Here is a 383,213-nt window from a genome sequence, read left to right on the forward strand (position 1 = left end):
TTAGCTCAGCTGGGAGAGCATCTGCCTTACAAGCAGAGGGTCGGGGGTTCGATCCCCTCAGCCTCCACCATAATTCATCCCCATAAAGTGAAGCTCACGCTTCGCAGGTAATTCCGATTACTTTTCGGGGACCCCATATTATCAACCCTTTTAATGACGCGGGGTGGAGCAGTTCGGTAGCTCGTCGGGCTCATAACCCGAAGGTCGTAGGTTCAAATCCGGCCCCCGCACCCCATTTATATCGCAATTGCGATAATTCCTCTTGGAACTGGTGTGTATAGGCCTAACATGCCTGCCTGTCACGCAGGAGATCGCGGGTTCGAATCCCGTCAGTTCCGCCATTCTTATTAGCTTCAGGGATGAGAATCCATATTGGGTTCGTCGGAGCTTAGCTTCGTTAGCATAGACTTCGCAGTCTCGAACGAAGAGAGAGTATCCCGTCAGTTCCGCCATTCTTTAACTCTTAGTAATAAGAGCCATTAGCTCAGTTGGTAGAGCACCTGACTTTTAATCAGGGTGTCGAAGGTTCGAGTCCTTCATGGCTCACCATCTTTACCAAGAGAGCTGGAATCGGAATACATATCATATTTGCGGACGTGGCTCAGCGGTAGAGCATCGCCTTGCCAAGGCGAGGGTCGCGGGTTCGATTCCCGTCGTCCGCTCCATTTTTATTTTCTGGCGCCATAGCCAAGTGGTAAGGCACAGCTCTGCAAAAGCTTTATCCCCAGTTCGAATCTGGGTGGCGCCTCCATAACAACCATATGTGCCCTTAGCTCAGCTGGATAGAGCGTTTGACTACGAATCAAAAGGTCAGGAGTTCGAATCTCTTAGGGCACGCCATTGTGTAAGCCGGTGTGGCGGAATTGGCAGACGCGCGCGACTCAAAATCGTGAGGGAAACCGTGGGGGTTCGAGTCCCTTCACCGGCATCAATCAAAAGGAATGTAGACGATCAACGTCTGCATTCCTTTTTTTTGTTGCCTCTCGATCGAAGCATCCACACGATAAGTCCACTCCCAATCGCAGCTGCTGAAGATCGTTCTCCTGTAGATCGATGTTCCTTCAATAAGTGATACGGTAACAGGAGGGTGTTCGTTCACGGATATAACGCAAAACCTGCAGACCAGTCCAGGGGTTGGACGTAGGTCTATAGGAAGCCCCGCCTTAGGTCTAGGTCCAAAAACCGTCCACAGGCCGTTTTAGTCAAACCCGAAATTACCTAGAATAGAGTCATAAGGTTGAACAAATGAAACAACGATCAAACAACAGAAAGGCGGTGTATAAATGAGGAATTCAAAAGGCAATGGAATGAGTATCCTGTTGATTGGTTTAGGGATCTTGGTTCTTCTGGGAGTATTCGGTCCTCTGCTTGGATGGTTGTTCAGTCTTCTAATTCCGATACTGATGGTTGCTTTGGGATATTACGGAATTCGAAGAGGCAATACCTTGATGGGATGGATCATTCTCGGTATCGGCATCATCTGGTTGATGGGTAAACTGTCTTGGCTGATCGGTCCGATCCTTGGTGTCATCTTAATCATCTACGGAGTGTCCCGATTGAAGAATGGAAGACCCCGTTATTGATAAGGAACCACTACATTATATAACCTGCATAAACAACAGATCAGATCATGATAGATGAGGAGGGCTAAGCCGATATGAGTGTTTTCCGGCGGATAAGAGACATAACCGTAGCAACATTGAATGAAAAGCTCGAGCAGAGCCAGGATCCGGTTCGATTGATCGACCAGTTCCTACATTCAACCAGACAGGACATTGCTGAGGCCGAAAAGCTGCAGCAGCAATGCCAAGTACATTCCAGACAGCTGAAACAGCAGGTGGATCAAGCGGAAACCATGCGATTTAAACGCGAAGAGCAGGCACTGCTTGCCTTGAAGGCCGGCGAAGAGCATCTTGCCAAGCTGGCATTGCAGGAGAAGTTGATTTATGAGGAAAAGATTGAACAGTATCAAGGCCTGTTATCCTCAAGCCTGGAGTCGTTGAAAGAAATCGAGGAGCAGCTCGGTGAGCTGCGGATGGAATATCAGACGGTCTACAGCAAACGCCAGTATTATGTTGCCCGAGTGGAAACCCTTCGTCTTCAGCAAAAAATGAATGAACGTACGGGGTCCTATGGCGGGGGTCATGATGTACCGAAGATGTTCAATCGCCTCGAGGACCGTATCAGCGACTGGGAACTGGAAGCCAGAAGCCTTCGCGATTTACGCCGCATGGGGCAGGAATACATGGATCAGGCTGGAGAATCCGTCTCCACGGTATTGGAAAAGGAACTTGCCCGCTTGAAGCAAAAGCTGAATAACAGCGGAAAGGAGTAACCATGACAAGATTGTACCGTTCCACCCGAGACAAGATGTTCACAGGGTTGATCGGCGGTATATCCGATCATTTCGGAGTCGAATCTACCCTCCTTAGAATCATATTTGTAGTCAGTATCTTTTTCACAGGCGGTACAACGCTGTTGATCTATCTGATTGCAAGCCTCGTCGTTCCTAAAGAACCGTATTATCACGATCCGTACGGACCGCAAGGAAGACATGGCGGCGGATACCGTTACAACGACCATCCGGGCCCGGGGCCAGGCTACAACAGCTACAATGATGCTTATGGACGTCATCAAGGCTATCCTAACCCTAATGAGCATGGAAGCTTTGGTCCCAAATATGACCGTCCCAACGGCACAAGAACGAACGCGTCCACCGATTCCGATCTGGATGCGATGATGAAGGATATTGAAAGAAAAGCCATGCAAAAAGAAATCGAAGAATTGAAGAAAAAACTTTCGAACTATGAGAAGGGAGATAAATAACATGGGAGTATTTAAAAGAATTAAGGATATGACGAAAGCATCGGTGAACGAGCTGCTGGATAAAGTGGAGGATCCGATCGTAATGCTGAACCAGTACCTGCGCGACATGGAGGCAGAAATTCATGAAGCAGAGGTAACGGTTGCGAAGCAAATGGCAAATGAGCGTCGCATGAAGCAGCGCGTCGATGAGGCTGTGAAGATGGCGGCACAACGTGAAGCTCAAGCGGAATTGGCTCTGAAAAACGGTCAAGAAGAAGTGGCTCGCAAGCTGCTTGAAGAAAAAATCTATTTCGATCAAAAAGAAACCGAGTACGTGGAACTGCACCTGCAATCCGAGGCTCAAGCGAAAGAGCTTGTTGCTCAGCTGCATGAAATGAAAGACGAGTTCTACAAAATGCGCAACAAGCGCAATGAGCTTGTAGCTCGCGCTCAAATGGCGAAAGCGAAGAAGCAAATGTCTCAAGTGAGCAGCCTGCATACCATTGAAAGCGGCAGTGCTTCGATGGGCTTCCACCGCATGGAAGAAAAAATCATGCAAATGGAAGCTGAAGCTGATGTGCTTCGCGCACCATACCGCCCTAACAACGCAGCATACACAAGCCCAGTGGATGCTGAGAAGCAACTGAAGGTGGATGAGCAGCTGCAAGCATTGAAAAACAAAATGGGGAAATCCTCGAAATCCGAGTAATTCCTTAGCAAGTCAGCAAAATAAGAACAAAGCGTATTCGAATACCGTGTTCATATGATATGCTATACGAATGAGATTGTCGTATAGTACAGGCAAAGCCATACAGTGGGGAGCATCTCACTGATATGGCTTTTCCGAGCTTATATCTTGGTCATCAAGGAGGTGCGACATGGACAGAAACCGCTGGATAGCAGTAGGTTTAATCAGCTTGGGTTTTATTATGCTTTTCGGCCGATGGTTTGGTTTCTTCACCATTGTCGCCCTGTTGCTCATCTTCGCGGGCGTCCTTCAGATCAGGCAAGGCCATGTGAAGAAGGGGTACATTCTGCTCGGCGTCGGAGCCGTGCTGCTGCTGCTCGAGCATCTTATGTTGATTATTGGCGTCAGTTTGATATCGCTGGGTATTTTCTACGGCAAGTCCAAACGGGCCCATACCACGACCAGATATATTCAGAAGCAGAACTTTATGTCCAACTTTGACTGGGACCGTGCACCCTGGGTGATGCGCAGCTTGAGCGTGTGGCATGTGCTCGGGGAAGCGGATGTGGATCTGTCCCTGGCGCTTCCCGAAGAACGCCAAACGGTGCTCATGTTCCACGGAATGCTCGGTGATATCGATCTGATGATCCCGGACTATTACGGGGTGGAGATCGAGGCATTCATCTTATTCGGATCGATTCATATGGACGACCGGAAGGAAACCGGCATATTGAACCGAGTGAAATATCAATCGCCCAGTTATGAGACCAGCGAATATAAAGTGAAATTTATCGTTTCTTATTTAGGCGGAGATTTGAATATAAGAATGACATAATAAACGTATTGTTTTGTGTAAACCATTCAGGAGGGTTGCCCCGTGGAAACGGAAAAGAAAGCAAATATCATTACCCGAAGTATGCGTGAGGGGACCCTTCTGGGATTGGTTGTCATGCTCGTTGTCCTTTATTTATTATATACATATGGTTATCTTCAACCGTTTGAGACGTGGAAGAACCGGATCGAGGCAGGCATAACCCTGGTATTGCTGCCGATCGGGCTGGGAGCGATTTATGGCTTCTTCCAGGGATACCGGGTAAAACGGCGGGTCGATCTCGTTAGGGAAACACTCGTGAACTGGGAAAAAGGGAGTCTGACGGACGTCATGCCGGACATCGGCGAAGACGAAGTGGGCCGGCTTGGAGAACAGCTGGTGAAGATCAGCAAGCGCTGGGAGGATCAGGTGTCTTCCCTGCAGCGGTTATCCACGAACAATGCCCAGCTAGCCGAGCAGGCCAGGGTTACGGCGATCGTGGAAGAGAGACAGCGTCTGGCGCGCGAGCTCCATGATGCGGTTTCTCAGCAGCTGTTTGCCATCTCGATGACGGCAACAGCTGTGGGCAGGACGCTGGATAAGGATTTTGACAAAGCGCAGCGCCAGGTGGCTCTGATTGAGGAAATGTCGGCTGTGGCACAGTCCGAGATGAGGGCGCTACTCCTTCATCTGCGGCCGGTATATCTCGAAGGAAAAGCACTGGAACAAGGGCTGCGGGATTTGATCACGGAATTGCGGATCAAAGTACCTATGGAAATTACGTTTGAAATGGACGATGACATACATTTGCTTAAAGGGATCGAAAATCATCTGTTCCGCATTATTCAGGAGGCCATGTCGAATACGCTTCGGCACTCGAAGGCGGAAAAAATGGACATCCGGATTCATCGCAGGCAAAACACCGTTCGGGTAATGCTGCGAGATGACGGGGTCGGGTTCGAACTGGACGACAAGAAACAGACTTCCTACGGTCTTTCGACCATGCAGGAACGGGTGACGGAAATCGGCGGCTCGTTACAATTCATCACGGCCCCGGGAAAAGGGACGCGGATTGAGATTATCGTGCCGCTCATAAACGAAGAACGCAAACGGGGGGATGGAGATGGAAGCACCGATTAAGGTACTGCTGGTGGATGATCATGAGATGGTGCGGATCGGCTTGGCTGCCGTGCTTGGCACAGAAGACGGCATTGAGGTGGTAGGCGAAGCGGGCAGCGGCGAGGAAGGCATACGTCTGGCGCAGGAATATCATCCTGACGTGGTGCTGATGGATCTGGTCATGGATGGGATGGACGGCATTGAGACCACGCGGGAGTTGATGAAGCAATTTCCGAATCTTAAGGTGATCGTACTGACCAGCTATCTGGACGATGAGAAGATGTATCCGGTCATTGAAGCAGGCGCGTTCAGTTATCTGCTGAAGACCTCCCGGGCTTCCGAGGTCGCCGATGCTATACGTGCGGCCGCACGGGGCCAGTCGGTTCTGGAGTCCCAGGTCGCTTCGAAGATGATGAATCGTTTCCGCCATCCGCAAAATGAAGCGCCCGCGCATAATGACCTGACGGACCGGGAGATGGAAGTGCTGCGATTGCTGGCACAGGGCAAATCCAATCAGGACATTGCCGATGATTTGATTATAGGCATCAAAACCGTGAAGTTTCACGTGACTAATATTTTGGGCAAGCTGGGGGTAGAGGATCGGACCCAAGCTGCCATCTACGCTTATAAAAATGGGCTGGCGGAGTAAGGAGTGCCGGCTCTTTTTTTTATGTTTATGAACGTGAAATAAACAGTTTTGAGATGCCGAGCGCGGTTCTAAACAGATCCGTGATGCGATGCGTTCGGGTATCAACATATCCATGTAAACAATGATAGGCAGGCTTAAAGACTCCCCAATCGGGAGGCTTTTTGTTATGGAGGTATTTTTAAAACGGTAATAGCAGGATCATTTTAAATGGCGAGGTATAAATCTGAAGTGAGGCGGCCATCCTTTTACTAGATTGATAGATTCGTACGAGGAGCGTGGCTGACGATGCGGAAGATACGTTTACAGCTGATTGTGATGATGTTGTTGCTGTGCGGGGCAGCAGGGATGATGGCGGGTTTTGCGGGAACAACGGAACGCAATGGGGAGGAATCGGTTCCGCAAACGGCAGAGGCGTCAGCTTGGAAGGGAACGGCGAATGGAGCATCGGAAGCAGGGACCACAGCCGAAAGCAATTTGGAGCTTCTTGCAGCCCTTGGACAGGAACATATGGATCCTTCCGCGCTCCTCACGGTAAAAATTCAAGGCGAAATGATAAATTCGATTTCTAAGGATCAAGCTAAGACAGCAGCCGAAGAATTGGCTCGTGCAATGGGGCTTTCCGGCATTACCTCGAACGAGCTTCAAGGAAATGACGTATTCCAATCGGAAGGCGATCGATCGGGCATCTCCGTGCATTTGGATTGGGCCCTCACGAAAGGCCATAGTTATGTCAGAGTCATGCTTGTCGGAGAGGCGGCAGCCCAGGCCCGGGAAATGATGAGCCTTCAGCAGCATGTTCAAGAACGGATGGAGCAAGCAGGCATACCGAATACGTGGAATGCGTCCATTCAAGGATATGCAACGAAGTCAGGCAGCGTGGATGGAACGATGGCCCAAGTAGAAGAGGCCGTAGCCCGAAAGCTTCCGCTTCGTTCCGTTGAGGATTATGCGGATGTTACAACGATCAGCCGATCCTATGAGGCGCCTTCGCTGGGGACTTTTGTGAAGAGCGGCGACACGCCGATTCATATGCAGATCGCGGTGCATGAAGATTCGGTGAAGAAAAGCAGTAGAATAACGATCGGATTTCCCGTCATTACAATAGAATATTGAAAATAATATCTGAAACTCCGATGAAAAAATACGGAATGAGATAGCATACTTGAAATGAATATGCTAAAATGTCATCACATCGAGTTAAGTGACGATGCATAAAAATACACTATAATTCATAGAAAGAATGAGGAGCCATGGCTGAAAATCAAAATCTAGATACAATGAAGACACCGGGAGCTGTATTTTTCATCTTTGGAGCGACTGGTGATTTGGCAAGACGTAAGTTGTTTCCGGCGATCTACAGTCTTTATCGTGAAGGAAAACTGGATGAGGATTTTGCTGTAATCGGCGTGGCGCGGCGTCCGCGCACCCAAGAGGAGTTTCGGGAGGACGTGTATCGTTCGATTCAGGAATTCTGCCGATATAGTTCGGAACAGGATAGTGAATGGAATGCATTTGCACAGCATTTTGAATATAAATCTTTAGATATCAACAATATTGACGGTTTCCGTGAGCTCCGCGAACAAACGGAGCAATTGGAAACGAAATTTAATATACCGGGCAACCGCTTGTTCTATCTCGCGCTTGCACCGGAATTGTTCGGCAGCGTATCGTTCAACCTGATGAAGGGCGGCATGCTGGACGGAGAGGGCTGGAACCGTCTTGTGATCGAGAAGCCGTTCGGCTACGATCTGGAGTCCGCTGCCAAGCTGAACGAAGAGATCCGTAAAGTGTTCAAGGAAGAGGAGATCTATCGGATCGACCATTACCTCGGGAAGGAAATGGTGCAGAACATCGAGGTTATCCGTTTTGCGAATGCTTTCTTCGAGCCGCTGTGGAACAACAAGCATATTGCCAACATCCAAATTACGCTTGGTGAAACGGTTGGCGTCGAGGAGCGCGGGGGTTATTACGACCATGCGGGCGCACTCAGGGATATGGGTCAAAACCATATGCTGCAGCTGCTGACCATGATTGCCATGGAGCCGCCTAGCCGCCTGCTCGCAGAAGATATTCGCGACGAGAAGGTGAAGGTGCTTCGCTCCCTGCGTCCATATGCCTCAAACGAAGAAGTCAAGAACAACGTGGTTCGCGGTCAGTATACGAGCGGTTCCGCAGGCGGCAAAGATCTGCCGGCTTACCGTGAAGAGGACAAGGTAAATCCGGAATCCAATACGGAAACCTATTTTGCGGCCAGAGTCTTCGTGGATAATTTCCGCTGGGCGGGCGTACCGTTCTATATCCGCACGGGCAAACGCCTTCCGGTTAAGACGACCGAGGTGGTCGTAGAGTTCAAACGGATGCCAACCAACGTATACTTGGGCCAGAAGCATTCCCTGGAGCCTAACCTGCTCGTTATCCGGGTTAACCCGATGGAAGGCATCTACGTAAAGATCAACGCGAAGAAGCCGGGCTCCGAGTCCGAGATCGCTCCGGTTGCGATGGACTTCTGCCAAAGCTGCATCGTGGGCATTAACTCTCCTGAAGCGTATGAGCGTCTGCTGCATGATGCCGCCCGCGGGGATTCCACCTACTTTACGCGTTGGGACGAAGTGGCTTCCGCTTGGTCCTTCGTGGATCGCATCGCTAGCGCTTGGAGAGAGAACCAGGGCGAGCTGGAATCGTATCCTGCCGGCTCCTGGGGACCTGACAAAGCGGATGAGCTGCTGAAGGAAGACGGCTTCCACTGGTGGCCGGTTAACGGTCAGCTTGAGGATAACGTCGTGTGGTTGAAAAAATAGAAGATTAGCTAAAATTTATGCGATAAAAATCATCCTCATGCGCACGGCGCATGGGGATGATTTGCGTATGAATTGTGGTACAATGATATACATGACTTTAGTTACGAAGGGATAAGTGAAATGGCAAAGCTAATAGATGAACTGCAGCAGGAAGTGGATAAGCGTCGCACGTTCGCGATTATTTCCCACCCTGACGCCGGTAAGACGACGCTGACCGAGAAGCTGCTCTTGTTCGGGGGCGCCATTCGTCTGGCCGGATCGGTTAAAGCTCGTAAAGCGAGCAAGCATGCAACGAGTGACTGGATGGAGATCGAGAAGCAGCGGGGAATCTCCGTCACGTCGTCCGTGATGCAATTTGATTATTTAGGGCATCGGATTAATATATTGGATACGCCGGGTCACCAAGACTTCAGTGAGGATACCTATCGTACGTTGACGGCTGCCGACAGCGCCGTCATGTTGATTGACGTAGCCAAAGGGGTCGAGGCCCAGACCATCAAGCTGTTTCAGGTCTGCGCGAAGCGGGGCATTCCGATCTTCACCTTCATCAACAAACTCGACCGCGAAGGACGCAGTCCGTTTGACCTGATGGAAGAGCTTGAGCAGGTGTTGGGCATCCGCTCCGTACCGATGAATTGGCCGATCGGTTCCGGCCGCGACCTGTGCGGCGTGTACGACCGGGTGAAGAATCAGGTGGAATTGTTCCAAGGGGACGACCATTCCACGATTAAAGTGCAGAAGGTCGAAGGGTATGAAGATCCGCTCATCCGCGAAATGGCTGGCGATTATCTGCATGACCAGTTATGTCAGGATCTGGAGCTGCTGGATGTTGCCGGCGACCCGTTTGATCTGGAGAAAGTGATGCAGGGGCAGTTAACGCCAGTATTTTTCGGCAGTGCGATCAACAATTTCGGCGTCCAGACCTTTCTTGAAAACTTCCTCCAGCTTGCGCCGAAGCCGGAGCCGCGCCGCAGCACGGAAGGCGTGGTGGAACCGACCGATGAGAAATTCTCCGGTTACGTATTTAAGATCCAAGCCAACATGAATCCGGCTCACCGGGACCGCATCGCTTTCCTTCGAATCGTATCGGGCAAGTTCGAACGCGGTATGAGCGTGAAGCATGTGCGGGTAGGCAAGGAAATCAAGCTGGCGCAGCCGCAGCAATTTTTGGCGCAGGATCGAGATATTGTGCAGGAGGCATACCCTGGCGATATTATCGGTCTGTTTGACCCGGGTATTTTCCGGATCGGGGATTCCCTCAGCCAAGGACGCGAGGTTGTATTCGACGAGCTTCCGACGTTTTCCCCGGAGATCTTTGCCAAAGTAACCGTGAAGAATGCGCTGAAGCATAAGCAATATCAGAAGGGGATTGACCAATTGACGGAAGAGGGGACCATTCAGGTATTCCGCACCGTTAGCTTCGACGAGACCATTCTCGGGGTGGTCGGCCAGCTCCAGTTCGAAGTGTTCGAGTATCGGATGAAGGGGGAGTACGGCGTCGATGTCCAGCTGCAACGGATGCCGTATCAGTTCGCCCGCTGGCTCGTGGACGACAACATTGATCCGTCCAAGTTCCGGATTAACTCGACCCTGGTGAAAGACAAGAAGGATAATTATGTCGTTCTCTTCGAAAATGAGTATGCGATGAGAACCGCCATAGACAAGAACCCAACCGCCAAGTTTCTTGAGACCGCTCCGTAAGCGATGGCATAAATATGCAGTATAAAGAACAATCCCCTCAGCTTGAAGGCTGAGGGGATTGTTCTTTTTGTTGAGCGCGGATTATCCCTGAAGATTGCCAGGCGTAACGGTTTTCAAATGGTCGTGAAGGGAAGAGACAAGGGTATTTTGCTGGGCAGCATCCATGTCTTTCCACATCATTTCAAACATCACGCCGAGTCCCGGCAGGGCGGCTTCAGGCCCGTCAACGGAACCCTCGATCATGGAGCGCAGCTCTTCTTCGTCCTGATTGTGGACTTTATGAATGACGGCTTGCCTTAGATCTAACAATATGGACATCGAAATGTTCCTCCTTGTTATATAAGGGTCATTGTGTAATGTGCCCGTTCCAGGGGAGTTACATTCAAGTATTCTGGACAGTATGATATACTGTTATCATTGATGATTAAGGATCGACCTAGGCTCGTGGGGGGATATATAAATGGCTAAGAAGCAGTACGCAGTAATCGGTATGGGGCGTTTTGGCACAAGCGTTGCCAAGGAATTGAGCAGCATGGGATTTGACGTATTGGCCGTTGATGCGAGCGAACAGCGTATTCAGGAAACTGCCAGCATGGTCACGCATGCCGTTTCGGCGGATTCGACCGATGAAGAGGCGCTCCGGGCGCTCGGCATTCGGAATTTCGATGTGGTTGTCGTGGCTATCGGGGAGGATATTCAATCCAGCATTTTGACGACGCTGATTCTGAAGGATCTTGGCGTACCGGCTATTATCGTAAAAGCGAAGAATGAGCTGCACGGAAAAGTGCTTAACAAGATCGGCGCGGACAAGGTGATTTTCCCAGAACGGGACATGGGGCTTCGGGTTGCCCACCATCTGGTGTCGCCGAATATTCTCGACTATATCGATTTGTCGGACGACTACAGCATTATGGAGATGCTGGCTACGGGCGAGCTGATTGGCCACAATCTGAGAGAGCTGGATATTCGCGCACGATTCGGCTGCAATGTCATGGCGATTCGAAGCGATGCGGACATGAACATTTCGCCGAGTCCGGATGACCGGATTGAGGAAGGCGATGTGCTTGTCATCGTCGGACATAAGAATGACTTAACGAAGCTGGAGCTTGCTTATCCCAAATAAAGCCGTCAGCTTCGGATACCGGGCCGAACCCGGGCTCTGATGAGTATATATGTAAAGAACGGATGGGTTAACAATGGAGATATTATCGCCGCAGAACGCCAGAGTGAAGGGCTGGGCACAGCTGCAGGAGAAAAAACACCGGGACAAGCAGAACAAGTACGTGGTGGAAGGCATCCATCTCGTACAGGAAGCCCTGTCATCCGGCGCGGACATCGAGTGCGTGGCTTATGACGTGGACAAGGGCATCCCCCAAGAGCTTCGTCATATTACGGATACAGGACAAGGTGCCGAATGGATCGGCGTATCCCATGCCGTCATATCGAAGGTCAGCGATACGCCGTCGCCGCAGCAGGTGTTTGCCGTCATTCGCAAGGAAGCGCGGCAATGGCAGGACCTGATCCTGCGCGAGAACGGTTTGGTCGTTGTTCTCGACGGTCTCCAGGATCCGGGCAATGTGGGAACCATCATACGAAGCGCCGATGCCGTAGGGGCTGCCGGCGTGGTCCTGGGGCGAGGCTGTGCGGATTTGTACAATCCCAAGACACTGCGCTCCACCATGGGATCTCTGTTCCATCTGCCGGTGCTGGAGGGTGATCTGCTGAGCATCCTGCCGGAAGCCAGGGAACGGGGAGCCAGATTGGTGACCACCATGCTGGAAGGACAGCGCTCATGCTTTGAGTACGACTTCAAAGGGACAAGCTGGATCGTCATCGGCAGCGAAGGACGCGGCGTCTCGCCTGAGGTCGCGGCACTCGTGGACGATGCCATCCGTATCCCCATGCCGGGGCCTGCCGAATCGCTGAATGCGGCTATGGCCGCTTCCGTATTGATGTACGAGGCTTTAAGGCAGAGGGAGTATGCTGATTTATAGAGACAGGAAATAGCTCGATTAGGGGCGGGAATGATTAGATAACATTGCTGATCATAACCGGCCTTTTTTATTCTTGACAGAGATGGTCATAATAACAGGCATGTTCGAAAGGAGTTAAACCCGTGTACGAGCAAAAAACAAAAGAAACGGATCACAGCGTGGTGGAGTTTATCGAGCAAGTGGATTCGCCGAAAAAACGGGAGGATGCCTATCGTTTGCTGGAGATTTTTGAAGAAACGAGCGGGTATTCGGCCAAAATGTGGGGACCCAGCATCATTGGTTTCGGCTCCTACCATTACCGTTACGCTTCCGGCCATGAGGGAGATGCGCCGTTTGTAGGATTCTCGCCGCGAAAAGCGAAGATCAGCCTGTATTTTGCGCCAGGCGATGATCAGCGGGAGGAGTTGCTGACGAATTTCGGCAAGCATACGGCAGGGAAAGGCTGCGTGTACATTAATAAAGTGGCGGACATTGAAGTTGAGGTGCTGAAGCAGCTGATTCGCGAATCGATCGCGTTCCTGAAAAAGACTTACCCGGATCAACCCTAACGTGAGGTGGAGTTAAGTGCGGTGTGCCGGCAAGGTCTCTGTTTTGAGCCGATTAGTCGGCTGATTGACCTAAGGGTGATGACGAACAGGTGAATATTGGGGTTTGACGTAAAACCATTTGGTGTCCTATAATGCATAAAGGGAAACCAAATGGTTTCATAATTTAAGTTTAAGCGAGGGATCAATCTGATATGGACAACGCAACTAACGGCAAGCTGCCGGATATTCGTCATACTCTTGTGCTGAAAGCGCCCATTGAGAAGGTGTGGAAAGCCGTAGCCACAGCTGAAGGGATTTCGGCGTGGTTTATGCCTAACAATTTTGAACCGGTGGAAGGGTTCGAGTTTCAATTGAATGCCGGCCCCTTCGGAAACTCACCATGCAAGGTGACGCTTATTGATGAGCCTAACCGGTTGTCTTTTAACTGGGGCAAGGATTGGAGCGTTACGTTCGAACTGGTGGAGCAGGGAGACCATACGGAATTCACGCTCATCCACGGCGGATGGACAGCGGATCAAGTAACCGAGTTCGGGGAAGCGCATGACATCGTTCGAGGCCGCATGGACAACGGCTGGGCTGGCATTGTCCAGAAGCTTGCGGGATACGTCGAGGCGTAACCGATGTCGCAGGCCGCTCCGAAGCATGATGTCTACCAAGCCATCGCAGATCCGACTCGCCGTAAGCTGCTCGGCTTGTTAAGCGATAAGGAAATGCCGGTTAAGGAAATTACGGGACATTTCTCCATGACGCGAACCGCCGTGTCCAAGCATCTCCGTATTTTGGAGGAAGCCGGTCTGGTGCAGGACCGCAAGGTGGGACGCGAGACCCGCTATCGCCTGCAAGCAGAGCCGCTTAAGGAATTGAAGGATTGGCTGTCTTATTTCGACCGCTTCTGGGAGAACAAACTGTCGATGCTGAAATATTACGTGGAAAATCAAGAAGACGATCCAAAGAACGCTAAGGAAGAAGAGTGAGGATAAGCCATCCTTGCTCTTCTTTTTTGCCGTTTGTCCGCATACCTTCTATACAGGAGAGCTTGCCATGGTAAACATGCTCCTCGGGGCGTAAATAGGGGGGACCAAGCATGAGACGAAAGAGATGGGGAAGCAGGCGTTTGGCCTTTCCGTCGCTGTCGTGGCCTAAACCAAGGAGAGCTTACAAACCACCGCGCAAAGGCTTTCGGCCCGTACCGCAGAGCCGGGGGCGTCCTCAGGCTGCCAAACGGCGAAGCACAAAAAAATGGTGGCTGATCGGCGCTCTGCTCCTTGTGTTTGGGATCGTTGAGTTTTTTATGTATATCGAGCAGAATCTGCGGCCGCCGATCATGCATTTAGCCCAAATCCGGGTTAAGCAGATCGCTACCGAAGCCATCAATAAAGCGATCACCTCCCAGGTGACGCAGGGCAAGGATTTTGATAATCTGGTCAACTGGAAAACGGACAGCTCGGGCAAAGTGACCGGATTCATGCTGAATTATGCCGAGCATTTAAAAATCACGTCCCATACGACACAGGTCGTGCAGAGCACGCTGGACGAAATCCATAAGCGCAAAGAGCAGATTCCGCTGGGACAGGTGTTAAAAAGCCCGATCATCGCTTCATTCGGTCCGCAAATACCTTTAAAGATCGAACCCCAAGGAGCGGTAAAGGTTCAGCTGGATACGAGGCAGCAGGGGGCCGGCATCAATATGATCCTGGTGGAGGTGTTCGTCCACATCGTGACGGAGGTAGCGGTAGTCGTTCCTTTTGACATGGAGCCGCAAATCGTGGAAACCGATATTCCGATCTCGTATCTGCTCGTGGTAGGCGATGTGCCGATGTATTATTACGACGGCCAAGGAAAGGCGGTCGGCGAGAATAAGGCAAGCGCACCGAGCATCGCGATACCGCCACCGGTAACGGACGAGAACACCCATGACGGGCAGCAGGAGATTCCGCCTTCAACGACGCCGGACCCTCCTGCCCAGGGATCGACGACGCCTCTTGTGCCTACGCCGGGCGGCGCCGACATATCAGGGCATACGGAGGGAAGCGGAACAGGCGAGTAGGACGCTCATTCGCTCATTCTCAAAACCGTATTGTGTACCTGCAGTATGGATTGGCCGTCTACGTGACATGAGGGTATGCCCTTAAAGGAAAAACGCGCCCCTGGTTTGAATTCAGGAGCGCGTTTTTTTCTTCGAGCGTTTTTCTTCCAGTTCCCAGTGCTTCAGCAGCGGGTAAGGATCGAAAGCCCATTCGGTCAATCCGGTGTCCCGGTAGATGCCGTAATGCAGGTGCGGCGGGAATTTGCCCTGGGTTCCCGGCTTGCCGTAGCCGGAACTGCCGACCCAGCCGAGGGTTTGACCCGGCGTAACGACATCCCCGAGCGAAATCCCTTTATCAAACCCCTGCAGATGGGCGTAATAATGGTAATGATTGTTCAAATCCCGGATGCCGATGCGCCAGCCGCCGTATTTATTCCAGCCTTTAATTTCGACGACGCCGTAACAGGTGCTTCGAACGGGGACTCCGTATGAAGCAAACAAATCCGTTCCTTCGTGAACCCTTTTGCCTCCCCAGTTGCGTCCCATGCCAAAGGTGCTTCGGTAGGAATAGTTGCTTTTGACGGGAAGGGGAAACGCATGGTCGAACAGGTCCAGCTTCCCGAAGGTCTCGTACAGTTTGGCATACTGCATGATGCGCTGTACGGCCCGCGTGTTCTGGTAGTATGACCATAGGCCGATGCTGAAATCATCAGCGGCATGCCCATAAGGGGAAAGTCTTGTCGCAACGGTGTAGAGCAAGTCGATATCATTATTAGGGTCTGCCTTGCCATCCCCGTCCCCATCGAGCCCGATCCCGGAGAACACGCTGATCGACGTGGGATTCACGTCTTCCTGATTGGGATTCAACGGGCCAGCCCATCGGGTGGAAGGGATAAAGATACCTAGGGTGCGGTCCGGATGCTTTCGATCCTTGGGATGAACCCGGGTCAGCGTTCGTTCATACTGGTCAATGGCCGCTAGGCGGTGCCAAGGAATTTGGGTAACCGTGGAAACCTGATCGTATAAAGATTTCCGGTCCGCAAAATTCGCTGCAGCATCCGTTGCTTTAGCCGAATCGTCAGCCGCGCTGACCGCCATGGAGGCGGATGCGGACGCAGGCCCGCACATGCAGCAGGCAGCCATCAAAGCAGCCATGACTGCAGCCGTGGACCGATACATGATGCCCTTTGCGCGCAATGGTTGTAAAATCCTCATATTGTCCTTCTCCTCCCTTTTTCGATAGTCGTAATTAAGGACGGACAGTCATGCCTACCTGTAGGGTGAATCGAAACAAGGATTTTTATCCATGCCGCAACTAGATTAATCTCATATCGATGCGAAACAAGTAATATGATGGTTTTCATGATATAATATGGGACAGCAAACGATGGGGTATGTCTTGAGTTACATCATTACATTCGAAAGAAGGTTTTTTCTTTGTCTAAAACCAAACAGCCAAAACCTGACTGGATTCGAATCAAGCTGACTACTGGCGATAATTATAAAGAAATCAAAAGCATGATGCGATCCAAAACACTTCATACGGTGTGTGAAGAGGCTCGCTGTCCAAATATTTACGAATGCTGGGCTAACCGTACGGCAACCTTCATGATTCTGGGTGACATTTGTACCCGCGCTTGCCGATTCTGCGCCGTGAATACGGGGCTTCCAACGGAGCTGGACCTGCAGGAACCGGAACGGGTAGCGGAGGCGGCCGAGCAAATGAACCTGCGCCACTGCGTGGTAACAAGCGTGGCAAGGGATGATCTGAAGGATGGCGGTGCCTACATATTCGCCGAAACCGTCAAAGCCATTCGCCGACGCCTGCCGCTGTGCTCGGTGGAAGTGCTGATCCCGGATTTCATGGGAGACGAAGAATCGCTGAAAATCGTGATGGACGTAAAGCCGGATATTCTGAACCACAACATTGAGACGGTGGAGCGTATGTCCGATCGCGTACGTGCCAAAGCCAAGTATTCCCGCTCATTGCAGCTGCTGAAGAATGCCAAGGCGATGCAGCCTGACATTCCGACCAAATCCAGCATCATGCTGGGCGTCGGGGAGCAATGGCATGAAATTCTGGAGGCGATGGACGACTTGCGTTCGGTGGGATGCGACATCATGACGATCGGCCAATACCTGCAGCCTTCGCCTAAACATCTGAATGTTGAAAAATACTACACGCCGGAAGAGTTTGCGATCTTGAAGGAAGAAGGAATGAAGCGCGGATTCAGCCACGTGGAGTCCGGTCCTCTTGTGCGCAGCTCCTATCATGCACACGAGCAAGTGAAGTCTGCGGAACGCAACAAGGAAGAGACGGTGCAGTCTTAACCTATTGGAAAGGCAGGGGAAGCTTTCAATGATCGTTATCGGAAACAAAAGCTATGAAGTGTTAAAGGACCATCGAAACGGCTGGAATCTGGAAGCTTTCCGGGAGCGGTACAGCGAGGTGCTGGACCGCTATGATTACATCGTGGGAGACTGGGGTTACAATCAGCTTCGGCTTAAAGGCTTCTATCGGGACAATCATCCCAAGGCTGCCAAGGATTCAACCTTTTCCAGCATGTCCGATTACATTAACGAATATTGCAATTTTGGCTGTGCTCACTTTGTGCTTCAGAAAACGAAGGAGCAGAAGGAAACGAAAGAGCATGCCTCCAATACGAAAGAGCCTGTAGAGGTTCGAGAAACATCCCCTAAGGATAACCGGGCTGAGGGGGAAGCACAGGGAAGCAAGGAAGCCCAAGAGGGTTCAAAACCGGGCAAGGAGCACAAGGACCAGCGCGAGCGGCGCGAAGGCAAGGATTCAAGACGCGAGCCGCGCGAAGCCAAGGCCCCCAAGGAGAAGGAAGCAAAGCCTTCCAAGGAGTCTCATGTCCCTTCAGAGCAGCCGCAATAACCAAAGAACGGTCACCTGTATTTTGGCAGGTAGACCGTTCTTTTTTTCGGGTATTGGTAAAGGAAAGACTTCGTGAAGCGTTGGCCCTCCTGGTAAACGTAAGAAAGAGGTCCTCTTCATATTAACCAAGGAATGCATCGCGGACGCGGTTCCAGAACGGAAACGGCCGATAACGTGCGAAACTGACCTGCTGCTCCGCCACCTGACAGCGCACGGATACGAGGTCGTCAATCGAGATATTAACGTGATCGATGGTAAGCAGCAAACGCTGTTCTTTTCGCGAGAATATATCACAATGATGATGCTTGGGCAGAAGCAGCGGCGAGCCCAGCGTACGGAAAATCCGGTTGTTAATCGAGGCGATTTCCGCAATCTGAAGCGCATCGATCGAGGGATGAACCATCGCGCCGCCGACACTCTTGTTATACGCCGTGCTGCCGGATGGCGTGGATACGCAAATGCCGTCTCCCCTGAACATCTCAAAGGTCACGTCGTTGATGTCAATTTGCGCGACAACGGTACCGTCAACGCCTTTAAGCGTAAATTCGTTTAAGGCAATGTAAGAGGACGTTCCTGATTTCTTATGGATTTCCAGTTGAACCAGGGGATACTTGACGAGGCGCGGCTTCACGTTGCCGTGTTCGCCTTCTCCGCTCATATGATCAATTAGCTCCGTCAGTTCATCCGCCTTCCAGTCAGCATAGAATCCCAAGTGGCCCGTATGGACGCCGACGAAGGCGAGGTCGGGAATACGGTCTATAAACGTATGGAAGGCGTGCAGCATCGTACCGTCTCCACCGATCGAGACCACAATCTCCGGAGATTCTGCATCCAGCACAAACCCCCGCTGTTCCGCCAGCTTGTGAAACTGCTGGGTCAGCTCGACAGACAATGGGTCACCGCGGTCCAGAACATAATATCTCAAGTTGATAAGCTCCTTTGTAAGGTTATATAAAGATGATAATCAATCTTGGAGAAGAACACAATGTTCACCTTGGGAATTAGCGGAATTTCTGCTGCAGCCCTCGAAGGATCTGAATAAACAACGCAACTGCAATCAGGAAACCGAGCAGGATGCAGAAAGCCGCCATAATATGGGTATACCCGTTTAGGGCGGAATCCGAAACAGACGGCACCGCCAGCGTCGGTATCGAAGACCCCATAACGCTTCTCCACAACAGCAACACGGCGGTGGCCGCAATAATGCCGTGGATCAGCCTGGCTACGACAAACGGAAAATACCTAAGGTTGGTAGAGTTCAGGATGCTGATGATCTGGGCATGAACGGACAGGCCGCCCCAAGACAAGATAAAGGCTGCCGCGGCCGCTTTGTATGGCAGAGGAATAGCGGCACCCGCTTCCCCGGCATAGCGTGCGCCCAGCGTCACTTCAAACAGTCCCCCCACGATGGCAGTGGATAAGGATTCGGGCATGCCAACGAGGGATAACAGCAAGCTGATGACCTCCGTTAGCGCGGGCATGACGCCGGCCCGGGTCCAGAGTTCAAGAAACACGGAGAAGAAAACCACAAGACCGCCGACAACGATAATCAGCTGAAGCGATGAGTTAATCGCTTGTCTCAGCAGCGTGCCGAGATCACGGCCGTCCTGCTCCCGCGCAGCATGCATGGCCTGAAAGGCGGACTTGAGCCGGCTTGTCTTCGTTTGGGACAGGAGGAGCGAATCGGTTGATGCATTGGACTCGCGCTTGCCATGAAATCTCATTAACAGTCCTACCAGGAACCCTCCGCCATAGTGGGCCAGGGCCAGTATGAAACCTATTTTGGGATCGTGAAAGAAGCCGATGGATACCGCTCCGATCAGAAATATGGGATCCGAGGAGGTAGTAAAGGCAACAAGCCGTTCACCTTCCTCCCGATTTACCATTTTTTGCTCCCACAATTTGGCGGTTAATTTGGCACCGACGGGGTAACCTGAAACATATCCCATCGCGGCCACGAATCCCCCTGCGCCCGGAATTCGGAACAACGGTCGCATCATGGGGTCCAGGAGCGTGCCGATCAGATGCACCACGCCAAACCCCAGCAGCACCTCTGAAATGACAAAGAACGGGAACAGGGATGGAAACAGCACGTCCCACCATATCGCCAGGCCGCGGAGTGCGGATTGGAGCGCCGCTTCGGGAAACAAAGCCATCAGGACAATTACGCTGATCAGAGCCGATACGAGCATGAGCCAGCCCATTTTTTTCATGGTCATATAAGGAATACGCCCCCTGGCATCGTTGTGAATGATAGAATATGGTCCGATATTTAAAATCTATGCAGCATATAGGACAAACAGTATAAAAAACATGAGAAAGCGGTTACATTTATGCTTTATTTTCGGGGATATTGTGCTATAATAAAAACCATCAAAGCACATCTTTCGTATTATGTTTGGATGGAGTGATGATCATGAGCATAGTCGCAGGTATCCTGGTATGCGCCTTCGTTTATGTTATACGTGCTTCTCTCGTCCAGAGTGAAGAGGACTGGCGCAGTTATTAATAAGTTCTAAAAGGTGCTAACCATCGCTTAGCGCCTTTTTTTGTTGTTTTTTGCTATAATGGACAGGTACATCCAATCGAAAGCGAATCATAAACAGATGGGAGAATTAGCGGATATGAATCCGAACTTAAGCATCTATGATAACCTCGGGGGTGCCGAGGGTGTACGATCGCTCGTCGAAGCTTTTTATCCGAGAGTGCAGCAAAATGAGCTGCTTTCGCCATTGTTTCCGGAAGATATCATGCCGGTGATGGAGAAGCAATATATGTTTTTGAGCCAGTTTTTCGGAGGGCCGGCCTTGTTCTCGGAAGCGTTCGGACACCCGATGATGCGGGCCAGGCACATGAAATTCCCGATAACCGACCGTCATGCCGAAGAATGGCTTGGCTGCATGGCCGGAGCCTTAATCGAAATCGGCGTGGAGGATGATTTACGTGGTTTTGTGCTGCAGCGTCTTTCGGGTCCCGCCCACCATTTCGTGAATACTCCGTAGTGCCTTAGATCTAGAAACGGACAGGAATTAGACGCGAATGAAGGGATGGCGAATGGCGTGAAATTGGAACCCTTGTATTCCATCAAGGTGGTTTGTGCGCACTGTGAGCATGAATACTTAACGTCCAGGGTGAGACCGAGCTTTAAGAAGGCATACCGTACGGATACGGATTTCTGCGCTTACTACAAATCGGAGAACCCCGATTTTTACGTGGTGCGGATTTGCCCCGAATGCGGTTTTGCTTCGACGGAAAACTCGACCCTGAAATTGAATGAACGGCAGAAGACACTCTTCTATGAACAGGTTGGATGCCGCTGGGAGAAGAGGGATATGGGCGGTCCGCGCGACCTGGAGGATGCTCTGGAGTCGTACAAGCTGGCTCTCCTCTGCGCCCAGGTGATCGGGGAGCGGGATCGCATCGTGGCCAGCCTGCTGCACCATATCGCTTGGCTGTACCGGTATCAGGGCAACGAGGATCAAGAGAAGCGTTTTTTGAGCTACAGCCTGGAATCTTATATCCGGGTGTTTGAGCTGGAAGGGGTAGGGGCCAATGATGCCCGTCTGCTGTACCTGATCGGAGAGATTCATCGCCGGCTGGGACAGTTCCAGGAGGCGGTTCAGTGGTTCTCCAGAGTGGTCCAGGACGAGAAGATCATGGATGCTGCCATGATCCGAGCCTCCAGAGAGCAGTGGAAGCTGATAGCCGAACAGATCCGGGAGCAGAAGAACGCGGCGATTCCGGCGGAGTCTTAAATGCAAACAGCCCGCTGAACGGTGGGCCAGCAGGCTGTTGATTTGCAATTTGCAGCAATGGCTCGCTTTAAGATAGAGTCAGCGCAATCGCTGATCCGTGAGCAAATAGTCGATGTCGCTGTCCAGCACGGTAACTTTGTTGTGGCAGCAGGGGAAGATGAGCAGCTTCTTTTTCCCTTCCCTAACGCTTACAAGCTCCTTAGGCTTCATGGGAAGCAAAACATTGTCGGTCCCGCAGAAGGGGCAGCTGTGTACATATACGTCGTTGCCAACGACATCATAAGGCCACGTATTCGAAAAAGGAATCATGAGTTCTTCGATGAATGGGACTCATCGTCTTTCGGGGTTGCTTTCGCTTCCTCATTCTTGGCAAGCTCGGCAATCTTCTGCATTAATATATGCTGAGGCATATGCATCAGCTGTTCCAGCGGAACGCCCAGCTGCTTGGACAGTGTAACCGCCGTCTCCGGTGAAATTTGCAAAGGTCTCATGGCTTCTAGCTCCTCCAGCAGTAATTTGTTTGATCAAGAGGTAAACAGTATTTTAGTTATATATAGTTATACACTTTTCCCTAAGTCCACACAAATGGTATTCCGTTTGAATTCATATTTTATCTCGAAAGGTGATGAATGTTCGATGGCACTTCAACAAACTTGGGATTTGGAATCGATATTTCCAGGAGGCTCCTCCTCGCCGCAGCTCGGGAGCTTTATTGAGGCTTTGGAGCAGGATGTACATCAACTTCAGCAAGACGTCAAGGCATTGGCTGTTCCAGAGACCATCGAGAGCGCGTCCAGTCTGGAGCGCTTCCTTGAGCAGTTCCAGAGCGCCTATGCAAGGATCCGCGAGGTTTCTGCCTTCGTGGGCTGCCTGACCGCACAGAACGTGAATGACAAGAAGGCGGTTCAATTGTCCGGGCGGGTCACTACGCTGTCCGCGGCCCTGCAGTCGGTGAAGAACCAGTTCGATAACGTGCTTCGCGGAATGAACGATGAGCTCTGGACCGCATGGACCGGTACGGATAAGGTGTCCGAGCTGGAATTCGTATTGAACGAAAGCCGCAATCTCGCGAAGGATAAGATGAGTCCCGAGCTGGAAAGCCTGGCTCTGTCGCTGGGGGTAGACGGTTATCACGGATGGGGGGAGTTCTACGACACCATCGTGAAGAAAATCCAAATTCCGTATGAGGAAGACGGAGAGACGGTCATGCTGTCGGCAGGGCAAGCGTTCAATAAAATGCATGATCCGCGCCGGGAAGTGCGCCAATCCATGTTTGAGAAGTGGGAGAAGGCTTGGGGAGATTCCGCTGATTACTGCGCGGATACCTTGAACCATCTATCCGGCTACCGCTTGAAACTGTACGAGAACCGCGGCTGGAACGATGTCCTGAAAGAACCGCTGGCGATCGGCCGGATGAGCCGCGAAACGTTGGACACGATGTGGGCCGTCATCCAGGATACGAAGTCGGTGCTTGTGGAGTACCTGAACCGCAAAGCGAAGCTGCTCGGTCTGGACGGGTTGTCCTGGACCGATGTGGATGCTCCGCTCCGTACTTCGGCAACCAAGATCTCGTATGACGATGCCGCTGTTAACATCGTGGAGCAATTCCGTAAGTTTAGCCCGAGATTGGCTGATTTTTCGCAGATGGCGTTCGACAAGAGTTGGATTGAGGTCGAGGACCGCCCCGGGAAGCGACCTGGCGGTTTCTGCACCTCCTTCCCGGCAAGCGGCCAGACGCGGATTTTCATGACGTTTGGCGGAACGGCCTCGAACGTCTCGACCCTGGCTCATGAGCTGGGTCATGCCTATCATCAGCATCTGATGGGCGGAATTCCGGTGCTTAACCAAAAGTATGCGATGAATGTCGCCGAGACGGCATCCACCTTCGCCGAGATGATTGTTTTTGATGCGATGGTGAAGGGGGCAGGCAGCGAAGAGGAGAAGCTGGCTCTGTTGGAAGAGAAAATTCAGAACAGCGTGGCCTTCTTTATGAACATTCATGCACGTTTCTTGTTCGAAACCCGCTTCTATGACAAGCGGAAGAACGGTCTGCTGAGCAGCGAGGAGATCTCCGATTTGATGGTGGAGGCACAGAAGGAAGCATACTGTGATGCCCTGACATCGTACCACCCGCATTTCTGGGCATCCAAGCTTCATTTCTATATCACGGGCACCCCGTTCTATAACTTCCCGTATACCTTCGGTTATATGTTCAGTACGGGCCTCTATGTTCGGGCATTGGAAGAAGGTCCGACCTTTGCGGACAAATATGATGCTTTGCTTCGAGACACAGGCGTAATGTCCGTGGAGAACCTGGCAAAGAAACATCTGAACGTAGATCTGACCCAGCGCGACTTCTGGCAAAGCGCGGCGGACTCCTGCGTAAGCGATATTAAGCAGTTCTTGCAAATGACCGAGCATTTAGCATAAATTGTTGGTTATCCTCGAAAAAACAGTTAAAAATGCAGTTCCTGTTATGGCGTTTGATCTCCGACTGCAGATTTACTCCCATATTCGAAAGAAGCTCCTTCGGGGCTTCTTTTTTTGTCGTAAAAGAAAGAAAGTTGACGCAATAAAGGAGCGGAAAACTAAAATATTTGTGCAATTTTAGTAATAAATACCTAAATGTGTTGAATATTGTTGATCCAATGATTTCTATCCCCTATAATGAGTCATAAGCCCTAATAATAGGGAAGATTTACTAATAAAGGAGGGGAGAAGGGATGGTAAAACTAGATCAATTATCACTGGCTAGGCAGCTGGACATCGTGTTTAAAGAGCTGGAAGAAGAGTTGGGAGGTCTAAGCTCGGGGACGGTTTTTGTACAAATACGAAACAATGTAATTGGTAAATTTGGCATACGGCATAATCCATTGTCTGGGCGTAACGGGATCATAGCTCCGCAAGAGGAGGGGCTAAGTGAGGCTCAACAATTCTCTTTTCGTTCGATGGCGCTTGAAAGTCTGAAACATAAACGCCATTGGACACATGGCGAAATCAGTTATGAATTTATGGTACGACAAGGCATCGTCGTTGTGGATGCTGTGCTTGAATCCAACTATAACATGGCCAACTTGATGATACGGTACCCTCGTAATACATATGCCGAAGCTGCTTCGGAATCCTGAAATCATTTATTATATAGAACATATAACGAAAGAGGCGATCTTTGGGGAGAAGATCGCCTCTTTCTATTTACGGCTGGAGGGAAGAGATGCTAATTACAGGTTCGAACGACCCGATAATTGCTGCTCAGCCAATTGTACCAGACGTTTGGTGATGTAACCTCCCAAAGAACCGGTTTCACGGGAAGTATAGTTTCCATAGTAACCGTCTTGTGGAATCGTTACGCCCAGTTCTTGAGCAGCTTCCATCTTCAATTGTTGAAGAGCTGCAGTTGCTTGAGGTACGACAAGATTGTTAGAAGAACGACCTTGAGCCATGTCATGTCACCTCCTTTGGTGTTGTATGAGGATATTATGACCTGATTGATAGGGATCTCATTCGTGCAGGAGGCAGATCGTCTGCTGGTAAAATTACCCGTAGGCATTGTTCATAGATCAAATAAAAGCAGCCCTTTGTTATTCAAAGGGCTGCTCTTGCTGAAAAGTTAAGTATATGAGGATGTTATGTGTCAATGGAGACACTGTCTTATGCTTGCTCTGCCTCCGGTGACGTATTCTGAATGCTGATCTTGGTCGTCAGATTCACGGTCTGTCCCGGTTCCAAATGAATCAGCCCGGTTTCTTCGTTCGGGAGATTCAAATTGGGTGCGTTAGGAAGCCAGGTGTACGGTTCGATGCAGAGGAACTGCTCGGCAACACCTTTGGTATAGAGCACCCAATGCTTGAAGAAGGCACGGTCTGCCGAATAATGAATTTGGTAACCATCGTCCCGCTTCAGCAAGGCCTCGGCAGGTTTGCCCTCAGGGATCTTTAATATCGTATCCAGGTCGGCATCCTTCAGGTTTAGTCCCGAATTCAGTTGTTCCAAATGGCCGAGAGGTGAAAGATCGCCGGTCGGGATCAGTTCGTTATTCAAAGTATAAATGCCTTCAACTGGCAGATCCAGCGTCCAGCGATGCGGTTCGCCGTCCAGCAGGAACCACGTATGGTAACCCATGCCGAACGGAACGGGGCTAGCGCCAAGATTCGTTACGCGAAGGCTCTGCGTTAAGCGTGTCCCCTGAAGACGGAAGGTCATCTCCAGCTTCAGCGGCACAGGAAATTGGGCAATCCATTTCGGATCATCCGTTGAGATGAACTCGGTCGAAACGGCGCAGCCGTCATCCTCCTCCTCTATGTCGCTGACACACCAAGCCTGTGATCGGTGGAGGCCGTGGATATGATTGTCGTTCGCGGTATTTTGGTCAAATTGATACGACGTTCCGCCATATTCGAAATGGCCCTTGGAAATCCGGCCTGGCGGTATGAGCATCGGAATGCCGAAGTGGTAAGGCTTCTGTAGATAGAATGCAAGCTCGCTTTCATCTGGTTTTCGGAGGATTTCGCGTGAGTTTTCATTGTCTTTAATCCCAATGACGTTATTACCTAGACGAGGAAGGAGAGTCACTTCAAGACGGCCGCTGTTTAAAATATAGGTGTCGTAACCATTCCACTGGCCTTTGGTCACTTGATTCATATCGATGCTCCTTTACTAACAGAAATCATGGTCTGGACGATTAACCACATCATAACAGATTTTTGCGGAAAGGGTAAAAGAAATGCTTCAAATAGGCCCGTACATCTTGATTCCAAATTGGAATTGACAAGGCAGAGCAAGAGTTTTATCATTGCATGTAATAGTGATCCATTATGATTGAAACACGATGACAAGGACAAGTAAGCAGGTGCGGCCCATCCTTCAGAAAGCCGGTGGTTGATGCGAACCGGCGGATCCGCTTTGCTGAATGGCCCTTCGAGTGCCGGGCTGAACGGGATAATGCTGTTATTCCTTAATATGCCGGCCGGGTATTCTCCGTTACAAGAATGGAAGGCTGCAGCCTGCGTAGGATGATGCTTGCAGCGAATAAGGGTGGCACCACGGTCTCACGTCCCTTGCGGATGTGAGGCTTTTTTGCGTTCCTATATGCTCCCGCAGGACGGGGCAGACTTGGATTAAATGACAATATAAATAAATGGAGGGCTAGTCATGAAAACCGTATTATCGGGAATTCAGCCAAGCGGTAATCTAACGCTCGGCAACTACATCGGAGCCATTAAAAATTTTGTGAAGCTGCAAAACGAGCATGACTGTTATTTTATGGTGGTCGATCTGCACGCAATAACGGTACCGCAGGAGCCTAGCTCGCTGCGGGATCGCTCGGAATCGGTCGCGGCCCTGTACGTTGCCGCCGGAATCGACCCGAACCGCGCCAATATCTTTTTGCAGTCCCATGTTCCTCAACACGCCGAGCTGGGATGGATCATGACCACCCTGGTGAATATGGGCGAGTTGGAACGGATGACCCAGTTCAAGGACAAATCGGAAGGCAAGGAATCGGTTGGGGCCGGCTTGTTCGTTTATCCTGCGCTCATGGCCGCAGACATTTTGCTGTATAATGCAAATCTTGTGCCGGTGGGAGACGACCAGAAGCAGCATCTGGAAATCACGCGCGATTTGGCTGCACGCTTCAATCATCGGTTCGGTCCGTATTTCAATATTCCGGAGCCGTTCATCCCTGAAGTCGGTGCGCGCATCATGTCGCTGGACGACGCTTCCAAAAAGATGAGCAAGAGCAATCCGGTTGAGGGCAGTTATATCGCGATGCTGGATACGCCGGATCAAATTCGCAAGAAAATCAGCCGGGCTACAACCGACTCCGGAGCCGAAGTGGTGTATGATCCTTCCGCTAAGCCTGAGGTGAGCAATCTGATGAGCATCTATTCGGAGTGTGCTGGGGTGTCTTTGCAGGAAGTGCAGTCTCGTTTCGAAGGAAAGATGTACGGGGCATTCAAGAAGGAGCTTGGCGAAGTTGTCGTAGCCGCTCTGGAGCCGCTTCAGAACAGATACCACGAAATTCGCCAAACCGGTGAAATTCATGACATTCTCGCCAAAGGAGCCGAGCAGGCGCAGAAGACCGCTGCCCAAATACTCGATGGCGTGAAGGACAAGATGGGATTTCTGGCCCCAAAATAAATTAGGGTCTTCTAGGAAGGCTTGCGCTTGGATTTAATAATGAATCCCCAGCCTATGTTGAGGATGGAGAGCAGCGCGAGACCGACGGCCAGAAATCCGTTGTAGCTGATGGATATGGCGGAGGCGGTCAACAGGACGATGGAAGAGACCGCAAACCATAGGGATAAGCCTTTACTCATTATGAAAAAAACCTCCAAAGATTAAAATTTTTAAAATACGTATAACGTTGCAAGAAGGAGCCATAATAAGTTTGCAAGCTTGCACTGGAATAACAGACATTCAGTGAAGGGAGATTTTTAATATGGCACGTCGCAGCAACAATTTGGTTGTACCTCAAGCTACTGCAGCATTACAACGTTTGAAACTCGAGGCTGCTCAAGAACTAGGCGTAACGATTCCTCAGGACGGTTACTATGGTAACTATACTTCCCGTGAAACAGGATCCCTGGGCGGATACATTACTAAACGTTTGGTACAGCAAGCTGAACAGGCTCTTTCGGGGTCTGGCCGCACGCTGTAATCTCTCTCTCATAACGTGAGTATGGAAGCCCGGAGCGCTATGTCAGCGCTCCGGGCTTTGTATTCATATCAGGGGCCCGACAGGCATCCTGCTACATAGACAAATTGTGCCTTAAACAACGGCGAAACGTCAAGGTGATATCCCTTCCAAATGTCACTGAATTGTCATATAGATGGAATGAATTCCGAAGGATTGCTAAACACTTTTTACTAATGATATGATAAACTTTATAGCGGAGGCAGTACTTCCTCCATAACGACAGATACAAGGAGGAACGTTAACACGTGGATAATCACTTGAGATACCAGGCTCCTTCAGAATCCGCAGCACTGGCCTCGGCAGCGCCTGCACCTCCCGATAAGGCGGGGACTTGGAAAGATTTTATCACGGTGACGAAACCCGGAATCATCCGGTCAAATTTGATAGCGGCTTTTGCCGGATTTTGGCTGGCATCGCGTTGGGATATCCAATTTGGATTGATGATTATGACACTTCTCGGAACTGTGCTTGTCATGGCTTCGTCCTGTGTTTTCAATAACTATTTCGACCGGGAGCTCGACATGAAGATGGAGCGTACCCGGAATCGCTCCCTTCCAACCGGGCGTTTGACACCCAAGGTTGTTCTTTGGTATGCCGTCATTCTGGGGGTCGTGGGACTAGCCGTGCTGTTCCTGTTCTCAGGCGTGCTGGCAGGCCTATTCGGAGCCGTCGGAATGTTCGTTTACGTTGTGGTGTACACTCTCTGGCTTAAACGTTCTTCTACATGGAGCACGTCGGTCGGAGCGATCTCCGGTGCCATGCCTCCGGTAATCGGCTATGTGGCCGTGACCGGAAGCGTAGATATGGCAGCCGTCCTGCTCTTCGCCCTGCTGTTTCTCTGGCAGCCGCCGCATTTCTGGGCGCTGGGCATTCGCCGGGTGGAAGAATACCGTGCAGCGGGATTCCCTTTGCTGCCGGTTGTCAAAGGAATTAAACGCACGAAGTATCAGATGATTCCTTACCTGGTGCTTCTCATACCGATTCCCATCCTGATGTACGCCTACGGATATGCCGGTATATTCTTTCTGGTCATCGGACTCCTTCTGGCTATTTGGTGGCTCTACGCCGCACTCCAAGGTTTCCGTGCCAAGGACGATGAAGCTTGGTCCAAAAAAGTATTCATTATCTCCATCAACTACTTGACCTTGAGCCTGATCGTTCTCATACTCAATACCACCTTTTAACAGGTGGCTGGGCTTTTAGCGATACACCAAAACCTGATAGAACAGGGATTGCCTGAGACGAAGGGAGAACGGGGAAGGTCATGAATGCATTCAAACGTTACAAATGGACTTGGGTACTGCTCGCTATATGCGTAATAGCAGCCATCTACCTGGTATACAACTCGCTTGGATTCGGAAAGGAGAAGTTTCCGATCGTTCGTGAGGTTGCTGCCTATTCCATGGAGAATGTAGATGGGAAAACGATCACGTCGGAGGATACCAAAGGCAAGGTGAAGCTTATGTATTTCTATTTCACCAGCTGCCCGGATGTGTGCCCGATTACGACGCTGGTTCTGTCTCAGATCCAGGAGGACTTGAAACAAGAAGGTTTATTCGGTAAAGAAGTTAACTTTGTGTCCATCTCCTTTGATCCGGAGACCGATACGAAAGAGAAGATTAAGGAGTTCGGAGACCGGTTCTATGCCGATTACAGCGGCTGGTACTTCCTTCGTGGAGACCAGGAGGAAACGCGGAAGCTGATGCAGGAGTCTTTCAAAATTCCGCTGCTGGGCAACAACTCGACGAATTTCACGCATGGCAATTCCATTGCCTTGGTGGACCGGGACAATAATATCCGGAAGACCTATAATGCTGCGGATCCATCCGAAGTGAAGACCGAGGATATCGTGAAGGACATCAAGGCTTTGATTAAGGAATAAATTGCAGGTAAAACCAAAAGGCGCGCTCTATCGTTAAAGATGGAGGACGCCTTTTTTATTTAAATATCGAAAATTGAAGCCATTCAAGATGCTCTTGTGATCCTTGACAATAGACGCAGTTCATCAGAATACGTCAGGGGGCGGGTAGATGATGAATTCCTCCAGCCCTGCCTTCTCCAGCTGGGCAATCAAGTATTCGTCGGGAGTTCCTTCAACGCCGGCATATCCCCGGCGGGTATAGATTTGTTCGGCATCAGGAAAGACGTCGCGCAGAGCCCCGCGAATTTTTTTGCCGGAGCTGTCGTTATCCATAAAAAGGTACACCTCTTGATCCTTCACCTGTTTATGCAGACTCTCAAGCTTGGCGGTGTTTAACGTTCCGAAAGTGCACAGGATGGTTATATCCGTAGTCAGCAGCCGACGCAGCCGGCTCCGGTCGTTCTTGCCCTCTACAATGAGAAATATCGGCATCTTTTTTTCACCTCTGTCATGATACGGAGATCCTTGGCAGCATTCCCCGGGAAATGTTGATCTGCCGTCGAATGATGTAGGTATAGTGTAACTTGTTTTCTGCCGATCATGCAAAAGGAGGCATAATAAACGACCATCCAGTGGATGGCCGCAATAAGGTAAATCCATGTATTCTAGTTAGAAACAGCTCAGAATGATGACGAGCAGAATGTACAATACAAGAATCATTCCTACGGAATTTCCATGGCCCCCATGGCAATGTTTATGATGAACATGACTCATGATTACTTCACCCCTTGGTTAAATGTTCGTGGTCATTTGCCACACTGTATCTTATGTGGGTTTACCCATATGGACTGTGCATTGGCCCATCCGCGTTGATTTGGGCGCTGTTCTTAACTTGGGACAAATTCATCAGACGGTTGAGATTGGGGTTTCGGGCGAGATGGCTGTCAAAGGTGCCTCACGATTGCGTTTGGGTAGGAGCAGCAGAACCGTCATCAGCATGAGAAACGCAACAAAATAAGGGGATACCACCGTGCGCAGCTGTCCAGCCGCGATCGGGCCGACAAAGGATCCCAGCGACATGGCGATGGACTGAAATGAGAACACTTTGCCAAGCCTGCCTCCGCCGCTGAGCTGAATGAACAAAGAGGATAAAGCCGGGAATAGCAAGCCTTTGGCAAGTCCGAGCGTAAACAGGATAATCATAATCGGTACATGGTCTGCTGCCGCGAGGGCGTAGAAGCATATGGCCAGCCCGAATACGCCGATGGTTACCCTGATATGAGGCGCATAACGGTTGAGGAACAGCATGCTTAGCGTGACCAGGGCTCCAAGGCTAATGACGGAGAAGAGAAGCCCGGTGGACATAATGCTTGCCAGCCCGCTTTCCCGAAGCGGTATTTCAAAGAACAGGATTCCCTGAGAGCAAGCGATCGCAAAAGGAATCAAATATAAGCGCAAGCTAAACGGAAGCCGTGCCGGCTTCTCGTTATTGATCGGTTCAGCCTGCTGATCCATATGTTTAGCAGCGGCCGACATCGGCTTCGGGAGACTGAGAAACGCCATCAAGCCCGTGAAAATCAAAAGCCAGCCGAGACTCTGGAATGTGCCGGAAAATCCCGCATTGGCGACGATGAAAGCTCCTGCAGCCGGCGACAAGACAGAGGCAAGGGTGTGGATCACGCCATGACCGGACATATATTTGCCCTGCGTAACGGGATCCCGGGAGAGCGACGCCAGCAGCGCCAGGCAGGCCGGTGACAGAAAGGCCAGCACGAAGCCGCTGATCGAGCGGAGCACGAGCAGCTGCCAGGGCAATTGGACATGGGCCTGAAGAAGCAGAATGATACCGGCGGCGGTTAGGCTGAAAATAATGTAGCGTCTGCTGCCGTGACGATCGATCAGACTGCCCGCAAGCAGGTTGCCGGGCAGATGGGTTAGAGCATAAATGCCCATCATCCAGCCGATAAATGTAGGGGCTGCTCCAAGTGAAATGGCAAAAGGCGTCAGTACAGGATACTGAGCATGCAAATCAAAAAACGCCAGAAACAAAAACATATAGAGCCATAAAGCGGTTTTCAATATGGCACCCTCCTATCCGGCTAAAGTTGATATGGTACTACTACTTGTACGTACGAAAGGTCAAGCTTAGACCTTTTTGTGAAAAGACCCGGTTGGCTGACAGCTTTGCGGGGTATCATGTATAATTAACAAGACGGCCATAAACCGCCGCTTTTGAAACGATTGACGGGAGTGAAAACGAATTGGATACTCAGGTCTGGATTGAATTTCTTAAACAAAATTGGCTGGTCATCGCCATTGCCTTAATCATCTTGTTTATCGTGCTGAACGTGGTGAGAACCGTCATTAAGTGGGCACTTGCCGTGCTCATCATCGGGGGATTGCTGGTGTACAGCGGAATTTCCCTGGACAAAATCGGCGAGGTTGTAACCACGGTCAAGGAAGAGACGGTGGATACGATAAAAAAAGAAGCGCTGAACATGATGATGAAGGAAGCGAAGGAAGCACAATATACTTCGAATGGAGACGGTACGTACTCCATTAAAGCGCCTAATCTCGAGTTGAAAGGAAGCGCCGGTTCGAAAGAGGTGGAAGTCACCTTCCGCGGTGTTTCGGTAGGGAAGTGGGACATCAACGATACGATTCAGAGCTTTATCGATGATGCCAAGAGCAATTCGGCATCGAAATAACAACAAATGACGAACGCAATCGGATGCGGATGTAAGCTGGCAGCATGTTCTTGATGCGATCAAGCTTACGTCCGTTGACAAGACATCATGGGATAGGAGGGGATACCGTTTGATGTCGGCATGGAAGGAAAGTGTGCTGGATGGGAACGGAATCACCATCTTGCTGCTGCTGATTGTGGCTTTTTCACTCATTCAGGGATGGAGTCGCGGAGCCTCCCGCTCAGCCGGGAAGCTTGTTTTTTTTCTGGGGGACGCGGTGCTTCGCCTGGTCGGGCTTGCGATCTCCGTTCCTTTTACATTATGGCTGTCGCCTAAGGCAGGCGATTGGCTGGGCACGGTCTCCGGTTTACCGAATCGGGAGCTGCGCTTCTGGGAGCAGATTTATTATACGGCCGTAAAATCGCTGGCGGATTTCCCGCTGCTTCGGTTTGCGGTCCTGTTTATGCTGAGTTATGCCGTTATCGTGTTTATGCTGCGGCTGCTGGTTTCCCTGATCATGGGAGGCGGGCTGGGACTCTTCGGAACCAAAAAAGAAACCTCGGCATCGCTGCTGAGCCGGCTGACCGGTGCCGGAATCGGCGTCGTCATGGGCGCAGCGCGGAGCATTATTGTGATTGCTATCTTATTCATCTTCGTCAGTCTGAATCCTGATCACGGCTTCAGCCGGTACGTTGAAGCTTCTCCGGTTTATCAGCAGGGGGCGCGGGCTGTGATCGAGCCTTTGTCGGGTTCTCTCGTTAAGGAAAAGCTGCCGGTGTTTACCCAGTCGGTTCAGGAAGAATTGAATGGGATCATTCAGCGAAAGTACGAGGTCATCGACCATCAAATCCCCGAGGGCATCGAGCAGACGGCTGCCCATGTCGTGAAGGGGGCGTCAACCGATGAAGAGAAAGCGCGAAAGCTTTATGATTGGGTAGGCAGCCGGATCGCATATGACCACGACAAAGTGACGCTGTATGAAGAGCAGCGGATATGGAAAGAGCAGACGCCGCAGGATACCTACGATACGAGGTTAGGAGTATGCATTGATTACGCCCGGTTGTATGCCATGATGGCGAGGTCCCAGGATCTTAAGGTCAGAGTGGTTACCGGCAGGGGATATAACGGACAAGGCGGTTATGGTCCGCACGCATGGAATGAAGTCTACTTGAGCGAAGAGAAGCGCTGGATCCCTCTTGACCCGACCTGGGCACAGAGCGGCAACTGGTTTAATCCGCCGCGCTTCAACGAGACGCATATTAAAGAGCAGGTATTTTAATAGAGTGATATAGGCAGGGGCGGCTTTCTAGCAGGGAAGTCCGCCCTTGCTATCCGATGGGCCTTCAGATGAAGTGGGGGGGCGTTTATGTTAATATGGGTTTATGTGATTGTGGATAAAGGGGAGAAGCTTACGTGAAAGGGTTTAGGCCGGACAAGCGCAAACAAGAAGAACGAGATGCCGGCAGTCAGTTTAACTTGCGGGTTAATCTATTTTTTTTCAGCACGTTTATTATATTCTGCGTCATTATTATACGTCTTGCCATATTGCAGTTCGTGGAAGGACCGGAGCTGAAAGAGCTCGAAACGGGCGGGCAGGTTAAAAATTTCCCGCTTCAGCCGATTCGGGGCAGCATCATCGATGCTTCCGGAACGCCGATTGCCTACTCGACACCCTCCCAAGCCCTGTATTTAACGCTGTTAAAGGATTATAGTTCATCCGAACGAGGGAAGAAGAACCGTCCGGAAATCGAAAAGCTGGCCGAGGAAATGGTCAGGGTCTTCGATCAATACGGTGATCCGAAAGCGGAGAAGTTAACGGTAGATGATGTAATCAAAGCGATGGACCTGGAATTTAACAAGCAGCCGGGTTATGAGCCGAGACGCATCAAAGCGGATCTCTCGACTAAAGAAGTGGCTTACTTTATGGAGCATAAGAACGAGTATCCCGGAGTCGAGGTCGTGGAAGAGAGCCAGCGTCAATACAACCCGGACAAAATCGCCGTTCAGACGATTGGTTATTTGAAAGAGTTCCGCGGCATTAAGACATTGGATAAATATAAAGAGATCGATGAGCAGAACAAGAAGCAAAAGGATCCGGGACTCATCTACACGGAGCAGGAGAAGGTCGGCGTAGACGGACTCGAAATGATGTTCCAAGATGAGCTGCGCGGCAAGAACGGATATATCGGCATTCCGATTAATCCGCAGAACATGGCGGACGGGGTACCGACCATGATTGCCCCGGAGAAGGGTTACAACATCCATACGACGATTCATAAGGATATCCAAAAAGCTACCCAGCAGGCGATCATCGATCAGCTGAAATGGCTGCACGCCAATCCGGTTTCCGGCAAAACGCATCCGAATGCGCTCACGGGTTATGCGGTAGCGATGGAAGTGGATACCGGCAACATTGTCGCCATGGCCAGCATGCCGGACTATGACCCCAATGTATGGGAGAATGGAACCGACGATTGGGAAACCGTCATGAAGTATTACGGCAACGGTACGATCTCTCCATACAGTTCCGGGCGCTCCGGCAACAATCTGGAATCGGTCGTTCTGCTTGGCTCGACGATGAAACCTTTGTCGGTGCTGATCGGGCTTAACGAAAACTTGTTCGGGCCGAACGATTACTATTATGACGGCGGCGCGGCATTCTTCGGTAAGGATAATACGAGGGTTCGGAACTCCGGGGGTAAAGCCTACGGGTCCCTGAACGCAAGAAAAGCGATCGAGCATTCCTCCAATGCCTTTATGGTCGATTGGATCGGGGAAAAGCTGTACAACAAGTACGGCTCCGAATCCGTTAAGGTATGGGATGAATACATGAAGAAATTCGGGCTTGGGGTATCCACCGAATCCGGTCTGCCAAAGGAGCATAAAGGCATCATCGAATATACCAACATCGAGCAGGCGGGAAGTTATTTGGCTGCCATGGCGTACGCCTCCTTCGGACAGTCGGGCAAATATACGACGCTCCAATTGGCGCAGTATGCCAGCACGCTTGCCAATCGGGGAGAACGCATCCGTCCGCAGCTTGCCAGCAAGATTGTGGATCAGGACGGCAATGTGATCAAGGAGTTCAAGCGCGAAGTATTGAATAAAGAGGAATTCCCGCAGCAGTACTGGAATGAAGTCATTGCAGGGATGAACACGCAGGGACTTCGGGCTTTCGAGGATTTCAAATATGATTTTGCGCGGAAAACAGGAACATCCGAGCAGGATATTTATAAAAACGGCACTCGGATCCGGGTGGAAAACGGGGTGTTCATCGCCTTTGCACCACGGCAAAATCCGAAACTGGCCGTTGCCGTAGTCATTCCGGAAGCAGGCTTCGGTTCCCAGAGTGCCGCGCCGGTTGCCCGTAAAATTTTCGACGCTTATGACGAGATTTACGGACTGGACGGTACGCCGCACCCTAAAAAAACCGAGGGTGAGAATGAGGACGGCAGTACGAACGAATAATCGACAAACGGCAGCCAATAGCCCTGCAGGGCTGGCTGCCGTTTTACTGTCATACATGGGCGTCCGGGGCCTTGTCCGCCACGAGATTCAGAACAACGCCAAACTCCAGCAGCGCTTTGAGGCCGCAGAGCACCATGGTGTATCCTCCCATGGAATCAATAGCCCCATGCAATATCTCATCATCATTTCCTGTAAATCCGGAATGGGTAATGGTAACGAAGGTCTCATGTTCGCCCCGCGGGGTGAATATCCACTCGGTCCTCGTTTGATCGGAAGATTCGATGGCGATGCGGCGGTTCTCCTCGATATCGTGCACATACAAGTCATCAAACACGCCATACATTTCCCAATCCCAGCGGATATGCCGGCCTTTCTCAAGTCTGCCGCTGCTTTTGGTAAACCAGAACTTGGTTGTGATATCAGGGTCGATGAAAGCCTCGAAAACTTCTGAAACGGGTCTTCGAATCAACATCTCTGCCGTGACGACGGGATTCTGATTGAGCTTGGTCATTGGGGTGCATAACTCCTTTCGGGTTTGTCTTCGTATTCATCCTAGCATACCGTAACGAGTATTCTTTCTTTTACATTGCTTATTTATTTCAAGGGGCTTGTCGTTTGTTCGAGCCCCCTAGAGGAAATCTTGCGTCAGGCCGGGTTTTACCTGGTTTGGCATGCATCGAGGGGCTGCTCATTCAGGGGAATGTTTTGACGCCCGGCCTTTTGTGGTAAAATGTCGTTATGTTTGCTTTGATTCGTAAGGGGGTTAATACCATGAAACATAAATATCGATTGTTGGCACTGGATATGGACGGTACGCTGCTTCAGGACGACCATGAAGTATCCGAGGAAACCGTGAAGTGGATCAAGGAGGCGGTGCGGCACGGCATTCACGTCTGCCTCTCGACGGGCCGGCCGTTTCAGGATGCTTATCCGTATGCCAAGCAGCTTGAACTGACGACGCCGATGGTAACGGTGAACGGCGGCGAAGTATGGCGTGCGCCGTATGAATTGCATCGCCGCGCGCTGCTCGACAGCAAGCTCGTGGAACAAATGCATGCACTCGCGGTTGAAACCGGATCGTGGTTCTGGGCGTATTCAGTAGATAGATTGTATAACTCTGAGAACTGGACCGATGATGTCGCAAATCAGGAGTGGCTGAAATTCGGATATAACACGAATGATCATGAGGTACGCCACAATATCATGATGCGATTGCAGGATATGGGCGGACTGGAGATCACGAACTCTTCGCCGGATAACCTGGAAATCAATCCGCAGGGCGTCAACAAAGCGACCGGGATCGGACAGGTGTGCGAGCTGCTCGGTATCAGCATGTCCGAGGTTGTAGCCGTAGGAGACAGCCTGAACGACCTGGCCGTCATCCAGCAGGCCGGCCTCGGCGTGGCCATGGGCAATGCCCAGCAGACCGTGAAGGATGAGGCGGATCTTGTGGTTTCCAGCAACAATGAGGACGGCATCGTCGAAGTCATCAGGGATCATATTTTGATCGAAGGGTGAGATGTTGATGGACGTATTGGGCTGGATTATCGTCATCGCTCTGTTTATCATTGGGATGGCCGGGGCGGTATACCCTATTCTGCCGGGGGTTGTCGCCATTTACCTGGCGTTGTTCGTTTACGGCTGGTTCTTTACATTCGAGCATTACAATGCATGGTTCTGGATTATCCAGACCATTATTCTGGTGGTGCTCTTCATTGCCGATTATGCGGTTAATGCCTGGGGAGTCAAGAAACTCGGCGGTTCCAAAGCCTCGATCTGGGGCAGCACGATCGGACTTATTATCGGACCGTTCGTGATACCGGCCTTCGGGTTGATTATCGGACCGTTCCTCGGCGCATTTCTGGGTGAAATGCTGGCAGGCTCGGGAGCAAGCAAATCCATGAAGGTTGGCTTCGGATCGGTTGTTGGATTGTTTAGCAGCATTGTGGTGAAGATTATATTGCAGCTTGCGATGATCATCATTTTCTTCATCTGGATTTTCTAATAGAGCATAGCGATCGCTGTAAGAGGCGCTTTGGAGGAGAAAGAAGGGTACGGTTTTGTCTAAGAAAGAGTCATTTATTAAAGGCACCATCATCTTGGCCGCTGCTGCGCTGGTAGCCCGGGTCCTGGGCCTTGCTCAGCGGGTGCCGCTGGAGCATATGCTGAATGATATCGGGGATGCCTCGTTTACGATCGCCAATAACGTATATTTAATGCTGTTAACGGTAGCCACGGCCGGCATTCCCAGCACGCTCAGTAAAATGGTATCGGAGCGCCATGCTTTGAACAAGCCTGCGGAGGCTCGGCGCGTCTATCATGCTGCGCTTATTTTTGCCGGGGCAGCAGGCGTTGTCATGACGCTGCTCCTTTACTTCGGAGCTCCTTTTTATGCCACTCATATAGCCAAGCAGCCGGAGGCCGCCGCTGCCATTCAAGCGCTCGCTCCGGCGCTGCTGCTGTTTCCGGCCATCGCCATGATGCGGGGTTACTTCCAAGGGCGCAATAATATGACGGCTGGCGGCATATCGCAAATTATCGAGCAGATTGCACGGGTTCTGACAGCGATCGGCTTGGCCTATGTGCTGCTGCGTTTGGGATATGACGATACCTGGATCGCGGCAGGTGCTTCCTTCGGGGGCGTCCTCGGCAGTATCGGGGCATTTGCGGTCATGCTGTATTTTACGGTGAAACTTCGCCGAAGCGATCGTGAGCTCAAAATGCCGGCGGCGGACCGCTCGATTCCGCTTGGCGGGATATACCGGGATATATTCACGCTGTCTATACCGATAGTGCTGTCTTCCCTGGCTGTTCCGGCGGTCAACTTCATTGACAGCTCCATTGTGAAGCCGCTGTTGATCGGGCAGGTTGGTCTGGGAGAGGCTACCGCAGCCCTAGCGGTATTAGGAAACCGGGCGCAAAGCGTAGCGGGCATTCCGCCGATTCTAGCCATTGCCCTCAGCACCTCGCTCATTCCGATCATCTCTGCCGCTTTTGCGAGGAAAGATCAGGAGCATTTGGAACAGCAAGTATCGCTGGCCATGCGCGTTGCCATATTGACGGGTATGCCGATGGTGATTGCGCTCTGCGTTGCATCCTATTCCATCAACGGATTGCTGTTTAGTTCCCTCGGCGGAAGCGGGATCATCGGGTTCCTGACATTCGGTACGATTTTTCAGATCACGATGATGACAACGAACTCCATTCTTCTTGGAATCGGCAAAGCTAAGCTCTCGATGGTTCACGTGATGATCGGGATAGCGGTCAAGCTTGTTGCCAGCTTCCTGCTTGCTCCGTTGTTTGGCATTTACGGCATCATCGGGAGCACGGCTCTCTGTTTCCTTGTCATTACGATACTGAACGTCAGATCGATCAAGGCGATTGTATCCTTCTCGATCCTGGGCAAACGCTGGATGGGCTTCATACTGACGGTTGCTGCCGCAGGGGGGATCGGTTACGGTCTGAACCTGGCCGGTATTCAGATGGTCGATGTCATGCCGGCAAGGTTGGCATTTCTGCTGACCTGCCTGGTTGTAGGCGTAGCCGTAGTCATTATATATCTTGTGCTGCTGGTGGTGTTTGGCGTACTGCGGCAATCGGAGCTTAGCAGTTACCCGCGTCCTTTGCAGAAGGTATTCCGTCCGCTGATGAGGCTGCAGCCTGCGCGTATGCGGGAGCGGGGATAAACCTAAACCTATGATGCAAGAACAGCACGTCTATTCATTCATCCGTTAGAGAAGAGACCATTCCGGCCGTATCGGAATGGTCTTCTTTTATTGCCGGTGGAACGGATCGGATACGTCATGGGCGATGGAGGTTTTCTCCAGGACGGCCCGATGGGCGTGGGTGATATCCGGCAGCATCGGCGGTTTCGGTTTGCGAATATGCTTAAACATCGCGTGGCCCTGATACCAGTCGTACCGGGGAATCGGTTCCGGGGTTTCATCCTGCCAGATCTCCTCGAGACGGGGGCTATACAGACGACGGCCGTCCGGCAGCCATTCCGATTGGATAAGCTCAAGCCCCTCGTGGCCGTGATTCATGGCTTGATCCCGCGTCGGCGTAAATAACGCCGGCCAATATTCAGCGCGCGAGCCCTGATGCTTGGTGGAACGAGCGAATGCCAGCACGGCATGGTAGATATCCTCGTAACCGAACAGTAAAGCGTACAGCGAGCGGCCTGCCTTGATCCGGATGGACAGGTCGTCAAACTTGGGGATGGTGAGTCCGGCCAGCGGCCGGGTAGGGGATACGGGATTTTCGGCAGAGTCTGTGCTTGTCTGTTGGTTATGACCCAGCGGAAATACGATCTGATTCAACCGGGTTAGCTCATGCATCCGGAAGAGGGGATCCTGCAAAATATGCTGACGGTAAAAAGGATGTCTTGCCACCCGCCCCTCAATATAGTTCTGTTCATTAATGATGAGGGCGACCGTAAGCAGCGAACTGCCTTGGTCGTTCCAGAACCGTTCCCAGAACGGCGTCATGAACGATGAAACATGGAAGCGGGGGAGCAAATGGAATAAGGGTTTTCCTATTTTTCGACTGTGCATATAGAGAAGCAGCTGCGGATAGGCATCCTGAAAAATCAGCGCATTGCAGCGCTCCAGGAAACTGTACAGATGGTTTTGGAATGGGGGGGCCATGAGATCCGACTTCAGCCCGCCCTTCAGATCGCTCATATTCCATCCGGCATTGCGTGATACCATATGGGCAAGGAAGGCCCAATGCAGCTCCGGATGCGACTCGTAACAGTCCAAATAGGCCTTGGTTCGGGTCACGTTGCTTCGGTTGGCGGCGGCAGCGGCCTCCTGAATGCGATGAACCAGCTCTTGCTCCTCATCCGTTGGCTGCAGGTCCGGCTCATGACCGCGAATATCGCTGTGACCTTCTTGCAGAGGGAGAAACGAAGAAATGCCCTGCGGCAGATAGGGATGGGAGGAGAGAATGTTCTTGAGCTGCCTGCGAATGGCCCTGACGGCTGTAGGATCCCACTGCAATTCATGCCTGTTCATCCGAAGCTTTAAGGAATATCGCCAAGCTGCCACCATACCCGACCATGATTCTGCCAGGGCTTGCGGAATGGCGGCTGTCCATGCCCCGTAATCCCTGCCCCGATTTGGTTTGTCCTTGGCTCCGTGCGAGTGCATGCCGGTTGTCACCTGCACTTTCTGATGATAATTCCAGACCGTGAACCTCATACAGTCAGTATGCTCTAAAATTTGACTTCCACTCAACAATTTGATTCACTAGGGGTGAAGGAATTCGACGTAAAGGGGAGATAACTAATGGAAAAAATCACTTCAGAAGCAGAATTTCAGGTTGCAATCCAGTCTCCACGACTGACAGTTGCCGTATTTAAAGCGGACTGGTGCGGCGATTGCAAGTTTATCGATCCATTCATGCCGGAGGTTGAGACGAAGTTCTCCAACCAATTGACTCTGGTGGAAGTTGACGTCGATGCTGTCGGTGACGTGAGTCAGCAGCAAAATATTCTGGGCATCCCTAGCTTTGTTGCATACTCTGACGGTCGCGAGCTGGTTCGCTACGTTAACAAACTCCGCAAATCGCGCGAGGAGATTGAAGATTTCCTGCAGCGTGCCGTAGACGTATACGGTACGATTCACAAGTAAGCAGTGACGATAGCACCGCCGCCTTTGAGCTATAACGGGCGGCGGTGTTGTTTTTACATTGGATATTATGAGGGGAATTGCGAAGTCAAGTACCTTGAGCATGAAGGTTTTGTTCATTTTTGAACATTTTGTCACAATCGCTCAAGTGACCGGGGCTGAAGAATCAGGTATAATGAAATGTGGACTGTATATGATGCGATCCTGTATAGGTTTTGAATAGTGAATGATTATGAGCAGCAGGTGAGATAAGTGAACGATAAACAATTAAAGTGGCTGAGTTACATAACATGCTTAATTATGTTCTGCGCGACTTTCGGGGGCATGGTTGTGACAAAGACGGGGTCGGGGCTTGGCTGCGGCCAAGAGTGGCCGCTGTGCAACGGCAAATTTGTTCCCGCTTACACGGTGTCCTCGATGATCGAATATTCCCACCGGGCCGTAAGCGGAATGGCCGGCTTGGCCGCCTTGGCTTCGCTGATTGCGTTCTGGAAGTACAAGCGGGACCGCCGGGATTTGATGGCTTACGTCATCGGAACCTCGATATTCGTCGTGGTACAAGCCATCATGGGGGCCCTCGCGGTGGTTAAACCTCAATCGGCGGCGATCATGGCGCTGCATTTTGGCTTCTCGCTGATTGCTTTTGCCAGTTCGGTCATGCTGGCTTTGGGCATGCGCCGAATCGAACAAGCGAAGGGACCCGCTGACCTGGAGCGATTGCCGCGGGTGGGCAAGGGCTTCCGTAATTTAGTCTGGGGCACAACGTTATACAGCTACATCGTGGTGTATATCGGTGCATTCGTCAGCCATACCGATTCCCGGGAAGGCTGCTCCGGCTGGCCGTTGTGTAACGGAGAAGTGATACCGGAGCTGAGCGGAGGGGTCGGCATCGCCTTTATGCACCGCGTGGCCGCGCTTCTGCTGCTGATCGTGGTGGCGGTGATGGGGCATTTTGCATATTGGCGCAATCGCGATAACCGGGAGATCCAGATGCTGGGCATTTCGGCAACCGTGCTGTGCCTGCTGCAGGTGTTCAGCGGCGCCCTCATCATGGCTACGATGCATAACGAGGAAGTTTACGTATTCTCCGCACTGGGTCATACGCTGCTGATCTCGGCGCTGTTCGGCGTACTGTGTTATTTAAGCGTCCGGGTATGGCAGCTCAGCAAGCCGCTCGAAGCCGAAATACGGAAGGGCCACGACGTGCCCCGCGAAAAGATCGTATAAGGAAGAACGCCGATCATTCCGTTAAGAAAATCCAATATTCTATAGCATACATGCATGCAAAGTCCCCGGACCGGAGTTCGAGGGCTTTGTTGTATAGAAAGGAGCTGCCGGCAGCCGTATCGAAAAGGTTTGATAAGGCAACGAATTTGTTTATATTTAATAACACCGGAGAAATCACAAGTCGCTCCATGCTTATGGAGTTGTCTTCCCGTTTCGGGGGCATCCTAACAGGACGAACCCGGATTGGCGCAGCAGATGATGGGTCATCTGCCAGTCAAGGGGATGCCGAAGGGCCTGATGGCGATCCGGATGAGTTGCCCCCGCGCGAGGATATCGCCGTGAAGACGGCCGCTGAGCGCTGGAATGACTATATTGGCATTGGCACAATCGAGATCAAGAACCAAGGTTAATCTGATGACGCGAGGGGGTACCGCCATGCTTCGAATGTTACTTGGGGAACAGCCCCGGCAGAACAACGGCCTGCTGGAGGAAGCCATCGAGTCGATGGTGAAGACAACCCGGCTGCTGCAGAAGGAAATGGATAAAAATCAAGATCCGACGCATGATTTTCGCAAGCTGGAGATTTGGACCCGGGGACTGATCGTCTCCCTGGATGAGCTGGAGCAGAGCTGGAATGCGGCCAAGCATTTCAGTCAATCGGTTAAATCGGGTTACATCGATGATATGTCGATTCAGGAGCAAGGGGAATATCAACGATATGTGTATTTTTACAAAAACGGCTTCATCCGCGTATTCTCGATCCTTGACAAGCTGGGCACGGTGCTGAACGATTTGTTTGATCTGCATACCTCCAAGGTTAAGGCGCATTTTTCTTATTTTACGGTCCTGCGGCAGTTCAGATTTTTGAAGGCCCACGGTGAGCTGGCTGAAGAGCTGGAAGCGATCAAAGATCGCTACAAAGCACCGCTGAACGCGCTCCGCAAAAGGCGCAACGCTGAAATTCACTACATGAACTCCGAGATGCAGGATGATTTGTGGCAGCGCCATCAAGGACTGTCCGACAAAATCGAGCTGGAGGATATCGACAAGCACCTGGACGATCTCCAACAGGGCATCGATATGGTATGCCGCAGCCTGGCCGCCTCGTATAAATATACGAACAAGCTGTGGACTGAAAATGGAGTGCGGGCTTAGGCACAAAATCGCCATGAAATTCCTTTTGACAAAAGCCTGAAAAGAATCTATACTAACTATTGCATTCATTAAATGTTATCAAATCAGATCAATTTAATCGGAAAAATTTCATATCGATGTTTTCTTATCGAGAGAGGCGGAGGGACAGGCCCGATGAAGCCCGGCAACCGACTTCTTGCGTACCATTGCATAATGCGATGACGCTTGGAGTGACATGGTGCTAATTCCTTCAAAGCTATGGGATACCTTCAGCTTTGACAGATGAGAAAAGGCGTTGACTTTTACGTAAAGAGGGCCCTTTTTGATTCTACAAAAAGAGGCTCTTTTCTTTTGGGTAAATAGATATGAAGCTAAGGAAAAAGGAGGATTATCGGATTGATTGAGCTCAAGCAATTGACGAAGCAGTACGGAAAAGCCGGGTCATTAACAACTGCGTTGTCCGAATTGGATTTGTCGATTGAAAAAGGAGAAATTTTCGGAGTGATCGGACACTCCGGTGCAGGTAAAAGTACATTGATCCGCTGCATCAATTTACTGGAGCGTCCCACCTCGGGCGAGGTGTGGGTCAACGGCAAAAATTTGACGTCGCTCGGCAAGAAGCAGCTTCAGGCGGAGCGCCGTAAAATCGGAATGATCTTTCAGCACTTTAACCTGCTGTCTTCCGCGACGGTGTACGATAACATTGCGTTTCCGCTGCGTCTGATCAAGACGCCGAAGGCCGAACTGGAGCGCAAAGTATCCGAGCTGCTGGCTTTGGTCGGCTTGGAGGCGCATCGCGACAAATACCCGTCCCAGCTGTCAGGGGGCCAGAAGCAGCGGGTGGGCATCGCCAGGGCGCTCGCGAGCGATCCCGAAGTGCTGCTGTGCGACGAGGCCACTTCGGCCCTTGACCCGCAGACGACGGATTCGATTCTGCGCCTGCTGCTGGACATTAACAAAAAGTTTCATCTGACGATCGTGCTGATTACCCATGAGATGCACGTCATTCAGAGCATATGCGACCGGGTCGCCGTTATTCATCAGGGCGGCATCGTAGAGCAAGGACCGGTAACGGAAGTGTTCCTGAAGCCGAAGCATGAAGTGACGCAGGAATTCATCCGCCAGGAGATGGACAGCGGCGAAGCGCTGCGACTGGCTATGCAGGGTCAGGTAAACGGCCCTTCAAGAGCGGTTCAAATCACGTTCCTGGGGTCGAAAACGTACGAATCGATCCTGTCCCATACCGTTCATGAGACGGGCGTGAATTTTGCGATTCTGCAGGGCACGATCTCTACGATCAAAGAAACGCCGTACGGCCAGCTCATCGTTCGTTTCGAAGGGGAAGAACGCGCAATTGAAGATACGATCCGGAGGCTGCTTGAACAAGGACTAGACGTGGAGGTGATTCATTGATGTTCGGACTTGATTTTACCCAGATCGACTGGAAAGAGATATGGACGGCAACATTGGATACCCTGCGGATGCTGGGAGCTTCGGCCTTGTTCAGCTTCATCATCGGACTGCCGGTCGGCGTGCTGCTCTACATGGCCGCAAGGTCCACGTCCGGGTTGGTACGCTTCGGCTACACGATTCTGTCGTTCATTGTAAACATTCTGCGCTCGGTTCCGTTCATCATCCTGATCGTGGCGATGATCCCGATTACGAAGTCGATCGTAGGTGTTTCGTACGGCGTGCTGGGCACCATTCCGCCGCTGGTGATCGGCGCTGCTCCATTCTTCGCAAGGCTCGTGGAAACGGCTTTGAATGAAGTGGATAAAGGCGTGATCGAGGCGGCTCACGCCATGGGCTCCTCGACAAGCCAAATCGTATGGAGAGTGCTCCTTCCGGAGGCTCGTCCGGGCCTGCTGGCCGGGATGACCATCACGATTGTAACCCTGGTATCTTACACCGCGATGTCCGGTCAAGTCGGGGGCGGCGGTTTAGGGGATTTGGCCATTAAGTATGGCTATTACCGTTATGAGACCGAGATCATGATTCTGGCTGTCGTGCTGATGATTGTCCTGGTCCAGCTGCTGCAGATGGCAGGAGATCGTCTGGTGCGGCATTTTACAAGAAAATAACGGATTGATGAGGCTTCAAGAAAGACAATATATAAATCATATATTTTTCGGAGGGAGAGTTTTAGAATGAAAAAATGGACATTGGCATTGATCAGCTTGACCTTGGTTACGGTGCTGGCTGCATGCGGCAGCAAGCCTGCGGATAACGCATCCGAGCCAGGGGGAACAACGGGAGGCGGCGGTCAAGAGACCGTGACCTTGAAAGTAGGGGCTTCGCCATCACCGCATGCCAAGATTCTCGAGCATATCAAGCCTGCGCTTGAAAAAGAGGGCGTAAACCTGGAAATCGTAGAATTCACGGATTATGTGCTGCCGAATACGCAAGTGGATTCCAAAGAAATGGACGCGAATTTCTTCCAGCACAAGCCTTACCTGGATAACGAAATCAAAGAGCGCAAACTGGACCTGGAGTCCGTGATCGCCGTGCACGTGGAGCCGCTGGGTGCGTACTCCAAAACCATTACATCTGTGGATGAGCTGAAGGATGGAGCGGTTGTAGCCATTCCGAATGATCCTTCTAATGCTGGCCGTGCATTGACGCTGCTGTCCAAGAACGGCGTGATTAAGCTGAACGACGAAAGCAAGCTGGAAGCAACCGCCAAGGATATCGTAGAAAATCCGAAGAACCTGGAGTTCAAGGAAGTTGAAGCCGCTATGCTGCCTCGTATGCTGGATGAGCTGGATCTGGCTGTCATCAATACGAACTACGCGCTGGAAGCGGGACTGGACCCAACGAAGGATGCGCTCTTCATCGAAGACAAGGACAATCCTTATGCCAACCTGCTGGTAGCCCGTCCGGACAACAAGGACTCCGACGCCATCCAAAAACTGGCGAAGGCGCTGACTTCCGAGGACGTGAAAACCTTTATTGAAGAAGAGTACAAAGGTGCCGTCATCCCGGCATTCTAATTCGAGCAGTAAAGCTCGATATAATGTATATGAATTCATCGTATATGTGAAGAAAGGGCATTATCCAAGAGACCCATCGGTCTTTGCGGATAGGCCCTTTTTTCTTTCTTTTTCTGTCGAATGGCCATTCCTGGTCGGAAGCAAGTTGTTCGGCCTTATCAAATCTTTTATACTGAAGGAAGGATATCCATCTGAGGAGGGAAAGCCTTGAAGGGAAAAGTGGCGCTGATTACAGGCAGTGCGACAGGTTTGGGAAAAATGACGGCACTGTCGTTAGCACGGCAGGGATGTCATATAGCCATAAATTATGTGAACAGCAAGGATGAAGCGGAGACGCTTTCCCGTGAAATCGAGGGGTTTGGCGTGAAATCCATCGCGATTAAAGCCGATATCGCCAGCGAGCCTGAGCTGTATTCATTGGTGGATCAGACGGAGGAGCGGCTGGGCAGCGTCGATATCCTGGTTAACAATGCTGGACCGTTCATTCGGGAACGCCGTCTGTTCTCGGAGTACAGCCGCGACGAAATCGTACATATGGTGAATGGCAATTTAACCGGCGTCATGCTGCTGGACCATCGCGTTCTGCCTGCCATGCGGGAGAAAAAATGGGGACGCATCATCCACTTTGGTTTCGGGCATGCGGGAGAAGCCCGCGCATGGCCTCAACGCTCCGCCTACGCGGCTGCGAAGGTGGGCCTGGTCTCCTTTACGAAGACGCTGGCCGTGGAAGAAGGGCCGTATGGAATCACCGTGAATATGATTTGTCCGGGGGATATCCGCGGGGCCAACAAAGAGAAAACCATCGATGAAGTATCCGGCATTCAGGACGGGTTGACTCCTCGCGGACGATCGGGCAGCGGCGAGGACGTCGCCAGGGTGATCGAATATTTATGCCTGGATAAATCGGATTTCATTACCGGCAATATTATGGATATATCCGGCGGGCTGGACCCGATTCGCCCGTTAATCAAGCCGGAATAAAACATCCCCACTAAGTGGAATCTACGCTTCGATGTTTATTCCATTTACTTTGCGGGGATCCCAAAACCATTAAATGCGATTCAAGAATTGCTAACGCTTCGCTGAAAACTTATATCTTCATTTCATCTCAAAAAAAGAGTCTTGGTCCCGCGAGGGAAACCAAGACTCTTTATAGTTAAAGAAGATTTAGAATACTTGAACTACTTCTTGGATGCCTTCTACTTCTTCAACCAGGGCGCGCTCGATCCCTGCTTTCAGAGTAATGGTGGAGCTTGGGCAGCTACCGCATGCACCCATCAATTTCAGCTTAACGATGCCGTCTTCAACGTCAACCAGTTCCACGTCACCGCCGTCGCGCTGCAGGAACGGACGAAGTTTATCAAGCACTTCAGCCACTTCATCATATACAGTGGTTTGCGTGTTTTCACTCATCTTGTTCAACTCCTTTCCTCCCTATATTATAGTACATAAACCGGCAAAATAAAATGCCAATCTTAAGGCAGGTCTAATAACAATGTCCATTATCATTGAGTTTTGCACAAGCAATTCCTATTTCGGCACGGATAAGGTGCTGCAGACGCTTGAAGGCAAGTACGATTGCCAAGTCATCGAATATGGCTGCCTGACCAGCTGCGGCCAGTGCTATTTGATGCCCTTCGCTTACGTGGATGGCGATTGGGTTGAAGCCCCTACGGCTGAAGAGCTGCTTGAGGTTGTCATCCGCAAGCTCGAAAGCTTTCGGGACGGCGAAGAGGAAAGCTGACTTTCCGATCTCCTCCACTGTCGTCCCCCTCCACAGGAGCATCATCAGCGCCCCGTAACCGTCTGACTAGTAATGACGCTTGGATTTCCAGAGCACGCCGCTCTTTAATATCCTTGGTACCCGGCCCATCACCGACGTGCTGCCCATGAGCCCAAAGCCCGCATGTTTGCCGAGGGAACCCAGCGTTCCCTTCAGCTTCAGCGGAGATACCTTAGGCGTATCGTCGCGCCATAAAGCTTTCATGACATGTCCCACTTGCTCGGCCTGAGCCCCTGCCGCTTGCGCGCTCGGGACGAAGGGGAGGCTGGCGCAGTCGCCGATCACATATACCTCGGGATGGGACGGAACCTGGTACCATTCGTTCAGCAGAATGCGTCCGCTGCGGTCTTTTGGCAGATCCAGATCCTGTACGACCTTTACGGGCTGAATGCCGGCCGTCCATACCGCCAGATCGGTTGCGATCGGCACATCCAGATTGTACACGGCGTCCTTCTCCACTCGGGATACGGATACGCCGCTGTGGATGTCCACGTGGTGTTCCTCAAACCAGCGATGAATATAAGCAGACAAACGGTTAGGAAAAGAAGAAAGCACCCGTTGTCCCCGGTCCAAAATGGCGATATTCAGGTCAGGCCGGCTTTCCCGAAGATCGGCAGCGAGCTCGATGCCGCTTAAGCCTCCGCCAATGATATGAACTTGACCATATGGTCTGAGGTTGTTCAGGTTCAAATAGGTTTCCCGGGATGCCGCAAAAGATTGCAGGCTGAACGTGAATTCTTCAGCGCCCGGTACCCCATGATAACGGTCCGTACATCCCAGGGCAATGGCCAGCTGATCGTATTCCACCGGATCGTTGTTCGTCAGGTTCACAAGCTTCTTCTCAAGATCAATGGATAGGACTTCACCGTATACAACATGGAGGCGGTCATACACCGGGAATTTAACACGAACGGCGGTATCGGCCACGGTACCTGCTGCCAGCGCGTAATATTCGGTTTTGAGTCCTTGGTACGGCATGCGGTCGATGAGCACGACCTCCACGTCCGGAGGAAGATAGCCGCTGAACAATTCTTGAATTAGGGCAAGACCACCATAGCCTCCGCCGAGAATGACGAGCTTTTTCATAAATTTCTTCCTTTCTCAAGAGATAAGAAGGTGAGCGCCGATTCGCAAGAAAAACGCCGCTGAAAGCGGCTTAGGTTACCCACGCTATATTATCTCTTTAACCTGTTTTCCGTTTTTTGGAACGTCTGCTTTGCTTGCGTTTTTGCTGGTATGGCTTATTCGTAAACCTTGATCTCGTTATAGAAGGTATCGCGTTCGACCGGAATGCGGCCGGCGCCTTGGATGAGCCACACAAGCTCTTTGCGGGTCAGCCCTTCTGGCGTCAGCGCTCCTGCGGCATGGCTGATGCGTTCCTTCAGGATCGTGCCATGGACGTCCGATGCGCCGAAGCTGAGAGCGACCTGCGTTAATTGCGGCCCGATATTAATGAAGTAAGCCTTGATGTGGTCGATATTATCCAGCATCAATCGGCTGATGGCAATGGTTTTCAAATCTTCGTAAGCCGAATTGCGGCGCATGATGCCCGCATTCTTATTCTTCGGCTGCATGGACAGCGGAATGAATACCATGAATCCGTTCGTTTCATCTTGAAGATCCCGAATTTGCAGCATATGGCGGATCCGGTCCTCATGGCTCTCGATTGAGCCGTACAGCATGGTCGTGTGCGTCTTCATGCCGAGCTTATGCGCGGTACGATGAACGTCGAGGTATTGATCCACGTTGGCTTTATCCACCTTCATCTTCTGACGGTACTGGTCAGACAAGATTTCGGCTCCGCCGCCCGTCAAGGATTGAAGACCAGCCTTCTGCAGCTCCTGCAGCACTTCCTTCGTGCTGAGTCCGCTGATGCGGGTGAAGAATTCGATCTCCGCCGCGGTATAAGCCTTTAGGGTAACTTCAGGGAAACGTTCCTTCAATGCCTTCAGCGAATCTACATAGTACTGGAACGGGACATGGTTATTATGTCCGCCAACGATATGAAATTCACGGATGCCGGGGTGAATATGCTGTTCCACATACTCGATCATTTCCGCGCCGGAGAGGGTATAGGAGCCTTCCTCGCCTTGGTCTTTCCGGAAATTGCAAAAAGCGCAGCGGGATTCGCATACATTGGTAAAATAGAGACTCATGTTCTCAATGAAGTAAACTTTTTTCCCGTTCTTGCGCAAATTGGCTTCATTTGCCAGCTGCCCGAGGGTCAGCAGGTCATCGGTTTGATACAAATACACACCGTCTTCAAGATTCAGGCGTTCGCCGCGTTGGACTTTCGCAACGATCTCGGCCATTCTCTGATCGGTAAATGGTGTCACAATCGTGGACATGTTCAATCCTCCTGTTCACACTTTGACTTGCCGAATATTCGGCAGATCAAGTGATCATAAAGTGGATCACTCCCCGCGGGGAACGGTCCGTTTATAGTCGTGTAACAACGAAATCAATGAATGGGCTGAATAAATAAATAACTTTGTGAAAAAATATACAACTGTGGACCAGCCATAACCTTTGCCGCATTTTAGCCGGGGGATGTGACAATTATCCAACAGTTGCCGCCCATGTTCCTTCCCTATTATAAACCTGACCCCTCGGGGTAGCAATACATATAGAGGAATTGAAATAGGTTATTGACCATATGGTAAAATGGCCATCATCTCAACCTTGAGCGAATTCGCGAAGAGGAGTATACTTAAAGAATGAACGAAAAGGAGGGTGACCTATGATATCAATCAGCGAAACAGCTGCAGAACGTTTGAAAGAAATGCTTGCTGAACAGGAAACGCCCAATATGTTCCTTCGACTGGGTGTCACTGCCGGCGGATGCAGTGGTTTTTCATATGCAATGGGCTTCGACGATCAAGAAACGGAAGCGGACGTATATATGGACCTGCAGGATATGAAAGTCGTTGTCGAGAAGGACGATCTGAAATACCTGAACGGTCTCGAAATCGACTTCGAGGAATCCGGCATGACGGGCGGGTTCACCATCCACAACCCGAACGCGACCGTAACTTGCGGCTGCGGATCTTCCTTCCGCACGGCAACGGATGCGGGCAAACCGAACGAAGAGCCTTGCTAAGCAGCGGGTTTTCGGGGACTGTGCTCTGAATCTAACCAATAAAAAGACCTCTGCGACCCTGTTGTCGCGGGGGTCCTTTTTTTTGCTGCCGCCCATAAGAAAATGAAAAAATGCAGCGGACTCCCAAACGGGGGCAACTGCATTTTGTTGTTCTTCCTATCCGATCAGACCGGGAAGAAGAAGGTATCGTTCAGCATCAGCACGATCATGCCGGCAGCCACGAGCGAGAACACGATGCAGCCGGCCCCGAGTCCGCGGCGCTTGTCTTTGATGAACTTGAAGCCCATGACAAAGATCAGAACGGTGATGGCTGCAAGGGCAACCGACATGCCGACAATGGCAATCCAGTACAAAACTTCAAACAATGCTGCCAAGGTGACAAAGCCTCCTTTATGGTTATCCATGGATGGATTTATTACGGACAAAGCTCTGCTCTTACTATACGATAGATCACCTCATTTGCAAAGGGAAGCTCGCTTCGCGGCCATGAATACGTCAAATTATTAGGCATAACGATCCCGGACAATCATCCAAGACAAAGTGCGGATAAGAGAATAGGATAACGTATGTCATGAATAAAAGGAGGCGAAAGCAGCATGGCGGGAAGACAATTGGCCAGCAAGTGGCTGAAGACGGAAGCGCTGCTGACCGATCCGCAGGTTGCTCCCTACATTCCGGCGACCCAGTCGTATGGAGGGGATACCCTGGTCTCAATGCTGGATGAACACGAAATGGTCGTGATCAAGCCGATTGTAGGCACCGGTGGTAACGGAGTCATCCGAATACAGAAAGACGGAACGGGATACTTGGTAACCCATAAGAGGCGTACTGTTCATGTAGATACATTGAATTCCCTGTTGCACGTATTGAACAGAATGAAACTGAAACGGCGCTACATGATACAACAGGGGATTCATCTGGCTAAAATTCAGGGACGTCCGCTGGATTACCGCGTCAAGGTAGTCAAGGAAAGAGGAAGATGGGAATTCCGGGCCATGCTAGGACGGCTCGCGAACCCGGGGCTGTTTGTGACGAACATTTGCAAAGGGGGGACGCTGCTTCGTTGCCGCCATGCTCTGAGGCTGTCGCTGCCCCATATCAATGCCAGGGAGAAGCGTAATGAAATGCGCCACTTAACCAGACAGTGCATCACGATCCTGGAATCGCGCTTTCCCGGGATCGGGGAACTGGGATTCGATTACGGACTCGACGTCGAAGGAAAGATATGGATTTTGGAAGTAAATACAAGACCGAGCTGAATTTTTTGTTTAATATTCCCAACAGAAGTCGTTTATATGATTTTTTAATAGGGTAATAAAAAAATAACCGTAATCTACCGATATAATAATTGATCAATTTTTTTTATGGTAGATTTACCCCATATCCTGTGTATAACATTTATCCCCATAATCCACTTTGATATGACCTTGTTTCTTACACTTACCAACAAATTATACACAGGATTTCCACAAGAGGTTGTGGATAAGCGAACAGTTGTTCCGTTTTCGCATGTCTGATATGATAGATTCAGGAAATATGAGGAAGGGGTGTGAGGGGATGGCTATGTTGACGGATGAGATGCTTCTCGATTCCTATCATATGGCTGTTGAATTGAAGTTGGAACGAGAGTTCATCACTCTACTGCTGGCCGAAATTCATAAACGGAACTTGGACACCGATTCCGGCAGCATCCTGCATTAATCAGATTTTCGTATATAGAATAGATAACTTACGACATGATACGCATATAATGTGGGAGCTTTCAACCAAGTTCTACATATGGTTTGAAGAAGAATTAGAAAAGGTATCTTCCGTTCTGAGCGGCGCATCGCCCTCTGGAACGTTAGATACCTTTTTTTCTGTATGTCGAAGTGTTAGGAAATTCCGAGTACCTCTACAATTTCATGTTGCTGCTGTGTCCCGGAGCCAATCTGGCTTCAGGATCAAAGTATACTTTGGCATTGTTGACGGCGGTTGGCGCTTCGCCGAATCCGACGGCAATGAGCTTGACCTTGCCAGGATAGGTCGTGATATCGCCCGCCGCAAAAATACCCGGGATGCTGGTTTCCATGCGGGAGTCCACGACGATGGAGTTGCTTTCGATGGCGATGCCCCACTCGGAGATCGGACCAAGGGAGGAAACGAAACCGAAATTGACAATGACATCGTCAACTTCAATCTCTTGCGTCTCTTTGGTCTTAATATGCGACAGCGTCACCTTCGTAATGGCATCTTCACCATGCAGTTCCGTGATTTCGGTTGGTGTTACGATGTTCACTTTCGAGGCCATCAGCTGCTCCACGCTATGCTCGTGGGCACGGAACTTGTCGCGGCGGTGAACCAGCGTAACCTGCTCGGCGATCGGTTCGATCATGAGCGCCCAGTCTACCGCGGAATCGCCGCCGCCGCTGATGAGCACCTTCTTGCCTTTAAAGCGGCTGAGATCGTTGACGAAATAATGAAGGTTCGCCTTCTCGTACTTCTCGGCACCTTCAATCTCCAGTCGGCGGGGTTGGAACGCCCCGACGCCGGCCGTAATGATGACGGCTTTGGCATGGTGTTCGCCCAGATTCGTTCTCACGACAAAATGACGTTCTTCAAGCTTTTCCACAGCTTGGACTTTCTCTTCAAGACGGATGTCCGTTTTAAAGAGCTCCATTTGCGCGGACAGATTGTTCACAAGCTCCTGAGCGGTAACCTTCGGGAAGCCTGCTACGTCATAGATATATTTTTCGGGATACAGCGCAGCCAATTGGCCTCCGAGCTGGGGCATGCTCTCGATAAGTTTAACCGAGGCTTGGCGCATTCCGCCGTAAAAAGCGGCAAACATGCCTGCAGGTCCGCCACCGATAATCAAAAGATCCGTCATATTGTTGTCTTGTGGCATCGTTGTCATGCGGTAAGCACCTCCATAAAGTGAGTTTATATTCGAATCAGACAGACGTTCTTGTCCGGATAAAGCTGATTCATGAATTCCTTACCTATTATAATCGTCCCGAACCGGCATGAAAAGACGAGAATTGAGTTAAAATACCTAACATTGGAATGGTTGCGCTTACTTAGCAAGTAAGGGGGGAAATGGCGGAATGATTTGCATATTTAATGGCAAAAAAATTCTTGATATTTGCATGGTTTATGCATATGATTAACGTGATAACTTGTGTTCATTGCAGGGTTCTCATATCGATTGGTTACGGCAGCAATCATAAGGAAACCGCAGGATTACAGCTGTTTTTGAACCGTAATGAACCATCAGGTCAAATGATGAAACGGGCTCTGATAAGGGCTCTTCTCTTTTTTTGGATGCAATTTCACAGAATGTTAACATGTGTACCATACTGTATATATAAAGAGTAAGCTGGAAGGAGCAGTAGAATGAGCAGCATACCGAAGATCGTAATCCTTGGCGCGGGTTACGGGGGCATATTGACAGCGCAGCGGCTGCAAAAAGAGCTGAATTATAATGAGGCCGATGTTACATTGGTGAATCGCCATGATTATCATTATATTACAACGCATTTGCATATGCCGGCAGCAGGAACCGACAGCATTGAGAATACCCGGGTATCCATATCCAAGTTGATAGACGAGTTCAAAATCGATTTGGTCAAATCCTCGGTTCAGGAAATCCGCCTTCACGATAAGAAGGTTATCCTTGAAGATGGAACGTTATCCTATGACTATCTTGTCATTGGACTCGGCGGCGAGCCGGAGACCTTCGGGATCCCGGGACTCGCAGAGCATGCGATGACGATCCGAAGCATCAACTCGGTACGATTGATTCGAGAGCATATTGAATATCAATTTGCTTTATATAAGAATGAACGCAGACCGCAAGAGCGCATCAACTTCGTGGTTGGCGGAGCCGGGTTCAGCGGCATCGAGTTTGTAGCCGAGCTGGCGGACCGCATTCCGAGACTGTGCAAGGAGTATGACGTCGATCCGACATTGGTGAACATTTATAACGTGGAAGCCGCGCCGTCGGCGCTGCCGGGGTTTGCTCCCGAGCTGGTGGAGTACGCCATGAACGTTCTCGAGAAGAAGGGCGTTACCTTCAAGATGGGCATTGCGATCAAGGAATGCCTGCCGGGCGGGGTCGTGCTGAACAACGGCGAAGAGATCCGGGCGGCAACGGTCGTATGGACCGGCGGCATCCGCGGGAACCGCCTGGTTGAGTCGGCCGGCTTCGAAACGATGAGGGGCCGCGTGAAGGTTGATGAATATTTACGCGCTCCGGGATACGAGAACATTTATATTATCGGCGATAACTCCCTCATTTTTAACGAAGAAGGCAGACCTTACCCGCCGACCGCCCAAATGGCGATGCAGCAGGGCGTATGCTGTGCCCAGAATATCGTTGCGGCGATCCGGGACAAGTCCATGCGCAAATTCGAGTTCCATAATAAAGGCACGGTCGCTTCCCTCGGCCGGGGCGAAGGCATTGCGGTTGTCGGGGATAAGAAATATCAGGGATGGAAAGCGGCCCAGCTGAAAAAATTGGTTGATCTGCGCTACCTCTTCATTATCGGAGGCATTCCGCTCGTCCTGAAAAAAGGCAGGTTCCTATAAATGAGACATTGCAGCGTTCAAGTGCGGGGGCTGCTCACAAGAGATGAACTGGATCGCTACAACGCCCTGATGGAGGTCGGCTCCTACCTGGAGTCGCAAGAGCGGTACGATCTGGCTTATACCGTTCAGCAGGAAGTCGACATTCTCATTCTTCCTGCCATTGAGCGCCTCAAGGATAAAGGGCGGGCCCGGGACCGGGCCACCGCTGAATATCTTGAAACCTTGCGCAAGCAAGAGCAAGATGAGGAAGACGGCGAATAACAGAAGAAGGGATGCTCTCATTCGGAAGAGCATCCCTTTTTTTGATATGCCATTTATGTGCAGAAGGAATTATACCTTCATCAAGTCGGTGAAAGAAGCTTGGTCGAGCAGGTTGCCGACATAGAAAGGACCGAATTCGCCGAAGCGCGCGCTCACTTCGTCAAATCTCATTTCGTACACGAGCTTTTTGAATTGAAGCGCATCGTCGCTGAACAAGGTAACGCCCCATTCCCAATCGTCGAAGCCGACGGAACCGGTGATGATCTGCTTGACCTTGCCGGCATAACCGCGGCCGATCATCCCGTGGCTCTTCATCATGGATTTGCGGTCATCCATGCTCAGCATGTACCAGTTGTCCGCCAAATCCCGCTTTTTGTTCATCGGGTAGAAGCAGATATGCTTCGATTTTGGCAGGACCGGCTTCAGACGGGCAATGACATGCGGGTTCTGCATCGGATCCTCATCGGAGGAGCCGGCCAAGTAATTGCTCAGCTCGACGATGCTGACATAGGAATAAGCCTTGGTGGTGAACTGGGCGAACGTCGTTTTGTTAAAAGCGTTCTCGATCGCGTTCAGCTCTTCCAGCGTCTCGCGCAAATGCATGAAAACAAAATCGGCTTTCTGGCCGACGATGGTATATACGGCGGTGCTGCCTTGCTTGGCGGTCTCGACGGCATCCCATTCCGCAAGGAACGCATTCAGCTCGTCCAGCGCAAAAGCGCGTACTTCTTCGTCTGCAGCTTTCCAGGCCGGCCAATTGATGGTGCGGAAATCATGCAGCGCATACCAGCCCTCGAGCGTCATTGCAGCTTCGTTCATGTGATCACTCCTAAACATTATGTTCGTTATAATTGAAGCGGATGGCCGCTTGCATTAACTTCCTATATTGTACTGTAAGCGCAGTCGGAAGGGCAAACCCCGACACAATGTATTCACGATTGTTCGTTGATCTGTGACATGATTTTTAGTAAACTAGCTATTAGCTAAAGCTTGGTGTGCTGTTTCTTGCTGCAATAAAGTAGGATAGCTGCTATGCGTAGGTGATAAAGAAGAGGTGAAAACAGCGATCATGCTTCAATTTATTCCTGTGCTCGTGCTGATGATTTTGTTTTTTGTCATGATGTTCGGTATCGGTTTTATCCTAAATATGTTGATGAAGACGACCTGGTTTCCGTGCTTTCTGTTCGTGATTGTCATTCTGCCGGTCGTTGTATACAGCTTGTGGGATCGGGGCCAAATGTCGTTCTGGACTCACGTCGGATCGTTCCAGTTGGTGGATTACTTAACGGGAGTTGCGGGTCTGATCGGGGCTTACATGAGCGGATGGACCATTAAGACATTGCGTGTTAAAGGGTTTAGAATGTTTTAATCGCGCTTGGCGCAAATTGAATGGAATGTTAATGGCGGCTCTGCGATACGTGGGGGCCGTCATTTATATTTATGGAAGCTCTGCCAAAAGGCAGACGCGAGAATTCCATAATTTTTGATGCGAAAGAACCGACTTCTGAGCATCGGATTTATGATAGAATAGAGGAAGTCTATTTTTGGGCGACAGGGGGAGCATAAACGATGCGCATGACTAATTTTTTACATTTTACAGAGAATCACCGTTACTGCGTATACCGTGACTTCTGCTTAAGCGGCCTGGACGACAAAATGCTTGGTTCGATATATCAACCGATGGTCGGCGCGTTTGCGGTCAGCCTGTACCGTCTTCTCGTATCGCATGTGCCGCTGGAGAAGGTGGGTTATTCGGCCATTGAACAGCAGCGAAGATTATTCTTGACATTAGGGCTTGAGCCCAGCGAAAAAGGACGCCGCTATCTCATTGAGCAAACCTCCAAGCTGGAAGCGGTAGGATTGCTGCAGACCAGCCGGATGTTCGTCCCGGAAACGGACGACCATGTCTATGAATATGAGCTGCAGGCGCCGCTCAGTCCGGCGGAGTTCTTCAATACCCAGCATCTGACGCTGCTGCTTCGCGACAAGGTGGGGAAATTCGCCGTCCTGTCGCTGAGGGAAGAGCTTTGGAGCAAGGAACCCCTGGAATGGTCCGGCATTTCCCTGAACAAGGAGAACATCTCGGTTCCCTTTTACGATATTTTCGAGTTGAACACGCATGTCATTGATTATGAACTGGAGCAGGCGCTGGAAGAGGTCGCGGTATCAAGGAAGCCGGTGCTGCCGCCGAATCCGCAGGGAGAAGGCCTGAACTACGCGGACATTATTCTGCGATTCCCGCGCGAATCCCGCAATCGCGTCTTTGTGGAGCGTCTTCGCTACGACCATGAGCAGATGGGCATCGTGAATTACGTCGTACGCAAGTACGATCTCAGCACGCAGGATTTGTGCCGCCTGCTTGACGAGGACGGCATCTTTACCGAGCACGGCGAGGTTGTCCTGGACGATTTGCAGCACAAAGCCAGCCTTCACTTTAGGCAGGGAATGAAGATGCAGGAGAAGCGGCAGATTACGGCGGGCAAGGTGGTTGCCCTGCATCAGGAGATGACGGCCGATCCGGACGAGCCTGCGCAGGAGCATGCCGTACAGATGGAATATTACGTCGAGGTTCCGGCCCAGTTCCAATCCAAATGCGATATTCACCAATATAATATGATGCTTCGCAACGAGCCTTATACACGGCTCCTGCAGACGTTCTTCCCGGGCTCGGTTCCCGCGCAGTTTCTGGACATCTTCGAAAAGATCGACCTGAGCTACAAGCTGCCGGGCGAAGTCATCAACGTGCTCATTCATTATTTGATGTCGCTCATTGCCGCAGGCGGCGAGCAGCGGATCAACCGCAACTTTGTGGAGGCCATCGCTTCCAACATGCTGCTGAAGCAAGTAAACAGCTATGAGAAAGCCGTTCAGTATATACGGGATCAAGCCAAGATGAAAGGCAAGCAGAAGGCAGCCTCGCAGCGCACGCGTACATACGCTAAAGGCGGAAAGGCGAAGCCGGAAATTCCAGTGGCTTTGGAGACCGATCAGGCGGAGGCCGTATCGGATGAGGAGTTCGAAGAAATGATGCGGTTTGCGGCAGAAATGCAGGCTGGCAACAAGAAGGGCGGATAAGGAATATCCCGCTTAAGAGAGGAGGGAACAGGTGATGGAGTCCCTTGGTGAACTGCTGGAAAGCATGAAAAGTACTGCGCTCCTGCGCAGAACCGAGCAGATTACGGAGGATTTGCTCAGGAATCCTCTGATTCAAGCACTGCGAAGCGAATATCCCGAGATCGATGACCGGGTCATACGATTGAATTTAAGCAAGCTGTATCAATATGCGGGAGACCAGGCCCACTGCCAGGCATGCCCGGGTCTGGACCGGTGTCCGAATGATTTCCAGGGACATTTCAGCAAGCTGGATATCCAGCGGATGAACGGCACGGTGGAGATCTATGAACGGAAGGCGCCGTGCTCCCTGCAGATTGCAAAAACCAATGAGGATCAGATCAAAAAGCGGATTCGCAGCTTTTATGTTGACGAGCATGCCTTGAGCGAAGGGTACGACAATATGGAGATTATGGCGAAGGACCGCTTGCGGGCACCTGCGGTGCACCAGGTCTTCAAATATATCCGGGATACGAAGGAGAACGGCCTGTCCCCGCGCGGCTTGTATCTGACCGGTTCGTTCGGTACCGGGAAAACGTACCTGATGGGTTACTTAATGCATGAGCTTGCGAAAGCGGGCCACTCCGGCGTGATCGTCTATATGCCCGATTTCGTGGAAGATCTGAAAACCATGATGCAGGACGGCCAGAAGCTGAAGGACATGGTCGAGACGATGAAGCATTGCGACCTGCTGATCTTTGACGACATTGGAGCGGAGAATTTGAATCCGTGGGTACGAGATCATGTCCTCGGTTCCATCCTGAATTTCCGGATGAACCGGCTGCCGACCTTCTATACGTCGAACTATCCGCTCGACGGGCTGGAGCAGCATCTCAGCTTCACGAGCAAGGACGGCGAGGAGCTTCACAAAGGGCAGCGGTTGATGAACAGGATCGCGCCTTTCGTGGATGTCGTTCATTTGTTCGGAGAGAACCAGAGAGGGAAGTTCTAGACGTTTGCAACGAGCACATGAACAGAGTGGACAAACGTCTCTTGAAGCGTAAAAAGTCTGATCCCGCTTGCGCATGGAGCGCGGCAGGATCAGACTTTTTATCTGTGCACAAGGAATCATCAAATATTAACCGACCAAGAACTTGATAATGACGAATCCGAAAAAGATGATGGTCATGAAACCGAACATCCCCACGAAGCCCATCATCAAATCGCCAAAGTCATTGCGTGGTTCTTCATTGATGTGCTCCCGTGGATCGTTAACGCGTACGTTTACATCCATGGTGCTTGCCTCCTCAAAAGGTGAACATGCCGTGCGAACACGAAAAACTTGACCGTCACCCGACTTGTTACTAGTAGTATACCCAATGCGCAAATCATTTGTAAAGATTGCATAAAAATCCCGTGAAAACCTCTTTCTTTAGGTGAGTATATTTCACTTTTTCCGGCCGATTGTGGTATACTAAATTCGTCGACCCATTCGACAATTATGATTCGCACTTTACCCGATCTTATCCTGTGAGGAGGAGAATACAATGGCTATCGTCAATGTTACCGACCAAACCTTCGTCAATGAAGTAGAAGGACAAGGCACGGTTGTAGTTGATTTCTGGGCGCCATGGTGCGGCCCTTGTAAAATGCTTGCTCCGATTCTGGACGAATTGTCTTCAGAACTCGGCGATGATGTAAAAATTGCAAAGGTGAACGTGGATGAGAATCCGGAATCCGCTGCACGCTTCGGCGTCATGAGCATTCCGACCATGATCTTCTTTAAAGACGGCCAGCCTGTCGATAAAGTCGTAGGTCTGAACTCCAAAGAAGCCTTGAAGGGCATTATTGCAAAACATCAATAAGCAGGATTTGCCATAGACTGCAATCCGCTTTCATACAGCGCCTTCGGTGTAACCCGGAGGCGCTTTGTGTGGTTCATTATCATGGTTTATATTAATATTGTTAATATCATACAATCTCCTTGGAGAGGAGGAATAGCATGGACGATTCTGCCAAACGGCTTCAGGAGCAGGAGAAGGCGCAGGAGAATATTCGCCACAAGCTGGCATTGCTGCCGGATCAGCCGGGCTGCTACCTGATGAAGAACCATGAAGGCACGATTATATACGTGGGCAAGGCCAAAGTGCTGAAGAACCGGGTGCGCTCGTATTTTACCGGGAGCCATAACGGGAAGACCCAGATGCTCGTTTCGGAAATCCGCGATTTCGAATACATCGTGACGGGCAGCAACATGGAAGCGTTAATTCTGGAGTGCAATCTGATCAAAGCCCATCAGCCGAGATTTAATGTGCTGCTGAAGGACGATAAAACCTATCCCTACCTTAAAATAACGAATGAAGAGCATCCTCGCCTGGAAGTGACCAGGAGGGTGCTTAAAGATAAAGCCAAATACTTCGGTCCTTATCCGAACGCGTATGCGGCGCAGCAGACCAAAAAGCTGCTGGACCGGATGTATCCACTGCGCAAATGCGGCGTGATGCCGAAAGAGGTCTGCTTGTATTACCATATGGGACAATGCTTGGCTCCATGCGTGAAAGAAGTGCCGAAATCCGCCTATGAACAGATTACGGGAGAGATTACTTCCTTCCTGAGCGGCGGGCACGAAGAGATCAAGAAGGAACTGCAGCGAAAGATGCAGGAGGCCGCGGAGGATTTGTATTTCGAGCGTGCCAAGGAGCTGCGGGACCAAATCATCCATATCGATACCTTGATGGAGAAGCAGAAGATCACGACAACGGATACCCGGGATCGCGACGTGTTCGGTTATGCCGTGGACAAAGGCTGGATGTGCGTGCAGATTCTGTACATGCGCCAAGGCAAAATGGTGCAGCGCAACAAGTCCGTTTTTCCGTTCTACGGGGATGCGCACAGTGATTTCATGTCGTTCATAGCCCAGTATTACAGCGATAATCCTGCATTGCCGCAGGAAATTCTGCTGCCTGGGCCGCTGTTGGCAGAGGAGACCGGCTCCGAGACGGCCACTGATAGCGCCGGGGATCAGGGTGCCCGGAACGCAGACGAAGCCGCGGAAACAGAGAAGAAGCTGACCGCGGATACATCCGAAGAACAGCAGGAAGTCCTTGTCCAAGCCCAAGCGGAGCAGGCGGAGGCCGCTGGCCTCGTGGATGCTGCCGGGGGCGCTGCCGCCTTGCAGGAATGGCTGGGCGTGAAGGTTCACGTGCCGCAGCGGGGCTTGAAGAAACAGATGGTCGGCATGGCGTCGGATAACGCGAAGGTGTCGCTGGACGAGAAATTCCGCTTGATTGAGCGCGATGAAGAACGGACCTCGGTTGCAGCGGCCAATCTGGGCGAGGTGATCGGCCTCCAGTCGCTGAACCGGATCGAGGCGTTTGATAACTCGAACATCCAGGGCGCAAATCCGGTATCGGCCATGGTCGTATTCACCAACGGGAAACCGGATAAGAAGGAATATCGCAAATATAAGATCCGTACCGTGCAGGGGCCGGACGATTACGATACGATGCGTGAAGTGATCCGGCGGCGGTACGAGCGTGTATTGAAGGAGAATCTGCCGCTTCCGGACCTCATTGTCGTCGATGGGGGGAAGGGACAGATCTCAGCAGCCATCGACGTGCTGGAGAATGAACTGGGGCTGTTCGTCCCGGTCTGCGGGCTTGTGAAGGATGCCAAGCATAAAACGGCGCAGCTGATGGTCGGAGACCCGCCGGAGCCGGTGTCGCTGCCTCGGGACAGCCAGGAGTTCTATTTGCTCCAGCGCATTCAGGATGAGGTTCACCGTTTCGCGATTTCCTTCCACCGCGAGCAGCGCGGGAAATCGATGGTGATGTCCAAGCTGGATTCGATCCCGGGCATCGGGGAGAAGCGCCGCAAAATGCTGCTGAAGCATTTTGGCTCGGTCAAAAAAATAAAAGAGGCTTCAGTCGAAGACTTCAAGCCCCTTTCCATCGGTGAAAAATTAGCAACGGATATTCTTAATGCACTTCGTGAGGAGGAGTCGTGACATACGGCTTCTCTTTTTTTGTCGGGTTGAAACGGTAAATCGCATAGGCGACAATCGCCGGAAGCACCATGTAAAAAGCGCCGGTCAGCAGGTTGGCTGCATCCTTGAGCATGATCAGGCTGATGCCCATCAGGATGCTGTTGAAGATGACATGGGAGAACATCGCCGCCAAATACCCGTATTTCAAGAAGATGTAGCTGAACAGCAAACCGATGATGACCAGCTCAATCGGCCGGGAGATCACGGGGTATATCGGATAGAGCGTATGTCCCAGTGCCCAGATAAGCGAGGTGATCAAGCTTGCGACAAAGGTGTTGCGGACGATCTTTTTCACCATCTTGATGCCGAACAGCCGGTACACGGCCTCCTCGGATATGCCGGCCAGCCAGGCCATCAACGGAAACAGCCAAGGATACAGCATGTTGTAAGGCGATTGCGTCGCATCCGTGGTGGACCATGTATTCAGGGTCAGACCAAGACCGATAAAGATGACGGATTGGACGCCAAGCAGGATGAAGGCCCACATATACCCCAGCTTCATGCTGTCCAGCACGTAATGCCCGTATCCGGGTTCTTGGGCACGCGGCCATGGATTGAGCCCGTCTTCTTTATGCCACAGCCCGCTGCCGCCGACAAGGGAAAAATAGAGCAGGGCGGAGAAGACGAGCGAATAGACGGCATAGAAAATCATCATCCCGAGCACGCCGGTTTGCGACATGCCTTCGGATTTGAAAACGGGAATCAGATTATACGTATTCAGCATTTGAATGACGAACAGCAGCGCGGATAAGAACAGGCCGCGCTTAAACGAGGTGTAGGCCCTGGTCTTCACGCTGTACACAATCGCAAGAATGCCCAGGATTAGGGTGAACAGGCCGTACCCGGCGAGCGTCAGCAGGGTGGCATCCTGCGTCTGCTTGTTGACATAAGCAGAGTGGGCGGCTGGCACCGAGAAGGAGGGCTCATAAGAGCGCAATTTCCCCTGCTCGAAGGTGAAGCGGTGCTCCAGCCTGGAGTCCCCGATCCTGGATTCAGGGTCCACATATTTGAGACGGGGCTCCCCTTCCTTCGTAACCAGCTCCAGATTCGACAGGTCATAACCCGCCCGCTGAAGCCATGGCTCCGCCAGCGCCTGCTTCTCGGCCAATGCCATGCCGTCCTCAACGACGAGCAGCATCTGCCTCTGAATCTCGCCCTTGTTCAGCTCGATCCGGTCAAAGCTGGAACGGGCATAATCATACGAGAATCCGACGATGCCGGAATTCTGCATGTGCACGTCCACATTGAGGGCATCGCCTCCAGGCTCGCTGAAGCGAACGCGGTATACGTCATAGGGATATTTGGCTTCATAGGTTTTGTTATATTCCGAAAGCCTCTTCTCCTTCGCCAGATATCCGTAAAGTTCCGATTTGGATTGATATGTAACCAAGGCTTCGTCCGTGTCCGCAGCCGCAAACTGCAGATGCTCCTGAGCAAACCTTGAAGCTGCCTGCCGAGCCTGCTCCTTGGAAATGATATCCGGTGAGGCCATCTCGGCATCGTCCGGATTCGCCCACGGAAATACCTGAAATAATAGGAACAGAATCAGGCCGACTGCGGCAGGCGCGATGAGCTGCTTCAGATTGGGCTTCAGCTTCAAGGGCTCTCTTGCACGATTCATGAAATTCCTCCTCTAAGAAAGTTGATACTCCCACTGGTATTCGATATGCCTGATTAAGAACGCATAGAGTCAATATAACATAGTATGAAAGCCATAAGCAGCTTATCCCAATTATCGGAATATTGAAATAAATCGATGAAAATGAATGAAAGGTTTCGAAAACGTTAGAGAACCCTACGCTTGTATTCTTGAATATGCCCAATTCGCGCTCTTTTAAAGATATTTCGGGCGAAAAACGGCATTGGGTTACGTAACGGATTGAGTTATAATCACATCATGCTTGAAGGAACCGAATATTCCAGCCGAATTTCGTAATGAAAATGGGGGAACCATGTAATTGGGGTGAATTTCATTATTCCCGGAATAATGAATAGGGCGACCTGTGGAAATGCCCGAATCCGTCAGCTAACCTCGTAGGCTGTTGCACAGGAACCAGACCGAAAGGCACTGCGTTTTCCAGTGTCTTTTTTCGTTGATTTTTTTAAAGAAGGTGTCCGATTGAACGCTAAATTAAACTGGCTTACATTGTCTCCGCCCCAAATTCTCGTGCTTGGTTTTGCGGCAATCATCTTCATCGGGACCGGGCTGTTAATGCTGCCAATCTCGACGACGACGGGCGAACCGCTTGGATTTACTGACGCCTTGTTCACTTCGACCTCGGCAACGTGCGTAACGGGCCTGGTCGTGGTGGATACGGGAACGACATTCAGTTCCTTCGGAGAAGTCGTGATCATGCTGCTGATTCAAATCGGCGGGCTCGGATTCATGACGATGGCTACTTTATTCGCCTTGGTTCTGAAGAGACGCATATCGCTCAAAGACCGTCTAATCTTACAGGAAGCGATGAATCAGTCCTCGATGGAAGGCATCGTAAGGCTGATACGCAGAGTATTGCTGTACTCCCTTGTCATCGAGGCCTGCGGCGCAGTCCTTTTATCGATTCGTTGGGCGTTTGATATGCCGCTGGGCCGGGCGATCTATTACGGTGTTTTTCATGCGGTGACGATGTTTAACAACGCCGGCTTCGATTTGTTTGGCGATTTTCGGAGTTTGACCGGGTATGTATACGATCCGGTAGTCAACTTCGTCGTGATGTTCTTGATTGTTTCCGGGGGCATTGGATTTATTGTGCTGTCCGATCTGATCGATTATCGAAAACAGCGGAGGCTCTCCCTGCACTCCAAGGTGGTGCTCACGATGACGGCTGCCTTGCTTGCGGTCGGATTTATCGTCATTCTCATATTTGAATTTACCAATCCGAGAACGCTGGGTTCCCTGAACTGGGGCGGAAAATTCTTCGGCGCGTTATTCCAATCCGTAACGCCGCGTACGGCGGGCGCGAATACTATAGATATTACGGGGCTTAGACAGGCAACGCAATTTTTTATCGTCATCCTGATGTTTATCGGAGCATCTCCAGGGTCAACCGGCGGTGGCATCAAAACCACGACCTTTACCATTATGGTAGGGGCGGTCATCGCGATGATGCGCGGGCGGGAAGACATCGTCATGTTCCGTTATCGCCTGGCCCAGGAGCGGGTGCTGAAGGCACTGACCATTGCCTTGCTGGCCCTGCTGCTCGTTCTAACCGTCTCGATGATTCTGTCGACGACAGAGGAAGGGGACTTCCTGGAGATTCTATTCGAAACGACATCCGCCTTCGGTACGGTAGGTCTCTCCATGGGCTTAACGCCCGATTTGACCGTGTTCGGCAAGATCCTGATCAGCCTTACGATGTTTGCGGGTCGATTGGGGCCGTTGACGCTTGCTTATGCACTGGGGCCGAAAAAGGGTAAAGAATTATATCGTCATCCGGAAGGCAAAATGATAATTGGATAAGGGGTATAGGAGAGACATGAAACCAAAGCAATTTGCAATCATCGGTTTGGGGCGATTTGGCGCCAGTCTGGCGCTGGAGCTGATGGAACAGGGATATGAGGTGCTCGGCATCGACCGGAACGAAGAGGTCGTCGAGGACATGAGCGAGCTGCTGACGCATACGGTGGTGGCGGACGCGACGGATGAGGAAGTGCTTAAATCGCTTGGCATCCGCAACTTCGACTGCGGGATCGTTGCGATCGGGAACGACATTCAGATGAGCATCCTCTCCGCCATCCTGTTGAAAGAGCTGGGTGTCGCGATGGTCGTTGCCAAGGCGATATCGGTGCTGCACGGCCGGGCGCTGGAGAAGCTTGGCGTGGACCGGGTCATCTTTCCCGAGCGGGATATGGGGATCCGGGTAGCGCACCAGCTCGTGACGCCAAACCTGCTTGATTATATCGAATTATCCAAGGATTATCTGATTGTGGAGATGACGGTCACGGACTGCATGGACGGAAAAACGCTGAGCGAGCTTAATACGAGGGTCCGGTACGGCGTCAGCGTGGTGGCGCTGAATAAACAGTCCGGCATTATCGTTGCTCCGACGGCCATGGACGTCGTGAACTCCGGCGACATTATGGTCGTCATCGGCTCCAATGACAACGTGGACCGCTTTGAGTCCGAAGTCGTGAATATGCTCGAGAAATAAATATAGTAGAAAAAACTGACGATTGCGAAATATCGTCAGTTTTTTTTCGATTTATCTTCCTCCAGCTTGCGGAACAGGATCTCCGTTTCTTCGATCCAGCGGCTGGCCGCCTTGCTCAGCTCCGAGGCTTGACCGTAGATCAGCGAAGTCGTTCGCCGGGTTTCGATGAGTGCCGGAATATGAATGTCGACGAGCCCGTTATCGGACAGCAGCTGCGGCCTCAGATAGGATTTGGGCAGCAGCGCGGCCGCCTTGCAGGTCGGGATCAGCCTGACGATCGCTTCGAAGGAGTCGATCTCCATCCGGATATCGGGCATGATGCCCCAGCGGTGAAACAGATCGTCCGTCAGCTTGCGGTACCAGGTTCCGGTCGAAAATATGATCATCGGCAAGCCTTGAAGCTGTTCGATGCCCACATCCTCGATTTCCGCCAGCGGATGTGAAGACGGGATGACAAGCTCCAGGTGGTCATCGAACAGCGGAATGCAGTTCAAGCCCGGCTGGTTGATGGATGAAGCAACAATGCCGACATCGACCCGTTTATCCCTTACATAAGACACGATTTCATGGGTCTTGCCGGTGATGAGCTTGATTTCGGCTGACGGATGGCGCTCCATGAAGGCATTGACCAGCGGGGGCAGGGTGGTCTGCAGCGTGGTCAGACTGGCGCCCAGGTTAATCGAGATTTGGTCCCCTTCCCGGTAATGGGCCAAGGTCTGCAAGAATTTGATCTGCTGCTGGCGCTGCTCCAGGGCGAAGGTATACACAATCTGCCCGATGGAGGTAAGTTCCAGCCTTTTGCCGCGGCGGTTGAACAGCTGCAGTCCGAGCTGGTCCTCCAGTTTGGCTATTTTTCGGGACAGGGCCGGCTGTGACAGGTTGAGCAGCTTGGAGGCTTGATTGATGCTGGATTGCTCCACGACGACGGCGAACACGTCCAGTTCTTCGAACATGGAAATCCTCCTATTAAAATAGACATGCGTGCAAAACGTTGCTTATGCGTATAGATTATAACGATTAATAATTATATTGCAATTCCATTATAAGAAAAAAAGGAGTAACATGAAACATGACACAAGTTGTTCACACGATTGCTGAAATAGGCAACTTTTTGTCGTTGCAAGGCTTTTTGAACAACCTCTTTTAGGGCAGGGGAAGTGTAATTGTTCTGAAAATAGGAAAGATTGAAAATGAAAACGCTGTACATTGGAAAGGGGAACGTCAACTGATGAAAGGGTATTATTCCAGAAAGCTGCATTCTTTGCTCGGTGTCATACCGCTTGGGGCATTTTTGCTCAGCCATATGATTTCCAACTTTAAGGCTTTCGAGGGTGGAAAGGAAGGCTTCGCGAGCGCGGTGCATTTTTTGAACAGCATGCCGCTAATTTTTTTCCTCGAGCTGTTCCTGATCTGGCTGCCATTGCTATATCACGGCGTCTACGGGTTATACATCGCTTACCAGGCGAATAACAACGTGGGCAACTACAACTATGAACGGAACATCCGCTTCACCATCCAACGGATCACCGGCGTTATTACGTTCGTTTTTGTCATCTGGCATATGTACGATACGCGCTTCCAAATCATGATCGGCAAAATCACGCATGACGATTTGGGCGCGACGATGCACGGCATCATGAACAATCCGGTTCTGTTTATTCTGTACGTCATCGGCGTTGTTTCCGCTACCTTCCACTTCGCTAACGGCCTGTGGGCGTTCCTCGTCAGCTGGGGCATCACCGTCGGTCCGCGCGCGCAGAAGGTATCCACTTACATCTGCATGGGCTTGTTCGTATTGATGAGCGTGCTGTTCGTTCTTGCCATGACAGCATTCCGCGGTTCCGAATTCCAGGCGGCGACGGCAGCGATCGACGTAGTTAAGACAGTCTTAAGTTAAAGGGGAGTGAACGAAAAATGGCATCTAATATTATCGTAGTGGGCGGCGGCCTCGCCGGGCTGATGGCAACCATCAAAGCGGCGGAAGCAGGCGCTCACGTTCATCTATTCTCGCTTGTACCCGTTAAACGCTCTCACTCCGTGTGCGCGCAAGGCGGCATCAATGGAGCCGTAAATACGAAAGGTGAAGGTGACTCTCCTTGGGAGCACTTTGACGATACCGTTTACGGCGGCGACTTCCTTGCGAATCAGCCTCCGGTCAAAGCGATGTGCGAGGCGGCGCCGGGCATCATCCACTTGATGGACCGCATGGGCGTTATGTTTAACCGCACGCCGGAAGGCCTGCTCGATTTCCGCCGCTTCGGCGGAACGAAGCGCCATCGTACCGCGTTTGCCGGCGCGACCACCGGCCAGCAGCTGCTGTACGCGCTTGACGAGCAGGTTCGCCGCTGGGAAACCGCGGGGCTTGTGACCAAATACGAGAACTGGGAGTTCCTGAATGCGGTCATCGACGACGAAGGCGTATGCCGCGGTATTGCCGCCCAGGATCTGCGCTCGATGGAGATCAAGTCGTTCAAGGCTGAAGCCGTCATTCTCGCCAGCGGCGGTCCCGGCATTATTTTCGGAAAAACAACCAACTCGGTTATCAATACGGGAACAGCGGCCAGTGCGGTGTATCAGCAAGGCGTTCATTATGCGAACGGCGAGTTCATCCAGATTCACCCGACGGCCATTCCGGGCGACGACAAGCTCCGTTTGATGTCCGAGTCGGCACGCGGCGAAGGCGGACGGATTTGGACCTATAAAGACGGCAAGCCTTGGTATTTCCTCGAAGAGAAATACCCTGCTTACGGAAACCTGGTGCCGCGCGATATCGCTACGCGCGAAATCTTCTCCGTCTGCGTTGATATGGGACTCGGCATCAACGGCGAGAACATGGTTTACCTGGACCTCTCCCATAAGGATCCGAAAGAGCTGGACGTCAAGCTCGGCGGCATCATTGAAATCTATGAGAAATTCATGGGCGACGATCCGCGCAAAATCCCGATGAAAATCTTCCCGGCAGTCCATTACTCCATGGGCGGCATGTGGGTCGATTACAACCAAATGACCAACATTCCAGGGCTGTTCGCAGCCGGCGAATGCGAGTATCAATATCACGGCGCGAACCGTTTGGGAGCCAACTCCCTGGTATCCGCCATTTACGGCGGCATGGTGGCCGGACCGAAAGCGATCGAATACGTCAAAGGCCTGAAGAAATCCGCAGAGGATGTTTCCTCCACGGTATTTGACCGCGCAGCGAAAGAGCAAACCACCAAGTACGAAGGCCTGCTCAAGATGGAAGGAACCGAGAATGCTTACGTGATCCATAAAGAGCTCGGTGAATGGATGACCAACAACATGACGGTTGTTCGTTACAATGACAAGCTCGAAGCAACCATCGGCAAAATCAAGGAATTGAAGCAGCGTTACCGCAATATCAATATGACGGATACCTCCCGCTGGAACAACCAGGGCGTGGCGTTCACGCGTCAGCTGTGGAACATGCTGGAGCTGTCCGAGGCCATGACGCTGGGTGCGCTTCTCCGGAACGAAAGCCGGGGCGCTCACTACAAGCCGGAATTCCCGGATCGTAACGATGAAGACTTCCTCAAGACAACCAAAGCAACCTGGACGCCGGATGGACCACAGATTTCATATGAAGAAGTGGATGTTTCCTTAATCCCGCCGCGGATTCGCGACTATTCGAAAGACAAGTAAGAAGGAAGGGGGATTTACGATGTCTCAAACGGCAGCTGCCTCAAAGAGCGTTAAATTTATCATTACACGTCAGGACAATCCGGAGACGAAGTCCTATACCGAGGAATTCGAAATTCCGTACCGTCCCGGCATGAACGTCATTAGTGCGCTGATGGAAATTCAGCGCAATCCCAAAAATGCGCAGGGCCAAACCACCGCACCCGTATGCTGGGACTCCAACTGCCTGGAAGAAGTGTGCGGAGCTTGCTCCATGGTCATCAACGGGAAGCCGCGCCAAGCATGCGCGGCCTTGATCGATAAGCTGGAGCAGCCGATTCGGATTCAGCCGATGAAGACGTTCCCGGTCGTGAGAGACTTGGTGATCGACCGCAGCCGCATGTTCACGGCCCTCAAGCGCGTGAAAGCGTGGATTCCGATCGACGGCACCTATGACCTTGGTCCCGGCCCCAAAATGGCGGAGAAGAAGCGTCAGTGGGCTTACGAGCTGTCCAAGTGCATGACCTGCGGCGTTTGCCTGGAGGCTTGTCCGAACGTCAACGAAAAAACGGACTTTATCGGACCGGCCGCGATCTCCCAGGTTCGCTTGTTCAATGCTCACCCGACAGGCGAGATGAACAAGGAGGAGCGTTTGGAAGCGCTGATGCAGGACGGAGGCATCGAGGGCTGCGGCAACTCGCAGAACTGCGTGCGTTCTTGTCCGAAGGGCATTCCGCTGACAACGTCCATTGCGGAAATGAACAAGGATACGACCAAACACCTGTTTAAGCGCTGGCTTGGCGTTTAATCGGTTAACTTCAATACCAAGGCGTCTGACCGGGGCATGGGCTTCGGTACAGGCGCTTTTTGTTGTGTGCTATAATTTATGTGTTTTTTCATAGGATAGGAAATCTTCGAATTGAATCTGAGGTGAGTCACTTGATCATAGAAAGACCGATTACGATAAAGGATATTAGCGATGATTTGGCCGCTTTGGGCGTCCGTAAGGGCATGACCTTGCTCGTCCATTCTTCGCTCAAGAGTGTGGGCGGGTGGATCGTCGGCGGTCCGGAGGCCGTCATACTGGCACTCGAAGACGTGCTGGGGGAAGAAGGGACGCTGGTGATGCCGACCCAATCCGCGAACTTAACCGATCCAAAGACATGGGGAAATCCGCCGGCCGATCCAAAATGGTGGAATCTGATTCGCGAGGGCATGCCGCCCTATGATCCGGATCTGACGGTCACTTCGGGGATGGGGATCATTCCGGAAGTGTTCCGTAAACAAGAAGGGGTTATCCGAAGCGCTCATCCGCATGTGTCGTTTGCGGCACGCGGCAGGGAGGCCAGGGACCTAATGCAATCCCATCCGCTGGACCATAGCTTAGGCGAAGCTTCTCCGCTGGCACGCTTGTATGAGGCGGGCGCGTACGTGCTTATGCTGGGTAGTGGTTATGGCAACAATACGTCGTTCCACCTCAGCGAATACCGCGCGAATTGGAAGGGCAAAGAGGCGGTCACCGCCCACGCGCCAGTCCGCAGGGTGCAGGGAGTGACAGTGTGGGAGGCGTTTCAGGATATCAACTATCATTCGGACGACTTCGAGGCATTAGGCGCTTCGTTCGAAGCGCAGTGCCCCGATGCGTATATCCATGGACGCGTAGGAAAGGCCGACTGCATATTGGCTGAACAGCGGGCCATGGTGGATTATGCCGTGTCGTGGATGGAGAAGAACCGTTAAATGTTAGCGGATCGCACAAGCTTTCGGAATTACCGCAGGCGAGTGTTGAGCGACGCAGCACAAGATATCCAGACTTCGACCAGGACTAAAGTCAGTTCTTGCCAGCTGCCAAGCTGCCAATGACCTCCAGGTGCAGAGGTGCCGTTTCGAGGGTAATAGGACGTAATGGCACGGCCTGCGGGTTGCGGGCCTCAAGGAGGGACTAGAGATGTCTTGGTGGATGTGGCTGCTCAATTTGGCGGGCTTGCTGTCGTTGATCTATCTGTTTTACAGCATGGACAAGAAGTGGTCCAGCAGGCCTTTGCTGCTGGCGCCGCTGCTTATTTATGTCCTGATATCGGTCGAGGATTTGCTCGGCTGGATTGATCTCATGCATGTCGTACCCGGCGAAGGTGGCATGCGGGCCTTGATCCTGCTGTTTTCATTATGTTCCGTTATTTTCTATGTGCTGTATATCTTCGATAAGATTGCAGACTCTGTCCATCAGCATGTCGATATGAAAACGACCCTGGTTCGGATCAGCATGGCGGCGGGGATGTGCATTCTATTTTTCACGGTGGTGTATATGTCGATCTATAAGCTGTTCGGAGGCGTTTCCTTCGAAGGCGAGAACCTCGGTCAGGATTTGCTGAGCCAGTTCATTACCTTCCTGTATTTCAGCATGGCGACGTTTGTCACGGTCGGGTATGGCGATGTAGCCCCTGTCGATAATACGTCCCGGCTTGTCGTGGTGCTGGAGATTGCTTTCAGCTTTGTTACCGTTGCTTATGCGCTGTCCATGCTGGGGACGCTGCGCCGGATCTTTAAGCCCGGCGACGACGGACTGGAGACGGAAGGCGGCGAAGTGAAGACAAAGGGCAATATGCCGCATCGCAGAAAACATTCATCCAAGTAAAACAGGCGCGCCGACAACGGTGCGCCTTTATTAGTTATAGTTAACGGGGCAGGAAAGCGAAAGCTGGATGAAAGCTAAGGCTTCATCAGCTTTTTTAAAATGCCCAGCCCGTTCTTGGAAGGATAACGGAATTTAAAATCAAACCGGTTGGTTTGCTTAAGTACGCTTTTTCTATGGGAGAATGTGTGGAAGCTGTATTCCCCGTGATACGAGCCGATCCCGCTCTCGCCGACGCCTCCGAACGGAAGAAAGGGGGTTGCCAGGTGCATCAGCGTGTCGTTGACGCATCCCCCGCCAAAAGAAACCGAGGAGAGCACGTAATCCTGTACATCTTCATTCTCGGTAAACAGGTAAAGCGCGAGCGGCTTGGGACGGGCTTGAATCGCTTGGACCGCCTCGTGCAGATCCTCATAGGTCAGGATCGGACACAGCGGGCCGAAGATTTCTTCCTCCATGATCGGCATATCCCAGGTGATATCGTCCAGCACGGCGGGCTCGATGAGCAATTTATCCCGCGACGTGCCCCCGCCGTGGCGGAGGGTTCCGTTGTCCAGAAAGTTGGAAAGCCGGTCAAAATGCTTCTCCGAAACGATGCGCCCATAATCGGGATTGGTTAGCGGGGTCTCGCCGTAGAATGAAGTGATGGCGTCTTTCAGATGCGCGATGAACTTCTCTTTCACCTTGCTGTGCACGAGCACATAATCGGGAGCGACGCACGTCTGGCCTGCATTCGTAAACTTGCCGAATGCGATACGCGAAGCCGCCAGGGCAAGGGGCGCATCCTCGTGGACGATGCAAGGGCTCTTGCCCCCGAGCTCCAGCGTTACCGGTGTCAGCTGCTTGGCGGCGGCTTCCATGACGATTTTGCCGACGTGGGTGCTGCCGGTAAAAAAGACATAATCCAAAGGCTGCTCCAGCAGGCTCGTGCTAACCTCGGGGCCTCCCTCTACAGAAACCACGTATTCCGGCTCAAACGTCTCTTTCATGATGGCCGTAATGAGTGCGGATACGTTAGGCGTCAGTTCCGATGGCTTCACAATGGCCGTGTTTCCGGCGGCCAAGGCTCCGATCAGCGGAGAGATGGCCAGCTGCCAAGGATAATTCCAGGGAGCGATAATCAGAACCGTCCCATAGGGCTCAGGATAGACCATTCCCTTGCTGCCCACATGCGTCAGCGCGGTTTTGACGCGCTGCGGCTTGGCCCAGCGCTTCAAATTCTTTATGATAAAGGAGAGTTCTTTGTAGACGATTCCGATCTCGGTCGTGAAGGCTTCCTGTTCACTCTTGTTCAGGTCCCTGCGCAGCGCCTCCATGATATCGTTCTCTCTGGCAATCAGGATTTGGCGCAGCTTGGTCAGCTGCTGGAGACGGAAATCCACTTCCTTGGTGATGTCTTTATGAAAAAAATGCCGCTGTGCCGAAACTATGGCTGCGATCGAATCGTTAACAGTCATACATAAACCCCTTTCTCTTGTTATTTCATGTATATGAACAAACATAAGAGCGTTAATACTTGAATTCTTTCATTATTATATAGGAGGATGTCCCCCTATGAGAAATCTATCCTCGGAGATGCCCCAGGGTACAGCCGGCGGCGAGGCGAAGCGAGAACTTAAACAGAAGAGGATGTCGCGCCGCCGATTTCTGAAGATCGGCGTTTCCGTCTTGGCCGGAGCTGGCCTTGCTGGCGGTGCTTATGCGTCGTTATGGGAGCCTCGTCAACTGGATATTGCGAGACACACGCTAACGTTTCCTTCGCTGCCCAAGGCTTTTGATGGCATGAAGATCGTCCAGTTTAGCGATTTGCACCTGGGCTTTCATGCAGGGGCGGACAACGCGGCCCGCGTGGTGCAAGCCATTCATCATGAAAAACCGGATATGATCTGTTTTACGGGAGATATGGTGGACGGTAATGCGGAAGATATGAGGGCTGCCATTCAACCGCTCGCTCAGCTGAAAGCCCCGTTAGGCTTATTCTCTATATTAGGCAACCATGATTACGGGGACGTGAAGAAGCTGATTGCTCTGGAGGAGGAGGCCGGGTTTCAGGTGCTGCGCAACGACGCCGTGAAGATTAGGCGGGAGGGTGCCGTCTTCGCCGTTGCGGGCTTGGACGATGGCATCTGGGGAACGCCGGATCCGGAAGCTGCCATTCGGGATCTGCCTGAAGGCATGTTCAAGCTGCTGCTGATGCACGAGCCGGATTATGCAGATACTGCGGCAGTCTATCCATTTCATCTTCAGCTATCCGGACACAGCCACGGAGGACAGATCCGCCTGCCTTGGATGGGCGAGGTGATCACGCCGCCTGGAGCCAAACGTTACGTGCAGGGCCTGTACACCGTGGGTTCCCAAGGCATGCAGCTCTATGTAAACAGGGGAATCGGCACGACGCATCTGCCTTTTCGTTTCCTATGCAAGCCGGAGCTTACCGTGCTTACGCTGCGGTCCATGGTTTAAGCGAAAGCGGGATATGTAATCTGATATGTAATCTGAAAATTTCAAGTTGAAAGGATCACTTGGAATTTGTTACACAATTGAAATATACCTGTTATCAAACTCTAACAGCCGCGGGTTAAACTTATCACATGACCCCCTTTTGAGAATATATATTATGTTTCGGACCCGGTAACGGGTCCACTTTTTTTGCCCATTTTGCCGCCAATAACCATGAAATGCAAAAAAACAGAAGGAGTACCCCGTTAAAGAGGTACGGGCACCTTCTGTTTTTGTTCGAAATAGACCCATTCCGTGTATCCGATTTCCTTAAGCACCTTGGCCACTTCGTCAAATTCATCTCCGACCCGGGACGGTTTGTGGGCATCGGAGCCGAAGGTGACCTCGACGCCGTGATGGTGCGCTACTTCCAATATGGCGTTCGACGGATACCAGCCGCCGCACAGCTTGGTTTTGCCGGAGGTATTGATTTCGATGGCAAGGCCCGATTCCGCAATGACTTTCAGCGTTTCCTCAATCGCTTCATCGGCTTTGATCTCGGAGAACAGCGGATAATTGCCCTTCATCGCATCCATATGGGCAATGATCTGGAACATTCCGCTTCGGGCGGATTGGCGGATCAGATTGAAGTATTCCTCTTTATCCGCAACCTGCTGCTGAGGCGTCAGCTTCTTCCAGCGGTTCTTGTTGAAGATGCTGACATCCCTGACGTGGTGGATGGAGCCGATGATGTAGTCAAAAGGATAGGCCGATAACGCCTGCTGGTAAACCTGGGCATGGTTCGGGAAATAATCGGATTCGATGCCCAGCAGGACCTTGATTTTCCCCTCATATTCCCGCTTTAAGTCCAGAACCTCTTGCACGTAGGCCGCAAAGTCCGCTTTCGCCATGGAGATGGCCGGGAAGGGCTGTTCTTCCGGGCTTCCGAAGTATGGCGTATGGTCGGAGATCCCGATGACCTTTAAATCTGCTGCGATCGCAGCCTCGATGTAATCCCGGATATTGCCGTCGGCGTGGCCGCAGCGAAAGTGATGGGTATGCAGATCGAATTTCATATTGACCTCCTTCATGTCGCTTGATTGGTTATGGTTCTATGGGACGGTCGGCATTATTCACTGCTGATGAATTGGGTCTCGGGCATGCCCTTTAGATCACTAAGGAATTGGCGCATGGCCGAGCTGACATAACGCCCGCTCTTATAGATTACGCCGACAGGGTGGCTGACTTCAAGCTCGCTTAGGGGAACGATCTGCAGGGTGCCGTTGCGCAACTCCGTCGCCACGGACTGCTTCGAAATAATCGCTGCGCCCAGATTGATCTCGACCATCCGCTTGATTTCTTCGCTGCTGGACAGTTCCATGACCACCTGAGGATCGACGCCGTGCTTCTTCATGACTTCATCGGCGAAGCGGCGGCCGACGGTGTCGCGCGTTAGCAGAATAAGGGGGGTTCCGGCCAGCACATCCATGTTGGCCGTGGAAAGCTTGGCCAGCGGATGCTGGGGTGATACGACCAGCTCAAAGGTATCGTAATACAGAACGGATGTGCTTAAGTTGGGATTGCGCTCGATCAGATAGCCGATCCCGATGTCGATGAGCCCGTTCTCCACGCTGTGGTAGATTTGGGAAGAGGCCATGGATTGAATGGTTGTTTTTATGTGAGGGAATTGATCCTGGAAGTAGGAAAGTACCCGCGGCAGGATCTGAATCGCTATGGAAGTGGTTGTGCCCAGTTGGATATGACCCTGGGGGGTTTGATCAAGGTCGGACAGCCGCTGCTTCAACTCATCCACGATGCCGAGGATCTGCTCGGCATGATCCACGAAGACCTGGCCCCGGTCCGTTAACGTCACGGGTTGGCTCCGGTCCACCAGCACCGTCTTAAATTCTTCTTCCAGGCTCTTGATCTGGGCGGATACCGCCGGTTGTGTCAGATTAAGAAGCTCTCCCGCTTTGCGAAAGCTCATCGTTTTGGAGATGGTAATAAGCGTTTCCAATTGGCTGATGTTCATAGCCTTCCTCCTTCTTGATATATTCTTCCGCTCATCTATCGCGTGCAACCTGTATGTTATAAATTATAGGTTATTCTCCCCGGTGGAGCAACGAAGGGAGCAAACCGGATGGTTTTCGGCCGAAAAAGATGAAAAACATTTTTATTTTCATTTTAATTATTATTAAAAGATGGGGAAACCATCCGATAATAGTAAAGTAGACATAGAAAAAAGGTGAGACCTAAGGCCCGTTTAAGCGAAAGGAATATCTTCGTACTAAAGCGTTTCAAGCGATAGCTGACATCGTAAGACAGTGGTCGGAATGAGGGCTGTCGCTATTTTGTGATGATTTATTACAAGGTATCCATTATAATGTTTAAATATATAGGTGGGACTTTGGGACCCTGACCAACAACCCAGTGAAAGGGGCGTAATGAGGAATGAAAGCGGAAGTCATCAATCCTTTTTTAGAGTCCGCACGACACGTTATCGAACAAGTCATACAGGTTTCACCCTCCACGGGGAATCTTGGGGTCAAAGAGATCGGATATATGGAGAATCATATCTGGATCCAAATCGGCATGACAGGCCAAATGAACGGTGACATCGTATTTGGAATTCAGGAGCAGGTAGCGCTGCAGATGGTATCGGTGATGATGGGCGGCTATGTCATTACCGAAATGGATGAGATGGGGCAAAGCGCGATTTCAGAGCTCGGCAACATGATCAGCGGCAATGCCAGCACCATTTTATCGAACCAGGGCGTCAGCGTGGATATCACGCCTCCCAAGGTAATGAAGTCGGATAGCACCTCCAGTCTTATTCAGAAGAAGGCGCTATGTATTCCGCTTCGAATGGAAGGAATCGGAGAGCTGGATATTCAAGTCATGATTTCATAAAATAGGAGTAATGAACCCAAGTCCGTGCGTGAAGCTGCTCTGTGGATATTTAGAATGGAGCGCTGCGCCGGTGAGGAAAGGGATAATGAAATCATGCTGAATCATAAAGTTGTAGTTGTTACGGGAGCATCCAGCGGAATCGGTGCCTTGATCGCGGAGAAGCTCTCCGCTCAGGGGGCTTACGTTGTTCTGTGCGCCCGTTCGGCCGATCGTCTGCAGGAGGTGGGTACGCGTTTATCCGGTCCCCACGAGCTGGCAACCATGGATGTTCAGAACTCTGAGCAGGTGTCGTCTGTCATGGAGGCCGTATTTCAGCGGCACGGCAGAATCGATGTACTGATTAACAACGCCGGATACGGCAAGTTTGAAAGTATTATGGACATGCCGCAGGAAGAGTTTCAGGATATGATGGACGTCAACTATATGGGCATTGTACGCTGTACGCAAGCGGTGCTGCCGGGCATGCTGAAGCAAGGGGACGGTCAAATCGTCAACATCGCATCCATGGCGGGGAAGATCGGAACGGCCAAATCCACGGCTTATTCGGCTACCAAGCATGCTGTGCTAGGGTTCAGCAATTCACTCCGCCAGGAGCTGCGGAACACGGGCATAACCGTATCGACCGTAAACCCCGGGCCGATCGATACTCCGTTCTTTTCCTTGGCCGATCCGACCGGCGGGTATGTCAAGAATGTAAGCTGGTTCATGATGAAGGCGGATTATGTTGCGGATCAGGTTGTAAAGCTGGTTCATAAACGCAAGGAAGAACTGAATCTTCCGAGACTGGCCTCCTTTGGCATAAGGCTGTATCAGCTGTTTCCGCGGTTTGCAGACCGTGTGTCTTACAAATGGATGAATAAGAAATGAGGGCTATGCGCTACAAAGCTTCCGTTTCGGCTATAAGGTCCTGAAGCAGCGCAGTGGCTTGTTTTGTTTTTTCTGTATCCGATGAGAGCAGCGTGATCACTTGGTCCAGGCGTTCCTTGTAATTCGCCGGCTTGCGGGAGAAGGTCTCGATCATGGCCACCGCACGCTTCTCATTGATACAGTACATTTCATTTTTGGCAAAGAGCACTTGGTTCAAGCACGAAATGGAGCGGAAGCAGTGACCTGTAACATAAGTGACGTCATCGCTGAAAGCCGTTTTATTCGCCAACATCAAAGAGAAGGATGCCTCGAAAGTGAAATAGCCGATCATTGCATCCTGCAGAGGCTTCGGATAGGGAGACGTTTTGGCTTTCAGAGTCTGTATGCGGTTATCCGAGTCCCATAATATGCGGCAGATCGCAATTTCCCCCATATACATGACATTCAGATAGGCATGCGGATGTCCGGTTTGGTAATGCGCGGACACCTTTCCTGCCGAACAGTCGTCGATGATGCCGGACACGCGGTGCACATCCCGGAATAAGAAATCCACATGATACCCCTCGATCACTAACCATCCGCCCCCGTTAACCCAGGCTCCCCATTCGCCCAATGAAGTGATAATCCCGTCCCGATGCTCGTCATCTAATTTCTTCGCGATTTTGGCGATGTCCTCCACCTTGAAACCTTGGGCTTCATCATAGTAAACGCCGATATCGATATCGGAGTCCGGTCTGGCGGTTCCTTTGGCCCTGGATCCCCCGAGAACGACTCCTGTAACGCCGGGTACCCCGCGAAGCTCTTCCGTTATCCGCTCAATTAAGCGATCCACTTGTGAAGTCATGCATATTCTCTCCTTCATTTCTCCCAACTGGGATTGAGTTGTCCTTATGTATACCTTAATCTCATGGATTCAATTTTCTCCCGGGTCCATTGAACCGCTTCGGCTGGCGAGGTGATGACTGCCTCCTCTCCGAGACGCCACACATAGTCCGCATAAAAGTTGACGTCGGTTGCCGGTATTTCAAGCCGAACGACGCCGCTGCCGTCCGTGTTCCGATGGATATGGGGACCGAGCCGTGTATCCGTCTCAAGCAGCCAGACCCCTTTGGAAGTTAATTCTACCTCAAAAAACTTCATCTCGACATCCCCGATCTCGGGCATGTCCTGCAGCGTTTGGCTCGCGATATCTTCACGGATCGGTAAGGATTCATTGGGGCTGGCCGCCGTCATCCGGTCTACCCTGAATTGCCTGATGTCCTCTTGCGTAAAACAGTAGGCGGGACAATACCAGTACCCCGAGCTTGCATACAGCCCGATCGGCTGGATATGCCGCTGGCTGCTTCCGGCGGAAGAACGATAGGAGATCGTGACCGCTTGCCGGACCATGACGGCTTGCATTAACGTTTGTAAAATATCGGCCGACATCGGACGGAACGGGCTGTGAATCATGACGCGATCCTTAAGACGGTCGATCTGCTCCTTAATATCTGTCGGCAAGTAATGATAGAACTTATGGAGCGCCGTGGCGGCTCCCTCACCGAAGGGCAGCGTACTGAAGTAGCTCAGGGATTGGCAGGCAAAAAAGATGGCAATCGCTTCGCTTTCCGTGAAACTGATCGGTGGCAGCATCCGTTCCTGCAGCAATCTGTAGCCGCCGCCTCGTCCTTGCACAGAGTAAATGGGGACGCCGAGCCCGCTCAGCTCATCCAGATCTCTTGATATCGTTCGAACGGAGAGTCCGAATTCGTCGGCCAGCTCTCTTACGGTAAACGACTTTTTTGCATTGATCATCATCATTAATTGAATCAGGCGCTGCGATTTCTGCATTATGAACCCCCAGTCTCTTGATTATTTATTTTATCTTATTCTCTAAATAAGACAACATTTGTCTTATTTAACGGATATGATGTTCTCAAGCAGCAAGGGTTCCATTGAATCCTTGGAACAAAGGTACATTATGGAAGGGGAATATGCATGACTAAACAACAAAAAATGATGCAGGAAGAACTGGGGTTTGTTTTTTTACATGGAGCCGGAATGAACGGAGGCGTGTGGGATATCGTTGCGGAAGGACTGGGCTATCCGTGTTTGAAGGTTGATTACCCGTCGCGGGAAGAGGCTGCAGGGATGCCCGGGCATCATTTGACGCTGGAGGATTATGTAACCCATATGGCGGAGCAGGTGAGAAGATGGGATACGGACAAGTTCGTCCTTGTGGCGCATTCCCTGGGCGGGGTGTTGGCCATGGAGCTGGCTGCCAGGTTAGCCGAACGGGTAGCCGGATTCGTTGCCATCGGTGCCGCCATACCTAAGAGCGGCGGTTCGTTTATTTCGGCGCTTCCGTTTCCCCAGAGGATCATCATGCCGGTTTTATTAAAAATGGCCGGAACGAAGCCGCCTGAATCCGTGATCCGCAAGGGGCTGTGCAGCGATTTGCCGGAGGAGCAGGCCTCCCGCATCGCAGCAGAGTTCATCCCGGAATCCCGTAGGGTCTATACGGACCGCGTTCAAGCATCCGCACCCCAAGTGCCTAAGCTTTACGTGAAGCTCACCCAAGACAAGGAGTTCGGAGAATCCTTGCAAGAGCGTATGGCAGCCAATTTGTCGGCGGACAGGGTGGAGAGCCTCAGCACCGGTCATCTGCCGATGCTGAGCGATCCCCTTGGTGTCCGGCGCATTCTGGAAGGCTTCGTTGGCCAAGTGAAAACAAGCCATGTATCTGCTATCTCATCATAATCTGATCCCGTCTCGGGCCGACGGAGATCGTCTTGACGGGTACGCCAATGGACGATTCAATAAACTGCACGTATTGCTGCGCCGCTTCCGGGAGCTCGTCGAAGGAACGGATATGCGACAGGTCGCATTTCCAGCCCTTCAGCGTTCGCAGGACAGGCTTTGCGGACCGCAGATCGGCCGTTACCGGAAAATGGTCAATGATGCTTCCATTCTCTAATTCATAGCCGACGCATACCGGAATGTCATCCAGATACCCCAGTACGTCAAGGTTGGTGAGAACGGCTTCGGTAGCTCCCTGAATCATGCAGCCGTAACGGGTGGCTACCGTATCAAACCATCCCATTCGTCTTGGCCGGCCGGTCGTAACTCCGTATTCGCCTGCATCGCCGCCAAGTCGTCTGAGTTCATCCGCTTCATCCCCATGCAGTTCGGTCACGAAGGGGCCTGCGCCGACGCAGCTTGAGTATGCTTTAACAACGGCAATGACTTGGCTGATAGCGTACGGCGGAAGTCCTGCTCCGACCGGTGCATAGCCTGCCAGCGTGGAGGAGGAGGTGGAAAACGGGTATATCCCGTGATCCGGGTCGCGCAGGGCTCCTAACTGGCCCTCCACAAGAATCGGATCGCCTTTCATATAAGCTTGCTGCAGCAGCGTGGTCGTATCCTGAATATACGGGGACAGGAACTGGAAGGGCTCCAATAGCTGCTTGACCATCTCATCAACGCTCAGCGGGTCCCTTCCGTAAAGATGCTGCAGCTGCACATTCTTGATGTCAAGCATCTGCTCGAGCCGTTCACGAAGTCCTTCGGGGTGTAACAGATCAGCGACCTGAATGCCCAGCTTGGCATATTTATCCGCGTAGAAGGGCGCGATTCCGCGTTTCGTGGAACCGAATCCCCGGGCGCCGAGCCGTTCTTCCTCGAGTTCATCCAGCAGCCGATGAATGGGAAGCACGACCTGGGCGCGCTCGGATATAAACAGCTTCGGAGCGGGAACGTTTCTGGCTTCCAGTTCCTGAAGCTCCCCGATCAAAACCTCCATATCCAAAGCCGTTCCCGGACCGATGATATTCGTTACGTTTGGATAGAATACACCCGATGGCAGCATATGCAGCGAAAATTTCCCGTAATCGTTGATAATGGTATGCCCCGCGTTACTCCCTCCCTGAAATCGAACGACATACGACGATTGCGCCGCAAGAACATCCGTCATTTTACCTTTGCCTTCATCTCCCCAATTGGCTCCTACAATGGCTGTGACTGTCAAAACATGTTCGCCTCCTACGATCATTTTCTTGTACATGGCTCATTATATGAGCCGCTTGATTATAAATAAAATTGATATTAGTAATAGTGGACATTAGTTTGGCTTATGTTATACGATTCTTTAGAGAAGAATACGGGGAACGGTGGAATTCGAAGATGAACTCTCGAATTTCGATCCAAGGTTCCTGTTATCATTTGATAAAATCGAGGTCATCATGATGGAAATCAATATGGAGTGGTATCGCGTCTTTTATTGGACTGCGCGGCTCGGCAGTTTATCGAGGGCAGCGGATCATCTGCATATCACCCAGCCAGCCGTCAGCCATACCGTTAAGCATTTGGAGGAAACGATCGGAGGTCCGCTGTTCTTTCGGACCACCAAGGGAGTGAAACTCACGTCCGAGGGCGATGTGCTGTTTCGCTATATCGAGCAAGCCTTCGGTTTGATCGAAATCGGCGAGAAGGCGATCGCGGACATGCATAATTTGCACAGCGGCGAAATCAATATCGGGGCAAGCGATACGCTATGCAAGTATTACCTGCTGCCGCATTTGGAGTATTTCCACGCCGCTTATCCGGATATTCGCATCCGCATCACCAACCGAACCACCCCGGAAACGCTGTCGCTTCTTAAGGAAGGGAAGATTGATTTCGGCATCGTTCATTTACCGGCTTCCGATAAACAAATCGACTTTCGCCCAAGCTCGCCGATCCATGATTGTTTAGTGGCCGGCAAATCGTATGCGGAGCGGGCCGGATTACCGCACCCGTTGTCCCTTCACGATATCGGGAACTACCCGCTGCTTATGCTGGAGACCGGGGGAAGCACGAGGAGGTACGTGGATCAATTCGCCGAACGCCAAGGCGTGAAGTTAAAACCGGAGTTCGAGCTTGGCAGCATCGAGCTGCTGGTACAGTTTGCCCGAAGCGGCTTCGGACTGGCTTTTGTCATTCGCGACTATGCCAACGACGAATTGCAAACAGGCCAGCTGATCGAGGTGCCGCTCGATCCGCCGATTCCCGAGCGCAGCATTGGAATTGCAACGCTTCGAGGCATTCCGCTATCTGCGGCGGCCAAGTCGTTTCTCGCTCTTCTGCCCTAGGCATGACCATCAAGCATAGATGAAATAACCTGCATGAAATGCAGAGCATGGCCGTTTCTGATGTTTGATTTGGTGGCAACTCCTGTTTTGGCATATAATGAGAAAGAGTGAACAAGACTCGTTCGAAAAAACGCCTGCTGTACTTTCAATAAGGCAAACAAACTGCACGTAACGGAAGTTTCTCCAGCGATATCAGGCAGCACGCGCTTTGGAACCATAGACTTCTGATATCTAAAAAAAGGATGGACTAACATATGACTGGAACTACATTTCATACATTAGGAATAGCGGAGGATTTGTCCTCCCGATTGGCGGAGTTCGGCATTGTCACGCCTTCTCCCGTTCAGGCTGAGGCGATTCCTCCCATACTCGAAGGCAAGGACGTGCTGGCGACTTCCCAGACGGGCACGGGAAAGACGCTTGCTTATTTGCTGCCCGTTCTTCAGGGCATCGATCCGGAGATCAAGGGAGCCCAGAAACTGATTCTCGCTCCAACGCAGGAGCTCGCCGTTCAGATTGTGAGAGAGAGCGAGCGCTACGGGGAAGCCCGCGGAATCGGCGTGCTCGGCCTGATCGGCGGTGCCGCGGCCAAGCGTCAGATTGAGAAGCTGCGGCTGCATCCGCAGCTGATCGTGGGAACGCCTGGACGCGTGCGGGAACTGATCGAAATCCGGAAGCTGAAAATGCACCAAGTGACCACGATCGTGGTGGACGAGGTGGACCAGGTGTTTAATCTGGGCGGCGCCGGCGATGTGGATCGCATCCTGCGCAGTGCCTTGCGCGACCGTCAATTGGTATTCTTATCCGCAACGGTGAGTCCGGAGACGGCCGAGCTCGTGAAGAAGGAGATGGATCAGCCCGTTGAAATCGGGATCGATCCGGAGCGTCGGACGCCGTCCGCGCTGGAGCATTATTATTTCGTCTCGGAAGAGCGCGACAAGCTGGACATGCTGCGCCGCGTGGTTCGGCATTACAATCCCGACCGTGCGATCGTGTTCGTCAATGCCACCGAGGATTTGGCAGAGGTGGAGGCGAAGCTGAATTACCTTGGATTAAACGCAGCTGCCCTGTACGGGGACGCCGACAAGATGACCCGGAGCCGGGTTTTGAACGCGTTTAGAGAAGGGCGCACCAAGCTTCTGGTGGCTAGCGATGTCGCCGCCCGGGGGCTCGATATCGAAGGGCTCGGCATGGTGATCAATTACGATCCGCCGATTGATGCCGAGCATTACACGCACCGCGCAGGCCGCACGGGACGCATGGGGCGGAGCGGCATGGCGATTACGCTTGTCACGGACCGTCAAACGTTCATCATGCGCAAGTTCAATCGCGAGCTGGGCATATCGATCGAAGAACGCGCCCTGTATGGCGGCAAGGTAAGAACCCCGCGTTCCGCTCCGACCGATCGGGGTCAAGGTCCCCGCGGGTCGGCTGCGGGAGCTGCCCGAAAAGACAAGCCTGCCCGAAAGCCCGCTTCCATCAGCGTCAATGGCAAGTCCGGAAACGGCAAGGCATCGGGCGAGCGTCAAAGTGAACGGGAGCGTGACCGCAAGAACAAGGGCGCTCCGAAATGGTTGAAGAACAAGCCTCCACGGGGCTAAAGCTGCGGCCTCCGCGAGCGTAGGGGCTTGCAGCAATGATGTTGTTTTTTGGGTCCGATTTATGCGGATTCGGTAAGGTCATCATCCGTGTGGATTGGACTCTTTTCAGAATAAGAGGTGATCGATAATGAGCGAACAGCCGGTATTGTCTGTTCAAGGATTAAGCGGCGGATATAGCATAAACCGACCGGTTCTGCATGACGTAACCTTTCAGGTGGAACCGGGGGAAATGGTAGGTTTGATCGGCCTGAACGGCGCGGGCAAGAGTACGACGATGAAGCATATCCTCGGTCTGATGAATCCGCAAAAGGGGATCATCCAGGTCCAGGGGAAGAGCCGCTCGGAGCATTCGGAAGCGTATCACAGCGCCTTGGCTTTCGTTCCCGAATCCCCGCTGCTGTATGAGGAGATGACGGTGCGCGAGCATTTGGAATTTACGGCTCGTTCCTACGGCGTGTCCCGCGAGGATTATGAGACGCGCTCGGCGCAGCTGTCGAAGATGTTCCGAATGGAAGAAAAGATGGACAGCCTGTCCACGCATTTGTCCAAGGGCATGCGCCAAAAAGTGATGATCATGTGCGCGTTCGTCGCGAGACCGTCGCTGTACATCATCGACGAGCCCTTCCTTGGGCTTGATCCGCTCGGGATCCGCTCGCTGCTTGACTTTATGCTGGAATTGAAAGCATCCGGCGCATCCGTATTGCTAAGCTCCCATATTCTCTCGACGATCGAGAATTATTGCGACCGGTTCATCGTGCTGCACCGCGGCAGCATCATTGCTCAGGGGACGCTGAAGGAAATACAGGATCAAGCGGGAAGACCGGGCATGTCCCTGGAAGAGCTGTTCAATGTGCTGATTCAGGACGGTAAGGGCGAATGAATCTGCGTGAGCTGTATGTCAAACGACGCGGGCAGTTCTGGGGTGAAATCCTTCCCTATCTGGGTTATGTCATACAGAGCGGCGTCGCCGTCGTATTCCTGTTCCTGCTGATTGCATTCGCGGCATGGTATACCGCACTTCTGCAGCAAGTTCCGCCAGATCTGCCGATACGCTGGATCATGCTGATTTTCCTTGCGCCCCTCATGATCAACAGCAGCATTCGCACATATCTGCGCACGGCGGATACGGTGTTCCTCATTCCGCAGGAATCCCGAATGAAGGAATATTTCCGCAAAGCATGGTTTAGCGGAGTCATATATAAAATCATCGGCTTGGGATTGGTCCTGCTCATTCTATGGCCTCTATACATACGCAGCGATGTTTCGCCAAAGACGCTGCTGGCTACGTTTGCTGTCCTGACCGTGTTCAAGCTGCTGTCCAGCTATGGCAGCTGGAAGGAGCAGCTTATGGTGTCACGGAACGCGGCAGCGGCCTATCGGGCACTCCGCTGGATCGTTCCGGCACTGAGCCTGGCTGCCTGGCTATGGCATCCAACGGGCCGTGCCCTCCTGTTCATGGCGCTGCTCGGCCTCACGTATGTTGCCGCGTTATCTGTTCCCGTCAAACACTTGGTCGCCTGGGAGCGATTAATCGCCGTTGAGCAGCGGCAGGCAAGCCGGGTTATGATGGTGCTGAGCTGGTTCGTGAATGTGCCTCAGCGAGAGCAGCGCGTCCATGCGCGGAAATGGCTGTCCGGATGGGGGAAAGGATTGGCGTGGAAGAAGGAGAGCGCCTATCGCTTTCTTCTTATCAAGAGCCTGACACGCAGCGATATTCTGGGCATTCTGATCCGTGTCGGACTGCTTGGAGCCTTTATCGTATGGGCCACCCGGGACAGCCTGGTATCGGCGCTTGTATATCTGATCAGCCTGATGATTGTCGGGCTCCAATTGTCTGCGCTGCGCAAGCTGCATCCGGAATCGTTCTGGCTGCACGTCTATCCGCTTCCGGAAGGAACTCGCCGCGACAATGAAGGCAAGCTGATCTTCCAGGTACAGCTGTTCTGGGCCGTACTGCTGTGGCTTCCGCTCGTTCCGGGCATCCTTAGCGCGCCAGGGCGGATACTCGGTACGATGGCTGCAGGCATCGCGATTGTGTTCCTGTTCCGAAGCGCCGCTGCCCGAAAGAGCCGGCGCGAAGACGATGACGACGAATAGAATAAAAAGGGAAGAGGCCGGGACGTTAGCGTCCCGGCCTTCTATCGGTGATTATCGTATGGGTTAGGGTTGGCTGCAGAAATCGCAGTGCGTCGTGTGGCGACCTGCGATTTCTAGTATAGCTGTTATCTGATTGTCATTACACCCAGAAAGAACGAGTGATGATAACGAGCAGGATAAAGAGAACCAGGATTGCTCCGACTCCATATCCACCGCCGTATCCGCCGTATCCACCGTGTCTTACTTCTTCAACTGCACCCATGTTCATTCCCCTTTCGGTTCGTTGATTTATAGTACACGGTATTGTATGTAGCTATTGGTCTATGTGTATGGGCGAGCGTTTAGATATGGCAGAAGAAAAAATAAAGACCGGGGAAAAGAATTCCCGGTCTTTATTTTACCTAAACGTTTATATATTCGGATGCATGGATCATCAAGCCTTCTGCAGATCCTGAATCCCTTTGTAGACCAGGTCGAACAGATCCTCCAAATACTCCTCGTCAATACAGGAGAAGGCGATCCGGAGGTCATGCTCGCCAAGGGCGATGGTTCCTACGCCATACTCATGAATGAGATGGGAGCGGAGCTCCTCGGCGTTTACCGTGTTCAGCTTAAGGCACATGAAGTAGCCGGAGTTGAACGGATAGTACTCCCAAACATCGCCATATTTGCCGCTGTCGAGGATGGACTTCACTTTGTTGGCTCGGCCCTTCATGATGACGAATTTCTCTTCCTTCTGCTCGTGGAATTCCGGCGATTTCAGCGCCTCCAGAACAAAGGTCTGCGAAGGGTGGGAGGCACTGGATATCGTTGCGCGGATAATGCCGAGCGTTTTCTGCTCCAGAGCGTCCAGCACGTCTTTGTCTTCAGCCGCATACGTAATGAAGCCGACCCGGAATCCCCATACGAATTCTTCCTTCGTAGCACCGTCGACTTTCACGGGAAGCACGCGAGGATGAAGGCCCGCCAGGCGTCCGAAGAGCGATTCCTTCAGAGAATCTTCAAAGAACAAGCCGAAATACGCATCATCCGTTACGACGACAACGTTCATGCCGGCCTCGGCAGCTTCCTGAATCGTGGACACGATGGCCGCACCTTCTTCCGCGCCGGGCGTGTAACCCGTCGGGTTGTTCGGGAAGTTCAGCAGAACGACGGCTTTGCCTTTATCCTTCTGGCTCAGCAGAGCCTGACGAAGTCCGTCGGCGTTAAATTTCATATCGTCCGTGAAGAGAGGATAGGTTACATGAATGCCATGGCGGCGAATGCCGAAGGTCAGTTCGTAATTTTCCCAGTTTTTGTCGGGATAAATGACGGCATCCCCTTCATCCACGAACAAATCGGCTACGATGCTAAGTCCATGCGTCAGCGCATTCGTGACGATCGGATTGCTGAAGCTCTTGCCTTCAAGCGAAGGATTCTCCTGAATCATCTTGTTCCGCCATACGGAGCGAAGCTCCGGCTTGCCGGCCGGAGGGGCATACGGGTACAGATCTTTCGGCTGGTATGCCGAAAGTTTGTCTTGGATGACGCCCAGATGCATCGGGATTCCGCCCTCGGTTGCAATGCCGATCGTAGCGTTATATTTTTTCGCATGGCTCGTCGCTTCCGCGGATTGGCTCAGGATGCCTTCCTTCGGGAAGTAGATTTCCCTGCCGAGTGTGGAGAGCATGTCGTACACATGCGGATTGCCAGCTTGCATTTTTCCATTCAATTGACCAACCAATGGGTTCATGAACTGATTCCTTCCTTCCGAATACTTTTGGTTAAGGTAAGAGCAGGTGACAAGTTGCCTTTACGTTTTCATTGCCTAACATTATACCACCTACCCCAGGAACCGTCACGGATAAATGTAATGCTTTAACGCGGTCCAGGGTGATACTTGCAAATCAGTCCTGCCGTCTCCTCGTCCCGATTCTTGCCGCGGCATTCCAGGCCTTCGACGACGGCTTGGAGCCGATCGGGCTTCAGGTTCTGGCCGAACTTGAACTTGGCGCTCATTCGCTGCGGAGTCAGCCGGATGACGGCTACCCCTTTCAGCCTGGAGGTGTAAGACCGGTCGTTCGCGTCGATGGCGCGGTATCCGCCTTCAGGCTGCAGCTTTTGCATCAGCGCCTCCATCGCAAGCGCCTTTTCCTCCAGATTGTCCACGATCACGGCCTCGCCGATAGCCGTTACGCTTTTGAAATAGGCCGTGGCCGGGCATGCCATCTCGGGGTCGGAGAAATAGGAAGGGATGAGGGCATACTCATCCGCAATGGTGAAGCATACGGCGGGCGTCCGGCGGAGATGGTCCATTTTCTCACCCATCCGGCTGCCGTGAAAATAGAACGCTCCGTTGACATAGGCAAAATTCAAAGGCGTTACACGCGGGATTCCCTCTTCATCGGCTGTTCCAAGGAAACCAAAGCTCATCCCGCGAAGGAAGTCCTCGATCTCTTGGGGATCCTCCATCGCAAATTCGTCTCTTCTCATGGTTACATGCTCCCCCTATCATTTTGAATAACAGCATACGATGTTCATTGACAAGGAAAAAGCGCCAATTTAGAGTAATTAGTATAGTCCAATTTGATCGTAATCCCAAAATAGAGGAGATATCGCCATGGAGCTTGGATTGCCGTTCGAGACCTATGTGGAACAATATCGATATAAATATTTGGCTCTGTACCACGCGATTCGCGCCGCGATTCATAGCGGCAAGCTGCCGGAAGGGACGAGGCTTCCCGCAACCCGCGAGCTGGCCAGGCTCTACGGGGTGTCCAGGGGATCGGCCGCGCAGTGTTATGACATGCTGATGGCCGAGGGCTATGTCGTATCCCGGCAGGGCAGCGGAACATACGTGGCCGAGGGAATAGCTGCCACGGCAGGCCAGCCGCCATTGGCCGAGCGGGCGCCGGCGCTCTCCGCTTGGGGGCAGCGACTGATGAGCCAAAGCGGGGAATATGTCTCGGCACAGCTGCTGCTAAAGGAGCCTCCCCCGGGTACGATCTCTTTCGCGAATGCGAGGATGCCCATGGAGGATTTCCCTTATTCGGAGTGGCGGAGCGCGTTATCCTATGCAGGCGGAAGCGGGGGAGCCGAGCTGCAGAACGGAGCGCCCCCGGAAGGGGATATCGAACTGCGCCGGGCGATAGCCGGACACCTTCGGTTCACGCGGGGCATACAGGCGGATCCCGAGCATATCGTGGTTTTCAGCGGTTCCATGCAGGGGCTTGTCCTGATGTTCCAGCTGTTGGTTGATCCCGGCGATCACGTGGTGATGGAGGATCCGGGTTATCAGGGAATCCACCGGGGCATAAGCTTGAGCGGAGGGATTCCGCTGCCGTCCCCTGTCGACGATGCCGGATTGATTCCGTGCGAATGGGATGCCGGCCTGCTTGTCGTAAGCCCCAGCCGTCAATACCCGACCGGCGCGGTGCTGCCGCTGGAGCGAAGAAGGGCGCTGCTGAATTGGGCGCGAAGCCGCCAGGCCTTTATTATCGAGGATGATTACGACAGCGAATTCCGCTGGGGCGGCAAGCCGATCGAACCTCTGAAAATGCTGGACGACGAGGGACGCGTCATCTTTGTCGGCTCATTCTCCAAAACGATGTTCACCGGCCTCCGCATCGGTTATGCCGTGCTTCCCCCGAGCCTGGTTCAGGCGGTCGTTCAGGCCAAGGCCCTGTACGAGCCGATCTCGCCAGCCGTATTGGAGCAGCGCGCCTTGGCCCGCTTTATTGTAAGGGGAGGTTACGGGAGGCATCTCAGAAGAATGACCCGGCTGTACGGCGCGCGGTATGAGGCGCTTCGCCATGGGATGGAAACCCATGCCTCGGGCTTGTTTCGCCTTCACCCCGGCGATGCCGGCCTGCACGTTTACGCGAACTGGCTGCGCTCCGCGGAAGAGTATGCCCTGTTCCAGGAGGCTGCCCGCAAGCGCGGCGTCATGTTTCGGGATGCGGCGGCCTATCATCGTACGCCCGGGCCGCCTGCCGCCTGCTTCGGCTTCTCGCATCTCGGCATCTCCAGCATCGAAGAAGGGGTTGCCCGGATGGCGCAGGCATGGCGGGACATGCAAAAAACATAAAAAACGGGTATGATGGGAAAGAGGTCAATTTTTGAATGAGATGAGGGGGTTATGACGAGATGCTGAATGCATCGCCGTCTTCGTTTATAATCATGCCTGCGCTTGCCAAAATCGTTTGCGAGCCGGGCTGGAAATGGCAAAAACGCGAAAGGCCCATGCAGAACTACGATTTGTTCTATGTATGGAGCGGCGAAGGCACGGTCGAGCTAAATGACGAGCCCTTTACCGTGGGAAAGGGAAGCTGCTTCCTGTTCCGACCCGGAGATCATACGAGCGCGACGCACAATCCGCAGAAGCCGCTCGTATTGACATATATCCATTTTGACGTGACCGACCCGGTCGAAGAGATTCCGGCATCTTATCGCAAGCTGACGGAAACGATGGATTTCGAATATTTGCTTGCACGCTATGTGCGTTTGTATCTGGACAAGCCCTATGGTTCACTGGAAGAGGGCCAGCTCATTCTGAAGCAGCTGATGATTCATTTGCTGCGCTCGGATCTGGATGCGCCGGTGGTCAAAAAAGCAAGCAATCAGCTGTCCGAGGCGATCCATGAAATCGCGAATTACGTCCGCCAGCACCCAGGGGTTCCCCATCGGGTCGAGGATTTGGCGGCCAGAGCGGGGTTGTCTCCCCGCTACTTCTCGATCAAGTTCAAGGAGCTGATCGGCACGCCGGTGCAATCCTATATCATTCAGATGCGGATCGAGCGGGCGCAGCATCTGCTGCTGCATCAAGGGATGAACGTAACGGAAGTGGCCGACGCGCTGGGTTATCGGGATATTTTCTTCTTCAGCCGACAATTTAAGCAGTATACGGGCAAGAGCCCATCCGAAATTCGGTGATTCCCCGCCCTTCCATAACTTACCTGCTTGGTGGAAGGGGCCTATGGGTTTCATAGCAAGCGATTTAGGGTAAAAACGACGTACAGTTTCATTTTAAGATATCAGAAAGTATAAATTCGAAGCAAGAGCCTTCCTGATATCGCAAGAAAAACTTCCGTTAAATGCGGTCTGTCTTCTATGCAAGTACGTCGATAGACGTTTTTCTTATGAAGGGGGGAGAGGGGAATGAGCCCAAGAAGACGGGTGCGTGGACGTTTCTTCAGTCGTGGCGGCTGCGGTATTTTCAGAAATCGCTTGCGCCGCATGAAGACAACGAATCCGAATCATCAGGACGTTTGGTTTTAAAGGACCTTGGCCTACATACGGGTGAATCCCGTTATCATATACGCATTTCGCTGGAAACACGCAAAAGGGAGCTGACAAGCTCCCTTTTTTATTGGGATTAATTTTATAGGTCAGGACTCGGACTGCATTGCAAACATTTGATATATTGGGAATATACATAAAACGCTTAAGAGCAAAGCTCGAAACAGATTAGGCATTTTGGATATAGGAAGGGTGACGCGTGTGAAGGAGAGAGTGGCATCGACGGAGCCGGCGGTGATCCGGTGGTAACGGCGGGAGCAGGGAAGGTTGCGCTGGTCACGGGCGCGTCAAGCGGGTTCGGACTGCTGATCAGTCTGGAGCTGGCAAAAGCAGGTTATGACGTGGCCGCGGGTCTTCGCAGACCTGAGGCGGCAGCAGAGCTGCTGGCTCAGGCTGAACAAGCAGAAGTTACCGGGCGTATTCACATCTTCCGACTGGATATATGTGCCGAGGAGCAGGTCAAGGCTGCTGCTTCGGCGCTGGAGCAGAAGTTCGGCCGCTTGGACGTGCTGGTGAACAACGCCGGCGAGGCGGTGGGCGGCATGGTGGAGGAAGTGCCGCTGGGGGGCTGGCGAAAGCAGATGGAGACGAATTTCTTCGGGACCGTATCGGTGACGCAGCATATGCTCCCGCTGCTGCGCAAGACCGGACGGTCCAAAATCGTTCTCATGAGCAGCATTAGCGGCAGGGTCGGCTTTCCGGGTTATGGTCCCTATGCGGCGTCCAAATTTGCGTTGGAGGGGTTCGGCGAGAGCCTGTCCATGGAGGTGATGCCCTTTGGCATCGATGTCGTGCTGGTCCAGCCCGGTGCCTACGGCACGCCGATCTGGAATAAGAGTTTTGGGGAGCTGGCGGTCAAGGAAGGATCACCCTACAGCGGTCTGCTGAAGGGCGTGCTGGACTATTCCGAGCGGACGGCCAGGGAAAGCGGAGATCCGCAGGAGGTAGCCCGTCTTGTGGCAAGCATATCGTCCATGACCAAACCGAAGTTCCGCTATACGCTGCCCCGAGGCACGCGGCTGACCGCGCGGATCAAGGGACTGCTGCCGGATCGGCTGTTTCAGCGGATCATTTACCGGCTGCTGAGCAGGCGGTAATCCTTCATCCGTCGAATGTTTCATGGACTTAACTTATAGCGCATGCTTGGAAGGTGAAAGGAATTACCCTTTTCGGGCTGTGGAAGGGTGCAGCAAACCGAGCAGTTCTCCCATCTTCACCTTGGAGCCCGGTTCCAAGTCACCGCGGGGTGTAAATGTGCCGTTCTCCGTCAAGAGCACGACGGTAGAGCCGAATTCAAAGTACGCAAGTTCGTCGCCAATGTCGTATTTCTTCACGCTCTCGTCGGCATAACGGATGCTGCTTACGTTCATGGCTCCGACCTTCACGACCGCAACTTCGCCGAATTCATGGGCAATATAGGTAATGAGGCGCTCGTTGCGGCTGAGCACGTTTCGGATATGGGTCATCGCAAAATCGTTCACGGGGTATACCCGGCCCTTCAAATGCTCGCTTTCCGCTTGAATGCCGGTTACCGGGGAATGTATGCGATGATAGTCGGTTGGGCTTAAATACAATACGAATGCATAACCGTTGATATAATTCTCCATTCTCGGTGACTTGGCGAGCAGCTCGCTCAGGGTATAATCCTGTCCCTTGACGCTGAGGATGGTGCCGGCGTTGACGGCGCACATCGCCGAAATCGTGGCATCGACGGGGCTTACCATGGCATCGGCGGTGTCGTCTATGGCGCGCAGGCCTATTTTTAACCGGCGGGAAAAGAATTCGTTCAACGAACGGTATTCGTGGATCTCCTTCTCCGCTTCATGCGCCGGGATTTGGTAGATTCGTATAAATGCAGGTATTAGATGACGGCTCAGCCGGCTGTGGGAACAATGCCCCATGATGCGGGACAGCCACTTGCGGGAGGACAGCTCGGTCATCAGACGCAGCAATTGTTTAGCCATGTCATTCTCCTTTGTGCATAGGTGTCGGCAATAAAACGTTGGTGGAAAAGCCAATCACTCTGATATTGACATAGAATGAGCCGGAAATCAATAAATAGCCATTTTTGAAAAAAGGTTCTTGCTAATTGGGGAACGAATGTGTATTTTAAGATTAACATGAAACCGAATAGGGAATACGGGGGCTTGAGTGAATCAGGCTGAGATTGCAGCTGCTATCCGCTGTTGACCGTTAATCTGAACTGGGTAATGCCAGCGTAGAGAATATCCGACCCTGCCTACATAGGGCCTATTTTTCCGTCTGCGCGTTTTTCCAGACGGTTTTTTGTTGTGTTTATACAAAAATATCGGTGGAGAGGGGAATGTGTTGTTATGGGAACGTCAGTGCAGGAAAAATTGGGGGTACAGCCTAGAAAAGGGCTGCGTTTAAGCGATATTTTGGTGACGGTGCTGGTATCGCTGGTGCTTGGCGTCATTTATCATTTCTGGGGATCGGTTTACAATCTGCTGAAACCGCTGTTCTTCGAAGCGGATGAACTGTTATACGGCATGTGGTTCGCAGCGGCCACGCTCGCTTACCTGCTGATCCGCAAGCCGGGAGTGGCCATCATCGCGGAGGTGGCGGCGGCCCACGTGGAAGTGCTGTTCGGGAGCGGCTGGGGACTGACGCTGCTGCTGTACGGTCTCATTCAAGGGCTGGGCGCGGAATTGGTATTCGCGGCGTTCCGTTACCGGAGCACCTCGGCGTGGACGGTGGCGATTGCCGGGGCCGGCGCGGCGGTCGGCTCGATGGTGATGGACTTCTATTACAGTTATACCGATGATCTTCAGACCTGGATGTTCCTCGCCAAGTATGGCATGCGGATTCTCAGCGGCGCCGTCATTGCCGGCTTGCTCATGCTGCTGCTGGCCAAAGCGTTGGACCGTACGGGCGTCACATCCCTGCTGCGCCCTGCGTCCAAGAAGGATTATGAAGCACTGGATGATCCGCGCCATGTCTAAAACCGCCGCCCGCTTGGTTTCGTCTTCAACCGCCGAGGCGGTTACGGAGCAGGCCGTGCATGTGGAGGGATTGCGCCTGAAGTATCCGGGCGAGGAGCGTTTGATGTTTAAGGACTTGTCCTTCTCGGCTGCCCGCGGGGAAAAGGTGCTGCTGCTCGGTCCGAGCGGCTGCGGCAAATCCACGCTGCTTCAGGTGCTTAGCGGGATGATTCCCCGCGCCACGGAGGTGCCGATGAAATGCGAAGCCCAGCTGGTGCCTCGCTCTTGGGGATATGTATTCCAAGATCCGGATACCCAGTTCTGCATGCCGTACGTGGATGAAGAGCTGGCCTTCGTGCTGGAGAACCTCAGCGTTCCCCGCGACGAGATGAAGGAGCGAATGCAAGCCGTCCTGCATGAGGTTGGGCTTGACCTTCAGGAGCTGCATATGCCGATCGGTCATCTGTCGCAGGGGATGAAGCAGAGGCTTGCGCTGGCTTCGGCCCTTCTGCTGGAGCCGGAGGTGCTGTTCCTCGATGAGCCGTCCGCCCTGCTCGACCCGGAAGGCAGGGAGCAAATCTGGTCAGCGGTGAAGGCCGTATCGGAAGGGCGTACGCTGATTATCGTGGAGCACCGGATTGAAGAAATGGCCCAATACGTGGACCGCGTGGTGCTGTTCACCCCGGATGGCGCCATTCTGGGCGATGGTCCGCCGGCAGCGATATTCGCCGAATATGCGAGCGAGCTTCAGGCGTATGGCATCTGGTATCCCGGCGTTTGGGAGGATTATGCGGAGTCTCGGGCAGGACGGGAGCTGTTTGCTCCGGTAGACGCGCCAGGCGATGAGCTGGGAAGTCTCATGCCTGAGGCAGACTCATCGTATGCCCACCTTGGGGAGCCTGTCATTCGGTTAGATGATTTCCGGGGATTGCGATGGGAGAAACCGGTCGTCTCTCTTCCTTCGGCTGAGGTATATCCCGGAGATTTCATTGCGGTGATCGGGCCCAACGGCGCAGGCAAAAGCTCGTTGCTGCTCAGTTTGATGGGGCTCCTGCGCGCCGAAGGGACCTATGTGCTCTGCGGGGAGGAGGTCATCCAGGGCAAGCGCAGGAAAGTGCGGAAGAAGAGAGAGCGGCAGCTGCGCCAAATCGGATTCGTGTTTCAGAATCCGGAGCTTCAGTTTCTGACGGAACGTATCGGCGATGAGGTGATGTACTCGCTGCTGGTGGACCATATGCCGCCGGAAGAAGCGAAGGCACGGGCCGACCGCTGCATGGAACGCTTTGGGCTGGACGGCATGGATAACAGGCACCCGTACCAGCTGTCGACAGGCCAGAAGCGCCGGCTGAGCGTTGCCACGGCCATGGCAAGGCAGCCGGCCGTCCTGCTCCTGGATGAACCGACCTTCGGACAGGATGCGCGGAACACGTTCGCGATTCTGGAGATGTGCGAACGGCTGCGCCGCTCCGGAACCGCCATTCTCATGGTGACCCATGAAATGGAGATCGCGCAGCGGGCGGCCACGCACATCTGGGAGATTCGGGAAGGGCGGTTGACGTCAAGTTTGCCTTCCCCGCGCTGGTGTAGCGGGACGGAATCCGGACGGGAGACGGGCAATGCGAATCACGCCGATGCGTCGCGGGATACGCTGGCTGCATCCGGTCATCTCCATACGGGGGTGAATGCATGAATATATGGAATCCTGTGCGGATCACTTGGCTGCACCGGGCGGATCCGGTGGTGAAGCTGGGACTGATCTGTGCGCTGTTTTTTATGACGGTGCTGACCCATGATCTTGATTTCGTCATGTATCAGGCCTTTATCTTTATGATTTGCCTCGTGGTGCTCAGCGGGGTGAAGCCGTGGAAGATGCTGCTGTTTTTCATTCCGTTCCTGCTTGCCTTCATATCGTCCGCCTCTTCCATGATGCTGTTCGGTAAGGGGGAGACGATCTGGTGGGAATGGGGATTGTTCCGGGTATCGGAAGAAAGCTTCTATCGGGGACTGCATCTGGGCTTTAAGGGGATTGCCTTTGCGTCAGAAGGGCTGCTGCTCGTGACGACAACGTCCTCGGTGGATTTGTTCTACAGCCTGATGCAGAAGCTGAGGCTGGCGCCGAAGTATGCGTACAGCTTCATGGCCTCGATCCGGCTGCTGCCGATGGTCTGGGAGGAATATGTGATCCGCCGCCAGGCTTTGAAGGTACGGGGAGTCCGCCCGATTCGGGGAGTTCGCGGCATGGTGAACCGTGCAGGCATGTATGTGGTGCCGCTGCTGGCGCAAAGCATCCGCCGGGCACACCGGGTGGCTGCTGCGATGGAGGCGAAGCAATTTGACGGGGACCGGGCGAAGGCCCGAACGTATTATTACCCGTCACGATATTCCCGCTACGATCTTCTGGTCGTCGGTTTACTGGCAGCCGCCGCCTGCTGCGCCTATATTGCGGCCGGATATTTTCCTTGGTTCGGCATTGGCGACGTGCGGTTTGATTAAACCGTTGTTCTCCGGACAAGGGCCTGCTTACGGCTTGTAAGCAGGCTCTTTTTTTGTTGATAACTCCAGAGGGTCTGGATTTTATGCTGATTGAGGCGTTATAATACTAATGGTACCAATAAAGTATTTTCAGTACCAGAAAGAGGGTTTGGTCACTTGCGCGAGCGAATATTAAATGAAACGATCCGTTTGATTCAGCGGCAGGGGTTTACGTTTACGGTCAGTGATCTGGCCCGCGGCCTTGCGATTAGCAAACGGACGATTTATGAGCATTTTTCATCCAAGGAAGAAATCGTTGAGCATATCATTGACGGGATGATTCGTCACATCCAGCAGCGCGAACGCGAAATTGCGGCGGACGAGACGCTTACCGTTCTGGAGAAAATCCATCAGATCCTGATCTGCCTGCCTCAGGAGATGGAGAAGATGGATTTGGGGATGCTGCCGGATCTGAAGCGGTCGCATTATCCGCAGTGGGAGAAGCTGGACACCTTTTTCCGGGAAGAATGGGGCATTGTCACCGAGCTCATGGAGCAGGGCATGGCCGATGGCAGCATCAAACGGATTCATATGCCGCTGTTCATCGACCTGTACCTTGGGTCGCTCCATCAGATTTACGATTCGAGGGCGACGGTGAAGCATCAACTGCCGCTGGGGGAGCTGCTGCAGTCCGTCATGGATATTTTATTGTTCGGCATTGCCGCTGAGAAACGGAAGGGGTCATGAGATTATGCATTGGGTCTATCTAAGTTTGGCTATTCTGTTCGAGGTGGCGGGCACGCTGAACATGAAGCTGTCGGAAGGATTCAGCAAACCGCTGCCAAGCGTGCTGCTGGTCGTGTTCTATATTTGCAGCTTGAGCTTCCTGACATTGAGCCTGAAGCAGATTGAAATATCCGTGGCTTACGCGATCTGGTCGGGACTCGGCATCATGATCATTACGCTGATCGGTTACATGTTCTTTGCGGAGCAGATCAACGGGCTCAAGGTATTCTCGATTCTGCTGATCATCGCGGGCGTTGTGCTGCTCAATTTATCCGGCAGCGCGCATGCGCAGGATCTACCGAAGACGCACCAGTCCGGTCATTAAGGGCGAACAAGCTGGAAACTCCCCTTCAGAATGTTCCACACGGGAATCCACAGTACCCCGGTGCTTTCCATGGCAACATGGGAAACCTGGTGAGACTGAAGCCAATCCCGCAGCTGATACAGTTCGTTTGTAGTCGTTCCAAACGTTTTAACTGCTTGATTCGACTTTTGATTCAAAGGGGCCGGTTAAAACACAAGCAACAACCGTAGCTTGATGAACGTCCAGACCGCAACAACGTTCTAAAATAGCGTCCATTGTGCATCCCTCACATTTAAAAGATGCGGGTCATGCAGCCTTCGATTTGTATTTTTGTACACGTGCTTCATGCGACACTCGGCGGTACGCAAGGCTGCAACAGATCAGTTTGTGGGGTTATTTTAGTTTGAGCGGTTATTTGAAGATGAATCTGAATATACCTTGGGGCCGTTGTTTCCAGTATATTAGAGTTATGGACGTAAAAAGAAAGGCGTGAATGACGTGGCTTCGAACATACTTCTTGTAGAGGATGACAGCTCGATTGGCGAGATGGTAGAGAGCTATTTGACGATGGAAGGTTTTCAGGTGGTGCTTGCCAAAGACGGAGAGGAGGCGCTCGAGCGGTTTGCGAAGCGAGATTATGACCTCGTACTGCTGGATATGATGCTGCCCAAGATCAGCGGTATGGATTTTCTTAAAAAAATCAGGGAGAAAAGCCATGTGCCGGTACTGATCGTATCCGCAAAGGATGGGGAAGTGGACAAGGCGCTCGGCCTTGGTTTTGGCGCGGATGACTATATTACGAAACCTTTTTCGATGATTGAGCTGACGGCGAGAGTGAAGGCCGCTATCCGCCGCGTGACGGCTTATGTAATAGGACCCCCAACTGAGCAAAATAAAATCATCCGGGTCCATGAACTAGAGATGGATCTGGATCATTTGACCGTGACCAAAAACGGCCAGGAGATCAAGCTGACGGCCAAAGAACTGCAAATCTTAAAGCTGTTTATGACGAATCCGAAAAAGGTATTCACCAAGCAGCACATTTTCACATCCGTCTGGAATGACGACTATTTCGGCGATGAAAATGTCATTAATGTGCATATGAGCCGTTTGCGCGACAAAATTGAAGATCAGCCCTCCGATCCGCAGTACATCAAAACGCTGTGGGGCATCGGCTACCGTTTGGGGGAATTTTAGTGGTTGCCGTTCTGCTGATTGTTGTGATCATGTTGGCGTTGCTGAATGTGATGCAGTGGATGGTTCGGAAAAAAAGAGCTAAGCAGCTCGGCTACATCATCGATAAACTGAATACGATTGAGGATTCGTCCTCGCAGGAGCAACTACTGCTTTTTACGGAGGATCCAGGATATCGTAGACTGTTGATTGCCATCAATCACTTGCTTTTGCAAACCAGGCAGTCCGAGACAGGATTTATGCGTACAGAAATCGCGATGCGCCGGATGTTGGCAAACATATCGCATGATTTGAAGACGCCGCTTACCGTGGTGCTCGGTTATATCGAAACGTTGAACCAGAAGGCCGACTTGCCAATGGAGGAAAGGGAGCGGCTACTGGATAAGGTGCATACGAAGACTGTAGAGATCGTAGAGTTGATCAACCGTTTTTTTGACCTGGCCAAGCTGGAATCGGGGGATAAGGAGATGCCCCTGACCCGCATACATATCAATGAAATTTCCAGAAACAGCATGCTGATGTTTTATGATCTAATCGAATCCGAAGGGTTGCAGGCTGACATCGATATTCCGGAAACGCCGCTTTATGCATGGGGCAATGAAGAAGGACTAAACCGCGCATTTAACAATGTGCTGAGCAATGCGATCCGTTATGGTTCACAGGGCAAGGTGATCGGCATGAAGCTGCGGGATGAGCAGGGCCGGGTGCTTATCGACATTTGGGACAAAGGCAAAGGTATTCATGAACGGGATCAAGAGCTTATTTTCGAGCGGATGTATACGCTGGAGGATTCAAGGAATAAAAGATTCCAGGGCAGCGGTTTGGGTCTGACGATTACGAAAAGACTGATCGAGCTGATGGGCGGGGAAATTCGCGTCGCAAGCAAGCCGTATGAACGGACCGTTTTCACGATCTCGTTAAAGAAGCTATCGTAGCGCGGCTTCTTAACATCATATTAGTGCTAGACAAAAAGCGAAAGTAGCGTAGGAGACGGGATCGATTCTTACGAAGCTGAAATAACCCTCTGATGTCACGCTACAATGGCTGGCGTCAGAGGGTTTTCTGTTTGATTCTCGTTCTTGGGAACGATCCCACCGTATTGGGAGACCATGAGAAATCTCTTAAACGAACGTGTCGGCACATTAATCTGACGGGTTGTGAGTGAATCGGTCTTTTTTTATTCCATGTGATATGATTGTTTCGAGTCGCTTTCTACACTTAAGAGATTCGTAAGAATTGCGCAAGAAATATGAAAATGTTGGCGGTTATACTATGATCAAGAGATAAGTGAGAGGGGCAAATATAAATGAGTTATGTCATCAGTACCCGCCATGTCAGCAAAACCTATAAAGGCAAAGATGTTGTCTCTGACGTCAGTATGAATATCAAGCAGGGGCAGATTTACGGACTGCTCGGTCCAAACGGAGCCGGTAAAACAACGCTAATGAAAATGATGCTGAATCTGGTCAAACCAACCAGCGGTGAAATTGAAATATTCGGAGAGAAGCTTACGCCTTCATCGGTTGAAATGTTTAAACGCATTGGCAGCATCATCGAGTATCCGATTTTTTACGATAAAATGACGGCGATTGAAAATCTGGAAATGCATGCGGAATATATGGGTTATTATAACAAACATGCAATTAAAGAAGCGCTTGAGATGGTTAATCTAACTTCCATCCAGGGCAAATCGGTATCCGAATTTTCGCTTGGCATGAAGCAGCGCCTGGGCATGGCCCGCGCCATTATAACCAAACCCGAGCTGCTCATTCTGGATGAACCAATCAATGGACTTGATCCGGTCGGAATTAAGGATTTTAGAAGTTTGCTGAGCATGTTGAGCAAGGAGTACCGGATGACGCTGCTAGTCTCCAGCCATTTGCTGGGTGAGATCGAACAAGTTGCAGATACGATCGGCATTCTTCAGGGCGGCAAATTTATCCGCGAAGTGTCTATGGATGAGATGCGCAGCGAAAACACAGATTATATCGAAATTGTGACCCCACAATGCAAACAAGCTGTATTTGTACTGGAAAATCAGCTGAAAGTCAGCAATTTCAAAATCGTCGGTGATTCAGCCATACGCATTTACGAGTCCAAATTTACGCAGCAGGAATTGACCAAGGCGCTGGTACTGAATGATGTGGCGATTGAATCGATAAACCATAAGCATACTTCGCTCGAGGAGTATTTTATGCATCAGATTAGCGGAGGTGAGCAGTATGCTTAAGCTGATCCGCATGGAGATGAAAAAGCAGAAGTTAGCCTGGTTTTATAGAGGGGCGGTTATTGCAACGATCCTATGCGCCGGTTTCATGCTTCTTATAGCCTACACGGAGGGGGGCGGAGATCCTGCATTCGGGAGTGTCGCCGATATAGCCTACACGGAGAGTGGCGGAGGTCCTGCTTTCGCGAGTTTCGCCGATGCGTTATCGATAGCGGGGCTACTTTGCCGTGCGGTATTTATCGTGTTTGCTTCAGTCTTGCTAAGCAGATTTATTATTGAGGAATACAAAAATAAAACGATCAGCTTATTGTTTACGTACCCGGTCGAGCGTAAAAAACTGATCATGGCGAAAATGCTGCTGGCTCTGGCTCTTACGTTTGGAGCGATGCTCATCTCGACTCTTATTATCTGTATATCCATTCTGGCTCTGAACAGTCATTTTCAGTTTATTCCGGGAAAACTGGAGGCCGGCGTACTACTGCATACGGGGATCCAATTGTTGATCCAAACATTGTCAGCAGCGTGCCTCAGCCTCATTCCTTTATTCTTCGGGATGCGAAAAAAATCCGTACCGACAACGATCGTATCCTCGATCATTATCGTGGTCTTAGTCAGCAACAACACCCAGGGTCTTTCGCTTAGCACAAATATAACGATACCGTTGATCTTGGGAGTTATCGGTCTCCTGATTGCTTATCTCTCGTTCCGTAACGTAGATAAGACGGACGTAGCTTAACTAAAAAAGCACTCTTCTTATCGGCAGCTTCGCCTGCAAGAAGGGTGCTTTTTTACGGAGATACCTACATGAATTTGGTGTTCAACTCCGGGGAATTCGGCCTGGCTTAGCTTCGGCCTTTTGCAGTGCATATCCATCTCGGATAAAAAAGCGATCAGGCTGGGCATGATGCCTTTGTTGGTGCGCGTATTTTCCGCCAGACTTCAGTACATATTCCCAGTATTAAAACTTAAGAAAACATTAAGAAACAAGAAAGGGAAAAGATAGAATCATTTTTTAATATAATGGCATGGGTTTTTGGTTTTCCGCCATCTAACTAGGGAATAAAGGCGAGGTCTAACTGCAGAAGACCGATTCAAAAATGAAAAGGAAAGATGTGACCGATAATGAACATGTTAGCTACTATTACGAAGGCAAGCGCTCAGTCGGTATGGATGGCTTGGGAAGCGGTTTTTGATCAAATCACGAAACTGCGCAGCGCCGGACTAAAAAGATACGGGATTTGCAAGCTGGTCATCCGCCGGCATCATGGAAAAAACCTGAAGTGCCAGGACGGAGAGTGGATTTATTCGGGGGATTGGGTCGGTGAACTCCATTTGGACAACCGGCAGGTATTGGAGCTTTCCAAAGAGCTGGGGGCTGACCGGGCCGCACTTTTGACCGCAAGAATGCTGCGGAGATCGATCACGCAAATTAGCGAGGCGATGGAGACGGAACCGGAGCTTGCGCAGGTCAAAGCTTTGACTGGAATAACGCTGCTGCACCGCGGTATTATTCACGGGCTCGGTTTTGAGCTGCATCCGCTGGAATCCAAGGGGTTTCGCGTGTTCTCTACTTATTATTTGCGGCTTTTACTCAAGGTGCTGCATCCGGTGGGCCGGGAACGCACGAAGAAAAATGCTCCCAAGCTTGTGCCCAAAATGCTGATGCTGACCAGAAAATCATTGCTTTTGCGTTATTCTAAGGAAACGGCATGAGTATGGTGATGCTGAATCTGCTGCTGATGTTTGTCTTTATCTATATGATCATTCCATATGTTATCACACGGATCTGGGGATTTGGGGTAACCCTGCGCGGCCGGCGTGGCCGGCAGATCGCTTTTACCTTTGATGATGGCCCAGACCCGCTGCATACTCCTAAACTGCTGGATCTTCTCAAGAAAAAAAGGATCAAAGTGACCTTTTTTGTACTGGGCAGCAAAGCGGAGCGATACCCGGAGCTTATGAAACGCATCCACATGGAAGGGCATCAAATCGGGATTCACAACTATTCCCATCTTCCCAATTGGCTAATGAGTCCGCGCCATATACGGAATAAGCATGTCCACCGGTCTGCCGATATCATCGAACGAATCACGGGCGAGCGCCCGGCATTTTATCGTCCTCCATGGGGGATTTTGAATTTAGGCGATTTATTTGCTTTGCGAAAATACCGGATCGTGCTGTGGTCGATCATGGGGTGGGATTGGGGCAAGGGGAGCAAGAACATACCGCTCAAAGAACGGATCTTGGATCAGCTTGAGCCTGGCTCGATTATTTTGCTGCATGACAGCGGAGATACTTGGGGGGCGGAGCCTGATGCCCCAAGCAGAATGATCGCAAGCCTTGAGGAAGTGATTGACACGGTCCATATCCAAGGGTATGAATGCGTCCGCGCCGATGAACTGCTGCATAAGCCGCATGATTCGCGCAGCGACCTTTCAAAAGGCTTCCGGGTTGGATGATGCGTGTAATATTAACAAAGAATGATCATTCAATTGTTTTCCGGTCCCATGATCGACCGTGTTCCGCTGCGGGGGCTGCTGGTATATACCCAGCTCTCTTTAGGCCCTGCTGCTGCTCATTGTGCCTGTGGCGCATTATTTCGGCTTTTTGACGGTCGGTTTAGTGCTTGCCATTACGCCGATACTAACGACGCTGAACATGTGTTTTTATCCGACTCAAATGTCGGCGCTTCCCAAAATCCTTGATAAGAAGCTGCTTACGCAAGGAAACTCCTTGTTCTCCATTGCTATCAAGCATCGAAGTGGCCTGCAATGCGTTTTCCGGCGCTTTGATTATTGTACTCGGCGCTGTTTCGCTCTATTTATGGAACTCGTTGGGATTTTTCATCGGAGATCTTTTGTTTACCCAACTGAGAATCAAAATACCAATCAGTAATCCTTATAACAACGTTATTTCAATATTGGATGACGAGACGAATCGATCGAAAACACGCCGGGATCATTTGATATATCGGATATGAAAGAAAGACAGTTTTCTCGATCCTGCTGATCATCGCAGGGGTCGTGCTGCTCAATTTATCCGGCAGCGCGCATGCGCAGGAGCAACCGAAGACGTACCAGTCCGGTCATTAAGGACGGTATCATGAAATGATTTTCGCTTAAGGGCCGTACTCGTTACGGCTCTTGTTCTGCTGCAATAATGTACTATGCCCCGCTTCGCGTCCGGCTCTATAATGACAAAGGAAATTCCTTTGTTAGGAGCTATCATCATGAACCTGTCTTCGTTTTTTATTTACTGTTTTATCGTGGCTTTCTCGCCGGGACCGTCCAATATCGTCATTCTGTCTTCGGTCCAGAACTCCGGCATGAAGAAGACCTTACGCTACATCGCCGGTGCCTCCATCGCTTTTTTCTTATTAATCGCCGCTTCGGTCTTATTAGGCCAGCTGCTGTCCTCCGGCATGCCGATCATTCTGCCGATCATGCGGGTAGCCGGCTGCCTGTTCATGCTGTATCTTGCGTATCAAGTGTATAATATGGACGTATCCAAGTCCGGCGTTAACCAAACGGCTTCTTTTACGTCCGGATTTCTGATGCAGTTTATCAATCCGAAGGTGGTAATGTTCACGCTGACGGTCATTCCCAGCTACGTGATGCCTTATTATACGGCAGGCCCTGTCGTTTCGGCGTTTGTGGTCGCTGTATCGTTAATCGGGCTGTCCGCGTATATGACCTGGGCCGTGTGCGGTAGCCTTTTTCAAGGAATTATGCAAAAATATCGGAGGACGACCAACACGATCCTGGCTTTGTTTTTGCTGTATTCGGCGATTGTCGTATCCGGCATACCGGAGCTCATAAAGGGGTGAAGGAAGATGGAGCAGTTTATTTATAAAAAAGCGGTGGGCATTACGGCGCTGTCCGCAAGCCTGACGGATTTCAAATACAAGAAGCATTACCACGAGGAGTATGCCCTCGGCGTTACGCTGCGCGGCATACAGAAGTACGTCCTTGACGGCAGCCAGCAGGCTTCTTACCAAAGCGGGGTCATGCTGTTCCATCCGGAGCAGAATCATGATGGCTGGTCCCAGGAACGAACGGGCATCGACTACGTGATGATCTATATTCATCCGGAGCTCTTTCTGGAATTGACTCAGAAAAAGGATATCGTGCGGTTCCAATCTCCGATCGTATATCATGCGGGACTGCGGCAGAGCATTCTGGATGTGACGAGGTCGATCTTCACGGGTCAGCCGGAGGCTAAGAGCAGCGAGCTGCTGCTGGGCTTGGCGGGGCATTTTAACGAGGATATTCTGAACCCGGACGGCAGGAAGGACAGCGTATTTACGCGGAAGGCGAAAGACATGATGCACGATCATCTGGAGCATGTCCTCCGTCTGGACGAATTGAGCGGGGAGTTCGGGATGTCGAAGTATCAGTTCATCCGAACCTTCAAAGCGAATACGGGGCTGTCGCCCTATCAGTATTATTTGAACTGCAAAGTGGAGCGCGCCAAGCATCTGATCGAGGACAGCCGGGATGTTTATCAAGCTGTGACCCAATGCGGCTTCACGGATCTTGCCCATTTGAACCGGCATTTCAAGAACGTGTACGGCACGACGGCGTTTGATTATATGTCCCATCTGGATAAGTAGAGGCGGCAGGCTGAAGCTTCTGTTAGCTGTGATCATGCTTCCACCGCGACATTATTGCGGTTTTACGCATGCCGAACCGTCATTTCTGCCTTATCGAAGGGAAAGGTAAGCCGTTCGTTGAAACTGTGAGCAGGGAGCCGCAACCGGATTTTGAGATATGGCCAAGGGATGTTAATCTGTATGAGGAATCATTGGAAACTACTCAGGCTTTAGCCGGATGGAAGGAATCGTTCGAATGGAATATATCTATGAATCAGCCCAGCGCAGCTACGAGGATTTCGCGAGCGGCCGGGTACTGTATAATGCGCAGGGAACGACGTCGTTTCCCGTCAGGCTGGCCAGCGAGATTGCCCAGCGGTGCTTTCATATATTAGAGGAAAAAGGCGTACAGGGGCCTTATACCTTATACGATCCCTGCTGCGGAGGGGCGTATCTGTTGACGGTGGTGGGCCTGCTGCATGGGCGGCGCATTCGCCGCGTCATCGGCTCTGATATTAACGCGGAGGTGCTCGGCATCGCCGGGAAGAACCTGTCGCTGCTCCGTGAAGAAGGGCTGGAACAACGCACCGAACAGCTGAAAGAGCTGTTGGCGCTCTATCATAAGCCATCCCATCAGGATGCGCTGGAAAGCGCTGACCGACTGCGGGAGCTGATAAGAATGTCCCGTTTGGAAGAAACGGTTTGTTTTCAAGCCGATATTACCCAGCCCCAACCGGAGGAAAGCCTGGCCTCCTGCAAGGGGACCCAGATCGTCATGACCGATCTCCCTTACGGGGACATGGTTAGCTGGAGCGGCGGAAGCCAGGCGCCGGTGGAGGATTTTTTTAACGGCATACATGCGATCCTGGATCCCGCCCGTTCGGTGGTTGCCGTCATATCCGACAAAGGCCAGAAATTAAAGCATGACCGGTTTAAAAGAATTCAACATCTGAAGATTGGCAAGCGGCAGGTTGCTATCTTTGAACCGTTATGAGCGCAGTTAAACGGACCCAATAATAGATGAAGTCTCTCTGCCTTCCTCACGGATAATTTCTTATCCAATGGAAGCATTGGCTTCCCCAGCAGCCCGCTTTTGGCGACAAGCCAAAGGCGGGTTCTTTTTTGCCCATCGGTGGTTGAATGAAAGTAAAGAATGGATGCTAATCAGGAACGTATGTTCGTTTAAAATCTAAAAAAATATAGCATTTCTTGCGGAATGCCGGCTCTCAGATAGAATTCGTGCAGGGACTCTCCGGGTCCGGGCGCGAGACCTGCGGTCAACAGGGCAATGGCAAAGCGGTTCGCTTGCCGCTCCAGTTTGCCCGGGCTGAAATAGGAATGCTCCTCCAGAAAAAAACGGCTGATTCCCTTATGAAGACGGTCATGCCCCAGCTCATGCGCGCATACGAAGCGCTGCCACGGCGGCGGCAGCTGATTGTGGATGACGATGAATCTCCGTCTTAGTTTACGGAAATACAGTCCTTTGGTCGTCTGGCCTAAATCCGCGAACCGAATATGTATGCCCAAGGAAGCCGCTATTTCAAAGGGGCAGTTGGTGTGATGTTTTTTGATCAGCTGACGGATTAAAGGTTGTAAATGATCATCCATGGCAGTTCACCTGCAATATTGGTTTTGGTTGAATCGTAAGAATCGTTATGTATCTCCTTATGCATGTGGATTTATTTCTTGCGTTTGTTCATCTGCTTGGCTTCCCAGAACAGTCCGGTCAAGACGTCCTTGATGCGCTGCTTGTCCTCCCCGCTCAGAGGGACCCCGTCAAACATGAGCTCGCCGTCATCCTCGAGCATTTTCTTGAAATCCCGTTTATCCCTGGAAGTTGCCCAAGCGGGAGCCGGTATCTCTTCGTGCTTGGCGGCATCCTGCTGCAGATAACCTGCTTTGTTCATCAGCTCTTCATAGGGAACCTCGAGCGCTTCCGCCATTTTGCGCAGTGTTTGCGGCTTGGGTATGCCCCGCAGCCCATTCTCGATCCGCGAGATCTGCGATCCGCTGATGTCGGCGGCCTGGGCCAACTGATTGATGCTCCAGCCTTTGTTCTCCCTCATCTCTTTCAAGTACGATCCAAATATGCGTTCCACGTTCCGGCCACTCCTCACCATAGTCCATCTGAAACATCTACATATAGTATAAACGCATTCCCATCCTTTGCCAACAGGTAAAATAAAAGAGAGGATTATTGCCAAAAGGCAAGAAAATGAGAGGGATGTCCCATATTCCTCTATATAGTTCGTCCATTTGACGGTTTACGCCGGTCTCCAAATAGTGGTATATTAATGAAAAATACGAACAATATGCGAACATAAGATGAAGAACCGACTTCTGCCAAATGGCAAATTGTAAGCTTGACCATGACAATAAAAGGGGAGTGTTTCCGAATGAATCCATTGTTACCGGAATTGGATCGCAGAAAGACCCAAAGCGCCGTTGAAGCGATATTCGAAAAATATCGCATCTATAAAACCATTACATTCGAAGTCAGGGAGATGAGCGTGACCGCATCCTACACGGAGAGGTTCCACGGACCGACCAACGTCACCTCGGACCAAACGGCAGCGGTTGCCATATATAATGTAGATATGCCGGCGGCCAGGAAGCAGTATTGCGAAACGATCGAATCGATCGTGGAACGGCTTGGCGAGCGGGAGCAGACCCTGATTCGGGAACGGTACATGAAACAGGACGACGTATTCGATTACAAAGTGTACAACCATATCCTCGAGCCGCCGGTCAGCAAGGACACGTATACGAAGATCCGCACCCGTGCTTTTTATAAATTGGCCTTGGCTTTGGCGGACAGAGGACTGCTGAAGCTGCAGGAATTAGAGAAAGCCGCCAAGAGCAAAATGAGCTGACAAGTGCGAGCATGGATCATCACATCGAGCAAAACCGGAGGACTTCCATTATGGACGTCCTCCGGTTTTTTTTATTTCTAATATAGAAGGCAGCATTTCACGGGAAAAACAAGTTAAGACTGGGAAATCAACTATAAACACGAATATAGGTTCGCACTATTTTCCGCCGACATTCCGCTTAAAGTTCAGCATGAAACGTCCCATAAGGCGTCAGCGCATCCGATTTAGGGGTGTAAGATTGTATTATCGGAAATGAAGCAAAACAGAGCGTACCGAACACGCACACAGTCGATGTGAGCCGGCCTTGAGAAGGACCGGTTTTTTGCTGCGGTTGATGCCTGGAGCGTCTCATTTCCGATTCTTTATATGACAAGAAAGGAGGGGGTCATATTGCACAAGCATGTGATCGTCATGAGCAGATGGCTGTCCTATGGCCGACCGGAGAGCGTCCGGAAAACCGCGGAATGAGAGGGGCGGTCAAACAGGCCGTTGCATTCCTCATTCCGGAGCTTGACGGCCATGTATATGACGTGCATCCGCCGGACGGGGTAAACGAACCGCTGTATGCCGTGATCACGCTCGGCGAGGACGTCTGGAAATCCTCATGGGCCGGGTACCGGCAGGTGGTGCGATTGAAGCTGCATGGGGATCGTTCCGATCTGCCGCAATTGGATCGATGGGCGGATCTACTCATTCAGGGACTTCACCGCAAGCGGGTTGCCGGAGCCGACGGAAATGCATTCAAGCTTCATTATTTGGGTGTTCCGGAGGCCGACAAGCTTGATCCTGTTTCAGGCAGCATGATCCGGGTCTTGCGATTCGGGATCTATATGCCGCAGCCATCCGGGGCAGGCTCCGTCGGACAGCCGGATGAATGGCTGGATACGCTGACAGCCTGGACAGGAGATATGCTGGGTGGTCCTTGGCGCATCTACCATACGGCATGGCCTGCGGGGCGGGAGGATCACGCCGTATTATGGCGGATGACCGGCTGCGAGACCCGAATGGCGGGAGCTTCGATGTTCGAGGTCCGCAAAACCTTTATCGGGCATATCGCCTCCCTGGATTCCGCGGACGAGCAGCTCACGGCTGCAAGGCTGGTGGAGGAGCTTGGCACCCAGGTCCAGCTGGTTCTGGACTTACAGGAACGCCGTTATTTATCCGTTGCGGAAATTTCCTCCGATATGCAGGCCGATCCCATTCTGGACGGTCAGATTAAGCTGACCCTGGCCCAGCGGAAGAACCGTTCGCCGGAGGAAGCCGCCTTGATCAGGCGCGTTAACATTCATCCTATCTTAAAGTGAGGTGGCCAATATGGCTGTGAAAAAAACACTCAAATCCGAAGCTCCCGGGAGCAGCGCTCCCCGATATGCCTTGGCGGAACTTGAAGCACACGCCCATGAACTGTTCCAGGTTCGGGCGGAAGTGCTTGCGGGTGCCATGTATGGGGCAGATGGAGAGCAGTTCACGGTAACCGAGGTCAAAGAAAGAATCCAACAATTCATGAAAGCGAAGGTGGTCTAATCATGGCAGGTGGAACATGGGAAAGCACGAATAAACCGGTACTGCCGGGTTTGTATATGAATTTCAAGGCAGCAGCCGCGTCGGCTGTTCAGGGTGGCAGTCGCGGTACGGTCGTCGTGCCGGTCAAAGCCAATTGGGGACCGGTGCGGGAGTTCGTGGAGATCGGAAGCGAGTTCGCGATTTCCGAACTGTATTCCGCGGATAGCCAGAATGGCGCTACCGCTTACGAGACGCTTTATCTGGCCTTGCTCGGCGGTCCGAAAAAGCTGCTGGCTTATCGTTTGGCGGACAATACGGCGGCAGCGGCTAGCGTGACGCTTCAAAATACTGAAGCTACGCCTTCGGACGTGCTGAAGCTTGAGGCCAAATACCCGGGCAGCCGTGGCAACGGCTTCTCCGTAACGTTGCAGCCGTCGCTGATCGACCCGACTGCACGCGAGCTTCGCCTTTATGAAGGCGCCAAGCTGCTTGGCACCTATTCCAGCCCGGACGGATCCGCCGCGTCGATGGCGGCGCAGATCAACGAAGATGCCGAGAACCTCTGGGTGACGGCAATCGCACTGGACACGTCCGGCGTTCCCGCTGACGTGAACGGAGCCGCGCTGTCCGGAGGCAAGAGCGGCAACGGCGGCCTGACGAATGCGGATTATGTCGAGATGTTGGATGCAGTCGAAGGCCAGGAATTTAACGTACTCGCCCTGGATTACGCCGCGGATATGGCTCTGCTGCAGAGCTTTGCGGCCTGGGTAAAGCGTCTCCGTCAAGAAGGACGCGGCGTGATGGCCGTATTCGGCGGAAGCGCGGCGGACGACATCTCCAAGGATGCAGCCAAGCTGGCCGCAGACCGGTCGCTTGCATTGAACCATGAAGGGATCATCAATGTGGGTACGGGCGTGCGTCTGTCCGGCGTGAACTACAGTTCCGCGCAGACGGCTGCTTACGTAGCCGGACTTATTGCCGGTCAGCGCTTGAACCAATCCGCTACATACGCGGTAACGCCTTTCGAAGACGTGACACGCCGCTGGACGCGCTCCGAGCAGGAGCAGGCCGTACGCAATGGCGTATTCGTCCTGTTCTACGACGGTCGTCAGGTGAAGGCGCTGCGCGGCATCAACACGCTGGTGAATCCGGCGGAAGGCCAAAACAATGCCTGGAAAAAAATCCGTTCCATCCGCGTGATGGATGCGATCCATGCGGATTTGCAGCTGGCCGCGGAACAGACCTACATCGGCAAGGTGAACAATACCGAGGAAGGCCGACTCGCGCTGATCGGCGCCGTGAAGGAATATCTCGCTACGTTGTCGCTGAGCAATGTCATCGAGCCGGACGGTTATGACGTCATTCTCGATCCGGCCTACTACGGCGATTCCGCCGTGAACGCGCCGGAGCCGGACCAGGTCTTCCTGCAGTGGAACGTGAAGCTGACCGACGTGATGGAGCAGCTGTTCGGTACGTTTTACGTGCAATAACGAGAAGAGCGATCAGTGCATTTAAGATGAGAACCGAATTGCCTTCTGTGGATGCACGTCCATAAACGTTTTTCTTAAAAACTTAACGAAATCGAGGAGGAACTTAATATGTTGGATGCTTCAAGAGTCATTATGGGGACATACGGCCAGGCATATATTGACGGGGTATGGCAGACGCACATTAATAAGCTGGAAGCCAGCGTGGAATTGGAGAAGCGCGAGCTGAAGCTGGTCGGCAACGACTGGACGGTGCACAAAAACGGCAGCAAAAAAGGAACCGGCACAATGAGCGGGTACAAGGTTACTTCCGATATGATCTCCCGCGGCTTCACCAAATTCGATATCATCTCCAAGCTGGACGATCCCGAATCCTACGGCCATGAGCGCGTTCGCCTGATCCGCTGCATGCCGGACAAAATCCAGCTGGCCAACTGGACGGCGGGCGAGGAAGTGCAGGAGGAAACCTCGTTTACCTTTGAGGGGTACGAGCTGTTGGATCCGATTCAGGGGGATTAAGGGCTATTTACCTTAAACACGGCTTGAGCGCACCAAACTAGCAGGCAGCGTTCCCCGGCAGGGCGTGCCTGATTCGGGTGAACGTCGTCTGCTGAGTTGGGGCTACTATTTTATGAGTAAAGGAGATATTACGCATGAGCTTACATGAGAACATGAGCGAAGAGCAAATTTTGGACAGTCTGTTCGAGGCGGCGGAAAGATTGCCGGAGGAGACGGTACGCATTAAGCGGCTGGATATGCAGATGGTGCTGCAGGGTTTGACTTCAAGCAAGGTGGACAGCATCCGCGAGCGCTGCACGGTTCGCCGGACGGTAAAGGGCGCGGTGGATGAAAAGGTGGATACCGAAACCTTTAATGCGCTGCTCATTTCCGAAGCGACGAGCAGTCTGTCGGTGAAGGGCTTGACGCTTAGCGGCTGGGGCGATCCGCGGATTACAAGCCGCTTGAAGCTGTCGGGCGGAGAGCAGGCGGTCCGCCGCATGCTGCTGGCCGGAGAGCTGGATGCCGTAGGCGATAAAGTACTGGAGCTGTCCGGTTTCGGGGTTGAGATTGCTGACCTAAAAAACTGATCGGCTCCGGGGGAATGACGACGATGCTGTATCATCTGTGGGTCCGGCATCACCTTCGTCCCGGAGATTTTTGGCGGCTCCCGCGAGGCGAGCGCCTGCTGCTGCTCGCTTTCTCCCAGGAGGAGATCGAGGGCATGGCCGGTCAGAGTTTGAAGTGAACAGGAGGTGAAACGAAATGGCTGAAGCCATGAACTACCGCATGAATCTGGTCATCGATCCGAAAAACGTGATCAAGGCCAACCGCGAGCTGCGGGCGATGGAGCGTTATTTTGAGCGGATCCAAGGACGCGTCATGCGTATCGGACGTACCCGCATGGCACCTGAAATCGTGCTGAAGGACAGCGCCTCGAAGGGGCTGGACAACCTGCTGGCCAAAATGCAGCGGGTGAAGTCGCAAGTCATCCAAGCTTCAGCGAATGTGAAGCTGAATGTGCAGAAGCAGATCGAAACGAATCTAAACCTGAGCGTGCAGAAGCAGATCGAGGCAAGCGTTCAGGTGGATTTGCGGGCGGCAGGGCTTGATTTCTCTCCGATGATCGCTGCGCTGAATGCGAATACGACTGCGGTGGATAAGCTTACGGATGCGCTTGGATCGCTTCAGCTTGGAGGCGGCGGGAGCGGTAAAAAATCTGGTTGGGATACGGCGATAAATGCGTTTGCCGGCATTACCACTTTTGGAGCAACTATGCGAGCCGGGGGGCAACTGAAAGATAAAACCAAAGGCCTGAAGGGGGCCTGGGGAAATAAAGCTGCCGAGACTAAGCCAACCGAGGTCAATAAAGGTCGAATAGTTCGACCTGGACAAAGAGGCAAAAAAGCCAGTCAAACTCCCACCGCTGCTCCCAAAACTGAACAAGTGGAAAAACCTCTAACGAAGTGGGGAAAGCGTCTTAACAAAGCTGATAAAACGGGGGATTTTATAGAAACCGTTGGTACTTTGGGAGGCGGAGTGGTGAAGGGACTAAAATTTGTCTGGGATGGGGCCAAGGATTTGTTTGGAGGCGGCGGTGCCAGCGGCATCGTATCCGGCGGCGCGGCGAGCGCTGTTAAGGCCGGTGCAGGATCAGATGCAGTAAAACAGGCAGCTGACGGTAGCACTGGAGCAAATGCAGTGAAAAATGCCGGCAAAAGCGGCCTAGGCTCCGGCTTGATGAAGGGGCTTGGTAAACGCGCACTTGGCCCATTAAGTTTTATAGCCGATGCGACCGCAATCGCTACCGCTAAACCGGGAAAAGAACGAAACCAAGCGATAGGCTCTACCGTCGGCGGCGGCATCGGAAGCACGATCGGCGGCCTCGTCGGCTCCGTGATCCCGGTTGCAGGCACGATGATCGGCTCAACGCTCGGCGGCACCGTAGGTAGCTTTATTGGCGAGAAGGTGGGCGGCGCCATTACCGGTATCGGTGATAAATTCAACGAGGGTAAGGAGACGGTGTCGAAATGGTTCTCCAAAACGTTTTCCTTCGGGAAAAAAGACAAGGAAGCTGCTCAACCGAAGGAACCACCTTCGAGTGCAGCTGCCCTTCCGGCTCCCATCATCCCGAAACCAGCGCCGACTGATTTCAGCAAGCCGCTGCTGCCGAATCCAACATTGAGCCCGACATACGGCCCGTATATGCCGCCTACCCATGCTACAAGCATGAGTACTTTAGGTCCACCCGTGAGTGCAGCGCAAAACCAAGCTTTTGCAGGGAAGTCGACGTCTCCGCAATCCGTTCAGATCAGCCCAGAGCAGATGAGCACGATATCCGGCCTGCTGATGGATTTCAAAACGGAGACAACCGTGAATTACAATCTACCTTCAGGCGCGGTGCAGGTAACGGTGCATGAGGAGCACCCGATCGATGTAGAAGGATTGATTCTTCTGATCGGGCAGCGGCTGAGAGCCGAATTCAGCAAAGCAGCCCAGAACCGGAAGCCGACTCCGATGGCCTATTGAAGATAATGGTTAACGGCAATTATGAAGTCGGTCCGAAGGCATCCATACAGAAAGGAGGGGCCCAAGGTGGAGTTTATTTTGAAGAACGGCAAAGGCATGACATTCCGATTCCCGGTTAATCCGGAAGAGGTAACCATTTCAAGGCAAAAGGGACTGGAAACGGCCACGATTCTCAACTATGGAGAGTTTGATTTTCCGCAAGGGAATCGGATTAAAGAGATATCGTTCTCTTCCTTTTTCCCGCAAGAGTATGATGCAGCTTTTTGTAAAGGCCATGAGAGAGATCATATTAAACCGCAAACCGCGATGAATAAACTTAACGAGTTTCTGGCATATAAAACGCCGCTGCAATTTGTCATTACCAAGACGGCGGTGAACGTGCCGGTGTATGTCGCCTCCCATCAGTCCACGTTCCGGGGCGGGGAAGTTGGAGACGTATATTTTGACATCACGCTCCGGACATGGAGCGACATGAAGGTGGCCAAAACCGCAGGCAGCAGCGGGGCATCTGGAACAAATAAAAAGCCCCGGGCCGACATGAAGGAAAAGAACAAGACGTACACCGTTAAGTCAGGGGACTCACTCTCCAAAATCGCCAAACTGGAGCTCGGGGACAGCTCGAAATGGAACCAGATCTACAAGCTGAATCAGAAGACGATCGGCAAAGATCCGAACGCCATCAAACCCGGCCAGAAGCTGGTGCTGTCATGAGTTACAAAGTGATTTTGCAGGATCAATACGATCTGTCTCCGTTGGTGGAAGCTATCAACCTGCGGGATTCGCTTGAACAAGTCGCTTACCAGGGAACCGTCAATCTGGTTGTCACGCCGGATATGCCGCCGATTTCGCCGGGAATGGCGATCCGGATCAGCGGAATTCCATACGGTAAAAAAGATTATGTCCCCCTGCTGCACCCGGCTGTCGTGTGGGAAGTGGAAACCTCCAACAATGGGGTGAAGCGAATGACCCTCACGCTGTACGATCGGACGGTATACCTCGACAAGTCGGAGGATGAATATCTGTTTCCGGCGAAGCAGACCGCCACCCAGCGGTTCAAAAAGTATGCGGCGGACTGGAACCTGAAAATTGCGGTTTTGCCCGATACCGAGAAGCAGCTGGGGCGTTCCGTTTACCGGACGCAGTCGATTTATGCCAGCATGTTCGCTGATTTGCGGGAGACGGCCAAAGCCGGCGGCAAGCTGTATCATCCGCGGATGATCTCTTCAGGTCTTGAGCTGTATGAGTTGGGAACGAACAAAGAAGTCTACATCTTGGAGGCTATCACGGATACCACGCAATCGCGGACTTTGGAGGGCGCGGCGACCAAGGTCAAGGTGCTGGCGACAGCCGCCAGCGAGACCGGGCAAGAGGTTCCTTCCAAGGTCATGGCCATCGAGGAGAAGGATATCGCCAAATACGGCCAACTCCAAGCGATCATTCAGGATGATGAAGTGAAGTCGCCTGCGGCTGCCCGCCAGCTGGCCCGAAGCAAACTGAGGGGGATTCGGGAGACGATCTCTCTGAACGCACCCGATATCAATACGATCCGTGCAGGTGATGCGGTCATGCTGGGCGCGATGAAACTGCTCGTGATTTCCGTCAGCCGTGAGCTGGGAAACCCCGGGAGCATGATGCTGGAGCTGGGGAGTTATGACGATGTAAAAAGGAGGTTTTACCTTGAATAAAGACCCCTATGGACAATTGGCGTCCTCCTTATATGCCTCATTGAACAAGCAAACCCGTCAAGCCATGGGCGGCGTAGGGGCCGTGCTCGGCACGATAACCTCGACGGGACTTAAGCTGGATGATTTTAAGCATGAGCTGCAGGACTATATGGTGGCGGAGCTGCCAGGAATGCTGTCCTTGCCCCGTTATACGGCTGCTGGTACCGCCACTTTGGGAGGACAGCAGCAGGAAATGACATTTGATGTGGAAGAAAATGAAGTCGAAGATACCCTTTTTGAGCTGGGAAAAGGCTTGAAACCGGGGGACCGCGTGCTGGCCGTTCGGGTCAACAGCGGCAATGACGTGGTGGTTGTATGCAAGGTGGTGAGCAGCGGTGGCTAATTTGTTTCCCGAAAACGAGGATATGGTTTGGACGGATGCCACGGATCCGGTGGTACTGGAGGGTGAAGGAGCCGTTTTTGGACGAAGCTGGCGGTATGATTTTGAAGCCGGCGAGTTCGTGATGACTCCCACCCGGAAAATTCCGGTTGCGGACGACAAGGAAGCTTGGGTCATCTGGTGCGAAAAAGCGATCCGTACGCCGCGATACCGCCATTTGATCTATACGCGCGATTACGGCAGCGAGCTGGAGGAGCTGGTGGGCAAAGGCTACGACCGATCTCTGCAAGAGAGCGAAATTCAGCGCATGGTAACCGAGGCGCTGCTGGCGGACGCACGGACGGAGAGCGTGGATCAATTTCTTTTTGAATGGGAAGGAGAGGCCTGCCGCTTCAGCTGCCGCATTACGAGCGTACGGGATGAGACGGAAATCATAGAAAGCGTGGTGATCTGATGGCAGACTTGCCGTTATATTTGTTGGATCAGACGGAAGAGAACATTATGAACCGCATGCTGAACAAAGTGCCTTCAGACATCGACAAGTCGGAGGGCTCTTTTATTTGGGATGCGCAGGCGCCGGTTGCGTTTATGCTGTCTGAGGCCGCCTTGTGGGCACAGGAGCTGCTGCGTCGAGGCTTTGCGAGCACCGTGGCAAGCGATCATCCGGATATCCGGTCTGCCGAACTCGATCTGAGGACGGCAGAGCATGGGATTACCCGGCGTGAAGCGGTCGCTTCGTCCGGCAGCGTTGTGTTTACGGGTAAGCCGGGGACGACCGTGCCAGCCGGAACCTACGTAGCTACACCAGCAGATGAGGGCTCCGGGGAATCCTCCGTGGAGTATGTGACCACATCAGGTGTGACGCTGAATGACATGGGTGTCGGCACGGCGCCAATCCGCGCCGTTACGCCGGGCAGCAGCGGGAATGTTCCCGCAGATGTCATTCAGCTTATGATGACGTCGGTCAGCGGCGTAACATCGGTTACGAATCCGGAACCGACGCGTAGCGGGACGGATACCGAAAGCGATCAGTCGCTTCTGGAGCGCTTTTACGCGAAAGTCCGAAGTCAGGGAACGAGCGGCAACAAAGCGCAGTACATGCAGTGGGCCAATGAGATAGCCGGCGTTGGCGGCGTGGAAGTGGCGCCGTTGTGGAAAGGGCCCGGCACCGTTGGGCTGTACCTACTGGATACGGACAAGCGTGCGGCAAGCGCGGATATCGTGGATGCCGTTCAGCAGCACATTGACCCGTCGCAGGATGGACAGGGAGATGGCGTAGCCCCGGCGGGTCCCGTTATTACCGTGATGCCAGCGGCGGAAGTTCCGATTGATATCTCCGTCAAAGTGCAGCGTACGCAGGAGCAGCCTTCGACGATGGACGAAATTCGGAAGCTGATCGAGGACGGCGTTCGGACGTATTTACAGCAGATTGCTTTTAATAGGAAAGATCCGTTGGTAAGATACACTCGTATTGCCGCCGTACTGCTGGATATTCCGATTATCGTCGACTACTCGGATTTGACGATTAACGGCCATACCGAGCAGCAAAACATCGAAGTTGGCTCCGGTCAGGTCGCGGTGCTCGGGACGGTGAGCGTAAGTGAATAATACCCGAATGAACAGCTTGCGCGGTCGCGAGCTGTTTTCTTATCTTCCGGCTTATTACGAGACCTCCCGCGTCATGCAAGCCGATATGGATGCCAAGGGCAGCGAGTTGGACGCACTTTACCAAGCACTGAACTCAGCCGCAGACCAGTTCTTCGTCCGTACAGCGACCTGGGGACTTGAGCGCTGGGAGATGGAGCTCGGCATTCCCACCGACCGAAACAAGCCGATCGAGCAGCGGCGGGCGGTGCTGGAGTCCAAGCTGCGCGGAGCGGGAACCTTCTCCGGAGCGCTCGTGAAAAATGTGGCGGAAGCTTACGATGGCGGCACGGTCGAGGTATCTTTTCAGCCCGAGGAATGGGGCTTTACGGTTAAGTTCGTGGATACGCTCGGCATCCCGCCGAATCTGGAGGATCTGAAGGCTGCGATCGAGGAGATCAAGCCGGCGCATCTGGCGGTGGCGTATGCGTTCAACTACTTGCTCATACGCGATATTCATGAAGTGATGACTTTGGGCGAGCTGGGCCAGACGCCGTTAAACAAATTTGCAGGAGGTGTTTGAGTTGTCCAGTAACACACCGAATTTAGGACTGTTAAAGAAAGACCCTATGGTGGATGGCAATGAGACCTTTAACATCGAGACGATGCTGAATGAGAACTGGGATAAGATTGATGAGGCTGTGGGGCAAGTCCGGGATGAGCTCGGAAATATCGATGTGGATATTCCGGAAGCTTCGTTGACAGAGAAGGGTATTGTGCAGCTATCCAGTGCCACGAATGGTACGAGGGAGAATGTGGCGGCTACGGAGAAAGCGGTGAAGGCGGCTTATGACGAGGCGCTCGCGGGAAAGCAGCTTGGAGTTGAGCAAAAAGCCAATGTGGTTGCCGCGCTCAATTCCATTGGGGTAGCGGCATCCACGAGTGAGACCTGGGCGCAGCTGGTTGCTAAGATGGCAGGGGTTATTAAGGCGACGGGGAATGCGACAGCTGGGGATGTGCTGGCGGGGAAGACGTTTAGTAATGGTAGTGGGAATGGGGTGACGGGGACAATGCCGAACCTTACCGGAGTACGAGATGCAACCGGAGTAGCGAAATGGGGAGATGGGGCACTAGCAGTTTATCCTGAGAAGGGCTATCAAAAAGGCGGGGCTGGAGATGGGGAGATAAAAGTAACTACGTCTCAGCTTATTAGAGCGGAAACAAAACTCTCTCCTGACAATTTGCCAAAGGATGTTTCAGTATTTGGCGTTATAGGGGTCCTAGAACGAATGACAACTGCTGAAAAAAAATCAATTGCTGATGCAATAACAGGTAAGGGTGTTGTTGCTTCAATTTCAGATTCTAATATGGCATTAGCAACAAAGATTAGCCAGATAAATACAGAGTTAAAAGTATTTTCTGGTATGTTAAATAGCAGCACAAGGACTATATCTAGCATACCTTTTATTCCTAAAATACTACTGTTATACGGTTCTAGACATTCCAATGATTCCCCATGGACTGGATATAATTTTGCCACTGCAACTGGTTATATACTTGCATATAATAATGGGAATAATGTTGTTGTTGGAAGTAATCTGTTATCAAGACTTACTTATGCTTCAGGGACATGGGAACAATATACGATTAACTTCAGGGAAGCTATAACATTCGGGCCCGATTTCATAACATTTGATTTTACTAGCTCTTTCAATTCTACTTCATATATAGTGTTCGGATAGAGAAGGGACTTATTATAATTTTGCAAGATTATTATCTTGCTTATTCTCATCTACACTGTAAAGTAGTGAAATTAGGTGAAGATTTAAAATAGGAAATTTATAAATGCATATGTTGAAACTATTCAAGATCAGATAACCAGAACAATAAAAGAAATTTTATTATAAATGAAGGAGCAGCTATGACAACACAACACATACGCGATGCCCTAGCATCCCAACTATCCAGCTCTTACCCCGACATCCCGATCATCACCAAAGAGGATGCCGATCCACTGCCTCCAGCCCCATACTTCCATACCGAGCTAACCCTAGCCGAGTTCGAGCCGATATCGACCAATCGATATGCGGCTCGTTTTCATTTCAAGATCTATTACGTTCCGGTTTCTGAGAAGCCGGTAGCAATGATCATGGATGAGATGCTGGAAAGCTTAACATCCCTTGATGTCGAAGGCCGTTCATGCCGCGCCTCATCAGTGGCGTGGGAGCGGCCAACGGGGAATGATGGGACATCGGGAGAAGGGTATTTTCGTGCAGAGTATGTCATTCAGATGACGAGCGATCAGGTCGAAACGGAAAGCAAGATGCAAATATTGAAACAGGAAGGCGGATTGAAATGAGTAAAAAAGAAACAGCACCGACATTCAACAAGCAACAGCTGGCACAATCCAATCAATTCACTAATCGCGAGAAGGATGTGCTGAACGCCATTCTCGAAGAGAGCAAAACGTACACCGTTCGGCAAGCGAAAGAGCAACTCACCACATTTTTGAAAAAGGAGGTCATCTAAATGGCCGGAGGAACATGGACAACACCCAACAAAGTAAGACCAGGCGTTTACACCCAAATCTCATCGCAGGAGCAGCCGATCGGGCGCGTAGGTGAAAGGGGGATTGCCGCACTGGGCTTGTCCCTTCCATGGGGAGAGCCACAAAAGATTCTGACGATCAAACCAGGTACCAATCTGGTTGAGGTGCTGGGTCATGACATCACGGCACAACAGTTGCTCTCGGTAAAAGAAGTGCTTAAGCGTGCGGGCACACTCCTGTTGTACCGCTTGAACAGCGGCGTACAGGCAGCCGGTTCGGTTGCCGGACTGAAAGCAACAGCTCTTTACGGCGGAGAACGCGGAAATGATATCCAGATCGTTGTAGAGGACGCGGTGGATGATCCCGGCAAGTTTGTGGTCAGCACGCTGCTGAGCGGCAAAGCTGTGGACAAGCAGCTTGTAGCTAGTGCAGCAGAACTGCAGCCGAACCTGTATGTAACCTTTGCACCGGATACCGGCGATATGGCGGCAACGGCAGGGTTTGCTCTGACTGGCGGCGCCAACGGCACCGTGACGAACCAAGAGCATGTGGACTTCCTTGCCGCGCTTGAGGTCCAAGACTTTCAGACTGTTGGCCTGTTGTCTGGAGACCCAACGCTCAAGTCCCTGTATACCGCATTCGTCAAGCGACTTCGTGAGCAGGAAGGCAAGAAGGTCCAAGCTGTATTGTCCGACTATCCAACTGCAGATTATGAAGGAATCATCTCCGTGAAAAATGGCGTTGTTCTCACCGACGGTACCATAGTAGACAAGGTGAAGGCGGTGGCTTGGGTCACAGGAGCCACGGCAGCGGCAGCGGTCAACGAATCCTTGACGTATGCGGCTTACGATGAAGCGGTGGATACCGATGTTCGTCTTAGCCACACGGAGATTGAAGAAGCGCTGACGAAGGGCGAGTTCCTGTTCAGCTACAGCGGCGGCAAGGCCGTAGTCGAGCAGGATATTAACAGTTTTACATCGATTGAGCCGGCCAAAGCGCGCCATTTTTCCAAAAACCGTGTGGTCCGTGTGCTGGATGGCATTGCGAATGATTTGAAGCTGATTTTTGAGAAGTCCTATATCGGGAAGGTAGACAACAATGTGGATGGCCGGACGCTGTTTTGGGCGGAATGCGCGGCGTATTTTGCGTCTTTGCAGAATATCGGGGCTATCCAGAATTTCGATGCGAACGAAGATATTGTGGTGACGCCGGGCACGGAAGGCGATGTGCTGTTTGTGGATATCAAGGTACAGCCGGTGGATGCGATTGAAAAAGTATACATGAAAGTGAAGGTGGTCTAAGATGGCATTTTTGCGGGCAAGCGACACGATTTCGGGGCAAGAGGGCAAGGCATTTGTCAAAATTGGCGACCGTATGGAGGAAATGTTCTACATTAAAACATTGGAAGCTACGGTGGAGAAGGAAAAAGCTGAGCTGAAAACGATGGGCCAACGTGCCGTACAGCATAAAGCCATTGGCTGGAAGGGCAGCGGCACGATGACCATTTATTATGTGACCTCGCTGTTCCGTGAACTGATGATGGAATACATCCAAACCGGCAAAGACGCCTACTTCATGATCGAAGTGCGCAATGAGGATCCGGGATCGACCACGGGACGTCAGACGGTGATTTTGGAAGGGGTCAACCTGGACAGCGTGATTATGGCATCGCTCGACACTGAAGCGGAGGCGCTGGAGGAAGAAGTGGCCTTCACGTTTGAGAATGTGCGGATTGAGACGCCGTTTAACCCATTGGCCTAATATTTAACATAATTGAGGAGGAAGGAATATGAGCGATTTTAGCATGTTTTTTGCTGGGCAGTCGTCTGCGGAGATCACGGAGGATTTCGTGGTCTCTGTTCGTTTTAAGAACGCGGAAGGGAGCCCCGTGCCTTGGAAGCTGCGCAGCATCACGGAGGAAGAGAATCAGGAGTGCCGCAAAGCGGCTACGCGTAAGGTCAAGGGCAAGAACGGCGTCTTCACGCCGGAAATCGACCCGAATGACTATATGGCGAAGCTGATGGTATCGAGCGTCATTTACCCGGATTTGAAAAACAGCGAGCTGCAAAAATCCTACGGCGTGCTCGGTGCAGAATCCCTGCTCCGCAAAATGCTGCTGCCTGGCGAATTCGCCGCGCTTGGCGAGCGGGTCCAAGCCCTGAACGGTTTTGACCGGGATATGAACGAACTGGTGGATGACGTAAAAAACTGATCAAAGAGGGCGACGGTGACGCGAACTATGCGTACTACGCCCTCCATGAATTGCACATCCTTCCTCACCAGCTCATGGCGATGTCGGTTCGGGAACGGGCCGCCATCTATGCCATGATCTCGATGCGGGTGGAGAAGGAGAAGCTGGAGCGAGTCCGGAAGCGGAGATAGGTTGTAGAAGAAGGGGGTGAAGGAATGGCGAGTGTAAAGGATGCGTTGTCGTACTTTAACAACATGGCCAATGATGTGTTGGTTGGTCAATGGCTGCAGTTTGAAAAGGGATACGAACAGGTTGTCAAACAGATCACTAAGGCGAAGGAAGAGCAAGAAAAATTAACGCGTACAACGGCAAAATCTGTCTCGTATAAAGAAAAAATGCTTCAAATGACCGAAAAAGTCGTGGATGGCATCGAACAAATGAATCAAAAAATGGGGGAAGGCGAAAAGAAAGCGAGTGCCCTCAGCAAAGCCTTCAAATTTGCCAAATCGGCATATAAAGCGGGAGAAATTGTCGTCAAGACGACTATCGCTCCTGCTGCTCAGGAACAGAAACTTGAAGATCTATTTAAAGTAAAAGCAGGTAATGCGGAAGTGGGCACTGCGATGTTTCAGACATTCAAGAATAATGCGCTGAAAACGGGAACGGATGTAAATCAATCTCTAGAAAACGCACTCTCGTTTATGTCTATAACCAAAAATTCGGATCAACTCACGCAGCTTACTGGCTTTGCCGATCGAATGAGCATGATGTCGTCAGGAAACAAGAGTTCTAAAGATGCAACAGAGGCAATTATGAGTGCAATGCGCGGAGATACTAGTTCTTTAGCGAAAAATTTTAATATTCCTGATGCCCAAATCAAAAGCTTCAATGCGGAAATTATCTCATCTAAGGGCAATTTTACTGCGTTTCTCTCATCCATGGATAAGCTGCTTCAAAAATCCGGCATGACGCAAGAATCATTAGCCTCAATGATGGATTCTCCCGTTAACAAGTGGCAGAAGCTGCTAGGACTAGTGGATAACTCGTTTGTTCAGATTGGAACTGGAGCTTTGGCAGCCATTATTCCGTTAATGGAAATGATAAGTGTAGCATTGGAGTCGGGAGCTTTTCAGCCATTCATTGATGCTTTAACCATTGGGTTATCTGTATTGGTCCAAGTGTTTATGTGGATTGCTGAGCTGGTACCACCGGCATGGGAATTTATTAAAGGTGCGATCTCTGGCGTTGGAGTGGCAATCTGGAATGTTATCAGCATATTTATGGGGTTATTGCCTATCATTACGTTTGCAGCTGTATTACTAGGAATTCTCAATATTGGACTAATTACTAGCAGAATCGTTGCTTTAGGCTATGGAGCCGCTCAACTAGTTGCAGCTATGAAGACAAATCTATTAACGGCAGCAACCAGCATCCAAGCCGGAGCGATGAGAATTCTTAATATGATTATTAACGCGAATCCACTTATGTTCTTAATTGCCTTAATTATCGCCGTGATTTCAGCATTCGGTGTTTGGAGTGTAGTTACACAAGGACTAAAAAAGGTCTTTAGCAACGTATTCGGCTTCATCGTCGATCTGGCGCAAAACACGGTCAACACCGTCATTTCCGTCATTAACGGGATCATTAAAGGTGTGAACGCGGTAGCGGGATTTTTTGGCAAAGTCCTTGGCATGGACACTAAGCAGATTGCAGAGATCGAGTATAAAGCAGACTTTACGAATTTTAAGGATACGGGACAGAAAGCGATAGAAGATTTTTCAATGGATACCTTCAAGGATAAATTCATGCCGGATAAGAGCTTGGGCAAGAACAACGAGGATCTTTTAAAACAATACAACACCGGCAAAACCGGATACGATGTTACCGTTCCGAAAACCACCCCAACCCCGTCCATGCCCGCCATGCCAACGGCCCCAATTCCGGTAGCCCCTGCGGGCGGCAGCATCGATTCCATTGGTAAAGTGGATAACTCGGTGGACGTGGCAAGCGAGGATCTGAAAGTGATGCGCGATTTGGCGGAAGTGAATGCGATCAGCAATATGATCACCCTGACGCCGACCGTGCAGATGACGACGGGAGATATAAATTCCGGGGCCGATCTGGATACGATCATGTCGAGAATTAACCGGACGCTGGAGGAGCAGTTTGTGTCCAGTGCCGAGGGGGTGTACTTGTAGCATGAGCGATTACGGATTTTTTCTGAGCTTCAATAACCAGGAGGAGGTTTTCCGATTTCCGGTGAACCCTGAGCGGATTGACGTCAAGGATAGCGGTGAAGGCAAAACCTATACGGTAGCGGGGCTAGGCGAAGTGAATGCGATTCTGCATCCAAAGCTGACGGAGATCTCATTTGAGAGCTTTTTTCCGGGTAGAGTGTATCCCTTTGTCCATCTAGGCTCTGACAAGAAGCTGAAGCTTCCGATTGAATACGTAAATACCATTAAAGGCTGGATGGAGTCTCGAAGGCCTGTTCGCTTTGTCATGACGGGGCTTGTTCCCGATCCGCTGAGCGGTACGGATGGCAAGAATGTGGTGCGGGCGATGAAGTCTTTTGGCATCAACATGGCGGCCTCCATCGAAAGTTTCAATTGGAATACGATGTCCGGATCGCCGGAAGATATCGAATTCTCGATCACGCTTAAGCGCTATGTGTTCTATGGGGCACGGAAGGTTATGCCGGTTAAGGACAAAAAGGCCGCTGCGGTGAAAACCAAAGACAGGCCGGATGACCGCAAAAAACCAACCTCCTATACGGTTGCCAAAGGCGACACCTTGTGGAGTATTGCCCAAAAGCTGCTCGACAGCGGTTCCCGTCATGCGGACATCCAAAAACTGAATGGAATCAAGGACCATGAGGTCCGGAAGCTGGCCGTCGGCCGGGTTCTGAAAATTCCCTAAAGAGGTGGCATCGTGATCGAACTGATGATTGACCGCAAGAACGGAAGCGTGTGGGATTTGGGACAGATCGTAACCGACATCACATGGAAAACAAGCCGTCAGGCGAAGCCGGCAAGTCTGGATATCAACTATGTGAACGATGGCCTGGCGCAAAGCAAGGCATTCGAAGTGGAGAACGGCGACATTGTGCGCTTCCGCAAGGATAACAAGGATCTGTTTTATGGGTATGTTTTTTCCAAAGAGTGGGGCATGGACGCCCAGGTCAAGGTGATGGCTTACGATCAGCTGCGCTACCTGTCCAGCAACGACACCTACCGGTTCACGAATGCCAAGGTGGAGGATATCATCCGGAAGATCGCCAAGGATTTCAATCTGAAGACAGGAACGCTGGCCGATACGGGCCATACGATCCCTGCCATGCTGGAAGCGGACAAGAAATTGATCGATATCATCTGTAAGGCCCTGGATTCCACGTTGATCGCGACCAAGCAGTACTATATGTTTTACGACCGGTATGGCGAACTGACGTTGACCAACATCAACGACATGCTGCTCATGCTTGCAGTGGGAGAAGACAGCCTCATGACGGATTTTTCATATAAAAAAAGCATCGACAACGAGACGTACAACCGCATCAAAGTCGTGCGGGACAACAAGCAGACGGGCAAGCGGGACGTTTACCTATATCAGCATGGACAAAACATTGCCCAGTGGGGCCTGCTCCAGTTATACGAGGTTGCTGACGAGAACATGAATCCCGCTCAGTTGAAGCAGTTAGCGCAAAATTTGCTGGAGCTGAAGAACAGGGAGCAGCAGACGCTGTCCATCGAGGCTATCGGGGATTTACGGGTCCGTGCCGGAAACACGATCTATGTGAATCTGCCGGAAGAAGGCTTGAAGCCGTATCTCATCGATGAGTGTACGCATAAATTCTCGGACGGTACGCACACGATGTCGCTGAATATGAAGGTGGTGTAAGCAGGGATGCTGGATATTATCAAAAAAGCCAGTCTTAGCGCCGTGGGAAGCACAAACCCGATGGCGGTGCTGTATGGCACAGTCACATCAATCCATCCTCTGGAGGTGAACGTGGATCAGCGTTTCAGCCTGACGGAGGATTTTTTAGTTATCGGAGAGTCGATGACCGAGTACAAGCTGAACATTGGCGGCGCGGAATATGTGATTCGAAAAGGGCTGGAAACGGGAGACACGGTGCTGCTCATTCGTTACCAGGGCGGGCAAACGTATCTCGTGCTGGATCGGTTGGTGAAGCCGTCATGATTCCGCAGGGAGGAACGCTGCAACCGGGTAGCGAGATCATGGAAACACTGGAGCAGCCCAGCCTAACGTATAACTTGAACCTGGAGGAAGGTACGATATCTGGTCACATTGACGGTCTTGAGGCCGTGAAACAGGCAGTCGTCAAAATCCTTCAGACGCGCCGTTTTGAACATTTGATCTACAGCAGCAATTATGGGCAGGAGTTGGACTCCGTCATTGGCCTTGACCCGCTGTGGGCCAATGCTGAAATCGAACGGCACATCAAGGAAGCGCTGCTGCAGGATGATCGCGTGTTGTCGGTGGATGACATGAATATTACGTTTACTGGCGAGTTGGCCATGGCAGAGTTTACGGTCCGAAGTGTGTATGGCACTTACAGTATGACCAAGGAGGTGAGGGAGGATGGTTGAGAAACAGACGTATGAAGCCATTCTGGAGCGGATGCTGGATCGCATCCCGGATGGCATGGACAAAAGAGAGGGCAGCATCATCTACGATGCGTTGGCGCCTTCTGCGGCTGAGCTTGCCCAGATGTACGTGGAATTGGAGTATTCCATGAACCTGAAATTTGCCGCTACGGCATCGGGCGAATTTTTGGATCGGAGCATTGCCTGGTCGGGACTGACCCGAAAGCAGGCTACAAAAGCACAGCTGCTGGGGCAATTTTCGGGCAGTAACGGCGCCCCGGTGGATGTGGCTACAGGGAGCCGTTTTTCATTGGATCCACTGAATTACAAAGTTATGACCCGGCTGGGTGCAGGGCAGTACGTGCTGGAATGCGAGACAAGCGGGAAGGAAGGCAACCGTCGATTCGGTTCGCTGCTTCCGCTGGAATACGTAGAAGGCTTGGTAAAGGCCGAGCTGGTGGAGCTCTGGGTACCTGGCGAAGACACCGAATCGGATGAAGCGTTATATGACCGATACCGCGAAAAAATCTCCCGGCCCGTGACCAGCGCGAACCGGAATCAGTATGAGTTATGGGCGAGGGAGAAAGCCGGGGTCGGCAAGGCCAAGGCTTTTCCGTTATGGGATGGACCCGGCACCGTCAAAGTGGTGCTGCTGGATAACGAGATGCGTTCGCCTACGCCTTCCGTAGTGGAATCGGTGCAGCAGCATATCGATCCGACCATGGATGGCATGGGAGAAGGGGCGGCTCCCGTCGGTTCGGTGGTCACCGTTGTGGGAGCTGCTGAAGTGCCAGTCCATATCGAAGTGCAGGTTACGCTGCTCGATGGGGCTGGCTTGGATGGTGTGCAGGAAGCGATTGAACAAGGCGTACGCCAGTATCTGAAAGACCTCGCCATGTCCGACCCGTTGGTCCGGTATAACCGAATCGCCAACGTGATTTTGGATATTCCGTCTGTCATCGACTACGAGGTATTGACCGTGAACGGAAGAACGGACAGCATTCCGATCGAACCGGAGGCGGTAGCTGTCCTGGGGACGGTGACGGTCCGATGAGTAAAGCCGAAGCCTGGCTGGGTTACTTGCCGTCCTTTTACCATGATGTCCGGGAAATGAAAGCCATTGCCGGAGCCGAAGGGGCTGAGTTGGACAAGCTGGCGCAAGAACTGGAGGATCAGTTGGACCAGTATTATCCCGAAACCGCCACCTGGGCGCTATCCAGGTATGAGCAGGACCTGAACATCCCGGTCAACTTATCCAAGCCGATTGAACAGCGGCGGTCGGTGATTATCTCGAAGATGCGTGGGAGCGGGAAGGTGTCTGCCAGCATGCTCAAAAATGTGGCGCAAGCCTATGAGCGGGGCAGCATCGAGGTATCCGTCCAGCCGGCGGAGTATAAAGTGACGATTCATTTTCGAGATACGCTGGGCATTCCGCCCAATTTAAGTGACTTGAAATCGGCCATTGAGGAGATCAAACCCGCCCATATGGCGGTCGATTACGCCCTGCGTTATCTCACTATCGCCGAGGTGGAGGGCATGACGTTTGAGGAAATATCAGCAACGACACAAGACAGATTGTTGGGAGGAGGAGCCTAAATGACGAATCCGGTTACACCGAATATCGGGTTGAACAAAATCGATCGAACCTCGCCGTCCACGACGTATTTCGATCTGGAGAAGTATATTGATCAAAACGCGGATGCCGTGGATCGGTTCGCAGGTGAAACCAGCGAGTCCATCGACGCTTTGGAAAAGCGCCTGGACACAGAAGAACGCAGGGAAGTCGTGCTGCAGCCGGGGCTTCAGATCGTGAAGGCGGAGCGGAGCGCGCCTTTTAAGTTAAGTGGGATTAAGGGGCGGACGTTGGTTAACCTGCTCGGACGTGATGGTGTTTTTGAATATGTTAATCCGTGGACGGCTTATTCAGTCAAGGGAGCGCCTACAGTCTTCAATAACGAGATTACTGTTATCGGATCGGGTGAAACCACAAACCCGCAAATCAGCAGAAACTTAAAAGCGGCTTCAGTTCCCAAAGTAGGCGACAAGCTGTTTATTCGGGCTATTGCAAAGACGAAAAGCGCCTGTGAAAGCCTGAGAGCTTACTTATACATCAGTACGCCAATAGGCACAAGACACGGGGAAATCATCTTAAGTTCCCCAACGGTGGATAAACCGTACGCACTTTATAAGAGCTTTACGGTTACGCAGCAACTCGTCGATAACTGGGGGACAACTGGTTTTATACTTGTGGCACAGCATACCAGCGCTGCAGCTGCTAAGGATACGGTAGCTGTATACTCACAAGCTGCCCTATATGTTGTGGCGACACAGGATCTCGGATTGACAGATGACGAGCTGGCGGCAAAGTATACGTATGTCAATAGCGTACAGCCTGTACGTAATCCGTATGCGATCCGGTACGGGGAGAATTTGTTGCCATCATTTTATGAATGGAATATTCACGCACAAGCAAAGGCCAGCGGCCCGTATACTCTTTCCCTAGCAAGCACAGCAACTACACAGAACACTTATATAAACATCCCAGTTATGCCGAATACTGATTATGTGCTTTCCGGAGTTGTTACCGGAGGTACGTCGACAACGGGTGGTTATATAACTGTTGGTTGGGTCGACGCTACGGGTACTACTTTCATTTCGTGGGAAGGCGAAATATATACCGGGGGAAGTCCTAGGAAGATTCATTCCCCTGCCAATGCAGTTTACGCTCAGGTTGTATGTACCACAACGGGGGCTGGTAACTACGAGTTTGCGAATGTAATGTTATCCGCTGGCCCCACCACCAAACCGTTTAAACCACGCGAAGACTCCATGCTCGCGCTGCAAACGGACTTATTCGCCGATCCGCAGACAGGTGCGAATGCTGACGAAGTTTTTGAAAAGGACGGGCAGTATTTCAAGTTGGCGAAATGGAAGAAGGTTTCATTGGATGGATCAATAACGTTGGGCATCGCAGCACATTTTGCAGGATTTAAAGTCCTTCAGACTGACCAATACCCGCATCCGCTTCCGAGATGGATTAATTATTCTGGAGTAGCGGTAAAGCATGATGGAAAAGTATTAAAAACAGCAACTTATGGTGGAGCTTGGGCAGCAAATGGCCCGGATACGATGGAAACAGCAATAGATGGAAGATTTTATATTTCTGTTTCCAACGCTGACAGTGGTTGGGGCGACAACTACACGCCAACAATCGACGAGATTAAGGCGTATTTTATGGGCTGGAAGATGAATGATAGTGTTTCCCGTGATAACGTCTATAATGGTACAGGCACCAAAGGGTGGGTATCACTGTATCAAGTATTTGGGGATAGAACCTCATACGACACGAATACAAACGTATTGCCCACAGCACCGCCCCCTGATGGAAAGAGGTTCTCTCCTTACCAACTCATATACCAACTCACAACGCCAACGGTCGAGTCTATCGTCTCCGAGGGGATGCTGACGTTTAATGAAGGCGATAACCAGATCGAGGTTGGAAAGGGGATTGTTGTTCGGGAGAGCGTGAAACCTAACGGGTCGACGTATACGCCGGGTCTAGTGACTATAAACTACAAGTTTACAAGCTTGGTTACTTGGTTGAAATCACCATTAAAGCAATTCGTAGGTATATATAAAAACGTTATGTTAGATTACAGTTGGTCTATTCAAGCAGATACTAGCGTAGTCGCGAACGGTGATTACTTTGCACAGTGTAAGATTGAGAACTTTGACCCGTCCGCAGCCTACTCCGTCACGTACCTGATGCTGGACAAGTCGCCAATAGTCCCATTCAGTGGATCGTACGCTATCAACGAAAAGGCCATGCTTCAAGAGTTGACCGACGCCGTGCAGCAGAATTCGAACGCTGTAACGGTGCTGATGAATAAGAAGGTGGAAAAGAATGTGCCTGTCGTTCAAATTAAACCGACACTTTTGAATGGGTGGGTAGAATATCTAAGCGGCTATCATCATGTTCGGTATTATAAGGATTCATCTGGAATTGTGCATTTGACAGGGCTTGTCAAAACCGGAGCTATAAATACAGAGATGTTTAAACTGGCTGAGGGCTATAGACCTGCAGCTACTATAGTTTTCGCACAACAAGCAAGTACGGGTAGCTCTGCTCGTTTAGACATCTTTCCAGGAGGCGGTGTCTATTTCAACTACGCTGCTTCTTGGAATACTGATTCGTGGGTTAGCTTGGACGGGATTTCATTCCTAGCCGAACAATAAAGGAGGCACCACATGAAAGCCGTACCTAAAGTAAATACAAACGGTCTCTATTTAGAGGACACCTTAGTGGACGATACCTTTTCTGGTGTCGTCCCTTTTTATTCCGACATGGAACCAATACCAAACATTCTAAACGAAACAACAGAACCAAAAAATGAGTCACCCAACGAACCAGAATCCAATATCTCCGGCTACATCATCGGCATCCCGGTAACCCCCGGCTTGTTCCGCCCGCGCTTTGACCTCGAAGCATGGAATGCATACGAGTCTGCCGTAAGCGCAGCACAAGATTCATTTCAACAAGCCTTGTCTAAGTGGCAGGCACTCCCGGATGAGCAGCGCGGCGACATGCCGGTGCTGGAGTCTCCGGCTCAGCCGATATTTTGGGTAGAAGGCCTAACCCCGGAAGAAATCGAGGAGCTAACCAGACCTCAACCAGTAGAGCCTAATGAAATGGATCGCTTAGGTAGCGAGATGGTAACCCGGGAACTGGAGGCCTTGGAGCTGCGTCAGCAGAACGAGGCGCAGGGGGCCCAAATCGTGGGACTTGAATTGCGGCTGCTGTCGTTTGAAAATAGCTGATCGAAAGGAGCGGGAGACGATGTTCGAGAACGATTTTGAACGATTGAAGTATTACTATGAAAAAAAGTGGGCGCAGAAGTCTCAATTGAGACAGTATGTTTCGTTTGGCGTAATCACCTCGGATGAATATGAAGTCATCACTGGCGAGGCATATTAAACGCTGCTTTGAAAGGCCTAACATGAAGGGCTTCAACGGAGAAGGCGGAATCATGCTGGAGAAGCGGAGCGGTCGCCTTTGTCCACGGATTTTAACCCTATCCATAAAGTTATAGAAAATCTGGGGGCAACAGCGATCGGAAGCATGATCCGCATGCGAAGTGATGTACTACTTAAAAGGTGTATCCGTGTATTTCTGATAAAACAACTATGAATAACTTCAACCCAAGCCCTTGGCTCCCCCGAGGGCTTTTTCACACCTTCAAAACCATATCAAAGGAGGAAGAATTATGTATGAGCACATCGGTCAGTTTTTTAAGATGCTGGTGGCGGGGACGGGGGCCGTGACCGGGTACGTCTGGGGCGGATGGTCGCTGCCGCTGCATCTGTTGTTGTGGTTCGTGGTGATCGATTGGTTGACCGGGTGGGGCGCGGCCTGGATGAACGGCGAGCTGCGCAGCCGTATGGGTTATACTGGAATTGCACGCAAAATGACCATTTTTCTCATCATCGCCCTGATGCATCTGGTGGACCGGGTGCTGGGGGAGATGAATTATTTTCAGAATACGGTGATCTTCTTCTATCTCGCGAATGAGCTGCTGTCTATTATTGAGAACGTAGGAAGAATGGGGGTACCGATCCCCCAGTCCCTGCGTAATGTGGTACAGGTATTCCAGATCAAATCCGAAGAAGGGGATAAGCCAACCGCACGAAAGGAGGAGAAAAAGGATGAAGCCCTCTGAATTTATAGCCAAGCTGGCACCCATAGCTGCTCAGGACATGCGTCAGTACGGGGTACCCGCTTCGCTTACGCTTGCCCAGGCAATCCTGGAATCCAACTGGGGAACGAGCGGCCTGACGCAAAAGGCGAACAATCTGTTCGGCATTAAAGGAACCGGCCCAGCGGGCAGCGTGACCATGCAGACAACGGAATATCGGGGACAGACGCCCTATACGACCCAAGCTTCATTTCGAAAATACAACCATTGGCATGAATCGGTTGCCGATCATACCCGGCTGATCCTGAACGGTACGCGTGACAAGCCGCAGCGCTACCATGGCGTGTTATGGGCGAATTATAAAACGGCGGCAACGGAGATTTGGAGAGGTGGCTATGCCACAGACCCCAATTATCCCAAAAAGCTCATTTCCATCATAGAGCAGCATTCGCTCCATCAATATGATGTGCCTAGTCCGGAGGAGGAGGAACGCATGAAAATCGAACAATTAACGGCAGAACTGCAAAAAACGCAGGACCAAGTTCGGCAGCTTAACGAGCAGTATGCTTCGGCAATGAAACTGCTAACCGAGCAGGACCATGCCATCAAGCAGATGAATGCCAGGCTTAAGGCGGCGGAGACGGAGAAGCCTGCGAAGGTTCCGTCTTGGGCGGAACCGGCGGTACAAGCTGCAAAACAGGCAGGAGTACTTCATGACCCTGAGGGCAGCTTCGATTTTTACCGGATCATGACCGTGCTTTATCGTCTGGGGATTATCCATAAAGAGAGTAAGTGAAAGCTGAGTTTTCTTTAAGAGACGGTTCATCTAATTAACATGGCAGGGGTTTATTCTTTTGAATGACTTTGGATACAACTTGAACTTGAAGTATAAGGAAAACAAAATAAGAAACCGCTTGGTCGCCAATAGGCGGCCTTTTTATTTGGCACGGGTTTTACAGGGAAAATCCCTGATTATATAAACCAGAAGGAGAACAATCATGATGGCAAAGTATCTGTTAACGCATGTAGAAGGGGAAAAGGCTTATCCGGGTGTAGAGGAATTCGATGGGGATATTCATGCTTACATGGAATCAAAGGCATTGTATATCCGTACCATTCCCTTGACTAGCGGTGTGAACGGAAATTATGTCTACGCCGACGGTCAGAAGGACCGCTTCGGTGATTCCGTCACGCTGGGACTTCTGACTTTTGTGCAGAATACGATCCCCGCCCGGCATATTCGCTGGATTATTGCCCCGTTGTAGAAGGAGCTGGCGCATTGGCGGTAGGCGCGGTATAAATTACCGCTTATATGTAATATTTATCGGTCTATATGTTTAACCAAGCAGGAATAGCCTGAAAAAAGAAAAGTCGCCTAGCGGCGACTAAAATAAAGCAGCGATGCAGCTTTCGATGATTTTTCTACTCCGGGTTGCCATAATGTAATATTTATCAGTCAATATGTTTAACCAACTGGGAAACCAACTAATTTCTCAACGTAAAAGGCAGATTAACGTGCCTCCCCATTACGTTTTTCACGCATTATACCTTACCTCACTTCACCCTCACCGTCCCCACCGCATTTGCTTGATTCCCCGCATGATCCGTAACGGTATAGGTCACCGTGTAGATTCGGCTTTGACCGCGTGCCGATTTCTCCGCGCGCAGCCGGAAATGAGTGTCATGGGTACCGAATTCGGCATCCTGAACATCCGGTCCTTGATCACCTCCCTTGCCTTTGCTTTCGCTGTTACTCGCGTCCTTACCTTTCTCAATCGAAATCTCCTGGATATCTCCGTTCTGCCCCTTGCCGCCTGCACTCTCGATGGTGATGGAGGTTAGCACGATGGACGCAACGCCAGAGCCTTCATCGCTGGATTCGAGGCTGGCGCGAATATCGACCATTTTGCGATTCGGCGCCTTCAATACGGAAGGCGAGAGCGTAACCGTAAGAACCGGGGCGATTTTATCGATGTTCGACACGCTTGCCGTTAGGGTGCCTTCGTTGCCGTCCTCATCCGCATATTCGAAGGTAAACGAACCGTTCTCCGTAAACCTGTAAGTTGGAGATCCGCCGTTATTCGTAACGGTAATCGGACTCTCCGACACCAAGGCTGCTACAACGTCCCCATTCGTTGGGGCCGTCGTGCTGTACTCCAGGCCCACGGTGAGATCGGTATACGTGACGTCAGGTGCCGCCGTGAAGTTCTCGCCGATATTGTCCAGCGTATTGCCGCCTAACTTAATATGCTTGCCTGCCTGGAGCTGAATTCCGTTGCTGTTGCCGGTGATGACGTTGTCCAGAATCTGCACGTTCTCCGGGTCTCCGGCTCCGATGCCGCCCGCGTTGGTGTCCCCGTTGTCGTGCTCGAGCAGGATGCCCCAATAATGCTCGGCGGTGTTCTGACGGATCGTGTTGCCTTTGATGATCGTGCCCGGCCCGTTCAAAATATTGATGCCTGCCGCGTTAGGAATATCGACGGTATTCTCGATGCGGTTGTTCTCGATGATGGTATCCGGCGAGCCCATCGATACGACGATGCCTTCCCGGGCATTGCGGATCGTGTTGTCGTGGATATAGTTTTGCGGGCCGGATTTGCTGTGATTGGTCGGGGCGGTCCCCCCGGTATTCCCGATGCCGATGCCGCCGCCATACGGCATGTCGGTGATCAGGTTATCGTGGATCTCGTTAAAATACTCCAGCTCCCCGTGCAGATCAATCGCATCCAGCCGGACCTGTTGGAATTCGCTGTGCCGGATCACATTGTTATGGGCCACATATTGAATGAGTGCGCCGTGTCTCAGGTAAGGCCCCTCGAAGGAGGAATTCTCGACCAGATTCCACCTGGTATCGTTGGCAAACCCGTTGCGGTCGACCTTCGGCACGCCCTGAATGGATACGCCGTACCCGGCACCGCCCGGACCGAGGTCCGTGGCATTTCGGAACGTCGTGTTGCGGACGACGATGTCATGGCTGTTCTCGATGCGGACGCCCATGCGGCTGAATTTCTCGATCGTCACGCCGTCGATCGTGATGTTGTACGATGGCGCCTCGCCATAATTGGCGGCAATGATCATCATGTCGGGGCCTCCGGCATCCGGGTTGTTGATTCTGTGATCCGTCGTGTACTGGCCATCCCAGGCAGATGTCAGCGTCAGGTTGGAGATGGTCAGGTCATGCTGTTTGGCGGATCTCAGCATCGTGCTGTTGCGGACCTTGTTCAGCGAGGTCTTTAGAATCGCGCCGTTCTGGCTTTCCCCGCGTAAATTGACCTCGGATTTCAGCATCAGATTGGTCAGTCCATCGGGCGTGCTGTTTAAGTTGTAAACCCCATTCGGGAAAAACACCTCGTCGCCCGGGAGCGCTTCATCCATCGCTCGTTGGATCGCCGGTCGATCGTCCGTTGCATTGTCTGCAGGATCAGCCCCGTAATCGACCACGTTCAGCGTCCTTCCGGTAGCAGCAAAAGCCTGATGCACCGGATGGTCGCTGCCGTCCGCATTCTTCATGCCTGGGGCGGTAAAAGGAACGGTACCCTCCGGCGGCTGCGGCACAAAATCCGGAATGATCGCCACGGGCATATCCCCGTTAGCGAAGGGCGGATAGATATGAACTTCCGTTAGGCTCGTATAGGCACTGCCGTCCGAATTTCCGCGCCCGGTCAGCCTCACGTAGCGGGCGTTCGTATCTGGAACGTCAAAAGCCTGCATTGCGGTGGTGGTTCCGCTGCTCGAACCGTTGAAGAGGGAAGACCAGGTCACGCCGTCATCGGAGGCTTCGATATCGATCTCCGTAGCGCGAGCGTCCCCTTTATAGAAGGCGATACCCAGATAACCGATGTCCCGGGCCTCGCCGAGATCGTACATGATCCACGGACCGTCGCCGGCGGCAGACCAGCGGGTGTATAGATTCTGGTCCAGGGTATTATCCTCGATGTTGCCGTCGCTGCCGCTTGCCGTGACCGAGGCCACAGGCCAAGGGGCTAAGGGAGCGCTAAGCGTCGTAACCTGGAGCGTCAGCGGAACCGGACTGACGTTTCCGGCCGCATCCACGGCCTCGACCTTATAGCTGTACTCCGTGTGCGGTGATAGTCCCTCCGCTTCATGGCGGGTGATGTCGGAGCCCAGCTCCATGACTTTGACGCCGTTTTGATAAACGTTGTACTTCGCGACGATCTTGTTGTCTTCCGCCGTCGGCCATGACAAAAGCACATAATCTTCGCCAATGCTGCCGATGGACAGGCGGCTTCCGTCCGGCCAGGACGGCGGCGTTGTATCCTGACTGGAATCCACCCATTCGCTCACGACCATGGCAGGTCTCGGATTGCTGGAGCCGTTGGCTTCCTTGGTATAGATATTGACGCTGACACCGGAATGGGCCGCATCCGCCAGGAGAAACGATACGCTGCCATCTGTTAGGTGACTGCGGACATAGTCCGTCACATCGACGCTGTATACCTCCGGCCGGCCGCCATTCTCGGCCTGTACGGTAAACGATCCGATATAAGCATTTGGATCGAGAACGTTCACGGGTGCATTGTTCCAAGTCAGTTGGCTTTCGCTCCAGGCTGTATCCTCGATCCCGTAGAGGGAGAGCTCAAGATCCGTGTTGCTGGTGCCTTTTTTCGCGGCGACCTGGAATTCGTACCGGTAATCGGGATCGCTCAGAGTGGAAGCATCGAATTTGAAATAGACATACCTTTTGTTGGTTGTACCGGATGAAACGCTAAACAAACCGACGCTTGTGCCTGTAGCGGAATTGATATTGGCGTCCGGTTTGGAGCTGTCGATCAAGGCATCGTCCGAGGGCTCCAAACGGCCGACCTCAACGGGAATGCCCGTTGAAGGATCGGTCGGATCGGTGGGATCGGTCGGATCCGTCGGATCAGGAGGCGTGTAGCCGTCTTTGTAGAGAATCGGCGTCGTGACCTCCAGATTCTTCACGTGCTGCTCCATGAAGGCCCAAGCTTCCGCATCCGCGGTTGTTTTGGCTTCTCCGGTAAAGCCGTGGCCTTGGCCGGGAACGATTTCGAAATCGACCACAGGAACGCCGGCTGCCGTCAATTGATTGGCGAAGGTGACGCTGTCGGTATAAGGGATGGTGGCGTCCGCGTCTCCATGCCGAATCCAGAACGGCGGATCATCGGGAGTGGCGTACGTTCCGGGCATGGCAAGCCGTGCTTCAATCGGGACGGACAGGGCGTTATGCCCGCCGAGCAGCTTCGTGACCGAACTGTACCGGTCGGCAAAATCGGTCGTGAAATCGGCAGGTCCGTACCAGTCCACCACGGCCTGCACCTTGGTGGAGTATTCCGGCCAGCCGCCGGCGCCTTCGATATCGGGAAGCTGCACCGAATCCCCGGTATCCAGCGTAACCGTATCCTCCAAGGTCAGGTCTCCCGTCGTTCCGAGCAGGGAAGCGAGATGCCCTCCCGCCGAAGTGCCCCAGACGCCGATTCGGCTCGGATCGATGTGGTATTGCTCGGCGTGGGCCCGCAAATAACGGATGGCCAGCTTCACGTCTTGAATTTGGGCCGGGTAAGGCGCTTCGGGAGTTAGACGGTAGCTTAAGGAAACGCCGATATACCCACGTTTAAGGACATAGTTGCAGATGCTGCCCAATGCGTTTTTGCGGTCGCCCTTGTTCCAGCCTCCGCCGTGAATGTAGATCATGACCGGCATGGGCTCGGCCGGGGGAGTGCTCGGAACGGCGATGGACGTATAGAGGTCCCGGTCGCCGGCTTTGCCGATCAAAACGTCCTCATAGAGGGTTACGCCTTCCGGAGCAGGGTATGGGCCGGTTTCGGCCGGCGGGGGTTCAGGCACGGGATCGATCGCAGGCGGAATGCCCGGGATGGCCTGACCGGACAGCGAGACGCTGTCGATATACATATTGGCGTTCATCGGATCACCTACCCGGAACTGGATTCGCACGTTCGGATTGCTGTTCGCTTCCGGCGGCAGCGTCCAGGTTTTTAACGTGTTGGATTCGCTGCGCGGCGCTTCAGGAGTTCCCGGGGCCAGCTTGAAATCCTCCAGCAGGCTCCAGGTCGCGCCTTCGTCGCCGGACCACTCTGCCACGATGCTTCCGCTGACATAAGAAGAGGCTCTCGTATAATAACTCAGCTTGATGTTGCCGTAACCCGTCGTATTGACGGGCAGATAGACGGAATCGGTCACGTCGATTTTCATGAGGTTCGGCGTGGACGGCGCGCTGCCGGATACGGAGGTCTTGGCTTTGCTTCCGCCTTCCCCGGTTTGAACCCAGGGCAGGGGAACGACGACTCCTCCGGCGGTGCCGTATCGCTCTGAATCGAAGTTATCGGAGAAGAATAGAACATCCGGACCTTCTGGCTCCGGTAGGGGATCGGAAGCTGAGGCAACAGATTCTGCCGCAAGATCGAATTCTGCAACAGATTGTGCAGATATAACAGGAAGCTGCCCTGGGGATGCCATGACGCTCATGGTTATGAGCAGGCAGAGGACTAGGCATGAGAACCGGTAAAGTTTCTTCTTCAACGTTTCATCCCTCGCTTTTCGATTGGTAGTTGAAGCGTGTTTAAGAACGCCCGGAAGCAGGCGCTGGACTGTCCCGGGCATCGGATGGACAAGTGGAAGCTACGGATGCATGTGCGTTAGTGAGAAGAAGGTGGCTTTGACATGGTCGGATTGATCGGAGTTGGTATCGGATTTGTTCTGGTTATAGACGCCTGCTTTGAAGTAAAGATATTTATCGTTGTAACCGCTTGGGAGGGTATGGTTCACGGTGGTGGCCGATCCGCCCTCCGGGATTACTTTTACCGTCATGAGCAGTCCGGTCACCTTGATTTCATAGCTCCATGTCTGGCCGAGGGCAATGCCGTTTACAGGGTTAAGCTGGTTCGGTCCGCCGAGTATGTTCACCCAGGTGTTGTTGTTGTCCAGATCATCGGTCCCAAAATAAACCGCACCTCTGCTGTCCGAAGGACGCTTGTGGTAATAAAGCCGTATCGGCTCGGTGCTGGGGCCATGGATTTGCCCGACCACGACGCGGCCGATTTTATCGGCTTCGTTACCGCTGACGGATACACGATCCACGCGTAAGGTAGCCTTCATCGTTCCATCCACGCCGCCGGCCTGCGACTTTATGGATGGGGAGGAGGTAGAGGTTACCCAATTATTGGCCCATGAGGAGGCGCTGTTCGTCGACGGATTCAGCATTTCCCGAAGCTCGGAGCGGGTGTAGGTGCTGTTCGTGGTGGTCTCGCCGATATTAGGGGATGTGAATACCATGCCGCCGGTGACGGGATCGGTATAGAACCAATCCGGATGCTCGTAGCCGCCGGCGAGTGCGCCGGCTGGAATCTCGGACGCGTCAGGCAGGGTGATTTTCCACTTGGTTAGGTCAAAATTGCCCGAAGGGGGTTTAGCCGGGTCAAGGTTTCCGCTTCCTCCATCCGTAGTACCTCCCCAAATTTCGACCTCCGTATAGCTGTTCCAGTCATTTGAGGTGTTGCCGTAGCCCACAATGCGTACATACCGGGCTTCAGCGACGGGGATGGAGAAGGATTGCAGCTGGTTGTTTTGAGCGCTAGTGACAGCGTTCCGTGCTTGAAGCCAGTTGGAGCCATCCGATGAGGTTTGAATATCGAAGGTGAATGTGCGCGTGTCTCCGTTGTAAAACGCGATCTTGACCAGTGAAACCGGTTGGGCGGACCCCAGATCCAGCCTCAGCCAAGTGCCGTCGCCTTCGCCGGACCAGCGTGTGCTAAGACTGCCGTCCACCGCTTTCGATGCATCGCAAGCACAGCGGGTGTCGTAGCTGCTGGCCGATGCGGAAGCCGGGTACTTGCTCTCATTAGCTGCGACACTCTGTCCTTCAAATAGACCAGCAAGCAGCATGGCTGCACTGATCAGGCAGAAAGTCATTTTTTTGGATAAAGCAAACCTTCGTTTCACGGCGATCCCTCCCGTAGGTTGATGTAATCGTTAATAAATATCATTTCCCTCCTTTCTGCGGTGCGCTTCAGACTGGCATGACAGCGCTTACCTAAAACGTAGCAAGAATGTGCGCACAGGTCTTGTGTTAATCCTATAAGTACTTGGTATTTTTGCATAATGGGAGGATTTATTGCGCCTTCTGCCCTCCCGCAGCTTTCCTGGATGATGAAGCATCGTGTATTTGGATATCGTCACACCTGACTCGGACAGGAAATATCTTGTTTCGCGATAACGGATAGGATGAGCCGGGTATACAATGAGGGAACAGGCGGAAAGGGAATAACATTTTTCTTCGGATGCCGTATGGCATATAATCTAAAGAACGAACGATTCCGAATCGACCTTAAATAGATAAAAAAAACAGGAGTGGGACAAATGACACTGAAGGAGCTTAGAGAGCATCGCCAATATCCGGAGCAAACGAAGTCGGATGCTTCGCGCGCGGTATACGAGCGGGATTATTCGCGCCTGATCCATTCGCCGACGTTCCGCAGGCTGCAAGGAAAATCGCAGGTATTCGGCGCCGGCACCGGCGATTACTACCGGACGCGCTTAACGCATTCGCTTGAGGTGGCGCAGATTGCGAGAGAAGCGGCACGGAGCCTGACGCGTCTTTATCCCGAAGTGCTGCCGGAGCAGGCCGAGAACGCAGGGCTGATGATTGATCCCGAGGTGGTGGAATGCGCGGCGATCGCCCATGATTTCGGGCATCCTCCGTTCGGCCATAAGGGCGAAGAGGTGCTGCAGGGCATTCTGGAGAAACTCATTGACCGCAGGACCGAGAAGGAGCTGACGCGCCAGCCCGGTACGCCGACACCGGAGCAGGCGGCCGAGGTGCAGCAGGCCATGCGGCGCAAATATGAGCATTTTGAAGGGAACGCGCACAATTTCCGGCTGATCATGTTTTTGGAGAAAAGAGAGAACGTAAACGGCCTCAACCTGTCGGATGCGGTGCTGCTTGGCATCAACAAATATCCGTTCTCCGGCCTGGATAATCCCAAGGGGATGTACCGGCATGAATGGGAATACATCTCCCATATCCGGAATGAGTGGCAAATATCCGGAACGCACAGAACGCTGGAAGCGCAGCTTATGGATCTGTGCGATGACATCGCGTATTCCGCGCACGATCTGGAGGATGGCATCAAAGCAGGGAAGATTGAGGTGCACGAGCACTTTCTGCGGGACAGCCATCTCAACAAGTTGATCGTGCAGAAGATCATGACGCTGGAAGACGAGGTGTGGAAGGGATGGACCAAGGAGCAGATCCAGCCGAAAGTGGATTTGGTGCTGGACGAGTTTCTGAAAATATGGAACGAAAAAATGCCGACCTGCGAGAATGATTATTCACGCACCCGGCGCGAGGTCAAGGCCTACTGGGTCAGCCTGTTTGTGGGCAGCCTTGGCGTGATCGCGAACGGGGATTGGAAAAAGGTCACGTTTGTCAAAGACGGCGTCGAAGACGAGGATATGCTGCGTACCGTCAGCGTCCTGAAAAGTTTCGCCTGGGTGACCATGATTCGCGACCTGCGGGTTCAGCGCCTGCAGAAGCGCAGCGAATGGATCATCAAGCGCTTGTGGGATGCCTTTCTGGATCCTGTCGCTTCAACGGCGATCATTCCATCCGACTGGCTCCAGCGATACGAAGCGGACCAGAAGCGGGCGAATCCGATCTGGACGTGGGAGCATATGGTGATTGATTATATCGCAGGGATGACGGACGCTTTTGCCGAGAAAATCTATAACGAGTTGTACGGGCTCAAGGTAGGTTCGATCTATGATTTGGATTAGTAACGGCGATACAAGGGGGATTGCATGAATAGCCAATTGAAACTGAGCGTGCTTGATCTGGTTCCGCGATGGGGAGAGAGCTCGTTCGAAGAAGCCTTGCAGCAAGCGGTGATACTGGCGCAGTCTGCGGAACAATGGGGCTACGGGCGATACTGGGCAGCGGAGCATCATGATCTGGAGCACCTGTCCTGTGCGTCGCCCGAGATCCTGCTGTCCCATATCGGCGCCCGAACAACGCGCATCCGGCTTGGTTCCGGGGCCGTGCTGCTGCCCCATTACAGCCCGCTGAAGGTGGCGGAGAATTTTCGCATGCTGGCGGCGCTGTATCCCGGTCGCATCGATCTCGGGATCGGGCGGGCGCCGGGAGGTTCGGCCCATACGAGCATGGCGCTTAGCGGGAATTTCCTGGGGCATGTGGCGGATTTGCCGCAGCGGATTCGGGCTTTGACCGAACTGCTGGAGGACCGGTATCGCTACGACGATGTGCCGGTGGCAGCCAAACCGGTACCCTCAGCGCAGCCGGTGATGTGGATGCTGGGCACGAATACGAAGGGTGCCGGGTATGCAGCCGAATTCGGGACGGGCTATGTATTCGGACAGTTTATGAGCGATACGGACGGGGCGGAGATTCTCCGTTCTTACAGGGAAGGCTTTCAGCCAAGCGCTGATCTGAGAGAACCGCGTGCGATGGTGGCGGTGAGCGTGATTTGCGCGGAGACGGAGGAGCAAGCAAGAAAGCTGGCCGCGTTAATTCCACGGCCTGGGGAGAGCGACCTTCCTTCGGAACCGACGGATTCCGATTCTTCCGGTCCATCCCGGAGGCTAATCATCGGCACGCCTGCAAGCGTGCGAGATAAGCTGCAGATGATGGCGGAAAAATACCGGTGCGACGAGTTCCTGGTCGTTACCCCCGTGAGCGATTACGATGCGCGGCTGGAATCGTATCGGCTGTTAATGGGGCAGTAGCGACTGCTGCACACTGCTGCACATATATAATAGAAGAGAGACGAAATACATGAAGAATACGAACGACTATGACATGACCTTCGGTCCGTCCTCCATGAGCGATAAATCATCTTATCTGTATACGTATGCCTGTCATGAAACCGAGCGGGCGCTATGCTTGATGGAGCTGACGGAGCTGTTCGGTCAGGGGCCTGACGGTGCGGACTGGCTGGAAAGCGAGCGGCGGGTCGATCCGGATCGCAGCCCGTTCCTATCGGCCAGCCTTGACGTCAAGATGACTGGAGATTCCATCGAAAGCATCGCCGAGCAAGCAGGCCGCATTCGACTTAACCAAACGACCTTCAAAGTCGTCTGCCTTAAGGCGGGCGATCGTTTCAGCTATGATCAATTGCGCGGTTTCGAACGGATGGTAGGTGGCCGAATCGAAGGAACGGCGCAGATGAAATCTCCGGATGTCACGCTCGGCCTGATATCCCTAAACGGAATCTGGCGATTGGGGGTATTGCACGAGCCTGAACGTGCCTGGCTGGAGCATAAGCGGAAGCCGCAAAATTATTCGACAGGGCTCAGCTCGAGGGTGGCCAGGGCGCTGGTCAATCTGGCCGTGCCTCGGATAAACGGTGCCACGCTCATGGATCCCTGCTGCGGAATGGGAAATGTATTGATCGAGGCATTCTCGATGGGAATCCCGGCCGAGGGCCGTGACATCAATCCGCTCGCGGTTCGGGGAGCGAGGGTGAATCTCCGGCACTACGGTTATGATGACAATAAAGTTGCCGTCCAGGACATGAACACGCTGCATGGACATTATGATGCCGCTGTACTGGATTTGCCGTATAATCTGTGCTCCGTCTTTCCAGAGGATGAGCAGTTGCGGATGCTGAAAAGCTTACGCCGCTTGTCAGATCGTGCTGTCATCGTAAGTACGGAGCCGCTAAGAGAGCAGCTGACGGACACGGGGTGGAAGGTGCTTTCTCATTGCACGACCCGCAAGGGGAGCTTTGTAAGGGATATTTGGCTGTGCGAATAAACGGCTCCCCGATTTATTCGGCAGGATCATATCGATACTTCTCCAAATCAATGATGCCTTTGTGATTGACGGCAACACCTTCGTCCTGCAGATACAGCTCCTGCATGAGCCTGGACTCATCGTCTTGGATCGCGATTTCTCCTTTGGCGTTGATGACCCGATGCCACGGCAGCTTGTGAATATGACTGAGGGTGTGAAGTATTCTGACGACCTGCCGGGCGCCCCTGGGGCTGCCGGCCAGTCTGGCCACCTGTCCATAAGTCATCACGTATCCTTCCGGAATGCTCTGAATCACTTCAATGACGCGTTTTGTAAACGGCTGCATTTATGTGTGCTCACTCCATTTTCCATATAAATAAAAAGGGCGTCCCGGCAGGCAAGGTAAACCCCGGGACGTTCCTTTTTTTGACAAGCTCCTTAACCCAACGCGTGGATCTAGATACGAAACGGTGCTTCACGACTTGTTGCCTGGTCTTAGTACGACTTGCTGTAATCGATCACATTGCGGGATAACGGCTCTCCGTTTACGTAGTGCTTTAAATTCTCCAGGAAAATATCCACGGCACGCTCGCCGTATCGATCCGTATCGCCTGCCATGTGAGGCGTCATGATGACGTTGTCCAGGTTCCACAGCGGATGGTCCGCAGGAAGAGGCTCTTCCTCGAAGACATCCAGACCCGCGCCTGCCAAAGCTCCGGATTGCAGCGCTTGGACCATGTCGTCCGTGACCACGGTCTGGCCGCGGCCTACGTTCACGAAGAAGGCGGAGTCCTTCATCGCCGAGAACCTTGCCGTATTGAACAATCCGCGGGTTTCATCGGTCAGCGGCAGGATATTGACGATGTAATCGCCTTGCGCCAGTGCTTCATCGAGCTGATCGACCTTATACATCGATTCCACGTTAGGATCGGACTTGCCGGAGTTGCGGACCCCGACGGTCCGCATGCCGAACGCCTGGGCCACCCGTGCCGTATGGCTGCCGATTTGGCCGACGCCGACGATGACGATGGTTTTGCCGGCCAATTCCGTGAACGTGCCGGATGTATCCCACTTGTTGTTCGACTGCTGACGGATCGCGAGATGAAGGTTGCGGTTGAAGGCCAGGATCATCGCAAAAATATGCTCCGTGATCGGAACGCTATGTACGCCGCTGGCATTGGTCAACTGAATGCCTTTTTCCTCTAGTTCCCGGAGCGGCATTTTATCCACCCCGGCCGACCAGGCTTGAATCCATTTGAGCTTACTGTCGGCGGACAATACCTCGTCCTGCATGGAGCGTGACCAGCCGATCATGATCTCGGCATTCCGAACGATGCTTCCCGTCAGCTCTTTCGCTTTTGTCACCAACAGGTCATAGTCGGGGGCAATCTCCTTGATTTTTTGCTGCTGCTCGGCGGTTAAGTCGTGTATGGCCACGATGTTCGGCATGGTACTACCTCCTAAGGAATATGATGTTCAACCAGAATCATAGCGAAAATCTCTTAGGGAACATATTATCAGAAATCATCGCTTTGCGCATGAACGAACGGACGCGATTGGTAAATTTGTACATGAATTATTGTCCGATTTATGGTAAATTGAAGCTTCATCATATTTTTAGGCGAATTTGATGTACCCCTCATACTATTTTCAGATATTCTTGCTCAAACTATAAACGAACCAGGAAAACATGGTGGCAGTGCTTAGACTGCTAGCGATAAAAGATGATTGGAAGGAAGTGTCGTAGTTGAGCCATTCGGCTGAGGGAGCTATGGATCGTTTGTTTGTTGCCGTGCGTCTGCCTTCGGAGGTCTCCTCCCGGATACAGGATTGGACGGAAACATTGAGGAAGCAAGCCAATTTCAAAAAATGGGTTCATCCGCAGGATTACCACATTACCTTACAGTTTCTGGGCGATACGCCCTCTCATCGCATAGCGGAGCTTACTGGTGCGCTCCAGGAGGTAGCCAAGGAACGCAAGCCCTTCAAGCTCAGTCTTTATGATGCCGGCGTGTTCGGGGCAAGCGGCTCCCCAAGGATTCTATGGGCTGGGGTCGGCGGGGATCTGAATGCGCTCGCTGAGCTGCAGCAATCGGTCGTGTCGCGGATGGAATCTTTCGGATTCGTACCGGAGGAGCGTCCCTTTCGACCGCATATTACGGTTGGCCGGAAATTTCAAGGAAATCAAACATTTTCTTTGGATGTTATCGGAAAAGGACCCGAACCTATCCAGTGGGACGTGCTAGAAATGGTTCTTTTTCGAACAAATTTACAGGCGAGCCCGATGTACGAAACCGTAGGTGTGGCGCGGCTTTCGACCATTTTTTGAAATTGAAAATAGAATGTTCATAAAATTACCATGTTTTCAACGCCTAAAAATGTGGTTACATAGTGTAGAAATGTGCCGACATCATAGGAGGAAAAATATGGTTATGAAAGTGCTACGGCAAAATCGCTGGGTTGCGCTGCTCATCGGAGCGCTCTTTGTGAGTTTGTCTCTTATAAGTTTGCTTGGAATGCAATCGAAAACGACGGAAGGGAAAGAGCCAAAGCAGGACATGCCCAAATTTGTAACGGCTGCTCCGGTTCCGGAAGGCGACCCTGATCACTACGTTAAAGCTGAGAGTAGGCAGCAGGATAGGGAACCTGTCAACATTTTGTCTTCAATTGTTTTCCAAGAGTGGAATAAGCCGGGGAGCAAGGTTCATGCTTTTTCAAACGCAAAAGGCATTGGTTTAGCCTCCGGGAAGATCGACTCGAAAGCATCATTGAAGACTGCAGATGAGAAGAAGAAAGCAACCAAATCTCAGGCTGCGGACGGGAAACCGGCAAAACAAAAGGGGACTCATGTCGTCAAATCCAAGGCGGAAAGCCTATCACCCCCCACAACTTTATTCTTCACAAGAACAAATACGTTAACCCAGGACCAAAAAGACAAAGCGACCTGGACCTATGATTTGTCAGCTGAAGAACTGCTTCTGCTCCAGAAGATTGTCATGGCAGAGGCGGAAGGCGAACCGTACGAAGGCAAGGTGGCAGTTGCCAACGTTGTCTTAAACCGGCTGCGGTCAGCCAATTTTCCCGATACGATTACCGATGTCATCTATCAAAAGCATCAATTTAGTCCTGTAGCGAACGGGCGTCTTAAACGTGTCCAGCCGAACGAAGAGACGATTAAGTCCGTGAATGCGGCGCTTCATGGCCAAAAAGAGGTGAAGGACGATACGTACTTCTTCCTGTCTTTGAAGCTGGCTCAGGATCTCACGGTGCATCATTCCAGGACTTTTGTTAAAAAAATAGGAAATCACTCTTTTTACAAGTAGTGCCCATAAGGGTAAACTAGGATGTAGGAGGTGTGTTTAACCATGAATATTACGTATTATGGCCATTCCAGCATATTGGTGGAGGAAGGCGGCGTTCGTGTCATCATCGACCCGTTGCTGTCCGGTAATCCCGGTTCCGGCATCGAACCCAATGACGTGAAAGTGGATGCAGTGGTTCTGACGCATGGGCACTCCGACCACTTTGGCGACTGCATCGAAATCGCGAAACAGAATGATTGTCCGATTATCGCCGTGTACGAACTCGCCGTGTATTGCGGCCAGCAGGGAGTCAAATCCCATGGAATGAATATCGGCGGAAGCGCGCAGTTCGACGGTTTTAAGGTGAAGTTTACCCCGGCCTTCCATTCTTCCTCCATCTCGGTGGGGGATACCTGGATCTATGCGGGGCAGCCTGGAGGCGTCATTCTGACCATGGGTGGAAAAACGTTCTATCATGCTGGCGACACAAGTTTGTTTGGCGATATGCGCCTGATCGGAGAGATGAACAACATCGATACAGCCGCGCTGCCGATCGGGGATATGTTGACGATGGGCCCGCAGGACGCCCTGCTGGCCGCACAGTGGATTCGTGCGAAGCATGTCATCCCGGTGCACTATGACACGTTCCCGGGCATTAAACAGGATGCAAGGGCCTTCTGCGACGAACTGGCCCAAACGGGCATTCAGGGTCATCCGTTGAAAGCAGGAGAAACGCTGGAAATATAGATCGATTTATACTTAAAAAAGCTTCCCTGTCACATAGGACAGGGAAGCTTTTTGGTAGAGGATAAGTGCATAAGCGCGTTCTGGGAACAGGATGCATATTAGGGCTGGTCCGCCAATATTTTGACGGCATCTTCGGGATAAACGGGTATGCGTCCTTCGGCCAGCAATCCCATCACCTGGCCGGCGCAGTGATCGGGCTCCAGATGAGGCGTGCGCTGCCGGACCGCTCCGTTACGCTTCTTCTCCACCTGGTCATAATGATCGGACAGCAGGTTCAGCCACTTGTCGATCACGGCAGGGGAGTCGAGAATTTCCCCGTAGCCTTCGCTGACAAAGAAGTGGGAATTCACTTCTTCCTGTCCCGGGATAGGCTCATAGAACAGCATCGGAATTCCCTTGGCGGCTCCTTCCGTGCATGTCATCCCGCCGGGCTTCGTAATGAGAAGATCGGACACGTCCATCAATTTATGTATATCGTCCCGATAACCGAGAACATGAATGTTGGGATGCTGGAAGATCGGATCTTCGCGCATGCTGGCAACCAGCTTATCGTTCTGTCCCATACAGAAGACCAGCTGGATATCATCGGCCCTGCCGGCCAGCTTGCTGAGCAACTCCTTGTTGAATACGAGGCCCCATCCGCCCCCCATGATCAGCACGGTGGGCATGTTCTTTAATTCAAGCTCGGCCTGCAGCGCAACCCGGCTGCCTCTTTCCCAGAACTTCGGATGCACCGGAATGCCGGTCACATGGATGAATTCAGGCTCAATCTCCCGCAGCATGAGCATCTTTTTCACATGAGGCGTCGATACGAGATATTCATCAACCTCCGGATTGACCCAGGTGCCGTGCGCATCATAGTCGGTAATCAGCGTATAGAGCGGAACATCAAGCCCCTGGCGCTTTAGGCGGGAGACCACGGCGTTGGGAAACGGGTGGGTGCATATGATCAGATCCGGTTTCAGCTCCTCGATGACGCGCTGGGCCTGCGCATAGAAAATCCGATGCAGCGCGAGCCGCGTCAGACGGTTTAACGATTTCTTATATTGCGAACGGTACAGCATGCCGACAAGGCGCGGCCGGGTGCTGACGGTTTTTCGATAAGCGGACAAAATCAACGGCCCCACGGTGGGATTCAAAAAATTGCCAAGTTCAATGACGCGGCAGTGGATGCGGGGATTCATCCGCTGTATACCTTCAGCCAGGGCATACGCCGCTTGCGTATGTCCTGTGCCGAAACCCTCTGAGAAGAGGAGCACTCTTGTATATCGCATGGTTTCACCTACTTCTTTCTCCCTCTATCTTACAAAACAGGAATCATTTTTTGAAGAGCGGCGCGAAAAAAAAGAGTATGCATCCTAAGTATACGCGCAAAAGGGAAAAGCATTTCAATTTATTTTACCGGCGGACTTTTTCTTTCATTAGACGTTATGATAAGATTTGAACCCTGCATCCGCATTTTCAAAAAAATTTAACGAAAGATATTGCAACGCATCCGATAATCTGGTAAAGTGATTCTTGACCGAATGACCAGAATTGTATTTTGGTCAGTTTCGAAAGAAAAGGCCAATCAAAAGAAGATCGTAGAAGGAGGGGTAAGCATGCCAGCTGTGGACCGACGGAAGCAGGTGCTAGATGCTGCCTCCAAGTCGTTTGCTTTGTTCGGATACAAAGCGACGACGATGGAACAGGTGGCGAAGATTGCAAATGTTGGGAAAGGCACGATCTACACGTTTTTCACGAATAAGGATGAGCTGTTCGACGAGATCCTGCTATCGGCCATCATGGAGATGAAACGTCTGGCCGAACGGGAGATACGGAAGGACAGGGATTTCTTTGACAATCTCTACCGGGTGCTGGATGCGCTGCTTGAATTCCGAAGCGAGCATGAGCTGTTCATCAAGCTGTCGCAGGAAGTTCGGGACATCGGCACGCCTAAGGCGCATGAGGGATTGACGAAAGTGGAGAACGGAATCGTCGGGTATCTCAAGGGAATCGTGGAGAATGCCATTTCGATCGGTGAGATCAAGCCGCTGGATGCTCAGGTGGTATCCTTTGTGATGCTGAAGCTGTACGTTGCGCTCACGACCGACTTCAATCAGCTTCACAAGCCGCTCAGCAAGGAACAGATCAAGGAATATATGATGGTGTTCTTGGCTGACGGGCTCAAAGCCTCCTCGTAAGAGGAAGATGCAATCTCCTTCGTGATGAGGAAGGCGGACTCTCTTGGCTTGAGGGATCGCCTTCCTTGCCAGGGATCGTTTTTTTTGGTCTAAACTGACCGAATGAGCATATTGGTCATTGTGTGCTGGAATGAAGATGTGATTTGCCGTAAGAGCAGATTCATGTCGGCTGGTTAACTGCTGTATCTATAGAAAAAAAGGAGAGAGACTGGATGAAGTCATTATCTGTGTTTGCCAAAGATCTTGGTGCCGCCGTTCGGAATAAAAAAATATTGATTCCGATCATCGCGGTGCTGTTCATACCGGTCATGTACAGCGGTATGTTCCTCGGGGCCTTCTGGGACCCGTACGGAAAGATGGAGGATTTGCCCGTAGCGGTCGTCAATAACGACCAGGGCGCCGTTTTTGAAGGAAAGACGCTTCACGCCGGCGAGGATTTGGTGGCCGAGCTGAAGAAGGGAAAAGATTTTAATTGGCAGTTCGTTAACCGGAGCGAAGCTGACCAGGGCATGCAGGATAACAAATACTACATGACCATCAGCATTCCGGAAAATTTCTCGCAGCAGGCGACAACGTTAATGGATGAACATCCGCAGCCTGCGCAAATCGTCTTCGAGCCGAACGAAGGCTACAACTTTCTTGCGGCACAGATCGGCGGATCTGCCGTGAAGCAGATTCAGTCCAAGGTGTCGGCGAAAGTGACTGAAGCCTACACGGAAACCCTGTTCGACCAAGTGGCCAAAGTATCTGACGGCCTAAGCGAAGCGGGGGACGGCGCCACGAAGCTGTCCGAAGGTGCCGTGAAGCTGGACGACGGCGCAGTGAAGCTCAAAGAGAACTTGGCTAAACTCGTCAGCGGCACGCAGGAGCTGCAAGACGGCATCGCGCCATTGACGCAGGGCGTGCAGGAGCTGAATAACGGTGCCGGCAAGCTGAACACGGGAGCGGGCTCCCTCGCCTCCGGCCTGGATCAGCTTAAGGCGGCTCACAGCCAGCTGCAAGCAGGGGCAGAAGAGGCCGGCAAGGGCGGTGCCAAGCTGCAGGCGGGCATTGAATCGGCCGCAGCCGGCAGCACGGCCTTGAATGAAGGCCTGCAAGCCAACCAGGCAGGGGCAGCCCAGCTTACCGCGGGAGCGAAGAGCGCTCATGATGGCAGCGGCAGCCTGAAGGCCGGCCTGAATCAATCGCTGGAAGCCACGGCTGCGCTGGAGCAAGGCGCAAAGGCTGTCGCGGACGGCCTGAAGCAGCTGGCCGAAGGCAATCCGGAGCTGGCGCAAAGTCCGGAGGTGCAGCAGCTGCTGGCCGCGAGCCAGTCCGTCGCCTCCGGCACGAGTGAGCTGAATGCCGGTCAGAAGCAGCTGGCGCAAGGCGCAGCGGAGCTGAACCAAGGCACGCAGCAGCTGCAGGAAGGCGCAGGCAAGCTGAGCGCCGGCGCGAACCAGCTCGCTGACGGCGGCAAACAGCTCGCCGCGGGCGGCCAAGAGCTGCTGGCCGGCGCCAAACAACTGAACGCCGGCCAAAACCAATTGGCCGACGGCATGAAGCTGTTCGGCACGAAGCTGAGCGAAGCGGCAGCCGGCGGCAAGGAGCTTGCCAGCGGCGCGGCCGCCCTGTCGCAAGGCACGCAGCAGCTGGCAGGCGGAGCCGGCAAGCTGGGAAGCGGCGTAACGACCCTCGCCGACGGCTCGAAACAGCTGGATTCCGGGGCTGGCGAGCTGGTCAACGGAATGAACGAATTGAAGGAAGGCAGCGGGGAGCTTGCAGGCAAGCTGAACGAGGCTGCCGACAAGACTGGCGGTATCCAAACCACCGACGAAACGGTCACGATGTTTGCCGGACCGGTTCAGGTAGATGAGCATAAAGTGAACGAAGTACCGAACTACGGTACCGGATTCGCGCCATACTTCCTGTCGCTCGGCTTGTTTGTCGGAGCCCTGCTCTGCACGATTATTCTGCCGATCCGCGAGGCATCGGTACCGAACGCATCGGGCTGGAACCGGTTTGTCAGCCGTACGCTGTCCTTTGCCGGCATGGGATTGATTCAAGCGCTGCTGGCTTCGGTTGTCATGCTGTACGGATTGAAGCTAGAGGTTCAGAGCGTTCCGCTCTTCTATCTCTTCTCCATCATTACCAGCTTGTCGTTCATGTTCCTGGTGCAAATGTTCGTCACATGGCTGGATCAGCCTGGACGCTTCGTCGTCATCGTAATCCTGATCCTTCAATTGACAACGAGCGCGGGCACGTTCCCGGTAGAGCTGATTCCGAACTGGATGAAGGCTTTGAATCCGCTGCTGCCGATGACCTACAGCGTAAAAGGCTACAAAGACGTCATTTCCACGGGAAGCTTCGACGGCATGTGGGCCAACGTGGGCGTACTGGCCGGATTCGGTCTGGTGTTCCTAGTGTTGACCGCGGTGTACTTCCTGGCAATCCGAAACAACAAGCAAGCAGCAGACGCCGATACAGCGGTGACTGCGTAAGAAGAACTTCTATATAATATGTAAGGAAAAGGACTTCCCCGGGGGATCGAACAGATCCAGGGGAGGTCCTTTTTTTGATGAGCCGATATAACGTGGCGATCATCGACGCGATACCGGGTATGGTTGCGTCAAGGTTCATCGGACCCCTCAACCTGCTGCTGGAAATACTCCCGAGAACCGATCATGAAGGAGCTTCATTTTATATAGGATGGATGGTCAGGATGATCACGGCTTCACTGCCGGAGAGAGGAGTGAGCGGCCAAAGCGGAGCGATATGATAACGAATTACGAAAAAAGTGATGAAAACCGCTTGTTCGGAATGTTCTATTTGCATGTTTTTTTGCACTATTCTACATAATGTTTAACTAACTTTTGTGATTACTCTCACAAAAACAATTCTTATCAAATTCATAAAAACTTTGAATTGCCTGCATTGTATGACGGTGATAAAATATATAGAACTAATTAATCTTACGTGTTAGGTAAATGTTAACCCTTGTCGCTTTTGCACAATACTGCATCGCCTCAAGACAGTGTGTCCACTGCAGGAGAGGATTGATGTCCAACCTTTACGTTTTTCTGTTATTGATCAGCAGCATTTTATTCTATAAAAAGAAAGGTTGCATCTTATGAAACATACTGATTTTCCCCAGAAACAGGGCCTCTATGATCCGCAGTTCGAAAAAGATGCTTGCGGTATGGGTTTCGTTGCTCATATCAAGGGTAAGCCATCCCATGAAATCGTCAGCAGCGCGCTGACCATGCTTGCCAATATGGAGCATCGCGGCGGTCAGGGCAGCGAGCCGAACTCCGGCGACGGTGCGGGGATCATGTTGCAGATTCCTCATTCCTTCTTTGCTGCCGAAGCGGCGAAACTGGGCTTTGAGCTTCCCGAAGCCGGGCATTACGGTGCAGGCATGCTGTTCCTTTCCCATGATCCTGCCGTCCGTTCGGCGCATGAGGAGCAGTTGGCTTCGATTATTGCCGAAGAAGGCCAGACCCTGCTTGGCTTCCGCGATGTGCCTACCCATGATGAAATGCTGGGCAAGTCCGCAAAAGCGGCAAAGCCGTATGTCCGCCAAGTGTTCATCGGCCGCAGCGCCGACATTCAGGATGATCTCTCGTTCGAGCGCAAGCTGTATGTCATCCGCCGCCGCGCCGAGCTGGCGATCCGTTACAGCGGCAAGCCCGAAGGCGACAGCTTCTACGTATCCAGCCTCTCCTGCCGAAAAATCGTATATAAAGGCATGTTGACGACGGAGCAGGTGGGGGAATTTTACCTGGACCTGCAGGATGAGGGCTTGGAATCGGCGATAGCGCTCATTCACTCCCGTTTCAGCACGAATACGTTCCCGAGCTGGGAACGTGCGCATCCGTACCGTTTCATGATTCACAACGGCGAAATCAATACGCTGCGCGGAAATGTGAACTGGATGCACGCGCGCCAGTCCATGTTCGAGCATGAGCTGTTCGGAAGCGATTTGGAGAAGGTGAAACCTGTCATCAACCCGGACGGATCCGATACCGGGATGTTCGATAATACATTTGAATTCCTGTACCTCAGCGGTCGTTCCCTGCCGCACGTGGCCATGATGATGGTTCCCGAGCCGTGGAGCAACCATGAGAGCATGGATAAGACCAAAAAAGCATTCTACGAATACCACAGCACGCTGATGGAGCCATGGGACGGACCAGCGGCGATGGCATTCACGGACGGCGTTCAGATCGGCGCCACCCTGGACCGGAACGGGCTGCGCCCATCCCGTTATTACGTGACGAAGGATGATCTGATCATCCTGTCCTCCGAAGCGGGCGTTCTGGACGTTGCGCCGGAAAATGTGCTTTACAAGGATCGCTTGCGTCCTGGACGCATGCTGCTTGTCGACACGAAGGAAGGCCGCATCATTTCCGACGAGGAAGTCAAAGCCAGCATCGCGGCTGAGCTTCCATATTCCGAATGGCTGGATGAGCATCTGGTAGAGCTGCATGATCTTCCCGATGCGCCGGAGCTTCCGGATCCGAAGCATGAGAATGTGCGTCAGCTCCAACAAGCGTTCGGCTACACGTACGAGGAACTGCGCAAAGTGATCGAGCCGATGGCGATCACGGGCGCGGAAGCGATCGCTTCCATGGGATATGACGCACCGCTTGCAGTGCTGTCCGACCGCCCGCAGCGGCTGTTCAACTACTTCAAGCAGATGTTCGCCCAAGTGACGAATCCGCCGATCGATGCGATCCGCGAGGAGCTGGTCACTTCGACGGCGACGACGATCGGCCCGGAGCGCAATCTGCTGAAGCCGGAACCGGAAAGCTGCCGCCACATCCGCCTGGATTCGCCGGTGCTGTCCAACGAAGAGTTTGCGAAGCTGCGCCATGTCCGCCGTCCGGGCTTCAAGTCCATGACGATTCCGATTTTCTTCCCGGCGGCCGAAGGAGCCGAAGGGCTTCGCAAGGCGATCGACACCCTTTGCGAAGCTGCGGACCGAGTCATCGCCAAGGGGCATAACATCCTGATCCTGTCTGACCGCGGCGTGGATAAGGACAATGCGGCGATTCCTTCGCTGCTAGCCGTTTCGTCGCTCCATCATCACCTGATTCGTCAGGGAACCCGGACCAAGGTGGCGATCCTGCTGGAATCGGGCGAGCCTCGCGAAGTGCATCATTACGCCCTGCTGCTCGGTTACGGCGTGAGCGCGGTCAACCCGTATCTTGCGTTCGAAACGCTGGACGACATGATTCAGGAAGGCATGCTTCGCGGCATCTCGCATGAGAAGGCTGTGAAAAATTACATTAAAGCGGCAAGCAAAAGCGTCGTGAAAGTGTTGTCGAAGATGGGGATTTCCACGATTCAGTCCTATCGCGGCGCACAAATCTTTGAAGCCGTCGGCCTGGAGGAAGATTTCGTGGAGAGCTACTTCACGCGGACGCCGTCCCGCATCGGCGGCATCGGCCTGGAGGAAGTGGCCAGGGAAACGCTGGCCCATCACGAGCGTGCTTTTACCGACAAGGACGGCAACGATAAAGCGCTGGATTCAGCCGGCGAATACCAATGGAGAGCGGACGGGGAAGAGCATTTGTTCAATCCGAGAACCATCCATTTGCTGCAGCAGGCCGTCCGGACCAATGACTACGCAACTTACAAGAAATACGCCGAGCTCGTGCAGGGTGAGAATGAGCAGCATCTGACGCTTCGCGCACTGCTCAAAATCAAACCGGCAGGCAAACCGGTGCCGCTCGATGAGGTTGAATCCGCGGAGTCCATCATGCGCCGATTCAAAACGGGCGCGATGTCCTTCGGCTCCATCAGCAAGGAAGCGCATGAAAGCCTGGCGATCGGGATGAACCGCATCGGCGGCAAGAGCAATACGGGTGAAGGCGGAGAGGATCCGGCCCGCTTCATTCCGGATGCCAACGGCGATTCCCGCCGAAGTGCCATCAAGCAGGTGGCGTCGGGACGTTTCGGCGTCACTTCCAATTACCTGGTGAACGCGGACGAAATCCAGATCAAGATGGCGCAGGGAGCGAAGCCGGGTGAAGGCGGACAGCTGCCGGGCCGCAAGGTATACCCTTGGGTGGCCGAGGTCCGCGGTTCGACGCCGGGCGTAGGGCTGATCTCGCCGCCGCCGCATCATGATATTTACTCCATCGAGGATTTGGCGGAGCTGATCTATGACCTGAAAAATTCCAATCCACGCGCGGATATCAACGTGAAGCTCGTATCCGAAGTGGGCGTAGGCACGATTGCCGCAGGCGTTGCGAAGGGCCGCGCGGACATCATCCTGATCAGCGGTTACGATGGCGGCACGGGTGCTTCGCCGCAAGGCTCCATCCGTCATGCCGGCATGCCTTGGGAGCTTGGGCTTGCCGAGACCCATCAAACCCTCATCATGAACAATCTGCGTGACCGCGTGGTGCTGGAGACCGACGGTAAAATGCTGAACGGGCGCGATTTGGTAGTGGCGGCTCTGCTCGGAGCCGAAGAGTATGGATTCTCAACGGCACCATTGATTGCCGTCGGATGCATTATGATGCGCGTCTGCCAAATGGACACCTGTCCGGTCGGCGTGGCCACGCAGAATCCGGAGCTGCGCAAGAACTTTACGGGAGATCCGGAGCATGTCGCCAACTTTATGCGCTTTGTCGCTCAAGACATGCGCGAGCTGATGGCTGAGCTTGGCTTCCGTACCATTAACGAAATGATTGGTCGTACGGATTGCCTGGATGCCGTCAAAGCGGAACATCATTGGAAGAAGAAAGGCGTGGATATTTCGGCATTGCTGTATACGCCGGAGCTGCCGGAGGGCAGCACGCGCTACCGTACCCAACGCCAGAATCATGGTCTGGAACAGACGCTGGATATGCGTTCGCTGCTGGGCACCGCGGCGCCGGCATTGGAATCGGGAGCTGCGGTGAAGGGCACCTTCCCGATCACGAACGTGGACCGTGCCGTGGGAACCATCCTGGGAAGCGAAGTCACGCGCAAGTATGGTGCTGCCGGATTGCCGGAAGACACCATTCAATTCGACTTCGTGGGTTCCGCAGGGCAGAGCTTCGGCGCATTTGTGCCGAAAGGGATGACGCTGACGGTTGAAGGGGATGCCAACGACTATATCGGTAAAGGCCTTTCCGGCGGCAAGCTGATCGTGAAACCTTCACCTAAAGCAACCTTCAAAGCCGAGGAGAACATTATTGCGGGGAATACCGCATTCTATGGGGCTACAGGCGGAGAAGCCTATGTAAGAGGCATTGCCGGCGAGCGTTTTGCCGTACGTAATTCGGGCGCGAACATCGTCGTCGAAGGCGTCGGCGATCATGGTTGCGAATACATGACCGGCGGCCGGGTGGTCGTTCTCGGGGAAACCGGACGCAACTTCGCGGCCGGGATGTCCGGCGGCATAGCCTACGTCTATGATCCTGAGGGAACCTTCGTGGATCGCTGCAATCTGGAGATGGTGCTTCTGGAACGCGTCGAGGATGGAACGGAAGCGGAAGCCCTCCACCGTCTTGTCCGGCAGCATGAGCAGTATACCGGCAGCGTGCCGGCACAGCAAATTCTGGGAGACTGGGATCAAGCGCTCAGCCGCTTTGTCCGTATCATTCCGAAGGATTACAAACGCATGCTGCTGCATATCGAGAAGGTACAGGATCAAGGCCTGACGGGGGAAGCAGCGCTCCTCGCCGCCTTCGAGGCGAATATGAAAGAGCTGGCACGTACAGGGAACTAGAATCCAAAACGTATGACGGGAAACCACATTGTATTCTTTAATGAATGCAATGTGGTTTTTCTTCATATATAAATAAATTACAAGGGTTTAAGAATCTTCTATGATGATGACAGGATTCACCAAAAGAAAATTCGACAAAATTAGAACCGGAAGCATAGGACAAAGGCTCCACAAGACGACAGCATCATGTGATTTCATTCGTTATAATATTGGTAAGTAAGTTGTTGGGAAGATATGCGTTATCATCGTGTTCATGCAGCAGGGATGGAGATGAAACTATAGATAAGCGAGGTAGTTGAAGAAATGAGTGTGGACAAGGAGAGAGGCTCCGGAAGCACCGAGCAGCGGCTTGACCAGCAGAAGACGAACATCGACATCAATAAGCTCATGACTCAATTGGGAATCCATCCTGATAAATGGCTGCAAATGGAGGAAGCTCATAACGATTAATACATTTGTCATTGCTAAACATGACTCTAGTGAAAATCCCCGATACCGCTATGTTGGACATAGTGAGTAACGGGGATTTCCATCTTCATGATCCGCATTATTTCATGGAGCGTTCCATGCGAACAAAAGCAATAAATCTTTTGGCTTCCTCTTCGGTTAACTTGCGGCCATCCACCGTGAGATTGAACCGCTCCAGCAAATCCTGGTCCGAAAGCTCAAGTCCGTCCACAAATGAGCGAACCTCCGGATCAAGCACCGATTTCTCCAATGTTGTTCTCCCGATCAGATAGTCTATGGATACGTCAAAGAGGTCTGCCAGGCGGGTCAATGTTTCAAAATCCGGCTTGCGCCGGTTTTTTTCGTAATGGGATAGTGCAGCACGAGTAATGCCGACAGAGGTTGCGAGTTCTTCTTGAGTCCACCCGCGCTGTTCACGTAGTTCTGCAATTCGTTCTCCGTAGTTCATGCTTTGATCCCCCTTTCAATTGCTTGGCATACCTGATGGTGTGATTAGAAAAATGCGTCGATTTTATATAAAGCAGCTTAATGTACGTAAAGTCACGGTTTGGTGATGAGAGGGTCGTAAAAATACGTAACATCCTAAATTTACACACGGAAGGTAGAAAATGACGATTTTTCTATTGACTCGATACGATATGTATCGTAAAATTGGAAAATAAAACGATACAATTTGTATCTGTTATCATTTTTTGAGTGACACTTAGTATCATTTTATCCATCGATAAAATGTCCCATACCAGAATTTATAGAAATAAAGGAGAATTAAAATCCTGATGTCAAGCGAAACGAAGCATCTTATTAAGGTAGGGATTAGAGTCATGGAGATTGGTCCCCTGAGCCTGCACGGCAGAAGCCACGATGTGACGCCGATCGAGCTGGGTCCGGAGAAGCTTGTTTTCCTGTGTCCCTGGGATATCCCCATGAGTCCCAAGATAAAGCTGCGTTATGAAATCGATGACATGTTTGATCATATTCAGGTTTATGGGAGGATACAGACTCAAGAGCCATTGCATGATTATCGGTTGTATCAGGTTCAAATATGTACGGATCGTGATCAAAAAGCACGGATAACGGGCATGCTTAACCGGATGATAAGCAGTCATGTGGCGTTTAGCCATGCCGTTTATCAAAATTACATATATCGTTCGCCAGGCCAATATAATAAAAAGCTAATCATACAGTAACAAACTAGATACAGACATTTTACTATATTTCAGATGCTTGGTCATTAGTTCTTTTACCTTAAATCCGCTCACTCTTTTCACAGGGATCGGACTATTTTAATAGGCAGGTGAGTTAAATGGCGAGAAAATACAAAAATCCTCTGGTTACCGTCATTAACCCGAAATCTCCGGCAGCGGAATCGTATCGGGGGCTAAGGACGAATATTCAATTTTCCGTTCATGACAAACAGGTTAGGGTGATCATGGTTGGCTCGGCTCAAATGAACGAAGGCAAAACAACAACAGTTAGCAACTTGGCCGTCGCCTATGCGCATGAAGGCAAAAATGTGCTGTTGATTGAAGCGGATTTGCGTAAACCCTCACTGCATCACGTATTCGGCGTTTCGAACGATACCGGATTGACCAATGTCTTGGCCCAGCAGGTAGACATTGAAGACGTCATTCGGCCGACGGCGGTTACGAATCTCTCCGTCATAACTTCCGGCTCCATTCCATACAACCCTTCCGAAATGCTAGGTTCCCACAACATGCAAATGTTAGTTCACGATCTTAAGCAACGCTACGACATGATTTTGTTTGATACCCCTCCCATATTGGCAGTGAGCGATGCGCTTATTGTCAGTGCTTTATGCGATGGCGTCGTTTTGGTTGTACTGGGTGGGAAGGTGAAGAAATCCCAGGTGAGAAAAGCCAAAACTCAACTTGAGCATGTTAAGGCCCATCTTCTTGGGGTAGTGCTTAACAATATAACGATCAGAGAAAATGAAGCAGAGCAGCTTTATTACGGTAGTAAGTGGTTGAAATGAAGAACCGCGACATTCTGGTTATGTTTCTGGATGAGTTGTACCAGGGGAGGCTTCCTTCCCTGAGTGAATCTCAATATGACAAACTGATGGAAGATGTCGAATTGTTTGATATCGGGCCCCAGGTTTTCTCAGAGCTTCAGCGAAAACACCTTCTTCTTCAAATCCCGGAAAAATTCCGGCTCAAATTAAGCTCTGATGCAAATACCGTACTCTTACAGAACCTTTTTATAAAAATCGAGCTCAAAAAGATCCTGCAGACCTTCGAAGCGTCCTGTATAGAAGCGATCCCTCTCAAGGGAACGCTGCTTGCAGAACGCTATTTTGGCGGTCTCGCAGCGCGCGTCACGACAGATATCGACCTGCTTGTGGGCAAGGAGGACTTGCATCGAGCCGCCACGCTGTTGACGAATGCTGGATTTGTTAAAGCTGCGGGCGATGCTACACATTTTCATGAAGAATACGTCAAATCATTGGATAACGATAATTTTCCCTCGCTAACCATTGAATTGCATTGGAATATCAGCAGAGAGGATTTTACGGCTACGGATGTGTCCCGTTTGTGGGACGAAGCTTGCGTGATGAGCGATTTTAATTACATTTACGAGCTAAGCCCGCTGCACACCTTTTACCATATTTGTCTGCACGGCATGAACCATCACATGATGTCGATGAAATACTTTGTTGACATTGCTACGCTTATACATTCCCTTGATACAAGGCTGGATTACGCGAAACTGTTGGATATGGCCGCTGCGGATCGAAATCTCTCGAAGGTATGGATCGCTTTGAATCTGGTTTACAGCATGTTCCCGCATCTTCAGGCACGATGGCCGCTGCCGCTGCTTTCATACAAGTTTAAATATCCAGGATGGAACCTTGAAAAGGCGCGTAAAGTTATGCAGGGTCGCAAGGGCTTTAGTTACTCATGGTTCAGAATGATGACCGCCTTCACGGTCCATGATACTTGGAGGCAGCGCTGGTCCCAGGTAGGATTCCTTATTTGGAATTTGCCGCTGCTGTGGATAAGAAAAAGTGAAATTTTCAGATAGGATATTTTTACTATTTATTGGTTGTGATATGTAGCATTATCTAGTTGACATGATACAAATTGTATCATAAACTAATGCTCAAGAAGGAGGTGTTAAGTATGAAAAAGACCTACGAGGCTCCAAAAATTTTGGCACAGGGCAAGGTGGAGTTTGGCACGACTCGTCCCAGCAACCCGGGCGGCGGCGGAAACCCTATTTGGTAGTATTTATACATTCCTTTGTTCATCGTTCCATAAAGCGCTTCGCTGGAATTGAATTATTATAGGTGGAAGTCGAGGTTGATCATATGTATGTAGCAACGGCAATAGTCGGAAAGTCCCGGGTGTCCTTTAAAACCGAATCGAAACGGATAGCCGAATTTGTCGCCAAGCGATTTAGGGTATCCGCCATTTCTGGTCAGGATCCTCAGGCTGATTTGTATGTTCGTATTCGAGGTGGGTACGGAGAGCCATTTGATGATGGACCTGTCCAGATTTCTGTATCCGAACATCTAATTAACTTCAAACGCTGTGATTATCATATGATTTCATCCCGGGATTACAGTTCGGCGGAAATCCATGTCTATGACGAGTTTGCCCTGAAGCATGCATTAATTAATTTGTACAGCTCATGGCTAATCCATGGAGAGCGCGGACTGCTGATCCATTCCTCTTGTGTGGTTCAAGACGGCAAAGCGTGGATGTTCGCAGGCCAATCCGGTGCAGGTAAGTCGACTGTCGCTGAGCTGTCGCGTCCCCGTCCGATTTTATCTGATGAAGCTACGTTTCTGTACATAGAAGAAAACGGACGTGTAACCGTGTTTGATTCTCCATTTCGCAGCGAGATGGAGAATCCCTGTGAACTTGAGGAAGCCGAATTATCCGGCATCCATTACATTATTCAATCCCCTGAAGTGGAGCGTGTGTCCATAACGCCGTTAGACGGATTCGCGCTAATGCTGGATAAGGTGTTTTATTGGCGTCATGATCCTGAGGAAACAAGAAATATGATTGCTTTATGCAAGAAGGTAGTGCAGCAAGTACCTTCCTATCAGCTCTATTTTCAGAAAAATGATACGTTTTGGGAGAGGATTTCATGAGCCAAACACAAACGAGGCTGCTGATAAGAAATGAGCATGTTGAAAGCGAAATGATCGGAAACGAATGGATATTGCTGAATATGAAGGAGCATGTGGCAACCAAGCTGAATGAACTCGGGGGGTATATCTGGAGCATCATTCCGGAATATGGGCACATGGAAGGAATCATTGAAAAAATTGCGGAGGAGTATGACATTGACCGTCATACTGCTGAGCAGGACGTAAAACCATTTATTGAAGAACTGTTGGGCAGCGGCCTTCTGACGTATGCTGGATGAGGCCAGAATCGCCAACGAATGGATGGAAAGACGCGGGGGGATCCAACTTCCCTCCTTGGGGCGCAGCATGTACCCCTTCATGGTGGAGGGTGAGCTAAGTTCTTTTGAAAAGCTCAATCATGAGGAAGCCAGAATCGGTGAAGTCTATCTCTTTGTTACAGGAGCGGGAAGCCTCGTCTGTCATCGGCTTCATGACATTCATGGCGAAGGCAGCTTGAAACGATACATATTTAAAGGGGACACCAACATTGTCCCGGATGAGCCGGTACGGAAAGAACAAATCTTGGGACGGTTTACCGGAACTTATAAAAGGAAGGGTTGGATTCCTGCCGATCATTGGAAATTGTCGATTCTAACCTGGATAACGCTCAACATACCGCTGTGGCCAAAGATGGTAAGGCGGTATTTGTCGTTAAGAAGGCTTTAAATAGAAAGATGTGATGATATGAGGATATTACGAAAACGAGGATCGAGGATTTCGGAACGATCGGAAAAGCATGGCAAAGAGACGCCCTGGCTAATATTGCACGGAGACTTGAATCGTGATGTGCGTTTTGAACCGATGCAGCTTGTGTTTACAGCTTCCAGGCTGCAGGCGCTGGATCGGGAAGGAAGGGAATTGTTGGATATTCCCAAGCGTAAAATGATGAACATCGACCTGGTTGAGGTCATCGGCGGTGGTTGTCTTGTCGCTGGCACTTCGGACGGCCCGGTTGAAATTTTACGATTCACGGAACCGTACCTTGAGTCCTGTCGCAAGGCTCTGCCGCAAGTCGAACAGTGGATAACGGATTCATCGCCGCATCGTATGGACCAACGCGGCGATTTGGATGAAAAGAAGGGGAAATGTGACCGCTGCGGCCGCGCAAAACGGCCCGCTTCCGCTTTCTGCATGCGCTGCAATCCGAAATGGAGTACGGTGTCCCATCTTCTTCAGCGGAGCAGAGCCTATAGATCTTCTATCATGATGATGGGGATCATCGTAACCGTTACCGTTCTTGTATCCCTGGCACCACCCTACGTAATCAAATGGATCATTGATGAAATATCATCGCCTACTCGCTCAGACGGGGATTCCGCGTCATTGATATGGTTGGCCGTAATGCTCGCCGGTTTGTATATTCTGCAGGCATTGCTTCAGATGATCGAAGGTTATACGGCCATTAGGATCGGTGGACACTTCCTAGGAGAGATTCGCAGAGATATGTTTCATGCCCTGATGAAACAATCGATGCGTTTTTTTGATAATCGGCAGGTATCCCAATATATCGGACGCATTAATCAGGATACGGATGCGCTCAAAAATTTTATGTCGCAAGGGATTGTTCATCTGACCTCTCAATTTTTATCCGCTATTTTTATTATGGGAATGCTGTTCTATTTGGATTGGCGCTTGACCCTGATGATCCTTCTGCCGCTGCCGCCGCTTGGAATCCTTGTGATGCGTCTGTGGCCGAAAGTCCGGGACATGTGGTATGCCCAGTGGCAGTCGTCCATTCACGTTCAAAATATGGTTGGGGAGGCTCTTCAGGGAATACGAATCATAAAAGCCTTCTCCAAGGAACATGCCGAGAAAGCACGTTTTGATCAGGTCAATCAAAAATATGTTCATCGCATGATTTCAATTCAGAACTTATGGATGTTCATGACGCCGGTACTCACGTTATTCATTTCACTGTTTGCAGCCCTCGTATGGTTTGCCGGAGGACGGAGCGTGCTGGAAGGCAGCATGACTGTCGGAACATTAAGCGCATATGCATCGTATTTGATCATGTTCTTCGGTCCTGTCAAATGGCTGGCGCAATCCGCCAGCTGGATCAATGAGGTGCTGGGATCGGCCGAACGAATCTTTGAGGTGATTCAAACGCCTGCTGAAGTGAAGGATGACGAGAAAGCTCCGCGCTTTAACAACGTTCAAGGCGAAATCGTCTATGATCAGGTGGCTTTCGGCTATACGCAAGATCGGCGAATTCTCCAAGGGATCAACCTACGAATAGCACCTGGCGAGATGATAGGCATCATCGGTCCGTCAGGAGCGGGGAAGTCGACCTTGATCCATCTGTTGTGCCGATTTTATGATCCGGACGAGGGGGACATCTATGTGGACGGACGAAGGCTTACCAGCATTAAGCAAGAGGAGTTAAGGAGAAACATTGGGGTAGTGTTTCAGGAAACCTTCCTCTTCGATGGGACCATAGCGCAGAATATCGCTTATGGATGCCCCGAAGCCAGTACAGAGGACATTATTCAAGCGGCAAGGACCGCAAATGCGCATGACTTTATATGCCGCCTTCCTGACGGCTATGAAACAAAGGTAGGAGAAAGAGGGCATCGGTTGTCCGGAGGAGAGAGGCAGCGTATAGCGATTGCCAGAGCCGTGCTGCTCGATCCCCCGATTCTGATCTTGGATGAGGCGACCTCCTCGGTCGATGTGGAGACCGAAGCTGTCATTCAGGAGGCGCTGGATACGGTGGTTCAAGGCAGAACGACCCTTGTCATTGCTCATCGGCTGTCGACTCTTCGGCGAGCGGATCGGCTTCTGGTTCTTGAAGGAGGGAGGCTGGTCGAGAGTGGAAGCCATGAAGAGCTTCTGAGACGCCAAGGGGTATATCATCGTTTGCTTCATGCAGCGCAGGCGAAAGCCCCGAAAGACGAATGGATACCGATGCAGGAGGTTGCTACATGATGGTAGCGAGAAGGGAAGTATGGGCTCAGGACCAGAGTCTTCGACTCTATCGAAACGGGATAGGTGAACTAGAGGCGGAAAAAAACCGAGAGACAATCGGTAAAGTGCGCCTTGTTCTGACATTTCCGATCACGAAGCCGGAGGGGTACATTTCTGTACGCTCTGCATTGGATCAAGAGGTTCATTTTATTCTTTCGCTGGATGAACTGGATAAGAAAAGCCAGTCGGCTGCCAGGGAAGAACTGCAGCGAAGCTATTTGATACCCGAGATATTGAAAATTATGGGAATCAAGCGCCGGGGCAGGAATTGGCTATGGGAAGTGGAGACGACATATGGAAGGATCTCATTTCGCATAGACCAGCAGCAAGAGAGCATCGATTTCCTCTCGGAGAATGATTATACAATCAAGGATACGGAGGGCAGACGATACGTCCTCCGCGATGTTACACGTCTCGACAAACAGAGCAAGCTCTATTGGAATAAGATCAATTAGTTATAACGACTCACAAATGAGAGAATAGAGTACCAAAAAATGTAAACGTCTGCCGAATGGGGGCGTTTTTCTTTTTTGTTTCAGCCATGCATTTATATTTGTGTACGCTTACATGCCTAGAAATCATGTTGAAAGATCTGAATTAGCTTTCTGATTGTGTAACAAAATGTATCGTTTGTAGGTAAATAAGACCAAATCAGTATTGACACGATACGAATTGTATCGTAAATTGAAGATGCTAAATGATACAAAATGTATCTACGGAAGCACATTTGCTTATGGACGGAGGAAATTCAGTGGAACTTGAAATTAAAGAGTATGCAACCGTGTTGAAGAAAAGGCTGTGGTTAATTCTCCTCGTGGTTGCCGTGGTCTGCGTACTCGTTGGATTTTACAGTTATCGAATGGTTGAACCCCAGTACGAAGCAAGCAACAAGATGATCGTGACCAATAAGACCGAAGAAAAAAAGTCTGTCCTTAGTTCAGATGATATGGATATGGGGATGCGTCTGGTTTATACATACAAAGAAATTATCGGAACTAGCGTGATTCTGGAAAAAGTGGTGGAACAGCACCCGGAATTGAAGCTGACCGTGAAAGACCTGATGGATATGATGGTGGTCGATACCGTACAGGATACACCTGTCATGACGATATCCGTCAGGGATTATAGTTACGATGGCGCGCTCAAAGTAGCGACGGCCGTTGCCGACGTATTCAAATCCGAAATATCCTCTATCATTCCCGGCGGGAACATCACCATCCTCTACGAGAATAACGCCGATCCCAGACCGGTCACTCCAAGTCCTTTGCTGTATGTCGTGATTGCTTTCGTTGTGTCGCTGATGCTGTCGATAGGTTTCTGTTTCTTGCTCGAATATTTGGATGATTCCATCCGCACCGACAAAGAGGTTGAACTGGTTCTCGGACTTCCGACACTGGCCGTCATACAGCACTTCAAGTCAAGTGACTTCAAAGCGAGAGGCAGCTCCGTGTCAAGACGCAGTCCGGTTGAACCGCCCGGTTCCGGAAAGGCCATCGTTAACGCGTCCGAATAAATGTTGTTACTTAAAGCATACATCAGGTAATGCCTACTGAACCTCTACCACCGTAGGCACTCGATTATGCTGTGGGCATCCGTCAAACAGGATGGCTTAGACGTTCATCGTCGATGGCGTAAAGTGAGGAAGGGTTAGATGCCCTCTCTTGTTTACATAGAGCTTCACATGGAATACCCAATTTTCCGGTAAAACGAACGAATTAGGATAGAGGAGGAACGGACAATGGCAACCATTAAAAAGGCTATCATTCCTGCTGCCGGACTGGGTACTCGATTCTTGCCAGCTACAAAAGCAATGCCCAAAGAGATGCTTCCGATCGTGGATAAGCCTACGATCCAGTACATTGTGGAAGAAGCGATTGAGTCCGGTATCGAGGACATCATTATCGTTACAGGCAAAGGCAAGCGGGCGATTGAGGACCATTTCGACCACGCATTTGAACTGGAGCATAAGCTTAGGCAGACCAAGAAGCTTGAATTGCTTCATGAGGTGCAGCGGCCCTCTCGCATGGCGGACATTCATTATATTCGCCAGAAAGAACCCAAAGGGCTGGGGCATGCCGTATGGTGCGCACGAAAATTCATAGGCAACGAACCGTTTGCCGTCCTGCTCGGGGATGATATTGTTCGTGCGGAGAAACCGTGCATCAAGCAGTTAATCGAACAGTATGAACAGACCCGGAGTTCCGTGATTGGCGTTAAGTACGTATCTCCTGAGGAAGTACACCGATATGGAATCATTGATCCGTATCCGGTGCCTACCATCGGAGGGCTGTCCAGAGTGCAAGGAATGGTAGAAAAACCGAAAGCCGAGGACGCACCTTCCAATCTGGCGATCATGGGACGTTATATTCTGACCCCAGCGATTTTCTCTTACCTGGAGCAGATGGAGGAAGGAATCGGCGGAGAGATCCAACTAACGGATGCCATTCAGCGAATGACTGAAATCGAGGAAGTGTATGCCTATCAATATGAAGGTACGCGCTATGATGTCGGCGAAAAGCTCGGGTTCATTCTTACATCGGTTGAATTCGCGTTGATGAAAGAGGAACTGCGGCTCCCTCTTTTGCACGGACTTGAGCAAATGATACATAAGAACCGAACGTTGGCTAGATAGGAGATTGAATCAAGCCATGAATATCGAAACGATTGAAACAAGAACGTTGGAAACCGCTGCAGCCGAAGAATTTCCCGTGATGACAGGTGCGAGCTCTTATCCGGTGAAGCCCCGTTCAGGGTACTTCCGGTTGAAACGGGCGACGGATGCCGTGCTATCCGCTGTTGGCCTTATTCTTCTTCTGCCTTTGTTTATGATCATCTTCGTGTGCATGAAGGTGGAAAGCCCCCGAGGACCGATGCTGTTCTCGCAGATTCGGGTAGGCAAGAACGGAAAAACGTTCAAAATGTATAAAATTCGCTCCATGGTCGTTAATGCGGAACAGCTTCAACAGAAGCTGGTTCACCTAAATGAGGTTGAAGGTGCCATGTTTAAAATGAAGAACGACCCACGGATCACGAAGGTGGGACGCATTCTTCGAAAAACGAGCCTGGATGAACTCCCGCAGCTGTGGAACGTACTGAGAGGCGAGATGAGCCTGGTCGGACCGCGGCCCCCACTGCCTGCGGAAGTAGAAGCCTACACCCCTTACGACATGCAGCGGCTGAGCGTGGTTCCGGGCTGTACCGGCTTGTGGCAGGTAAGCGGCAGAAACGCCCTGGGGTTCCGCGAAATGGTGGAGCTGGATTTAAGGTATATCCGTGAACAATCCACGACCCAGGACATTCGGATCCTGTTCAAGACGGTCCGGGTGTTCATGGGGTCCAAAGATGCTTTTTGAACAACCTCTTAAAAGGAGATGGCGGTAATGAATTTGGATTCCCGAATATATGTGGCTGGTCATCGCGGTCTCGTGGGATCTGCCATTGTCAGGGCATTGGAGTTGCAAGGATTTCGCAACCTGGTTACCCGTACCAGCCAGGAGCTGGACTTGCGTGAACGTGATCGCGTGGAACGCTTCTTCAGCAGTGAAGGGATAGAGTATGTGTTTCTAGCTGCCGCCAAAGTCGGCGGTATCATTGCGAACCGGGATCACCCAGCGGATTTCATACGGGACAATCTTCTAATCCAGAATAATATCATTGATCTTTCCTATCGGTACGGGGTAAAAAAACTGCTCTTTCTCGGATCTACCTGCATCTACCCCAAACTGGCTCCGCAGCCAATGAAGGAAGAATATTTGATGACCGGCGCCCTGGAGCCTACCAATGAGCCCTATGCCGTTGCCAAAATCGCGGGAATCACGATGTGCCAATCGTACAATCGGCAGTATGGTACCCGGTTCATTTCGGCCATGCCTACGAACTTATACGGCCCGAACGATAACTACGATCTGGAAACCTCCCATGTTCTTCCCGCGCTGCTGCGAAAGATACATGAGGCTAAGGAGACAGGTCAACGCGAGGTGGAAATTTGGGGTACCGGTCAGCCGAAGCGGGAATTCCTTTACGCTGACGATCTTGCCGATGCCTGTTTGTTCCTGATGAAGCATTACGAGGACAATACAATCGTCAATATCGGTTGCGGAGAGGATGTGTCCATCCGGGAACTTGCAGAGAGCATAGCCTCCACTGTCGGTTATGACGGAAGTTTTGTCTATAACGCCTCTAAGCCCGACGGTACGCCCAGAAAGCTGGTGGATGTCAGCAAGCTGACAGCCCTCGGCTGGAAGCCGTCGATCAGCCTTGAGCAAGGATTGGCCCGAACCTATGAGCACTATTTAGAATCGCAACAGATCTACAGTAAATCCGTTGGAGGATCAATATGAAAAGAGCATTAATCACTGGCGTTACCGGTCAAGACGGTTCGTATTTGGCTGAGTTTCTTCTAAGCAAAGGGTACGAGGTTTTTGGATTGCGCCGCCGGACCAGCACACCTAATTACGAGAACGTGACCCATATTAAAGATAAGATTCACTGGATATCCGGGGATCTGACCGATCTCGCCTCGTTAATCGAAGCGGTCCGCATCGCCGATCCGCACGAAGTATATAACCTGGCAGCCCAGTCCTATGTAGCCGCTTCTTGGCCGCAGCCGCTGGCAACGGGCCAAATGACGGCGATCAGCGTAACCAATATGCTGGAGGCGGTCCGGCTGGTGAAGCCGGAGGCGCGTTTCTATCAGGCGTCCAGCAGCGAAATGTTTGGCAAGGTCGTGGAAACGCCTCAGAAAGAGACAACGCCTTTCTATCCCCGGAGCCCTTATGGGGTAGCCAAGGTATACGGCCATTGGATCACGGTGAATTATCGCGAAAGCTTCGGGATGTTCGCATGCTCCGGCATTTTATTTAATCATGAGTCGCCCAGAAGGGGATTGGAGTTCGTTACCAGGAAGGTCACGGATGCCGTTGCCCGGATCAAGCATGGTTTGCAGCAGGAGCTGCGAATGGGGAATCTGGATGCATTGAGGGATTGGGGGTTTGCAGGGGATTATATCAAAGCCATGTGGCTCATGCTCCAGCAAGAGCAGCCCGACGATTTCGTGATATCAACGGGCGAAATGCACACCGTAAGGGAACTCCTCGAGGTAGCCTTCTCTTACGTGGGCTTGCATTACGAGGATTACGTCGTCATTGATCCCGAATTCGTGCGTCCTGCGGAGGTTGACCTGCTCCTTGGCGATTGCACAAAAGCTAAAGAGCAGCTCGGGTGGGAGCTTGAGGTCAGCTTTGAACAGCTGATTAAGATGATGGTAGACGAGGACATGAAGCGGGTGCGCGCAGAGATCAAATACCAAGAAGCGCTGTCGGCGGCATACGTGTGAGAAGCAAACGATCGTCCAGCACGCGGCATAAGTTAGAAAGGTTTCACGATCTTCGCAAACTCACCCGTAATCGAACGGTCAACGGCGGTTTGTGGATATTTGCAGGGCGGGCATTCTTCGCGGGGTCCGCGCTGCTCATTAATATCTTACTGTCCAGGGTACTGAATACGGCAGCCTTCGGCGCCTATTTGATGGCTTTCAATATCGCCTTTTTTGGCGGCGTGGTTGGCACGCTGGGTTTGAACCAGAGCATCATACGTTTTTTGGCCGAGCAGAGGGAGAAAGGAAAGCAGGCATGGGCCCGTAAAACCGCGCTGCTGTCTCTGAAGATTGCGATGCTCGGAGCAGCCGGTACAGGCATACTGTATACATTCCTGCAGCTGACGCTGCTTCGAGGGGTTTTGGGCTCGGAAATTATGGCATCGGCTGCGTTATGGACCGGGCTGTGGATCATGTTAACGGTTTTGCAAAATGTAATGGCCGAAACCTTTCGGGGACACGGTGATGTGAGGCAGGCTACATTGTTTAGCGGCGTTTTGTCCAACTTTCTCATGCTGGCAGGTTTAGGGTTGTTGATGTGGCTGGGGCGTTCATCATTATCATTGGAGCATGCGTTCATCTTGGTTACGGTCTGCATGGGGATTAGCTGCTTCGTCGCCGGTTGGAGATTGCTGAAGCTTCTCCAGGGAGGGTTCCGGAACCCAACGAATGAGCCGGCCTTAGATCATGGGCCAAACGCCCGGCGGCTGCTTGCCGTCTCTCTCCCGATGATGGCTTCGAACGTCGCGCTGTTTATGCTCACCTCTAGCGATATCTGGATTCTGGGCGTTTTTTACGATGAGAGCGAAGTGGCGATTTATGGTGCAGCCGTACGCTTAATGGCCGTGCTTAATTTCTTCGTCGTGTTGATGAATACGCTGATGACAAGCATCATTTCCAAGTATTTCGGCAGCGGCCAGTTCCCGAGCATTCAAAATGCCGGCCGGATCATTGTTGGCATATCTACGCTGCCCGCAATCGTCATTGGAATGGTTTTTATGTTGATGGGCGAGCAAGTGCTTCAATTGGCATTTGGATCTGCCTATGGCTCAGGCCATGCCATTCTGGCCATCTTGTCGCTGGGTCAGCTCATCAATTTATTCGCAGGCCCTTCAGGACTCCTTCTGACCTTAACCGGCCATGAGCGGGCCATGTTGAGAATCACGCTGATTACCAGTGTCGTGACGGTAATTGCGGCCGTGACGGTCGTTCATGCATGGGGACCGTTTGCGCTTGCCGTCGTGATGGTATGCGGTTTGCTTGCGCAGAACGGTTGGATGTGGGTAGAGGTGCGGCGAAGACTCGGCATTTCGGTGCATTTCCACCCCGTTGATCTGATACGTCAGTTGATGCGTCTGGCAGGCAGGAACAAAAACATGGAACAGCAAGTTCGATTAAAGGGAGCCAGTTACAAATGATACGGACTCAATGGGTAGAAGACAGATCTGAAGTTTTTCTCTCCGTAGTCACGGTCTGCAGAAATAATCTACAGGGTCTGATCAAAACGTGGCAAAGCGTGAAGTCGCAATCCTGCTCGCTCGAATGGATCGTCGTTGACGGCAACTCGGATGACGGCACGCTGGCTTTTCTTCAGAATATTGAAGATGAACGAGTGTCCTTTGTCAGTGAACCGGATCAAGGGATATATGATGCGATGAATAAAGGGCTGGAATGTTGCAATGGCCAGTATGTGGTCTTCATGAATTCCGGCGATCGATTTTATGATGATACGATAGGCGAACGGCTTCGTATGCAAGCTATCCAGCATCATCTCCCGGATTTGCTGTATGGCGATGCGCTTGAAGAAGCGCGGTCGGGTGAACTGTTGTATAAGACGGCACGCAGTCATAAGCGCATGTGGTACGGCATGTTTACGCATCACCAATCCATGGCTTTCAGGCGGGGGAGTTTGAGCAGCATCAGATATCGTCTGGAATACCCGATCGGAGCGGATTATGCCCTGACAGCGGAACTCTTGTTGCAGGGCGGGACCGCAGCGTACCTCCGTAAACCCATATGCATTTTTGAGCAGGGCGGTATCTCCCATACCCAGCATAAACAAGGCCAACGGGACCAGTGGTTTATCCGTAAAACCATTCTCGGGATGCCAATCGTCCTCCGCGCTTCGATCGCGCTGCTGCAATGGGGCGTTCGTTTGGTTAAACATAGCTTTCCTAAAATCTATAAGAGGGTGCGCTTTTCCTATGAAAAATAAAATCCCGGTGTCCGTCATTATCATGACGAAGAACGAGGAAAAAAACATAGCCAAGTGCTTGGCTTCGGTATCCGCTTTTGACGAGGTGTTCGTCGTGGATTCCAACAGCACGGATCGAACATGTGCCATTGCACGGGAAATGGGTGCACATGTCATCAATTTTACATGGAATGGCCAATATCCGAAGAAAAAGCAATGGTGCCTTGAGGAGCTGCCGTTCCGCAATGACTACGTGTTTTACGTGGATGCGGATGAAGAAGCCACACCCCGGCTGGTCGCCGAGATGGAGGGGTTGTTTCAAGAAAAGCGGGATTTGGCGGCAGGCTATTTCGTGGCGTATGACTATGTATTCATGAACAAGGTGCTGAAGCACGGGCACAGGATGTATAAGCTGGTACTGTTCCACCGCCGGTTAGGCAGATTTCTGGATCATGACGATCTGTCGGCGTCGAACATGTGGGAAGTGGAAGGGCATTATCAGCCTCAGATTGATGGAAGTACCGGGGTGCTCAGCAGCTGTATGGTGCACTATGATCATGATTCCCTGTTTGATTATTTCGCGAAGCATAACCGTTATTCGGATTGGGAGGCGGTTGTGCGCACCAATGGCGGTTTTCGAAACCTGAACGAATCCCAAATTTTCATCCGAAGCCTCCAGAAGAAGCTGTTCGACCGGATGCCTTTGAAGTGGGCGGTTGCATTTATACACTCTTATATCATTAAGCTTGGGTTTCTCGATGGTTCCGCCGGCTTCCACTATGCTTTCGCACGTTCGGTTTATTACTGGCAGATCGGAATCAAGATGTCGGAGCTCCGGAAAGTAAGCCAGGGGACATGAACAGCCGTACTGCTATCGGTAATCAGTTGTCCCCGGTCCCGACTGGAGGAGGAATTATGGGGGGGCTTGCCTTTATTCTGGCCCTCTTGATTTACGCTATCTTCAGCGCGCCCTTTCCAGCCAATCCCGGCATGACGGAAGTGCTGATCGCGGCGTTGCTGGTATTGTTTGTTTCGCTTCCGACAGGAATTCTGGTCATGAGCGGCGGTTTTACGCTGTATCGCAGATATGACACCGTCCCCATGCCGCTGCATTTGGGCTTTTTTGTGCTGCTGTGGCTGGGGCTGCTGAATGGAGGCGTCATATATCGTTGGGATTCAACGGATATACTGCGTGATCTTATTCCTTGCGTATATTTGTTTGTCCCTTTATTGCTGCTTCCCGCAATGAATCGTTCCAAATTCAAATGGCTGTCTATTCTTCCGTGGCTCATCGCGGTAATGGGCGTTATTTTATCCATCAGATTCTATATGGAAGTTCGCATTTCGCCGCTGGATATCGGAAAAATGTATTATTTTGATAATTTTCTGTATTTGCCTTATGACCCGAGCGTTTCGTTTGCCGGCGTCTTCCTGACGATTATGGCCGTGCATACGTGGAAAAGCACGAATCCGCTCCGCTGGCTAAGCAGCCTGGCCATGCTGATCGGCGGTTTTTTGGCGTTAGGTTCGCTCATGGCCGTAGCGCAGCGGGCCCCTCTGGGGTTGGCAGCCCTATGCTTTGCGGTGTATTTCGGCGTAAGTTCCGGAAGGTCTGTACGGAAGTTGATCGTCATTATCGTGATCTTGATAGGAGCCGGGATTCTGGCCCAGGAGCAGATCACGAGCTCGTTTGATTTGCTGTTATCCAAGCAGGTGAACTATGGAGCGAACGGGAAGACGGATGAATTGGCGGCCGTGCTTCAGGAAACGTCCAAGTCGGTGTATACGCTGCTGCTTGGTATAGGCTGGGGGGGACTGTTTTTTGATCCGACCTACATGTCCGAGGTCTCGTTTACTCATTCGGCGTTTACCTTCTTCCTGTTAAAGGGAGGGGTTATCGGCATTACTGTCTTTTTGGCTTATCTGAGCTGGATTATATGGAAGTGCTTAAAGCGCGTAAACATGCAGAATCTCCCGTACATGCTTGGGGCCGGGGTTCCGATCATGATCGGATTGTTGTTCCAGCCCAGTTTCAAGACGCTCTCCTACGGAATGCTCCTCACCGTTCTGATCTTAAAAGATAAGGAGTCAATCCCATGAATCACAATCTGAGTTTCCCTGCGGATACATTGCATAATCGGGGCAGAAGCTCAGTGGCCAACTTGGGGGGATTCGGATTTATAGCAGCGTTGCTGTTATATGCCTTGTTCAGTTCCCCTTTTCCAGCAGAGCCCGGCATCGCGGAAGCTTTGATTGCTGTTCTTCTGATCTTGTTTGTGTCGATCCCGACCGGAATCATTGTTATGGGCGGCGGTTTCTCGTTATATCGCCATTACGGTACCGTGCCTGTCGTTATTCATGCCGGCTTCTTCTTTTTGCTGTGGATTGGGCTTCTGAACGGCGGTGTCGTTTATGGGTGGGATATGACGGATATTATTCGCGATTTGATTCCGTGCGTGTATCTGTTCGTTCCGCTCCTGCTCTTGCCGGCAATGAAACGCTCAACGCTCAATTGGCTTGCGATATTGCCTTGGATCATCTCCGTAATGGGCGTTATTTTATCCATCAGATTCTACGTGGTTGTACAGATTTCCCCTCTGGAAGTGGGCAGAATGTATTACTTTGATAATTTTCTGTATCTTCCGTATGATCCCAGCGTTTCGTTTGCAGGCGTATTTCTTCCCATCATGGCGGTTCATACGTGGAAAAGCTCCAGCCCGTTTCGCTGGCTGGGGAGCCTCGTGATGCTGACTGGCGGTTTCCTGGCCCTCGGGTCTCTCATGGCCGTTGCGCAGCGCGCGCCGCTTGCGCTTGCTATGCTGTGCTTTGCCGTTTACTTCATCGTGAGCTCGCGCAAATCGATGAATAAGCTGATCATCGGTCTGATCATTCTTGTCGCCGCAGGGATGCTTGCCCAGGAGCAAATATCCAACTCATTTGAATTGTTGGTATCCAAACAGGAGGATTTCGGCGCAAACGGAAAAACGGATGAGCTCGCCGCCGTACTGGCTGAAACGTCCGCCTCTCCGTATTCCATGCTGCTGGGAGTAGGGTGGGGAGGCCTGTTTCACGATCCGGCGGTAAACAACATTCTTGTATCCTACACTCATTCGGCGGTTAGCTTTTTCCTGCTCAAGGGAGGGCTGATCGGGATTGCAGTGTTGATGACTTATCTGATCTGGATCCTGTATAGGGCTCTTCAGCGGTTTACGATCACCATGCTCCCCTACATGCTGGCAGCCTTTGTACCTGTCATTATCGGCTTGTTGTTTCAGGTCAGCTATAAAACCTTGTCGTACGGAATGATCCTTACCATGATCTGTTTGATACATAAGGATCCCGGTAGCGTTCATTCAGGCGGCGAAAAGAACATTCCAAGACAGTAAGGGGACATGAAATGAAAAAAGAAATCGTGTTTGTGGCCAATTATTTTCATCCGGATTATGCTTCGTCCGGGCAGCTGCTAACTGAACTTTGTTTGGAGCTCCAGCATGATTTTGATGTGACGGTTATCGCCGTTCAGCCGGAAAACGCAAACCACATCCAGAAGAAAAGAATGTTTGAATACGATCAACTGGAACGTATACGGATTATCCGTCTTCGTACTCCTCAAGTGAATAAGCGAAGCAAATTCAGCCGCATCCTGTTTATTCTCTCCTATTTTCTATTGGCTGTTATCGCATTGCTTCGCATTAAGAAAGTGGATGTCATCTATACGATATCTTCTCCTCCGATTATCGGCGGATTGATTGGCGCCATCGGCAAGGTGCTGAAACGCGGGAAACTCGTCTATAACATCATGGATTTTAATCCGGAGCAAGCCGAAGCTATCAGTTACACGAATCGAAAATGGCTGTTTCGTCTGGCCAAGAGAATGGATAATTTGAGCTGCCGCATAGCCGACCATATCATCACGGTTGGACAGGACATGCAAGAGACGCTGAACAGCCGCTTTCGTGGACGCAGGGTACCGAGCAACAGCGTAATTAATAACTGGACCGACGAGCAGGATATCACGCCGCTGCCCCGCAGCGATGCTAACGTGTCGAAGTTTTTGAAAGATCATGATCTGCAGGGAAAATTTATCGTGATGTACTCGGGGAATCTCGGTCTTTATTACGATCTGGAGAACATTATACGGGTCGCTTCGGATTTTAAGGATCATCCGGATATCCTGTTCGTTTTTATCGGCGATGGCGCCATGAAGCCCGAGATGCAGCGATATGTGGAGGAGAAGGGATTGGGGAATGTTCGGTTCCTTCCGTTTCAGCCTAAAGAAAACATCAAATACTCTCTATGCGCTGCGGATGTCCATTTGGTCGTCAATCAGAAAGGGATCAAGGGCGTCTCGGTTCCAAGCAAAATCTACGGCGTCATGGCCGCAGGAAAGCCGATACTCGGCGTTCTTGAGCAAGGAAGCGAAGCCGCCGTCCTTATTAAGGAAAGCGGATGCGGAGTCGTTGTGGAACCGCAACAATACCGCGAAATCTCCCAGCACATAGCGAATATGTATGCATGCGGTACGGAAACGTTGGAATTGACCGGACGTGGCGGAAGATTGTATTTGGAACGGTATCTTGCCAAGGCTCAGTCAATCGACAAATACCGGACGCTCCTGCAGTCCATATAGATGCTGTGATAAAAGGATGGAGGGAAAGTAGTAAGATGAAGATTATTTTATTGTCCGGCGGTTCGGGTAAGCGTCTGTGGCCTCTCTCCAACGAGCTTCGCTCCAAACAGTTCCTTAAGGTGCTCCCTGGAGAAGAAGGAGAATCCGAGTCCATGGTGCAGCGCGTTTGGAAGCAATTGCAGAGGAGCAACTTGGCGGATTCATCCTTTATAGCCGCAGGCATTTCGCAGATTGAAATTATTCGAAATCAGCTTCCCGGCAGGGTGCCGATCATCGTAGAGCCGCAGCGCAGAGATACGTTCCCTGCGATCGCGCTAGCCGCCGTGTATCTGTATTCCATAGCCAACGTCAATTTACAGGAAACAGTTACCGTACTGCCGGTAGATCCTTTTGTGGAGGAGCCGTTCTTTCATACAATGTCTTCTTTGGATCGCGTTTTGGAAGAGTCCGGAGCGGATATAGCGCTTATGGGGGTCAAGCCAACCTATCCTTCGGAGAAGTACGGTTATATTCTCCCTGAACAGACGGAGGATGCCTCGTGTGGTTACCGCAACGTAAAAAGCTTTAAAGAAAAACCAAGCGAAGAGCAGGCTTCGCAATACATCGCACAATCCGCTTATTGGAACTGCGGCGTGTTCTCTTTTAAGCTGGACTATCTGATCCAGCTTCTGATCGATAAGGGACTGCCGATTCAATATGAGGAAATGTCCAAACAGTATGCAAGGCTCTCGAAGATTAGCTTCGATTATGAGGTGATCGAGAAGGCTCGGCGCGTCGTGGTGGTTCCTTATGAAGGGAGCTGGAAGGATCTGGGCACTTGGAACACGCTTACAGAGGAGATTCCATCGCCGATCAACGGGAAAGGGACCATCAGCGACGATTGCTACAACACCCATTTGATTAATGAACTGGATATTCCGGTAGCGGTGCTGGGACTCTCCAATGTCGTGGTAGCCACTGGCGCAGACGGCATCCTGGTTACGGAGAAATCATCCAGCCCGCGGTTGAAGGAATTTATTTCTCATATCGAACAACGGCCCATGTATGAGGAACGCCGCTGGGGATGGTACCGTGTACTCGATCTGCAAAAGCATAAGAACGGACATGAGGTTCTTACCAAGCGGATTCGGATTGATGCAGGAAAGAACTCCAGCTATCATTATCATCTGCATCGCGAAGAATACTGGACGATCACCAGCGGTACAGGTGAAGTCTGCATTCAAGACCAGGTAAAGTCCGTTCAGGCTGGGGATGTGCTCAAAATACCCGCCGGCACTTTGCATGGAATTCGCGCGCTTGAGGATCTTGAATTCATTGAGGTTCAATCCGGTACCGAAGTATCAGAGGAGGATACGATCCGGTTAACCTTTCAATGGGAAGAGATGACCCAGTTCGTCTAAGGACAAAGGTAATTTCATGACGGGGGAGAATGCCGTGGGCAGAAACAGAAGCAGCTACAGGAGCAGGAGGCTCCTGTTTATCATCGTCATCGTTTTCGTTTGGATGAGCATCATTTTTTTCTTCTCCTCCCAGTCGTACCAGCAGCAGGATCTAAGGCCGTGGCTGCAGGAGCACTTGCCAGAGGCGGCGATTGAACACTGGTTTTCATGGGTTTCGTTTACTTATGCCGGAGAGATCGTTAGCATCGATGCCAAGGGTGTGCCCGGTTTCGTTGAATTTTTTATCCGAAAGGCAGCCCACATCGGGGAATACTTCGTCCTTGGTGGCTTGTTGCTGCTGCTGTTGACGAATTTGCTGCGGATCAGGGCTAGCATAGTCATACCTGTGTCATGGTGCTTGTGCGCGTTGTATGCCGTTAGCGACGAGCTGCATCAAAGCACATCGGGGTACCGCATCTTTAAGGCACAGGATGTTGTCCTGGATTCGATTGCCGCATTGGTCGGAATAACGCTGGTCAGTGCATATACATATTGGAGGTCTATGAAATCGAGGCCGAGGGAAGTGTTAGATCGGAAAGGATGACGAGGCATGAAAAAATGGCTGAAGATTACTGCGGGAGCGCTCGTGAGTCTGACCGTGTTGGCAGGCGGTTATGGTGTGTATGTGTACCAGTCCGTCAAAGCGACGGCTGAACAAATTTATGAGCAGCGGGAACCCTCATCGCCTCCCGCTTTTATAACAGCCGATCCCATCCTGCAGGAAATCCAGACGGCGGATATTGATCGGCGCGAGCCCTTTACGGTGCTTGTGCTGGGAGTAGACGAACGCCCGAATGACCGGGGAAGGTCGGACGCGATGATTATGCTGTCCGTCAATCCGTCGAAACAGTCGATCCTGATGTTTAACATTCCTCGAGACACTCGTACAGTCATCGCGGACCGCGGCACGGAGGATAAAATCAATCATGCCTACGCGTTCGGAGGCATCCAAATGTCCGTACGGACCGTTGAGGAATGGCTCCGATTTCCGGTGAATTATTACGTTAAAGTCAACATGGAGGGTTTTGCGAACATCATAGACGCGCTTGGCGGAGTCGATATTGATAACGCGTTGGCATTTGATTATGAGGGCCATCATTTTGCCAAGGGACGGCTGCATTTGAACGGCCGGGAAGCATTGGCTTTTTCCCGGATGCGTTATGAGGATCCCCGCGGCGATTTAGGCAGGAACTCCAGGCAGCGTCAAATCGTGAAAGAAGTATTGAACAGCGCGCTTGACGTTTCAACGGTCTTCAAGCTTGAAGCTTTGCTTAAGGAGGTCGGGTCAAGCGTAAAGACAGACGTCCGATTTGATGAAATGAAGACGTTTGTAACCGACTATCGCCAGGATATGAAAACCATCAAACAGATCGAAATTCAGGGAGGCGGGCAGAAGATCGGCGGTGTCTGGTATTATCAAGTGAGCGAGAAGGAACGTCAGCGTATCCATCAACTGCTTAAAGAGCATATGGATCGAAACGAATGAGACGATGAGTGCATGGATGCTTAATGGCTCTGACAATGAAACAGCGGGCATGAAAAGAGGGGGAAGACGTTAAGTCTTCACCCTCTCCGTGTTGTATTGCATCATGATCATCGCATCGATTATCCTAACTTGATCCAGGAATGGACGCCTTTTGAACGCTGTTTGCAAATATACAGCGAATCTACCCCGTTACTGTCCTCAACCATGATGATTCGGCCGCGGTGGGCAGCAGAAGCAGCCGGTATCGCAGGCAACGGACTGAGAATCATGCTGCTGGAGCGAACCAATTCGGTAAAGACAGCCGAACTCGCGATCGTTTCCTCCCCGTAAGGAATGTTATTTACCAGATTCGGCAGCACGAATATCGAATGGACTTGGAGATTAAGCGGCTCGTATACCACGAGGTCGACGATGTCCGTGTAGTATTTCTTGAACGTTTTCGTAATGGTAAAGCGTTCGGAGCCGGAAGGAAGAATAAGAGTCAGATCGTTGGTGTCCCCGCCGATATCAATAAATAGCGGTGTTGATTTCCCCGACAGGTTCGTGCCAGACAGCACGAAGGTGTAATATTCATGCTTATGCAGACGTTCTACGGTTCTCATACGGAGCTTGGTCTTTGAGCCGGTTGAACTTTGGGTGACGATACAGCCGGATGGAGCCGCTTGTTTAAAGGCAAAACCCGGGTCAGGTTCGACGGAATACGGGACATCATTCGTAAACATGGCGCTGAGAGACGGGTTTCGAAGCAGGTTATGGCCAGAGGAGCCGATATAAGGTACGGTACGTCGTTCCGTTAAATAGAATGCATCCCGAAATGATGTCCGGTCCGCGATATTCTCGACAACTACGCAGCCGACAGGGTCCTTGATAAGCGTACCGTGTGTCGTATTGGGATGATTGGCTTGAATCCGGTAGTTACGCGGTCCGAGGATGATATCCTGCGATGCCGTAGAACCCGGATCTACGGTGACGATGTATCCTTTATTGGGATTGTAATCCGTGATCGCGTAGTGATCCAGACGGCATCCGTCAATCCACACGCCTGACGTATGTCCGTAAATTCCCACAAAGCTCTCATAGGTCGCTTCCGCATGGCATTCTTCGATCGAAACGGCACGGGCATTATCCAGCTTGATGAGTGGGGCGGTCATCACTTGATTCGCCGCAATCGCGTCCCTCATGACATCTTCCTCGGTGCGTCCCTCTGCAGGAGAAGCAGGGGGGACGGTTTGTTCGCTCCTCTCAAAGGCCGTTGAGGTAATATGAATGCTGTCCGAATTCACAATTTCCAGATGGGGGTAATTTCGCACAGACCTGGAGAAGAAACAGCTATCAATCGTTGTGCACAACACGATATCCTCTAACTTTAAGCCCGTACCCAAGTAACCCGTCTCCTGCCAGAAACGGCAATCGCGAAACGAGATCATATAGCCTCCATAGCCCGATGTGGGATTCGTCCCGCTTCGCATCCCCTGAATATAAACTCCGAATTTTCCTTCACCGCATGCGCTTGAGAAGAAACGCTCAAACATTTGGTGTGCGCCCTGCGGCAGATAGATGCCACCACCCGCAGCGTGGTTAATATAAAAATCCCTAAATAAGATAGTCTCGGCCATGTCTTTATCGCTGTATAGGGCAAAATCTGTTCCCGTATAAATAATACCGCTGTCATACATTCCGTCCCCGTAGATGGTAAGTCCAATTCCTTGCGTGGCGTTGGTGTTGGGCCTTTCCTGTTTCGGTAATACCAAGGTTTGCGTTATGCGATATCGGCCTTTAGGCATATAGATGACGGAATATGCACCGGAGGCACACGCTTGGATCGCTTGTTGGAAGGCTAACGTATCATCTGAAACGCCATCACCTTTTGCACCGAAATTTTTCACATTGGCTTGACTGTTCAGTACAGGCATTTTCGCACCCTCCCATCTGTCGGAATGTTATCCTCATACAAAATATGATCAAGCATCGGCCGGAGTGATGCCAATTCACCTAATTGTCCTTAAATAGCCAAGAAATATTTATGTTTTCGTTTGACAAAAGAGTGCAAATTTATTAGGATACATTTTGTATCAACAACCATTATATCAAGCCATTTCTCATTGGGAGTGGAACATTCATGGAAAATGAACTGAAAATGTACTGTATATGTTGTCGTCGGATCGTGTCGATGATCGAGGGAGTCAGCGTGTTTAAAACCGGTTTCTATCGATACGATATGCCTATGGGCATATGTGGAAAGTGCAAAACGGCTGCATCCAATGAGCTATTTTACATGGCGCAGGACCTTTGAATGATTGGCTGATTCAGACGGCTTGGAGCGGAGTCTATTAGACTCATGCCTGGTATTGTGTATAATGGGGAATATTGAACTTGTTTCGTTAGGGGCAAAGGAGAATTCACATGAAGCAGGAACCGCTGGTAAGACTGCTCGGGGTTACGAAAAAAATATCGTCGAAGGTTCTGGTAGATGATGTGACCTTTGATATCGCACCTGGACAAATCTTCGGATTCCTTGGGCCGAACGGGGCAGGCAAGACGACAACCATCCGCATGATGGTCGGGCTGATGTCCATTACCCAAGGGGATATAACCATCGGGGGATACAGCATTCGGAAAAATTATGAGCAGGCTGCTTCCCAGATCGGGGCGATCGTCGAGAATCCGGAAATGTACAAGTTTCTATCCGGTTACAATAATTTGAAGCATTTTGCACGCATGATGCAGGGGATTACGAAGGAGCGTATCGACGAAGTGGTGGAACTCGTCGGGCTCGGGAACCGGATCCATGAGAAGGTGCAGACCTATTCGCTGGGGATGCGCCAACGGCTCGGAGTGGCACAGGCGCTGCTGCACCGGCCCAAACTTCTGATCCTGGACGAGCCTACGAACGGCTTGGACCCGCAGGGCATTCGGGAGCTGCGTGATTATTTGCGGCGATTGACGCAGGAGGAAGGGACCACCGTATTCGTATCCAGCCATCTGCTGTCGGAAATGGAGCTGATGTGCGATACCGTCGGCATCATCCGTCACGGCAAGCTGGTCGATATTCGGCAGCTTCGCACGGACGGGGGAGAGCGGATGTTTGAAGAGACGGCATTTACCGTCAGCGACGCGGATGCCGCCGCAGCGCTCCTCCAGGACTACCAGGCGACAGCCCGGGAGCATCGCGTCCTTGTTCGCGGTGACCGGGATATGATTGCGGACATCAATGCGGCATTGGTCGAAGCGGGCATACGCGTATATGCCATACAGCCGGTTACCCGGTCGCTGGAGGATCAATTTTTGGAAATGACGGGAGGGGGATCTCTTGTTGAATAACTTTACCCGTCTTGTTGCCAATGAGAATATGAAAATTTACTACCGCGTGCGGACATGGGTCATGCTGGGCATACTTGTCTTATTTAATGCAGCCATGCCTGTCATGCTGTACTTGACGGATGTGCCGATGGATGTCTGGACCGTGTTCACTTGGACGGAGAGTTTCACCATATACCTCAGCGCGATCTTCACGGTTGTCATCGCCGCGGATATCGTGGCCGGGGAATTTAGCGGGGGCACCATCAAATTGCTGCTGATCCGGCCGTGGAGCCGGGGGAAGATTCTGTTATCCAAATTCGCCGCCTTGTGTCTGTTCGGGCTGCTCTGTGCGGGAGTCACCATGGTGGTGGGCATCGCTGTCTCGATGCTGCTGTTCTCCGGCAATGCCGGATTCTCGGACGGATTTGATGGATCGCCCATGAGCAATTCCCTCTTGCTCCTGCTGACGGATACGATCCAGGTGTTTGTCATTTCGCTGATTGCATTTATGCTCTCCACGGTATTCCGTTCAGGCGGCCTTGCGATTGGATTATCGCTGCTGGTCCTGTTTACGAAGGATATCTTCGGTTTTATCTTTAACCCGGAGCGGTTTGTATGGGCGAAGTATTTGCTCTTTCTTCACACCGATCTGAGCGGGTACATCAGCTCGCCCGTCGGGCCGGGAGGCGTAGGGCTGGGCTTTTCCATAGCGATTTTGGCCGTCTATTGCTTACTGTTCATGCTGTTCTCGTGGCTGGCCTTCACCAAGAGAGACGTAGCAGCATAATTCATAACGATGAGAAAAGAGCTCCTTCCGCCGTGTGGGTCACATGGATGAGAAGGGGCTCTTTGATTGTGTCGGCTGCTGGATCCGGCCGAAGCGGATATCGTGTTCGAATTCGGGTGGTCGTCCATACGCCGGGTTAACCTGCTTCCGGACGCTTAAGGGGCAGTGCGGCGTCAATGGATTCCGAGGCTTCCTGAGAAGAGGTCTGCTGGTCCATCCGGCTTGCCCCGTGAAGAAGCCCGCCCTCCATAACGATAAGGGAAGCTGCGTGAACATCCCCGTACATTTGCCCCGTTGTCGTAATCGTTAGTTTATTTTCCGCCGTCACGTCCCCATAGACCTTGCCGGCCACGATGACTTCCCGAGCGGAAATATTGGAGCGGGCAATCGCGGCTTCGCCTATGGTGACGCAGCCTTGGCTTTCGATGGAGCCGTTAAAGCGGCCGTCGATCCTCAGGTCATCCTCGCATTGCAGGACGCCCTCCACTTCGCTTCCTGGCCCGATCAGCGTATCGGTCCGCTCTGTCGCCCGTTTCTTCTTGTTTTTCTTCTTCATCTGTCATTCCTCCTATTCGAAAATGGATGGTGTGCTTATTGCAGATAAGGCAAAGGGTCAATCGTCTGATTGTTTTTGACGACCTGGAAATGAAGGTGGGGGCCCGTGCTTCGCCCGGAGGAGCCCAGCTTGCCAATCGTTTCGCCCTGCTCGACATGATCGCCTGCCGACACGTCCAGGCTGTCCAGATGCATGTACCACGTCTCCAGACCATTCGGATGCCTGATGACGATATACAGCCCCCGCGCCCCGCTGCGTTCCGCTGCCGTCACCTCGCCGGCACCTGCGGCATAGATAGGATCGCCGGTTTTCCCGGCAATATCGATGCCGGCATGATAGGCCGAGCGGCCGGTAAAAGGATCGCTACGATAACCAAAATTCGAGGTGAGCCGCTTGGAGGTGGTCGGCCATAATGAAGGCGTGCCCTCACGCCTTTCCTGGGTTTCCTGGGCCTGATCCAGCGTACGCGGAATATGCTGCTCCATGCGTGAAATCAACTGCTGCATGTTCTCGAAATCATCCTGGGTCTCCTTGGCGAGGTTTAACATTTCATTCTCATGAACGGCAATGAATTCACCGCCGACATGCTGCTTATCTTCGTTAGCGATGGAGGAGGTCTGGCCGGACAGGCTGCCGTGCTTCTCAATAAACTGCTGAAGCTCCTGCTCCAGCTGCTGAACGCGCTCCATCTGGACCTTCGTTTGCTCTGCTTCACCCGATAGCTGAATGATCGCTTTATTTAGGCGTTCGATGGCTTCATCCTTATCGGTGACCGTCACTTCCATCTTTAAGGCTTCCAGGCTTTTCAGCGTCAGCTGCTGCTCCAGCCCCGAGATGGTCTGAGCCGACTGGATCTGGAGGGAAACGATCAGTCCGGCGATGGACAAAATAGCGGCCGCGGGCACCGCTATCATCAAAGGTTTGGACAGATGGACCTGTTTGACTGAATGCTGGGCATCCCGAAGCACCAGCAAGGTTAAGCGTTGTTTACGGTGTGCGGTTTTCATGGCATCTCCCTTCCATGCATTATTTATGGTTTACAAGGGCACCCGCTAGACTTGGCCAACTCCTTATCTAGTATGTATTCTATTCTTTCGAAGAACATGTCAAAAATTATTAGATAAGAGAACTTATTCAGTATGGCGCCGCATTGGGTAATTGAATAAATACATATGGAATTGGTCAATGATGTAGTGTAGTTAATTGCTTGTCTTTCATTTCAAACGTTTTGACAAAGGGCTGCTCAATATATTATTCATCGTGAGGAGGCTGCCGATATGGTGTGGCTTCTGGTTGCACTTATTACTTTTATTTTGCAGATGGTTGCGGTGCTGCTGCTTGAGTTTCGAAATCCGTCCAAGGCCGTGGCATGGCTGTTTATTTTATTTTGCCTCCCCTTTATCGGGTTTGTACTCTATTTCTTTGTGGCGCAGGATTACCAGAAGCGATTGAAGATTCGCAAGCGGGGTTCCCGTTTGTTTCAGGAAATCAGGGCGCATTTGTGGGATCGGGCGGCGGTCGTCAGAAGAAAAGGAGATATGAACAATCCCGGCTTTCATCATAATGACCGTTTGTTCAATCTGCTCAATCACTTGTCGGAGAGTCCCATCACGGGCTGTAATCAAAGCCGGGTGTTGACCGATGGGGAAGAGACGTATGAGGCCATGCTGAACGCCATGGAGGAGGCCAAGGATCACATTCACGTGGAGTTTTACATCTTTCGCCATGACCGGATCGGCACGAAGTTTCAGGACGTCATGATTCGAAAAGCGCAGGAAGGCGTCAAGGTGCGCCTGGTTTGTGACGGGCTGGGCAGTTATAAACTCAAGAAAACATTCATTCAACGCTTCAAAGAATCGGGAGTGGAGTTCTATTTCTTCCTGCCCGCAATGGTCTCGATGTTCAGCCGCAGAATCAATTACCGGAACCACCGCAAAATCGTCGTCGTGGACGGCACGATCGGTTTTCTGGGCGGCATTAACGTCGGGGACGACTATCTCGGCGAATATCCGAATATGGGCTACTGGCGCGACACGCATCTGGAAGTAAAGGGGGATGCGGTCTATTTTCTGCAAAATGTGTTTCTGCACGATTGGAAGCTTGCGTCCGGAGAGCGCATTGCGGATTTCGGGCTGTTTCCGGAGCATCAATGCACCGGGGAGGAGCAAGTGCAGATATTGAGCAGCGGACCGGATCTGAACTGGAATGCCATTCAGGAAATGTGCTTCGGGGCGATTTCCGTGGCCAAAGAACGGATATGGATCACCACGCCGTATTTCATTCCCGATGAAGGAATTTATGAAGCCCTGAAGACGGCTGCGGTGAGCGGCGTGGACGTACGGATCATTATTCCGGATCACGCCGATTCCCGCCTCGTCAAGATGGCAAGCTTGTCCTACGTGGAAGAGCTGCTGGCAGCGGGAGTCAAGTTCTACGAGTATGAAAAAGGGTTCATCCATGCCAAGGTGCTCATTGTGGACGAGCTTCTCGGTTCGGTCGGTACGGCGAATATGGATATGCGGAGTTTCTTCTGTAACTTCGAGCTGACGGCCGTGCTGTTCGATCGGCTGCCTATTGAGCGGTTGGTTTCGGATTTTAAGGAAGATCTGCAACATAGCAGGCTTATTGATGCGGAGGTGTTCCGTCAGCGCGGAAGATGGCAGAAAGCGGCCGAAATTATGTGCAGGATGCTGTCGCCATTGCTGTAAAAGTAATATTTTACATGAGATGTGAGAATGACGGAAATCCGAGTAAAAAGCAGGATAAACTGCGAAAAATCTATGTCCCGCTTTTATTTATATGATAGAATATTTATATAGGATCCACTTATAAATATATATTAGCTTGGTTTCATAAAGTTGAACGGGGGAGATTTATGTCAAGTGATGTGAAGATTCTGGCGCAAGTGAAAGCGGAGCAGCAGAAGCCGGAGAATCCCAAGGCAGGCTCAGCGACCTTGAAGCTTCTCCGCCGTCTGGTGTTCTTAACTTTCGGCGCGATTTTGATGGCAGTAGGGCTGGAAATCTTTCTGGTGCCGAACAAGATTATTGACGGAGGGATTACCGGAATCTCGATTATGGTTTCCCATATCACCGATATTCCGCTGGGTGTATTCCTGACTTTGTTCAACCTTCCGTTTTTGTTTATGGGATATAAACAGATCGGAAAAACCTTTGCATTATCCACGCTGTTTGCCGTATTGGTCATGTCCGTCGGCACTTATTTCCTGCATCCCGTCGATCCGATCACGATCGATCCGCTGCTTGCGGCCGTGTTCGGCGGCGTGCTTCTCGGAATCGGGGTCGGCCTTGTTATCCGGTCCGGCGGTTCCTTGGACGGCACGGAAATCGTGGCCATTCTGATCAACAAGAGAACGCCGTTCTCCGTCGGCGAAATCGTGATGTTCATCAACGTATTCATTCTAGGCAGCGCAGGTTTCATTTTCGGCTGGGACCATGCCATGTACTCGCTGATTGCGTATTACCTTGCGTTTAAGTTGATCGATATTACCATTGAAGGCATTGATCAATCCAAATCGGTTTGGATTATCAGTGATAAGCATAAGGAGATCGGTGATGCGCTGACCCAGCGTTTGGGACGCGGCGTAACCTACCTCGAAGGCGAGGGCGCTTATTCCGGAGACAGCAAGAAGGTTATCTTTGTGGTTATCACTCGCCTGGAAGAAGCAAAGCTCAAATCCATTGTGGAAGACTGGGACTCCCAGGCCTTCGTAGCCGTCGGCAACATCCATGATGTGAAGGGCGGCCGCTTTAAGAAAAAGGCAATCCATTAATACAATCATTTCAGGCTCCACCCGGTGCGAGAGTTAGCGCGGGCGGAGCCATTTTTTGTTTAAAGAGTATCGGCTTGCAGGCGCAGCGCCTTCTTCTCGCGCACATAATGACGAATGATTCGCGACATGGCCTGGACGGCGGCGGATTGACCGACGGCCTGGTTCACGGTTCCGGTGAAATAGAGGCCCGACTCCGGGTGATGGAAGGCAAATGCCCCGGATTGGCCCCAGTGGCCGATGAGTCCGCGTCCCAGACTGAAAGGAGATAGCGGCTGTCTTGAAATGCCGATGCCATAGAAGAAGGGGCCGGGAGCAAACAGGAAGTTCCACTGCCTCTGGAGCTCCCTCAAATCACCCAGCGGAAACAAATCCCCGTTAAAAAAGGATCGCAAAAACGTCATCGTTTCCCTTGCCGTGGAGACGATCCCGCCCTCCGCACCGACTGATGCCATATACAAGGGAAGGTCCAGTCGCTTCTGCTTGTAATGGAACGGAACGGGGGACGCATCCTCCGGGTCATGATAAAAATAGGTTTGCGTCAGCTTGAGCTTGTCGAAGATGTATTCCTGGAATACGGCCTGAATGGATTCGCCCTTGATATTCTCGATGATTTGGCCAAGCAGCCGATAGTTGGTGTCGGAATATTGGGCTTTTTTCTGCTGTCCCGGTTTGAATTTAGGCGTTTTCCTTTTGGCAGCAGCCAGGACTTGGTCCAGGCTCCAAGCTCGATCCTTCCCGGCGATCAGATTCGAGAAGACGGTTTCCGAGAAATAGTCCGGGATGCCGGACGTATTGGACATCAAATGCTGAACGGTGATTTCTTCGCCGTAATCCCGGTTCTTAAACCTGTGGAGCCCGGTCATAATCTCTTCGGGCAGGTGCTTGCCAATGGGATCATGGAGCTCCAGCCGCCGCTCGGCGCGTAATTTCAAGAGTACGGCAGTCACGTACAACTTGGTCACGCTGGCAATGAAATAGCGGTCGTCAGGCTGCATATCACCTCCGCTGCCGACTATGGACAATGACCGCTCCTGGTCCTCGACGCACATCACTGTGCTAAACACATTTCTTTTATTGGCGATTTGAGTCACACATGCATCCAGAACCGATTGCTTCAGGATTGTTCCCATTGCCGTTCTACCTCCCATGAATCGTAATTTTTCTTTCCTTCAGTTTAGATTCCGTTTCCCTCATGTTTCCGGGCACGCGCAGCACGTATGAACGCTTCAGCGGCTTCGTCCATCATATTCATCATCTGCTCGTCATCCACGTTCTTCGTGAACAGATCGTTTGCCACCATGACGCAGAGACCTGTCTGAAACACCTGCATGTTCAATAAAATAGATTGCAGCTCCTGATCCGAAAATCCGCCGAGCTCCGGATCCTGCCTCATCAATCCGATAACTTCGTCCAGTTGTTCCGGCGTATTCTTCATATGGGGATTGTCCTTCATCATGAGGTCCCGATAAAGCACGGGATATTCCTTGGCAAAGCGGAGACTTGCCATGCCGATATCCCGGAACGGCTGTCCGGATTGCTGCTCCATGATCATTCCTCTGGCCACATGGAAGGCTCTTTCGACGACCTGCTGAAGCAGTTCCTGGACGTCGTTGAAATTGACATAGATCGGCGCGATGGAGCTGCCGAGACGTTCGGCTACTTTTCGGATCGTAATGGACTCGATGCCATCCGTTTTGGCAATGTCGAATGCGGCTAGCACGATATCTTGTTTGGTAAATTTCGTTTTTGGTGCCATGATGTCTACAGCTCCTTAAGTTATTCATATGTAGAACGATCAATATATATCACTTGATATATATTGATTATAAAGAGTAATTGGAGCGATTTCAATCCGGTCATCATGAAGCATTCATGGAATCAGGATTTGTAAATCCAGTAAAACCCACTTATAATAAGAACATATGTTTGTTAAAATAAAGAATAATGACATAGAGCATGGCAGGTCCAGGGAGGAGGAAGCGGAATGGCTCGTACGCAATATGAACGCATAACCACCAAGCAAACATTAAACCGAGTGAAGGAAGAGCGGATGCCCTTCGATTGGTCCATCAATCCGTATCGAGGTTGCGGACATGGCTGCAGCTTTTGCTATGCCCGCGCATTTCAATCGTTTATCGGGATGGGAGCGGAAGACGAGTTCCAGCACCATATTTTTATGAAGTCGAATGCGGCGGAAGCGTTGGAGAAGCAGTTGTCGAGCGCGGCGAGGAAGTTTAACTATGACATTGAAGCGATGCGGAGATCGATCGGACAGGTGACGATCGGAACGGCAACCGACCCGTACCAGCCGATCGAGGGCAAGGAGACCCTTACGCGGGAATGTCTGAAGCTGCTCGCTAAATACCGCATTTCTACCAGCATTACGACGCGTTCTCCGCTCGTATTGAGGGACTTGGATATCTTGACCCGGATGGAGAACGTGTCCGTCAACATGAGTCTCAACACGCTGAGCGGGGACGTCATCCGGAAGCTGGAGCCGGCATCGCCTCATCCGGAGGCCAGGCTTGATGCGATTCACAGATTATCGGCTGCAGGCATAAGAACAGGCTTGTTTGTGGCGCCTGTGCTGCCATTTTTGACGGACGAGGAGCCGGAACTGAAGGAGCTCTTGTCCCAGGCCAAGGAAAGAGGCGTTTCCTTTGCGATGATCTCCTTGCTGAGACTGTCGCGCGACGTGAAGAAATGGTACCTCGAAACGCTGAAACACCACTTTCCCGAGGTGGTTCAATCCTACCGCGAGTTATATGGGCAAGGCGCTTATGCGGAAGAGCATTACGTTCGTTCCTTCAAGTCGATGGCGTCCAGGCTGTTGAACGAATATGGGCTGAGCGGATTGACCATGGGGGCACCTGCTGCCGTTAACCGGTCCGGACTGATTGCAGCCTCGGAGAACGATACATCGGATGAAGGGGCCAACGATCACCCTGCGAGGGAATGGGCTGCTCCTGTAAGTCCAAGGCAGCTTCCTCAACCGGCGGCCCCGGTTTCCGGAGAGGAGCTTACACCCGATGTTGAGCAGCTATCCTTTCCTTTTTGACGCTGCCTTACCCTTTGGCAACAGATGCCGGATGACATTCTCGATCGGTTGGGGCGGCAGGGTCTGCAGCAGGTCGCCCTTTTCCCTCAGCCGTTCTTCGATGTTCAGCAGGTGAAACTCCGTGGGAGAAACGTCCTGGCGGACTTCGTCCCACGTGAGCGGCGTGGAGACGGTCCCGAGCCGCCGGGCCCGCGGGGTATAAGGAGCGGCGAGCGTCCTTCCGCTGTAGTGCTGAAGATAATCGAAGTAGATTTTATCGCCGCGGTTCTTCTTCAGCCGCTCGATGGTGAACAGCTTCGGGAACTTCTCCGTCACGTATTGGCCCACGAATTGGCCAACCGTTCGAAGTTCATCGAACGTTACGCCTTCCGGAATCGGAACGATGATCTGCACTCCGGTCGCTCCCGAGGTTTTCGGGACGGAGGACAGGCCCAGGGAGCTCAGCACGTCCCCTACAATAGCCGTCGCCTCCATAATCCGGGGCTCCTCCGGGAGCGTGGGATCCAAATCGATCATCCATTCGCAGGGCAGATGGCTGCCTGCCAGATGCAGAGAAGGGTGAAACTCAAGCGCAGCCAGATTCCCCAGCCAGAGCAGCTCCGGCAGCCCGTTGAGCAGCACGTAGTTAATATTTTCGTGCACATAAGTCTGAACAAAGGGCGGCAGCGGCTCGGGTGCATTTTTCTGGTAGAAGGATTCGCCTTGGGCTCCGTGCGGATACCGGATGGTCGTGAGCAGCCTGCCCCGGCAGTACCGGAGCAAGAAAGGCGAGATGGCCGCAAGCTTTTGCAAATACATTGCCTTGGTAATGCCGACCTCCGGCCACAGCGGTTTGTCGGGATTCGTAATTTGAATCTCTTGCCCCTCGATCGTCAGGGTGCCTTTAACGGTACGAGCCATATGGTTTACACCCCCTCAATCGATACGAGTTTGGGATGGCGCATCATGCCATCCTGGCTCCACTCGAGAAATGTGACCTGGACTGATAAAGGCTGGCTAAGCCAGGCCAGCTGTTCTTTCTTCAGGTCGGTATGGAGCGTTCTCCATACCGCGTCAGCACGATGGCTTTCGGCATATTGCAGCAGTTTCTTCTTCGTTTGCTCATTGAGCCCCAGGGAAGCCCGGCCGATGTAGTTCCCATCGTCGTCTGCGATGACGAGGCTGGCTACGCGACCTTCCCTGATGATCATGGCGACGGCGGAGGCTGCCATGTTCACGGCAATTTTCTTTTTGTACCAATCCCGATGCTTTTTGCCCTCACGGTATGGCGAGGAGAGGCGCTTCATGACAATGCCCTCCCAACCGCGCTGTTCCGCCCAGTCCCATAACGGTTCGCCTTCAAGAAACAGATCGGCGGTCAGCAGGCCCGGAATGTCGGAAACCGTCTCCTTGAGACGATGATGACGTTCCAGATAAGGCAGCTTGCGCAAGTCCTCGTCGCCATCCACCAAGATATCGAACAGCACATAAGTAAACAGAGGAGCGCTCGTACTGACCGTACGCGAACGCTCCCGCTGAAGAACCTTCTGAAAGACGGGGCGGCCAAGCTCCGGATGAAAATACACGACCTCGCCATCCAGGAGAAGACGCCGATCCTGCAGGACGGATAAAGCCTGAACGATTTCGGGGTACAGGGATGTTTTGTCGAGCAGCTTGCGGGAATACAGGGATACGCGGTTCTGGTCAAGCCCGGCCAGAATGCGTACGCCATCCCATTTCAGCTGATAACCCCAATCTTCGCCGGTCGTAATCTGATCCGTCGAGATCGGAGCCATCGGCTCTTTCGGCAGCAAATTTTGCAACTGTCCCATGCGGCTTTAGGATGGGGAATCGGATTTCTTGGATTTGGCCGTCCGGCGTTTCGGCTTTGGTGCATCCGCGTCAGCTTCCCCGCCGCTGACCTTGGCTGCAGGCTCTTTGGCAGCGGTCTTCCGGGTCGTTTTACGCGGCTTCGGCTTGGTGCCCGGGTCCGTTCCGATCGGCTTGACGGCCTCGATGCTGGCCTGAAGGGCCGCCATCAGATCCACAACGTTGGTCTCCTGACGAGCAGGGGCAATCTTGATCTCTTCGCCGGACACTTTGCTGTTGATCAGGTCCAGCAGGCGTTCGCGATAATCATCCGTATATTTTTCAGGGTCAAAGGGAGTCGACAACTGGTCAATCAGCAGTTTGGCCATATCCAGTTCCTTGGCGTTGACCTCGGTTCGCTCAGGCAAATTCGGGACCTGCGAAATCGGCCGGATTTCATCCGGGTAGAAAATCGTCTCGATCGACAGGCATTCATCCAGCACGCGAATCGCAGCCAAACTGCTCTTGGAGCGAATGGCAATTTTGGCGATGCCGATTTTGCCGGACTGCTTCATCGCTTCCAGCAGCAGCCGGTATGCATTGGCACCTGCTTGATCAGGCGAGAGATAGTAGGTCTTCTGGAAGTAGATCGGATCGATCTCGGTCAGATCGACAAAGTCCAGAATGGTGATGTTTTTGCTGTTCGCTTCGGCGAGCTGCTCCAGCTCTTCTTTTTCGAACAACACGAATTTCCCCTTCTCGTACTCATAGCCCTTCGTAATCTCCTCCCAGGCAACCTCCTCTTCACATACCGGACATTTGCGGATGTAGGAGAGCGGGCTGCCGCACTCCTTGTGAATGTACCGCATCGAAATATCCTTGTCTTCCGTAGCCGAGAACATCTTCACCGGCACGTGCACCAGACCAAAGCTGATCGCGCCCTTCCAAACCGTATGCATTCTATGAAACCTCCTATCAAGTTCTAATATGTTTTGGGTATGACCGTGTAGTAAACGCAATAAACGACGACTATAATTTTTTGAACTACCTCTATTAGTGTGCCCAAAAAAAGACTCTAGTATGAGTTATAGCTCAGGATTGCATAATTAGAACCTGTTTGTGGCATATTGACGATGAACGCTGCCTGTAAAAGGAGGTAATCTTCTCATGATGGAGTCTAGAGAAACCGAAACGTCGGAAGAGATACAGAAGGACAGAGCCTCGGACCATTCCGCATCCGAACCGGTGAACGGCGACATGGTGGATTGGAACAGCCTGACCTCGGAGGAGAGCGAGATCTCTCGGGAATCTACCATGTTCGATATTGACCGAATGATTAACGAAGGCCTTGGCGGAGGCAATGTCACGATGGATAACGGACTGATCGGCCCATCCACCACCGACACGATGGAGGTCGTGGACGAATCGCCAAGAGAACCGGAAGAAGGAGGATCATAACGTATGGAGATGCAGCGCGCCGTGGAGATTTTTAACTCCAAGGATACTTACAAGGTGAACCTGGAAGGGGAGCCAGTCTGGATCGAGCAGATCGATCCGCAGAACGGGATGGCTACCGTTCAGGTTGGTTCCCGTCCGACCAACACGCTGACGGTGAATGTGGACCGGCTGAAGGAAGGCGAATAGCCTGATTAAAGGGGCTTAGCTTCCTTGCAGAAGCTTGAAATGGCATGAAAACACACCTTGTTCGGGTTTCCGTACTGTCGGAAACCGGATAAGGTGTGTTTGGTTTGCGTATAATTTGCCGTTAACGCAGCCCTCTGAAAAATAATTGGATATCATCCATCAGCAGATCAGGAGCTTCCAATGCGGCGAAATGGCCGCCCCGGTCGAACTCCGACCAGTGCACGATGTTGTATTGGCGCTTGACCATACTGCGGATCGAGAGGTCCTTAGGGAAAACCGCGACGCCGGTAGGTACCGAGGAATACGGTGCCGGCGCTCCCCAATTGCCGGCGCTTTCTTTATAGATTCTTGCAGATGAGCCTGCTGTTGCTGTCAGCCAGTAGATCGAGACATTCGTAAGAAGGAGATCAAGGTCTACCGCCTCTTCAGGAAGACCTGCGGTTGGATCGGTCCACTCCTTAAACTTCTCTACAATCCATGCTAGCTGCCCAACCGGGGAATCCGTTAAGCTGTAGGATAGTGTCTGGGGTCTGGTCGCTTGCAAAATGGCGTAGCCGGACCCGTCAAAGCCGCCTCCGGCTAATTCATCATAGCGCAGCTGCTCTGCAGCGGTGAGGTTCTCGGTTTCAGCCGGATCGCCGCTCGGAAACACCGACAAACCATTGCAATGAACGCCAACGATACGCTTTGCGGCAATCCGGCCAAGCTCAGCCGAAACCATACACCCCGTATCCCCTCCTTGAGCTCCATAACGTTCATACCCTAGTCGAAGCATAAGTTCATCCCATGCTTTTGCCACGCGCTCGATATTCCATCCCCGTTCCTTTGTGTGCCCGGAGAAGCCGAAACCCGGGAGGGAGGGAATAACGAGATGGAAAGCGTCGGACGGATTTCCGCCGTACTTGCTTGGGTTGGTGAGCGGTTCAATCATATGCATAAACTCCACGACCGATCCCGGCCAGCCATGGGTAACGATTAGAGGCAGCGCATCGGGTTCAGGTGAGCGAACATGCAGGAAGTGAATGTTTTGTCCATCGATCGTGGTCGTAAATTGTGGGAATTGATTCAACATGGTTTCATATTTACGCCAATCGTACGAATCCTTCCAATAGGCGGACAGCTTCTTCAAGTAAGGAAGCGGCATGCCATAATCCCAGTGGTTATCCTCCAGATCATCAGGCCAGCGGGTACGGCTCATACGTTCCTTAAGATCCATCAGGTCCGCCTCCGGAATTTGAATGCGAAAGGGAGTTATGGTCGTTTCTGAAAAAGAGATAACGTTCGGTTGGTTTGTTCCGTTCATTGTCATCCTCCTATGTTTTTTTATCATGGTTCCTCCGGGTGCTTGTTTCACTATAGTGCTTGAACTTTGACTACATCGTGTCAGTGTTTGAAATTCGAGTAACCCTTTCTTTTTTCATCTCTGCCAATCCAGAAAAACGCATGTTCTTGCAGCGGATTGGGAGGACCGATATAATGAAGATCAAGTATTTTGAGATATGGGCAAACTAAACAAAGGGTGGGTTATCAGTGAATAATGGCCGTACGGAGGGCCGGTTTCGAATGACTTCAAGCAGTCTGGAGGAGACGGAGCAGCTTGCTGCTTGGCTGGCCGCGAGGGCGGAGCCGGGGACCGTCATCGGTCTGGACGGGGATCTTGGAGCAGGAAAAACGGCATTCTCCCAACAATTTGCACGGCACCTTGGGGTGAACGGGGTTGTGAATAGTCCGACGTTTACCATTATTAAAGAATATGAGGGGCGTCTGCCGCTCTACCATATGGATGTATACCGTTTGTCGGTCGATGAGGCGGATGAGCTTGGGCTGGACGAATATTTTTATGGTGACGGGGTTTGTCTCGTGGAATGGAGCAGCCTGATCACCGAGCTTATGCCTGAGCAGTATCTCCATATCCAGCTAGAAACGACGGGCGAAACGAACCGGATCATCACACTTTCAAGCCAGGGCGGGCCTTATGGCGAGTGGTGCCGGGATTTGAATGAAAAATGGGGTAGCATGAATGAACAACAATGACAAAAAGCCGCAGCAGCGGTTTTTGGCGCTGGATACGTCAACGGCTTCGCTGGCGGTATCCGTGATGGAGCAGGACAAGCTGCTGTCGGAGGTTAACACGAATGCGGACCGCAACCACTCGGTGCACCTGCATCCCGTGATGGATCAGGCGCTTGCGGAAGCCGGCCTTGGCATGGACCAGGTAGACGGCATTGCCGTAGGAGTGGGGCCAGGTTCCTATACGGGCATCCGCATAGCGGTGACCGCAGCCAAAACATTGGCATGGGCCAATCAGCTTCCGGTCGTCGGGGTATCCAGCCTGCATGCTTTGGCATGGGGGGGCTTGAAATCCGGATGGAGCGAGACGGCGGGAGAAAAGGGAGTCCACTGGGTCGTTCCGCTGCTGGATGCCAGACGGGGACAAGTGTATACGGCATTATTCGCTGCCGATTCAAAACGCCAAGCGGAAGCGCCGGTACGTATGGAGACGGACGGCATCCGCCTGATGCAGTCCTGGGTGGTAGCCATAGAGGAACGAATCAGCAAGCTGCCTGAAGGGGAGCGCCCGGTCTGCATATGGTTTATCGGGGAAGTGGAGCTTCATGCGGAGGCCGCTCGAGGTCTGGAGCCGTGGTTTGGAGACAGGCTCCGGATTCATCCGTACTCGCTGGAGGGCCGCTGGATGGGGTATCTGGGAGCAGCCAGATTACTCGCCGGGGAAGCGGATGATGTGCATACCTTGGTGCCCAATTATACACAGCTTTCCGAAGCGGAAGCGAACCTGCTGCGCAAGCGGTGAAGGGAGCGTAGGATTCGTAATGGACGAGCAGAAGAAGCCGGCGGACGGTGAAGAAGGTTTGTCCTTCCGGCTGATGACCCTGGAGGATATACCGGAGGTTCTCAAGGTGGAGCGCGAAGCGTTTACCGTGCCCTGGACCGAGGAAGCCTTTCATAATGAACTGAAACTGAATCATTTTGCGCGTTATATGATTATGGAATACGAAGGCCGAACCGTAGGGTATGCCGGCATGTGGACAATCGTGGATGAAGCGCACGTCACGAATATTGCCCTGCTGGAGCAGTATCGCGGACGCAAGTGGGGCGATCGGCTGCTGACCGAACTGATGAAGACAGCTGCCTATATGGGGATGGAGAAAATGACGCTCGAGGTTCGGGTGTCCAATCACGTTGCCCAGCGTTTATATATCAAAAAAGGGTTTAAACCAGCCGGTGTCCGGAAGGGGTATTATTCCGATAACCAGGAAGACGCACTCATCATGTGGGCAGATCTGCCCCCTTATCGGGAGGACGATGGCGAGGAAGGAAGTCAAAGGCTATCATGAAGGATGAAAAAATAGACCGGCAGCACAGCTGCATTTTGGCGATAGAAACGAGCTGCGATGAAACCTCGGTTGCCGTCGTAAAGGATGGCTGCGAGGTATTGTCCAGCGTCATTGCCAGCCAGATTGAAACGCATAAAGCATTCGGCGGGGTGGTGCCCGAAGTGGCCTCCCGCAAGCATGTGGAGAGCATTACATTAATTATTGAGCAGGCCGTAGCCGAGGCCGGGATCGAAATGAAGGATTTGTCGGCGATCGCCGTCACGCAGGGTCCCGGTTTGGTCGGAGCGCTTCTCGTGGGCGTCATGGCGGCCAAAAGCCTGGCCTTTGCGCTGGGCAAGCCGCTGATCGGCACGCATCATATTGCGGGTCATATTTACGCAAACCGCTTTGTGGGCGACATCGCCTATCCTTGCATGGCGCTGGTTGTTTCCGGCGGCCATACCGAGCTGGTCTACATGAAAGACGAGGGCAGCTTTGAGTTAATCGGCAGGACGCGGGATGATGCGGTTGGCGAAGCGTACGACAAGGTGGCAAGGGCGCTTGGATTCCCGTATCCCGGAGGCCCACATGTCGACCGAATGGCCTTGGAAGCCGAGGAAGTCGTGGATCTTCCCCGCGTATGGCTGGAGCCGGATTCTTATGACTTTAGCTTCAGCGGTTTGAAATCGGCTGTATTAAATGTCGTCAATCAGAGCAAAATGCGTGGAGAGGACGTTCGGACGGAAGCGATAGCCCGGGGCTTTCAGGAATCCGTCGTGGAGGTGCTTGTGGAGAAGGCGGTTCGCGCGGTCAAAGCATACGATGCCAAACAGCTGCTGCTGTGCGGGGGCGTAGCCGCCAATCGCGGACTTCGTCAAGCATTGTCCGAGCGGTGCGGGCAGGAAGGAATCCCGCTGACGATCCCGCCATTTCAATATTGCACCGATAACGGAGCGATGATTGCGGCCGCGGCGCATTTGAAATGGAAGCGGGAGAGCTTTACGCCGCTGGATATGAAGGCTGATCCGCAAATGTCGCTGGAATTTTGGGCTGAACATTAAGCTAAAGCTTCTTGACACGTCTCTGTCCAGAACGTATAATCATGATCAAATTCCAGAATGTTGAAACGCAAAGAACAGGACCAGTAAGGTGAACCTTGGATGAAGAGAGCTGCGGGACGGTGCAACGCAGACGACAGGAGCCTGAACTCACCTGGGAGCGGAGCAGGGGAACCTCGCGCAATGAAATGCCTCTAAGGCAGAGATGACATTGCGGAGCTTGACCTTGCTACGGGATGGCCTCCGTGAGAACGGCTGCGCACAAATCCTTTGTGATTTGGCGATGGAGGGGGCTTTAAGGTCCGGGTTTGCAATGACCTAGGATTTAGAGTCAACAAGAGTGGTACCGCGATAGGATAGCCTGTCGTCTCTTGCATAAGAGATGGCAGGCTTTTTTGCATGGTGAGGCAGCGGGAACTCGGATCAGGCAGAAGGCGTATAACAACGAAGAAGTGCTTAAAGAGTTAAAGATACCCGGTAAAGGGAGCCGGATATCAGGAAGCTTTTGCATAACAGCATATCGTATAAACGCGATGAACGGGAGCAGTAGAAGGGAGCTGTCTACAGAGAGCTGCGGTTTTGGTGCAACGCAGCGGCAGCAAGCTTCGAATCTCGCCCGGGAGCGGAAGAGGGAACGTCTGCAGGTCGGATGATTTGATCGATCCGGATCGAATGCCAAGAATGCAGATAGGACTCTCTTACGGCGTTCCTCCGTCATCGGGAAGTCCATTCTCTTCATGACCCGGCCGGCATGAGGAGATCATGGACGGTGAGTGGACACGTGCGTGCGTCAGCATCGCTGAACAGCATGGCGTGTCAATTAGAGTGGTACCACGGAGGGTCTTTAACCCGTCGTCTCTTATGATATAAGAGATGGCGGGCTTTTTTGCTGCCGGCAGCAGCAGGGTGGGAGGCGGACGCAAGTCGACGTGCGGACGTGCATTGAACATAACCAGTTGGATAGAACAACGGAATCCAATCGAATGAAAATCAGGGTTGTACCCTAACGAAGGAGGAATATCGGAAGATGAATGAATCCAAGAGAACGATCCGAATTTTCGATACGACATTGCGGGACGGAGAACAGGCACCAGGGGCAAGTCTCCAGCCCGAGCAGAAGATGGTGCTGGCCGGAAAGCTGGCGGAATTGGGCGTTGACGTGATGGAGCCCGGGTTTCCGGTGTCCAGTCCCGGAGAGTTCGCCGCTGTGCAGGCCATTTCAAGGCAGCTGCAGCAGGTGGAGATTTGCGGGTTCGCGCGAGCGGTAAAAGGGGATATTGATGCGGCCGTCAAGGCAACCCAGGATGCGGCGAGAAGGCGGATTCACCTGTTTATTTCCTCTTCCGACATCCATCTTCGCCACCAGCTGCGCATGAGCCGTCCGGAAGTCGTGGCAAGGGCGCGTGAAATGACGGCTTATGCGAGGCAATTCAGCGATGTGGTGGAATTCACGGCGATGGATGCTTCCCGAACGGGCATCGACGACCTGATCGAGATGGTGGAGGCCGTTATCGAAGAGGGAGCCACGATCATCAATCTGCCGGATACGGTCGGATATGCGCTTCCGAACGAATACGGCGAGATGTTCCGGCGCGTGCGGGAAGGCGCCCGAGGCGGGAAGAGGGTCGCCTACAGTGCCCACTGCCATAACGATCTCGGTCTAGCCGTGGCCAACAGCCTGGCCGCGATCGAGAACGGCGCGAGTCAAATTGAGGTCACCGTGAACGGGGTGGGCGAACGTACAGGCAACTGCGCGCTGGAAGAGCTTGTCATGGCTCTATCTACCCGGGGTGACATGCTGCGGGCAGAGACGGGCATTACGGCCGAGAAGCTGTACGAGGTATCCCGCCTCGTCAGCGGTGCGATGCATTTTCCGATCGCCTTCAATAAGCCCGTGGTCGGCCGGAACGCCTTCCAGCATGAATCCGGCATTCACCAGGACGGTCTTCTGAAGGATCGTAGCACCTACGAGATTATGGATCCGGAGAAGCTGGGCATTCCGCGAAGCATGATCGTACTGGGCAAGCACTCCGGCCGCCATGCCCTGAAGGACCGCTTGGCCCGTTACGGTGTCCGGCTCGAGGGAGCCGAGATGGAATCCCTGTACGATACCTTCAAGGAAACGGCTGACCGTCAAAAGGTGGTCAGCGATGATCAGCTGCTGCAGATGGTCAGCCGCACATTGGGCAAGCCGGCACAGGTGTACGAACTGTCCGAGGCGCAGGTCATTTCCGGCACGGGAAGCAGCAGGGTTGCCGCGGTTACGCTGCGCCAATTGAGCGAGCAGACGGAAGCCACCTACTCCAGCGTGGCGGACGGTCCCGTGCAAGCCGTCATATCGGCGATCAGCCAAGGAATCAGCAGCGACATCCGGTTTGGCGATCTGGAGCTGCATTCTTTAAGCAGCGGCGAGGACGCGCATGCCGAAGCGGCGGTAACGGTGGAGAAGGCCGGCAAGATCTTCCGCGGCACGGCCGTGCACCAGGATATCGTCATGGCCGCAGGCTTGGCATACGTTGCGGCATGCAACTCGGCGTTAATGTCGGTTTAGGCATCGAAGCGATTAAGGGACCTCAGTTGCTTACATTTACTTAGATTGGCACAAGCGACCTTCAACCCGGAACGGGGAAGGTCGCTTTTTTCCAAAATAATAAAAGGTAGGCCCTATATAGGAGTTAAATATATAGAACATCAAACACTGTCAAGTTGTGAACAACGTTATCCACATATCCGCCAAAAAATGTGCATAACCGAGAAAAATGTCGATAAATCGGTCTTTTGCAAGACGCTGAAAAGAGGGGACAGGATTTTCAAATTTCCCGGTGGAAACTGTGGATAATGTGAATAACTTAGTGGATAAAGCTGGATATAGGACCGGGGATCCGCGTATAACAACAAAAAAATGGCCATTTCGGCCATTTTCATGATAAACTTATGCACCATTCTTGGGGATAAGTTTGTGTATAAACGTAAATCTTCATTTGAAACACTTTTGTGAATTTTTTTAGGCTTCCAGCAATAACTCCCATTCGGCAAATATTTGCTCAAGCTGACTCTTTTTCTCCTCTAACGACTGCTGCCGTTCTTGGAGCGCCATATAATCCTGATAGATCTCCGGCAAGGTCATTTCGGTTTCCAATTGGGTAATGTCCGATTCCAGGACATGAATTTGCTCCTCCAAGCTGGCAAGCCTGCGCTGACGGTTTCGTTCCTCCCGTTTCGCCTGCTTCTCGGCTTCGAAGGAAACGGCCCCTTGCTTCTCAGGCAGAGCCTCGGCTTTCCCTTCCTGTTTCAGGGTGTGGCGGGCAAACGGCTCGGATGGCTCGTTGTCCATATCAAGAATTTCCTGCTTTTTCTCCGTATAGTCGTCATAATTACCCAGGAAATGTTGAATGCCGTCCGGATGAAGCTCGATGATGCGTTCCGCCATTTTATTAAGGAAGTAACGGTCATGGGATATGAACAATAAAGTGCCCTCGTAATCCATGAGTGCCGATTCCAGCACCTCTTTCGCAAACAAGTCAAGATGGTTCGTCGGTTCGTCCAAGATGAGCATGTTGGCTTCCAGAAGCATGAGCTTGGCAAGCGAGACGCGTGCTTTTTCCCCGCCGCTTAAGGAGCTGATCTTCTTGAGGACATCTTCGCCGCTGAAGAGGAAATTGCCCAGAACGGTACGAATGCGGGCTTCCTCCATATGCGGATAGGTGCCCCACAGCTCTTCCAGGACGGTGTTGCTTGGGTTCAGCTCGGATTGCTCCTGATCGTAATAGCCGATCTTCACTTTTGTACCCCATTGCAGCGACCCCGCCGTCGGCTTCATGGTACCGATCAAGCATTTCAGGAGCGTCGATTTGCCCACCCCGTTGGGTCCGATCAAAGCTACGGTTTCCCCGCGGCTGAGATCAAAGGAAACTTGCCGAAACAGCGGTTTGTCCTGCTCGAACGCAAGCGACAGATCACGTACGTGAAGGACGTCTTTCCCTGACATATACTCGGCTTCAAAAGAAAAATGAGCTTTCTTGAGATCGCCCAGCGGTTTGTCGAGCCGCTCCATTTTATCCAGCGCTTTGCGGCGGCTCTGCGCACGCTTGGTCGTAGAGGCCCGTACCAGGTTTCGCTGAATGAAGTTCTCCATGCGGGAGATCTCATCCTGCTGCTTCTCGTATTGCTTCAGCTGGGATTCGTATTCGGCTGCTTTCAGCTCAATGTACCGGCTGTAGTTGCCGGTATATTTTTTGGAATGGCGGCGTTCGATCTCCACGATGGTGGTCACGAGCCGATCCAGGAAATACCGGTCATGGGAAACGACGAGCAGCGAGCCGGAATAACCGCGCAAATAATCCTCCAGCCAGGTGAGGGTTGCGATATCCAGATGGTTGGTCGGTTCGTCCAGCATCAGCAGGTCGGGTGCCTGCAGCAGTATTTTTGCAAGGGCCAGCCTTGTCTTCTGCCCGCCGCTTAACGTGGCAATGGACGTATCCGGTGAAAAGCTGCCGAATCCCATGCCGTGCAGCACGCTGCGTATGCGTGTTTCGATCTCATATCCGCCTTGATCCTTGAACCAGTCCGAGCGGACCGCATAACGATCCAGAAGCTCCTGGTATTTCTTCGGATCTTCGCTCGACTTGGGGTCGGCGATCTGCTCCTCCATCTGACGAAGCTCACGCTCCATCTCCAGCAGGGGAGTAAAGACATCCAGCATCTCGTTCCATATGGAGGAATCGGACTGAAGCCCGCTGTTCTGGGCAAGATAACCGACGGTGGTTTCCTTGGCTTTGAAGATTTGTCCGCCATCATAGGACATCTCGCCGGCCAAAATTTTAAGCAGCGTCGATTTCCCGGCTCCATTGACTCCGACGAGGCCGATTCTTTCGCGTTCAAGGACTTGCAGATTGATCCCGTCCAGGACGGGCGTAACGCCATATAATTTCGTAATGCCATTGGCTTGCAGCAGCATGTTATGTGAAACCTCCATCTTTCTATATGATTCTTCCAATAATTCTTCATTATAAGAAAAAACGACTTCCGACGTACATGCTCCGACAGAACGCGCGTAGACGCTGTTTTATGGCAATCTGAATGATCGCGTGCTTTGGAGTTTATGCGTTTCTTCTATCTTAAATTAAGTGTACATGAAAATGACCGAACAATCGACCATGATTGGCGACTTCCGTCATTCTTGGCTAAAGGAAGGAACAGTGGTAAACTAAACTTAATTATAAGCGTGAGAGGAAAGATCACGTGTGAACCCTGAGGAAGATTTGAAGCGGGCATCCGCAAAAGCCGCCCTGCGCAAAACGATGGCATTGCGAAGGGACGAGTTATCAGAGGAAGAGCGGGCCAAGCGGTCGAAGCAAGCCTGCGCGTTTGCTGCGGAGGTCATGGACCGTCTCCATCTTCAGAGCATGATGATTTATGTTCCCTTTCGCTCCGAGCTGGATTCCCGGCCTCTTATCGAATGGGCATGGAAGCAGGGGATCCAGGTTATCGTTCCACGGAGCTTGACCCAAGACCGTTCGATGGAATTGTATAAGCTTCAGGCATGGGACGAGCTGGTTTCCGGCGCTTACGGCATTTCGGAGCCTGATCCGTTGCGGTCGCAAAAATGGAATCATCCGGGACCGGATATCGTCTGGGTCCCCGGGCTTGCGTTTGACAGAATGGGCGGAAGGCTTGGATACGGAGGCGGTTATTATGACCGGCTGTCGGACAGGCTTAACCAGGGAGCACAAGCCAACGCTCGTCGGATCAAGAAGCCCTTGTGGGTGGGGATCGGTTACGAGGTTCAGGTCTTGGAACAAGTTCCTATGGAAGAACATGATAGGGTATTGGACGGTTTGGTTACGGAACAGGGGCATAACGTGAAGACCAGACCTGCAGCGGAGGGATAAGAGATGGAACTGAGTCATTTTAATGACCAAGGCAGAGCACGAATGGTGGATGTCAGTGATAAGGATGTAACCGCCCGGACAGCGGTAGCGAAGACAACGGTCCGTATGCATCCGGATACGCTGGCCCGCATCCAGGAGGGGAAGATCGGCAAGGGAGATGTGCTTGCCGTGGCACAGGTTGCGGCCATTATGGCGGCCAAGAACACGTCGAACTGGATTCCGATGTGTCATCCGCTGCCGTTGACCGGCGTGAACGTGGCGTTCAGCGATAACGCCAAAGACGAGTTATATATAGAAACGACCGTGAAAACCACAGGCAAAACCGGTGTTGAAATGGAAGCTTTGACAGCTGCTTCAGCCGCTGCGCTTACGGTCTATGACATGTGCAAGGCCCTGCAGAAAGACATGATCATCGGCCCGACCCTGCTGGTAAGCAAAACCGGCGGCAAGAGCGGGGATTACATACAAAAAACGACATAGCATAGATACAGGAGATTCGGACGAGTGGGAAGGAGAGAGGGCAGATGGTGTGGAAAACGGCGATCCTGACGGCGAGCGATAAAGGCTCGCGGGGGGAACGCGAGGATACGAGCGCTCAAGTGATCCGGGAATTGGTGGAGGAAGAGCTGAGCGGTGAAATCATCGAATACCGGATCGTACCGGACGAGCAAGACGAAATTATCGCGGCATTGATCGAGCTTACGGATTATTATCAAGTGGACCTTGTCCTCACGACAGGCGGTACGGAGCTGGCGGTGCGGGATGTTACGCCCGAGGCGACCAAGCGGGTCATCGAACGCGAAGTGCCCGGCATTGCGGAAGCGATGCGTACTACCGTTATGCAGAAGAATCGGAGCGCGATGCTGTTTCGTGGCGTATGCGGCGTCCGCGGCCGTACCTTGATTGTCAATCTCCCGGGCTCTCCCAAAGGCGTGCACGAGAATCTGGCCGCGGTCATGGATCAGCTTCCGGAGGCACTGTTGATGGTAACGGGCCAGTATCGCGAGCAGCTCTAACGAGTACCTTATTAGATAATTATGTAAATAAACTGTCACGTTTCTGGACTGTATATGTGATTTACATTATGGTATGATGGCGGTATATGAGCTTGTTTCACTGCTGGAGTCGGATGATTTTCTTTAGTTAAAAACCTGTTGCAGCTGCAAGGCATGATGGATTAATGTCATCCTGAAGTCCTTTTGAAGGCATTAAGCAGGACGAGGAGGAGAACAGATATGAGTACAATTGGAGTGCCGGGCATTATTTTGCTCGTTATTTTGGCGCTGCTCTTGTTCGGACCGAACAAACTTCCTGAACTGGGACGTGCGGTCGGAAGAACATTCCGTGAGTTTAAGGACGGTGCGCGGGAGATTATCGCTGACGAAGCACCGGCGAAGAAGAAAGAAGAGGCTCCCCAGCAAGCCGTTGCCGCTGAGCCAGCCAAGATTGAAGACAAGCGTCTTCCGGAATAGAATTAAAGCAAGGTTTGAAGTCCCTTCCTTCGGGAGGGATTTTGTTTTGTCAGGGTCACATACAGGGTGGTGGTTAACTTGTCGGAGCAAGTGAAAGATATGGCGCTTGTGGAGCATTTGGGCGAGCTTCGCAAACGAATTATAATCGTGCTCGTGGTATTCGTAGCAGGACTGGTCGGGGGGCTTTTCGTTGCGGACCCGATCTATCATTATTTGACGGCGGCCGAAGAAGCCAAGAACTTTGAGCTGCATGCCTTCTCTTTTTGGGATGGCATCGGAATCTACATGAAAATCGCCGCCATTTTCTCGCTCGTCATTTCCGTTCCGCTGATCTTCTATCAGCTCTGGGCGTTCGTTAAGCCGGGGCTGCGAAAAGAAGAACAGAAAGCGGCCATACGTTACGTGCCGTATGCGTTTGTTCTGTTCATCGTCGGGATCACGTTTGGTTATTACATCGTATTTCCGATGACGCTGTCGTTTACCACGGCGATCACGCAGGGCATGGGGCTTCAGGAAACCTACGGCATTACCAATTACTTGAATTTTATGTTCAATCTCGTATTGCCGCTTGCCTTGCTGTTTGAGCTTCCGCTTGTGGTGATGTTCTTGACGAGAATTCGCATTCTGAATCCGCTGCGGCTTCGCAAGATGCGCAAGGTCGCGTATTTCGCGCTGGTCTTTATCGCGGTCGTCATCACGCCGCCGGACTTTATATCGGATTTCCTGGTCACGATTCCGCTGCTGCTTCTATACGAATTCAGCGTGTTTCTGTCTTCCGTGATCTATCGCAAGCAATTAGAGGCGGACATGGAACGGGACAGCCGCTACGTAAGGGCAGACGAAGAGGACTGACCGTATTGTTTTTTGCAAAACAAGAGATCCTTTAAGAATAAAAATAACCCGCAAACTTCACTCCTCGGGAGTATGGTTTGCGGGTTGTTTTTTTGTCCAATGAATGATGGATTAGAAATTAGTGTTCATCATTGCCTCAGTCTTCTTTATGGGAATCATGTCATGGCGGCGTCCTAACCTTCATCTTGCGCATATCTCGCCAGAGCCAGCGCAGCGGTTTCTTGCATTCGGGCCTGCAGCGTGCTTCCTTCCACGACTTTCACCCTCAGGCCGAGAAAGCGAATGCGCGAGAGCAGAAATTCGCACTCATCCTCCAAATAGCAGACCTGAATGCGGTAGGTATCGGAAGCTTCATCATAATGCACCGTTTTGTCAAAGCAGGAAAAGGCGTAAAGGATCCGCGACAATTCCCCGTTGTACCGCCGGTGGATCTCAATGATCGCTTGCTTTTTCTGTTTTTCCATCAGCTTCTGCAGCCGTTCCTTTATGCGATCGATCCGGAAGGAGGGGAGCGAAGTCCCTTGTATATATAAAATATGATCGAGTTTCGTGTACATGAGTCCTCTTCGGCTTTTGCTGTACCAGATGAGCATCCATTCCCGTTTGATCATGGAGTACTCCAGTTTGTACGGGAAACCGGACTGATTGCTGCGCGCTTCTCCATGCTTCGTGCGGTAGCTTAGGCGAAAGCCCTGATCCTGCATGATCATTCTGCGCAAGGTTCGAAGATGCGGATGGTAAACGCTTCGTTCCTGTCCCTTGGCTTTCTCCAGAATGATCCCTTTCATCTCGGCACCGCTATGCTCCATGTGGAGGAGCTCCTTGAGCCGGTCCAAGGTGCCGGGCGTAAAGGCGTTTGCCGCCTCGGGGTGCACCAGCATCATTTTCAGCCATCCCCGTTCCTGAGCGGTAATGGCAATCGAGTCGGTTTCCTCAAGCCTTGTTATGATCTGGTAGTTAAATATCTTCTCGAATGGATTCTGGCTCATAATAAGCGGCAATCTCCTTCCATTCCTTAATGAACTCCTGCCGAAGGGAGCGTGGCTGGAGCACCTCGCAGCTGGAGCCGAAGCTGCGGAGCCAAGGCTTAATTTCGCTGGTGCCGTTCACTTCAATTTCGTATAAGAACGAGCTCTCGGATTCCATGGTAACGGTCCCCCATTGCCCTTGCGCCTTGACCCGGTTCAGCACGAAATTCACTTTGCTGCCCTCCGGGTTAAAGAATCTGGCCACGACCTTGGTGGGATTACGGGTATCGGTAACCCAGCTGTGCTCGAATTCGGCCAGCGTTTCCATGAGTCGCTGTTGGAATACTTCTTCTTCAACCACTTCGCCTTCTTCGATTTGAGTCAATCCTTCCATGCGAAACTTCATGAGGCCCTGTCTGCCGTTATGACCGATCAGGTACCAACGGCCGTATTGATGGTCATAGATCACGCGCAGCGGCAGCACCGTTTCCCGAAGCCCTTTGGATTCCCTATGGAACAGCGGATTCGTGTTTCGGGAAGCATAGCGTGAAGAGCTTTTTGGCGATAAATACAGGAAACGGAGCCTCGCCCTTTTGGTGATCGCCTGAAAAATGGTGTGCAGATGCGCCTCATCCAATATGCGTGAATGGTAATGATACTTATAAATATAGGCCGGGTCCGAGTGTGCGGCGATGTCACGATTACGCAGGGCCCTCTTTAAATTGTCTCGAAGCATATACCCCTGAACAGAGGGGAGCTGCGTGTTCGACATGACGTCCACATAATCGTAGAGATCAAGAAGCTCGTCATCCGACAACGAATCGATGAGGTCACGGGCGCCCCTGTAACGGTACGGCCGTTCTGCGCCTGTCCTCACGATGACTCCGACTTCTTCCAGGTATTTGAGATCCCCGCGTATCGTCTTCTCATCGGGCAGTGTTTCTCCGTCCGGGAATTGATCGCCGCAGCGTTCGATGAGTTCCTTCGCGGTTAACTGCTGATGCTGCAGCTGGGTGAGGATCATGGATAGCCTCAAGCTTTCCGATGCTTTGAGCGATTTGCCGCGGAACAGCAGCAGCAGGAGCGGATCAGCGGTTTCATAGTATGAATAGCGCAGACCTTCGGAGAGGGTAAGACTTTGTTCTTCGGAGAGCTGCGGCTGAAGCGATTCGATTTTATTTTTTAAATTTCGGAGCGTTTTGTCATAGGTATGTACTGAAATGCCAAGGCGATCAGCCAGTTGTTGCCGGTTGTATGCGCCGCCGGCCAGCGCCAGAATACGAAGAAATTGGATTTCTTTATCGAAGCTTTCCCGAGCCATGGCGCCCTCCTTCAAATCATATATTAGATTGTACGCGATCCAGTCTGTAACTATTGTAGCAAGGATAGGGGACCGCATAAAGGAAGGATATTGTAATATCAATTTGTTATCGCCATACTTTTGCCCTGTTGAAATAGGAACGCATGGAAGACAATAAGGATATCGGAAATTTACACGGCAACTACAGAAGGAGAGATTCCGGATATGAATATAACGCAGGAAATGAAATCGACGATTCAACAAGAACTTGAGCGGATAGAGCGGGAGGAAGGGGTCCTAATCCTGTATGCCTGCGAATCAGGCAGCAGGGCCTGGGGTTTCCCGTCGACGGACAGCGATTACGACGTAAGGTTTATCTATATCAGACCCGTGGAGTGGTATTTATCGATCTTCGACAAGCGGGATGTGATTGAACGGCCAATCAACGACAGGCTGGATATGAGCGGTTGGGATTTGAAAAAAGCATTGGGGCTTTTTCGCAAGTCGAATCCGCCCCTGCTTGAATGGCTGGAGTCCCCCATCAAGTATAAGGAGACGCTTGGCATCGCCCAGCAAATCCGAAGCATATCTCCGCTTGCCTTCTCGCCTAAATCTTGCATGCACCACTACCTGAACATGGCCAAAGGCAATTACCGGATGTATTTGCAAGGGGGAGACGTTAAGATCAAAAAATATTTCTATGTACTGCGTCCGATCCTGGCATGCGACTGGATTCAAACCTACAACGAGATGCCTCCCATGGAATTCGAGCTGCTTACGGATCGCTTATTAGATCAAGGAAGTGCGCTGAAACAGGAGATTGATCAATTGCTTCTTCGCAAACGTTCGGGTGAAGAGATGAATATTGAACCGAAGCTTCCTATCATTAACGCATTCATTGAAGAGAAATTGAACGAATATGAGCAGCTGGCCAAGAATCAGAAACATCAAGACATGGATCTGGATCAAATACTGGATGATTTGTTTCGGAACGCGCTGGTTGAAGCATGGGGAACCGGCGGACGGCAGTTATAGGCCAATTTGGCAATTATTCAGCTCACATCAACGAATCCGCAGTTTTATGAAAGATGAAACCTTTCTGCGGAAGGGCATGCTTCGGGCTGTTTTGTTCTGCTGAATGATGACTAGATCTATGGTTCCATTCGTGTAGTGTTCCTAAAGCCTCAGGCATATTTTGGCTGGTCATGGATACAATGGTGAAGGGGGTTTAGGGACAACCTCTCCCTAAGTCCGGATTGCAAAAAAATGATCAAAAATTCATGCAAAGGACTTGAAATTTTAAGACAACTTGAGTATCATAAAATTGGTTGTTAGCACTGAGGGTTGTCGAGTGCTAATACATAAAGCTTTGAAAAAAGCATCACAACATATTTAAAGGAGGCTATTTTTTCATGATCAGACCTTTAGGTGAACGCGTATTGGTAGAACCGATCGAACAAGAAGAAACTACGGCATTCGGGATTGTACTTCCTGACTCTGCTAAAGAAAAGCCGCAAGAAGGTAAAGTTATTGCTGTAGGCAGCGGCTCCCTGAAAGACGGCGCACGTGTACCTTTGGAAGTTAAAGAAGGCGACCGCGTTATTTTCTCCAAATACGCTGGAACAGAAATCAAATACGAAGGTAAAGAATATTTGATTATGAAAGAAAGCGACATCCACGCGATCTTAGGCTAATGAAAGCCTGAATATATCCTGTTTTACCATTCCATAATCCACTAGGGAGGTATGTAATACCATGGCAAAAGACATTAAGTTCAGTGAAGACGCCCGTCGCTCCATGCTTCGCGGTGTAGATGCTTTGGCAAATGCAGTTAAAGTAACGCTCGGACCGAAAGGCCGTAACGTGGTTCTTGAGAAAAAATTCGGAAGCCCGCTCATCACGAATGACGGCGTAACCATCGCTAAAGAAATCGAGCTGGAAGATGCATTCGAGAACATGGGTGCTCAGCTCGTTAAAGAAGTAGCTACCAAAACCAACGATGTTGCCGGTGACGGTACAACAACGGCAACGGTTCTGGCACAAGCCATGATCCGTGAAGGTCTGAAGAACGTTACAGCTGGCGCAAACCCAATGATCATCCGCAAGGGTATCGACAAAGCGGTTAAAGCAGCCGTAACCGAGCTTGCGAATATCGCGAAAGAAGTGAAAAACCATCAGGAGATCGCTCAAGTCGCTTCCGTATCCGCAGCTGACGAAGAAGTAGGTCAACTGATTGCAGAAGCAATGGACAAAGTGGGTAAAGACGGCGTTATCACCGTTGAAGAATCCCGCGGCTTCTTGACGGAGCTTGAAGTAGTAGAAGGTATGCAATTCGACCGCGGCTACATCTCTCCATACATGATCACCGATACGGATAAAATGGAAGCCGTTCTTGAGAATCCATACATCCTGATCACCGATAAAAAAGTAACCAACACGCAAGAGATCCTGCCGATCCTTGAAAAAATCGTACAGCAAGGCAAACCGCTCGTACTGATCGCGGAAGACATCGAAGGCGAAGCGCAAGCGATGCTGATCGTGAACAAACTGCGCGGAACGTTCAACGCTGTTGCTGTTAAAGCTCCTGGCTTCGGCGACCGTCGCAAAGCCATGCTGCAAGATATCGCTGCATTGACTGGCGGTCAAGTGATTACGGAAGAGCTCGGCCTCGACCTGAAAACGGCTTCCATCGATCAATTGGGTACCGCTCGTCAAGTGCGCGTAACCAAAGAGAACACGATCATCGTGGATGGCGCTGGCAACAAGGAAGATATCGATGCTCGCGTGAAGCAAATCCGCAACCAATTGGAAGAAACGACTTCCGATTTCGACAAAGAGAAACTGCAAGAGCGTCTGGCTAAATTGGCTGGCGGCGTAGCGGTTATCAAAGTCGGTGCGGCTACTGAGACGGAATTGAAAGAACGCAAACTGCGCATCGAAGATGCCCTGAACGCAACTCGCGCTGCGGTTGAAGAAGGTATGGTATCCGGTGGTGGTACAGCGCTCGTTAACGTATACAACGCTGTTGCTGCAGTTCAAGTTGAAGGCGACGAGAAAACAGGCGTGAACATCGTTCTGCGCGCTCTGGAAGAGCCGATCCGCACGATTGCAGCTAACGCTGGCCAAGAAGGTTCCGTCATCGTAGAGCGTCTGAAAAAAGAAGAGATCGGCATCGGCTACAACGCGGCTACCGATACTTGGGTGAACATGTTCGAAGCAGGTATCGTTGACCCTGCCAAAGTAACGCGTTCCGCTCTTCAAAACGCTGCATCCGTTGCGGCCATGTTCCTGACAACCGAAGCGGTTATCGCTGACAAGCCAGAACCAGAAAAACCAGCTATGCCTGACATGGGCGGCATGGGTGGAATGGGCGGCATGATGTAAAACGGGCTTAAAAGCCTTATAATACCGCTATTTAAAAGGCTCCCGAGAGGGAGCCTTTTATTATAAAATCACGGAGCATACTAATATGTGTGGGGCTACCCCCATAGATAAAGGCGAGAATGACACGCTCGGCAGCATGAGGGCGTAACTCTTCTCGCCTTATTGTTATCTTATTCTATGATTAATCTTCGTCTCTCCTCATTTGGTAGTGGTGGTGAAAGTGGTGATGATGATGGAGCATATGATGTCCTGACGGGTGACTATATGGATGAAAATGTGGGTGATGGTCATGCTCGCCGTAATGATAAGGCTGTGGTTCCCTTTGTTGATTACCTTGAATGCTATGGCTTTGTTGATTCATTTTGGCCTTCTCCCTTTCATCATGAGATAGTGCATATTATCTGTACAGGTGAATAGTGACACTTGACCTAAATAAATTGGGCGATCCATATAAGTATTAAAATATCTCTCAACGGTTAGGTTAGGAGGATCTGCCTCAATCCAAGAACATCTTTACTTCATATGTATATCTCACTCCACTCTTGACAGGCTCTGAGGCTCTCCTCTTCGTGATTTACAAATATATGCCAACTTGCTTATACTAAAAAAGTAAACTGAAGGCATCGGTAAGAAAATTCCTGCTGGCCTATGCTGGCAGGGATTTTTTTGTTTGAATGGGGGAGCAATTTGTATGAAAAAGTTATTCTTGAAATTTGGAACAGTGGTCTTATCTTTGTTATTGGTTTGGTTGGTCCTTAATTATTTTCCGGAGTTAGATGACGGTGATGTATACCCACCAATACGGGGTACCGTTGTCGAATTAGAGTTTCCAGCGGATAAATATCCTGAGACGGCGGATCACATAAAAAAGGCCATTGAATCCGGCCATTCCGATGTTTGTACCATTGCTCGAACTGGTGCAGAGGATAACAGGAGTTCTTCACTAAAGGGAATCCCTACGAAAAAAGGGTATGATCGGGATGAGTGGCCGATGGCCATGTGTGCCGAAGGAGGAGACGGCGCAAGTGTCGAATACATAGATCCATCCGACAATCGAGGAGCTGGCAGCTGGGTAGGTAACTATTTGGAGGGATACCCGGACGGTACCCAGGTACATTTCATTTTTAGATAGCAAAAAAGCCTACTAGCTAATGCCAGTAGGTTCTTTTTTTATGTTTAGCCGTATTAATCGACTCACATGCCTTACTTCATCTAATGGCACCCAGACTGGCCCATAAACACTCCGCATCTTTAAGCGATCTGTACAAGAATCCGGTATGCCTTGCAATACTTCGCCATTGGTAAGGTATACGGTTACGCTTTGCTTCTCTCGAATGGCTATTTTTAGTTCTTTATTCCACATCTGATTGATCACGCACCCATGACAATAGTAATAATGTCAGTATATCAGAGGTAGGTAAAATTTACTACAATGCATTGAACACGCGGCAGTTGCAATTTCCATTACGCCTAGAAATGTAGCTGCAAGGCTAACAGCCCATACTATTAAGCCAACTAGGAATATCCTATACGTTTTAACGCCTAATTGTTTTTTCTACATAATTTTCTAACATAGCATATTGAAACATGCTATCCCCATATACATTGTACCGAGCCACAATAAATGGTTGTCTTATTTCGTGTGCCGAAAGGTGGGGTAGGGTTGTCGGATCCTTTTGTAGTCAGGTCATTAGACGAAATACGTTTTTGGTCACGCATTATGAAAGAACATTCCTTTTTTCTTCGATTAGGATTTAGATGTGAAGATACGCAGTTAATCAATGAGGCTAATCAATTTCATGCCATCTTTGAGGATATTGAAAGAAGATCACATGCATATCAAGCAGATACTGATCCACAAACGATTCGACAGTTTAATTCAGAAGTTCACAATGCCGCTGCACACATTTGGGCATTTAAGAGGAAGGTACTTGGACTTATAATTAGGTGCCAACTCCCTGGGGGGACAAATTTCCCGTTGCTTGTAGATCATGTTAGCCGAGAAGCAAATTACTTTAGAAATCGGTTAGAGGAACTCAATAACGGGAGACTTGAACCATTACCTGATGCGATTATCGATGAAAATGTCTTTTTCCTAAAAATCATGGCTGACCATGCAAAATTTATAGGTCATCTGCTTGATCCATCGGAGCGAAAATTAGTGGAACAAGCAAGGGAGTTTAGCCAAGACTTTGATACGTTGATGTTTCAAGCCATTGATCTAAGTTCCATGCGTCCAGAATCGCAAACCCATCCATTACTAAGTCAATTTGTTGATGAAAACTGCGTTTCAGTCAAATCATTGCGCGATTTTAAGAAAACTGCGCGCGACTTAATTGAAGAGTGCCGAATCAAAAGCATCATTCATCCTTTATTAGCAGATCATGTTTTTCGTGAAGCTGAACGATTCTTATTTATCCTAGACATGTTCGATCGGTCATTATCTGGCATGAAGGTAAACAAGAAAGAAATCATGCATTAATATAAGGGAGGCACTATTGGATGGAAATACAAATAACGGGCTTTGTTGTTCATTCCGATAACTCTGATCCCAGTCATTCCCACCAACTATTTCTAACATCTTGGGATGGAAGACCGGTTAATGTACATGTCCATCCCTTTCAAGGAGATACCTCTTTTGACGTTGGACATTTCCATCATTACGTGGGTATAACTGAACCAGCTCCAAGCGGCGTGCCGCACGTCCATAATTACCATGCCCAAACATCATTTAATGACCAGCACAAGCACATGATTAGAGGAACAACCGGGCCCGCCATTCCATTGGCAGGCGGCGGGCACTATCATTATTTTGAAGGTTATACCACCGTAGATGGCAGGATCCCACATGCTCATCGTTATAGCGGGAACACAGGTGATGAACAAGGGTAAATAATAGTTTCGCCCACTGTACCTTTTTGTTTTTATAAATTATGAATACAGCTTTATAAGAGGGCTGCCGAGTGGGAGCCTTCTTGTTAGTGACCACATGATTTCTCCTCAGTCCACATGTCAAACCAATAAGATGATTAGGCCAAGTACAAAAAAAGCGGATCCGAGGCATATGGAAACCAATCCGCCGAATTTTACTAAATCCATGTAAGTATCGCTTCGTTCCGAATCTCCTTTGACTTGCCAGCCTTCATCCCTGCTCCAGCCGAATGTCGGATACCTTCTGGCAAGGAGCCCTATACCTATGAGGATCACAGCAAACCCGAAAAGTGCCCCCCATGACATAGGGGTACCGCCAGGTCGAACAAGCGTCGCTAACCCGATTAAGACCAATACGCCGCCAATAAATCCGCCTATTGCCGCACCGACCTGGGTTTTTAACAAATCATGATCGTCCTGCTCGTAGTCTTCCGGCAACCTTTTGTTCCATCGTATCCAATCCGAATCCGGATTCATGAAGGTATAACGGCAATTTAGAATGATAACGACGCCAAATAACATCCATAACATTGAAATCAACACCTTGAGGATTCATACGGAGTAACAAAATGGAAGTTCCGGTAAAGTGAAGTAAGACATGAAGAATGGAGATTTAAAGTTACAAATTAAAGGGTACCTGAAAAGAAAAAATCCTGCTCTTATGTGAGCAGGATTTTACTTCTGTTCCCTAAGCTTATCGCAAAAATTAATGGCGCTCCGGGGTACGGCGTCTTAACCCGGCAAGACCGGCAAGACCAATTAATCCAAGCCAACCCCAGTCTGTATCGTTATCATTGGTGGCTGCGTTGGTGTTATAACTTCTAGCGTTAACGTTGTTTGTATTCATGTCGTTTGCATTCCTGTTGTTGTTTTCGGCGGAAACAGGGACAACCAACATGCAAGCAATGCTCATAGCCGCGAGAAAAGACATGCAGATTTTCTTCATGTTAAGGACCTCCTTTCTCTGTTCGTCTGAAATGCATGGGCAGGTACCAAAATTATATTGCCCCAAATAATCTTTAACGATTCTTTACCAAACGAGTGTACTTCTGCCTTCCGAGTAGTGAGACTGTGCTAATTTATCCTTTTATCCGCTATTTCACCGGATTAATGTCGATCCATTTCGAAATGGACCGAGCCGCTGTCGCGCGGATCGGTTATTGTTTTGCGGGCGATGAGATTCCCCTCACCATCCCAACCTTCGATATCAAAAGGTGTGGAAGCGGGCGACGGCAGAAATACGAACCAGATCATTTTTCCGGCTTCCACAGCAGTCAGCTTAGCGTTATAACTACCTTTGCCTTTGATTTTGACGCTTACTTTTTTGATCGAGGGATCCAGAATATCCCCGAACACCATGGGAAATGGGGTAGAGAGATGGTCTAATTCAGGCATGCCCATGTAATTTAACGCTGATATGGATTGTGAAGATTCGCCGATTCCATATCCGCCGCCCCAAGCCCATTTCCAACCGATCCGAGTTTTTCGTACATATTCTACTTGCAGATTATGGCTTCCCGCTTGGTAAGGTCGTTTCATAAATAAAAGAGTGCCTCCGCTCACGGGTTCACGGTGAATGACATGCATGGAGGATGGGCCTCTAAACTGTTCAACCGCGGTATCCGGAGTCTTCCCGAGCGGGATATGAAGGATACTGTCCTGCCCCAGCGCTCGCGACATGCGACGATCCGTTAATCCGCCAGGGCGTTCCATCATATAGATGAAGGCGTAGAAGAGAACGGCCGAAAGTAATATCAGTTTGGCAGCAAGCCTGATGATTCGTTTATGTTTAACTGGCATAATGCGTCCACCACCATAACATTTCTAATAATCATTTCTGAAAATCGAACAACAACTCCACCAATATACCATAATTTGGGGTGTTATTTAGCAGTGCGTGTGGAAAACAGATAAAAGGCCAGTGTAAGGTATAGATGAAACGTGTCGTTTACTCGATTCCAGCAGGGAACTCCCGTTTTATGTCGAAGTTTGAAATTAGGGGGTGCTTATATGCTAAAAACATTGAAGGTCGAGCTCTTTAGCGATTCCAATCTGGACGATTTGCAGGATCAGGTGAATGAATTCCTGTATAACATTCATCCTGACGATGTGAAGGATATTAAGCTTTCATCGGCAGACGGAACGTATGATATTTTGGTCATATATAAAGAATAGAGAAAAAGCACCTTAAAGGTGCTTTTCTCTATTCTGGCATGACTGAGCTGAAAAAGGCGCTATCCTAAAAGGGGCATTTTCAACTATGGGGTCTTTTCGATGGTCGAAACTCCTATAAGAATGGAATTGGTAGTTCCGCCGCTAATATTTTCGAATGAATAATAGGTTGCCGGAACTCCCCTCATCGTTACATAATCATCTTGCAAAATATCGCCGGTAGAGTGGGCATAAAAACCGATAATGGAGTTATCGTTATCATCGACGATGTGAATTTCGGTAACGGTAACGCCCTCGTCGAGTTCCTCTTCGATGATATCAACTACGTATCCACTGACCTCGAACATCTGGTCCAAATAGGGGCTCAGATTTTTGTTGAGGTGACGTGACGTGATGTTGGGATCGACTTCAGCCTTTGCTCTCTTTTGAGCTTCAGGCGTAAGCGCTGGAAATAACTCATAGTGCTCGACGAAGTAGTTGTAGGTTAGCTCGTCAAGTGCTCCGTCTTCAATTTCTATTGGGATAATATAAGCCATGATTTCAGCGAATAGGTTTTGTTCTGTCAATTCCTCGGCACTACTGCCATCATTAGTATCCGAGAGTGCAGCCTCTTCGCTAATTTTAACGATTTCGAATGAATCCATTATATTTTGGACAACCGCTTTACCCCCGTTATCGTAAGCTGTTTTGGAATAGGAAATCGAAAGAGTGTAAAGCTCATTGCCGTTCGAAACAAAATATTGAGTCAATACCACTTGTGCGTTTAACTCTCCTTGGGTGTATTCGCTCTCCAGGATCCCGGCTGCTTTCTCGGGAACGTCGATGTAATTCAATTTTTTAAAGTTTTGTATCACCTCTCCGCCAGCTCCATTGGATAAAGCATGGATTGAGGAGTTAGCTGCTTCCTCGGGAGTTGCCGATGATTCCTCGACTATCAAATTTAGATTATCGGCAAAATTGCCCTTGGGATTCGAATCGACAAATGCAGCAACGATTTGAGGCATGTTAAGCTGTGCATCCTTCCATGTAGAAGGATATGAAAAGGAGAAGTTCTCGCCCGTATAGGGTTGGGTTTCCATGTTTCCTGTATCCTCTGCACTTACAGCAGCCGTGTTTTTCGCCACTTCCTCGTCTGCCGGTGCAGGGACGGATGAAGGTTGTTCGGTTGTGTCTTTCTGAGGACTGCACGCAGTCAGGATGACAAGTAAAAGAAATAGTACGGATAATTTTGTTGGGTGCTTCATGACTAGGCTCTTTTCTGTTGTCCCTATCGGCTAGGGTATTTGCTCGACGGAAGAATTCCGCTAGTTGCTAGTAATCTGGTACGCAAGCTTTTATCAAGAATAGGAAGATTATAGAATAGTCTATCAGAACTAGGTATATATTTCTATGATTCATGATAAATTCCGAGAAATTTGTAGAAATACCGATGATTATGGGATAAAAGAACCATGATTTAAGTTGATATAACCGTTTGATATCGGACGTCAGAGGTGAACCCATCATCCCCAACTTTTTATGTCCCCCTAATGAAGCTTTAAGGTTCCATTAAGCTACGCATCTTATGATGGAATCACCTCTTAACAATAGATTAGGAGCCCCTCTAATTCCGTGGTTAGAGGGGCTTCTCTTGTTTACATATCTTTTTTGCGCAATGGAACAACGGGAGGTTATCGTCTTTCCGGCAGCTCCATGCAGCCAACGATGACTCTGCTCGTGGTTTGATTCTTCCTGTTTTTATGAGATATGATAGACTAGTATTTTTATAAGCTATAGCCATGTTGCAAAGAAAGTAGGAGAGTAATGGAAGATTTCATCTTGTGGTTGAAGTATCTGCTGCTGGGAATTGTGCAGGGGGTTACGGAGCCGATTCCGGTATCCTCCAGCGGTCATTTGATTGTCGCCCAAAGGCTGATGGGCATGGAGCAGAACGGGCTGTCGTTCGAAATACTGACCAATACGGCCTCATTGATTGCGATCGTGTTCATCTTTCGCAAGGATTTGCAGAGATTGATTGTGAACGGCCTAAGTTATGTTCGGACACGACGACCGGAGTTTAAATCCGACTTCATGTTCATTCTGTATATTATTGTGGGTACGATTCCGGCTGTCATCATCGGACTGTTGTTCAAAGACCAGATTGAGGAAATATTCGCTTCGGTTCGCACGGTAGGCGTCGCGCTGCTATTTACGGGAGTGGCCCTTTGGCTGATTCGGAACCTTCGCGGCCGCAAGCTGGATAATGACTTGTCGTTCAAGGACGCGCTTATCGTAGGCTTGGCACAGGCGGTGGCGCTGATTCCGGGGATCAGCCGATCCGGCTCGACCGTCATTACGTCGATCGCCGTGGGGATGAAGCAGGAGACGGCCCTGCGGTTTTCCTTTATGCTGTACATTCCGATAAGCCTCGGCGGCATGGTGCTAGGCGTGTCGGATATGGCATCGGATCCCGATTTTGCTCCGCTGTTCATTCCCTATTTGATCGCATTTATCGCGACGCTCATCTGCACCTATTTTGCGATGAAATGGTTCATGAATATCATGGCGCGCGGGAATCTGAAATATTTCGCTTATTATTGCTTTGTTGTCGGCATTTTGCTGCTTGTCTTCTTATAAGAATGAGGGAAGGCTTCTCATAAGGTTCCTTGAACTTGTGAGGAGCTTTTTTTCATACTGTGGAAAGGAAGCAAGGCGATCATTGCGTAGTATCGGATATAAGAAAGGTATAAGATGTAGTAATAGGAGGGTGGTTGTGATGTCAAAAATTCCGTTTCAATCGGTCGTTTCATCGGAGGAGGAGCTTCGAAACTTGTTCGGCGATTGCAATCACGTGGTCAAACATAAAACCATTCATCGATTGGACCATCATTGCAAAGACTTTATTTCGAAGAGCCCCTTGTTGTTTATGGCTACTTCCGACGCATCCGGAGCCTGCGACGTTTCGCCCCGGGGAGATGCGGCGGGATTCGTGCATGTGATCGAGGAGTCCTGCTTGGTCATTCCGGAGCGTCCGGGCAATCGACGGTTTGATTCGCTGCGGAATATCCTGTCCAACCCGAGAGTCGGGATCGTGTTTGTCATACCGGGTTTGAAGGAGACCTTGCGAATCAACGGCAGCGCCGTCTTGGTAAGGGACGAAGAAATCCTGGATCGGCTTAGCGTACAAGGCAAACGCCCATGGCTTGGCATTGCGGTATCGGTCGAGGAATGCTATATGCACTGTGCAAAAGCTTTCATGCGTTCGCAAGCATGGGATCCCGATTCCTGGATACCCAGCGAACAGATGCCGAATCCGTCCAAGATCATCGCGGATCATGTGAATCAAGCTCACGTGACGGAGGAATCCGTTGCCCGGGGAATGCAGGACAGCTACACGAATCGCCTCTATTGATTTTCATTTATAATAGGTATAGCGATATAAGGAAACGATGAGATATGACGGTCAGATTGAAGATAAGGGGACCAATAACTTTGATAACGACCAGAGAACAGGTATTGGATCGATTACATAGGGGGATACAGACCCAGGAGCGATTGATCGGGGTAGCGGCAGGAGCAGGAATATCGGCAAAATATGCGGTCAAAGGCGGCGCCGATCTGATACTAGCCTTGAATTCGGGCCGTTTTCGGCAGATGGGGCTGGGCTCCTTGGCTGGCTTCATGCCCTATGCGAACTGCAATGAAATGGTGATGGATTTCGGCTCGCGCGAAATTCTTTCCGTGGTCCGCGACGCACCGGTGATATTCGGTTTATGCGGAACGGATCCAACCGTTCAGCTGCCGGGATACTTGGATGCCATTCGCGGAAGCGGTTTTGCCGGCATCATCAACTACCCGACGGTGGGAATGATTGACGGACTGTTCCGTGAAGCCTTGGAGGAAGAAGGCATCACGTATCTGCAGGAGGTGGAAGCCATCCGGATTGCCCATGAGCGCGATATGTTTACGATGGCCTTCGTATTCAATCCGGAGCAGACGACATGGATGCTGGATGCGGGAGCGGATATCATCTGCGCCCATCTGGGCGTTACGGCAGGCGGGATGATGGGGACCTCGAAAGCATGGTCGCTGGAGAAGGGCGCCGAAATCGCCAGAGAAATTTTTGCCGTCTGTGACGACTCGGGCAAGCAGCCGATCAAGCTCGTATATGGCGGTCCGGTCCATACGCCCATCGATGTCCAGTACATGTACGACAACACGTCCGCCATGGGGTACGTGGGCGGCTCGAGCTTTGAGCGAACGCCGACGGAAGAAGCCATCGTGGAGGCGACGCATCGTTTTAAGGCAACGGGCCATCTGGAGCAGGACCGGCAGCTGATGGACAAGCTGACGCAGCTGGATGAACCGATGGATTATGTTGCCTTTGTGAAAGAATACGTAGCCGAGCATTATGCAAACCCGATTTCAATGACGGAGCTGGCCGAACGGATCCACGTTTCAAGAACGCATCTTAGCGCGCTTTTTAACAGGGAAGTGGGGTGTAGCTTTCCCGAATATATAGCCAAATACCGTATTCACAAGGCGCAGGATATCATGAAGCACAGCAAGCTGTCCCTGGGTAGAATAGCGGAGCTGGTCGGTTACCCGGACTATGTTCATTTCAGCAAGACCTTCAAAAAATACGCAGGCATGTCTCCCCAAGCCTATCGTCAGCATATGAAAGACAAATATACATAAAGATCGTACATGGATACGATCCTTTTTATTTGAAAGCGCTGTATTATGGTCTTACAGGGATCACATGCCGGACCTGTCAGTCAGAACGGGGCAAGCGATCCTGAGAAGAGACATGGGGAGGTCTTCACGGTGAAAACCATAGCCATTGCGGGGACGTTTGATACGAAGGGTGCTGAGTTTTTATACGTTAAATCGGTGATCGAGAGCTTGGGGTTACAAACGTTTACGATTCATAGCGGCGTGTTTGAGCCGATGTTCACGCCGGATGTAACCAATATCGAGGTTGCAGGGGCGGCAGATGCGGATCTGCGCGAAATCGCGGCCCGGAAGGACCGGTCGGCAGGGACTGCAGTATTGGCTCAAGGGATGGAGCAAATCGTGCCGAAGCTGTATGCAGAGGGCAAATTCGACGCCATGCTGTCATTCGGCGGTACGGGGGGAACTTCCATCGTCACCGCCGGCATGCGAGCATTGCCGATCGGCGTACCAAAATTGATGGTCTCCACCGTCGCTTCCGGCAATACGGCGCCTTATGTAGGGACAAGCGACATTATCATGTTTCCGTCCATCGTGGATGTATCCGGCCTGAACTCGTTTTCCACCAAAATATTCACGAACGCGGCACACGCGATAGCCGGCATGGTTAAGTTCGAATCGGCTGCGCCGATGGATAAAAAGCCGCTGATTGCAGCGACGATGTTCGGGGTAACGACCCCCTGCATCGATTATGCCAGAGAGCATCTGGAATCGCATGGGTACGAAGTGCTGGTGTTCCATGCAACCGGCACGGGCGGGCGAACGATGGAAAGCCTCATTGAGGCCGGATTCATTGACGGTGTATTGGATTTGACGACAACGGAATGGTGCGATGAGCTGGTTGGCGGCGTTTTGGCGGCAGGGCCGAATCGGCTGGAAGCAGCCGGACGCTGTAAGGTGCCGCAGGTCGTATCGACCGGGGCGCTCGATATGGTCAACTTCGGTCCGTATGATACCGTGCCGGAGGCATTCCGGGGACGAAACCTGTACAAGCATAACCCTTCGGTTACGCTGATGCGGACCACGGTGGAGGAGAACCGGCAGCTTGGCGGGATCCTTGCGGATAAACTGAATTCGTCGCAAGGTCCTACGGTGTTGATGCTGCCGCTGAAAGGCGTATCGATGCTCGATGTGGAAGGCGAAGCATTCCATGGAACGGAAGAGGATAAGATGCTGTTCGACACGTTAAGACAACGGATAGACCGTGAGACCGTTGAGCTGATCGAGATGAATACCGATATTAACGATCAAGCTTTTGCGGTGGCCGCGGCCGATAAGCTGATGGAATTGATGAAGCGGCAATGAGAAGGGGAAGCCACAGGGCCAAGCATTCAAACTGAAGGAGGAACATATCATGGCCATGCAAACAAGAGCAGAAGTATTAGCGAAACTAAAATCAGAGGTTGCAGCGGGTAAGGTTTTATTGGGAGCTGGAGCAGGGACAGGGATTTCTGCCAAGAGCGCCGAAGCGGGCGGCGTAGACTTAATCATTATTTATAACTCGGGCCGTTACCGGATGGCCGGGCGGGGATCTCTCGCTGGACTGATGGCGTACGGGGATGCCAATCAGATCGTGGTGGACATGGGGAATGAGGTGCTGCCGGTCGTGAAGCATACGCCGGTGTTGGCGGGAGTTTGCGGCACGGACCCGTTCCGGATCATGGATATTTTTCTGAAGCAGCTGAAGGAGCAAGGGTTTGCGGGCGTGCAGAACTTTCCGACGGTGGGCTTGATTGACGGCGTATTCCGGGCGAATCTGGAAGAGACGGGCATGGGCTATGATCTTGAGGTCGAGATGATCCGGAAGGCGCATGAGCTGGATTTGGTAACCACGCCGTATGTGTTTGACGTCGATCAGGCGAAGAAGATGGCCGAAGCCGGAGCCGATGTCCTGGTTGCTCATATGGGTCTTACCACGAAAGGCACCATAGGCGCAAAAACGGCGCTGACGCTCGACGACTGCGTGGACAAGATTCAAGCGATCTGCGATGCCGGAAAGGCCGTCAACCCGGACATTATGATTCTGTGCCATGGCGGTCCGATTGCGGAGCCTGAGGACGCGGCGTATGTATTGTCCAGAACCCATGGGGTGGAAGGATTCTTCGGAGCATCCAGCATCGAGCGTTTTGCCACCGAGGTTGGCATCAAGCAGCAGACAGAGGCATTCAAGAATATTTCGAAATGAAGCCGTAAGCTGGAAAAAGCATGGTTATGATCCTAAGGAACGCAGAAGACTCCCGTCAGGGAGTCTTCTTGGTGTTCTATTGTCCGTTGGACTGAAGCGACAAGGCCTGCAAGCGAATCGAAAACGGCGTATGAAATGGACATCCTCTTTCGCGCCCGGCGGCGGCTTGCCTGTTGCCCGGATCAATCATCATCCTTGCGTTTGCTCTTGGATGCAGCCACGGCAAAGGCAATAACGACAAGCGGAATGAAGATAAACCATGGGATCGTAATCGTGGTCCCCAATAGCAGGGCAAGCAGCAGCAATACCACCATGCCAATGATCAAGTACAGGCAGCCTCTGCCGAACGTCTCCATCATCCATCATCTCCTTTTGAGAAGGATAACGTAATGGACAAGTCGCAGGTTTCGCAAAACATGGCAAAAAGGCAGAAGCCTTGCCCTTGCCATCACGCCCTTTCCGGTCACGCTGACAATGAATGAAGGTTTCCACCCAATCACAGTGTAAAGTATGAAAAGCATACCAGATCAAGATCAAATTTTTTATCGCTGTTCATCTTTTGCGTTCATTTTATAATCCTTCAAAGCGCTAAGATTGGCCCGGGAATTTCCAAGCGGCGGCTTTTTGTCGCCTGGTTCCGGAGGCAGACGGTGAAGCACTTCCCGAAGCAGGGCATGATTCTCCCACACGATTTCATGAATTTCGCCCACCGTATAGAATAAGGCGCCCAAGATTGCGCCGCCAATAAGCCAAGCGATGCCTGTCAGCCAATTGCCCTCCATGATGATATGAATGATGACTCCTCCGATAAAACCGCCGATGAACCATACAGCGCCAAGCGTCTTGAACAGTTTCGACATGCCGAGACCTCCATAGGGATGATATCATCAATCGTACCAAAAAAAGTAAGTCATGGATATGGCGCAATACGAACGCAGAAACCTCAACTGCTGGAGGCTTAATTTTGAATAGAGGAAGCAATCATGATAGTATCAGGGGATGAACCAGTGGATGAAGGGGGCATATCGATTGTGGCCAATATTAAAGAGATAGCCAAGCTTGCAGGCGTGTCGGTATCAACTGTATCCCGGGTGCTGAATAACCACCCTTATGTCAGAGAAGAGAAGCGGGCACGCGTGCTGGAAACGATGAAGCAGCTGAAATACGCCCGGAATATGAATGCGGTCCATCTGATTACAGGGAAAACGATGAATATTGCCATCATGCTTCCGTATATTAATCATGCCTACTTCTCCTTGCTGATGGAAGGAGCCGGCCAAGAAGCGCTTGCCGCTAGCTATCGCCTCATCCTGTGCCAAACCGGGTATGCGCCGGATAAGGAAGTGGAAGTGCTGGAGATGCTGCGCAACCGCGAGATTGACGGCATCATTATTCTATCGTCGGCCGTGACGCCGAAACAGATCGAAGCCTATTGCGCTTACGGACCGATTGTATGCTGTCAGGATGCAGGGGAACGCTTATTTTCTTCTATATATATAAACCATGCTGAGGCATTTCGCAGTGCCATGCGTTATTTGATAAGGCGGGGACATCGCCGCATCGGCTTCACCGTAGGAAGACTGGACAGTCCGAGTACGAGAGCGCGCCAAGCGGCCTATGAAGAAGTGCTTCAAGAAATCGGAGAGCCTTACCGCGAGGAATGGATCCTGGACGGTTGTATTGATCTCGAGGACGGTGCAGCGATTATGGATCGGCTGTCGGGCATGGAGGAACGTCCCAGCGCCATATTGGTGACGGGTGACCATGTGGCCGCCGGGTTAATCTATGAAGCGGAGAAAAGAGGGTTGTCCATCCCGCAAGAGCTGGCCGTCATCGGATTCGACAACCAGCCGATCGGCAAAATGCTGGGCCTTACTACGATCGATAACCGCCTGTTTGATATGGGTACGGAGGCGTTCAGGATACTCTATGCACATATTCAAGGGGAGCAGAAGGAGCCGATTCGGAAGGAGCTTGCTTTCGAGCTGATTGAACGTTCGTCGGTCTAATGGCTGCAAAACCAAGTTATAACAAACGGATTACAAAGTTCGACAATTGTGATATTCTTATCTATGCAAGTGCTTTGTTTCACAACGCTAAACGTCTGCAAGCGATTTGCAGGCGTTCTATTCTGTATCATAGAAGGGAAAGGAGCATATCAAACGTGGATGCCCTTACACAGTTTAAAAAAGCTTCCCGAATCAAAGTGATTCCCGTCATGCTGATTCCGGTCGCTTTGGGAGCGCTCGGGGCTTACGTATGGACGGGTACATTTCATATAGGCCTTTTTTTATTGACCTTGATCGGGAGCGGCGCTGCCCATTTGTTCTCCAATATGGTGAACGATTTATGGGACTATAAGAACGGAACGGACACAGAAGCGCAGGAGCATGTAGATGCAATCTCCACCAACTCCGGGTTTTTGACCAAAGGGGTCTGGTCGCTCCGTAAGTTCGAGATCGTCACCTGGACGCTGTTCGGGATCGCGGCGCTGAGCGGCATCATCCTCAGCTTGATCAGCGGCTTGTGGGCTTTCGTCTTTGGCGGACTCGGCGGGTTGATCGCTTACTTTTACGTCGCACCGCCGATTCGATTCGGTTATCGCGGCAAGGGCTACAGTGAAATTGCGATTTTGCTGTCCTTTGGTATTTTGCCGGTGATGGGCGCATACTACGTTCAAACCTCACATATGGATGTTCGGGCCTTGCTGCTGTCACTGCCCATCGGGCTGCTGACAACGTTGATTTTGTTCAACCATCACTTTTTGCATTGGCAGGCAGACCGTCAGGCCGGGAAGAAGACCCTGGTCGTGGTATGGGGCGAAAAGAGAGCGCTGAACTTCTCACGAGTTCTGCTGCTGCTGGCCTGCCTCTCCTTGATAGCCTGCGTATTGGCCGGAGCGCTCCCGCCTTACGCACTGATTGCGCTGCTTACGATCATTCCGTTGTATCTTGTCTATGGAAGGCTGAAGGACAGCAACCGTTCGGAGGCATATTTACCGCTGATGGGTGCGTCAACGATGACCACCATGCGCTGCGGCGGCGTGCTGATCCTGTCATTGATCATTCAGGGAATCATTCAGACTTTGTAAGGAAGAAGGGGAAATAGATGGAACAACAACGCGTTTTTGGTGATTTTCACTCCATCCTGTCCGAGAGCGGGACTTGGAAGATCGGCGGGTTCCCGCTGCCGGACGGTTCATTCTGGGAATATCGCGAGCCGAATGCGGTCGTTATCGTCCGCAATGGAATTCTGTACGTACGCGCACCGCTGAGCCGCCAGAATAACCAGATCCAAATTCTCGATAACGCCAAGCATATGTATTATTCCAACGAAGAAGTGGACGTGCCGGAATCCGGCGAGGTGACCTTCGAGCTGCAAATTCGGGCCCGCACCCAAGGAACGGTTCCCGGCGACTTGTATGACGGCTACGTATCTTTGAATCTGCTTGATTTCAGCACCGGCGCGGCACTGGACTTTTTTGCTTCGAACGACAAATACGCCAGCGTGTATGCGGTCCTGCCGTTCCCGGGCGTGCAGGTGCCGGAATCGGACAAGACCCGTTACTTCTGCATTTTCAAAGAGGAAGATACGCACTTTACGCCGCGGGAATTCAACACGTACAAAATCACGTATAACCGTGCTGAGGACGAGGCTATCTTCTACGTGAACGGCGAAGAGATCCGCCGGGAGAAAAACATCCCGGTCAAGTTCAACAAATTCACCATCGCGCTTGGCATCATGACCGAAAAAGACCTGACGCCGGAGGGCAGCGTATCCGTGCACGGACAAACCGTCATTGCGGAATACTCTCCCGTGACAGTCACGATAAAAGAGTAGACTTATATAGTAGAAAAAAGATCATGCCCATCTGTTGGGCATGATCTTTTTTAATTCGTGAGAGAAGGACGGCCTGCTGCAGCATTGTTCGAGGCCGAATCGGGGAGGCTGTAAGCCCCCGAAAGGCCGAAGAAGCCGAGCCGGCAAGCCTGTGAGTCCCAAGGGGATTCACAGCATGTCCGGCTATAAATCAGGCAAAGCTGACCGTGTCGAACTGGTCAGCACTGCCCCTTCCCCGCCCAACCCCCAAAAAGCCATCCCTGAGAAAAGGGATGGCTCTCTTTGTGGGAAAGATTGGAGGCCGGGCCCAAGAAAAGAGGATGTATCCGTGGAGGAGACCTGGCGTTCGCCTTTGAAACCGGGAAAATACCGCAAAAATATCATCCTGTTTCCTGGTTTCAACAGCGACCGGAACGGATGCATCCTCCCCAGACCAGGCCGACTAATCTTGATCACCTGAAATAAGAAAGCCATCCCACAACCCATGGGATGGCGTTTACCCTTATTTCAGATCTTCAATCGAATTGGCTTCCACGTAAGACGGAACCACCAGTCCGGTTTTTACGCCTTCCATGTTGGCGCCAAGGTCTTCCACTTGGTCCTTGAATTTATCCCAGTAGTCCGCATGCGTCAGCGGCAGCCAAGCAGCCACGGTGGCGTCCACGTCGCCGTTGGCAACGCCGGTCCACATAGGGCCTGCTTCTACTTGAAGGGCCTCAACTTTGTAACCCAGCTTTTCTTCCATGATCACTTTCAGCAGGTTGGTGCTGGCAATTTCGGAATCCCAAGCCACATAACTGAATTTGAAGCTTTTGCCGTCAACCGGTTGAACGCCTTCGAGCCAAGCATCGACTTTCTCAGCGTTGCTGTCCGCCCATTCTTTAGCAGCAGCCTCAGGGTCTTGGCCTTCTTGGATCGCGGTCATAATCTGACCCATATCGTCGGACGTCCACTTGAAATTGCTCAGGAACTTATAGGCTTCCGGATGATCTTCCTGAAGTCCAAGGCGGGCAACGGTGTGGATCTCTTCCGCTTCACCGTAGACTTTCTTCGGATCTTCCAGATACTTCAGATCGTATTTGGCGAACATCCAGTGCGGAGTCCAACCGGTAATAATGATCGGATCTTCGTTCTTGATGGCTTTATCGAGAGTTGCCGTCATGGCCGCGCCGGAACCTTCGATCAGTTTCCAGTCGGTCAATCCATATTCCTCAATCGCAGCAGCCGTTGCTTTCATAATACCCGCGCCAGGATCAATACCGATGATTTCATGTTTGACTTGATCGCCGAGGGAAGCGGTGGAACCGCCATCAGCCCCGTTGTCCGTCGTTCCATTCGCGCCGCCGTTTCCGCCCTGACCGCAAGCGGACAGGACCAGAATAGCGGCCAAGCTCAGCAGCAACCAAAACTTCTGTTTCTTCAAATTAAGCACCCCTTTTTTTCGATTTAAATATATTTTGTGTAAAGCGGTCGAGGACAATCGCCAAAATGACGACAGCCAAGCCGGCTTCAAACCCTTTACCGATTTGCAGCTGCGTTACTGCACGATATACCTCGGCACCGATACCTTGGGCGCCGATCATCGAAGCGATAACCACCATCGACAACGACAGCATGATGGTCTGGTTAATGCCGGCCATCAAGGTTGGCATGGCCAGCGGCAGCTGAACCTTGAACAATTTCTGCCCGGAAGTCGAACCGAATGCATCCGCAGCTTCAGTCAATTCGCCGGATACTTGCATAATGCCGAGGCGGGTCAGGCGTATCGTCGGCGGAATCGCGAAGATAACCGAAGCGATAACTCCCGGAACCACGCCCAGACTGAAGAATGTGACGGCAGGCAGCAAGTATACAAATGCCGGCATGGTCTGCATAAAGTCCAGAACCGGTATGATCACGCGGGATGCGGACTTGCTATAGGCCGCCCATATCCCTAGCGGAACACCTAGAATGACGGAGATCAATGCTGCCGTGATGACCAGACTGAGCGTACTCATCGTCTGTGACCAGTAGCCCAAGTTGTCGATCAGCAGGAAACCGATGGCCGTGAACAAGGTTAACGGCAGACGGCCCAGCAGGTAGGCAATGACGGCCAGGATGACGATGAACAAATACGGATGAGGCAGCATGAACAAATCCGTAAACAACTGCACAACGTTCTCGATAATGAAAGAGATGGCGTCAAAGAATCCGGAGAACACGTCTCCCATCCAATCGACCAAGGAATCAACCCAGCTGGCAAGAGGGATCTTAGGCATCTTGCGTCACCTCCTCGCTCTTGGTTTCTCCGGCCAAGGCACCAAGGACGGCACCGCGGACGATAACGCCCATCAGTCGGCCGGTATCATCCACAACGGCCAATGGCACTTTGGACATGCTCGTAATTTCAAACAATTCATTTAGCAGCGTGTCGGGTCCGACGCTCGGTCCGTCCGTGATGAGAATATCCGCAAGCTTGCGGTTATTCTTCATGGCATCCGATGCATCTTCCGCCGTAATGACGCCGAGCAGCTTCTTCGAACGGTCGATCACGAACAGGTTCGAGATGCCGCGTTCACGCATAAGCTCCAGCGCAACCCGAGGCCCGCGATCCATCGTGATGGTTTCCGGACGGCGCATAACCCGTGAAGCGGTAAGCACCTTGGACAGATCCACGTCTTCCACGAACCGTTCGACGTAGTCGTTGGCAGGCTGGGTCAAGATTTCCTCCGGCGTGCCGATCTGCACGATCGAGCCATCCTTCATCAAGGCAATGCGGTCGCCGATCCGAAGAGCTTCGTCCAGGTCGTGGGTAATGAACACGATGGTTTTTTTCATTTTGTCCTGAAGCTCGATCAATTCGTCCTGCATGTCTCTGCGAATGAGCGGATCCAGTGCGCTGAAGGCTTCGTCCATCAGCAGAATCTCCGGATCGTTGGCAAGCGCACGGGCCAGCCCGACGCGCTGCTGCATGCCGCCGCTGAGCTGATCGGGCATTTTTTCCTCCCAGCCCTTCAAGCCTACAAGCTCAAGCGACTTCATGGCCGCTTCGCGGCGTTTGCTCTTGTCTACCTTCTGAATCTCCAAACCGTATTCCACATTGTCCACAACCGTGCGATGGGGGAACAAGGCGAACTTCTGGAACACCATGCTGATTTTTTTGCGGCGTACGTCCCGCAGCTGTTCCTTGTTCATCTTTCGCAGGTCCTTGCCGTGTATCAGGATTTCGCCCGATGTCGGTTCAATCAACCGATTTAGCAAACGGACGAGCGTAGACTTCCCGCTGCCCGATAGCCCCATAATCACGAAGATCTCGCCTTCCTGAATATCGAAGCTGACACGGTTAACGCCAACCGTTATATTTTTCTCTTTTGCAATTCGCGCTTTACTCCAGCCTTGCTCAAGCAATTGAAGCCCTTGTTCCGGGTTCGCGCCGAACAATTTGCTGACTTTGTTAACTTGCAGAATAGCCAAAAGTACTCCTCCTTTTATTGTATAGAGACGCGTCCATTTGTCCGAGTCTTTGCCGATGTCGTCTCGTAAACCCATGTCACCCATTGTAACAACCGATACGTAAAGTATCAAACGTTATATCCGTACATAAAGTACGTACAGTAAAAACTGTACAAAGTTATCCTTTGAAATGCTCTCATATGCTCCGATATCCTCCAAAGCGATCTTCTTTACTTTTAAAATAGCTTTCCCTACAATAGATCAGAGAATGTGTGTGGATTCGGCTTGTTTAGATTTCATGGAGATCGTTCACACTACACTTCGAGTCCACCTAGTTTTGTTGTGTTGACATGACTTCTTGGATGGCTACAGTATAGAGGAGGCTGCAAGCATGGGCTTGTACCATTTAGATGATGAACGGCAGGCAGCCGTGCAGAAGATTCGTAAGCGTGTCATTGAAAATATTGGACGGAATATGGACTTGTACGGCATTCCACACTCAACGGGACATTTATACGGATTACTTTATTTTGCAGATAAACCGATGAACCTGGATGAAATGGGACAGGAAATGAAGATGAGCAAAACGAGCATGAGTACAGGCGTGCGGACGCTGCTCGATTATAAAATGGTCAACAAGGTGTGGGAGAAGGGTTCCCGCAAGGATTTGTATGAAGTGGAATACGATTGGTACCAGACCTTCTTTGATTTTTTCGATATTAAATGGCGTAAATCGGTGGAGAGCAACATTCTGGTCCTGCGCAAAGCGCTTGACGAAACGGAGAAGCTCCGCAAAGCGCATGAGGATGACGAAGAGCTGGTAGCGGTGCTGCAAGAGGATCAGGCGAAGATGCGTGAGGCTGTTGCTTACTATAAATGGCTGGAACGATTGATTGATACTTTCGTGGATGGCGAAATCTTCAACTATGTGCCGAAAGAGCCGCCTGAGGGCAAATCCTGATCTTGAATATGGGGAAATTCCCCAGTATAATGTGAAGTAAGGCAATGCTTACCTAAGAGGTACAACCTGATTTTATCGGGTTGTGCCTTTTTTTGTTATATGGCGCTGCCTTAAGCGGATAAACCGCATGTTAACCGCACATGTGGTGCAAAAATAATCAGGAGGGGTTAGAATGGTCAGTATGTCCTCAAGAATGGTAGAGATCGCAGATTTTCCATCGGTTAGCTTAAGCAATACCCGGAGTTTGTATGTATATCTTCCACCCAGTTATCACGAGAATACGGAGAAGCATTATGCCGTACTCTATATGCATGACGGGCAGCACGTATTTTCAGCGGATGAGCGAGGCGGCTCATGGGATATGCACGTCACCGCGGATCGGCTGGTTTCCGAGGGGCGGATGGAGGAAATTATCATCGTCGGCATCGCCACGGTTCCCCATCAAAGGCTGAACGAGTATTTCCATGACAACCCACGGATGCATCAGGTGTTCGATCCGCCGTTTGCCGGCGAACGGTACGAAACCTTTATCATTGAAGAAGTGATGCCTTATATCAACCAGAATTTTCGAACGTTGAGGGGCCCGGAGCATACGGCTATGATGGGTTCGTCCGCGGGCGGGATCGTCACCTACAACATCGGTTTCCGGAGGCCGGATGTGTTCGGCAGCATTGCGGTCATGTCGCCTTATTTCGTCAGAGCCCAATTCGATGAACGGGGCGAACTGAAGGAACATCCCTTTTATGAAAGATACGGTACGCACCCGAATCTTCGGGTTTGGCTGGATATGGGCGGTGCGGAAGGTGTTTTCATGGAAAAATACGCCCGGGAGGAAGCGGAACGCTTGGTTCAGGACGGTTTTGTGCCGGGGGATGATCTCATGCTGTTCCTGGATCCGGGAGCGGCTCACAGCCAAAGCGACTGGGCAGGCAGAGCGCACGCACCGCTGCTGTATTTTTTCGGAAACATTGGTGAACCGGTCTCGATCAAGCTGGATGGCGACGGCGTCGCAGGGGTAAACGGGCCCGTCAAGCAACTGAATCCGGTCATTACATACGACAGCGGATTTGTTCAAACGTTGATGAATGGAACATATCATGTTGAGTCTCCGGAATTGCTCACGATACTGCCGGACGGAACGCTGAAGCCTCGAACTCCCGGCAGCACCCGGATTACGCTGCAAATGGGAAGCTTAAGCGCGGATAAAGAGATTACGATCGTTGAAGAACTTCCGGAATTCGTGAAAGTCGCGATTGAGGTGAAGGTACCTCCTGCAACGCCCGTTTCTCCCATGATCTATGCCGGATTTGAGATTCCGTACAGCGGAGAGGGCGTTTACAGGGGAAGCGCGATGGTACCGCACGGTTTGTCTTTTACGTTCAAGGTATCGAGAGGGTTCGGATTGCATGAGAAGATCGGGGATCCCAAAGTGAAACGGCGTTCGTTTACGGCAACGTCCGATTTGGAGCTGTTTTACGAGGTTGAGGACTGGGATGTTTAAAAGATGGATTGGCAATTGGAGGTTGAATCAGCATGACCATCAGATCAGCAAGGCCACAGGATGCGGGCGCGGCAGCCAGGCTGTTGTATGACGCACTGCACGATGTAGCTCATCGGTTAACGGGGGAAGACAGCGAAGAGAAAGCGCTTGAAGTGCTGGAGCAATATTTTCGGGCGGACGAGGGCAGGCTCAGTTACCGTCAGTCTGCCGTGAAGGAGATCGACGGCGAGGTGGCCGGCATCATCGTTGCTTACGGCGGCGATCAAGCGGCCGAATTGGACCGTCCCATCTTGGATCGGCTGCGGAAGCTGAAGAACGACCCTACCGTAACGCTGGATCAAGAAGCGGATGAAGATGAATACTATATCGATACGTTATCCGTTTCCCCGCAGTTTGGAGGCAAGGGGATCGGCTCGGCGCTCATACTTCATGCGGAGAACCGGGCGAAGGAGCTTAAGTACCATAAAATTGCCCTCGCCGTGGTGACGGACAATCATCGTGCCCATTCCTTGTACGACCGAAAAGGATATAAAACGGATAAGGACATCATGATTAACGGGCATGTTTATCATCATATGGTCAAGCCCGTGTAGAAAAAAATAAACAATTTATAAACCGCCTATTTACAAATGGTAATAGGTGGTTTATTATTGTGACATACCGATCTAGAAAATTAGATTGATAAACTAAATTAGATCAAACGAAAATAATCGTATGAATAACAAGTTTAGAATGAATAATTCAATTAGAATGGAGAGCTGCATGATGGATCAAGATCAAAATCAAAGCATTGAAATATCGGTGGAACAAGCGAAGCTGCTAGGCAGCGCCCAGCGGGTGAAAATTCTAGGAACCATGCTGGATACGGCCAAAACCTCCAAGCAAGTCGCGGATGAATTGGGAGATTCGCCGGGAAGCATCCACTATCATATCCAGAAGTTATATGACGGCGGGCTGATAGATTTGGTGGAGACCCGGACGGTCGGCGGCATCGTTGAGAAATATTATAAATCCAAAGCGAAGTGGTTTAACACCAAGGGAACGCAAACGATGGACCCGGTTCTTGCCGAAGATTACGACGCGGCGACCCGAACCCGAATTAGCTTGAGGCTGCAGCTGAACGCCGACCAATATGAAGAGATGACAAAGGAGTTCAAGGAACTGCTGGAAAAATGGGTGAATAAGACCATCGCGACCAAAGGGGAAGACAGCAAGGAGTATGCCGTTGGGATCAATGTGGTTTCGACGGAAACGTCCAAATAGGAAGGGGCCTCACAGCCTCTTCTCCTAAACGATAAAATTGAAAAATAAGGGAGTGTTTCTCTGTGGAGATTTTAAAGAATCGCAATTTTCTGCTATTGTTCATTGGCCGAATCCTTACGAATATCGGTGACAGCCTGTATGCTGTAGCGGCCATGTGGCTGGTATACGATCTGGGAGGTTCGACGCTGTATACAGGGCTTGCCGGCCTTCTCTCGATTCTCCCCCGGATCATTCAATTGTTATCCGGCCCGATGATCGACCGCGTTCCCATACGGGGGCTTCTGGTGTACACCCAGTTCATTCAAGCGCTTCTTCTGTTGATCGTTCCGCTTGCATTTTATTTCGACTTTCTGACGGTCGGCCTTGTACTGGCGATTACACCGATTCTATCGACGTTGAATATGTGGGTATATCCGGCCCAAATGTCGGCCCTTCCTAAAATTCTCGAAAAGAAGCAGCTGACGCAAGGCAACTCGCTGTTCTCCCTGGCCTACCAAGGCATCGATGTCGCTTGCAATGCCATATCCGGCGTATTGATTGTCGTGCTGGGCGCAGTATCCCTTTACTTATGGAATTCCATTGGATTTTTCGTCGGAGCTTTGTTGTTTGCGCAATTGAAAATCAAGAAGTCCATCAATACTTCCGATAACAACGACAATAAAACAATGGCGAAAGCGTCCGTTACTTCAAAAACGATGCAAAAGGCTCTCAGCGATTATTGGACCGACATGAAAGAAGGTCTCCGCTACATCCTGGCAACCCCGCTTGCACGGGTACAGATGGGGATTATCGTCATCAATGCCGCAGGCGGCGCTACCTTCACGGTTATGCCTGCGTTCGCCGACAGCCTCGGCGGAGCCGGCGTGTACGGGATCTTGCTCATGGCCCAGGCTTGCGGAAGTTTGCTGGGAGCGATCCTGGCTCCGTATTTGAAGCTGGAGCGCCTGCCGCTTGGATATCTTTTTGCCGGAGCGTTTTGTTTATCGGGTGCTGCCTGGTGTCTCAGCGTGTTCACCCCTTGGACCTGGCTTGTCGTTCTGGTGTACGGCCTGGCATGGTTTCCGGGAGGTATTACGAACGTGATCATCAATTCGGTCATTCAGAAGGCGATACCCGAGAAAAGATTGGGCACGGTATTCGCGGCAGCAAGCGGACTCAGCGGAATTGCCATGCCGCTTGGCAGCCTGATTGGAGGTGCCCTTGGCGTGGTTGCGGCAAGCTCCTCCGTTATCGCGGGATGCGGAATCGCCGTGTTCTGCGTAGGGATCTTCTGGGTCTTCGACTCGACCACCCGCAGCCTTCCGTCACCTGACCAAGTGGATGAGGAATGGTTCGCGCCTTACACGAATGCAACGCCTGAGAAGTCCGTCTCGCTGCATGCTGCCCATTAAGATGGCTGACTTGGATGAGGTTGATGCTTGTTGAAGAATAAGTCTCGGATAGGGAAACCCATGCCGCCATTTTAATAACGAGCCCCGGATGAATCGGCGATCGAATGGATTCATCCTGGCTCGTTTTTTACGCCGTGAGCGATCTTAAGCCCATGCCGCATTCCGCTGTAATCATGCTTGTCAGGCTAGTCTGCATAATGTGACCAAGTCCCTCATAGACATGTATCAATCAAGTCAAAACAAGTGTTGAAGGGGATGATGACATGCGCCGGATTTCATGGGTGCTGCTCGCGGTAGTATTATGCTTAACAACAATACTGGCGGGATGCGGGAAGAAAAATGCAGACAGCGTTGTGAAGGATCTGGGCAAGGTGGCTGATAAGCTGGAAAGTGCCAAGGGCGCTTACCAGGGAGCGGGCGTTATGACCATACATACCGGTTCGGCGCCGCAGGAGTATCAGGTTGAGGTATGGTACCAATCTCCATCTTACTATCGGATCAGCTTAACCAACGGGCAAAAGGATATTACGCAAATCGTGCTTCGCAACGATGACGGCGTGTTCGTACTGACGCCAAGCTTAAATAAGAGCTTCCGCTTCAAGAGCGACTGGCCGGATAATCAGGGGCAGGTATATCTGTATCAAACGCTGCTTAGCAGCATTCTGAGCGACAATACGCGCCAGTTTGCCGAGGACAAGGACAGCTACGTGTTTGATGTAGCCGCCAACTACCACAGTCATTCCTTGATTCGTCAAAAGATCTGGCTCGCCAAGGACAACTACACGCCGAAACAGGTACAAGTATCGGATTCGGAAGCCAATGTCGTCGTTGAAGTGAAGTTCAATACCTTTACATTCGATACGAACCTAACCAAGGATTCGTTTGATACCAACAAGAATCTGAGTGCCATGAACGATGCGAAGGGGACGATTGCGGAAGTGGACGAGAACGGGGTACCGGTGGCTTCCACTACGGAGGGGAACGGCGCTCAGGGAACCGAGGGCTTGACGGAAACGGCTGCCGGCGGCGACATGGGATCCTTCGGCATCATCTATCCGGAATATGTGCCTGCAGGGGTTACGAACAAGGACACCATGGAAGTTCCGGAGAGCAAGGACCATGCGGTTATTCTGAAGTACGACGGCGTATACCAATACACGATCATGGAATCCAGACCTTCGGATCGTGCGGTTTCACTCGTTCCGGGCGAAGCGGTGTATATTGATTTCACGACGGTCGGCCTGCTCACCGGCGATCAGCAAAGAACGCTGACTTGGAGTTCGGAAGGCGTGGAATACCGGATCACGAGCGCTAATCTGCCAGTCGAAGAAATGAAGAAAGTCGCTGCTTCCATGCAGGGAGAATCGGGTAAATAATACGAAGTAGGCGGATACCAAGCATTGAAGGAGGGCAATCTTCCGACAATGAGGCCATTCGCCTATTTTCTCCAAATAAAGGAATTTGGGCAGGGGACTTCATCGATATTTTGCAGATATTCCGACGTTTCACCAAGTTTCGCCGTCCGGATGGAACCACGAGCTCCATAAATAAGCAGTTTGTCTCAATTGACAGTTGCTCCCGGGAACATTACCATTAATCTATTGTAAAGCATAATGCTTTTTTCAAAATGGTAAGAAGGTGACTGGAATTGCAAGCGATATATCGACCTACCCTGGCGGAAATCAACCTGGACCATCTGCGCGCCAACTATAACGCTTTTCGTGAGGCGCTGCCGGATCACATGAAATTGCTTGCTTGTGTGAAGGCGAACGCTTATGGTCACGGAGCCGTAGAAGTGGCACGCGAACTTCAGCAACTGGGTGCGGCATACTTAAGCGTGGCTTTCCTTGATGAAGCGCTTGAGCTTCGGCAAGGCGGCATCTCTGGCCCGATCCTGGTGCTCGGTTATACCCCACCGGAAGCTGTAGAGATCGCTTACGAGTATGATGTAACCATAACCCTGTTCAGTTCGGAAGTGCTCCAAGCGATAAAGGCACTGCCGGTCAAGCCGGAGAAGCCGCTTAAGGTACACATCAAGATTGACAGCGGAATGGGTCGTTTGGGCCTGCTTCCCGGCGAAGATGCGATTTCTTTTATAGAAGAAGCGTTATCGCTGCCGCAGGTTGTGGTCGAAGGAATGTTTACCCATTTTGCAAGAGCGGATGAAGAGAACAAAGACTATACGTTGGGACAGTATCGCCGTTTTCAGGGCGTTGCGGACGCTCTTCGGGATAAGGGTTGCCATATCCCGATCATACATACGGGCAACAGCGCTGCTGCGATCGATACACCTGAGCTATCCTATAATATGGTTCGTGTCGGCATCGGCTTGTACGGACTATATCCTTCGGACGAGGTGAATCGAAAGACAGTGAGCCTCCGCCCTGTCATGACGCTAAAGACAAAGCTTGTCTACGTCAAAAATTTACCTCCGCATTCCGGCATCAGCTATGGGACGAAGTATGTAACGGAGCAGGAAGAACGAATTGGAACCCTTCCCATCGGTTATGCCGATGGCTTCTCTCGTATGCTGAGCGGTAAAGCGGAAGTGCTGATACGCGGCCGCCGCGTCCCTGTAGTCGGAAATATCTGTATGGACCAATGTATGGTATCGCTCAAATCTTTCGCCGAGGAGGCGGAACAAATCAAAGCTGGTGAAGAGGTTGTACTCATCGGCCAGCAATCTGGCGAATGCATTACGGCAGATGAGCTGGCAGCCAAGCTGGGGACGATCCACTATGAGGTCGTCTGCATGATTGCCCACCGGGTACCGCGTCTTTATATACGCGATGATATACCGGTAAAGACCGTAAACGCGCTCTGGAACAACCTTTAAAAAAAGCATGTCGCCATAAGTTATTTATTCAGGAAAGAAGGAATACGTACAGATCTTCCCGAATTAGGAATATGTCGTTTAAGTCTGTACGAAAGTGTCGATTGTAGTTTATAATGATATGCAGCATACTTGATATACCTTCGGCATATATATTCTTTTGTATAATTTTCCTTGAATAATGTAATACTGGTGCACAGGGCGAGAAGGTTGTGGGGGTGTAATAGAAGGTGGCCAATATGCAGAACACCAAACGAATCATGATCAGTTTACCGGATCATCTTTTGCAGGAAGTGGACGGGATCGCTCAGCTGGAAAATTCCAACCGCAGTGAGCTTATTAGGCAGGCCATGAAGTTGTACCTGAATGAACGGAAGAAACGTTACATTCGTGAATCCATGCAGCGGGGTTATATGGAAATGGCCAAAATTAACCTGACCATGGCTTCTGAGGCGTTTCACGCGGAGGAAGATGCAGACAACACTCTAGACCGCTTAGTAAGCGGGGTGTAGACAGTGATCGTTAAACGGGGCGACGTATTTTTTGCGGATTTATCACCTGTTGTCGGTTCTGAGCAAGGCGGCGTGAGACCGGTCCTTATCATTCAGAACGATATCGGCAACCGGTTTAGTCCGACTGTGATTGTTGCAGCCATTACGGCACAGATTCAAAAAGCCAAGCTGCCGACTCACGTCGAAATCGACGCGGCGTCGCATGGATTTGACCGGGATTCCGTCATTTTGCTAGAGCAGATCCGGACGATTGATAAGCAGCGGCTAACCGACAAAATCACCCATCTTGATGATGAAATGATGAGCAAGGTGGATGATTCCCTGCAAATAAGTCTGGGCTTGATTGATTTTTGATTCAATCCAAGCGTTGCATGTTCCACATAGAACGGTTACGGCCAAAAAACCCTCAAGGAGTATTCCTTGAGGGTTTTTATGTGGCGGCGAGGCGCGTTTATCCCTTAGGGACGATCGATTACGCGTTTGTAGGTATGAGCACGTATGCCGTCGTGACCGCTGCTGCAATGAACAGTAGGCAGACAACAGACCAGGCAATCGCATGTTTGTCATTCATCGAAGGTGACCTCCCGATCGTTATGGAGTGTGGATATCCGGCAGCAGCATGTTCGTAGTAACAGAATATAAGCCGAAACTTAAAATCAGATGAAATTGACATTAAATGCAGCTTAAAGCCTTGCGAAGTGAGCGATGTAGTGGAAATGAGCGCTTAAGTTTGGGATAATAGCAAATATAGTTTCATTGAAGAAAGAGGGATATCATTGTCTGAATTAGAAGCTGTTGTGGAAGTAAATGAAGAACAGATTCGCAAGGAAGAATCGAAACGGATCGTGAAGCAGATCGCGAAGGAGCTTCAATTGTCCGAGAAACAGGTGCGCACGACCGTTGAACTTCTGGATGAGGGCAATACCATACCGTTTATTGCGCGTTACCGTAAAGAAATGACAGGCGAACTGGATGAGAACCAATTGCGTGATATCGAAGAGCGGACAGGCTATTTGCGCAATTTGGAGGTCCGTAAGCGGGAAGTCATCCGCATCATAGAAGAGCAAGGCAAGCTGACGGAAGAGCTGAAGGCATCGATTACGGCGGCTGTGAAGCTGCAGGAAGTAGAAGATCTCTACCGTCCGTATAAGCAAAAACGCAAGACGCGGGCGAGCGTCGCCAAGGAAAAGGGACTCGAGCCGCTGTCGGAGTGGATATGGTCGCAGCCGAAGCAGGCCGATGCGATGGTGGAGGCTGCGAAATATATCGATGAGGAGAAAGGCGTGGCTTCGGCGGAAGAGGCCCTCCAAGGCGCGATGGATATATTGGCGGAGAACATCGCCGATGATGCAGCCGTTCGTTCCTGGGTACGCCGGTTCAGCCTGGATCATGGCATTTTGACGTCGGAGGCAAAGGATACCGAAGCGGAATCCGTGTACGAGAACTATTACAATTACCGGGAATTGGCGAAGAAAATGCCGCCGCATCGGATACTGGCCATTAACCGGGGCGAGCGAGAGAACATATTGAAGGTGGGACTGGAGGTTCCTTCCGAATCCATACACGCGTATATCGGAAAGCAGGTGCTTAAAGGGCCGTCGGCCGTTTCGGACATTCTGACGGCGGTGATCGAGGACTCCTACAAGCGTCTCATAGCCCCATCGATAGAGCGCGAGGTGCGCGGGGAGTTGACGGAGAAAGGGGAGAACCAGGCGATCTCCATCTTTGCGGGGAATCTGCGCAGCTTGCTGCTACAGCCGCCGGTGAAGGGGCGCCGCGTGCTGGGCGTCGATCCGGCTTACCGTACCGGATGTAAGCTTGCTGTAGTCGATGACACGGGCAAGCTGCTGGAGGTAGCCGTCACGTATCCGACGCCGCCGGCCAACAAGAAGCGGGAGGCTGCCGCGAAGTTCAAGGAGCTGATTGCGAAATACGGAATCAAGCTCATTGTCATCGGGAACGGTACGGCATCCCGCGAAACGGAGCAGTTCGTAGCGGAAGAAGTCATTGCGGAGCTCGCCGACCCAGAGCTTGCTTACCTCATCGTAAACGAAGCCGGGGCAAGCGTGTATTCGGCTTCGAAGCTGGCGCAGGAAGAGTTCCCGGATCTGGATGTGGCCGAGCGCAGCGCAGCCTCGATTGCGCGCCGCGTGCAGGATCCGCTGGCCGAACTGGTGAAGATCGATCCGAAGTCGATCGGTGTGGGCCAATATCAGCATGACGTTACCCAGAAGCATCTGGAGGAAAGCTTGAAGGCCGTCGTGGAGTCCGCGGTTAACCATGTCGGGGTGGACGTGAATACGGCATCGCCATCGCTGCTCTCTTATGTGGCCGGCATCAATGCCACCATTGCGAAAAATATCGTGAAGTACCGGGAAGAGAACGGGAAGTTTGTCAGCCGGAAGCAGCTCCAGAAGGTTCCGCGTCTCGGTGCCAAAACCTATGAGCAGTGCGTGGGCTTCATGCGGATTTCGGAAGGCGAGAACATCCTGGATCGTACTCCGATTCATCCGGAATCCTATGCGGTGGTTGACCGTTTGTTCCAGGAGCTCCAGGTTGGCCTGGACAAGCTGGGAAGCAAGGAGCTGGCTGAGCTGCTGGATGCCCAGCAGCCGGAGAGCCTGGCCGTGAAGCTTGAGGTGGGCGTGCCGACGCTTCGCGATATTCTGGACAGCCTGCAGCGTCCGGGACGCGATCCGCGGGAGGAACTGCCGCTGCCGATTTTCCGCCAGGACGTGCTGAAGATCGAGGATCTTGTGCCGGGAATGGAGCTTCAGGGAACGGTACGCAATGTCATCGATTTCGGCGCCTTTGTCGATATCGGCATCAAGAGCGACGGCCTGGTGCATATCTCCCAGCTGAGCGATGGATTTGTTAAACATCCGATGGATGTCGTCTCCGTGGGGGATAACGTGACCGTCTGGGTGCTGAACGTGGATTTGAAGAAGGGGCGCGTCGGATTGACGATGCGCAAACCGAAAGACCAAGGATAGAACTAAAATAAGCTAAAAAAGAGCCGTATTCTCCTTCTGGGAGAAACGGCTCTTTTTTGGGTTCTTTTTTTCATCATGGGCTGGATCGACTGCGAATAGAGTTTATTCTGGAGGAAGGTTTAGTCATGACTCAGCTTTAGAAGCAGGACGTTTTTATCGTAAGCATGTATGTTGCGATATACTGCGCCAGCTTAAACGATCGGCCTATTTCTCAGGCTCTGACTGCTGCTTTTTCTTCGCCCGAAAACGTCTGACCTTCATCAGATTGCCGCACATTTTATCATCGCAATAACGTTTGGAGCGGTTCCGCGTGTCATCGTAATACACCCAGAGACAATCCGGATTGGTGCAGATGCGAAATCGAGTCAACTCGCCTTGCTCGATGGCTTGCGCAAAGGAGCCGGCGATCTCGGCAGCGGCTGCTTGTAGGCCTGGATTTTGCGGTATATAAGAAAGTACCCCTTTTTGGTCCTCTTCGATCTTGAGCTGCCGAATGACCGGCCCTGTCGCCATCCAGCGGTTCAATTCCTCTACTTGCTGGCGGGAAGGGAGGGTACCTGCAACGATGCGCTGAACGCATAATCGCAGGAAGGATCGGAGCTGCCGGAGAAGTTCCAGTTCATCCGAAGTCAGCGGAACGGCGACGTGGAGCTCATGCTCGCTAATAAATTCAGTGAGCCAATCCTCCCGGGCGAGCCGGTCCTCGGATCGGCCGCTGCCTCTCCAGTCATGCCATTCGCTGTTTATAAAATCATCCCATAACATGAAGCTCATCCTTTCTTGTCTCATCATTGTAACAAGTAAATATATATGTTGCTAGTTACTTGTATTGGGATCTGAAGTGTGTTAGTTTTTATGTAACGCTCTATTTTATTTATGGTAGTTACATTCAAAGCGGAGGCGATGGATATGAACATGAAGGAATTGCTGCTGCAAAACTGGGATTATGCGATGGATCAGGAGGATTGGTATCCTCCGATTCTACCGGCGCTGAAGGAGGTTACGCTCGAGCAGGCATTGTGGAAGCCGGAAGGGGAGGCGGCGAATTCCATTTGGGAGAACGTGCAGCATTTGCTGTATTATAAGCAGCGTTTGCTCGGCAGATTGGAAGGGAGACCGCTTCATAATGAAGGGATAGGAAACGACGAGACGTTTCTGATCCATGACACCAGTGAGGAGGCCTGGAATACGGCCCGGAATCAGCTTCAGGAGGTTCATGCAACGTTAAGACAGAAGTTCGAGGCGATGACGGAAGCCGAGATCGAAGAATCGCCGCAGCGGATACTCAGCTTAATCATGCATGACGCCTATCATACGGGGCAAATCGTTTTTATGCGGAAGCTTCAGGGCTCCTGGCCAGCTAGACGAAGCGAATTATAGGAGCGGATTCGACGGATGCAGTCCACCTATTACAATGCAAAAATAAGCCGGACAGAGCGTCCGGCTTATTGTCAACCTTATGGATCGATTGCAGGCCCTAACGGGCATTCGAATTTTCTTCACCTGGGGAATTCCGGTAAAAGTACCAGCATTCGTTCAGCAGCTTGATCTGACGTCTGTCCTTCTTGCGGAAAGCGCGTGTCAACTGATTGCAGAGCCATTGCGGCAAGGGTATCTCCTCCTCTTGCTATTTCCATCTGTATGGATAGCATATGGGGAAAATGCCCAAAGCGTGCAGGTCTACCTCGATTATTGCGCTTCTTCCTCGTACCATTGCTCCAGCTGAGCTTGAAGGGCCCGAATTTCGGTAAGCAGCGAGATGAGCGGATATTCCTTTTCGTTCAGGGAAGCAAAGGCCTGCTCAAGCTCATTTATGTATTCAAGACCACCCTGAATGCTCAGCGATTCCTGCAGCAAATCCAAATGGTCGCATTCGGCTACGGCAAGAGGCAGCTGAGGTTTGCCTGCTGCGGTGAGTTTATCGATTTCCTTGTTCAGGCGTAAATTCAGGGCACTGAGCTGGTAAGCATAGTCACTGGGCATTTCGACAAAGAACAGCTCGTCCTGACCCTTTAAAATAACGTAGCGCATGTTCGGCATGATTGCAGGTTCTCCCTCCATACTTTCTACTTGACAGTGTAGCCCAGAGAGAAGTTAAAATTCAAGTAGCATTTATCAGGGCAAAGGAAGGATCAGACATAGTGACAACGAACGAGATGAGTAATGAGGAGCTGCAGGCCTGGGTCGAGAAAATCTCGCTGGAGAGCTTTCGGGTTCCGTTCAGGCATCAGGCTACGTTTAACCGGCGATTGTCCTCGACCGGCGGCCGCTATTTCATGAAAAGCCATCATATCGAGATCAATCCGCATCAGCTGGCCACGCACGGCAGGGAAGAGGTGGAGAAGATCATCAAGCATGAGCTGTGCCATTATCATCTCCACATTGCGGGCAGGGGATATCGCCATCGCGATGCCGATTTCAAGAAACTGCTGCAGGCCGTTGGTGGAAGCCGTTTCTGCAAATCGTTGCCGAAGGGCAAGGCGGCGGGCCGACGTCAACCGGAACCGTACCGATACATGCTTCGCTGCGGCGACTGCGGGACGGAATACCTGCGTAAACGGAAGATGGATCCGGCCCGGTATCGGTGCGGAAAGTGCGGCGGGCGTCTAACGCTTCTGAAGCTTGACTCCCCTAAGAAGTCATGATAAATTATTAGTATTCAACTTCACGTTCCCTGATAGCTCAGTTGGTAGAGCACTCGACTGTTAATCGAGTTGTCACAGGTTCGAGTCCTGTTCGGGGAGCCATATGGAGAGATACCCAAGTGGCTATAAGGGGACCCTCTGCTAAGGGGTTAGACTGCGTAAGCGGTGCGAGGGTTCGAATCCCTCTCTCTCCGTTGAGCATTACATCGAAGAAAGCTCCCATCACCAAGTGATCGGGAGCTTTTTTTTTGCATAGTGATGAGAACCCTGATAGGGTTCGTCGGAGCATAATCAGCGTTAAGGATACTTCGCAGTCTCGACCGAAGGGAGAGTATCCCTCTTTCTTTCGCTTTAGCATGACATCGAAGAAAGCTCCCATCACCAAGTGATCGGGAGCTTTTTTTTGCATAGGGATGAGAACCCTGATAGGGTTCGTCGGAGCATAATCAGCGTTAGGGATACTTCGCAGTCTCGACCGAAGGGAGAGTATCCCATGAATGGGGGAATAAAGCCCGATGAAACAGATTATTGCAATGGGTGTCGGCGGTTTCTCGATGGAACCTGATAATTTGCTGCTTGATCGCTATGTTTTGGCACAAATGTTGGCGGGGGCAATACCCGGAATATGCTGGTCTTGTGGAAGGAATGGGGCCTGGATCAGATACTCAAAGAGGCGTATGAACAGGGTGTCATTTTAACCGGGTTAAGCGCTGGCTCCATTTGCTGGTTTGAGCAAGGGGTGACGGACCCGTTGAACGGGCCTTTGTACGAACTTGAGGGTCTGGGTATATTACAAGGCAGTCATTGCCCGCACTATGATGGTGAGAGCAAAAGAAGGCCCGCCTATCACAAACTCGTGCTTCAAGGTGAAGCAAAAGCAGGATATGCTGCTGATGATGGGGTTGCATTGCATTTCATGGACGGACGGTTGCATCGAATCGTAAGCTCAAGGGAAAATGCACATGCATACCATGTGAAGCGTGAAGGAAATAGCGTTCAAGAAGGGAAGTTGACACCGGATTTTTTAGGCTGATTTATTGGCCGAATAAGCTCCGTAAATAAATTTAAAAATTTGCGAAAAAAAAAGCTTGCCAGCATTTTTGAAATTGTGCTATACTCAATCTTGTCGTCACGGCGACGTGGTTAAAGTGGCCCGTTGGTCAAGGGGTTAAGACACCTCCCTTTCACGGAGGTAACAGGGGTTCGAATCCCCTACGGGTCACCACTTTCTATATAACTTCGGGATGAGAACCCCGTCGGTTCGTCGAAGCATAACCATCGTTAGGATAAGCTTCGCAGTCTCGAACGAAGTGAGAGTATCCCCTACGGGTCACCACTTTCTATATGGCAGCCGCACGATTGTCATCGAGAGCCATTAGCTCAGTTGGTAGAGCACCTGACTTTTAATCAGGGTGTCGAAGGTTCGAGTCCTTCATGGCTCACCATTTTTACTTAGCACGAAAAGATGTATCCCTTATATTATGCGGTAGTGGTGGAATGGCAGACACGCTATCTTGAGGGGGTAGTGGGTGTATACCCGTGGAGGTTCGAGTCCTCTCTACCGCATACCATGTTGAATAAGAAGCTTCACGCTTAGCGTGGAGCTTTTTTTTATTTATATATCAGGATTTTCATAGAGATTATCCAGATTTTAGATATTTTTCATAGCGCGTTTATGCAAAACCGGTGTTTCATCTCTGGTCAAGAGGTTAATATCATATCGTGGACGAGCAACAACTTCCAAAAACCTATAAGGAGTGATTCAGAATGGCTAATAACAATAATGGAAAGATGAGCCGTGAAGAAGCAGGACGTTTAGGTGGAGAAGCAACAGCGAACAACCATGATAAAGAGTTTTACCAAGAGATCGGACGGAAGGGCGGCGAAGCGACGTCCCGCTCCCATGACAAAGAATTTTATCAGGAAATCGGCAAAAAAGGCGGAGACTCCACGTCAAACTCCCATGATAAGGAGTTTTATCAAGAGATTGGCCAGAAGGGCGGCGAAGCGACTTCCGACTCCCATGGCAGGGAGTTCTATGAGGAAATCGGCCGCAAAGGCGGCGAGGCTACCTCGGATTCCCATGGTCGCGAGTTCTACCAAGAAATTGGACAGCAGGGCGGCGAAGCCAGAAACGGCAGCGGCAGCAACGGGGATGGCAAGATGAGCCGTGAAGAAGCGGGCCGCAAAGGCGGCGAGGCTAGAGCCCGGCAGCGCCAACGGGGAAATTAATGAAAATTCAGCGGATGTAAGAAGAGACTCCCGTTGGAGGGGGTTGAAACTCTTTCATTCAAAAGATCCGCCTTCAGACACACTTGTAAATAGCAGCAGCCATGACTCCTTTTAGGGAGACATGGCTGCTTTCTTTTTTAGCCTGACTATCATGGCGCATTATGGAAAAGACGAAGAACGTACTGGACATTTGATACGGTGTATGATAATTATATGATAATGATAACCATTCTCATTTAAGGTTGGGGTCTGCAATGATGTTAAACCTATCGATGAATACCAGCAAGGGAGAGCCAAGAGAATACAGCGGGTTCATGGCCCGTTTATGGAATATGGATATTGTTCATGGGCAAGGGATGTCCTTGGAACAACAGTTGGCCGTGCAGCCGGCCTTGATCGTCCCGCTTAGCGGAGAGACCTGTTTGCAGCAGGCAGAGCAAGTGACACGCATGAATAAGGGGTGCGTTTATTTTTGCGCGGCTGGATCTACTTTTGGTATTACGAGCGGCGAGTACTGGAGTTCCGAGGAACAGGAACAGACAGCGGTGGCGATTCTTCATTTTGGCTTCTATGAAGGGATGTCGGGCTGCGGTCGGTTGCATGAAGTGGACGGCGCCGCATTCATGCCCTATGACGGCATCTTTGTCATCAGCTCCCCGGACCGCTTGAATCTCGTCTGCCGGGCGATGTATAAGGATTTTCACAGCATGGAGCCCGTGAAGCAGTGGAGGGCTCAGCTGGATTTTCAGGAGCTGCTGTACACGATGATGGCCGAATGCAGCCCATATGCCAAGAATGATAAACGGCAAGCGCTGGAGCGGGTGAAGGAGTATATCGAAGAGCATTACGATGAAGATTTAACGATCGAGCAGCTGGCGAATCTCTCCGAGCTGAGCCCCAAGTATTTTGTAGAGGTATATAAGAAGACCTATGGGCACAGCGCGATGGATTATTTGGCGAGCGTCCGTTTGAACAAGGCCAAACAATTGATGCTGGGTTCGGATTCCTTGCTGCGTGAGGTTGCCCATATGGTGGGGTATAAGGATGAATTTTATTTCAGCCGCAAATTTAAGAAAGCTTTCGGGATCTCGCCCTCCGCCTATATGAAGACAAGGAAAAACAAACTGGCGATGTACGGCTCAACGAGCCTATTGGGTTACGCCATGCCGCTGGATTTCACGCCGTATGCGGCTCCGCTTCATCCGAAGTGGTCACAGCATTACTATAACCATCTCGGCCCCGATATTCCGGTCCATCTGGATGCATACCGCCAGAACCATAACAAATATGCGAATCTGGAAAAGCTGGCCACGGCACGTCCGGAGCTCATCGTGTGCGCGCAGGGGGTCGAGGAGTGGGAGAAGGAGCAGCTTCGGCAGATCGCCCCTCTCTATGAAATGCCGGGAGAGCAGGAAGGATGGCGGTTCAACTTGCTTAGTCTCGCCAAAATGCTGGACAAGCTGCCTGAAGCAGAGCAGTGGATTGAAGCGTTTCATCACAAAATATCGGCTTACCGGGAGAAGCTCCCCTCTAGCAATAGGGAAGCCCGCACGCTTTTGACCGCGCGCCTGCATCAGGATGAACTTCGGGCATACAGCCATCCGGGCATGAAGGAAATACTATTCGATGATTTCGGTTTTCAGCCGGCCCTGCCTATGGATCAGCAGAATGAGGGGTGTTTAACGATGGAGCAGATCAGGGAGAGCCGTGCAAACCATCTGCTTCTTCTGATCCGTCAAGATTCCGAAACGCTTGCCTATTGGAGGAGACTGCAGGCGACGCCGGAGTGGATGGCCATCTCCGCGGTGAGAGAGGGAACGTTCCATCAAATATCCTCTTATCCTTGGCGTGAGTATTCGCCCATTGCAATGGAGCAGATGGCGGAGGAGGCCATCCGGTTGTTTTCCGGAAAATGTCCATGAGGAATCCGGTTATTTGTCCATGGTGCAAAAAGAACAAATCCGATAGTATGATCAATAATGATAATCATTATCAATTATTAAATGATCATGGATCATGGAAGGGGTAACTGGAGAGAGATGAAACGGATGAAAATGGTCTTGGGGTTATTGCTGGTATTTGCTTTGGTACTATCTGCTTGTGGCGGAGGTAACGAGGCTAAAGATACAGACGGAGCAAGCACGAGTAATGCAGGAAGCACGAACACCGCTGAGGAGAATAAAGCTTCGAACGAAGAAACACCCGCTGCGGGCGAAACCAAAGTTGTGAAATATCTTGATCAGGAATACACGCTTCCTGCCAAAACGGAGCGGATCGTTATCACGGGTGCCGTCGAAGCCATGGAGGACTCTATTGTGCTGGAAGTGAATCCGGTCGGAGCGATCAGTTTCTCGGGCTCTTTCCCTCCATTGTTTGAGTCGATTACGAAGGATGCCCAGTCGGTAGGCGAGAAAACGGAGCCGAATTTCGAAACGATCCTCTCGCTTAAACCGGACGTGATTTTGGGATCTTCCAAGTTCAAGCCGGAGGTCGTGGAACAATTGAATAAAATTGCCCCGACGATACCTTATTCCCATGTATCCACCAACTGGGAGAGCAATTTGAGATTGCTGGGCGAGTTGAGCGGCAAGCAGGAACAGGCTGAGCAAGAGATCGCTAAATATAAAGAGGATCTGGAAGCCGCAAAGGCAACCATCGGAGACAGCCTGAAGGACAAGAAGGTTTTGGCGCTAAGGGTTCGTGCGGGGGAGATGTACATTTACCCGGCTGGGGTATTCTTTAATCCGGTATTGTACGAGGATCTGGGAATCGCCGTACCGGCTGAGGTAGAAGCCGCGCAAGCGCAGGAGCTGGTCTCCAAAGAGAAAATGGCTGAGATGAATCCGGATTACGTGTTTGTCCAGTTCTCTCCGGACGAGAACAAGGATACGCCGAACGCACTGGAAGAGCTGCAGAATGATCCTATCATGAAAAACCTGAACGCGTTCAAGAACGGAACGGCTTTTGTCAACGTGGTTGACCCGCTTGCTCAAGGCGGTACCGCGTACAGTAAAATCGAGTTTCTGAAAGCTGCCGTCGAAAATCTTACGAAATAATATCATTGATTCCAGTATAAACGTATAAGGCGTGTTGTTCATGGGGTTCAAAAAATCGCTGCCGGCTGTCATCCTTGTGATGGCCCCGGCAGTCTGCTTATTGCTCATAGCGGCCTCCATCCTGTATGGAGCCAAGAATATTTCGATGGATACCGTCTGGGACTCCATCTTCGCTTTTGACCCGGAGAGCATCGACCATCAGATCATTATGAGTTCCCGGCTGCCCCGAGTCGTCGGGGCTATGCTGATCGGTGCTTTTCTGGCGGTTTCGGGCGCTCTTATGCAGGGGATGACAAGAAACTATCTAGCCTCCCCCTCCATTATGGGGGTATCGGACGGTTCGGTGTTCGCGGTGACCTTGTTCATGGTATTCATTCCGAATGCCAGCTCCAATATGTACATTGTCAGTTCATTGGTTGGTTCCGCGATCGGTGCAGCCGTCGTGTTCGGATTAGCATGGCTAATTCCAGGGGGGCTCAGTCCGGTTCGGCTGGCTATACTCGGAACCGTGATCGGGACGTTTCTTAGCGGAACGGCCGAAGCTTTAGCAGCTTATTTTCAGATTTCCCAAAGCATCAGTTTTTGGTACAATGCCCGGCTGCATGCCATGGATCCCGAGCTGATCAAGCTGAGCATTCCGTTTGCGATCGTCGGTTTGTGCCTCGCCGTGGTTTTGTCCAAATCGATCACGCTGCTCTCCCTCGGGGACGAGACGGCCAAGGGGCTTGGCGTCAAAACATGGCTGGTGAAAGGCCTTGCGATGCTGGCGGTCGTGATCTTGACGGGCGTATCGGTGGCGCTGGCAGGGAAGGTTGCCTTTGTAGGCTTGATTGTCCCTCATATTGCCCGGTACTTATCGGGCTCCGATTACCGATGGATCGTACCGGTGTCGGGCGTGCTTGGCGGCATGTTCCTGGCGCTGTGCGACATTCTCGCCCGGTTCGTGAACAGCCCTTTCGAGACGCCGGTCGGTGTCATCACTTCGCTGATCGGCGTGCCGTTCTTCCTCTATCTGATCAAGACGAGGGGAGGGGCTCAGCGTGCGTAACACATCTTATCGGTTCCCGATGGTGCTGGCAGGCGGGATAGCGGTCGTATTGGCAGCCGTTTATTTCAGTCTGACCAACGGAACGTTTGACATGTCCATCAAGGAAGTATTCCAGACGCTCTTTCGGATGAAGCCCAATGCGGACTTTGATCTTGTCGTGTTTGAATTCAGGCTCCCCCGAATCGTGCTTGGCGCCCTTGTCGGGTTTGCGCTCGGTATGGCCGGTGCCGTCATCCAAGGGGTTACCCGCAACGGGCTTGCGGATCCGGGCATCCTCGGCATCAATGCAGGCGCCGGCATGGCGGTCGTACTGTTTATGTTCCTGCTGCAGGGGCAGATCACGATGACCGGCTGGCTCGGGGTGATGATGATGCCCATGTTCGGCATCGCGGGCGGTTTGGCAGCGACCACGGCCATATACATGTTTGCGAGAGAAAACGGAAAGCTGGATCCCCAGCGGCTCATACTTGTGGGCATTGCGATCGCATCCGGCTTTGGAGCCGTTACCATGTATGTTTCGCTAAAAATGAACCCGAAAGATTATGAGATGGCGGTTGCCTGGCTCGCCGGCAGCCTTCATAGCGCCAACTGGAAGTTTGTGGTGACCATGCTGCCGTGGCTCGTTATTTTGCCGCCTGTCATCTGGCTTCGCTCTCAAGTGCTCGACTTGTTCCAGCTGAGCGAGGAAAGCGTGAAGAGCGTCGGGGTATCCGTCGAGCGCGAGAAAAATAGATTGCTTCTCTGCAGCATCGGTCTGGTAAGCGCCAGCGTAGCCGTATCCGGCAGCATCGGGTTTGTCGGCCTGATTGCTCCGCATATGGCCAGGCAGCTTGTCGGACTGCGGCACAGGCATATCATCCCGATCAGCGGCATAGCGGGCATGGCGATTGTTGTCATAGGCGACTTCATCGGCAGAACGATATTCGCTCCGGCCGAGCTGGCTGCAGGCATTGTGGTATCCGTGATCGGGGTTCCGTATTTTATCTATTTATTAATTCGCATGAGAAAATAAAAGCAGCTTTCGGGAGGATCACATGAATCGTTACAAGCAGCTGGCAGTTGAAGGCAGAGAGCTTACACTGTATCTGCCTCCTTCCTATCTGGAGTCTGACCGTTCCTATCCTGTTGCCTATGTTCAAGATGAAGGAGATATGTTCACGGACTGCCTGAACTATTTGAATCATTTGTTTGCGGCAGGCCGGCTGGAAGAGGTCATCCTGGTCGGAATCTCGACAACGAACCGGAATCGTGAGTATACGCCTTGGCCGGCTGAGCCTTTGCTGGAGAGCAACCCTCCTTTCGGCGGGGAGGGGAGAGCTTATGTCGATGAGGTAGCGGATGTCATCAAAGCATACATGGACCATCGGTACCGAACGCTTCCAGCGCCTGAGCATACGGCCATCATGGGAGGCTCCTTTGGCGGTTTGATCTCGATGTTCGCGGGATATTGGCGTCCCGATACCTTCGGACGAATCGGCATGCTGTCGGCTTCGTTATGGTACGAGGGGGTGATGGACTACATCCGCCAGCAGGGAAAATGGCCGGCTGAGCAGCGGGTGTATATGTCCGTAGGGCAGCTTGAAGGGGCGTATAAGCAAAATGCGCAGAAAAACATGTTTGTGAACAACGTGGAGGCCCATCGGTTCTGGCTTGAGCAAGGGGTGAGCCCTGAGCGGCTGCAGCTGGCGGTAGATCCTGACGGAACCCATGATCCTATCTTTATGTCCAGAAGATTTCCGGATGCGCTGCGGTGGCTGTTCGTCGGGGAAGCAGAGGAGCAAGCATCGGCGAAGGGGCGGGCTCAACATGAGGATCCGGATTATCAGGAAAAGCAAGAAATGCATAATAACCAAGATAACCAAGATAACCAAGTAAAGGCCACTTTGTTTTCCGTACCGGGAACGCTGACCTGGTCCATGCAGTCCGACGTGACGGGCCGCGAATACCGCATTTTCATCGCCGAGCCGATGGGACCGCCTCCTGAGGGAGGTTATCCCGTGTTATATTCGCTGGATGCCAATGCCACCTTCGGCACGCTGGCCGAAGCCATCCGCCTGCAATCCCGTACGCCTCGGGGCATTCCCTCTGCGCTCATTGTCGGCATCGGCTTTGACAGCGACAGCCCTATCGTAAGCAGCGAACGCTTCTATAACTTTACGGAATATGCCGATCCCGCTGAACTGCCAGTCCGGCCAAACGGCATGGATTGGCCGGAGACGGGCGGCGTGGAGGCGTTCCTTACCTTCATCGAGCAGCAGCTGAAGCCGGCCGTGGAGCGGCGGTATGCCGTGAACCGATCGAAGCAGGCGCTGTTCGGACACTCGCTCGGTGGATTTTTCACCTTGTATACCTTATTCACCAGACCGGATGCCTTTTCGCGGTATATTGCGGCATGTCCCTCGGTGTGGTGGAAGAACTACGCGCTGTACCAGCGATGGGAAGAGGGGAAGAACCGCTTACGACAGAGCGGGGAGCGCAAGTCGCTCCGCCTGTACGTGGGGGCCGAGGAGAAGCCGTCCATGGTGAAGGATGCCAGGGAACTCTATGCCTTTCTCAGAGGGCATGAAGAGGTGCTGGAGACGACGTTCGACGAAATTGAGGGTGAAGGGCATGTTTCGGTACTGCCGACCCTCATAAGCCCCCTGCTTCGTTTTGTGAACGCGTAATCCACCAAAGAATGCCTCAAGCATAAATAAGCAGCTTCGAATCCAGTGATCATCGGGATATCGAAGCTGCTTATTCTGTGTTGTATGCAGAGGGGTTGTTAATCGGGCAATTCCGGATCATCGAGAATGGAGGAATATTTCGGGTATAATCTGCGAATGCAATCCGGACAAATATCATGGGTAAACTCAATGGGGAGGCGGCTCTCCAAATAGCTCTCCACAGGCTCCCATTCATCCGCTTGTCGAACATATTTGCATACGGCACAGATAGGAATATGTCCTGGAAGAGGGAAGCTGTGAGCCAGCGCTTGTTCCAGCAGCAGTTCCTTGTGCTTGAACTTCGTAATATCCGTGAACGATATCATGGCTCCGTGAACACGGCCGTCCTTGTTCATCATCAGCGGCAGCACCTCGCACAGAACCCAGTTCTGCCGGTCATTCCATTCCACGGCATATTCAAAAGAATAATCAGGCAGCTTGCCCAGCATCACTTCCTTTACGGAGGGCAAATCCATCTCATGGGAAAATGGATCGAATACAGAACCAAAGTGCCTGAAAGTCATATCGAAAAAAGATGCTCCATGCCACCTAAAGTCAGGAGGGACACCGTATTTTTCGGCCATGGCAATGAGCGGATCGTTGATTTTGTCTATGATGCCATCCGGGGTAATGACCATCAGCCCCTTATTCAAGGAGTGCACCGCATTATTCCAGGATGTGGTCATGGTATCGTAGGGCAATTTACTCGCTCCTCGTACGGAATAGACTCATGAGTAAAAGATACGACGATCCATGAGTACTATGGTATAATTTAGGCAATATATCTAGATTATACACGTAATTAAGTCATTATGCAAGACAAAAATACGTACATAAGATATTTTTCTTTTAAAGAGAAATAGGAAGGCGGTTGTTTGATGCAGTCTATTTACCAACGAATCGAACATCTCATAGAAAGCCGGGGTATGACCAAGAAGGCGTTTTGTGAAACCCTCGGGATCAGCACAGGAAATTTTGGTGACTGGAAGAGGGGAAAAACAACGCCGAGCACGAATAAATTGATTGAGATTGCAGCATTTTTTTCCGTCAGCCTGGATTGGCTGATTATAGGAAGAGGCAGTCCGACCAACCGTGTCAAGGAAGCCCGCGGGGAATATGAAGTAGATCCGGAATCTTTGGATCCTGCCTTAATGTCCGGTCTGGCAGAGCATGAGAAGGAATTTATCCGCGAATACATCGAGTTTTCGGCCTATCGGAAGGACAAGCGCAGCGACAAGAGCTAACTGATGCAAAAGCCTGATCCTAAGGCCCAGATTTTGGCGCTTTACTTTTGAGCAAGAGGGCAGTATAATAGGGAATGTTCGCTGCAGAACATCCCTTATACATGCGGTAGTGGTGGAATGGCAGACACGCTATCTTGAGGGGGTAGTGGGTGTATACCCGTGGAGGTTCGAGTCCTCTCTACCGCATACTTCATAAAGAAGCTGTTTATCAAGTGGAATTCCCTTTGATAAGCGGCTTTTTTTGTTATGTTCTTCGCGTGCCGGGATAATGCTCATCTATGGTGAAATGCCTTATTTATCGTTTCAAATTGCCCTGAAAGTTTAAAGAGTACATGTAGAGACCATAATAGGGCATGAAGGAGATGAACGAGCATGAAACCATTATACACAGCAGATGTTAAAGTCGTCGGAGGGCGGGAAGGCTCCGTTGAATCTACCGATGGCGTTCTCAATCACAAATTAAGCATGCCGAAAGAGCTCGGAGGTCCGGGCGGAGCCGGAACCAATCCGGAGCAGCTGTTCGCGGCCGGTTATGGCGCTTGCTATGAAAGCGCCCTGGCCAACATCGCCCGCAAGGAGGGCGTCGAGCTGAAGGATGTCGTGATCCACTCCCAGGTGTCGATCGGAAAAGACGAAGGCGCTGACGGCTTTAAGCTGGCGGTGAAGCTGAAGATCGAAATGCCGGGCATCGAACGAAGCCAGGCGGAGGATCTCGCGAAGAAAGCGCACGCGTTTTGCCCGTATTCCAAAGCAACCCGGGGCAACATCGACGTGGAGTTAAGCGTAAGCTGACGATGGAGGATTCGGATGGCTCTCTAAAATGGGGGTCATCCTTTTTTGTCGGCTAAAGTCGCTCAATATGAAACTTTTTACATGATACGCCGTACTTCAGTTAAAGCTATGCATTGAAAGGGGCGCTTGGAATGCGAATAGAACAAATGATAGAGGAACGGTTTGTATGCAGCAAATGCGGAGGGAACCACTGCCAGACGAAAGAGGTCTCGATGTCGGGGGCAGGCTTGAGCAAAATGTTTGATATTCAGCACAATCATTTCCTATTTGTTTCCTGCACGAACTGCGGATATGTGGAAGTCTTCAACCCGGATATATTGGAAGGTAAAAAGAGGGGGCAGCTGGGCTCGATTCTGGATGTGTTCTTCGGTTGACATCACCCCTAAAATTCTTTAATATGACTAAGTACCAGAAAGTACAAACCAGTCATAAGGAATTTAAATAAAATAAACGGGTGATGAACATGCCATACAGACCGCAGATTGCAAATGTGACCACAGCTGGAAGCAATGAAAAGGAAGGGCTTTACGAATTCATTATCCACACGGCTGACGGAACGGATATTCGCGTATTCTATAACCGCTTCCCGGAATGGAAACTGACTGCGCTTAGCCGACTTGGGAAAGTACCTTGCCCGGTTTGTCGTAAGGATTTCATATGCAAATGCATGGAGAAATTCTCGAACGAATTCGACCAGCAGATGAGAGACGGCGAGTGGCTGAACAAAGCTGCTGAGTAATAAACCAATAAGCGTACTTGATCAAGCGTAGGAGAGGGCTCCTGCGTTTTTTCTTTTTTTATGGCGTGAAGGGAGCGAAGAAAATATGAAGGATCGTGCAACCGAAAATCATGAGGAATATGCAATTGTGCTGATTGATGGCGTGTGCCATATGTGCCAGGGGCTGACCCAATTCATTATCAAGCGAGATCCCGCGGGTGCTTTCCGGTTCGCTTCGCTGCAATCCGAGATCGGTCAGGAGCTGTTGAGGCAGGGAGGGCTCGATGGAGATTCGCCGGAGACGATGGTGCTGATTGAACAGGGGAGATATTACACCAGATCGACGGGAGCTCTTCGGATTGCGCGGCGTCTTCGTTTTCCTTGGCCGCTGTCGTATGCCCTGATCCTGATACCCCCTTTCTTACGGAACCTAGTGTACCGCTGGGTGGCGAAGAACCGTTACCGGTGGTTCGGGCAATCCAGTGAGTGCATGGTGCCGACGCCGGACATTCGGCGCCGGTTTTTATCCTGATTCCGCTTGTTTTAATGATGATGCTCTGCCGTGCCTTCTTGGAATGTCGGAGTTCCCGCCTCCAGGTAGGCAAGCTCGGCCTCGGACAGTTTGCCGACGGCGAACGGTTTCTGGGGAATGATGATGGAGCCGTTGTTGCCGCTGTGCAGCTTGATGAAATACAGCCCCTCTTTTACGAAGGTTTTGGTCACCGTATACACGCCATCGCCCACCTCGACCGCATCCGTCATGGGATCCCGCAGGGAACCGTCATGGCTCCACAGCTCGTAGTGGACAAAATCCGCACCGGGCACTCTTTTGCCGTCTTGGGTAAGGATAATCTCGATGGTCTCCGGCTGTTGGACGGATAATACATCCGGAATGTTCACCTCGGCCATCAGCGGAATTTCTTTTACATACCGGTCGGCTGCCTCGGGACTGGCCGAACAAGCGCTCAGCAGCAGAACCGATAGCAGTACGGTTATAATAATACGGCCTTTTACGATCATGAAACCGCCACCCCTTATTTTTGATTAAGTCCTAAGCGAATCAGGCGTTCAGGAAAGCCTTGATCGCCGGTATCTTCCGCACGATGACAGAATCGATGATCAACACGATGATGAGAGACAAGCCCACAAGCGGGAACAGAATCCCCAAAGAGATAAGCACCAGCAGGAACAGCCCCATGCTCTTGGCGCCCGTCTCGGGCGCTTTCGGAGCCCCCAGTCCGTGATCCGGTTTTCGTTTCCACCACAAGTACAAACCGCTTACCGCAATGAGAATGATGCCTAGGCATATCAGCAAACTGAAAATCTGGTTGACGATGCCGAATTGGGTTCCTTTATGCAGCGTAATGCCCAGGGCAACGGCTTTGCCGACGAATCCGTAATGATCATAGCGATAATCCGCCAACACCGCGCCGCTGTACTGGTCGATATGCAGGGTGGCTTCGTCCTGCGCTTTCGGCGGATAGGCCGACAACGTATACACGCCGTCCGATTGCTGCGGGATGCTGATGGTGTAACTCGGATGCATCCCCTCGCTTCGGGCCACATACATGACATCTTCAATCGGAAGCGGCATAAAGTCGGAGATGGTGGAGTTGGGAACCTCCAGATTTTCGGCCGCCCAAGGGACCTCTGCGACTTCCTTCGTCCGTACCACATGGGAGGACGGCGCACTGCCCGACCAGATGGAAGGAGGATAGCCGGCACCGGTATTGGTTGCCATGGTTTGGAAATTGCTGCCCCACAGGCCTGACCAGGGTAATCCGGTCATGACGAGAAACAGCATGCCAGCCGCGATCCAGAATGCGGGAACGGCGTGCAGGTCCCGGCGAAGAATCTGCTTGCCCTTGCCGAGCCTCGGATACAGGATCCCTGCGAGGCTTCTTTTCTTTTTGCTTTTGTTTTTAATTTTCGGGAACCATAAAAACAAACCGGTGATGATGAGCACGATCGCCCAGCAGGCGGCAAGCTCCACGATCCGGTCCCCGATCGTCCCGACCATCAGCTCGCCGTGGAACTCCTCGATTTTGTCCATGATCCGGTCTTTGTCTTTCAACTCGCCCATCTTTTCTCCCGTATAGGGGTTCATGAAGACGGTCATGGATTCGCTGCCCGAGGTCAGACTGATTTCCGTGGAGCGGGAATCCGACTCGCCGGGGCGGTATTTCGTGATGGTAGCGTCAGGGTAGAGCCCCTTCACTTGTCCGACCAGCTTGCTGGGCGTTACCCGTTCGGATTGTGGGGTTACCGTGTAGAAGTCCCGATATAACGCTTGTTCAATCTGGGGCTTAAATAAGTAAACGGAGCCGGTTACAGCCAGGATGATCAGAAAAGGAGCGAACATGATGCCGGCATAGAAATGCCATCTCCAGACGGTTTTGTACAATGCGGCAGAGCTTGGATTTGCTGATTGATTTTCATTGGGTTTGGCTTCCGGCGTTTTCTTTTTCCCCATGGCTCGTGGCTCCTTTTCAAATACGGCTAAAATTTATATAAGATGAACAATGCGTTCATTTCATATATGCAAACAGGTTTATAGCTACTTCAGCGGGGCCCGGAAACCGGCTTGCTCGGCTTCTTCCTCGCTGCAGAACCACTGCTCCTGCTTCGTGCGCACATAGTACGGGGATTCGGGAGTATGATAGATTTTCTCGCCCTTGGAGTTGATGTTGCCTTTAATGTCGCAGGCTTGCTTGGACGATTGGGGTTTCTCGGTAGGCGCTTGGGTTGCTGTGGTGTCATGGTTGTTGCTCTTATTCGTATCGTCCTGTTCCTCGGGATGGAATCCGTCTTCCTGGGCGTAGTTCTCTACGCTCCATATGCCGAGCCCCTTGTCCCGGCTGATCCGCTGCAAATCATCGAATTTGTCCACATAGCGCGTGTTGGGCGGATAGATGTAGGCGACGCGGGCCAGTCCTTCTTCAAGCAGCGATTCCTGGACCATTTTCCCGTCGGCATACACGTAAGCGAGCAGCCTGGAATATTTATCCCGGTTCGGACCGATATCGAACTCCAATTCAAGCCGATCGGCTTGTTCCACGAGCTCCTTCGTAAAAGCCTTGGCCTCGGGCCCGAACGGCTGGACGCCCAGTTTCGGATGGCTTGTCTCGGGCGTGTCGACCAGCAGCATGCGAACATTCTCTTTTTTGCCCTCGAACATGACGCTGATGGTGTCGCCGTCAACGGCTTTGACCAATTCCACGGCAACCCGCGGCAGGTTCAGATCATCGGTGGGATAGGTCGTCTGCTTGGCATTCGTTGTGCCGGCGTCTGTCTCGGCTTCGGATGTACGGGACGTTGCGGTTTCTTCGTTCGACGTCGCAGGGGACATCAGCGGCTGGCTGCAGCCGGATAATAACAGCAGGGCGGTTAGAAAAGCGGCTAGTATACGTTTGTTCATGGGTGTCACTCTCCAAGCTTGGAAGTATTGGTTTAGATGGTTTAGGAGTTTATATATGTTAATTCTATATAAGAAGTTTCTATATAGAGAACACTCGTTCTAAGCCTATATAGTAGGACATTTATCCTTGTTTTGACAATAGTGATTAAGGGCTATCTCTACATAAAAAATAAAATCTTGCCGTTATCCTGCAACTGTGATATTCTAATGTCAAATTATAACAGACAACGGAAGCACCGTTCATTGTCCGCGATTTTCGCGGCTTTGACGGTGCTTTTTTTGCGTTGTTACAGAAGAGAGGGATTGGCATGATGATACCGGCCCGACTAGTGCTGGCAGTGCAGGATTCCCGGTATGTCGAACCGCTGCTGAATTATGTGCATGGAAGCTCCTACGGATCGGCTCTGCAGGTGACCGCATTCACCCGCTTAGAATCATTCCTTCATTATATGGACTCGGGGGAGAAGCCGAATTTGGTCGTGGGGGATGCGGATATGCTGGAGAACTGGCTCAGCCAGAGGGAGGCATCGGTTCCATGGCTGCTCCTAAGCGAAGGCCATTCGGCGCTTTCTCTTATGGAGGGCTGCGACAGCACCCCCAAATACCAGCCGCTGCCTCAGCTGCTGGACATCATGGTAACCCGTTGCAGGCGAAGCGGGGGAACGCTGGATAAATGGAATTCGGGATCAACACCGGTGCTCGGCATCGTCTCTTCCCTGGGCGGGAGCGGGAAATCAACGATCGCCATGAACATGGCGAAGCAGCTTGGCGTGCTCGGTTTGAGAGTTTTCTATCTCAATTTGGAGAGCGTGAACAGCAGTGCGTTGTTTCCGTCCGGATCCGTCGGCATGGAGGGGAGCTTTTCGCGATTACTGTATGACGTTAAGGCCTCCCAAGAATCGGCTTCCGAGACGGAGCTGTCGATAGCTCCCTATATCATCAGGCATCATGGCTTGAAGTGCGATTCCTTTGAGCCCAGCTTCAACGTTAAGGAAATATCGGAAATGACCGTGGACGATACATCCCTGCTGTTGACCTCCCTGATATCATGCCATCATTACGATGCCATTGTGGTGGATACCGAGGGGGACTCGGGGGAACGATTGCAGGCGGTTCTCGAACAGGCCGGACTGCTGATCTGGGTGCTGTTGGATGATTTGATCAGCATGCATAAGAGCGGCGTATGGCTGGATCAATTGGAGCTTAAGAGCCCCGCCCAGTTCGGAAGCGTGAGGAAACGGAGCCGCTTCATCGTCAACCGGTACACGGGTCAGCTTGTTAACGGGCTTCCCCGCAAGGATATGAGCGTAGACGGCGTGCTGCCTTATATACCTTCATGGAAGCAGCTCCATCGGGAAGATCTGCTGTTGTCCTCGCCGATCTATCAAAGGGAGGTATTGAAGCTCTGCCAGCAGCTGCTGGAGGGCTCGGGTATCATGCCGGTTCATGCGGGCGGTGGGAAGTGATGCTGGAGGATCCGTTTAAATCGGTTCGGGATCAGGTTCGGTCCGAGCTTGATATGAGTGCGAGCGTTAACAATTCGGAATTGATGGCCCGCATCGAGGAAATGGTGTGGAGAAGACGAGAGCTCATGGAGCTGACCGCAGCCGAGAAGCGGAGGCTGGTGCGGAGGGTATTCGATTCTTTTCGCGGGCTGGATGTGCTTCAGCCTCTGGTGGACGACCCCCGGATTACGGAAATTATGATAAACAGCCACCAGGATATATTCATCGAGCAGGACGGCGAGGTCAAGAAGCTGCCGCTCCAATTCGAGTCCCAGAGCCGGCTGGAGGATATCATTCAGAGCATTGTGGGTACGGTAAACCGGGTGGTGAATGAATCGACGCCCATCGTTGACGCGAGATTGAAGGACGGCTCCCGGGTGAATATCGTGCTCCCGCCCATCGCGCTGAAAGGGCCGACCATGACGATCCGCAAGTTTCCGGAATCGCCGATGACGATGGATGATTTGGTTGGAAGGGGAGCGCTGACGGAGGAGGCGGCAGAGCAGCTTCGGATATTGGTCAAGGGCAAGTATAACATTTTTATAGGCGGCGGGACGGGGTCGGGGAAGACGACTTTCCTGAATGCGCTGTCGCAATATATTCCGCCTGAGGAACGTGTCATTACGATCGAGGACTCGGCGGAGCTGAAAATCGTGACGGTCCCGAACCTCGTGTCGCTGGAGACCCGGAATGCCAACACGGAAGGCCGGGGGGAGATCGCGATGCGCGATCTGATCCGTTCCTCGCTGCGGATGCGTCCCAATCGGATCGTGGTGGGCGAGGTGCGGGGCAGCGAGGCGCTGGATATGCTGCAGGCCATGAATACAGGGCATGACGGAAGTTTGTCGACGGGGCACGCCAACAGCACGCAGGACATGATCAGCCGTTTGGAGACGATGGTACTGAGCGGTGCGGATCTTCCGATCAGCGTGGTCCGCCAGCAGATTAGCTCGGCGATTGATATATTTGTGCATTTATCCCGGTTAAGGGATCGATCGCGACGCGTAACGGAGATTAGCGAAGTGATTGGAATGAGCGACGGCGAGGTGGTGCTGAACCCGCTGTACCGGTTCCGTGAAACGGGCGGCCGGGTGATTGGGCGCCTGGAGCCTTGCGGCAATCCGCTTCAATCGGCGGACAAGCTTCATATGGCCGGGATTACGGCTTGGCCGCTGCAGAAGATGATGGAGGTGACATAAATGAAACGCTCCGGCAGTTCTGCCTGGATGTCCAAAGAGGGCCAAGGCGGCCGAGTGATCAAGAGGAGCAAAATCGCCGGTAAACCCGAGCATGCAGCCGCGGCCCGAACCCACGCCCTTCCGGATTACAGTGTCTATCATCTCTCGATGAGTCACAGAACGGCATGTGTGATCCTTGGCGGCCTTTTGTTTTGCTTCATCGGTTATCTGTTTTATCACAATCTGATATTGTCGCTGCTGCTGGGAGCGGGAGGGCTGATGATCCCTAAATTATGGCGGCGGTTTATGCTGGATCGCAGACGGAGGACGCTGAATCTTCACTTCAAGCAAGCTCTCTATTCCTTGTCCTCGTCCCTGTCGGCCGGCCGCTCCGTGGAGAACGGGTTCAGGGATGCCGTTCAGGACTTGCTGCTGCTGGATCCCGGAGGCAGCAGCGATCTGATCTTTGAACTCAAGGTCATTGTGTCCCGTTTGGAGTACGGCGAGCCTATCGAAGTGGCACTGCAGGATTTTGCAAGAAGGGCGGGGATGGAGGATCTAACGAATTTTGCGGATGTCTTCTCGACTTGCAAACGCACAGGCGGCGATTTGGTCGAAGTCGTGCGCAGAACCTCCTCCGTCATCGGGGAGAAGCTGGATATCCAGCAGGAGATATCCGTGATGATTGCACAGAAGCGGTTCGAATCCAAGGCGCTTCTTGCCGCCCCGTTCCTCCTGCTGCTGTTCATGAATATGACATCCCCCGATTATATGGAGCCCATGTACAGCGGATCGGGGATCATGATCTCTACTCTTGCACTTGCGGCTTTAGGAGGCTGTTTCTTATGGATCACCAAAATGATGGATATCAAGGTGTAAGGAGGTGAAGCGGGGATGCTGACATGGATGTCCGGCGCGCTGACGGTTCTGCTTGTGGGTGGTTGGGTGGTGCTGAATCGAGCGTGCGGCGAACGATACCATCGTCTTGGCAGATTGTCCATGGATGGTCTCAGGCTGCAGCGGTTAGCGCCGCCTGTGTTGTTCCTGCTGGAGCGGGGGAAGGTTCCGATGCGCTTCCCGATTGTATTCTACCGGATGCAGGGCTCTGTTCAGAAGATCCATGGTCTGCGGCACAGCGCGGAAATGACGTTGTTATTTATGGCCGAGGCCCTTGCGTATACATGGCTTATTTTGATCGGCGGCTGCTTGTGGTCGTTGCTGTCCGGGGAAGTAATCGGACTTCTGGCTGGATTCGGATTGGGGGCATTGCTGCCCGTCGCTTTGGTGAAGGATCTCCATAAAAAGGTCACGCTGCGTGAGCAGGATATCGTGATGGAGCTGCCGGAGCTTCTGAACAAGATTGTGCTGCTTGTCGGCGCCGGCGAGACGGTGCAGCGGGCGATCATTCATTGCGTGGAACGGAACAAGGACGAGAGCCATCCCCTGTATGCTGAGCTGAAGAGAATGGTGCTTGAATGGGAGGGAGGCCATCCGTTCCAGCAAGCCTTCGAGCAGTTCAATAAACGGTGCGGCGTTCAGGAAGTATCGATATTTACAACAACCGTCCTGCTTAATTTTCGGCGCGGCGGGAACGACTTTGTCCTGGCACTGCGGGATTTGTCCCGCGTGCTGTGGGAGAAGCGCAAGGCCATTGCAAGAACAAGGGGCGAGCAGGCCTCCTCGAAGCTGGTGCTGCCAATGGTGGTCATCTTCATGATCGTGATTGTTTTGCTCGGAGCGCCTGCATTTATGATGATGAACATGTAGAAGGGACCGGTGTACGAAATATGATGTTAAACATGGCGAAGAATGGTATGAAAGCTTTTTGGAAGGATGAGGAAGGGATCGGAACGCTTGAGATGATCCTGATCCTCGTCGTTATTTTGATTATCGCGCTTATATTTAAAGATCAGATTACGGCCTTGGTGAACAACTTGTTTAAAAACGTGAACAACAAGAGCAAAGAGTTCCTTGAATAATAGGCTCCAGAAAAGATGGAAGGACGATACGGGGAGCTTCACGGTTGAAGCCTCCCTGGTTCTTCCCATCGTGCTGATGGTGACGGTTTTGCTTCTGTTCCTATGCTTGTATATCTATCAGCAGTCCATGCTGGTTCAGGCATCGGCCGCGGCTTCCGAAAGGACCGCGTATATCTGGGACAACAGCCATAAGATCGCTGCCTCGGGATCCGTGGAACAGGGACGCCATGATGCGTTATATTGGCGGTTAACCGACGATAACGTTGTCGGGACCTTATTCGGTTTGGCGGGGGGAGACAGTACGAGGTCGATTACACTGCCGCAAGGGGAGGCTGAGAGCGCAGGGAAATTGCCCGAGCTTAAGATGTCCAAGGGCGGCACGGCCGTGCCTTCCAGCATGGTTGGAGAGATTCGTTATACGAATCAGCTGCTCATACGAAAAGTAACGACGTCGTTAAACGAGCAGGTCTCTCTGACGCCAATCAGCCGAATGCTGGACGATGGCGGCCAGATCGAGGTCAACTCACAATCGATTGTGGTTGATCCCGTTGAATTTATCCGCACGGTGGATTTGATGCGATATTACGGATCGAAGTTTCAAGGCGGGAGAAACGGAACGGATAAGGCAGCCGCAGGGGAAGTTCTACAAAAGTTCGGAGGTTCGCGATAGTCATGACGAAGCATGGGAAAGCGCGGTCTAGTCGGAGAAGGAGAGAGGTGGGCCGATCGTCCGATGGATCTGTATCTGTTTTTTTGATTATCGCCCTGGCAGCCGTATTTATGTTTGTAGCCATATTCATTGATTTCTCGCGTATCGCGGCCATGAAGGTGCACAGCGAGAGGCTGACAAGAGCAGCCGTACGCTCCGTGATGTCATCCTACGATCCGCAGCTGCAGAAGGAATACGGACTGTATGCCCATGGGGGCACCAGCGGGGATCTCATTATGGGCAACGTGCTGAATGACAGCTTGAACCCGGGAGACCGCAGCGATGCGTTCCGGTTAATGGCGATGGAACTCGATAGCTCGGGGCTTGAATTGCAGCGTCCATTGGGCACTTATGACATCTTCAACCGGCAGATCATCGAGGACATGAAGTATAAAGCGCCGATCGATTTCACTTTGGAATTAGTGGGCAAGTTCAAACCTTTATCGCAGTCCATGAAGGAAGCTTCCAATACGGTCGATGTGCTTAAGAAGCTGCGCAGGCTGTATGACAAGCGGGAAGCGGCGCTGGATGAGATGCTGGCAAAGCAGCGCAAGGCAGGAGAGCATGCGATCCGGCTATCGAAGCTGGTCATGGATCCGCCTGGACAACCGATCAACGATACTTCGCTCGGGGACAGCATCCAAACCGCTGCCGACGGGGCATCGCAGTATGAGGATTATAAAGATAAACAACAGGAGGACGCGGACAGGCCCCCAAAAGAGAAACAGTATACGCTTCTGCTCATGGCTTACCGGAGCGGAATGTCTTCCATCGGCTCGCAGATATCGAGAGAGGCCGAACGGCTTCAGCGCGAGAATGGCAAGCTCCTAACGGACGCGCAGCAATTATGGGAGGAAGCCAGGAGTTTGAACGAGGAGATGAAGCAGGTCATCAAGGAATCCGAGAACCGTTCATCTAATGCGGGGTATGACCAAGTGACGAATGACATAACGCCGGGGTCAGCCGATTCCTCCGGGTCGGAAGCGGAGATGATCCAATCCATTCGGAAGCAAGCGGACAAGTTAATTCATGGCGATGTCTTCTTAAACGGCTTTCGGCAAGAAATTGAAAACCAGGAGCGTCGTTATCAACAGGTTGTCCGAGCTGTGGCCGCGCTGCAGTCTTCATTGGGCGGGGAGGGGATGAAGGGAGCCGTGATCGGAGCTAGCCGCGAATTGCAGAATTACATTTCTAATTATGGGGTATCAGGCAGCGGAAATATCATGGATCGGCAGCAGGCGGCATTGGAGCAGTTTCGCACATCGGATAAGGAACGGAAGGCGATGGAGAAGCTGGCCAATCAGAAGCTGAAGCAGGCATCCAAAGCCATCGAGGCGATCAACGGGCTGAATGGGCAGAATCAAGCCATTATGGATGAGTTTCGTGAACTCCAGCAGTACTATGACGAAAGCCTTCAATTTAATGCGGAAGCAGACAGCATGAGTAAGGGAAAGCCGCTGGACGACGATCCGTATGATGCCGGCAAACAAGCAATGGATAATATGGACGGTATGTTTGGATTTATGGGGAACGTGCTTGGCGGTGTTAGGGATGAACTGTTTCAGAATGAGTACGCCGTTCATTATTATCAGCATTTCGATGTCGGGAACTTATCCGGAATCGTTGACGGGTCCAGCACGGGAGAGGAGATAGTGCAGGAGTTCGCTATCGGGAATCAGGAAGTGGAATATATTCTGTACGGATTCCACAACCCCGCCGGGAATATTTCGGCGGCTTATGCAGAAATATTCGCTTCCAGGCTCGCGATTCGGACGATGGAAGGATTCGTCGTCAACAGCAAATTAGGAAATCCGTTGGCGGTTTTGGCGGCAGCCATCCTGTATGGGATCGAGAAGGCTATCGAGGATATGATCCAGCTGTGTCAGAAGGGAAGCGTTCAGCTTTCCAAGTATGTACCCGTTGAGCTTACCTACAGGGATCATTTACGAATATTTTTGTTTATTCACAGCAATAACGAGAAGAAGTTATCACGCATGCTGGCGCTGATACGATTAAACACCGGCATCAATCCTGCGGAGCGATTTACTTACGCTTCAGGGGAAGTTAGGACGGCCATGCGTTTATGGTTTCTTCCGGGAGTGACGAAGTCGATCGGCGTTGCATTCGGAAGCGACGGGGATGAAGTTCAAGGAAGTCGGTACTTGGTCAAGCGCAAGGCGGATTTTTCCTATTAGGATTAGGGGTTACTTGAATGAAATGTTTATCGGTATTACGAAAGCCTTTGCGTAAGAGCAAAGCGTCGGCGGAGCAAGGAAGCATGGTCGTGGAAGCTGCGCTTGTGCTGCCGATGTTTATGTTTTTTGTCATTTTTCTCATATATATCGTGCAGATGACGTTGATATCGACGGCGCTCCAAAGCACCGTTTCCGATACCGTCAAAACCGTAGCGGCCCATATGTATCCTGTTTCTCTAGCCGTGCAGGCGAATGCAGGGGGTATGGGAACAATCGAAGGCACGCCCAGCACGTCCCATTGGGAAATACCCAAATTGTCGCTGTCTGATTGGGTATCGAATTATAGCGACTCGCTTCCTTCTCCTGCTAAGGAGTGGATCACGGAAGCCGTCGCTTCAGGTGAGGAGCCTCTGCAGCAGCTTAAGAACCAAACCGTGGAAGCCGTACTCGACCCCGTGGTTAAGCCGATGATGAAGCCGTTCATGCCTGACCGCCTTCTGGATTATGACCGAATCCATGTGTCGAATGTTCACATACCCAATTTGAAGAGCGGCACGAGTCCTTATTTTGGCATTGAGGTGAATTATGCCCTTCCAATCCGGGTTCCTTTCTTGAACAAACGCATCGTGCTGCAAGCGAAGGCCAAGGAGAGGCTGTGGATTGGAGATACCGGAGAAGGCGGGGGCGATTCGGGGAACGGGGACGGCTCAGAGAACGGAGCCATTGAGCTGTTGGAGAAGCCGAATCCGGCCGTCGCAAGCAAGCAGGCTAAGGTAAAGGTGAAAGTAGAGCCAGGGGCCAGCGCTCAATTATCAGTCTATTATAAGAGCGGCCAGAGCACGGCTAAATATTTGGGTTGGAAGACCGCGGATGATAACGGCTATATCGATTGGGAATGGAACGTGGGATTTAATACAACGCCGGGGACTTGGCTGTTCGTGGTTGAGACGGCCGACGGGCAGCGGATCGAGGTGCCGTTTACGGTGGTAGCGCGGTCGGGCTCATGAGAGGTTCAAGAGCAAGGTTATGAAATATAGGGTTCTAAAGTAATATCCAAGAAAAGTCTTTCCAATAAAAGCAATTCGTTGTGCGTCAATAGTTAAAGTTCTATTCAGGCTATTCCTTTGAATAGTCGCGCAGGGGAGGTTGATGGGTGTGGCCGTTGCCTTTGGTATTTGTGCCGTTTATCTGATTGCGGCCTTTATTACAGACCTTCGTTCCATGAAGATACCGAATGCTCTAACCGTATCGGCTATGCTGTCCGGTCCGATCTTTCATGGCGCTCTGGACGGATGGGAAGGCCTGCTCTTTTCTTTGAAGGGTCTTGGAGCAGGGTTTCTCATCTTGTTGATCATGTATTTTATAGGGGCTGTAGGAGCGGGGGACGTTAAGCTGTTCGGTGGGATCGGCGCCTGGACCGGCTTGTGGTTTACCTTGCAGGGCATTATGTATTCTGTCCTTTTTGCCGGTGCCATCGGTTTGCTCATTCTGCTCTGGCGGCGGGAGACGATGAAGAGAGTTCGCCATGTCGTTGGCAGTATCGCCGGAGTTTTTGTCATGAAGAGCTGGTTGCCGTGGCGCAACAGCCAGGAGGAGCACTTGCGATTTCCCTTTATGATGGCTGTCCTTCCTGGCATGATCAGCACGTATCTAGTACTGCACATGTAGGAGGCGGCGCTTATGTTCGGATTAAAGGCGGATTTTATGCAGAACGGCGGAACGATCATGGTGCTGGACCGGGATGAAGGGATCCAGTCAGCAGAACTGAATCATGTGCAGCTGGGCATGATCCGTTCTTCGAGAATCCCGCACTTTTTGAAGCTGCATATGAAAGAAGTCGATTACAAAGTAACCTTGGAATATGATATCACCGGCAAAAAGATGCTGTCTCAGGCATTGAAGAGCGAGCGCATGACGTTGACCGAGTACTATGGGCTGCTGCTGCAGATCGCTACCGCATTGGAGGACAGCAGGCTGTATATGCTTCAACCCGAGAATTACATACTTCATGAGGATTTTCTGTTTGTTGAAGGCTCCCTGCATCTTGGCACATTATATTTAACCTATGTTCCCCTTGCCGTTAACGAGACAAGCAGTAACCGTCTCCCTGTAACGCTTAAGGAACTTATGACAAGGCTTCTCTTATCGGTCTCGGAGCTGAAAGGAGGAGGGATACAAGCATTGATGACCTTCTGCAGTGAACAGAGCTTCAGTTTGCCGGGACTTAAGCGGCTTGTCATTGAACTGCTTGCAGGAGAAGATGGTGAAAGCGATCAATCAGGAACGCAAGCGAAGATGGCAGTGCCTGCACATGTGAATGAAAGATTGCCCTATACCGATAATCCCTCAAACAGCAGCGTCTCCAGGCCTGCCTTCTCATTTGCAGAGCCGGCTCACAGCCGGAGTGCGGCATTGCAGACGGAGAATGACGGCAACACGGATAAACAGAGTTTAATTCGAAGCCTGACGGAACGTACCAACGAGATGTTTGGGAAAAGCGGCCGAAACGAAGAAGGTAATTCTCACGCCGGTCGCACCCCATCAGGTCTTCCTGCGTGGTCATCTGGCACAGATGATCCAAGTCTTGATGAAGCGGAGCATGGCAGGTCTTCGCCGGTTCGGACTTATATTTTGCTAGGATGTTTGCTCGCCGCAGCGGGAGCTTGGAGAATGTTGTACATGAATCAACCGGGTCCGCTGATGTTGGGGCTATCGGTAGGGATTACGATTCTGCTTGCCGTGATCGCTTGGCTCGGCTACACGGGCAAACTCCGGCTGCTCTCACGGAGAGCGGAGGATTGGTCCGGTTCATTGCCCGTGTTTGAATCCACAGAGCTGAGTCCGCAAGAGCATGCCAAGTGGAAGTCCGTCCCGCGTTTTGAGGCAGATCCCTTATCAGGTCTTCTTACGGGAAGACAGGCAGCGGACTCAGGGAAAGCGGCAGAAGCAGAGCTTGGTGAGGGGAATGAGCATTGGAGATGGCAGGTTCCTAAATCTCCATTTAACCTTGAGCGGGATCAGCCTTCAGCGGGATCTTCCGTACAGTCTTTTCGGGACCAGGCTTTTTCGCGTTCTCCTAACGCCGGGGCAGGAGATTCTTATAGGGAAGAAGGGGATTATTATGCCCAGCTGTCCCAACGGACGGAGGTGCTTTCGTCCTCTGGTGGTGGGGGAGCTACCGTGCTGTTAAGTCCAGAGACCGCCGTTCGTCCGCCCGGGCAACATTCGGCCAGGGACTATCTTGAGCTTAACGAACCGAATGCAGCCGTCCCGAAGCGAATTGAACTGCATCAGCCCCATTTCATCATCGGCCGCTCTCCCGACGTCGCCCAATTCGTAGCTGAAGGTGTGGGGACTTCGCGGGCACATGTCGAGCTTTCGCGCGAAAGCGGTGGATACGTCCTGAAGGATCTGGGTTCCAGAAACGGTACAATGTTGAAGGGAGAATCCATGGTGCCTTATAAAGAATACCCTTTGATGGAAGGGGATGCCTTTATTATTGCCGGATGGACGTTTACCCTGCGCAGGGGGGTATATTAATACGGGATTATTATAGTAGAAGTAAGATTTGCGAAGCCATTATTCTATGAAGTTTAGAGGGAATTCGGATTATTGCAGAAAACCAAAGGTGTACCCTAATTTTTAGAGGGGCCTTTGGTTTTTTATTTTTAATAGATCTAATGATGATTATGGTAAAATGTACCGAGTAACTATACATGACTAACTTTATATATGTTAACGATTAGTTGAAAAAAACATCTTGTGTTTTTTGATTCATGTGTATAAGGAGGACTTTGATGTGTCTGAAGATCTAAATAGAGAAATATTGAGAGAGCTAAAAGAAATCAATAATAAACTAGACACCTTGAACTCGTCAAAAGGAATATCAGGAACTCTAAAAGTTATATGCCCTGATAAGTAGATTAAACGGTAAGTAAACTGAATATATTGTAACATTGAAGAGGATCAGCACTTATAGGTGCTGATTCTTTTTTGTTGTTGGATGTGTAGAACTGTCTGCAATTCGCGTACGGTTAAACAGATACCTATAAGAGAACAATTATGGGCTGGAATAATACATTCTGATAATTTAAGCCTTAGACAGCCTTCTAGAGTTTATGGTAATATATGGAAGTGCGTCTTAGTATAGATGACAGGGGAGAATATGAAAGTGTCTGAGGAAGTCAAAGAGAAACAGGAGAATAAACGTAAGATCTCGTTCATGAGTGAAGGTATCTTAATAGGGGGATTAACTGCAGTCGGGTACGCAATAGCATATTATTATGAAAAGGGATATAAAGGGTACTTCTTAATGCCAGTGGATTACATCGAATTGAATCCAACGATGATTATAAGGGTAATCGGATTAACTCTTGTCATTGGTATTTTTCTTTTTGCATTTATTGACTTAATTTCTATTTATCTCAATCAACTTAAATCGCTTAATAGTGCAGTTTCATCAATAATCGACAATATAACTGGGCTAGGAATATCGTATTTCTTTTTTATGATGTTAATTGGTTTGAACGAACAATCATTCTTTATGTTTTTGCTTTTTCTAGCAGTGATATCACTTATAAATTTTGGCATGCCTCTATTAACACACAGAAAAACAAAGGGATATAGAAACAAGCTCGAAGCTGCTGTTAAAATGGAGGAGGAAAGAAACAGTAATTCTTTGAAGGGCTTGTTGTATTCGATAAGACAGCGGTTGGGCTACAAAAACTTTAGATTAGCTTTGTATTTATTACTCATCGCAGCAACAATTCCTAATTTCTCATTGCTTGGGAAAACCAATGCAAACGCACAGACAAAATTTATGATAGTAGAAGGAAATCCAAAGTACATTGTGGTGGGAACTTACAAGGATTATGCAGTAGTAGCAGAGTTGGATACCATAAAGAAAGAGGTTATTCCGAATTATAAACTAAACAGAAATGAGAAGTTCATTGCTAAGTTATATGATGTTGGAAAGCTCAAAGTTGCCGAGCCTGAGACATTGAAATGAAGACAAGAAAATGGCTTAAAGTATAGACGTTATCTTAGTTTAGTTACTTTATATCGGATTAATCCAATAACACATGTGATAATCGTAAGTGCACTAAGCACCATGATTCAGTGACCCAGTGAAGTCCAGGAACAATAAGATGAATAGTAGAGTTAGTAATAGTATGTACACCTATTGTTACTTATGTTAAGAGCCTCTTTTGTTATGTGCTTGTGTTAGAAACTACTGATAAGGTTGTAGGGAGCCATTTTTGATTTCCTACAATACGGCCTTAGTGCATGGAGTGTTTATTCTTTTATGGAGGATAGGTGCTCTTTTCATTTTGTGACAGTTCTAGGTGTAAGCGTTCGGTACGTTACGTTTAGGGAAAAATTAATAGCATTTTTTATAATGAGGCGAAATCTAAATATTTAGTCTTCCACTCACAGATTTATGTTATTTATACGATACGAGTTTTGAATTCTAAAAACCCTTATATATCAACGTTTTCTTATTTGATCTGTAGTCAATTAGTCAACTTGAAAAAGACTGTAAACCCTTGATGTTACTGGGTTTATTAAGCATTTTTGCATTGGCTCTTACGATTCGATTTACGATTTGAAAAAGGGATATAGAATAGTGCATATAAACTAAGGGCTTATCGCTTACCAGCAAGATACTTGTCTAACGAGGAACAATGCTTCAAATTCTTGACACTGTTGGGTTTAACGCTAAATTAATCAGTAATGCGTACGATTAGTGTTCTCGATTCGATAATATCATAATAATCCATCGTTATGTTCTTAACTCTATAGCGTTCAATGTGTGTCAAAAAGGTACACTTTATGGAATGGTACATCAGAACCTTAGCTGAAAAGGTAATCGATCAGTTTTGTTAAGGGCCAGTCTTACTTTATACCTGCCCGAAATTTAACGGTAAACGGCTTGATTATTCCAAATATTTTTATCGATAGCTTATAATTATAAAAATGTATTCATTAGAAAAAGAGTGGGGGTTATATGAATCGCGATGCTCTTGATAGGATTAATGTAGTGGTTAATTGTGCTGTAAATACAAGGAATAAACATAAGTCATGGGAAATGAAATTGCTGATATTGCTAGTGAAATTGAGATACCTTCTGGGATGGTCGGTGAGGGTCTCTTAAAAGAAGAACTATACCGCAACTTTGTTCTGCGCCAAAGGAAAGAGATAAAAGATCTTATTGCTCAAATGTATACCTATTTACGATTAGTGAGATAAAGGGAAAACACCATTATACATTTATGAATCTAAATAAAACAACGATTTTACGATAAATCGACAATAAATTATAAAAACCAGTAATATAAAACAAAATATTCCAAATTATAATTGAAAATTACATAATTTTGTATTATATTATAATTACATATAAATACATTACATACAAAAAAACTATATGGAGGGATTTATTTGAAATTATTTTTTAAGAGGAAAACATCATTCTTATTGACCGTAGCGTTGTTATTTAATCTTTGGGGCATTGCCACCGTTCAAGCCGATGAGTTGACACATCAATCATATGAAGAGAATGTTGGTATTGATCTTGATGAATTACCAGCTGTTACTATAACAACTAAAGAAGAATTCGAGGCGAATGCAAGTGTGTCTAGCATTCCTAGCTGTAATAGCAATGGTTGGAGACCAGGTTCGTCAGGATATTCAAGAGCTATGACACAATATAGCGCAGTGTCAAACACTATGCAGTGGGGTTTTGAATTTACTCCTATGGGTAGAAGCTTTTTTGGCCCAATTGTCACAGTCTCGGGTACTGGTGGCTCTGTAACTAATACAGATTTGGGTTATTTTAGAACATTATTTGGTAGTAGTGTCTATGCGCCTCACGTACAATCTGTCGATTACCTGTTCCATGGAAGTATTTCAAAGTATAATTACATGGGAGGACAAGCAGCCAGCTTGAATTCTGGAGACGTTGTTACAATCAATTTAGGTGCAGTTGGTACAGCAGCTCATAAACCAATGGGAAGTTTCAGCATTTCTTGTAAGGTAGATTAATAAATATCAAAGAAGAGGGCGGATTTTACGTCCTTTTCTTTCTTTATCGAATATAAATAGAGGAGAATTATTATGGACAATGATGAAAAAAATATAAGAGACGTATACAGCGAATATGTATCGAAAAGCGCAGAAGGGAATAAAATCTACATAAGAAATAAATCTGTACCTGTAATCTGGTATGAAGAAAAAAAGGCTTTCCAGTCAATGTTCGAAGCTCAGGAATATATATCTAGTGAGATTTATCCTGCTATCCTCCAAAGTTGTAACGGCTATAAAACCACAGATCCCAAATTGGCTTATTCTCTTCTTTTCGAGTTAATAAAGACAAAAACGCATGGTAGCATAGAATTAAAGGCGTTTGCGGATATTGAAGTAATAAATAATCAACTATATTATTTGGTTTGGATATCTTCCAGTTAACAATACATATTGAAAGAGCTAAAAGAAATCAATAATAAACTAGACACCTTGAACTCGTCAAAAGGAATATCAGGAACTCTGAAAGTTATTGCTCTGATATTCGGGTTTATAGTGCTAGGTCCTTTGCTTGTTAGGATAATGGTGTATCTATTTAATTTAACTGGATAAGGTAATTACCCCCTGCCAGAAGCCAGACGGACAATCCCAGAAGAGGCTTAGCTCCAACAAGAGTAACTCGTCCAGCGATGCTGGTATGGCGTGTAGTCGATGCTTTTTTGTGTAGAATCATCTATAGGTAAAAATGAATTATTGTTGCAGTGTACCTTGAGAAGAGCACTCTACTCATTGAGGTCACTGTCATAGCTGGAGCTGGAAATTTAGCCGCAACACCCGTTTTTTCGCAAACCGAAAGCTCAAATTTGTTTATTCTCCAGCCCTTTCATTGCCTCTTATCGCCTCCTGCTCACGGAAGACGGAAGGAGTCAGGCCGTATTTTTTCTTGAATAGAGTGGAGAAGTAAGTGATATTGTACATTCCGACCGATTCACTGATTTTGGCTGCAGTCTCATGGGTGGAAGCAAGCAAATCCTTTGCTTTCTCCAGCCTGGTGTGATTCAGGTATTCGCTGAACGATTGACGGGTTGCTTTTTTGAAGAGCTTACCCAAATAGCTTGGCGACAGGCCGGCAATGTTGGACACCAGCTCCAGAGATAAGTTTGGCTCGGCATAATGTTCTTGGATGTAATTCTGCACTTTTTCAATGATATCATTGTGCTTCTGGGCATTCATCCAGAGATTCTTCTCTTCGATTAATGTACAGATATTAAAACAATAGCGATTGAAAGTTTCCTTGATTTCCGTCAGATGTTCGGCGGATTCAATTTCGGTCACTGCATCCAGATACTCGTTGAAATTGGAATCCGGCACATGCTGCAAATAGTCAAAGTGTTTAAGTAAGGATAGCATGAGCTGGGTGCTGTATGTAATGACCTGATTGATTGAACCGTTAGAGATCTGTTCCACGAATTGTCCGATTGCATCCCGGATTGCTTCCGGCTTCCCGGACTGCACAGCATCGATTAGCTTCTTCTCGAAGGCGCTGGGATAACTTAAGGCCGTCATCATATGGGGCCGTGTTGTTACGGCATCCAGGATCGATTCCTTCCCGTAGATTAGCCGGTATTTAACATACTGCTGCGCCGAAGTATAGGAGTAAGAAATATTTTTCCTGCCGTAACTTATATCCCCTATGCCAATGGATACCGTCACCTTGAAGTAACGGTTCAGAAAACTCTGAATATTGCCCAAGGCAGCCTCGAGCTCCTCAGGATGTTGGTTGTTCGTACACTGAAGGATTGCGACGGCTTCATTTCCCCCCATAAACAGGTAATCACATGCTCCGATAGGCTCCAGCATCTCTTTTGCAATATTGCCTAGAGCGAAGAGCAGCAGCGGCTGCTGTTCCGTCTCCATCCTCCCTCTTGTCGGTTCCAGCGCATTGATTTTGAATACAAGCACGCAAAAATAAGGCCCCGATACTTTCTTGTCGATATCCCGAATTAATTCGCTCGGAACAGAATGTTCCAGCGGATGACCCCAGAGTAACGAAAGTAAGTAATGCTCACGAATCGTTCGGGAAGAGCGGTTGATCACGAATTGCATCGATTTTTCACGTTCCTCCAACGAATGGAAAACCTCGGTCATCATCTTATATTCATCTATGAACGGCGAATCGGAGACTGGAGAATCCGTGTCCGGCATGATCCTTTCAAACAGCGTCGATAACGGTCTATAAATGCTCTTGGTCAGAAAAATAGAGATCAGCAGACCTGTCAGTACAATTCCGGCTGTCACAAGCAGCGTAACGTTGCGGAGACGGTCAATGTTGGAGATGAGTCCGGAGTAAGGGGAAACGCTTACAAAATACCAGTCCATTTTCTCCGACTTCACATAAGTGACCAGATGCTTTTTATTTAGAATATTTGTTGTGAAGCTGTTCTCTTCCTTGTCCTGATTTAGAATTTGCTGCACATACTGTTCCTCGGACCAATCTTTCAGAAATAAACTTGAATCGGTATGGGAGAGCACTTTGCCCTCTTTGTTGATGACAAAAACGTTGTTGGCGGAATCCGCTTTGCTGATTTTGCGGATCGTCGTCAGAATCGACTTTTCTTCCACATTGATATAGATAAGCGGGTTGTCGGAGGTCTTAAATGAAAAATCCGGGTAAAGCAGAAAGGTCAGGAGCTGAAGCGGCGCATCGTTGTTGCGGTCGGCAACGGTCAAGCTACGTGGATAGAATTCCATGTACCGCTCCGCGCTAAGGGTGATGAGCGAGGAGTCGAATGGAAGCCCGGCAGTATCGACGGCTGTTCCCGTAGAAGGCCGGTAGATCCCGGCGCTGTAAATATAAGGGTACACACTTATAATCTGGTTCATTTGTTGGAATATCCGATAATTGTTCGTCTTGTCCTCCAACGTGTCATTCAGGAATGAGGTGATTTCCGGCTGGATGAGCAGCGCATTACCGATTGTCATGACTTGGTTATAGACGACCTCCGAGGCGTAAGTGATTTGGGATAACATGGCTTTGGAATTGCGGTCGATCTCCTTGACGGCGCTTTTGGAGAAGAGAAGGAAGAGGACGCCGGACAGCAGGCTGACGGTTAGTAGAACGAGCAGGAAATATGAAATTGTAAGTTTTTGAAACGCCTTGTATCGAACAAGCCGATTCATGGTGTTCCGCATGAAGAATTCCTCCCAATGCCGTTAATATAACCTCTTCACTATAGGACATATCTGGCTAAAAAGGTACTCCTTCTCGCAAAAATGAAAGCCGTTTCGATAATTTGAAAGGCCTATGTTTTATATCGAAAATTTCCATTCTTGTGCAATGAAAAGTCAATTCGAAATTTGAAAGCCCTTTAATCGAATCGTGAAAGCGATATCCGGTATTTGAAATTGGAAACGCTGACCCGCTGCTATAGAGTTAGAGCAAGCGTCAACGCAGCCCAAAAATGTACACTGCAAAGAAGGAGGATAAGAAATTGGAAAAGAGACAGCGACCGGCATTCGGCATGTTTTCTGATATCCGTAGGAATGGAACATCTTACTTGCTGGTCCTTCCGGCGATGGTTTACACGTTTATTTTCGGGTATTTGACGTATCCGTATATACTGATTGCTTTCCAACGATTCAATTATACAAAGGGCATATTTCATAGCGAGTGGGTAGGATTAAAGAACTTCGAGTTCTTTTTCGGGTCGAGCAAGGCGTTTACGGTCACCTTTAACACCATCTTTCTAAATTTGCTCTTTATTCTCTTTGGAACGCTGACGGCACTGGCCATCTCACTGATCCTGAACGAGCTGCGCAAGAAGCTGTTCGTCAAAATCAGCCAATCCATGATGTTGTTTCCGAACTTCATTTCCTGGATCGTCATCAGCTATGTGCTGTATGCTTTTTTTTCTATGGATATGGGGATCGTGAACAAATTGCTGAATCAGCTTGGCCTCGCCTCGGTCAACTGGTACACCGAGCCGAAGGTATGGCCGGCTGTTCTTACCGTCATGCATGTGTGGAAAGGAGCAGGGATGAGCGCCATCATTTATCTGGCTACCATCACCGGGATCGATGAGACGTTGTATGAAGCTGCCGAGATTGATGGGGCTAACCGGTGGCAGATGTGCATGCGCATTACGATTCCGTTGATGATGCCTACGGTGGTTATACTGATGCTGCTCTCGGTCGGCAAAATCATGTACGGCGACTTCGGGATGATCTACGCCTTGATTGGCGACAATGGCACCTTGTATTCGACCACGGATATCATTGATACGTATGTATTCCGCTCTTTGCGTCAGATTGGCGACCCTTCCGAAGCTATGGCTGTCGGATTGTTCCAGTCCGTCATCGGGTTTATTCTAGTCTTCGGCACGAATGCCATTACCCGCAAATTTTTTAAAGATGGCGCGTTGTATTAGAATCCGGTTTCGGCGATAGATTCCTGAAGAAAGGTTTTAGGAGGTATAGAAGTGAAGACGTTTTCATTCAGCAGGACGATTATGTATGCTCTCATTACGATTTATTCGGCGCTTTGTTTGCTTCCAATGCTTCTGGTTCTGATGATCTCGGTCACGGATGAGGATGCCATATTGAAGAACGGATACAGCCTTTTCCCGGAGGAGTTCTCTTTGTATGCCTATAAGCTAATCTTTACAGGGGGTTCCCAAGTCATGCAGAGCTACGGTATTTCCATTTTCGTCACAATTGTTGGTACAGTGCTGGCGATTCTGATTACCTCCATGGCTGGCTATACGTTGGCGAACAAAAATGTGAAATACCGCAATTCATTGGCGCTTTATTTCTTTATTACCATGATTTTTTCGGCGGGAATTGTTCCCTGGTATCTGATGAATCGGTCGCTTGGATTGACCAATAACATCTTTGCTTTGATCATTCCGTCGCTGCTGTTCAGCCCGTTCAACCTCTTCCTTGTGCGGAATTTCATGAGCGGGATTCCCGACTCGCTGCGAGAGTCGGCAAACATAGACGGGGCCAGCGATATTACGATTGCCTTCCGGATCTATCTTCCTTTATGCAAACCGGTATTGGCGACGATTGCGCTATTCTACGGACTTGATTACTGGAACAATTGGTGGAATGCAATCATGTTGATTGACAGCAAGGATTTGTACCCGCTGCAATTTATGCTGCTGCAAATGCAATCGGAGATCAGCATGCTGAACGAGATGACGATGCTGGCTGGAACAAGCGACATCACGCTTCCTTCAGAATCGGTCAAGATGGCAACAGCGATCGTGACGATCGGGCCGATCGTCTTACTCTATCCGTATTTGCAAAAATACTTCGTGAAAGGCCTAGTTATAGGTTCTGTCAAAGGCTGATTTACTCCCCTTCGGGGTTAACATAAATTAAGCACTTTATAGAAGGAGGTCAATATTTAATATGAAAAAGTATGGTGTGTTTCTATTGGCTGTGGTTCTTGTGCTTTCGACGTTAATTGGATGCGGTAAGGGAGACAATTCTTCAGTCTCCAATTCAGAGAATAATGAGAAGCCTGCCAATACGGTCAAAATCAAATATTTAGTTCCAGGCACAGAGCCGAAAGACTACAAGGAAGTGTTCCAAAAGGTCAATGAGAAGCTGGCTGCGGACGGTGTCGGCGTTGAGGTGGAAAAAATATATATACCGTGGGATGCGTGGGATCAGAAGCTGAACTTAATGCTCTCCACTGGGGAAGATTTCGACCTGTTCCACGTCATGCAGGACCGCACGCCGTTCTCGAGCTACTATAACCGCGGTGCACTGGCGGATATCACGGATGCGATCGAAAAGCATGGAGAAAATCTGAAGAAATATATTCCGGATGATATCTTCGACGGAGCTAAAATCGACGGCAAGTATTATGCCGTTCCCTCTTATTGGGTCGAAATGGCGAGTGAAGGTCAATTCAATATTCGTCGTGACATTCTCGCCGAGAATAATCTCGAAGAGCCGACGACACCAGATGAATTGATCAGCGCTTGGGAGATTGTCATGAAGAACTGGAAGGGAAGCAATAAGCCCTATCTTGGCACTCGCGCTGACTTTGACCCGATCTACCTGCATACGTCCATCCTGCACCGGACTTATGACACGTTCCCGTTTACCGTGAAGGATAAGTTCTTCTATGTGAATCAAAGCGGTGAGGTTAAGTCTTGGATTGAGACCGAAGAGTTCAAGAAAGATGCGTCTTTCATGCGCGAGCTGTACACCAAGGGCATTACCAATCCCGATATCCTGGTCATGAAGCAGGAGCAGGTAGATGCACAACTCGACAGCGGTGAATGGTTCGTCCGTTTGGGAACTGGCGGAAGCTTGAACGGGCTCAAGAAGTACAATCCAGAAGCCACTGTAAACGATATCGGCGTTGTATGGTTTAACCCGGAGAAAGAATATATGCGTCCGCTCACCTTCAAGAACGGAAATGCCGTACCGGTAAATAGCAAAAATCCGGAAGCGGCCGTCAAATTCATCGATTGGATGCTGGCAAGCCAAGAAAACTATGATCTTGTACAATATGGCATTGAAGGCAAGCACTACACCAAGGACGGTGAGACGGGCTTTAAGCCGATCAAGGATCCGAATAACAATAATAATCCGGGGTATAGAGGTTCTGATTCGCAAAACGGCAATGTAAACTTCATGCGATTTGACTTGGAGAACAGCATTCCAGATAACAACAAAGTCTTGTTTGAGCCAAATCCGAATGCAATCAACAGTATCGCGGCGAATTTTATTTTTGACCCGACGAATGTAAGGGCCGAATACACCAATATTTTGTCGGAAGCTTCGGCAAGCATCACTCCGATTTATATGGGGGTTCAAGAATACGATAAGGCCTTCCCGGCTGCACTGGAAAAAATGAGGAAAGCCGGTCTGGATAAAGTGGTTGCTGAATACCAGAAGCAATTTCAGGATTATCAAGCTTCAATTAAATAAACGAGTTGAAAAACAAAAGGAAGGTGTGGAGGAATTTTGACCTTGCAGAAGCAACGAATTGAATTTGAAGCGACAAAAACGATCTATGAAAGTGCAACCTTAAAATTTCATGGCGTGGATGGTTTTGATGTCTACAATATTTCGATTCCATTTAAACGGGATGGGAAGCGCTATTTGTTCGGGCGGGTAGAACGCCGCGAGGAATGGGCCCGCTCTTGGGTCCGCCTGTTCGAGGAAACGGGACAGGATGAATGGAGCGTGGTGGAAGACAGCATGATCTATACGCTGGAGGACCCTTACATCAGCGAGATCGGTGATGAGCTCGTAATGGGCGGGACTCATGTGCAATACCAAAGTGGAAGATACAGCACATTTTTCGGTTATTTCTTTCGGGGCACCGACCTCCATAATTTGTACTATTTCACGACTGGACCTAACAAAATGAAGGATATTCGCCTTGTTCCGTTGTCGGACGGCAGGATCGGCGTTTTCTCGCGTCCGCGCAGCGCCGAGATGAGGGGCAAATACGGGAGCGAATCCATGATCGGCTTTACGGTCGTTGACAGACTGGAAGATTTGACTGCGGACGTCATCGAGAACGCACCTTACATTCATGGCATTTTCGGGGAAGGCGAGTGGGGGGGCGTGAACCAGGCCTATCTGCTGGACAGCGGCAAAATCGGCATCATCGGCCACATTTGCTACCTGGATCAGGATGAGCACGGAGGGGAAGTGAAGGTGTATTTGAACATGGCCTTCGTCTTCGATCCGACAACCCGAGAATCCTCTAACCATCATCTGATCGGAAGCCGTTCCTGCTATCCGCCGGGACCCGCCAAGGCGCCGCAATTGGTCGACTGCGTCTTCTCTTCGGGCATTGTGATGCGCCCGGACGGCAATGTCGATCTCTACAGCGGCATAGGCGACTGTCAGGCAGGGCGCATCACGATTGACGATCCGTTCGCAGGATACGGACGCCTTGTTTAGAGGAAAATCGTAATGACTGCGCCCTCGCATGATGACTATGACGCACCAAGACTACTAAGCCCCTGCTTCCGAGGCGAGTTTTGCACGAAGCTGATGCCTGGAGCAATGCTCACAAAACTTTTAGGAGGATGCTAATTGATGAAAACCACAAATATACCTATCATCGGAGCGCTGGCGTCCAGCCCGATCATTCGCCGTCATCCGGCAAATCCCGTACTGGACGCGGCTCGCGTGCCGTATCCGACCGCGCTCGTCTTCAACGCTGGCGTCGCCAAGTTCGGCGGCCGTTATTGTATGGTATTCCGCAACGACTACGGTTCGCTGGAGAAGCAGACGATCGAGCCGAGCCATACGACGGATCTCGGCATCGCCTTCAGCGACGACGGCATTCACTGGACGGCGGGGCCGAAGCCGATCTTCAAGCTGCACGACGAAGAGATCGTGCGCGCCTATGATCCGCGTCTGACGGTCATTGACGGCCGCTGCTACATGTGCTTCGCCGTAGATACCCGGCACGGCATCCGGGGAGGTATTGCAGTAACGGACGATTTTGAATCCTTTGAAGTATTGAGCATGTCAACGCCAGACTTGCGAAACATGGTGCTATTCCCGGAACTGATCAACGGCAATTACGTCCGGCTGGAACGGCCGTTCACGGTGTATAGCCGCGGCGGAGTGGACCGGTTCGACACCTGGATCTCGGAGTCGCCGGATCTGATCTATTGGGGCCGTTCCGAGCTCCTGCTGGCGGTGGAGCAGGTGCCGTTCGCCAATGACAAGATCGGTCCGGCCGCACCGCCCGTGAAGACGGATAAGGGCTGGCTCACTACGTTCCATGCGGTGGATATTGATTCCGATAGAGGGAAGAACGGCTGGGAGCCGACCTGGAAGAAGCGGTATACTGCCGGCATTATGCTGCTCGATCTTGACAATCCGAAGAAGATCCTTGGCATGAGCGCATCGCCCCTGCTTGCGCCTGAGGCACTGTACGAGACGGATGGGGGCTTCCGCAATGATGTCATTTTCCCAGGCGGCATGGTGCTGGAGGAGGATGGAGAAGTGAAAATCTATTACGGGGCCGCCGACACGGTGGAATGCTTGGCTACCGCTCATGTGGACGATCTAATCCGGCTCTGTCTGGAGGGATAAGGATGGGGCAGGCGGAACGCAGTATCCTTCCGTCTTCAAATTAGTACAGGAATGGCATGATACCTGCGGTTCGGATTATATCCTGATGTGGAACAAACCAGCCCGTGGGGCATGTGCGGAATTCAACCGCCATGCACCACGGGCTGGGCTTTGTTTCTCTTTTTTTGTAAGTCTGGCCGATCCATTAAACTCAACAGACTTCTACTTATTGATCAAATGCTGGTAAGGCTTATAGTCGATTTCCTTCTTCTGGAGGAAATTCATCAGGAATTTGTAATCCCGCTTCGGCGTAGCCACGATGTAACCTTTAATGCAGTGATCCCGGGTGACTTCGGTTGCACCGGATTCGACGGCGATTTTGCCGATTTCGGCTGCAATGGAGTGTTTGGCGATATCCCGGAACGGTCCCGGAACAGGCTGCACCAGCTCGTCCAGAAATGCTTTGGATTCATCCGTCCACAGCGGACGGCTTCGCTCTACCCAGTAATTTTGCCAATCGAGCTTCGATTTGCCGTCGGCCTTGGGAAGCACTTTCAGAAACTTGCGGAACATAAAAAATCCGCCGATGCCCATCAGCCCGAGCATGACCCATCCCCAGAAGGCAATGGAGTTCATGAACCATGACGGCGGCGCACTGGACGACAAATAGCCCATGACGGCCCCTGTGCTCTTCATCTGTATATCACCTCAATGATTATTGTCACATGACACTTTCATGAGAATTATAACGCATTTCTAGATTTATTTCGATATACAAGCTAAAATAGGTGTAATTGTGTGTTAAAAAAGGGGGATGCAGCATGTTGAAAATTGGTTCCCACGTGTCGTTTTCGGACAAGGGATTGCTGACTGCGACGGCTGAAGCCACGTCTTACGGCTCAAGCTCGTTCATGATATATACCGGTGCGCCGCAAAATACGCGCCGCAAGCCGATCGACTCCATGTTTATCGAAGAAGGCAAAGCCGCCATGAAGGAAAGCCGGATTGAAGAAATCGTGGTCCACGCGCCGTACATTATCAACCTCGGATCGTACAAGCCGAATACGTTTGAACTGGCGGTGAGCTTTCTGCAGGAGGAGATTCGCCGCACGCATGCGGTCGGCGTGAAGAACATCGTTCTCCATCCCGGCGCATATACCGACAAGGATGCGGAATACGGCATCGACCGAATTGCGGAAGGTCTTAATGAAGTGCTCGGCGGTACGGATGAGACCGAAGTGAAGATTGCGCTTGAGACGATGGCCGGCAAAGGTACCGAAATGGGGCGCAGCTTTGAAGAAATTGCTTCCATTATTGATAAGGTGAAGTACAACGACCGATTAGCCATTTGCCTGGACACCTGCCATATTCATGACGCGGGATATGATATCGTGAATGATCTGGACGGCGTGCTGGAGCAGTTCGACAAGCTGATCGGGCTCGACCGTTTAACGGTCGTCCACGTGAACGATAGCAAGAACCCGCGCGGAGCGGGCAAAGACCGTCATACGCCGATTGGAACCGGATGGATCGGGTATGAAGCCATTCAGAGAGTGGTTCATCACGAGAAGCTCCAGGGCAGACCGTTCATTCTCGAAACGCCGTGGATCGGTAAAGATCCAAAAACCCAGCGTCCGATGTACGAGATCGAGATTGCGCTTCTGCGCGGGGATGTGGAAGGCCGTTTCGGCCAAGCTTTCACGCAGCAAGTGGAAGAGCTGGGTGCTTTCTTTGCCAAGGAAGGCATCGAGTCCCGTTCATTTGTACTGGATACCTGGACGCTGCTGAAGAATGATGCCAAAGCCAAAAAGGCCGATCCGCGCGAACCGATGGAGCGCCTGTACGATATGGTCATGGCGGCCGGCCTGCTGTCCGACCTGTCGGAGGAGCAGATCAATCAGCGCCTGATCGCTTGGTTGTCTGGTGTTTCCCTGACATCCTAAGCTTCATTAGAAATGGCATATTAGTAAGAAACTGAGGCATTCTCAAGAAAACGTCCGCATGCTGCGGATTGTTTTTCTTGAGAGATGCCGTTCATGTTCATTGCAGATTTAAAAGGAGGATCACCGAGTCTCATGGAAATTCACATCAAGAAGGATCTGCCGTCTGCGGCAGGTCAGTACCCTAATCGTGCCCGCATGCTGATCTCCTGTCCGGATGGACCGGGAATCGTGGCAGCAGTATCCCAGTTCCTGTACCAGCATGGCGCGAATATCGTTCAGTCTGACCAATATACGATGGACCCGGCCGGCGGCATGTTTTTTATGCGGGTTGAGTTCGATCTGGAGGACTTGAACACGAAGCTTCCCCAGCTGGAGGAATCCTTCCGGGAAGTAGCCGATCAATTCCGCATGGAATGGAATATCTATCATGCCGCCCGCAAGAAACGCCTGGCGATTTTTGTTTCGAAAGAGGATCACTGCCTTGTAGAGTTGTTGTGGCAATGGCAGGCTGGCGACCTGGATGCGGATATCGCATTGGTGGTCAGCAACCATCTGGATATGAAGGAATACGTGGAATCCTTCGGTATCCCGTATCACCACATTCCGGTTACTGCGGATACGAAGCCTCAAGCGGAGCAGCGTCAGTTGGACGTGATCGGCGATGATATCGACGTGATCATCCTTGCGCGTTACATGCAGATTATTTCGCCAACCTTTATCGATCATTACCGGAACCGGATTATCAATATCCACCATTCCTTCCTCCCGGCCTTCGTCGGCGGCAAGCCTTATGCGCAAGCATATAACCGCGGCGTCAAGATTATCGGGGCAACCGCCCACTACGTAACGGAAGAGCTCGATGGCGGACCGATTATCGAGCAGGACGTGCAGCGCGTAAGCCACCGTGACGACGTCAATGAGCTGAAGCGCATCGGACGTACCATCGAACGCGTGGTACTGGCAAGAGCCGTCAAATGGCATGTCGAGGATCGGATTCTGGTCCATAACAATAAAACGGTTGTATTCAGCTAGTCCCGGACATTCCGACGATTCATCATAGAGAGTATAATGGAGCAGCCTGACACTTTAACGCTGCAATGGATTACCCCTTGATCCCGCTCCTCTTCTTGGAGCGGGATTTTATTTTATATTTGACTTAAGCAATAACACGAATTTCTTGCCAAAAGCTGAAAAAATGGTTCCTTGGAGCTTTTTATGGAAGTAAACGTCAAACTTTTTATAAATTCGACTCGTCAATATAGTTGAGCTTGTGAAGAGAGTCTTTACATACATCTTCTAAAACCTATGCATCGTTTGTCTTTGAACAGCAATTTATATTTGGAGAGGGGAATCATCAGTTGTCGTTTTATACAAAGAAAACGTGGATGCTGCTGCCGATGGTGGCGCTGCTGATTGTGGCAACGTTATCTCTGTCGATTCCGGCAGGAAACGTCTACGCCGACGGAGCGAAGATTGGCATTCAATCCGAAATGGGCTACCAAGGCAAAATCAAACATGAGAAATGGAACCCGCTCAAACTCACCCTAACGAGCGACCGGGATATATCCGGCGATGTGGTCGTGCAGATTCAGAACTACAACGGCTTCGGGTATCAGACTTCTTATGTTCAGCAGGTGGACCTGCCGAAGGATACGCCGAAGGAAGTCGTGATCGGCATTCCGGGAGCCGTACTGAATAAAGACAATAACCAAATCCTTTTCTATGAAGGTTCTTATACGAAGGGGAAGCAGGTACCGTTTGCCACAGGCAAAAATTACGTGCAGGCTTCTCCGTATCAAGGCGCGCTCATGGCCGTCTTGTCCGATGATCCGGACACGATGAATTTCATGAACGTCCTGAACGGCAAAGGCAGCAGCGTGAACGTGTTCCCGCTTAAGGACGCAAGCGTTCCTACGGATGCGATGCTGCTGAACGGGCTGGACGTCATCGTAATGAACAATTATGCATCCGATACGCTGTCTGAGCCTCAACAAAAGGCGATTACGGATTGGGTCAATGGCGGCGGCACCCTGGTTCTGGCCGGGGGCGCGGGGTATGCCAAAACGGCGGCGCCGTTTGCCGACATATCGCCGGTCGCTGCGAATGGCACCGCGACCGTGAACTCGCTGGATGAACTGGAGAAGCTTGGCGGGAAACCGCTGAAACTGGATGGGCCATTTACCATTTCTACGGCGAAAGCCGTGGAAGGCGCCCAAATCGGGATTGCCGCGGACGGACAACCTTTGTTTGCCTCGAAGGCTTACGGCCAGGGGAGCGTTCAATATGCCGCGTACGATCTGGCGATGGAGCCGGTAAGCTCTTGGGCAGGCCATCCGGACGCGTGGGCATCGGTACTGCGCAATAACCTGCCGATGATGAATTCGCAGAATGGCATGTATTACAATTCGCTCATGGACAATTTGAATTATGTTCTGGAGTATTTCCCGTCGCTGAAGATGCCTTCCTTCACGCTGCTGCTGTGGATGCTCATTATTTATGCGGTCGTCGTCGCGCCGCTGCTCTACTATATATTGAAGAAGGCGGACAAGCGGGAATGGGCGTGGTTCTTGATTCCGATCATTGCCGTCATCGCGAGCGCCTCCGTCTATGCGGTCGGCTCGTCGGACAAGACGCGCGAGCTCGCGCATACCATCAATCTGATTGAACTAAATGGCCAGGGAGATGCGGTGAAATCGACCGCTTCTGCATTCTTCACGCCTCGAAGCGGGAACTATGCCTTGGAGTTTGGGGAGAATACGTATTTGAAAACGGGGCAGTCCCGGAACTCGTTTGGAGGAACCGCCGAGAACAAAAGTTTTGTCCGGGTAGGGCAGGAGTCCACGACGCTGGAGCTTCGGGACATGTCCCAATGGTCGTTGGCCAAGGTATGGGTGGACCATCAGGGTACGGAGGAGATGGGACGTCTTGCCATGGATTTAAAGCTGGATGCCAAAGGGGGATTAAACGGTAAGATCACCAATGACACCATTAACGATTTAACTGAGGTGGTGCTGGTTGTCGGAGGCAGTGCCTATAAGCTGGGAGATATCAAGAAGGGCGAGGCGGCTGCCATTCCTCAGGATCCGAAACAAATCATCAAATTTACGGGCGGTGACTTGTCCGGGATGCTGTACCCATACTCGCAGAATGATCCGAAACAGCGGGAGCGCGACATTTTGTCCAACTACGGATACTCGAAGGGAATGGTCAACAAGGATGCTTACATTCTGGGATGGAGCAAAGACCATTTGACGAATTATACGCTGAAAGGCGCCGAGGTGGACAGTGATCAGCTCAATTTCTGGATACAGCCGGTGGAAATGGATTGGGGACTGAACGGGGAAATCAACATTCCTTACGGCTTCCTGTCTCCGGAGATATCGCAGGTGAATTCGCCGATGTTCGGGGTTTATCCGCACGGGGTTGAAATGGGACAAGGCAATCTGATCGCCGAATTCCCGCTCATATCCGAAGGCCAAGTGAAGTATTCCGAATTGTCCATCAAAGGCACCAAATTCAACAACAACGTCACGATGGAGATCTGGAACTCGAAGAAGAGCGAATGGGAGCCTGTTACAGACGCGAACAATGTGCATACCATTAACCAGAATCCGGAGCAGTATATCGTGGGGAATCGCATCCGATTCATGATCACCGCCAAGGATCAGACCAACTTTATGATGCCGGAGCTGTCTGTGAAAGGGGAGGCCACTCAATGATCGAGATTAGAAATCTGAGCAAAAGATACGGAGCGTTCCATGCGCTGAAAGATATCAGTCTTCATATCGAAAAAGGGACGGTATTCGGATTTGTCGGTCCGAACGGAGCAGGCAAATCCACGACGATGTCCATATTGGCTACCCTGATGCTTCCTACCTCGGGCGTTGCCAAAGTCGGCGGCTATGACGTGACCCAGCATCCCAAGGAGGTCCGCAAGCGGATCGGTTATATGCCCGATTTCTTCGGCGTGTACGATCAGCTGAAGTCTACAGAATATCTGCATTTCTACGGGGCAAGTTACGGCATCCCGCGCGCCGAGCGGGAGCAGCTTATTCCGCAGCTGCTGGAGCTTGTCAACCTGAGCGACAAGGCGGATACGTACGTTGACAGTCTCTCGCGGGGGATGAAGCAGCGTTTATGCCTGGCCCGGTGCCTGGTGCATGATCCGGAGGTATTGATCCTGGATGAGCCGGCCTCGGGGCTGGATCCGCGGGCGCGGATCGAGATGCGCGAAATATTGAAGGAACTGAAGCTCATGGGCAAGACCATCATCATTTCATCGCATATTTTGCCTGAGCTGGCCGAGATGGTGGATGAGATTGGGGTAATTGAGCACGGCGAGATGGTTGCCCAAGGCAAGGTGGCCGATATTCAGAGCCGTCTTCGCGTGAAAAAAGTCATTCATATCCGCACGCTGGAGCGTGAAGAGGAGCTGGCCGAGAAACTGCGTGACGAACCGTTCGTCACGTCGGTATTAACGGATAACACCGGCGTCCATGTTCATTACGGCGGGGATGACGCGCAGCAAAGCGCCCTGCTTCGGCAGGTGGTTTCCTGGGAAATTCCGATTGTCTCGTTTCAGGAAGCGCAGAGCAATCTGGAGGATGTATTCCTCGAAATTACCAAAGGAGGGCCCCGCGAATGAATTGGAGCAGAAAGCTGATCAATCCGGTCATCGACAAGGAATTCCGGCTGCGGATGCGTTCTACGCGTTCCATGCTGTCGGTGTTGTTTTATGTATTGGCGCTAGGCGCCATAGCCATGGGCTTCATTTATCTCTTCTTATATTTGGGACAGCAGGGGCCTCAGCGATTCGATCCGCAGATGAGCCAGATGATGTTCTATGTCCTGAGTTTTGCGCAGCTTGTCCTTATCGCGTTCATGGCCCCCGCGCTTACGGCGGGCGTCATCAGCAGCGAGCGGGAGAAGCAAACGCTGAGCATGCTGCTGACGACGCAGCAGAGCTCGGCTACGATCGTGCTGAGCAAGCTGGTATCCGCACTCAGCTTCATGACGCTGATCGTGCTGGCTACGCTGCCGATCTACAGCATTGTGTTCCTGTACGGCGGGATTTCGCCGAAGCAGCTCGTTTCCGTGTTTGCCTTTTATTTATTCGTGATGCTGCTGCTCGGTTCGCTCGGTGTGATGTTCTCCACGTTATTCAAAAGAACCATCGTCGCGATTATCGTTACCTACGGGGCCGGGCTGATCATATTCCTTGTTACCGGCCTGCTGTACCTGTTCTTCATGGGAATCGAACAGCGGAATATGTATCAAAGCGGGCAGCCGATCGTACCGGGCAGCTATTCTTGGGTCGGTTATGTGCTGGGCCTGAACCCGGCCGGGGCGATGATGAGTTTGTTCAACCCGTCTTTTTCGGAGGACGCGTTCTTGCTGCGAGGAGGAAGCCTGAACAGCAAAGCCCCGATCGAATTGTGGCTGGAATTTTTCATCGTCTATTCGGTGGTGATCGTTCTTGCCCTGTGGGTTGCCGTACGGAATATCCGTCCTGTCGCAAGGCGCAAACGCAAGGATAAGAACGAAACCCAGCTGCCGAAGGAGCCGGAAACGGCGGGGAACGAAGCGTAACATCATGCAAGGAGTACGGTAAGGAGGGAGAGCAATGGACAACATCATGCGTTTTATCGAAGCCGCAAGACGGCGGCTGCAGCGGTTCCGCGTCATCACGTATGCATTATACGGGCTTATGGCAGGATTGGCCGTGCTGCTGCTGCTCCTGGTCCTTGGGAGATTCGTGCCTATAGCCTGGCTTCCCGTCGCATCCGTGGCCGTTCCCGTGGGGGCGGGGTTCATAGGCTTGTTATGGGGATGGCTGCACCGGGTGCCGATCGAAGAAGCGGCTTCAGCGATGGACCATGTTCCGGACGGAGCGGAGCGAAGCGATATGATGGTGACGGCGCTGTCGTTCAAGGAGGAAGAATCGTTGGCCGCCAAATGGCAGCGCGAGCAGGCGGAGCGTTACGGTGCGCGTTTTGCGGAACGGTTGCCGGAGCGCCTGCCTTCCCCTAACCGAAAAAAACAGCTTCTGATCTGCGGTGCCTCGCTTGCTGCCGTACTCATCCTGGTGTTCGTTCCGAACCCGATGGATAAGAAGGTGGAGGCTGCCAAAGAGGCGCAGAGCTGGATGAAGGAGCAGGCAGCCAAAACCGAACAGCTGGCGGAGGAGCTCCAGAAGGAAACGCTGGATCCTGCCGATCGAAAAAAGCTCCAGGAAAAGCTGGATGCCCTGAAAAAAGCGCTGGAGCAGGAGAAGCATCCTGAGCAAGCGCTGGAGAAGCTGGAAGAAGCCATGAAAGAGCTGGAGAAACTGGCGAAACAGCAGGAGGAAAAAGCGAAGGCGCTGTCGGAGCTGGCTAAGCAAATGCAGCAGGAGAAGGCGCTGTCCCAGGTGGGGAAAAAGCTTGCCGAGGGCATGGCCGATGAGCTGAAGCAGGAAATGAAGAAACTCACCGAGCAGGTGAAGAAGATGTCCCAGGAAGAGAAGAACGAGCTGTCCGATGCTTTGAAAAAGCTGGCTGAGGAAGCTGCCAAGCAGATGGAAGACGGGAAGCTGGAGCAGGAACTCAAAAAAGCGGCCGATGCGCTGAAGGAGGGCAAGCTGCCGAAGGAGCTGGAAGAAGCGCTCCAGCAGCTGGCCGAGGAGCTGGCGAAAGCAGCGCAAGCCAAAGCCGCGTCGGACAGCCAGTCGCAGTCCGCGTCCTCGCTGGCGTCCTCCCTTGCTTCGCAAGGATTGAGCTTGGCCGATCAGATGGCGGCTGCAGGGATGTCGGTATCCGATGCCTGGAGTAACGGCGGCAGTGCCGAGGCCTTGGCTCAGGCCGGCTCCGGTGCAGGCTCGGGCGAACAAGGAGAGGGCTCGGAGGGAGCCCCAGGTGAAGGCGGCTCCGGTGCAGGCCAAGGTCAAGGCTCCGGCACAGGCAGCGGTTCCGGATCGGGAAGCGGCTCGGGCTCAGGAGCAGGCTCCGGCTCGGGCGGCAGCGGCGGATCGGGAAGCGGCACAGGCAGCGGAGCCGGTCTTGGATCAGGCGGCCGTGAGCTCGTGACCATCCCTAGGGACTATAAGGGCAGCGGCAATGTGCAGAACGATTCCGGCGAGATCAAGGGCAGCGGCGGAGATATACAGAAGGGCGGCGTATCGCCGACGGTTCCGGGCATGTCCAGGCCTTATGAGGAAGTGTACCGCGATTATGAGACCGAAGCGCGCAAAACGTTAGACCGCAATCAGCTGCCGGACCAGATGCAAGGGTTGGTTGAGGAATATTTCATACAGATCAATCCGAACCCGTAAGGGATCGAAGAGCCGAGCGCCGAAGCTAGAATGAGAACTTGAACTTTACCAAGAAGATGGAGGTTTCGTCCATGTCGGATATTGCAGTGAGACCACAGGAATGGATGGAGAAAATATCAGGCCTGCGCGAACATATCGGCAAGGTGATTGTCGGACAGCAGGATGTTGTGGAGCAGATGCTTTGGTGTATCTTTGCGGGGGGCCATGCCCTCCTGGAAGGGATTCCGGGTCTCGGCAAAACGATGCTCGTCCGCACCGTGTCGGAGGCGTTGGACCTGTCCTTTTCCCGCATACAGTTTACGCCGGATTTGATGCCGAGCGATATAACGGGCACCAATATCCTGTCGTTCGGGCAGCATGGGGACACCGGGATGACCTTTCAAAAGGGTCCGCTGTTCAGCAGCATCGTGCTGGCCGATGAGATTAACCGCGCCACGCCCAAAACCCAGAGCGCCTTGCTCGAGGCGATGCAGGAGAAGACCGTCACCGTGGGGGGCGTAACCCATCAGCTGCCAAAACCTTTTTTCGTTCTGGCCACGCAAAATCCCTTGGAGAACGAGGGGACGTATCCATTGCCGGAGGCCCAGCTTGACCGCTTTCTGCTGAAGATCGAAGTATCGTATCCCAGCGCGGACGAATTGAAGGAAATCGTAAAGCGGACGACGTCCTCACACGAATTCCAGGTGGAACGGCAAATGACCGGGGACGAGCTGCTGGAAATCCAGCGCGGGGCGAAGGAAGTGTTGGTTGCCGAAGAGATTCTGGATTATGCGGTTCGTCTGCTGATGATGACGCATCCGGAGGAGGCGGCCGCACCGGAGGCTGTACGTAAATACGTCCAGTTCGGTTCCGGACCGCGCGGCATTCAGTCCATCATTTCGGTAAGCAAAGTCCGGGCCTTGTGCAGCGGGCGGATGCATGTATCCACGGGCGATATTCGCGCCGTGGCTTTATCAGCGCTGCGACACCGCTTGTTCCTGAATTTCGAGGGGCAGGCGCTCGGCATTACCACGGACCATGTCATTCGGGAGGTTCTGCAAGCGCTGGAGGCATCCGCGTGAGCGGGGGCGCGCACCTGCTTCCTCCGGAATGGCTTCCCCGTCTGGAGCGCTTGAGCCTGGATGCCAAACGCCGGGTCGCCGGAACGCTGCAGGGAAAGAGGCGATCCCGCCGGCTCGGCTCGTCCCTCGAATTCGCCGATTACCGCGTGTATTCGCCCGGGGATGATGTCCGCAGATTTGACTGGGGCGTCTATTCCCGTACGGGAAAAGCTTTCGTTCGTCAATTCATGGACGAGCAGGAGCTGACCGTGAGCCTATTCGTGGATTGCTCCGCATCGATGGGGGCCGTCATGTCATCGCCTACGGAACCAAGCACCGCCGACCCGGAGGGAACGAAGGGCAGCCCTAAATGGCTGCTAGCGCGTCAACTCGCCGCAAGCATCGGCTACATGGCGTTGTCGTCTTACGACAGGCTGCAGGTTGCCTGTTACAGCCGTTCGATTAACGCCCGTCTTCCGATCATGAGAGGAAAGGGCTCGGCTCATCGCCTGTTTTCGTTCCTGCAAGGGGCAGAAACGGGAGGCGAGGGCAGCTTGGGCGCAGCGCTTGCGGTTCCTGGCGCGCTACCCCGGCAGCCGGGAATGACCTGGGTGTTCTCCGATTTTTGGCTGGAGGGCGGCGAGGAGGAATTGTTCAGGTCGCTTTCCCTTTTGTCCGGTACCGGACAGGAAGTGGTGCTGGTGCATGTATTGTCGCGGGAGGAGCTGGAGCCTAAATTATCCGGCGATCTGCGGCTGGTGGACAGCGAAACGATGAGCGGCAAGGAAGTGGCGCTGACGGGCAAAGTGCTGGATGCTTACAAAGAGGAGCTGGAGCGATACCGGACGATGCTGTCCCGCGTTTGCGCGGAACGGGGCATGTCTTACGTGCTCATTCCGGCGGATATGCCGCTTACGGACGCGATGTTCGGGGTGCTTGCGGGAGCTGGTCTGGTTACTGGATAGAGCGGGACCTCCTATAGAGGTGCTGTCCATGCATCTGCAGCATTCCTCATGCTTTCGGAGGTTTGGCGACAGGAAACAGAGATGATACACAAGCGATTGCTTAACCGGCTTCACCAGGACCTGTCTGCGATCTCAAGAAACGAACAAGTTGAAATCTTGTTCGAAAAATAGGAAGAGATGGATAGGCCTTCATCCGATGCTCGGGGAAAGTACAGGCATGTCTCGTTAGTCAGGGTCCATGGGAGTAAGGAGGGGACACGTTGGGGATTCAATCTTGGCTGAGTCTATGGTTCGGTTTAACGCTGCCGGCCATCGTGCTCATGTATATGTTCAAGCGGAAATATGTGGATACAACCGTTCCCAGCCACTTGCTGTGGGAGCGGGTGCTCCGGAACCTGGAGGCCAACAGGCCGTGGCAGAAGCTGCAGAATCGGCTTCTGCTGTGGCTCCAGCTGCTTGCTGCGGCATTGATGGTCTTCGCACTGATGCAGCCCTTTATGCAGGTGTCCGGCGGAGGCAGCGCCCATGTGGTCATCGTTGCCGATACCTCGGGCAGCATGAGCGCGCAGATGCAGCCGTCCGCTGAAGGCGGAGCCGCAACCAGGCTGGAATGGATGCAGCAACGAATTAAGGAATATGTGAAGGACCGAGGGCGACGGAGCGAGATCACCCTGCTGTCCGTAGGAGCAAGTCCCATGACGCTTGTATCCCATGAAAGCGACCGCGCCGCCATCGATAAGGCCGTGGATGGTTTACGTCCCTATTACGGACAGGCGTCCTACAGGGAAACCTTATCGCTCGCTTCGGCGCTGACGCGGGAAGAGCATGATGCAGAGGTCGTTATTTTTACGGACAGCTACTGGAAGCCGGACACGGCCCCCATAGCGTTTCAGGTTCCGGTTTCCGTTGAGAAGGTGCAGGGCGAGCTCCCGCATAACGTGTCCATTGATCAATTCGGCATTTCACCTAGAGATAATGCGGATTCATCTTATGCGGCGGTCGCCGTCCTCAGCACGAATGCCGAGGCATCTGTATCGGCCGAAGTAAATCTTTACGGAGATGAAGAGCTGCTGACCAGCAGAATGCTTGTATTGGAGCCGGGGAAGAGATTAACCGAATCCTTTACAAATCTGCCTTTTGCTGAAGTGTACCGACTTGAGTTATCTCAGGATGACGGGTATACGGCAGACAATCATTCCTTTGCGTTCGGTTTGGGGCACGGATCTTCGCGCGTCCTGCTGCTGACTTCAGGCAATCTGTTCTTGGAGAAGGCGCTTCAGCTGAGCGGTGCCGAAGTCACCCGGGTAGCTTTGGACGAGTCCAAAGCTAAGACCGCGGAGGACAACGGCAGTGCGGATAAGGAGGCGGGTAAGGGCAGCGCAGCTGCGGATGTGCCGCCCGCGCCCGAAGGCGAATTTGATCTGCTTGTCATCGACGGGAACGTGCCGGAAGGGTTCCGGCAAGGGAAGTGGGCGGATCTGATGGCCAAGACTCCGTTATGGACGATTGGCGGAGAAGGTGACAAAGTCGGCAACCAAGGAGGACGCGCCGTGCTTGCCAAGCATCCGGTGACTGCCTATGTCACCTTGTCCGGGGTCTATTTCGGTACGCTGGTGGATCAGGCCCCTGCTTGGGGGGAACCCGTCATCAAGCTGGGGGATCAACCGATCGTCTATGCGGGAAGCGAAAACGGACGGCCTCGATTATCCTTCAATTTCCTGCTTCAGGATAGCGACCTTCCGTTATCGCCGGAATTTCCGGTCATGGTCAGCAATGCGCTGGAGTGGATGACCTCGGGCAAGGGAAGCGGGCTTGGCCGATATATGGCCGGCGCGCAAGCGGATATCCCGATTGCAGCGGATACGGTAGCGGCCAAATGGATCCCCAAGAGCGGTCTTGCTCTGGCTGACGGCCTCCCTGCTGCGGATGTCCTCCGGAATGAGCAAGGGATATCGCCGGTACAGCTCGTGCCGGATTATCCGGGGCTGTACGCTTTTGAACAGCAGAATGAAGCGGGCGAGAAGCTTAATTATTGGCTTGCTGTAACTGCAGACCCGTACGAGGCGGATTGGAGCAGCGATCAAGGCCCGGCGGTAAGTCAAGCGGCAACGAACGCGGGTGAGCCTGAAGCGGGAGCTGATTCCGGCACATCCGGGAGTAACGAAACGACGAACCGTGCCGGCTCGTTAATGCCATGGCTGGCCGCTTTGGCACTGGCTGTGATCGCGGCAGAATGGGGGGTGTACCAGCGTGGGCGTTCAATTTAGCCAACCATGGCTGTTGCTGCTGCTGATTCCGGCAGGTTTATTTCTCTACTATGCCTACAAATCGGATTTCCGATTAAGCGGTTTTCGCAAAAAACTGGCGTTATTCTTTAGAACCTGCGTCATTCTGTTATTAATCCTTATGATTTCGGGTTTGCATGGCTTTACCGTCCTCAGGGATAAACAGGTCGTGTATCTGGCTGACCGTTCCGACAGCATGGGGGATTCGGCCCGGATCACGAGCTGGATCAACGATTCCCTTGCGGCAAAAGGCGAGAAGGATGGCACCGCCGTTGTTTCTACGGGTCTTGAAGGCGCCGTGGAACGGCGTCTATCCCCTGCGGAGAATGCGGGCGCTTCCTTGAACGCGCTCCTGGAGCAGCGGTTTACCGGGCTGGAATCCGGACTTCAGCTGGCCGGCAGCCTGTTCGAGGGCAAGAGCGATTCCCGAATCGTGTTGATTTCCGACGGGGAGGAGAATGTGGGCAGCATGGCGGCGGCGGGAAGGCTTCTGAAGGATCGGGGGATAGCCGTTGACGTGCTTCCGACTCCGAAGCAGGCCGTCCAGGATGCTGCCGTGGAGGAACTGAAGGTTCCGGACAAGCTGTATCAGGCGGAGTCGTTCTATGTGGAGGTCATGGTTCGCAGCACGTTCAAGACCTCCGGCGAACTGCGCATTTACGAGGATAACCGCGAGATCGGCCGGGAACGCGTGGATGTAACACCAGGCGAGAACCGGTACGCCGTGAAGGGCCTGGCCAAGAACCCGGGACTCCACCGTTACCGTGCCGAAATCTTCATGGACGGGGATGAAGCCTCGGCCAATAATGCGGCATTCGATTTTACCCGGGTGGAAGGTCCGCCGAACGTGCTGATCGTGGAGGGAACTCCGGGCACGTCGGGCAATATCACGGCAGCGCTCGAGTCCGGCATGATCGGCACCGAAGTGATTCCGCCGGAGCTGCTCCCGCTGGAAGCGGCCAAGTATGCCGTGTACGACAGCATCATCTTTAATAACGTTTCCGGCAGCGACGTCGGCGGCAAACAGATGGAGCTGATCGAGCAGGCTGTCCGTAGCTTCGGCATCGGGTTCATGATGGCGGGCGGCGAGGACAGCTTCGGGATGGGCGGATATTTTAAAACCCCGATCGAAAAGGCGCTGCCGGTCTCGATGGAGCTGGAAGGCAAGCGGGAGATTCCATCGCTTGGCCTCATACTGGTCATCGACCGTTCGGGCAGCATGGACGGCAACAAGATCGAATTGGCCAAAGAATCGGCCATGCGCACGGTGGAGCTGATGAGAGCCAAGGACACGGTCGGCGTCGTCGCCTTTGACGATCAGCCGTGGTGGGTCGTACCGCCGCAGAAGCTCGGCGATAAGGAAGAGGTGCTCAGCAGCATCCAGTCGATTCCGAGTGCCGGAGGGACCAACATCTATCCTGCCGTTTCCTCGGCGCTGGAGGAAATGCTGAAGATTGACGCCCAGCGCAGGCATATCATTCTCATGACCGACGGTCAGTCCGCGATGAATTCCGGATATCAGGATCTGACCGATACGATGGTGGAGAACAAAATCACGATGTCTTCCGTGGCGGTCGGGATGGATGCGGACACCAACCTGCTTCAATCCTTGGCGGATGCGGCCAAGGGCCGTTATTATTTCGTTGAGGATGAAACCACGCTGCCGGCGGTATTCAGCCGGGAGGCCGTGATGCTGGCCAAATCCTATATCGTGGATAAACCCTTTGTCCCGGCCGTTCAGAACCCGGGCGATTGGGCGAGTTTGTTCCAGCAGGGCGTTCCGGGGCTGTATGGTTATGTCGCGGCAACGCCGAAGTCTTCCGCCCAGACGGTTCTGTCCAGTCCGGAGCCGGACCCGATCCTGTCGCGATGGCAGTACGGATCCGGCCGGACGGTGGCATGGACGAGCGATTTAAGCGGGAAGTGGTCCAAGGAGTGGGTGTCGTGGTCCGGGTTCGCCGATACGTTGACCGAAATCGTGAAGTGGACGTTCCCGCAGTTTACGTCGTCGCCCTATGAAGTCACTACCGAGACGGCCGGCAACCAGGTAAAGCTGCAGGTCATCGCCAATGGGGAGAATCCGCCGGAGAAACTGAATGCGGTGATCGGGGATGACGAGGCCGGCGAGCAGACGGTGGAGCTCATTCAGGAGGCGCCCGGCCGTTATACCGGGCTCGTCAACGTCTCCAAGCCGGGAGCCTTCCTCATGTCCCTCGAGGACGCGAGCGGGGAAGAGCCGCTGCAAGCTGCGCCGGGCACCGGCTTCGTTGTGCCGTATTCGCCGGAATACCGGCTATCTTCCGGCAGCGGCCAGGAAGCGATGAAACGGCTGGCCGAAGCGACCGGGGGCCGCGTGTTATCCTGGGATGACCCGGCCGAAGTGTTCGACCGGGAGGCGACCTCGCGGATGCAGCTCCATGATTGGAGCTACCCGCTGCTGGCGGCGGCCCTGCTGCTGTGGGTCGCCGACATCGCCGTGCGGCGCCTGGCTCTGCCATGGGGCGCCATCGGCGCACGGATGGCCGCCCTGCTCCGCAGGCGGCCGGCCCCTGCCGGCGAGGCCGCGCCTGACGCCGGCCTCGAGCGGCTGGCGGCGCGCAAAGCCCGCGCCGCCCAGTTCTACGGCGGCAGCTCCGCGCCGCCGCCGCAGGCCCCGCCCGCGCGCGAGCGCAGCGGCGCGGGCCACGGTGCCGGGGGCGGTAGGCCTGCCCCGGCACCCGGCGCAGCTCCGGCAGGGGGCCGCAAGGCCCCGCCGGAGGCGCGGGATACGCAGCGGGCGAATGCCCCGCTGCGGGAGGAGCGGCCGGCGCAGGCGAAGCCGGCCGCAAGCCAGGGCGCGCGCAAGGGAAGCGCGCCCACGCCGCCACCCCCGCCGCCGAAGGCGCAGGGGGACGGCAGCGGCCGGCCCGGGGAGACCGGCCCGGCTCCGGAAGGAGGCTCCTCTATGGATCGCCTCCTCAAAGCCAAAAAACGCGGCACGCGCTGATGTGCCCCGCAAGCTTCGGTCCGGCTGTCGATGTGCAGCTTAGGCCGAAGCTTTTTCTTTGCCCGAATGCAGTAACTTTCTCCATGCCGCCGATGTCCTCAAAATCGTTTAACGGATGTCGAATCCGGTTATAACCGGACTAATAAGGGAAATAATGCAAGAGGGATGTCGGCAGTCCTGACGACTTTTACACAACATTGACAATTACGTTATGGAAATGAAAGACGTGTGGTGATACAATAAGAGTCAAAATGATATTCTCAACATTCCTAACTGCTCTGATACCAAGCGAATCGGGGCTGGAGGGACGTAAGAAGCCTTCATTTTCGAAGCTTACTATGGAAAAGATTTGAGGAGGACGAATCATGACAACTGAACATAACCAAACGATCGACAACCTGTCCATCGCAACGATCCGGACATTGGCGATCGACGCGATCGAAAAAGCCAACTCCGGTCATCCGGGCATGCCGATGGGATCCGCGCCTATGGGCTACCAGCTGTTCGCGAAGACGATGAATCATAACCCGGACCGGCCGGCGTGGATTAACCGCGACCGTTTCGTCTTGTCTGCAGGACATGGCTCCATGCTGCTCTACAGTCTGCTCCACCTGAGCGGCTATGACTTGTCCATTGAGGACCTGAAACAATTCCGTCAATGGGGGAGCAAAACGCCGGGGCACCCGGAATTCGGCCACACGGCCGGCGTTGATGCAACGACAGGCCCGCTCGGGCAAGGCGTGGCCATGGCTGTAGGTATGGCAATGGCCGAGGCTCACTTGGGCGCGACTTACAATAAAGACGGCTTCAACGTGGTGGATCACTATACGTACGCGATTTGCGGCGACGGCGACATGATGGAGGGCGTGGCTTCCGAGGCGGCTTCCCTGGCAGGTCACCTGAAGCTTGGCAAATTGATCATGCTGTACGATTCCAACGATATCTCCCTTGACGGCGAGCTGAACCTGGCCTTCTCCGAGAACGTGGCGAAGCGTTTTGAAGCATATGGCTGGCAAGTGCTGCGCGTAGAAGACGGCAACGATCTGCCTGCGATCGAGAAAGCGATCGAGGAAGCGAAAGGCGATTCGAACCGCCCGACGCTGATCGAAGTGAAGACGGTCATCGGTTACGGCAGCCCGAACAAACAAGGTAAAGGCGGCCATGGCGGTACGCACGGTTCTCCGCTCGGAGCCGACGAAGCGAAGCTGACCAAGGAATTCTATGAATGGGTATATGAAGAGGACTTCTACGTGCCGGAGGAAGTGCGCGAGCATTTCGGCAAAGTGAAAGAACGCGGCATTGCTGCATATCAAGCGTGGGTGGATCAGTTCGCGAAATACAAAGAGGCTTACCCAGAGCTGGCTGCGCAATTCGAGCGCGGCGAATCCGGCGAATTGGCTGAAGGATGGGACAAAGACCTTCCGAAATACAGCGCGGACGACAAAGCGGTTTCCACTCGCGTGGCTTCCGGTAAAGCGCTGAACGGTTTGACGGCAGGCGTACCGCAGCTGCTTGGCGGATCGGCTGACCTGGAAAGCTCCACCATGACTCACTTGAACGACCTGGCATCTTTCACCGCGGAGAGCTATGAAGGCCGCAACGTGTATTATGGCGTTCGCGAATTTGCGATGGCTGGCGCGATGAACGGTATCGCTCTCCATGGCGGATTGAAAATTTTCGGCGGTACGTTCTTCGTATTTACCGATTATCTGCGTCCGGCCATTCGTCTGGCTGCGATCATGAAGCTGCCGGTTACGTATGTGCTGACACACGACAGCATCGCTGTCGGCGAAGACGGCCCTACGCATGAGCCGATCGAGCAATTGGCTTCCCTGCGCATCATTCCAGGCGTGACCGTTATCCGTCCGGCAGATGCGAATGAGACTTCCGCTGCATGGGCTTATGCGGTTGAGAACACGGATCGTCCGGTAGCCTTGGTGCTGACTCGTCAAAATCTGCCGATCCTCGCTGGCACGGCGGACCATGCGCGTGAAGGCATCAAACGCGGAGCTTATGTTGTTTCCGACGCGACAGATGGAAACGTGCAGGCTCAAATCATTGCAACGGGTTCCGAGGTTCAGCTTGCCGTTAAAGCACAAGCGGCATTGGCCGAAGAAGGCATTGCCGTACGCGTCATCAGCATGCCAAGCTGGGATCTGTTCGACAGCCAGGATCAGGCTTACAAAGATTCCGTGCTGCTTCCTGACGTTAAAGCCCGTCTTGCCATTGAAATGGCTCATCCGTTCGGATGGGAGCGTTACGTGGGCGACAAAGGCGACATTCTCGGCATCAACACGTTTGGCGCTTCCGCTCCTGGCGACCGCGTCATTGCCGAGTACGGATTTACCGTTGAGAACGTGGTTAGCCGCGTAAAAGGCTTGCTGTAACCACACCCTGATTTAACTCCATATTGATTTTCCGGCACCCGCATCATGCGGGTGCCGTCCATATATCAAGCGCCATACATATTTTGGAGGAGGAGAGTTGTCGATGTCTCAATTCAAGAATGCGACCGTCACGAAAGCAGCCAATGTGTACTATGAGGGGAAGGTAACCAGCCGCACGGTGCTGCTGGAGAATGGGGAAAAGGTCACGCTCGGCATCATGCTGCCGGGAAGCTATGAATTCGGCACGGATGGCCCTGAAATTATGGAAATCCTGTCCGGCGATTTGCGTGTTCTGCTGCCCGGGGAGCAAGAGTGGTTAGAGATTCAAGAGCCCGCGACCTTTAACGTGCCGGGCAATTCAAGCTTCAAGCTGGAAATCCGCACCGTGACGGATTATTGCTGCTCTTATCCGACGATGTAGCAGGACAAGCGGCGCCTAAAGCAGTGAATATGCCAAAAAGGCTCAAAGCCGATGGCTCTGAGCCTTTACTGTCAATGCCGGATGTCAACGCAGGCCGTTAACGGCGGTTGATATAATGGACTTATTCCTCGGGGATCGTCACGATCTCGCCTTTATATCCGGGAGCCCGGTTGTCAAGCTCTACGTATCCTTCGCCCCATTCTTGGCCGCGATCGAGCAGGCGGTAGCTGGTGACGCCGGAAGGGTAGCGGAATACGAAGTTGGCAAGGGTCCAATTGCCGGTATCCGGCTGTTCGCCGATCTCCGCTTTCAACGCAGGCAGGAAGAATAGCTTTTGGTTTGCCGGTGCCTTGGCGGAATAATCCAGCTTGCCCTGCCATTTCAAATATTTGACGCCGCCGCGGATTTCGAAATAGCTGGCGATATCGTTATCTACCAGGAAAAAGCGTTGGGATTGGCCTTTGGGAAAATAATAGTCCACGCCCTGCATTTCCACGGGCAGCATGTCCAGCTCAGGTTTCTTCAATTCGGATGTATAAGGAAGCTTGGCTGCAGCGTTCCTGGCGGTGGCCAGATCGGAGCTCTTTAAGTCTGCGATGATATCGGGATCTGCCTTATTGATATAGGCTGTTTTTAAAGAGCCGTTCCAATAGACGCTGGCATCGAAGGCTTGGGCTACGGCCCTTAGGGGAATCAAGGTCTTGCCGTTATGCAGCAGCGGGGCTGCAGGGAGCGCCTTCTTAACGCCGTTCACTTCCATGCTGGTGCTTCCGGCCGCGAGAATCACCGTTCGGTTATCGCCTTGGATAGTCACCTGTTTCTTCTGGTTGTCGTACTTCATGACGTAGTTGCCCAGAGGCTTGAGATCGGTAAGAGTAACAAAGGTGGTCCCCTGCCTGATCAGCACGTCGCCGCTTGCGGTTACGTTATTAATGGTAGCGGATGGTTTAACCGCTGCAGAGGCCGGCGAACCGGCTATTGCTGGGGACAGAACAGCGGTTAGTACGACAGCGGCTGCCATTGTTTTTAATCGTTTGGTCCATTTCATGTTGTAAATTCCTCCTTTTGCATAGTAGACGGAAGTGAAGCGTGAAAAGTTTCTTGCCGAGAGGAAAATGATGGAGCGGCCCCAAAAATAGCTCCTTCCTCCTAGTCCGGATGAACCAAAACTAAGAAGAAGGAGCCGTTATAGATGCATGGCTTGTCTGGCATTATGGCTGCTGGCCGCCGATTTTATGACCGATCCAAGCTTCGTAGCACTTCACGACGGCGGAGAGATCCTCATCGCCATAGCCTTCGCTGGCACCGGCTTGAAACAGGCTCTTGGCCAGGTTCAGCATGGGCGACGGCATCCCGATGCCATCGGTGAGCGAGGAGGCCAGCTTCAGGTCTTTGAGCATGAGCGCCAGCGAGAACTGATTGCTGAAATCGCCTTCGATGATTTTGCGTCCCTTCAGCTCCGCCGCTTTGCTGCCGGCCGATCCCAGCTGCACGAGCTCCAGGAAGTTGTCTGCCGGTATGCCTGATTTCGCGGCGATGGCGAAGCCTTCGGCCAGCGCCAGGTTGTTAATGCCCACAATCGTATTGTGCGCGAGCTTGGCCACGGCGCCGCTTCCGTTAGGCCCCATGTGAATGACCTTTTTGCCCAAGGTGTCAAAAACGTCGGCTTGCGCTTCGATGACGGCGGCATCACCGCCAACCATGAAGACCAAGGTGCCATCAATCGCTGCAGGCTTGCTGCCGGTTACCGGGGCATCCAGGAAGGAAGCGCCGAGGCCGGAAACGGCGGAGGCAATTTCCTTAACCAGGCTTTCGGAGATCGTGCTGCAGTCAATGACGGTCATCCCGCTCGTCAGGGAGCCAAGCAGGCCGTTCTCTCCGTAGAATACATCCCGGATGGATTGGTCGTTGCTTACCATCGTAATGACAAGATCTTGCCCTTCGGCCGCTTCCCGAGGCGTCTCCGCGATGGAGGCTCCCTGTTCGGCGAGCGGACGGCATTTCTCGTGGGTGCGGTTATATACCGTCACATCGTAATCCTGCTTCAGCAGATTGGAGGCCATGGGAGCTCCCATGGTGCCCAGTCCGATAAACCCGATTTTTTTCATAGTCTATATCACCTTCGATTATGGATTCCTGATCCACTCTATCTTAGCACGGGTTCCCGAAACGAAGCCAGTCTTTGCAGGGAATGGAAGCGGGAAGGAGTCCCGCGCATGAAGAATAGATGACAGTTGGCCCGTGAAACTTGCGGTCTTTATTAAATTAAAGTATCCTATTTCTAAATTCACAGGAGGTTTAAGGCATGTCTAAAAAAATCAAGTTTGATTACAGTAAAGCACTGACCTTTGTCAATCAGCACGAAGTTGATTATTTCGCTGAGCCGATCCGCACAGCTCATGAACAGTTACATAACGGTACGGGAGCCGGCTCCGATTATTTGGGCTGGATCGACCTGCCGACTCAGTACGATAAAGAGGAATTCTCCCGCATCCAGAAAGCGGCCGCCAAAATCCAAAGCGACTCGGACGTTCTGATCGTAATCGGAATCGGAGGCTCCTACCTGGGAGCGCGCGCGGCCATCGAAATGCTGTCGCATTCGTTCTATAACGAGCTGTCGAAGGACCAGCGCAAGACGCCGGAAATTTACTTTGCGGGCAACAACATCAGCTCCACGTATGTTTCGCATCTGCTTCAATTGATCGAAGGCAAAGACTTCTCCGTCAACGTCATCTCCAAATCCGGCACAACGACGGAGCCGGCTATCGCTTTCCGTATTTTCCGTGCGGAGCTGGAGAAGAAATACGGCAAGGAAGAAGCGCGCAAACGCATTTACGCTACGACGGATCAAGCGAAGGGCGCCCTCAAGAAGCTGGCAACCGAGGAAGGCTACGAGTCCTTTATCATTCCTGACGACGTGGGCGGACGTTATTCCGTGCTGACCGCAGTAGGTCTGCTTCCGATCGCGACGGCAGGCATCAACATCGAAGAGATGATGCAGGGCGCGGCTGACGCCTCCAAGGAGTACAGCAGCCCGAACGTTGCCGAGAACGAAGCTTACCAATACGCAGCGGTTCGCAACGCGCTTTACCGTAAAGGCAAAGGCATCGAGATCCTGGTGAACTACGAGCCTTCCCTGCATTTTGTATCGGAGTGGTGGAAGCAGCTGTACGGCGAGAGCGAAGGGAAGGATTACAAGGGGATCTACCCGGCATCCGTCGATTTCTCTACCGATCTGCACTCCATGGGTCAGTTCATCCAGGAAGGCAGCCGCAACATCTTCGAAACCGTCATTCAGGTGGAGAACGTATCCGAGCATATTACGATCGAATCGGATCCGGACGATCTGGACGGATTGAACTTCCTGACCGGGAAAACATTGGATTTTGTCAACAAAAAGGCGTTCCAAGGCACGATGCTGGCCCATACAGACGGACAAGTTCCGAATTTGATTGTGACAATTCCAGATTTCACTCCCTATTCGTTCGGATATCTGGTATACTTTTTCGAAAAGGCCTGCGGTATCAGCGGCTATCTGTTGGGTGTCAACCCGTTTGACCAACCGGGCGTAGAGGCGTACAAGAAAAATATGTTCGCGCTGCTCGGCAAACCTGGGTACGAGAAAGAGAAGGCCGAATTGGAAGCTAGACTTTCCGAATAACCCGACACTTTCATTGGATTAGACGTAAGACGCTGAAGGAAGCAGTCCGCTGGCATATCATTGCCGTGGACTGCTTTCTTGGCAATATAGAGGTGGTTGTTGTTTCATGCTGGATCGTTACAAAACGGTACGTCAGGCGGGCTCCAAGGAGATCGTCATCAAGAAATCGCGTTTCATCGGGCATGTGATGCCGGTAGAGACCGAAGAGGAAGCCGTCGCTTTTATTGAAGAGATCAAGAAAAAACATTGGAATGCTACGCACAATTGTTCCGCTTACATGATTGGCGAGCGGGATGAGATTCAGAAGCAATCGGATGACGGGGAACCGAGCGGAACGGCCGGCAAGCCGATTCTCGAGGTGATCCGCAATCAGGGGCGGAAGAATGTAGCTATCGTGGTCACGCGTTATTTTGGCGGCATTATGCTGGGTGCGGGCGGATTAATCCGGGCGTACACCGACGGAGCCGTGGCTGCGATCGAGTCAGGCGAACCGATTACAAGGGTTCTTCACCGGGAGATTTTCGTGGAGCTGGATTATACCTGGCTGGGTAAGGTGGAGAACGAGCTTCGTAACCGGAACGTACGCATGGGAGAGACAAACTTTGCCGACACGGTGACTTTGACCTGCTTGCCGCTCGATGGTGATGCGGAGAGCTTTATGACTTGGATGGTGGATTTGACACAGGGGCAGTCCTTGATCACGGAGGGAGAGCGGCTTTATTTTATTGAAGGGGAATAAAATAATATGGCAAGAAGAGCAGTCGAACGCGAGTTGTCGAGAGAGCGGATACTGGAAGCAGCCAGGCATTTGTTCATAACCAAAGGATACAGGGCCATTTCGATGCGAAGCATCGGGCAGCATTTGGGTTATAGCCACGGCTCCTTGTATTATCACTTTAAGGAAAAGGCGGAGCTATTCTACGCCATTGTCATGAAGGACTTTAATGATCTAAATGATTTGCTGTTGGAGGTCTCTGTAAAGCCTCCCTGTGACGGGGTATCGAAGCTGGAGCAGCTGATGCTGGAATTCGTTCGTTTCGGTCTGGATAATCCTTACCAGTACGAAATCATGTTCATGATTCGGGACGAAGAGCTGCTGTCCTACTGTCGCTCTGAGCAGGGACGCTGTTTTGAAATGTTTGCTATGCTGGTCCGTCAGTATTTGCTGGAGGAGAATTACAGCGAGGAAGAACGGCGAACCGTTCCGCTGACTTTGTTTTTGTCGCTGCATGGATTTATATCGTATTATATTCAGGACAGAATCGGTTTTGATGAGATTAAACCAGCCGCTCTTACCCATATCAAAGTGTTATGCCGGAGTCTGTACAGCAGGGTCTGATGTTTACATGCTGCCAAGACGCGCAGCTTGGCACTTCAATCCGTTACAACGGCCTAGCGTTGAAACGTCAATCACCTAATGAACCATAAAACAGACAGGTCCGCGCTCCCTTGCATGCACCTGTCTGCTTTTTGTGCTTTCATTTCATTCGCTTGACTGTCGGCATCCGTTCCCGGTTTTATCCTTCCATGATCTTCACATGGTATTGTCGCTGCCTCGGTCCGTCGAATTCGCAGAAGTAAATCCCCTGCCAGCGTCCAAGAAGCAGGTGCCCGTTCTGAATGATCACGGTCTGCGAAGGGCCGCAGGTGATCGATTTAAGGTGGGAGGCCGTGTTGCCCTCCGCATGGCGATACTTGGGATGATTCCATGGATAGACCTCATCCAAAGATATCAGCACGTCCCGTTTCACATCGGGATCGGCGTTTTCGTTGATGGCGATTCCCGCCGTCGTATGCGGACAATAAATCAGGACCGTTCCTTGCTGGACTCCGCTTTGTTTCACGAAAGAGTGGATCTCCCTTGTAATATCCCTCATCTCATCGCGTCCTTGCGTAGCCAATTCACCGGTATACAGCATCTCAATAACCTCCTCAACTTTTTCCATTTCTTTTATTTTACCCGATAAAGTGCAAAAGATGGATTGACGATCGGATTCAGCTTTTGGTAAAGTATGTGTAAAGTAAAACCAAGTATACAAATAGGAAATATAAAGATGGTTTGTGGAGGAGTCGACCGGAATGCCATCCGGAGGCGGGAGGGATACGAGATGACAACATGGATTCGTCATAAAGGTTGGACTTGGGGTTTTCGAAGCACCGTACTGCTTTATTTTCTTGCCTTGATCGTACTGCCGATCTTTGGGGTGTATGTGCAATCATTCTCTGCGGGATGGGGCCATTTTGCGGAAAGCGTAATGGATCCGATCGCCTGGAAGGCCGTGCTGCTTACCATTAAACTGGGCCTAATCTCTACTTTCATCAACGTGCTTATCGGAACGATGATTGCTTGGGTGCTCATACGGTATCGATTTCCGGGAAGGACGCTGCTGAACAGTCTGGTGGATCTGCCTTTTGCGCTGCCGACGGCCGTTGGCGGCTTGATGATTTTGCTGCTGCTTGGGCCGGGGAGCTTGCTTGGAGGCCTGGCGGAGAAGCTCGGCTTCGAAATCGTGTTCCATCAGCCCGCGATCGTGGTCGCCATGCTGTTTGTCACGTTCCCGTTTGTAATCCGGGCGGTTCAGCCGCTGCTGGAAGAGCTGGATCCGCTGGAGGAAGAGGCCGCATATACGATGGGCGCTTCCAGAACGAGAACCTTTTTTAAAGTCATCCTGCCGTCGATGCTGCCGGGAATCATCAGCGGAGGGATGCTGGCCTTCTCTAGGGCATTGGCTGAATTCGGCGCCGTCGTCCTGGTTGCCGGCAACATTCCGGGCAGGACGCTGATCGCATCGGTATTTATTTTTGGCGAGGTGGAGAGCGATAATCCGGCCGGAGCGGCTGCCGTATCGATTCTGCTTCTTACGCTCTCCTTCATGATCCTCTGGGTGATCAATGCCGTGCAGCAGAGGGGGAGACGAGCTTGAAACGATTATGGATCGGACTTACGTATGCCGTATTTATCATCCTGCTGATCATTCCCCTGTCCCGAATTGCGATCGGTGCGTTCGATAAGGGGCTGGACGGGTTTGCGGAGGGGCTGCTCAGGCCGGAAGCCCTGCATGCCCTGATGATGACGGGTCTGATTGTGGTATTCGTTACTTTTTTGAATGCGTTGTTTGGCATCATGATGGCGCTGTATCTGGTGCGGGCAAATTGGCTCAGCCGAAAGCTCAAGGGCATTCTGAACAGCATTGTCGACCTGCCTTACGCTGTTTCGCCGGTCATCGGCGGTTTGATGATTGTGCTGCTGCTGGGACCCGACAGCATCATCGGCGGTTTTTTTGAAGGGATCGGGTTTAAGGTGGTGTATGCGTTCCCCGGCATGGTGATTGCGACGCTCTTCGTCACGTTCCCGCTGATGGTTCGCGAGGTCATGCCCGTCCTGCAGGAGATCGGAAACGATCAGGAGCAGGCGGCCGCGACGCTTGGGGCTTACGGGTGGACCACGTTCGTGAAAGTAACGTGGCCTTCCATCCGGTGGGCCGTCGTATACGGCCTGGTGCTCACGGTAGCCCGTTCATTGGGCGAGTTCGGCGCCGTACTGGTGGTCTCCGGCAACATCATGAACAAAACCCAGACGGCGACGACGCTTGTGTATCAGGACGTGGAAAATTTCAACGTGGCTGCGGCGAATGGAGTGGCGCTGGTACTGGCCGCCTTCTCCGTAGGTCTCTTGCTGCTGATGGAATGGGCCAAAAAAAGAAAGGATGTGCATTGATATGCATGTGGAAGTTCGCGATCTGAACAAGCATTTCGGTACGTTTCACGCCGTCAAGAATGTCAGCTTCGAGATTGAAAAGGGACATCTGATCGGGCTTCTGGGGCCCAGCGGAGGCGGTAAAACCTCCATCCTGCGCATGCTGGCCGGGCTTGAGAATCCGGATTCCGGACAAATCTCCTTTCATGGCCAAGTGGTCAATGACCTGCCGCCGCAGGAGCGCGGCATCGGCTTTGTGTTCCAGAACTATGCCTTGTTTAAGCATATGACCGTGTTTGACAACATCGCTTTCGGCTTGAAGGTGAAGAAGGCCGCCAAGGCCAAAATCAAAGACCGGGTGATGGAGCTGGTGGAACTGACGGGCTTGAAAGGCTTCGAGAGCCGTTATCCGCACCAGTTATCGGGCGGACAGCGCCAGCGCGTAGCCTTTGCCAGAGCGCTTGCGCCCGAGCCGCAGCTGCTCTTATTGGATGAACCGTTCGCCGCCATCGATGCGAAGATCCGCCAAGAGCTGCGCTCCTGGCTTCGCGAGCTGATCGAGCGGGTCGGCATCACGTCGATTTTTGTTACGCATGACCAGGATGAGGCGATTGAAGTCGCGGACGAAATCATGATCATTAATCAGGGGCGCCTCGAGCAGAAGGGAACGCCGTGGGATATTTACAAGGAGCCGAAGACGCCGTTTGTCGCTTCCTTCATAGGCGAGTCCACCGTGATTTCAAGCGCTGCCGAACTGAAGGGATTTGAGGCAGCGGCTAACAAGAATGCGACGCGCGCATTAATTCGCCCGGAATATATCGAGATTGGAAGCGAGCATGATTTCAGCGTGCTGTCTGCCACGGAGACGGGGATCGTCCGCCATCTGCATTTCCGCGGCAGCGAGTGGCTCGTGGAGGTGGAGGTCAAGGGACATAAACTGATCACCTACCGGTCGCTGGAGAAGGAAACGCTGCAGCCGGGCCAAGAGGTCCGCGTCCTCGTTCACCGGGCATACCTCTTTAACGACGAGCACAGCTGGATCGAGGAAAATCGCCTGAAGGTCGATCCGATGCCGATTATGATCTGATGATTCTAAATAACGAAGGGAAGTGGATTCATGCGGATCTTGAATATGAAACGAACCTCATTCCTGCAAGTGGGCATGGCGCTTCTCTTCAGTTTGCTTATCGCAGGATGTGCCGATGATCAGCCCGTCAATGAAGATGCGATGTCGCAGCCGGGCGAGCGAACGATCGTGCTGGGCGCGTACAGCGTAGCCAGGGATGCCTTGTCCGAGATTATCCCCGCTTTTCAAGCCGAGTGGAAGGCACAGACGGGAGAAACCATTCGTTTTCAGGAATCCTACGAGGCTTCCGGAACACAGGCGCGCGCCATTACGGGCGGGTTTGAGGCTGACGTCACGCTGCTTGCCATGGAAGGGGATGTCGATAAACTCGTCAGGGCAGGGCTCGTCGACAAGGAGTGGAAATCCCAGCCTTATAACGGCATGGTGACACGCTCGATTGTCGTTCTCGGTACCCGCGCAGGTAACCCGAAAGGGATACGGGATTTTGACGATCTGACCCGATCGGACGTCAAGGTGCTGTATCCGAATCCGAAGACCTCGGGCGGGGCGCAGTGGGACATCAACGCGATTTACGGCGCCGGCCTGAAACAATCGGAAGAGAATGGAAAGCGTGATCCTGCCGAAGCGAAAGCCTTCCTTGAAGCGGTTCACCGCAATGTGGAGTCGCTCGATAAAAGCGGGCGGGCTTCGATGGCGGCTTTTGAATACGGGGTCGGGGATGTGATCGTTACGTATGAGAACGAGCTGCTAGCCCGGATTGCCCAAGGCGTCCAGTATGACATTGTTGTACCGCAGCATACGATGCTGATCGAGAATCCGGCCGCAGTCGTGGAGCGGTTTGCGAAGAAACACGGCACTGAGGATGTATCGGCGGCTTTTGTGGAGTACTTGCGTACGCCGGAGGCGCAGAACATCTTCGTGAAGCATGGCTTCCGTCCCGTCGAGGAATCGGTGCATGAACAGACGAAGGAGCGGTTTGCCAACCCGCCGGGGCTGTTCGACATCGAGTATCTGGGCGGATGGGACCAGGTGCGCGAGACGCTGTATTCGAAGCGAGGGGTTTGGTATCAGGTGCTGGCAGGGCTGTGATGCTCGGTGGTATATGGAGCGATTGATAGGTTCATGAGGGGGCGTCGCGTGCTGAGTTGCGTATCATCCATGGCCCGTCGGCGACAAAAAAGAGATAAAGCGAGCCGTTCAGGATATCCTGAACGGCTCGCTTATTTGTACGTACAGAACATTAGCATTCGTCTGAATGACGCCTCCTATTTTGCAAATATGCCACGTATACGGATTATTCCGTACCATCTTGCTCTATACGGTTGCTTTGCGCGCTTCCCATTCTTCTCGCAGAATGCCCATGCGAATGGAGTCGTAATAGACGCCGTCGTAATACCGGCACTTTCGCATACGGCCTTCGAGCTGCATGCCCACCTTTTCCGCACAGCGCATCATTCGCGGATTGCCGGACCAGGTCGTAATGCCGACACGGGCGATGGTGAGGTTTTGGAACAGGCAATCCACCCACAACGACAGTGCTTCCGTACCGTACCCGCCGCTCCAACGGCCCGGGTCATAAATCAGGATGCCGGCTTCCAGCCAGCGCGAGGCCTCATGCTCCCAATAGAACGTGACGATGCCAATCGTTGTGCCCTCGACTTCGATGAGCAGATCGCTCGGAAATTGATCGGTTTCGAAGTCGGCGTTCCACTGCGTTTCAAAAATTTCGTAGGAAATCTGCTTGAGCGGGAAATAAGGGGCGTCGTATTTTTTCCATTCCGGGTTCTTCGTGCCATAGATCAGATTATATAGAACAGGGGTATCCTCGGGTTTCCTGGATCGCAGCGTCACTCTGCTGCCTTCAAGACGAATTTTTTGCATATGTAGAAATTCCTTTCGCTTTGCATGTCTTTTAGGTATGTTGCTGGAACTCATCTATTCATTGTAGCGGTGATGAAGTGGATTGCCAACTGAATTTGGATAAATGATCCTTTATATGAAACATTAGGAGTGTCGATTCCGTCAATAGCAGATAGATCAAAAATCTGGCATTGAAGGGGGACAAGGTGATGCGGAAAAAAAAGATACTCACAGGCCTATGCTTGCTTGTTGGGCTTACCGCCTGCGCTCAGGACAGCGGGATCCAGCCGGGGGAATCGCAGGGCATTGCGCATAAGCAGACCAATGTGAAGGAATTGTCGGCGCAGGAACGCAAAGAGGTATTAGGCAAGGTGGATGCCGGCATGGTGAAAGCGCAGAATGATTTTGGTTTACGGTTGCACCAGGCGTTATCGGATAACCCTGAGTACACGAGCGATAACCTGATTATTTCTCCATACAGCATCACGCAGGCCTTGGCACTGGCTTATAACGGGACCGCGGGCGATACGGCTGCCGAGATGGCCGATATGCTGGGCTGGAGGGGCATGAATGATGCAGGCATCAATGAAGGCAACCGCCAGCTGCGCTCCTTGCTGGAGAACGGAGGCGGCGTCGTGCTGAACGTGGCCAATTCCGTTTGGCACCGGCCAGGTCTTAAGCTGAAGGTGGCTTATGCGGAAGCCGTAAAGGACAGTTACGGTGCGGAGGTCAGGGAGACGGACCTTCAGCGGGAGGACGCGATGCATGCAATTAACCAATGGGTGAAAGACAAAACCAGCGGCATGATCCCTAAGATATATCATGAGCCGCCAGGCGGCGTTGCGGTCCTGATCAATGCCATATATTTCAACGGCGGGTGGACGGATGAATTTGATCCGGCAAATACCGTGGATGAAGAATTTACGCTATCTGACGGCACCACTCAACAAGTCCCGATGATGAAGAGGGAAGATAGATACAGCTATAAAGAAGGAGAGTCCTGGCAGGCCATCCGCATTCCATATGGAGATGGCCGCATGCACATGCTGGTCATCCTGCCGAAGGAATCCTCCACGATCGATAAGCTGCATCGGCAGCTGTGGAAGGATGCGTCCGTCTGGAAAGGCGATTACTCGTTCGAAACGGTTCAGCTCAGTCTGCCCAAGTTTAAGGCGGAGCAGAGCTTCGAGCTTCCGGATGCCCTTAAGAGCCTCGGCATGGTCAAGGCATTCGACGCCGCCGAGGCTGATTTTAGCAAATTGGCCGAACAAGGAGACGGATTTTGGATCGATCATGTCACACACCATACGATTGTCGATGTCAGCGAAAAAGGGACAAAGGCCGCAGCTGTGACAGCGGTGGGAATAACGGAAAGCGCCGAGCCTACCGAGCCGATCGCCATGAAGATCAACCGCCCTTTTTTCTTTGCCATTGAAGATCGGGACACGGGTGCATGGTTATTTATGGGGTCTGTTTTGAAACCGTAGCATATACTATACCAACATGCGCCTGCCATAATTTTCACCCAAAAATAGGCAACTTTGTTATAATGGTCGAATAAGACTAAAATGTATAACAAAGGGAGAATAGGATGTGCCTATGACCATACCGAAGCCGAATTTATTCATAGGTTCTTCCAGAGAGGCCATCAAGTATGCAAGGGCGATCCACGAACAGCTCAAACGCTCCGCCCAAGTGACGCCTTGGTACGGGGGTACGTTCGGGGCGAATATGTATACGATGGAAGCTTTGGAGAAGCAGCTGGCGTCCAGTGATTTTGGTGTGTTCGTCTTTTCTCCGGATGATGTGGCGCTCATTCGAGGCAAACATGTATTTGTTACCCGCGACAACACGTTGTTTGAGATGGGGCTGTACTGGGGAAGGCTCGGACGGCGAAGGGTATACTGCATCATTCCGGATCAGGTAGAGGCAGACAGCAGTTCCGTTCAAGACGTGATCGTTAAGGATTATCACCTACTCTCCGACCTGCAGGGCATTACGCTGCTCGAATACGAGCTTCGAAGCGACGATGATTACAAATCTGCCGTCGATGTCGCCTGCGGACATATTCTGAGCGCGATCGAAACCGAAGGATTCTATAACAACCCGAGCACATTGATTGAACAGAAGGATGCGGAGCTGAGACGCAAGCAAAGCGTGCTGCATTTTTTCTGGGAATATAACCGAAACGTGCATGTGAGCGATGAAGCGGAAAAATATCATGCACTGAGTGAAGCCGTCCGAAACTCCTTGCTCCCGCCGGCTGCAGGGGATTTCCGGGTGACCGGCGCAGCCTTTTGGGGACGAAGGGATGAAGGCATTGCCCAAATTGGGGGTAATGTAGGTAAAGGACGGTATTTCCCGTTCGATGGGAAAAAGGATCATTCGCCAAGCAACCAGTCGATTTACGTGATTGATGTCTATAATAGTGGAAAATGGGCATTTTATCACGAAGAGGAAGTTGCGCAGGTGTATGTGTTCTGCTATCCTTTAGGTGTAAATCATGTATTGTCCGTGCATTTTACGGGACATGAGATTCTTACGGATGAAGATCTCGCGGAGGTTGTGGAACAGAATCGTGAGCTGCTTCGTACCATCAGGCATTTAGTTGGAGGGGATTCGTCGTGAGCAGGAATGAGAAGAAGAGAACGTCAGGTCATCCGCAGGGGTCCGCCAATGGCAGCAGCTGGGTGGTTCGGGGGCCCGTACCGATGATGAGTACGCTGAAATCCCGGAAGCGCTCGGTCAGACGCTCAAGCAAGAGCAGTGTATATGTCGGTCCTTCCGTGGAAGGCGTGGATAAGAAGTACGTCAAGGTCATCAGCGGAGCTGTTGACGATAATAAGCCCTCGTTTGCTTAATGAATTGCTATCATAAACGTATCGTATGGCAGGAATGACGAAAGACCGTCCGGGATGAGCCCGGCGGTCTTTGTTTTTTTCTTCGTGCGCTAATACAATAAAGGGACAAGGTTTGCTTAACCGTGAAGGAATCAATACATAATAATGGGGGATGCGTGTGAGCGGAGATACATTAACTTTTCTGGGAACCGGGGATGCGATGGGCGTCCCGCGGGTATATTGCGATTGCGGGGTATGCACGGAAGCGAGGAGTACGGGCGTGAACCGGCGATTGCGCTCCTCGGCGATGGTGGAGTGCGGCGAAACGTCCTTTATGATCGACTGCGGTCCGGATTGGCGCGTCATGATGGAGGGGCTCGGGATTCGAAAAATGAGCGACATGCTGATTACGCACGCCCACTTTGATCATATCGGAGGCCTTCCGGAATGGAGCGATGCCTGCAGATGGCAGAGGGAAAAAGGCCGGCTATACGCCCCAGCCGAGGTGCTGGACCAGATTGTCCGCCAGTATCCGTGGCTTCCGCGGCAGATGGAGATGACGCCAGTCGATGATGGATTTACATTGGCTGGCTGGGAGATTTCGTGCTGGAAAGTAAACCATGGCAAAAACGGGTACTCCTACGCCTACCGGTTTCAGAAGGACGGGTACACATGGGTGTACAATTCGGATTCGATTGATCTCAGCCCGAAGGAAAAGGAGCCGCTGAAAGGCGTGGATCTCCTGGTGCTGGGAACCAGCTTTGTTCATGAAACCGCCCAATTCGAGACCCGCTCCGTCTATGACATGAAGGAAGCGGCAGAGCTGCTCGCCGAGGTGAAACCTCGCCAAACGGTGTATACCCATATGTCGCATGACGTCGACGTTCGGAAAGAGCTGCCTCTGCCGGAGGGAGTCCGTGTGGCGGTGGCAGGGATGACGGTGAGATTGAATAAATGAAAATATGGAGTAGTTAATCCGGCCATCTGTGCGGACCGACGGCCCCCGTGCGGAGACCTTTAACGTGAAGATGCGGCAGGATTGCCGTTTTAAGCCGCTTGCTGGGATATCTCTCACACAGCTCCGGCCATACCGTATCGTTCAGGGTACAGCAGCTTGAAGCCGGCGTGTTGATACAGCTTGATTCCGGGAACGTCCGTGATGACGGTGACCTCGGCTCCGCTTGGCGCTATTTTTTTCAGGCGGGCGAGCAGTTCGGACACGATCGTTTCTTCAAGCCCTTGATCCCGATAGGATGCCGCGGCCATAACATCTACCAGTTGAAAATACAAAGCGCCGTCGCCGATCACCCTTCCCATACCGATCAGCCGGTCATTGCCGTCCCGGACAAGGACGGAGAGCAGGCTGCGGTTGAGAGCCGTCTCTGCGATCGATTCCTCGACCTCAGGCAGCCCTGCATCGAATCGGAGATCGATATATTCCTTAATCTGTGGAACTTCCTCGGTTATGTGCATATTCATCATTGATCAGCCTCCCGCTGTTAAGAATACGTTCAACTTGCCTCTACACCAACCAATATACTACATTGATGCAAGTGGGAAGCTGCCGGGCGGCGAATTCGCCAGCACTCTTGTTGATGCTGCACAAACCTTATCAGAGCGCTTTAATGTTTTAATTTAAGGTTTGCCAATGGCCCGCGATTCTGGTAAAGTAGGTTCTCAATCGTGGTCGGGGAGGGGACGGCATGCATTACTACAAGCCGAAAGACATCGCCAAAGAGCTGCATATCAGTACGAGTGCTTTAAGGCATTACGAATCTTGGGGAGTGGTGCCCTCACCTGAGCGGAACGAGAAGGGGTACCGTCTATACACGAAGATGCATCTCGCCTACTTCCGGTGTCTGCGGGCCATGTTCCCCGGGTTCGGTTATGCCGTAACCTATGATGTGATTCGCCATATCCAGAAGAGGGAGATGGATGAAGCCCTCTGGCTCGTGAACGGGGAGCAGGTCAAACTGCAGCAGGAAAAGACCATTGCGGACGAAACGCTTGCCCTGCTTGAGAATCCCGGGCTTGACAGCATCAGGGATAAAAAGCTGAAGGCGCATATGACAATCGGCGAAGCTGCCGAATTGACCAACGTGGAGTCGTCCGCCATTCGTCACTGGGAGAAGGAAGGCTTGATCACTCCCGATCGCAACCCCGAGAATGGATATCGGCTGTACAGCCCCTCGCATGTCCGGCAGATTTTGCTGATTCGCTCGCTGAGACGGACCGTATATTACCTGGAGAGCATCAAGGAGATTATTCAGGCCGTGGAGCATCAGAGCATTGAGCAGGCCAAAAAATTGGTCCGCGAAGCGTTGTCGGTCATTCATCAACGAAATCTGCAGCAATTCAACGGCATTCATAAGCTGATGGAGCTGTGCATGGAGGTAGGCTTGCTGGAGTTCGACGATGCGGCTCTTCTGAAGCCGATTCTAACATTTAACCCGGATCGGGAATGATCGACAGGTCGCGGCGGCCTTGCGCTTCCCAAGGAAACGGTTTGGGCGCCGCATTGGCCCGGTTTATGGACAGGAACAAGCCCCCATGGATATCATGGAGGCTTGTTTGCGCAGCTAGTTATTTTTCGTATTAACCTTGGTTGAGCACGAATTTATCAATGACATGCTTCACGCCGTCTTCGTTATTCCCCAACGTAACGTAATCGGCAATCGCCTTAAGCGGCTCAATCGAATTGCCCATAGCGACGCCAAGTCCGGCTGCCTCCAGCATTTCGTGGTCGTTCCAGGAGTCGCCGACAGCGATGGTTTCCTTGAGGTCGCAGCCAAAATGATCGGCCAGGAAGGTCAGCGCATGTCCCTTCGTGCCTTCCTTATGCATGAACTCCAGAAAATGCGGCTTGGATTTGGTAATATGCACTTCATCGCCGAGCAGCTCGCGGAATATAGGGATCAGTTCATCGAGATAGTCGGGATCGTCAATAATGAGCATTTTCGGTGTCGGTTTCCGAACCATCGTCATAAAATCAGGCTCGATATAATAAGGCGTCCGGTTCAGGGCGCAGTAATCGATCAGCTTCTGATTCTCTTCGCGGGCATACAGCTTGTCATCGATGTAGGTTTGCAGATGCAGATTGTGCTCCACGCAGTATTCAAACAGCTTTACGGCAGCGTCGACGGGAACGAAGCGTTCGTAGAGAACCTTTTCGTCGAGCAGATTTTTGATCAAGGCACCTTGGTAGGTGATGATGGGAACGTTGAGTCCGGTTTGACGGGCAATCGCCTGGGCTGACGCATAGGCACGTCCGGTTGCCAGCGTCACGACGACGCCGTGGGCGACCGCTTGCTCAAGCGCCTGCTGGACGCCTGGGGTTACTTCCTTATCGTCATTGATCAGGGTGTCGTCAATGTCGATGGCCATCAATTTGTAAGTTGTCATGGGTATCTCTCCTTTTTGATTCTGTCTCTGTCTTTAACTCTATTGTACCTTCTGTGGCGCAGACTTCAATTCCGCAATCACCATTCCCGCCAAAATGCACAGGCAACCGATGCCGCCGAAAAGCGTAAGCCGTTCTCCGGCAAACAGAATTCCCGTCAGTGCCGCGAATACGGGCTCCGTTGCATAGATGATGGCTACCCTGGACGGCGTCGTGTATTTTTGGCAGACGGTTTGGATCCAGAAGGCGAATGCGCTGGTAGGGCCGATGGATACAGCGAGCGCCCACAGCACGTTCGGCTCGGTCAGCTTCTCCATCAGATCCGCTGCATGGCCCACATGTTCGGTTAAAGCGGAGGCTATCAGGCTGAATACCCCAACGACGGCCATCTGGAGCGCTGCCAGCAGCAGGGAGGGATATCGGCCGGCATAAACGCCCGTATAACCGATATGGAGCGCAAAACCGATGGCGCAAACGAATACGAGCACATCGCCCTTGTTCAGGCTCATGCCGGATCCGGCGAAGGTGAGCAGGTACAGGCCCGCTGCAGCAAGCAAGGCGCTGATCCAGGTGAATCTGGAGATGGAGTGCTTTAACAGCGCGTAAGATATGAAAGGCACCAGCACGACGGACAAGCCGGTAATGAAACCTGCATTGGACGTGGTCGTGTACAGAAGGCCCGCCGTTTGAAAGGCATAGCCGATAAACAAAAAAAGACCGAGCAGGCAAGCATGCAGCAGCATCCTGCCGGATATTAGCTTCCACTGATTCCGGTAAAAGAGGGTGATGATCAATGCGAGGAGCAGGGCCGCTCCCAGAAAGCGGGCCGAATTAAAGGCCATAGGCGGGAGGACGCGCACCGCATACTGAACGATGAGGAACGTGGAGCCCCACATCATGGCCACCAGAAGCAGGCTGATGTCGGCGATACGTGAGCGATTCACTAGGTAGTCATCCTTTCCGATGATGCGAAACTCAAATTGCAGCTTCCCGTACTTTCGTCCCCGGGCGTAAGGCATGGGCAAGTGATCAAATTGTATCCCATATGAGCGGATCGGACAACCATTTTTAAGCCTGCAAAAGTGGAAGGGGTAGACAAAAAGAGGATGATTTTGCTATACTAATGAACCGAACGTATATTCTCATGACCCTGGGCTATCGGACGTGGAGATCGGCAAGAGATCCATCGATTCCATAGTCAGCATTGAGCTTAGAAAGGAAGAATGTCATCATGATGGGCAGAGCTCATTTGATTATCAGCACAGGGGTCACGTTATCCGTCATGGGCATGAGCGGAGTGCCTGTCACGCTGCCTGCCGCGGCAGTGGCTTTGGTCAGCTCGCTGCTTCCCGACATCGACGAGCCCAACTCCCTGCTGGTGCGCAAGGCGATTCCTTCCGGGCTGCTGCGAATTCTACAGCTGGCGATGATTGGCGCCGCCATATTCGTCGTATTCTACGGCAAGGAGTATGCGCCTTGGAATATCGCCCTGGCCGGGCTGATCGGGGTTGTTTCGTACCTGCCGAGCCGGACGCTGCGCCATGTCGTCATGTTCCTGATCGGCTTGGGACTGATTTCCTTCGGGCAGGGCTTCAGCCCATGGAATACGATCGCAGGCAGCGTGCTGATTGCAGGCTCCTTGGTGACCCATCGGGGGTTAACCCATACCGTCTATGCCGCAGCCGGATGGACGGGCTTGCTGTATTTTGCGTCACAGGGCAAGATCGGCGGGGAAAGCCTATGGTTTGCCGGCGGTTTATCCTACTCGATTCATTTGCTCGCAGATGCGCTGACCAACCGCGGAATCCGTCCGCTTCCTCCGTTCAAATGGAGAATCAAGCTGAAGATCATGAGCACCGGAAGCAAATGGGGACGCACGGTAGAGAATGCCTGCATTGTGCTGACGCTGGCCCTTTTTTGGTACGTGTTTATGGCTTCTTAAATCCGGGATATGCAGTTTTACAATGAAAAAGCCTCCCGCCCTTATGCAATGCATACGGGGCGAGAGGCTTATTTAGATTTCAGTCGGATCTATTCCTCAAGAAAGATGAGGCCGATCAGATCGTCGAGCTCGAGGTTGCCGAAGTAATGCTTGACGTCGATGCCGGATAGCGCGGTGCGCACCGCCGTTTCTTCGTACCGTTTGCCGCGAAGCAGATTCTCGATATCCGCAACATCGCCGACGCCGAAGAAATCGCCGTAAATTTTAATCTCTCCGATATGCCCTTCACGGATATCCATGCGGATATCGATGATGCCCACCGGGAACTTCCTCGCATGCTTCACGTTGCTCTCAGGGGACAGCCCGTAGTTCCAATCCCAATTCTGGTAGCGTTCCTTCGAAATCTGGTTGATGATCTCCCAATCCTTCTCCTGAAGCACGTATTGCGGTACTTGATCCGGTTCCATCCCGAAGATCGAGCGAAGCAGCTCCGCGCGGAACTGTTCAATGGTCATGTCGGTGCCAAGCAGCTCCTTGATGTTCGCTACGCGGCTGCGCACGGACTTGGTGCTCTTGGATTTGAACTTTTCCGGATTGGCATTCAGCGAGGCCTGCACGTCATCCAGATTCAGATCGAACATGAGCGTGCCGTGGCTGAACATGCGTCCCCGCGTCGAGAACTGAGCGTTCCCCGAAATTTTCTTCTCGCCGACCTGCAGGTCATTCCGGCCGCTGAGCTCGGCTGGCACGCCCATCTTTTGCAGGAAGTCGATGACCGGCTGCGTGAACTTCAGGAAGTTGTGGAACGACTGGCCGTCGTCCTTCGTAATGAAGCTGAAATTCAGGTTGCCGAGATCGTGGTACACGGCTCCGCCGCCGGACAGCCGGCGCACAACCTGGATGTTGTTGTCGCGAACGTATTCCTGGTTGATCTCTTCGATCGTATTCTGATGCTTTCCGATGATGATGGAAGGCTTGTTGATATAAAAGAGAAGGTAGCTCTCGTCCATGGACAAGTGCTTAAGCGCATATTCTTCAATCGCTAGGTTGATGGATGGGTCGTGAATCCCCTGATTATCGATAAATAGCATAGCATCCTCCGTCGTCACAATTCAAAATGTGGTGCTTCCAGACTATTGTAAACCAATTTGAAGGCAGAGACAAAGCATTCCATGTTGACGAGTCAGGGACGGTAGCGACATAATGATGGCATTACATAAAGGCAGGGCTTGCAAGAACCATGGGCATGGAACGGGAGGAACCCTTATGAGCGATAATAACCAACCTTTGATCGAGGTGTACGGACACGGCGGGGACGTGGAGACGGCGGCGGCTGCATATGGAAGGGCAGCCTCGGCTTTTCTGGATTACAGCGCGAATATTAACCCGCTAGGACCGCCCCAAGGGGTCATGGCAGCCTTAGAAGAGGGGATGAGCGCGGTGATTCGTTATCCGGATCCGGGGCACCGCGAATTCAAGAGGCTGCTTGCGGAGGAATTGGGCACCGATGCCCGGTGCATTCTTGTCGGAAATGGAGCTGCAGAATGCATGGCATTGCTGCTGCTGGGCCTGCAGCCCCGAACGGTCGGCGTGGTCGATCCTTGTTTTTCCGAATACCGGGAATTGTCCTTGAAATTTGGTTCGGACATCCGCTCCGTGTGCGGGGAGCCGGAGCGGGACTGGCGTGCGGACAAGGCGGATATGATGGAGCTGATCGCCTGCACGGATCTCGTATTTGTGGGACAGCCGAACAATCCGAACGGGGTTCAGTACAGCCTGGAGGATATTCGCGAGCTGGCGGCATGCGCTGAGCAAGAAGGGACCTGGCTGGTGCTGGATGAGGCCTTCATCGATTTCGTTCCGCCGGAGGACAGACAGACATTGATGCCGGAACTGCAGGACTATCCGCGGACGATCATTGTCCGGTCGATGACCAAGTTTTATGCGATACCGGGCCTGCGGCTCGGGTTTACGGCTGCCCACCCCGACGTGATACGCGCCATGGCAGGCAAACAGGTGACGTGGAGCGTCAATGGACTGGCGCTGCTTGCGGGAGAGGCTTGTCTTGGCAGCGGCAGGGAATATGAACTGGACACGCTGCAATTGATTCGCGTGGAACGCGAGAAGCTGATACATGGTTTACGAGCGCTGGGGCTTGACGTTACGCCGGGGGAGGCCAATTTTCTGCTGATGGAGCTTCCGCGGCCTTGGAATGCAGGGACGTTCCAGCAGGAAATGGGCAGGCGGGGCGTGCTCGTCCGCAGCTGCGCCATGTACCCGGGCCTCGGTGAGCGCCACATCCGGTTAGCCGTTAAGGATGCCGGATCTAACGACAGACTGCTGGCGATAACCGCGGAGGTCCTTGGAAATCCTTCTGCTGACGCGACTTAGGGATTTCTAGCAGCAGATCCATATGAAGAACGCTACAGGTACAGTTGGTTCAGATATTTAAGGAGCAGGGAGAGAAAAAGACATGGCAGTACCTTTTCTGAAAGGCAGCAATCGTCCATATAACTCGGATGCATGGCCAGGAGCCATCGTGTCCTTGGATTCGGAGCAGCAGCATCCGCATATTCGGATCTCGCTTCCGAGTCCGGCTGCGTCCATAAGCAGCGCCATATACGGCGGCGGTTTTCTGCACTTGGACCATATCGTGAACCGTTATGTCGACAAGCATTACGATTGCAGCGATCCGATAAACGATATGGTTAGCTTTATGGCTGGGCACGGCTATCCGGCCGATTCCACGGCAGGATTGATGACGGCGGTAAAACTGAAATATGCCTCCATTCGGGAGGCTCGGGGCGAGCAAGCTTCCGTTCTATGCTGTACTACCGCGGGCGTGGGCAATGCAGCCCGCGCCGGGTCGAGCCGTACGACCTTCGCGGCTTACCAGCCTGGCACGATTAATGTCGTGCTGGTGGTGGACGGAAGGCTGACGCCGGCTTGCATGGTGAACGCCATGCTGACGGCAGCCGAAGCGAAAGCCGCGGCGCTGCATGACCTGGGGGTGAAGGATCATGAAACCGGGGCCGCCGCCACGGGGACGACGACGGATGCGATGGTCCTTGCGGTCAGCGGCAATACAGCCTTTGGCGTGAACCATCATTATGCCGGAACCGCGACCGATCTGGGCGGCATGATCGGACGTCTTGTCTACGACAGCGTCACGGAGAGCATCGCCGCCGAAAGAGAAGATCGGATATGACCGCCGTATGGGTCATATGGGCGGCGGTGGCGCTGGACCTGCTGATCGGAGATCCGAGATGGCTGCCGCATCCCGTCATCGGCATGGGGAAGGCGATCCGCCGGGTCGAAGGATGGATTCGCCAGCGGACGACTTCCGCTCAGGGACTGAAGCGGGCGGGGATATTGCTGCCGGTGATCGTGGTCGGCGGCTCCTTCGTGCTGGCATGGCTGCTGCTGGAGCTGTGCCAAGCGATTCATCCTTGGCTTGCCTGGGGTGCGGAGATCGTTCTCATTGCGACTACGATTGCGATCAAGGGGCTGCGCGAGGCAGGATTGGAGGTCTACGGCCATCTTCGTTCCGGGAATATCGCCGAGGCCAGGCAAGCGCTCAGCATGGTGGTCGGGAGGGACACCGCTCATCTGGATGAGCCGGAAATTGTGCGGGGGACGGTGGAGACGGTTGCGGAAAATATCGTGGACGCGGTCATCGCTCCGCTGTTTTTTGCCCTGATCGGAGGGGCGCCGCTTGCGTTGGCCTACCGCGCCGTGAATACGCTGGATTCCATGGTCGGTTATAAAAACGAGAAGTACCTGCATTTAGGCTGGGCCTCCGCCCGGCTCGACGATCTCGCCAATTGGATACCGGCACGCCTGACCGCCGGGCTGTTGACCATCGCGGCGGCGATGTTCTCGCTGCAGTGGAAACAAGCGATCAAGATGGTTAAACGAGATGCGCGTAAGCATCCCAGTCCGAACAGCGGCTTCCCGGAATCGGCCGTTGCCGGTGCCCTGGGGATTCGCCTGGGAGGCGAAAATTCGTACCAAGGCGTGATCTCGTTCCGGGCTTACATGGGGGACCCCGACCGACCGCTCGAAGCGGAGGATATCCGGGTGACAAACCGTCTGCTTGTGGGCGTATCGGTTTTGTTTACGATGCTGGGTACCGCGGTGCTCGGACTTGCTGCCGCGGCAGGAGGAAGCCTATGGATATGAGGATCAGCCTGCATCTGGTGCGTCACGGCCGCACGTTGTGGAACGAGGAGCGCCGTTATCTCGGCCATGAGGATCAGGGAATTCTGGCTGAGGGAAAGGAACAGCTCCTCCCGCTGCGGGAGGAACTTCGCTGCAGGCATTTTGTCCGGATCTATTGCAGCGATCTCCTCCGCTGCCGGCAGACGCTCAATGTGATCTTATCGGATTCAAAAAGGGGTGCTGTTCCTGATGATGGCATATTGGGCCAGTTTATGACGGGCGTACGATATGACCCACGGCTGCGCGAACTGGATTTCGGGGATTGGGAAGGAAAGACCTACGAGGATTTGAAGACGGATTCCCTCTACCGGCGCTGGATCGATAACCCTGCGGAAGTTACGCCGCCCAGCGGGGAGAGCTGGGAAGCTTTCGGTTCCCGCGTCCAGGCCTTTTTGTCGGGATTGCATTTGGATGTGAAGGAATTATTGCATATGGAGGAAGCTCCGGATCCCCTTTCGCAGGCAGAGGCAGAGGCAGAGGCCAGGCGTGGTGATGATGGCCGAGGAACGCTCGCTGAAGGAGTTGACGTGCTTGTGGTCACCCACGGCGGCGTTATTCGGGAGATGGCAGCGGCTACCGTGCCGGATACGGAATTCTGGGCGACGTCGGTTATGCCGGGCGAGGTTCTCAAGCTGCAGCTGACATGGGACGGAGCGAGCTGGCGGGGCGTACGGTTAAGCGAATAAAACGAAAACGTATGATTTCGGTCGGAATAGGCGATAACGGGCTAAATCGGTGTCATGACGCAATCGAAACGCCCGAAACTTTCAGTTGTAAGGGGATGGTTTATCGCCTATAATCTTGTGCAGAGAAACCATGCTTGGCCTATCATCCATAAATTCATATGATTTGCGAGGGTCCCGGACAGAGGGCGTTATTGTTTTCTGCCGGGTTAATAGGGAAGCCGGTGCAAGTCCGGCACGGTCCCGCCACTGTGAAGCAGGGACTTTTCCATATGCCACTGAGCCTTAGCGCTTGGGAAGGCGGAGAAGTCGTTACAACCTGCAAGTCAGGAGACCTGCCCTCAGCGAATGAAAGACGGTCCTTCGAGGAGAGGATTACGTTTACCGGACGCATGGAGCCATGCGGACGGAAGTTTAAGGCGCCATCGTTGAACGGTTATCCCGGCGTCCTTATGATACAAACGTAATCCCTGAGTCCTTGTCATCGAGGAATCGGGGATTTTTGCTTCTTAGGGTATGAAGATTGAACGTTTCTTACCAGTTAAGGATCGGTCGAAGGAATTTAGACACGCCTGCGCCAGGTTCTCAATTATGTTTAGGGGGATTCCAAGAGATGAAAGCATTAAACAAAACATGGTCCGTACTTCTGGTAGCCATACTGATGGCCCTGGCCTTGATCGGCTGCGGCGGCGAAGAAGCCGCGCCGAAGGATGCGACGCCGCCGGCACAGCAGCAAGAGCAGAATAACGAAGCGCCGGCGGATTCGGCGGAAGAGCTTAAGACCACGTATCCGCTGACCGTCAAGGATTCAACGGGCGTTGAAATGACGTTTGAGAAAGCGCCGACCAAGATTGCGTCCCTGACTCCGTCCGAGACGGAAAAACTGTTTGCATTGGGACTGGATGAGGAGATCGTTGGCGTATCCGATAACGACGATTACCCCGAAGCGGCCAAATCCAAGCCTAAAATGGGCGGGTTCCAGGTGAATGAAGAGGCGATCATCGCAGCCGACGCCGATGTGGTATTCGCGGCTTCGATGAATGCCCAGAATGCCGAGAAATTGCGCGAGCTTGGCGTTACGCTGTTCGTCAACGATCCGAAAACCATCGATGCGGTGATGGAGAACATCGAGCTGATCGGTCAAATTACGGACCGTCAAGCCGAGGCGAAAGCGGTCGTCGATCAGATGAAGCAGGAATTGGCTGCCGTTACGGAAGCCGTGAAATCCGTGAAGGATGAAGACAAGAAGAAAGTGTACGTGGAGTTCTCTCCGGGATGGACCGTCGGCAAAGGCGAGTTCATGGATGAGATCATTACCGCAGCTGGCGGCGTCAATGCAGCCGGCGATGCGGAAGGCTGGTTCGAAATCAGCGAGGAGAACATCATCGCCGCGAACCCGGACGTTATTCTGTACACGGACGATGTGGTGGACGAAGCCACCAAGAAAACATTGGATCAGCTGATCAAGGAGCGCGGCGGCTGGGATCAGATCGAAGCCATCAAGAACGATCAGGTCATTTCCGTGGATGCCAATCTGCTCAGCCGTCCGGGCCCGCGCGTGACGCAAGGACTGATGGAAGTGGCGAAGGCCGTTTATCCGGAATTGATGAATCCATGAGTAAAAAACTTGCAGGATTCGGTGCGGCCGGCCTGATCCTTTTACTGCTGACCTTGGTTGTCAGTCTCGGAATCGGCTCCGTTCACCTGCCTGTGAGAGAGATTGGAGCGATGCTGCTGCACCGGCTGCCGGGAATCGGCGATTCCATCGTTCCAGGCTGGGAAGCTTCCTCCGAGCAAATCCTGATGAAGGTGAGATTGCCGCGGATCCTGCTCGGGATGCTTGTTGGAGCCTCCCTGGCGGTGGCCGGGGCCGCCTTTCAAGGCGTGCTTCGCAATCCGCTGGCGGATCCGTTTACGCTCGGTGTGTCCTCGGGTGCTGCGCTTGGCGCGGCATCCCTGATTTTTTTCGGAATGGAATATTCCTTTGCCGGAGGTTATACACTGCCGGTTGTAGCGTTTCTGACCGGAGCAGGCACCCTATGGGCCGTTTTGCTGCTGGCAAGGGATCAAGGAAAACTGCCGATCCATGGGCTCATCCTGTCCGGGGTGGTGATGCAGTCGTTTCTGGGCGCCGTCGTTTCGTTTCTGACGGTGATGTCCAAAGATACGGTGAACCAAATCCTGTACTGGACGATGGGAAGCCTGAGCATGCGCGGATGGTCGTATACGGCCATCCTTTTCCCGTATTTTGCTGCGGGTTTCGTATATCTATGGAGCAGGTCGCGGGCGCTTAACATTTTGTCGCTCGGGGAACGGCAGGCCGCTCATATGGGATTGAATGTCGATCGTCTGAAGACCAGCGTACTGATCGTCGCTACCCTGCTTGCCGCGGCAGCCGTATCGGTTTCCGGCGTGATCGGGTTCGTCGGGCTTGTAGTACCGCATATGATTCGGCTGATCACCGGCTCCGATTACCGCGTGATTGTTCCCCTGTCGGCGCTGGGCGGCGCGATTTTCATGGTTTGGTGCGATACGGCAGCACGCTCCGTCTTGGCGCCGACGGAAATCCCGCTCGGGGTGGTCACGGCATTCATAGGCGCTCCGTTCTTTGCTTATCTGCTGTACCGGAACAAAAAACGGCGCAGGGAGGGGTTATCATGATTACGGCCCAAGGGCTTGGCAAAGCCTATGGCAAGGCGTCGATTCTATCCGGGGTGGACCTTCACATTGCCGAAGGGGAATGGTGGGGGATCATCGGACCGAACGGCAGCGGCAAGTCCACCCTCATGCAGCTGTTATCCGGCGTGGAGAGTCCTACGGAAGGAAGCGTGACGCTTCTGGGCAAGGAGCTTGGACGCTATAACCGGAAGGCACTGGCCCGAATCGTGGCGGTGCTGCAGCAGGAGGGACTCGACCCTACCGATTTTACCGTCCGGGACGTGCTGGAGATGGGGCGATTCCCGTTCTTGAACTGGCTTGGCCGTGAGGATAAGGATGCGGCCCCGCTTATCGAGGCCGTTATTCGAAAGCTGGATCTGAACGGCCTGGAGGAGCGCCGGCTTACCGAGTTAAGCGGAGGACAGCGCCAGCGTGTCGCTTTGGGCAAGGTGATGGTCCAGGAGCCTTCGCTGCTGATGCTGGACGAACCGACGACCTATCTGGATATCCGCTATCAGCTTCAGTTCATGGATATGGTGGCGGAGTGGCGGAACTCGTCCGGCATAACGGTGATCAGCGTACTGCATGACCTCAATCTGGCGGCTCAATTCTGCGATAAACTGCTGGTTCTGGATCAGGGACGGATCGCAGGGGCGGGCAAGCCGGAGGACGTGCTGACGGCAGCTTATATCCGACGGATTTTCCGGGTGGAGCCCTCCATCGTGACCCATCCCGAGAATGGGGCTCCGCAGGTGCTGTTAACGGCGAACAGCACCTGGTCCTAAAGCGGTGTTGCCGCAGGTTCAGCCGCGTTGTAAGATTTAGGAGCAAGAGGAAGGAGGCCGTTTCATTGACGGATACACTCACAAGTCGTTTGAAGGGAATTACCGCTAACATTAAACCGCTGGATGCCGAAGCGCAGGCGGAAACCGCCGCCTATTTGGATACGTTGACGAAACCTCCGGGCAGTTTGGGCAAGCTGGAGTCGCTGGCGATCCAATTAGCGGGAATCACGGGGAAAATGAAGCCCTCGTTTACCAAAACATCCGTGGTTGTCATGGCTGGCGATCATGGGGTGTGTGATGAAGGAATCAGCGCATTTCCGGCCGAGGTGACGCCCCAAATGGTGATGAACTTCCTGAATGGAGGGGCGGCCGTTAACGTGCTGGCCCGTCAAGCGGGGGCAGACGTTCATTGCGTGGATATCGGCGTAGCGACCGAGCTGACCCATGAGAGGCTCCTGTCCCGGAACATTGGCAGAGGAACCGCCAATATGGCCAAAGGACCCGCAATGACAAGGGAAGAAGCGCTGCAATCCGTAGTGACCGGAGCTGAGGTGGCGGCAGAGCTGGTTAAACAAGGCACGCAGATGTTCGTAACCGGAGAGATGGGCATCGGGAACACGACGCCAAGCGCGGCTATTTTCTCGGTTCTGTCCGGCAAGCAGCCATCCGAGGTTGTGGGACGAGGAACCGGCGTGACGGATGAACGGCTGAACCATAAGATTCGGGTTGTGGAACGGGCGATACAAGTCAATGCGCCTCATGCCGCCGACCCGCTCGACGTGCTGGCCAAAGTCGGGGGCTTCGAAATCGGCGGATTGGCCGGATTGATTCTGGGGGCGGCTGCTCATGGATGTCCTGTCATCATTGACGGATTCATATCCAGTGCCGCGGCGTTGGTTGCCAAATCGATCTGCCCGGATGCCCTTCCTTATATGATTGCTTCCCATGTTTCGCATGAACAGGCGCATGTTCTTCTGCTGAAAGAGCTGGGACTCCAGCCGATGCTTCAAATGGACATGCGTCTTGGCGAGGGGACGGGCGGTGTGCTGTGCCTTCATCTGGTCGAGGCGGCGTGCAGGATCGTGAACGAGATGGCGACGTTTGAGAGCGCCGGCATCAGCGGAGGAGCCGTATGAGTCATCGTGGAAGCGTGTTGGTTACGGGCGGAGCGAGGAGCGGGAAGAGCTCGTTCGCGGAGAAGCTGTGCATGAAGCGCGCCGATTCCGGTACCTATATAGCGACTGCGCAAGCCTATGACGATGAGATGCGGGAACGGATCCGTATTCATCAAGACCGCAGGCAGGATACAGCCTATGGTTGGCAGACGGTGGAGGAGCCTGTCGCTCTGCCCGAATTGCTGGAAACGCTCGGCCAGTCTGCCTCGGACGCCCCTGCGGTGGTAGTGGATTGCCTGACGCTGTGGCTTACGAACGTGCTGCTGCAGGCCGAACCTGAAGGCACGACCGTCATGGAAGAGCGGCTGGGGCTTCAAATCGGCAGGCTGGCAAGAGCGGTTCAGGTATACCCGGGCATGGTTATATTGGTAACAAACGAAGTGGGTTCAGGGATTGTACCCGAATATCCGCTGGGCCGGATTTATCGCGACTGGGCAGGGATCATGAATCAACGACTGGCCCAGGTCTGTGACGAGGTATTTCTGGTGACCGCGGGAATTCCAATGGAAATCAAGAGCAGGGAGTATCGGATATGAGCAAGATGATCGAAGCGGCTGAGGCCGCTTTTCAATTTTTATCGAGGCTTCCCGTGCGGAGGGAAATTCCCTTTACACCCGAAGTTCAACAGCGGAGCGTCGTTTTTTATCCTTTCGTAGGGGCAGTCATAGGTGCTATCGTTGCCGTATTGGGACTGGGCTTAAGCTTTGTGCTGCCTTCCTTTCCTGCTGCCGTCATCCTGCTGGCTGCATGGGTAGCGTTAACCGGAGGGCTTCATCTCGATGGCTGGATGGACAGCGCGGATGCGCTGCTGAGCCATCGGTCGCGCGAACGAATGCTTGAAATTATGAAGGATAGCCGGGTAGGCGCGATGGGGGTCATGGCCTGCATGCTGCTGCTCCTTCTGAAAGCTTCCTTAATCATGTCCGTTTGGGATTTGTCTGAGGGGGTATGGAAGCAAGAAGCGTGGCTGCTGGTGCTCGCTCCGGTCTGGAGCCGCTGGTTTATGGTCCACGCCATGTATCGATGGCCGATGGCACGGGGAAGCGAGGGGCTGGCAGCTTTGTTTCACGGACTGTCCGTTAGAAGGAGGTCGCTGGCAGGCATAGTCGCGATCCTGTTAACGCTGGTCGTCATAGGCCTTCTCTGGTGCACGACAAGCACACTGGATCTTGCTTCGATCGGAATCGGAGGGATCCTCGTCATCCCGTTGGCAGCCTGGGCCGTTGGAAGTTTGACGGCCGAACGGATGAGCCGAAGACTCGGGGGATTGACGGGAGATACCTATGGGGCGTTGAATGAATGGATTGAAACGATTGTGTTAATTTTGGTAGTTCTCCTTTTGAAGTTTACATGATATGATAGTAGAGCAATGCAGTGGTATTCCGATCAACATAGTCGACATAATTCACGTCAACAGAAAAATAACGTTTTTGACAGGAATTTTCTCAAACGGGTAATGATATGTTTAGAGTGGGCTATGAAATGGATATGAATACATACTAGCGCACTTATGACATGAGGATGACGCAGTATATCCTTATTTATAGAATGGGAGGAATCATTAGGATGGAAACGCTTTGGGTTATCATCAATGTCCTTGTTCTGATTCTGCTGGTCGGTATTTTGTACTGGATGCAGAGAAAGCATTACTCGTTTACCAAACGCGTGTTTGCCGGACTTGGACTGGGTGTGTTGTTCGGAGTGGCACTGCAGCTCATCTACACTTCGACCTCCGATGTGGTGGTGAAATCCACCGATTGGTTTAATCTGGTTGGCTACGGTTATGTCAGACTGCTGCAGATGATGGTCATTCCGCTGATCATGGTGTCGATCATATCGGCCATCATGAAGCTGAAGGGCGGAAAAAACCTGGGCAAAATGAGCGGAATGATCATTACGGTGCTGCTTCTGACGACGGCGGTAGCCGCAGCTGTCGGAATTACGACCGCGCTGGCTTTCGATTTGTCCGCCGTCAATATTCAGGGCGGCGCTGCCGAGGAGCAGCAGGGCGCGCTGCTGCAAGAACGGCTCGGGGATGTCGAGGGCCGTACGCTGCCGCAGCAGATTCTGGATTTCATTCCGAGCAATCCGTTTGCCGACATGACGGGAGCACGAAGAACTTCGACGATTGCGGTCGTCATATTCTCGGCATTCATCGGGATCGCCGTTCTCGGGTTGGACCGTAAAAACAAGGAGCAGGCGGAGACCTTCCGCAACATGATCTCCGCCGTATACGGCGTGGTCATGCGTATCGTGACGCTGGTGCTTCGTCTGACGCCTTACGGGATTCTGGCGCTGATGGCCAAAACGATCGCCACGACCGATCTTGCGGTGATCATGAATCTGATCGATTTCGTTCTGGCTTCATACGTGGCCTTGATCGCCATGTTCATTATCCATCTGGTGCTGCTGGCGATATTCGGGTTCAATCCGTTCAAGTACGTCAAGAAGGTATTCCCGACGCTGACCTTTGCCTTTACGTCGCGTTCCAGCGCGGCTACGATCCCGCTTAACGTGCAGACCCAGAACAAAAAGCTGGGCGTCTCGGAAGGCATCGCGAACCTTTCGGCATCGTTTGGCGCCACGATCGGGCAGAACGGCTGCGCGGGCATTTATCCTGCCATGCTGGCCGTCATGATTGCCCCGACGGCCGGCGTGGATCCGACGTCGTGGTCGTTCATCCTGACCTTGATCGTGGTCGTTATGATCAGTTCCTTCGGCGTGGCGGGTGTCGGAGGCGGAGCTACCTTCGCATCGCTCATCGTTCTCTCCACGATGAACCTGCCGGTTGCCTTGGCAGGCCTGTTGATTTCCGTCGAGCCGCTGATCGATATGGGACGGACGGCACTGAACGTGAATGACTCCATGACGGCCGGCGTGATTACCGGGAAAGTCATGAATGAAGTGGATAAAGACGTGTATAACGACGACAACATTGAACTGGATATGGTTCAGGCATAATGAACGCATCCAGGGGAGCCATCTTGCAGGGAGTGTTTCTGCCTTCAAGGTTGGCTCTTCTGCGTGAATAGAGAAAGCCCGAATACCGTAAGTGAAACGGTGATTCGGGCTTTTTTTCATGCTGAACATGATTTATCCGATGACGGTCAGTTCTTTCGGGAAGGAGGTCAGCACCTCGACGCCATCGCCGGTCACGATGACATCGTCCTCGATTCGAACGCCGCCGACGCCTTGCAGGTAAATGCCGGGCTCGATGGTGAAGACCGCCCCAGGCTGCAATATGTCCTGATTCAACCCGTGAACGGACGGATATTCGTGGACATCCATGCCAAGCCCGTGACCCAGGCGATGTACGAAGGCATGGCCGTAACCTGCGCCGTCAATCACATTGCGTGCCGCTTGGTCGATCGAGCCATAGGTCACGCCGGGTTTGACGGCCTGAATCCCGGCCAGATTCGCAGCAAGAACCGTCTCATAGATGTTAACGGCTTCCGGCTTCAGATCGCCTACCGCAAAGGTACGGGTAATATCCGACGCATAACCGCCGGCGTATACTCCCAAATCGAACATGAGCAGATCCCCTGCTTCGATTCGGCGCGCACCCGGAACGCCATGAGGCAGGGCGGTGTTGGGGCCGGATAATACCATCGTGGCGAAGGAGGGCGCGTCCGCGCCAAGCTTTTTCATCAAGTATTCCAGTTCCGCGACAAGCTCCAGCTCGCTGACGCCGATTTTTACCCGGGCCAGGCCTTGCGTCAGAACTTCTTCGACCAGCCTCACCGCATTCTTGATGATCTTCACTTCCTCGGCAGACTTTCGAATCCGAAGATCCCGCAGCGCAAGGCCGACATCTTCGATGCGGTCCGCGTTCACATGCTGCCGCAGCTGTTCATAGCGGGAGACGGTCAGCTGATCCTTCTCCAGCGCCAGCGTTCCGGCGGTGCCTTGAATCTGTTCCTTAAGCAAAAGGTAAGGGTTATCGGTATCCTGATGCGTGACAATGTTCTTCACGGTTGAAGCGGCCTCGGCCGCATTCGCGTCCAATGCCGGCACGATCAGCACCGGATCATTGGCGGAGGAGAGGAGCAGGCCGAGAAAGCGCTCATGGGGATCGCTCGCAAAGCCGGTCAAATAATAAACATGCTTGGGGTCTGTCACCAGGACATGATCCCAGCCCTGATCCTTCATGGATAACAGCAAACTTTGCAGTCGTTCGTTCATCCTGTTCATTCCTTTCTTTACTCAAAACGTTCATCATGCCGTTAATGTAAGGGTATCGCGTTCCATCGCGTAAGTAAAGTTTTCCACGTGAATGAATCGCGGCTTGAGAAAATAGAAGCGTTTTTCCGTTACCTCTTGTACAATAGAACTCGTAATAAAGACATCTATTCGGAGGTAGAACATCGTGACGCATCCATACCGTATCGATTATGCCGTCAAAGAGGATTTGCCGGCCATTGTGGACATTTACAATTCAACGATTTCAAGCAGAAAAGTAACGGCCGATCTGGAGCCGGTCACGGTGGAGAGCCGCATACGCTGGTTTGAAGAGCATAGCAACGATTTTCGCCCTCTTTGGGTCATGCGATCTGATGACGGGCTGGTTGCGTGGATGAGCTTTCAATCCTTCTATGGCCGTCCCGCCTATAACGGGACAGCTGAAATCAGTATCTACGTTAACGAGAAATATCGCGGCGTTGGTGCCGGCAGCCTATTGATCCAGAAGGCCATCGAGGAGTGCCCGCGTCTTCGCGTCAGCAATCTCGTCGGATTCGTATTCGGTCATAATGAACCAAGCCTCAAGCTGTTGAAGAAGTTCGGCTTCGACCAGTGGGGGCTTCTCCCAGCGGTTGCGGAGCTTGACGGAGTCAAGCGGGATCTGGTTATTGTAGGACGTGCGATCTAAGTACCGATACGCAAAGAATAAATTTTAGGTCCATAAGAGAAGTCATCGCAGCGAGAAGATGAAGATACGTGCAAACCCTTCATGGTATTCTGCATTCCAAACCTTAACCATTATCCAGTACACTTGGGGAAAACAAGGGACGAAAAGGGTGTGGAGGATGTGAAGGCAGAGATTCGCATATATCAAGCAGAGCTGAAGGATCTGGACAAAGCGGCCGCGCTGTTGAATCAGTATCGGCAATTTTATGAGTGGGAAGATGATCTGGACGGGGCCCGGGAATATATCAGGGAAAGGCTGACCCATGGCGATTCCGTCATATATTTAGCGGACTGCACCCGCTGTGAATCCCTGGCCACGCCAGGCTTTCTACAATTATATCCATCCTTCTCGTCGCTATCCATGTCCAGGTTGTGGATTCTGAATGATCTGTACGTGGATTCCGAATATCGCGGGCTTGGCATTGGAAGGGAGCTGCTTCATCAAGCCCGTGCGCACGCCGTTCAGACCAAGGCCAAAGGCTTGACCCTCTCGACGCAGCTTCACAACACGGCCGCTCAACGCCTGTACGAATCCGCAGGATATAAGCGGGACGAAGAATTTGTGCATTACCATTTGGGTTTATCCTGACGTAGAGGGCATCCATAACAAACAAAGACGATACCCCTAAGGAGTTATCGTCTTTGTTCTTTATTGATAAATCGAGCGTATTTTTCGAAAAACCTCAACCCGGGCAATTTTCAGCTCCCACATTTGGTCCAGCAGCTTCCGCTGTATATCTTTATCGTCTGTTGCTTTCAATTCATGATACAGGGCAGACATCCGTTCATTGATTTGATCCACGCATTGCCACAGCTCCTGTTCCGTGCATGCCTCCGACTTCGCTTGTTCCTCGCCCAGCGATTCCTGCATGTGGTGAAGCGTACGAATGATGTCTGCTTGCCACTTCCGATCTTCCAAGCGAATCGCCAAATTGAGAAGATCCAGATAATCATCAAGGGACAGAGATGTCGGTTCTTTATCGCCATGTTCCATGTTGAATGCCCCCTTAGCAAACGTATAAACCTGTTTATACCAAGTATTATACTTGGAATTATGAGTTTTTCAAGTGAAAAAATAAGAGAATATTGTCATAAACATGCTTTCGATTGTTGCAACCGTGCGCAGGAATCAATATAGTTTACATAGGACCGTATTTTTCCAATCCAAGGAGTTATATGAATGAAGGTAATTCTCGTAGATGACGAACCGTTGGCCTTGAAGTATTTAGAACGTCAGCTGTTAAAACTGGATACCATGCCTATAGATGTAATCGGTACGTATACGAATCCTTTTGAGGGGCGAAAGGAAATTCTTGCAAGGGACGTGGATATCGTGTTTTTGGATATCAGCTTGCCGGAATTGAACGGGATCGAGCTGGCGGAGCAGCTGCTGGAGCAGAAGCCCCATCTCTGCATTGTATTTGTGACGGGATATCACGAATATGCAGTTACCGCATTTGAATTGAATGCCGTCGATTATATCGTCAAACCGGTCCAGATCGATCGAGTAGCCAAAACGATGGAGCGGTTGCGAAGTCGCATTGCGTCCAGACCGGAAGAGGTCCTGAACCCCAATCGTAAAATTCGGATGACGATGTTCCGCCAGGTTATGATCGAACAGCCGAACGAGCAGGGGCAATTCGCCATGCTTCATTGGCGGACAACCCGGGCCCAGGAAATATTCATTTACTTGCTGCAGCATCGGGGGCAGCTGGTGCGCAAGTCGGCACTGATCGATATGCTATGGCCGGAGTTCGACATGGATAAGGCCTATCCCCAGCTGTATACCGCCATTTATCATATCCGAAAAACATTGGAGCCTTATGATACCCGATTTCAAATCACCAACACGACGGAAGGCTATGTGCTGAATGTGGAAGACGTCCAGCTGGACATCGAGGAGTGGGAGAACTGGTTCATGGCGAACCCCTCGGTGTCGGCCGATTCGATAGACGGCCATCTTGAAATGATGAAGCTGTATACGGGGGATTATCTGCAGGAATATGATTATTGGTGGGCGGAAGGCGAGCGTCAAAGACTGAAGGAGCTGTGGCTCAGCGTATCGTTATCCATGGCGGAATGGTATGTGGATCAGGAACGCTTCGAAGAGGCCGTACTGTGCTTCGCCTCGATCCAGAGGCTGCATCCCTTGGAAGAGAAGGCCTATTTTTCATTGATGAAAATATACGGCTTGCAGGGGAACCCGGCCCAGGTACACCGTCAATTCAGCCTGCTGCGTCAAGTGCTGGAGGATGAGATGGGTGAGGAGCCAAGCCCTTACATCAAGAAATGGTATGACGAGTGGAGCGATGGAATCCAAATCACCCATATACAATAAATGACCTAGTCAAGCAATCATAAGATAGGAATCACCGGCCGCTATGACCGGTGATTTTTTTGTATGCGTCAACCGAAGGTCTGTTCTTGTTGGTTCCTGTTCAGAAATTGTAGAGGACCGCCTCTTATACTGTAGAGTGTGAACCATAAGAATCGGGAGGTACAATATTCGGTTATGAAATTCATTCGGAAATTTAAGGAATCTTCGCTGCATAAAGCCATGGGGCTGGAGCTTGGTACGTTTCGGGAGATCGAGCTGGATGCAACTAAGGATGTCCAGCATTGCCGAGGCTTCTATGTTTACTTCAACGGCAAGCGGATTGGCATCGTTGCTACGGACGAGGGACCGGTATTTCTGTGTGATCAGGAGAAGTTTTTGCTGGATGAGCGTACCGTTCATTTTTTGCTGCAAAAAAATGCCGAGTTTAATACGTTTATCTTCATGTGGAATGGAGGCGTGAAGCTTCAGATTCCATATTTGCGGTCGTTAATCGAATATAACGGAAGATGGGTGGATGATTCGATATTCGACTTTTTTTCGTGGATTTATGAAGCTTCCGGGAGAAAAAGATTCTACTCCTACTATACGGTGAAGCATGTATCCGCTGACGAATTATGCCCGCATCAGCCTCTTCAGCGTTCGGGCAAAACGCTTTCGATTGTTTAGGCGGCCGGACGAACCCGTGGTTTCATGTGAACTTTAGGGAATGGGACAGACAATTGCATCGCAACGATGTAAAATAATGGACAGTTATGTAGTGTTATTGATTCTTACAATACGTTATATAAAGGACTGTTAATATTGTCGATCTATTCCAATATCAAATCGAAGCCCGTCTCCGGCAGAAGGTTGCTGGGGATTACTTTTCTGTTTATCGTGATTTTACTTTCCGTGCGCTTGGTCTGGTTCAACACCATTACGGTACCCGAGGAACGTCCGTTCCGGCAAGGCGTGCTGGATCTTCGGGCTTGGCCGGCGGATGACCGGAGCAGGGTCGCCCTGAACGGGGAGTGGGCCTTTTATCCGAATCAATGGAAGGGCCCGGATGGAGCGTCCCAAGGAGAGCCGGCTGCCGCCGACCCGCGCTGGATACAGGTTCCGGGGCCCTGGGAGGGCGTGAACGAGAACGGAAACCAAATCGGCTACGGGACTTACCGCCTCAAGCTGCTCGTACCGGATCGGAACAAAACTTACGGCATCTGGATCAGCGATATCCGTACAGCCTATCGTTTGTATGTAAACGGGGAATTATTGCACGAATCAGGACATCCGTCCGATCTGCCAGAGACCCACGTGGCCAGAATCGTCCCCCATATGGAGCTCATCCCCCCGACTGGCGGTGATGAGCTGGATATCATCGTGGAAGTGAGCAACTATCAGTATGCCGATTCAGGCGGGATCCGGCTGCCGATCCAATTCGGAACGGCGGAAGCGGTGATGAGGGGAAAGGCCTTCTCCGAGAACATGCAGCTGCTGGTGTGCATCGTGCTATTGCTCCATGTCATCTATGTTTTTATTTTGTACTTGATCGGCTATCGAAGCAGAGGGCTTTTTTATTTTGCCGGGCTTATTCTGTTTACGCTGCTGGCTACGCTGAGCGACGATGATAAGCTTCTGTTGGTTTGGCTGCCCGGCATCCCTTTCGAATGGGCGGTGAAGCTTAAGGTTATTGCTTATGTCGCGATATCTTTATGCTTGATTCTGTGCACCAAGCATTTGCTAAAGCCGAGGATCAAGGAGGGCTTTTACCGGGCTTACGCGGTGTTTGTGGTTTCGTATGCCGCAGTCTATTTGCTGCTTCCGTTTCATCTGATGGTCCATCTCTCTAAATATTTGACGGTGGTATTGTTAAGCGCCGTGCTGTTCGTGCCTTCGCTGGCCAGGAAGGCGGTCAGCGAGCGGACGGAAGATGCGATCATCATCCTGCTGTCGGCGGTTGCGGTTTCCTGCAACATTATGATAAGCGGAATTTTAAGATTCCGGTATTTCAAGGAACTGCCTTTTTACCCGATCGACCTGATCGTTGCGTTTCTCGGGTTTGCTTCCTTCTGGTTTATCCGGTTTACCAGAAACAGCGTCATGCTTAGGGAACAGGCCGAGCAGCTGCAGCGAGCGGACAAGATGAAGGATGAGTTTCTGGCGAATACGTCCCATGAGCTGCGAAATCCGCTGCACGGCATCATCAACATGGCGCAAACGCTGCTGGAACGCAAAGGGAGCGTATTGGAGCAAGAGGATCGCAATCAGCTGGAGCTGATCACCGGCATCGGCAGACGGATGTCACTGCTCCTGGACGACTTGTTGGATGTTTCGTTATTGAAGGACAACCGCGTTCGGTTGAATGTGCAGAGCGTTCACCTCGGTTCGGCTGTTCAAGGCGTGCTGGACATGCTCCGTCCGATGGCGGAAGGCAAGCGAATCGAGCTCGTATGCGAGATCGCGGAGGATGGCCCCAAGGTATGGGCAGATGAAAGCCGTTTGGTTCAAATCATGTTCAATCTGATTCACAACGCTATCAAATATACGGAGGCGGGGCGTATCACGGTGGCTGCCGAGGTCATGGAAGGAAGGGCTTATGTCCACGTTCGCGACACGGGGATCGGTATGGACGAAAAGACGTTAAGCCGAATATTCCTCCCCTACGAGCAGGGAGATTCCGGTTTTGCCGCTTCGGGAGGCGGTTTGGGGCTTGGACTGGGCATCAGCAAGCAACTGGTTGAGCTCCATGGAGGGGATATTTCCGTAACATCCGCTCCGAGTCAGGGGAGCGACTTTACGTTCACGCTGAAAGTGGACGATATGATGAAGCAGGAGAACGCGGATAAACAGGAGTTTATCGCGGATTCCCCGGCTTCAAATCCAGAGAAAGAGAAGGAGACGCAATCGAATATGTCAGATATGCACGAACAGGATGACGCCGAATCGGAGGCTTTGGCGCTTGCCCGTCCAAACGACGGCAGGCTGCTTATCGTTGACGACGATCCGGTTAACCTGAAGGTCATCCATCATTTGCTTGCAGACGAGGGGTATCGGATCGTGACCGTTACCCGCGCCGAGGAAGCTCTTCAGCTGTTGGAGCAGGGAGAATGGGATCTTATCATTTCCGACGTGATGATGCCCCAGATGTCGGGGTATGAACTGTCCAGGACGATTCGGCAGAGGTATATGCTATCGGAGCTTCCCATCCTGCTGCTGACCGCCAGAAACCGGCCGGAGGACATACATATGGGGTTCATCTCGGGAGCTAACGATTACTTGATAAAACCGGTGGATCACCTGGAATTAAAAACGAGGGTACGCGCCTTGCTGGAGCTGAAGCGGTCCATTAAGGAGAGGCTGCATATGGAAGCGGCTTGGCTCCAGGCCCAAATCCAGCCGCATTTCCTGCACAACACCTTAAATTCGATCGCTTCGCTAAGCGAGGTGGATCCTTCCCGGATGATTGCGCTCATCGCAGAATTCAGCCATTATCTGAGAGCCAGCTATGATATCAGCAACCTGGACCGTTTCATACCGTTGGAGCAGGAGCTTGGCTTGGTTCGCTCTTACCTGTATATCGAGGGGGAGCGGTTCGGGGAACGGCTGCGTGTCCGTTGGCATATCTCCGACGAGGTTGCCGTGCAGCAATGGAAGCTTCCTCCCTTGACGATGCAAACCATCGTGGAGAATGCGGTCGTTCACGGGGTATTGGCACGGACCCAGGGAGGGACCGTAACCATCCGCATCGTACGAGAGGCTGAATCTGCCAAGGTGATCATCGCGGATGACGGCGCGGGGATGGATCCCGAGAAGCTCCGAAGGATGCTGGGAAGCGGACATCGCGCCACCAAGGGAGTCGGGCTTATGAACACGGACCGCCGTTTGAAGCAGATTTATGGGCAGGGCCTCATGATCGACAGCTCAAGGGACAGAGGAACCACGGTGTCATTTGTCATCAAGAAGATGGCATAATCAAAGCCTGAGCCTATTAGACCTATAGTCTTTGAATCTTGGACGAATGCCGCAGGTTTAGGTTAGGATGTAGAGATGATGATATTTTACTTCGTATAAGGGTGGACTTCATGATCTCTTCTTTTTTGGCTACGATTTACAGCGTATTCCTTCCGATATCGCTGCCCGTCATCGGCGGAGCGCTGCTTAAGCGATTTAAAGGAATTGAAACCAAGGGGCTCTCGGCCCTGTCTTTATATGTGCTGAGCCCGGCACTGATCTTCGAGACGCTGGAAAAGGCTTCGATCACCTCGAACGAGGTGACGGTGACGGTTGCCTTTTGCCTGTTGAACGTGATCATCCTCTGGGCGCTCAGCACCTTTGCAGGTAAAATGCTGGGCTTGTCCCAGACGGAGAAATCGGGCCTCGCCTTGACCACCATTTTTACCAACAGCGTGAATTATGGGCTTCCCCTCGTGCTGCTTGCATTCGGGCAGGCAGGGCTGGATAAGGCTTCCGTGTATGTCATCGTGCAGATCATCATCATGAATACATTAGGCGTGTATTTGGCAGCGCGGTCTCATTTTTCGGCCGTAAAAGCGATCAAGACCGTATTTACACTTCCTTCGGTTTACGCCGCGGCGCTTGCCGTGCTCTTCCGGTTGACGGATTTCCAGCTCCCCGAAGGGTTGAATACCGGCGTTTCCATGCTGTCCGCCGCCTATGCCCCGCTGGCTCTTGTCATACTGGGAGCCCAGATGGTTGGGGTTCGGGAGGGTGGAGCGTCGCTCGCCGTCTCAAAGCGCGGATTCTGGTCGGGCATGGCGATGCGAATGCTGGTGGGCCCGTTGGTGGCTTGGGGATTGCTCGCGATGTTATCCATTGAGGGTACCTTGTTTGCAGTCATTCTGATACTGTCGGCGATGCCTGCAGCCGTGAATGCGGTCATCCTTGCCGAAGAGTACGATGCCGCGCCCAAGCTTGTATCCAGGTGTATTCTGTGGACTACGCTGGCTTCTTTTATCGTTCTGCCTGCCATGATTGGCTTTCTTTAAGTTTTCTCGCCTCCGGAAGATTGGTTCAACTCTTGGACTAGCGTGTAAAGAGTAGTAAGCGTCAAGAGATAACCATCATCTGCGAATCCGAATCGGATGGAGGTGGAAACTATGAGCAGACCGCGTGACCGAGACGTGGAGATCGAGACCCGCAATATCGAGGAGCGTAACGACTCCAGCAGGGTAGCTTCTACGTTGATCAAGTATGTTGCTTATCTGATCATCTTTTTTGGTTTCTTGTACTTCCTGATCAAATACGTATTCCCGATGTTCTAAGTTCAGGCCGGGTTACGTCGGTGAGAAAGCCTCTCCTTAGCCACAAGCGGGATGGAGGCTTTTTTTCATGAAGTTAGGGAAGGATCGCAATGTGCCGTAATGGATGAGCAAGTTTTTCCTATCATTCCATGGACACGGCGGAAGCGTTGACTTTGGAGTCTAATGTAACTATGATGGTTACATGCTAGTCATCTGAAGATTTGGACCGTCAGGAGGGATCGCATGAACATAAGCAGCCGATTTGCAGTGGCCATTCATATTCTTTCCGTGCTGGAGATGAATAAGGCTGGCGTCAGCACTTCAGATTATATTGCGGAGAGTGTGAACACGAATCCGGTGGTCATCCGGAGGATTGTCGGCATGCTCAGCAAAGCGGGCCTGGTCGAGGTGAAACCCGGCGTAGCGGGAGCGAAGCTGGCTAAGCCTCCGTCCGGGATTACGCTGCTGGATATTTATCATGCCGTTCATGTCGTGCAGGAAGGTTCCCTGTTCGGTATTCACGAGAATTCGGACGCGAAATGTCCTGTTGGCAAACATATTCAAACGGCGATCGTTCCGGTGTTCTCGGCCGCCCAGAAGGCCATGGAGGATACGCTGCATGAGGTGAATTTGGAGCAAATCGTCCGGAAAATCCATGCATCTGCTAACGGAACATCCAGTGAATAGATGATATATGATACATGATACGCTCAATCCTTGCAGGATGGGCGTTTTCTTTTGGGCCTGGTTGGTGTGCCTTTGTTCATATGTTAATTACTGGGTTTGACAACGGGATGGTCCTGTAACTATAATGATTACAAGTAAGATGTAACTGTTTCGATTACAAGTTAAGCCTGTCGCAGACCTGAATATATTTTTTGAAAAAATCAAACAACAACATTCAAGGAGTGAGAATATGACAGCCATTATACATCCATCCACAAAGCTCGGACCCGTCTCTCTTCGGATTAGCAATCTGGCACAATCGGTACGCTTTTACACGGAAGTCGTTGGATTAAAAATGCTGCGCCAGCATGGCCGGGTGGCCGAATTGACGGCGGACGGCAAGCAGCCGCTGCTGATCATTGAGGAGGTTTCGGACCTGACAAGGCCGCAGACCCGGACGGCAGGCCTGTACCACTTTGCGATCCTGGTACCGGATCGGGAATCGCTCGGGCTCGCGCTTGCCAATCTGATCGCCCATAACATGCCGGTCGGCCAAGGCGATCATCTGGTCAGCGAAGCGCTGTACATTAATGATCCGGACGGAAACGGCATCGAGATTTATGCCGACCGGCCACGGGATACCTGGAAGCGCGATGCCAAAGGGGAATATGTGATGACCACCGACCCGGTCGATGTTGAAGGACTGCTGGCTCTCTCCAAAGAGAAGGAATGGCTTGGACTTCCGGAAGGGACCGTCATCGGGCACGTGCATTTCCATGTGTCCAACCTGCAGGATGCCCGCGCATTTTATTGCGATGTGCTGGGTTTTGAGCTGACCGCCCATTATGGGGGAGCAGCGTTGTTTATATCCGCAGGAGGGTACCATCACCATATCGGGCTCAATGTTTGGGCGGGACTCGGGGTACCGAATACGCCTCCGAACGCTGCGGGAATGGAGAATTATACGATCGAGCTTCCGAGCCATGAGGCGCTTGAGGCGGTAACCGGCCGCATTCGCGAAGCGGGGCTGCACCTGGAACAGCGGGACGGCGTCTGGGCCGTTCAAGATCCTTCGGACATCTGGATCCGGTTGGTTGTTGCTTAATATCATACGAACGAAGAAGCCTGTCCGCTATATTAGCGGCAGGCTTTTTTTAATGAAACATCACCGTTAGGATGATCAGCTAGACAGAAAGCAGGCAAGCTAGATCCGGTTTAATTCAACCAGCGTACGGAGCATGAACTCCGTGATATTCGGAATGTCTCCCATCTGATTTTCGTTGATTTTGCGGGGAAAGCGAAGCTCGATCGTGTTATGGATGGGGACCGCATCGTCGCCGTAGGTGTAGCGTATCGTCTGCACCGGCGGGAGCTCGGGATTCCATATCTCCTTAACAATCTGCGCGATAACCGGGCACGAGTAGGCAGGATCGGCAATGTTTTTATGAAAGCGGAGCTTCAGCACGCAGCCCGGCTGCTCTTCCGGAATTTCCAAAATCTCGGCCGCCAAATCCCGCAGCCCGGTCTCCAGGCAAATTTCGGCTGAAGCCGCGGATTGCTGAACCAGCTCGAACCGGAGGCTAAAACTTCTGGACAAGGTCGCCATATCCAGAAGGTCCTTCCGATCGGAAACGCGGATGATTTCATCGAGATTGTCGAGGTTATAAACCGCATTCTCGATGCCAACCTTTAGATTTTCGAATATAGTCGGGTCAAACATGGAGGCACATCCTTTGATGAACATAATGTCGTAATAGACGATCGTGGATACTATATCACAACCGCCAGGCGAAGGGGAATGGCTCGTCTGATAAGCCGGAGACCTGCGTCAGGATTGACCGATAGATCAAAGTCATGGTAGGATGAAATCCAATCAACAGTAAAAATTAATTTACCGGTAAAATGTATGGAGGTGTTAAAATGAAAATGACTGGTGTCTATAAAATTCAAACCCATGAGCAGCTCAAAGCGATCGCGGATCCTCTCCGCACCAAAATGCTGATGAATCTGGTGAAGGATGCCTACACCGGACAGCAGCTGGCCGAGATGCTCGGCATCACGCGGAACAATATTTACTTTCATCTCAAGGAGCTGGAGAAGCATGGCATCATCCATGTGGTCAGGAAGGAAGAGAAGAACGGTATCGTGCAGAAATACTATCGCGCCGTTGCAAGCCGCTTCATCCCGGAGGATCATTTGCTGCCAAGCCTAGATTTGGTGGAAACCTCAAGACAGGTATTCATGGAGACGCTTGATGTAACGCGGGACAAAATCGAGACCGCCCCGGCTTCTTCTTTTGCACTGGACAGTACGAGTGAGCACCACAGGAAAAATCTTGCGGGAACCTACCGCTTTCGTGCAACGCAGGAAAGCTTCCATGCTTTTGTGGAAGAATTCAAGGGGCTTCTGGATAAACACTTCACGATGGAAGGTGCCGAATCCGGCAGAAGCTCGCTTTCCGAGGAGGAGAAGAGCTATTATATGTCGTTGATAGCATTCCAAGATGATCATGAGAATATCACCATTCGATAATCCTGGACGGGGGATACATACATATGGACAATAATCAATATACCATCGTGATCGATGATGCGTGGTTTACGGTATCGCAGCTGGATGAAGGCACGTTTGCCATCAGTGAGTACGGGCATTGGGAGAAGGTGCATTCGTTTCTGTTGATAGGGGACGAGCGTGCCGCATTGATCGATACGGGCCTTGGCATCGACGACATGAGGCGGATAACGGATCAGCTGACGGATTTGCCTATCATGGTACTGACCACGCATGTTCACGCAGATCATATCGGCAGTCACGGGCAGTACGGGGAGATTTATGTGCATGAGGCCGAAGAGGATTGGCTGGTCAGCGGCATTAAAAAGCTTTCGATTGAGCAAATCCGCAAGGATATATCACGCGATATTACGAGACCCGTACCGGATTCCTTCGATCCGGCAGCTTACACCCCTTATCGGGGGCAGCCGACCGGCCTGCTTCGGGATGGGGACGTCATCGAGCTTGGCGGGCGAAGCCTGGTCATCTACCATACGCCGGGCCATTCGCCCGGACATATTGCGTTATTTGAACCCAACCGCGGGTACTTGTTCACTGGCGATTTGCTGTATGATGAGACGCCGGTATATGCCTTCTACCCGACGACGAGTCCCGGGGATCTCGTTAACTCGCTGGAGCGGATCGCGAATATCGAAGGCGTAAATCGGATCTTCGGTTCTCATAATACGCTTGGACTGGACCCGGCATGGCTGGACTTAGTAAAAGAAGCCGTGCAGGAGCTCCGGGAAAAAGATCTTGTCCGATTTGGAACGGGCATTCACCGGTTCAACGGATTTTCGGTTCAATTCTAATATCGTCATGAAGCAAAGCCGCCTCCGGATCAGTAATTGGCATCCGGAAGGCGGCTTTTTAGGCTAGCGATTGTTTTTAGGGAATTAAGCTATTTCCACATGATGATGAGCGTCCATGCCTGATAGGACAAGTTCATCCGGGCTCTATCCGATATCGCACCGGGTTTCTTATGCTCCTCCAGCTGAGAAACGAATGTATTTAAAAATTGGAGCGCCTGTTCCCTGGAGCCCTTGCTTATGTGATGCTCTGCCTGCTTCAAGGCATTGCTCAACCGGGACAGCAGCGGGTTAGCCAGTTCCCCTGCGCGGGCATACTCGCTCACCAATTGATCCAGCACGTTCAGCATGCCCGGGGATTGATAAACGGGGATAGGAACCTCCGAGAAATCCGTATCGGATGCGAAATAAAAGCTGGTGTAAGAGGGCTGGTTATACGTTGTATTTTGTCTGGCAACCTCGACCCGATACTGCGGATCATGCATGAGCGTATAGAACTTACGGTCGGTGACCTCGGTGCTCAGGTAAATCCGGAGGGCCGAGCTGTCCGTGGTCCGGACCACCAGTTCCTCTCTCCAATCCCCGAAGAGATCGGCGACGAGGGCAGGATTTCCCTTCGTCCCGTTATTGGTGCGCGTGCCTTCTGCAGTTAGCAGCGTCCCGCTGCGCCAGCTTTCGATGACCGGTGTCTGATCCAAGTTACCATTCACGATCTGGGTGGTCATATCCGCAGACCATTTGATGTTCATGTTCGTGCCCGGCATGGTCGAAGAGAGCTGTTCTCCATCTGCAGACCACGTGCCGACGGCCCATGTTTCGAGTCCCCGCTGATCGGGATCGATATCGCCGATCATGCCGCGTCCGGTGTCTTTTCCGGTATAGCCGCCGTAGAGGAGCCCGCCTGTTGCCGCATCACGGAGGGAATAGCCGTAAGGGGCGTAGGCACCGCCTTCATGAACCATGAAGATCTCAAGACCCGGCCGATCCGGATCGATGTCGGTGACGTGCATGGCGTCCCCATGACCAAGGCGTGCCATCGCTCCCGGATCCGCGCTTTGAGGAGGGAGCACATCCATGGAGCTGTACAGCAGCGTACCGTCATGGTCAATCGTTGCCGAACCGTAGACGATTTCTTGTTTGCCGTCGCCGTCGACGTCAGCCGCGCTTAACGAGTGGGCCCCTTGCGTCGTTAACGTACCGAATGCGGCATCGCTCCCGTCCCGGCCATGCGGACTGTCGTTAAACGGATTGGTCATCGGGGTCCAGCCGCTGTCCACAGCCCAATGCTCGCTTAAGTGCCGGCCATCCCACTTGTAGGATACGAGTGTGGATCGGGTGTAATAACCGCGGGCGAATACGGCATAGGGCTGTTCCCCGTCAAGGTAAGCAACGGCGGCAAGGAAGCGATCCACGCGATTGCCGGGTTCGATCCGGGCCATGGCATAATCGCCCCACATGAGACCGTCGTCATGCCTGCCGGGTTTATACCGGATCGTCTCGAGCTCTTTGCCGGACGCGCCTTCAAATACGCTGAGATATTCCGGACCATCCAAGATGAACCCTTCGAATGCCCGGAGATTGTTGCGGGCGCTTCGCTGCGGCGCATAGGTGTCCATGAAGTGATCGACCAGGCTTTCGGCATCGGTACGGGATAACGGATAATGGTACTTCTTATCGATGCCGAAGCTTTCTTCGAGCGTGGCCGGCCAGCGGCCGCTTACGACCTCTTCATGCTGATGCCAGTTCATGAACAGGTTTACCATGTGCTCGTAGTAGCCGGTTTTGCTCAGCCGGTAATCGTCCTGATTGGAATATCCGGCCTTCCTATCCTCGGGCAGCAGCGTGATGTATCTCTGGGAGATCATGTTGCCGGCTGGATCATAGCGAAGAATCTTGGTGCCCGGTGCCGTTTTGAGCATCATTTCCGCTTTGCCGTCCCCGTCAAAGTCATACACCATGAACTGCGTATAGTGGGCGCCGGAACGGATGTTGACGCCGAGGTCGATCCGGTACAGCAGGATGCCCTCCAGTGTATAACAGTCAATGTACGTGTTGCCGGTATACCCGATTTGGGAAACGTCCTTGGAGTTGGAAGGGTCCCATTTGACAAAAAGCTCGTACTGCCCATCGCCGTCCACATCGCCGACGCTGGCGTCATTGGCAGAGTAAGTATAAGGCTCCCCAGCCGGGGTGACTCCGCCATCCGGCTTGTTTAGCTTCAGATCGTAATAGGGGGAGGACCAGGGAGTGGAGGTGAGGCTCTGGTCGACCTCTTTTCCATTCACGACGGCAGATACGTAATAGGAGGATGATGACGTGCCCGATCGGTCCAGGTAATTGGTGCTGTTCTCGACGACGGCAATCAGGTTGCCGTCCCGATAGACATGAAAGGTCGGACCGGTAAGCCCTTGGTCGTCATAACCGGTTACTTCTCCGGCAAGCAATCGCCAGCTCAGAAAGTTGCCCTCTGAAGTGGAGGCCGATACGATCCCCCTATCCAAATACTCCAGCTGAATCCGGCTGGTTTTTGTGGCACCTTGCTGCGTGCTGCTTGCCGCTTGATGCGAGGGCGCCGCTAACGACTCGATGCTCCCCGTGATGATCATGGGGAGGGTAAGAGCCGCTGCCAACAGCTTGCGATGCAAGCGGAGTTTACTTCCATGCTTCATGTTCAGCCACCTTTCTCCTTATGGTTCGGATGCTGGTGCGCAGCATTCCGTATGCGCTTTCACAAATGGTGGAGCGGCTCCTCCTTTCTGGTTGGAATGGGGTAATAAGTAAATCACTTTCATTGTATGGAACCTGGGAGAATGACAACATACAAAAAACAGGCCATTTGATTTAAAAAACAGAGTGAATTCTAATTCCGAAAGTCGATTTCTAGGGTGAAGCCATAGAAGCAGCAAACAGGCCGGGCTCCTGGGAGCCCGGCCTGTTTGCTTGCTCGCATGAAGGACATGCAAGAAAAGAATAGCCGCCGCAGGGTAGCAAGCCATTCAGTAACTCCGGTCCATGTTCTTGCCGTAATAAATCTCGTCCATCTCCAGTTTGATGCGTTCGGTGATTTCCTGCTGTTCGGCCTCGGACAGCTTATCCTTCGTGTAACCGAACAGATAGTTGTCCAGGTCGAACTGCTTCAGCTTGCACTTGGTATGAAAGATGTTCTCCTGGTATACGTTGACGTCGATCATATCGAACAGCTCCTTGGCTTCGTCCGGAATATAGTTCTGGATGGAGCTGATCTCATGGTCGATAAACAGCTTGTGTCCGTGAATATCCCTCGTGAATCCCCGGATTTTATAGTCTATCGTCATAATATCCGTATCGAAGGAGTGGATCAGGTAGTTCAGGGCTTTGAGCGGTGAGATTTCCCCGCAGGTCGACACGTCGATATCGGCCCGGAAGGTGCTGATGCCCTCGTCCGGATGGAATTCCGGATACGTATGGACGGTAATATGGCTCTTGTCGAGCTGGAGCACCACGTTATCCGGCAGCGGACCCGGCGATTCGTCATAGGATTCCTCCGGCACCTCCACGACGGGGCCCTCGGAGACTAGCACCGTCACGCTGGCGCCCTGCGGGATATAATCCTGCTTGGCAATGTTCAGGACATGCGCGCCGATGATTTCGGCCACATGGCTCAATATTTTTGTCAGCCGATCCGCGTTGTACTGCTCATCAATATATTCAAGGTACGCTTCCCGTTCCTCCCGGGTCTTCGTATAGCAGACGTCATACATATTAAAGCTGAGCGATTTCGTCAAGTTGTTGAACCCATGCAGGGTCACGCGTTGTTCTGGTGTCATATCCATATGAAATTTCCCCTTGTGTAGTTAATATATCAGTTCGAGTACCTATTATTTCCGAAACCGTCGATTCCTAATCTGCCCATGCTCCGCCTTTGAAGCAGCATTACTATGTTCTTACCCGGATCGGGTTCAACGTTAACAGAGGCGGAGGAATGCCAGAGGGAGGCAGCGGCGGCTCCCAAACTCCAAAAAGACCAACCGGATTTCTCAGGCTGGCCTTATCTATCAGAACGACACCTGCTGCATGCATCTTTATCCCTCTGGCGTTTATATGGATTCACTTCATATGCTTTTAACTTTGATGCTGCCGAACGGATGGATTACTCCGTAAATTCCAGCAGCTCGATCACATTGCCAAACGGGTCGCGGATGGCGCTGTACAGCCCGGGAGGGCACGGCTTGGGCGTATCGAAGATGACGTCGACGCCCTTCGATTTGTAGTTCGCAATGGCTTCGTTTACATCCGGGGTCTCGATTCCGATGATCACCTGTGCCTCATGCGGGTATTCCGTATTCGTTGGACGGTCGCATTTCTGCAGAACGAGAGACATGCCCTCATGCTTCAAGCTGACGATCTGATCATCATAAACCCTGGAGATTTCGAATCCCAGAACATCGCAGTAAAACTGTTTGGCTTGCTGTATATCGCTTACATTGATCGATAGAACGCATAGGTTTGGCATATGCTCGCACTCCTCCGCTCATGGTTTGTTTTACTTGCAGCACAGAATCCCGTTCCCGGATTCGATATTGGATTTCAAGCTGGCCAGCATCCCCTTCCACGCATCGATATGCCACTCCCGGGCTTGCCGGGACGCTTCGGAATCCTTCCAGCCTGTATGCTCCAGGGTTATTCTCGTGCCGTCCGCCTCAGGGGAAAAGGCAACCTTAACCGCCGTCAGCTCGCCTTGATTCATCGTTTCCGCGAAGGGATCGGGTCCTTTCCACTCAAAAACAAGCACGCGTGGCTCGTCATACCGCAAAATGGTACACCCGGCGGTGCACATCGATTCGCGATCGGAGGGGTTAAAATACAGCTCGAATTTTCCGCCCGCTCTCGGCTCGATTTCCGCAGCCGGCGCAAACCACTCGGTTATCCTTGCGGACTCGGTCCATGCTCTCCACAGGAGCTGCACATCGGCCTGAATCACGGTTTCTTGAATAATGGTCATGTATATTCCTCCATCATATAGCGCTGATTGTTCCAGACAACTCTTCTTGCAGTTCCATTATAAATGGACAAGTACATCGAAAATTCTTCTACCTTGCGCTGTTATTCCGATCCTTCTCAAACAAGAGCAGCGGCAGGTTAACCACAATCGGCGGGTCATGGGGCAGAGGCTCCCGTAAGGCAATCTTCACGTCAAGATCGGTTCCCCTGTCGATATGGACAGGCTCCTCCAGTTTGCCGCGCAGGGATTTGCCCAGCAGAAAATAATCCTTTGGATTGAGGCTCCAGGGGATGCCCGCGGCCAGCACGTAATACGTGCCGGCCGGCATGCCGGTTAAGGTGCAGGTCCGATTCTTGAGGTTGACGGCCGTACCGGTTACGGGCTTCTGATCGGGCACGGGTCTTGGGAACAGACCGACATAAATCATGCCGCGGAACGCCTCGGGAGCTTCGATCCGGCAGCGAATCCGGGGCAAAGCCTGTGATTCTTCCCCTGCCCAGGCTAACGGCTTATGCTCATATTGATTCACATAACGATGAAGGGACTCGGTGGTGGAGCGGAACCTCTTCGGAGACAGGCCGACAAGCTGCTTAAAACGGGTGTTGAAGGTGCCCGGACTTACCAAACCGATGTTCATTCCGATTTTCACAAGCAGGGAGGGGCTTTGAAGGAGCTCGGTTTTGCCCGATTCGACCCGGAGGGCGGACAGGTACTGCCTGACGGAAATGCCGGTTACCCGTTTGAATATCCTGGAGAAATGGTAGGGGCTGTACCCCGCGAGATCGGCGAGCAGCTCGGTTGTCATCGGCTCGTCCAGATGCTCCTTCATATATTGAATGGTTTGCCGCACGGCTTCGGCATGTTCATCGTTCATTAGGGATCACCAACTTCGTTTTAATGGCTCTGCATGATAGGAGACGTATTTCCACATTTATGAAATTCCGCTCGTCGAATGCAATTTCCTTCCCCGATTCGGTTGCCCATTCATGGAAAGGCCGTTAAACTTAAAGGATGAGGGCTTTCTAAAACGGAAAACCAAGGTGAAATAAGGAGTTTATATCCATGAATGTGGAAACAAATGATAGAGAATCGATGAATATGGACACAGCGCGGGAATACCTGCAAAAATATTACGGCTATCCCGATTTTCGGGACGGACAGAAGAAAATCGTCGCGAGCCTGCTAACCGGCCAGGATACGCTCGGGATTATGCCGACGGGCGGGGGCAAATCCATCTGTTATCAGATCCCGGCACTCCTCAGCCCGGGCCTGACGTTGGTCGTATCGCCTCTGATCTCCCTGATGAAGGATCAGGTGGATGCACTTACGACGGCGGGCGTGGCGGCGGCATATATCAACAGCACGCTCAGCGGCAAGGAAGTGAACGAGCGCATACGCGCGGCCAAGCGCGGTGACTTGAAGCTGTTATATGTCGCCCCGGAACGGCTTGAGCTGGACTGGTTCCGTGAGGAGATGGCAGGCCTCGACATTTCGATCGTTGCTGTCGACGAAGCGCACTGCGTATCCCAGTGGGGTCATGATTTTCGGACCAGCTATCTTTCCGTCGCTCCTTTCGTAAAAGGGCTGCCGAACCGCCCGATTGTCGCGGCCTTTACGGCGACGGCTACGCCGGAGGTTATGGAGGACATGCAGCGACTGCTTCGACTGGAGCAGCCGCAGGTGTTCGTGACGGGACTTGGGCGGGACAATCTGGAAATGTCGGTGCTTCGCGGGGAAAACAAGCGGGAGTTCGTGCTGGATTATGCGGCCTCGCATACCCACCAGCCGGGCATCATCTATGCTGCCACCCGGAAAGAGGTGGATGATTTATGCCAGCGCCTGCAGGCGAAGGGGCTACTTGCCGGACGTTATCATGCCGGCATGAGCGATGCGGAGCGAGCGGACAGCCAGGAGGCCTTCCTGTATGACGATATTCGCGTCATAGTTGCAACGAACGCGTTCGGCATGGGGATCGATAAATCCAACGTTCGGTACGTCATCCACTACAATATGCCGAAAAATATGGAGTCTTACGTCCAGGAAGCCGGCCGTGCCGGGCGGGACGGAGAGCCCAGCCAGTGCATCCTGCTGTTCAGCGCCCAGGATATCATGACGCAGAAATTTCTGATCGAACAGAACCCCCAGGAGGGCGAGCGGAAGCAGAACGACTACCGAAAGCTGCAGCAGATGATCGATTACTGCTACACCACAAGGTGTCTGCGCAGCGCAATGCTGGATTATTTCGGGGAAGAACACGAAGACAAGCCCTGCGGTACGTGCAGCTCCTGCACGGACGACCGGGAGCTGGTGGATATCACGGTGGATGCCCAGAAAATCTTCTCCTGCATTCACCGGATGCGCGAGCGCTTTGGCGTGTCGATGATCGCCTCCGTGCTGAAGGGCTCGCGGGCGAAAAAGGTGCTGGAATACGGCTTTGACCGGCTTCCAACCTATGGCGTCATGTCGAACCGGACGGAGAAGGAAATATCCGAGACGATCAATGTGCTCATCTCGGAAGGGTTCCTGGCGCTGACCGAAGGCCAATATCCCGTCGTGAAACTTCAAAGCGAGGCGGCCGACGTGTTAAAGGGCCAGCGCGAAGTGATGCAGCGCGTTCCGCGGCCTTCCAAGGCTGCAGGCAGCCAACGCAGCGGCAGCCGCCGCGACTACTCGCCGTCTGCCGTTAACGAGACGGTGTTCGAGCAGCTGCGTTTGATTCGGCGCGAGCTGGCAAGCAAGGAGCATGTGCCGTCCTACATCATTTTTAACGATGCAACGCTGCGCGAGATGAGCGTGGTCTGCCCGCAGAGCGAGGATGAGATGCTGAACGTCAAAGGGGTCGGCGAAGTGAAATTCCGTAAATACGGACGTCCGTTCCTGGAATTCTTCCTGAATGGTCAGAGCGCGTCGAATGACGGGGACGATTTGTATGACTATGAAGAATAGTCTTGCATGACAGGCGGAAATCATGGCTTTTTCCCGTTTCATCACTCAGGATAAACCGTTCGGTGAATAAATTAACATTATGTAGAAGGAAAGTGGACCCTACCATGAAAGTCATACTATCAACCTTGAATGCCAAGTACATTCACACCTCCTTGGCCATTCGCTGCCTGAAGGCATACAGCGAGAAGGATTTCGATATCGAATTGACGGAGTACACGATTAAGGACCCCGTGATGAATATCGTCTCCGACCTGTTCCAGCGCAAGCCGGATGTGATCGGATTCTCCTGTTATATATGGAATATTGAAGAAACGATTAAAGTGATCGATATCGTGAAGAAGATTATGCCGGAGGTCACGATCATACTGGGTGGACCTGAAGTATCCTACGATACGGAGTATTGGATGAAACGGCTGCACAATGTCGACTTTATCGTCATGGGCGAAGGCGAGGAGACCTTCCATCACTTGCTGCAAACGATCGAAGGGGACAGGAAATTCCATTTCGTGTATGGCGTGGCATACCGCAAGCAGGACGAAATTATCGTGAACCCGGGAAGACCGAAAAGCATCCTGGCCGAGCTGCCTTCCCCGCATCGTTTTCCGGAGGATATCCCGCATCTCGGGAAGCGGGTCGTCTATTTTGAGACCAGCCGGGGCTGTCCCTTCAGCTGCCAGTTCTGCCTGTCGAGCATTGAGGTGGGAGTTCGCTACTACGATATTGAACGGACCAAGGCGGATATCCTCTACCTGATCGAGAACGGAGCGAAATTGATCAAGTTCGTAGACCGCACCTTTAATATTAAGCGCGATTACGCGCTTGAAATGTTTGAGTTCCTGATTGAAAATCATGGCGGCTGCGTGTTCCAGTTTGAGATTACGGCGGATATCATGCGTCCCGAGGTGCTGGAATATTTGGCGAACCATGCGCCTCCCGGCATTTTCCGGTTTGAAATCGGCGTGCAGTCCACGAATGATCCGACCAACGAGCTGGTGAAGCGCCGCCAGAATTTCACCAAGCTGTCACGCACGGTGACGATGATCAAGGAGAGCCGCAAGATCGACCAGCATTTGGATTTGATCGCAGGGCTTCCGGAGGAGGATTACAATACGTTCCGCAAAACGTTTAACGACGTGTTTGCCCTTGGACCGGAGGAGCTGCAGTTAGGCTTCCTGAAGATGCTGCGGGGAACCGGGCTGAGGATCGATGCGGACAAGTATAACTACACCTACATGGACCATGCTCCGTATGAGATCCTTGGCAGCGACGTGCTTCCGTTCTCGGATATCGTCCGTTTGAAGAGACTGGAGGATGTGCTGGAGAAGTATTGGAATGCACACCGAATGGACCACACCCTCAATTATTTGATGAAGCATGAATTTACGTCGCCGTTTGATTTCTTCCAAGAATTTGGCGACTACTGGGAAGGACAGGGCTGGCAAAAAATCGGCCATCAGCTCGAGGACCTGTTTACGCGGTTAACGGCCTTCCTGGAGTTTCGGAACACGCCGAACATGAACGTGGTTTCCGGTCTGATGAAGTTTGATTATTTCCTGGGCCATAAATACAAGCCGCGCAAAATATGGTGGGATCATGCCCAAGACAAAGCGCAGTGGAACGCCAATGTTCGTAAAATCGTGGAAGACCCCGCGGCACTATCCGCCGATTTCGCCGATCTTGGGATCACGGAGCGTGATCTTCAGAAGCATGCGATGATCGAGGTGCTGCCATTCAACCTCGACGATGCCATTCAAGGTGGTACGGGCTATCCGGACCATGCGGTACGCGCAACGATGCTGCTGGTATTGTACCAGCAGAACGAAACAGGGCAGCCCCAGTACTACACGATGCCTTTGGAGTTGGCGACGCAGGCATAATAGGGGAAACGAGGGACAAGCCTTTTCCCAGATTGGTTGTGACACGGACTGGTTGTTTTGGCGTAATTGCTTAATTTCGGCTGCCAGGAACCGGCGGCCCCGCTCTTTAGCGACCCTTTTGCGATCATAACGAGCCCTATCTAAAGGCGTTTCAGGAATAAAACAGCCCTGGCATCGGTATTCTAATTGGCATCAACCGATGAGGAGGGGATGTTATGAACGACAATCGGAAGGGGCAAGAACAGCTTTCGTCTGACGAGCCGACCATCGCACCGGGCATGGAAACCAATGACGATCTGCGCGAAGAGGCTACCGAGGACGAGGTAGCGCAAGGAGAGTACACCCAGGTCACGCAATTGATCGTCGATCGCACGCCGAGCGATGATGAGTAAGGTGCTTCGATTGAGCCTTAACGCTGCCAATTTCAAAGGTTCTGTATACACTAACGAACTGCTTAGCAGCATAATAAGAGGGATGCCCTGGATTTCAGAAACCCGGGGCATCCCTTTTATGTGTCTTGGCATCACGCTTTGTTACATCACTCGTATCGATTCTTGCGGTACGTTGTCCGAGCCGGTTGTGTGCCGTTCGAGCCAGTCGAGCACATCGGCTGCCACTTCGGCACGGTTGGTCTCGTGCAGCATTTCGTGGCGGCCGCCCGGATACAAACGGTATTCGAGGTCCTGGACGCCATGCTTCCGATACAATTCGATCAACCGCCGCACGCCTTTGCCGCGGTGTCCGACCGGATCATCCTCGCCCGAGAAAATATAGACAGGCTTATCCTTCGGAAGACATTTCATCAATTGAGGCTGGTGGATCTGTGACAGCAGCTTGAAGAAATCGCGAAAGAAGCGGGCGGTGCACACCTTGCCGCAGTATGGGTCGTTGATATACTTATCCACTTCGGCTTCATCCCGGGATAGCCAATCGAACGGCGTGCGAATAGGACCGAATCCTTTGTTGTAAGGACCGAACACCAGGGCGTTCAGCATCAGGCTCCGGTGCGTGTTTCCTTGCAGGCGCATTTGCGCGGCCGCCAAGCTCATGCCGAACGTCAGTAGTCCCTGGGGACCGTTGGTGCCTGACAGGATGAATCCGTCGAATAATTCACCGTCCGAACAGATGATTTTTTGCGTCAAAAAGGATCCCATGCTGTGCCCCATCAAATAATGCGGAACGCTCGTATGGCGCTTCTTGAGCTCGGAAGCAAGAAGAAGCTGGTCTTCGATCATTCCTTCAAAGCCGTCTTCCCCGGCATCGCCGAGATGCGTAAGCCCGGCCGTTAGCCCATGGCCTCGATGGTCGTTGCAGTATACGGCATAGCCGTGCTCCGTGAGCAATTCGGCAAGCTCCTCGTAGCGCTTGCCGGTTTCGCACATGCCATGCGCGATTTGCACAATGGCACGAATGGGGTCATCCGGGCCGGGCAGCCATTCATATACAAAAACATGCATACCCTGCGTATTCAGCATCGTAAACGTGTCGGTTTGCATCATTAGGGCTGGCACCTCCGCAAGAACGAATGGTTTATATCATTTATTTATACCCTGTTTAAGGCAAATATGAACGCAGAACCGTGGATTGCCCGTCCAATGTATAGGCACCCAGATTCGCAGGCAGCAGGAAGCACTGTCCTGACGTGTAATCGATGGAGCCGTTATCCCAGCTGAGGGTTCCTTGGCCGTCGCATACAACGACGATCGTGAAGCTTTCCGCGGAAGTGGACAAGGACCATGCTCCGCTCACGACGCCTTTTTCCACGACGAAATACGGGGATTTGGCAAGCTCAAGCCATTCTCCCGGCACCGTTCCTTCCGTGCTCATGGTGGTTGCTCCCGATCCTTCATAGGCCGTCACATTCAAGGAGTCTTCGATATGGAGCTCGCGCGGCTTACCGTCAAGACCCGGTCGATTATAATCGAAAATCCGGTAGGTCGTATCCGAGTTTTGCTGGATTTCCGCCACCACAACGCCCGCGCAGAGCGCATGCACGGTTCCCGCAGGTATGTAGAACGTATCTCCGGCCTTTACGGACACTTCTTGAAGCTGGTCCATAACGGTGCCGTTTTCCATGGCTTCCTTCAAGGTTTCCCGGTTCACGCCTTCTTTCAGGCCGTATATGATTTTGGCGTCCGGCTTAGCATCCAGCACATACCACATTTCGGTCTTGCCAAGCTCTCCCTTCGGAAGCCCTTCGTAGTCATCGGTCGGATGGACCTGAACGGAGAGGTTGTCATTGCAGTCAAGCAGCTTGATCAGGAGCGGAAAACGTCCGTTAACCTCGGAGAATCCTTTGCTTCCGAACCATTCCCGCCCGAATTGCTCCCGGACCTCATCCAGGCCGCGTCCGGCAAGCTCGCCGTTCACGATGCTGGTCGTGCCGTTCGGATGGTCGGCGATCATCCAGCCTTCCCCGATATGTCCTTCAGGAATATCCAAGCCGAACTGCTCTAGTGCCCGGCCTCCCCACACGCGTTCTTTAAATTCAGGCTGGAACAACAATGGATATGGTTTTGTCATTGTAATCATCTACCTTTCATCATGTTTGGAATATTCTATGGATGTGAAGTGCGGTACCTCTCCTAGAACTTATATCATATCGGCTTCTTTCGTTCCAGTGCAATGAGATATGGCGCTTCGGAGCGCTGAAGGCCGCGATACAAAATCGTTTGCACTTTGTGCTGGGGCAATTCCCCCGCCCAAGCCTGGACCGCGTCCGCCTCGGCATCGCCGCCTTTGTGGCCTGGATACAGCACGATGGTGATAATGCCCCCGGGGCGGAGCAGCTCGATCGCAGCCTCCAGGGCCGTGAGCGTACTGGCGGTCTCCGTCATGATCCGTTTATCCGATGAATCCGCCGGAAGGTAGCCGAGATTGAACATGATCGCACCCATGCGGCCGTGCTCAATCTCAGGTACGCACTCCCTCATAAGCGAATGGCTCTGAAGAACAAGGCTAACCTCCGCAAGGGTGCCGGGCGGCTCCTTGTCCAGCCTTTCCCGAGTCAGCTGCAGCGCCTGCTCTTGAATATCGAAGGCATACACTTTGCCCTTTGAGCCTGTGCATTTGGCTAAATACAGCGTATCGGCTCCGGTTCCGGCGGTTGCATCCAGCGCGATGTCTCCGGGACGGAGCCTTTCGGACACCAGTTTGTGGGCAAAACTTAAAACCGAGAGGAAGCCCATCAGGATACCCCCCACAATTTACCCTGCCACGTATCCCGGCGCTTGAGCTCGGCGTCGATGCCGTTAAGCACTTCCCATTTTTTGAGACTCCACGTCGGTCCGATCAAGAGATCCCGGGGAGCATCTCCGGTAAGGCGATGGACGATCATTTCCGGAGGTAAAAACTCCAGGCTATCCACGATAAGGCTGATGTATTCGTCCTGCTCCAGGAATCGCAGCAGCCCGGCTTCGTATTGTTTCACCATCGGCGTCTTGCGCATAAGGTGCAGCAGATGGATTTTGATTCCCTGCACATCCATCTTGGAGACCGCCCGGCCGGTGGCAAGCATCATGTCATGATCCTCTTGCGGAAGCCCGTAAATAATATGTGTGCAGACCCGGATATTATGTTTGCGCAGCTTCTCGACGGCTTCCAAATAACATTCGGTATCATGGGCCCGGTTGATCAGCTCCGAAGTGGAATCATGGATCGTTTGCAGACCCATTTCCACCCACAGATAGGTTCGCTCGTTCAGCTCCGCCAAGTATTCCACGACATCGTCAGGCAGGCAATCGGGACGTGTGGCGATCGACAATCCGACAACCCCCGGCTGCTGCAGAATGACTTCATAATATTCGCGAAGTTCTTCGACCGGAGCATACGTGTTGGTATAGGCTTGGAAATAGCCGATATATTTGGCGTTCGGCCATTTCTGGTGCTGCCGGTCACGGATGGTGTTGAACTGGGTAACGAGATCATCCCGCCGCCTTCCCGCGAAATCGCCGGAGCCGCGGGCGCTGCAAAAGGTGCATCCGCCCTTGGCAATCGTGCCGTCACGGTTCGGACACGTAAAGCCGGCATCCAGCATAACCTTGAATACCTTCTCCTGGAACTGGCCGCGCATCTCGTAATTCCATGTATGAAAACGTTTGTCGCCCCATAAGGTCGGGGCGGGTATAAGTGGTGTGCTCATGTTTGCTCCTTTATAGCCGCTTAAGTTGAATTGAGACAGGTTCAGCCAAGGCCCTGGCAACCCATAATTTATTGGCCTTTTACTTAAATGAAACAGCTACGTCCATTGTAACAAAAAATAAAGGATTGCGTTATATACAGGTCTTCAAGCCTAATTAAGACGTTGTTACTTGAATGGATTGCATATAATTGGTATATTTAAAATAGAAAAATAAAAAGATGATTCAAGCAATTTTGGCATGGGTATATAACGGATAGGATTCATATTTGTGTGACGTCATGGATACAATAATACCGTGAGGTGATTACGAATGAATTCATCGACAGTAAAGAATGACAGTAAAGACAAAATCGCTGTGGAGCTTACCCCGAATGAAGCCCTAGCCCTTACCGGCGTGGAGTTTAACTCCGACCAGGGAGTCAAGGCTTCGGCACGTCGCAAGATTCGGGCCGCCTTTGAGAAGACGTTTGATTTTACGTCGGAAGAAAGGTAGACTATTCACAGTTTAACTATCGCGGAACCCCAATTCCAAATATAAGAAAAAGGAACCTAAAGCCTCTGCGTTGAGCAGAGCGTAGGTTCCTTTTTCTATGGGGCTCTTTACTTTTGGGATCAACTTCGTCACAATAAATGCAGTATCGGGATATCATTCTAAATTTACTTGGAAAGTTTCGGAGGTATGACATGCGTTTACGCGGAAGAAAAGGTATACGGGAAAATCTGGAGCAGCAGGAAGACCTGGTCGTTTTGGACCCCGGTCAATATAGAGGGAAGTGGGCTTCGTTATTTGGCAACGACCTTCCGATCCATGTCGAATTCGGCATGGGCAAGGGCCAATTTATAAGCCAGATGAGTTACAAGCATCAGCAAGTGAATTTCATCGGCGTCGACATGTACGACGAGCTGATTCGCCGCGCAAGCGAGAAGGGGCGCAATGTCTGGGCCCAGGAGGGAGTCGATACCCCGCCGAATCTGAAGCTGGCGCTGTTTAATATCGAGAATGTCGAGGAGGTTTTTGAGCCCGGCGAAATTGAACGGTTATATTTGAACTTCAGCGATCCGTGGCCAAAAACAAAGCATGCACGCCGTCGTCTGACGCATCCGCGCTTTCTGGACAAGTATTCCCGGATCCTGAACGAGCGGGGGGAGATCCATTTTAAGACCGATTCGGTCACGCTCTTCGAATTCTCCCTGAATGCATTTGCCGATTATGGTCTGCAAATGACGAACATTTCGCTGGATCTGCATCGCGACGGGCTGAACGAAGAGCATGTCATGACAGAATACGAAACGAAATTCGTCGGCCAAGGCATGCAAATTCATCGCTGCGAGGCGATTGTAGGCAAGGAAGCCCTTGCTTCATACCATCAGAATCGCCTTGAAAAATACGGAAAATAACATCTACACGTGATAGTTTCTCTCCGTGATAGCGTTTACAACTATTATAATAGAAGAAAATCTATCCATTCGGGTGATTTGCTCGCGATAAAACGCAGCAAAAAAGGTGTGCTCCTTATTCAGGAGTACACCTTTTCGTTTTCCAGCATGTCGATGATGCTGCGGGCGCTTTGCATGGGATGAAAGCGTTCGATGTCCTGCAAGTTTTGCGCCCGTTGTTCTTGGATCAGGTCGTATTGATGAAGCAGCTTGTTCATCCATTTGCCCAGAACCTCCAGGGAATGGATGGGCTCTCCCAATCCCTGTGCCGTGAAGTACTGGCAGTTTTCTTCTTCCTGTCCCGGAAGGGGCTGATGGAACAGCATCGGAATTCCTTTGGCCAGGCCTTCGGTGCATGTCATGCCGCCGGGCTTCGTAACGAGCAGATCCGACACCTCCATCAGCTTGTCGATCTCCCGCGTAAAGCCCAATATCCGGATGTTCGGATGCTGGAACCTGGAATTGCTCTCCATCTCCTCGCGGCCCTTGTCATTATTGCCGAGGCAAAATATGATCTGGACTTCTTCTCGCCATCGGGTCAGAAATTCATGCACAACTTCGTCATTCATGATGCCCCAGCCTCCGCCCATCACCAGCACGGTAGGCATATCGGACAGGTTAAACCGCGCCCGGATTTCCTCCTTGCTCGGATGCGTCCAGAAGTCGGGATGGATCGGTATGCCGGTGACCTGAATTTTGGCTTGGGAAACCCCGCGATTGAGCAGCTTTCGCTTCACTTCCGGCGTGGACACGAAATATCGGTCGACCTCAGGGCTGATCCATGTATCGTGAGCATCATAATCGGTTATAACGGTACACAGGGGCACGTTCGTGCCCAGCCGTTTCAAACGCGAGATGACCGCACTTGGTATGAAATGGGTGCACACAATGATGTCGGGTCGGAGCTGCCTGACCACGTTCTTGGTGCTTGTATAGAACATTCGGTGAAGCGCTAAAGCGGTAAAACGGTTAAAGGATTTTTGATGGCGGTACATGTACCCGACCAATCTTGGGCGAGTCGTAATGGTCTTTCTGTAGGCCGAAATGATCAGTGGAGCGATTTTAGGGTTCAAGAAGCTCCCGAGCTCGAGAACTTTGGTCTGTACGCTAGGGGACAACTGGCGCAGGCTGCTGGAGAGTGCATGAGCGGCCTGTGTATGGCCTGCGCCGAACCCTTCAGATAACAGCAAGACTCTTTTTTTAGCCACTACTTTTCACCCGTTCTGCAGCGTTATTCTTTAACTTTAACATATCGATTTTGGGAAGAGAAATCAACCACTTCCCCCTTGCAGGTAAGGGACTTTGGTCCCGGGAACGGCTAATTGATTCGGCAAGCTTCTCGCTGGACCCTTGCTACTTAAGGAGTTAGCCAGCAGCGCGCATTTTGTAGAAAATCAGGGTCCGTGGTCTTTTGACTTGAGTAGGAGATGCCGCTACAATGATTCAAACGGACGTCAAAAAGTTTATTAGAGAAAGAGCACTGAAAAAAACGAAAACTTTTTGGTTGTCTGTTGCGTTTATTTATTGGCGGACAAGTCGAAAAAGAAAAAATGGGCAGCCAAGAGAAATAAAAAGCAAGAAAACGGATGAAAATAAGAACTAAAGCCGTTTGAAACGAAGCTTGCTGGCAAACTGGAATGCAAGCTGAGCTCTTTTACGAAGTTTTTCCGTAAATTAGAGCATTCCACGGTTTTGACAAAAGATTCAAAAGTGTGGAAAATCGTGTATGACGTGCGAAGTTGCCCCGCGGCACCGAGGCTACTAGAAGGACAGACACAAGTCACAGGGTCATAGCAACAACAAAAATGCGAAGAACTTAGAGAGAAAAAAACAAACATTCTCGGGTTATAAAAAGGGGGTAACGGAGAATCATGACAGACGCCATCTTTATCGCGCTCCAACTATTCTTGGCCGCGGTGGGTGTGTACCAGTTCGTATTCTCTTTGTTTGGTCTGGTCAAAAGAAAAAAGAAACAACAGTTTGAACCCAATAAATCATTTGCAGTGTTAGTTGCTGCGCATAACGAAGAGCAGGTTGTCGGGGCATTAATGGAGAACCTGAAACAGCTAAATTATCCGAAACATCTGTACGACGTATTTGTCATTTGCGACAACTGTACAGACCGTACAGCAGAAATCGTCCGTGCCCACGGGATGAACGCCTGCGTGCGCACGAATCAGAATCTTCGAGGCAAAGGCTATGCCATCGAATGGATGCTGAAAGAGCTCTGGGCGATGCCGCGCCAGTATGACGCGGTCGTTATGTTTGATGCGGATAATCTGGCGGATCCGAATTTCTTGAATGAAATGAACAACGATCTTTGCTCTGGAGCGAGAGTTATCCAGGGATATATCGATACCAAGAACCCAGAGGATTCTTGGATCACCGCCTCTTACGGGGTTTCCTACTGGTATATCAACCGCTTGTGGCAGCTGTCCCGCAGCAATCTGAACATGGCCAACTTCCTCGGCGGAACGGGAATGTGCTTCGAGACCAATCTCTTGAAGGAGATCGGCTGGGGCGCAACCAGTCTGGTGGAGGACTTGGAGTTCACCATGCGCAGCGTCATGCGCGGCGTGTATCCGAAGTTCAATTACGACGCGAAGGTATTCGACGAAAAACCGCTTACGTTTAAGGCTTCCGCCAGACAACGTCTGCGCTGGATGCAGGGTCACTTTACGGTTGCCCGCCGTTATTTCTTCCCGCTGTTGTGGCGTGCCATTAAGGAGCGCAGCCTTGTGAAGCTGGACTTGGCCCTTTACGGAGTCAACGTCTACATCGTGCTGCTGACTTTCTTGTTGACGGCCATCATCTGGGTTGACAGCTCGTTCTTCAATGGTCCGAACATCGCGAACCTGTACGGTTATTTACCGCTATGGCTGAGCTTTACGGCGATTGCGGCGAATGTGTTCACGTTCATGATTGCGATGATTCTGGAGAAGGTGAAGTACAAGAAGGTATATATGTATCTGGTGCTGTTTCCGATTTATCTGCTGTCGTGGTATCCCATCACGGTATACGCGTTCTTCACGCAGAACAACAAGCAGTGGAGCCATACGGAGCATACCCGGGTTGTGCGCCTTGAAGAAGTTCAGAGCAAACAAGGCTAATCCAAAATTTTTATGCCATTTGTGTTGACAGATGTTAGGATGACCTGTTATACTATCCTAGTCTGTTAAACAGAATATCTGATTGCAAGCAGAAGCGCCGCTTCTCACCTGACCGACATGCGTTGGCTGGTTTGATCACGAAATCAATGAATGGATTCAACTTCATTTGTGAGATGAGTATCAAATAGGGATGTCGGTGGTTAACCCGTCATCCCTTTATTTTTTGCAAACAGGAACAACAAGTAATTTGGAGGTGGAGGACTATCAGTAAGGAACATATGATCAATGACGAGATTCGGGCCAAAGAAGTACGTTTGGTTGGTGCCGAAGGTGAGCAAATCGGGATCAAGCCGATTCGTGAAGCACTGCAAATGGCAATTGATCTCAATCTGGATCTGGTGAACGTGGCCCCTCAGGCGAAACCGCCGGTATGCCGCATCATGGACTACGGTAAATTCCGCTATGAGCAGCAGAAAAAAGAGAAGGAAGCACGGAAGAACCAGAAAATTGTGGACATCAAAGAAGTATGGTTCCGAGCCAACATTGAGGAGCATGATTATCAAACCAAGCTTCGCAATGTCGTTAAGTTTTTGAAAGACGGCGATAAAGTGAAATGCTCCGTGCGTTTCCGCGGCCGTGAAATCACCCATGCTAACATCGGTCAGAAGATTTTGGAGCGCGTGAAAACGGAAGTGGCGGATCTCTGCGTCATTGAGCGTCAACCGAAATTGGAAGGCCGCAGCATGATTATGATTTTGGCTCCAAAAGCCTAAGAGAAATTAGAGGAGGAAGTACTACAATGCCTAAAATGAAAACACATAGCAGCCTGAAAGGCCGCTTCAAAATTACTGGTACTGGTAAAGTTAAACGTTATAAAGCTTACAAAAACCACTTGCTTTCCCACAAATCCAAGCGTGCGAAGCGCGTATTGTCCAATAGCCCTGTCATGGCGCCTGGAGATGTTAAACGTTTGAAGCAAGGTCTGGCTAACTTGAAATAGTAAACAACAATTATTGGGAGGTCTTTTGATATGGCACGAGTTAAAGGCGGATTTGTCGTTCGTCGTCGACATAAAAAAGTATTGAAGCTTGCGAAAGGTTATTTCGGTTCCAAACACCGCATTTTTAAAACAGCGAACGAGCAGGTTATGAAATCCCTCGTTTATGCATACCGCGATCGTCGCAATACGAAGCGTAACTTCCGCAAATTGTGGATCGTTCGTATCAACGCGGCTGCTCGTCAAAACGGTCTGTCCTACAGCAAATTGATGCATGGACTGAAGCTTGCTGGCGTGGACATCAACCGCAAAATGCTGGCTGATCTGGCTGTGAACGACCTGAACGCGTTCAATTCCTTGGCTACTGTAGCTAAAGAAAAAGTGAACGCTTAATTATACGTGTATGAAAAAACCGCCGTAATATTACGGCGGTTTTTTTTATTTTGCGTCCCCCCGCTATCATGCATCATTTCGGCGGCACGGGTGCTCGGCTCATGGAGAGAGTCGCCTATCTTTTGCTATCGTAAGGGCATTGAAACAAGCAAGGGAACTCCTTCCGGAATAAATTGAAATGTATATTACCTGAGGAGGGATCTTATGCACAAGCCTGTCAGCAAGGCGAAAGTGAAATCATACGTGGGCAAAGAGATCGTGGCGTATAAGAAAAACGGAACTATGGTGACGGGCAAGCTGGTACGCGTCTCCGGCAACCGCCTTTATGTGGAACCGGCAACCAAGGGGAAAAAGGTGAAAACCAAGGCGATTATTCCGCTCGCATTGTTTGATCTTCTTGCCATTGGTACGGCACCTTATGCATATGGCGGCGGGTTTGGAGGCTACCCTGGCGGCTTTGGACCGGGTTACGGCGGTTTCGGGCCGGGCTTTGGACCAGGCTTTGGACCGGGTTTTGGACCAGGATTCGGGCCAGGCTTCTTCTGGTAATTAGAGGAACCAAATCTTTTCCAACTCATAACATCGGCTGGGTTCGATCATTCTGGTCACCGTATAGCCAAGCTTTCGGTAAAAATGAAGGCCGGTGTGGTTGCCGATGTCCACCATGACTTTGGCACGTTTGCATCCGCGGGATACAGCGAAACGTTCGGCATGTTCCATCAAACGGACACCCCACCGTTTTCGCTGTGCGGTGGATGCGACGGCCAGCATATCGATATACAGCAGCTCGCCGTGCATCATGAAATGGATAAAAGCAACGATTTTTTCGTTATCCTGAGGCGAAGCGACAAGGGTCACGCCGCGCCGTAAACGAGAGGGAATATCCTTGCGGATGAGGTCCAACTCTTTTTTGGTCATATGGGAAAGCGGGACGAGTTGGGACTCGATGAGCTGCAGAATCATCGGATCATCCTGGTCCGGTTTTCGGTAACGGATCATCGTGTTGTTTCCTCCCTTCACCGCGGTTAAGTCTGCTCCATTTATCATATGTAGCAGGGTTTCATAGGGTGTTTTGGTTCAAGGCGGCGGAGGAATTGCGCCCATTGTGAATGAAAACCTTTCATCGGAAGTAAAATAAATGTGTTGACTTCTGGATTGAATGAATCATATAATGTTTCTAAACATTTTAACGAATATATCCAATCGGCAATGATGAGGACGAAGTTTAAAGGGCTCTTTTGCTCAGAGAGTGGATGGATCAGCTGAAACCACCACCAAAACCCCTTTTATACGAGCTCACCTCGGAGCTGTTTCCCTGAAAGATGCTACGCTATGACTTTATCGCATTAAGTCGTAACAGCGTTTATTAGGGGGAATCGTCTTAGTCCGCGTTACGGACTGCAGATATTGAAGAGCTGTGTTCATGCGTTCTTCATACCTGCTGAGGCTCTGCACTGCGAGGTGTAGGGCAAATATGGGTGGTACCACGGAAGCTAAACCTTTCGTCCCTCACACGGAGATACTCCGGGTGTGGCGACGGAAGGTTTTTTTGTTGCTTGAATCATGGATGAAAGAGAAGAGTGCCAATATTTGAGAGGAGGATGACTGATGAGCGCGCAAACTCCAGAAGTGCGGTCTACAGAACAATTACGAGAGAAATGGTTGAAGCCTGAAGTGATTACCGGTTCGGAAATCTTGCTTCGGAGTCTTCTGCTCGAAGGTGTCGAGTGCGTCTTCGGATATCCGGGCGGAGCCGTCCTGTATATCTACGATGCGATGTATGGTTTTAAGGATTTCAACCATGTCTTGACCCGACACGAGCAAGGTGCCATTCATGCCGCTGACGGTTACGCCCGCGCAAGCGGCAAAGTCGGCGTATGCATAGCAACTTCAGGACCGGGGGCAACGAACCTTGTGACCGGTATCGCAACAGCTTACATGGATTCCGTTCCGCTCGTTGTTATTACCGGTAACGTTGCAACAACCCTGATTGGTACGGATGCTTTCCAGGAAGCGGATATTACAGGCATCACGATGCCGATTACGAAACACAGCTATCTGGTAAGGGACGTTAAGGATCTGCCAAGGGTGATTCATGAGGCCTTCCATATCGCCTCAACCGGTCGCAAAGGACCGGTGCTGATCGACATTCCGAAGGATGTATCCGCGGCAACCACGCTGTTCCAGCCGGAAGAGCGAATCCAACTGAGAGGATATAATCCTCGGACGGTGCCGAACAAACTTCAGTTGGATAAACTGGCCCGCGCGATCGAGGAGGCCGAGCGTCCGATGATTCTTGCCGGCGGCGGCGTGATTTACTCCGGTGCTCACGAAGGACTGCACGAATTCGTGAACAAAACCGGGATTCCGATCACGACAACGCTTCTCGGCCTTGGCGCCTTCCCGACAGGCAACGATCTGTGGACAGGAATGCCGGGCATGCACGGAACCTACACATCGAACCATGGTATTCAGCAGTCGGATCTGCTGATCAACATCGGGGCAAGATTTGATGACAGGGTTACCGGCAAGCTTGACGGATTCGCGCCACACGCGAAGATCGTTCATATCGACATTGACCCGGCCGAGATCGGCAAGAACGTGCCGACCGATATTCCGATTGTCGGTGACGTGAAGACGGTGCTTGAGATGCTGAACCCGATCGTTTCGTACGCTGCGAAAGCCGATGCGTGGAGAGACCAGATCCGCAAATGGAAAGCCGAGTATCCGTTCCGTTATGTCGATTCGGATACGGTGCTGAAGCCGCAATGGGTTATCGAAATGCTGAACGATACCACGAAGGGCGAAGCCATTGTAACGACTGACGTTGGTCAGCACCAAATGTGGGCCGCGCAGTATTACAAGTTCAACCAGCCGCGTTCCTGGATCACCTCCGGCGGTCTCGGAACGATGGGCTTCGGATTCCCGTCCGCGATTGGTGCCCAGATGGCGCATCCGGATCGCTTGGTCATTTCGATCAACGGGGATGGCGGCATGCAGATGTGTTCGCAAGAACTTGCCATCTGTGCCATCAACAACATTCCGGTAAAAATCGTTGTCATCAACAACCAGGTGCTTGGGATGGTTCGTCAATGGCAGGAGATCATTTACGATAACCGTTACAGCCATATCGATCTGGCAGGCAGCCCTGATTTCGTCAAGCTTGCTGAAGCCTACGGTGTCAAAGGACTTCGTGCCACCACGAAAGAAGAAGCACAGCGTGCTTGGGCCGAAGCGATGGAAACGCCGGGGCCCGTCCTCGTTGAATTCGTTGTAGAGAAGGGCGAGAACGTGTATCCGATGGTGACGCAAGGGTCGACAATCGATCAAATGCTGATGGGGGATGCGTAAGATGAGTACAAAACATACCATTGCCGTACTAGTGAATGACCAGCCGGGTGTCCTGCAGCGCGTATCCGGGTTATTCGGACGCCGGGGCTTTAACATCGAGAGCATTACCGTGGGACAGTCGGAGGAAAGCGGCTTGTCCCGGATGGTTATCGTAACCACTGGAGACGAAACGACACTGGAGCAGGTAGAGAAACAGCTTTACAAGCTGATCGATGTCATTAAAGTCATCAATCTGAGCTCGAAGCCGATGGTTGCCCGGGAGCTCGCCCTGATCAAAGTAAAAGCCGAGCCGTCGGCAAGACCGGAAATTATGGGCGTCGTCGAAACCTTCCGCGCATCCGTCGTGGATATCGGCACGACCAACCTGATGGTTCAGGTTGTCGGCGATACCGTCAAAATCGATGCGATGATCGAGCTGCTTAAGCCTTATGGCATCCAGGAGCTTTCCCGTACCGGGGTTACCGCGATGATTCGCGGTAACGCGTAATGATGTAACATTATTCTTTTTATCCGGATGACAAAGTTATTGCAATATAAGCGTTAGACACCTGCATGGCATGAGCGGGTGTCTCAGCAGATCGGGTAAGCAGCGGTCTATTGAGATACCCGCTCATCATGAAGGGTCTTTAAAATCAAAGGAGGACTTATACAAATGGCAATTACTACTTACTATGAACAAGATGCAGAACTCAGCGTGCTGAAAGACAAAACAATCGCGGTTATCGGCTACGGAAGCCAAGGTCATGCCCAAGCGCAAAACCTGCGCGACAGCGGACTTCAGGTTGTCATTGGTCTTCGTGAAGGCAAATCGTTCGACAAAGCGAAAAACGACGGTTTCGAAGTACTCCCTGTAGCGGAAGCCGTTAGCCGTGCGGATGTAGTACAAATCCTGATGCCGGACGAAACGCAAGCAGCGGTGTACAAAAACGATATCGAGCCAAACCTGAAAAAAGGCGCGGCACTGATGTTCTCCCACGGTTTCAACGTTCATTTCGGTCAAATCGTAGCTCCTAAGGACAACGACGTTCTTCTGGTTGCTCCTAAATCCCCGGGTCACATGGTTCGCCGTACGTACGTTGAAGGCTTTGGCGTACCTGGATTGATCGCAATCGAGAAAGACGCGACTGGACAAGCTAAGGCGATCGGTCTTGCTTATGCAAAAGGCATCGGCTGTACTCGCGCAGGCGTTATCGAGACTTCCTTCCGCGAAGAAACCGAAACAGACTTGTTCGGTGAGCAAGCGGTATTGTGCGGCGGTGTATCCGCATTGGTCAAAGCAGGTTTCGAAACGTTGACCGAGGCTGGATATGCGCCGGAAATGGCATACTTCGAGTGCCTGCATGAACTGAAGCTGATCGTGGACATGATCTATGAAGGCGGTCTTGCAAGCATGCGCGACTCCATCAGCAACACGGCGGAGTATGGCGACTATGTAACAGGCCCTCGCGTGGTAACCGAAGATACCAAGAAGGCAATGAAAGAAGTCCTGTCTGATATTCAACAAGGTAAATTCGCCCGCGACTTTATCCTTGAGAACCAATCGGGACGCGCTTTCCTGACAGCTACTCGCCGCAACGAGTCCGAGCATCCGATCGAAGTGGTGGGTGCAGAGCTTCGCGAAATGATGCATTGGATCAAAAAATAAGAATATATAGAATTCATAAGGAATTCTTCGGGGTTTGGGGCAGTCCGGCATGAGATGATGATGCTGCTGCCCGGACCCGTCAGATTAAGCAGCCGGCGGCAGGGGATTCTATCAACTGCCGCCGGATGTTTACGTCATGAGATAAACTTCAAGGAGGTGCCGACATGCGAAAGATTTATGTCTTTGATACAACGCTGAGAGATGGTGAACAGTCTCCTGGCGTGAATTTGAACACTCGGGAAAAGGTGGAAATCGCCCTTCAGCTCGAAAAGTTGAAAATCGACCGCATGGAAGCAGGGTTTCCAGCGGCGTCACCCGGTGACCTTGCAGCTGTGAATGCAGTGGCACGCGCGGTTAAGGACGTTACGGTCATTGGATTGTCACGCTCCAGAGAAAATGACATCGATGCGGTTCGCGAAGCGCTTCAAGGCGCCCAGGACCCGTGCATTCACGTGTTCCTGGCCACTTCGCCGATTCACCGCAAGTTCAAGCTGCGGATGGAGAAGCAGCAGGTGCTGGAAACGGCGCAGGCTTCGATCCGTTACGCCAAGAAGTACTTTTCCAAAGTGGAATTTTCCCTGGAGGATGCGGGCCGGACCGAGCTTGATTTCATGGCCGAGGTCGTCGCCATGGCAGTGCGCGAAGGCGCCAATGTCGTGAACATTCCGGATACCGTGGGATATTTGAACCCTTCGGAATACGGGGCCATCTTCAAATACTTGAAGGAAAATGTTCCGGATATCGAGAAGGTTCAGCTGAGTGCGCACTGCCATAACGATCTGGGCATGGCCACGGCGAACACCCTTGCCGCCATTCTGAACGGGGCCGATCAGATCGAAGGCACGATCAACGGAATCGGTGAACGTGCAGGCAATACCGCGATCGAGGAAATTGCGATGGCGCTCGAGACGCGTTCCGAATTCTTTGGAGCGAAGACGGGGCTGGCCTTAACCGAAATCGCCCGCACGAGCCGCCTTGTGAGCAAGCTGACCGGCATGGTCGTGCCAGGCAACAAAGCGATTGTCGGCGCGAACGCGTTCGCCCATGAATCCGGCATTCACCAGGACGGTATGCTGAAGGAGAAGACAACCTACGAAATTATGACCCCCGAGTCCATCGGACTCAAAGAAAGCAAGCTGGTATTAGGCAAACATTCCGGCCGCCATGCTTTCCGGGAGAAGCTGCTGGATCTGGGTTATGAGCTGACCGAAGAACAGGTGAATGACGCATTCGCCAAATTCAAAGTGCTGGCCGACAAGAAGAAGGAAGTTTCCGATGAGGATCTTCTGGCTCTGCTGGAGGAGAAACTGATCGATACGCCGGAGGTCTTCAAGCTGGAAACGATCTTTGTTGCTTACGGCAACGAATCAACGCCGACGGCGCGGGTGCGCATTGCAACAGAAGATCAGACGATTGAAGAAGAGGCCGAGGGCAACGGTTCCGTGGACGCGATCTATAACGCGATCGACAAGGTGACCGGAGAAGAGGTTACGCTTGCGGACTATTCCATCAAGTCGGTAACGCACGGCAAGGATGCCCAAGGTGAAGTGCATGTCGTGCTGTCCCAAAACGACGTGGCCGCGCAAGGCCGCGGCTTGAGCACCGACATTCTGGAAGCGAGCGCACGTGCCTACGTCGATGCGGTGAATGTCCTGATCGAGAAACGCAAAACGTTTAGCCGGCGCGAGCGCGCTACGCTGTAATCCATACTTGGCGTGGCGGGAGATCTGCTCTCCGCATGAGCGCTGAAGGTGAATGCCATAAAAAAAGAGGGGCCGCCGGCTCCTCTTTTATTTGCTTTATTAAACTGTTGGCCAGACGTGGAATGCAGATATCAAGACACTGGCATCGAGCCTTAAACGGCCTCATAGCAGAGGGCCGATACCGGATTGATGCAGCTGATCAACGAGATAAGACAGGGTTTCGTTAAGGCGTCGATGCGGAGCCCGGATCTTACCAGGCGTAGGCCTGCGGGGCGGCGCCGCCCGGGCCCGGGAATATTTCATCCAAGCGCTTCATCACGGATTCATCAAGTTCGATCTCAAGCGAGCGCAAGGAGCTTTCGAATTGCTCCAGCGTGCGCGGCCCAATAATCGGTCCGGTAACGGCCGGGTTCTTCAGCACCCAGGCAAGAGCGACGTTATCCTGCGGTTCGCCCAGCTCTTGGCAGAGAGCGGAAAACTGTTCCAGCTGCGCGCGGTGCTTCTCTACGCGCTCCGCATTGCCTCCGCTGCGCGAGCCCTCGATTTTTTTAAGGGCATTGCGTCCCAGCAGTCCCCCGTCCAGCGGACTCCATGGAATCACGCCGAGACCCAGCTGCTGCGAAGCGGGGAGCACTTCGAGTTCCGGCAATCGGCAGGTCAGGCTGTATTTGTGCTGCTCGGAAACGAGACCGAGGAAGTGACGGCTCTGGGCCGCGGCCTGCGCAACCGCAATCTGCCAGCCGGCAAAGTTGCTGGATCCGACATATCCGATTTTTCCTTGATTGACCGCAACCTCAAAAGCGCCCCACAGCTCGTCCCAAGTGACGGAAGGATCGACGTGATGCATTTGGTACAGCTCGATATGGTCGGTCTGCAGACGTTTCAGCGACCCTTCGAGATGACGGCGAAGTTTATAGCTCGACAGCCCGGCTTCATTGTTGGGGCCATCCAGAGGATCACTCATGGAACCGTAGAATTTAGTAGCCAAAACGACTTTTTCGCGGCGGCCCCCGCCTTGGTTAAACCAGCGTCCGATGATGGTTTCGGTCAGGCCCGAATTCTCGCCCCAGCCGTAGATGTTCGCCGTATCAAAGAAATTGACGCCGGCATCAAGCGCTGCATCCATGATGCGGAAGGCTTCCTTTTCATCCGTGGCAGGACCGAAATTCATCGTCCCCAAACACAGACGACTTACTTTCATGCCGGATTTACCTAGAGCTGCGTACTTCATAATCGATGATCACTCCTTGGTCGTTTAGGGTATAAGGCAAATTCACCCCTATTGTAGCGTATTGGCAGAAAAATGTAACTAACGGCGTTCGGAAACGTTGCACTGAAATCCGACTTGCGGCTCAACTGTTCACGTCATTCACCAAATTTAAAGAGCAAGAGCAGGGAGCAGAGAGTAGGGAGTAGTACCAAGTAGCAGAAGCAAGTAATTGGGATAACGGCGTAAGTAACTGAAGTATGAAGTTGAAGCAAGAAGCCAAGAAGCCGAAGCAAGAAGCAGAAGCAGAAGCAGGAAGCCGAAGCAAGAAGCAGAAACAAGACAAGAAGCAGAAGCAGGAAGCCGAAGCAAGAAGCCGAAGCAAGAAGCAAGAAGCAGAAGCCGAAGAAAGAAGAAGAAGAAAAAGCAGAAGCAAGAAGCAGAAGCAAAAGCAAAAAGCAAAAGAAGAAGAAAAATGACACAAAGAATGACGACGAAACAAAGCAAGCACAGAAAAATAAAAAAAATTAACAAAAAGAGGAACGATCAGCACAAGTTACAAATAGCTACATACACCATTTAACAGAATGATCAACAACAGCCTAGTATGTATAGTATGTCTCACATCTGATGTAAGCAAGACCACCT

380 protein-coding genes, 13 tRNA genes, 1 pseudogene, 4 riboswitches and 2 other annotated features are annotated in these 383,213 nt (G+C 51.8%); of the genes and pseudogenes, 301 read left to right on the forward strand and 93 right to left on the reverse strand.

Going from position 1 to position 383,213, the window contains the following annotated elements:
• Positions 1 to 157 precede the first annotated feature (157 nt).
• From RB298_RS23600 to RB298_RS23680, 17 genes are all read left to right on the forward strand, one after another.
• Positions 158 to 231, forward strand: a tRNA-Met gene (locus tag RB298_RS23600).
• A 33-nt stretch (positions 232 to 264) separates the two neighbouring features.
• Positions 265 to 341 (forward strand) — tRNA-Asp (locus tag RB298_RS23605).
• Between the two features lie 132 nt (positions 342 to 473).
• A tRNA-Lys gene (locus RB298_RS23610) sits at positions 474 to 549 on the forward strand.
• Between the two features lie 41 nt (positions 550 to 590).
• A tRNA-Gly gene (locus tag RB298_RS23615) sits at positions 591 to 665 on the forward strand.
• 12 nt (positions 666 to 677) lie between these two features.
• Positions 678 to 751 (forward strand) — tRNA-Cys (locus RB298_RS23620).
• A gap of 12 nt (positions 752 to 763) precedes the next feature.
• Positions 764 to 840: transfer RNA gene (locus RB298_RS23625), tRNA-Arg, on the forward strand.
• An 8-nt stretch (positions 841 to 848) separates the two neighbouring features.
• A tRNA-Leu gene (locus tag RB298_RS23630) sits at positions 849 to 928 on the forward strand.
• A gap of 355 nt (positions 929 to 1,283) precedes the next feature.
• Positions 1,284 to 1,583 (forward strand): hypothetical protein, encoded by a 300-nt coding sequence (locus RB298_RS23635; RefSeq protein ID WP_009591410.1) that lies wholly within the window; start codon positions 1,284 to 1,286, stop codon positions 1,581 to 1,583.
• A gap of 74 nt (positions 1,584 to 1,657) precedes the next feature.
• The gene (locus RB298_RS23640; RefSeq protein ID WP_009591432.1) at positions 1,658 to 2,335 is read left to right on the forward strand and encodes a PspA/IM30 family protein; all 678 of its coding nucleotides are present in this window, start codon (positions 1,658 to 1,660) and stop codon (positions 2,333 to 2,335) included.
• Between the two features lie 2 nt (positions 2,336 to 2,337).
• Positions 2,338 to 2,826, forward strand: a complete 489-nt coding sequence (locus RB298_RS23645) for a PspC domain-containing protein (protein WP_090908802.1) — start codon at positions 2,338 to 2,340, stop codon at positions 2,824 to 2,826.
• A 1-nt stretch (position 2,827) separates the two neighbouring features.
• Positions 2,828 to 3,514: a PspA/IM30 family protein gene (locus tag RB298_RS23650; RefSeq protein WP_015737448.1), complete on the forward strand. Its 687-nt coding sequence runs from the start codon at positions 2,828 to 2,830 to the stop codon at positions 3,512 to 3,514.
• A 169-nt stretch (positions 3,515 to 3,683) separates the two neighbouring features.
• Positions 3,684 to 4,328 carry a cell wall-active antibiotics response protein LiaF gene (liaF, locus tag RB298_RS23655; protein WP_486048863.1) on the forward strand — a complete coding sequence of 215 codons (645 nt, stop codon included), beginning with the start codon at positions 3,684 to 3,686 and terminating at the stop codon, positions 4,326 to 4,328.
• A 42-nt stretch (positions 4,329 to 4,370) separates the two neighbouring features.
• Positions 4,371 to 5,444, forward strand: a complete 1,074-nt coding sequence (locus RB298_RS23660) for a sensor histidine kinase (protein ID WP_015737447.1) — start codon at positions 4,371 to 4,373, stop codon at positions 5,442 to 5,444.
• Positions 5,422 to 6,072: a response regulator gene (locus RB298_RS23665; RefSeq protein WP_036665042.1), complete on the forward strand. Its 651-nt coding sequence runs from the start codon at positions 5,422 to 5,424 to the stop codon at positions 6,070 to 6,072. Before RB298_RS23660 ends, RB298_RS23665 begins: the two co-directional genes overlap by 23 nt.
• A 285-nt stretch (positions 6,073 to 6,357) precedes the next feature.
• A complete protein-coding gene (locus tag RB298_RS23670) occupies positions 6,358 to 7,185 on the forward strand; it encodes a YwmB family TATA-box binding protein (RefSeq protein WP_486048866.1) in 828 nt (275 codons plus the stop codon).
• A gap of 137 nt (positions 7,186 to 7,322) precedes the next feature.
• A complete protein-coding gene (gene zwf, locus RB298_RS23675) occupies positions 7,323 to 8,870 on the forward strand; it encodes a glucose-6-phosphate dehydrogenase (protein WP_009591421.1) in 1,548 nt (515 codons plus the stop codon).
• Between the two features lie 120 nt (positions 8,871 to 8,990).
• Positions 8,991 to 10,571 (forward strand): peptide chain release factor 3, encoded by a 1,581-nt coding sequence (locus RB298_RS23680; RefSeq protein WP_036665046.1) that lies wholly within the window; start codon positions 8,991 to 8,993, stop codon positions 10,569 to 10,571.
• Between the two features lie 81 nt (positions 10,572 to 10,652).
• Here RB298_RS23680 and sspI read toward each other — a convergent pair whose 3' ends face one another.
• The gene (gene sspI / locus RB298_RS23685) at positions 10,653 to 10,889 is read right to left on the reverse strand and encodes a small acid-soluble spore protein SspI (RefSeq protein WP_009591415.1); all 237 of its coding nucleotides are present in this window, start codon (positions 10,887 to 10,889) and stop codon (positions 10,653 to 10,655) included.
• A 142-nt stretch (positions 10,890 to 11,031) separates the two neighbouring features.
• On the opposite strand from sspI, the gene RB298_RS23690 reads away from it, so the two are divergent.
• From RB298_RS23690 to yunB, 6 genes are all read left to right on the forward strand, one after another.
• Complete coding sequence (locus tag RB298_RS23690; protein WP_009591426.1) at positions 11,032 to 11,694, forward strand: potassium channel family protein; 663 nt, start codon at positions 11,032 to 11,034, stop codon at positions 11,692 to 11,694.
• A 73-nt stretch (positions 11,695 to 11,767) separates the two neighbouring features.
• Positions 11,768 to 12,565, forward strand: a complete 798-nt coding sequence (locus RB298_RS23695) for a TrmH family RNA methyltransferase (protein WP_486048869.1) — start codon at positions 11,768 to 11,770, stop codon at positions 12,563 to 12,565.
• A 122-nt stretch (positions 12,566 to 12,687) separates the two neighbouring features.
• A complete protein-coding gene (locus RB298_RS23700; RefSeq protein ID WP_096776666.1) occupies positions 12,688 to 13,113 on the forward strand; it encodes a DUF1801 domain-containing protein in 426 nt (141 codons plus the stop codon).
• A 191-nt stretch (positions 13,114 to 13,304) separates the two neighbouring features.
• Positions 13,305 to 13,730, forward strand: coding sequence for an SRPBCC family protein (locus RB298_RS23705; RefSeq protein ID WP_096776665.1), 426 nt, complete (start codon positions 13,305 to 13,307; stop codon positions 13,728 to 13,730).
• Positions 13,731 to 13,733: 3 nt separating this feature from the next.
• Positions 13,734 to 14,087, forward strand: coding sequence for an ArsR/SmtB family transcription factor (locus tag RB298_RS23710; protein WP_486048872.1), 354 nt, complete (start codon positions 13,734 to 13,736; stop codon positions 14,085 to 14,087).
• 110 nt (positions 14,088 to 14,197) lie between these two features.
• Positions 14,198 to 15,160 carry a sporulation protein YunB gene (gene yunB / locus RB298_RS23715; RefSeq protein ID WP_486048874.1) on the forward strand — a complete coding sequence of 321 codons (963 nt, stop codon included), beginning with the start codon at positions 14,198 to 14,200 and terminating at the stop codon, positions 15,158 to 15,160.
• Between the two features lie 111 nt (positions 15,161 to 15,271).
• Here the strand turns inward: yunB and RB298_RS23720 are convergent, their stop codons facing one another.
• A complete protein-coding gene (locus tag RB298_RS23720; protein WP_096776662.1) occupies positions 15,272 to 16,354 on the reverse strand; it encodes a M23 family metallopeptidase in 1,083 nt (360 codons plus the stop codon).
• A 222-nt stretch (positions 16,355 to 16,576) separates the two neighbouring features.
• On the opposite strand from RB298_RS23720, the gene lipA reads away from it, so the two are divergent.
• Positions 16,577 to 17,470 (forward strand): lipoyl synthase, encoded by an 894-nt coding sequence (gene lipA / locus RB298_RS23725; RefSeq protein WP_009591422.1) that lies wholly within the window; start codon positions 16,577 to 16,579, stop codon positions 17,468 to 17,470.
• Between the two features lie 28 nt (positions 17,471 to 17,498).
• The gene (locus RB298_RS23730; protein WP_192570582.1) at positions 17,499 to 18,038 is read left to right on the forward strand and encodes a YutD family protein; all 540 of its coding nucleotides are present in this window, start codon (positions 17,499 to 17,501) and stop codon (positions 18,036 to 18,038) included.
• Between the two features lie 121 nt (positions 18,039 to 18,159).
• On the opposite strand, the gene RB298_RS23735 is transcribed toward RB298_RS23730, so the two are convergent.
• Both RB298_RS23735 and ylbJ read right to left on the reverse strand, forming a co-directional pair.
• Positions 18,160 to 18,963 carry an NAD kinase gene (locus tag RB298_RS23735; protein WP_009591431.1) on the reverse strand — a complete coding sequence of 268 codons (804 nt, stop codon included), beginning with the start codon at positions 18,961 to 18,963 and terminating at the stop codon, positions 18,160 to 18,162.
• A 76-nt stretch (positions 18,964 to 19,039) separates the two neighbouring features.
• Positions 19,040 to 20,257, reverse strand: a complete 1,218-nt coding sequence (ylbJ, locus tag RB298_RS23740) for a sporulation integral membrane protein YlbJ (RefSeq protein WP_375121953.1) — start codon at positions 20,255 to 20,257, stop codon at positions 19,040 to 19,042.
• Positions 20,258 to 20,662: 405 nt separating this feature from the next.
• Between ylbJ and RB298_RS23745 the strand changes: the two genes are divergently transcribed.
• On the forward strand, positions 20,663 to 21,040 hold the full coding sequence (locus RB298_RS23745) for a globin domain-containing protein (RefSeq protein ID WP_486048876.1): 378 nt from the start codon (positions 20,663 to 20,665) through the stop codon (positions 21,038 to 21,040).
• Between the two features lie 57 nt (positions 21,041 to 21,097).
• Complete coding sequence (locus RB298_RS23750; RefSeq protein ID WP_277747041.1) at positions 21,098 to 21,793, forward strand: DUF2225 domain-containing protein; 696 nt, start codon at positions 21,098 to 21,100, stop codon at positions 21,791 to 21,793.
• 78 nt (positions 21,794 to 21,871) lie between these two features.
• On the opposite strand, the gene RB298_RS23755 is transcribed toward RB298_RS23750, so the two are convergent.
• Together RB298_RS23755 and RB298_RS23760 are read right to left on the reverse strand one after the other, a co-directional pair.
• Positions 21,872 to 22,102 (reverse strand): hypothetical protein, encoded by a 231-nt coding sequence (locus RB298_RS23755; RefSeq protein WP_009591425.1) that lies wholly within the window; start codon positions 22,100 to 22,102, stop codon positions 21,872 to 21,874.
• Positions 22,099 to 22,284 (reverse strand): YycC family protein, encoded by a 186-nt coding sequence (locus RB298_RS23760; protein ID WP_486048879.1) that lies wholly within the window; start codon positions 22,282 to 22,284, stop codon positions 22,099 to 22,101. Before RB298_RS23760 ends, RB298_RS23755 begins: the two co-directional genes overlap by 4 nt.
• 145 nt (positions 22,285 to 22,429) lie before the next feature.
• Between RB298_RS23760 and RB298_RS23765 the strand changes: the two genes are divergently transcribed.
• Together RB298_RS23765 and RB298_RS23770 are read left to right on the forward strand one after the other, a co-directional pair.
• Positions 22,430 to 24,223 carry a M3 family oligoendopeptidase gene (locus tag RB298_RS23765; protein ID WP_213579769.1) on the forward strand — a complete coding sequence of 598 codons (1,794 nt, stop codon included), beginning with the start codon at positions 22,430 to 22,432 and terminating at the stop codon, positions 24,221 to 24,223.
• Between the two features lie 293 nt (positions 24,224 to 24,516).
• Complete coding sequence (locus RB298_RS23770) at positions 24,517 to 24,921, forward strand: hypothetical protein (protein WP_009591435.1); 405 nt, start codon at positions 24,517 to 24,519, stop codon at positions 24,919 to 24,921.
• Between the two features lie 93 nt (positions 24,922 to 25,014).
• Here RB298_RS23770 and RB298_RS23775 read toward each other — a convergent pair whose 3' ends face one another.
• Together RB298_RS23775 and RB298_RS23780 are read right to left on the reverse strand one after the other, a co-directional pair.
• On the reverse strand, positions 25,015 to 25,236 hold the full coding sequence (locus tag RB298_RS23775) for an alpha/beta-type small acid-soluble spore protein (RefSeq protein WP_006212633.1): 222 nt from the start codon (positions 25,234 to 25,236) through the stop codon (positions 25,015 to 25,017).
• Between the two features lie 208 nt (positions 25,237 to 25,444).
• Positions 25,445 to 26,434 (reverse strand): aldose epimerase family protein, encoded by a 990-nt coding sequence (locus RB298_RS23780; protein ID WP_486048882.1) that lies wholly within the window; start codon positions 26,432 to 26,434, stop codon positions 25,445 to 25,447.
• A gap of 178 nt (positions 26,435 to 26,612) precedes the next feature.
• Positions 26,613 to 26,854 (forward strand) — a binding site (T-box leader).
• A gap of 90 nt (positions 26,855 to 26,944) precedes the next feature.
• On the opposite strand from RB298_RS23780, the gene trpS reads away from it, so the two are divergent.
• Positions 26,945 to 27,931, forward strand: a complete 987-nt coding sequence (gene trpS / locus RB298_RS23785) for a tryptophan--tRNA ligase (RefSeq protein ID WP_015737432.1) — start codon at positions 26,945 to 26,947, stop codon at positions 27,929 to 27,931.
• Positions 27,932 to 27,942: 11 nt separating this feature from the next.
• On the opposite strand, the gene RB298_RS23790 is transcribed toward trpS, so the two are convergent.
• Positions 27,943 to 28,110: a hypothetical protein gene (locus tag RB298_RS23790; RefSeq protein ID WP_009592873.1), complete on the reverse strand. Its 168-nt coding sequence runs from the start codon at positions 28,108 to 28,110 to the stop codon at positions 27,943 to 27,945.
• Between the two features lie 122 nt (positions 28,111 to 28,232).
• Between RB298_RS23790 and RB298_RS23795 the strand changes: the two genes are divergently transcribed.
• The 3 genes from RB298_RS23795 (at position 28,233) to RB298_RS23805 (ending at position 30,372) form a co-directional block, all read left to right on the forward strand.
• Complete coding sequence (locus tag RB298_RS23795; RefSeq protein WP_015737431.1) at positions 28,233 to 28,451, forward strand: alpha/beta-type small acid-soluble spore protein; 219 nt, start codon at positions 28,233 to 28,235, stop codon at positions 28,449 to 28,451.
• Positions 28,452 to 28,735: 284 nt separating this feature from the next.
• On the forward strand, positions 28,736 to 29,674 hold the full coding sequence (gene cyoE / locus RB298_RS23800) for a heme o synthase (protein WP_009592896.1): 939 nt from the start codon (positions 28,736 to 28,738) through the stop codon (positions 29,672 to 29,674).
• A gap of 80 nt (positions 29,675 to 29,754) precedes the next feature.
• Positions 29,755 to 30,372, forward strand: a complete 618-nt coding sequence (locus tag RB298_RS23805) for an SCO family protein (RefSeq protein ID WP_192570587.1) — start codon at positions 29,755 to 29,757, stop codon at positions 30,370 to 30,372.
• Positions 30,373 to 30,495: 123 nt separating this feature from the next.
• On the opposite strand, the gene RB298_RS23810 is transcribed toward RB298_RS23805, so the two are convergent.
• Positions 30,496 to 30,843 (reverse strand): toprim domain-containing protein, encoded by a 348-nt coding sequence (locus RB298_RS23810; RefSeq protein WP_096776653.1) that lies wholly within the window; start codon positions 30,841 to 30,843, stop codon positions 30,496 to 30,498.
• 414 nt (positions 30,844 to 31,257) lie between these two features.
• The gene (locus RB298_RS23815; RefSeq protein WP_096776652.1) at positions 31,258 to 32,430 is read right to left on the reverse strand and encodes an MFS transporter; all 1,173 of its coding nucleotides are present in this window, start codon (positions 32,428 to 32,430) and stop codon (positions 31,258 to 31,260) included.
• Between the two features lie 182 nt (positions 32,431 to 32,612).
• Here RB298_RS23815 and RB298_RS23820 point away from each other — a divergent pair, with 182 nt between their 5' ends.
• The 3 genes from RB298_RS23820 to RB298_RS23830 all read left to right on the forward strand — a co-directional run bounded on the left by RB298_RS23820 (position 32,613) and on the right by RB298_RS23830 (position 36,506).
• Positions 32,613 to 33,059: a hypothetical protein gene (locus tag RB298_RS23820; RefSeq protein WP_009592905.1), complete on the forward strand. Its 447-nt coding sequence runs from the start codon at positions 32,613 to 32,615 to the stop codon at positions 33,057 to 33,059.
• A gap of 109 nt (positions 33,060 to 33,168) precedes the next feature.
• Positions 33,169 to 34,317 carry a transglutaminase domain-containing protein gene (locus RB298_RS23825; RefSeq protein ID WP_213579766.1) on the forward strand — a complete coding sequence of 383 codons (1,149 nt, stop codon included), beginning with the start codon at positions 33,169 to 33,171 and terminating at the stop codon, positions 34,315 to 34,317.
• A 134-nt stretch (positions 34,318 to 34,451) separates the two neighbouring features.
• Positions 34,452 to 36,506: a peptidoglycan D,D-transpeptidase FtsI family protein gene (locus tag RB298_RS23830; protein ID WP_192570590.1), complete on the forward strand. Its 2,055-nt coding sequence runs from the start codon at positions 34,452 to 34,454 to the stop codon at positions 36,504 to 36,506.
• Positions 36,507 to 36,555: 49 nt separating this feature from the next.
• On the opposite strand, the gene RB298_RS23835 is transcribed toward RB298_RS23830, so the two are convergent.
• On the reverse strand, positions 36,556 to 37,017 hold the full coding sequence (locus RB298_RS23835; protein ID WP_119846444.1) for an SRPBCC family protein: 462 nt from the start codon (positions 37,015 to 37,017) through the stop codon (positions 36,556 to 36,558).
• A gap of 260 nt (positions 37,018 to 37,277) precedes the next feature.
• On the opposite strand from RB298_RS23835, the gene RB298_RS23840 reads away from it, so the two are divergent.
• Genes RB298_RS23840 through RB298_RS23850 form a run of 3 tightly spaced genes read left to right on the forward strand, consistent with a single transcriptional unit; the run spans position 37,278 to position 40,192 of the window.
• Positions 37,278 to 38,024: a Cof-type HAD-IIB family hydrolase gene (locus tag RB298_RS23840; protein WP_015737425.1), complete on the forward strand. Its 747-nt coding sequence runs from the start codon at positions 37,278 to 37,280 to the stop codon at positions 38,022 to 38,024.
• Between the two features lie 7 nt (positions 38,025 to 38,031).
• A complete protein-coding gene (locus RB298_RS23845; protein WP_096776714.1) occupies positions 38,032 to 38,511 on the forward strand; it encodes a DUF456 domain-containing protein in 480 nt (159 codons plus the stop codon).
• Between the two features lie 55 nt (positions 38,512 to 38,566).
• On the forward strand, positions 38,567 to 40,192 hold the full coding sequence (locus RB298_RS23850) for a putative polysaccharide biosynthesis protein (RefSeq protein ID WP_192570593.1): 1,626 nt from the start codon (positions 38,567 to 38,569) through the stop codon (positions 40,190 to 40,192).
• Between the two features lie 87 nt (positions 40,193 to 40,279).
• Here RB298_RS23850 and RB298_RS23855 read toward each other — a convergent pair whose 3' ends face one another.
• The gene (locus tag RB298_RS23855) at positions 40,280 to 41,656 is read right to left on the reverse strand and encodes a DUF2515 family protein (RefSeq protein WP_486048888.1); all 1,377 of its coding nucleotides are present in this window, start codon (positions 41,654 to 41,656) and stop codon (positions 40,280 to 40,282) included.
• Positions 41,657 to 41,794: 138 nt separating this feature from the next.
• Between RB298_RS23855 and RB298_RS23860 the strand changes: the two genes are divergently transcribed.
• The 8 genes from RB298_RS23860 (at position 41,795) to RB298_RS23895 (ending at position 48,468) form a co-directional block, all read left to right on the forward strand.
• On the forward strand, positions 41,795 to 42,139 hold the full coding sequence (locus RB298_RS23860; protein WP_009592843.1) for a thioredoxin family protein: 345 nt from the start codon (positions 41,795 to 41,797) through the stop codon (positions 42,137 to 42,139).
• A 249-nt stretch (positions 42,140 to 42,388) separates the two neighbouring features.
• Complete coding sequence (locus RB298_RS23865) at positions 42,389 to 43,363, forward strand: COX15/CtaA family protein (RefSeq protein ID WP_009592910.1); 975 nt, start codon at positions 42,389 to 42,391, stop codon at positions 43,361 to 43,363.
• 86 nt (positions 43,364 to 43,449) lie between these two features.
• Positions 43,450 to 43,773, forward strand: coding sequence for a hypothetical protein (locus RB298_RS23870; protein ID WP_096776645.1), 324 nt, complete (start codon positions 43,450 to 43,452; stop codon positions 43,771 to 43,773).
• Between the two features lie 25 nt (positions 43,774 to 43,798).
• The gene (locus RB298_RS23875; RefSeq protein WP_096776644.1) at positions 43,799 to 44,518 is read left to right on the forward strand and encodes a Cthe_2314 family HEPN domain-containing protein; all 720 of its coding nucleotides are present in this window, start codon (positions 43,799 to 43,801) and stop codon (positions 44,516 to 44,518) included.
• A gap of 121 nt (positions 44,519 to 44,639) precedes the next feature.
• Positions 44,640 to 44,786: riboswitch (SAM riboswitch) on the forward strand.
• A gap of 107 nt (positions 44,787 to 44,893) precedes the next feature.
• Complete coding sequence (locus RB298_RS23880) at positions 44,894 to 45,910, forward strand: methionine ABC transporter ATP-binding protein (RefSeq protein ID WP_486048891.1); 1,017 nt, start codon at positions 44,894 to 44,896, stop codon at positions 45,908 to 45,910.
• Positions 45,910 to 46,578: a methionine ABC transporter permease gene (locus tag RB298_RS23885; protein WP_009592866.1), complete on the forward strand. Its 669-nt coding sequence runs from the start codon at positions 45,910 to 45,912 to the stop codon at positions 46,576 to 46,578. Before RB298_RS23880 ends, RB298_RS23885 begins: the two co-directional genes overlap by 1 nt.
• Positions 46,579 to 46,644: 66 nt before the next feature.
• A complete protein-coding gene (locus RB298_RS23890; protein WP_486048893.1) occupies positions 46,645 to 47,487 on the forward strand; it encodes a MetQ/NlpA family ABC transporter substrate-binding protein in 843 nt (280 codons plus the stop codon).
• 207 nt (positions 47,488 to 47,694) lie between these two features.
• Positions 47,695 to 48,468, forward strand: coding sequence for an SDR family oxidoreductase (locus RB298_RS23895; protein ID WP_096776641.1), 774 nt, complete (start codon positions 47,695 to 47,697; stop codon positions 48,466 to 48,468).
• Between the two features lie 186 nt (positions 48,469 to 48,654).
• Here RB298_RS23895 and RB298_RS23900 read toward each other — a convergent pair whose 3' ends face one another.
• On the reverse strand, positions 48,655 to 48,900 hold the full coding sequence (locus RB298_RS23900; protein ID WP_006212609.1) for a NifU family protein: 246 nt from the start codon (positions 48,898 to 48,900) through the stop codon (positions 48,655 to 48,657).
• An 82-nt stretch (positions 48,901 to 48,982) separates the two neighbouring features.
• Between RB298_RS23900 and RB298_RS23905 the strand changes: the two genes are divergently transcribed.
• Positions 48,983 to 49,231, forward strand: coding sequence for a YuzB family protein (locus tag RB298_RS23905; RefSeq protein WP_009592888.1), 249 nt, complete (start codon positions 48,983 to 48,985; stop codon positions 49,229 to 49,231).
• 66 nt (positions 49,232 to 49,297) lie between these two features.
• Here the strand turns inward: RB298_RS23905 and RB298_RS23910 are convergent, their stop codons facing one another.
• Positions 49,298 to 50,356, reverse strand: a complete 1,059-nt coding sequence (locus RB298_RS23910) for an NAD(P)/FAD-dependent oxidoreductase (protein ID WP_009592908.1) — start codon at positions 50,354 to 50,356, stop codon at positions 49,298 to 49,300.
• A 155-nt stretch (positions 50,357 to 50,511) separates the two neighbouring features.
• Complete coding sequence (gene mqnE / locus RB298_RS23915; RefSeq protein WP_009592862.1) at positions 50,512 to 51,618, reverse strand: aminofutalosine synthase MqnE; 1,107 nt, start codon at positions 51,616 to 51,618, stop codon at positions 50,512 to 50,514.
• A 392-nt stretch (positions 51,619 to 52,010) separates the two neighbouring features.
• Between mqnE and RB298_RS23920 the strand changes: the two genes are divergently transcribed.
• Complete coding sequence (locus RB298_RS23920) at positions 52,011 to 52,370, forward strand: HesB/IscA family protein (RefSeq protein ID WP_009592872.1); 360 nt, start codon at positions 52,011 to 52,013, stop codon at positions 52,368 to 52,370.
• A 164-nt stretch (positions 52,371 to 52,534) separates the two neighbouring features.
• Here RB298_RS23920 and RB298_RS23925 read toward each other — a convergent pair whose 3' ends face one another.
• Positions 52,535 to 52,744: a hypothetical protein gene (locus RB298_RS23925; protein WP_009592898.1), complete on the reverse strand. Its 210-nt coding sequence runs from the start codon at positions 52,742 to 52,744 to the stop codon at positions 52,535 to 52,537.
• Between the two features lie 222 nt (positions 52,745 to 52,966).
• Here RB298_RS23925 and RB298_RS23930 point away from each other — a divergent pair, with 222 nt between their 5' ends.
• Together RB298_RS23930 and sda are read left to right on the forward strand one after the other, a co-directional pair.
• Positions 52,967 to 53,629 (forward strand): YheC/YheD family protein, encoded by a 663-nt coding sequence (locus RB298_RS23930; RefSeq protein WP_009592895.1) that lies wholly within the window; start codon positions 52,967 to 52,969, stop codon positions 53,627 to 53,629.
• A 298-nt stretch (positions 53,630 to 53,927) separates the two neighbouring features.
• Positions 53,928 to 54,071 carry a sporulation histidine kinase inhibitor Sda gene (sda, locus tag RB298_RS23935; protein WP_006212600.1) on the forward strand — a complete coding sequence of 48 codons (144 nt, stop codon included), beginning with the start codon at positions 53,928 to 53,930 and terminating at the stop codon, positions 54,069 to 54,071.
• A gap of 193 nt (positions 54,072 to 54,264) precedes the next feature.
• Here sda and RB298_RS23940 read toward each other — a convergent pair whose 3' ends face one another.
• Entirely contained in the window at positions 54,265 to 55,266 is a 1,002-nt protein-coding gene (locus RB298_RS23940) for an NAD(P)/FAD-dependent oxidoreductase (protein WP_009592883.1), read from the reverse strand.
• A 479-nt stretch (positions 55,267 to 55,745) separates the two neighbouring features.
• Between RB298_RS23940 and RB298_RS23945 the strand changes: the two genes are divergently transcribed.
• Together RB298_RS23945 and RB298_RS23950 are read left to right on the forward strand one after the other, a co-directional pair.
• A complete protein-coding gene (locus RB298_RS23945) occupies positions 55,746 to 56,939 on the forward strand; it encodes an NAD(P)/FAD-dependent oxidoreductase (protein ID WP_009592911.1) in 1,194 nt (397 codons plus the stop codon).
• A complete protein-coding gene (locus tag RB298_RS23950; protein ID WP_009592851.1) occupies positions 56,940 to 57,200 on the forward strand; it encodes a hypothetical protein in 261 nt (86 codons plus the stop codon). It abuts the gene before it with no gap.
• 69 nt (positions 57,201 to 57,269) lie between these two features.
• On the opposite strand, the gene hemQ is transcribed toward RB298_RS23950, so the two are convergent.
• Complete coding sequence (gene hemQ, locus RB298_RS23955; protein ID WP_015737412.1) at positions 57,270 to 58,019, reverse strand: hydrogen peroxide-dependent heme synthase; 750 nt, start codon at positions 58,017 to 58,019, stop codon at positions 57,270 to 57,272.
• A 250-nt stretch (positions 58,020 to 58,269) separates the two neighbouring features.
• Here hemQ and RB298_RS23960 point away from each other — a divergent pair, with 250 nt between their 5' ends.
• From RB298_RS23960 to dnaI, 3 genes are all read left to right on the forward strand, one after another.
• The gene (locus tag RB298_RS23960; protein WP_486049134.1) at positions 58,270 to 58,569 is read left to right on the forward strand and encodes a YuiB family protein; all 300 of its coding nucleotides are present in this window, start codon (positions 58,270 to 58,272) and stop codon (positions 58,567 to 58,569) included.
• A gap of 200 nt (positions 58,570 to 58,769) precedes the next feature.
• Entirely contained in the window at positions 58,770 to 60,275 is a 1,506-nt protein-coding gene (locus RB298_RS23965; protein ID WP_192570598.1) for a replication initiation and membrane attachment family protein, read from the forward strand.
• Positions 60,276 to 60,309: 34 nt separating this feature from the next.
• Positions 60,310 to 61,263 (forward strand): primosomal protein DnaI, encoded by a 954-nt coding sequence (dnaI, locus tag RB298_RS23970; RefSeq protein ID WP_009592849.1) that lies wholly within the window; start codon positions 60,310 to 60,312, stop codon positions 61,261 to 61,263.
• 126 nt (positions 61,264 to 61,389) lie between these two features.
• Here dnaI and RB298_RS23975 read toward each other — a convergent pair whose 3' ends face one another.
• On the reverse strand, positions 61,390 to 61,545 hold the full coding sequence (locus RB298_RS23975; RefSeq protein ID WP_006212594.1) for a hypothetical protein: 156 nt from the start codon (positions 61,543 to 61,545) through the stop codon (positions 61,390 to 61,392).
• Between the two features lie 253 nt (positions 61,546 to 61,798).
• Here RB298_RS23975 and trxA point away from each other — a divergent pair, with 253 nt between their 5' ends.
• A complete protein-coding gene (gene trxA, locus RB298_RS23980; RefSeq protein WP_009592891.1) occupies positions 61,799 to 62,116 on the forward strand; it encodes a thioredoxin in 318 nt (105 codons plus the stop codon).
• 137 nt (positions 62,117 to 62,253) lie between these two features.
• Positions 62,254 to 64,257: an excinuclease ABC subunit UvrC gene (uvrC, locus tag RB298_RS23985; protein WP_486048900.1), complete on the forward strand. Its 2,004-nt coding sequence runs from the start codon at positions 62,254 to 62,256 to the stop codon at positions 64,255 to 64,257.
• Here uvrC and RB298_RS23990 read toward each other — a convergent pair.
• Entirely contained in the window at positions 64,229 to 65,917 is a 1,689-nt protein-coding gene (locus RB298_RS23990) for a CPBP family intramembrane glutamic endopeptidase (RefSeq protein WP_486048902.1), read from the reverse strand. The genes uvrC and RB298_RS23990 overlap by 29 nt on opposite strands.
• A gap of 290 nt (positions 65,918 to 66,207) precedes the next feature.
• Positions 66,208 to 66,352, forward strand: a riboswitch (cyclic di-AMP (ydaO/yuaA leader).
• 63 nt (positions 66,353 to 66,415) lie between these two features.
• On the opposite strand from RB298_RS23990, the gene RB298_RS23995 reads away from it, so the two are divergent.
• A complete protein-coding gene (locus RB298_RS23995; protein WP_096776633.1) occupies positions 66,416 to 67,756 on the forward strand; it encodes a TrkH family potassium uptake protein in 1,341 nt (446 codons plus the stop codon).
• A 16-nt stretch (positions 67,757 to 67,772) separates the two neighbouring features.
• Positions 67,773 to 68,447 (forward strand): potassium channel family protein, encoded by a 675-nt coding sequence (locus tag RB298_RS24000; RefSeq protein ID WP_009592874.1) that lies wholly within the window; start codon positions 67,773 to 67,775, stop codon positions 68,445 to 68,447.
• A 35-nt stretch (positions 68,448 to 68,482) separates the two neighbouring features.
• Here the strand turns inward: RB298_RS24000 and RB298_RS24005 are convergent, their stop codons facing one another.
• Positions 68,483 to 69,400: a LysR family transcriptional regulator gene (locus RB298_RS24005; protein WP_015737406.1), complete on the reverse strand. Its 918-nt coding sequence runs from the start codon at positions 69,398 to 69,400 to the stop codon at positions 68,483 to 68,485.
• 275 nt (positions 69,401 to 69,675) lie between these two features.
• Here RB298_RS24005 and RB298_RS24010 point away from each other — a divergent pair, with 275 nt between their 5' ends.
• From RB298_RS24010 to RB298_RS24030, 5 genes are all read left to right on the forward strand, one after another.
• A complete protein-coding gene (locus RB298_RS24010) occupies positions 69,676 to 70,344 on the forward strand; it encodes a succinate dehydrogenase cytochrome b558 subunit (protein ID WP_015737405.1) in 669 nt (222 codons plus the stop codon).
• Between the two features lie 17 nt (positions 70,345 to 70,361).
• Positions 70,362 to 72,104 carry a succinate dehydrogenase flavoprotein subunit gene (gene sdhA, locus RB298_RS24015; RefSeq protein ID WP_015737404.1) on the forward strand — a complete coding sequence of 581 codons (1,743 nt, stop codon included), beginning with the start codon at positions 70,362 to 70,364 and terminating at the stop codon, positions 72,102 to 72,104.
• Between the two features lie 19 nt (positions 72,105 to 72,123).
• Positions 72,124 to 72,888: a succinate dehydrogenase iron-sulfur subunit gene (gene sdhB / locus RB298_RS24020; RefSeq protein WP_076324823.1), complete on the forward strand. Its 765-nt coding sequence runs from the start codon at positions 72,124 to 72,126 to the stop codon at positions 72,886 to 72,888.
• Positions 72,889 to 73,019: 131 nt separating this feature from the next.
• Positions 73,020 to 73,820, forward strand: a complete 801-nt coding sequence (locus tag RB298_RS24025; protein WP_452517927.1) for an AAC(3) family N-acetyltransferase — start codon at positions 73,020 to 73,022, stop codon at positions 73,818 to 73,820.
• Between the two features lie 208 nt (positions 73,821 to 74,028).
• Positions 74,029 to 74,715, forward strand: coding sequence for a potassium channel family protein (locus RB298_RS24030; RefSeq protein ID WP_015737401.1), 687 nt, complete (start codon positions 74,029 to 74,031; stop codon positions 74,713 to 74,715).
• 74 nt (positions 74,716 to 74,789) lie between these two features.
• On the opposite strand, the gene RB298_RS24035 is transcribed toward RB298_RS24030, so the two are convergent.
• Positions 74,790 to 76,169, reverse strand: coding sequence for an aldehyde dehydrogenase (locus RB298_RS24035; RefSeq protein ID WP_404565866.1), 1,380 nt, complete (start codon positions 76,167 to 76,169; stop codon positions 74,790 to 74,792).
• 97 nt (positions 76,170 to 76,266) lie between these two features.
• On the opposite strand from RB298_RS24035, the gene RB298_RS24040 reads away from it, so the two are divergent.
• Positions 76,267 to 77,175 carry a metallophosphoesterase gene (locus RB298_RS24040; protein ID WP_192570603.1) on the forward strand — a complete coding sequence of 303 codons (909 nt, stop codon included), beginning with the start codon at positions 76,267 to 76,269 and terminating at the stop codon, positions 77,173 to 77,175.
• A gap of 242 nt (positions 77,176 to 77,417) precedes the next feature.
• Here RB298_RS24040 and RB298_RS24045 read toward each other — a convergent pair whose 3' ends face one another.
• The gene (locus RB298_RS24045) at positions 77,418 to 78,227 is read right to left on the reverse strand and encodes a histidinol-phosphatase (RefSeq protein WP_090908850.1); all 810 of its coding nucleotides are present in this window, start codon (positions 78,225 to 78,227) and stop codon (positions 77,418 to 77,420) included.
• A gap of 53 nt (positions 78,228 to 78,280) precedes the next feature.
• Positions 78,281 to 79,183, reverse strand: a complete 903-nt coding sequence (locus tag RB298_RS24050; RefSeq protein ID WP_009593067.1) for a LysR family transcriptional regulator — start codon at positions 79,181 to 79,183, stop codon at positions 78,281 to 78,283.
• Between the two features lie 419 nt (positions 79,184 to 79,602).
• On the opposite strand from RB298_RS24050, the gene RB298_RS24055 reads away from it, so the two are divergent.
• Both RB298_RS24055 and RB298_RS24060 read left to right on the forward strand, forming a co-directional pair.
• Positions 79,603 to 80,061, forward strand: coding sequence for a chemotaxis protein CheX (locus RB298_RS24055; protein ID WP_009593072.1), 459 nt, complete (start codon positions 79,603 to 79,605; stop codon positions 80,059 to 80,061).
• 93 nt (positions 80,062 to 80,154) lie between these two features.
• The gene (locus RB298_RS24060; RefSeq protein WP_283771829.1) at positions 80,155 to 80,928 is read left to right on the forward strand and encodes an SDR family NAD(P)-dependent oxidoreductase; all 774 of its coding nucleotides are present in this window, start codon (positions 80,155 to 80,157) and stop codon (positions 80,926 to 80,928) included.
• A gap of 10 nt (positions 80,929 to 80,938) precedes the next feature.
• Here RB298_RS24060 and RB298_RS24065 read toward each other — a convergent pair whose 3' ends face one another.
• Positions 80,939 to 81,772 carry a nucleotidyltransferase domain-containing protein gene (locus tag RB298_RS24065; protein ID WP_486048908.1) on the reverse strand — a complete coding sequence of 278 codons (834 nt, stop codon included), beginning with the start codon at positions 81,770 to 81,772 and terminating at the stop codon, positions 80,939 to 80,941.
• Positions 81,773 to 81,816: 44 nt separating this feature from the next.
• Complete coding sequence (locus RB298_RS24070; protein ID WP_486048910.1) at positions 81,817 to 82,758, reverse strand: helix-turn-helix transcriptional regulator; 942 nt, start codon at positions 82,756 to 82,758, stop codon at positions 81,817 to 81,819.
• A gap of 147 nt (positions 82,759 to 82,905) precedes the next feature.
• On the opposite strand from RB298_RS24070, the gene RB298_RS24075 reads away from it, so the two are divergent.
• A complete protein-coding gene (locus tag RB298_RS24075; RefSeq protein ID WP_096776624.1) occupies positions 82,906 to 83,667 on the forward strand; it encodes an alpha/beta fold hydrolase in 762 nt (253 codons plus the stop codon).
• Here the strand turns inward: RB298_RS24075 and RB298_RS24080 are convergent.
• The gene (locus RB298_RS24080; protein ID WP_277747023.1) at positions 83,654 to 84,934 is read right to left on the reverse strand and encodes an adenylosuccinate synthase; all 1,281 of its coding nucleotides are present in this window, start codon (positions 84,932 to 84,934) and stop codon (positions 83,654 to 83,656) included. The two genes, RB298_RS24075 and RB298_RS24080, sit on opposite strands and share 14 nt — an antisense overlap.
• A gap of 217 nt (positions 84,935 to 85,151) precedes the next feature.
• Between RB298_RS24080 and RB298_RS24085 the strand changes: the two genes are divergently transcribed.
• The 4 genes from RB298_RS24085 (at position 85,152) to RB298_RS24100 (ending at position 89,734) form a co-directional block, all read left to right on the forward strand.
• Complete coding sequence (locus tag RB298_RS24085) at positions 85,152 to 86,036, forward strand: LysR family transcriptional regulator (RefSeq protein ID WP_192572753.1); 885 nt, start codon at positions 85,152 to 85,154, stop codon at positions 86,034 to 86,036.
• Positions 86,037 to 86,290: 254 nt separating this feature from the next.
• A complete protein-coding gene (locus RB298_RS24090) occupies positions 86,291 to 87,637 on the forward strand; it encodes a DEAD/DEAH box helicase (protein ID WP_009592124.1) in 1,347 nt (448 codons plus the stop codon).
• 127 nt (positions 87,638 to 87,764) lie between these two features.
• The gene (locus RB298_RS24095; protein ID WP_015737390.1) at positions 87,765 to 88,517 is read left to right on the forward strand and encodes an ABC transporter ATP-binding protein; all 753 of its coding nucleotides are present in this window, start codon (positions 87,765 to 87,767) and stop codon (positions 88,515 to 88,517) included.
• Positions 88,514 to 89,734, forward strand: coding sequence for an ABC transporter permease (locus RB298_RS24100; protein WP_251498567.1), 1,221 nt, complete (start codon positions 88,514 to 88,516; stop codon positions 89,732 to 89,734). Before RB298_RS24095 ends, RB298_RS24100 begins: the two co-directional genes overlap by 4 nt.
• Before the next feature lie 139 nt (positions 89,735 to 89,873).
• On the opposite strand, the gene RB298_RS24105 is transcribed toward RB298_RS24100, so the two are convergent.
• The 3 genes from RB298_RS24105 to RB298_RS24115 all read right to left on the reverse strand — a co-directional run bounded on the left by RB298_RS24105 (position 89,874) and on the right by RB298_RS24115 (position 92,206).
• Positions 89,874 to 89,996 carry a hypothetical protein gene (locus RB298_RS24105; protein ID WP_009592125.1) on the reverse strand — a complete coding sequence of 41 codons (123 nt, stop codon included), beginning with the start codon at positions 89,994 to 89,996 and terminating at the stop codon, positions 89,874 to 89,876.
• Positions 89,997 to 90,167: 171 nt separating this feature from the next.
• On the reverse strand, positions 90,168 to 91,466 hold the full coding sequence (locus tag RB298_RS24110; protein ID WP_486048913.1) for an aminotransferase class I/II-fold pyridoxal phosphate-dependent enzyme: 1,299 nt from the start codon (positions 91,464 to 91,466) through the stop codon (positions 90,168 to 90,170).
• A gap of 125 nt (positions 91,467 to 91,591) precedes the next feature.
• Positions 91,592 to 92,206 carry a pyridoxamine 5'-phosphate oxidase family protein gene (locus RB298_RS24115; RefSeq protein ID WP_486048915.1) on the reverse strand — a complete coding sequence of 205 codons (615 nt, stop codon included), beginning with the start codon at positions 92,204 to 92,206 and terminating at the stop codon, positions 91,592 to 91,594.
• A gap of 127 nt (positions 92,207 to 92,333) precedes the next feature.
• Here RB298_RS24115 and pdxR point away from each other — a divergent pair, with 127 nt between their 5' ends.
• The 3 genes from pdxR (at position 92,334) to RB298_RS24130 (ending at position 96,108) form a co-directional block, all read left to right on the forward strand.
• Entirely contained in the window at positions 92,334 to 93,800 is a 1,467-nt protein-coding gene (gene pdxR / locus RB298_RS24120; RefSeq protein WP_486048917.1) for a MocR-like pyridoxine biosynthesis transcription factor PdxR, read from the forward strand.
• A gap of 59 nt (positions 93,801 to 93,859) precedes the next feature.
• Positions 93,860 to 94,645 carry a helix-turn-helix domain-containing protein gene (locus tag RB298_RS24125; protein ID WP_009594561.1) on the forward strand — a complete coding sequence of 262 codons (786 nt, stop codon included), beginning with the start codon at positions 93,860 to 93,862 and terminating at the stop codon, positions 94,643 to 94,645.
• A 608-nt stretch (positions 94,646 to 95,253) separates the two neighbouring features.
• Entirely contained in the window at positions 95,254 to 96,108 is an 855-nt protein-coding gene (locus RB298_RS24130; RefSeq protein WP_486048919.1) for an SDR family oxidoreductase, read from the forward strand.
• A gap of 63 nt (positions 96,109 to 96,171) precedes the next feature.
• On the opposite strand, the gene asd is transcribed toward RB298_RS24130, so the two are convergent.
• Entirely contained in the window at positions 96,172 to 96,975 is an 804-nt protein-coding gene (gene asd, locus RB298_RS24135) for an archaetidylserine decarboxylase (RefSeq protein WP_015737385.1), read from the reverse strand.
• Positions 96,976 to 97,140: 165 nt separating this feature from the next.
• Positions 97,141 to 97,253, forward strand: a riboswitch (TPP riboswitch).
• A gap of 91 nt (positions 97,254 to 97,344) precedes the next feature.
• Between asd and RB298_RS24140 the strand changes: the two genes are divergently transcribed.
• The 14 genes from RB298_RS24140 (at position 97,345) to RB298_RS24205 (ending at position 110,521) form a co-directional block, all read left to right on the forward strand.
• The gene (locus RB298_RS24140; RefSeq protein WP_015737384.1) at positions 97,345 to 97,974 is read left to right on the forward strand and encodes an ECF transporter S component; all 630 of its coding nucleotides are present in this window, start codon (positions 97,345 to 97,347) and stop codon (positions 97,972 to 97,974) included.
• Positions 97,967 to 99,643 carry an ABC transporter ATP-binding protein gene (locus RB298_RS24145; RefSeq protein ID WP_486048921.1) on the forward strand — a complete coding sequence of 559 codons (1,677 nt, stop codon included), beginning with the start codon at positions 97,967 to 97,969 and terminating at the stop codon, positions 99,641 to 99,643. The genes RB298_RS24140 and RB298_RS24145 overlap by 8 nt, the downstream gene beginning before the upstream one ends.
• A complete protein-coding gene (locus RB298_RS24150; protein ID WP_486048923.1) occupies positions 99,640 to 100,446 on the forward strand; it encodes an energy-coupling factor transporter transmembrane component T family protein in 807 nt (268 codons plus the stop codon). Before RB298_RS24145 ends, RB298_RS24150 begins: the two co-directional genes overlap by 4 nt.
• 156 nt (positions 100,447 to 100,602) lie before the next feature.
• Positions 100,603 to 101,172, forward strand: a complete 570-nt coding sequence (locus tag RB298_RS24155; protein WP_486048925.1) for a TetR/AcrR family transcriptional regulator — start codon at positions 100,603 to 100,605, stop codon at positions 101,170 to 101,172.
• A 4-nt stretch (positions 101,173 to 101,176) separates the two neighbouring features.
• Entirely contained in the window at positions 101,177 to 101,536 is a 360-nt protein-coding gene (locus tag RB298_RS24160; RefSeq protein ID WP_486048926.1) for a DMT family transporter, read from the forward strand.
• A gap of 477 nt (positions 101,537 to 102,013) precedes the next feature.
• Positions 102,014 to 102,712 carry a response regulator transcription factor gene (locus tag RB298_RS24165; RefSeq protein WP_486048928.1) on the forward strand — a complete coding sequence of 233 codons (699 nt, stop codon included), beginning with the start codon at positions 102,014 to 102,016 and terminating at the stop codon, positions 102,710 to 102,712.
• Positions 102,712 to 103,644, forward strand: a complete 933-nt coding sequence (locus RB298_RS24170; RefSeq protein ID WP_486048930.1) for a sensor histidine kinase — start codon at positions 102,712 to 102,714, stop codon at positions 103,642 to 103,644. The genes RB298_RS24165 and RB298_RS24170 overlap by 1 nt, the downstream gene beginning before the upstream one ends.
• A 371-nt stretch (positions 103,645 to 104,015) precedes the next feature.
• Positions 104,016 to 104,939 carry an ABC transporter ATP-binding protein gene (locus RB298_RS24175; protein WP_096776611.1) on the forward strand — a complete coding sequence of 308 codons (924 nt, stop codon included), beginning with the start codon at positions 104,016 to 104,018 and terminating at the stop codon, positions 104,937 to 104,939.
• Positions 104,932 to 105,672: an ABC transporter permease gene (locus RB298_RS24180; RefSeq protein WP_486048932.1), complete on the forward strand. Its 741-nt coding sequence runs from the start codon at positions 104,932 to 104,934 to the stop codon at positions 105,670 to 105,672. The genes RB298_RS24175 and RB298_RS24180 overlap by 8 nt, the downstream gene beginning before the upstream one ends.
• 386 nt (positions 105,673 to 106,058) lie before the next feature.
• Positions 106,059 to 106,649 carry a YkoP family protein gene (locus RB298_RS24185; protein ID WP_096776609.1) on the forward strand — a complete coding sequence of 197 codons (591 nt, stop codon included), beginning with the start codon at positions 106,059 to 106,061 and terminating at the stop codon, positions 106,647 to 106,649.
• Positions 106,646 to 107,395: a polysaccharide deacetylase family protein gene (locus RB298_RS24190; protein WP_375121931.1), complete on the forward strand. Its 750-nt coding sequence runs from the start codon at positions 106,646 to 106,648 to the stop codon at positions 107,393 to 107,395. Before RB298_RS24185 ends, RB298_RS24190 begins: the two co-directional genes overlap by 4 nt.
• 770 nt (positions 107,396 to 108,165) lie before the next feature.
• Complete coding sequence (locus tag RB298_RS24195) at positions 108,166 to 108,762, forward strand: LysE family translocator (RefSeq protein ID WP_096776607.1); 597 nt, start codon at positions 108,166 to 108,168, stop codon at positions 108,760 to 108,762.
• Between the two features lie 6 nt (positions 108,763 to 108,768).
• On the forward strand, positions 108,769 to 109,548 hold the full coding sequence (locus RB298_RS24200; protein ID WP_096776606.1) for an AraC family transcriptional regulator: 780 nt from the start codon (positions 108,769 to 108,771) through the stop codon (positions 109,546 to 109,548).
• A gap of 235 nt (positions 109,549 to 109,783) precedes the next feature.
• On the forward strand, positions 109,784 to 110,521 hold the full coding sequence (locus tag RB298_RS24205; protein WP_192570614.1) for a hypothetical protein: 738 nt from the start codon (positions 109,784 to 109,786) through the stop codon (positions 110,519 to 110,521).
• A 188-nt stretch (positions 110,522 to 110,709) separates the two neighbouring features.
• On the opposite strand, the gene RB298_RS24210 is transcribed toward RB298_RS24205, so the two are convergent.
• Positions 110,710 to 111,135 (reverse strand): ImmA/IrrE family metallo-endopeptidase, encoded by a 426-nt coding sequence (locus tag RB298_RS24210; RefSeq protein WP_096776604.1) that lies wholly within the window; start codon positions 111,133 to 111,135, stop codon positions 110,710 to 110,712.
• A gap of 71 nt (positions 111,136 to 111,206) precedes the next feature.
• Positions 111,207 to 111,626 carry a helix-turn-helix domain-containing protein gene (locus tag RB298_RS24215; protein ID WP_009594555.1) on the reverse strand — a complete coding sequence of 140 codons (420 nt, stop codon included), beginning with the start codon at positions 111,624 to 111,626 and terminating at the stop codon, positions 111,207 to 111,209.
• A 297-nt stretch (positions 111,627 to 111,923) separates the two neighbouring features.
• Here RB298_RS24215 and RB298_RS24220 point away from each other — a divergent pair, with 297 nt between their 5' ends.
• From RB298_RS24220 to RB298_RS24380, 33 genes are all read left to right on the forward strand, one after another.
• Positions 111,924 to 112,400 (forward strand): ArpU family phage packaging/lysis transcriptional regulator, encoded by a 477-nt coding sequence (locus RB298_RS24220; protein WP_015737378.1) that lies wholly within the window; start codon positions 111,924 to 111,926, stop codon positions 112,398 to 112,400.
• Positions 112,401 to 112,864: 464 nt separating this feature from the next.
• Positions 112,865 to 113,704, forward strand: a complete 840-nt coding sequence (locus tag RB298_RS24225; RefSeq protein ID WP_486049136.1) for a hypothetical protein — start codon at positions 112,865 to 112,867, stop codon at positions 113,702 to 113,704.
• Positions 113,705 to 113,714: 10 nt separating this feature from the next.
• The gene (locus tag RB298_RS24230) at positions 113,715 to 113,924 is read left to right on the forward strand and encodes a YqzN/YkzM domain-containing protein (RefSeq protein WP_192570616.1); all 210 of its coding nucleotides are present in this window, start codon (positions 113,715 to 113,717) and stop codon (positions 113,922 to 113,924) included.
• 2 nt (positions 113,925 to 113,926) lie between these two features.
• A complete protein-coding gene (locus RB298_RS24235) occupies positions 113,927 to 115,393 on the forward strand; it encodes a phage tail sheath family protein (RefSeq protein WP_486048935.1) in 1,467 nt (488 codons plus the stop codon).
• 108 nt (positions 115,394 to 115,501) lie between these two features.
• Positions 115,502 to 115,909, forward strand: coding sequence for a phage tail tube protein (locus tag RB298_RS24240; RefSeq protein ID WP_009594594.1), 408 nt, complete (start codon positions 115,502 to 115,504; stop codon positions 115,907 to 115,909).
• A 134-nt stretch (positions 115,910 to 116,043) separates the two neighbouring features.
• Positions 116,044 to 116,478, forward strand: coding sequence for a phage tail assembly chaperone (locus RB298_RS24245; protein WP_192570619.1), 435 nt, complete (start codon positions 116,044 to 116,046; stop codon positions 116,476 to 116,478).
• A gap of 23 nt (positions 116,479 to 116,501) precedes the next feature.
• Positions 116,502 to 116,636 carry a hypothetical protein gene (locus RB298_RS24250; protein WP_015737373.1) on the forward strand — a complete coding sequence of 45 codons (135 nt, stop codon included), beginning with the start codon at positions 116,502 to 116,504 and terminating at the stop codon, positions 116,634 to 116,636.
• Between the two features lie 17 nt (positions 116,637 to 116,653).
• Positions 116,654 to 118,417 carry a hypothetical protein gene (locus RB298_RS24255; RefSeq protein WP_486048937.1) on the forward strand — a complete coding sequence of 588 codons (1,764 nt, stop codon included), beginning with the start codon at positions 116,654 to 116,656 and terminating at the stop codon, positions 118,415 to 118,417.
• Positions 118,418 to 118,483: 66 nt separating this feature from the next.
• On the forward strand, positions 118,484 to 119,128 hold the full coding sequence (locus RB298_RS24260; protein ID WP_096776598.1) for a LysM peptidoglycan-binding domain-containing protein: 645 nt from the start codon (positions 118,484 to 118,486) through the stop codon (positions 119,126 to 119,128).
• Positions 119,125 to 120,102, forward strand: a complete 978-nt coding sequence (locus RB298_RS24265; protein ID WP_486048939.1) for an XkdQ/YqbQ family protein — start codon at positions 119,125 to 119,127, stop codon at positions 120,100 to 120,102. The genes RB298_RS24260 and RB298_RS24265 overlap by 4 nt, the downstream gene beginning before the upstream one ends.
• On the forward strand, positions 120,095 to 120,484 hold the full coding sequence (locus tag RB298_RS24270; RefSeq protein WP_486048941.1) for a hypothetical protein: 390 nt from the start codon (positions 120,095 to 120,097) through the stop codon (positions 120,482 to 120,484). The genes RB298_RS24265 and RB298_RS24270 overlap by 8 nt, the downstream gene beginning before the upstream one ends.
• Positions 120,477 to 120,935 carry a DUF2634 domain-containing protein gene (locus RB298_RS24275; RefSeq protein ID WP_486048943.1) on the forward strand — a complete coding sequence of 153 codons (459 nt, stop codon included), beginning with the start codon at positions 120,477 to 120,479 and terminating at the stop codon, positions 120,933 to 120,935. Before RB298_RS24270 ends, RB298_RS24275 begins: the two co-directional genes overlap by 8 nt.
• Positions 120,935 to 122,089, forward strand: a complete 1,155-nt coding sequence (locus RB298_RS24280) for a baseplate J/gp47 family protein (RefSeq protein ID WP_486048945.1) — start codon at positions 120,935 to 120,937, stop codon at positions 122,087 to 122,089. Before RB298_RS24275 ends, RB298_RS24280 begins: the two co-directional genes overlap by 1 nt.
• A complete protein-coding gene (locus tag RB298_RS24285; protein WP_486048946.1) occupies positions 122,082 to 122,648 on the forward strand; it encodes a YmfQ family protein in 567 nt (188 codons plus the stop codon). Before RB298_RS24280 ends, RB298_RS24285 begins: the two co-directional genes overlap by 8 nt.
• A gap of 1 nt (position 122,649) precedes the next feature.
• Positions 122,650 to 123,807 (forward strand): phage tail protein, encoded by a 1,158-nt coding sequence (locus tag RB298_RS24290; RefSeq protein ID WP_486048948.1) that lies wholly within the window; start codon positions 122,650 to 122,652, stop codon positions 123,805 to 123,807.
• 179 nt (positions 123,808 to 123,986) lie between these two features.
• The gene (locus RB298_RS24295) at positions 123,987 to 124,424 is read left to right on the forward strand and encodes a phage tail terminator family protein (protein WP_486048950.1); all 438 of its coding nucleotides are present in this window, start codon (positions 123,987 to 123,989) and stop codon (positions 124,422 to 124,424) included.
• Positions 124,421 to 124,594, forward strand: a complete 174-nt coding sequence (locus RB298_RS24300; protein ID WP_486048952.1) for a hypothetical protein — start codon at positions 124,421 to 124,423, stop codon at positions 124,592 to 124,594. The genes RB298_RS24295 and RB298_RS24300 overlap by 4 nt, the downstream gene beginning before the upstream one ends.
• Positions 124,595 to 125,914, forward strand: a complete 1,320-nt coding sequence (locus RB298_RS24305) for a phage tail sheath family protein (RefSeq protein ID WP_486048954.1) — start codon at positions 124,595 to 124,597, stop codon at positions 125,912 to 125,914.
• A gap of 1 nt (position 125,915) precedes the next feature.
• A complete protein-coding gene (locus RB298_RS24310; RefSeq protein WP_119846504.1) occupies positions 125,916 to 126,374 on the forward strand; it encodes a phage tail tube protein in 459 nt (152 codons plus the stop codon).
• A 28-nt stretch (positions 126,375 to 126,402) separates the two neighbouring features.
• The gene (locus tag RB298_RS24315; RefSeq protein ID WP_486048956.1) at positions 126,403 to 126,825 is read left to right on the forward strand and encodes a phage tail assembly chaperone; all 423 of its coding nucleotides are present in this window, start codon (positions 126,403 to 126,405) and stop codon (positions 126,823 to 126,825) included.
• A gap of 194 nt (positions 126,826 to 127,019) precedes the next feature.
• Complete coding sequence (locus RB298_RS24320) at positions 127,020 to 129,002, forward strand: phage tail tape measure protein (protein ID WP_486048958.1); 1,983 nt, start codon at positions 127,020 to 127,022, stop codon at positions 129,000 to 129,002.
• Position 129,003: 1 nt separating this feature from the next.
• A complete protein-coding gene (locus tag RB298_RS24325) occupies positions 129,004 to 129,723 on the forward strand; it encodes a LysM peptidoglycan-binding domain-containing protein (protein WP_486048960.1) in 720 nt (239 codons plus the stop codon).
• Positions 129,724 to 129,735: 12 nt separating this feature from the next.
• Positions 129,736 to 130,701, forward strand: a complete 966-nt coding sequence (locus RB298_RS24330; protein ID WP_192570634.1) for an XkdQ/YqbQ family protein — start codon at positions 129,736 to 129,738, stop codon at positions 130,699 to 130,701.
• A 6-nt stretch (positions 130,702 to 130,707) separates the two neighbouring features.
• Entirely contained in the window at positions 130,708 to 131,004 is a 297-nt protein-coding gene (locus tag RB298_RS24335) for a DUF2577 domain-containing protein (protein WP_009594605.1), read from the forward strand.
• The gene (locus RB298_RS24340) at positions 131,001 to 131,414 is read left to right on the forward strand and encodes a DUF2634 domain-containing protein (RefSeq protein ID WP_486048961.1); all 414 of its coding nucleotides are present in this window, start codon (positions 131,001 to 131,003) and stop codon (positions 131,412 to 131,414) included. The genes RB298_RS24335 and RB298_RS24340 overlap by 4 nt, the downstream gene beginning before the upstream one ends.
• Positions 131,407 to 132,465 (forward strand): baseplate J/gp47 family protein, encoded by a 1,059-nt coding sequence (locus tag RB298_RS24345; RefSeq protein WP_486048963.1) that lies wholly within the window; start codon positions 131,407 to 131,409, stop codon positions 132,463 to 132,465. Before RB298_RS24340 ends, RB298_RS24345 begins: the two co-directional genes overlap by 8 nt.
• Positions 132,462 to 133,007, forward strand: coding sequence for a YmfQ family protein (locus RB298_RS24350; RefSeq protein WP_096776582.1), 546 nt, complete (start codon positions 132,462 to 132,464; stop codon positions 133,005 to 133,007). Before RB298_RS24345 ends, RB298_RS24350 begins: the two co-directional genes overlap by 4 nt.
• Entirely contained in the window at positions 133,008 to 135,647 is a 2,640-nt protein-coding gene (locus RB298_RS24355) for a hypothetical protein (protein ID WP_486048965.1), read from the forward strand. It begins immediately after the preceding gene.
• Between the two features lie 12 nt (positions 135,648 to 135,659).
• Positions 135,660 to 136,229 carry a hypothetical protein gene (locus RB298_RS24360; protein WP_486048967.1) on the forward strand — a complete coding sequence of 190 codons (570 nt, stop codon included), beginning with the start codon at positions 135,660 to 135,662 and terminating at the stop codon, positions 136,227 to 136,229.
• A gap of 19 nt (positions 136,230 to 136,248) precedes the next feature.
• Positions 136,249 to 136,386 (forward strand): XkdX family protein, encoded by a 138-nt coding sequence (locus RB298_RS24365; protein ID WP_096776579.1) that lies wholly within the window; start codon positions 136,249 to 136,251, stop codon positions 136,384 to 136,386.
• 289 nt (positions 136,387 to 136,675) lie between these two features.
• Positions 136,676 to 137,128 (forward strand): phage holin family protein, encoded by a 453-nt coding sequence (locus RB298_RS24370; RefSeq protein ID WP_096776578.1) that lies wholly within the window; start codon positions 136,676 to 136,678, stop codon positions 137,126 to 137,128.
• Entirely contained in the window at positions 137,115 to 137,900 is a 786-nt protein-coding gene (locus RB298_RS24375; protein ID WP_213579726.1) for a glycoside hydrolase family 73 protein, read from the forward strand. Before RB298_RS24370 ends, RB298_RS24375 begins: the two co-directional genes overlap by 14 nt.
• Positions 137,901 to 138,102: 202 nt before the next feature.
• Positions 138,103 to 138,369 (forward strand): hypothetical protein, encoded by a 267-nt coding sequence (locus tag RB298_RS24380; RefSeq protein ID WP_015737345.1) that lies wholly within the window; start codon positions 138,103 to 138,105, stop codon positions 138,367 to 138,369.
• Positions 138,370 to 138,658: 289 nt separating this feature from the next.
• Here RB298_RS24380 and RB298_RS24385 read toward each other — a convergent pair whose 3' ends face one another.
• Entirely contained in the window at positions 138,659 to 143,623 is a 4,965-nt protein-coding gene (locus RB298_RS24385) for a CBM96 family carbohydrate-binding protein (protein WP_486048970.1), read from the reverse strand.
• A gap of 99 nt (positions 143,624 to 143,722) precedes the next feature.
• The gene (locus tag RB298_RS24390) at positions 143,723 to 145,042 is read right to left on the reverse strand and encodes a polysaccharide lyase family 7 protein (protein WP_486048972.1); all 1,320 of its coding nucleotides are present in this window, start codon (positions 145,040 to 145,042) and stop codon (positions 143,723 to 143,725) included.
• 417 nt (positions 145,043 to 145,459) lie between these two features.
• Here RB298_RS24390 and RB298_RS24395 point away from each other — a divergent pair, with 417 nt between their 5' ends.
• The 3 genes from RB298_RS24395 to RB298_RS24405 are packed head-to-tail and all read left to right on the forward strand — an operon-like array spanning position 145,460 to position 148,871.
• Positions 145,460 to 146,875, forward strand: coding sequence for a deoxyguanosinetriphosphate triphosphohydrolase family protein (locus RB298_RS24395; protein ID WP_486048974.1), 1,416 nt, complete (start codon positions 145,460 to 145,462; stop codon positions 146,873 to 146,875).
• Between the two features lie 24 nt (positions 146,876 to 146,899).
• A complete protein-coding gene (locus RB298_RS24400) occupies positions 146,900 to 147,841 on the forward strand; it encodes an LLM class flavin-dependent oxidoreductase (protein WP_486048976.1) in 942 nt (313 codons plus the stop codon).
• Positions 147,842 to 147,890: 49 nt separating this feature from the next.
• Positions 147,891 to 148,871, forward strand: a complete 981-nt coding sequence (locus RB298_RS24405; RefSeq protein ID WP_277746997.1) for a TRM11 family SAM-dependent methyltransferase — start codon at positions 147,891 to 147,893, stop codon at positions 148,869 to 148,871.
• Positions 148,872 to 148,884: 13 nt separating this feature from the next.
• Here RB298_RS24405 and RB298_RS24410 read toward each other — a convergent pair whose 3' ends face one another.
• The gene (locus RB298_RS24410; protein WP_015737339.1) at positions 148,885 to 149,196 is read right to left on the reverse strand and encodes an MGMT family protein; all 312 of its coding nucleotides are present in this window, start codon (positions 149,194 to 149,196) and stop codon (positions 148,885 to 148,887) included.
• Positions 149,197 to 149,345: 149 nt separating this feature from the next.
• Positions 149,346 to 150,299, reverse strand: coding sequence for a D-2-hydroxyacid dehydrogenase (locus RB298_RS24415; RefSeq protein WP_213579721.1), 954 nt, complete (start codon positions 150,297 to 150,299; stop codon positions 149,346 to 149,348).
• A 298-nt stretch (positions 150,300 to 150,597) separates the two neighbouring features.
• On the opposite strand from RB298_RS24415, the gene thpR reads away from it, so the two are divergent.
• From thpR to RB298_RS24430, 3 genes are all read left to right on the forward strand, one after another.
• Complete coding sequence (gene thpR / locus RB298_RS24420; protein ID WP_486048979.1) at positions 150,598 to 151,179, forward strand: RNA 2',3'-cyclic phosphodiesterase; 582 nt, start codon at positions 150,598 to 150,600, stop codon at positions 151,177 to 151,179.
• Between the two features lie 97 nt (positions 151,180 to 151,276).
• Positions 151,277 to 152,173, forward strand: a complete 897-nt coding sequence (locus tag RB298_RS24425; protein WP_009590448.1) for a cell wall hydrolase — start codon at positions 151,277 to 151,279, stop codon at positions 152,171 to 152,173.
• A 42-nt stretch (positions 152,174 to 152,215) separates the two neighbouring features.
• Positions 152,216 to 152,899 (forward strand): metal-dependent hydrolase, encoded by a 684-nt coding sequence (locus tag RB298_RS24430; RefSeq protein WP_486048981.1) that lies wholly within the window; start codon positions 152,216 to 152,218, stop codon positions 152,897 to 152,899.
• Positions 152,900 to 152,997: 98 nt separating this feature from the next.
• Here RB298_RS24430 and RB298_RS24435 read toward each other — a convergent pair whose 3' ends face one another.
• A complete protein-coding gene (locus tag RB298_RS24435; RefSeq protein ID WP_486048983.1) occupies positions 152,998 to 154,173 on the reverse strand; it encodes an MGDG synthase family glycosyltransferase in 1,176 nt (391 codons plus the stop codon).
• A gap of 327 nt (positions 154,174 to 154,500) precedes the next feature.
• Here RB298_RS24435 and RB298_RS24440 point away from each other — a divergent pair, with 327 nt between their 5' ends.
• From RB298_RS24440 to RB298_RS24460, 5 genes are all read left to right on the forward strand, one after another.
• The gene (locus RB298_RS24440) at positions 154,501 to 155,082 is read left to right on the forward strand and encodes a TetR/AcrR family transcriptional regulator (protein WP_015737333.1); all 582 of its coding nucleotides are present in this window, start codon (positions 154,501 to 154,503) and stop codon (positions 155,080 to 155,082) included.
• A 212-nt stretch (positions 155,083 to 155,294) separates the two neighbouring features.
• Complete coding sequence (locus RB298_RS24445; RefSeq protein ID WP_486048985.1) at positions 155,295 to 157,562, forward strand: YhgE/Pip family protein; 2,268 nt, start codon at positions 155,295 to 155,297, stop codon at positions 157,560 to 157,562.
• A 77-nt stretch (positions 157,563 to 157,639) separates the two neighbouring features.
• Positions 157,640 to 157,840 (forward strand): hypothetical protein, encoded by a 201-nt coding sequence (locus RB298_RS24450; protein ID WP_486048987.1) that lies wholly within the window; start codon positions 157,640 to 157,642, stop codon positions 157,838 to 157,840.
• Positions 157,841 to 158,191: 351 nt separating this feature from the next.
• A complete protein-coding gene (gene gltB, locus RB298_RS24455) occupies positions 158,192 to 162,787 on the forward strand; it encodes a glutamate synthase large subunit (RefSeq protein ID WP_486048989.1) in 4,596 nt (1,531 codons plus the stop codon).
• A gap of 303 nt (positions 162,788 to 163,090) precedes the next feature.
• Positions 163,091 to 163,237 (forward strand): hypothetical protein, encoded by a 147-nt coding sequence (locus RB298_RS24460; RefSeq protein WP_009590439.1) that lies wholly within the window; start codon positions 163,091 to 163,093, stop codon positions 163,235 to 163,237.
• A 97-nt stretch (positions 163,238 to 163,334) separates the two neighbouring features.
• On the opposite strand, the gene RB298_RS24465 is transcribed toward RB298_RS24460, so the two are convergent.
• The gene (locus RB298_RS24465; protein ID WP_009590422.1) at positions 163,335 to 163,703 is read right to left on the reverse strand and encodes a helix-turn-helix domain-containing protein; all 369 of its coding nucleotides are present in this window, start codon (positions 163,701 to 163,703) and stop codon (positions 163,335 to 163,337) included.
• A 328-nt stretch (positions 163,704 to 164,031) separates the two neighbouring features.
• Between RB298_RS24465 and RB298_RS24470 the strand changes: the two genes are divergently transcribed.
• The 22 genes from RB298_RS24470 to RB298_RS24575 all read left to right on the forward strand — a co-directional run bounded on the left by RB298_RS24470 (position 164,032) and on the right by RB298_RS24575 (position 185,501).
• Positions 164,032 to 164,442 carry a hypothetical protein gene (locus RB298_RS24470; protein WP_015737328.1) on the forward strand — a complete coding sequence of 137 codons (411 nt, stop codon included), beginning with the start codon at positions 164,032 to 164,034 and terminating at the stop codon, positions 164,440 to 164,442.
• 116 nt (positions 164,443 to 164,558) lie between these two features.
• The gene (locus RB298_RS24475; RefSeq protein ID WP_486048992.1) at positions 164,559 to 165,248 is read left to right on the forward strand and encodes a CpsD/CapB family tyrosine-protein kinase; all 690 of its coding nucleotides are present in this window, start codon (positions 164,559 to 164,561) and stop codon (positions 165,246 to 165,248) included.
• Positions 165,245 to 166,297: a nucleotidyltransferase family protein gene (locus tag RB298_RS24480; protein ID WP_486048994.1), complete on the forward strand. Its 1,053-nt coding sequence runs from the start codon at positions 165,245 to 165,247 to the stop codon at positions 166,295 to 166,297. The genes RB298_RS24475 and RB298_RS24480 overlap by 4 nt, the downstream gene beginning before the upstream one ends.
• A gap of 286 nt (positions 166,298 to 166,583) precedes the next feature.
• The gene (locus RB298_RS24485) at positions 166,584 to 167,375 is read left to right on the forward strand and encodes a hypothetical protein (RefSeq protein ID WP_015737326.1); all 792 of its coding nucleotides are present in this window, start codon (positions 166,584 to 166,586) and stop codon (positions 167,373 to 167,375) included.
• Positions 167,372 to 167,653: a PqqD family protein gene (locus RB298_RS24490; protein ID WP_009590425.1), complete on the forward strand. Its 282-nt coding sequence runs from the start codon at positions 167,372 to 167,374 to the stop codon at positions 167,651 to 167,653. The genes RB298_RS24485 and RB298_RS24490 overlap by 4 nt, the downstream gene beginning before the upstream one ends.
• Positions 167,643 to 168,080 (forward strand): signal peptidase I, encoded by a 438-nt coding sequence (locus tag RB298_RS24495; RefSeq protein WP_015737325.1) that lies wholly within the window; start codon positions 167,643 to 167,645, stop codon positions 168,078 to 168,080. The genes RB298_RS24490 and RB298_RS24495 overlap by 11 nt, the downstream gene beginning before the upstream one ends.
• Before the next feature lie 120 nt (positions 168,081 to 168,200).
• Complete coding sequence (locus RB298_RS24500) at positions 168,201 to 170,339, forward strand: ABC transporter ATP-binding protein (protein WP_486048996.1); 2,139 nt, start codon at positions 168,201 to 168,203, stop codon at positions 170,337 to 170,339.
• Positions 170,336 to 170,833: a DUF1854 domain-containing protein gene (locus RB298_RS24505; protein WP_486048998.1), complete on the forward strand. Its 498-nt coding sequence runs from the start codon at positions 170,336 to 170,338 to the stop codon at positions 170,831 to 170,833. Before RB298_RS24500 ends, RB298_RS24505 begins: the two co-directional genes overlap by 4 nt.
• A 296-nt stretch (positions 170,834 to 171,129) precedes the next feature.
• Positions 171,130 to 171,891 carry a YveK family protein gene (locus RB298_RS24510; protein WP_009590440.1) on the forward strand — a complete coding sequence of 254 codons (762 nt, stop codon included), beginning with the start codon at positions 171,130 to 171,132 and terminating at the stop codon, positions 171,889 to 171,891.
• Positions 171,892 to 172,116: 225 nt separating this feature from the next.
• Positions 172,117 to 173,010 (forward strand): UTP--glucose-1-phosphate uridylyltransferase GalU, encoded by an 894-nt coding sequence (gene galU, locus RB298_RS24515; RefSeq protein ID WP_015737322.1) that lies wholly within the window; start codon positions 172,117 to 172,119, stop codon positions 173,008 to 173,010.
• 16 nt (positions 173,011 to 173,026) lie between these two features.
• Positions 173,027 to 173,731: a sugar transferase gene (locus tag RB298_RS24520; RefSeq protein WP_192570653.1), complete on the forward strand. Its 705-nt coding sequence runs from the start codon at positions 173,027 to 173,029 to the stop codon at positions 173,729 to 173,731.
• 27 nt (positions 173,732 to 173,758) lie between these two features.
• Positions 173,759 to 174,718, forward strand: a complete 960-nt coding sequence (locus RB298_RS24525; RefSeq protein WP_486049000.1) for a GDP-L-fucose synthase family protein — start codon at positions 173,759 to 173,761, stop codon at positions 174,716 to 174,718.
• Positions 174,715 to 175,713, forward strand: coding sequence for a GDP-mannose 4,6-dehydratase (gene gmd, locus RB298_RS24530; protein WP_009590886.1), 999 nt, complete (start codon positions 174,715 to 174,717; stop codon positions 175,711 to 175,713). The genes RB298_RS24525 and gmd overlap by 4 nt, the downstream gene beginning before the upstream one ends.
• Positions 175,710 to 177,170, forward strand: a complete 1,461-nt coding sequence (locus RB298_RS24535; RefSeq protein WP_486049002.1) for an oligosaccharide flippase family protein — start codon at positions 175,710 to 175,712, stop codon at positions 177,168 to 177,170. Before gmd ends, RB298_RS24535 begins: the two co-directional genes overlap by 4 nt.
• Positions 177,167 to 177,967 (forward strand): glycosyltransferase family 2 protein, encoded by an 801-nt coding sequence (locus RB298_RS24540; protein WP_486049004.1) that lies wholly within the window; start codon positions 177,167 to 177,169, stop codon positions 177,965 to 177,967. The genes RB298_RS24535 and RB298_RS24540 overlap by 4 nt, the downstream gene beginning before the upstream one ends.
• The gene (locus tag RB298_RS24545; RefSeq protein WP_015737317.1) at positions 177,957 to 178,805 is read left to right on the forward strand and encodes a glycosyltransferase family 2 protein; all 849 of its coding nucleotides are present in this window, start codon (positions 177,957 to 177,959) and stop codon (positions 178,803 to 178,805) included. The genes RB298_RS24540 and RB298_RS24545 overlap by 11 nt, the downstream gene beginning before the upstream one ends.
• A 56-nt stretch (positions 178,806 to 178,861) precedes the next feature.
• Positions 178,862 to 180,046: a hypothetical protein gene (locus tag RB298_RS24550; protein WP_096776556.1), complete on the forward strand. Its 1,185-nt coding sequence runs from the start codon at positions 178,862 to 178,864 to the stop codon at positions 180,044 to 180,046.
• Complete coding sequence (locus tag RB298_RS24555; RefSeq protein WP_036665164.1) at positions 180,043 to 181,332, forward strand: hypothetical protein; 1,290 nt, start codon at positions 180,043 to 180,045, stop codon at positions 181,330 to 181,332. Before RB298_RS24550 ends, RB298_RS24555 begins: the two co-directional genes overlap by 4 nt.
• Before the next feature lie 11 nt (positions 181,333 to 181,343).
• Positions 181,344 to 182,576: a glycosyltransferase family 4 protein gene (locus RB298_RS24560; RefSeq protein WP_486049007.1), complete on the forward strand. Its 1,233-nt coding sequence runs from the start codon at positions 181,344 to 181,346 to the stop codon at positions 182,574 to 182,576.
• Between the two features lie 35 nt (positions 182,577 to 182,611).
• Complete coding sequence (locus tag RB298_RS24565; RefSeq protein WP_096776555.1) at positions 182,612 to 183,976, forward strand: sugar phosphate nucleotidyltransferase; 1,365 nt, start codon at positions 182,612 to 182,614, stop codon at positions 183,974 to 183,976.
• A gap of 34 nt (positions 183,977 to 184,010) precedes the next feature.
• The gene (locus RB298_RS24570) at positions 184,011 to 184,559 is read left to right on the forward strand and encodes a VanZ family protein (RefSeq protein WP_015737312.1); all 549 of its coding nucleotides are present in this window, start codon (positions 184,011 to 184,013) and stop codon (positions 184,557 to 184,559) included.
• 6 nt (positions 184,560 to 184,565) lie between these two features.
• Entirely contained in the window at positions 184,566 to 185,501 is a 936-nt protein-coding gene (locus tag RB298_RS24575; protein ID WP_096776554.1) for an LCP family glycopolymer transferase, read from the forward strand.
• 119 nt (positions 185,502 to 185,620) lie between these two features.
• Here RB298_RS24575 and RB298_RS24580 read toward each other — a convergent pair whose 3' ends face one another.
• A complete protein-coding gene (locus RB298_RS24580; protein WP_036665170.1) occupies positions 185,621 to 187,414 on the reverse strand; it encodes a glycosyl hydrolase family 28-related protein in 1,794 nt (597 codons plus the stop codon).
• 490 nt (positions 187,415 to 187,904) lie between these two features.
• On the opposite strand from RB298_RS24580, the gene RB298_RS24585 reads away from it, so the two are divergent.
• Positions 187,905 to 188,822 carry an ABC transporter ATP-binding protein gene (locus tag RB298_RS24585; RefSeq protein WP_096776553.1) on the forward strand — a complete coding sequence of 306 codons (918 nt, stop codon included), beginning with the start codon at positions 187,905 to 187,907 and terminating at the stop codon, positions 188,820 to 188,822.
• The gene (locus RB298_RS24590) at positions 188,815 to 189,588 is read left to right on the forward strand and encodes an ABC transporter permease (RefSeq protein WP_486049011.1); all 774 of its coding nucleotides are present in this window, start codon (positions 188,815 to 188,817) and stop codon (positions 189,586 to 189,588) included. The genes RB298_RS24585 and RB298_RS24590 overlap by 8 nt, the downstream gene beginning before the upstream one ends.
• Positions 189,589 to 189,724: 136 nt before the next feature.
• Here the strand turns inward: RB298_RS24590 and RB298_RS24595 are convergent, their stop codons facing one another.
• Together RB298_RS24595 and RB298_RS24600 are read right to left on the reverse strand one after the other, a co-directional pair.
• Positions 189,725 to 190,144 (reverse strand): bactofilin family protein, encoded by a 420-nt coding sequence (locus tag RB298_RS24595; protein WP_213579706.1) that lies wholly within the window; start codon positions 190,142 to 190,144, stop codon positions 189,725 to 189,727.
• Between the two features lie 35 nt (positions 190,145 to 190,179).
• Positions 190,180 to 191,151, reverse strand: coding sequence for a M23 family metallopeptidase (locus tag RB298_RS24600; protein ID WP_486049013.1), 972 nt, complete (start codon positions 191,149 to 191,151; stop codon positions 190,180 to 190,182).
• A 270-nt stretch (positions 191,152 to 191,421) separates the two neighbouring features.
• On the opposite strand from RB298_RS24600, the gene cls reads away from it, so the two are divergent.
• Positions 191,422 to 192,852, forward strand: coding sequence for a cardiolipin synthase (cls, locus tag RB298_RS24605; protein WP_015737305.1), 1,431 nt, complete (start codon positions 191,422 to 191,424; stop codon positions 192,850 to 192,852).
• Positions 192,853 to 193,019: 167 nt separating this feature from the next.
• Positions 193,020 to 193,937, forward strand: a complete 918-nt coding sequence (locus RB298_RS24610; RefSeq protein WP_015737304.1) for a YitT family protein — start codon at positions 193,020 to 193,022, stop codon at positions 193,935 to 193,937.
• A gap of 59 nt (positions 193,938 to 193,996) precedes the next feature.
• Here the strand turns inward: RB298_RS24610 and RB298_RS24615 are convergent, their stop codons facing one another.
• Positions 193,997 to 195,067: a serine hydrolase domain-containing protein gene (locus RB298_RS24615; protein ID WP_486049015.1), complete on the reverse strand. Its 1,071-nt coding sequence runs from the start codon at positions 195,065 to 195,067 to the stop codon at positions 193,997 to 193,999.
• Between the two features lie 44 nt (positions 195,068 to 195,111).
• Positions 195,112 to 195,693 carry a TetR/AcrR family transcriptional regulator gene (locus tag RB298_RS24620; RefSeq protein ID WP_192570663.1) on the reverse strand — a complete coding sequence of 194 codons (582 nt, stop codon included), beginning with the start codon at positions 195,691 to 195,693 and terminating at the stop codon, positions 195,112 to 195,114.
• A 228-nt stretch (positions 195,694 to 195,921) separates the two neighbouring features.
• On the opposite strand from RB298_RS24620, the gene RB298_RS24625 reads away from it, so the two are divergent.
• Complete coding sequence (locus tag RB298_RS24625) at positions 195,922 to 196,995, forward strand: SPL family radical SAM protein (protein WP_096776548.1); 1,074 nt, start codon at positions 195,922 to 195,924, stop codon at positions 196,993 to 196,995.
• Here RB298_RS24625 and ligD read toward each other — a convergent pair.
• Genes ligD through ku form a run of 3 tightly spaced genes read right to left on the reverse strand, consistent with a single transcriptional unit; the run spans position 196,978 to position 199,742 of the window.
• Complete coding sequence (gene ligD, locus RB298_RS24630; protein WP_009590907.1) at positions 196,978 to 197,895, reverse strand: non-homologous end-joining DNA ligase; 918 nt, start codon at positions 197,893 to 197,895, stop codon at positions 196,978 to 196,980. The two genes, RB298_RS24625 and ligD, sit on opposite strands and share 18 nt — an antisense overlap.
• Before the next feature lie 5 nt (positions 197,896 to 197,900).
• Positions 197,901 to 198,788: an ATP-dependent DNA ligase gene (locus RB298_RS24635; protein WP_255250649.1), complete on the reverse strand. Its 888-nt coding sequence runs from the start codon at positions 198,786 to 198,788 to the stop codon at positions 197,901 to 197,903.
• Between the two features lie 24 nt (positions 198,789 to 198,812).
• Positions 198,813 to 199,742, reverse strand: coding sequence for a non-homologous end joining protein Ku (ku, locus tag RB298_RS24640; protein ID WP_096776546.1), 930 nt, complete (start codon positions 199,740 to 199,742; stop codon positions 198,813 to 198,815).
• Positions 199,743 to 199,950: 208 nt separating this feature from the next.
• Between ku and RB298_RS24645 the strand changes: the two genes are divergently transcribed.
• Together RB298_RS24645 and RB298_RS24650 are read left to right on the forward strand one after the other, a co-directional pair.
• Positions 199,951 to 200,241 carry a hypothetical protein gene (locus RB298_RS24645; protein ID WP_036665182.1) on the forward strand — a complete coding sequence of 97 codons (291 nt, stop codon included), beginning with the start codon at positions 199,951 to 199,953 and terminating at the stop codon, positions 200,239 to 200,241.
• A 3-nt stretch (positions 200,242 to 200,244) separates the two neighbouring features.
• On the forward strand, positions 200,245 to 200,427 hold the full coding sequence (locus RB298_RS24650; RefSeq protein WP_015737296.1) for an H-type small acid-soluble spore protein: 183 nt from the start codon (positions 200,245 to 200,247) through the stop codon (positions 200,425 to 200,427).
• Positions 200,428 to 200,548: 121 nt separating this feature from the next.
• On the opposite strand, the gene RB298_RS24655 is transcribed toward RB298_RS24650, so the two are convergent.
• Positions 200,549 to 201,730, reverse strand: a complete 1,182-nt coding sequence (locus RB298_RS24655; RefSeq protein ID WP_486049019.1) for an epoxide hydrolase family protein — start codon at positions 201,728 to 201,730, stop codon at positions 200,549 to 200,551.
• A gap of 260 nt (positions 201,731 to 201,990) precedes the next feature.
• Here RB298_RS24655 and tsaE point away from each other — a divergent pair, with 260 nt between their 5' ends.
• The 5 genes from tsaE to RB298_RS24680 all read left to right on the forward strand — a co-directional run bounded on the left by tsaE (position 201,991) and on the right by RB298_RS24680 (position 207,371).
• Positions 201,991 to 202,461, forward strand: coding sequence for a tRNA (adenosine(37)-N6)-threonylcarbamoyltransferase complex ATPase subunit type 1 TsaE (gene tsaE, locus RB298_RS24660; protein WP_015737295.1), 471 nt, complete (start codon positions 201,991 to 201,993; stop codon positions 202,459 to 202,461).
• Entirely contained in the window at positions 202,448 to 203,239 is a 792-nt protein-coding gene (gene tsaB / locus RB298_RS24665; RefSeq protein ID WP_486049020.1) for a tRNA (adenosine(37)-N6)-threonylcarbamoyltransferase complex dimerization subunit type 1 TsaB, read from the forward strand. The genes tsaE and tsaB overlap by 14 nt, the downstream gene beginning before the upstream one ends.
• A gap of 19 nt (positions 203,240 to 203,258) precedes the next feature.
• Complete coding sequence (gene rimI, locus RB298_RS24670) at positions 203,259 to 203,783, forward strand: ribosomal protein S18-alanine N-acetyltransferase (protein ID WP_096776542.1); 525 nt, start codon at positions 203,259 to 203,261, stop codon at positions 203,781 to 203,783.
• Positions 203,780 to 204,823, forward strand: coding sequence for a tRNA (adenosine(37)-N6)-threonylcarbamoyltransferase complex transferase subunit TsaD (gene tsaD, locus RB298_RS24675; protein ID WP_096776541.1), 1,044 nt, complete (start codon positions 203,780 to 203,782; stop codon positions 204,821 to 204,823). The genes rimI and tsaD overlap by 4 nt, the downstream gene beginning before the upstream one ends.
• A 521-nt stretch (positions 204,824 to 205,344) precedes the next feature.
• Positions 205,345 to 205,683, forward strand: a binding site (T-box leader).
• A 164-nt stretch (positions 205,684 to 205,847) separates the two neighbouring features.
• Positions 205,848 to 207,371 carry a 2-isopropylmalate synthase gene (locus RB298_RS24680; protein WP_096776539.1) on the forward strand — a complete coding sequence of 508 codons (1,524 nt, stop codon included), beginning with the start codon at positions 205,848 to 205,850 and terminating at the stop codon, positions 207,369 to 207,371.
• Positions 207,372 to 207,824: 453 nt separating this feature from the next.
• On the opposite strand, the gene RB298_RS24685 is transcribed toward RB298_RS24680, so the two are convergent.
• Positions 207,825 to 209,777 carry an ABC-F family ATP-binding cassette domain-containing protein gene (locus tag RB298_RS24685; protein WP_486049023.1) on the reverse strand — a complete coding sequence of 651 codons (1,953 nt, stop codon included), beginning with the start codon at positions 209,775 to 209,777 and terminating at the stop codon, positions 207,825 to 207,827.
• Positions 209,778 to 210,063: 286 nt separating this feature from the next.
• Here RB298_RS24685 and RB298_RS24690 point away from each other — a divergent pair, with 286 nt between their 5' ends.
• The 5 genes from RB298_RS24690 (at position 210,064) to tatC (ending at position 213,035) form a co-directional block, all read left to right on the forward strand.
• Complete coding sequence (locus RB298_RS24690) at positions 210,064 to 210,711, forward strand: 5-formyltetrahydrofolate cyclo-ligase (RefSeq protein ID WP_096776537.1); 648 nt, start codon at positions 210,064 to 210,066, stop codon at positions 210,709 to 210,711.
• Positions 210,712 to 210,714: 3 nt separating this feature from the next.
• Positions 210,715 to 211,191 (forward strand): cyclic pyranopterin monophosphate synthase MoaC, encoded by a 477-nt coding sequence (gene moaC / locus RB298_RS24695; protein WP_096776536.1) that lies wholly within the window; start codon positions 210,715 to 210,717, stop codon positions 211,189 to 211,191.
• A gap of 44 nt (positions 211,192 to 211,235) precedes the next feature.
• Complete coding sequence (locus RB298_RS24700) at positions 211,236 to 211,727, forward strand: MogA/MoaB family molybdenum cofactor biosynthesis protein (RefSeq protein WP_486049025.1); 492 nt, start codon at positions 211,236 to 211,238, stop codon at positions 211,725 to 211,727.
• 219 nt (positions 211,728 to 211,946) lie between these two features.
• Entirely contained in the window at positions 211,947 to 212,183 is a 237-nt protein-coding gene (locus RB298_RS24705) for a twin-arginine translocase TatA/TatE family subunit (RefSeq protein WP_096776535.1), read from the forward strand.
• A 78-nt stretch (positions 212,184 to 212,261) separates the two neighbouring features.
• A complete protein-coding gene (gene tatC, locus RB298_RS24710) occupies positions 212,262 to 213,035 on the forward strand; it encodes a twin-arginine translocase subunit TatC (protein ID WP_015737287.1) in 774 nt (257 codons plus the stop codon).
• 173 nt (positions 213,036 to 213,208) lie between these two features.
• Here tatC and RB298_RS24715 read toward each other — a convergent pair whose 3' ends face one another.
• Both RB298_RS24715 and RB298_RS24720 read right to left on the reverse strand, forming a co-directional pair.
• The gene (locus RB298_RS24715; RefSeq protein ID WP_192570669.1) at positions 213,209 to 214,024 is read right to left on the reverse strand and encodes a WYL domain-containing protein; all 816 of its coding nucleotides are present in this window, start codon (positions 214,022 to 214,024) and stop codon (positions 213,209 to 213,211) included.
• A complete protein-coding gene (locus tag RB298_RS24720; RefSeq protein ID WP_096776533.1) occupies positions 213,993 to 215,324 on the reverse strand; it encodes a helix-turn-helix transcriptional regulator in 1,332 nt (443 codons plus the stop codon). The genes RB298_RS24715 and RB298_RS24720 overlap by 32 nt, the downstream gene beginning before the upstream one ends.
• Before the next feature lie 204 nt (positions 215,325 to 215,528).
• Here RB298_RS24720 and RB298_RS24725 point away from each other — a divergent pair, with 204 nt between their 5' ends.
• From RB298_RS24725 to RB298_RS24755, 7 genes are all read left to right on the forward strand, one after another.
• Positions 215,529 to 216,338, forward strand: a complete 810-nt coding sequence (locus RB298_RS24725) for a nucleotidyltransferase domain-containing protein (protein ID WP_486049028.1) — start codon at positions 215,529 to 215,531, stop codon at positions 216,336 to 216,338.
• Between the two features lie 377 nt (positions 216,339 to 216,715).
• Positions 216,716 to 216,997, forward strand: a complete 282-nt coding sequence (gene groES, locus RB298_RS24730; RefSeq protein ID WP_006212454.1) for a co-chaperone GroES — start codon at positions 216,716 to 216,718, stop codon at positions 216,995 to 216,997.
• A 61-nt stretch (positions 216,998 to 217,058) separates the two neighbouring features.
• Entirely contained in the window at positions 217,059 to 218,687 is a 1,629-nt protein-coding gene (gene groL / locus RB298_RS24735) for a chaperonin GroEL (RefSeq protein ID WP_009593977.1), read from the forward strand.
• 177 nt (positions 218,688 to 218,864) lie between these two features.
• Complete coding sequence (locus tag RB298_RS24740; protein ID WP_176502527.1) at positions 218,865 to 219,104, forward strand: hypothetical protein; 240 nt, start codon at positions 218,865 to 218,867, stop codon at positions 219,102 to 219,104.
• Positions 219,105 to 219,378: 274 nt separating this feature from the next.
• Positions 219,379 to 219,819, forward strand: a complete 441-nt coding sequence (locus tag RB298_RS24745) for a NucA/NucB deoxyribonuclease domain-containing protein (protein WP_096776531.1) — start codon at positions 219,379 to 219,381, stop codon at positions 219,817 to 219,819.
• A 492-nt stretch (positions 219,820 to 220,311) separates the two neighbouring features.
• The gene (locus RB298_RS24750; RefSeq protein ID WP_486049032.1) at positions 220,312 to 221,169 is read left to right on the forward strand and encodes a DUF2935 domain-containing protein; all 858 of its coding nucleotides are present in this window, start codon (positions 220,312 to 220,314) and stop codon (positions 221,167 to 221,169) included.
• Positions 221,170 to 221,189: 20 nt separating this feature from the next.
• Positions 221,190 to 221,579: a YmaF family protein gene (locus RB298_RS24755; protein WP_096776529.1), complete on the forward strand. Its 390-nt coding sequence runs from the start codon at positions 221,190 to 221,192 to the stop codon at positions 221,577 to 221,579.
• Between the two features lie 120 nt (positions 221,580 to 221,699).
• Here the strand turns inward: RB298_RS24755 and RB298_RS24760 are convergent, their stop codons facing one another.
• The 3 genes from RB298_RS24760 to RB298_RS24770 form a co-directional block, all read right to left on the reverse strand.
• On the reverse strand, positions 221,700 to 222,149 hold the full coding sequence (locus RB298_RS24760) for a DUF6199 family natural product biosynthesis protein (RefSeq protein WP_096776528.1): 450 nt from the start codon (positions 222,147 to 222,149) through the stop codon (positions 221,700 to 221,702).
• A gap of 175 nt (positions 222,150 to 222,324) precedes the next feature.
• A complete protein-coding gene (locus tag RB298_RS24765; RefSeq protein WP_015737275.1) occupies positions 222,325 to 222,564 on the reverse strand; it encodes a WGxxGxxG family protein in 240 nt (79 codons plus the stop codon).
• Positions 222,565 to 222,725: 161 nt separating this feature from the next.
• The gene (locus RB298_RS24770) at positions 222,726 to 223,418 is read right to left on the reverse strand and encodes a hypothetical protein (RefSeq protein ID WP_277746908.1); all 693 of its coding nucleotides are present in this window, start codon (positions 223,416 to 223,418) and stop codon (positions 222,726 to 222,728) included.
• A gap of 210 nt (positions 223,419 to 223,628) precedes the next feature.
• Here RB298_RS24770 and RB298_RS24775 point away from each other — a divergent pair, with 210 nt between their 5' ends.
• Positions 223,629 to 223,793 (forward strand): sporulation protein Cse60, encoded by a 165-nt coding sequence (locus tag RB298_RS24775; RefSeq protein ID WP_009593971.1) that lies wholly within the window; start codon positions 223,629 to 223,631, stop codon positions 223,791 to 223,793.
• Between the two features lie 83 nt (positions 223,794 to 223,876).
• Here the strand turns inward: RB298_RS24775 and RB298_RS24780 are convergent, their stop codons facing one another.
• Entirely contained in the window at positions 223,877 to 225,034 is a 1,158-nt protein-coding gene (locus RB298_RS24780; RefSeq protein ID WP_486049035.1) for a hypothetical protein, read from the reverse strand.
• A 559-nt stretch (positions 225,035 to 225,593) separates the two neighbouring features.
• Here RB298_RS24780 and RB298_RS24785 point away from each other — a divergent pair.
• From RB298_RS24785 to RB298_RS24805, 5 genes are all read left to right on the forward strand, one after another.
• Entirely contained in the window at positions 225,594 to 226,406 is an 813-nt protein-coding gene (locus RB298_RS24785) for an undecaprenyl-diphosphate phosphatase (protein WP_015737273.1), read from the forward strand.
• A 139-nt stretch (positions 226,407 to 226,545) separates the two neighbouring features.
• A complete protein-coding gene (locus RB298_RS24790; RefSeq protein ID WP_096776526.1) occupies positions 226,546 to 227,181 on the forward strand; it encodes a pyridoxamine 5'-phosphate oxidase family protein in 636 nt (211 codons plus the stop codon).
• 80 nt (positions 227,182 to 227,261) lie between these two features.
• A complete protein-coding gene (locus RB298_RS24795; protein ID WP_277746906.1) occupies positions 227,262 to 228,467 on the forward strand; it encodes a phosphoenolpyruvate hydrolase family protein in 1,206 nt (401 codons plus the stop codon).
• Positions 228,468 to 228,596: 129 nt separating this feature from the next.
• Positions 228,597 to 229,808, forward strand: coding sequence for a Tm-1-like ATP-binding domain-containing protein (locus RB298_RS24800; RefSeq protein WP_277746905.1), 1,212 nt, complete (start codon positions 228,597 to 228,599; stop codon positions 229,806 to 229,808).
• A 49-nt stretch (positions 229,809 to 229,857) separates the two neighbouring features.
• Complete coding sequence (locus RB298_RS24805) at positions 229,858 to 230,688, forward strand: phosphoenolpyruvate hydrolase family protein (protein ID WP_096776523.1); 831 nt, start codon at positions 229,858 to 229,860, stop codon at positions 230,686 to 230,688.
• A 182-nt stretch (positions 230,689 to 230,870) separates the two neighbouring features.
• Here RB298_RS24805 and RB298_RS24810 read toward each other — a convergent pair whose 3' ends face one another.
• Together RB298_RS24810 and RB298_RS24815 are read right to left on the reverse strand one after the other, a co-directional pair.
• Positions 230,871 to 231,047 carry a hypothetical protein gene (locus RB298_RS24810; protein ID WP_009593964.1) on the reverse strand — a complete coding sequence of 59 codons (177 nt, stop codon included), beginning with the start codon at positions 231,045 to 231,047 and terminating at the stop codon, positions 230,871 to 230,873.
• 183 nt (positions 231,048 to 231,230) lie between these two features.
• A complete protein-coding gene (locus tag RB298_RS24815; RefSeq protein ID WP_009593992.1) occupies positions 231,231 to 231,548 on the reverse strand; it encodes a hypothetical protein in 318 nt (105 codons plus the stop codon).
• 171 nt (positions 231,549 to 231,719) lie between these two features.
• Here RB298_RS24815 and RB298_RS24820 point away from each other — a divergent pair, with 171 nt between their 5' ends.
• The 3 genes from RB298_RS24820 (at position 231,720) to RB298_RS24830 (ending at position 234,528) form a co-directional block, all read left to right on the forward strand.
• Entirely contained in the window at positions 231,720 to 232,697 is a 978-nt protein-coding gene (locus tag RB298_RS24820; protein ID WP_096776708.1) for a LacI family DNA-binding transcriptional regulator, read from the forward strand.
• A 155-nt stretch (positions 232,698 to 232,852) separates the two neighbouring features.
• Complete coding sequence (locus RB298_RS24825) at positions 232,853 to 233,779, forward strand: UbiA family prenyltransferase (RefSeq protein ID WP_486049038.1); 927 nt, start codon at positions 232,853 to 232,855, stop codon at positions 233,777 to 233,779.
• Between the two features lie 17 nt (positions 233,780 to 233,796).
• On the forward strand, positions 233,797 to 234,528 hold the full coding sequence (locus RB298_RS24830) for a DUF6081 family protein (RefSeq protein ID WP_096776521.1): 732 nt from the start codon (positions 233,797 to 233,799) through the stop codon (positions 234,526 to 234,528).
• 502 nt (positions 234,529 to 235,030) lie between these two features.
• Here the strand turns inward: RB298_RS24830 and RB298_RS24835 are convergent.
• Genes RB298_RS24835 through RB298_RS24845 form a run of 3 tightly spaced genes read right to left on the reverse strand, consistent with a single transcriptional unit; the run spans position 235,031 to position 237,981 of the window.
• Positions 235,031 to 235,951 carry a glycine betaine ABC transporter substrate-binding protein gene (locus tag RB298_RS24835; protein WP_009594437.1) on the reverse strand — a complete coding sequence of 307 codons (921 nt, stop codon included), beginning with the start codon at positions 235,949 to 235,951 and terminating at the stop codon, positions 235,031 to 235,033.
• 1 nt (position 235,952) lies between these two features.
• Complete coding sequence (locus tag RB298_RS24840) at positions 235,953 to 236,786, reverse strand: ABC transporter permease (RefSeq protein WP_015737263.1); 834 nt, start codon at positions 236,784 to 236,786, stop codon at positions 235,953 to 235,955.
• Positions 236,779 to 237,981 (reverse strand): quaternary amine ABC transporter ATP-binding protein, encoded by a 1,203-nt coding sequence (locus RB298_RS24845; RefSeq protein ID WP_096776518.1) that lies wholly within the window; start codon positions 237,979 to 237,981, stop codon positions 236,779 to 236,781. Before RB298_RS24845 ends, RB298_RS24840 begins: the two co-directional genes overlap by 8 nt.
• A gap of 370 nt (positions 237,982 to 238,351) precedes the next feature.
• On the opposite strand from RB298_RS24845, the gene RB298_RS24850 reads away from it, so the two are divergent.
• The 10 genes from RB298_RS24850 (at position 238,352) to RB298_RS24895 (ending at position 249,414) form a co-directional block, all read left to right on the forward strand.
• Positions 238,352 to 238,921, forward strand: a complete 570-nt coding sequence (locus RB298_RS24850; protein WP_015737261.1) for a GbsR/MarR family transcriptional regulator — start codon at positions 238,352 to 238,354, stop codon at positions 238,919 to 238,921.
• A 172-nt stretch (positions 238,922 to 239,093) separates the two neighbouring features.
• Entirely contained in the window at positions 239,094 to 240,422 is a 1,329-nt protein-coding gene (locus RB298_RS24855; protein WP_213579682.1) for an alpha/beta hydrolase, read from the forward strand.
• Between the two features lie 32 nt (positions 240,423 to 240,454).
• Positions 240,455 to 241,015 (forward strand): GNAT family N-acetyltransferase, encoded by a 561-nt coding sequence (locus tag RB298_RS24860; protein WP_213579681.1) that lies wholly within the window; start codon positions 240,455 to 240,457, stop codon positions 241,013 to 241,015.
• 169 nt (positions 241,016 to 241,184) lie between these two features.
• On the forward strand, positions 241,185 to 241,685 hold the full coding sequence (locus RB298_RS24865) for a winged helix-turn-helix domain-containing protein (protein WP_009594455.1): 501 nt from the start codon (positions 241,185 to 241,187) through the stop codon (positions 241,683 to 241,685).
• Between the two features lie 62 nt (positions 241,686 to 241,747).
• Positions 241,748 to 243,076: an MFS transporter gene (locus RB298_RS24870; protein WP_096776515.1), complete on the forward strand. Its 1,329-nt coding sequence runs from the start codon at positions 241,748 to 241,750 to the stop codon at positions 243,074 to 243,076.
• A 263-nt stretch (positions 243,077 to 243,339) separates the two neighbouring features.
• Entirely contained in the window at positions 243,340 to 244,452 is a 1,113-nt protein-coding gene (locus RB298_RS24875) for an outer membrane lipoprotein-sorting protein (RefSeq protein WP_096776514.1), read from the forward strand.
• A gap of 272 nt (positions 244,453 to 244,724) precedes the next feature.
• Positions 244,725 to 245,912, forward strand: coding sequence for an alanine racemase (gene alr / locus RB298_RS24880; protein WP_213579679.1), 1,188 nt, complete (start codon positions 244,725 to 244,727; stop codon positions 245,910 to 245,912).
• Positions 245,913 to 246,139: 227 nt separating this feature from the next.
• A complete protein-coding gene (locus RB298_RS24885) occupies positions 246,140 to 246,421 on the forward strand; it encodes a CopG family ribbon-helix-helix protein (RefSeq protein WP_028406492.1) in 282 nt (93 codons plus the stop codon).
• 3 nt (positions 246,422 to 246,424) lie between these two features.
• The gene (locus RB298_RS24890) at positions 246,425 to 246,775 is read left to right on the forward strand and encodes a type II toxin-antitoxin system PemK/MazF family toxin (protein WP_486049045.1); all 351 of its coding nucleotides are present in this window, start codon (positions 246,425 to 246,427) and stop codon (positions 246,773 to 246,775) included.
• 422 nt (positions 246,776 to 247,197) lie between these two features.
• A complete protein-coding gene (locus RB298_RS24895) occupies positions 247,198 to 249,414 on the forward strand; it encodes a Tex family protein (RefSeq protein ID WP_096776512.1) in 2,217 nt (738 codons plus the stop codon).
• A gap of 204 nt (positions 249,415 to 249,618) precedes the next feature.
• Here RB298_RS24895 and RB298_RS24900 read toward each other — a convergent pair whose 3' ends face one another.
• Positions 249,619 to 250,179, reverse strand: a complete 561-nt coding sequence (locus RB298_RS24900; RefSeq protein WP_096776511.1) for a CGNR zinc finger domain-containing protein — start codon at positions 250,177 to 250,179, stop codon at positions 249,619 to 249,621.
• Positions 250,180 to 250,323: 144 nt separating this feature from the next.
• Here RB298_RS24900 and RB298_RS24905 point away from each other — a divergent pair, with 144 nt between their 5' ends.
• Entirely contained in the window at positions 250,324 to 250,794 is a 471-nt protein-coding gene (locus tag RB298_RS24905; protein WP_192570691.1) for a DinB family protein, read from the forward strand.
• A 97-nt stretch (positions 250,795 to 250,891) separates the two neighbouring features.
• Here RB298_RS24905 and cmpA read toward each other — a convergent pair whose 3' ends face one another.
• Together cmpA and RB298_RS24915 are read right to left on the reverse strand one after the other, a co-directional pair.
• Complete coding sequence (cmpA, locus tag RB298_RS24910) at positions 250,892 to 251,023, reverse strand: cortex morphogenetic protein CmpA (RefSeq protein WP_015737250.1); 132 nt, start codon at positions 251,021 to 251,023, stop codon at positions 250,892 to 250,894.
• Between the two features lie 80 nt (positions 251,024 to 251,103).
• Positions 251,104 to 251,454: a hypothetical protein gene (locus RB298_RS24915; protein ID WP_009594449.1), complete on the reverse strand. Its 351-nt coding sequence runs from the start codon at positions 251,452 to 251,454 to the stop codon at positions 251,104 to 251,106.
• 116 nt (positions 251,455 to 251,570) lie between these two features.
• On the opposite strand from RB298_RS24915, the gene RB298_RS24920 reads away from it, so the two are divergent.
• The 13 genes and pseudogenes from RB298_RS24920 to RB298_RS24980 all read left to right on the forward strand — a co-directional run bounded on the left by RB298_RS24920 (position 251,571) and on the right by RB298_RS24980 (position 261,061).
• Positions 251,571 to 252,059: a SprT family protein gene (locus RB298_RS24920; RefSeq protein WP_186326543.1), complete on the forward strand. Its 489-nt coding sequence runs from the start codon at positions 251,571 to 251,573 to the stop codon at positions 252,057 to 252,059.
• Positions 252,060 to 252,085: 26 nt separating this feature from the next.
• Positions 252,086 to 252,161: transfer RNA gene (locus RB298_RS24925), tRNA-Asn, on the forward strand.
• 3 nt (positions 252,162 to 252,164) lie between these two features.
• Positions 252,165 to 252,253, forward strand: a tRNA-Ser gene (locus RB298_RS24930).
• A 321-nt stretch (positions 252,254 to 252,574) separates the two neighbouring features.
• Positions 252,575 to 253,092: pseudogene (locus RB298_RS24935) on the forward strand (Type 1 glutamine amidotransferase-like domain-containing protein).
• Between the two features lie 117 nt (positions 253,093 to 253,209).
• Positions 253,210 to 253,284: transfer RNA gene (locus RB298_RS24940), tRNA-Glu, on the forward strand.
• Between the two features lie 144 nt (positions 253,285 to 253,428).
• Positions 253,429 to 253,504 (forward strand) — tRNA-Lys (locus tag RB298_RS24945).
• Between the two features lie 38 nt (positions 253,505 to 253,542).
• Positions 253,543 to 253,625 (forward strand) — tRNA-Leu (locus RB298_RS24950).
• 201 nt (positions 253,626 to 253,826) lie between these two features.
• Entirely contained in the window at positions 253,827 to 254,291 is a 465-nt protein-coding gene (locus tag RB298_RS24955) for a KGG domain-containing protein (protein ID WP_015737244.1), read from the forward strand.
• 254 nt (positions 254,292 to 254,545) lie between these two features.
• Positions 254,546 to 256,213 carry an AraC family transcriptional regulator gene (locus tag RB298_RS24960; RefSeq protein WP_486049050.1) on the forward strand — a complete coding sequence of 556 codons (1,668 nt, stop codon included), beginning with the start codon at positions 254,546 to 254,548 and terminating at the stop codon, positions 256,211 to 256,213.
• A gap of 117 nt (positions 256,214 to 256,330) precedes the next feature.
• A complete protein-coding gene (locus RB298_RS24965) occupies positions 256,331 to 257,347 on the forward strand; it encodes an ABC transporter substrate-binding protein (RefSeq protein ID WP_251498410.1) in 1,017 nt (338 codons plus the stop codon).
• Between the two features lie 40 nt (positions 257,348 to 257,387).
• Complete coding sequence (locus RB298_RS24970) at positions 257,388 to 258,395, forward strand: FecCD family ABC transporter permease (protein ID WP_009594414.1); 1,008 nt, start codon at positions 257,388 to 257,390, stop codon at positions 258,393 to 258,395.
• Positions 258,396 to 258,414: 19 nt separating this feature from the next.
• Complete coding sequence (locus RB298_RS24975) at positions 258,415 to 259,407, forward strand: FecCD family ABC transporter permease (RefSeq protein WP_251498928.1); 993 nt, start codon at positions 258,415 to 258,417, stop codon at positions 259,405 to 259,407.
• Positions 259,408 to 259,429: 22 nt separating this feature from the next.
• Positions 259,430 to 261,061 (forward strand): alpha/beta hydrolase, encoded by a 1,632-nt coding sequence (locus RB298_RS24980; RefSeq protein ID WP_486049053.1) that lies wholly within the window; start codon positions 259,430 to 259,432, stop codon positions 261,059 to 261,061.
• A 98-nt stretch (positions 261,062 to 261,159) separates the two neighbouring features.
• On the opposite strand, the gene RB298_RS24985 is transcribed toward RB298_RS24980, so the two are convergent.
• Positions 261,160 to 261,801 carry a PAS domain-containing protein gene (locus RB298_RS24985; protein WP_096776505.1) on the reverse strand — a complete coding sequence of 214 codons (642 nt, stop codon included), beginning with the start codon at positions 261,799 to 261,801 and terminating at the stop codon, positions 261,160 to 261,162.
• A 177-nt stretch (positions 261,802 to 261,978) separates the two neighbouring features.
• Here RB298_RS24985 and RB298_RS24990 point away from each other — a divergent pair, with 177 nt between their 5' ends.
• The 6 genes from RB298_RS24990 to RB298_RS25015 all read left to right on the forward strand — a co-directional run bounded on the left by RB298_RS24990 (position 261,979) and on the right by RB298_RS25015 (position 264,386).
• Positions 261,979 to 262,344 (forward strand): helix-turn-helix domain-containing protein, encoded by a 366-nt coding sequence (locus RB298_RS24990; protein ID WP_192570696.1) that lies wholly within the window; start codon positions 261,979 to 261,981, stop codon positions 262,342 to 262,344.
• Positions 262,345 to 262,447: 103 nt separating this feature from the next.
• Positions 262,448 to 262,530 (forward strand) — tRNA-Leu (locus RB298_RS24995).
• 186 nt (positions 262,531 to 262,716) lie between these two features.
• Entirely contained in the window at positions 262,717 to 263,136 is a 420-nt protein-coding gene (locus RB298_RS25000; RefSeq protein ID WP_015737236.1) for an organic hydroperoxide resistance protein, read from the forward strand.
• Positions 263,137 to 263,267: 131 nt separating this feature from the next.
• Positions 263,268 to 263,510 (forward strand): zinc ribbon domain-containing protein, encoded by a 243-nt coding sequence (locus RB298_RS25005; protein WP_006212369.1) that lies wholly within the window; start codon positions 263,268 to 263,270, stop codon positions 263,508 to 263,510.
• Positions 263,511 to 263,599: 89 nt separating this feature from the next.
• Complete coding sequence (locus RB298_RS25010) at positions 263,600 to 263,875, forward strand: hypothetical protein (protein ID WP_009594434.1); 276 nt, start codon at positions 263,600 to 263,602, stop codon at positions 263,873 to 263,875.
• 85 nt (positions 263,876 to 263,960) lie between these two features.
• Positions 263,961 to 264,386: a thiol-disulfide oxidoreductase DCC family protein gene (locus RB298_RS25015; protein WP_486049057.1), complete on the forward strand. Its 426-nt coding sequence runs from the start codon at positions 263,961 to 263,963 to the stop codon at positions 264,384 to 264,386.
• Positions 264,387 to 264,397: 11 nt separating this feature from the next.
• Here RB298_RS25015 and RB298_RS25020 read toward each other — a convergent pair whose 3' ends face one another.
• The 3 genes from RB298_RS25020 to RB298_RS25030 all read right to left on the reverse strand — a co-directional run bounded on the left by RB298_RS25020 (position 264,398) and on the right by RB298_RS25030 (position 267,272).
• The gene (locus RB298_RS25020) at positions 264,398 to 264,874 is read right to left on the reverse strand and encodes a FixH family protein (protein ID WP_096776502.1); all 477 of its coding nucleotides are present in this window, start codon (positions 264,872 to 264,874) and stop codon (positions 264,398 to 264,400) included.
• Between the two features lie 40 nt (positions 264,875 to 264,914).
• Positions 264,915 to 266,327 (reverse strand): PepSY-associated TM helix domain-containing protein, encoded by a 1,413-nt coding sequence (locus RB298_RS25025; RefSeq protein WP_486049059.1) that lies wholly within the window; start codon positions 266,325 to 266,327, stop codon positions 264,915 to 264,917.
• An 84-nt stretch (positions 266,328 to 266,411) separates the two neighbouring features.
• A complete protein-coding gene (locus RB298_RS25030; RefSeq protein WP_486049061.1) occupies positions 266,412 to 267,272 on the reverse strand; it encodes a thermonuclease family protein in 861 nt (286 codons plus the stop codon).
• A gap of 308 nt (positions 267,273 to 267,580) precedes the next feature.
• Between RB298_RS25030 and RB298_RS25035 the strand changes: the two genes are divergently transcribed.
• The 14 genes from RB298_RS25035 (at position 267,581) to RB298_RS25100 (ending at position 282,305) form a co-directional block, all read left to right on the forward strand.
• A complete protein-coding gene (locus RB298_RS25035; RefSeq protein ID WP_486049062.1) occupies positions 267,581 to 268,738 on the forward strand; it encodes a P-loop NTPase family protein in 1,158 nt (385 codons plus the stop codon).
• On the forward strand, positions 268,738 to 269,976 hold the full coding sequence (locus tag RB298_RS25040) for a TadA family conjugal transfer-associated ATPase (RefSeq protein WP_486049064.1): 1,239 nt from the start codon (positions 268,738 to 268,740) through the stop codon (positions 269,974 to 269,976). The genes RB298_RS25035 and RB298_RS25040 overlap by 1 nt, the downstream gene beginning before the upstream one ends.
• Complete coding sequence (locus RB298_RS25045) at positions 269,977 to 270,834, forward strand: type II secretion system F family protein (protein ID WP_096776497.1); 858 nt, start codon at positions 269,977 to 269,979, stop codon at positions 270,832 to 270,834. It abuts the gene before it with no gap.
• Positions 270,835 to 270,849: 15 nt separating this feature from the next.
• On the forward strand, positions 270,850 to 271,722 hold the full coding sequence (locus RB298_RS25050; RefSeq protein ID WP_096776496.1) for a type II secretion system F family protein: 873 nt from the start codon (positions 270,850 to 270,852) through the stop codon (positions 271,720 to 271,722).
• 20 nt (positions 271,723 to 271,742) lie between these two features.
• A complete protein-coding gene (locus tag RB298_RS25055) occupies positions 271,743 to 271,934 on the forward strand; it encodes a Flp1 family type IVb pilin (protein ID WP_096776495.1) in 192 nt (63 codons plus the stop codon).
• Positions 271,927 to 272,604, forward strand: a complete 678-nt coding sequence (locus RB298_RS25060; RefSeq protein ID WP_096776494.1) for a TadE family protein — start codon at positions 271,927 to 271,929, stop codon at positions 272,602 to 272,604. The genes RB298_RS25055 and RB298_RS25060 overlap by 8 nt, the downstream gene beginning before the upstream one ends.
• Before the next feature lie 2 nt (positions 272,605 to 272,606).
• Complete coding sequence (locus RB298_RS25065; RefSeq protein ID WP_096776493.1) at positions 272,607 to 274,838, forward strand: SNF7 family protein; 2,232 nt, start codon at positions 272,607 to 272,609, stop codon at positions 274,836 to 274,838.
• A gap of 83 nt (positions 274,839 to 274,921) precedes the next feature.
• Positions 274,922 to 275,845, forward strand: coding sequence for a TadE/TadG family type IV pilus assembly protein (locus tag RB298_RS25070; protein ID WP_486049139.1), 924 nt, complete (start codon positions 274,922 to 274,924; stop codon positions 275,843 to 275,845).
• Between the two features lie 148 nt (positions 275,846 to 275,993).
• A complete protein-coding gene (locus RB298_RS25075; RefSeq protein WP_096776492.1) occupies positions 275,994 to 276,506 on the forward strand; it encodes an A24 family peptidase in 513 nt (170 codons plus the stop codon).
• A 12-nt stretch (positions 276,507 to 276,518) separates the two neighbouring features.
• Positions 276,519 to 278,378: a DUF6382 domain-containing protein gene (locus RB298_RS25080; protein WP_486049068.1), complete on the forward strand. Its 1,860-nt coding sequence runs from the start codon at positions 276,519 to 276,521 to the stop codon at positions 278,376 to 278,378.
• 631 nt (positions 278,379 to 279,009) lie between these two features.
• A complete protein-coding gene (locus RB298_RS25085; protein WP_141397996.1) occupies positions 279,010 to 279,846 on the forward strand; it encodes a hypothetical protein in 837 nt (278 codons plus the stop codon).
• A 1,073-nt stretch (positions 279,847 to 280,919) separates the two neighbouring features.
• Positions 280,920 to 281,087 (forward strand): hypothetical protein, encoded by a 168-nt coding sequence (locus tag RB298_RS25090; RefSeq protein WP_176502526.1) that lies wholly within the window; start codon positions 280,920 to 280,922, stop codon positions 281,085 to 281,087.
• Between the two features lie 192 nt (positions 281,088 to 281,279).
• Positions 281,280 to 281,882 (forward strand): hypothetical protein, encoded by a 603-nt coding sequence (locus RB298_RS25095; RefSeq protein ID WP_096776489.1) that lies wholly within the window; start codon positions 281,280 to 281,282, stop codon positions 281,880 to 281,882.
• A gap of 72 nt (positions 281,883 to 281,954) precedes the next feature.
• Complete coding sequence (locus RB298_RS25100) at positions 281,955 to 282,305, forward strand: hypothetical protein (protein ID WP_096776488.1); 351 nt, start codon at positions 281,955 to 281,957, stop codon at positions 282,303 to 282,305.
• A gap of 423 nt (positions 282,306 to 282,728) precedes the next feature.
• Here RB298_RS25100 and RB298_RS25105 read toward each other — a convergent pair whose 3' ends face one another.
• On the reverse strand, positions 282,729 to 285,053 hold the full coding sequence (locus RB298_RS25105; RefSeq protein ID WP_096776487.1) for a helix-turn-helix domain-containing protein: 2,325 nt from the start codon (positions 285,051 to 285,053) through the stop codon (positions 282,729 to 282,731).
• A gap of 299 nt (positions 285,054 to 285,352) precedes the next feature.
• On the opposite strand from RB298_RS25105, the gene RB298_RS25110 reads away from it, so the two are divergent.
• The 5 genes from RB298_RS25110 (at position 285,353) to RB298_RS25130 (ending at position 290,945) form a co-directional block, all read left to right on the forward strand.
• Complete coding sequence (locus tag RB298_RS25110; protein WP_255250644.1) at positions 285,353 to 286,288, forward strand: ABC transporter permease; 936 nt, start codon at positions 285,353 to 285,355, stop codon at positions 286,286 to 286,288.
• 51 nt (positions 286,289 to 286,339) lie between these two features.
• The gene (locus RB298_RS25115; protein WP_375122039.1) at positions 286,340 to 287,212 is read left to right on the forward strand and encodes a carbohydrate ABC transporter permease; all 873 of its coding nucleotides are present in this window, start codon (positions 286,340 to 286,342) and stop codon (positions 287,210 to 287,212) included.
• A gap of 61 nt (positions 287,213 to 287,273) precedes the next feature.
• Positions 287,274 to 288,809, forward strand: coding sequence for an extracellular solute-binding protein (locus RB298_RS25120; RefSeq protein WP_096776486.1), 1,536 nt, complete (start codon positions 287,274 to 287,276; stop codon positions 288,807 to 288,809).
• A gap of 42 nt (positions 288,810 to 288,851) precedes the next feature.
• Positions 288,852 to 289,796: a DUF1861 family protein gene (locus RB298_RS25125; protein ID WP_255250643.1), complete on the forward strand. Its 945-nt coding sequence runs from the start codon at positions 288,852 to 288,854 to the stop codon at positions 289,794 to 289,796.
• A gap of 138 nt (positions 289,797 to 289,934) precedes the next feature.
• A complete protein-coding gene (locus tag RB298_RS25130; RefSeq protein WP_486049073.1) occupies positions 289,935 to 290,945 on the forward strand; it encodes a glycoside hydrolase family 130 protein in 1,011 nt (336 codons plus the stop codon).
• Positions 290,946 to 291,146: 201 nt separating this feature from the next.
• Here RB298_RS25130 and RB298_RS25135 read toward each other — a convergent pair whose 3' ends face one another.
• A complete protein-coding gene (locus tag RB298_RS25135; RefSeq protein WP_009594427.1) occupies positions 291,147 to 291,620 on the reverse strand; it encodes a DUF2621 domain-containing protein in 474 nt (157 codons plus the stop codon).
• Positions 291,621 to 291,745: 125 nt separating this feature from the next.
• On the opposite strand from RB298_RS25135, the gene RB298_RS25140 reads away from it, so the two are divergent.
• From RB298_RS25140 to ppnP, 12 genes are all read left to right on the forward strand, one after another.
• Positions 291,746 to 292,867, forward strand: coding sequence for a deoxyribonuclease IV (locus tag RB298_RS25140; RefSeq protein ID WP_375122038.1), 1,122 nt, complete (start codon positions 291,746 to 291,748; stop codon positions 292,865 to 292,867).
• Positions 292,868 to 292,999: 132 nt separating this feature from the next.
• The gene (gene purU, locus RB298_RS25145) at positions 293,000 to 293,899 is read left to right on the forward strand and encodes a formyltetrahydrofolate deformylase (protein WP_090909006.1); all 900 of its coding nucleotides are present in this window, start codon (positions 293,000 to 293,002) and stop codon (positions 293,897 to 293,899) included.
• A 326-nt stretch (positions 293,900 to 294,225) separates the two neighbouring features.
• A complete protein-coding gene (locus RB298_RS25150; RefSeq protein ID WP_452518131.1) occupies positions 294,226 to 296,586 on the forward strand; it encodes a DUF7408 domain-containing protein in 2,361 nt (786 codons plus the stop codon).
• Entirely contained in the window at positions 296,583 to 297,512 is a 930-nt protein-coding gene (locus tag RB298_RS25155) for an ABC transporter ATP-binding protein (RefSeq protein ID WP_015737216.1), read from the forward strand. The genes RB298_RS25150 and RB298_RS25155 overlap by 4 nt, the downstream gene beginning before the upstream one ends.
• Positions 297,509 to 298,456 carry an ABC transporter permease gene (locus RB298_RS25160; protein ID WP_096776481.1) on the forward strand — a complete coding sequence of 316 codons (948 nt, stop codon included), beginning with the start codon at positions 297,509 to 297,511 and terminating at the stop codon, positions 298,454 to 298,456. The genes RB298_RS25155 and RB298_RS25160 overlap by 4 nt, the downstream gene beginning before the upstream one ends.
• A 34-nt stretch (positions 298,457 to 298,490) precedes the next feature.
• Entirely contained in the window at positions 298,491 to 300,176 is a 1,686-nt protein-coding gene (locus RB298_RS25165; RefSeq protein WP_375122037.1) for a phage tail tape measure protein, read from the forward strand.
• Between the two features lie 71 nt (positions 300,177 to 300,247).
• Positions 300,248 to 301,237: an AAA family ATPase gene (locus tag RB298_RS25170; protein WP_090909010.1), complete on the forward strand. Its 990-nt coding sequence runs from the start codon at positions 300,248 to 300,250 to the stop codon at positions 301,235 to 301,237.
• A complete protein-coding gene (locus tag RB298_RS25175; RefSeq protein ID WP_096776478.1) occupies positions 301,234 to 302,181 on the forward strand; it encodes a DUF58 domain-containing protein in 948 nt (315 codons plus the stop codon). Before RB298_RS25170 ends, RB298_RS25175 begins: the two co-directional genes overlap by 4 nt.
• A 260-nt stretch (positions 302,182 to 302,441) precedes the next feature.
• Positions 302,442 to 304,448, forward strand: coding sequence for a vWA domain-containing protein (locus RB298_RS25180; RefSeq protein ID WP_486049078.1), 2,007 nt, complete (start codon positions 302,442 to 302,444; stop codon positions 304,446 to 304,448).
• A complete protein-coding gene (locus RB298_RS25185) occupies positions 304,432 to 307,452 on the forward strand; it encodes a VWA domain-containing protein (RefSeq protein WP_486049080.1) in 3,021 nt (1,006 codons plus the stop codon). The genes RB298_RS25180 and RB298_RS25185 overlap by 17 nt, the downstream gene beginning before the upstream one ends.
• Positions 307,453 to 307,817: 365 nt before the next feature.
• Positions 307,818 to 309,839 (forward strand): transketolase, encoded by a 2,022-nt coding sequence (gene tkt / locus RB298_RS25190; protein ID WP_486049082.1) that lies wholly within the window; start codon positions 307,818 to 307,820, stop codon positions 309,837 to 309,839.
• Positions 309,840 to 309,942: 103 nt separating this feature from the next.
• Positions 309,943 to 310,260: a pyrimidine/purine nucleoside phosphorylase gene (ppnP, locus tag RB298_RS25195; RefSeq protein WP_015737208.1), complete on the forward strand. Its 318-nt coding sequence runs from the start codon at positions 309,943 to 309,945 to the stop codon at positions 310,258 to 310,260.
• Positions 310,261 to 310,381: 121 nt separating this feature from the next.
• On the opposite strand, the gene RB298_RS25200 is transcribed toward ppnP, so the two are convergent.
• Complete coding sequence (locus RB298_RS25200; protein ID WP_486049084.1) at positions 310,382 to 311,308, reverse strand: copper amine oxidase N-terminal domain-containing protein; 927 nt, start codon at positions 311,306 to 311,308, stop codon at positions 310,382 to 310,384.
• A 163-nt stretch (positions 311,309 to 311,471) separates the two neighbouring features.
• Positions 311,472 to 312,368, reverse strand: coding sequence for an NAD(P)-dependent oxidoreductase (locus tag RB298_RS25205; RefSeq protein WP_096776472.1), 897 nt, complete (start codon positions 312,366 to 312,368; stop codon positions 311,472 to 311,474).
• Between the two features lie 197 nt (positions 312,369 to 312,565).
• On the opposite strand from RB298_RS25205, the gene RB298_RS25210 reads away from it, so the two are divergent.
• The 3 genes from RB298_RS25210 (at position 312,566) to RB298_RS25220 (ending at position 315,260) form a co-directional block, all read left to right on the forward strand.
• Positions 312,566 to 313,921, forward strand: coding sequence for a glucose-6-phosphate isomerase (locus tag RB298_RS25210; RefSeq protein WP_009589268.1), 1,356 nt, complete (start codon positions 312,566 to 312,568; stop codon positions 313,919 to 313,921).
• 106 nt (positions 313,922 to 314,027) lie between these two features.
• Complete coding sequence (locus tag RB298_RS25215) at positions 314,028 to 314,660, forward strand: YigZ family protein (RefSeq protein ID WP_009589243.1); 633 nt, start codon at positions 314,028 to 314,030, stop codon at positions 314,658 to 314,660.
• A gap of 6 nt (positions 314,661 to 314,666) precedes the next feature.
• A complete protein-coding gene (locus RB298_RS25220) occupies positions 314,667 to 315,260 on the forward strand; it encodes a TetR/AcrR family transcriptional regulator (protein ID WP_015737204.1) in 594 nt (197 codons plus the stop codon).
• 178 nt (positions 315,261 to 315,438) lie between these two features.
• On the opposite strand, the gene RB298_RS25225 is transcribed toward RB298_RS25220, so the two are convergent.
• Complete coding sequence (locus RB298_RS25225; RefSeq protein WP_486049088.1) at positions 315,439 to 315,840, reverse strand: secondary thiamine-phosphate synthase enzyme YjbQ; 402 nt, start codon at positions 315,838 to 315,840, stop codon at positions 315,439 to 315,441.
• Between the two features lie 189 nt (positions 315,841 to 316,029).
• Here RB298_RS25225 and cysT point away from each other — a divergent pair, with 189 nt between their 5' ends.
• The 4 genes from cysT to RB298_RS25245 are packed head-to-tail and all read left to right on the forward strand — an operon-like array spanning position 316,030 to position 319,794.
• The gene (gene cysT, locus RB298_RS25230; RefSeq protein ID WP_036662786.1) at positions 316,030 to 316,845 is read left to right on the forward strand and encodes a sulfate ABC transporter permease subunit CysT; all 816 of its coding nucleotides are present in this window, start codon (positions 316,030 to 316,032) and stop codon (positions 316,843 to 316,845) included.
• A complete protein-coding gene (locus tag RB298_RS25235; protein WP_096776470.1) occupies positions 316,842 to 317,639 on the forward strand; it encodes a sulfate ABC transporter permease subunit in 798 nt (265 codons plus the stop codon). Before cysT ends, RB298_RS25235 begins: the two co-directional genes overlap by 4 nt.
• Position 317,640: 1 nt before the next feature.
• Positions 317,641 to 318,705, forward strand: coding sequence for a sulfate/molybdate ABC transporter ATP-binding protein (locus RB298_RS25240; protein WP_486049090.1), 1,065 nt, complete (start codon positions 317,641 to 317,643; stop codon positions 318,703 to 318,705).
• A 30-nt stretch (positions 318,706 to 318,735) separates the two neighbouring features.
• Positions 318,736 to 319,794 (forward strand): sulfate ABC transporter substrate-binding protein, encoded by a 1,059-nt coding sequence (locus RB298_RS25245; protein WP_096776469.1) that lies wholly within the window; start codon positions 318,736 to 318,738, stop codon positions 319,792 to 319,794.
• A gap of 225 nt (positions 319,795 to 320,019) precedes the next feature.
• Here RB298_RS25245 and RB298_RS25250 read toward each other — a convergent pair whose 3' ends face one another.
• Positions 320,020 to 320,586: a GNAT family N-acetyltransferase gene (locus tag RB298_RS25250; RefSeq protein WP_096776468.1), complete on the reverse strand. Its 567-nt coding sequence runs from the start codon at positions 320,584 to 320,586 to the stop codon at positions 320,020 to 320,022.
• Positions 320,587 to 320,774: 188 nt separating this feature from the next.
• Between RB298_RS25250 and RB298_RS25255 the strand changes: the two genes are divergently transcribed.
• From RB298_RS25255 to RB298_RS25270, 4 genes are all read left to right on the forward strand, one after another.
• Positions 320,775 to 322,052 carry a serpin family protein gene (locus RB298_RS25255; RefSeq protein WP_375122032.1) on the forward strand — a complete coding sequence of 426 codons (1,278 nt, stop codon included), beginning with the start codon at positions 320,775 to 320,777 and terminating at the stop codon, positions 322,050 to 322,052.
• A gap of 112 nt (positions 322,053 to 322,164) precedes the next feature.
• Entirely contained in the window at positions 322,165 to 323,193 is a 1,029-nt protein-coding gene (locus tag RB298_RS25260; RefSeq protein WP_375122052.1) for a TIR domain-containing protein, read from the forward strand.
• Positions 323,190 to 323,426 carry a hypothetical protein gene (locus RB298_RS25265; protein ID WP_009589256.1) on the forward strand — a complete coding sequence of 79 codons (237 nt, stop codon included), beginning with the start codon at positions 323,190 to 323,192 and terminating at the stop codon, positions 323,424 to 323,426. The genes RB298_RS25260 and RB298_RS25265 overlap by 4 nt, the downstream gene beginning before the upstream one ends.
• Positions 323,427 to 323,577: 151 nt before the next feature.
• Positions 323,578 to 324,363 (forward strand): MBL fold metallo-hydrolase, encoded by a 786-nt coding sequence (locus RB298_RS25270; protein WP_176502525.1) that lies wholly within the window; start codon positions 323,578 to 323,580, stop codon positions 324,361 to 324,363.
• 113 nt (positions 324,364 to 324,476) lie between these two features.
• Here the strand turns inward: RB298_RS25270 and RB298_RS25275 are convergent, their stop codons facing one another.
• On the reverse strand, positions 324,477 to 324,887 hold the full coding sequence (locus RB298_RS25275) for a GNAT family N-acetyltransferase (RefSeq protein WP_486049094.1): 411 nt from the start codon (positions 324,885 to 324,887) through the stop codon (positions 324,477 to 324,479).
• Between the two features lie 221 nt (positions 324,888 to 325,108).
• On the opposite strand from RB298_RS25275, the gene RB298_RS25280 reads away from it, so the two are divergent.
• The gene (locus RB298_RS25280) at positions 325,109 to 325,870 is read left to right on the forward strand and encodes a TioE family transcriptional regulator (RefSeq protein ID WP_096776464.1); all 762 of its coding nucleotides are present in this window, start codon (positions 325,109 to 325,111) and stop codon (positions 325,868 to 325,870) included.
• Positions 325,871 to 326,000: 130 nt separating this feature from the next.
• Here the strand turns inward: RB298_RS25280 and RB298_RS25285 are convergent, their stop codons facing one another.
• Together RB298_RS25285 and RB298_RS25290 are read right to left on the reverse strand one after the other, a co-directional pair.
• A complete protein-coding gene (locus tag RB298_RS25285; RefSeq protein ID WP_009589265.1) occupies positions 326,001 to 326,807 on the reverse strand; it encodes a Cof-type HAD-IIB family hydrolase in 807 nt (268 codons plus the stop codon).
• Positions 326,808 to 326,846: 39 nt separating this feature from the next.
• Positions 326,847 to 327,749, reverse strand: coding sequence for a DMT family transporter (locus RB298_RS25290; RefSeq protein WP_096776702.1), 903 nt, complete (start codon positions 327,747 to 327,749; stop codon positions 326,847 to 326,849).
• A 287-nt stretch (positions 327,750 to 328,036) separates the two neighbouring features.
• Here RB298_RS25290 and RB298_RS25295 point away from each other — a divergent pair, with 287 nt between their 5' ends.
• Positions 328,037 to 328,747 carry a metal-dependent hydrolase gene (locus tag RB298_RS25295; protein ID WP_486049097.1) on the forward strand — a complete coding sequence of 237 codons (711 nt, stop codon included), beginning with the start codon at positions 328,037 to 328,039 and terminating at the stop codon, positions 328,745 to 328,747.
• A gap of 89 nt (positions 328,748 to 328,836) precedes the next feature.
• On the opposite strand, the gene lplA is transcribed toward RB298_RS25295, so the two are convergent.
• Positions 328,837 to 329,838 (reverse strand): lipoate--protein ligase, encoded by a 1,002-nt coding sequence (lplA, locus tag RB298_RS25300; RefSeq protein ID WP_015737189.1) that lies wholly within the window; start codon positions 329,836 to 329,838, stop codon positions 328,837 to 328,839.
• A gap of 175 nt (positions 329,839 to 330,013) precedes the next feature.
• Between lplA and cobD the strand changes: the two genes are divergently transcribed.
• The 11 genes from cobD to RB298_RS25355 all read left to right on the forward strand — a co-directional run bounded on the left by cobD (position 330,014) and on the right by RB298_RS25355 (position 341,230).
• Positions 330,014 to 331,138: a threonine-phosphate decarboxylase CobD gene (cobD, locus tag RB298_RS25305; RefSeq protein WP_486049099.1), complete on the forward strand. Its 1,125-nt coding sequence runs from the start codon at positions 330,014 to 330,016 to the stop codon at positions 331,136 to 331,138.
• Between the two features lie 82 nt (positions 331,139 to 331,220).
• Positions 331,221 to 331,955: an adenosylcobinamide amidohydrolase gene (locus tag RB298_RS25310; protein WP_192570723.1), complete on the forward strand. Its 735-nt coding sequence runs from the start codon at positions 331,221 to 331,223 to the stop codon at positions 331,953 to 331,955.
• The gene (cbiB, locus tag RB298_RS25315; protein WP_486049101.1) at positions 331,952 to 332,929 is read left to right on the forward strand and encodes an adenosylcobinamide-phosphate synthase CbiB; all 978 of its coding nucleotides are present in this window, start codon (positions 331,952 to 331,954) and stop codon (positions 332,927 to 332,929) included. Before RB298_RS25310 ends, cbiB begins: the two co-directional genes overlap by 4 nt.
• Entirely contained in the window at positions 332,920 to 333,654 is a 735-nt protein-coding gene (locus tag RB298_RS25320; protein WP_486049102.1) for a histidine phosphatase family protein, read from the forward strand. Before cbiB ends, RB298_RS25320 begins: the two co-directional genes overlap by 10 nt.
• Before the next feature lie 152 nt (positions 333,655 to 333,806).
• Positions 333,807 to 334,008: riboswitch (cobalamin riboswitch) on the forward strand.
• Between the two features lie 256 nt (positions 334,009 to 334,264).
• Positions 334,265 to 335,269: an ABC transporter substrate-binding protein gene (locus RB298_RS25325; protein ID WP_486049104.1), complete on the forward strand. Its 1,005-nt coding sequence runs from the start codon at positions 334,265 to 334,267 to the stop codon at positions 335,267 to 335,269.
• The gene (locus RB298_RS25330; RefSeq protein ID WP_096776458.1) at positions 335,266 to 336,312 is read left to right on the forward strand and encodes a FecCD family ABC transporter permease; all 1,047 of its coding nucleotides are present in this window, start codon (positions 335,266 to 335,268) and stop codon (positions 336,310 to 336,312) included. Before RB298_RS25325 ends, RB298_RS25330 begins: the two co-directional genes overlap by 4 nt.
• Positions 336,309 to 337,094, forward strand: coding sequence for an ABC transporter ATP-binding protein (locus RB298_RS25335; protein WP_096776457.1), 786 nt, complete (start codon positions 336,309 to 336,311; stop codon positions 337,092 to 337,094). The genes RB298_RS25330 and RB298_RS25335 overlap by 4 nt, the downstream gene beginning before the upstream one ends.
• Before the next feature lie 65 nt (positions 337,095 to 337,159).
• Positions 337,160 to 338,230: a nicotinate-nucleotide--dimethylbenzimidazole phosphoribosyltransferase gene (cobT, locus tag RB298_RS25340; RefSeq protein ID WP_096776456.1), complete on the forward strand. Its 1,071-nt coding sequence runs from the start codon at positions 337,160 to 337,162 to the stop codon at positions 338,228 to 338,230.
• Entirely contained in the window at positions 338,227 to 338,805 is a 579-nt protein-coding gene (gene cobU, locus RB298_RS25345; protein WP_096776455.1) for a bifunctional adenosylcobinamide kinase/adenosylcobinamide-phosphate guanylyltransferase, read from the forward strand. Before cobT ends, cobU begins: the two co-directional genes overlap by 4 nt.
• On the forward strand, positions 338,802 to 339,623 hold the full coding sequence (gene cobS / locus RB298_RS25350; protein ID WP_486049107.1) for an adenosylcobinamide-GDP ribazoletransferase: 822 nt from the start codon (positions 338,802 to 338,804) through the stop codon (positions 339,621 to 339,623). The genes cobU and cobS overlap by 4 nt, the downstream gene beginning before the upstream one ends.
• Before the next feature lie 212 nt (positions 339,624 to 339,835).
• A complete protein-coding gene (locus RB298_RS25355; protein WP_096776453.1) occupies positions 339,836 to 341,230 on the forward strand; it encodes an L-cystine transporter in 1,395 nt (464 codons plus the stop codon).
• Positions 341,231 to 341,362: 132 nt separating this feature from the next.
• On the opposite strand, the gene RB298_RS25360 is transcribed toward RB298_RS25355, so the two are convergent.
• Complete coding sequence (locus RB298_RS25360; RefSeq protein ID WP_096776452.1) at positions 341,363 to 342,451, reverse strand: M24 family metallopeptidase; 1,089 nt, start codon at positions 342,449 to 342,451, stop codon at positions 341,363 to 341,365.
• Positions 342,452 to 342,635: 184 nt separating this feature from the next.
• Here RB298_RS25360 and RB298_RS25365 point away from each other — a divergent pair, with 184 nt between their 5' ends.
• Together RB298_RS25365 and RB298_RS25370 are read left to right on the forward strand one after the other, a co-directional pair.
• Positions 342,636 to 343,136 (forward strand): GNAT family N-acetyltransferase, encoded by a 501-nt coding sequence (locus tag RB298_RS25365; protein ID WP_009589361.1) that lies wholly within the window; start codon positions 342,636 to 342,638, stop codon positions 343,134 to 343,136.
• Between the two features lie 150 nt (positions 343,137 to 343,286).
• Complete coding sequence (locus tag RB298_RS25370) at positions 343,287 to 343,763, forward strand: GNAT family N-acetyltransferase (protein ID WP_486049110.1); 477 nt, start codon at positions 343,287 to 343,289, stop codon at positions 343,761 to 343,763.
• A 60-nt stretch (positions 343,764 to 343,823) separates the two neighbouring features.
• On the opposite strand, the gene RB298_RS25375 is transcribed toward RB298_RS25370, so the two are convergent.
• Positions 343,824 to 344,168 (reverse strand): hypothetical protein, encoded by a 345-nt coding sequence (locus RB298_RS25375; RefSeq protein WP_096776450.1) that lies wholly within the window; start codon positions 344,166 to 344,168, stop codon positions 343,824 to 343,826.
• Between the two features lie 186 nt (positions 344,169 to 344,354).
• Between RB298_RS25375 and RB298_RS25380 the strand changes: the two genes are divergently transcribed.
• The 7 genes from RB298_RS25380 (at position 344,355) to RB298_RS25410 (ending at position 352,523) form a co-directional block, all read left to right on the forward strand.
• Positions 344,355 to 345,512, forward strand: coding sequence for a response regulator (locus tag RB298_RS25380; protein ID WP_036662794.1), 1,158 nt, complete (start codon positions 344,355 to 344,357; stop codon positions 345,510 to 345,512).
• 174 nt (positions 345,513 to 345,686) lie between these two features.
• Entirely contained in the window at positions 345,687 to 346,178 is a 492-nt protein-coding gene (locus RB298_RS25385; protein ID WP_015737173.1) for a hypothetical protein, read from the forward strand.
• Positions 346,179 to 346,313: 135 nt separating this feature from the next.
• The gene (locus RB298_RS25390; protein WP_486049113.1) at positions 346,314 to 349,463 is read left to right on the forward strand and encodes an ATP-binding protein; all 3,150 of its coding nucleotides are present in this window, start codon (positions 346,314 to 346,316) and stop codon (positions 349,461 to 349,463) included.
• A 110-nt stretch (positions 349,464 to 349,573) separates the two neighbouring features.
• Positions 349,574 to 350,497 (forward strand): AEC family transporter, encoded by a 924-nt coding sequence (locus RB298_RS25395; RefSeq protein ID WP_277746805.1) that lies wholly within the window; start codon positions 349,574 to 349,576, stop codon positions 350,495 to 350,497.
• Positions 350,498 to 350,608: 111 nt separating this feature from the next.
• Positions 350,609 to 350,773 (forward strand): hypothetical protein, encoded by a 165-nt coding sequence (locus tag RB298_RS25400; RefSeq protein ID WP_009589346.1) that lies wholly within the window; start codon positions 350,609 to 350,611, stop codon positions 350,771 to 350,773.
• Positions 350,774 to 350,995: 222 nt separating this feature from the next.
• Entirely contained in the window at positions 350,996 to 351,439 is a 444-nt protein-coding gene (locus RB298_RS25405) for an Rrf2 family transcriptional regulator (protein ID WP_096776447.1), read from the forward strand.
• A gap of 229 nt (positions 351,440 to 351,668) precedes the next feature.
• Entirely contained in the window at positions 351,669 to 352,523 is an 855-nt protein-coding gene (locus RB298_RS25410; protein WP_096776446.1) for a VOC family protein, read from the forward strand.
• A gap of 99 nt (positions 352,524 to 352,622) precedes the next feature.
• On the opposite strand, the gene RB298_RS25415 is transcribed toward RB298_RS25410, so the two are convergent.
• Positions 352,623 to 353,138 carry a hypothetical protein gene (locus RB298_RS25415; protein WP_096776445.1) on the reverse strand — a complete coding sequence of 172 codons (516 nt, stop codon included), beginning with the start codon at positions 353,136 to 353,138 and terminating at the stop codon, positions 352,623 to 352,625.
• A 206-nt stretch (positions 353,139 to 353,344) separates the two neighbouring features.
• Between RB298_RS25415 and RB298_RS25420 the strand changes: the two genes are divergently transcribed.
• Both RB298_RS25420 and RB298_RS25425 read left to right on the forward strand, forming a co-directional pair.
• Positions 353,345 to 353,950, forward strand: coding sequence for an ArsR/SmtB family transcription factor (locus tag RB298_RS25420; protein WP_096776701.1), 606 nt, complete (start codon positions 353,345 to 353,347; stop codon positions 353,948 to 353,950).
• Between the two features lie 23 nt (positions 353,951 to 353,973).
• Positions 353,974 to 354,780, forward strand: coding sequence for an MBL fold metallo-hydrolase (locus RB298_RS25425; protein WP_096776444.1), 807 nt, complete (start codon positions 353,974 to 353,976; stop codon positions 354,778 to 354,780).
• A gap of 89 nt (positions 354,781 to 354,869) precedes the next feature.
• Here RB298_RS25425 and RB298_RS25430 read toward each other — a convergent pair whose 3' ends face one another.
• The 5 genes from RB298_RS25430 to RB298_RS25450 form a co-directional block, all read right to left on the reverse strand.
• Positions 354,870 to 357,446 carry a rhamnogalacturonan lyase gene (locus tag RB298_RS25430; RefSeq protein ID WP_486049117.1) on the reverse strand — a complete coding sequence of 859 codons (2,577 nt, stop codon included), beginning with the start codon at positions 357,444 to 357,446 and terminating at the stop codon, positions 354,870 to 354,872.
• 327 nt (positions 357,447 to 357,773) lie between these two features.
• Entirely contained in the window at positions 357,774 to 358,589 is an 816-nt protein-coding gene (gene speD / locus RB298_RS25435; protein ID WP_009589344.1) for an adenosylmethionine decarboxylase, read from the reverse strand.
• Positions 358,590 to 358,906: 317 nt separating this feature from the next.
• Entirely contained in the window at positions 358,907 to 359,269 is a 363-nt protein-coding gene (locus RB298_RS25440; protein ID WP_015737163.1) for a VOC family protein, read from the reverse strand.
• Between the two features lie 30 nt (positions 359,270 to 359,299).
• Positions 359,300 to 359,758, reverse strand: coding sequence for an SRPBCC family protein (locus RB298_RS25445; protein WP_192570738.1), 459 nt, complete (start codon positions 359,756 to 359,758; stop codon positions 359,300 to 359,302).
• Positions 359,759 to 359,846: 88 nt separating this feature from the next.
• The gene (locus RB298_RS25450) at positions 359,847 to 360,632 is read right to left on the reverse strand and encodes an AraC family transcriptional regulator (protein ID WP_015737161.1); all 786 of its coding nucleotides are present in this window, start codon (positions 360,630 to 360,632) and stop codon (positions 359,847 to 359,849) included.
• Between the two features lie 188 nt (positions 360,633 to 360,820).
• Between RB298_RS25450 and recQ the strand changes: the two genes are divergently transcribed.
• The 3 genes from recQ (at position 360,821) to RB298_RS25465 (ending at position 364,973) form a co-directional block, all read left to right on the forward strand.
• On the forward strand, positions 360,821 to 362,704 hold the full coding sequence (recQ, locus tag RB298_RS25455; RefSeq protein WP_192570739.1) for a DNA helicase RecQ: 1,884 nt from the start codon (positions 360,821 to 360,823) through the stop codon (positions 362,702 to 362,704).
• A gap of 104 nt (positions 362,705 to 362,808) precedes the next feature.
• A complete protein-coding gene (locus tag RB298_RS25460; RefSeq protein ID WP_192570740.1) occupies positions 362,809 to 364,581 on the forward strand; it encodes a B12-binding domain-containing radical SAM protein in 1,773 nt (590 codons plus the stop codon).
• 215 nt (positions 364,582 to 364,796) lie between these two features.
• The gene (locus RB298_RS25465; protein ID WP_192570741.1) at positions 364,797 to 364,973 is read left to right on the forward strand and encodes a hypothetical protein; all 177 of its coding nucleotides are present in this window, start codon (positions 364,797 to 364,799) and stop codon (positions 364,971 to 364,973) included.
• Between the two features lie 141 nt (positions 364,974 to 365,114).
• On the opposite strand, the gene RB298_RS25470 is transcribed toward RB298_RS25465, so the two are convergent.
• From RB298_RS25470 to mnmL, 4 genes are all read right to left on the reverse strand, one after another.
• Entirely contained in the window at positions 365,115 to 366,080 is a 966-nt protein-coding gene (locus RB298_RS25470; RefSeq protein ID WP_486049120.1) for a lysophospholipase, read from the reverse strand.
• A 55-nt stretch (positions 366,081 to 366,135) separates the two neighbouring features.
• The gene (locus RB298_RS25475; RefSeq protein ID WP_192570743.1) at positions 366,136 to 367,104 is read right to left on the reverse strand and encodes a type I phosphomannose isomerase catalytic subunit; all 969 of its coding nucleotides are present in this window, start codon (positions 367,102 to 367,104) and stop codon (positions 366,136 to 366,138) included.
• Between the two features lie 74 nt (positions 367,105 to 367,178).
• Positions 367,179 to 367,769: a tRNA 5-(aminomethyl)-2-thiouridylate-methyltransferase MnmM gene (gene mnmM / locus RB298_RS25480; protein WP_145040510.1), complete on the reverse strand. Its 591-nt coding sequence runs from the start codon at positions 367,767 to 367,769 to the stop codon at positions 367,179 to 367,181.
• The gene (mnmL, locus tag RB298_RS25485; RefSeq protein ID WP_009589327.1) at positions 367,769 to 368,722 is read right to left on the reverse strand and encodes a tRNA modification radical SAM protein MnmL/YtqA; all 954 of its coding nucleotides are present in this window, start codon (positions 368,720 to 368,722) and stop codon (positions 367,769 to 367,771) included. The genes mnmM and mnmL overlap by 1 nt, the downstream gene beginning before the upstream one ends.
• A 310-nt stretch (positions 368,723 to 369,032) precedes the next feature.
• Between mnmL and RB298_RS25490 the strand changes: the two genes are divergently transcribed.
• Both RB298_RS25490 and trmB read left to right on the forward strand, forming a co-directional pair.
• The gene (locus RB298_RS25490) at positions 369,033 to 369,215 is read left to right on the forward strand and encodes a hypothetical protein (RefSeq protein WP_015737155.1); all 183 of its coding nucleotides are present in this window, start codon (positions 369,033 to 369,035) and stop codon (positions 369,213 to 369,215) included.
• A gap of 191 nt (positions 369,216 to 369,406) precedes the next feature.
• Positions 369,407 to 370,120, forward strand: coding sequence for a tRNA (guanosine(46)-N7)-methyltransferase TrmB (gene trmB, locus RB298_RS25495; RefSeq protein ID WP_009589338.1), 714 nt, complete (start codon positions 369,407 to 369,409; stop codon positions 370,118 to 370,120).
• A gap of 119 nt (positions 370,121 to 370,239) precedes the next feature.
• On the opposite strand, the gene RB298_RS25500 is transcribed toward trmB, so the two are convergent.
• Positions 370,240 to 371,367 (reverse strand): UDP-N-acetylglucosamine--LPS N-acetylglucosamine transferase, encoded by a 1,128-nt coding sequence (locus RB298_RS25500; protein WP_015737154.1) that lies wholly within the window; start codon positions 371,365 to 371,367, stop codon positions 370,240 to 370,242.
• A 230-nt stretch (positions 371,368 to 371,597) separates the two neighbouring features.
• Here RB298_RS25500 and RB298_RS25505 point away from each other — a divergent pair, with 230 nt between their 5' ends.
• The 6 genes from RB298_RS25505 (at position 371,598) to RB298_RS25530 (ending at position 375,208) form a co-directional block, all read left to right on the forward strand.
• Positions 371,598 to 371,762, forward strand: a complete 165-nt coding sequence (locus RB298_RS25505) for a hypothetical protein (protein WP_015737153.1) — start codon at positions 371,598 to 371,600, stop codon at positions 371,760 to 371,762.
• 268 nt (positions 371,763 to 372,030) lie between these two features.
• Entirely contained in the window at positions 372,031 to 373,269 is a 1,239-nt protein-coding gene (locus tag RB298_RS25510) for a glycosyltransferase family 2 protein (protein ID WP_009589322.1), read from the forward strand.
• 278 nt (positions 373,270 to 373,547) lie between these two features.
• On the forward strand, positions 373,548 to 374,042 hold the full coding sequence (infC, locus tag RB298_RS25515) for a translation initiation factor IF-3 (protein ID WP_009589332.1): 495 nt from the start codon (positions 373,548 to 373,550) through the stop codon (positions 374,040 to 374,042).
• 26 nt (positions 374,043 to 374,068) lie between these two features.
• Entirely contained in the window at positions 374,069 to 374,269 is a 201-nt protein-coding gene (gene rpmI, locus RB298_RS25520) for a 50S ribosomal protein L35 (protein ID WP_007127239.1), read from the forward strand.
• Between the two features lie 30 nt (positions 374,270 to 374,299).
• On the forward strand, positions 374,300 to 374,659 hold the full coding sequence (gene rplT / locus RB298_RS25525; RefSeq protein WP_006212255.1) for a 50S ribosomal protein L20: 360 nt from the start codon (positions 374,300 to 374,302) through the stop codon (positions 374,657 to 374,659).
• 204 nt (positions 374,660 to 374,863) lie between these two features.
• On the forward strand, positions 374,864 to 375,208 hold the full coding sequence (locus tag RB298_RS25530; RefSeq protein ID WP_096776435.1) for a hypothetical protein: 345 nt from the start codon (positions 374,864 to 374,866) through the stop codon (positions 375,206 to 375,208).
• Here the strand turns inward: RB298_RS25530 and RB298_RS25535 are convergent, their stop codons facing one another.
• Positions 375,209 to 375,658, reverse strand: a complete 450-nt coding sequence (locus RB298_RS25535) for a GNAT family N-acetyltransferase (protein ID WP_015737151.1) — start codon at positions 375,656 to 375,658, stop codon at positions 375,209 to 375,211. It lies immediately after the preceding gene.
• Positions 375,659 to 376,267: 609 nt separating this feature from the next.
• Between RB298_RS25535 and ilvB the strand changes: the two genes are divergently transcribed.
• From ilvB to RB298_RS25555, 4 genes are all read left to right on the forward strand, one after another.
• Positions 376,268 to 378,010: a biosynthetic-type acetolactate synthase large subunit gene (ilvB, locus tag RB298_RS25540; protein WP_486049126.1), complete on the forward strand. Its 1,743-nt coding sequence runs from the start codon at positions 376,268 to 376,270 to the stop codon at positions 378,008 to 378,010.
• Between the two features lies 1 nt (position 378,011).
• Positions 378,012 to 378,497, forward strand: a complete 486-nt coding sequence (gene ilvN, locus RB298_RS25545; RefSeq protein WP_486049128.1) for an acetolactate synthase small subunit — start codon at positions 378,012 to 378,014, stop codon at positions 378,495 to 378,497.
• A gap of 165 nt (positions 378,498 to 378,662) precedes the next feature.
• Positions 378,663 to 379,655 (forward strand): ketol-acid reductoisomerase, encoded by a 993-nt coding sequence (ilvC, locus tag RB298_RS25550; protein ID WP_009589347.1) that lies wholly within the window; start codon positions 378,663 to 378,665, stop codon positions 379,653 to 379,655.
• Between the two features lie 164 nt (positions 379,656 to 379,819).
• A complete protein-coding gene (locus tag RB298_RS25555) occupies positions 379,820 to 381,358 on the forward strand; it encodes a 2-isopropylmalate synthase (RefSeq protein ID WP_009589363.1) in 1,539 nt (512 codons plus the stop codon).
• A gap of 250 nt (positions 381,359 to 381,608) precedes the next feature.
• Here the strand turns inward: RB298_RS25555 and RB298_RS25560 are convergent, their stop codons facing one another.
• Positions 381,609 to 382,589 (reverse strand): aldo/keto reductase, encoded by a 981-nt coding sequence (locus RB298_RS25560; RefSeq protein ID WP_486049130.1) that lies wholly within the window; start codon positions 382,587 to 382,589, stop codon positions 381,609 to 381,611.
• Positions 382,590 to 382,825: 236 nt separating this feature from the next.
• Between RB298_RS25560 and RB298_RS25565 the strand changes: the two genes are divergently transcribed.
• Positions 382,826 to 383,044 carry a hypothetical protein gene (locus RB298_RS25565; RefSeq protein ID WP_486049132.1) on the forward strand — a complete coding sequence of 73 codons (219 nt, stop codon included), beginning with the start codon at positions 382,826 to 382,828 and terminating at the stop codon, positions 383,042 to 383,044.
• The last annotated feature ends 169 nt before the right edge of the window (positions 383,045 to 383,213 follow it).

It is taken from the genome of Priestia sp. BR_2, assembly GCF_041954005.1.
Classification (GTDB): domain Bacteria; phylum Bacillota; class Bacilli; order Paenibacillales; family Paenibacillaceae; genus Paenibacillus_AQ; species Paenibacillus_AQ lautus_A.

What these genes read in the sequence shown, in the direction of transcription:
- RB298_RS23920 (WP_009592872.1), top strand. Translation starts at nt 52,011, where the DNA reads ATGATATCAATCAGCGAAACAGCTGCAGAACGTTTGAAAGAAATGCTT.
- RB298_RS24780 (WP_486049035.1), bottom strand. Translation starts at nt 225,034, where the DNA reads ATGAAGCACCCAACAAAATTATCCGTACTATTTCTTTTACTTGTCATC.
- RB298_RS24955 (WP_015737244.1), top strand. Translation starts at nt 253,827, where the DNA reads ATGGCTAATAACAATAATGGAAAGATGAGCCGTGAAGAAGCAGGACGT.
- RB298_RS24205 (WP_192570614.1), top strand. Translation starts at nt 109,784, where the DNA reads ATGGAATATATCTATGAATCAGCCCAGCGCAGCTACGAGGATTTCGCG.
- RB298_RS24625 (WP_096776548.1), top strand. Translation starts at nt 195,922, where the DNA reads ATGGCTCGTACGCAATATGAACGCATAACCACCAAGCAAACATTAAAC.
- tkt (WP_486049082.1), top strand. Translation starts at nt 307,818, where the DNA reads ATGACAACTGAACATAACCAAACGATCGACAACCTGTCCATCGCAACG.
- RB298_RS24300 (WP_486048952.1), top strand. Translation starts at nt 124,421, where the DNA reads ATGAGTAAAAAAGAAACAGCACCGACATTCAACAAGCAACAGCTGGCA.
- groL (WP_009593977.1), top strand. Translation starts at nt 217,059, where the DNA reads ATGGCAAAAGACATTAAGTTCAGTGAAGACGCCCGTCGCTCCATGCTT.
- RB298_RS23705 (WP_096776665.1), top strand. Translation starts at nt 13,305, where the DNA reads ATGGACAACGCAACTAACGGCAAGCTGCCGGATATTCGTCATACTCTT.
- RB298_RS23755 (WP_009591425.1), bottom strand. Translation starts at nt 22,102, where the DNA reads ATGATTCCTTTTTCGAATACGTGGCCTTATGATGTCGTTGGCAACGAC.
- RB298_RS25445 (WP_192570738.1), bottom strand. Translation starts at nt 359,758, where the DNA reads ATGACCATTATTCAAGAAACCGTGATTCAGGCCGATGTGCAGCTCCTG.
- RB298_RS25475 (WP_192570743.1), bottom strand. Translation starts at nt 367,104, where the DNA reads ATGACAAAACCATATCCATTGTTGTTCCAGCCTGAATTTAAAGAACGC.
- RB298_RS24090 (WP_009592124.1), top strand. Translation starts at nt 86,291, where the DNA reads ATGACTGGAACTACATTTCATACATTAGGAATAGCGGAGGATTTGTCC.
- RB298_RS24970 (WP_009594414.1), top strand. Translation starts at nt 257,388, where the DNA reads ATGGGGTTCAAAAAATCGCTGCCGGCTGTCATCCTTGTGATGGCCCCG.
- RB298_RS25430 (WP_486049117.1), bottom strand. Translation starts at nt 357,446, where the DNA reads ATGAAGCATGGAAGTAAACTCCGCTTGCATCGCAAGCTGTTGGCAGCG.
- RB298_RS24815 (WP_009593992.1), bottom strand. Translation starts at nt 231,548, where the DNA reads ATGTCGAAACTGTTCAAGACGCTTGGCGCTGTATGGTTCATCGGCGGT.
- RB298_RS25200 (WP_486049084.1), bottom strand. Translation starts at nt 311,308, where the DNA reads ATGAAATGGACCAAACGATTAAAAACAATGGCAGCCGCTGTCGTACTA.
- RB298_RS24050 (WP_009593067.1), bottom strand. Translation starts at nt 79,183, where the DNA reads ATGAACATCAGCCAATTGGAAACGCTTATTACCATCTCCAAAACGATG.
- RB298_RS25360 (WP_096776452.1), bottom strand. Translation starts at nt 342,451, where the DNA reads ATGAACGAACGACTGCAAAGTTTGCTGTTATCCATGAAGGATCAGGGC.
- RB298_RS24790 (WP_096776526.1), top strand. Translation starts at nt 226,546, where the DNA reads ATGTCAAAAATTCCGTTTCAATCGGTCGTTTCATCGGAGGAGGAGCTT.
- RB298_RS25380 (WP_036662794.1), top strand. Translation starts at nt 344,355, where the DNA reads ATGAAGGTAATTCTCGTAGATGACGAACCGTTGGCCTTGAAGTATTTA.
- RB298_RS23860 (WP_009592843.1), top strand. Translation starts at nt 41,795, where the DNA reads ATGGAAAAAATCACTTCAGAAGCAGAATTTCAGGTTGCAATCCAGTCT.
- RB298_RS24095 (WP_015737390.1), top strand. Translation starts at nt 87,765, where the DNA reads ATGAGCGAACAGCCGGTATTGTCTGTTCAAGGATTAAGCGGCGGATAT.
- mqnE (WP_009592862.1), bottom strand. Translation starts at nt 51,618, where the DNA reads ATGTCCACGATTGTGACACCATTTACCGATCAGAGAATGGCCGAGATC.
- RB298_RS24350 (WP_096776582.1), top strand. Translation starts at nt 132,462, where the DNA reads ATGAGTAAAGCCGAAGCCTGGCTGGGTTACTTGCCGTCCTTTTACCAT.
- hemQ (WP_015737412.1), bottom strand. Translation starts at nt 58,019, where the DNA reads ATGAACGAAGCTGCAATGACGCTCGAGGGCTGGTATGCGCTGCATGAT.
- RB298_RS23990 (WP_486048902.1), bottom strand. Translation starts at nt 65,917, where the DNA reads ATGAATCGTGCAAGAGAGCCCTTGAAGCTGAAGCCCAATCTGAAGCAG.
- RB298_RS25220 (WP_015737204.1), top strand. Translation starts at nt 314,667, where the DNA reads ATGGCAAGAAGAGCAGTCGAACGCGAGTTGTCGAGAGAGCGGATACTG.
- RB298_RS24645 (WP_036665182.1), top strand. Translation starts at nt 199,951, where the DNA reads ATGATGGAGTCTAGAGAAACCGAAACGTCGGAAGAGATACAGAAGGAC.
- RB298_RS24495 (WP_015737325.1), top strand. Translation starts at nt 167,643, where the DNA reads ATGCTGGATGAGGCCAGAATCGCCAACGAATGGATGGAAAGACGCGGG.
- RB298_RS23905 (WP_009592888.1), top strand. Translation starts at nt 48,983, where the DNA reads ATGTCCATTATCATTGAGTTTTGCACAAGCAATTCCTATTTCGGCACG.
- RB298_RS24965 (WP_251498410.1), top strand. Translation starts at nt 256,331, where the DNA reads ATGAAACGGATGAAAATGGTCTTGGGGTTATTGCTGGTATTTGCTTTG.
- RB298_RS25155 (WP_015737216.1), top strand. Translation starts at nt 296,583, where the DNA reads ATGATCGAGATTAGAAATCTGAGCAAAAGATACGGAGCGTTCCATGCG.
- RB298_RS24200 (WP_096776606.1), top strand. Translation starts at nt 108,769, where the DNA reads ATGGAGCAGTTTATTTATAAAAAAGCGGTGGGCATTACGGCGCTGTCC.
- RB298_RS25395 (WP_277746805.1), top strand. Translation starts at nt 349,574, where the DNA reads ATGATCTCTTCTTTTTTGGCTACGATTTACAGCGTATTCCTTCCGATA.
- RB298_RS25105 (WP_096776487.1), bottom strand. Translation starts at nt 285,053, where the DNA reads ATGCGGAACACCATGAATCGGCTTGTTCGATACAAGGCGTTTCAAAAA.
- RB298_RS24680 (WP_096776539.1), top strand. Translation starts at nt 205,848, where the DNA reads ATGAATGAATCCAAGAGAACGATCCGAATTTTCGATACGACATTGCGG.
- RB298_RS24600 (WP_486049013.1), bottom strand. Translation starts at nt 191,151, where the DNA reads ATGAAAACCGCACACCGTAAACAACGCTTAACCTTGCTGGTGCTTCGG.
- RB298_RS24705 (WP_096776535.1), top strand. Translation starts at nt 211,947, where the DNA reads ATGAGTACAATTGGAGTGCCGGGCATTATTTTGCTCGTTATTTTGGCG.
- gltB (WP_486048989.1), top strand. Translation starts at nt 158,192, where the DNA reads ATGAAACATACTGATTTTCCCCAGAAACAGGGCCTCTATGATCCGCAG.
- RB298_RS25490 (WP_015737155.1), top strand. Translation starts at nt 369,033, where the DNA reads ATGAATTCATCGACAGTAAAGAATGACAGTAAAGACAAAATCGCTGTG.
- RB298_RS25310 (WP_192570723.1), top strand. Translation starts at nt 331,221, where the DNA reads ATGGCAGTACCTTTTCTGAAAGGCAGCAATCGTCCATATAACTCGGAT.
- RB298_RS24230 (WP_192570616.1), top strand. Translation starts at nt 113,715, where the DNA reads ATGGCTGTGAAAAAAACACTCAAATCCGAAGCTCCCGGGAGCAGCGCT.
- RB298_RS25415 (WP_096776445.1), bottom strand. Translation starts at nt 353,138, where the DNA reads ATGTTTGACCCGACTATATTCGAAAATCTAAAGGTTGGCATCGAGAAT.
- RB298_RS24345 (WP_486048963.1), top strand. Translation starts at nt 131,407, where the DNA reads ATGGTTGAGAAACAGACGTATGAAGCCATTCTGGAGCGGATGCTGGAT.
- RB298_RS24765 (WP_015737275.1), bottom strand. Translation starts at nt 222,564, where the DNA reads ATGAAGAAAATCTGCATGTCTTTTCTCGCGGCTATGAGCATTGCTTGC.
- cysT (WP_036662786.1), top strand. Translation starts at nt 316,030, where the DNA reads ATGACAACATGGATTCGTCATAAAGGTTGGACTTGGGGTTTTCGAAGC.
- RB298_RS24865 (WP_009594455.1), top strand. Translation starts at nt 241,185, where the DNA reads ATGATGGATCAAGATCAAAATCAAAGCATTGAAATATCGGTGGAACAA.
- RB298_RS24145 (WP_486048921.1), top strand. Translation starts at nt 97,967, where the DNA reads ATGTCTAAAACCGCCGCCCGCTTGGTTTCGTCTTCAACCGCCGAGGCG.
- RB298_RS23795 (WP_015737431.1), top strand. Translation starts at nt 28,233, where the DNA reads ATGGCACGTCGCAGCAACAATTTGGTTGTACCTCAAGCTACTGCAGCA.
- RB298_RS24715 (WP_192570669.1), bottom strand. Translation starts at nt 214,024, where the DNA reads ATGAGCCAGAATCCATTCGAGAAGATATTTAACTACCAGATCATAACA.
- RB298_RS23695 (WP_486048869.1), top strand. Translation starts at nt 11,768, where the DNA reads ATGGAGATATTATCGCCGCAGAACGCCAGAGTGAAGGGCTGGGCACAG.
- ylbJ (WP_375121953.1), bottom strand. Translation starts at nt 20,257, where the DNA reads ATGACCATGAAAAAAATGGGCTGGCTCATGCTCGTATCGGCTCTGATC.
- RB298_RS24470 (WP_015737328.1), top strand. Translation starts at nt 164,032, where the DNA reads ATGTCAAGCGAAACGAAGCATCTTATTAAGGTAGGGATTAGAGTCATG.
- RB298_RS24440 (WP_015737333.1), top strand. Translation starts at nt 154,501, where the DNA reads ATGCCAGCTGTGGACCGACGGAAGCAGGTGCTAGATGCTGCCTCCAAG.
- RB298_RS23760 (WP_486048879.1), bottom strand. Translation starts at nt 22,284, where the DNA reads ATGAGACCTTTGCAAATTTCACCGGAGACGGCGGTTACACTGTCCAAG.
- RB298_RS23950 (WP_009592851.1), top strand. Translation starts at nt 56,940, where the DNA reads ATGAGACATTGCAGCGTTCAAGTGCGGGGGCTGCTCACAAGAGATGAA.
- trmB (WP_009589338.1), top strand. Translation starts at nt 369,407, where the DNA reads ATGCGTTTACGCGGAAGAAAAGGTATACGGGAAAATCTGGAGCAGCAG.
- RB298_RS24435 (WP_486048983.1), bottom strand. Translation starts at nt 154,173, where the DNA reads ATGCGATATACAAGAGTGCTCCTCTTCTCAGAGGGTTTCGGCACAGGA.
- ilvN (WP_486049128.1), top strand. Translation starts at nt 378,012, where the DNA reads ATGAGTACAAAACATACCATTGCCGTACTAGTGAATGACCAGCCGGGT.
- RB298_RS24340 (WP_486048961.1), top strand. Translation starts at nt 131,001, where the DNA reads ATGATTCCGCAGGGAGGAACGCTGCAACCGGGTAGCGAGATCATGGAA.
- RB298_RS23690 (WP_009591426.1), top strand. Translation starts at nt 11,032, where the DNA reads ATGGCTAAGAAGCAGTACGCAGTAATCGGTATGGGGCGTTTTGGCACA.
- galU (WP_015737322.1), top strand. Translation starts at nt 172,117, where the DNA reads ATGGCAACCATTAAAAAGGCTATCATTCCTGCTGCCGGACTGGGTACT.
- RB298_RS24775 (WP_009593971.1), top strand. Translation starts at nt 223,629, where the DNA reads ATGCTAAAAACATTGAAGGTCGAGCTCTTTAGCGATTCCAATCTGGAC.
- RB298_RS24520 (WP_192570653.1), top strand. Translation starts at nt 173,027, where the DNA reads ATGAATATCGAAACGATTGAAACAAGAACGTTGGAAACCGCTGCAGCC.
- ligD (WP_009590907.1), bottom strand. Translation starts at nt 197,895, where the DNA reads ATGGCTCGTACCGTTAAAGGCACCCTGACGATCGAGGGGCAAGAGATT.
- RB298_RS25285 (WP_009589265.1), bottom strand. Translation starts at nt 326,807, where the DNA reads ATGACAACTTACAAATTGATGGCCATCGACATTGACGACACCCTGATC.
- RB298_RS25070 (WP_486049139.1), top strand. Translation starts at nt 274,922, where the DNA reads ATGGTCGTGGAAGCTGCGCTTGTGCTGCCGATGTTTATGTTTTTTGTC.
- RB298_RS24110 (WP_486048913.1), bottom strand. Translation starts at nt 91,466, where the DNA reads ATGAACCCATTGGTTGGTCAATTGAATGGAAAAATGCAAGCTGGCAAT.
- RB298_RS25215 (WP_009589243.1), top strand. Translation starts at nt 314,028, where the DNA reads ATGCTGGATCGTTACAAAACGGTACGTCAGGCGGGCTCCAAGGAGATC.
- RB298_RS24365 (WP_096776579.1), top strand. Translation starts at nt 136,249, where the DNA reads ATGTTCGAGAACGATTTTGAACGATTGAAGTATTACTATGAAAAAAAG.
- ilvB (WP_486049126.1), top strand. Translation starts at nt 376,268, where the DNA reads ATGAGCGCGCAAACTCCAGAAGTGCGGTCTACAGAACAATTACGAGAG.
- RB298_RS25245 (WP_096776469.1), top strand. Translation starts at nt 318,736, where the DNA reads ATGCGGATCTTGAATATGAAACGAACCTCATTCCTGCAAGTGGGCATG.
- RB298_RS24325 (WP_486048960.1), top strand. Translation starts at nt 129,004, where the DNA reads ATGAGCGATTACGGATTTTTTCTGAGCTTCAATAACCAGGAGGAGGTT.
- RB298_RS24475 (WP_486048992.1), top strand. Translation starts at nt 164,559, where the DNA reads ATGGCGAGAAAATACAAAAATCCTCTGGTTACCGTCATTAACCCGAAA.
- RB298_RS24355 (WP_486048965.1), top strand. Translation starts at nt 133,008, where the DNA reads ATGACGAATCCGGTTACACCGAATATCGGGTTGAACAAAATCGATCGA.
- RB298_RS24920 (WP_186326543.1), top strand. Translation starts at nt 251,571, where the DNA reads ATGAGTAATGAGGAGCTGCAGGCCTGGGTCGAGAAAATCTCGCTGGAG.
- RB298_RS24180 (WP_486048932.1), top strand. Translation starts at nt 104,932, where the DNA reads ATGCTTAAGCTGATCCGCATGGAGATGAAAAAGCAGAAGTTAGCCTGG.
- RB298_RS25510 (WP_009589322.1), top strand. Translation starts at nt 372,031, where the DNA reads ATGACAGACGCCATCTTTATCGCGCTCCAACTATTCTTGGCCGCGGTG.
- rpmI (WP_007127239.1), top strand. Translation starts at nt 374,069, where the DNA reads ATGCCTAAAATGAAAACACATAGCAGCCTGAAAGGCCGCTTCAAAATT.
- RB298_RS24580 (WP_036665170.1), bottom strand. Translation starts at nt 187,414, where the DNA reads ATGCCTGTACTGAACAGTCAAGCCAATGTGAAAAATTTCGGTGCAAAA.
- RB298_RS24460 (WP_009590439.1), top strand. Translation starts at nt 163,091, where the DNA reads ATGAGTGTGGACAAGGAGAGAGGCTCCGGAAGCACCGAGCAGCGGCTT.
- ppnP (WP_015737208.1), top strand. Translation starts at nt 309,943, where the DNA reads ATGTCTCAATTCAAGAATGCGACCGTCACGAAAGCAGCCAATGTGTAC.
- RB298_RS25460 (WP_192570740.1), top strand. Translation starts at nt 362,809, where the DNA reads ATGAAAGTCATACTATCAACCTTGAATGCCAAGTACATTCACACCTCC.
- gmd (WP_009590886.1), top strand. Translation starts at nt 174,715, where the DNA reads ATGAAAAGAGCATTAATCACTGGCGTTACCGGTCAAGACGGTTCGTAT.
- RB298_RS24185 (WP_096776609.1), top strand. Translation starts at nt 106,059, where the DNA reads ATGAACATGTTAGCTACTATTACGAAGGCAAGCGCTCAGTCGGTATGG.
- RB298_RS23665 (WP_036665042.1), top strand. Translation starts at nt 5,422, where the DNA reads ATGGAGATGGAAGCACCGATTAAGGTACTGCTGGTGGATGATCATGAG.
- sdhB (WP_076324823.1), top strand. Translation starts at nt 72,124, where the DNA reads ATGTCTCAAACGGCAGCTGCCTCAAAGAGCGTTAAATTTATCATTACA.
- RB298_RS24100 (WP_251498567.1), top strand. Translation starts at nt 88,514, where the DNA reads ATGAATCTGCGTGAGCTGTATGTCAAACGACGCGGGCAGTTCTGGGGT.
- RB298_RS25325 (WP_486049104.1), top strand. Translation starts at nt 334,265, where the DNA reads ATGAAAGCATTAAACAAAACATGGTCCGTACTTCTGGTAGCCATACTG.
- RB298_RS25505 (WP_015737153.1), top strand. Translation starts at nt 371,598, where the DNA reads ATGATTCAAACGGACGTCAAAAAGTTTATTAGAGAAAGAGCACTGAAA.
- RB298_RS25210 (WP_009589268.1), top strand. Translation starts at nt 312,566, where the DNA reads ATGTCTAAAAAAATCAAGTTTGATTACAGTAAAGCACTGACCTTTGTC.
- RB298_RS25010 (WP_009594434.1), top strand. Translation starts at nt 263,600, where the DNA reads ATGCCATACAGACCGCAGATTGCAAATGTGACCACAGCTGGAAGCAAT.
- RB298_RS24610 (WP_015737304.1), top strand. Translation starts at nt 193,020, where the DNA reads ATGTCAAGTGATGTGAAGATTCTGGCGCAAGTGAAAGCGGAGCAGCAG.
- RB298_RS25535 (WP_015737151.1), bottom strand. Translation starts at nt 375,658, where the DNA reads ATGATCCGTTACCGAAAACCGGACCAGGATGATCCGATGATTCTGCAG.
- RB298_RS24115 (WP_486048915.1), bottom strand. Translation starts at nt 92,206, where the DNA reads ATGAGAAGAGACGAATTTGCGATGGAGGATCCCCAAGAGATCGAGGAC.
- uvrC (WP_486048900.1), top strand. Translation starts at nt 62,254, where the DNA reads ATGGACGATTCTGCCAAACGGCTTCAGGAGCAGGAGAAGGCGCAGGAG.
- RB298_RS24380 (WP_015737345.1), top strand. Translation starts at nt 138,103, where the DNA reads ATGATGGCAAAGTATCTGTTAACGCATGTAGAAGGGGAAAAGGCTTAT.
- RB298_RS24305 (WP_486048954.1), top strand. Translation starts at nt 124,595, where the DNA reads ATGGCCGGAGGAACATGGACAACACCCAACAAAGTAAGACCAGGCGTT.
- RB298_RS25170 (WP_090909010.1), top strand. Translation starts at nt 300,248, where the DNA reads ATGTCGGATATTGCAGTGAGACCACAGGAATGGATGGAGAAAATATCA.
- cbiB (WP_486049101.1), top strand. Translation starts at nt 331,952, where the DNA reads ATGACCGCCGTATGGGTCATATGGGCGGCGGTGGCGCTGGACCTGCTG.
- RB298_RS24855 (WP_213579682.1), top strand. Translation starts at nt 239,094, where the DNA reads ATGGTCAGTATGTCCTCAAGAATGGTAGAGATCGCAGATTTTCCATCG.
- RB298_RS25295 (WP_486049097.1), top strand. Translation starts at nt 328,037, where the DNA reads ATGATGGGCAGAGCTCATTTGATTATCAGCACAGGGGTCACGTTATCC.
- RB298_RS24875 (WP_096776514.1), top strand. Translation starts at nt 243,340, where the DNA reads ATGCGCCGGATTTCATGGGTGCTGCTCGCGGTAGTATTATGCTTAACA.
- RB298_RS25135 (WP_009594427.1), bottom strand. Translation starts at nt 291,620, where the DNA reads ATGAAGAGCACAGGGGCCGTCATGGGCTATTTGTCGTCCAGTGCGCCG.
- RB298_RS25425 (WP_096776444.1), top strand. Translation starts at nt 353,974, where the DNA reads ATGGACAATAATCAATATACCATCGTGATCGATGATGCGTGGTTTACG.
- RB298_RS24540 (WP_486049004.1), top strand. Translation starts at nt 177,167, where the DNA reads ATGATACGGACTCAATGGGTAGAAGACAGATCTGAAGTTTTTCTCTCC.
- RB298_RS23775 (WP_006212633.1), bottom strand. Translation starts at nt 25,236, where the DNA reads ATGGCTCAAGGTCGTTCTTCTAACAATCTTGTCGTACCTCAAGCAACT.
- zwf (WP_009591421.1), top strand. Translation starts at nt 7,323, where the DNA reads ATGGCTGAAAATCAAAATCTAGATACAATGAAGACACCGGGAGCTGTA.
- RB298_RS24785 (WP_015737273.1), top strand. Translation starts at nt 225,594, where the DNA reads ATGGAAGATTTCATCTTGTGGTTGAAGTATCTGCTGCTGGGAATTGTG.
- RB298_RS25330 (WP_096776458.1), top strand. Translation starts at nt 335,266, where the DNA reads ATGAGTAAAAAACTTGCAGGATTCGGTGCGGCCGGCCTGATCCTTTTA.
- RB298_RS25320 (WP_486049102.1), top strand. Translation starts at nt 332,920, where the DNA reads ATGGATATGAGGATCAGCCTGCATCTGGTGCGTCACGGCCGCACGTTG.
- RB298_RS23780 (WP_486048882.1), bottom strand. Translation starts at nt 26,434, where the DNA reads ATGAATCAAGTGACCAAAGGCCAGTGGAATGGTTACGACACCTATATT.
- RB298_RS24005 (WP_015737406.1), bottom strand. Translation starts at nt 69,400, where the DNA reads ATGTTCGAAGAACTGGACGTGTTCGCCGTCGTCGTGGAGCAATCCAGC.
- RB298_RS23645 (WP_090908802.1), top strand. Translation starts at nt 2,338, where the DNA reads ATGACAAGATTGTACCGTTCCACCCGAGACAAGATGTTCACAGGGTTG.
- groES (WP_006212454.1), top strand. Translation starts at nt 216,716, where the DNA reads ATGATCAGACCTTTAGGTGAACGCGTATTGGTAGAACCGATCGAACAA.
- sdhA (WP_015737404.1), top strand. Translation starts at nt 70,362, where the DNA reads ATGGCATCTAATATTATCGTAGTGGGCGGCGGCCTCGCCGGGCTGATG.
- RB298_RS24915 (WP_009594449.1), bottom strand. Translation starts at nt 251,454, where the DNA reads ATGCCGAACATGCGCTACGTTATTTTAAAGGGTCAGGACGAGCTGTTC.
- RB298_RS25160 (WP_096776481.1), top strand. Translation starts at nt 297,509, where the DNA reads ATGAATTGGAGCAGAAAGCTGATCAATCCGGTCATCGACAAGGAATTC.
- RB298_RS25375 (WP_096776450.1), bottom strand. Translation starts at nt 344,168, where the DNA reads ATGGAACATGGCGATAAAGAACCGACATCTCTGTCCCTTGATGATTAT.
- RB298_RS24060 (WP_283771829.1), top strand. Translation starts at nt 80,155, where the DNA reads ATGCTGAATCATAAAGTTGTAGTTGTTACGGGAGCATCCAGCGGAATC.
- RB298_RS25165 (WP_375122037.1), top strand. Translation starts at nt 298,491, where the DNA reads ATGGACAACATCATGCGTTTTATCGAAGCCGCAAGACGGCGGCTGCAG.
- RB298_RS23650 (WP_015737448.1), top strand. Translation starts at nt 2,828, where the DNA reads ATGGGAGTATTTAAAAGAATTAAGGATATGACGAAAGCATCGGTGAAC.
- RB298_RS24840 (WP_015737263.1), bottom strand. Translation starts at nt 236,786, where the DNA reads ATGCCTAAGATCCCTCTTGCCAGCTGGGTTGATTCCTTGGTCGATTGG.
- RB298_RS23730 (WP_192570582.1), top strand. Translation starts at nt 17,499, where the DNA reads ATGATCGTTATCGGAAACAAAAGCTATGAAGTGTTAAAGGACCATCGA.
- RB298_RS25420 (WP_096776701.1), top strand. Translation starts at nt 353,345, where the DNA reads ATGACTGGTGTCTATAAAATTCAAACCCATGAGCAGCTCAAAGCGATC.
- RB298_RS24560 (WP_486049007.1), top strand. Translation starts at nt 181,344, where the DNA reads ATGAAAAAAGAAATCGTGTTTGTGGCCAATTATTTTCATCCGGATTAT.
- RB298_RS23635 (WP_009591410.1), top strand. Translation starts at nt 1,284, where the DNA reads ATGAGGAATTCAAAAGGCAATGGAATGAGTATCCTGTTGATTGGTTTA.
- cls (WP_015737305.1), top strand. Translation starts at nt 191,422, where the DNA reads ATGGTGTGGCTTCTGGTTGCACTTATTACTTTTATTTTGCAGATGGTT.
- RB298_RS24975 (WP_251498928.1), top strand. Translation starts at nt 258,415, where the DNA reads ATGGTGCTGGCAGGCGGGATAGCGGTCGTATTGGCAGCCGTTTATTTC.
- RB298_RS25250 (WP_096776468.1), bottom strand. Translation starts at nt 320,586, where the DNA reads ATGCAAAAAATTCGTCTTGAAGGCAGCAGAGTGACGCTGCGATCCAGG.
- RB298_RS24245 (WP_192570619.1), top strand. Translation starts at nt 116,044, where the DNA reads ATGAGCTTACATGAGAACATGAGCGAAGAGCAAATTTTGGACAGTCTG.
- RB298_RS25400 (WP_009589346.1), top strand. Translation starts at nt 350,609, where the DNA reads ATGAGCAGACCGCGTGACCGAGACGTGGAGATCGAGACCCGCAATATC.
- RB298_RS24585 (WP_096776553.1), top strand. Translation starts at nt 187,905, where the DNA reads ATGAAGCAGGAACCGCTGGTAAGACTGCTCGGGGTTACGAAAAAAATA.
- RB298_RS24035 (WP_404565866.1), bottom strand. Translation starts at nt 76,169, where the DNA reads ATGACTGTTAACGATTCGATCGCAGCCATAGTTTCGGCACAGCGGCAT.
- RB298_RS23965 (WP_192570598.1), top strand. Translation starts at nt 58,770, where the DNA reads ATGCGCATGACTAATTTTTTACATTTTACAGAGAATCACCGTTACTGC.
- RB298_RS24445 (WP_486048985.1), top strand. Translation starts at nt 155,295, where the DNA reads ATGAAGTCATTATCTGTGTTTGCCAAAGATCTTGGTGCCGCCGTTCGG.
- RB298_RS24360 (WP_486048967.1), top strand. Translation starts at nt 135,660, where the DNA reads ATGAAAGCCGTACCTAAAGTAAATACAAACGGTCTCTATTTAGAGGAC.
- RB298_RS24220 (WP_015737378.1), top strand. Translation starts at nt 111,924, where the DNA reads ATGAATCCATTGTTACCGGAATTGGATCGCAGAAAGACCCAAAGCGCC.
- cobD (WP_486049099.1), top strand. Translation starts at nt 330,014, where the DNA reads ATGAGCGATAATAACCAACCTTTGATCGAGGTGTACGGACACGGCGGG.
- RB298_RS24065 (WP_486048908.1), bottom strand. Translation starts at nt 81,772, where the DNA reads ATGACTTCACAAGTGGATCGCTTAATTGAGCGGATAACGGAAGAGCTT.
- tsaD (WP_096776541.1), top strand. Translation starts at nt 203,780, where the DNA reads ATGAAGGATGAAAAAATAGACCGGCAGCACAGCTGCATTTTGGCGATA.
- RB298_RS23720 (WP_096776662.1), bottom strand. Translation starts at nt 16,354, where the DNA reads ATGAGGATTTTACAACCATTGCGCGCAAAGGGCATCATGTATCGGTCC.
- RB298_RS24720 (WP_096776533.1), bottom strand. Translation starts at nt 215,324, where the DNA reads ATGGCTCGGGAAAGCTTCGATAAAGAAATCCAATTTCTTCGTATTCTG.
- RB298_RS24255 (WP_486048937.1), top strand. Translation starts at nt 116,654, where the DNA reads ATGGCTGAAGCCATGAACTACCGCATGAATCTGGTCATCGATCCGAAA.
- RB298_RS24400 (WP_486048976.1), top strand. Translation starts at nt 146,900, where the DNA reads ATGAATAGCCAATTGAAACTGAGCGTGCTTGATCTGGTTCCGCGATGG.
- RB298_RS24405 (WP_277746997.1), top strand. Translation starts at nt 147,891, where the DNA reads ATGAAGAATACGAACGACTATGACATGACCTTCGGTCCGTCCTCCATG.
- RB298_RS24045 (WP_090908850.1), bottom strand. Translation starts at nt 78,227, where the DNA reads ATGAAATTCGATCTGCATACCCATCACTTTCGCTGCGGCCACGCCGAC.
- RB298_RS24125 (WP_009594561.1), top strand. Translation starts at nt 93,860, where the DNA reads ATGCTGAATGCATCGCCGTCTTCGTTTATAATCATGCCTGCGCTTGCC.
- RB298_RS24370 (WP_096776578.1), top strand. Translation starts at nt 136,676, where the DNA reads ATGTATGAGCACATCGGTCAGTTTTTTAAGATGCTGGTGGCGGGGACG.
- liaF (WP_486048863.1), top strand. Translation starts at nt 3,684, where the DNA reads ATGGACAGAAACCGCTGGATAGCAGTAGGTTTAATCAGCTTGGGTTTT.
- mnmM (WP_145040510.1), bottom strand. Translation starts at nt 367,769, where the DNA reads ATGGGCTTCCTCTCGGTTTTAAGTTTTGCCCACAAACTGGTGTCCGAA.
- RB298_RS23745 (WP_486048876.1), top strand. Translation starts at nt 20,663, where the DNA reads ATGAATCCGAACTTAAGCATCTATGATAACCTCGGGGGTGCCGAGGGT.
- rplT (WP_006212255.1), top strand. Translation starts at nt 374,300, where the DNA reads ATGGCACGAGTTAAAGGCGGATTTGTCGTTCGTCGTCGACATAAAAAA.
- RB298_RS24175 (WP_096776611.1), top strand. Translation starts at nt 104,016, where the DNA reads ATGAGTTATGTCATCAGTACCCGCCATGTCAGCAAAACCTATAAAGGC.
- RB298_RS24655 (WP_486049019.1), bottom strand. Translation starts at nt 201,730, where the DNA reads ATGAACGGAACAAACCAACCGAACGTTATCTCTTTTTCAGAAACGACC.
- RB298_RS24235 (WP_486048935.1), top strand. Translation starts at nt 113,927, where the DNA reads ATGGCAGGTGGAACATGGGAAAGCACGAATAAACCGGTACTGCCGGGT.
- RB298_RS25055 (WP_096776495.1), top strand. Translation starts at nt 271,743, where the DNA reads ATGATGTTAAACATGGCGAAGAATGGTATGAAAGCTTTTTGGAAGGAT.
- RB298_RS23940 (WP_009592883.1), bottom strand. Translation starts at nt 55,266, where the DNA reads ATGACAACGATGCCACAAGACAACAATATGACGGATCTTTTGATTATC.
- RB298_RS25050 (WP_096776496.1), top strand. Translation starts at nt 270,850, where the DNA reads ATGCTGACATGGATGTCCGGCGCGCTGACGGTTCTGCTTGTGGGTGGT.
- RB298_RS23805 (WP_192570587.1), top strand. Translation starts at nt 29,755, where the DNA reads ATGAATGCATTCAAACGTTACAAATGGACTTGGGTACTGCTCGCTATA.
- RB298_RS24760 (WP_096776528.1), bottom strand. Translation starts at nt 222,149, where the DNA reads ATGTTATGGATGTTATTTGGCGTCGTTATCATTCTAAATTGCCGTTAT.
- RB298_RS23890 (WP_486048893.1), top strand. Translation starts at nt 46,645, where the DNA reads ATGAAAAAATGGACATTGGCATTGATCAGCTTGACCTTGGTTACGGTG.
- RB298_RS25020 (WP_096776502.1), bottom strand. Translation starts at nt 264,874, where the DNA reads ATGATCGTAAAAGGCCGTATTATTATAACCGTACTGCTATCGGTTCTG.
- RB298_RS25120 (WP_096776486.1), top strand. Translation starts at nt 287,274, where the DNA reads ATGAAAAAGTATGGTGTGTTTCTATTGGCTGTGGTTCTTGTGCTTTCG.
- RB298_RS24620 (WP_192570663.1), bottom strand. Translation starts at nt 195,693, where the DNA reads ATGGCACCAAAAACGAAATTTACCAAACAAGATATCGTGCTAGCCGCA.
- RB298_RS24555 (WP_036665164.1), top strand. Translation starts at nt 180,043, where the DNA reads ATGAATCACAATCTGAGTTTCCCTGCGGATACATTGCATAATCGGGGC.
- RB298_RS23855 (WP_486048888.1), bottom strand. Translation starts at nt 41,656, where the DNA reads ATGCACTCGCACGGAGCCAAGGACAAACCAAATCGGGGCAGGGATTAC.
- asd (WP_015737385.1), bottom strand. Translation starts at nt 96,975, where the DNA reads ATGGCTAAACAATTGCTGCGTCTGATGACCGAGCTGTCCTCCCGCAAG.
- RB298_RS25030 (WP_486049061.1), bottom strand. Translation starts at nt 267,272, where the DNA reads ATGAACAAACGTATACTAGCCGCTTTTCTAACCGCCCTGCTGTTATTA.
- infC (WP_009589332.1), top strand. Translation starts at nt 373,548, where the DNA reads ATGATCAATGACGAGATTCGGGCCAAAGAAGTACGTTTGGTTGGTGCC.
- RB298_RS24415 (WP_213579721.1), bottom strand. Translation starts at nt 150,299, where the DNA reads ATGCCGAACATCGTGGCCATACACGACTTAACCGCCGAGCAGCAGCAA.
- RB298_RS24750 (WP_486049032.1), top strand. Translation starts at nt 220,312, where the DNA reads ATGGTTGTCTTATTTCGTGTGCCGAAAGGTGGGGTAGGGTTGTCGGAT.
- cobU (WP_096776455.1), top strand. Translation starts at nt 338,227, where the DNA reads ATGAGTCATCGTGGAAGCGTGTTGGTTACGGGCGGAGCGAGGAGCGGG.
- RB298_RS25410 (WP_096776446.1), top strand. Translation starts at nt 351,669, where the DNA reads ATGACAGCCATTATACATCCATCCACAAAGCTCGGACCCGTCTCTCTT.
- RB298_RS25405 (WP_096776447.1), top strand. Translation starts at nt 350,996, where the DNA reads ATGAACATAAGCAGCCGATTTGCAGTGGCCATTCATATTCTTTCCGTG.
- RB298_RS23640 (WP_009591432.1), top strand. Translation starts at nt 1,658, where the DNA reads ATGAGTGTTTTCCGGCGGATAAGAGACATAACCGTAGCAACATTGAAT.
- RB298_RS24150 (WP_486048923.1), top strand. Translation starts at nt 99,640, where the DNA reads ATGAATATATGGAATCCTGTGCGGATCACTTGGCTGCACCGGGCGGAT.
- RB298_RS24770 (WP_277746908.1), bottom strand. Translation starts at nt 223,418, where the DNA reads ATGCCAGTTAAACATAAACGAATCATCAGGCTTGCTGCCAAACTGATA.
- RB298_RS24685 (WP_486049023.1), bottom strand. Translation starts at nt 209,777, where the DNA reads ATGCTGCTGCAAGCCAATGGCATTACGAAATTATATGGCGTTACGCCC.
- RB298_RS25000 (WP_015737236.1), top strand. Translation starts at nt 262,717, where the DNA reads ATGAAACCATTATACACAGCAGATGTTAAAGTCGTCGGAGGGCGGGAA.
- RB298_RS24000 (WP_009592874.1), top strand. Translation starts at nt 67,773, where the DNA reads ATGAAACCAAAGCAATTTGCAATCATCGGTTTGGGGCGATTTGGCGCC.
- RB298_RS25260 (WP_375122052.1), top strand. Translation starts at nt 322,165, where the DNA reads ATGACCATACCGAAGCCGAATTTATTCATAGGTTCTTCCAGAGAGGCC.
- RB298_RS24740 (WP_176502527.1), top strand. Translation starts at nt 218,865, where the DNA reads ATGATTAATCTTCGTCTCTCCTCATTTGGTAGTGGTGGTGAAAGTGGT.
- RB298_RS23680 (WP_036665046.1), top strand. Translation starts at nt 8,991, where the DNA reads ATGGCAAAGCTAATAGATGAACTGCAGCAGGAAGTGGATAAGCGTCGC.
- RB298_RS23765 (WP_213579769.1), top strand. Translation starts at nt 22,430, where the DNA reads ATGGCACTTCAACAAACTTGGGATTTGGAATCGATATTTCCAGGAGGC.
- RB298_RS24210 (WP_096776604.1), bottom strand. Translation starts at nt 111,135, where the DNA reads ATGGATGATCATTTACAACCTTTAATCCGTCAGCTGATCAAAAAACAT.
- RB298_RS25470 (WP_486049120.1), bottom strand. Translation starts at nt 366,080, where the DNA reads ATGATGCAAACCGACACGTTTACGATGCTGAATACGCAGGGTATGCAT.
- RB298_RS25130 (WP_486049073.1), top strand. Translation starts at nt 289,935, where the DNA reads ATGAAAACCACAAATATACCTATCATCGGAGCGCTGGCGTCCAGCCCG.
- RB298_RS23885 (WP_009592866.1), top strand. Translation starts at nt 45,910, where the DNA reads ATGTTCGGACTTGATTTTACCCAGATCGACTGGAAAGAGATATGGACG.
- trpS (WP_015737432.1), top strand. Translation starts at nt 26,945, where the DNA reads ATGAAAACCGTATTATCGGGAATTCAGCCAAGCGGTAATCTAACGCTC.
- RB298_RS24410 (WP_015737339.1), bottom strand. Translation starts at nt 149,196, where the DNA reads ATGCAGCCGTTTACAAAACGCGTCATTGAAGTGATTCAGAGCATTCCG.
- RB298_RS23840 (WP_015737425.1), top strand. Translation starts at nt 37,278, where the DNA reads ATGAAACATAAATATCGATTGTTGGCACTGGATATGGACGGTACGCTG.
- RB298_RS24195 (WP_096776607.1), top strand. Translation starts at nt 108,166, where the DNA reads ATGAACCTGTCTTCGTTTTTTATTTACTGTTTTATCGTGGCTTTCTCG.
- RB298_RS24295 (WP_486048950.1), top strand. Translation starts at nt 123,987, where the DNA reads ATGACAACACAACACATACGCGATGCCCTAGCATCCCAACTATCCAGC.
- RB298_RS24240 (WP_009594594.1), top strand. Translation starts at nt 115,502, where the DNA reads ATGTTGGATGCTTCAAGAGTCATTATGGGGACATACGGCCAGGCATAT.
- RB298_RS24070 (WP_486048910.1), bottom strand. Translation starts at nt 82,758, where the DNA reads ATGCAGAAATCGCAGCGCCTGATTCAATTAATGATGATGATCAATGCA.
- RB298_RS24265 (WP_486048939.1), top strand. Translation starts at nt 119,125, where the DNA reads ATGAGTTACAAAGTGATTTTGCAGGATCAATACGATCTGTCTCCGTTG.
- RB298_RS24480 (WP_486048994.1), top strand. Translation starts at nt 165,245, where the DNA reads ATGAAGAACCGCGACATTCTGGTTATGTTTCTGGATGAGTTGTACCAG.
- RB298_RS24310 (WP_119846504.1), top strand. Translation starts at nt 125,916, where the DNA reads ATGGCATTTTTGCGGGCAAGCGACACGATTTCGGGGCAAGAGGGCAAG.
- RB298_RS23910 (WP_009592908.1), bottom strand. Translation starts at nt 50,356, where the DNA reads ATGAAAAAGCTCGTCATTCTCGGCGGAGGCTATGGTGGTCTTGCCCTA.
- RB298_RS25005 (WP_006212369.1), top strand. Translation starts at nt 263,268, where the DNA reads ATGCGAATAGAACAAATGATAGAGGAACGGTTTGTATGCAGCAAATGC.
- RB298_RS25025 (WP_486049059.1), bottom strand. Translation starts at nt 266,327, where the DNA reads ATGGGGAAAAAGAAAACGCCGGAAGCCAAACCCAATGAAAATCAATCA.
- RB298_RS24030 (WP_015737401.1), top strand. Translation starts at nt 74,029, where the DNA reads ATGTCTTGGTGGATGTGGCTGCTCAATTTGGCGGGCTTGCTGTCGTTG.
- RB298_RS25015 (WP_486049057.1), top strand. Translation starts at nt 263,961, where the DNA reads ATGAAGGATCGTGCAACCGAAAATCATGAGGAATATGCAATTGTGCTG.
- rimI (WP_096776542.1), top strand. Translation starts at nt 203,259, where the DNA reads ATGGACGAGCAGAAGAAGCCGGCGGACGGTGAAGAAGGTTTGTCCTTC.
- mnmL (WP_009589327.1), bottom strand. Translation starts at nt 368,722, where the DNA reads ATGAGCACACCACTTATACCCGCCCCGACCTTATGGGGCGACAAACGT.
- RB298_RS24850 (WP_015737261.1), top strand. Translation starts at nt 238,352, where the DNA reads ATGGGCTTGTACCATTTAGATGATGAACGGCAGGCAGCCGTGCAGAAG.
- RB298_RS24595 (WP_213579706.1), bottom strand. Translation starts at nt 190,144, where the DNA reads ATGAAGAAGAAAAACAAGAAGAAACGGGCGACAGAGCGGACCGATACG.
- RB298_RS24860 (WP_213579681.1), top strand. Translation starts at nt 240,455, where the DNA reads ATGACCATCAGATCAGCAAGGCCACAGGATGCGGGCGCGGCAGCCAGG.
- RB298_RS24280 (WP_486048945.1), top strand. Translation starts at nt 120,935, where the DNA reads ATGGCAGACTTGCCGTTATATTTGTTGGATCAGACGGAAGAGAACATT.
- RB298_RS24575 (WP_096776554.1), top strand. Translation starts at nt 184,566, where the DNA reads ATGAAAAAATGGCTGAAGATTACTGCGGGAGCGCTCGTGAGTCTGACC.
- RB298_RS23945 (WP_009592911.1), top strand. Translation starts at nt 55,746, where the DNA reads ATGAGCAGCATACCGAAGATCGTAATCCTTGGCGCGGGTTACGGGGGC.
- RB298_RS24505 (WP_486048998.1), top strand. Translation starts at nt 170,336, where the DNA reads ATGATGGTAGCGAGAAGGGAAGTATGGGCTCAGGACCAGAGTCTTCGA.
- RB298_RS25280 (WP_096776464.1), top strand. Translation starts at nt 325,109, where the DNA reads ATGCATTACTACAAGCCGAAAGACATCGCCAAAGAGCTGCATATCAGT.
- RB298_RS24160 (WP_486048926.1), top strand. Translation starts at nt 101,177, where the DNA reads ATGCATTGGGTCTATCTAAGTTTGGCTATTCTGTTCGAGGTGGCGGGC.
- cobS (WP_486049107.1), top strand. Translation starts at nt 338,802, where the DNA reads ATGAGCAAGATGATCGAAGCGGCTGAGGCCGCTTTTCAATTTTTATCG.
- RB298_RS23770 (WP_009591435.1), top strand. Translation starts at nt 24,517, where the DNA reads ATGGTAAAACTAGATCAATTATCACTGGCTAGGCAGCTGGACATCGTG.
- RB298_RS24615 (WP_486049015.1), bottom strand. Translation starts at nt 195,067, where the DNA reads ATGGGAACAATCCTGAAGCAATCGGTTCTGGATGCATGTGTGACTCAA.
- RB298_RS24485 (WP_015737326.1), top strand. Translation starts at nt 166,584, where the DNA reads ATGTATGTAGCAACGGCAATAGTCGGAAAGTCCCGGGTGTCCTTTAAA.
- RB298_RS25065 (WP_096776493.1), top strand. Translation starts at nt 272,607, where the DNA reads ATGACGAAGCATGGGAAAGCGCGGTCTAGTCGGAGAAGGAGAGAGGTG.
- sspI (WP_009591415.1), bottom strand. Translation starts at nt 10,889, where the DNA reads ATGTCCATATTGTTAGATCTAAGGCAAGCCGTCATTCATAAAGTCCAC.
- ilvC (WP_009589347.1), top strand. Translation starts at nt 378,663, where the DNA reads ATGGCAATTACTACTTACTATGAACAAGATGCAGAACTCAGCGTGCTG.
- RB298_RS24225 (WP_486049136.1), top strand. Translation starts at nt 112,865, where the DNA reads ATGAGAGGGGCGGTCAAACAGGCCGTTGCATTCCTCATTCCGGAGCTT.
- RB298_RS24190 (WP_375121931.1), top strand. Translation starts at nt 106,646, where the DNA reads ATGAGTATGGTGATGCTGAATCTGCTGCTGATGTTTGTCTTTATCTAT.
- RB298_RS25045 (WP_096776497.1), top strand. Translation starts at nt 269,977, where the DNA reads ATGAAACGCTCCGGCAGTTCTGCCTGGATGTCCAAAGAGGGCCAAGGC.
- RB298_RS24900 (WP_096776511.1), bottom strand. Translation starts at nt 250,179, where the DNA reads ATGTTATGGGATGATTTTATAAACAGCGAATGGCATGACTGGAGAGGC.
- RB298_RS25225 (WP_486049088.1), bottom strand. Translation starts at nt 315,840, where the DNA reads ATGCTGTATACCGGTGAATTGGCTACGCAAGGACGCGATGAGATGAGG.
- RB298_RS24545 (WP_015737317.1), top strand. Translation starts at nt 177,957, where the DNA reads ATGAAAAATAAAATCCCGGTGTCCGTCATTATCATGACGAAGAACGAG.
- RB298_RS24040 (WP_192570603.1), top strand. Translation starts at nt 76,267, where the DNA reads ATGAGAAATCTATCCTCGGAGATGCCCCAGGGTACAGCCGGCGGCGAG.
- RB298_RS24075 (WP_096776624.1), top strand. Translation starts at nt 82,906, where the DNA reads ATGACTAAACAACAAAAAATGATGCAGGAAGAACTGGGGTTTGTTTTT.
- RB298_RS23835 (WP_119846444.1), bottom strand. Translation starts at nt 37,017, where the DNA reads ATGACCAAGCTCAATCAGAATCCCGTCGTCACGGCAGAGATGTTGATT.
- RB298_RS24140 (WP_015737384.1), top strand. Translation starts at nt 97,345, where the DNA reads ATGGGAACGTCAGTGCAGGAAAAATTGGGGGTACAGCCTAGAAAAGGG.
- moaC (WP_096776536.1), top strand. Translation starts at nt 210,715, where the DNA reads ATGGAACTGAGTCATTTTAATGACCAAGGCAGAGCACGAATGGTGGAT.
- ku (WP_096776546.1), bottom strand. Translation starts at nt 199,742, where the DNA reads ATGCATACGGTTTGGAAGGGCGCGATCAGCTTTGGTCTGGTGCACGTG.
- RB298_RS24700 (WP_486049025.1), top strand. Translation starts at nt 211,236, where the DNA reads ATGGTGTGGAAAACGGCGATCCTGACGGCGAGCGATAAAGGCTCGCGG.
- RB298_RS25080 (WP_486049068.1), top strand. Translation starts at nt 276,519, where the DNA reads ATGTTCGGATTAAAGGCGGATTTTATGCAGAACGGCGGAACGATCATG.
- dnaI (WP_009592849.1), top strand. Translation starts at nt 60,310, where the DNA reads ATGGAGTCCCTTGGTGAACTGCTGGAAAGCATGAAAAGTACTGCGCTC.
- RB298_RS24650 (WP_015737296.1), top strand. Translation starts at nt 200,245, where the DNA reads ATGGAGATGCAGCGCGCCGTGGAGATTTTTAACTCCAAGGATACTTAC.
- RB298_RS24250 (WP_015737373.1), top strand. Translation starts at nt 116,502, where the DNA reads ATGCTGTATCATCTGTGGGTCCGGCATCACCTTCGTCCCGGAGATTTT.
- RB298_RS24085 (WP_192572753.1), top strand. Translation starts at nt 85,152, where the DNA reads ATGGAAATCAATATGGAGTGGTATCGCGTCTTTTATTGGACTGCGCGG.
- RB298_RS25385 (WP_015737173.1), top strand. Translation starts at nt 345,687, where the DNA reads ATGAAATTCATTCGGAAATTTAAGGAATCTTCGCTGCATAAAGCCATG.
- RB298_RS24755 (WP_096776529.1), top strand. Translation starts at nt 221,190, where the DNA reads ATGGAAATACAAATAACGGGCTTTGTTGTTCATTCCGATAACTCTGAT.
- RB298_RS25465 (WP_192570741.1), top strand. Translation starts at nt 364,797, where the DNA reads ATGAACGACAATCGGAAGGGGCAAGAACAGCTTTCGTCTGACGAGCCG.
- RB298_RS25205 (WP_096776472.1), bottom strand. Translation starts at nt 312,368, where the DNA reads ATGAAAAAAATCGGGTTTATCGGACTGGGCACCATGGGAGCTCCCATG.
- RB298_RS24960 (WP_486049050.1), top strand. Translation starts at nt 254,546, where the DNA reads ATGATGTTAAACCTATCGATGAATACCAGCAAGGGAGAGCCAAGAGAA.
- RB298_RS25100 (WP_096776488.1), top strand. Translation starts at nt 281,955, where the DNA reads ATGGACAATGATGAAAAAAATATAAGAGACGTATACAGCGAATATGTA.
- RB298_RS24315 (WP_486048956.1), top strand. Translation starts at nt 126,403, where the DNA reads ATGAGCGATTTTAGCATGTTTTTTGCTGGGCAGTCGTCTGCGGAGATC.
- RB298_RS24010 (WP_015737405.1), top strand. Translation starts at nt 69,676, where the DNA reads ATGAAAGGGTATTATTCCAGAAAGCTGCATTCTTTGCTCGGTGTCATA.
- RB298_RS24830 (WP_096776521.1), top strand. Translation starts at nt 233,797, where the DNA reads ATGGAACAACAACGCGTTTTTGGTGATTTTCACTCCATCCTGTCCGAG.
- RB298_RS23960 (WP_486049134.1), top strand. Translation starts at nt 58,270, where the DNA reads ATGCTTCAATTTATTCCTGTGCTCGTGCTGATGATTTTGTTTTTTGTC.
- pdxR (WP_486048917.1), top strand. Translation starts at nt 92,334, where the DNA reads ATGGAGCTTGGATTGCCGTTCGAGACCTATGTGGAACAATATCGATAT.
- RB298_RS25355 (WP_096776453.1), top strand. Translation starts at nt 339,836, where the DNA reads ATGGAAACGCTTTGGGTTATCATCAATGTCCTTGTTCTGATTCTGCTG.
- yunB (WP_486048874.1), top strand. Translation starts at nt 14,198, where the DNA reads ATGAGACGAAAGAGATGGGGAAGCAGGCGTTTGGCCTTTCCGTCGCTG.
- RB298_RS23875 (WP_096776644.1), top strand. Translation starts at nt 43,799, where the DNA reads ATGCTTCGAATGTTACTTGGGGAACAGCCCCGGCAGAACAACGGCCTG.
- sda (WP_006212600.1), top strand. Translation starts at nt 53,928, where the DNA reads ATGGCTATGTTGACGGATGAGATGCTTCTCGATTCCTATCATATGGCT.
- RB298_RS25140 (WP_375122038.1), top strand. Translation starts at nt 291,746, where the DNA reads ATGTTGAAAATTGGTTCCCACGTGTCGTTTTCGGACAAGGGATTGCTG.
- RB298_RS24805 (WP_096776523.1), top strand. Translation starts at nt 229,858, where the DNA reads ATGGCCATGCAAACAAGAGCAGAAGTATTAGCGAAACTAAAATCAGAG.
- RB298_RS24375 (WP_213579726.1), top strand. Translation starts at nt 137,115, where the DNA reads ATGAAGCCCTCTGAATTTATAGCCAAGCTGGCACCCATAGCTGCTCAG.
- RB298_RS24905 (WP_192570691.1), top strand. Translation starts at nt 250,324, where the DNA reads ATGAACATGAAGGAATTGCTGCTGCAAAACTGGGATTATGCGATGGAT.
- RB298_RS24725 (WP_486049028.1), top strand. Translation starts at nt 215,529, where the DNA reads ATGAATATAACGCAGGAAATGAAATCGACGATTCAACAAGAACTTGAG.
- RB298_RS25275 (WP_486049094.1), bottom strand. Translation starts at nt 324,887, where the DNA reads ATGATGAATATGCACATAACCGAGGAAGTTCCACAGATTAAGGAATAT.
- RB298_RS24320 (WP_486048958.1), top strand. Translation starts at nt 127,020, where the DNA reads ATGGCGAGTGTAAAGGATGCGTTGTCGTACTTTAACAACATGGCCAAT.
- RB298_RS25565 (WP_486049132.1), top strand. Translation starts at nt 382,826, where the DNA reads ATGAAGTTGAAGCAAGAAGCCAAGAAGCCGAAGCAAGAAGCAGAAGCA.
- RB298_RS24745 (WP_096776531.1), top strand. Translation starts at nt 219,379, where the DNA reads ATGAAAAAGTTATTCTTGAAATTTGGAACAGTGGTCTTATCTTTGTTA.
- RB298_RS24980 (WP_486049053.1), top strand. Translation starts at nt 259,430, where the DNA reads ATGAATCGTTACAAGCAGCTGGCAGTTGAAGGCAGAGAGCTTACACTG.
- RB298_RS23930 (WP_009592895.1), top strand. Translation starts at nt 52,967, where the DNA reads ATGGCGGGAAGACAATTGGCCAGCAAGTGGCTGAAGACGGAAGCGCTG.
- RB298_RS24490 (WP_009590425.1), top strand. Translation starts at nt 167,372, where the DNA reads ATGAGCCAAACACAAACGAGGCTGCTGATAAGAAATGAGCATGTTGAA.
- RB298_RS24055 (WP_009593072.1), top strand. Translation starts at nt 79,603, where the DNA reads ATGAAAGCGGAAGTCATCAATCCTTTTTTAGAGTCCGCACGACACGTT.
- RB298_RS24335 (WP_009594605.1), top strand. Translation starts at nt 130,708, where the DNA reads ATGCTGGATATTATCAAAAAAGCCAGTCTTAGCGCCGTGGGAAGCACA.
- RB298_RS25040 (WP_486049064.1), top strand. Translation starts at nt 268,738, where the DNA reads ATGCTGGAGGATCCGTTTAAATCGGTTCGGGATCAGGTTCGGTCCGAG.
- RB298_RS24465 (WP_009590422.1), bottom strand. Translation starts at nt 163,703, where the DNA reads ATGAACTACGGAGAACGAATTGCAGAACTACGTGAACAGCGCGGGTGG.
- RB298_RS25440 (WP_015737163.1), bottom strand. Translation starts at nt 359,269, where the DNA reads ATGCCAAACCTATGCGTTCTATCGATCAATGTAAGCGATATACAGCAA.
- speD (WP_009589344.1), bottom strand. Translation starts at nt 358,589, where the DNA reads ATGGATATGACACCAGAACAACGCGTGACCCTGCATGGGTTCAACAAC.
- RB298_RS25555 (WP_009589363.1), top strand. Translation starts at nt 379,820, where the DNA reads ATGCGAAAGATTTATGTCTTTGATACAACGCTGAGAGATGGTGAACAG.
- purU (WP_090909006.1), top strand. Translation starts at nt 293,000, where the DNA reads ATGGAAATTCACATCAAGAAGGATCTGCCGTCTGCGGCAGGTCAGTAC.
- RB298_RS24105 (WP_009592125.1), bottom strand. Translation starts at nt 89,996, where the DNA reads ATGGGTGCAGTTGAAGAAGTAAGACACGGTGGATACGGCGGATACGGC.
- RB298_RS24550 (WP_096776556.1), top strand. Translation starts at nt 178,862, where the DNA reads ATGGGGGGGCTTGCCTTTATTCTGGCCCTCTTGATTTACGCTATCTTC.
- RB298_RS25090 (WP_176502526.1), top strand. Translation starts at nt 280,920, where the DNA reads ATGGGAAATGAAATTGCTGATATTGCTAGTGAAATTGAGATACCTTCT.
- RB298_RS25450 (WP_015737161.1), bottom strand. Translation starts at nt 360,632, where the DNA reads ATGAACGATGAACATGCCGAAGCCGTGCGGCAAACCATTCAATATATG.
- tsaB (WP_486049020.1), top strand. Translation starts at nt 202,448, where the DNA reads ATGAACAACAATGACAAAAAGCCGCAGCAGCGGTTTTTGGCGCTGGAT.
- RB298_RS24525 (WP_486049000.1), top strand. Translation starts at nt 173,759, where the DNA reads ATGAATTTGGATTCCCGAATATATGTGGCTGGTCATCGCGGTCTCGTG.
- RB298_RS24565 (WP_096776555.1), top strand. Translation starts at nt 182,612, where the DNA reads ATGAAGATTATTTTATTGTCCGGCGGTTCGGGTAAGCGTCTGTGGCCT.
- RB298_RS24425 (WP_009590448.1), top strand. Translation starts at nt 151,277, where the DNA reads ATGGTTATGAAAGTGCTACGGCAAAATCGCTGGGTTGCGCTGCTCATC.
- RB298_RS25560 (WP_486049130.1), bottom strand. Translation starts at nt 382,589, where the DNA reads ATGAAGTACGCAGCTCTAGGTAAATCCGGCATGAAAGTAAGTCGTCTG.
- RB298_RS23670 (WP_486048866.1), top strand. Translation starts at nt 6,358, where the DNA reads ATGCGGAAGATACGTTTACAGCTGATTGTGATGATGTTGTTGCTGTGC.
- RB298_RS24990 (WP_192570696.1), top strand. Translation starts at nt 261,979, where the DNA reads ATGCAGTCTATTTACCAACGAATCGAACATCTCATAGAAAGCCGGGGT.
- RB298_RS24430 (WP_486048981.1), top strand. Translation starts at nt 152,216, where the DNA reads ATGAATATTACGTATTATGGCCATTCCAGCATATTGGTGGAGGAAGGC.
- RB298_RS23810 (WP_096776653.1), bottom strand. Translation starts at nt 30,843, where the DNA reads ATGCCGATATTTCTCATTGTAGAGGGCAAGAACGACCGGAGCCGGCTG.
- RB298_RS25270 (WP_176502525.1), top strand. Translation starts at nt 323,578, where the DNA reads ATGCGTGTGAGCGGAGATACATTAACTTTTCTGGGAACCGGGGATGCG.
- RB298_RS24450 (WP_486048987.1), top strand. Translation starts at nt 157,640, where the DNA reads ATGAGCCGATATAACGTGGCGATCATCGACGCGATACCGGGTATGGTT.
- RB298_RS25530 (WP_096776435.1), top strand. Translation starts at nt 374,864, where the DNA reads ATGCACAAGCCTGTCAGCAAGGCGAAAGTGAAATCATACGTGGGCAAA.
- RB298_RS25035 (WP_486049062.1), top strand. Translation starts at nt 267,581, where the DNA reads ATGATGATACCGGCCCGACTAGTGCTGGCAGTGCAGGATTCCCGGTAT.
- trxA (WP_009592891.1), top strand. Translation starts at nt 61,799, where the DNA reads ATGGCTATCGTCAATGTTACCGACCAAACCTTCGTCAATGAAGTAGAA.
- RB298_RS25240 (WP_486049090.1), top strand. Translation starts at nt 317,641, where the DNA reads ATGCATGTGGAAGTTCGCGATCTGAACAAGCATTTCGGTACGTTTCAC.
- RB298_RS23845 (WP_096776714.1), top strand. Translation starts at nt 38,032, where the DNA reads ATGGACGTATTGGGCTGGATTATCGTCATCGCTCTGTTTATCATTGGG.
- RB298_RS23710 (WP_486048872.1), top strand. Translation starts at nt 13,734, where the DNA reads ATGTCGCAGGCCGCTCCGAAGCATGATGTCTACCAAGCCATCGCAGAT.
- RB298_RS23790 (WP_009592873.1), bottom strand. Translation starts at nt 28,110, where the DNA reads ATGAGTAAAGGCTTATCCCTATGGTTTGCGGTCTCTTCCATCGTCCTG.
- RB298_RS25255 (WP_375122032.1), top strand. Translation starts at nt 320,775, where the DNA reads ATGCGGAAAAAAAAGATACTCACAGGCCTATGCTTGCTTGTTGGGCTT.
- RB298_RS23975 (WP_006212594.1), bottom strand. Translation starts at nt 61,545, where the DNA reads ATGGATGTAAACGTACGCGTTAACGATCCACGGGAGCACATCAATGAA.
- RB298_RS25335 (WP_096776457.1), top strand. Translation starts at nt 336,309, where the DNA reads ATGATTACGGCCCAAGGGCTTGGCAAAGCCTATGGCAAGGCGTCGATT.
- tsaE (WP_015737295.1), top strand. Translation starts at nt 201,991, where the DNA reads ATGACTTCAAGCAGTCTGGAGGAGACGGAGCAGCTTGCTGCTTGGCTG.
- recQ (WP_192570739.1), top strand. Translation starts at nt 360,821, where the DNA reads ATGAATGTGGAAACAAATGATAGAGAATCGATGAATATGGACACAGCG.
- RB298_RS24395 (WP_486048974.1), top strand. Translation starts at nt 145,460, where the DNA reads ATGACACTGAAGGAGCTTAGAGAGCATCGCCAATATCCGGAGCAAACG.
- RB298_RS24810 (WP_009593964.1), bottom strand. Translation starts at nt 231,047, where the DNA reads ATGATGGAGACGTTCGGCAGAGGCTGCCTGTACTTGATCATTGGCATG.
- lplA (WP_015737189.1), bottom strand. Translation starts at nt 329,838, where the DNA reads ATGCTATTTATCGATAATCAGGGGATTCACGACCCATCCATCAACCTA.
- RB298_RS23900 (WP_006212609.1), bottom strand. Translation starts at nt 48,900, where the DNA reads ATGAGTGAAAACACGCAAACCACTGTATATGATGAAGTGGCTGAAGTG.